Raw genomic sequence first — 361,970 nt, forward strand, 5'->3', positions numbered from 1 at the left:
CTATATGCAGAACGCCTACCATCCCCGGGCGTCAGCCGAGCATTTGGTTCGGCTCCTTCTGAATGCGGGGAATTCGCTTTCCTTCGGAAAGCCGGAAAAGGATTTATCCGCGATGGTTTTCCGTCTGGGAACCTAGTGGCTTCCGGTGCTATTACATACTTTTGCTTTGAAACAGGAATACGGTTATGACGTTTAAGACATTGGTGCTGCAAATCTATAAACCGACGAGACAGAAAAAAGAGCTGATGGATACGGCGCTCCTGCGCTATTCGCAGGCCTTCCAGTTTCTGATGGATCGGTACCGTAAGGAACTTGAGGAACTGGCTGAATCGAAAAGTGCGATCACACAGCGGATCTTGTTCAATTTGATCGACAAAGAAACAGCGAAAAAATTGAATGATTATGATGTACAGCCGTTCAAGGATTCTTTGAAAATAGAATTCGCCGCCGTTTCGGCTTCCTATATTGCTCAGAAGCGGAAAAATCCAAGTGCGAGGTATCCTCTCCTGTTTCTGGACGATACCCGTTTTGCTTCCGAGATTGCGGACTGTATCCGTCAATTTGACGGCGTGCGGATTCCACCGCAAATCTTTGCGTATCGCTGCTCAAAGCTGATCAGCCAAAAGGGAAATCTGCGTTCCCTCTATTTCGGACGGTATGCGATGAACCGCAATTACTGTTTGCTTTATGATGAATTCAAAGACCGGTTTTACGCAAAGCTGTACCTTTTGAACAGAAAGGAAAGCATTCCGGTCGGAAACTGGGCAAGCGGCCTGTGTTTAAAATACGTTTGGGCGGGTATGCCACCGCTGATTCCTAAGCCCGGCAGGCGAAGCTATATCGTCGTCCCGTTGGCTTTTGGGAAAAGGCAGTATGCCGACTTGAAGAAAACCCTTGAAAACCCCGGTATGCTTCACTCCGCCCGTTTGGTGAAAAGGGAAAGAAGATACTATTTAATGATCAATATGGAATGCGGCCAAAGGGACGCTTTAACGGTGGCGACAACAATGGGGGTCGCTCGCAATATGCCCGGCGGATTGCATTACACCGTTTGCGGGGAAAACGGGGAAATTCAGGAAAACGGCAGAATCTGCGTGGCACCGAATAAAGAGGATTTGTTTCATCTGGCCAATAAAATAGTAGGCTTCGCGGAAAATTACCGTTCGCAGGTGGTGATGGAGGCAAATGGGGGAAGAAACGACCAGTTGCCGCTCCTGCCTGAAGAGGCCTTGTCGGCCGACCAATACGGGGCTCTTGTAAAATTACTAAAGTATAAGCTTCCGGAAAGAGGGTTGCCGGCGCCAATTGAAGTAAGCGCGAACGGCCTTTTCCATACCTGCCCCGCCTGCGGGAAAAGAACCCGGCGCAATCTGGTATCATCGGAGCTTTTTATCTGCATTTACTGCGGGTACGCGTCGGAATTGGAATGGATCGGCAGCGAGAGCCTTGCGAAAAGGCTTGAGCAGTACCACCACGATAAAATACCGCTTTCCATCCGAAAAACAGAAGACGGGCTTCTTTGCTTCAACAAAGTCCTTGGCTTTGAATGCCTGCTTCCGCAAGGGGGAACGGATTATACGCCTGTATATGATAGGCTTAGGCAGTTTCTCGAGAATATGGATGGTGAATTTATCGACGATCCGAAAAAATATGCTGTTTGGAGAAAACTTTTTTATGCAGCAAATCTGAAAGAAGCCGTCCGCTTCTGTTGATGATTTTTGCTTTGGATGCATTAGCTACCGCATCATGCTTCCGCGTATGTGGCGTAATCCCCTATGCAGAGCATTTCCGCTGAGCGGAGACGGCTGAGCCGTTCAAGTGTAGCTATTTACTATATGGCCCGCTTAAAACGCAGATGTTGAGAGCGGGCTTTTTTCTAAAGTTGGATATGAAAAAATTTTGTTGGTGCATTGACAATTGTGTAAAAAAATAGTATAATTATAAATACCGCTGAAAAACTATGGGAGTATAGCTCAGCTGGTTAGAGCACCTGCCTTACAAGCAGGGGGTCATAGGTTCGAGTCCTATTGTTCCCACCATGGAATGGCTCGGTAGTTCAGCTGGTTAGAACGCTAGCCTGTCACGCTAGAGGTCGTCGGTTCGATCCCGATCCGAGTCGCCAAATGCCTCTGTAGCTCAGTTGGTAGAGCAGGGGACTGAAAATCCCCGTGTCGGTGGTTCGATTCCGCCCGGAGGCACCAAATACGCGAACGTAGCTCATCTGGTAGAGCGCCACCTTGCCAAGGTGGAGGTAGCGAGTTCGAGCCTCGTCGTTCGCTCCAGCAGAGTAAGCCTGCGGAAAAACGCTCCTCACACGGTGGGGAGCGTTTTTCTGTTCGTGCGAAACTCCATGCTGCGGGGGAATTTAAAAAATTTTACTCAAATGCTTGACATTTCCAGTTAGCACGAGTAAACTGTAATAAGCGGAGGTTAGTGTACGCTTACCTCCATATAAAAACGGCGAGAGTTAGCCGGAGCTAACTAAAAGGAGTGATCGAAATGCCGGAAGAACAGGCTGTACTGCATACGCTTTATAAGGGGAAGAATCCCCCTTCCGCATCCATTTCAGGCATGATACCTTTAAATATGGTACGTCCGGGGACAGAAGTATCCGTACATTCCATTCGCGGGAAGGACGAAACAAGGCGTTTTTTGGAAAGCCTTGGGTTTGTCGAGGACGCTGCTGTTACCGTAATAACCGAATTGGGCGGGAATCTCATCGTGAATGTGAAAGGAACCCGCGTTGCAATTAGTAAAGCAATGGCGAGCCGTGTTTATGCGGTTTAATACGCTGCAAAATATTATTGGGAGGAAGCAGAGCATGAAAACCTTAAAAGAAGCAAAATGTGGCCAAACGGTAACGGTCAGAAAACTGACCGGAGAAGGTGCGCTGAAACGCAGGATTATGGACATGGGGATCACGAAGGGCGCTGAAATTTTTATCCGCAAGGTCGCCCCTTTGGGGGATCCGATCGAAGTAAGTGTTCGAGGATATGAGCTTACCATCCGGAAATCGGAAGCGGAAAATATTCTACTTGCAGAATAGTGGATTTCCCTATTTTTTGGATACATTAGTTAGCTTTAGCTAACTAACAATAAGGAGGAAAATAGATGAAACTCAGAATTGCTTTAGTCGGTAATCCGAATTGCGGCAAAACTACGATGTTTAACGACCTGACAGGTTCGAGCCAATACGTTGGAAACTGGCCGGGTGTTACGGTTGAAAAGAAAGAAGGGAAAATGAAGGGACACAAAGGCGTCTTTATTACCGACTTGCCCGGTATTTACTCTTTATCCCCCTATACGTTGGAGGAGGTTGTCAGCCGTAACTATCTGATGCATGAAAATCCGGATGCAATCATTAACCTGGTGGACGCAACGAATTTGGAACGCAATCTATATTTGACGACGCAGGTTGTGGAACTGGGTATTCCGGTTGTTCTTGCCTTGAACATGATTGACTTGGTTCAGAAAAACGGTGATAAAATCGATACCCAGGCGCTGAGCGCCGCGCTGGGCTGCGAAGTTGTGGAAACCTCCGCTTTGAAGGGCGAAGGCTCTATGCAGGCGGCGGAGATGGCAATTGCTCTGGCAAAGGCGAGAGAGAAAACAGAGCCCCGGCATCGCTTCAGCGCATCCGTGGAGACCGCTTTGGAGGAAATCACAAAGCTTACTTCCGGGTTATTTTCCTCCGAGCAACAGCGGTGGTATGCGATCAAGCTCTTTGAGCGCGACGCAAAAGTAATGGAAGCCCTGAATTTGCCGCAGGACATAAAAGACAATCTGGAATCGATTGTTCAGGAAGCGGAAAAAGAACTGGACGACGATAGTGAGAGTATTATCACAAACGAACGTTACATATACATTGCGGAACTGATGAAAAAATGTGTTTACAAAAGGCACAGTAGAATGACAACTTCGGATAAAATCGACCGGATCGTAACAAACCGCTGGCTTGCCCTTCCGATCTTTACTCTTGTTATGTTTATTGTATATTATGTTTCGATTTCATGGCTTGGCGCGATCGTAACCGACTGGACAAACGATACCTTGTTCGGCGAATGGATACAGCCTTCTGTCAGCGGCTGGATGGCCAATATTGGGGCTGCCGAATGGCTGAACGGATTGGTGGTAGACGGAATTATCGGTGGCGTCGGCGCGGTTCTCGGTTTTGTACCGCAGATGTTTATTCTGTTTTTCTTCCTTTCAATTTTGGAAGATTGCGGTTATATGGCCCGTGTGGCGTTTATTATGGACCGTATTTTCCGTAAATTCGGCCTTTCCGGAAAAAGCTTCATCCCGATGCTGATTTCCTCCGGTTGTGGAGTGCCCGGAATTATGGCGACAAAGACCATCGAAAACGAAAAAGACCGCCGGATGACAATTATGACAACGACATCCATTCCCTGCAGCGCAAAACTGCCGATTATTGCGCTGATTGGCGGCGCAATGTTCCCGGATATTGTCTGGCTTGCACCCGCCATGTATTTCATGGGTATTTTTGCGATCGTTATTTCCGGTATTATGCTGAAAAAGACCAGAATGTTTGCCGGAGCCCCCGCGCCGTTTGTAATGGAGCTCCCACAGTACCATGTTCCCGCCCCAAAGGGCGTGCTGATCCACATGTGGGAACGCGGGAAAGCGTTTGTCATTAAAGCGGGAACAGTTATCTTTGTGGCCTGCGGTGTGATCTGGTTCCTTTCCAACTTCGGATTTTCGGATGGCGGCTTCGGTATGATCGAAGAAAACGCCAGCTTGCTTGCGGTGATCGGCCGATTTATTGCTCCGGTATTCTCACCGCTGGGCTTCGGCAACTGGCAGGCGGCGGTTGCTACGGTTTCCGGCCTTGTGGCGAAGGAAAACGTTGTGGGCACCTTTGGTGTGCTGTTTGGCTTAGGCGGCGATGTTGCTGAGGATGACGCCGGTTTGTTAAAGCAAATCGCGGTTATGTTCCCCTATGGTTCGGCCGCGCTTTCCTTCCTGGTATTCAATCTTTTCTGCGCCCCTTGCTTTGCGGCAATCGGTGCGATGAAGCGTGAAATGGCAAGCTCGCAATGGACCTGGTTCGCTTTGGGGTATCAAACGTTCTTCGCCTATTCGGTCGCTTTGATGATCCATCAGTTCGGCGGCCTTCTCTTTGGCGGCGTAAACTTCGGAACCGGCTCTGTAGCCGCACTGATTGTTTTAGCGGTAATGCTTTACCTCTTGTTCCGCCCGAACCCGCAGGCCAGGCTGAAGAACCTCTCCGCCGAAGTGGCAGCATAAGTAAATATGGAAAGAGGTATGATTGATTATGTTGCAATGGCTTGCAGCAAACGCGGCAACAATTATTATTTGTGCTATTCTAGGAATTTTGTTTGTAAGGGCAATCTGTTATCTTCACAAAACCCGGAAAAACGGGGGATGCGCCGGGTGCGGAGGATGTAGTGGTGACTGTTGCCATTGCGCTCAGGCATTTCGTAAACAGAAATAGGGAAAATACATTCTGCTGTTTCCCGGATTCCGGGCAACAGCAGCTTTTTATGTTATTCAGGCGTGAGTCGGTGAACCCAGTTGCTTTCTTGAAAAAGAGAATTATAGAAAAGATGCGGAGTAAGAAAAACGGAGAACAGGACGATCTGTTCTCCGTTTTTGTATATTACGGTATGATTTCGTCTTTATTAAAGCATTGACCGTCAGAAGCCAAACAGATTCCTTCCTTTGTTTTAATCAAATCAAAATCAATTGATTCAATGTGGAATCCGGAGCGTTCCAGCAGGTTTATCAAATGCTCTCGATCCTTTCCAAGTCTTCCTAAGTAGACGCACTCAAGCCCGCTGTCCAGCGCGTCGGCAATATCATCCCGGAAGCCGTGGTATTCATTGTACAGCATGCGGTAAGCTCTGTAAGCCATAACCGTTTCCATTAAATATTCCCTTGATACATTTCGAAGCGTAGATTCCCGGTTCTGGTTGCTTATTAAAGAATTAACATCATTGTAGGAGTTGTATTCCACATAGTATTTTCCCTGATATTTTGTGACGGAAACGCTGCATTTTTTCCCGTCCTTCAAATAATAAAAGACCACACAAGGCACATTATCCCTTGATTTTGTTTCCAGTACATCGTAACCGGGGTCACCCTGCCCGAAACCGACGATATGGCGGATGGTTCCGTTGTCCGGTACCTTAAGTCTGTTTATATACTGAGCCATTTTTATCCTCCTTGCATCTTGGTTATATATTTATTATATAACGCTGTATTTTGTCTGTAAATGGAGAATTTTGTTACTATATTTCTAAGAAGAAAACTGACTGCAGTAAAGATCTGCATAATAGCCTTTTTTTTTCAGCAGTTCTTCATGGGTGCCGCTTTCGACGATACGGCCTTGATGCATAACGAGAATTAAGGCCGCGTTCCGGATGGTGGAAAGCCGATGAGCGATGACAAAGCTGGTCCGGCCCGCTGTAAGTCGGGTAAAAGCCTTCTGGATTTTCATTTCGGTGTAGGTATCGATATTGCTCGTGGCTTCGTCCAGAATCAGCATGGGCGGGTTGGCCAGCATTACGCGGGCGATGGTAAGCAGCTGTTTTTGCCCCTCCGAAATATTTTCGCCGTCCGCCGAGATTTCCGTATCGTACCCTTTCTCAAGTTTTCGGATAAAGCTGTCGGCGCCGGCTTCTTTTGCCGCCGCGACGATTTCCTGCATGGAAGCGTTGGGCTTCGCATATGCGATATTGTCGCGGATCGTGCCGTCAAAAAGCCAGGTGTCCTGCAGGACCATGCCGAACCTCGCCCGAAGGCTGCTGCGGGTCAGGTTACGGATATCGGTTCCGTCAATACGAATGCTGCCCTTGTCTACATCATAAAACCGCATCAGCAGGTTTACCAGAGTTGTCTTTCCGGCGCCGGTTTTTCCCACTATCGCTATGCTGCTGCCCGGCTTCACATCCAGATTGAAATCTTCAATCAGATGCTGCCCTGGCTGATAGGCAAAGGAAACATGTTCAAATTCCACATGTCCGCCGCACGATTCCAGGGAAACCGCGTTGGGTGCGCTGGGCGGCTCCGGCGGCAAATCCAGAATATGAAAAATACGCTGGGCGGACGCAACGGCGGACTGCATCTGCGTGAGTACGTTTGTAATATCATTGAATGGCTTTGCAAAAATCACCGTGAAAATCAGGAAGCTGGAAATGCCCCCCGCTGTAAGGTGCCCGTAAATAGCCGCAATACTGCCGCAAACGCCTACTACCGTGTAAGCGAGATTATTGATCACACGGGTTGACGGGTTGGACAGCGATGAGATAAACTGCGATTTTACGCCGGCTTCATATAGTCCGGCGTTAATCTTCCGGAATTGCTCGATGGCCCTTTTGTCATACAAAAAGGCTTTTACGATTTTCTGTCCCTCAATCATTTCTTCCGCATACCCGTTCAGATCCCCCAGGTATTTTGCCTGTTCGCGGAAAAGGTTCTGCGACCGATTCGTAATGAACCGCGCGGTAAAGAAGGAGGCCGGAGCGGAAAGCACAACAATCACGGTCATGGCCGGATTCAGGTAAAGCATGAACACAATGGATCCCAGGATGGTTACGATTCCTTGCAGCAGCGCCATAAAGCCTTGTAGCAAACCGTCCGAAACGGTGTCCGCGTCGTTGATAAAACGGCTGATGGTGTCCCCATGGGCGTTTTGGTCGTAAAATTTGAGCGGTAGAACCGAGAGTTTGTCAAAAAGCGATTCCCGAAGCCGGTTTACCGTATAGTAGGAGATACGGTTGGTTAGGTAATTCAGCAGCCAAAGGAAAAAGCTGTTGCACAGGTAAACGGCCAGCAAAAGGCAAAGGGAGTAAAAGACCTCTTTGGCGCCGTTCCCCGCGGCCATATCGTCTATGGCGCGGCCGATGATGAGCGGGGCGAACAGCATACCGGTTACGCTGATCAGCGCGCTGAAGGCGGAGAAAAAAATCAGCTTTTTGTATTCGCCCACATACTCCAAAATTCTTCGAATGGTTTGTTTCATTGCAAAGCCTCCTCGCTGGAAAGCTGTGACAAACAGATTTCCCGATAGACAGCGCAGTTTTGAAAGAGTTCGCTGTGAGGGCCGTTTCCAACGATTTTACCGTCCTCAAATACAAGGATCCGGTCCGCGTCCTTTACGGCCCCTACGCGCTGCGATACCAGCAGGACGGTTTGTGTGCGGCTGTTTTTTCGGATTGCCTTGCGCATTTTGGCTTCCGTAAGAAAATCAAGCGCGCTGGAAGCGTCGTCTAGGATGAGGATTTCCGGATTGGAAACCAGAGCCCGGGCGATGGTCAGCCTTTGGCGCTGTCCGCCGGAAAGATTGCTTCCGCCGCGCTGTATGGGAAAATCGTATCCCTGCGGGAGGGTCTGGATAAATTCATCTGCCTGCGCGGTTACGGCGGCGGCCCGCACCGCTTGCATATCCGCCTTTTCATTGCCCCAGCGGATGTTTTCCGTTATGGTGCCGGAAAAGAGGAGCGCGTGCTGCGGTACAAAACCGATCTTTCCGCGCAGCTGGGCAATCGGATACTGCTTAACCGGGATTCCGTCCACAAGGATGACGCCGGACGTTGCATCGTAAAACCGGGCGATCAGGTTTACAAACGTGGATTTCCCCGAGCCGGTGCCGCCGATGATTCCAACGGTTTCCCCTCTGTGGATGGTTACGTCGATGTGTTCCAGCGCGCGGTCCCCGGTTGGATTATACCCGAAGGAAACGCCGCAGAACTCCACCGCGGGTGCGGAAGGATCCTCCTTGACGCTCTCCGCCGGATTCTCCATGTCCGGCTGAACGTCCATGATTTCATTGATCCTTGCGGCAGACGCGATGGATTTTGTAAGAAGGATAATTAAATTGGATACGACCATCAGGGCGAGCAGAATTTGGTTGGCATAATTGATAAACGCGATGATCTGTCCCTGGGAAAGCCGTCCTGTGCGGATATGGATGTTTCCCTGCCAAAGGATTACGACGATAATGAAATTGACGGCCATGGAGGTAAGAGGATTGAACAGCGAAGAAATGCGTCCGATTGCAAGGCCGTTATCCATCAGATCGTTGTTCGCCGTGCGAAAGCGTTTTGTTTCCACTTGGGTTTTTGAAAAAGCGCGGATAACGCGGATTCCGGATAAATTTTCCCGGAGGATGACGGCAAGCCCGTCTAGCTTTTTTTGATAGGAACGGTAGAGCGGAGAAGCATTTTTTGTAATGAAATAAATGATCGCGGCCAAAACTGGCGTTGCGGCCAGCAAAATAAGGGCGAGCTGATAGTCCAGAAAGAAGGACATAATAATCGACCCGATACAGATAAACGGTGCCCGGATCATTAGGCGGATCATCATGGCAACCATTTGCTGCAGCTGGTTGATATCGTTTGTGATCCGGTTCGTGAGCGTAGGTGTGCCGAAGTGATCCGCCTGCAAATAGGAAAAAGACAAAATATGTTCAAACACCGCATTGCGCAAATCCGTCCCGAACCCTTGGGACGCACGGGAGGCCAGGAACTGGCAGACCAGCGCGCAGCCGTAGCCGCAGAGCGCCATACCGGCCATCAGGCCGCCTGTTCTTAAAACATACCCGGTATCGCGCTGTCCGACGCCGTTGTTAATCATCGAAGCCATTATCGTAGGCAGAAGAAGTTCGAAAATGGCTTCCATAAATTTAAATATGGGCCCGATAATGCATTCTTTTTTATATTTTTTTAAGTACATCGCAAGTCTAAGCAAGCGCAATCCCTCCATCACTTTCTGGATTTATTATAATCCAGACGGATCCATATGAAAAATACTTGTTTTTGTGGTAATATATATAAAAAATGTATGGAATCAGTTTTAGGGGGAAGGGGTATGAATTTAAAACAGTTGAAATATTTTATGGCGATTGCGGAAGAGCGGCAGATCACCGCCGCCGCAAAAAAACTGCATATTGCACAGCCGCCGCTCAGCTATCAGCTTAGTCTGCTGGAACAGGAGCTCGGCGTAACCTTGATTAAGCGTGGCCCCCGTAATGCGGAGCTTACCGACGCGGGCAAGCTCTTGTATAAACGTGCCGAACAAATACTGAGCATGACTTCGTCTGCGGTGCGTGAAGTGGAAAACTACGGGAAGGGCCTGCACGGTGTGCTGTCGCTTGGGGCCGTATCTTCCTCCGGCGGGGTTGTGCCGAATCTCCGTATGCAGGAATTCGCGAAGCATTACCCCGATATTCGGTTTGAGATTCATGAGGGAAATACCTTTGCGATTATTGAAATGCTGGAAAAAGGCATTGTGGATTTAGGTATTGTGCGCACACCTTTCCAGTATGATCGGTTTCATTGTCGTTATTCTGCCTTGGAACCAATGGCAGCGGTTATGACCAAAGACCTTGCCTGCGGCCAAGGAGAATCCGGCATTACGCTTGAGGAATTAAAAAACAAGCCGCTGATTATTTACCGGCGGTTTGAAGCGCTGATTCAGGAAGCCTTTGCTGAGGAGGGGCTGACCCCTTTTATCTGTTGTCTTAATGACGATGCCCGTACAACGTACACCTGGGCGCGCAAGGGCTTCGGGATTGGAATTATACCAAAATCCGCTTTGCAGGTGCTGAATCCGGATCAGCTCATCTGCAAGGATATTTTAAATGAGAAGCTTCGGACACAAGTGGCGGTAATCTGGGAGAAAAAACGGTATCTGTCCCCTTTGGCGCAGCGATTTGTAAGCTTTTTTGAGGACAGCGTGGACTGGTAATAGACCATGACAAAAAGGGACATCGGCGGGCAAGTGTATTGCCTGCCGATGTCCCTTTTTTATTTTATTTCGTTTCTATTTTGATAATTCCATTTGCCCGCGCATGGCACCCGGATGCCCTTCGAGGGCATTTCCTTTCGCTTGCGCGGGAATGTTGTAATTTATTCAGCTTCCGTTTCCCTTTTGTTGAAGTCCGGGCCGAATTTCAGCTTGGCGCATTCAATAATTAAGCGAATGCAGTTATCGTCCCCTAGCCGTTCACTATTTAAGCAAAGGTCAAAGTTTTCGGGGTTGTTCCAGTTTCTTCCGGTGTAATACTTGTAGAACTCTGCACGATAGCGGTCTATTTTTTCAATGCGGGATTCCGCTTCCTTTTCCGAACATCCCATAAGATCCATAACGGCTTTTACACAGAATTTTTGGGACGCCTGAATATTTACGCTCAATACGTTAGGATAATCCTTCAGGATAAAGTCTGCGGCGCGGCCCATAACGACGAAGGACTCCTTTTCCGTCAGGCTGCGGAGAACCTTTGCCTGATAATTAAAGAGGTTTTCGTCCGAAGTGAAACCGTTTTGCTCTGGCTTCAGAACATCGCCCAAATGGCTGCTTCTCCGGATGTTTTTAAATAACAGAAGCGATTTTTTCACCCGTTCGTCGGCCTGGCCGAAAAGCGCTTCGTTGATTCCGCTTTCAATTGAGGCAAGCTGCAGCAATTCCCTGTCTACAAAGTCGATGTTCAATTTATCGGCCAATTTCTGCCCGATGCGGCGGCCGCCGCTTCCATATCCTCGTGCGATCGTTATTGCATAGTTCATAAAAGATTCCTCCTGTAAGTGAAATACTGCTCCGTTATTTAATACTATTATCAGTATAAATGATATTAAAATTTTGTCAATATTTCATAATGAATTTGATTAACAGAATTTGAGAAGCCGGGAAATGTTTTTGTGAGAAAAAGCCCGTGTGCAGGCCATCATGGGGGGATTTTACCGGAACCCGGTTTGTAAATGGGCTGTTTATTATAATAATTCAAAATAAATCAATTTACAACTGTTTATGATTCCATAAAATTAGGAAATACTAGTCCTATAAACTGACATTTGAGGTAGTGAAATTGAGGTACTGTGGTTTTTCTTCAAATATTTCAGAAAATTTAAGACAAATAAAGAATACAATCGGCAACGATCTGGATTTTGTTGTCCGTGTTTTTAATATTCTATCGGATCAGCGCATTTTGAAATGTGCGGTTGTTTATATAAATGAAATGGCGGATAAAAGTAAACTGAACAGCTTATCCGTCGAGTTGAACGAAACGATCCTGTCGGAAACATGGGACGGGCTGTCAGTCGAAGACTGCTTTGTAAAATTAAAAACCTCCCTGTTGTGCCAGGTGAAGGTTTCCGTAAAGGCCGACATCGAAACCCTGTACGACGAAGTGCTGTCCGGCAATACCATCCTGCTGGTGGACGGGATGAACCAATTTTTGCTTCTATATACCAGCGGGACAGAAGGCAGGGCAATAGGGGAAACAACCTCGCAAACGGTTATCCGTGGGCCTAAAGAAGCATTTACGGAAAATTTAAATACAAATATCTCGCGAATCCGAAGAATTGTCAAGGATAAATCCCTCAAAATCGAAAAAATGTCCCTTGGGGAGAAAACTAAGACCAAGATTGCGATTTTATATCTGGAAGGAATAGCAAAAGAAGAAATCCTGAACGAGCTCCGGGCAAGGCTGAATAAGATTAAGGTGGACAGTATTCTCGACAGCGGATATATTGAGGAATACATTAAGGATGATCCGAATTCCGTCTTTCCCGAATTCCTCAATTCTGAAAGGCCGGATACGGTATCGGCAAACCTGCTGGAAGGGAAAGTGGCGATTTTTGTGGAGGGTTCGCCCTATGCGTTAACGGTTCCAGCTTTATTTATTGATTTTCTACAGGTGAGTGAGGATTATTACCACCATTATATTATTTCTTCCTTTATCCGTTTTGTGCGGTACCTTGCCTTACTGCTTACTTTGGTTGTTCCGGCATTATATATTGCTTTGACTACGTTTCATCAGGAAATGATACCCACTACTTTACTGGTCAGTATAGCGGCGCAGCGAGAGGGCGTTCCGTTTCCCGCTTTTGCGGAAGCTTTTCTGATGGAAATTATTTTTGAAATCCTGCGAGAAGCGGGCATTCGGATGCCCAGGGCGGTCGGCTCCGCAATTTCAATTGTCGGCGCATTGGTCCTTGGCCAGGCTGCAGTTCAGGCTGGAATCATATCCGCTTTTATCGTGATTATTGTATCCATTACAGCCATCGCCAGTTTTGCTATCCCGAATTATGAATTGTCTAATGCGATCCGGTTAATCCGATTTGCTTTTATGATTTTGTCCGCTTGTTTTGGCTTGTTTGGCATTTTTATTTGTTTTGTTATATTAATCCTGCACTTAAGCAAGCTAAAATCCTTTGGGGTTCCTTATTTGACTCCATTTGCGCCTGCAGAGGCAATTGGAAATAGAGATGCAGTAGTTCGTTTTCCAATGTGGAAAATGAAATACCGGCCGCATGTCATGGTTGGCGCCGAGTCCGTCAGGGTGCAAATAGACCCGCCTTTAACAGATAAAAGAAAGGATCAGGAAATTTTTTGAACCGGGTACCGGGGGAGACATTTATGAAATTAAAAAAAATATTTGCTATTCTTCTTTCGGTTGCATTGTGTTTGGGCTTGACCGGGTGTTGGAACAGCCGGGAATTGAATACGTTGGCTTTTGCCACCTCCTTGGGACTTGATAAAACCGATAAGGGTATTCTTATGACCGTACAGGTGTTTAATCCAAGGGCGATCGCTTCCCAAAAGACAGTAAATGAAACGTACGTTATCATTTATACGCAAGAGGGGAAAGATATTATGGAAATGGTGCGAAGAATGATTACCCAAAGTCCCAGAAAGATTAATGTTACCCATCTTCAGACCGTTATATTCGGGGAAGAGTTTGCCAAGGAGGGGATTGGTCCGGCTTTGGATTTTTTTTCACGCGAGCATCAGTTTCGAACGGATATTTATTTTACCGTTGCTTACGATTCCACAGCGAATCAAATCCTGAGAACTCAGTCCAAACTGGATGCAAACCCCTCGAACAACCTGTTTTCCTCCATAAAGTCATCGGATCAAATCTGGGCGGGAAGTAAGTCCGTAAAAATAATTGAATTAATTAATTCCATTATATCGGATGGAAAGGAGGCGGTGGTTACAGGGGTGGAAATTACCTCCCGTCGTCCGGGTAGAGATACCCTAGGTGAATTGGAGAAAATGGAGGATGACCCGATTCGAGTAAGAAATCTGGCGTTTTTTAAAGGGGATAAATTTGCGGGGTGGCTAGATGAGGATGAGTGCAAGGGATACAATTATTTGATGGGAAATGTTTGGGATACCGTAGGCTATGTTGAAGCCCCAGAAATTGGAAAAATAACAACAGAGATAACCAATATGGAAGCGGATCGGAATGTGGAATTGGTAAATGGAAAGCCGGTCATCCATGTATCTTTAAAATTTCGAAGCAACATTGAAAATGTAACGGGAACATTAGATATTTCAAAGGTAGAAAATCTGCGAAAAATCGAAATGCTATGTGAGAAAAAATTAAAAAAGCAATGCCTGAAATCGCTTGCACACACAAAAGAGTACGGCAGCGACATTTTTGGCTTTGGGGAACTAATCCATCGGAAATACCCCAGCTACTGGAAAACTGTTAAAGAGAATTGGAGCGAAGAGTATAAGCAAGTTCCGGTAGACTTGAAGATTGACTATGAAATCCAAAGAACAGGTACGTTAGGAAATACCTTTTTTAAAGGAGGAAGCAAAAAATGAAAGTTGCCTGTATGGTATTTGTAATCCTTCTGGCGATTTTTCTATCGATTCGTGATATACCGGAGATGAAACGACAAAAATCATACAAGGAAATGGCTGTTTATGTAATTATACTATTCCTTGGTGTCATGCTTACGATCTTAAAAGCGAATGGGGCAGATCTTCCCAATCCTGCAGATGTTGTTGTTGCGGTTAATTCACCGTTTGTTGCCATGCTAAAAGGCGTTTTGGAGTGATATAATTGGACAAAGTAAAAATAAATAACCACCAGGTTTTTTCATTGGTTGCGGATTATACCATTGGGACAACCATCCTTTCTATAATTTCGGGCGTCGCGGAGTATGCCGCTCAGGACGCCTGGATCGTTGCACTGATTACACCATTGATGGGCTTTCCTTTTCTGTTGATTTATTTTTATTTGGCAAAATTATTTCCCGGAAAAACGCTGGTGGGAATCTTACAGGATGTTTTCGGTAAATGGCTGGGAACGATTCTGTCCGCATACATTGTTTTTGTATGTTTTTTAAGTGTATCTCAGGTTGTTTTTTATATAGGGAATTTTATGAAAACAGAATATATGACGGAAACGCCTTTATACGCCTTTAATACGTTTTTAATCATTGCCATGGCAATAGGATTAATGTATGGCCTGGAATGTATTGCCCGTACTTCTGAAATTTTTTTTTATATAATTACTTTTCTTGTCCTTCTTGTTATTATACTGGATCTTCCCAATGTCAAAAAGGAAAACCTATTCCCTGTTGCTGAAAATGGGATAATTCCGATTCTTAAAGGCTGCCTGTATCTGAACAGTTATGTAGCATGGCCGCTTATTGTTTTTATGATGTTTTGTCCCATAAATGTTGAAGATATCCAGAAAACCCGGAAGTCGTTTTTTTACGGTTATTACTGGGCGTCGTTTCTGAACTTTTTATGCACGATTATGTCTATTTTGATTTTAGGTGCCACAATAACGGCGCAGACAAACTACCCTACTTACCTGATTTCAAAAGAAATTGATGTTTCTGTCATTACCAGAGTGGAAGGGATTGTGACCTTTTCCTGGATGTGTTCCGAGTTTATAAAAGTTTCCGTCTATTTTTACGCAGGGCTGGTGGGATTTACACAAATATTAGAGCTGAAGGATTACAAAAAAATGATTATCCCCATCAGCATTGTACTCTTGGTCTTTTCGGGTGTAGTCTATCCGGATGCGCAATATCAAAATATGTGGGATTCTACAATGTGGGAGCTTCTAATCGGCTTCATCGCGGCTGTCCTTCCAATTACTATAATTATCATGAAAAAAATAAAAGATGGGGTTAGACATATCCAGACGATGAAAATAAATGAAAAAGAACACTATGATAGCGTTCAAAGCTTATTCTATCTGGGGCTTGCAGCGTTTATTATCATTCTCTCCTTCTTTTTGATAAAATTTTTATTAATGTAGCTGAAGATGTATCAATTTGCGGAAATGGGGCGGGTTTTTTACTGCCCCATCTGTTTTTTGAGATTCGTCAACAATGAAGTTTTACAGCGGATTATACATATTTCTATATTGGTATTGCGGTCGGCTCCATTGGCTGCGAAAGACTTTGTAGTAAAATATAAGTAAAATAGTTTTATTTTACAACTAAAAAAATCAGCGCAGAAAATGGGAAAATTCATTCTGTAAAAGATTTTACCGTAAAAATATAAGTAAAAAACGCGTAAAAATTAAGAAAAATATTGAAATTTTTATTAAACCATGATACAATTCAATCAATCAAAAATTACACGCAGGAGGTTGTATTATGAAAAAGGTCGTTTCAATTATTCTGTCCCTCAGTATACTATTGACGCTCATGGCAGGGTGCGGCAGTTCACCCAATACCGAGAGCGGGGGCGCAAATACAAACGGTGGAAGCTCTTCGGGAAAGGTGACCATCCGTTTTTCATCTTGGGACTCTGCTGAGTCTTTTGAGCAGCAGCAAAAACTGGTCGATGAGTTCAATAAAACCCACCCGAACATTCAGGTGAATTTTGAAGGTTACGGCGATCAGTACGACACGAAGATTTCTGCAGCCATAGGCGCCGGAGATGCGCCCGATGTTATGTACATGTGGAATTATCCGAAATACAAAGAGGCGCTGGAACCTTTGGACAGCTATATTCAGAAAGAAGGCGACAGCTACAAATCCAATTTTTACGAAACTCTTTGGAACTACAACTCTATGGAAGGGCAAATTCTGGGCCTTCCGGTAGGATATACCTCGTTTGTCCTGTATTACAATAAAGATCTGTTCGATAAAGCAAAGGTTGCGTATCCGACAGACAACTGGACATGGGATGATTTACATGCTGCGGCGAAAAAATTGACCGATCAAGGAAAGAAGGTCTATGGCTACGCCGTTCCTGCAAAACCGGATCCGTACGATTATGAAATGTTCCTGTGGTCAAACGGAACATCTTATACCGGTGTAAACGGTACCGTTCAGGGCTATCTCAACAGCGATAAGGCGGCACAGGCGTTTACTGTTATGCAGGATATGCTGAAGGACGGTTCGGCTATTTCGGTTACTTCCAGTAACTATGGTGAAGCAGAATTTAAGTCCGGCAAAACAGCTATGTACATCACGGGTGCCTGGTCGGTTAATACCTTGAAAAATGCAAAAGTTAACTTCGGAGTAGCCCTTTTACCCCGCTATTCCTCAAATCAGAAATCCGTCAGTGCGGTTGGGTCGTCCGGTGTTGCAATTTCGAAGACTTGCAAGAACAAGGAAGCCGCTTGGGAATTTGCAAAATACTGGACGAGCGAGGAACTAAACAAGGCCCGCATCGGCTATGAGCTTCCTGTACTTAAATCCGTAGCAGAATCGCAGAATTTTTCCAGCGATCCGATTTATTCCAAATTCTATACCATGTTGGAGGAGAGCAAAAACTATACGCCGACTTTATTGAAGTATTCGAATTGGAGCGATCTTTCTGACAGCCTTACACAGGCATTTGAGCAGATGTTTAATCCAAGCGTCTATAAGAACCCGAAAGATGCATTAAACGATGTTGCAAATAATTTCTAAAACTCCCTTATTTTCCGGGTTCAAGGAATCAATCGTCGGGCATGGAATCTTTGACAGGCGCCATGCCCGGCGGCAACTATTGAAAGCAGTTTAACGGGAGAAAAAGATGAAAGAATTAACCAAAAAGAAAAAGATCAATTTTACCCCATGGATATTTATTTCGCCATGGATCATAGGGTTTCTGATTTTTACCGCGATGCCGCTTCTCTTTTCCCTGATCATGAGCTTCTTTAACTGGCCTGTGATTGGTCAAAAGGTTTTTGTGGGATTTCAGAACTATATAACAATGTTTACGAAAGACGCGCAGTTTTACAAATCACTATTTATTACGCTGAAATTTGCCCTGATTTTTGTGCCGTTCAATTTGATTATAGCGCTGATTCTGGCGGTGATGATCTCCATACCGGTACGCGGGGTCTATGCGTACAGAGTTATTTTCTATCTGCCTACGGTTGTGTCAGGCGTTGCCGTGTCCATCATCTGGGGATGGATACTTAACGGACAATATGGTGTGTTTAACTATATTCTTTCTTTTATCGGAATCAGCGGGCCGGACTGGCTGAATAACCCTTCTTGGGCAATCGTTGCGATTGTTATTGCAGGTGCATGGGGTGTCGGTACCATGATGCTGATTTTCTACACGGCGATAAAAGCAATTTCAAAGGACCTTTATGAAGCGGCCTATATTGACGGCGCGTCCAATGTCCGCTCTTTCTTTTCCATTACGCTGCCCCTAATTACGCCGACTCTCCTATTCAACCTGGTTACGTCTATTATCACATCTTTGCAGGAAATTACGCTGGTGCTGTTGCTCACAAACGGAGGGCCGATGAAATCCACCTATTTTTACGGGCTGTACGTCTTCAACAATGCGTTCGTTAAAAACAGGCTCGGCTACGCTTGCGCGAACGCGTGGTTTATGTTCCTGATCATCCTTTTGCTGACAGCGCTTGTTTTCAAATCTTCGGATGTCTGGGTTTACAACGCGGCGGGGAAAAACAAGAAAAGGAGTAAAACATCGTGAAATTAAGTAAATTGGAAAAAACCATATTTTACATTCTGCTTACGGCGTTTTCTCTCTACTTTTTGCTGCCTTTTGTCTGGATGATTCTTACCGCATTGAAGTCGGAAGCGGAAGCCTATACTTTTCCGCCGAAATTTTTCCCGTCTGTTTGGCATTTTGATAATTTTAAGGCAGCTTGGAATTCGCAGCCGTTCGGCACATATTTGGCCAATTCGCTGATTGTTGCCGTTTTGACTACAATCGGGCAGATTGTGTCCTGTTCTATGGTGGCATATGGCTTTGCCAGATTCAATTTCAAAGGCAAAAAAGTGCTTTTTACCCTTTTGCTTTGCACAATGATGCTTCCATGGGACGTTACAGCGATTCCCCTTTATATGGAGTTTAAGATTTTCGGCTGGATCAATACGCTGAAACCACTAATTGTACCCGCGTTTTTTGGCTCCGCGTACTATATTTTCCTTCTTCACCAGTCCCTTACCAGTATTCCGCGGGATTTTGAGGAAGCGGCAAAAATTGACGGCGCCAATGAATTTCAGGTGTTTACCCGCATTTTCTTACCCATTATGAGACCGGTTCTGAATTTAATCGGCGTGCTGAATATTATTACGGTCTGGAATGACTATCTTGGACCCTTGGTTTTCTTAAATGATCGCAGCAAGTACACGCTTGCCCTTGGGCTGGCAGCATTTAAGGGTGTACATACGCAGCAGATTGTCCCAACAATGGCGATTACAGTTGTTATGGTAATACCTCCTCTCATTGCGTTCGGATTTGCCCAGAAATATATTATAGAAGGAATGAGCGGTGCGATTAAGGAATAAACGAAGAGGGCAGTTTGGAATTTATATGGAGGTTTATGAATGTATGCAGGAACAAAAGAAGGATTGGGAAAATGTAGGACTTATCGGGATTAACCGCAGGGAACCGAGAGCTTATTACGCTGTTTATAGCGATGAAACCGCCGCGGCTTCCAACAAGGAATCCGTTCTTTCCCTCAATGGGGAATGGAAATTCCTGTATTTGGAATCCCCGGAGCATTCTCCGGCAAATTTTTTCCGGGCGGATTATGATACTTCCAAAATGGACACGATCCCGGTGCCGTCGTGTTGGCAGTTGCACGGGTATGGCGCTCCGCATTATACAGATTTGTATTATCCTTTCCCGATTGATCCGCCGTTTGTGCCGTCCGAAAATCCAACGGGGATCTATAAGCGGAAATTTTCTCTTGAAGAGAATTGGTGCAAACGGAGAACCGTTCTGCGCTTTGGTGGAGTGGATAGCTGTTTTCACGTCTGGGTCAACGGAAGTTTTGTCGGTTACAGCAAAGGAAGTTATTTGACTTCCGAGTTCGAGATCACGTCTCTTGTACATCCCGGGGAGAATGAGATTACCGTACGTGTTATCCAGTGGTCGGACGGAAGCTATCTGGAAGATCAGGATATGTGGTGGCTTAGCGGGATATTTAAGGATGTGGAGCTTATCAATGAGCCATATATTTGCGTGGATGACCTTTTCGTGCGCACAGAGTTTGAGAATGGGTTCGACGAGGCCATGCTGCAAATCGACGTACTTTGCTCCGATTATCAGGAAAGCCATCTTCCTGTTGAATTGCATTGCAGGTTAATGGATGAATATGGGCAGACAGTCGCCGTCCTGAACGGAAATGGAGTTCCCAAAGAAAGGGGAATCCATATCCTCTTGAATTCTCCGGTGGAACATCCGCTTTTATGGAGCGCGGAAACCCCGCATTTGTATCAACTTCAAATCGAAGTAAGAAGCGGTTCGGAGTTAATGGAAGTCGTTCGCACCGACGTCGGGTTCCGCAAAGTCGAAATAAAAGACGGCAATCTTCTTTTGAACGGACGTGCCATCCTCTTTAACGGAGTCAACCGGCATGATTTCTGCTGTGACACCGGAAAGGCTTTGACCCGCGAGCAGCTTCTGGAGGACGTGCTGATTATGAAACGCAATAATATCAATGCTGTACGTTCTTCCCACTATCCAAATGATCCGTATTTTTACCACCTTTGTAGCAAATACGGATTGTATGTGATCGAGGAAGCTGATCTGGAGTGCCATGGCTTTGAGCTGACGGGAAAATACAACTGGCTCAGCAACAGCAAGGAATGGGAAAAGGCTTACGTGGACCGTGCGGTTCGCATGGTGGAACGCGACAAAAACAATCCCTGTGTCCTAATGTGGTCGCTGGGGAACGAGTCGAGCTTCGGAAGCAATTTTATCGCGATGAAAGAGGCGATCCGTCGCATTGACGACACGCGTCCGATTCATTACGAAGGGGACGCTGATACATTGATTTCTGACGTTTACAGCACAATGTATACAAAGCTGGATAAGCTGCATGAAATTGGAAAGGATGAGCTGCTGGAAAAGCCGCATATTCTGTGTGAATACGGCCACGCCATGGGCAATGGGCCGGGAGGTCTTGCAGAATATCAGCAGGCCTTCCGCAAATACAGAAAATTGCAGGGCGGCTTTATCTGGGAATTCTGCGAGCACGGCATCCGGCAGAAGGCGGAGAATGGCAGCGAATATTTCGCCTACGGCGGCGATTTTGGCGACAAGCCAAACAACGGGAATTTCTGTCTTGACGGCCTGTTGTTTTCCGACCGTACGGAGTCCCCGGGAATGAAGGAATACCGCAAGGTCATTGAACCGGTGAAAACCGAAGCGGCCGATCTTTCAAAAGGCCTGTTTGACATTACCAACCTGTATGATTTTATGGATTTATCCCATCTTGAGCTGCGCTGGAGCGTTGCTTGCGACGGGCAGACCCTTGAAAAAGGCAAGCTTCCGCTTGAGGGCATTCATGCCGGGGAAACCCGCCGGATTACCGTACCCTTCCATGCTGTTCATCCGAAACCGGGAAGGCATTACTGGTTGAATTTCTCTTATGTGCTGAGCAGGGACTTTCCTTATGCCCCCTGCGGGCATGAAACGGCAAACGCGCAATTTGAACTTCCGGTATTCCTTCCGGCTTGCGCGCAGCGCCCCGCTTTTCGAGCACCGAAAAGGATCCGGGAGGGCAGTAAGCTAAGCTTTACCGGAGCAGGCTATCAGATAACCTTTGATGTGTTAAAGGGAACCCTTCTGGAATATTCCGCAAACGGCCGCCCAGTGTTGACACGCGGGCCGAAACTGTGCTTTTGGCGTGCCCCGATTGACAACGACATGTATGTAAAGGATAATTGGAAAAACAAATATTTCCTTGACCAGATGCAGGAAAGTGTCCGCAGTTATACGGTTGTAGATAAGGACGACTGTGTTTCGGTAGCCTTTCATGTAAGAGTCGGGGCACCGAGTCAGGCTTGGGGATTTTCCGCCGTATATGAATATACCATCTATCAGAACAGCATTTTGCTGCATGTGTATGGGGAACCAAAAGGGCTTCAGTTTGACGCCCCGCAGAGTATTCCGCGCATCGGCGTGGAAATGCAGCTGCCGCGCTCCTATGATTTGGTAACATGGCTTGGGCGCGGTCCAGGGGAATCTTATCCGGACAGCAAAACCTCTGCTCTGTTCGGCCTTTACCGGAATACGGTGGCTTCCATGCATACGCCGTATACCCGTCCGCAGGAAAACGGGAACCGGAGCGACGTATACTGGGTGACCCTTGAATCACCGGACAATGCGGTACTGTTTAAGGCAAAGGATACCTTCGACTTTACGGTACATAACTATACGAAGGAAGCACTAGAGAAAGCGCGCCACTGCAATGAAATCCAGACGGCAGATCAAACGATTCTCAATATTGATTACCGGCAGAACGGTCTTGGCAGCGAAAGCTGCGGTCAGGCGCAGTTGCCGCCTTACCTGCTGAAGCCGGAACCGTTTGAACTGACATTTGAAATTGTGCCTTACCGCTTCGGCGATGATCTTTACGAACTCATGTCTCTGTGAGAAGCAATAGGTGAGAAAGAATGATTGATTTAACGAAAGTGCCAATGAGCCGGTTCGGTTCTTATTTTGCTATATCCCAGGATGCAGAGAGCGGGGAGGTTATCCTTCGCGATCTGCATGGCGGGGATGAATGCCCGGATAAGCTTTTTACGCTGGAAATCCCGGGAGAAAACGAAAAGGCAAAAACAGCGGTGCGGGCGGAGCCAACCTTCCTCACGCTCAGCGCGGGAGAAGGAAAAGTCGAAGTCTGCTTCGGAACACCGGATACCGTGAACATCTACGGAACAAACACAGGCTTGCGCCTGCTTACGAAAGAGCCGACGCGCTACGACACCGTTCTTCCGCTTCCCGATGGAGGATGGGAGTTTATTTCTTATAAGAAGGATTATAAATATCGGTTCGACTGTGTGGGCGGCACGATCCTTGTAAAGAAGCAGGAGGACGGCATATCGCCTGTTTTTGAAATCACCCCTTCGGGAAACTACTTTGAGCTTGCGATTACCGGATACAGGGTAGTGTGCGGACACAGTCCGCACACGGATTATCGGCAGGCCAGGCAGGAAACCGATCGGTCGTATGCCTGCTGGCTCAGCAGTATGAATGTACTGGGCGGTGGAGAAATGGCAGAGCTTGCAGCCTATATCGCATGGTCCTGTGTGGTGGGCGCGGAAAGCAATCTGACCCGCCCCGCCATGTATTCCTCCAAGAATGTTATGGCGAACGCGTGGAGCTGGGACAACTGCTTCTGCGCGTTGGCGGTGGCGGGCAGCTACCCTGAACTGGCGCTGGACCAGTTGCTGTTGTTTGCGGATCATCAGGATGCGTCCGGCGCTTACCCGGATTTCGTCAACGATCGGTTTTCCTCTTATAGCTGTGTGAAGCCGCCTGTTTTCGGTTGGACATGCGAAAAGCTGCAATCCATCCATCCTTTCTTTAAAAGAAGAGAGGTGGTCGAACAGCTCTATCGCACCGTTGAACGCAACACCCGGTTTTGGATGGATTATCGAAAGGTGGACGGCCTGTTCTTTTATACTCACGGCAATGATTCCGGATGGGATAATGCCTCGGTTTTTGGAAAGGGAGTTCCTTTGGAGGCGCCGGACCTTACCGCCCATTTAATCCGGCAGGCGGATTCGCTCGCTTCGATGGCGGAAAAGCTCGGGGACAGAAAAGCCGCCGGCGAGTGGCATGAACGGGCACAGCAGTGGACCGGAATGCTTTTGGAAAGGCTCAGCGACAGCGATGGCTTTTTTGCAAGAGTGCAGGGGGAACCTTTAGAGTGCCGAAGCAGTCTGCTTTTGTGTCTCCCCGTTATCCTCGGAAACAGGCTGCCCGGCGCAGCGATAGAGAAGCTGCTGGATTCGCTCGAAAATCGCTTCTTGACGCCATACGGCCTTGCGACGGAGGAAGTATCCAGTCCCTATTACCGGCAGGACGGGTACTGGCTGGGACCGGTTTGGGCGCCGGTTATGTATCTTGTTACCGATGCGCTTAAGCAGCTTGGAAGGCTTGATTTAGCGAAAACGTATGAGCAGCGATTTTTGTCGGCCATTGAAAAGAGTGGCATGTCTGAAAATTTTGATCCGCTTACAGGCTGCGGAAACTGCGATCCGGCCTTTGCTTGGACGGCGAGTGTCTGTCTGCTTTATTTAAGGGATATTTCGGATTGGAATGAATGGATTTGAAGAAATATAAGGGAGAACTCGGTTTGCTTGTAACCGCGATGATTTGGGGCGGGGGATTTGCCGCCTCGAAAGCAGCCTTGGAAACGAACCTTACGCCTTACCAAATTACCGGAATTCGTTTTTTCATTGGCGCGCTTTTGCTTTCCGCAGTATACCACAAGCATTTCAAAAATTTGAATTCAAGGATTTTGCTCTCCGGTATGCTGTTGGGATTCTTTCTTTGTGCAGCGTTTACTTTGCAAACCATGGGCTTGCAATACACTACTGCGTCAAAAAACGCTTTTTTAACAGCGATCAATGTCGTAATGGTGCCGTTTATCGGTTTGGCTTTTTTTCATGAAAAAATCGATGTCTATGGGATCGCCGGAGGATTCCTCGCCGCTGCAGGCGCGGGCGTACTGATGCTCAACGGCGCGTTTACCGTTAACATAGGGGATGTGCTGACGCTGCTTTGCGCGCTTTGTTTTGCCTTCCATATTTATTGCGTTGGCATTTTTGTGAAAACATGTGATGCTGTTTTACTCACAATTATACAGTTTGCTTTTGCATGCGTTTTTTCGGTTCCGATGATACTTCTCTTCCCGGGTGGGCAGAGTTCCATTGGCGTCAACGGCGTGTTCGCCCTCCTTTATCTTGGGGTGCTCAGCACCGGCGTAGCGTTCCTGCTGCAGAACGTATCCCAGACATTGACAACCTCCACGAGGGCTGCGATAATATTATCTAGTGAGTCGGTTTTCGGGTCTCTGGCTTCCGTGCTGTTTTTAGGAGAAGCGCTGACCTTCCGGACGGTTCTCGGATGTCTCATGATTATTGCGGCAGTATTGATTGTGGAAACCAAGCTACCGTTTTTAAATAGAAGTAGGCCTAAAGAAAACGTATTGGGTCAAGATGGAGGCAGAGAGTAACTTATGGCTTTAATAAAAGATGTCGCTGAACGGGCCGGCGTTTCAATTGGAACCGTTTCAAGGGTGCTGAATTATGACGAAACCATCAATGTGACGGATGATACCAGAAAACGCATTTTCGAAGCGGCACAGGAACTGGAATATACTCCCATTCAGCATAAAAAAAAGAGAAAACAGAAAATCGGGTTGATTTATTCCTACTCTCTGGAAGAGGAATTGGAGGATATTTATTATTTATCGGCCCGTGTTGCAATTGAAAAAACGATTCAGGATGGCAAAGAAAGCGTTGTACACCTTTCGCTTTCCCAAAATCTGGAGAAGCTGAAAGGGATTGACGGTATTATCGCGCTCGGAACATTTCATAAAGACGAAGTGAAGATGATTCGGCAAGCCAATAAGCCGGTCGTTTTTGCCGACTGCTCACCGGACGAAGACTCTTTTGACTCCGTTGTGATCAACCTTGAAAAGGGTGCCCGCAAAGTCATGAATTATCTTTACGACCTTGGACACCGGAAAATTGCGTTTCTGGGCGGGAACCTGCCCGGGGAGGAAGCTGTCGATTTCCGTGAAAGGGAATATGAGCTTTTTATGCGGAACCACGATTGCTTTTCCGAGGAGCTTGTGATGGCGGGAGGCTACACGCCGAAGGACGGCTATCACATGATGAGCGAACTGTTGCAAAAAAAGCAAGGGGTAACCGCGGTTTTTGCGATTAATGATTCGGTTGCCGTGGGTTGCTATAAAGCAATTTACGAAAATTCCCTGCGGATTCCGGAAGATATCAGCGTTGTCGGATTCAACGATATTCCCACCGCACAGTTTATGCTTCCGCCGCTTACGACCATCAAGACGCATGTTGATCTGATGGGTGAAACGGCGGTCGCCCTTATTCGCGAAAAAATCAGCATGCAACGCACGGTCTCCAAAAAAATCGTTATCCCGACTGCCTTGGTGGTCCGCGAAAGCTGCTGCGATATTGGCGGCAATACAGATTGATTATGCTGGAGAAGAACAGAAATAATTTGAATGAAGAAAAAGCCTGCATGGCGCGAAGCAAATCCGCTATGCAGGCTTTTTGATGTCTCATGATAATATTTAAATTTTTTTAAATTTTCGAAAACTTTTTACCAATCAGCAGCGTCTAATAGAAGTAAACAAGTTGATACGTATCAAAACAACAGGAGGGAGCGGTTCGCACGAATGGGAAAGAAAACAATTGAAATGCAAATTGCGGACTATGTAATGAAATATCAGGATAGCCATTACCGGTTGGCTTATAGTATAGTAAAAAATTCATACGATGCACAGGATGTTGTTCAGGAGTCTATAACCAAGGCCTTTTCCTCAAAAAAATCACTAAAGGAACCGGATTACATAAAAACATGGTTCTACCGAATTGAAGTGAATACTGCTTTGGACTTTCTGAGGAAACGAAACAAAACGGTTCCGTCCGATGAAGAGATGCTTACCGGTCAGGATTCAGGGGAATATGATGAGTACCAGAATTTTGACTTACAAAAAGCGTTGGATGAGTTACCCGTCAACTACCGGAGCGTTGTGATTTTGCGGTATTTTGAAGATTTGAAAATCGAAGAGGTTGCCGAAGTGCTGAACGAAAATATAAATACCGTCAAAACCAGATTGTATAAGGCGCTCCAAAAACTGCGCATAACGATGAGTGATGTGAAGGAGGATTAACGATGCGTGATCAAAAACTGGATCAACTGAAAAAAGAATATATGGATACGCCGATTCCCCAGGGACTGGATGCTTTAGTGCGTAAGACATTAAGGGAAAATGGCGTGTATTCCATCCCCAATAAGAAGGTTTTCCGAAAACTTGGCGCGATTGCCGCGTCGATCGCGATTGTTTTCGGCGTGTTTGTAGCGGAAATCAATTCAAGCCCCGCTTTTGCAAAGTCTATGGAGGAGGTTCCGGTGGTCGGAAACCTGGTGAAGGTGCTGACGTTCCGGGAGTATACGGTCAAAGATAAAGATTATGAAGCGGAAATCAAAGTGCCCCAGATTCAGGGACTGAAGGACAAAAAACTGGAGAACAGTATCAACGAAAAATACCTTCAGGAGAGTAAAAAGCTGTATGAGAAATTTATGGCGGAAATGCAGGAGATGAAAAAGGCGGGTGCCGGTCATAAAGGAGTGTACAGCAGCTACGAAGTGAAGACGGATAACGATACTATCCTGTCGGTAGGTCGTTCGGTTCTGGAGGTTCAGGCGGATTCCTACGAGAGAGTGCAATACGATACCATTGATAAGAAAAAGCAGGTTTTACTAACCCTTCCAAGCCTTTTTAAAGACGACCAATATATTCAGGTCATCAGCGACAACATTAAAAAGCAGATGAGAGAGCAAATGAAGAAAGACCAAAATGTCGTGTACTGGCTGGACGATAAGGAAATCGACCCAAGTGAACTGTTTAAGCAGATTAAGAAAGACCAGAGTTTTTATATTAATAAAGATGGAAAGCTTGTCATCGCGTTTAATCAATTTGATGTAGCGCCCGGATATATGGGGGCGCCTGAGTTTACAATTCCGACGGACGTTTTGTCCAATCTATTAGTAGGAAACGAATATATCCATTAAGCTTTTCTTGATGGAAAGGAAAGCCGCTGTCAGCACAATTGGTGAGACAGCGGCTTTCTGTATTAATTAGGAGTGGAGCAATCATTTATAAAGCGGGCCGTAAGTGGCGCACGCTCTGTAATCCGCGTCTTCCAGGTCCTTTGTTCCGAATGCGGACCAGGAATGGGGGCGGTAAATATCTTCGTCGGGAACATTATGCAGGGAAACGGGGATTCGCAGCATACTAGCAAGGGTGATTAAATCCTTTCCGATATGCCCATAGGCGAAAGCGCCGTGGTTGGCTCCCCAGTTCGCCATTACGGAATAAACATCCCGAAAGGCGCCCTTCCCAGTCAACCTGGGAACAAACCAGGTTGTTGGCCATGTCGGGTCGGTGCGGATGTCGAGCTTGTTGTGAATCTCGTCCGGAAGGACAACAGTATAGCCTTCGGCAAGCTGAAGCACCGGGCCAAGGCCGTCGATAATATTCACACGAATTAAGGTGATGGGCATTTCCGCTTGTGTTTTGAAGTGCGAAGAGAATCCGCCGCCCCGGAAGTAACCGAGGTTTGCCGGGCACCAGTCTGTCGCTTCTGTCATGGCCCGGATATCCTCATCGGTAATATCCCACCATTTTTTCATAACGCCCTTGCCCTGCTCGTTTTTGCAGGCACCGGTACCGTCGAGCGCGGCTGCTCCGGAATTAATTAAATGCATGAATCCATTTGCAGCCATGCCGGTCGGATTTTTGTCCGTTACGCGTTTTACCGCTTCAGGACTCCAATAGGTTCTGACATCCGCAAACACGCAGGCGGTTCCGGTTAGCAGCTTGCCGAATAGCATAGCAGTACCGTTCAGCCCGTCATTTTCCGTTGCCAGCGTAATCGGCTGGCGTTTACCGTTCCAGTCAAAGCTTGAATTGAGGATAGCTTCCGTAAAGTCGCCGTTCGGAAGCCAGTCCGTCCACATCCGTTGCCCTTGGAAGCCGCCGAGGATGGCATTGCGGCCAAGGGCTTCCTCGTGTTTTCCGATCTCGTTGAGCTTTTCGTTGCCGAGCATGATATCGCGGCAGACTAACGTCATCTTTACAACAAATTCCCACTCTTTTTCCTTCTGCTCTCTGGTACTGGGATGGGCGTTGTTGTCCACGCCCTCCTTGCAGTTTGCTTTTGTCCAGGCAAGCGCTTTTTCATATTCTTTATGATCGTAAATGCCGAGATGGATTCTTCTCAGGATTTCCGTCATATCCACCCATTCCGCGCGGATACCAAGGTATTTCTGGAAAAACTCCGCGTCGCAGTAAGACCCGGCGATTCCCATGGCTACCGCACCCAGCCCGACATAAGCTTTATTGCGCATCTGCCCGACGGTAACGGCGCAGCGAGCAAAACGAAGGATTTTTTCGGCAACGTCGCCGGGGATCGACCGGTCGTCCATATCCTGTACATCCCGGCCGTAAATGGAGAAGGCCGGAAGTCCGCGCTGCGCGTGAGCCGCCATGGCCGCGGCCAGATACACCGCGCCGGGCCGCTCTGTCCCGTTGAAACCCCATACGGCTTTGATTGTGAGCGGGTCTAAATCCATCGTTTCGCTTCCGTAGCACCAGCAGGGCGTTACGCTCAGGGTTGCGCACACGTTCTGCCCGGAGAAATACTCGGCGCACCGGGCGGCTTCCGCGCCCCCGCCGATGGTGCAGGGGGAGACGACGCATTGCACTGGGGTGCCGTCCGCGTAGGTTATGTTTTCTTCAATTAAAGCCTTTGCGGCGTTTGCCATGCCCATGGTCTGGCCTTCCAGACCTTCACGGATTCCGCCCCAGCGACCGTCAATAACAGGCCGGATTCCAATTTTTGGATAATTCATATTGCTTTTCCTCCTAAATCTTTTATTTGCTTTCCTTTTCTTCCGATCGAAGTTTTCTGATTATTCCGATTCAAGCAATTGCCTGAATTTTTTAAAGTTCTGTTTCCATAAGTTGTGGTTTTCAGGAAGATATGTGTATGGTTCAAACGAGTTCCGGACAATCCTTCTTGCATGGGAAAGGTTGGGTATGCGGCCCAGGGCGATCAGTTGAACCGCCGCGTTCCCCAAAGCGGTTGCCTCCGCAGGGCCTGCGATCACTTTCCGGTTGGCGGCGCTGGCGGTCATTTGGCAAAGGAACCGGTCTTTCGTACCGCCGCCCGCCATGTAGATGCAGGGATACTCTTTGCCCGTGCATTCCTGTATCTTCTCCAAGGTATACTGATATTTCATAGCGATGCTTTCGTAAATACAGCGGACGATTTCCCCGTCGGTACGGGGGACATACTGCCCTGTCCTTTTGCAGAAATCCCGGATTCTGCCGGGAATATCGCCCGGCGGCACAAAGGTCGGCGCATCCGGGTCAATCAGGCAGGCAAACGGCTGGCTCGCTTTCGCCATTTGTTCCATGTCGGTGTAGGAATATGTTTTGCCCGAACAAATAAATTGGCGGCGGGTTTCCTGAATCAGCCATAACCCGGTGATATTTTTTAGGAAAGTGGTTGTTCCCCCATAGCCGGACTCATTTGTCAGGTTGAAAAGACGCGATTTTTCATTAATAATGGGAGCCTGCAATTCGGTTCCGAACAGGGACCACGTGCCGCAGGAAATAAAAATAAAGTCCGCTGTTTCGGCGGGAATGGCGGCAACGGCGCTCGCGGTGTCGTGGGAAGCCACGGAAATTACGGTTTTCGGTTCCGTTTCCAGTTCGCGGCTGAGTTCCTCTGTGAAAGTTCCCACGACTGTACCGGATTTCACGATAGGGGGAAATAAAGAAGTTCGGAGTCCCAACTGTTCAATCAACGACGGATTCCATTGTTTATGGACGGGGTCCATGAGCTGCGTGGTGGAAGCAATGGAACATTCAGTGTGTTTTTTGCCTGTTAGCAGGAAATTGAACAAATCCGGCATCAGAAGTACCGTTTCCGCACTTTGCAGAAGCTCCGGCCTGTTTTGAGCAATGGAACAGAGCTGAAATACGGTATTGATCTCCATCAATTGGTTTCCTGTGAGCTGATACAAACGCTCTGCGCTGATCTTTTTGCAGACGGCGTCCAGCATCCCCGTTGTGCGCCGGTCGCGGTAGTGTACCGGATTTTCCAAAAGGGTATTTTCTTTGGAAAGCAGGCCGAAATCCACACCCCAGGTGTCGATTCCGACGCTGTCGAATCCGCCCGCATGATTTGCCAGAACGATTCCCCGTTTGATTTCGTGAAAAAGCCGCAGAACGTCCCAGTAAAGTGTGCCGTGAACCATAACGGGCTCATTGTCAAAACGGTGGACTTCTTCCAGCTTGATTTTTTCTCCGTCAAAATGCGCCAGCATGGCTCTTCCGCTGGAAGCGCCGAAATCAAAGGCCAGTACTCTTTTTTCTCCCATATACACGCCTCCTTCTGCGCTATTTATGCCTTAGCGGTTGTATTTTTTATAACCGGGATGTTTTCCGGTTACATGGTAATAGGACGTTCTTAAATCCAGAAGTTTCTTTATATTATCCTGCGAAATTTCTTTCGCGCCCCCCAACAGGTGCGCGGTAAGGCTGATTTTTGCAAACAGCTCCAGCGTTTCCATCCGGTAGTAAGCCGTAATCAGGTCAGTCCCGATAGAGAGTGCGCCATGGTTTTCAAGCAGCATAACGTCGTGTTCCTTCAGATACGGCGTAATGGCTTCCGGTACTTCCATGGTGGAAGGTGTGCCGTAGGGAGTAAGGGGAATGGAACCGATCGCAATGACGGTTTCAATCATAGAATACTCGTCCAGGCTTTTGCCGGCGACGGCATATCCGGTCGCTGTCGGCGGATGCGCATGAAGCACCGCGCCAACGTCGTCCCTCTCTTCATAGCAGCGCAAGTGCATTTTGATTTCGGAGGAGGGGCGGTATCCCTCCTCTCCCTCTAAAACTTCCCCTTTGGCGTTGATTTTGACGATCTTTTCCGGCGTAATAAAACTTTTGCTGATGCCGGTGGGTGTGGCAAGAAAATTGCCGTCTTCCAGTTTTACCGTAACATTTCCGTCGTTTGCCGCTACCCAGCCCAACTGCCACATTCTGTGGCATATATCGCAAATCTGTTCTTTTATTTGCTGAATTTCCATAAAAGCTCCCCCTCATCGATATTTTTAAAAATTCTTGTATTACTTCAAATTATAAATATACTGAAACAAAATGTAAACAATTTGAAATATTGTTGCAAATATTGAGCGAATTCAGCTATAATTATTTCATAATTATTCAAAATGTTTCAGTGAGTGGTAAAGGAGTTTTGGATATGTTTGCGGAAGACCGATATGATAAAATCATGGCGATTTTGAAGGCCAAAAAGCATGTTTCGTTAGAATATCTGTGCGAACAGCTCTATTGCAGCCGGGCGACCATACGGCGCGACTTAATCGGATTAGAAAGCATGGGGCTGGTTATCCGAAAGCGTGGCGGTGCGGTGCTTGCCACGGGTGGAAACTGGGAATATCCCTATACATTCCGCAATATGGAAAAGAAAGATGAAAAAACATATATCTGCACATTGGCGGAGAATTTTTTAGCAGACGGTCTTTCCCTTTTTTTAGATTCCAGTACGACGGTAATGAATATCTGTCCCATCTTAAAAAAATATAACAATATATCTGTAGCGACAAACGGAATCGCAACCGCCCTTAGCTTAATTCAGAATGATTGCGCGGATACTTATATGGCGGGCGGCCATGTAAAATACGGCTCAACCTCCATTGTGGGGGAACAGGCAAGTCATTTTTTTACCGAATTTAAAGCGGATTTAGCGATTATATCCTGCCGGGGGATAGACCCGCAGGGTGTGTGTGAAGCGAATCAGCAGCAGGTTATGGTAAAAAAGCAGATGATGAAAAACGCGGCGTCTACCATTTTGCTTTGCGACAGCAGCAAATTTAATCAATCTTACTTTTTTCGGCTAAGCGGTTTTCAAGGCATCGACGCAATCCTGACGGAGAAAAAGCCGCCGGCGGAAATTGCAAAGGCGGCGGCAGAGGCATCATGCGATATTTTGTTTGAATAAAATGTCACAACAGTAATGCCGTACATGCGTAATGGCTGGCATTTTTACTACATTTCTTCACTATTGCTGTAATCGCGGGGAGAGCATCCATAAAATTTTTTAAATTTTTTACTGAAATAAAATACATCGGAATAGCCGACCATTTCCGCAACCTGAATGATTTTATAATCCCTTGTGGTCAAAAGTTCCATGGCTTTTCCCATTCGCAGAGCCGTTATCGACTGTACAATGGACTGGCCGGTGACTTTTTTATAGACGCTTCCCACATAAGCAGAGTTAAGACCGAAAAATTCAGAAATTTTCGATACGGAAAGTTCGGGATCCGTACAATTCTTTGTGATATAATCCCTTATTTTTTTGACCAAAACGGCATCCGAAGGTATCGTGACGATATGCTCCATACATTGCACGCCGTAGGATACGATAACTTCCGCGAGTGCCTGTAAAGAATAGCCTTCATCAATCAGTTCCCAGGCAAACGCATTCAAATTTTTTGCGGGCAGGAATACTTGATGGGAGTTTACGCTGTAAATAATGAGGATTTCCGTCACAATCAGGCTGAGCTGATGAGGATTCCCTGTTTTCTGAATATCGTCAAACAAATGATCTAGCAATTTTTCCAGATTATCTTTATCTTTTGCATTCAAATAAAGTACGATATTTTCCCGCAGAGATAAAAAGGCTTTTTTATCAATTTTATAAATCTCGCTGTTTTTCTGGCGAACCAGTTTTTTTCCGTCGTAAAAATACCGTTTCACAAGGTCATCTAATACCATCTGATACTGGGTTGCCCAAACAGACTGAATCGGAAAAGCTTCCCCAAGGGATAGAAAGAGATACCCTGTAAATTCATCTAGAAAATCATTGCAGAGAGCAAAAATTTCCTCGGAATTGCGTTCTTCTTCTAAATAAAACTGAAGGATTGCTATATGTTCGCTTTCCTGAAAATACTCAAAAGCAATGTTTTGGCTGCTAATCTTTTTACTGAACTGTTCAATGCAGGACTTCATTCCTTCATAGCAGTAAATACCCAGAAAACAACAGAAGCGGAAAGATGAAAAATCAGGATATGCCTGAAACAGTTCGCAAACGTCGATTCCTCCGGTCGCCACTTTATAAATAAAAGAGCGTCTGAGATACTGGTTGTATTTTCGAATGCCTTCCTGGCTTTTCAGCGATGACAGGATATTATTCCTGCAGGAAATCAGGGCGCTGTCCAGGCTTGCTTTGTCGATGGGCTTTAATAAATAATTTACCGCCTGGCACTTAATCGCCTTTTGGGCATACTCGAAGTCGTTGTATCCTGAAAGAAAAATTACTTTGGTGTTGATACCGTGTTCATATATATATTCCAGGACTTCCATACCGGATTTTATCGGCATTTTAATATCCAGCAGCAGGATGTCCACAAGGTGCCTCGTTACAAAATCGATTACCTCCTGCCCGTTTTCCGCTTCGCCGACACAGCGCAGTTCCAGCTTGTCCCAGTCGATAATACGCTTCAGACGCTGACGGATAAAAAATTCGTCGTCCGCTATTAAAACATTCAGCATGATCGTTTACACCTCCTTTGCGATTTCCAGCGTAATTGTGCAGCCGTTATCGGCGTTTTGCTCAATTTTCAGGCCATATTGGTCGCCGTAATACAGTTTGATTCGCTGATCTACATTTTTCAAACCAAAATGGCTGTTTTGTTCTTCCCAGATTTCCTCAATCCTTTTTTGGGAAATTCCAACGCCGTTGTCACGGACAGTAAAGCGAATGCCGTTTTCCGATTCTGTGATATCAATATTGATCATACCGGTGTAATAGATTTGCGCAATCCCATGGTAAATGCTGTTTTCTACAATCGGCTGCAAAAGAAGCTTCAGGCAGGGGTATGCTTTTAAATAATCCGGACACGAGATGGTGAATTCAAACTTGTTAAAGTACCGGATGCGCATGATATTCAGATAGGCGGTTGTAATGGAGATCTCATCCTTAATGGTTACGTAAAAACTTCCCTTGCTCAAGGTTTCACGATAAAATTTGGAAAGATTCATCACCACTTCAATTAGTGTTTCATTTTCATTGATTTCAGCCAGAGAACAGATATTATCAAGCGTGTTATATAAAAAATGAGGATTAACCTGTTCCTGCAATAAATCGAGAGAAAGCTTCTGTTTCATTTTCTGCTCTTTCAGAAGATTGTCTTTCAGCTTTGCCTGAGCGGCCAGCATATCGTTGAACCGGTTAAACAGAAAGTTGATTTCATTCTGGCCGGTGTGATTGGGGACGGGCTCCCACCTGCCCTGAATGACCTTTTGGATATGCTTGATAAGTTGGTTGATGGGTGACGTAATCGTCTGTGTTATTTTATGTGACAGAATGGTGCAGATTACAACTCCGCAGGCGGCAATGAAAACAGAAAGGAAAATAAGGAAGTAAATCGGCTGCAAAAAAAATATTGCTGCTGACCTGGGTAATGATATACCAATTCAACTTTTCAAAATACTTATAAAATACAATATTATTGTTTATAAAGTAAAACCCGGATTTGTTTTTAAAAAGCGCGTTGTCCAAATTTGGATAAACGGAATACAAGGGGTACAGGCCGTCCGTGCTTTGGATGGAACCGGTTGAATCAACAATACAGGTGTTGTTCTCGTTTTCCGTATTCTCATAAATACTGGAAATGGCCGTTTCCGGTATAGATATTTCAACATACCCTAACATTTTTCCTGTGCTGTAGCTGTAAAATCTTTGCAAAAGCATTAAGACTGGTATTTTTTGATTTCGGTCATAAATGGATATCTTCTTCGCAGTAAGCCAAATGCGGTCGGACGAAATTTCAATGCCGCTTAGGCTGTCTTCGTTGGTGGGAACTTCGGTGGAAGCGATTAGCTGTTTTGAATCGCTGTATATGTTGACACTATAGATAAAAGAAGTAGATTGAATAATTGTATTTAACTCGTCCTTTAGCCGCATTTGATCCATTTCGCTGAATTTTTGTCTTTTTGTATTGAATTTGTTTGTCGTGTCCTGAACCGCCGCGTTTACAATAATGCTTTTCGAGTAATTATCAACGGAAGTCAAGAAAAAATCCAACTGGCTGTTGATGTGCTCCAGATTTTGAATAGAGGATTTCGTTTCCAGATCCATCACATTTGTAAAAATAATACTGCAGGTAGCGATGGAAATTAATAAAATAATGGCCGATGAAATGGCAAACATGCTCCCGAAAATCTGTTTGTTCAACGGCATACCTTCCATTTTTGCAGGGATTCTCATAATTTCTCTCCTTGCTGTTTATATCTGCATTATTTTAACATGTTTTTTTAAATAGAGTTGCATATATGAATTAATAATTCGATATTTTTTAACAGAAACAAAAAAATATATGAAAAAAGTACAAATAAAAAGGAAATTGTCCATGTTCTTAATAGGTAAATTGTTGTTATGATAAAGTCCAGAGAAAGGGAAGATATTCCTTTATTAAAAAATGGAGGTATCATTATGAAAAGGTTTTTATCCCTGTTTCTTGCGGCTGCCCTTTGCGCCGGCATGACGGCATGTTCCGGGAGCACCGGAAGCAAAAGCGACGGCAATTCCGATGGGGAAAAAATTGAGATCCGGCTTTTAACAAGAATGGCCGGTACGACCAAACAGGTTGAAATTTTTAAAGACATTATCAAAGAGTTCGAAAGCAAACATCCGGATGTGAATGTTATTGATGAGTCACAGGGCGACGAGTCTTCCTTTAACAACAAGCTGAAAACCGATCTTTCTTCCGGCACGCTCCCGAATATTTTCCGGATTCAGGGCGTTGCGAACCTGAGCGAATATATTGACAACGGCTTGATTATGGATCTGGACCCGGTTCTGAAGGCGGACCCGGAATGGAACAAATTCGTGCCCGGCGCGCTTTCTTACTATCAGGTTCCAAACCATAACGGGACTTACGCGATTCCAATGGAATCGGGCCTGATCGGTATTTATTATAACGAGGCTCTCTTTAAGAAGGCCGGAATCGATTCCTTCCCGGAGACATGGTCCCAGTTTAAAACAGCCATTCAGAAATTAAAGGCAATCAATGTAACCCCAATTGCTCTGGGTGCAAAAACAACCTATATGGCAGGCCATCTCCACGACCAGATTTTCTACAAATGGATGGGAACCGGGGCAGCAAAAAAGCTTGGAGCAAGAAACATGAACTGGACGGACCCCGACGTTGTGAAATCGCTGAGTTTTGTTAAGGAGCTCAATGATATGGGGGCGTTCCCGTCCGGAGCGGCCGGTATCAGCGACGATATCGTACTTTCACAGTTCCAGAAGGGACAGGCGGGTATGATTATTACCGGCACCTGGAACATAAGCAATTTCACAAACAAAAAAGACTGCCCGGTCGCGGATGATATTAAAGTTGCGAAATTCCCGTATTTCGATGAAAAACCACAGTACAAAAATGAAGATATGCAGGTTATCAGCCCGTACATGGTGAATGGAAAACTGACGGGAAAAGAGAAAGATTATACGATTGAGTTACTGAAAATGCTCACCTCGAAAGATGCCGCGAAACGCTTTGCGGAAGAAGCTTCTTTCCTGATTCCAAGAACGGATGTTGATATTGATACCCAAAAGGTAAATCCGTTGCTCTTGGATAACATAGAGCTCGGTAAAACTTCCACGGGTATTGCCGTCGACGTTTTTGATTTTGATCCGCTTGCATCCATGCAGGATACAACAAGAAATGCAATTGTAAGCATGCTGGTTGGAAGTTCTCCTGAACAGGCGGCACAGCAAATTCAGTCTGAAATTGACAAATCGAAATAAGCAGCCTGTAATGTTTTAAAGCGGAATTCCAGAGATGAAAATCTCTGGAATTCCCTTTATGGGAGGAATGAAGATGATTTATTTAAAATCGAGAAAAGATAAGTTTAAAATCTTTTTGTTTATCTTGCCAGCGCTTGTGCTCTATGTTTTATTCCAGATTGTTCCTATGATAGGCGCTTTTTACTTTTCCGTTGCGGATTGGAAAGGAATCGCAGGCACCTCGATTAAAATGGTTGGCTTAAAAAATTACATAACCGTTTTCAAAGACCCGGGATTCCTGATTTCTTTGCAGAATATGGGGAAAATGGTCTTTTTCAGCGTGCTTTTTCACACCCCGATTGCCCTTTTGCTCGCAGTTGCAATCAACACAAAATGCAGGGGATACCGCTTTTTTAAGGCTGTTTATTTTGTTCCAACCGTATTCCCACTTACAGCGGTCGGTCTGTTGTGGTACTTTATTTTTATGCCGAACGGCTCTTTTAACGCACTTTTGACGAACTTGGGGCTTGCCAATCTGGTTACCCCTTGGCTTATTAACACTTCGACAGCAATGAATACGATTATATTCGTTAACATATGGGCTGGAATCGGTTATTATATGGTCATTTTAATAGCAGGGTTGACGACGATTCCGGATGATATCTATGAGGCGGCTCAAATCGATGGGGTTACTACTGTGCAAAAATTCTTTCTCATTACGGTTCCCATGCTGAAACCGATTATCAGTCTGTGTATCGTAATGGATATTATCGGAACGGTTAAGGTGTTCGATCTGATCTTCGTCATGACCGAGGGCGGTCCGAACGGCCTAACGAATCTGCCGACGACCCTGATGTATTATGAAGCCTTCCGTTACGACCATTACGGAATTGGTAGTGCGATCGGCATTATCATCTTTTTAATCGCACTAGTCCTGACGGTTGGCAGCGAATATTTAACCAGCCGGACAGAGAATTGATGGGAGGTTAAAAAATGAATAAAAATTATAAGGGCAGGAAAGCGCTGGGAAAAGCCGGCCTGGTTGCTTTTTTAATTGCCATGGCGCTGATGTTTATTTGCCCGATGGTCTTTACCGTACTGTCCTCTTTTAAGGACAACACCGAGATTTTCAGCGATCCTTTTGCCCTGCCAAAATCATTCCGCTTCAACAATTATGTGGAAGCGTGGAACGGCGCAAATATGAGTACCTACTTCATAAACAGTCTGGTCATTTCGATTGCTACGGTTGTGATTTTGGCGGTGGTGTCCTCCATGGCGGCATATGCGCTTTCCCGTTTCAATTTAAAATGCGGAAAAGCCCTGACAATCTTTTTCCTCGCCGGCATGATGATCCCGGTTCACACCATACTTGTGCCAATTGCCTACATGATCGGCAAGTTCAACTTAAAAAACAACCTTGTCGCGTTGGTGCTGATTTATGTTGCTTTTTCCCTTTCGTTCAGCATCTACGTTCTTCAACGTTTTATGAAAGGAATCAACCGTTCCCTTGAGGAAGCGGCGATTATAGACGGGGCCGGATATTTTCAGATTTATGCCCGTATCGTGCTTCCGCTGACGGTTCCAGCAATTTCGACGATTTCCATTTTTAATTTTTTAGGTGCGTGGAACAATATCCTATTCCCCTTGCTCTTTATCAATGATGATAAGCTGAAGCCGGTTGCCTTGGGGCTTCTGAATTTTAATGGAGAAAGAGGCTCCGCCTACGGTCCGCTGATGGCGGCAATTGTCATTACGGTTTTTATTCCAATGGTAATTTATCTGCTGTTCCAGGAAAAAGTGGAAAGCGGACTTGCCGCAGGAGCGGTAAAGGAATAAGTGAACAGGGAAGGAGAAAAAAGAATGGGCGAATTACGATTCAGGCAGGTTCATCTCGATTTTCATACAAGCGAATATATTCCGGATGTGGCGAAAGATTTTCAAGCCGAGGATTTTGCACGCATACTAGAAGAAGCAAATGTTGACTCGGTCACATGCTTTGCCCGGTGCCACCACGGCTGGCTTTATTATCCGTCGAAAAAGTTTCCGGAACTGATCCATCCTGCGCTGACCAACCATAACCTGCTTCCGGAGCAAATTCAAGCCTGCCACAGGCATAATATACGGGTTCCGATTTACACAACGGTTCAGTGGGACGGGCGCATCATGCGCGAACATCCGGAGTGGCTGGCAGTTAGCGCGGACGGAAAATACATAGACACACAGGGCGTTCCGAAGCCGCATTTCTACTACACAATTTGTCTGAACAGCGGATACAGGGATTTTTTTAAGGAGCATTTGCAGGATATTATTGATGTAATCGGCGTGCAAAACATCGACGGATTTTTCATGGATATTCTGTTTAAGGCCGACTGCGACTGTCCGCACTGTCAGGCGAAAATGAAGCCGTTTGGATATGACCATACAAAAAAATCCGACAGGTTGGCCTACTCGATCCATATGTTGGAGGAGTTCAAAACAGAAATTACCGCCTTTATCCGCGAACGGGTTCCCGATGCGGAGATTTTCTATAACAGTTCCCATGTAGGCCCTGCTTCCAAAAACAGTTTTAAAGATTACACGCATCTGGAACTGGAATCCCTTCCGAGCGGAGGCTGGGGGTACGACCATTTCCCTGCAACCGCCCGCTATGCAAGGACTTTGGGAAAAGATTTTATCGGGATGACCGGAAAATTTCATACCTACTGGGGCGATTTTCATTCCTTAAAAAATGAAGCCGCTCTTGCGTTCGAATGCTTCAATATGCTTGCAATGGGTGCGGGGTGCTCGATTGGCGAACAACTTCATCCTTCGGGGAAGCTTTCAAAGGGCTCTTACGATCTTATCGGGCATGTTTATTCGCAGGTAAAAGAGAAAGAACCTTATTGCAGGGGAGCCGTCCCTAAGGCAGAGATTGCTGTTTTGACGCCTGAGGAATTTTACACGGAGGAAGAGCATGATCTGGGACTTCCGTCGGCGCTTGTAGGGGCGGTTCGCATGTTGCAGGAGCTTTCCTACCAGTTTGATATTATTGACAGTACAACGCCGATGGATAAGTACCCGCTGATTATTCTCCCGGACGACATCCTTTTCCGCAGGGACGTGGAGGAAAAGCTGAAAGACTATATTGCAAAGGGCGGAAAAGTTATCGGTACGTACCATTCCTGCCTGGATACAAAAAACGGTTCGGATAGTATCTATGGGGTGTCCTATATAAAGGAGTCGCCGTATTACAGGGACTTCATACTGCCGAATGACATAATCGGCAAAGACCTGAACCGCGAAGAATACGTAATGTACCTGCGGGCGGCGGAAACGCGGGTCAACGACGCCGAAGTGTTGATGGATAGCATCCAGCCCTACTTTAACCGCGAAGGAAACACTTTCTGTTCCCACCAGCATACGCCTTCTTCCGGCAGAAAGGGCTATGCGGCGGCAGCCAGAAAAGGCAATGTGATTTACTTTGCCCACCCGGTTTTCCGCATATACCGTAAAAACTGCGCAAACTGGTGCAAACAGATTATGAAGGATGCCATTGAGCTTTTGCTCCCGTACAAGCTGGCGTCGCACAATGGACCGTCTACTGTGATTACTTCCCTGAACCGTCAGGAAAGCGAAAATCGCGATATCCTTCATGTGCTTCACTATATTACGGAAAAGCGGTCGGAGGATATTTATACCATTGAGGATGTCCTGCCTTTGTACGATGTGACCTTCCGTCTCTATGTGGGGGACAGAAACGTGCGCTCTGTTCAGCTTGTTCCGCAGGGACAGAACCTTGCGTTTGGGCAAAAGGATGGGTATCTCACTTTCACGCCGGACAAAATCGAAGGCCATGCGATGGTAAGTATACAATATTCATCCGGATCGTAAAAAAGCAGTTGACAGAAATGCGATTAACTGGTAAAATAAAACTAACCTGAGGGAGTAGTTTACTTACGTTTTTGCGTATGTGCCAAGTCAACATACATGGCCGTTTTGGCCTGGCTTGTCTTAATGAACGAGACTCATGCATAACTTACATAAAGTTGTGCATGAGTCTTTTTGTATATATAAATTGAGTTTTTGCATTTGGAAGGAAGGAAAAAATGAAGTTTTATCTGGAAGACACAGAAAGGGTATTTCAGTATTTGAACAGCTGCCAGGAAGGGCTTTCTGCAGCGCAGGCGCAAGAGCGCCTGCAGGCAAACGGAAAAAACAAGCTGGCGCAGGGAAAAAAAGAATCCCTTGTGAAGCGTTTTTTTCAACAGCTTTTAGAGCCGATGACCGTTATTTTGATTGTAGCCGCGGTGATTTCCGCGATTACTTCGGCTTATTCGAATGAATCCTCGGCGGATGTGTTCATCATTCTCGTTGTGGTTCTGATCAATGCCATATTGGGTGTTTATCAGGAAAGCAAGGCAGAAAAGGCGATTGAGACATTGCAGGAACTGGCGGCGGCAACCTCCAAGGTCCTTCGCGACGGTGCGGTAACTACCATAAAAAGCGAGGATCTGGTTGCCGGCGACGTCATTATTCTGGAAGCCGGCGACGCCGTTCCGGCGGACTGCCGGATTATTGAAAGCGCCAGTATGAAAATCGAGGAAGCGGCTTTGACGGGCGAATCCGTTCCGGTCAATAAAATAGTCGATACCCTTGGCCTGAATAAGGAAAAAGAAATCCCGCTCGGCGACCGGAAAAATATGGCGTACATGGGCAGTACAGTCGTATACGGCCGAGGCAGGGCGGTTGTATGCGCAACCGGCATGGAAACAGAAATGGGCAAGATTGCGGATGCGCTTGCTAATGCGAAACAGGGCGAAACCCCGCTACAAATAAAGCTGACCCAATTGAGCAAAATATTAACATACATGGTCATCGGAATCTGCATTTTTATGTTCGCGTTCAGCCTTCTGAAAGAAGGAAATTTCACCGGAGAGATTGTTTTGAATACCTTCATGGTGGCGGTCAGCCTGGCTGTGGCGGCAATTCCGGAGGGGCTTGCCACCGTTGTAACCATCGTTCTTTCCATCGGCGTAACGAATATGTCAAGGCGCAACGCGATTATCCGCAAATTAACGGCGGTGGAAACACTCGGCTGTGCGCAGATTATTTGCTCCGATAAAACCGGAACGCTGACGCAGAACAAGATGACGGTTGTTGAGCACTACGGCGATGATGAACGTCTGCTGGCGGAAGCGATGGCGCTTTGCAGTGACTCGGAGCTAAACGAAAAAGGCGAGGTGAAGGGGGAGCCGACCGAAAACGCGCTGGTGAATTACGCCAACGCTTTATCCCTAAAAAAATATGAGCTGAAAGAGAAAATGCCCCGTATCGGGGAAGCCCCGTTCGACTCCATGCGCAAAATGATGTCTACGATACACGCGGCGGGAAAGAAATTTATACAGTACACAAAGGGCGCGCCGGATGAAATCCTAAAAAAATGCACCCATATTCTTCAGAACGGCAAAGCGGTGCCGTTAACGCAGGAACTTCGTTCCAAAGTGCTTGCGGAGAATAAGAGAATGGCGGACCAGGCGCTCCGCGTTCTGGGCGCCGCGTATAAAACCTATCCGCAGGCTCCGGCTTCGTTCGAGCCGGAATTTCTGGAACATGAGCTTACCTTCATCGGCCTTGTCGGGATGATTGACCCGATTCGCCCGGAAGTCATTGACGCGATTGCGGAATGCAAGGGGGCGGGCATTCGTCCGGTTATGATTACGGGCGACCATAAAGATACTGCGGTAGCCATTGCTACCCAGCTTGGAATTATAACAGACGCTTCGCAGGCGCTGACGGGTATCCAACTGGATGAGATCGGTGATGAAGAATTTAACCGGGATATTGAGAAATATTCCGTTTACGCCCGAGTACAGCCCGAACATAAGGTGCGGATTGTCAACGCGTGGAAGAAGCGCGGCATGATTACCGCCATGACAGGGGACGGGGTCAACGACGCTCCTTCAATTAAAAGCGCGGATATCGGCATCGGAATGGGCATTACCGGTACGGATGTTACCAAAAACGTAGCAGATATGGTTTTGGCGGATGATAACTTCGCTACCATTGTTTCAGCAGTTGAGGAAGGCCGGGTTATTTACGACAATATCCGAAAGTCCATTCAATTCCTGCTTTCGTCCAACCTAAGCGAGGTTATTTCCGTATTTGTGGCGACAATCCTTGGATTTACCATTTTAAAACCCGTCCATCTTCTTTGGATTAACCTGATTACGGACTGTTTCCCGGCCTTGGCGCTCGGTATGGAGCGGGGGGAAAAGGATTTGATGTCCCGTAAGCCCAGGGATCCCAAAGCGGGCATTTTTTCAGGCGGCCTTGGATGGGATGTGCTTTATCAGGGTATCATGGTTTCCTGCCTGACGCTTGCCGCCTATTTTATTGGCCATTTTATGGAGAACGGCAGATGGGAGATTACCAACAGTCCGGACGGGGTTACCATGGCGTTTCTTACTATGTCCATGGCGGAAATCTTTCATTCGTTCAATATGCGTTCGCGGCACGCGTCCATCCTGGCAATTCCGCACCACAATCTTTTCCTGATCGGTGCGATGATCGGCTCTTTGGTCCTCACTACAGCCGTAATTTATATTCCGGCACTTTCCACGGCGTTTGGATTTGAGGAGATTTCTTTTGTGGAGTATTGCGTGGCCTTAGCACTTGCTTTCTCCGTTATCCCGATCGTTGAAATTGTCAAACTGTTTAAAAGAAAGGCAGTAAAATAACAATAAGGCTGCATCCTTGAAGAGATGCAGCCTTATTTTGTATGCAAGTATTTCTTTCTTATACCGTACGGATTGTTTCATGGTATAATAAAAATAAAAAATAATAGGGGAGGATATTATGAAGTTTCAGCTGGCGTTATTAGCCGTAAAAGACGTTGAAATATCGAAGAAATTTTATTCGGATTTGTTTGAGCAAAAAGTAGTATTGGATTTGGGTTGGAATGTTACGTTCAGCGGCGGTTTTGCCATCCAGCAGAATTTCGCATGGCTGACGGGCCTTTCGGAAGGGGATATTGTCGAAAAATCCAATAATATGGAGCTGTATTTCGAAGTTGATGACTTTGACGAATTTTTAGAGAAATTACATGCTCACCCGGAGATAAAATACGTCCATCCTCCTAAGAAGCATGAGTGGCAGCAAAGGGTCGTCCGTATTTATGACCCGGATTATCATATGATTGAAGTTGGCGAGTCCATGGAGGTTATTGCGCGGCGTTATTTGAAAGACGGGTTTACCGCGGAAGAAACGGCGAAAATCATACAGCACCCGCTTGAATTTGTAAAAAGGGTCCAAGAATCCTTAAAATAAGGCGGGAATTACTGTTTTACGGATGGTAGCATACCTAAATTATTGTCTTCCGTTTCATCCGGCAAAGATTTCAGGTATTCATTTCCATTTCTTGAAGCGATGCCAACCCCGCGGATGCCGCCCTGCTTTGCGAGCTGAACGCCTTCCTCCTTATTCAAAATGCGTCCGTCCGCTAACTGGTAGCCGGTAATGCGGCCTCTTTCTTTGACTAAAGCGGTAATTTTCTGAGCGTCTGCTTTTGGTTCCGGGATGTCCTTCATTGCCATCATCGGCAATTTTGATAAGTCCATTTGATCTGACATAGAATTACCTCCCAAACAGAATTTAGCAGTAGTTTTCCACTATAACGGGAGGATATGCAAATGATTGCTTGAACGCACCCCGTCGGTTGATTGCCGGCATGATGGTTATTGAAGTGAGCAATAGAGTGAGCAATAAAGTGGAAAATAGGAATCAATTTTATCATTTTTCGTGCCATCTGCCGCCACTATTGCGTAAAAGAAAAACCCGCATGAATTCAGCATTCATGCGGGTTTGGCGGAGAAGAAGGGATTTGAACCCTTGCGCCGGTTACCCGACCTACTCCCTTAGCAGGGGAGCCCCTTCACCACTTGGGTACTTCTCCACGTTGTGAATAAAAAGATTGTATTGAAAGAGATGGCGGAGAGGAAGAGATTCGAACTCTTGGTCCCTTGCGGGATCACTAGTTTTCAAGACTAGCTCCTTAAACCACTCGGACACCTCTCCATCACAAGTGCGAGATTAATAATATCATATTTCCTATGCATATGTCAATGGATTCTGCAAAAAATCTTTATTTATAGTAATAAATTACAGGCATTTTTACTTTATACTCAAAATAACTCCCGCAAATCCGGCTATTTTGCCGTTTCTGCAGGAGTCCTTTTGGAAATTACAAAATGTTTGCCAAGCTTGGCAGTTGTGATTCATTCAAAAACATAATTTGGGTAATTGCCCGGTCGCATTCGGCCTCAAATTGGTCCGTAGCATTATAATAACAAAGCATGGGCAGGGTGGACAGCGTCTGGTCGATTGCTTCCAGTTGGCTGTGCGGCATGAATGTACAAAGAAAGGAGTGCTTGTTATGCCAGTCTGATAATGCTTTCCGGCTTAGCTCTAAGGCGGTATCCGTGTCTCCCTTTGCTGCCGCTTCCTTTGCGCTGCTGACGGTCTGCGTCATTTGGCCGCTGACCTTTTTCGTAGTAATTGTGCCGATTGTGCAGATTGTAACAAGAAATACAAATATGATTACCGAAGCCCATATACGCTTCATTGCTGATCATCCTTTTTAATGATATTGAAATCTCCCTTTCGGTTTGCCGTCATAATAAAAACATCTTCCGCTTTTATATTTTTGCCGCGCAACACGCCGTCAAGCCAATCACGGGTTTTATTGCAGAGCTGCAGGGAAAAATCCGATATAACGCCGTCGCTGATGACAACGGTTTCAATCCCAGTATCCGGAAGCGCAACGCCCAGCATACCGGCGGTCGGCTGCTCCTTATCCGGTTTCTTAATCACGCTCATTTTTCCGTTTGTTTCGATAATCGCATAAGCCACGTCTTCGATGCTGAATACATTTTTCTGGCGAAGCTGTTCCGAAAGATCCTCGGTGCTCATGCGAAGGCGGCGCATTTCCTTCTGGTTCACCTTTCCGTCGTTTATCACAATGAGCGGGCGACCGCAGATGAGCCTTCTGAACTTCGTGCTTTTTAACATCAAAGCAGATATTACGATTTCACACATGACCAATACCGCAATTGGGATAAATCCGCTTGCGAGCGGCTGTCCCGTGTCTTGCATAGGGATGGCCGCAATATCGGAAATTAAAAGTGTGACAACCAGCTCACTTGTCTGCAGCTCGCTGATCTGTCGTTTTCCCATCAGCCTTACTGCTGCAATAATCACTATGTAGAGCAGCAAGGTCCGTATAAATGAAATCGTCATTCTTATCACCTAAGGATAGTATCAACCGCTGTTATCCGCTTATTCATTTTGCTTTCGTAATTTTTGGAAAAACGAAAGCCCCAGCTGTAAAGCCGGAGCCAAAACTTTCTAATTATGAAATAGGTTTGATTAACTTTGCAAACTTTGCAAAATTGGTTTCTGCACAAAAGTTTTGCAAATACAATTCACGGCAGTTCTTTCTTAATTTCGCCATGTTTTCCGCTGGAAGGGAAACGGCGGACCGAATGGTTTCTGCCAGCTCGTCCGGCGTGATATCTGCCGGGACTAAGAATCCCGTTTCACCATCTTTTACAATTTCGCCTGTACCGCCCACGTCTGTCGCAACCGCCGGTATTCCAAAGGAGCAGGCCTCCATAATACTAACCGGAATCCCTTCCGTACTGCTTGTGTTTACAAATAAATTCACAGGGGTGTTTTTGTAAAACTCCATCAGTTCGCTGTTTCGCACCGCGCCGGCGAATTTCCATTCCATAAACTGCAAATTTTCAGCCGCGTACCGTTTGAGATCTTCCAGCGCGTCCCCGCCCCCGAAGTGGGTCCATTTCAGTTTCAGGCCGCTGCCGCTAAGTTTACTGAGCGCCTGGGCGAGCAAATCCACCCGTTTTAAAGGAACAATATGGCAGCAGCTTACGATATGGAACGGATCGTGTCCGCTTGCGCCTTTTGTCCCGAAATCGCGTGTCCCAAGATACGCGGTTTGGATTTTGTTCTCATAATCAGGATACCGCTCCTTTAAATATTCGCTGCCGTTGTTCGAACACGGGTAGACCATGTCGACATTTTTTAAAATATAATACCGGAGCGGCAGATAATTCATGGAATTCCGGTAGGCGTACAAATCGTAGCCGTGTGCGCGGCAGACAACGCGGCCGTTGATGGCACCGTAGTATTTTTTCAGCTTTGCGGCAACCATAGCGGTATCGTAAAACCAATAGCTGTAAAAAGTAATGCCGTCAAATTTCTCCATGGCGTATTTTGCAAGAATTTTTACGGACTCGTCATAAATAATTTCCGATTTTGCAATAAAATAGCTTAAATACAACCTTTTTTTTAAGGAGCCTTTTACAGCCCTGCGCTCATCTTTTCCGGAATAGCCCTTATAATCCTTAAAGGGAAATTGCCTGGCCATGGCGCCGGCAAGGCCTCGCTTTACTTTCGAAGCGGGGATAAAGTGAACACTTACGTTTTCCGGAACGCTTCGCGTTTGTTCCGGTTGGTCGGTAGTGCTCGTGGCGATCAGAATGACCTTTTGAAATTCCTTTGCCAGGATGGCGATTTCGTCTTCTATAAATTCTTCCCCTTTATCGAAAGGAAAGGTTTTTGTTAATAGCAATAGGCAGTCCTTCATTTTAAAAACAGCCTCCTGATAAGCATTAATACTCTAAGAATAGCATAACGAATACCGCAATTCAACACGGTATTACAAAATATTCTTGTATTGGGTGTGGGGAAATGGTATTATTTTAATATACAAACTTTAACAGCATACCCGTTTTTTGCGTGTTTTGCTTGTAAAAACAGAAAAGTTTCATCGTATTCGATTTTGCTTTGGAGATACAGTATTTAAGTGTGAAGGAGGATCGGTTTTGCCGAAGGTAAGTGTTATTGTACCTGTCTATAATGTTGAGAAGTATTTGGCGCAGTGTGTGAACAGTATTCTGGCACAGACGCTGACAGATATCGAAATCTTTTTAGTAAATGATGCATCAACCGATAATTCCCTTTCTATAGCCCGCGAGTTTGAGAAGGATCCGCGGGTAAAGGTTCTTGATAAACCCCACGGCGGGCTGGGGGACACGCGCAATTACGGTGCGGCCCGTGCTTCCGGCGATTATCTGGTTTTTATTGATTCGGACGACTGGGTTGACCCGGAGATGTTGCAAACCCTATATGATTCCGCCGAGCAATGCCGTGCCGATATGGTTGTCTTTAACTTTGTGCGGGAAAATCTTATGGATGGCGAACAGCGTGTTTGCAAGCTGCCCGTCAGTTTTCCCGCGTTCGATAAAGAAACCCGGGAAACATTGCTTACCCAGCTGATCGGTCCGGACCCCGGCGACAGCCAATGGCGGCAGGTGGAGATGCTTGGGTGTGCATGGCGCAGGATGTTCCGGCGTGAATGGTTTGTGCGAAATCATCTGGTGTATTTTAACGAGCAGGAGATTATGCTGGAAGACCTGCCGGTTTCCATCATGGCGCATTGTTTAACGGATCGTGTGCTTGTTCTGGGCGGCGCTTATTACCATTACCGCTATAACCCGCAGTCCCTGAGCACGAAATACCGTCCGCGCAAAATGGAGATGTTGACGGCCTGCTTTCAGATCGTGCGCGATTTTCTGGAAAAACAGAATTTATATGAGAAGTACAGCGAAAGGCATCTGGCGTGGCTGCTGCGCAGCGCGGCGCATTCTTCACTAGTGAACTGCTTTAGCCCGATGAATCCCGCGCGTTTTCAGAAACGGTACCGGGAGGTGCGGGGTATCCTGAAAAACCCGCTGCTCCGGCAGGCGGCGAAGTCCGATTATCTGAAAAACGGCAGCCGTGCGGATCGGATTATCCTGCGCGTTATCCGGTCGAAAAACACACTACTTGTTTATCTCTTTTATCGGTTTTATTCCAATATGCTTTTTAAAGATACGGGGAAGAAATAATGACGAAGAAACGCGTTCTATTTATCAATTACAGTTTGCACAGCGGCGGTATTGAAAAAAGTCTGGTTACTGTGCTGTCGCTTTTCGATTATGAAAATTATGACGTGGATTTGCAGCTTTTTGCAAATGAAGGGCTGTTTCTCAGCCGCGTTCCGGCAAAGGTAAACCTTTTGCCTCCGCTTTTTCCGGCGGAATATAAGCTGAACATCCGGCAGGCCTTTTTTAAACTGATCTTAAAAGGGCATCCGCTGATTGCTTTCTGCCGTTTGATGGTCACCTTTGCGGGACTGAGGGGTACAATGGGAGAACGTTTGACCCGCATGTGGAATGTGGAACGACGGTTTATCCGCCCGGCAAAAAAAGAATATGATGCGGTAATTGCCTTTATGGAAGGCCAGCCGATCTATTATGCGGTTACAAAGGTAAAAAGCAAAACCAAAATCGGTTTTATCCACGGCGATTACGTTGCCATGGGTTTAAACAAAGAGTTTGACTATCCCTTCATCAAACAGCTCAATGCCTTGTGTACGGTTTCGGAATCCTGCAAGTCGGCGCTGGACAGTACCTTCCCGGGGTTTTCCGGAAAGTTCCATGTGATTTATAATATCATTTCCGCAACCTTCATGCGGAATATGGCGGAGGAGCCGGCCGATTTTGAGGATGGTTTTACAGGGTTGCGCGTGCTTTCGATCGCGCGCCTTTCCCATCAGAAAGGGCTGGACATCGCGCTGCCCGCCGTTGCAGCGCTTAAGAAAAAGGGATTGCGCTTCAAGTGGTATATTATCGGGGTCGGCCCGGAGGAAGCAAACCTGCGCAATCAGATTCATGAGTTGGGGATCGAAGAGTATGTCCGTTTTCTGGGAGAACGGTCGAACCCGTATCCGTATCTGAAGGCATGCGATATTTACATGCAGCCATCCCGTTTCGAGGGCAAATCCATTGCCGTAGACGAAGCCATGGTCATGGCGCGCCCGATTTTACTGACGAACTTTTCAACCGCGGCGGATCAGATTGACTCCGGCAAAAACGGTTTAATCGTTCCTATGACGAGCGAGGGAATCGCCGAGGGGCTGGAGGATTTGTTGCTCAACGAGGAACGCCGCGCCCAGTTTACTGCGGCTTTGGAGAAATGCGATTATACGAACGAATACGAGATCAATAAGCTGTATGCCTTAATCGGAGGGGCTTCTCTGTAAGAATCTTCCGTCCACTTTTGCAAGGGCATGTATGGATCGGATTGTCCGAAACATCCCACAGGGATGAAAAGAAAAGTATTCGTTCTATTCAGAATAAGCTCAGGGTAAGCATAGAAAAAGCTCCTGCCCGAAGCAGGAGCTTTCTGCATGTCGTTTTAGCTGATTTTATCTTGAATAATCGGGTGGGAGGCTTCCCAAAGCTTCTCTGCAACCGGAGCCCAATGTTCTGCCGCGTCTTTGCATTTGGCGCTCAGTTCTTCCACATCCTCCGGGTTTGTCATATCGGTTGACACCGCGCCTGATTTTTTCACCATGTCGGTCAGACGGCCCGGGTTGTCGAGCAGGGGGCACGGGCGCAGATGGTTTTCGTTAAATGGCTGGTTCCTGCGGTACTGCATAAACAGCGGGGACTGATATGCTTCCAGAAGTGTCTTTTCTTTTATGTTGGAGTCCGCGTAATGGATGAACGCACACGGCTCGATATCCCCGTTCGCATTGATATGCAGGTAGCAGCGCCCCCCGGCGATGCAGCCTTTCACATATTCGCCGTCATTCCAGAAGTCCATGGTGAACAGCGGCTTGGTTTGCCTGAATTTCCGTATCTGATGGTACATAAATTCACGCTGCTGTGCGGTTGCCATTAGCTCCGGCACAGCGTCCTTGCCGACCGGGATATACGTAAAGAACCATGCGAATTTCGCGCCTTTCGCAATCATGTCGTCAAAATATTCTTCGTTTCCGATTACATCCACATTCTTGCTTGTATAACAGCAGGAAATGCCGAACGGCAGTTTCTTGTTCCTTAAAATTTCCATTGCCTTAATAACTGCCTGATAGGTGCCCTTGCCGCGGCGGTAATCGGTCGCTTCCTCGAACCCCTCCACGCTGATGGCGGGGATGAAGTTTTTCACCCGGAGCATTTCGTCTGCAAAGGCTTCGTCAATCAATGTAGCGTTGGTGAACGCAAGGAAGGCGCAGTCGTCGTGCTTCTCGCAAAGCTTGATAATGTCGTTCTTGCGGACAAGCGGTTCGCCGCCGGAATAGATGTACATATACGTACCGAGCTTTTTCCCTTGCTCAATAATGCTGTTGAGCATTTCCAGGCTCATGTTGAGCTTGTTGCCGTATTCCGCCGCCCAACAGCCAGTACAGTGTAGGTTGCATGCCGAGGTCGGGTCCATCAGGATAGCCCACGGGATGTTGCAGTCGTATTTTTCTTCATTTTTATTTTTGCGCTGGCACCCCAGAATAGCGGAATTTATCAGAAAGTTTTCAAACAATTTTTTCCGGACGCCGGTATCGATATCCGTATAAAGGCTCATAATCAGTTTGTACCAGTTGTTGTCGGGATCCTTCAGGGCTTCGTCCAAAAGTTCATACGCGTTGTGGTAATAATCCTCCTTGTCAAATTTCCTTACCCAGTTCAACACCTTCGGGACGTTTTCTTCCGGATTATTGTCTAAATAGCTCAACACTTTTTTCAGGCCGTAGGACTCCAGCATTTCATTGACTGTTCCCATCGTACATTCTCCCTTTCATATTTTCGCTATTTTTTTATATGCTAGCATTTTTAATGAAATAAGTATCTATACAAAAATAATGCTCAGTCAAAATATCATACACTTTTTGGAAACTGTCAGATTGCCGGGAGCTTTGGAATCATTTGACTTTGACTTTGCTTTATTGTATCATCAAAAAAGCGTAACGGCGGTTTTTCAATCGGATTGTTTTTATCGGTTTTTCAGGTATCATGGAGGATGAATCATAATCGTTGCCCTCCCTTTGTAGAATTGCTGTAAAAATAGTTTTGGAGGCTCATCATGAAATTAATCAGTTTGCTTGAGGGACTAAAATATTCCTGCCCCGGCAATATGGATGTTGAGATAACGGATATTATCTTCGACTCGCGTAAAGTGGTAAAAGGCTGTGCGTTTGTCTGCCTGTGCGGTTCTTCCGTCGACAGCCATGCTTTTGCACAGCAGGCGGCCGATGCCGGCGCCGCCGCAATTATTGCACAGCATGAGGTGGAGGTGAAGGGCGTTCCGGTCGTTTACGTGAAAAACACCCGCTATGCGATGGCGGTTATGTCCGCGGCGTATTTCGGCCATCCGGCCGACCAAATCCGGGTAGTGGGCATCACGGGGACAAAAGGAAAGACAACGACTTCGTATATGATTCGTTCCATCCTGGAATGCGCGGGTATCAAAACCGGTTTGATTGGCACAATCGGAACCGTCATCGGCGATGAAGTCATTCAGACGAACAATACAACGCCGGAGTCCTACGACGTACAGCGCTATTTGCGCAGGATGGCCGACAGCGGCTGCAAGGCTGCCGTAATTGAAGCCTCGTCCATCGGGCTGAAGGATCACCGGGTTTCCGGATTTACGTTTGATATCGGTTTGTTCACCAATTTTTCTCCAGACCACATCGGCGGAAACGAGCATAAGACGCTGGAAGAGTATATGCAGTGCAAAAATATGCTGTTCAAACAGTGCAGAACCGGCGTAATCAATATTGACGATGAAAATTACAAAGGAATTATCGAAGGACACACCTGCGAAATCGAGACGTATGGCTTCCGGGAGGAGGCCGGTCTGCGCGCGTCCGGGGAAAGGCTGATTTCACGCCCCGGCTATCTTGGGGTGCATTTTGATCTGTGCGGGCAGTTGAATTTTGGCGTGGACGTCGATATCCCCGGCCATTTCAGCGTATACAACGCGCTTGCCGCGGTCGCCGTCTGTCGGCATTTCGATGTTACGCAGCAGAATATCATCGACGGCCTGAATACCGTTAAGGTAAAGGGTAGGGTGGAGCCGGTACCGGTTCCTGGAAACTATACCTTATTAATTGATTACGCGCACAACGCGCTTAGCATGGCGAACATTCTGGAAACGCTGCGCGAATATAAGCCGAACCGTCTGATCTGCATGTTCGGGGCTGGCGGCAACCGCGCGCGTTCGCGCCGATATGAAATGGGGGAGACCAGCGGGAACATGGCGGACCTTTCCGTAATTACCGCGGATAACTCCCGTTATGAGGACGTAATGGATATTATTGAAGATATTAAAGTCGGCTTATCCAAAACAAAGGGCGAATATGTTGTGATTCCCGACCGGAAGGAAGCAATTAAATACTGCATGGAGATCGCGGAGGACGGCGATATAATCGTACTTGCCGGAAAGGGTCATGAGGACTATCAGGAAATTCGTGGTGTAAAATATCATCTGGATGAACGCGAGGTCATTGCGGATATTATTAATAAAACGATATAAGGTGATACAATGAAAATGACAGCACGGGAGATTGCCGAAGCCTGCGGGGGCAGGCTGCTTTGCGGCGATCCGGATACCGTTGTAACGTCGGTCAGCACCGACAGCCGGAAAATCGACAGCGGCACGCTTTTCGTTCCCATCAAAGGCGAAAGGACGAACGCGCATACATTTATCGGCGCAACCTTTGCGGCGGGGGCCTTGGCTACCCTGACGCAGGAGCATGACAGCATGGAAGACCGGCACGTCTGGATCCGCGTCCAAAGCACCGAGCAGGCTCTCCAGCAGATCGCGGCCGCTTACCGGAAGAGGTTTTCCATCCCTTTTGTTGGAATTACGGGAAGCGTGGGCAAGACAACGACGAAGGAAATGGTCGCTCTCGCGTTGTCGGCAGGCCTGAACGTTATGAAAACCGAAGGGAATTTCAACAGCCAGATCGGGCTTCCGCTGACTATGTTTACATTGGATAAAAGCCATCAGGTGGCGGTTGTTGAGATGGGGATGAGTGATTTTGGGGAAATGAGCCGCCTAGCGCAAATTGCCGCTCCTGATTACGCGGTCGTTACCAATATCGGTATTTCCCACATTGAACAGTTAAAAACACAGCAGAATATTATGAATGAAAAACTTCATATAACGGACTGCTTTCACAAAAATTCCGTGTTGTTTTTAAACGGGGACGACCGGCTCCTTACGCAGCTTCGCAATACGGCGAAGTTTAAAATTGTATGGTTTGGCACCCAGTCATGGTGCGATTTCCGGGCGGATAACATACGGACGGAGAAAGCGTCCACCAGGTTTACGCTGGTTGCTCCGGAAGGTTTGTATGAAGTACGGCTTCCTGCCTTAGGTATACACAATGTGACGAACGCGCTGGTGGGTTTGGCGGTAGCGAAAACACTTGGCGTGCCGCTTGAAAAGGCGATTGCAAAGCTGGCGGAATATCGACCGCTTGCCATGCGGCAGCAGATTCACCGGGTAAACGAGGTGACGGTGATTGATGATTCCTATAATGCAAGTCCCGATGCGATCCGCAGCAGCGTTGACGTGCTTTGCGGCTTCCATACGGGCAAACGGATTGCTGTTCTGGCCGACATGCTGGAGCTTGGGGAGTACTCACAGAAAGCGCATTTCGACGTCGGTGAATACGCGGCCAAGGCCGGCATTGACGCTCTGGTTACCGTGGGGGAAAGGGCAAAGGAGATTGTCCGGGGCGCACGGTCGGTTCATCCGGAGCTTCCCTGTTTTCCCTGTGGCGATAACAGCGAAGCGATCACCAAGCTTAAATCCATTTTAATGGGCGGGGACGCCGTGTTGGTCAAAGGTTCCCGCGCAATGAAAACGGATCAGATTGTAAAAGCGCTTCTTTGAAAATAGGTTTTATCGAATATCCTATGCGGCGGACGAATTTCGTTCGCCGTTTTTATGTCTTGAAAAGAAATGACAATTATTTAACAAATAATTTTATAGAAATTTAAAAGAAATTGTGAACTTTTTAATAATAATGTATTATTTCTATTGTCTTATTTCCAAATTTATGCTAAACTGTAACCAATTTGTAACAGTTGTAACGATTATGTTTTAAAATAGAGGATGTTTAAAGCGGGAGGATATTATGAAAAAGTGCCATTGGATTCTTTCAGCATTTCTTGCGGCTACGGTTGCTGTGGCATCTTTCGCTACCACGCCTACGCCTGCGGCTGCGGCGGAAGCAAAAACGGGTGTCGGCCTTTCAGAGCATGTATTAAAAGCTTACGAGGAAGGATGGCAATATCGTTCCAGCGGTTTTGGCCAGTTTTTCGGGTCATCCCGGGGGACGGATTGCTCCGGCTTAATTAAATCCTATCTCTGGTGGACGGATGATTCAAGCAATCCCAAACCGAATCGGATTGCCGTGGCGGGAAGCTCGGCCAGTATGCTGGAGTCCGCGAGCGTAAAGGGGACGATTAATTACTCGGATCCGTCTTCCCTGCCAAGAATCCATGGGTTGATCTTATACCAGCCTGGCCATGTCGGTGTTTACATAGGGGACAACATGGCTGTGGACAACCGTGATTATGGCGTTAATATGAAATGCGAAAAGGTATTTGGTCGTAGCAGGGCAAAATGGACAATGTGGTTCAAGCTTCCGCAGATTACCTACCCCACAAACGGTTTTGTTACATATAATGGAGAAAAATATTATTACGAAAACGGACAGTATGTGGTAAATGCCACCAGAACAATTAAAGGTGTAACCTATACCTTCGGGGAGTCGGGAACGGTTACTTCGACTTCAAATGCGGAAATTCGTACGGTGGATCAGGCGAAGCCGGTTGAATATTTCCCGCTTCAGTTACAGTCCCGTGGCAGCGAGGTGAAGAAGCTGGAGCAAAGGCTGAAAGAGCTCGGCTATTATTCCAGCAGCATAGGTGCCGTTTATGACGATAGTGTTTATAATTCTGTGCTGCTTTATCAGCATGCCGCCGGTTTAAAAGAAACCGGAATTGCGGATCAAAACACCTTACAGAGTATTTACGGTGCAAATGCCGTGAAAAATCCGGCAGCTTAAAGAAATGGCGATCACGGATATGCAGTCCGATAAATGAAATATTCTTTTTGTTACCCCTGTCATTGACGGGGGTAAATTTTGTCATACGGAAAAATTCGTGGCTGTGCCGGGCGTTCAAAAAGGGTTTTCGATTTTCCATCTGTAGGTGTGCGGAAAGGACAAGGATGAAGTGTGCAAATCACCAATAAAAAACAGAGTAAAATAGAGAAAATCAGAGGAAAATAAAATAAATTCAATGATAAATCAAAAAAACAATAGAAATTTGCTGAAAAATTCAAAAAAATCTTGACAAATAACGAACAGACCATTATATTTGTTATGTTGCGTTTGCATCTAAATTTTATATTGGCGGCGCTTCACTGCCGCGGTCACAGAATGATCGTGAAAAATCCTTTGCGGAGGGCAGTGGCAACGGCGTTGCCGGGATTGCGTTTAACCGCTAGGCTTAACGTAACTAATTTACCGCAAAGGGGATGCACTTATTGGAAAATACACCCATCATATCATTGGAAAACATCTCGGTATCGTTTGACGGAGAAATCGTGCTGAAGGATTTTAACCTCAGTATTCGAAATGGTGAGTTTGTCACCCTGCTTGGTGCTTCCGGCTGTGGGAAAACCACAACCCTAAGAATTATCGGCGGCTTTGTAAAACAGGATTTTGGGGATGTTTTTTTTAATGGTAAAAAAATCAACGACCTTCCGCCCCATAAAAGGGAGGTCAACACCATCTTTCAGAAATACGCCCTGTTTCCGCATTTAAACGTGTACGATAATGTGGCTTTCGGAATGCGGGTACACGGCAAAAGCGAAAGCCAGATTAAAACGACCGTACATGAAATGCTCAGCATGGTCAATCTGAACGGCTTTGAACACAGGAACGTCAATTTGCTTTCCGGCGGGCAGCAGCAGCGCGTGGCCATAGCGCGGGCGCTTGCGAACGAACCGAAGGTGCTGCTTCTTGACGAACCGCTTGGCGCGCTGGATTTAAAGCTGCGCAAGGATATGCAGGCTGAGCTTAAGAAAATACAGCAACAGACCGGTATTACCTTTGTGTTTGTTACGCACGATCAGGAAGAGGCCCTTTCCATGTCCGACACAGTTGTCGTTATGGACAAAGGGGAGATTCAGCAGATCGGTACGCCCCAGGACATCTATAATGAACCGGAGAATGCCTTTGTCGCTGATTTTATTGGGGAAAGCAATATTCTCGACGGCATTATGCACGAGGATTATCTGGTTGAGTTTGCCGGGCACCCGTTTAAATGTGTGGACAAAGGCTTCCAGACGGATGAACCAGTAGATGTGGTCATTCGTCCGGAGGACATTGATGTTGTGGAACCGGATGCAAGCCATCTTTCCGGAACGGTTACCAGCGTTAACTTTAAGGGTGTGCATTATGAAATCATCGTTGATGTCCACGGCTTTAAGTGGATGATCCAGTCGACCGATTACCAGGAGGTTGGAAATCGGATCGGGCTTTCTATTCAACCGGATGACATACACATCATGCATAAATCGGAATATTCCGGCATGTTTGGCGACTACAGCTCCTTTAGTGACGAAATGGATGAGGAGAGCCAGCTGGAAGGTAAGGAGGCTGAGATATAAGAATGAAAGCAAAATCTGCGGCCGCTCCCTATATCGTATGGATGGTCATTTTTATTATTGTTCCCATGCTTCTGGTTGTCATCTTTGCTTTTACGGATAAAAGCGGTTCGTTTACCTTGAAAAATATTGAGGAAGTGGGCCAGTATTCCAATGTGTTTCTGCGCTCCATTTGGCTAGGCGCAATCGCCACCGCGATTTGCCTGCTGTTGGGCTATCCGCTTGCCGGGATTATTTCCCGTATCAGTCCCCGGCGCCAAAGTGTGATCATTATGCTCGTGATGCTTCCGATGTGGATGAATTTCCTGCTTCGAACCTACGCATGGATGACATTGTTGGAGGATAACGGCATTATTAACAATGTGCTAGCTTTCTTCGGGCTGGGAAGGCTCCATTTGATCAATACGCAGGGCGCGGTCGTTCTGGGCATGGTCTATAACTACATTCCTTACATGATTCTTCCGATTTATTCGGTATTGACAAAGATCGATAAGAAAGTGGTCGAGGCCGCGCAGGACTTGGGCGCAAACCGGGTGAAGGTATTTTCAAAGGTGATTTTTCCAATGAGTATGCCTGGCGTGATTTCCGGGGTGACCATGGTCTTTGTGCCTGCCGTTAGCACCTTTATCATTTCCAAAATGCTGGGCGGCGGAGCAAATCTAATGATTGGCGACCTGATCGATATGCAGTTTTTGGGAAGCGCCTATAACCCGAACCTCGGCTCGGCAATTTCGCTTGTGCTGATGGTTCTGATCCTGATCTGCATGGGAATCATGAACCAGTTTGACGACGGCGAGAACAACGAAGGAGGAATTATGGTATGAAAGCAATCTCAAAAATTTATTCCATGCTTATATTCCTTTTTCTCTATGCCCCAATTGTCGTTCTGATTATTTTTTCCTTTAATAATTCCACGACAATGAGCCGTTCCGTCTGGTCCGGCTTTTCCTTGAAATGGTACATGAAGCTTTTTCAGGACGAAATGCTCCTCATCGCTTTGCGCAATACCCTTGTGATCGCGGCTATTGCTGCGCTTGTTTCGACTGTGCTCGGTACTGCTGCGGCGATTGGGATCGGCGGGATGAATAAGCTGATGAAGCGCATGGTGATGAACATAACCAATCTTCCCATGGTGAATCCGGAAATTGTTACCGGCGTTTCGCTGATGCTTTTGTTTGTATTTGTTGCGAAGAGCATGGGGAACCTGACGTTGGGGATGTTCTCTTTGATTCTGGCGCACATTACGTTCTGCCTCCCGTATGTGATTCTCTCCGTTCTGCCGAAGCTCCGGCAAATGGACCCGAATTTGTACGAGGCGGCGCAGGATCTCGGTTGCAGTCCGATTCTCGCCTTTTTTAAAGTCGTGTTGCCGGAGATTATGCCGGGCGTGGTTACGGGAATGATTATGGCGTTTACGCTTTCGATTGACGATTTTGTTATCAGTTATTTTACAAGCGGAACAACCCAGACCCTTCCGATTTTCATCTATTCCATGACGCGGAAAAGAATCAGTCCGGAAATTAATGCGCTGTCCACTTTGCTGTTCGGTACGATTATTATACTCCTTTTGATTATCAACTTCCGCCAGTCCAAAGACCAAAAGATGGCGGGAAAAGCGGGGGAGGCGTAAAATTGAAAAAAACAATTGCGGCTCTTGCGGCCGCTGTGATTTTTGTTACCGGCGCAATCAGCCCTTCGGCAGCGGCGGAAACGTCCGGAAAAGTTGCGCCGAAGACCGGGGTAACCATTAATGTCTACAATTGGGGGGAATATATCTCAAACGGAGTGGACGATACCATCGATGTCAATAAGGAATTTACCAGAAGAACTGGTATTGGAGTGAATTACACGACGTATGACTCCAATGAATCCCTCTATTCCAAGCTTGCGAACGGCGGGGCAAATTACGACATTATCATCCCGTCGGACTATATGGTTTCCAAACTGATTCAGGAACACATGGTAGAAAAACTGGATTTCAAGAATATCCCGAATTTTAAATATATTGATAAGCGGTTCCGTAACCCGCAGTACGATAAAACGAATGAATATTCCGTCCCGTACACATGGGGAGTGGTTGGCATCTTTTACAATAAAAAATATGTAAAGGAACCGGTCGATAGCTGGAAAATTCTGTGGGATAAAAAATATGCGGGCAAAATTTTGATGTTTGATAACCCTCGCGATACGTTTGGCATTGCACAGAAACGCCTCGGGTATTCTTTTAACAGCACGAATCCGGAAGAATGGGAGAACGCGGCAAAGCTGCTGAAAGAGCAGAAGCCCCTTGTACAGGCCTACGTTATGGACCAGATTTTTGATAAAATGTCCAGCGGGGACGCATGGCTGGCACCCTATTACGCGGGCGACGCCGCAACCCTTGTCAAGGATAATCCCGATATCGGCTTTGCCATTCCTACAAAGGAAGGCACGAACTTTTTTGTAGACGCCATCTGCATTCCGGCCGGATCGCAACATAAAAAGGAAGCGGAGGCATATATCAATTTCCTGTGCGATCCGGAGATTGCCGCCGCGAATATGGAATACATCGGCTACTCCACACCGGAATCGGCTGCTAAAGAGCTAATGCCGAAAGAAATGGTGGAAAATCCGATCTTTTATCCGGATGAGAACATTATGAAGAATTCCGAAACTTTCGTGAACCTTCCGGAGGATACCAATTTATTGCTCGACACCCTTTGGGCTGAGGTGAAGATGGGCGGGCCTGGTCAATCGGCCACCTTGGTAGCGGTTCTCTGCGGATTTCTGCTTCTTTATATAGGAATCGTCGTTTATAAAAAAGTTAAGGCAAAGCGGGAATTGCAATAAGATTTTTTAATTTAATATATTTTATAAGAAAAACCGCAGCGGAAAATGCTGCGGTTTTTGTGATTTTATGCCTTGTCATGTAAATGCAGCCATTCCGGGCCTAAGAATGCGGGGTTGGAACCAAATTTTCCATAAAAATCCAATAAAATAGATAATTGTCATAATATTTTCACCGTCCGGTGGCAGATTAATAATGCGGCGCAAGGAGGTGAAAATTTGAAAAATTTTCTAAAAGGTTTAACCGCATGCTCTTTGGTGCTGATGATTTTATATTCGGTAAGCATTGGAATGGCCAGCTATTTCACTCCGGATTCTTACCGCGTAACCGCGGGAAGCTCGTTACAATGGGGTTCGGATGCGATTACGGCAGTAACGGAAAACGGAGCGGATATATCGGCTGGGATTTGTTCCACGCCAAATAAAAGCTATAAAGCAAAATTAATGCTCTATCATGTAATCCCACTTAAAACGGTAAATGTAGACGTTGTAAAAGAGACCCTCCTCATTCCCTGCGGCACGCCGTTTGGCATTAAACTGTTCACAAACGGTGTTGTCATTGTCGGGGTAGCCGACATTAAAACCGCAGAAGGAACGGTAAACCCCGCGGCAATTGCGGGGCTGAAGGTCGGTGATGTTGTAACTTGTGTTGATGGAAAAAAGGTTAATACGAATGCCGAGCTTATTGAAACCGTGTCGAAAAGCCAGGGAAAAAATCTGACTTTTACGGTCCAAAGAGACAATAACTGCTTTAATGTGACCGTAAAGCCGGTGAAATCCGAAATCGATTCCGGCTATAAAGCGGGAATCTGGGTTCGGGACAGTACGGCGGGAATTGGAACGCTAACGTTTTACAATCCTGTTACAAAATGCTTTGCCGGTTTAGGACACGGCGTTTGTGACACGGATACGAATGAACTGATGCCGCTTTTAAATGGGGATATTGTTCCAGTTACCATCAGCGGAATTACGAAGGGCGAAAAGGGAAATCCCGGCGAACTCCGCGGATATTTTACCACGGATACTGCAATGGGAACCCTGGACGCCAATGTTTCCGCCGGTGTTTACGGCAAGCTTCGCACGGTTCCAAAAGGGGAAGCGATGGAGGTTGCCATGAAGCAGGAAATTACGACAGGACCCGTTCAAATTCTCTCTACAATAGATGGCGGCAAGCCGCAGTATTTTAATGCTGTGATCGAAAAAATTGATTACCGTGAAAATCTGCACAGCAAAAACATGGTGCTTCATGTTACGGATGAAAGGCTTTTGAACACAACGGGCGGTATCGTTCAGGGAATGAGCGGTAGCCCGATTATCCAGAACGGCAAGATTGCCGGGGCTGTTACGCACGTTTTCGTAAACGATCCGACGCGTGGATACGGCATATTTGCTGAGAATATGCTGGAAGTTTCCCAGAAGGTTTCCGCGTCAAATTCTTTAAAAGCGTCTTAAAAATAGAGCTTCATTGCTATAATTCCCCCTTAATAGAAAAATATTTTTACAACCTATTGCCATTTTTTCCAATATATGGTAATATAGCAGTAATAAAAAAACTAGTTGAGGGAGGCACCAGAAGATGAAGCATATAAAACTTCTTATTGCCAATGATAGTGCTGAATTTATCCGTGATTACGGTCGAGTTTTTGAACAATCGGGTATGGAAATAATCTATACGCAGAAGGATGGTATGAAGCTGCTGGAAAAAATCGAGTCGATTCGTCCGGATGTGGTGTTATCTGATTTGTTTATGCCGCGTTTGGATGGCATCGGTGTAATGAAAGCAGTTCAAACGAAGATTCCCGAATGCGTGCCAATGTTTATTATTATTTCCAACTTTACCAGCCCTGCCTTGGAAAGAGAAGTTATGATGTCAGGTGCTTCTTATTTTGCAATTTACCCATTTAATGCAACTGATTTGTGCGATCGGATTATTCAGTTATGTTCCATGTCGGGTTTAACTCCGAAAGCGCAAAATAAGCCCCAAACCCCGACAGCATCCGAACCGTCCCTGGAAATTCAGGTAACAGAGATCCTTCACCAGATTGGAGTTCCCGCCCATATCAAAGGTTATCATTATTTACGCGATTCCATCATTATGGCAATTGAAACCCCGGATATTATTAATGCTGTTACAAAGCAGCTTTACCCCAGCGTCGCAAAACAGTACGACACAACGGCATCACGCGTTGAGCGCGCAATCCGGCACGCAATCGAAGTTGCCTGGGATCGCGGCGATGTCGATATCCTGAATTCCTATTTCGGCTATACAATTCACAACACGCGCGGCAAGCCGACCAACAGCGAGTTTATCGCAATGATTTCAGACCGGTTGAGGCTTCACATGAAGAGCGCAAGTTAAAACAAAAAACCAGCCTGCATCGTACGATGCAGGCTGTGTTTTTTAATAAGCCTCCAAACGCCGCTGCTGTCTTAATTTCCGGCGTTTTTCGGCGGCGTGCCATTCCGCTTCTTCCTGGAAATTGTCTAAAATCAGTCTTGGAACCGGAACAGGCTTTTCATTTTCATCCAAAGCTACGAGTACAAGATAGGCGGTATTTACAAGCTTCCGCGTTCCGGTTAGGTCCTCGGAAAAGCTGTCTACGCGCACTTCCATAGAGGTTGTCCCCACATAAGTGATTTTTCCGTGGAGAATAACCAGACAGTTTGCATATACGGGGCTCTTAAATTGGAGCGAATCAATTTCCGCGGTCGTAACGTTGCGATTACAGTGCCTGCGTGCAACTGCTCCGGCAACAATATCAATCCAAGCGGCGAGTTGTCCGCCGAATACGCGACCCTGACCGTTCAGATGATTGTAGAAAATAGAGTGAACCTGTTCCACTTCGGAGTCTTTAACATGTTTAGCCGGTAGTTCGTTCATATCATCACCATTTCCTTTAATATTTGTACTACCAATAATATACTAATGTCGACTAGAATACAATCTTTTTTTCATCCATGAATTGTTAACGTAATTTGAATTTTTAGAGAATGATAATTTTATAATTGCGTAGAAGTGTGTAAAATATTATAATAAAAAGGATTCAGTTTAAAATAAGGAAAGGGACGGCAATATGGGAAAAGATTCCAACTGCTGTGCAATCATTGTTGCCGCCGGCGAATCCACGCGGATGGCACTTGGGTTTTCCAAGCAGTTTATTCCCCTTTGCGGTGTGCCCGCGATTGTTCATACACTTTTTGCGTTTGACGCGGCCGAAATGGTTAAGAGCGTTATTGTTGTATGCCGGCGGGAAGATATGCCGGAGATGAAGGATTTTATTGAAAAATATAGAATTAAAAAAGTCATTTCCATTGTAGAAGGCGGTATAACGCGGCAGAAGTCGGTTGAAGCCGGTGTAATGGCAGCCCCGGTGGATGCCGCTTTTTTTGCAATCCACGACGGAGCAAGGTCATTGATCACCCCAGAAGAGATAGATGCTTCCATAAAAGACGGGATCCGTTGCGGCGCATCCGCGCTTGCAGTACCTGTAAAGGATACAATTAAAATTACCGGAAAAGATAATTATGTTATTTCAACGCCGGAACGTTCCACCCTCTGGGCGGTTCAAACCCCGCAGGTTTTTGAGCGGGAACTCTATCTGAAAGCCATGCAGCAGGCGAACAAAGTCGGAGCGGATTATACGGATGACTGCCAACTGGTGGAAAAGATCGGAGTTAAGGTTCATTTATGTATGGGCACATATACAAATCTGAAGCTGACAACAAATGATGATATTTATACCGCGGAAGCGATTGTGAAATGCAGGAGGACGGAAAAATGAGAATCGGGCACGGCTATGATGTTCACCGCTTGGCAACCGGTCGGAAACTCATTTTAGGCGGGGTGGACATTCCGTTCGAAAAAGGGCTTCTGGGCCATTCGGACGCGGATGTGCTTGCTCATGCAATTTCCGACGCGCTTCTCGGTGCTGCGGCGCTTGGCGATATCGGCGGGCATTTTCCGGACACGGATCCCACTTATAAAAATGCGGACAGCCTGTTGTTGCTGTCCAAGGTGTGCGGATTGCTCGAAGAAAAAAACTATAAGATAGAAAATATAGACGCTACTATTATTGCACAGGCTCCCAAGCTGAAACCATATATTGAAAAAATGCGGAAAAACTTGGCGGCGGCCTGCAAAATTGGTTTTGATCAGATTAGTGTAAAGGCAACCACCGAGGAGGAACTTGGCTTTAGCGGCGCCGGGGAAGGGATCGCCGCGCACGCAGTTTGTATAATTATGTCCGCAGGGGACGGACAAAAGGCTTGACTATCGCATACTCTGTAATAAAAACAGAGAGGTGATAACCATGGGCAAGCCTATGATTATGGTCAACTCAATTACGTATGCGATGAAGGGCCGTGACATTTTATTCAGTCACGGAATAAAGTCATATGTAGAAAGAACACCGCGCGGCAATGAAATTGGCGGCTGCGGTTATAGTATATATGTTCCGGAACGAACCGACGAAGCAGAAAAAATTCTAACCGATATGGGTATTAAAATTCTTGGACGTGCGGAAAGAGACGGTATATCATGATTTATCTTGATAATGCTGCCACTACTTATCCAAAACCAGCTTCGGTGCAGAATACGGTTCAAATTGCGCTAAAAAAATACGGTGCAAACCCCGGTAGGGCCGGCCATGCCATGTCGCTTGCAGCAGCGGAGGAAATCTACCGCTGCCGTACGGCGGCAGCCGATTTTTTTAAAGCACCCGGCCCGGAGTGCGTTGCGTTTACCTTGAATTGCACCCATGCAATGAACTATGTTTTAAAGGGACTTTTAAAGCCGGGAGATCATGTTGTTACATCCAGCCTTGAACACAACGCAGTTATGCGCCCATTGCAAAAGCTTTCGGAGAACGGCGTTATGTTTACCGTAGCCAAGGTTTTTCCGGGCGATAACGATGCGACGCTGAACGCATTCCGAAATGCCATTCGCGAAAATACGAAATTAATTGTATGCACGCACGCTTCCAATGTGTGGGGAATCCGGCTCCCGGTGGAACGGATTGCCGCGCTTGGGCATCTATATAATATCCCAATTGTCGTGGACTGCGCACAGTCGGCTGGCGTTTTGCCGATTGATATGGCGGAAAGCGGCTTTGACTATCTTTGCGTAGCCGGCCATAAAGGCCTTTATGGCCCAATGGGAACCGGTATGCTGGTTACGCCCAACGGCTCGAATCTGGAAACGATTATCGAAGGCGGCACCGGAACAAGTTCTTCTTCCATGGAGCAGCCACAGACAATGCCGGACCGTATGGAAAGCGGTACGCAGAACATGCCTGGAATTGCCGGGCTTCTTGCCGGAATAGAATTTGTCAAAAGCAGGGGAATTCCAAACATTTACCGCCACGAAATGTCCCTTATAAAGTATCTTTATAAAAAACTGTCTGAAAATAAAAATATAAAATTATATACGGATGAACCGGATTGGCCGTACTTTGTACCGGTTTTATCTTTTAACGTAAATGATCTGCCAAGCGAAACGGTTTCGCAAAAACTGAACGCGGCCGGAATTGCGGTACGGGCGGGGTTACATTGTTCGCCTGCTGCACACGAATCCATGGGAACACTAAAACAGGGTACTGTTCGTGTCTCCCCTTCCGCGTTCACCACGATGAATGAAATGAACGCCCTTGTAGCGGCTGTTCATAAAATAATCTGAAAATACGGGATAAAGGGATTGCATATAAAAGGATATATGCTAAAATAAAAAAGGGTGTGTTTATTCTCGCGGAAGGAAGTAAGTTATGGATGCAGTCGTAAACATTTGGAATTCGTTTTTCAGCCTTGCGAAACAATTTCGGGTTTCGGATGCTTTGGACGTAATTCTGGTTTCCTTTATTATATATAGTGGAATAAAACTTGTTCGCGAAACAAGAGCAGAGCAGCTTGTAAAGGGAATCCTTGTGCTTTTGGCGGTATGGGGCGTATCCTATATTCTCAAGCTGTATATGATGAGAAACCTGCTTGCTTACTTTTTCCAGTTTAGTGTGATGGCGTTGCTTGTTGTTTTCCAGCCGGAAATCCGGCGCGCGCTGGAGCAGATCGGCCGAAGCGGCATTGGGAATAAGCCCTGGATGTTCGGTATGCCGCAGGACGATTATGAAGTGTTGGCTCAGCAGAACCGGAAGTGTGTGAACGCGGTTGTGGATGCCGCAGCCGTTTTACAGAAGCAAAGGACCGGTGCGCTGATCATTTTTGAAAGGAAAACGAAGCTGGGGGACATTATCGATACGGGTACGGTCGTAAACGCGATTCCTTCCGTTCCGATCATCTGCAATATCTTTTTCAACAAGGCTCCGCTTCATGACGGCGCCATGATTTTACGCGACGGGATGGTTTATGCGGCCGGGTGTATTCTGCCGCTTACAAAAAGCGACAATGTCAGTATCGAACTTGGTACAAGGCATCGTGCCGGAATCGGCATGAGCGAAAACTCCGATGCGGTTGTAGTCATTGTTTCCGAGGAAACCGGGCAGATTTCCGTTGCGGTTAATGGCGTGCTTACGCGAAATTATACCAGGGAAACGCTGAAAAGCCGGCTCGAGAACCTGGTCCTTACCAGCGAAACCGAGCAGAGCGAAAAACGACAGAGCTTTCTCCCTTCCATAAGGAGGGCGAAAAAGAAATGAAGATCAAAAAATTTAGCATCGGAAGATTGTTTTATAACGATAAATTTGTCATGTTTTTTTCCGTACTCATGGCAATTGGCTTGTGGATTTTTATGGCGTTAACCGATACGGAGGAATTCCCAAGACAGATTACCGACGTGCCGATTATAATTCGGCTTTCGGATGCTGCACAGGAAGATGGCTTGAAGGTTTTCAGTCCGGTGAATCAGACGGCGACGGTGTCGATCAAGGGGAACAGCCTGGTCGTAAAGCAGATACAGGCGTCTGATCTGGAGGTTGTCGCGCAGCTTGCCTCAACCATTACCAGTCCGGGGAATTATACATTTGATTTGTCTGTTAATAAAAAAGGAACGCTGTCGGATTTTGATGTTGTTTCCATCTCCCCGAGTCAGGCGAATATCAGCGTAGACCGTTACGCGGAGAAGACGCTCCCGATTGAAAATGAGATTAAGTATAAGCCGGATTACAAATCGGATCCTTCCTATTTTGTCAGCACTCCAACCTTCAGCGTCGATACGGTTACCGTTTCCGGACCGGAAAAGGAAGTTTCGCGCGTTAGCAAAGTTTCTGTACAGTATCAAATTAACGATACCCTTCGGGAGTCCAAAAGCTTTACCACCGATTTGGTTTTGACTGACGCCAGCGGGAACAAAATTGTAAGCAACAAAATTAAGCTGAGCCAAGATAAGGTGGATGTTACGATACCCGTCCTTTCCAGAGTTGTTCTGCCGCTCAGCGCCAGCTTTACAAATAAGCCGGCCGGTTTGTCGCTTTCTGCGGATCAGATAACCATTAGCCCACAGTCCATTGAGGTTGCCGGCCCGAAAGATGTGCTTGCGAATTTAACGGAGATCACCTTGGCGCCGATCGACTTTTCTGGAGTAAGCCCGACGACCAGCACCTTTGACGTTAACGTGAGCCTTCCGGCAAGCTGTAAAAACCTTAGTAACATCCCGGTTGCCAAAGTTTCGCTGAATTTAGGCTCCATGGCGACAAGAAAAATGGTTGTCAGCAATTTTGCCATAAAAAATCTTGCGGCGGGTAAGACCGCAAGCGTTTATACTAAGAACCTGACGGTTACCGTTGTAGGTCCGGAAAGCGAAATCACGAAGTTGACTGAAAACAGCCTTTCCGCACAGATTGATATGTCTGGAAAAGAAAATTTCACCGGGCATACGGAAATGCCGGTCAGCATTAGCGTGGGCAATTCTTCCAGTTGTTGGGTTTACGGGAGTTATATGGCGAATATCAGCGTAAGAGCAGTAGCAGTTAGTTAGAATACAGATGTCTTTCGGAAGCATATCCGGTTTGCCGGATATGCTTCCTTTTCTGAACCGGATTATTTTTACCTTTAATAGATAATTTACTTTAAACTTTATGCCGGTTGAGATATAATGAAGATATATTAAAACAGAAAGCAGGTGTTTTTTTGGATACAGGATTTACCGTGCCTCTGTCAAAAGTAATAAAAGAGCTTGCATTGGAAACGATTTTTATGCCCGGCGACCCGGAAAATATTTTGATATCCTCTATGGATGTAAACAGGCCGGGGCTTGAACTGAATCGTTTTTACGATTATTACGACACAAGACGGATTATTGTTTTCGGCAATGCGGAAACTTCGTTTTTAAAATCCATTTCCTCGCAAGAGCGTGCCGAAGTATTAAATGAAATTTTCTCTAAAAAACCGCCCGCGGCAATTGTAGCCCGGAATATTAAGCCGATGTCGGAACTTTTAAATGCGGTGAAAACTAATAAAATACCGCTTTTGGGCACACCGGAGACAACGTCCAGCCTGGTGGCTGCGCTGGTATCTTTTATGAACGTGGAACTGGCTCCCCGGATTACACGGCACGGGGTGCTGATTGAAGTCTACGGCGAAGGGATCCTGCTGGTCGGCGACAGCGGCGTCGGTAAAAGCGAAACGGCGATTGAACTAATTAAACGCGGACACCGCCTGATCGCGGACGACGCAGTAGAAATCCGCAGGGTATCCGCGAAATCGCTTGTAGGACAGGCCCCAGAAAACATCCGTCATTTTATCGAGCTGCGCGGCATAGGCATTATTAACGCGCGCCGTATTTTCGGCATGGGTGCCGTTAAGCTGACGGAGAAAATCGATATGGTTATCAACCTTGAGATTTGGGATAATCAAAAGGTTTACGACCGTATGGGCATCGACAGCGAATACACGGAAATTCTTGGAATCAAAGTGCCGGTGCTTACCATTCCGGTTAAGCCGGGCAGGAACCTTGCCATTATTATCGAAGTTGCCGCCATGAACAACCGCCAGAAGAAAATGGGATATAATGCGGCGCAGGAGCTGATGCAGAATCTGGGCATGGATATGTCGATTCTGCAGGAGCAGGAGAAAAAGAGGGAACTGGAATTTTAAGGGGCTTTTCAGTTTGCCTAAATGCATTTGTTTTGCTGAAACAACTGGAAAATTACTAAGGTATGGAATAGGAACAAGGAGTAAGAATGAATATCATAGCAGATACACATACACACACGATTGCATCTACACACGCGTACAGCACATTACAGGAAATGATACACGCCTCAGCGCAGAGAAAGCTGTATGCGATCGCGATTACCGATCATGGCCGCAGCATGCCGGGCGCGCCGGGACAATGGTATTTCGAAAATATGAAAGTGATACCGCGTTTTATGGAAGGTGTTCTTGTCCTGCGCGGGCAGGAAACGAATATTATCGATACGGACGGCAACATTGATCTTGAGCCGGACTGTGTGGGGAAACTGGATTGGATTGTCGCATCCATTCACGAAGAAGCCTTTCGTTGCGAAAACCCTACTGTAGAAGCGGTTACGAATGCATGGATGAACATAACGAAAAACCCGCAGGTTCATGTGATTGGGCACAGCGGCACAAAAGAGTATGAATATGATTTTGAAACAGTAATCCCCGAGTTTGGGCGTACGGGGAAGCTGGTGGAATTGAATGAAGGCAGTTTTATAGGTCGGAAGAAATCCATACCGAACTGCAAAAAAATCATGGAGCTATGTAAAAAACACAGCGTTCCAATCATTTTAAATTCGGATTCCCATATATCCGCAACGGTTGGATGTTTTGAACATTCCTTGGAATTATTGAAGGAACTGGATTTTCCGGAAGAGCTTGTGGTAAACGCAAGCGTGGATCGCTTCCATGCTTACTTAAAAGAGTATTCCGTAGTAAAGAACGATCCGGTCTTTCAATCCAAATCATGGAGGGCAAAATGAATCGACTGGAACAGTTAGCGAACACGGCGAAAGACTTGGGCTGCAAAGTCCGCCGCGACGAACCGATGAGCCGCCATACCACCTTCAAAATAGGGGGGCCGGCGGATCTGTTTATTACCATATACAGCAGGGAGGCCATTCAAAAGCTGTATAAGGCGGCCAATGAGCTTGAGGTGCCGTTGCTACCTATCGGCAATGGCTCCAATATACTTGTCAGCGACAATGGAATTCGCGGCGGAGTGGTTGCGCTGGCCGGAGAATTCAGCCAGATACAATTTACCGGCGACGATTGCACGATCCGCTGTGGCGCGGGCGCAACGCTGGCAGGGCTCTGCGTTTTTGCAAGGGAACATTCGCTTACCGGGCTTGAATTTGCGTGGGGGATTCCCGGCGCAGCCGGAGGCGCGGCGTTTATGAATGCGGGTGCCTATGAATGCGCAATGGAAAGCGTGCTGACTTCCTGTACGCATATTACCAAAACAGGGGAAATCGGTTCGCTTAGCGGTCCAAAGTTGGAGATGGGTTATCGCCACACAGCTTATACCGACAATGGCTGCACGATTCTCTCCCTTACCATTCGGCTGAAAAGGGGCGACCGGGATCAAATTGCGGCCCGCATGGACGAACTGCTTGCCCGCAGGAAAACAAAACAGCCCCTTGAAATGCCAAGCGCCGGAAGCGTATTTAAGCGCCCAAAGGGCCACTTTGCCGGGGCGTTGATTGAAAACTGCGGTTTAAAGGGCAGGAGCGTGGGGGGCGCCATGGTAAGCACGAAGCATGCTGGTTTTATTGTAAATACGGGTGGTGCGACCTGCCGCGACGTGCTAGAGCTGATTGACATCATAAAGGAAACCGTGTATCGGCAGACGAATGTGGAACTGGAATGCGAAATTAAAACGATCGGCTGATATGGAGGAACTATGGAATTTTTGATTGTAACGGGTCTATCCGGCGCGGGGAAATCCCGCGCGATTGACGCGCTGGAGGATATTGGCTTTTATTGCGTGGATAATATCCCGCCAAAGTTAATTACCGCATTTTATGAGCTTGCGAATCAGGCGAAAGGCTCGCTTTCCCGCGTGGCGGTCGTTACGGATATCCGCGGCGGAGATATGTTTTCCAGTCTGTTTGAAACGCTGGATGAGCTGAAAAGCGAAAAGAAGGATTACCGGATTTTGTTTTTAGACGCGAATGATTATGTGCTGATGAACCGTTTTAAGGAAACGCGGCGCAAGCATCCGCTTGCGGAAAACTGCCTTGGTTCGCTGGAGCAGGCGGTCAAACTGGAAAGGGATGTTTTAAAGCCGGTGCGGGAACGGGCGGACTATATCATTGATACTTCCCATCTTTCACCCGCACAGCTTAAGGAGCGCATTTCCAGCCTGTTTTTAGGCGATTCATCCGACGCGCTGATGATTCACTGTGTTTCGTTCGGGTTTAAATATGGAATACCCGCCGAGGCGGATTTGGTGTTTGATGTGCGCTGTCTTCCGAACCCGTTCTATGTGGAAGAACTGCGGAATTTGACGGGGCTGGACGAGCCTGTCCGCAGCTATGTGATGAAATGGGAGCAGACACAGGGATTCATCGACCGCTTATTAAGCCTGGTTGATTATATGATTCCGCTGTACTGCAATGAGGGAAAATCCCAGCTGGTTATTGCCATCGGCTGTACTGGCGGGCATCACCGCTCGGTGGCTTTGGCGCAGCTTCTGTACAATCATCTGCTGGAACAGGATATGCGCACCAGCGTGAATCATCGGGATATCCATAAACAATAAGTACCGGGGAGAAGGTTGGAATGTCATTTTCATCCGATACGAAAATCGAATTATGTAAAGAAATACCGCAGGGCTCCTGCTGCCGAAAGGCGGAGTGCTACGGTTTGCTTTTATTTGCGCGGGCATTTTCGGCCCATGTCATCACACTTACGACGGAAAGCGGGGCCGCCGCGCACCTTGCGGCACAGCTTACCGCTGAAACCATCGGGGTTATTGTTGATATTTCCGCCTCTATGCTGCGCAGAAAGGAGCGGAAAAACTCCTTTACGGTTACCGTAAACGGCAGCGAACAGTGTAGTGCCGTTCTTGCTTTTTTCGGGCATAATCAAAAGGAAATCAATCTGCGGATTAACCATTCGAATATGGAAGAGGACTGCTGTGCCAGCGCTTTTCTGCGCGGCGCTTTCCTGTCCTGCGGCACCGTAACCGATCCCAACAAGGATTATCGCCTTGAATTTACGGTCCCCTTTATGAATTTGGCAAGGGATCTGTCCGCTTTTATCAGCGGGATTTACGAGCTGGATTTGCAGCCTGGCCTTTTGAACCGCAAGGGTTCTTTTGTTGTTTATGTAAAAGGCGGCGAGCGCGTTGCGGATCTGTTGACGTACATGGGGGCGGGCAATGCGGCGATGGCCTTGATGCAGACCAAAATGCTGAAGGAAGTCCGAAACAATGTAAACCGGAAAACCAATTTTGAAACGGCCAATATTGATAAAACAGCCTCTGCCGCTGCCGCGCAGATTATTGCGATTGAAAAAATCATTAAGACAACGGGGCTGGACGCTTTGCCGGAAGAACTGAGGGAAATTGCCGACCTGCGTTACCGCAATCCCGAGATGTCCCTGCGTGAGCTCGGCGGGGCGTTGTCCGAACCGCTGAGCCGTTCCGGGGCGAACCACCGGCTCCAACGCATTGTTGACATAGCGCGGAGTCTATAAAGAACAGAGAGGGAGATACCATGTTTGTACATTTGCACCTGCATACGGAGTATAGCCTGTTAGACGGCGCCTGCCGTATCAAAGAGTTAATCGATACCGCTGCGGACAGGGGCGACACAGCGATTGCGATTACGGACCACGGTGTAATGTACGGCACCGTAGATTTTTATAAAGCCGCGAAAAAGCGGGGTATCAAGCCGATTATCGGCTGCGAGGTTTACGTTGCGCAGCGGTCACGCTTTGATAAGGTACATGAGCTGGATTCGGAACACCGACATCTTGTTCTGCTCTGTGAAAATAATACCGGTTATCAGAACCTGATTGCTATGGTCTCCAAGGCATGGACGGAGGGGTTTTACAGCAAGCCCCGCGTCGATTTCGAACTGCTAGAAAAATATCATGAGGGGCTTATTGCTTTATCCGCCTGCCTGGCCGGTGAAATTCCCCGTGCGCTTACCGCGGGGGATTACAACGGTGCAAAGGAAGCCGCCCTGCGTTATCGTGATATTTTCGGTGAGGATCATTTCTATTTGGAACTACAGGATCATGGAATCCGAGAGCAGAAGCGGATTAACCCGTCTATTATCCACCTGTCCGAAGAAACGGGAATTCCCCTGGTGGTTACCAATGACTGCCATTATATTAAGCCGGAAGACAACAGCATGCACCGCATTCTTTTATGTATTCAGACAAACCATACGATCAATGACGATGATACGATGGAATTCGGAAGCGACCAGTTTTATTACAAAACGGAAGGAGAAATGCGCGCGCTGTTTCCCAACCATCCGGAGGCGGCCGATAATACAGTAAAGATCGCGGAACGCTGCAATGTGGAATTCGAGTTTGGCCACACGAAGCTTCCGCATTTTGATACGCCGAACGGGCAGGATAACACAGCCTATTTCCGTGAAAAATGTTACGAAGGCTTATACAAGCACTACGGCAAAAATCCGGATCAATCCATTATTGACCGTCTGGAATATGAGCTGAAAACGATTGAACAGATGGGGTATGTGAATTATTATCTGATTGTGCATGACTTTGTGCGCCACGCGAAAGAAGTCGGAATTCCTGTCGGACCGGGAAGGGGCTCCGGCGCGGGAAGCCTTGCCGCCTACTGCATCGGGATTACAGGAATCGATCCCTTGAAATACAACCTGCTGTTCGAACGGTTTTTAAACCCGGAGCGCGTCAGCATGCCTGATTTCGATATCGATTTTTCCGATGAGCGCCGCCCCGAAATGATCGACTATGTTGTCGAGAAATACGGTGCCGATCATGTGGCGCAGATTGTCACCTTCGGCACCATGGCGGCGCGCGGTTCCATTCGTGACACCGGCCGGGCAATGGCGATTCCCTATGCTACGGTGGACAGCGTTGCAAAGCTGGTTCCGATGGAACCGAACATGACGCTTCAAAAAGCGCTGAATTCTTCCACGGAGCTGAAACTGCGCTACGATACCGACCCGCAGATTCATGAACTGATTGATATGGCGCTCAAGCTGGAGGGAATGCCCCGGAACGCTTCCACCCATGCCGCCGGCGTAGTCATTACGGACAAGCCCGTTGCCGAGTACGTGCCGCTTGCGAAAAACAACGATGCCGTCGTTACCCAGTACACTATGACGACGCTGGAAGAGCTGGGCCTTTTGAAAATGGATTTTCTCGGGCTTCGCAACCTCTCTGTAATCCGCGACGCGCAGAATATGATCCGGAAAAAACAGCCGGAATTTCAAATTGAGAATATACCGCTGGACGATAAAAAAGTATACGCAATGCTGGCAGCCGGTGCAACGGACGGCATATTCCAGTTCGAGTCCAGCGGCATGCGCAGCGTGCTGATGCAGCTGAAGCCGGAATTTATTGAAGACCTGATCGCGGTTAATTCGCTGTATCGCCCCGGCCCAATGGAATACATCCCGCGCTATATTGAAAACCGCCATCATCCGGAAAAAATCACATACCGTCACCCGCTTTTAAAGAACATTCTTGACGTTACGTACGGCTGTATTGTGTATCAGGAGCAGGTTATGCAGATTTTCCGAACGCTCGCCGGCTATTCGCTCGGTCGTGCAGACATTGTGCGCCGGGCAATGAGCAAGAAAAAAGCCGACGTAATGGAGCGTGAAAAGCAGATCTTTATATACGGCCTGAAGAACGAAAAGGGCGAAGTGGAGGTGGAAGGCTGTATCCACCGCGGCGTGGACGAAGCGACGGCTAAAGCGATTTACGGCGAAATGGCAAGCTTTGCTTCCTATGCCTTTAACAAATCGCATGCCGCGGCCTATGCATTGTTAAGCTACCAGACGGCGTGGCTCAAATGCTATTATCCGCATGAATATATGGCCGCCCTTCTGACCAGCGTTTTGGACAACAACAATAAGCTTTCGGCCTATATTGCCGAATGCATGCGCCTTGGAATCTGCGTTCTTCCCCCACATGTGAACCAGAGCTGCATTGGTTTTACCGTTTCCGGTAAGGACATCCGGTTCGGCCTGTTGGCGATACGCAATCTTGGGCGCGGGTTCATTTTGAACCTTCTGCATGAACGCGAAGCAAACGGTCCGTTTACCAGTTTTTACGGCTTTTGTAAACGCATGTACGGCGATTTGAACCGCCGTTCCCTAGAGAACCTGATTAAGTGCGGCGCGCTGGACGGCCTTGGGGCAAACCGCAGGCAAATGCTTACGAACGTTTCCAACATTATGGATTATCTTGATGATGATAAAAAGCGCAATGTGGACGGGCAGATGGGCTTTTTCGACAGCGTAAAAAACGATGAGCACGAATATGCCATTGCGCCGATGCCAGATTATAGCCTTTCGGACAAGTTGGCTATGGAAAAAGAATCCGCCGGTATGTATCTTTCCGGCCATCCAATGGCAGAATATATTTATACCTATGATACAATTCATGCGGTCCGGATCGGAGAAATTCTGGATGATGCAAGGGAGCAGGGCGGCCGTTTTCACGACGGTGACACCGTTACGCTTCTGGGGATTATTGTCGGTGTGAAAATGAAGGTTACAAAAAACAACAGTACCATGGCCTTTGTCACAATAGAGGATATGTACGGGTCGATGGAAGTGTTCGTTTTCCCGAAAGTCCTTTCGCAGTTCGCGGAATGGATCGCCGAGGGGAAAATTGTAAAGATTTTTGGCAGGATCAGTATGCGCGAGGACGAGGATGCAAAATTGATTTGCGAATCGGTTGGTCCCGCCCCGCCGCCCGCCGGGAAAAAGAAAGCCGCCCGGTCCGGAAAATCCGCGCGCCCAGGGCTGTATATTAAGGTGCCCGGCGAAAATTCCGAACAGTATAACCGGGCAAAGAAATATTTGGCAATTTTTGACGGTAGCACGCCGCTTTATATCTATTTTGTTGATTCCAAAAAGCTTATGCGCGCCCCCTTGTCAATGTTTGTAAGCGTGAATGATATATTGATTCGAGAATTAAAAAAACTTTTGGGAGACAAGAATGTGGCTTATATTGAACAAATGCAACAATAATCCATATAGGTGATACTTTTATCCATATTTTGCGGTTGATTCCGTACGACAGAATAGACTATAATCTATGGTGAGAGTAAAGCAAAATTAGGGGGTACAAGTATGAATACGAAAACGATTGCTGTTTTGACGAGTGGCGGCGACGCACCCGGAATGAACGCAGCCGTACGCGCCGTTACGAGGACGGGGATTTCATCCGGTATGCGGGTAATGGGAGTCCGCAGAGGATACAACGGCCTTTTGAATCGTGATGTGTTTGAAATGAATCTGCGTAGTGTTTCTGATATTATCAATGACGGCGGCACAGCGCTGTTTACCGCACGCAGCCCGGAGTTTAATACGCCGGAGGGCGTAAAGGAAGCTGCGGATAATTGCCGCGATATGGGCATTGAGGGGGTTGTCGTCATCGGCGGGGACGGTTCTTTCCGCGGGGCAAGGGACTTAACCAAAGCGGGGATTCCCTGCGTGTGCGTTCCGGGAACCATTGATAACGATATTGCCTCAACAGAATATACAATCGGCTTCGACACCGCTATGAACACGGCTGTGGAAATGGTTGACCGTCTGCGTGATACAACCGAATCCCACGACCGCTGTAGTGTTGTGGAGGTTATGGGCAGACGCTGCGGTGACCTGGCCTTGCAGACCGGAATTGCCGTAGGCGCCACGAGCATTTTGGTACCGGAAGTTCCCTTTGACTTCCAAAGGGATATCATCGACCGTATGATGTTTACGCAGAAAACCGGCAAAAAGCATTTCATTATTGTCGTTGCCGAGGGCGTAGGCGGTGTAGACAAGCTAGCAAAAGATATAGAAGCCAAAACCGGTATCGAGACCAGGGCGACCGTCCTTGGACATGTGCAGCGCGGTGGTTCGCCGACGCTGAGGGATCGTGTTGTCGGCACGGTAATGGGATACTATGCGGCAGATCTGCTTTACCGCGGAAAGGGCAACCGCGTTGTCGTTATGCACGATGGTAAGATTACGGACGTTGATCTTAACGAGGCTCTGAATATGACCCGCACATTTGACAAGCAGCTTTATGATATCGCTCATCGGGTTTCCATATAATTCTATATAATAAAGGGGTCCCTTTTCTGGGGCTCCTTTTTTATTTTGAGTTTTCATTAACTATTGACATTTTCCTTCAATTGTGTTATTTTGTTAACAAATAAAATAAAAAGAATAAATCTTCAGGGCAGGGTGAAATTCCCTACCGGCGGTAAAGCCCGCGAGCCGTAAGGCAGATTCGGTGAAACTCCGAGGCCGACAGTACAGTCTGGATGGAAGAAGATTGAAAGCGCGAAAAGCATTGGCAGTTTGCCAGGCTGTTTTTCTTGCATGATTCGCCCTGAGAATTTATTCTCAGGGCTTTCTTTATGCCGAGAAAGGAGGAAAGAATGGATATCAAATATATGCACAGGGCGCTGCGCCTTGCAAAGCGGGGCGCAGGCTACACAAACCCGAATCCGCTTGTCGGTGCGGTCCTTGTTCGGGACGACCGGATCATCGGCGAGGGATACCATGAAGCTTACGGGGCAAACCACGCGGAAATAAATGCTATCCTGCACGCCACGGAAGAGGTAAGCGGAGCGGATCTGTATGTTACTTTGGAGCCCTGCTCCCATTACGGGAAAACGCCTCCCTGTGCGCAGACGATTCTGGAAAAAGGCATTAAGCGGGTAATCGTCGCGGCGGAGGATCCGAATCCGCTGGTATCCGGCAGGGGGATTGCCATGCTTCGGGAAAATGGGGTGGAGGTTATTACGGGCGTGCTGGAAAAAGAGAGCCGGAAGTTGAATGAAATCTTTTTTAAATACATAACAACCGGAAAGCCTTTCTGCATTCTGAAAGCAGCGATGTCGCTGGATGGAAAGATTGCAACCCGAACTGGCGATTCCCAATGGATTACAGGGGAATGCGCACGCAGACAGGTGCATTTGCTTCGGCACCGGGTGGCCTGCGTAATGACGGGAATCGGAACCGTTCTATCCGACGACCCGCAGCTTACCACACGCCTTCCCGATAAAAAGGGAAAAGATGCGGTAAGAGTCATTGTGGACAGCAGCGCAAGAATCCCGCTCTCCGCAAAGGTGTTGAATGTGGATTCGGACGCGCCTGCAATTGTCGCCGTAACGGAAAAAGCACAGGATAAGAAAATAAGGGAGCTGGAGCGAATGGGCGCAAAGGTTATCTGCATGCCCCAAACGGGAAACGGGGTGGATTTGGCTTTTCTGATGAAAAAGTTGGGAGAGGAAGGCCTGGATAGTGTTCTGCTGGAGGGCGGAAGCACGTTGAACGAATCCGCGCTTCGCCAGGGAATTGTCGACAAAGTGAATTTTTTTATCGGACCAATTCTAATCGGCGGGGATACCGCGAAAACAGCGGTTGGCGGTAGAGGGGTTGCTTCCTTAAAAGATGCATATCGCCTGCGAAATCTGTGCACGCAATTTTTTGGCCGCGGCATTATGATCGAAGGTTACCTTGGAACCGGGGAGGAAGCGCCATGTTCACAGGATTGATTGAAGAAATGGGAACTGTTGAGGCGCTGAACAAGTCGGCTCAGTCCGCGCAGATTACCATTCGGGCAGAGAAAGTGCTGCATGGCTTGCGCATAGGGGACAGCATCGCGGTCAACGGCGTATGCCTTACGGTAATATCCTTCGATGCGCATCGGTTCACCGTGGATGCTATGGCGGAAACGTTGCGCCGGACAAATGAGAAGAGCTTTTTACCGGGCGTACGGGTCAACCTGGAACGCGCCATGCGGCTGGGGGATCGGCTGGGCGGACATATTGTAAGCGGCCATGTCGACGGAACCGGCGTGGTCCGGTCTGTGAAGCGGGAAGACAACGCGGTATCAATCGACATAGTGGCGCCGGAAAATATTTTAAAGTATGTTGTAGAAAAGGGCTCCATCGCGGTGGACGGTGTAAGCCTTACGGTGGCCCGGGCGGGCGACCGGCTGTTTCGGATTTGCGTCATTCCTCATACACAGCAGGAAACGACGCTGCTCCAAAGGAAACCCGGAGACACTGTGAATCTGGAATGCGACCTGATTGCCAAATACACCGAAAAGCTGCTGAGGGAAAATTCCCAATTCGCCGGGATCACCATAGAATTTTTACAGCAGCATGGATTTTAAGGAGGTTTTCGTAATGAACTACAATACGATTCCGGAAGCGCTGGATGCTTTGCGCGCAGGAAAAATTATTCTTGTCGCGGACGACAAAAACCGGGAGAACGAAGGCGACCTGATTTGTGCGGCGCAATATGCAACCTGTGAAAACGTGAATTTTATGGCAACATATGCAAAAGGGCTGATTTGCATGCCAATGGATAGTAAGTTGGGCCATAAATTGGGGCTTGCGCAGATGGTTGCGGAAAATACAGACAATCATACCACCGCCTTTACGGTTTCCATTGACCATGTGGATACTACAACCGGCATTTCCGCCGCGGAACGGTCGCTGACGGCGCTGAAATGTGTCGAGCTTGGCGCCAAACCCGAGGATTTCCGCCGGCCGGGGCATATGTTTCCGCTTGTTGCTAGGCGGGGCGGCGTTCTGGTGCGCGGCGGCCATACGGAAGCGACCGTTGACCTTATGCGGCTGGCGGGGCTGAGGGAATGCGGGCTCTGCTGTGAAGTAATGGCGGAGGACGGGCATATGATGCGTACGCTCCAGCTTTGGGAATTTGCGCGACAGCATGGGCTCGTTTTCATCACTATTCATGATCTGCAAGATTATTGCAGGCGCCATGACAAGCATGTTGTCCATATGGCCAGCGCCAAATTGCCCACCGCTTATGGCGACTTTCAGATTCATGGTTATGTCAATGACTTAACCGGAGAGCATCATGTTGCCCTGGTAAAGGGGGATATCGGCGACGGCGAGAATCTTTTGTGCAGGGTGCATTCGGAATGCCTGACAGGGGATGTGTTCGGTTCCCTGCGCTGTGACTGCGGGCAGCAGCTTGCGGCGGCGATGCGCCAAATTGAAAAAGAAGGGCGCGGGATTCTTCTTTACATGAGCCAGGAGGGGCGCGGAATCGGGCTTATCAATAAACTGAAGGCATACGAATTGCAGGAAAAAGGCCGCGATACCGTAGAAGCTAATCTGGAATTGGGTTTTGCGCCCGATTTGCGGGAATACTGGATCGGCGCCCAGATCCTGCAGGACTTAGGCGCTCGAAAAATTCGCCTGTTGACGAATAACCCAAGCAAGATTTACGGGCTGGACGGATTTGGAGTGGAAATTATTGAAAGAGTTCCGATCGAGATTGCTCCCTGTAAAGAAGATGCCTTCTACCTGAAAACAAAAGAGGAAAAAATGGGGCATTTGTTTTCCCATATCCCATCTTAAGCATGAAAAGGAGCGAGTTCACATGAGAGTAATGGAAGGACAACTGGTTGCGGAAAAACTGAAATTCGGGATCGTCGTTTCCCGGTTTAATGAGTTTATTTCAAGCCGCCTTTTGAGCGGCGCGCTGGACACTTTGAAACGCCACGGCGCGAAGGAAGAAGAAATCGAAGTCGCCTGGGTTCCGGGCGCATTTGAAATCCCGCTTGCCGCAAAGAAAATGGCAAAATCCGGGAAATATGACGCGGTTATCTGCCTTGGCGCGGTTATCCGCGGTTCAACGCCGCATTTTGATTATGTAAGCAATGAGGTTTCCAAAGGAATCGCCAGCGTTTCGCTGGAAACGGAAACGCCGGTCGCTTTCGGCGTTTTAACGACGGATAACATTGAACAGGCCATTGAACGCGCCGGTACAAAGTCCGGAAATAAGGGCAGCGACGCGGCGCTTACCACCATTGAAATGGCAAATCTGCTCAGGAAACTTTCAAATTAGGAAATATATAAAATATAACAGTATAAAGCCTTTTTCTAAGCACAGCATCCGCTAATTCCACATAAAATGGGATACGAAAGCAACAGAAAAAGGTGACATTATGCTCAATTCTGCGGGGCCGAACATCATTCGGTATAGTTATGATCAAAGCGTAAACATTCCGATCGAATTGTACGAATCCTTGAACGGCAATTATTTTATGGGTTATGGGGATAATTTAAGCCTTGGAAATGGAACCAGCGCCTGGGCCCGGCTATACAATCCGCCGAATTCCGGCGTCAATTTATATGTGAATGTTTGGACGGTAACCGATATATCGGATTCGCCCTTCCGCGCCCAATTCTGGTTTAACGCAACCCCGCCCAAGGGCTCGTTCGAATCCGTTCCGGTAACCCCGTCCAATACAGCGATTCGCCCCGTTCCGCATCCTCGTGTTCAATTGCAGGTAGCATCGAATGTATCCGGCGAACCGACCGGCGGGGTTAAAGCGTTTGTGCGCAGGGGAGAATCGGGAACAACTGTGGTGGATACCGAAAACGGGAAATTGATTTTTCCGCCCGGGGGTTCATTCCTTGTTTTCTTGTCGGTGACGGAGGATGTTTCAGCTGCGGCGGGGAGAATTGCCTTCGGTTGGTGGGAAGAAAAAATATCCTGTTTTGCATTTTATACGCAAAAGAACTGAGCGCAGGACAAGAAGCTATTATTTATAAAGAAGCAAGGTGCTTTCAAGGTACCTTGCTCAGACTGTCGAAGAACCCATCCGACGCGTTAAGCGAAGGATGGGTTCTTCGACAGTCTGAGAGGCATTGAATTTTACTTCAAAATTTTTCCGGGGTGAAATCCGGAGAAAATGGAAAGATGAAATTCACAGCGCTTGTAGCAGCAGTGTGAAAATAGAAAAGAGGAAATCTGTAAAAAGATTTCCTCTTGCATGGTGGACCTGGAGGGATTTGAACCCTTGACCTCTCGGATGCGAACCGAACGCTCTCCCAGCTGAGCTACAGGCCCATATTTCCGCGCTTCTCCCGCGCGACGAAAATAATTATATCACGTTGGCACGGCAATTTCAACTATTATTTTAATTTTTCCGACAACTTTTCTTTTCCAAATTTGCAGATGTCTTTTAGACAGCATTCTTCGCATTGCGGATTCCGGGCGGTACAAACCTTCCGGCCATGCAGAACGAGCCTGTGGCAGAAGTCGTTTGACTCGTCCATAGGCAGTACTTCGCGAAGCTGTTTTTCCACCTTAAATGGGTTCTTGCCCTCGCTCAGGCCGATTCTTCCGCAAATACGGATACAGTGTGTGTCTGTGACAACCGCCGGTTTGTGATAAATATCGCCGACCACCAGATTGGCGGTTTTTCTGCCCACGCCCGGCAGACGGGTCAATTCTTCGATTGTGTCCGGCACCACGCCACCGTATTCCTCCTTCAGCATTTTGGACATGGCAAGAATATCCCGTGCCTTTGTCTTGTAAAGCCCGCAGGTACGGATTAATTCTTCAATTTCTTCGACTGTTCCTTTCGTAAAGGCATCCACGTCGGGGAACCTTTCAAAGAGGGCAGGGGTAACAAGGTTTACCCTTGCGTCCGTACACTGTGCGGACAGGCGGGTTGCGACCAGCAGTTGAAAGGCGTCGGTATAGGTAAGGGAACAGATGGCGTCCGGATATTCTTTTTTTAAAGCTTCCACCGCCAAAGCCGCGCGCTGTTTCCGGGTCATAACCATTCCCTCCTGCAAAATGTTGATGTATTGTTATTTTATCTTAGATTTCACAAAAGTACAAGTTGACAGGGAAAAGTTTATCAAATATCATATTGGTAAATACATCAAAAAATGGAAGCTGGGGAAAATATGACCAGGGCGCAGATAAAAATTCTTGCAATTGTTACTATGCTGATCGATCACATCGGAGCCATATTTTTCCCGCAGATTCCGTTGTTCCGTATAATTGGCAGGCTTTCTTTCCCGCTCTTTTGCTTCTTTATCGCGCAGGGGGTCCTTTATACTTCCAATGTACGGGCCTATCTCGGACGCCTGTTTCTGTTTGCGCTGCTGTCCGAAATACCGTATGATCTTGCATTTTACAGTACGATTTGGAATCCTCAAAAACAGAATGTGTTTTTTACCCTTTTCTTTGGGCTGGCGGCGATTTCCTTTCTCCGGACATTTCTGGAAACAAAGCCCTTTCTAGCGTGTACTCTCGCGGTCATTCCTGTCTTAACGGCAGAGGTGCTCCACACGGACTATGGGTGGTTCGGCGTAACGCTCGTTATCCTCTTTTATTGCTTACGGGATGTAAAAACCAAAGGGGTTCTCCTGTTTGTTCTGTTTAATACGGGTTACAGTTTCTTAACGGGAACGATAAAATTGTATGCCGCGGCGGCCGGCGTTCCAATCCTGTTTTATAGTGGGAAGAAGGGAAAGCCGGACTGGAAATACTTTTTTTACGTATTTTATCCAGCGCATTTGTTACTGCTGTATTTTGTACGTATAGTTGCCTTTTAGCACATGATCGTGTATAATTATCAATAAATAATTCAGGGAAAGGGAATGATAAAATTGTACAGCGATATGATGGATACCATAGGCTTTATTTCTCAATCGGATCCCGCAGTCGGAGCGGCGATGAAGGAAGAATTAAAGCGCCAGCAGCGCAATCTGGAGATGATTGCCTCCGAAAACCTTGTTTCCCCCGCCGTCATGGCCGCTATGGGCAGCGTACTGACGAATAAATATGCGGAAGGTTACCCGGCAAAACGGTATTACGGCGGATGCCAGTATGTTGATGCCGTCGAAAATCTTGCGCGAGATCGAGCCTGTGAGCTTTTCCACGCGGAGCATGCCAATGTACAGCCGCATTCCGGCGCGCAAGCCAATATTGCGGTTTATTTTGCCCTTTTGAATCCCGGAGACACCGTAATGGGGATGAGCCTTTCGGAAGGCGGCCACCTTACACACGGTTCCCCGGTGAACATTTCAGGCAAATATTTTCATTTCATTCCCTATGGAGTAGACCCCGAAACAGGACGGATTGATTACGATAAAGTCTATGAAACCGCCATGAAGGAAAAACCGAAAATGATCGTTGCGGGCGCGAGCGCGTATCCGCGAATCATTGACTTCAAACGGTTCCGTGAAATCTGCGATGCGTGCGGCGCATATCTGATGGTGGATATGGCGCATATTGCCGGGCTTGTCGCTGCCGGTGAGCACCCCAACCCGGTTGAATGGGCGGATGTGGTTACTTCCACTACGCACAAGACCCTTCGCGGGCCCCGCGGCGGTTTGATCCTTTGCCGTGAGGAATATGCAAAAGCCATAGATAAAGCAATTTTTCCCGGCACGCAGGGTGGGCCGCTGATGCATATTATTGCAGGCAAGGCGGTATGCTTCGGCGAAGCGCTGAAGCCGGAGTTTAAGGATTACGGCCATCGCATAGTCGAGAATGCCGCGGCCCTTGCGGACGGACTGATGAAACGTGGCGTAAGGCTGGTCAGCGGAGGTACGGATAATCACCTGATGCTGATCGACCTGAGCGGGATGGAGCTGACCGGAAAAGAGCTTGAACAGCGCCTTGACGCGGTTTATATTACCGCAAATAAAAACACCGTGCCGAATGAGCAGCGCAGCCCGTTCATTACCAGCGGCGTCCGTTTGGGCACCCCCGCAATTACAACCCGCGGCCTGAATACACAGGATATGGATAAGATTGCCGAATGCATTAGCTTTGTTATCAATGATTTTAATGCAAGAAAAGAAGAAATTCGTGCGATGGTTACAGAAATCTGCAGCCACTATCCTTTATATGAATAACGAAAACAGGGTGGTGTGGTGACCATGGCGGCACCTTTAGCAGACCGGCTGCGCCCACAGAGTCTGGACGACATTGTCGGCCAGCATCATCTTCTTGATCCGGACAAGGCTCTGCGACGGATTATTGATTCCGGTGTTATTCCGAATATGATTTTTTACGGGCCGTCCGGAATTGGAAAAACCACGCTAGCTTCCATCATTGCAAAGAAAACCAACCGCAGCCTGTATAAACTGAACGGAACGACGGCGTCAACCGCGGATATCCGTTCGGTGGTGGATCAGCTTGACACCTTTGCCGCGCCGAACGGCATCCTACTTTACCTTGATGAAATCCAGTATTTCAATAAGAAGCAGCAGCAAACCTTGCTGGAGTTTATTGAGAACGGACAGATTACGCTGATTGCTTCGACAACGGAGAATCCGTATTTTTATATTTATAACGCGATTCTCAGCCGGGCTACGGTTTTTGAGTTCAAGCCTGTGGAAAAAGAAGATGTCCTGCTGGCGGTACAGCGTGCTTTCCGTTTCATGGAGCAGGAGCAGAACCGGAAAATCCAGGTGGAGGACGGCGCGGCCGAGGTGATTGCTTCTGCTTGCAGCGGGGACGTGCGCAAGGCGATGAATGCGGTGGAACTTTGCGTGCTTTCCGGCGACGAGAAAGACGGCTCTTGCTTTGTAACGCTGGAAAAAGCAAAGGAGCTGACTCAGCGCAGCGCCCTGCGGTATGACCGTGCAGGGGACGAGCATTACGATATCCTTTCTGCGTTTCAAAAGTCGATGCGCGGTTCGGACCCTGATGCCGCGCTTCACTATCTGGCGCGTTTGATTGTGGCCGGGGACCTGCCTTCCATTTGCCGGCGGCTGATGGTCTGTGCATGCGAGGATGTAGGCCTTGCCTACCCGCAGATTATCCCGATTGTGAAAGCGGCAGTAGATGCCGCGATGCAGGTCGGCTTTCCGGAAGCGCGTATTCCGCTGGCCGATGCGGTGGTACTGGTATGCAATGCCCCGAAATCCAATTCGGCGTACTGCGCAATCAACGCCGCAATTGCCGATATTCAAAAGGGAAGAATCGGGAATATTCCCCGTCAGCTTCAAAATAAACATTATGATGGGGAAGACAACCCCAATAAAGGGCAGTTTTATAAATACCCCCATGATTATCCGGACAAATGGGTGGAACAGCAGTATCTGCCGTATGAATTGAAAGACGTCCGGTATTATAAATATGGGCAGAATAAGACGGAGCAGGCGTATCAGGCTTATTGGAGCAGGATTAAAGGGGAAAATAAATGAAATTTATTTTAATTTTTTAAAATTTTTGTATTATCGTCTTGTGCGTAGTGCACCGGAGTGCTATCATGGATATAAATGGGAGGTGAACGTTATGAAAAACGAAATTCTCTTTAATTTGACATACGGCATGTATGCGATTGGTGTGAAGGATGATAAGAAAGCTTCCGCCTGTATCGTAAATACGGTTGCTCAGGTTTGCAACGACCCGAATATGATAGCGGTAAGCATGAACCACAATAATTATAGCCATGAATGCATTGTAGAAAACGGCATTTTTACCGTTTCCGTTTTGTCGGAGGATACCTCCGGCGCAGTAATCGGCGCATTAGGTTTTAATTCCGGCCGCGATATCGATAAGCTCAGCAATGTCCGCCATAAGATTTTGGCAGAGGGCGTCCCGGTTCTGAAAGAGAACATCTGCTGCTGGCTGCTCTGCCGCGTAGTGAATAGTGTGGAAACACCTACGCATACCATCTTTATTGCGGAAGTCGTTGCCGGAAGCGACGAAGCAAAGGGCAAGCCCATGACGTACGATTACTATCATAAGGTAATTAAGGGCAAGGCGCCGAAAAATGCGCCGACCTATCAGGCTGAACAGCCGGAAGAAGAACTGGATGGGAACAGTTGGGTCTGCACGGTTTGCGGTTATGTTTACAATGATCCCGATGTTCCTTTCGAGGATTTGCCGGATGATTGGGTCTGTCCGATCTGTGGCGCTCCGAAATCCGCTTTTAAACGTAAATAAAAGAGCTGCCGGTTTAAATGCCCCCAAACGTTGGGAGAGTATTAAAAGAAAGCAAAACCCGGAGAAGGCTTGCTGCCTGTGAAGAACAGGCGGCAAGCCCTTTTCTATGCTTTTCAGAAAGGAAGGGCAGCCTGCGTAAGCGGGCCGCCCTTTTTCATCGAACTGTAAATTTGTAAATGGTTGTGTGCTCGTATTTTTCACCCGGTTTCAGGTTTTGATACGGGAAATTTTCATGGTGCATGGAATCGGGGAAAAACTGTGTTTCCAGGCAGATCGCGTGGTGCGACCGATATTTTATGCCGCCCTTTCCCGTATCAACGGTAATACCGTTTGCAGTATAAACTTGTATGCCGGGCATATCGGTAAAAACGGACATTACCCGTCCGCTCACCTGGTCGTAAAGCTCGCCGGCTTTTTTCATCCCGTCCCCGCCTTTCAGCACGAAATTATGGTCATAGCCGCCGAAGCTTTTTAATAAGCTGTCGTTTGCCCGGATATCCTGCCCGATGGTTTTGGGCTTATTGAAATCATAGGCTGTACCCGCGACCGGCAGCAGCTCGCCAGTCGGAATTAAATCGGGACCGACCGCCGTGATATAATCGGCATTTATTTGCAGTTCCTGTGATAAAATATCTTTTTTGGCGTTTCCGCTGATATTGAAATATGAGTGGTTTGTAAGGTTAACCGGCGTTTCGTGGTCGGTTTTTGCGGTATATTCTATGATTAAGGCGTTATCGGTGGAAAGGGAATAGGTAACCGTAATATCAAGGTTACCGGGAAATCCGCATTCACCGTCCTTACTGCAATAGGAAAAAGTAGCGGAAGGCGCGTCGTCGTCATGATTGCTGCATTTCAATCTCCAGACGCGGTCCTGAATTCCACCGGGGGCGCTGTGCAGGGAATTCCTGCCGTTATTGGCGGTAAGAGCATAGCGCTTGCCGTCGATTGTAAATTCCGCTCCGCCGATGCGGTTTGCAAAGCGGCCCACAACAGCGCCGAAAACGTCTCCCTGTGCCAAATAATCCTCTAGCTTGTCATGCCCCAGCACCACGTCGCCGAAATTTCCCCGTTTGTCCGGTACAAGCAATTTCACAATCCGGCAGCCGTACGTGATGATTTGCGCGGTCATTCCGCCGGTGTTTTTAAGGATGTAGCTTTCAACTTCCGTACCGTCCGGCAGAATCCCGAAAATCGATTTATCAAGACTCATTTTGTTCTCCTCTTTATATTATGGAATAAAATTATTTTCCAAGTAAAGCGGCGCCGATGATTCCGGCGTCATTGCCGAGCATTGCCCTGCAGAGCTTTGTCCGCTTGTCCTCGCTGATGGTATAAGCCTGACTGGCAACATATTCGCGCAGGGGCTTCAGAAGGGTTTCTCCTTCATTGCAGATGCCGCCGCCGATGCAGAGGACATCCGGTTGGAATGTGTTAATGCAGTTCACCAGGCCGCATCCAAGGTAGGCTATGTATTCATCTACAACCGCTTTTCCGGTGGGGTCGCCTGCGCGCATTGCGTCAAAAGCGGTACGGCCGTCTACGTTGTTCAGGTCATTATTGACCAGTTTCCAGATCGGCGCGTTGTGATCGTTTACTTTTTCCATGGCTTCCTTTGTTGAACGGATCAAACCGGTGGCGGAAGCATAGGTTTCCCAGCATCCGTCGCGGCCGCAGGTGCAGTGGCGCCCATTATACGCAATAACCGTGTGCCCCATTTCACCGGCGCCGAAATTAGAACCGGCGTAGATTTTACCGTCAATAATAATACCGCTGCCAATGCCCGTCCCTAGCGTAATGGCAAGGGCGTTTTTGGTTCCTTTCAAAGCGCCTGCCTGATATTCGCCGTATGCGGCGGCGTTGGCGTCGTTTTCAACGATAACCCTCTTGTTCATTCTGGCTTCCAGCAGTTTTTTTAGCTCAAAATGCTTGAAATGCAGGTTGTTTGAAAATTCCACCACACCGGTGTCGCGGTTTATCGTACCGGGAGTTCCGATTCCAACCCATGGAACATCATCAATGGATATTCCGGCGTTTTCCAGCGCCTCGTAAGCAGTACTGGCAAGTTGTTCGCACATTTCGTCCGACGAACAGGGTACGCGGGTCTTTTTTTTCGCAGTCGCGATGATCCGGTTATTTTCATCAACCACACCAACTTTGATGTTTGTCCCGCCCAGATCAATACCAAGATAATACATTACCATATCCCCTTTATTCGCTGTTTCGCAATATTGCTTATAGTATAACATTTCGACGCATGAAATGTAAACATATTGCATAAGGAATGTGGTAAATTTGTTATCGGACTCAAAAATGTGCTATAATACTACAAACAAATCAGAATGGAGAGCGTATTGTGATTTTCGAAACCCTGCCAGAAAGTATGAAAAACGAATATACAAAAGAATATGTCGAAATACTGAATAAACGAAAATTTTCCCTTTTCTTAAAGCGGGTGTATGACGTCGTTGTATCCCTTATTATTTTAACTTTGCTGTCTCCTTTTTTTCTCCTGTTGGCGATTGCAATCAAACTGGATTCCAAAGGCCCGGTTTTTTACCGTCAGACCCGTGTCGGCCGCTATAATACGGATTTTAAGATTTTTAAGTTCAGAACCATGGTTCTGGATGCCGATAAGATCGGCCCGCCGCTTACGGTTGGGGACGACCCGCGCATTACCAGAATGGGCCGTATTATCCGCAAATTAAGGCTGGATGAATTTTCCCAGTTATTAAATGTATTGAACGGCAGCATGAGCCTGGTCGGTCCCCGTCCGGAGGTGCGGAAATATGTGGAAGCCTATACGCCGGAGTATATGGCGACACTTTTAATCCGTCCCGGAATAACCGCAACCTCAAGCATTGCCTTTAAGGACGAAGATCGCCTTTTAAATGCGGCGGAAAATCCGGAACAGGTTTATATTGAGCAGATTCTGCCTCCTAAGATGGCGTATAATCTGGAATACATGAAAAACATCACGCTTTTCAATGATATAAAAATTATGTTCCAGACGGTTGGGGCCGTTCTCAAATAAAAGTTCGTAATGCATTCATAATTTTCCCGTTGCCGCTCATAATAAGGGAGAGGTGAAAATCTATGGATGCAGACCGCAAACAACGTTGTGAGAGGAAAGAAGGAAAGGCTTACAAGATGGCTTCAACGCTTCCGAATATGGGCAGGGGCGATATCCCGTCCGATATACTGGGAAGTTATACGGGAACGTCCCAGGACGGGCAAAAACCGGATCAGGATGCAGATGATCTTTAATTTTTGAGCTATATTTTTCTCATTGTCATCATAATAATTGTAGGACAGTAGGTGATCGCTTGTTTTACAATTGTATGAAAATGAAAAAAATAATAGCTCTTTTTCTTTTGCTCGTTGCTGCAGTTGTTTTTGCCTCCTCCAGCTGCTTTAATCGAAGCGCGCCTGCCGTTGCCGAGACACAGGCTTCGGCAGGCGACTACATAAAATATGTTGAGTTTAATGTTCCCTATATCGCATTGAAAAAAGCAATGAACCTCGATATTTCTTCACATGACAAGGAGATAAAATATAATTGGATTGAACTGCTTGCTTATCTTGCGGCGAAGTACGGCGGGAATTTCTCCCATTATAAGAGCAATGATATGGATATCCTTGTCGAAAAGCTGCAAACGCAGAGCATCGATGAACTAACGAAGAATATGAAACATTATACGTATTATCATAAAGCATACACAGCCGTTTTGGGAGGCTTGCTGGGCAGTTACAAAATCAACGGCGAGGAAAAATACGGCCTGATCGGCTTTTCGCCAATTGCCAAATCGTTTCCCTATCATGATTACGATGATTTTGGAGCCGCGCGAACCTACGGTTATAAGCGGCAGCATTTAGGTCATGATATGATTGCGGCGACCGGAACGCCTGTCATTGCGGTGGAGTCCGGCGTGGTGGAAGCGCTTGGCTGGAACCAATACGGGGGATGGCGCATCGGGATTCGCAGCTTTGATAAGATGCGGTATTACTATTATGCCCATTTAAGGCAAAATCGCCCGTATGCGGCGGATTTGGCGGTTGGGCAGACAGTTACCGCGGGCGACGTAATTGGATATGTGGGCCATACGGGCTACAGCACAAAGGAGAATGTCAATAACATTAATCTAAGCCATTTGCATTTTGGGCTTCAGCTTATTTTTGATGAGAGCCAAAAGGAATGCAACAATGAAATCTGGGTGGATGTTTATCAGCTCACAAAGCTGCTGCGCCAAAACCAGTCAGCGGTTGTCCGTAACCCAACGACCAAAGAATACTGCAGGAAAATTCCAATCGAAATCCAATATGAGCAGTAAATTTTTCATTGATTTTTCCGCCACACTATGCTATAATAGCAAACGTTGAACCGCCAATTTGACAGTTTGCACGCTGGTGTGGCGGAATCGGCAGACGCAAGGGACTTAAAATCCCTCGGTGGCAACACCGTGCCAGTTCAAGTCTGGCCACCAGCACCAAAAAGCAGTCCAGCCCTTATGGGTCGGGCTGCTTTTTCACGTTGACGGATTCATAATGCGAACTGCGGTGCAGGTGGTGGGGGAAGCAGCAGAAAGGCGAATCATTTCGGAAAATGTGGGTACTCGCGGAACGCGGGCACAGTATGCAAAAAAAACACCGCAGCTTTTCAGCTACGGTGTTTTTGGCATATCTGAAGGATTCTATTTTTATATTATTTCTTTTGATCGCATCCCAGTTGTGTACCGGTGTTTCGTTCCCGATTTTGAAAAGAGCGGAACAGTTGGAAATGCAGAGTAGGATCGGACTGTAAAACATAGGAAATGAATTCGTTGGCACAATCACCTAAGTTTAACACGTTAAAATTGGTAAAAACAGAAAAATGGCGTTGATTATTGGTAAGTTTTTATACAAAAAAAGAGTTGACTTTTGTCAAATATTAAATTATTCTTTATGAAGAAAGGGAGTGGTGAAATGAAAATCGATAAAGTTGTCGTGATTGCCAATAAAACCTTTGAGGGAATCAGCGTAATTAACATTGAGCTTTACAATGAGAGCGGAAGACGATGCGCGCAGCCTACAAAGCATTTTATAGACAGCATCAATAAACTCCCTACGCTGGACGAGAAGAAAATTAAGACGGTAATCGCAAGGCAATATCAGATTCCCGCAGATATGATTTCCTTCTTTTAAAATGGAAATTGATGATAAAGCATCCGTTGTTTGACGACGGATGCTTTTTTTCATAAGGACGATGCTTGCTGTTCGCCTTAAACCACATATTTTTATTATTAAATAAATTATTTTTATAAACTTTATTACTTTAATGGTTTTACTGGCTAAATTATGATATAATCGGACAGAAGGAAAAAATAAAATCACATCATACTGAGATTCCCCTTCATCTCAAATTGAAAGAAGAAAGTTGATGTAAAATGGCAATTACAGATTTTCTTGAAAGAAACGCGAAGCTCTACCCCACGGAAATCAGTCTGGTCGAGATCAATCCGGCGAACCAGCCGGATCGTGCGGTTACATGGCGGGAATATAATTTAATTGAGTCCAGTTCTTCCGAGAAATATCGCCGTGAAATGACTTGGAGGGAATTCGATATAAAAGCGAACCGGTTTGCGAATCTCCTTCTTACCCGCGGTGTTCAAAAGGGGGATAGGGTGGCAATCCTCCTGATGAACTGCCTGGAATGGCTTCCGATTTATTTTGGAATCTTAAAGACTGGGGCGCTTGCGGTTCCGATGAATTACCGTTATACAGCCGAAGAAATCAAATACTGTCTGGAACTGGCAGAGGCGAATACGCTTGTGTTCGGTCCGGAGTTTATCGGACGTGTGGAGCAGATATTCGACCATCTGCATGGCGTGAAGACCTTTTTCTATGTGGGAGAAAACAAGCCGACCTTTGCTGACAGTTACGACAAACTTGTTGCGTATTGTTCATCTACCGCGCCGGCGGTTGATCTGAAGGACGACGATGACGCGGCGATCTATTTTTCTTCCGGTACGACTGGTTTTCCCAAGGCGATTCTTCATTCGCACAAGGCGTTGATTTCCTCCTGCCTTACCGAGCAGAATCATCATTCGCAAACGCATGAGGATGTCTTCTTGTGTATTCCTCCGCTTTACCACACCGGTGCGAAAATGCACTGGTTTGGCAGCCTTTTGACGGGCGGAAAAGCGGTGCTCCTTCGCGGGGTGAAACCGGAGTGGATTTTACAGGCGGTTTCCGAAGAAAAAGTCACGATTGTTTGGCTGCTGGTTCCCTGGGCGCAGGATATTCTGGACGCTATAGAGCATGGGGACATCCGGCTCCAGGATTACCGTCTGGATCAGTGGCGGCTGATGCACATTGGCGCCCAGCCCGTTCCGCCCAGCCTAATCCGTCGCTGGAAAAAGGTCTTTCCGCAGCATCTTTATGATACGAACTACGGGCTCAGCGAATCCATCGGTCCGGGCTGCGTGCATCTTGGCGTTGAAAATATACATAAAGTAGGCGCAATCGGCAAAGCGGGGTACCTTTGGGAGGCCGCGATTGTCGACGATCAGGGCCAAAAGGTTTGCCCGGGCGAAGTGGGCGAGCTGATTGTGAAAGGTCCAGGCGTTATGAAATGCTACTTCAACAATCCGGAAGCAACTGCGGAAACGCTGAAAAACGGATGGCTTTTTACCGGCGATATGGCGCGTATGGACGAAGACGGTTTCATTTATCTGGTCGACCGCAAAAAGGATGTTATTATCAGCGGGGGAGAGAATCTCTATCCCGTACAGATTGAGGACTTTTTGCGCGCACATCCGGCGATAAAGGACGTCGCGGTTATTGGGCTTCCGGACGACCGTTTGGGCGAAATCGCCGCTGCGATCATCGAATTGAAACCGGATGTTTCCTGTACGGAAGAGGATATACGGGAGTTCTGCATGAATCTCCCGCGCTATAAAAGGCCGCGCAGGATAATTTTTGCGGACGTGCCGAGAAATCCGACCGGGAAAATTGAAAAACCCCGTCTGCGCGAAATTTACTGCGGCGAGCGTTTGGTCGAAGCCGAAACGACAAAATAAAACCGAAGCGCAGCCTTCGCGTTCTGTTGTAAAAGAATCATAACTGTGTTACCATAATACATACGAATAAATGATACATCCATTTTCGAAGCGAGGGGCTTAACTATGTCTTCGGTAACAAAAAGAGCATTGGCAGCTTCCCTGAAAAAACTGATGGAGAAAACGCCGCTTGATAAAATAACCGTCGTCGATGTGGTAACGGAATGCGGGGTAAACCGTCAGACATTTTATTATCATTTTCAGGATATCTACGACCTTTTGGGTTGGATTTACCGTACGGAAGCGATTGACGGAATTGCCGGTTATCGAACTTACAGCACGTGGCCGCAGGGGTTTTTGATGATATTCCAGTATGTTATGGACAATAAAGCGTTTTGCAAGAATACGTTTCATTCGATTGGGCGCGAACATCTGGACCATTTTTTGCACGAGGTTACATATGATTTAATGATGGGGGTCATTAATGAAGTTGCCAACGGGAAGAACGTTTCCGACCGTGAGAAAGATTTCATGGCGAATTTTTATTCTTACGCTTTCATTGGCATTTTGGCGCAATGGATTTTGGAAGATATGCAGGAGGATCCGAAGCGTATCGTTGATAGCCTGTGCAAACTCATCGAAGGGGATATTCCCCGCGCAATAGAAAAATACGCAAAGGATTCCGTTTGATTCCAGAAATGACAAGCCCATGCAAGAACCCTCTAAAGATCGGAAAGGCTTCCTGCACGGGCTTTCTAAATATAATTAGAAAAAAATTATGTATTTTGTGTGCCTCAAAAGAAAACGTGCTATAATGGATAAAAAGAAAATCCGTGAAAAGGGATGTTGCTATGAAGAAGATATTGATTATCGTGGATTACCAAAATGATTTTGTTTCCGGAAGCCTGGGTTTTCAAGATGCGGTTTTGCTGGAGGACCAGATTGCAGAAAAAATAAAAGACTATCGAAAGAATGGCTGGGAAGTAGCCTTTACTTATGACACACATGAATCCAATTATCTGAATACACAGGAGGGAAGGAAGCTTCCCGTACCGCATTGCCTGAAAAACACCGAGGGCTGGAGGTTGTACGGAAAAATAGCCGCTCTCTGCCGTACCGAAGATAAATGCTTCGAAAAGCCGGCCTTTGGTTCCATGCAGCTTGCCGAATATCTCGCGGACAAGCAGTATGACTGCGTTGAGTTTGCTGGTGTTGTTTCCAATATCTGCGTCCTCTCAAATGCCGTGCTGGCAAAGGCGGCGCTTCCGGAAGCGGAAATCCGTGTGGATGCCGCCTGTACAGCCAGTAACGACGCGCGCTTGAATCAGGAGGCGCTTGATATTATGAAGGAATTACAGATTGAGATTATAAACGGATGAAAAAACACCCCGTGATTCCACGGGGTGTTTGCAATTTAGGCGCGAAGTTTTACTTTTTCGGCTTCGGACCTTAAAATTTTTGCCTGTGCGGAAAGTTCCTCGCTTGCGGCCGCGCTTTCCTCCGCTGTTGCGGAGTTTGTCTGGACGACTGCGGAAACCTGTTCGATTCCCTTGGTTATTTCCGAGATGGCCGTTGCCTGTGCGGTGGAGGCCTGTTCTATTTTCCGTATGGTGTCCTGCACATTTGCCATTTGCTCGGCTGCCATGTTCAATGCCTGCGCGGTGCTGTCGGCAATCTGTGTTCCATCTGTAACCTTTTCAATGGAGTTTTCAATTAACTGGGTTGTCTGTTTCGCTGCGTCAGCGGATTTGCTTGCAAGATTGCGTACCTCGTCGGCAACAACGGAGAAGCCTTTCCCTGCCGCTCCGGCTCTGGCGGCTTCAACGGCGGCGTTCAAAGCCAGAATATTGGTTTGGAATGCAATATTATCAATTACCTTGATGATTTTACTGATTTCGTTGGAAGAGATATTGATGTTATTCATCGCTTCAAGCATTTGCTGCATTTGCTGGTTACTGTGCTGCACCTGTTTTGTGGTTTCCTCTATGTAAGACGTTGCCTCGGTGACGTGCTCGGTGTTCTCTTTTACCCGCTGGGAAACGTCGGATATGGTTGCGGAAAGTTCCTGGATGGCGCTGGCCTGTTCCGTGGCTCCCTGTGCCAGGTTTTGCGCTCCGCTGGCTACCTGGTTTGAGCCGTTGCTGATCTGTTCGGAGGAGGTTAGAACATTTTTAAATGTCCCATTTAATGAATCTAAGATGGTATTTACCGCTGTTGCAATCGGAGCGTAATCGCCCGCATAACCCTTTAGCGGCTTTAAGGAAAGATCGCCTTCTGCAATTTTTACAAGTTTATTCGTTATTTCATTAATCGCGTAGCGTAGGCTTTGCATAGCAAAGCGGAAGGCGTCGGCAAGCTGGCCCAATTCATTTTGAGACCGGAAGGTAATGTTAACGTCCAAATTTCCCTCGGCGAACTGTGTAGCTGCCTCGATCAGCTCTTCTACTGGCTTGCTAATTGTTTTCACAATCGAGAAATATATGGATATTAAAGAAAGGATTCCTACGATCGTGATCAGAATTAAGACAATAGCGAAAGAGTTCAATGAACCGCTGCTGCTTAAAATTCCCAAGATGCCTAAACCACCGCATAGGGCGATAAAGATTGCTCCGATAATAAATCCAAGCAGCAGCCTTTTTTGGATTTTCATATCGGAAAGTTTTAAACGGGGCAGTTTCAAATCTTTTAAATTTTTCATTTGGTTTTAACCTCCTTGGAATGATTACTAGATAGAAATATTGGATTTAGAAGTAAAAAGTACGACCATCAATCGCCCCTTTCAGTCAAATGCGGTAAGAAGATAAATTATTCCTATAAAATATATTTTAACAGAATAAGTCAATTTATTCTATTTTATAATGAATTATAACGAATTTTTTACAGAAAATAACCAAAAAAATTCCCATAATTCTACTTCATAATCAAATTTAAGGATTTTAAATAAAGGAAAAGATCAATCGCCAGAATTCGACAATTTTTCTTATTCAGCGTGAAAACAGCAGTAAAAAGATTATGATAAATTAAAAATGATTGGAAAAAATAGTAATTGAAATTGGAAGGGCAGTATGCTATTATAATTTACAATTTGATCAATTTTAAATGAAAAGGAGAGCAAAGGATGGAGAATCCTCTTGTTGATATTCTGTACACGCAAAACTGGGACAGTAGCACAAAATTTTCGATTAAGGTAACAAAACCGCTTCATACGGAGGTAACGCCTTACCAGAGAATCGATTTTTTCGATTCGGAAACGTATGGCCGCTTCTTTACACTAGACGGTCTGATGATGGTTACACAGAAAGATGAATTTGCTTACCATGATATGATCGCCCATGTGCCTATGGCGACAAACCCGGATATCAAGCGCGTTTTGATTATCGGCGGCGGCGACGGGGGAACATCGCGTGAAATATGCCGTTATAAACATATTGAAAGTGTTGATCTTGTGGAAATCGATGAGCGGGTTGTGCGGCTTTGCCAGCAGTATCTTCCGCAGACAGCGGGCCATATTGCAAATGAACCGCGCCTCCATCTGCACTTTGAAGACGGCCTAAATTATGTAAAGAACAAGCCGGATGCTTCCTATGACTTGATCCTTGTGGATTCCACAGACCCGATCGGTTCCGGCGAGGGGCTGTTCACCACGGAATTTTACCGTCAGTGCTTCCGTGTCCTTTCAGACGAAGGCATTCTGATTAACCAGCACGAATCTCCTTATTATTCGTTCCATGTAAAGGAAATGCGCAAGGCGCACCGGAAAATCAAAGACGTGTTTCCGATCGTAAGGGTATACCAGTACAATATCGCTACGTATCCGTCCGGTCACTGGCTGTTCGGTTTTGCTTCCAAAAAATATGACCCGGTGCGTGACCATCAGGCAGAGCGCTGGGAAGCGTTCGGCCTGAAAACCATGTATTATAATTCCCAAATCCATGAAGGCGCATTTGCCCTTCCTACCTTTGTAAATGAAATGCTGGCTGGAACGGACCCGAATACGCTCCCGATTTTTCCCCATAAAGATTATGTCGAATAAATTCAAAATAATGGGCCGGCGCGAAAACCGGTCCATTCATTTTATCGGAAAAGGAGAGATGCAGGTTGCGCCGGAAGGAATTGGATTCGGAAGAGATGCTCCGCTTTTTATTGGACTTTTGCGCGGTGAACACCATAAACGGGCGAGAGGGCTGCGAAAACAACGGAACAAAGTTCTTGTATGAAAGCCTGAAAACAATACCGTATTTTCAGGAAAATCCGGAATGCCTATTTTTACAGATGGTTGAGGGCGATCCTTTAAAAAGAAAAAATCTGGTAGCTTTTTTGAAGGCAAATCCCACTACGAAAAAGACCATAATTCTCAGCGGCCACATTGATACGGTCGATACCGAAGCGTGCGGCCCGTTGAAGGATTTGGCGTTTCAGCCGCTCCAATATACACAAGCGCTTTCAAAAGCGGATATCCGCGAAGAAATCCGCAGCGAGCTCCAAAGCGGCGAGTATCTCGCCGGCAGGGGGGTGGCGGATATGAAATCCGGGCTGGCGGCCCAGTGGGCGGTTATGAAATATTATGCCCTGCATATGGAAAAACTGAGAGTCAATCTGCTTTGGATACCGGTTGTCGATGAAGAGAACAATGCGAACGGGATTCATCAGGCGGTAGAATATTTCTGTTCCCTGCGGGATGAAAAATACGAATTCCTCTGCTGTATTGACAGCGAACCGACCATTACTCCGGAAAGCAAGGAATGCGGACGGATTTATCTTGGCACAATCGGAATGGTTACTCCCTTTGTGCTGGCTGTGGGGAAGGAAAGCCATGTGGGCGAATATTTTGAAGGGATCAGCGCCGCGCTGATGGCATTTCACTTGGGAATAGCGATTGAGAATAATCCGGAATTTACGGAAATTTATATGGAAAAAAAATATCCGCCCATTTGCTGCCTGAGGACAATGGATTTTCGAAAGAGCTATTCCGTAACGGTTCCAAACCGCTTCGCTATGTATTTTAATTATCTGTTTGTAAGGAAAAGGCCGGGGGATATCCTTCATTTGATCCGACAACTTGCTGTTTCCTCTGCAAAAAATGCGCTGGAACAGGCCAACACGGGAAAAAAGGCTGTTAAAATACGGACTTTTGAAGAGCTTTGTACGGAATACGAGCAGAAATCGGGACGCAGCCATGAGGAAGGCTTAAAGGCATTTATCCGCCGGTGTCCGCAGGATATGGATATTCAGGACTGCTGTTTGCACTTTGTGAATGAACTTTGCGGAGAAGTCCAATTGGAGGGGCCGGCGTTTGTCATCGGTTTTCTGCCGCCATACTGCCCTTCCCGCGTGAATCTACGGATCAGCGAGAAAGAGCGGAAAGTGGAAGCTATCGCAGAGCAGTTGATCGAAGCCCGCAAAGAAGAAGGAATTGACATTCGGCTGTCCGAAGTGTATGAGGGCATATCGGATTTGAGCGAGCTTGGGTTCCAAGGCGACGACGAGGACATTTCCCTTTTGCGGAAAAACCTTGTGGGGCTGAATGTCGGTACGCCGTATCCGCTTGAAAAAATGCAGCAGCTTGATATCCCAGTTATCAATATCGGCCCCATCGGCAAAGATGCGCACAAAAGGGGGGAAAGGCTGTATCTTCCGTATTTTCAGGATGTGCTTCCGGGGCTTTTACTGGATTTCATTGAGAAAATGCAGAGCGATGAAGGCAAGTCTTAAAGGGCATAGATCCCTCTTAGAAAGAATGCCTGATTGGTCCGACCGACGTAACACATGCAGAAAGGAGAGCAGCTGTGAAAGTAATCTATCAAGAAGATTCAACACCCCGAAAAGACGGCTACCGAATGCCCGGGGAGTTTGAAAATCATACGGGCACATGGATGCTTTGGCCGCAGAGACCGGACAACTGGCGCAATGGCGGAAAGCCGGCGCAGGAGGTTTTTTGCAATGTTGCAAGGGCAATTGCGCAGTTCGAGCAGGTTACCATGTGCGTTAGCCCGGATCAATATGAAAACGCAAGCGCCATGCTGAAGGACAGCGGGCAAATCCGCGTAGTGGAAATGACCAGCAACGACGCGTGGATTCGGGACTGCGGACCGACTTTTGTTGTCAATGACAGGGGAGACGTCCGGGCGGTTGACTGGGATTTCAACGCGTGGGGCGGCCTTTATGACGGTTTGTATTTTCCATGGGATCAGGACGCGCTTGTTGCGGCCAAGATCTGTGAAATCGAACGAATTACCCGCTACAAGCCCGATCGTTTCGTTTTAGAGGGCGGTTCCATTCACGTTGACGGCGAAGGCACAGTTCTGGTTACGGAATCCTGTCTACTGAGTCCCGGTAGGAATCCGGGGTTTACAAAGGAACAGATTGAGGCAAATCTGCGCGAGTACTTAAACATAGAAAAGGTTGTGTGGGTAAAAGAGGGAATTGACCCGGACGAAACCAACGGACATATCGACGATGTCGCCTGCTTCGTGCGTCCGGGCGTTGTTGCCTGCATTTGGACGGATGATAGGGATGATCCGTTCTATCGGATTGCACATGATGCTTACGATTTGCTGTCCAACACCATTGACGCCAAGGGACGCAGGCTGAAGGTCTGCAAGCTCTGCCTGCCGAAAAAACCGGTTCGCATCACCCATGAAGAGTCCAAAGGCGTTGATATGGTAGAAGGAACCCGCCCGAGAATGGAGGGGGATCTCTGCCCGGGCTCTTATATGAATTTCCTGATTGTCAACGGCGGCGTAATTGTTCCCCAGTACGGCGATGAAAACGATGCGCTTGCTCTTGAGCAGATACGGGAGATGTTTCCGGAACGGAAAGTGGTGGGCGTTTTGACCCGCGAAATTCTTTTGGGCGGGGGAAATATCCACTGCATTACGCAGCAGCAGCCAAGCGGCAAAGAATGCACAGAATAAGCCTTTACGGTTGGAGGCCTATCGTTTGATCGGAAACTGCGGTTCCGGATTGATAATCTTTATCAATTCAATTATACTAGTAAAATAGAGGTATAAAAAATAAAGTGAGGTCTTGGTATGCCCAATGACAATCGGATAGCCGTACTGATCGACGCAGATAATGTTTCGGAAAAGTTTATCAAGTTTATTTTGGATGAGGTATCGAACGATGGCGTGGCGACTTACAAACGGATTTATGGCGACTGGACGAAGCCTGCGCTTAGTACATGGAAAAACGTACTGCTGGAATATTCTATCACGCCGATTCAGCAATACAGCTACACAACTGGAAAAAATGCAACGGATTCCGCTATGATTATCGACGCGATGGATATTTTGTATTCCGGGAACGTAGAGGGGTTCTGTATTGTTTCAAGTGATAGTGATTTCACCCGCCTTGCTGTCCGCCTGCGCGAATCCGGCATGTATGTTGTTGGAATGGGGGAAAAGAAAACTCCGCAGGCTTTTATCTCGGCCTGCAATAAATTTCGCTATTTAGAGGTTCTTGCGCAGACAACCGCTCAGGGTGAAGAAACCCAAACCGGGGAAGAAGAAGCCGTAACAGTAGAAACAACGCCGCTTGAGGTTATTAAAAATACCGTTCAGACCATTGTACAGGAAATATCGGATGATGATGGACGAGCATTTGTGGGTGAAATCGGAAACATGCTGCTGCGCCGTTATCCAGACTTTGACGTTCGCAATTATGGATTTAAAAAGCTTACCCCGCTCCTTCAATCCTTTAAAATTTTTGATATCTATTCAGAAAAAAACAGCGATGGGTATAACCGTCTTGTATATGTAAAAGAGAAAAATCCTTCGTCTTCTCAAAACAATAATAAAAAATCCCGTAAATAGGAAATTTTCTTGAAGGCAGCGAGATAGGGCAGCGGCTTAGCCGCTGCCTCTCGCTATTAGATTGTATTGGCGAACCGTATTTTTATTCAGATTGTATCGCTTTATTTGAAGCGCCGGAAAAGATGAAAATGGGATGGCTTTGACTGAAATACATGTCTTTCCGGATATAGACTTATAGTCACATTTTTCATGAGTAGTATTTAAAGTTGTATAAAACAGACAACCAAAAAGCATTTCCGACCGATAAAGGGCGCCTGTCTCAGTATACTGTAAATGTTTGCGCCGCACCAGTACGGCTTTCATACCGTGAGGATCCATTTCAGCGTGCTTTTTGGAAAAAGAAAAAGAGCGGACGCAACCGCGCGTTCGCTCTTTCTTGTTAAGTTGCAGGAATGTGAATATCAGTCGCTGCTGAAAGGGAGCAATGCGAGGTGACGCGCACGCTTAATAGCGACGGTCAATTCGCGCTGATGATGTGCACATGTTCCGGTTACTCTGCGGGGAAGAATCTTCGCCCTTTCAGAAATAAAACGGCGGAGCTTTGCAACATCCTTGTAATCAATCGAATCTACCTTGTCAACACAAAAACCGCAAACCTTTTTGCGGGACTTACGCCCGCCGGGGCGGCGGTCTTGCTTATCGTTTTTATCAGCCATGGCAAAAGCCTCCTTTTCTCATCATAATTTAAAGAGGAAATCAGAACGGCAAATCGTCGTCCAATGGAATTTCCTCAAAATCGCCTGTGTCTCCACTTGCATAAGCAGGAGCAGACTGCTCAAGGGCGGTATCTGGTTTCGAATGATAATTGCTGCCCTGCGTTCCGGTACTGTCGCGTTTTGATTCCGCAAAATGGACGTTATCGGCTACAACTTCAAACGCTTTGCGCTTGTTACCTTCTTTGTCTGTATAGGTTCTTGTTTGAATGGAACCCTGCACCGCAACCAACTGCCCTTTGTGAAAATATTTGCACACAAAGTCAGCTGTGCTGCGCCATGCGACAACGTCGATAAAGTCCGCCTGACGCTCCGCTCCGGCTTTTACATAGGAACGGTCTACCGCTAGTGTAAAGCTTGTTACCGAAATATCATTCGGCGTATGCCGAAGCTCCGGATCGGCAACAAGTCTGCCCATTAAAACAGCGACATTGAGCATTCAAATCACTCTTCCTTCTTAGCTATCTTTCCGGATGATGAGAGAACGAAGGACACCATCGGTAATCTTAAAGATTCTGTCGAGTTCCGCGGTGAATTCAGGCGCGCTCGTGAAGCTGATTAAAGTGTAGTAGCCTTCTTCCTGCTTCTGAATCGGGTACGCAAGTCTGCGCTTGCCCCATTCGTCAACGGTGTCGATGGTACCGTGTGCTTCAATCAGATCCTTGAATTTCTGCACCAGCGAAGCGATTGCGTCCTCACCAAGCTTAGTAGAAAGGATAAATACGGTTTCATAGGAATTTTTTACTCCAGACATAATTGCACCTCCTTTTGGACTTTGGCCCCGGAATCAATCCGGAGCAAGGATAAAAGCCGAAAATTGCGGCTTAACAGAATAATTATATCAGTCTGTTTCTACGAAGTCAATAAAAATTTATATTTCCTTGCACAGTTCCTTCAGGTAGGCTTTGAATTCCGCCCCGATTTCCGGGTGCTTGAGCGCGGCTTCCACCTGAGCCTGCATAATTCCGAGCTTGTTCCCCATATCGTAGCGTTTTCCAGTGTATTCAACCGCAATCATGCCGACGGAGCGCGCCAGCGTGCGCATTGCGTCGGTCAGCTGGATTTCACCGCCCGCGCCCGGTTCCGTTTTATCCAGAATATCAAAAATATCCGGCGTGAGAATGCAACGGCCAAGGATGGAATACAGGGACATAATCTTATCCGGAGACGGTTTTTCAATCATATCTGTGCATTTGAAATAATTGTCGTGAATATTTTCAACCTTCAGGGAGCTGTATTTCGTAATGGCTTCGGCGGAAACCTGCTTTACTCCTAAAACGCCTTTGCCGAATTCCTCATACGCGCGTATCAGCTGGGCACAGGCGGGGTCTTCTCCCATAATGACATCGTCGCCGTACAAAACCGCAAACGGCTCGTTACCGACAAAAGATCTTGCGCAGTTTACCGCGTGGCCGAGGCCGCGCGTTTCCTTTTGGCGCACAAAGTAAATATTTGCTTGATGGGCAATATCGATGATTTCCTTTAAAATTTTCTCTTTTTCCGGCCCGCTGCTGGTCAGGCGCGCTTCCAGTTCAGGGACGCGGTCAAAATGATCTTCAATCAGGCCTTTGCCGCGGTTTGTAATGATCAGGATATCTTTGATGCCGGAACGGACAGCTTCCTCAACAATGTATTGGATTGCTGGCTTGTCCACGATGGGCAGCATTTCTTTCGGCATAGATTTTGTCGCAGGCAGAACGCGGGTTCCCAGTCCTGCGGCAGGAATGACAGCTTTGGTTACTTTCATGAATTAACAACTCCTAAATATACAATTATAAGATTTGAGGAAGATACATTACAATCAGATAGCAGATTAAAAGACAGATTGCAAGTGCCGTGTTTACGCCGCCTTGTTCCTGGTACTGAATTGCAGCGTGGGTAGCATCCGGCGCCTCCTGGCGGATTTGCTTCACCTTACTCACGCAGTGCTTCAAATACCATTTATTTCCGTTAAATCCGACAATCAGCATAATAATAAACTGAATTACGGCGATAATGGTCGGCAGGCAGAATAAAAACACTTGTTGATCCGGCTGCTGGGAAAGCTGGGCAAGAACCTGCATCATCTGTGCATAAGTTACATTCGAGGAATCCAAGGAGAGTCCCTCTTTTTGAAACATGGCCTGCAGCAAAGGAGTGGCAAAATGAATCGATACGTATGTGGAGATCAGATACAGAACCGTCATGACGGCGGTTACAATGGAACCGGTTTTATACTGCTTCCGGTACAGCATCCAGCCCCCTGAAAACAGAAATGCGCTAAAATTGAACCGGTTTTTCCCAAAGCGTTTTAAATTCATAAAAACAGGTAGATAATAAGGGGTGTTGCTTTGCACCAGCCTGGAAATATCCCCGGCGGAAACATCGTCGATTTGCTCGTTTGGGTTTACCCCGCCCATTGGATCAAATAGAAAGGGAACCGGCCCTTGTTGAAAAGGAGCGCCGTACGGCGGGAAGCCGTTCTGCGGATTCGACGGATTTTGCTGGAATCCCGGTGTATCCTGCTGATTTATTGTAAGGGACTGCCCGCAACGGTCGCAGAACATCGCGTTTTGCGAATTCATGTTTCCACAGCGCGGACAGCGCTTTGTTTTACATTCTGCCCGATTCACAGGTTCCTTTTGGGCTTCCTGCTTTGGCGGCGCCCATGCGGTATTAGTGCCGTGTTTGTCGGAGAAAACACATTTGCCTTCACTGGCGTAACACGCGCGGTGATAAGGAGCGCCGCATTCCGGGCAAACCACAATATCATCGTCGCGGGCAAAAGGCTTTCCGCAAACAGGGCAGTGTAAACCTGTATAATCAATCATTCTTTAACCTCCTGTAGAAAATATAAAGCGGCTTATTACCCTATTGTATATAATTTCCGTTAAAACTGCAACAATTTATCCGTAAATTTTCATCTCATTCACAATTCACCGCCGTTTATGGCTTCGAAGCATCTCTTGGCACCCACCTTCGGCAAATGTCCTTTACATTGTATATAAAATACTTTATAATATTTTCGTTATAGCACAGTTAAATCGTGAATTTTTTGTAAATCTACTATTAGATGAGATTAGAAGGATGGTTTTATGCTTCAGTTTGAAGAAATGAAGCTCGCTTTACAGGAGTTGGAGCCGGATCTAAAGGATTTGGCGGAGGCGCTCGGGCTTGAAAGCATGCGCGAAGAAATCGAAAAGTTGGACGCGAAAGCTGCCCAGCCCGGTTTTTGGGACGATATGGAGACTTCGCAGAAGGTTTTGCAGCGTTCAAGCATGCTGAAAAACAAAATGGCCGCTTACGAACGATTAAAAAGCGCCTACGGGGACACGATGGCGTTGATTGAGCTTGCTGATGAGGAGGGCGATCTTTCCTTACTGCCGGAAGCGCAGGAAGAGATGAAAAAATTCCAGTCGGAATTGGAATCACAGCGCCTGTCAACGCTCCTGAACGGAGAATACGACAGCAAAAATGCCATTTTGACGTTCCATGCGGGCGCGGGCGGAACCGAAGCGCAGGATTGGGCGGAAATGCTTTACCGGATGTACTGCCGCTGGGGCGAGCGTCATGGTTATAAGGTGGAAACGCTCGATTATCTTGACGGCGAAGAGGCAGGTTTAAAAAGCGCGACCGTATTAATTAGCGGCGAAAATGCGTACGGATTTTTGAAAAGCGAGGTCGGGGTGCACCGGCTTGTCCGTGTTTCGCCTTTTGACGCGTCCGGAAGGCGGCATACTTCTTTTGCTTCGCTGGAAGTTATGCCGGAAATTGACGACGACGTTGAAGTGCAGATCAACCCGGATGATATAAAAATGGATGTGTACCGTGCTAGCGGCGCGGGTGGGCAGAAGGTTAACAAAACATCGTCCGCCGTCCGCCTGACGCATATCCCGACCGGAATCGTTGTTTCCTGCCAGGTGGAGCGAAGCCAGTACCAAAACCGCGATGTCGCTATGCGTATGCTGAAATCCAAACTCATGGAAATTAAAGAGCGCGAACATTTGGAGCGCATAGAGGACATTAAGGGCGTGCAGAAAGAAATCGCGTGGGGGTCTCAGATTCGGTCCTACGTTTTTATGCCGTATACCCTTGTAAAAGACCACCGCACAGGCTATGAATCCGGCAATATTAATGCGGTGATGGACGGCGACCTGGACGGATTTATCAATGCGTATCTGAAAGCGCAAAGCTTGAACGCGCTTGGGGAAAATGTCGATTAATAATGTAAAAAGTTACAATTTTGGAATGGAAGGTTTCAAAAGTTATCCTTTATATTTTAGAATAGAAAGAATATAATAGGGAATCGAACGAAATGATGGTTTTCATTGCAGTATCAGAAAGGTTATGATTCCCTTGAAATCTCGTTTGCAAAAATCCGTAATCACATGTATCTGTGTTTTTGTATGTTTGGCTCTTTTACTTTTATCTTATAGTGGTCGCCAGCCGGAATCTATATCTAAGGCAAAAAAACCTATGCAACATGTACCGGCTAAGCTCTTTACGCAGACTTTCCCTTCTTTCACTAAAAAAGTAGGATACCCCAAAAAAGTTCCTCTGGCTTTCTATGAGTTGCAGAAGAAATACAATCTGGTTGCGGTTCCGACTTATGACGGCTCCTTTCAGCTTACCCACCCCAAGGTGCTGTATTTTGCAAAAGGCTGGAACGGATATAAGTACTGGATGTCCATGACGCCTTATCCGTATGGAAATGATGATTACGAAAATCCGTCTATTGTTGTTTCGAACGACGGGAAAAACTGGAGCGCGCCCGAAGGACTGAAAAATCCTGTTTCCGGGTTACCTCCGGATGTAAAAACGGGCGGGCATTATTCAGACCCGCAGCTTGTGATGCGCGGAAAAACGATGGAACTCTGGTACCGTTACAATCCGCAGAAACATGGAAGCCGCTATCCGGATAACGGAATAAATATCTATTATAGAAAGCAAACGCAGGATGGCATTCATTGGTCGGCTGCACAAAAGCTCCTGCAAAGCCGCGACGGTTATTTGAGCCTGTGCGTGCTTTATGAAAATGGGATGTACCGCACTTGGTATGCGTCTTACGGCGGCGATTTATGCTATACGGAAAGTCGTGACGCGTTAACATGGTCGACTCCCATATGCTGTAAAGTACCCCTTCCCGCCGGACTGCAGTGTTATCATCAGGATGTCATTAAAAACGGCTCGGATTATTATCTGCTACAAACGGCTGAAAGAGCATCCAATTATTCATTTCGGCTTTTCCTCCTTAAGTCACAGGACGGAATTCATTTTACAATGCTTCAGCCGATTATTCCAACGAAAGATACGGCGCTTTGGAAAAATATTTCTTTTTACCGCAGTACCGTTTTTGTAAAGGATAATAAAATGGATTTTTATATTTCTATCATTATTCGTAAGAGAAAATGGTATATGACACAAATGGAGATGCCGATGCCGAAAGTATTGCCGGGTGTTCAGTTATAAAAATAAAAGATTAGAATCAACAAAAGGACCGCAAACTGCGGCCCTTTTGTTATCCGGTAAATTCTATAGGGAAGACTATGTATTATCCGAATCAAAATCATCGTGGTGTGGATTTTCACTAACCAGTTTTGCTCCTTGAAACAAAACGTTGAGCATATCTGTTTCGTATTGAATGGATAGCGTATCCAATTTACTGAAAACGGTTCCCTTTGTAGTAACAACATATTTTTGGGGAAGCCGGTTTAAAGCATAAGAAGCGATATCCATTCGGCATTTTTCACATTTGCAGCACCCCAGCGAATCAATTACTTCGTCTAATTTTAATTGGACCAGGGTTTCCATTAGGTTTGTCAGTTTAACCTCCATCATATTACTCCTTCCGGTCACATCATAACAATTACTAAATATTATCATAATTTTTCTAATTTGTAAATGCGCAATTCGAAAGAATTTTACCGACTGCTTTGCTTTACGCTTTTTTAGTCTGGAACATGTTTCCGATACCCTAGAATATGTAAGCAGCGTATCTTTTTGTAAATATAGCTGCTTAACGGCCGCATATAAGAATCGTAAGTATGGGCTGCTACAAAGATATCCTCATCCGTTTTACCGACAACGACGGGGGAGTGGTAAAAATGCTCCAGTTCATCTCCCAGTTGAAGAATGTCGCCGATTTCCAGATTGTCCGTGTCGGATACCTCCGCGTAAGGCCCGGTTCCTTTATTTGTTGTAAGGAAGTTGTATAAATACTGTACGCCGCTCCAGGAGGGTGTTCGGTCGCTGCTGCTTTTATAATACCAGCCGAAGACAGGCGTGTAATTCATAACTTTGCAGCCGGCATAAATACATTGGGAAGCAAAATTCGTACAATCTCCGCCCATTTTGTCAAAATTTATAAAGGCCGGATTCCGTTGAAAAGCCCATATTTTCGCATATTCGAATGCATTTTCGCGGTTATACGGAAATTCAGCCAGCATAGTACGCACCCCGCATTCTATTTCATACTTATAGATAGTATGAGGGAAAAACGGTCGCAATTCCATTCTTTAAAAATTTTTTTGCTTAGCGGAGCCATCCTTACGGCGGGATCTGATTTTAAGCAAAAAGCGAAGAATTTGTACTGCCGCACCGGCGCATAACCCGATTGTCATCCAGGTAAATAAGGTGATCAGTCCCACAAGGTCTTCCCAGCCGCTGACATTGTTCAGAAAGGTCAATGCCATTTCAAAAAAGCCGATCCCAAGCCCTGCAAGGAAAATCCAGAGCATGATCCGCAGGTTCAGCAGATATAGGGTGGATGTTACTGCTCCGAAAGTCAGGGACAAAACAAGGTAGGCAATCATATTTTGAATCGTGACGGGGTTGCCGAGCAGATAACCCACTTCAAAATAGAAGAGAACAAAACAAACGGCCGTTACCGTGAACCAGATAACCCAGAAGTACAGGCTCCGATTTTTCATAGCAATACTTCCTTTTTGTAAATGAATATGGAATATTATGCCCTTTCGTCCAGGAGCTTAGACAAAAAAGGAGCGCAGCGAAAAGCTACGCCCCGCGGTAGGAGTCATCCTGCATAAATGTTTCAGCAAAAAGATGCAGTGCGTCCGCGGTGGATATTTCCGCCGCCTTTTTTTTCGCCGCCTCTCTTGCATACTGGGGGAGGGACTCGTAATATTCCTTTGCTTTCGCATCCGATCGCAGAAGGTCGTTTAAATCTGCCATTTCATCACCTCTCCTTTAGTTTTGACGAATTACAAGTAATTAGACAGGAATTTTTTTCCATTCAATCGGCTGTTCATTGATTTTTCTTCCAAAAAATGATACAATTTTACAATCGACTTACATGGAGATACGGATATGGATTTTAATATCAATCAGCTTTTAAACTCTCTATCTTATACCTTGGATTTTGTAGAAAAGGACTTAATAAAAAACGTGACAAATCATGGCAGGCGTGTGGCCTATATTGCGGCGCGGATAGGGAAAAAAATAGAAATGGGCGATACCGATTTATTCGATTTAATATCTTACTCGCTTCTGCACGACAACGGCGTAACAAAATCATTAATTCAGTCAAAGGAATCAAAGAATTACATAAGGGTGGAACTAAATGTGCTTCACTGTGTGGAAGGGGAAAGAAATATTGCTTACTTTCCCTTTTTTCACAGTATTCCAAATGTAATTCTTTACCATCATGAGCATTACGACGGCAGCGGCTTTTTTGGTGTTACGGGGAAGGATATCCCCGAATTTTCACGTATAATCGCTTTGGCGGATTTCATCGCCATTGCATTTTCGGAAGGGAAAAGTGCGGAAGACATTCTTTCCTCTATAAGAAATTCAAACCATTTTGACTTGGAATATTGCCAAGTTTTTTATGAATTGAGCAGAAATGTTGAGTTTTGGCTGAATATGGATGATAACTTTGTATTCGACGCGCTGAATTCCCTTATGCCAAGCGTTCAAAGAGAGTTTTCCTATAAGGATATGCGCATGGTTTCCCGTATTTTCAGTAATATTATTGATGCGAAATCCCCTTTTACCGGTTCCCATTCAAGGGGAATAAGCAGGAAAACCGGTATTCTCTGCAAATACTATGACTTTGATGAAGAAGTATCCTGGAAAATGCGTATAGCGGCGGACTTGCACGATCTTGGAAAGCTAATGATTCCGAATGAAATATTAGACAAGCCGGGTAAATTGAGCCGGCAGGAAATTACTATAATCCAATCCCATCCGTTTTATACCCGTAAAACGCTGGAGGGGATCGCCGGATTCGAAGAAATTGCTGAATGGGCTTCCAATCATCATGAAAAGCTGAACGGCAACGGCTATCCGTTCGGCCTGGATGCGGATAAGCTGGATTTCAACTCCCGCCTTTTATGCTGTGTGGATATTTATCAGGCACTGACGGAAAACCGGCCGTATCGCAAAGCCTTGTCCCATGAAAGTGCAATTGCATTAATGCGTTCCATGGTGAGTAATAAGCTGATTGACGCTTCCATTGTAGAAGATATCCATTCCGTCTTTCATGCTCTGCCAGAAAATTTGTGAAATCAAAAAGACCCAAGCCTTCGCTTGAGCCTTTGTCATGAATCCGAATTTTCGATCTGTTCCTGGAGTTCGTCAATGAAAGTTTCGATTTGCTCCATGCGCTTCTGATCCTTTTTCCGTTCTGCATGCTGGTAATACACCTTGTATACCGTTAGTTTGCTTTGCAGTACTGCCTTTTGCTTGGTATTCATGAAAGCGCCTCCTTGTATATTACTATTATATAACATAAAGTTATAACTTTTAATGTAAAGCGGGAAATGGCTGATATTGTAAAAAAGTACGCCGGAAAAAGGGCGTACTTCATTTACCGCAATTTTCATTCTCTTTGCTTGGAAAAGCCTTAAACAATCGATATGCCTCGTTTTTAAAATATGCCTGACTTGCAGTCAGGCTTTTTTTATTATATATGAAATTTTATTGTTTGTCAAATTTTTCTAAAATATTTCTTTTTAAAAATTTCTATAATGTTTACAGATTTGTTCATTGTTTTCCGAATCGACATATTTTATAATAAGAAAAGAATTAGAAAATATTTCCTTTACATCGTTCGGAGGATTTATGAGCCTGATTTGCTTGAAAGACATTCGCAAGGTTTATCATATGGATGAAGAAAAAATAGTTGCGCTCGGGCGGATCAATCTCCGCATTGAGCAAGGGGAAATCTGCTGTATTCTGGGAACGTCCGGCTCGGGAAAATCAACGCTTTTAAATATTATGGCCGGACTGGAAAAGCCGACAAAAGGAAGCATTGAAATCGACGGCGTAAATGTGACCGATTTTTCTGAAAAGCAATGGGCGCTGTTTCGTCAGAAATACATCGGTTTTGTTTTTCAGTCCTACAACCTTTTGCCTACTTTGACAGCGATTCAAAATGTGGCGGTTCCGTTGATGTTTAAGGGAATCAAGAAGAAGGAACGCACCAAAAGCGCGGTTCATATGCTGAAAATGGTTCATTTGGGAAACCGCCTGACGCATATGCCAACCCAAATGAGCGGCGGGCAGCAACAGCGCGTGGGGATTGCGCGGGCTTTTGTTGCACGGCCGCCCATTGTTTTTGCCGATGAACCTACGGGAAATCTGGACAGTAAAACAAGCCGGGAGGTCATGGGGCTGATGGTTACCATGGCGAAAAAATATAAAGAAACGCTCATCCTCGTTACCCACGATACGGAAATTGCAAAATACGCCGATCGTATTATTACGATACACGACGGCAGCATTCTGAACGACCAAAGCAATGAATCGATTCTGAAAAACCCGGAAAACTTGGAGGAAAAAGTTGTATGAGACTGGAAAAAAGACGCTTGGCTTCCCTTTTCCTGACCTTTTTGATGGCGGTCGCATTTTGTATGGGGTATCCGCCTGCAAAGGCATCCAATACTGCAGACCCGGAAATTTACAGCGAAAAACAAACGGTTTTAAAAGGCAGTCCGTTTCAGGCTGTGTTTTATTTTAAACATGCCTATTACAGTAGCACATATGATATTGTAATTGACGTTAATAATACAAACGGGGCCATTTCTTTAGGGGAAAAGACATTTTCCTCGAAAAAAGGTGAAATTGATAAAGAAACCGGTGAAGTAAATACTGATTCGAGCAAGAGTTCGGATGATGACGACAGCTATTATAAATATGATTATAAACTTGTTATTCCCGAGAAATATATGAAGCGCGTCGGGGATGGGGCGGGTACTTTGAAATTTACCATCCGCTATTACGATAGCAACGGGGCAAAGCTGGGAACCTATTTGGTACAAAAGACCGTTTTTGACCCTACAGGGACGAATTCAACCGAGGAAAACGGCCGGCTTCAGCTGCAATCCTACCGTATGGACCATTCGCCCGTGAAAGAGGGGGAGAAATTCAACCTTATTTTAACCCTTAAGAATAACGGGCCCTCCGCCTGTAATAATGTAATGTCTGTTTTGGATCCGTCCAGCGCTGAGGGAATCAGTATCCATGGGATTTCCGATACACAGTACATAGACTCCATCGCGCCGGGGCAGTCCGTAAACATTACCTATCCGATGACATGCCTGTCCAAAATGGTTACGGGTAATTATACGGTGAGCGTGATCCTTTCGGCAGATGAACTGAGCAAATCCCTTACTTCCAAGATTTTTATTCCGGTAATCGGGACAAAAGCGGATAAGGATGCCGTAAGCAACATCAACGAAAGTAAGCCGCTGATCATTATTGAAAGCTACGATTACGGCGGGAAGCCGGTGATGGGCGGAAAAGAATTCAACCTTGCAATGCATTTCAGAAACACGAATACTACCACACAAATTGAGAATCTGAAAATTACGGTCTCTTCCGTTGCGGGTACGGATGATAAATCCGCTGCCGGTGCGTTTACACCGGCAAAATCCTCGAATACCTTCTTTATTTCCAAAGTTGCGCCCGGTTCTTCTTTTACAGAACAGATCGCCCTGATACCGAAAGCAGACGCCACGCCGAATTCCTACGGTGTTACGGTTGCTTTTACCTATGAAGCTGTTCTGGACGGCAAGCGGGAGGCTATTGAGGCGAATGAAATCATTTCCATTCCCCTTGTCCAGTCCGACCGCTTTGAAGCGAATGGGGCGGAATTGCAGGGGCCTATTTCCATGGGGGATGCCGGTCAGCTCAACATCAGTTATGTAAATAAGGGAAAAAGTAAGATATTCAACCTTTCGGTGAAACTGGAGGGGAACTTTTCTACAGAATCGCCGAACACCTATATCGGGAATGTGGAATCCGGCTCCGGGGATACTTTTCAAGCGTCCTTGAGTCCATTGGAGGAAGGAACGTTAACCGGAAAGGCGATCTTTAGCTATGAGGACGCCAACGGAAATGTGAAAACTCTTGTCAAAAATTTTTCCTGCCAGGTAATCGCCCCGCAGGAAAACGGGGAGGAGCTTGGCTCCGAACCCGGTTCTTCGCTGGACGCTTCGAAAAAACCGCCCCTCTGGATGATTTTAACGGGAGCGGGCGTTGTGATCGTTGCGGCGGTTGTTTTGTTTCTTGTCATTCGGAAGAAGAGAAAAGCGAAGAAGCAGAAAATGTTGGAAGAAAGCGATGATTATGATGAAGCGTCGTAGGGTGATGGGATAATGAGAATTCAAGATATGCTTTCCATGGCCTTTGGAAATCTCTTTAAACGCAAGGTGCGGACTTTGCTGACAGTAACCGGCGTTATCATCGGTACCTGCGCAATTGTTGTCATGATGTCTTTGGGGATCGGCATTAAGCAGTCCATGCAAGATACGTTGAAAAACATGGGGGATTTAACGGTTATTACGGTGAATAGTACTTCGCAGTCCCCGGATGCCGCGGCTCTTGATGATAAAATGCTGAAGAAAATGAAAAAAATGGAACATGTTGCCGCCTTGACGCCGATTTTAAGCCTGGATTCATCAATGATCAGCATACAAAGTAAGAAGTACAAGTTTCAAGGGATGATATACGGTGTTTATCTGGATACCCTGAAAGATTTCGGATACAAAACGGAGAACGGCGAACTTCCTTCCGCCGGCGCAGACAAAACAACGATTTTGTTCGGGAAAGACGCGGAATATGATTTTATAGACATCCGTAAGTCGAGCAACAATATGATTTATCCGCAGCCGGATAAGAATGGCAAGATGCCAGATCCGTATGTCCGCCCGATGAAGGATAAGTTTCAGGTAACCGTAACCCTGCCGGAAGATTCGACAGCGACCGTCAAGCCCCTAAAGCTTCGGTGTGTTGGCACCCTTTCCGAAGATGGGGGAAAAAATCCGTATCCGAGCCATTCGATCTTTATGGATGTGACCTATGCGAAGGAATTGCAGGCAAAATACAATAAACTGAACAACGTAAAAAAGACCTCAAAAAAAGAAAGTTATGAAAGCGCAAGTGTAAAAGTGGATTCGATAGCAAATGTGCCGAAGGTGGAAAAAGCGATTAAAGAGCTGGGCTTCACAACGTACAGCATGGAAAATATTCGCAAGCCCATGGAGGAGCAGATGAGAACCATCCAGATGATTCTGGGCGGGCTGGGCGGCATTTCGCTTTTTGTCGCAGCGCTGGGGATTACGAATACAATGATCATGTCCATTTACGAGAGAACGCGCGAAATTGGAATTATGAAGGTTCTTGGCTGCGTTGTAAGGAATATCCGGACCATATTCTTAATTGAATCGGGCGCAATCGGCTTTATTGGCGGCGTAATCGGGCTGGCGCAAAGCTATGCCATATCGTTTGCCATCAATACGCTGTATGCCACAAGTGGTGATCAAGGAGGCGGTGCAGCCGGAATGATAATGGAAGGCACCGCGGGCGCGGCGGGCCAAATATCGATTATCCCTCTATGGCTCGCGCTTGGGGCGTTGCTCTTTTCAACGATGGTTGGTTTGCTTTCCGGCTTTTATCCTGCGAACCGCGCGGTTAAAGTCAGCGCGCTGACGGCGATAAAACAGGAATAATTCTTTTCAGAAACTGGCAGAGCGGTTTCGAAAAAAATTAAAAATTTTTTATCGATAAATGTTGACAAGAGTTTGCCTTTTCAGTATAATAGTACACGTTGCTCATGGCAAATGGCTCGGTAGTTCAGCTGGTTAGAACGCTAGCCTGTCACGCTAGAGGTCGTCGGTTCGATCCCGATCCGAGTCGCCATTTGCTGCTATGGCTCAGTTGGCAGAGCACATCCTTGGTAAGGATGAGGTCACGCGTTCGAATCGCGTTAGCAGCTCCAAAACCACCGCTAGATGTAGGTTTAGCGGTGGTTTTTTATGCATTTTAATTTTATAAGAAAATCAGCCGTTTTTACAAATAACAATGGCTGCGAATTGCGCCAAGTTGCTGACGGTTGTATACACGTTGCTTACAATTTGCTGCTTTAAAGCCTTATGAAACACAACTGGCTATCCTTAATTTTTATAATTCCGTTCCGTACACTTGCGGAAGTTGTTCGGGTTTTTCTTTTTGCCCACGCCGCAAATGAAAAGGCTCCTACCTTAACCGGTAAGAGCCGCCGCAGAGTAAGTAATTTTAGGAGTCTACCTCACCTCCAAATCTCATAGCACGAATTCTATTTTACAGAGTTAATGAATCCAATTGATGAAGAAATTTTTAAGAATTTGAAAATAAGGCATGTTCAAGGAAAACTTACTGTGGAAAGAATGAAAAACTCCGAAACCTTTTCGCTTGCGCTAACCGAAACCGCTGTTGAATCCTGGGGAAAAAGAGGGGTCGATCTTTTTCTTCAAAATTCAACAAATTTTTTGAAACTTTTGTCTTGACATAGAATACATGTTATGCTAATATAATAAGGTCGTCATGCGAGAGTGGCGGAATTGGCAGACGCGCATGGTTCAGGTCCATGTGAAAGCAATTTCATGGGGGTTCAAGTCCCCCCCCTCGCACCATTATTATCAGGGTCGTCGATTTGACGGCTCTGATTTCTTTTTCCCGTATTTTCTTCTTAGCGTTTTGCTTTGCAGTTATTTACAAATCACACAATGAAAAATCCATGCGCCCGGTCTGTACCGGCACATGGATTTTTTTGTGCTTTTTTCGGGCCTCAGAGAACCTGTTTTTTCTATATGGGGCAAGAGATAGGGTAAGCGGCGCTTTTGTATAGGCAGGCCATAGTCGGGAATCCGATACCTCATAAAATTTATAAATAAATCGAATTTTGACCTTGCGTTTCGTTCTTTTTAGTGCTATAGTATTTTATAAATTATGACAAGACACATGTATATACATATAAAGTAGAGGCTGAGAATTCGAAATGACGGAGAGCATTCAAAATAGAATTCGGTTATTAAAAACCGAAAAAAATGCAATTATACTTGCGCATTACTATCAAAGCCCGGAAGTGCAGGAGATAGCGGATGCAGTTGGCGATTCTTATGCTTTAAGCAAGCTTGCAAAAGAGTGCAGCGAGGATGTGATCGTCTTTTGCGGCGTCAGGTTTATGGCTGAAAGTGCGAAAATATTATCGCCCGATAAAACGGTGATTCTGCCCGTAATTGACGCCGGATGCCCCATGGCGGAGATGGCCGGCGCCGCGGAAGTAAAGGCAATGAAAGCGCTTCATCCGAAAGCCGGGGTCGTCTGCTATATTAATTCCACCGCGGAGGTGAAAGCGGAGTCGGATGTGTGCTGTACATCCTCTAATGCTGTGGATATTGTGCGGAAAATGGAGCAGGAGGAAATCCTGTTCCTTCCCGACCGGAATTTAGGGAACTTTGTACAGGAAAAGGTGCCGGAGAAAAAAATAATACTGTGGGATGGCTTTTGTATAACGCATAAAAAAGTAAAAGCTGAAGTAATTGAAAAGGCAAAAGCAACCCATCCTGGCATTCAGGTATTGGCGCATCCGGAATGTGACAGGGCTGTCTGGGAACTGGCGGATTTTGTAGGCAGCACCGGAGAAATCATAAAATATGCCGCAGCGAGTGCTTCGGAAAAATATCTGATTGTAACGGAACAGGGCGTACTGTATGAGCTTCAGAAAAGAAACTCCAATAAGAAATTTTATACTCCGTATGGTTCTATGACATGCGTGGACATGAAGAAAACCAGGCTGGAAGATGTATATAACTGCCTGCAGAATATGCGGTATGCGATAACGGTTGAGGAAGAAATAAGGCTGAAAGCCTATAAAGCTTTGGCCAATATGCATATTTTGGGAAGGTGATTCTTTGAATGTGTATTTTGATGTACTGATTGTCGGAACCGGGGCCGCGGGAATGTACGCCGCTTTAAACCTAAGACAGGATTTAAAGGTGTTGTTAATTACAAAAGCGGAAGCGGCAGAATGCAACAGCTATCTTGCCCAGGGCGGCATTGCCGTGGCAAGGGATGAAAACGACCTGGATTCCTTTGTGGAAGATACCTTAAAGGCTGGAAAATATGAAAATAATGTTGAGGCTGTAAAGGTTCTGGCAAGAGAATCAAGAGAGAATATTAACCAGCTCATCCGATACGGTGTGGAATTTGACAGGGAACATGGGGATTTACAATATACAAGAGAAGGCGCCCACCGCATTAACCGCATCGTACATTGTAAAGACCAAACCGGAAAAAAGGTCACGGAAGCCCTTTATAAGGAGGTAAAGAGAAGGAGGAATATTACGGTTTTTGAAGGCACCTGCCTGATTGATATCCTCCGGGTGGGAAATACCTGTTGCGGAGGAATCGCTGTCAAAAACGGGGAAGTCTTTTTCATCCATTCGAAATTTGTCCTATTGGCCTCCGGAGGAATAGGCGGTTTATTTAAAAACTCCACGAATTATTGCAGCGTAACCGGCGACGGAATTGCTATAGCGTTGAAGAACGGGATAAAAGTAAAAAATCTAAATTACATTCAAATACATCCTACCGCCTTTTATGAGGAAGCGCCGAACGGAAGAAGGTTCCTGATATCCGAGGCTGTCCGCGGAGAAGGGGGAAAACTGATTAACAAAAATAAGGAAAGGTTTGTGGACGAGCTTTTGCCGAGGGATGTGGTTTCAAAAAAAATCTTTGAAGAGGAAGAGAAAACGCATATGCCCTATGTGGGGCTGGACATCACATTTAAACCGGCCGCCTATCTTGTGAAAAGGTTTCCGGGAATCTATCGAGAATGCCTGAAAAAAGGAGTGGATATTACGCGCAATGTGATACCGGTAACACCTGCGCAGCACTATTTTATGGGCGGAATCGAAGTCGATTTGTATGCCCAGACATCCATGAAGAACCTTTTCGCCTGCGGCGAGGTAAGCTGTACCGGGGTTCACGGGGCGAACAGGCTTGCGAGCAATTCTCTGCTCGAGGCTTTGGTGTTTTCCAGAAGGGCGGCTAAGCTTATCAACAGTACGATTGATTTTGTGAATAGGCTTGATGCGAAAGCGCCCGACATCCCTCTAAATCCGGATATAGAACAGAAAAGGAATCGGGAAATTGCCATTCAGAAATTCAAGGAAGTAATTGGGGGATTAAAAAGTGAATTGGTTTCTTGTTGATTCGATAATCAAAAATGCTCTTCTGGAGGATATTCCAAACGAAGATATTACCACGGTAAATACGATAAGCACGGACAGCAGATCCTCAGTTGACCTGATCGCAAAGGAAAACGGTATCATTGCAGGACTGGAAGTTTTCAAGCGTGTGTTCCGTTTATTGGGGGACGTCTGCGTGGAATGTAATGTTTCCGATGGGGACCGGGTTACGGAAGGACAGATTCTTGGAAAAATTACCGGGAATACAAGGGCCATATTAAGCGGAGAGAGGACGGCACTGAATTTTTTACAGAGGATGAGCGGCATTGCTACCCTTACGAATCAATTTGCCGCAAAGCTGGCGGGTACCCATACCAAGCTTTTGGATACCAGAAAAACTACGCCGAATTTAAGGATTCTGGAAAAGTATGCTGTTAAAGTCGGGGGAGGGTGCAACCACCGATTCAACCTTTCCGACGGCGTATTGTTAAAGGACAATCATATCAGCGCCGCGGGTGGAATCAGGAACGCCATCAATCTCGTGAGGGCAAATGCCTCATTTGTCAGAAAAATTGAAGTGGAAACCGAAACGATTGAACAGGTGCAAGAGGCTTTGGAAGCCGGAGCGGATATCATCATGCTTGATAATACGGATCTGAAAACAATGAAAGAAGCGGTAAACATGATCAATAAAAGAGCTGTGACAGAGGCATCTGGGAACATAACGCTTGACAATATTGCGGATGTCGCCGCGTGCGGAGTCGATTATATCTCTACCGGCGCTGTAACCCATTCCTTTAAAGTATTGGATATCAGCATGAAAAATCTCAAGAACATTTAAACAGAGTTTTACGATTCAAGTCCGTTTGCCATATGGAAGATTCCGTTTTATATCCTCATGCAAAAAACACCTTCAGCCCATCCAGCTGAAGGTGTTTTTTGCGTTACTTTCTTTCCAAGTTATTCCTGAGGGCTTTCTTCCCGAAACGTTACCACACCGTTTTCCATACGGTCAATAATAGCGAGGCTTTGTAAGTTGTACCCCTCGGCGCGAAGCCTATCCCCGCCGCCCTGGAATCCTTTTTCAATTACAATGCCGATTCCCGCGACAGAAGCGCCGGATTGGCGGGCAATATCCAGAAGCCCCCGCTGTGCCTTTCCCGTCGCCAGAAAGTCGTCCAGAATCAGTATACGGTCATTTGGGGACACAAAGCGTTTTTCCAGCATGGCGGTGTACTCGTTTCCATGCGTATAGCTCATGATTTTTGACGTGTAAATATCCCCGTCGATATTTTTGCTTTCTGTCTTTTTGGCGAAAACAACCGGTACACCGAAGTACTGCGCTGCAATGCAGGCAATCGCGATTCCGCTTGCTTCTATCGTGATGATTTTTGTGATTTTTTCCTTGCTGAATAAACGCTTGAATTCTTTCCCAATTTCATTCAGAAGGGCAATATCAATCTGATGATTCAAGAAGCTGTCCACTTTCAGAACATTGCCTTCTTTTACTTTCCCATCCCTGCGGATTCGTTCCTTTAATAATTCCATATTTCTTCCTCACGCTGCTTTAATTGTTTGATATTCCTTACATTTTACCCGATTTTCAGGTGAACTGCAAGGAAGTTTCGACACGAAAGGCAGGCGGCAAATTGGGCGTATGTACCTTCCTTTTATTGGAGCGAAGCTGTTTAGGGAGTTTTGCATTTCATTGGGATTGTGGCGCAGAGAAAATATGGAGAAAATGGAGCAGTACGCAAACAGGTGTAAGCACAATATTGTACTGTTTTAGCGCATTGCGAATGGGATTCTGCGGTTATCACGACTGCTCGGATGATGGCATGTTGGCCCCGGCAGATTCCACTTTTGGTTCCTTGCGGCGGTTGTACAGGCGGACTGCCGTAATGATAACGCCGACCATGCAGACGGTAGCGCCTGCAATATAGGCTAAGCGCATGCCGAAAATAAACGCATCATTGCGCCCCGGAACATATCCGGTTACGTGTTTTCCGATTTTCCAGCTCATTCCGGCGTACAGAATTGCGGTGGACATGGCGATGCCTATGGTAAATCCGACATTGCGCACCAGCGCGTTCACGCTTCCGCCAATACCGAGCTTTTCCGGGGGAAGCATGGACATAACAAGGGAATTGTTCGGGGACTGGAACAGTCCGTTCCCAAAAGACATAATGCCGATATATAACCCCAGTATCCAGTAAACGGGATGCTCATTCAGGGTCGCTATCAGGTACAGGCCCGTGCTGGTAAGCAGAAGGCCGATCAGCGTTAAGACTTCAGAGCCGATTTTGTCGGAAAGATATCCGCTGGCGGGCGCGACCAACGCGAGGATTACCGGGTAGATCGTCATATAAAGCCCGGCTTTGCCTGGGGACATATTCAGCGCGTTTTGCAGGTAAAACGGCAGGATGATATTGGAGCACGAAATTGCCACGAAAGAGGTAAAAGCGCAAAAGATACTTACGGTAAACCATTTGTTTTCGAAAATATGAAGGTCCAGCAGGGGAGCTTTTGCTTTCTGTTCAACCATATAGAATGCGGCAAAGGACACAACCGCCACGGCAAAAAAGAGAAGAATCAGCCAGTGCGTATAGCCTATGGTTTGTCCATACTCCAATGCGATAAACAGCGGGGCAATTGCAAAAATAAACAGGAAGCTTCCCCATAAATCCAGCTTTTCGTCAGATACGGTGTCCTCTGGCCCTGAAAATTTCAGGTTTGCAAAGTAAGCCAGCAAACCAATCGGTACGTTTACCCAGAACAGATACTCCCAGCTTGCAAAGGAAATGATCAGCCCGCCCAAAGCAGGGCCGACCATTGTTCCTAGGGCGACAAAGGTACCGTTGATTCCAAGCGCCCGCCCGCGTTCTTCCGGAGGGAACGTTCTGGCAATAATGCCTTGGCTGTTTGCCATGCTTGCCGAAGCGCCGACCGCCTGAATTGCGCGTGCCAACAGGATCAAAGGTAAAGTGCGCATCAAGCCGCACAAAAACGAGCCGATTGTAAAAATTAAAAGGCCGAAGCGGAAAATTTTGCCCTGCCCTTTTAAGTCGCCCAAACGGCCGAATATTAAAATACAGAAGGTAATTACAATTAAATAGGCGCTTACGACCCAGGTGATTAATCCGGTTCCTACATTCAGCGCTTTTGCCATGGAGGGCAGAGCCACGTTCACAATACTGCCGTCTAAAGTGTTCATAAAAGTGGATATGACGGTTATCATTAACACAATCCACTTGTTTCGATCATTTTCTGTTGCTTTCGTTTCCACTATAACTTATCCGTCCTCTTATTTTCAGAATTGTTAAGCCGGTTTCCTTGTTTCATCTATATTGGAAATTTTGTCCAGCTTTTATGATACAACAAAAATTTTGTAATTACAACCGGTACTGCCGCCAAAACAGTCGGAATAATGTGAAAATTTAAACAACTGATTTTACTGAATAAATGTCGATTTACATAAAAAGCCTGCGGGGGAGAAATCACCCTGCGGGCTTTTCAGATGTAGTTTTAAACTTATGTTTAGCAGAGTGCAGAAAATTATACCATTCTGTGCGGGCCTTTTTGACGGCTGTGCTGCGAACAAAGCTCCAGCCGGTCGCATTTTTCCTGGAGACATCGTATCTGATTTTTTAATTCGTCCAGGTCGCAACCGTTTGCTTTTTCGGAAGACTTCTCCTGCTGATCCAGTTGCGCGGCCCAGGATAATAACAAACCGCCCACAGCAACGATGAAATTGCCAAGAACGTTCAGCTCGCCGGCATCCAGATTGTCAGATAGTAAAAAAGCCAATACAGTTGCAAGAATCACCAGTTCACAGGGCTCTAAGGAAGTCAGGTTTTCCATAAATCATCACCAGTTTATTTTATGCTGGCTCGGTCGATATTGTATTTTGGATTCAAGCGAAAAAACGAAAAAATGGCTGCCCGCGACAGACTCTTTCGGCGGCGAATTTGCCAAATTGTATAATTTTATTTTCGGTGTTCTGATTATCCCTTTTTAAATAGTGAATGTGTGCGATTTATTTTTGCACATCAGAAATAAGATGGTGGCCGGCATTATAGAATTCAACAGCGTATGAAGACTGCATTAAGAAGGGAAAACATAAAAGGGACAATCGCATTTCCAAATTGACAGGAATACTATAGTACTAGGAATGGGGGATGTTATGCAGAAGGTAATGATTCGTTTTTTTAATAAAGAACTTGGCTATGAAGCGGCAAAATTTTTAAAAAATCTGGGTTATCAGGTAAGTACGGTTGGTAAGACGTATTGGATCGATAAATACCCGATTATTTCATGCCTGATTCTTGAAGTTGAGTACGAATAACAGGCTTCGAATCTTAGTGGAAAATGTTAACAAATGGCATTTGCGCTTGCTTCTTACTACATTTTGGTTTATAATCGAACCAGAATTTTGTATTGTTTATAGAAAGAAAACGGAATCAAATATACAATTTTTATTAATAAATTGGAGTGGTAGGATTGAAGCACAAAACAAAGCGCATTGTTGCGGCAGCGATTTCCTTTGCATGCACCGCCGCGGTTACGGTGAGCCTTGTGCCCACGATTGCGGTTACGGCTGCTGTCACGGCTAAAACAACGGATTATTTAAATCTTCGCGAAGGCGCGGGTATAGATAAAAAAGTGATTTTAACCCTCAGCAAGGGGGTTGCGGTCACAATCCTTGATAATTCCAATGCAACATGGGCGAAGGTACAAACCGCAAGCGGAAAACAAGGGTATTGCAGCAAGCAATATCTGAGTATCCCCGGTTCCGGGGCTACGAATTCCCCTTCTGTTTCGGGAACGGCTTCCACAGCGGTCACGACAGATCGTGTAAATCTTCGGGCGGGAGCGGGAACCTCGACAAAAATCATGGCAACGCTCCCAATTGGTACAAGCTTAAAAGTAATGGACGCTTCCAATCCTGCATGGGTTAAAGTCCAGACTTCCGATGGAAGGCAGGGTTATTGCAGCACACAATACATACGCATATTGGCTGCTTCTTCCGGCGGGGTCGCCTCTGGGAATACTTCCTCAGGGAGTTCTTCCTCCGCTTCTATAACGGCGGTTACGACGGACTATCTGAATCTGCGTCAGGGTGCCGGTACGAATTTTAAGGTGCTGGTTACAATCAGCAAAGGAACGGCGCTTACGGTTTTGGATAATTCCAATCCATCTTGGGCCAAGGTACAGACTCCGGATGGAAAACAGGGATATTGCAGCAAGCAATATTTAACATTTAAAAATAACAGTTCATCCGGAAGTTCATCCGGAACGCCGTCCAATTCCGGCTCTTCCTCAAATTCAAGCACATCCGGTTCGGTTACGGCGAAAACAACTTCAAATCTAAATGTAAGAAGCGGCGCGGGAACGAGTTTCGGGATTGTTATGACGCTGCTCAACGGCACGTCTGTTACCGTTCTGGATAATTCGAATGCGCAGTGGGTCAAAATTAAAACCAGCGATGGAAAAACAGGATATTGCAGTAAGGAATTTCTGCAGATAACAGATACTGGCTCCAATACAAATCCAAATCCGGATCCGGGTACAGGTACGGGTGCGGATACTGGTACTGATACGCCCCCGGACGTTGATACCGGCTCAGACAACGGTTCGGATTCCCATACCATCACGGGTGCCAGCGTTACTGCGGACATGCTCCGCTTGCGCCAGGATCCGAGTACGAGCGCAAAGATCCTTGCCAACCTACCGCGTGGAACTAGCTTGAAGGTTCTCGATACTTCGAATTCTTCCTGGACCAAGGTACAGACTTCCAGCGGGTTGACCGGTTACGTCAGCTCGGAATATATTCAGATTCATTATTCGGATGATCCCTCCAATGCCTCATCGCTTTCCCTGTCAACTACTTCCTCAAAAATTCCGGCGGGAAAGACACTGTACATAAAAGCCAATGTTTCACCAAGTGGAACCTATATTAACTGGACAAGCAGCAATAATAATGTGGCGACCGTTTCAAACGGGTACGTATCTGCCGTTTCCACCGGGACAGCCGTTATTACGGCGAGTTCGGGCTCTTACAAAGCAACCTGCAATATTACCGTTACAAGTGCGGAGCCGGTGAGAACCGCCTTTGCTTCGCCGAATATTGCCAGCACAGGGGCGGCGGTTACGCTGACTGCTGTTACCGATACCAGCCGGGATGCGGTTCAGTTTGTCATCCAGAGTCCGGATGGAACAAAGCAAACCGTCAATGCGGATTCCTGTACGAATGAATCCTGCCAGAATGTAACGACAAAAAAGTGGACCGCTACGACGACTTTCTATTCGCCGGGAACCTATACATTCACCGCGTACTCCTCCCAGAATGGGAATATGAGTACAACCGGTTTTACGTCGAACGCATATGTATCCTCTCAGCAGGATTTTTCGACTACCACGAGCGAAGAGCGCCGCGTCAGCGACCAGATGATCGCCCTGATTGCCAAATGGGAGGGCTACAGCCCCACCGTTTACGCCGATCAGCTTACCGCCAATCAGGTGCCAACCATTGGCTACGGCTGTACCTTCGGAGCGAACGCAGTCTTTTACAACAATTTGACCGAAACGGAAGCCTGGTCGCTCCTAGTCAATAAAATCAATAATTCCTCATATACTACGGAACTAAATAAAATGATTAAGAACAACCATTTTCTGATGAATCAGAATCAGGCCGACTGTCTGATCAGCTTTGCCTATAATGTAGGCGCGGGCTATTTCAACACCAGTTCTCAGGTCGATTTCCGGACGATTATGAGGAATGCGGTCGTACCGCCGACGATTTCCGGCTCTTTGGCGGCAACTGTGACAAAAGATACGGTCGTTCGCAGCGAACCAAGCATTAACGGTTCCGAGGTTTGCAGTATATCCAACGGAGCCTCGATAGATGTTACCGATACCAACTTTTCGAATCCGAAAGACGGCTGGTACAAAGTACGGGCTTCCAACGGCAGCGAAGGCTGGGTAAACTCAGGCTATGTGTGCCTTTCGAATGCCGATTCCCTTACGCATGACCTGAACTATACCAACGCCTACGCTATGGGAACGGAAATGCTCCGCTGGAGTCAGGCGGGCGGCAAATTCTATACCGGCCTTTTCTACCGGAGGCTTGGGGAAGTTAATGTCTACAATTACGGCGATTATGACGCCGTACGGTATAACAAATACAGCTACACCTATCCCAGCGGTGCGGCCGGTTTAAGTTAAACAAAACCGAATCGTTTAACGCCTTCTGTCTGCCTGTCAGAGGGCGTTTTGCTATATCCGGATGATTTTATTGCACCTAAGGAAATACTGATTAATTGAATATAATATCCACCAATACAACTTTTACATCATTTATCTGTGTTGAAAACTTAAGCTTTTATAGCCTTTAATCAAGCAAATTGTTGAAAACTTCTGCTTTTAGGCGCACCTGTGCCACGAATTATGCTGGCTGTTTTTGCCAACCACCGCTTCGTGCACACATCAGGAGGTTTGCGCTTGCTGCAAGCAGGTACAATCTGTTCAGATTTTTAGGGAACCTCTGAATAAATGGCCAATATCTTCAATTTCACTCAGGTCTGAGCCAAGTTTGCTGAATTTCCCCCAAAAATGGTGTTTTTCCGCCGTTTCAACTTCATTTTCTCTTGTGCGCCCGTCAAAAAGGCGCACTATGCCCTTGTCAGGTTTCACGGAGACTTCGCCCGGCTAGTGCGAGAGCATACAGATTGGCGCAGGCAAACATGGCATACAGCCGGTTTTTATTCTTTTTCAATCCGCGGTACCGGGTCTTTTGATACCCAAACTGACATTTGATAATGCGGAAAGCATGTTCCACTTTGCAACGTACAGAAGATTTGCGATGTTCGATCATACGCTCCCAGTCCAGAAAAGGCTCGCGATCCGGAGATGTACTAAACGAAGAAAGGATGGGTTCTTCGACAGTCTGAGAGCCCAACAGGTACCGCCTGTGGGACTCTTTTTATAATGGGACAAAAAATTCTTTAAATTTTCTAAACTTTTCAGAAATTGTACCGACATATATAAATGTAAGTAACTTACAGTAAAAGTGTTTTCACTTCCTCTTTGATGGGCCCGTCAAGAGGGGAAATGGAATCCCCAATAAGGAACAGGGAAGTTCTTTAAAACGCACACAGTTATACAACTGTGAACAAAAATTCAGGAGGAATTATTATGCGTATACAACACAATATATCTGCTTTAAATGCAAACAGAATGCTGGGCATTAATAACGATAAGGTCAGCAAGAACCTTGAGAAACTGTCTTCCGGTTACAAGATTAACCGCGCTGGCGACGACGCTGCAGGCCTTGCGATTTCCGAAAAAATGCGCGGCCAGATCCGCGGCCTTGACCAGGCGACCAACAACGCGAACGACGGTATCTCCCTTGTACAGACTGCTGAAGGCGCTCTGAATGAGACTGCTTCCATTCTGCAAAGAATGAAAGAACTGGCAACACAGTCTTCCAACGGTACCTATCAGAATGCTGTTGACCGTGAAAATATCAGCAAAGAAGTCGAATCTCTGAAGAGTGAAATTACCAGAATCGCTACATCGACGAACTTCAACAAGATTAACCTGTTGGATGGCTCTTTGGATTTAGGATCAACAGCTACAGCTACTATTGGGACAACGAAAGTTACTCTCAATGGTGTGGCGAAATTATCAACAACAACTCCTGTTACAGGAGCAAGTGCTGCAGCTACAGTAACATTTGCAGATGGTAAGGACAACGCTTCCGGTTCCATTACGGCGGCTTTCAACGATGCAACAGGCGGACTCACCATTACGCTTGGTACAAAAGACACGGAAGCTTCCTTTACCGCAGAACAGATTACAGCTGCCGTTCGTGCAGCAGCTGCTGCTTATGCAAATGGAGGTACAACAAATGCTCTTGAAATCTCCAAAGCATATAGCAGCTTTGAAGTTAAATTTGAAGGCACAATTACAGGTACTGCAGGTTCTTCATTAACTGCGGCTGCGGCTACGATGGCTGCAAGTACAGGTAATAACGGACTCACTCTGCAAATTGGGGCAAGTTATTCAGCGGATCAGCAGGTAAACCTGAAGATCGGAAATATGTCGACAGCAGGTTTAGGTCTTACTAGTGTCAAAGTCGATACACAGGAAAATGCGTTAGCTGCTATTTCTACAATTGACGCAGCAATCAACATAGTTTCTGGCACAAGAGCTGACCTTGGTGCTCTGCAGAACAGACTTGAGCACACCGTTAGCAACCTCGGCGTAACAAGTGAGAACTTGACCTCCGCTGAGAGCCGTATCCGCGATGTTGACATGGCAAAGGAAATGATGGACATGACCAAGAACAATGTTCTTGCTCAGGCCGCTCAGTCCATGCTCGCTCAGGCGAATCAGCAGCCGCAGAATGTTCTCAAGCTCTTACAGTAATTTGTTTTCAGTTTCAAACTGTATTTTTCGAAAGCCCATGCAGGGATTCCCTGTATGGGCTTTCCTTATTGTATAACAAAAACTCCCGGCACAGCCGGGAGTTCCGAAGAGCATTAGCGCTGACCAAAATGCGGATTAAATCTTACCCACAATCCCGCTGTTTCGCTTTTGAAGAGAAGCTAGGCGGCATTCGAGAAACGGATAGAGCTTGGCAAGGGGAGGGGGGCGCAGCCCCTTCCCGTATTGGCCGACTTCCGCACCGAAATGCTCTCGTTTTTTCACCTTGCTTTCGTGTGCAGAAAAGGACAAGGGGAGTAGACCGCGTCGCAAGCGTAGGAAAAAAGCCCCCGAGCTACTTGAAGCGTTCCAGTAAGAACGCAAGGGATTTTAGCGCATAGAAAGCCCCGGTTGTGCCGGGAGCAACGATTGGAGAATGTAAAAAAACAAAGGAGTTATTTTAATAGCTTCTTCAGCTTGTCGAGGGTCTGTTTTTGCGGGATAACGCTTGCTTCTTCGTTCAGATTACGCGTTTCCACAAGCTCTTTGCGGAGAATTGGGACTTCCTTTGGCGCTTTTATGCAGATTTTTGCACGGTCGCCGCTGATTTCGGACAGCATAATTTCTATATTGTCCCCGATAAGAATAGATTCGGAGACTTTTCGGCTGATTACTAACACCGGAAATTCCCCCCCTATTCTTTATCTTCTTGATCTTGAAATAATTTATAACGGATCGGATAATCTGAGTTTTCCAGAATGATCTGCTTTGCTTTTTTCGTATTTACGTCGATAATAATCGGCGCTTTTAGGTTGATTACGGAATCCTTTAGATTCGGTTTAATGACAGCCACAACCAGTACACATAGGTTGTTGGTGTCTGTTTCGCCGAAATAGCGCAAGTCATCCGGCGTAAGTTCCGGGCTGTAATTACTGACAATCGGATACGGGTCAATCACAACAAAGGATGGAATTTCGGAATTTGCGGCCTGCAGATTCCAGATAACGCCGTCATCGTCTTCGTGATAAAGAAGATAGTCCTTAATATCTTCAAAACCTGGAATACCTTCGTCAAAATGGATGATATTTTGTTTTGAAGTCTGATTTTCAATTTGATTATCCATTTAGAAACCTCCTCCATGAAGTTAGCGTTCTTGTAAAAAACGCAGCCTCCGAAAGGGGGCTGCGTTATTGTTTCAGGCTGTGGCATCCAGCTTCGGCGGTTCGTAATCCGGACTTGCTGAAGGCGGAATATATTGCGGCTTGCCAAGATATTTAAATTCCACATGGGCATAGCCTTTGATAACATATTCTATACTGGCCGGGATAAACTTCAGCTTTGCCTTATTTTGTGTCAACCAGTCGAAAGTCTGCCTGTCGGATTCATACTGATTTGAAACCTGTTGTGAATCCCAATGAAAATCGGTGGGGTAAGAGGGAATACCAATTGCACTTTGCAGGGTTGGCTGCACATGCTGAATCGCAAGGTCGACCAGAGAACTGGTTTTTTCCTGCGCACTCATGAGCAAACTTCCTTTCCATGTATAATCCGCAATATCTGTCATAGACGATAGAATTTGATATTCATTTGCATAGGTTGCATATTGGTAAGAGTCCGCTTCCGTCTTCGTTTTAACCTTATTTTTGTAACCGTTTGTTTCGATAAAAAGATGGTCGCTATAAGGTATCAGATAATTGGAATCCATCGGGTCTGGCTGTGAGGGTTGAAAAGACGTATCAACCTCAAACTTTGCACGATGGACAATCATCTCAATGGAAATCGGAACGACTTTCATATCCAGCAATGGTTCCATCATGATTCACCTCTTACAGGAATCTTATTTCATGAAATCAAGGAATGTTGGTTGCAAAATTTGGTTGCCGATTTTCAAAGCAGCATTATAAGCGAATGCCTGCATACTATAATTGATCCAAGCATCTGTAAAATCAATAAATTCCGTATTGTCGTCTTTTTCCAATATCCGGTCGCCAAGATCCTCCAAATTTGTTTGTGTTGTTGTCAGGAAAGTGAAGCTGCAGTCGGTTTCCGTCATTTTTGAAATGACCTTATTTTGTTGCTGTGTAAATTGATCAAGATAAGGCTGTATCGTGTCTATAGAATAGGTGTATCCATTTTTTCCCTCTAATTGATCGGCAATTTGCCCCATTAGGTTATAGATATTGTTTGACATTCCCGTTCCGGATCCATCTACGGTTCCAAAGCCAATTACAGAAATACCGGGAACGGCAATATTGAAGACGCTTTGCTCAGTAATTGCACTTTCATTCGCGCCTGCCCCTGTATTTACCCTTAACCCTAATCCGATGTTGGAAAAGACCTGTTCATCAGCAAGCTTTTGTAGCCCATCAAGACCGATGGTGTCCGTTGCGGTTTCTGTCTGAACTCCGGTATCAACCGGACGGTTTTGGTCGCCGGAAAGGGAAACTTTCGAAAGATTATAGGTAACTGTACCATCCGTGCTGGTTAGGGAGGGATTTGCTTTCAGCGCGGCAAGTACGTCGCTGTTTTTCGCTCCGGTTGGAAGATTTACGGTCAGGATTTTATTGGTTGCGTCTGCTGAAATGGAAGGGGTTACTCCATCAGCGGTTGTAACTTGGATCTTATAGCCGTTGAAATTGCTGTCGCTCAATGTGATTTGTGCGCCGTTGTAGCTTAAAGTAGATCCGGCTTCAATTTTTCCTGTGTTCACATCAATACCGCGGTAAAGTAAATTACCGTTCGCACCGACGCTGAAGGGGGGATTTTCCGTCTCGGCTCCTCCGAAGATATATTTATCACCAAATTTCGTATTTAAAGAAGTTAAAATAGTTTTTTGCAATCCGCGAATCTTTTCTGCATATATTTTGCGGTCGTCTGCGTTGTTCGTACCGTTTATTGCCCCAAGGCAGCTTCCGGACGATGCTTCCGAAAGTACTTTAACAATCGATTGGATGGTGCTGTGCACGGTATCCATCTGATCTTTTGCATCGCCGACTTCACTTTGGTAACTGTTGTTATATGCATATTCCATTCTGAGCCGTGCGGCTTTTGCTGCGGAAAACGGATCTTCGGAAGCTGTATCGTATCTACGCTGGCTTATTTCCCGGTCGCTTGCCTTGTTTAGCTCATCGAGCGAACTGTTTAAGCTGGTCGCGTATTTTTTCATAATCATGGACATTGTGATTCTCATTTTCCAATTACCTCCTTCTTATTAAATTATCTTCCGACGATGCCCATTCTGTTAATAATGGTATCTATTGCTTCATCTAAAGTAGTCATAAAGCGGGAAGAAGCAGTTAAAGCCTGATTATACATAATCAAATTAATTCCTTCTTCATTTACATCAACGGACGATGTAGCCGCACGTTTTGTATCAATTTCGTTCAGAGTGGCGTTACATGTAGCGTCGCGGCGATTAACATCCGCTTTTTGAAGAGCCAAGATCGAAACGGAAATATCCGAAACAAAAGATTGAATGGAAGAGGTTAAGAGGGTGTTCCCTCCAACGTTGTTGTCATTGGTTGTAAAGGTTTTTGTCTCGGCAAGTTTGCTTACCATTAATAAAATATTATCTTTTGAAGTGGTAGTATCCCCGCTGGAAGAAGTTTGTTTCGTAGGAGTTAAGTAATTGCTTGTTGCTTTATACCAGGCATTGGAAAGGGAAATGTTTGCAGCGGTGATTCCGGTTGTTGTCGTCCCGTCGGCCTGGGTGAAAAGAGGTTTATTGTCTCCTTCCGGATTTGTGCTGTTTAGCGCATTCATTGTGTCTGCAAAATAAGCGGCTAATTTATCTAAAACCTTTTCGTAGTAACCGATGCCGCGCTCTGCTCCGCCTGCGGAATCATATTCTCCGCTCTCGTTTAGCATGGACAAATAGGCAGAAAATGATCCTTGCGTAATATCTTTATTACTTATGGCGTCGGTTCCGTCCGTCACATCTGCTCCGGTGGAATCCTTGAGCGTCAGATTGATTGTGCCGTCCGCTTCGGTCGTTGTGCCGAAAGTACTGTAATTGTTGTTTGAAACCAAGTTGAACTTTTTGCTGCCGGATACGAGATCAATCTGTAATTCGGAAACCGTGCGGTTTGATCCGACAGACACGGTTTTAGTTGAAACCTCAATATTTACGTATTGGGACAATTCGTCGATCGCCGTATTGCGCTGATCCATTAGTTCCAGAGCAGGGGTGCCGGAAATATCCGCGCTCTTAATTTCTTCATTTAAATGCGCAATTGTCTGCAGAAGCTGATTCGCTTTCTTAATGGAATCATTTTGAAATTCCTCTGTTACTGTTTTGCGTATGGTTGACAACTGCTGCGATGCAGTATTAAAAGCATGCGCCAGGAGACGCGCGGAACTTTTAAGGGAATTTTCATCCATTGTACTGGAGGAAGCCAGTGAATTGAGCTGCTTTAGAAAATCGGTAAAATTTGTAGTGATACCATCTTTTTTGGTTTCATCAAAGATATTTTCCAGCTCGCCTAATATATTCGCTTCCGTACCGGTTTTTCCAGTCAATGCACGTTCGGTCCGGTAACGAATATCCAGATACGGGTCACGGATTTGGCTCACTCTGTCACAGCTAACGCCTCCGCCAATCCCGATTTCACCGCTTGCATAACGCATGTTGCTTGAGTTTGGCCCAACCGTTGAACAATCCACACGCTGCCTTGTATAGCCGGTAGTGTTCACGTTTGTCATGTTTTGGCCGGTTATCTGTAAACTTGCGCGAGCGGCCTGGATACCGCTTTTAGCAACATAATATCCCGAGAAAGTTGATGACATTTTGTAAGTTCCCCCTTAAATTTTCATTGAAAGGACACTTGGAGGGATTTTTCCTTCCTTGGCTTTTGCGTTGTACATATTTTGCAGTTCCGGGTTGTTTTTTATCTTATTAAGAGTTACCTCAACGTTATGCAATTTAATTTCCGTAAGGTAATTGCAGCGGCGGTTCATTTCTCTTAGATCCAGCAGCACATTGGAAAGCTCATCATATATTGCTTTTATTTCTTTACGGTATGGTTCGTCAAACAGAGGGATTAGCTGGCGGAAGGTCGTTTTCGGGTCGCCTGTTTTTCCGACCAGCTTCTCGCGTTCTATTTCCAACCCTCTTAATTTTAACAAATAGGCTTGTTCCTGCTTAACCCGATCATCTAACGAACGAAGGTTATTGCGGGATAAATCTTCAAATTTTTCTGCCTCGATTGAAAGAAACTCTTTATAAAACAGAAGATAGTTCTGAAAAAAATGAAGAAGCTGTTCTGAAAGTTGTCCATTTATCATAAGATTTCCACTTCCAATTGCAATTTATCATTAAAAAAGTACATCTGCATGCTATAATTATTTTCAATTATTTTCTGTACCATTTATAAGCATTGTTTTTGCCAATTCAAATGGATTTAAATCGTACTGATTGCTGCTAATTTGTACCTTCAGATACTCGAGATATTTCGGATCTTTATCGGTTTTTAAATCGGAAATAATTTTATCGCGTGTATCCGATAAGGAAGGAATATTTGCCGTTTTGCGTTTCGAGAGGTTTATTGTATCTACTTTATGGGCATTTGTAGCCTTGTTTAATTCATTGCTGAAAGACGAATTTATACTGCTTTGAAGGGCGTCTGCCTTCTCCGTTTTTTTACCGATATAAGGACTGGATATATAATTTAATTTCGAATTTACATTCTTAATAACCATACCTAATTCACCTCGAATAATATATCGGCAACTGATAGAAAATCTTTAGTTCCCAATTTTAAAATTGAGTTTATTAATTATTTTTTTTTAAAAAAATGTTGAAATATATATTTTTTTATTGACATTTGACTTAATTTGTATAATAATTATGTAAATATTACTAAACAATATATAAATTGTGACTCATTTTTTACCGGTCATAAAAACAATGTTTAGTAGATTTCAATAACAAAATAGCGAGAAAAGTAAGACTATAATTACACATTGAGAAAAAAGGTGTTAGAACATGGATTGGTTAAACAACGTAACCTCCAGCTTATTAAGCAAAGATTTGGATGGGCTTTGGGTGAGGCAAAAGGAGATTTCAAATAATTTGTCAAATCTCGAAACCCCGGGCTATAAAAGCCGTACCGTCAGCTTTGAAGATCAACTGCAATCGCTTATGTCGAATTCCGATAAAACCGACATGGAGCAGATAAACGAAATTAACAAGGTTCAGCCGCGGACAACCATATCCGACGACCTATCGATGCGATTGGATGGCAATAATGTGGATGTGGAAAAGGAAAATATAGAGCTGGCTAGAACGCAAATCAATTATTGGTATTCTTTAAGAACACTTTCCGATTATTTTGCACGTCTTAAAACAGCGATTGACAGTAAAACTTAAGCTGTTTTACTGATGAATATAATAAGGAGGAATATGAGTGTCTTTTCTAAGTTCATTGAACATCAGCGGATCCGGTCTTACCGCGAGCAGATTGAGAATGGATGTCATTTCTGAAAACATTTCCAATGCTACCACCACCAGAACAGAGAATGGTGGGCCTTACCGCAGGAAGATGGTTATTTATGAACCTGCAGAGCAATCGCCTTTTCAGCGTATATTTGCGTCAAAGCTGCAGCAGAGCGGGGAACAGCGAGGGGTAAAGGTTACACAAATCGCAGAAGATCAAAGTGATTTTGTCCCTGTATATGACCCCAGCCATCCGGATGCGAATGCGCAGGGTTATGTGATGATGCCGAATGTCGATCCCATTAAGGAAACCATCGATATGATGTCGGCAACAAGGGCTTATGATGCAAACCTGACTGCTTTTAATGCCGTAAAGGGCATGGCTGTTAAGGCATTAGAATTAGGGAGGTAACAGAAATTGACGATTACACCGATTGAAAGTGTAAATTCCATTGCAAAGCTAAATGATTCCGATAAAGTATCCTCGTCCCAGTCATCCGGTCTACCGTTTCAATCGCTTTTTCAGGATGCTATCCAGAATGTGAAGGATACAGATTCTGTTTTAGATCAAGAACTAGTCAAGTTAACAACCGGGCAGTCCGATAATTTGCATGACATTATCATTGCTTCAACAAAGGCCAGTCTTTCCGTCCAAATGCTTGTTCAGCTTCGCAATAAAGCGTTAGATGCTTACAATGAGGTTATGAGGATGGGCGTATAGCCTCCAGCAGAAAGAAAAGGGTGATTGCGGGTTGAACGAATGAATATTCAAATTAATAAATACATAGAACCGGTTAAAAACTATTGGGGTTCTTTGACGAAGAAGAAAAAAATAATATCATGCAGCATTCTTGGCGGAATTGTCCTTGTTTCGGTTATTGCTGGAATTTTATTAAATAGACAGCCTTATGTGATCCTTTATCCGGGTTTGGACCACTCGGAAGCCGTAGAAGTGATGAACGAACTCAAGGAACGGAATGTAAGCTTTAAGGAAGACAATGGAACGATTTATGTACCGAAGGATCAGGAAAATGCGTTAAGAATGGATCTTTCGAATGAAGGGCACCCGAAAACAGCGCCGAATTACGATTTCTTCACGAAAAATATCGGAATCATGACAACCGATTATGAAAAGAAAATCATTGAGCAATATCAACTTAATCAGCGTTTGGAAGCGGTTATCAAAACGATTGATACCATTAAAAATGCAAATGTAACAATTAGTATCCCCGACAGCAGCGGATACGCTTTGGATGATAACGCGGAAAAGCCGACTGCTTCTGTCACCGTAACTTTAGACAATGGAAAGACCCTGTCGTCCTCACAGGTAAATGGAATTAAGCAATTGGTTTCGAAAAGTGTGCCGAACATGAAAGCAGAGGATGTTGCCGTTATTGACACGGCTACAGGAGATGAATTAAGCGGTAATTCAGAAAATGGAACGCAGATTAATATAACCCAGTTTAAGCTCCAAATTGAAAAAGAATATGAAAAAGATGTTGAAAAAAATATACTTAAAGTATTAACACCTGTTTTTGGAACAAACAATGTAAAAGTTACCGTAAAAAGCATAATGGATGTTGATAAAAAAGTACAAGAGATCATCACCTATAATCCATCGAAGGATAGCTCCGGAAATCCAACGGATAAAGGTGTGCTAAGCGATTCACATACGATAAAGGAACAGGAAACAAGCGGTAAAACGGCAGGAGGAGCGGCCGGAACCCAATCCAACGCCCAGACGACGACGTATCCCGGCGTTACTGTTAACGGAGATGTGATTTACACAAAGGATGATCAGACATACAAATATCTGGTCAGCCAGGTTAAGCAGCAGATTCAGGGCGATGCAGCTAGTGTGCAGGATATGACGATCTCAGTCGTAATAAATAAAGATATGATCGCCGACAGCCAAAAACAGCAGATTGCACAGCTAGTGGCCAATGCTGCAGCGGTTAAGCCGGAGAAGGTCGCTATTTATAATGGTACTTTTGCTACTTCAACACAGCCTACCAATGCACAGGCGTCCGGAACTCTGCCTTTGAATACGATTGTAATCATTGGAGGAGTTGTACTGCTTACATTATTTATTGTGGGGCTGATTATTTTCTTAGTGGCACGAGCAAAGAAAAAGAAAGAATTTGCCATGGGTTTGGCGGAACAGGAATTCCAGGAAGACGGTACGCCTTTGAAAGACCGTCTGCAGAATGAATTTTCTGAAGAAGAGCCCGAAAAGGAGAAAGTTGTTATCCCTGCAATAGAAGATGCCCGTGCGCAAAAGGCGACGAAGGAAGAAGCATTAACAAAGGAAATACAAGAATTCACTTCCCAAAATCCAGAAATCGCAGCTCAACTGATCCGATCCTGGCTGAAAGGAGAAGACAACGATGGCTAAAAATCAACTGAGCGGCCAGCAGAAAGCCGCTGCGGTTATTATATCCATTGGAGCTGAGACCGCTTCCAAGATTTATAAATATTTAAAGGAAGACGAAGTCGAACAGTTAACCTATGAAATAGCAAGAATGTCGCATATGTCTACCGAGCAGCAGGAAGAAATTCTGGAAAACTTCTATCAGATATGCCTGACGCAGAAGGTTATCACGGAAGGCGGCATAGAATATGCGAGAAATGTTCTTGAAAAAGCGTATGGCGCCCAAACGGCGGCTTCACTTCTTGAACGTGTTACGAAGTCGCTTCGAACCAAGGCATTTGAGTTTATCCGTAAGACGGACTATAAAAACCTCATGACGATGATTCAAAACGAACATCCGCAGACCATCGCGCTGATTTTGTCTTATGCAAGGGCGGATCAGGCGGCCATGATCATTGCGGAACTGCCGAAGGAAATCCGGCTTGAGGTAGTCGAGCGGATTGCAAATATGGACAGAACCTCTCCCGAAATTATTCATATTGTGGAAAGCAATCTGGAGAACAAATTCTCGTCCCTCATGTCTTTGGACTTCATGGAATTTGGCGGCGTAAACTACATTGCGGATATTATGAACAACATGGATCGTTCGAACGAGAAATATATCTTCGACGAACTCGCCCGCAAGGACGCAGAGCTTTGCGACGAGATCAAAAAGAGAATGTTTGTCTTCGAAGATATCACCTGTCTGGACGATATGTCCATCCAGCGCTTCCTGCGCGAGGTCGACTCCAAGGATCTGGTTTTCGCGCTCAAAGGCGCAAACAAGGAAGTTGCCGATGTTATCTTCAAGAATATGTCCAACCGTACAATGGAAACCATCAAATCCGATCTCGAATTTACGCATAATGTCCGTCTTAGAGACGTCGAAGAAGCGCAGCAGCGTATTGTGGGCGTTATCAGGCGTCTTGAAAGCGAGGGCGAGTTAATTATTTCGAAGGGCGGAAAGGATGAGGTTATTGCCTAAAATCATTAAGGCATCCGAATATGTCACAATTAAAAACGGCAATGCCTTTCCTTCCAATAACTCTTCTTTAAAGAAACCGTCTGAAGCTAAAGCGGCCAAACCGGACCCCGAAGAGGAACACAGAGCGATTTTAAACCATGCATTCCAAAAAGCGCAGCAAATCATGGAGGCGGCACAGAATTACAGCGCGAACAAGGTAAAGGAGTCCACTGAGCGCATGAATGGAGAGGCCGCTTTGTTGATGGCGCGGAGCAGGGAAGAAGGATATAGGAAAGGATTTGCCGAAGGAAGAACAAAAGGCAGCGAACAAGGTTACCGGGAAGGTTATCAGGATGGCTTTCAAAAAGCAGAAAATGATAATAAGGCAGTCTTGGACGAACTTTCCGGTATGCTTGAAACTGTGGAAGCAAGGAAGGAGGAAATCCTTCAGCGGTTTGAGAGCGATATAACACGGCTTTCCTTAGCCATTGCAGAGAAGATTATTAAAAAGGAAATAAGCCTTGATGCAAAAGCGATCCAGTCGATCATAATCAAGGCGATTGATTCCTACCGGAATCAGGAGTGGGTTCGTATTTATGTTTCTCCCAACACCAAGACCTTGCTTGCCGACACTACCCTGATAAAGGATCTGCAGGAGGTATCTGATAATGTCAAAATTGAAGCATCCGCTGAAATGAAGGACGGCGACTGCAAAATTGAAATGCCGAACCAAATGATAGACGCGGGTGTGGATACACAGTTAAACAATATAAAGAACGAGTTGCAAATATAACCGAATTCAAAAGTGGAGCGTGAGACATTGAATTTCGAAGAAGCCTATGAAGTTTTGGCAAAAGTTAATCCGCTCTGTTACATGGGTAAGGTTAAAAATATTGTCGGGATGATGATTGAAACAGCCGGATTAAAAGCGAATGTCGGCGATATCTGTTATATTCAGAATTCCGACAATGAGAAAACCGTTATGGCCGAAGTTGTCGGTTTTAAAAACAGCGAAGTCCTCTTGATGGCATATGGCGATATTAAGGGAATCGGTCCAGGCAGTTTCGTTCGTTCCACCGGACGAAAGCTGCGGGTTCCCGTCGGCGACTTTTTAATTGGCAGGACGATTGATGCGACCGGAATGCCAATCGACGGGAAGGGAAGTTTTGAGGCCAAGCAGTTTTATGATGTGGATGCTACATACACGAACCCGTTGGAACGCCCTAGAATCAGCCAGCGTTTGACCTTTGGCATTAAGGCCATCGACGGAATGCTTACCATCGGCAAAGGGCAAAGAATGGGAATATTCGCAGGAAGCGGTGTCGGTAAGAGCACCCTGCTTGGCATGATTGCGAAAAATGTAAAAACCGATATCAATGTAATCGCGCTTGTCGGAGAAAGAGGCCGTGAAGTTACCGAGTTTATTGAAAAAGACTTGGGCAAAGAAGGGCTGGCGCGTTCGGTATTGGTTGTTGCAACCTCCGATCAGCCGGCTATGTACCGGGCAAAATGCGCAACGGTTGCTACGGCGATTGCTGAGTATTTCAGGGATCAGGGAAAGGATGTCCTGCTGATGATGGATTCCCTTACCCGGTTCGCAATGGCGGAACGGGAAATCGGGCTGGCTGCCGGGGAACCCCCCATCGCCAGAGGATATACGCCGTCCATCTACGCGGAACTGCCGAAGCTTCTGGAACGAAGCGGAAATTTCAAGGAAGGTTCCATCACCGGGATTTATACTGTGCTGGTAGAAGGGGACGATACCAATGAACCGATATCCGATACTGTCCGGGGAATTATCGACGGACACATTGTTTTGTCACGTACATTGGCACATAAAAACCATTATCCCGCCATTGACACGAACGCGAGCATTTCCAGACTGATGAACGATATCGTTACGGAAGAGCACCGGCTTTTGGCCGCCAAAATACGGGATATTCTCGCGATTTACAATCAGAATTCCGATCTAATATCCATCGGGGCGTATAAACCGGGTATGAATCATAAATTGGACGAAGCGGTGAAAAAGATGGATTCTGTCAACGCTTTTTTGTGTCAGAGAACCGATGAAAGTTTCTCTTTTGAGGAAACTTTGAATCTTATGGAAGGTTTATAAGAATGAAAAAGTTTATTTTTAGCCTTGAAAAGGTCCTTAGCTTCAAGCAGCAGACGCTGGATATTCAAAAAAATGAGCTTTTACAGATGCAAACAAAGTTGGCGGAAATTGAAAAGGAAATCAATACTTTAAATACTCTGTTTGCGGAGACGAATCAAAAGATGAAGAAAGAGCTGCAAACAGGCCTGAACGCAAGCGACATGAGCATTTATAAAACCTATTTTAATACATTAAATCAGAAAATATTGCGGTTGGTGGAAGACAAAAGCAAGATGTTGGAAGCCATTACGCAAAAGAAAGCAGATATCATAGCCTTGAACAGCGATATCTCCGGGCTTGAAAAATTACGCGACAAACAGCACGAGGCATATTTAGAAGCCTTTAGGAAACGAGAAGAACTTGCAATCGATGAGTTCGTCAATCGCACACGCAGCGCAGCGAATTAAATGCTTATAAATTCTTTTATTATAGAATTTATAAAATAAATATTAAATAATGGAGGTGAAAATGTGATACAGCAAATAACTACGAACGTGGCCTCAAGCGCCGCTCTGCAGAAAACAAAAACGGCCCAAGCCAAAAAGGATGGCACAGGCAGTATTTTTGAAAGCTTGTTGCAGCAGTCTGGGAAAACAATAACCAAAGAGAATTCAAAGCAGACATCTTCCGTTCCCCCTAAGGATGAAAAAAATCTGGATAACATCACGGGAATGAATCAGCAAACGATCCAGCCGAACATAACGCCATTTGCACCAATCTGCCAAGCTCCTGCTTTTGCAGATGTCCCAGATGTGCTGCAGCCACAAGTCGGAACGCAGGCGGTGTCTTTCTTGCCCGCTTCCGGTTTACAAGCAGATTCGAAACAGGTTGTCATGGTGCACTCCATGGAAACGCAGCCAGCTTTCCTGCAATCCGTCGGAACACAGGCTGAAAATGCGATATCAGAAAAGGTTGCAGTCGGAAATGGATTTCTGCAGAGCAATGGAAAACCGGATGCCCCGGTTGCGCAGTTAGCAAGTTCCAATCCGACAGCCGCGAAAGCGGAAGTTCCGGTGCAGCCGTCAAATTCAGTATTTACCAACACACAGAATTCCACTTTGCAAAAAGAGCCGGCTGTAGCAATGGAGCCTTCCATGAATGGCTTTAATCGGCCTACGGCGGCGCAGGCCGAGCTTCCTAAACAGGACGGCAAAGTGCTTCCTAAGCAGGAATCCGCTTTTGCTGTTGGAAAATTGGATCAGGTTAAACCGGAAAAGCAAGCGGCAACGGAATTGCCTTCCGCTGAAAGCGATAAATTGCCGATGACAGCCGAGGACAAAAAAGAAACCATACCGATTCATACGGCGTCCCAGAGCAATGCGCGTCTTTCCAGTCTCTATGAGAATGGGAACGTGGTCATTAAGATTTCTGATGCAAAAGCTTCGGGGAAGGCCCTGTCCACTCAGCTTACTGACAAAGTCCTTTACAACTATAAGCAAGGGAACCATCAGTTTACAATGGAGCTTTATCCGAAAAATTTAGGCAAAGTTTCTATTAAGCTGGCGATGCAGGACGGTGTTCTGAGTGTGACCATTCAGGCGGCGAATCCCAAAACGCAGAGCTTGCTGTTGGAAAACAGCGCTGATATTAAAGCAATTCTGCAAACCTCTGTAAACCAGCCGGTTCAAATTAACGAAGCAGCACATGATCGCGCATGGTATGAACAAGGCCAGCAGAATCAACAAAATCAGCCGCAGCAGGAAAGAGAGCAAAAGCAGAACGTTCGGCTTCCATTGGATGACTCGAACGGCAGCACAGATGACTTTATAACTGTGATGCAGCAGCTCAGGAATCAGGTTTCAGCAATGTAAGAGAAAGGAGGAGTATTTTGAATCAGATTTATCCATATAGTCTTAGCGGGACCGCCAGAACTTCCATAAATACTACATCTGGCGCCACGGAATTAAAGACCGGTAAGTCCTCTTTGGAAATGACGGATTTTATGAAACTTTTAGCGGCGCAGATGGCTAATCAGGATCCGACAAATCCTACGGATAACAATGAGTTCATTGGCCAGATGGCACAATTTGCCTCGTTACAGGCTATGCAGGATTTAAGACAGCTTTCTTTAGAGCAGTACGGTGCTTCTCTTGTTGGGAAAAAAGTGGTTGTTGCCAGCTATGACGCCAATGGAAAGTATGTTGAAGATACGGGTGTTGTAGATTATGTTAACTATTCATCCGGTTCGCCTTGTGTGGTTGTGAACGGAAAAGCATACGATTTATATTCCGTTATGCAAGTCAATTCCGATACTTACAAGTCTCCGGAAACATCACCTGAATTGACAGTCCCGGAAGATTCAAATTAGGCTATCCGCTGTACGAACGGAATCGTCTTTACAGTTAGGAGTTTAGTCATGGATGATATTCAATTTAAAAAGAGCTATTCTGCGTTTATCAATCCGAATTACAACGTAACGCCGGCAAAAAGCAATCAGACCCCAAAGACAAACCCGGCTGATAGTGAATTCGGAAAGATATTTCAGAATGCTATTGAACAAAAGCAGCAGCTTACGTTTTCCAAACATGCGCTGCAGCGAATGGATTCCCGGAATATTCCGGTATCCGGGCAGTTGCTGTCCCAAATTAACAGCGCAGTAACAAAGGCAAGGGCAAAGGGAATTAAAGACGCGCTGATCTTAAGTGGGCAGACGGCCTTTATCGTGAATATTCCCAGCAGCACAGTCGTTACAACTATGAATGGTCAGGAATTGACCGACAACATTTTTACAAATATTGATGGAGCTGTAATCATATAACCGGACCTCTTGAGGAAGTTATTTGAGTCTCGAATGACAGAAAGGCTCATGCGGTTCCAAATAGAAAAGGAGAGAATTGTTTTATGAGTACAGGAATGTACTGCGGTATCTCAGGCGTAAAAGCGTATCAGACCGGTATTGATGTCATCGGTAACAATATTGCAAACGTTAATACCTACGGTTTTAAATCTTCCCGCGTGACTTATCGTGATGTTTTTTATCAGACACTTGCGAGTTCTTCTAAATCCGATGCGACGAACAGTATCGGCGGCGCAAATCCCTCCCAAGTTGGTTATGGTGCTACTGCAGCAACAATTGATGTGCTGAATACCCGTGCCGGAATGGCAACCACCGGAAACAGCAAGGACTGCTATATTAACGGCGAAGGATATTTTGTAGTAAAGGATGGGAACGGTTACCTTTACACACGCGTTGGCTCCTTCGGGTTTGACGGAGATGGCAATCTTGTCGATGGGAATAAAAAATTAGTTTGCGGTACGAATGGGGCAACAAAACCGACAGGTGCGATAAGTACTTGCGAGCCGATTAAGGTTGAAGATTATTCAACTTATAAAAACATTTCAATCGGCAGCGACGGAGCAATAACTGGTGAAAAAGATGGAGAAATTAAAACCTTGGGCTATATAGCTTTAGCGAATATCCCGAACCCTTCTGGCCTTACACAGCAGGGCGGTTCGTACTATAAAGCTGAAAACAATGTTGCAAATGATAGTTATCCCATCAAGTATTATACTCCTGGAGTCGGTGAGACCGGGAGCTTGGTAACAAGCGCTCTGGAAGCTTCCAACACCGACCTTGCCACCGAACTGACCCAGATGATTATCAATGAAAGAGGATTCCAGGCGAATACCAAAATCATTACCGTTAGCGACGAAATGATGGAAACTCTCGTAAATATGAAGAGATAAGGATTCTATAGCTGCCGTTTCTGGAACTGAAAACGGTTTCAGAAACGGTCAGTTGTGAAAAAGGGGTATTGAGATGATAACTGTCACCAATTTGAACGGCACTTCTTTTGTCGTTAATTCAAACCTTATTGAAACAATCGAAAGTATTCCAGAAACAAAAATAACATTAACAACAGGAAAATATTTTTTAGTTGCGGAGAATAGTGAGGAAATTGTTCAAAAAGTAATTCTTTATAATCGTGAAATTTTTAAAAATACAGTTAAGCTGAAGGACTAAAAATTATTATTATCGCAAGGATGTGTTTGTGTGGATTTTACAAGCATCGTGGGGTTTATAGCCGGGCTTGCGCTGGTAATATTCGGCATTGTATTTGATCAGTCAGCCGGTGTTATTTGGTCTACAATTTGGAACTTTGTTGATTATCCAAGTATGGCGATTACTTTCGGCGGCACAATTGCGGCAACTGTTATTTCTTTCCCGATTTCCTATTTCATGGGAATACCAAAGCATATGAAGGTTATTATGCGGGGAAATCAATACAAGCCACAGGAGTATATCGATACAATTGTAGACTTTGCGCAAGAAGCCAGACGAAAGGGATTACTTTCTCTGGAAGATAAAGCAAGCCAGTTAAAAGATACATTTATGCAGGACAGTATAATGCTGATTGTGGATGCGATAGACCCTGCAAAAGTAAAGGAGATTCTTGAAGACAAACTGAATGGCCTGGAAGACCGGCATTCGCATGTCTGGCAATTCTACGAGAGATTTTCAACTTATGCCCCCGCGTTTGGTATGATTGGTACGCTGATTGGCTTGATTAATATGCTTGCCAATATGGATATGAATTCCGACGGTGGCGCGACAAAAATGGCACGCGGTATGTCAACAGCGTTGATAACCACTTTCTATGGTTCTATGATTTCCAACCTTTTGCTGACTCCGCTGGCACATAAATTACATATGCTTCATGATGAGGAAATGGTTTGTAAAGAGATTGTTGTGGAAGGCGTTGTGGCAATACAGGCGGGCGATAATCCGAAACATATTGAAGAACGTTTGAATGCCTACGTCAATGAAAGCAAAAGGATCCAGAAGGTTGGGACTTTTGCGGGCGCTTCCTCCAGCAGCAACGATAAAAAAACAAAAGGAAAGCATTAAGACAAAGCAATCCAGGGGAATTTTCCCGTAAGATATAAAACTGAAGGGGTGATGTAATGGCAAGAAAGCGGGCAAATCCCGGAAGCGGAGGCCCGAACTGGCTTGATACTTATTCCGATATGGTGACGCTTTTGCTTACCTTCTTTGTTATGCTGTTTGCCATGTCTACCATGGATGCCGGCAAATGGGAAAAGCTTGTCAAAGCATTTTCCGCTAATAAACAGGCTAGTGCAGTCACACAGGAGGCTGCGCAGGAAAATATCCAAATTGCTGCCAACAGTACAAGCCTGCCTTCTTCCGGTTCAGAATCCGAAACATCCAGTAGTAAAGCAGGAAATTCCGATGACGGGAAAGTCACAGATTTTGACAGTCTGTATAAATATTTGGTCGATTATGTAAATCGAAATGGTTTACAGGATTCTGTGCATGTACATAAAGGGAAAAACTACACTTTCCTTACGTTTCAAAACAGCGTGTTTTTCTCCGGAGATAGTGCGGAATTACGCGATCAAGGAAAAAAGATATTGGACTTTCTTTGTGACGGAATAAAAAATATACCGGATCAAATTGGAGAGATTCGTTTTTACGGGCATACGGCCCGCGCGAACAACTCAACTTCCGTTACCGCCCAAGCCTTCGACCGTGCACTTTCTTCGGACAGGGCCAAGAACGTCCTGCTGTATGTTCAGTTGAAAAATATTATCAATCCGGCTAAAATGGTTTCCGAGGGGTATGGAGAATACAGGCCCATTGTTCCCCATGATGGAACAGAAGCTACCCGGGCCAAAAACAGGCGAGTGGAAATTTATATTTCGAAAGCCGGACAGAGCAGTTCTGTTTTGGATCAGGTATATGAAGATATTAATAATGCAGACAAGAATACAGACAAAAAATAATCCAACGCAAATAACGAGCTCTTACGTAAGCAGCGTTTTGTTTTCCGCATAGGATGAAACGTTTTAAATTTTAATATGCGGGAGTAGGAGGTCCTATGGCAGAAGTATTGTCTCAAAAGCAAATTGACGAATTATTGGGAAGCCTGCAAAGCGGACATGTAGACTTTAAGGAAATCGAAGAACAAACCGCCGGCCCTAAAGTAAAAGAATACGACTTTATGTCCCCAAAGAAGTTCACAAAGGAGCAGTTGAAGCTACTGGACAACGTTTTTGACAGCGTTTCACGAATGTTCAGTCTTCAGCTCGCCGGAATGCTCCGCTCCGCCTGCCAAATGGAGATTTTGCAAGTGGAAGAAGAAGAGTTCCGCGAGTTCAACAATGCCCTTGGCGATTCCATACTGGTTGCCATTATCGGTATGAACAGCGAAGAAAACCGGATTGACGACAAACCCGTTTTGGTTGAAATGTCACGCCAGATTTCTTTTTCCATTATGGATCGATTGTTGGGCGGAAATGGCATGGGGTATGAAATTGAAAGAGATTATACCGACATTGAGCTTTCTTTATTGGAGTATGTGTTTAAACAGCTTTTACCCCTGATGGATAATGCATGGGGCAATTATATGGAAATCCATCATACCTTAGACATGATTGAAACGAATTCCAGACTGATGCAACTGGTGCAGCCCGATGAAGCGGTCGCAATCATTGCCATTGAAGTAACGATTGAAAATTTAAAAGGGAATATCAACGTTTGTCTTCCGGCTTCCTCGCTTGAGGAAGTATTCCGAGTTTTCAATTCGAAATATGTTAAATTGCCCAAGAAGGAAGATCCTTCAGTGGAACAACAGCGTAAGTTTGGAATTATGCACACACTAAAGAATTCTCCGCTGACTATTAGCGCAATGTTAGGTAAAACAGAAATCAGCCTGAAAGATTTGCTTAATTTGCAGGCAGGCGATATTATTCCACTCAATACCCGGGTGGATCAAGATTCAATTGTTTTGGAAGTAGAGGGCTTGCCATGGTTTACAGGTGTTATAGGAACAAAGCAGAAAAAATACGCCGTTAAAATCAACAAATCTCTACAATAAATAAGAAAGGTGATTTCTATGGAGCCGAATAACGAAGAAATCTTTTCTGCTATGGACATTGACGCTATAGGAGAAATTCTGAATATCAGTTTGGGTTCTTCAGCGACCTCCGTTTCGGAAATGCTGGAACAGCGTGTGAATATTACAACCCCCCGCGTTGAAGTGATGCCTTCGAAGGATGTTCATTTTGAATCGATGGAACCGGCAATTGCGGTTGAAATCAATTACGTAAGCGGATTGGACGGCAAGAATATTTTGATTTTAAAAGAATCCGATGTAAAAGTAATTGTTGGTTTACTGCTTCATACCGATTATTCTGAGCAGGAATTCGTGATGGATGAAATGAGTATTGGGGCAATTTGTGAAGTTATGAACATGATGATGGGCGCTTCCGCTACGGCGCTTTCACAGTTCCTGAACATGGCTATTAACATTTCACCTCCGACATCTTTCCCAATTAATGATTCCGAGCAGTTTAAAAGTAAATATTTTGAAACCGAAGAAAATGTTGTTACAGTACATTTCAATTTAATGATCGGCGATATGGTAAACAGCGAGTTTATCAGCCTAATGAAAGCAGATCTGGCGAAAGAACTCATCCGCTCCTTTAATTTTGGGGCGCCTGCCGCAGCAGAGCAACCGGCAGAGGAACCTGTTCCGCCAAAACCGCAGCCGGCTCCATCCAAGCCGCAGCCCGCGCCTTCCAAACCACAGCCGGTACAGCAGCAAAAACCGGCGCCGGTGGCAAGCAAACCTGCTCCTGTAGTAGAAGCAGTATCAAGTTACGAACAGCCGCAGAATTACAATGTGGGACATGTTGCGTATCAGAGCTTTGATGCGGAAGATACCGTGCTAACGAACGATCAAAACAATAACCTGAATATGATTATGTCCGTTCCGCTTCAAATTACGGTTGAAATCGGCCGTACCCAAAAGCCGATTAAAGATATTCTGGATTTTACATCAGGGACCATTATAGAATTGGATAAGCAAGCCGGTTCTCAGGTCGATGTCTTTGTAAACGGCAAACGTATCGCAAAGGGGGATGTTGTCGTTGTAGACGATTTTTATGGTGTACGAATTACAGAAGTATTAAGCAATAGTGAAATCATGAAATTAATTTAACACGCACCGCAGGGTGCAAATAGGAGGAACAGAAATGAGTAAGAAGATTATGTTGGTCGACGATGCAGCTTTTATGCGGATGATGATAAAAAACACCCTTCAGCAAAACGGTTATACGGATATTATTGAAGCCGAAAACGGGGAAAAGGCGATTGCGCTTTATAACGCGGAAAAGCCGGATCTAATCCTTATGGATATTACGATGCCTGTTATGGATGGGCTGGAAGCTTTAAAAAATCTGAAGGAGATAGACGAATCCGTACAGGTCGTTATGTGTTCCGCTATGGGCCAGGAGGCAATGGTTGTTGAGGCGCTGAAGCTTGGCGCAAAAGACTTCATCGTGAAGCCCTTTAAGCCGGATCGTATCATGAAAACAGTAAACGGAATTCTGGGATAATCCTGTTTGCCGTAGGGGAGGAAATGCGTTGAAATTTCTTATGGTGGCTGTTTTGCCGCTTCTGAGCTTTTTTAGTGATATATTACCGCTTTTCTTTTCTTTGGCTGCCATTATTTTGGTTTTATACCTTTGTTCTAAATTTAGCCAGTTTATGGTAAAGCGCGTGAACAATATATCAAATTCAAACAATATGAAAGTCATAGAACGCTTAGCTTTAACGCAGGACAAGGGCCTTGCAATTGTTGAGGTTTGCAAAAAGTTATATCTTATCGGCTTTTCGAGCAATTCCGTTGAAATCCTGAAGGAACTGGATGAATCGGAAATGCATATCTTGGAAACCGTCCCCAAGGATGGTTTTCTGGAAACTTTAAATTCAACGTTAAAATCAGGATGGGATGTGAAATTGAGTGACGCAGTTTTCAGCAAGGCCAGAAAAACTGACAATGCCGAAGATGAGAAAGAACAAAAATAAAATCGGTAAAAAAACCTTGCTTCTGGTTACACTGTCCCTCGTGATGCTTTTTCTTCTTCCCTTACAGGCTTCTGCGGCTTCCGTTGGTGTGAATGTGAATGGCAAGAGCATGAATACGCTCGAGATTATCGAGATGTTCACGATTTTGGCTCTGATCCCATCCATTCTCATTATGACAACCTGCTTTACCAGGATTGTGATCGTGCTTTCCTTTTTGCGGAACGCACTTGGACTTCAGCAAACGCCGCCGAATCAGGTTTTGATCAGCATTGCACTATTCCTGTCTCTGTTTATTATGACGCCTGTTGTGAATGAAGTGAATACGCAGGCGTACCAGCCGTATAAAGAACAGAAAATTACGCAGGAGCAATTTCTACATAAGGCAGCCGTGCCGATGAAGACGTTTATGCTGAAAAATACAAAGAAGGAGGATTTAAACTTATTTGTTAATCTTTCAAAAGCCAAGCCGGTAAAATCCGTGAATGAGCTATCCATTACGGTTGTTATTCCCGCTTTTATGACAAGTGAATTAAAAAGGGCGTTTCTGATTGGCTTTTTGATTTTTATTCCATTTTTAATTATTGACATGATCGTATCCAGCACCTTGATGTCAATGGGTATGATTATGCTTCCTCCATCCATGATTTCTCTTCCGTTCAAGCTTTTGCTCTTCGTGCTTGTGGATGGCTGGGGACTGTTGTTTAAAACCCTGGCCGCAAGCTTTAATGTTTAGTCGAAACAGGAAAGGATTACGCTGCTTATGACAATATCGCAGATTAACGAGGTTTTACAGGCGGCGATGCTTGTGGCGCTGAAGGTTGCCGCACCCATTTTGATCGTCAGTATATCATTGGGGTTGATTGTTTCTATTTTACAGGCGGCAACCCAAATTCACGAGCAGACGCTTACCTTTGTACCGAAGTTAGTGGCAATTGGCGTAATTTTGGTGATTTTGGGACCATGGATGTTTGAGACGATGAACGATTTTACCATGTATATCTTTCGCATGATCGCGAAATTAAGTTAAGAGATAAAAGTTGGAAGGTGTGATCATAAGCTTTTTATGAATATGGATTATGATTTTACCCTTCTGCTTTTCATATTTATGAGGATGTCGGGCTGTATCCTGTTCAACCCGATACTGGGCAGAAAGAACCTGCCGGTAATTCTCAAAGTCGGGCTTACCCTGATGCTTTCGTTTTTTTCTTATCATCTCGTCCCGGCACAGACCATCCATATCGCGTCCTTTCTCGTGCTCTCCATCAGTTTGTTAAAGGAATTGCTCATCGGATATATTGTCGGGTATATCATCCAGTTGTTTTTATCCGTCATCATGATCGGCGGTGAAAATATGGACATGCAGATCGGCATATCCATGTCGAGGATTTACGATCCGCAAAGCAATATTTCCATGCCGCTGTCCGCGTCCCTTATGAATTTGACGTTTGTTCTGATCTTTTTTGCGGTGAACGGGCACTTGACTTTGATTCAGATTTTTACAAAGTTAAGCGTGATGATTCCCTACGATCAGTTTGAGCTGAAGCCGGAAATGACGCAGCATCTGGTCAGCTTATTTTCCCTCATTCTGATTTATGCGGTTAAATTGGCGCTTCCTGTTCTGGCGGCGGAGTTCATTGCAGAAATCGCTGTTGGACTGATTATGAAAGCCGTTCCGCAGATTGATGTTTTTGTAATTAACATTCAGGTAAAAGTAATCCTTGGATTCCTGATTTTTTTGATTATGGTGCCGTCTCTTTCTACCTTCCTTGAAAGACTGATTACTTTAATGTTCGATAATATCAGTCAGGTTTTTGTAATGCTGAAATAGCCTTCAGATCGACTTGCATCCGGTTTAAGGGGGGATGATATGGCGGACAGCAGCAAGACAGAAAAAGCCACCCCGAAACGGCGGGAAGACGAACGTAAAAAGGGGAATATTTTTCAAAGCAACGATGTAATCAGCGCACTTTCTATCCTATCGCTCTTTACAATACTAAAAATAATCTTTCCATTTATTTATCATTATCTTTCAAACTTTTTTTTCAGGTACATCACTTACACAAAAACCGTTCACGAACTTTCCGAATCCTTTACAACCGATGTCATGCGGGATGTTCTCATTTCCATCCTGTTATTGGCCGGTCCGGTAATGCTGACTTCCGTTGCGGTGAGTATCATTGGTACCGCCATGCAGACGAAACTGAAAGTTTCCAAGGAGAATTTAAAGTTCAAATTTTCCAGAATCAGTCCCATTCAGGGAATGAAAAGGCTTTTTTCCCTTCGTTCCATCGCGGAGCTTGTGAAAGCATTGATCAAAATATCGGTTATTTTTTATGTCTTATACACCGCGTTCACAGATATAGCGGCATCTTTCACAAAGTTAATGTTTCAAGATGTTTCCCAGGCGGTTTCGTTTATTTTGAATTCCTTGATGGATATTGTTATACGACTTTCCATCGCCTTTATTTTTATAGCGGCTTTGGACTATCTGTACCAGTGGTGGGAATACGAAAGAAGCATCCGCATGTCAAAACAGGAAATTAAGGAGGAATATAAGCAACTCGAAGGTGATCCGTTTATTAAGGGACAGATTAAGGAGAGACAGCGCAAGGCATCCATGCAGCGAATGATGCAGCAGGTGCCGACCGCGGATGTTATCGTTCGAAATCCAACCCACTTTGCAGTTGCTCTGAAATATGATATTGAAAAAAATAATGCCCCAATTGTTGTCGCGAAAGGGCAGGATTATATGGCGCTGAGAATTATTGACATCGCTGAAAAATACAATATACCCATGACGGAAAACCGTCCGCTCGCCCGGGCATTGTATGAAACTGTAGAGGTTGATAAGGAAATTCCCGAGCAGTTTTATGTAGTTGTTGCCGAGGTTATGGCGTGGGTTTACTCAATGAAGAAGGAGACGAAGCAATATTGAAGATCCGTGATAACGCAGTTGCGATTTTTGTAGTCATCATTATCGGATTTATCATCATTCCTTTGCCTGCTCCTTTGTTGGATATGATGTTTATCATAAATATATCCCTTTCCATTATGGTCCTTCTGATGACCATGTATGTAAAAAACGCATTGCAGTTTTCCATTTTCCCATCTATGCTGTTAATGACCACAATTTTACGGTTGGCTTTGAACATCTCCTCCACAAGACTCATCCTCACGCAATCCGGAAAAGCAGGCCAGGTGATTCAAACCTTCGGAGAATTCGTTTTAAGAGGAAACGTCGTTGTTGGTTTTATTGTCTTTATCATCATTGTTATCGTAAATTTTATGGTTATTACGAAGGGCTCCGAACGTGTTTCGGAAGTGTCGGCAAGATTTAAGCTGGATGCTATGCCCGGTAAGCAAATGGCGATTGACGCCGATCTGAATTCCGGTATTATCGATGAATCCATGGCACGCCAGCGCAGAGAAGATATCCAGCGTGAAGCGGAGTTTTACGGCGCTATGGATGGTGCTACCAAGTTTGTTAAGGGCGACGCCATTGCCAGTATCATTATCACCTTCATCAATTTTCTTGGTGGAACCGTGATTGGTATGGTGCAGGGCGGAAGCTCTTTTACAGAGGTTCTGAATATTTATTCGATTGCGACTGTCGGCGACGGCTTGGTTTCACAATTGCCCGCGCTGATGATCTCCACCGCAACCGGTATGATTGTTACACGCGCCGCGTCGGATTCCAGCCTGAGCATTGATGTTACCAAACAGTTTTTATCCCGTCCGATTGTCATTATCATTGCGGGATTTACGCTGATTTGCCTTTGCTTTATTCCTGGAATGCCGGTTGTGCAAATTCTGATTTTAGCCATCGGCCTGTTAGCGGCGGGTTTCAATTTGAAAAAGAGAAACGATATTGTCGCTGAAGCCCAGAAAGCCAATGTGCCGGAGGCAGCCGCGGCGGAGCAGGATGAAACCAGCTACTATAAAAATATTGACAACATTTATGACCTCCTACAAATTGATGCGATCGAAATGGAATTCGGCTACAGCCTGATTCCATTGGTCGATGAAAACAGCGGAAGCAGCTTTATTGAAAGGTTGGTTACCTTCCGCAAACAGTTTGCTTTGGAAATGGGCATGGTTATTCCGGCAGTCCGCCTGCGAGACAATGGGATGCTGAACCCGAACCAATATGTGATTAAAATTAAAGGAGAGGAAGTCAGCCGGGGCGAGATTCTGGTCGATTATTATCTCGCGCTTGACCCCGGGAATCTGACGGGAGAAATTGACGGAATTGAAACCATTGAACCGGCTTACGGAATCCCAAGTAAATGGATTACCAAGGACAAAAAGGAAATTGCTGAGATTTACGGCTACACGGTTATTGATCCGCTCTCCGTGGTTGTCACCCATTTATCCGAAACCGTGCGCAAACATGCGTATGAACTGCTTTCCAGACAGGATTTGAACCAGCTGCTGGATACGATTCGGAAAACCGGTTCTACGCTTGTGGACGATGTTGTGCCCAATATGATTTCCTTTTCCGGTTTGCAAAAGATTCTTTGCAACCTGTTGAAAGAAGGCGTTCCGATCCGGGACATGGAAACAATACTCGAAACCATTTCGGATCATGCCGCGAATGTGCATGATCCGGAGGTCTTAACCGAATATGTCAGACAGGCGCTGAAGCGCACGATTACTCGCAAGTGGTCGGACGGCGGACAGATCAGGGTTATTACGCTGGACAGCGAGGTGGAGAGACTGATTGTAAATTCCATCAGCAAAAACGATCAGGGCACCTATCTTTCGCTTGATCCGCAAACAACGCAGAAGATCGTATCAAAGCTGCTTGACTGCATTACCAGGGTAAAAGAAGTGATCAATGTACCGATTATACTCACTTCGCCCGTTGTTCGAATTTATTTCAGCAAAATGCTTGAACAGTTCTATCCAAATGCAGTAGTTTTGTCATTCAACGAGCTGAATTCCGATGTACAGATTCAGGCGGTTGCGAATGTAACGATCGAATGATGGACATGCTGAAATCAATTTATCTTTGAAGGGAGGGACGGCTGAATTGAGAAATTTGGAAACAGAACAGGTTTCAACTGTGGATTTATGGAAGCAATACCATGAGACAAAGGATCAGGAAATCCGAAATCTGCTTGTTATACAATACAGCTATATCGTAAAATGCATCGCGCTCAAGACAGTTGGCCGCTACCAGTATTTTAACTACATGGAGGATATCGTCAATGAAGGTCTGATCGCGTTATTGGACGCGGTAGAAAAATTTGACGCGGAAAAGAATGTAAAGTTCGAAACCTACGCATCCATTAAAGTACGCGGTGCCATGATTGATTACATACGGAAGCAGGATTGTTTTCCAAGAAGACTGAAACGGATTGCCAAGGATATTAGCGAGGCGGAAAATGCTTTAAGCCATCGTTTAGGCCGTGGCCCGACCGATGAAGAAATGGCCGAATACTTGAATGTGAGTTTATCGGAATATGAAAAAATGCAGGCGGAAACCTGCGTATTGAATATGCTTTCCTTCGAAGAGATGATCTATGAAAAGGGAGTCGAAAATATTCAGGTAAGCCAGTCCAGCGATTCCATTCACGGCCCGGAACAGGTCGTAGCCGAAAAGGAGCTTCAGGATGTCCTTGCCGAGGATATTAAGCTTTTAAATCAGAAGGAACAGGTTGTCATTTCGCTGTATTATAAGGAACAGCTGAAAATCAAGGAGATATCGAGTGTCATGGAAATCAGCGAGTCGAGGGTTTCCCAAATTCATTCCAGCGCGCTCCGCAAATTAAAGAAATATTTGGCTGAATATTTGAATCAGTAAAGGAGAAGGAAAATGGACAGAGGTTTTTATTCCCTCGCTTCCGGTATGCTGACGCAGAGCAGGGTTTTAACCGGAATCAGTAATAATCTTGCGAATATTGAAACTCCCGGATATAAAAAGAAATTGGTAACCACTTCTACATTTGGGAATTTGATGATAAACCGGTTGGATACACAGCGGACAGAACTCGGAAGTGTGAGTTTAATAACTGTGGCAGATAAAACAAATACCATCCATACGGAGGGTGTTTTGAAGAATACCAACCGGGCGCTGGACTTTGCGATTAAGGGCGACGGATTTTTCGCGGTTCAGGGAACCAACGGTACGGTTTATACCCGCAACGGCAGCTTTAATGTTGACAGCGAGGGTTATCTTACCCTGAACAATGTCGGGCGGGTTTTAGGCGCCAACGGCCCGATTCGGGTGGGAACGGACCAAATCGAGGCGGACGAGCAGGGAAATCTGTTTGCGAATGGTAGAAATGTTGGCAGAATAGCGGTTTACAATTTCGCGGATTATACTGCTTTGCAAGCTGCCGGAGAAGGGATGTTTTCTTACACCGGCGGAGCGCCTGCGCTTATGCAGAATCCAAGCATTCTTTGGAAAACAGTAGAAGGTTCCAATGTGAATGCGGCGGAAGAAATGACAAGAGCAATTTCCGCGCAGCGGAATCTGCAAAATTGCTCTCAGGCGTTAAAAATGTATGACCAAGTACTTACCAATTCGGTAACCAATATTGCAAAAATATAAGAGCAGAGGGTGATATGGTATGATCAATTCTTTTTACACGGCCGCGGCCGGCACGATTAATTTGCAAAACGGGATTGACGTTACGGCAAATAATGTTGCGAATCTTGCAACAACAGGTTATAAGGCGTCTACTGCCACGTTTTCCGATCTCCTGTATACGAACATCCAGTACGGAAATCAGCAATTGAAAAGCGGGCATGGCACCAGGCTTCAGAAAACGGATACGCTGTTTGAACAGGGGGCTCCGAAGCAGACCGGCCGTGCCTTGGACTATTGTTTGATGCAGCCCGACGCTTTTTTTGCCGTACAGACCAAAGATGGCGTACAATACACCCGCAACGGGAATTTCCATATTTCTCTCGAACATGACAAGGGCTATCTCGTTGATTCCGCTGGAAATCATGTGTTGGACGCCAATGGGCATCCCATTTCTGTGGCAAGCGAAAATGAAAGCCCCACGGTTGGCGTCTTTTCGTTCTCGAATACAGGCGGACTTGAACGTGCGGGAAATACCTGTTTTAAGGCGACTACGCTGTCCGGGAATGCCAGCGTAGTGAGAAATCCGGAGGTGAAAAACGGATTTCTTGAGGATTCCTCCGTTGATAATGCAGATCAAATGGTTTCCATGATCGAATATCAGCGTGCGTTCCAGTTTAACTCGAAAATTGTACAGATTTCCGATGACATCATGCAGACGGTGAATTCTTTAAGATAAAATCATATGGGGATTGAGAGGAGATAAAAATGAGTTTGGATTCGGATTCGCATTTGGAAGAACAAGAAGCGCAAAAAGAAGAGCCAAAGCCTCAGTTTGATCTTACGGTTTCGGTTGACAGCATGGCTGCCTACTTAAGAGTAAAGCCGGCTGCTGCCGATCAAGTCGTTACATATGACGAAGTGCTCAATTACCTTACGGAAAAAGAAGTTACGTATGGCATCCGCGAAGCGGCAATACGCGATTTTTGCGACGGGAAAAAGTACTATATGGAACTCCTTTGTGCCCAGGGAGATCCGCCGGTGGACGGGGAAGACGGATATATTACCTACAACTTCGACACGGATACGGATTTTCGTCCGAAAGAAAGAGAAGACGGTACTGTGGATTTCCGTGATTTGGGTACAGTAAAAAATATCTCGAAAGGGGAAGAACTTTGCCGTATTGTTCCTCCGACTCCCGGAAAAGACGGAAGGGATGTTTATAACCGGGAGGTTTCTTTTAAGCCCGGGCGTTCTCCGGTCCTTCCTGCGGGACTCAATACCGAGGTTTCCGAAGATGGGCTCGCTCTGGTTGCCGGAGTGGATGGCTGCATCGAATTTAAAAAATCCAGAATTGATGTAAATGAAGTTTTTATTGTTCGCGGAGACGTTAATAGTGCTTCCGGGAATATTAAGGCGATCGGATCCGTAATTGTACAGGGAGATGTCCGGGAAGGGTTTTCCGTAACAGCGGGGAAAGACATCACCATCCGCGGCATGGCGGAAGGAGCCTTCATAGAAGCGCAGGGGAACATAACCATATCCAACGGCATGAACGGAATGGGAAGAGGGACCTTAAAAGCCGGCGGTAACATTGTCGGGAAATATTTCGAAAATGCGGTTCTGGAGGCAGAGGGAGACATCTATGCGGATGTGCTGATGACCTGCAGGGCGAAGGCGGGCGGATCTATCATTCTAAAAGGGAGAAAAGCTTCCTTAATCGGGGGGAAATATGAGGCCGGTCAGAAGATCGTGGCACGAAATATTGGAACAGGAACCTCTGGAAAGACGGCGGTTTCCATTCAGTCGAGCACACTCAATGATTTGCTTACCGCCAATTCCGATCAAGAGAGTAAGGAAGCTTTGGAACAGCAGTTAACCAACGCGGAAAACGATCTGGAGGATTTCCAGAACAAGTTTTCAGAATTAAGGGTACATATTAAAGCGGATAGTCAGTTAAATCCGGAACAGAAAAACCAGATGATTAAGGCTGCAATTCTAAGGAAAGCAAAAATGGCTGAAGAAATACAGGAGATCAAGGATAAAATTAAACAGACAGACGAGAAAAGAAACAGCCTTTTCCAATTTAAGATTGTCGGAACTGGCGTTGTGTATATTGGTACAAAAATGTCAATCGGTCCCTATAATCTTACGCTGACGGCTGATTACAGCAATATGAAATTCTATATAAATTCTGACCAAATCGTATTTAACCCTGTTTTGCCTTCGGATTTCTGACTTTATATCAAATGCAGCCTCAGAAGGTTGGAAATTTTGGTTTATTGCCGAAATACGGCGGAATGGAGAAATGAGATGACAATTTTAAATTTAGAACAACTCAACGACATGCACATTGACGTATTAAAAGAACTAGGAAATATAGGAGCGGGAAACGCTGCTACATCCCTTTCGCAGATGCTGAATACAGAAGTGGACATGTCAACACCGATTGTTAAGATATTGGATATCAGCGATGCGGCAAATTTGCTGGGCGGTCCGGAGAATGTGGTTATTGGCATTTTGTCAAAACTGAGCGGCGATATTGAAGGGATTATGATGTTCATTATTGAACAGGATTTTGCTAAAACCATTTTGACATCCCTTCTTGGGGTCAAGGAAGTAAGTTGTGATAAGTTGTCGGATATGGAGCTTTCGGCCATTTCCGAAATCGGAAATATTATGATTGCAGCATATACCGGTTCAATTGGAACGCTGTCTCAGATGAATTTAAAAACGACGGTGCCCGCGATTACAGTTGATATGGTGGGTGCTCTTTTAAGCGTCCCGGCACTTGAAATGGGTTCTGTTTCCGATAAAATTATTTTTATCGAAGATGACTTCCTCAGTGGAACGAAAGACGTTACGGCGAATATGTTGCTGGTACCTTCGATCGATTCCTTAAATAGATTAATGGAGAAATTGGGTATTGCGTTATGAGTAATTTATTTACAATCGGGATATCGGATATGAAGATCGTAAAATTTGATGATTCGCTGGTAACTTATGCGCTTGGTTCCTGCGTAGGGATTTGTTTATATGATCCGGTGTTGAAAATCGGCGGCTTGGGGCATATCATGCTGCCAAATTATCCGGTTAATAATCCTAAAGAAAATCGAAACCGTTTTGCCGATACTTGTATTCCGGACATGGTGCAGCAAATGGAAAGATTAGGTTGCAGCCGCAGAAGAATCATTGCAAAAATAGCCGGTGGAGCAAAAATGTTCGACGTGGCGGGCGATTCCTCTTTCGGAAATATTGGCCAGCGCAATGTTGCCTCTGTTAAAAATTGTTTGGCGCAGCTTCAAATCCGAATTTGCGCGGAGGATACAGGATTAAATTATGGCAGGACGGTTTATTTTTATACAGAGGACGGACGTATGGTTGTCAAATCCTTTTCAAACGGCGTTAAGACGTTTTAAAAGGATACAAGGAAAGACTTTCTTGTGTAACAGGAAGAAAGCCTTTCCTTGTATTGCTTTTGCGAACAATAACCGCTGGCTTGGCCGGTGGGAAAGAAAACCTCCTTTTGCTTTTTATGCGGTTCAAACCTGCATATTTTCGCAAAAGGAGATTTTTGTTGCATGACCGGAATACAAAGCCTATCTCGTACAAAGCGGAGCACAGTTTATGGGCGATTAAAGGAAAGGGCTGTTGAGGTATAAGAATAAAAAGTCCTTAGTGTGGCTTAGCAGGTGGAATTATAGAAGGAAAAAAGGAATCTGGATTCTTTTTAAATTCTTGAACCAGGTCAATCTCTTCCTTTTTAGGTTCCGCCAATTTGTATTTCGGTGCATTTGAAATGTGGATTCTATTTGGATTTGTACAGTTGTATTTATTCATCTCCATGTCATTCTCTCCCGTACAATTTATTTCTATATGGTTAGTTACCGAAAATAGGATGCTCAATTGGAAAGGCATAAGCCTCAAAATCCCAACCCTTTATTTTCCGGTATAGACGATTTGGCCACAGGCTATTTTGGTTCCGGAATTTCCGGACGGCTGGGTTGTAAAATCATCCGGTTTCAAGTGCACAACGATTGTACGCCCGGTTACTTCCCGTATTGTGAATCGATCGGTAAAGAACGCCATGAAAGCGTACCCCATATTGCCGAACAGCGGCAGCAAATCACCGGCATGCGCGGGATGCGGGCAATTCCCTGGATTATAATGTGAACCTGTGTTTGCAAACGGGTCTTCGGCATTTCCGGTACAGGGGCTTCCTTCGTGAATATGGAAACCGTATATGTTCGCTGCACATTCTTCGGCATTGTGGGGCAAACCCTGCACTTCTGCTAACAATAAAACACCGGTACTTAACTGGTACATCAGCACGACGCCGTTTATATTGGGATAGCTCGCGCTGCCTTTTATAATAGCCTGAGCCTCCGGTGGACGATTCAAGATATACGCTAATTGACTGAATTGAGGATCTGAGTACAATGAAACCGCCTCCTGAGCTCATTGTATGATATAGAATATAGAATGGTTCCTACGGCTGAAATATCCTCATTGCCGGACAACCGATACGGGATTTTTCCATCAGGTAAGATGATTACGTATATAGAGGAAAACACATGGCAAACTACATTGACACACATAGTAATATGTGTTATGATGTTCATCGAGGTGAGAAGCGTGGGCGGCAGGATTAGCAGCGATTTAATACGGGGGCATATTGATACAATGATCCTTCGTGTTCTGTATGAAAATGATAATTACGGATATGAAATCATGAAGGCGATTTATCGCAACAGCGACGAAAATTACGATTTAAAAGAACCCTCCCTCTATACAAGCCTAAAGCGGCTGGAATCGCAAAAAATGATTTCGTCCTATTGGGGGGATGAAAGCCAGGGAGGGCGCAGGAAGTATTACAAAATTACTCCGTTAGGGCTGAAAGCCTATCATTCGGCGGTTGAAGAATGGAATATTGCCCGGGATTTAATCGATAAGCTGATTAAAGGAGGAAACTGCAATGAATAAATTAAAAGAGTATGTTGACTCTCTATTTAGAAAATATCGCCAGACTTCAAAAATACGTGATTTAAAAGAAGAAGTCTACACAAACCTGGAAGCAAAAAGAATGGATTTAATTGCCGCGGGATTCAGCCCGGACGAAGCATTTGATCAAGTCCGGAACAGCATCACAGAGGTGGACAGCCTGATTGAAGGAAATATAAAAATTGACCGCTTTTCCTTCTGCCGCGAACGTATGCAGTGGATGTTAATTTCTCTTCTGTCGGTTTGGGTGATAACAATTCCTCTGCGCGTATTTTATTCTGTATTTGCATTATCCTATCTATTGGCTTTTGTCATTCTAATTGCGGGTGTCTATTATATCTATTTTTTAAAGCAAAGAGGAAAACAATGCCAAAAGCAAACGGTGTATGTAAACATACTGTATTACAGAAAAGTGAAAAGGGTTGTTTGGGTTCTTTGGTCGATGTATTTCCTGTTCTCTTTCGTTATGACCACCTGTGTTTATTTCGGAAGCAATTTATGGTTTTCAAGGCCGGTTCATATTGACGGCCCGTATGCTTTGGGAAATATGTTGGTAAATTATTTTTTGCCGCTTTTAACAATTGTCATTCCGTTCATTTTTGGCTTGAATGAACGGCTGGCATTAAAGTATGAGGTTGAGTGAAATGAAAACGAGAGATAGGATTATTATTGCGCTGGGGATTATCGGTATTTTTTTTGTTTTTGCAACTATACAAATCCGAAACAAACAGTATCAGGTGGAAAAAGCTTATGCTCAGGCGCAGCAGGAAGTAACTTCGCATGATTTGCAAAGCATTTTACCCTATAAAAATAAATATATGGGGAACGCTCCAAACAATATCAATCTGTTTTCTCATTTACCGCTTAGTGACTATCCCCGCAATTACAGCCAAAATCCGGATACCTTTACCTTTGAAATCCATTTTGAAGGAACCGCTTCGGGAATGGGAAAAAACAGGCTGCAAAAGGAGATTTTATACAGTTCCGTTGCCGGGTTCGCGTTGATTGACAATTTGCAGTCGTTAAAATATGACTTTACAGATCAGTGTTTTACGGTACGGCGAAAGGACATTGAAAAACAGTATGGGGACCTGAAAGCTCTGCTAAATGAATCGAGCTGGCACGCTATGCAGGAAAAGCTCAAGAAGACGGGCGATGTGGAAAGAATATTTACGGAAGTTACCCTTAGACAGAAAAAAGAAGGAATGTCCGGTTGACGGACATTCCTTTTTCCTTATAATTATTTCGTTTATACCTCGCAAGCACAGGATTCGCATCCCGGAATTTCACCGACAATTGGCAAGGGGTCAATCCCTTTCCTCTTATAATAATCGGAAACCGCTGCCTTAATCGCTTGTTCCGCCAATACGGAGCAATGTACTTTAACCGGCGGCAAACCATCTAGTGCTTCCATTACCGCCTTGTTGGTCAGCTTTAAAGCATCTTCAATTTTCTTGCCCTTAATCAGTTCGGTGGCCATGGAGCTTGTAGCGATTGCGGCACCGCAACCGAAGGTTTTAAACTTTACGTCGGAGATAACATCTCCGTTGACCTTGATGTACATGCGCATAATATCGCCGCATTTGGGGTTTCCAACTTCGCCGACACCATCTGCGTCCGGAATTTCACCAACATTGCGCGGGTTGGCGAAATGATCCATTACTTTTTCACTATATGCCATGATCGATTCCCTCTCTTACTATCGTAAATTTAAGCAAATTTCTTTTGCCCTTTGACAATTTCCTCCCAAAGAGGAGACATGGAGCGAAGGCGCTCAATAATTGGAGGGAGAACCTCGAGAATATAATCGATGTCTTCCTCGGTGTTTTGATCGCTGAGGGTAATCCTGAGCGACCCGTGGGCGATTTCATGCGGAAGGCCAATTGCGAGCAGCACATGGCTTGGGTCAAGCGAGCCGGAGGTGCAGGCGGAACCGGAAGATACGCAGATGCCCTGCAGGTCGAGGCTGAGCAGCAGGGACTCACCCTCTATGCCTTCGAAGCACATATTCACATTACCGGGTAGGCGCTTTACGCGATCACCGTTGACGCGGGAGCGTTCGATTTTCAGTAATCCGTCGATCAGCCTGTCCCGCATCTTTGAGAGGCGTTGCGCATTTGCGTCGATATTTTTGCAGGCTTCTTCAAGCGCAACGCTCATTCCTACAATGCTTGCGACGTTTTCCGTGCCTGCTCTGCGCCCGCGTTCCTGCGCGCCGCCGTCAATCAGATTCGGGCAACGGATGCCGCTGCGGATATAGATTGCTCCAATGCCCTTGGGACCGTGGAATTTATGTGCGGAAAGAGAAAGAATATCAATGTTCTGCTCTTTTACATTGATGTGAACATGACCGACGGCCTGAACCGCATCGGTGTGGAAAATAACGCCGTGCTTTTTGCAGATCGCTCCGATTTCCGGGATAGGCTGAATCGTTCCGATTTCGTTATTCGCGTACATAATCGTGACGAGGGCGGTATCTTCACGGATGGCTGCTTCCAGCTCCTCTGGCCTTACCAAGCCGTTTTCATGCACGTCGAGGTAAGTAACTTCAAAACCTTCCCTTTCTAGTGCTTCACAGGAATGTAAAACAGCGTGGTGCTCAAATTTTGAAGTGATAATATGCTTTTTGCCCTTTTTGGACTGCTCGTGGGCTACGCCTTTGATTGCCCAGTTGTCCCCTTCACTTCCGCCGGAAGTAAAGTAAATTTCGTTGGGTTTCGCGCCAAGGCATTGCGCGACTTTCTCACGTGCGAGTTCAAGCGGTTTTTTGGCTGCCCGGCCAACCGAATAAAGACTGGAAGGGTTTCCATAATATTGCGTATAGAAAGGCTCCATCGCCTCTAAAACGGCTTTTGAGACAGGCGTGGTCGCGGCGTTGTCCGCGTATACAAAACGTCCCAATGTTATCACCTTAACTTATCTTGAAATTACAGATTTTCTGCGATTTATAATATACACCTTTTTGGTATATGTTTCAATAGGCAAACTTCAACTTACTTAAATTTTTCAATTGCGGCAACGGCAAGGCGGTCGCACCGTTCGTTTTCCGGGTGTCCCACATGCCCTTTCACCCAGTGAATCGTGACATTATGCTGCTCTAGAAGCTGTAAAAGGGTCTCCCACAAATCCGCGTTCAGAGCGGGCTTTTTGTCGGCTTTGCGCCAGCCGTTTCTGCGCCAGCTTTGCGCCCAGCCCTTAGTAATCGCGTCACAGACATATTTTGAGTCGCTGCAAAGCACCACTTCACAGGGCTCTTTTAAAAGACGAAGCGCTTCGATTACACCTCTCAGCTCCATACGGTTGTTGGTTGTGTTTGTTTCGCCGCCGCTGATTTCTTTTTCAACGCCGTTATAGCGAAGGATTGCGCCGAAACCGCCGGGACCCGGATTCCCGCTGCATGCGCCGTCGGTGAATATTTCTACGTGCTTCATTTTTATCACCCTTAATTTTTCCAAACTTATAACTTTTATTATAGCATGAGCGCTTTTTACAAACAATGCAAATTTTGTTTACGTAGGTCTTTTCGGGCAATAATATATTTGCCGGGGAAGGCACGGTATCTTGACAGTAGTTGTGAATCAAGGTACAATGGTGGTAATATTTGTGTCCGGATTTTTTTAAAAGCATTATATTTAGACATAAAATATACTTTGAACCGCAAATTATGCGGTTTCCTTTTGTCTTTTTGCAGCTGCCCGTGTAGTGCGAAAGGATAATGCAGCGATTTTACGACAATTTTATATGGATACGCCTATGCCCGCTTCGGCACCGTTTGCCGGCGGACTTTATTGGTTGTACCCTAATTAATAATGGAGGTTTATTACGTGACAGAAAAAAATCAAACAAAGTCCGCAGATTCCGAAAATTCAGGGAAGCTGCAAGTTGGCGCGATTGGAGAAGGCCACTCAACGCTTTATCAAAAGGTGGTGCTTCCCGTGGCACAGGGGCATAGAACGGAAACGGCAGAGGACAACAAAGCGCCAAAACCTGCGGAACAGGCAACGGAAGGCAGTGCCGCAGCTGTGGACGAACCGGCATCCCCGGCAAAACAGCACAAATCGCGGCGTCAGTCGCAAAAAAAGGCGCAGCAGTCAAAAGCCCCGCAAGTAATGGCGCAGTTGAGCAAGGCGAAATCTTCAAAATCGGCAGATCAGCCCGGGCAGCCGAAGCAGACGCGTGCAAAACGGCAAACACAGCGCCAACAGAGCAAACGCGGCAAACAGCAGAAACCATCGATCCGGGTTTATTTTTTGGGCGGCTTGAACGAGATCGGAAAAAACTTTACGCTGTTTGAATGTGAAAACGATATGGTTATTGTGGACTGCGGCATGGCATTCCCCGACGGCGATATGCTCGGGGTTGATCTGGTTCTGCCGGATTTCACTTTTGTGGAGCGCAATGTGGGCAAAATACGCGGCGTTGTGCTGACTCACGGCCACGAGGATCATATCGGTGCAATCCCTTATCTTCTGAAGAAAATTAATGTACCGGTTTATGGTACGCCGCTGACGCTTGGCCTTGTGGAAGGCAAGCTGAAAGAGCATGGTTTGCATGGAAAAGCAAAAATGCATGTGGTTCGCCCCGGCGGGCAGGTGAAGCTAGGCTGCCTGAATGTGGAGTTTATCCACGTAAACCATTCCATACCAGACTCTGTCGGACTTGCCATCCATTCTCCGGCAGGTACGGTTATTCATACCGGTGACTTTAAAATCGACTGTACGCCCGCACAGGGGGAAATGATTGACCTATCCCGCTTTGCCCAGTTGGGGCAGGAGGGCGTTCTTGCCCTGCTTGCGGATTCCACCAATGCGGAGCGGCCGGGCTATACGATGACCGAAAGCAAAGTCAATGATTCCTTTGAGCGCCTTTTTAAACGGGCGGAGAACAGCAGAATCATTATAGCAACATTTGCTTCCAATATCAGCCGCGTGCAGCAGATTATTAACTGCGCGGTGAAATACGGGCGGAAGGTTGCGCTTTCAGGCCGCAGCATGATCAACGTGATGGGTATCGGCGTGGAGATGGGCTATCTGGATGTCCCGGACGGCGTTTTAATCGATCTGGATCTCATTAACCGTTATCCGAAGGAAAAGGTTGTTTTGGTTACAACGGGTAGCCAGGGTGAGCCGATGAGCGCCCTGACGCGCATGGCGTTTGCCGACCATCGCAAGGTGGAGGTAGGCCCAGGCGATTTCATAATTATTTCGGCAAGACCGATTCCGGGCAACGAAAAAACGGTCGGAACGGTAATCGACGAGCTGATGAAACGCGGCTGCGAAGTTGTGTATGAATCCATGTACGAAGTGCATGTTTCCGGCCATGCCTGCCAGGAAGAATTGAAACTTATGCAGGGAATTACGAAACCGAAGTATGTTATCCCTGTCCACGGCGAGCAGAAACACCTGCGCAAGCACGCCAGACTGGCCTATGCGATGGGCAAAACAGACTCGGAAGTGTATATCGGCGATATCGGAGACGTATTGGAACTGAATCAGGATTATATGAAAAAGCTTCCTTCTGTTCCTGCCGGCCGTGTGCTGGTGGATGGCCTTGGAGTCGGAGATGTGGGCAGCATTGTCCTTCGGGACCGCAAGCACCTTGCGGAGGACGGGTTGATTGTCGTGGTTTGTACCATTGCGCAGGAGGACGGGCATGTTATTTCCGGCCCGGACGTGGTTTCGCGCGGATTTGTCTATGTACGTGAATCGGAGCCGCTGATGGATGAAGCGAAGGAACTTGTTAACGCTGTTCTGGAAAATTGTGCAGACAACAATGTGCATGACTGGGGAACGCTGAAAACAAGAATTAAAGACGAGCTTTCCCGCATGCTTTATGACCGGACAAAGCGTAATCCGATGATTCTGCCGATCATAATGGAAGTTTAAGCACCAAAGGGGTAATTGTTTTGAAAAGAAGAGTATGGGTATCATCACCGGTATTCTTTGTAATCACCGCTGTTATGCTCATCATGGCCTGTATCAGCTATTTTTACAATCCGATTTTGTCTTACGCTGAAATGGCGCTTGCGGTCTGTTCCGTCGTTGCGGTCATCCTTTTGACGGAACAGTTCAAGGCGCATGTTGCTACCGCAGTAAAAAGCGCCCAGAAAATCCTTTCCGGGGATGAATACCGCGCGTTAATGGATTTCACCATGCCGGTGGCGGTGGTGGGAGAAGCGGGCGATATCATCTGGGTAAACAGCGCCTTTACCGCTAAAGTCGGAGGAAAGCATGAATGCAGGGGAGAAAATATTTTAAAATTCATTTACCCCAAAACCGTTAATCAGATCATGGGCAACAGCGGCACAGATATTACTGTCGGCGACCGGGATTTTACGGTCTTTGCCGCAAAAACCGAATACGGAAGTATTCTGTATTTTATTGATGACACGTATTACAAGGAAATCAACCGCGAATATATTGAACAGCGGCCGGTCGTTATGATCGCCTGCTTCGACAATCGGGAGGAGCTTGCTCGCGATTCCAGCGGAAGCGAAGACACCCGCATTGCCTCGGAGGTTGAAAGCGCCCTGATCAATTGGGCGCAGAATATGAACGGTTTCTTTAAAAAGCTGAGCGGCGCACGGTATCTTATTCTGGCAGATGAAGCCCATTTGCGGGAAGCGATGGGCAAACGCTTTGAAATTCTGGATACGATTCGCGGTATTAAAGCCGGGGAGCGCCGTAGTGCCACAATTTCCATTGGCGTCGGGCGCGGAGCCGATTCCTTGATGGAAGCAGAGGAATGGGCGCGCAAAGCGCTTGATATGGCGCTGGGACGCGGCGGGGATCAGGTAGCCGTCAAACAAAAGGACGATACATATGAGTTCTTTGGCGGCCTTTCCAAAGGAGTTGAAAAGCGCGACAAGGTGCGTACCCGCGTTATTGCCGCTACTCTTTCCGATCACATCAAAAACAGCGACAATGTTTTGATCATGGGGCATAAATATTCCGATTTGGACAGCGTGGGCGCGGCCGTTGGGCTTTGGAGCGCAGTAACGAAATCGCTGAAGAAGCCGGCTTTTGTGGTTTTAAACCGTTCCCAGACCCTTGCGTCGCCGCTTGTAGCATCAATGGACGCCACCGGGCAGGATGTCTTTCGCTCCCCGATGGACGCCATGGCTCTTGTAAACCCAAAAACCATGCTGATCGTTGTCGATACGCATTCGCAGGATTTTGTGGAAAGCGCGGAGCTTTTAAACGCGATCCCGCGGGTGGTGGTTATTGATCATCACCGGATGATGGTGAAGCATGTTGAAAATGCGCTCGTCTTTTACCATGAGCCCTATGCAAGCTCCACTTCGGAAATGGTTGCGGAGCTTGTGCAGTATATCGGCGACAATACGCTGGGTCAGACGGAGGCCGAAGGGCTTTTGTCGGGCATTATGCTGGACACCAAGAATTTCGTTCTGAAAACCGGTGTCCGCACGTTTGAAGCGGCCGCGTATCTGCGCCGGCGCGGCGCAGATACGGTGGAAGTAAAGCGAATGTTTTCCGACACAATTGATACTTATAAGGCAAAATATCAGATTGTTTCCGGCGCGGAGATTTTGAACGAGTGCGCGATAGCCTCCGCCGACCGGGAATTTCCGGATATCCGCATCACATCGGCGCAGGCGGCGGACGAGCTTTTATCCATTCAGGGGGTAAATGCGTCGTTTGTCCTTTTCCCGACCGGAAACGTTGTGAATGTTTCCGCCCGGTCGCTGGGCGAAATCAACGTTCAGCTCATTATGGAAGCGCTGGGCGGCGGGGGCCATCTTACAATGGCGGGCGCGCAGCTTTCCGGCATGACGGTTCAGCAGGCCCGTGAAAAGCTGATTTCCGTGATTCAGGACACCATGGCAAAAGCAGTTCAATAATATAGTGGAGGGAATAGAAATGAAAGTCGTATTGCTGGAAGATATTAAAGGAAGCGGGAAAAAAGGCGAGTTGATCAATGTCAGCGACGGTTACGCCCGGAATTACCTTTTCCCGCGGAAGCTTGCGAAAGAAGCGAATGCGCAGGCGTTAAACGAGTTGAAAAACGCGGAGGCGGCCAAAGCCTATAAAATAAAAACCGAAAAAGAAGCCGCGCAGAAGATCGCAGACACGATTAACGAAAAAAGCGTGAAGCTGTATGCCAAAGCAGGGCAGGGCGGCCGCTTGTTCGGCTCAGTAACGGCGAAAGAAATCGCAGAGGAATTGAAACGCCAGTATGGAGTGGACATTGACAAGCGTAAAATTGTGATGGACGGCGATATCAAGGCCTTTGGAACCTATGAATGCGAAGTAAAGCTGTATAACGGAATTACAGCTAAGATCTTCGCCGTTGTCGGTGAAAAAGAGTAAGTTTTAACATAGCGAGAGGAGGGAACAGGCATGAGTGAGACGGCAATAGGCGGATACAGTGCCTTGAATCTTCCTTTCAGCCCGGAGGCGGAACAATCCGTTTTAGGCGCTGTGCTTCTGGATTCTTCCTGTTTTGACCGTGTAGCGGAAATTCTGCCGCGTCCGGAATATTTTTATCAGACCAATAACAGCTTGATTTACGGCACGATGCTGGAGATGTTCACGGCGGGACAGCCGGTGGACTTTGTTACCGTTCTGGAGAAACTGAAGGAAAACGCAAGTTTTGATGAAGCGGCCGGGAAGACGTACCTGCTTCAGCTTGCACAAATTGTACCGTCTATTTCCAATGTGGAATCCTATGCGCGTATCGTGCGGGATAAATACGATATACGTACCTTAATCACCACCTCGCGCGATATCATTGAGGAAGCGTCGGAGGGGACGGTGGATGCCGCTACCCTTCTGGATTCCGCGGAGCAGCGGATTTTTGATATCCGCCGCGGGAAAAATATGCAGGGGTTGCAGCGTATTGACGAAATCATTGTGCAGACCTTTGACCGGCTGGATCTGTTGAATTCCCCCGACGCTGACCAATACAAGGGTGTGCCGACGGGCATTTCCGAGCTGGATGAAACGATTACTGGCCTGAACCGTTCGGACCTCATTTTGCTTGGCGCCCGCCCGGGTATGGGAAAAACCAGCTTTGCTTTAAATATTGCCCGGCACGCGGCGGTCAAGGCGAATAAAAAAATCGCCTTTTTTTCGTTGGAAATGAGCAAGGAACAGCTTGCTTCCCGCCTGCTTTCCACTGAGGCCATGGTTAGCGGTACGAAGCTGCGCACCGGCAAGCTGAGCGAGGACGAATGGGTGCGTATTGTAGAAGCCGGTGATATCCTTTCCAAGACCCAAATGTATTTTGACGATAACCCGTCGATTACCGTAGGGGAAATGAAGGCAAAAATTCGCCGGCTGAAAGACGTTGACCTGGTGGTGGTGGACTATCTGCAATTAATGAGCTCTGCAGGAAAAGTCGACAACCGTGTACAGGAAATCTCAAAAATCACGCGGAATATGAAAATTATGGCAAAGGAGCTGAATGTACCGGTTCTGGTGCTTTCCCAGCTTGCCCGTGACAGCGAAAAGCGTACTAACCACCGTCCGGTTTTGTCCGATTTGCGTGATTCCGGTTCAATTGAACAGGATGCGGATATCGTATTGTTTTTGTATCGTGAGGATTATTATCAGGACAGCGAAACACCGAATGAGAACGCGGACAGGAACAGCGGCGAATGTATCATTGCCAAAAACCGCCATGGCGAAACCAAGACCGTTCCGCTGCACTGGCAGGGCGAATTCATGCGTTTTACCGCACAGGAGGTAGTCCGCAGTGAATGATCAAATTCAAAGAATACAGAAAAAGATCGAAGGGGCAATCGCCGATTGGAACATGCTCCCGCAGGGATGCTCCGTTGTGGTCGGGCTTTCCGGCGGCGCGGATTCCATCGCGCTTGCTCATTTTCTTTTAAATTATGCTGCAAAACATCATATTCCGATTATGGCGGCACATATTAACCATGGGCTGCGCGGCGTGGAAGCGGACCGCGACGAACGTTTTGTTGCGGACTGGTGCCGGAAAAGCAATATGGAATTGAAGGTACTTCATGTGGACGTGCGTGCTTTGGCCGCGGAGAAATCCGAAGGAATAGAGGAGTGCGGTCGAAATGTGCGGTACACTTTTTTTCGGAGCCTTTGTGGAGAAAACACGAAAATTGCTACTGCGCACACGCTTTCCGACAGCGCGGAAACCGTCCTTCTCAATTTGGCGAAAGGCACGGGGGCGCGCGGCCTTTGCGGAATCCCTGCCGTCCGCGGGAATATTATCCGGCCCCTTATTTCTGTTACACGCGAAGAGGTCGAAGCGTACTGCGCTTACTACAATTTGGATTATGTGACGGATAGCACCAATTTTTCCGAGGATTATACGCGGAACAAAATCCGTTTAGGGGTCGTTCCGGTTTTGAAGGCGATTAACCCGGCCTTTGAAACAGCGGTTTTCACGATGACTTCGCATTTGAAAGAAGACGAAGACTGCCTGTGCTCCATCGCGGAGGAAAAATTAAAAGAGGCAGCTTGCCCCCACGGTTACTGGCTGTCCGTTTTGAATTCCCTTCCGGATGCGATTCTGAACCGCGCCGTTTCTGTTGCGATAAAGAAGGAAAGTCAGGCACGGCTGGCGGGAGGGCATATCGAAGCGGTTGCAGGAATTGTGCGTGCCGGTGCAGGATCTGTTACGGTAGCCGGAGGAATACAATGCTTTGCACAGGGCAATACTCTCTTTATTGCCAAATCCGATCAAAAATCGGCGGATCATCCGTGGTGCGTGCCGCTTAATTTGCCGGAAACCGTTTTGCCGGACGGAAGAAGGTTTACGGTAAGTCGGCTTTCGCGGCCGGAATTCGAAAAACGCCGTAAAATTAATAATTTGTTATTTAATAATTTCATCAACTATGATACAATAAACTGTACTACCTCGGTTCGAAACAGACGCTGCGGCGATATTTTCCGCCCATACGGACGCGGGGTTACAAAAAGCCTAAAAAAGCTTTTCAATGAAGCAAAAATTGCGCCAATCCTTCGCGGAAACTTGGCGATGCTTGAAAGCGGCGGAAAAATTATTTGGATTGAGAATTTTGGTGCCTCGCAGGATGCCTGTGTGGATGAAAATACGCAAAATGTAGCAGAAATTAAAATTATTTAAGGAGTACTAAACATGAGAAATGACATTCAATCGGTTCTATTCAGCGAAGAAAAGCTCGCTGAAATCGTACAGTCGATCGGCAAGCGCATTAGTGAGGATTACAAGGACAAAAATCTCCTGATGGTCAGCGTGCTGAAAGGCTCGGTAGTCTTTATGGCCGATTTGATGCGCGCAATCACTATCCCTTGCAGCATTGACTTCATGTCTGTTTCAAGCTATGGTTCCGGTACGAAAACCTCTGGGGTGGTAAAAATTATTAAGGATTTGGATATTAATCTGGAAGGTTATGACCTTTTGGTCGTTGAGGATATACTGGACAGCGGTTTGACTTTACACTACATACTCGAGCTGCTGCAATCCCGTTCCCCAAGAAGCATCAAGGTTTGTACGCTGTTCGATAAGCCGGATAGACGTACGGCAGATATTAAAGCGGATTACGTAGGAACGGTCGTTCCAGATGAATTTATCGTTGGTTACGGCCTGGATTATGCGGAAAAATATAGAAATCTTCCCTTTGTCGGTATTCTCAAGCCAGAGGTTTACCAGAAAGAGATGGAAAATTAAGAAGCAGCCCAAGTAAGGAGTGAACTTCATTTGGATAATAAAAAAACGCTCAAAAATATAGCTCTGTTTATCGGAGTTCCCATATTGCTGTTTATCCTGATCGCGATGATTTATGGCAGCCGCCCCCAGAAGACTTTTAATTACTCCGATATCCTGCACGATTTTAAAAACCAGCAGGTTACGGAATTTTCCATGGATATGGGTAGCGGCGAAATGATCATCAAGCTTAAGGATAAGACGCAGATTTCCTATGTGGCTCCGAATGCGGAACTGCTTTACAGGGATATTAAGCCATACCTTGAGCAATACGATAAAGACCATCCGGACAGCCCCATGATTTATAATCTGAAGCATCCGGCGGAGACATCCTGGCTTGCCAGCATGCTTCCGATGCTTGTCACGCTGGGCGTCATGGTTTTGTTCTGGTGGTTTATGATGAAGCGCCTGAACTCCAGCATGGGCGACGCTGGTAAGCAGATGAATTTCGGCAAGGCGAAAATCAAGCAGATGGCCGATGAAAAGCGTAAAACCACCTTTGCGGACGTAGCCGGTGCGGACGAGGAAAAGGAGGAGTTGCGCGAAATTGTCGAGTTTTTGAAAAACCCGAAGAAGTATAACGAGCTTGGCGCGCGTATCCCCAAGGGCGTGCTGCTCGTAGGCCCTCCGGGCACCGGAAAAACGTTGCTGGCCAGAGCTGTTGCGGGGGAAGCCGGCGTGCCGTTCTTCTCGATTTCCGGCTCCGACTTTGTCGAAATGTTTGTCGGCGTCGGCGCATCCCGTGTGCGCGATCTGTTCGAACAGGCGAAAAAAAATTCTCCCTGCATTATCTTTATTGATGAAATTGACGCGGTCGGCCGTCAGCGCGGCGCCGGGCTCGGCGGCGGGCACGATGAACGCGAGCAGACATTGAACCAGCTGCTCGTGGAAATGGACGGCTTTGGAGCGAACGAAGGCGTTATTATGATTGCCGCAACCAACCGCCCGGACATCCTTGACCCTGCTTTAATGCGTCCGGGACGTTTTGACCGTCAGGTTATGGTCGGTTATCCGGATATTAAGGGTCGCGAGGAGATTTTAAAGGTGCATGCCCGCGGCAAGCCGATTGCGCCGGATGTCGAGCTGAAAACCATTGCGAAATCTACTGCTGGCTTTAACGGTGCGGATTTGGAAAACCTTTTGAACGAGGCGGCGCTTCTGGCCGCCAGAAGGAGCCTGAAAGCCATTACGATGGCGGAAATTGAAGAAGCGACTATTAAGGTTGTCGTCGGTACGGAAAAGAAGAGCCACGTCATGACCGAAAAGGAAAAAAGGCTTACCGCCTATCATGAAGGCGGGCATGCGGTTGCCGCTTATTTCTGTCCGACACAGGATCCGGTTCACCAGATTTCGATTATTCCGCGCGGTATGGCGGGCGGATATACCATGCATCTTCCTACGGAGGATCGTTCTTACAAGACGAGGAGGGAAATGCAGGAAGAACTCATCAGCCTGCTTGGAGGGCGTGTCGCAGAAGCCCTTACGCTGGACGATATTTCGACCGGAGCTTCCAATGATATTGAACGTGCGACAAAGCTGGCTCGGGGCATGGTTACCAAGTACGGCATGACGGAAGCACTTGGCCCGATCACCTATGGGCAGGATGACGGAGAACCGTTCCTTGGCCGCGATATGGGCCACATACGGAATTATTCCGAAACAACCGCTTCTGCGATTGATCAGGAAATCCGAAAATTAATGATAACCGCTTACAACCGTACGGAAAGTATTCTCAAAGAGCATATGGATAAGCTGCATGAGGTAGCCCAGTACCTTTACCAGCACGAAAAGATGAGCGGCGAACAGTTTCGGGCTTTAATGGAGGAGCACAAGCCCGAAATTCAAGCTGAACTGTCCAAGGACGCACAGCCGGCGAATCCTTCAGAAGAATAGTGATCAGGGGGAATGTTACTGCATTTCCCCTTTTTGATGTGATTTATTATAAGCATATACCCGGTTTCTATTTGGCGTTCTGTTCGTTGTGGCAGTACGATGCTTGGCAATTCTGCCGGATGGCAGGATGTTTTCGATTATCCCGGGTGCTGCCGGACGGATCAGCCGCGGCTTAAGCTTTTAAGTTTTTGCGATGAAACCCTTTTGCCGGCGCGCCGTCCCGATTGGCGGCGCAATCCAGAAGCAAATGCGATATTTGACGGTGTTAAGATTCTTGCGCCGGAAACTGCAAAAGCCACATTGCCGTTTCTGGGCGGTTGTCCGTGTTCCGCGCAGCGGACGGACGATGTGTCGAAGCCGCTTTTCACCAAAGTATGCTTCGGTGTTTGACGGAGTGGAATTTCGATTATGCAATTTAGGAGCGAATAGTAAATGAAGAAAAAAGCGGAATATGGAAATGAAAGCATTTCATCCCTGAAAGGCGCCGACCGTGTGCGACGCCGCCCGGCGGTTATCTTTGGATCGGACGGAATAGAGGGCTGTGAACATTCCATCTTTGAAATACTGTCCAACTCCATAGACGAGGCGCGCGAGGGTTATGGCAAGCAGATTGTGATAACTCGTTTCAGCGACAATTCGGTTCAGGTGGAGGATCATGGTCGGGGATGTCCGGTCGATTTCAATCCAAAGGAGCAACGGTATAACTGGGAGCTGGCGTTTTGTGAGCTTTACGCCGGCGGAAAATACAATAATGATTCCGATGAGAGCTATGAGTATTCTCTCGGCTTAAACGGTCTAGGGCTTTGTTCAACGCAATATGCCTCCGAATACATGGATGTGGAGGTGCGGCGCGACGGTTTCCGTTACACCCTCCATTTTGAGCACGGCGAAAACATAGGGGGACTGCATAAGGAACCGTATCATAAAAAGGATACCGGTTCCATTATTCGCTGGAAACCGGATATTCAGGTTTTTACCGACATCAACGTCCCGGTTGAATATTACCTGGATGTTCTGAAACGGCAGGCGATTGTAAACGATGGTATCAGTTTTTTATTTCGAAACCAGGTGGGCGATAAATTTGAGGAAACCGAGTTCCTTTACCAGAATGGAATTGTCGACCATGTGAAGGAAGTTGCCGGGGAAGACAGCCTGACGCCGGTGCAGTTCTGGCAAACGGAGAAGAAGGTTCGCGACCGTGCGGACAAGCCGGAATATAGGACGAAAATCAATGTTGCGCTGGCTTTTTCCAACCGGAATAAAATGCTTGAATATTATCACAATTCCAGTTGGCTGGAGCACGGCGGCGCGCCGGATAAAGCGGTACGCAATGCCTTTGTTTATCAGATCGATTCCTATTTGAGGCAAATGGGAAAGTACAATAAAAACGAGAGTAAAATTACGTTTCCCGACGTAGAAGACTGTCTGATCCTTGTTATTTCCTCATTCTCCAATCGCACCTCGTATGAAAACCAGACAAAGAAAGCGATTACGAACAAGGGAATCCAGGAAGCAATGACGGAAATGCTTCGCCATCAGCTTGAAGTCTATTTCATTGAAAATCCGGCGGACGCGGAAAAGATTGCGATGCAGGTGCTCATCAATAAGAGAAGCCGCGAGGATGCGGAGAAAACGCGCCTGAACATAAAGAAAAAGCTTACCACCAATATGGATTTTACCAACCGCGTTGCGAAATTCGTGGACTGCCGTTCCCGCGACGTAAACGAGCGGGAAATTTTCATTGTGGAGGGCGATTCCGCTCTCGGCGCGTGCAAACAGGCGCGTGACCCGAATTTTCAAGCGATTATGCCAATACGCGGCAAAATTTTGAATTGCCTGAAGGCGGATTACAATAAAATTTTCAAGAATGACATCATAACGGATTTGATTAAGGTACTGGGTTGCGGCGTACAGGTGAAATCCAAGGCGAACAAGGACCTTTCCTCTTTTGATATGTCCCTGTTACGCTGGAATAAAATTATCCTGTGCACGGATGCCGATGTGGACGGCTTTCAGATTCGGACGCTGCTTTTAACGATGCTTTACCGCCTTACGCCCGCGCTGATTGAACAGGGGAAGGTGTTCATTGCCGAATCCCCTCTGTTTGAAATTACTACGAAGGACGAAACCTACTTTGCTTATACGGAGAAGGAAAAGGAAGAAGTTCTAAAGAAGCTGGGAACGAAGAAGTTTACGGTTCAGCGTTCCAAGGGACTTGGCGAAAATGAGCCGGACATGATGAATTTAACCACGATGAATCCCGCCACGCGCCGCTTGATTAAGGTTATGCCTACCGATGCGAAGCGGACAAGCGACATGTTTGATTTGCTTTTGGGTGATAACTTGAGCGGTCGGAAGGATTTTATTGCGGAAAACGGATACTGTTATATTGACACAGCGGATGTCAGCTAAATTGAATACGGAAAAATAGTAATGAATGTGGGTGTATTTAGAGGATGCCGAAAAAAAGAAATGAACAGACAGATGCTCCACGGGCACGCGGCGTGATTGAAGGCGCAGGAGCGATCGTTGAGCAGAAAATCACCGATACGCTGGAAACGAACTATATGCCGTATGCGATGAGCGTTATTTTATCCCGTGCGATTCCGGAGATTGACGGCTTTAAGCCGTCCCATCGCAAGTTGTTGTATACCATGTACAAAATGGGGCTTTTGGGTTCCGCACGAACCAAAAGCGCCAATATCGTAGGCCAGACGATGAAGCTGAATCCGCATAGCGATTCCGCGATTTACGATACCATGGTGCGCCTGAGCCGCGGATACGAAGCGCTTTTGCATCCATATGTGGATTCCAAAGGGAACTTCGGTAAGTTTTTCTCCCGCGATATGGCGTGGGCGGCCTCCCGTTACACGGAGGCGCGTCTGGACAATATCTGCGAGGAACTTTTCCGCGATATTGATAAGGATACCGTCGATTTTGTCGACAATTACGATAATACCTTAAAGGAGCCGAAGCTTCTGCCGGCGGCATTCCCGACGATTCTGGTAAATGCTAACACAGGAATCGCCGTTGGCATGGCAAGCTCCATCTGCCCCTTTAATTTGAACGAAGTATGCCAGACAACCATTGCTTCGTTGCGCAATCCGGAGCATGAAATTTCCTCCACGCTTTTGGCGCCGGATTTTCCCGGCGGCGGGCAGTTGATTTACGATCGCAAAGCCATAGAGGAAATTTACCGCACAGGACGCGGCAGCGTGCGTATCCGTTCGCGTTATTCCTACGATAAAAGCGCAAACTGCATTGATATTACACAGATTCCGCCGACAACCACAGTAGAAGCAATCGTGGAAAAAATCGTCGATCTGGTAAAGCAGGGGAAAATCAAGGAAATTTCGGATATTCGCGATGAAACGGGTCTTGGCGGACTGAAAATTACCATCGACCTTAAGCGCGGTACGGAACCGGAAAAGCTTATGCAGCGCCTTTTCAAGCTCACTCCCTTAGAAGACAGCTTTTCCTGCAATTTCAACGTGCTTATCGCCGGGACACCGCGTGTCCTGGGCGTGCGCGAGCTGCTGGAAGAATGGACGGCCTTCCGGATTGAATGTGTTCGCCGCAGAACCTTCTATGATTTGACGAAGAAAAAAGATAAGCTCCATTTGCTTAAGGGCCTGCGGTCAATCCTGCTCGATATCGACAAAGCGGTTGCGATTATCCGCAAAACCGAAGAGGAAGCGGAGGTCGTGCCAAACCTGATGATCGGTTTCGGAATTGACGAATTACAGGCGGAATATGTTGCGGAAATCAAGCTCCGCCATTTGAACCGGGAATACATTCTGAAACGCACGGAAGAAATCAGCCAGCTTGAAAAGGATATTGCGGAGCTACAGTCCATTCTGGATAGTAAATCCAAAGTGAAAAACGTGATTATTTCAGAGCTGGGCGAGATCGCAAAAAAATATGGCCAGCCGCGCAAAACAATGATTATTTATCAGGATGAAATCGAGGAATATTCCGAGGAAGAGGATATACCGGATTATCCTGTAAACCTGTTCTTCACAAAGGAAGGCTATTTCAAGAAAATTACCCCGCAGTCCCTGCGCATGAGCGGGGACCAAAAACTGAAAGAGGACGATGAGGTAACCCAGCATTTGGAGGATACCAATACCGCTGACCTTCTTTTCTTTACCGACCGTTGTCAGGTTTATAAAGCTAAGGCCAGCGATTTTGGCGATACCAAGGCAAGTGTCCTAGGGGAGTATATTCCGGCGAAGCTTGGGATGGACGAAGGGGAAAATGCGGTTTACATGGCGGTAACCCACGAATATAACGGCTATATGCTGTTCTTTTTTGCAAACGGGAAGATTGCCAAGGTGGATATGTCCGCTTATGCCACCAAAACCAACCGCCGCAAGCTCTTAAATGCGTATAGTGATAAATCCCCTCTGGTAGCAATCGAATATGTAGAGGAAGATTGCGAATTCCTTCTCACGTCCTTACAGGGGCGCATCCTTTTGGTGCACACCGGGGCCATTCAAAGCAAAACCACGCGCAATACGCAGGGTGTATCCGTTATGACGCTTCGCAAAGGCAGCAGATTGCTGAAGGCGGAACGTTTCCACGAGGATATGCTGGTAAATCCAAACCGGTACCGTAAAAATATCCCGGCGGCCGGTTCCCTTCCCGCCGCAGAGGAAACAGCGGGGGAACAACTCAAACTGTAAACGGGAACGGGCGGGTAAAAAAAATAAAACGCCGCTGAAAAGCCAATAGCAATCCAGCAGCGGGTCCTGTCAAAGCAGCAAACGCAAACACTTCGGCAGGTCCATCAATAGATTACCCGTTATTTCGCCCGATATGCATAAATCTCGCCGTATCACATAAAATATGCTTGCAATGAAGCGCATTATGTGATACTATAAATAAAGTTGTTATGTAGTATTTTCGGAGGTGCGCTATGACAGTCGTTGAAGTCATATTCGGAGTTATTCTATTATTATTTTCACTTGCAATAACAGTAATCGTTCTTCTTCAGGAAGGGCATCAGCAGCAACTTGGGGCAATTACAGGCGGTGCGGATACTTTCCTTTCAAAGAATAGCGCCCGTTCGGTGGATTCGTTCCTTGCCCGATGGACAAAAGTGATTGCGATTGGCTTTTTCTTACTTGTAATCGGCGTGAACGCTTACATGTATTTTAAGTAAAATTGTTAAAAGCCCCGCTTTGTGCGGGGCTTTTCTTGTTTAAATCAGGGCGGACAGATGCCGGAACGTTTTGCTTGAGATGGGGGAAAAGAGTGGAAGATTTAAAAATTAAAATACTGGAGCATTTCCAGCACTATCCAGAAAGTATTACTTCCCGGGGACTAATGAAAAAGCTGAAGATAAAAAATAAAAAAGGCTTTTACAATGCCCTGAATCAATTGAAATGCGAGGGGGCGGTTTCGGTTAGCAAAAAACACCGGATCCGGCCTGTGGAAAAAAAGAAAACCATAAAGGCGAAGATTGTTTCTTTGTCGAAGGGCTTTGCTTTTGCGCGCCCGGAAGACGGCGGCGAGGACCTGTTTATCCACGTGAATCATTTAAATAAAGCCTTTATTGGGGATACGGTTTTATTGAAAAATGTTAAAGAAAGCGCAAAAGGGCCGAGCGCCGACGTTCATTCGATTTCGGAAAAGAGCAGCCGTACCATTACCGGAACATTGTCCTGCGGTGCAGGCCTTTGCGAATTGATCCCGGACGGCGCCATACGCTACCGTCTGCCGGTAGAGAAAAATTCCGCGAAGCATTTGAAGGATGGGGATAAGGTACAGGCAGAAATCCATCGGACGCCTAAAACTTCCCGGTTGTCTGCCCGGATTGTCAAAGCTTACGGCAGTTCTGGAAGCGCCAAAATCTGCGCGGACGCAATTATTGACCAGTACGGAATCAAAAGCCGTTTTCCCGAAGAGGTTCTGGAAGAGGCAAGAAAGATTTCCGGTCAGGCTATTACAGAACAGGATTTAAAGGGAAGGCTGGACTTAAGGAAAACCAATATCTGTACAATCGACGGCGCGGATGCAAAGGATCTGGACGACGCAATTTTTGTAAGCAGGACGAAAAAGGGTTACAAGCTTGGCGTGCATATCGCGGATGTAAGCCATTATGTCAAGGAAGGCAGCGCGCTGGATACCGAGGCGCTGGAGCGGGGTACGTCTGTTTATTTTGCCGACCGTGTGATTCCCATGCTCCCGAAAGAGCTTTCCAACGGCGTGTGCTCCCTGAACGCAGGGGAGGACAAGCTGACGTTTTCTGCGATCATCGAGCTGGACAAAACAGGGACGATTTTATCTTACCAGTTTAAAAAGAGTGTGATTAATTCTAAAGTACGCGGCGTTTATTCCGAGGTGAATCAGTTATTTAATAAAACTGCCGATGCGGAATTGCGTAAAAAATACGCGCCGGTTATCCGTTCCTTGAATGCGGCGCGAGAATTGGCCAATATTCTGAAAGCGCGTTCTATTAAAAACGGCACAGTAGATTTGGAAAGCACGGAATCGAAATTCACGCTGAATGAAGAAGGCATCTGTATTGGTGTGGAACCGCGTGAAACGGGCGAGGCCGAACAGATGATTGAGCAATTGATGATTACGGCCAACCAAGCGGCCGCGAAGTTTGCAAAAGAAAACGGAATCCCGTTTGTATACCGCGTGCATGAACAGCCGGATCCGGAGCGCGTGGCAGCTTTGGCGGATCTTGTCGGCGCGCTCGGATTAAACGCACAGCGGCTGAAGAAAGACGGGGAGATAAGGACTGCCGATTTCGCCGATATTATGCGTCAGGCAAGCGGGACGCCCGCACAAAAGGTGATTTCCCATCAACTTTTGCGAACCATGGCGAAAGCGCGCTACGATACCGCGCCAATCGGCCATTTCGGGCTTGCGCTTGCGGATTACTGTCATTTTACCTCGCCGATCCGGCGGTATCCGGATACCGCAATCCATCGCATCCTTTCCGCTATGTTAAAAACGAAAGATAAAAAGGAGCTGGTTCGGCGGTACGAGGCGTTTGCAAAGGTGGCGGCGTCGGAATCTTCGGCAGCGGAAGTGCGGGCCATGCAGGCCGAACGAAGCGCGGAAAGCTGTTACATGGCGGAATATATGACCCAGCATATTGGGGAATGCTACGACGGCATTATCAGCGGGGTAACCCAGCGCGGCGTATTTGTCGAGCTTCCGAATTCCGTCGAAGGCTTTGTTCCGGTTGACAGCTTTGAGGGGGCAAAATTCCATTTTGACGGGGTGATTACGCAGGTTGATGAAAACACCGGCCGGAGGCTTACCATCGGCCAGCCTTTATCCGTGCAGGTTGCGGCGGCGGATGTCGCGAGCGGTAGAATCGACTTTGTTCCTAATATTGGAGCGACGGAATAACAATAAAAGGATAAAAATAGAGTAATTGGTATATTTTTTGGAATAAATGCTCATCATACTAACATAATATTAACCGAAAGGCGGTAATGTTGGTATGGAATCTGTTTTAAAGCTTGTACAGCATGTTGACTGCACAGCCGTTCAGGAAAATCAAGATAAAGACAGAATCATGGATGAAATCAAGGAAGTATGCCGTCTAATGGCCTGCAACGAAAGCTGGTTTGCATTAGAAAGCGATGAGAACCTGATTGAAGCCTGTATTTATCAACGGGAATCGCTGAAGTCCCGTTACCGTTACTTACTGAAACAGGCGCGGCTTAAAGGTATCAATGCGCCCCTTATCTGCAAGGGACAGGGGGGATAACCATTGCCTAACTGGGTTGTTCCGCTTAGCTTGTGCGGTGTTTTCGCGCTTTTGGTACTGATTCAGGTCATCGTAAAAGCGCCCAAGCCGGTGCAGCGTGCCGCCGGAGGAGTCCTGACAGGGCTTTGCGCCCTTGCGGCTGTGAATCTGACCGGATTTTTTACCGGTGTCAGCCTGCCGTTAAGCCCGCTGACCATTGGCGTTTCGGGAGCCGCAGGTATTCCCGGGGTTACCATGCTCCTCCTGCTCAATTTAATTATCAAATGACGGTAAAAAAAGAACGGGCGATTTTGCCCGTTCTATTTTTGTGCAGGTTTTAGCTTTGCGCCGAGGATGCCTGCAGCCATTTCGCGGTCATTTGTGACCAGCGCCAGCAGCATCCGGTATACGTCTTCGGGGGATTGGTGAAAATTATTCTTAACCATGTTTGCTTGGTACAGATCGGGAACATGCAGGGTAAAATTCATTAAGTCCATTTTTCCGCCGGAGATATGGCAAGTTACGTTATAACCCCGTTCCGTTTTTATAATTTCTACTTTGTTTTCGCGTTCTCTTTTTGTCTTTGCCAGCAGGCGGATTGCCGCCGCGACTGCTTTGTCCCGTACCACCGGGGGAAGATCCTTATCGAGCTGTTTGGCTATTAAGCGCCCGGTTTGGCTTACGGAATACAGATCGTTGTTTTCTCCGCTTATAACCAGGTTTCCCTTTTCCACAAGTTCGGCCAGCGAGTCCGTTACTTCAAAATAATTTGCCAACCCATTATCCTGTATTATATTTAAAATATCGGTTTTAGACAGGGGGACATCCACGCTTGACAGAAGATAACAGATTAAAATACGAATTTCATTTTTATTTCTGAGTCCGCCCGGCTCGATACCTCCGGTAAAGGCGTTATAATCCATAACAAGCACCTCCGATTTGTTTCTATGCAAAAAAAGCCAAAGCGACCTAGCTCCGCCAATTATCGGAGCAGGGATATGCTTTGACTCCTATTTTCACACTATTCTTATTTTATCATATTAACAAAGTACTTTCAATCTTGTTTTTTGTTATGTGGCTTCTTTTTCAATATGTTTTTGATGTAAGCCATAATCTTTTTCTGCCCTTCCACAGAGCATGATCGGAAAGCTCCGACGAGAATTCGTTCATCACTAGAAAGTTCGTAAATATGACTCGAATTTTTTTTGCTTTGGATGTAATTCGTTTTCAATTCGCTGTCAGATACAATTTCCTGTGAACCCTCGTCGGAGAGTAAGTTTTCAATTGGAATATTGAATACTTTTGCTAGCGTTATTAAGACGGTCACATCGGGCGTTGTCTTACCAATTTCATAATAAGAGTATGTAGAACGGTCAATATTTAATATCTCCGCAATTTGCACCTGCGTGTAACCGCTTTTTATTCTTAGCTCTCGAAGTCTTTCATTAATATGAATCTTTTCAATAATTGGTAACACCACTTTTCTAAAGTAATGAAAGTAATGAAAACGTCTGTTCATTTTAGATTATATAATTTTATACATGAATAATAATAATAACGTGACAATAATTCACCTTAATTAACGTTTTTCTGCTTAAAATCTAAAAAGGGGCTTGACGATTCCGATTTGATTTTGTATAATAACTTAGTCAGCGATTGAGACAGATGTTAAAATCTCACATTTTGCTACTGTGGCTCAATGGTAGAGCAGCTCATTCGTAATGAGCAGGTTGTCAGTTCGATTCTGACCAGTAGCTCCAGACTCCCGTTTTTCGAAAACGGGAGTCTTTTTATATATTTTTATATACCATAAAAATAAAATTTGTTTCTTACTCAAATATAATTATGTTTATTTCATTCGAGTTTTTACAATATATCATATATTTGCAGTTATAGTTAAAATTATTAGAAATTTGAGAAAATTTCCAGAATACTTCGTTTGAATACAAAAATGTGCTATAATCGGGTTGAAAAATCGCATACTGGAAAAACTATTTTCAGTGAAAAGGGGCGACGGAATGACAACGTTTAATGAATTGTACAATCGTCTTGTAAAAGCGTCCGTAGAAAACAGACAGTCTGAAGAACTTGAAAATCTTCACAAGGAAGATTTTGACCCGCATCATCTGGACTGCCTGTTATATCCCAAAAAGTATGCGCCGGTCATACGGATCAACGACTGCGACTGTCCTGAATACGGTCAGAATTGCGGGGTAAAATGCCTTTTTGACGCACTTTACCGAAATGATAAGGGCAATTTGGAGATTGATCCCAGCCGTTGCGTGGGCTGCTCCGAGTGCATCGATCAATGTAAGATGAAAAACCTTACAGCCAGCCGCGATATTCTTCCGGCGCTGGCGGCCGTGCATGCTTCAAAGGCGCCTGTGTATGCAATGATCGCCCCGGCTTTCATCAGCCAGTTCAGCAAAGAGGTAACACCCGGAAAGCTCCGCACCGCTTTCAAAATGCTTGGGTTTGCCGGAATGATCGAGGTAGCTCTTTTTGCGGATATTTTGACTTTGAAGGAAGCGCTTGAGTTTAACAAGAATATTGTGAAGGAAAGCGATTTTCAGCTTACCAGTTGCTGTTGCCCCATGTGGATTTCGATGATCCGAAAGGTTTATCATGAATTGCTTCCGCATGTTCCGGGCGCAGTATCGCCGATGGTTGCGTGCGGCAGGGCAATTAAGCTTCTTCATCCCGACGCGCTTACGGTTTTTATCGGTCCCTGCCTTGCCAAAAAGGCGGAAGCGCGCGAATCGGATGTGTCCGATTCGACCGATTATGTACTTACCTTTCAAGAAATGAAGGATGTGTTCGATTTTGCCCAAATAAACCTGGCGGATTTACCAGAGGATGAACGTGACCATTCATCACGGGCGGGCAGAATATACGCGAGGAGCGGGGGAGTTAGTGAAGCGGTTCAAAGTACATCCAAGCGTCTCAGCCCCGAGCGCAAAATTACGGTACGCGCGTGTAAGGCGGACGGCGTACCCGCCTGCAAGGCAATGATTAATGATCTGCTAGCCGGCAAAATCGATGCGAATTTTCTGGAAGGGATGGGCTGCGTCGGCGGCTGTGTCGGCGGGCCGAGAATTTTGATTTCCCGCGAGGAAGGTAGAGAAAACGTAAATAAATATGGTGAAAAAGCCGCGTATCAAACGCCGATCGACAATCCCTATGTTATTGAGCTTTTGAACCGGCTTGGCTTTGATACAGTAGAAAACCTGTTGGAAGACAATCGTATTTTTACAAGGAAATTCTAAAATACAGTTGAATTGCTGGGAATGCCCCCGAATCTATGTTATAATGAGTCCAATTAATAATTTAAAGTTGAAAGCGGAAGCAGCCGTTGCTTTGCCGGGCTGAAATTGGGAAAGCAGCGGGCAGCTTGGAAATTATTAATTCGATAATTTACAACATACATATGGGGGCATTTTCATGGGATTTAAGGAAGAGTTTGAAGAAATATATCGGTCAAAAATTACGCGTCCGGGTAGTGCGGAGCTACTGGAATGGCTAAAAACGACGGACTTTTTTACCGCTCCGGCCAGCACGAAATTCCATTGCGCCTGCTTGGGCGGCCTTGTCCAGCACAGCCTCAGCGTTTATCATGTAATGATGGAAAAGCACTTTCAACCGGAAACGGATAATGAAGAAAGCTTTGCAATCTGCGGGCTCCTGCACGATGTATGTAAGGCGCAGTTTTACAAAGAAAGCACCCGTAATGTGAAAAATGAGGAAACCGGTGTGTGGGAAAAGCGCCCCTATTATTCGATTGAGGATAGCTATCCTTACGGGCATGGCGAAAAGTCCGTATTTTTGATTGAACGCTTTCTGCGCTTGAAAACCAGCGAAGCGATCGCGATCCGGTGGCATATGGGCGGCTTTGATGAATCTGTGCGGGGTGGAAGCTTTTCCATTGGTTTGGCGTGGCAGAAGTATCCAATCGCCGTAAAACTGCATCTTGCAGACTTGGAAAGTACATATTTGCGTGAAAAAGGAACTTCCGTAGTACACGGGAAATAGAAAAGGAAGGAGTCGGGAAGAAATTCCCGGCTCTTTTTTGCGCGTCAGAAATAAAAAAGACTTGACAAATGCAAAAAATGATGTATTATTGTATTAATCTACTAGTACATTAACACAATAATACAGTTTATACGGAGGTTAGATAAATGTTCGAATGAATAATAAAATGCACGGGCTCAGCAAAAACGCGGCGCTTTCGTGCGGCAGACAATACGACCGCTAACTTGCTGTGTCCCGCTCGAAGTCTTCGCTCGGTTCCTTTACGCGGCAGGTAATAAATCAATAAAAATTAAAAAAACTTCAGAAAACAGGTTGACAAAAAATAAAAAAGGTGTATTATTGTATTAGATTATTAGTACAGTAATACAGATGAGGGGGTGGATTTATGGCTTGGAATCTCAAATCCGACAGGCCGATTTATTCGCAGTTGGTTGAGCAAATTGAATTGCTGATCGTATCTGGGATATACCCTGCCGGCTCAAAACTGCCGTCGGTGAGGGATCTGGCCGGGGAAGCGTCGGTGAATCCAAACACGATGCAACGGGCGCTGGCGCAATTGGAAAATGACGGGCTACTTTATACGCAGCGAACAAGCGGCAGATTTGTAACAGAGGATGTGGAGCGGATCATGCAAATCAAAAATAACCTTGCTCAGGGGCTGATTAAAGAGTTTATAGAGAATATGCGGAATCTCGGCTATGATACAAAGCAGGCGATACAACTTCTTGAGAAGACAGCAGAGGAGGAAGAATGATGGAGAATATTCTGGAGTGTCAGAACCTGGTCAAATTTTATCCCAAGTGTCTGGCGCTAAATTCAGTAAATCTGACCGTGCCGAAAGGGAAAATCGTCGGGCTGCTCGGCCCGAACGGAAGCGGCAAAAGTACCTTGATTAAACTGGCGAACGATCTTATTCAGCCAACAAGCGGAAAAATTTTAATTGCCGGTATGGAGCCGGGGATCGAAACGAAAAAAATCGTTTCTTATCTGCCGGAGCGTACTTACCTGAACGATTGGATGACGGTAAACGATATGATCGGCTTTTTCAGCGATTTTTATCAGGATTTTAACAAGGGCAAGGCTTATGATATGCTTGCAAGGCTTGGCGTGAATCCGTCCCTGCGGCTGAAAACGATGAGCAAGGGAACCAAAGAAAAGGTGCAGTTGATTCTGGTTATGAGCCGGGAAGCCCAACTTTATCTTCTGGATGAGCCCATCGGCGGTGTGGATCCCGCGGCAAGGGATTACATTTTGGACACGATTATCGGCAATTACAATCCGGAAGCTACGGTTATCATTTCTACGCATCTGATTGCGGATGTTGAAAAAATTCTGGATGAGGTCATTTTTATTAATCAGGGAAACATTGTTTTGGTCTCCACTGTTGATGATATCCGTGAAAATGAAAACAAGAGCGTGGACGCGTTGTTTAGGGAGGTATTCAAATGCTAAGAAAGCTTTTAAAATACGAAATAAAAGCGACCAGCCGGATATTTCTCCCAATGTATGCGCTTTTAATTGTCTTTGCATTGCTTAATAAATTTTTTATGGCGGTAAATTCCGAATTGCTGAGAATCCCGCGGGCAATTGCCGCAACGGTTTTTGTTTTCATCATTATTGGCTTATGTGTGGTGACGCTGGTTGTAACCATACAGCGGTTTAACAAGAGTCTTTTAACCGATGAGGGATACTTGTCCTTTACCCTGCCTGTAAGGATTCACAGCCATATTGACTCGAAAATGCTTGTGACCCTCATGTGGACCATCTTAAGCTTCTTAGTTTCCATGGTTTCAATCTTTATTATGTCGATCGATAAAACAACCATATGGTCTTTACATCGGTTTGTGAATGAATTGATGAGAGTATTAAATAAGATTGGTTTCAATGGATATGTCCTGGTTCTGGAATCCATTCTTTTTGTCATAATTGGAATTCTTAGTGTTACGCTTGAAATCTACGCGGCGATTACGGTTGGCAATATGAGTTCCAAACATAAGCTTTTGGCCGGCGTAGGCGCATACCTTGGCTTCGGTGTCATCCAGCAGATCATAATGTCGATTATCATGTCTACATGTGAAAAAAGTATTTCGCAATATTTTGATTCAATGATAAGAGCGGGAGAACTCGCTCAGGTGCAGTTGGCGCAAACGGTTTTGTTTGGTTTAATAGCCTATATGGTGATCATGGGTGTGGTTTTCTATTTCTTTACGGAATGGATGCTTCGAAAGAAATTAAATCTGGAATAATGGAAACGACTTTAGGCGCGTTGCAAAACGCGCCTTTTTATAAGGAATTTATCCTTATAAAGCCCCGGCTTCCCAATCTCCCCTTGTGAATTCTGTCTTTCGGCCGGATAATGCGCGTGAACCGCTGGAAATGCTTGATTTATATTGAAATATCATTGTAAAAAATTTATAATAAAAGAGCATGAAAGGCACAAAATAAAGGCTTTACTGCGGCTCCCGGCGGTGCATATCGGTAGCCAATATAGAACGAAAGGATGACAGATTTGGAGATTACGATATGTGTAGGAAGCTCCTGTCATTTGAAGGGATCGCGTGACGTTATTAAAATATTGGAACGGCTGATTACTCTGCACCGTTTGGAGGATAGAATAACCCTGAAGGGATCCTTTTGCATGGGGGAATGTTCGAAAAAAGGTGTTTGTGTCTGCGTGGACAGCGACCGTTTCAATGTCGCCCCGCTCAATGCGGAATTGTTTTTTAACGATGTAATTCTGAAGAGAATTAATTAAAGGCGGAAAGGGGTGGATCGGATGGCAATTATCGGACTGAAGGCGGCGAACTGCAAAAATTGCTATAAATGCGTGAAGGTGTGTCCTGTCAAATCTATTAAGGTTGAAAACGCACAGGCACAGATTATCGAACGGAGATGTGTCTTGTGCGGTACCTGTCTGGAGCAGTGCCCGCAGAATGCGAAGACATTGAACAGCGATATCGCATTGGTAAAAGAACTGATTCGGAAGGGCGAAAAGGTCATCCTTTCCATTGCCCCTTCTTATATTGGTTCGTTTGCGTTTGATGAGGCGAAAAAGTTTGCCGGCGCAATGAAAGAACTGGGGTTCTACGGAGTTGCCGAAACCAGCATGGGGGCGGCGTACGTAACCGCAGAATATCATAAGCTGATGCAGAAAAACGAAATGAAAAATATTATTACAACCTGCTGTCCATCGGTGAACAGGCTGATTGAGCTGTACTATCCTTCTCTGATTCCACAAATGGCTCCGGTTGTTTCCCCCATGATCGCCCATGCGCGGCTATTGAAGAAAACCTATGGCAGCGGGGTGCATGTCGTTTTCGCCGGCCCATGCATTGCCAAAATTGATGAAGCCGCCGACCTTCGCCACAACAGCGAGGTAAGCGCCGTGCTCACCTTCGATGATTTGGCCAACTGGCTGGAGCAGGACGGGATTCAGATTATGGATGCGCCGGTAGCATCCTTTCTGAATTCCAGTTCAAAAATCCTGCGCATGTATCCGATTTTCCAAGGAATCCTGGCTTCCTTGCGTGCGATTGGCGATACCGGCGAATGGAAAATGCTCAGCGTGAGCGGTTCGGGGGAAGTTATCGATCTTTGCATGGCATTGGAACGCGGCGAATTGAACCATTGCTTTATCGAAGTCAACATGTGTACGGATGGCTGCATTAACGGGCCGATCTCCCTAAAAGATTCTGCATCCCGTTTTTCATCCCTTATCAAAGTCCGGAACTACGCAAAACAGGACGAAGGGGATTATCCCGGTCTGCCGGAAGTTATCCCGTTAAAAAAGCGCTTTTTGGATCGCTCGATCAAAGAAGAAATTCCGGACGAAGAAACCATTCGCTTGATTTTATCCAAAATAGGAAAAGAATCGCCGGAAGATGAATTGAACTGCGGTTCCTGCGGCTACCCCACCTGCCGCGACAAGGCGATTGCGGTTTACCAGAACCGGGCGGAGCTGACCATGTGTATGCCGTATATGAAGGAGCGTGCCGAATCGCTTTCCAACTGTGTTTTGACGGAAACACCCAATATTACGCTGATTGTGGATAAAGACTTAAATATCATTGAGTTTAACGCCGCGGCGGAAAAGGCGTTTAAAATGACAAGGCATGAAGCTTTGCAGAAATGTATTTATGAAATTATGGATTCTTACGATTTTCAGAATGTGTTTGATGAGAAGAAATCCTTACCAGATAAAAAGGTCCATTTTAAAGAGTACGGAATCACGACGATGCAGACCATTGTTTACATAGAAAAGGAAAACATCGCAATGGGCATTTTCAAGGATATTACCCGTGAGGAAGCGGAGCTGGAAAATAAGTACCGGCTCCGGAAGGATACCATGGAAATGGCCCAGAAGGTTATCGACAAACAGATGGTCGCTGCCCAGCAGATTGCCAGCCTGCTTGGTGAAACCACAGCGGAGACGAAGGTGACGCTGACGAAACTGAAAAATATGATTGTGTTTGATGGGGATAATCAATGAAGATGCATATTGACGCGGCATATCGGAGCTTGAATAAGTACGGCGAAGAACTTTGCGGCGACAAGGTTCAGATTCGAAGGACAAAGGACGCGATCATCGCTGTGCTTGCGGACGGGCTTGGCAGCGGGGTGAAAGCGAATATCCTTTCCACATTGACAAGCAGTATCCTTTCCACCATGCTGGAAGAGGGCGCGGCTTTGGTCGAGGCAGTAGAAACGGTTGCCAAGACACTGCCTGTGTGCAATGAGCGCAAGCTTGCCTATTCTACCTTCAGCGTGATTAAAATAACGGACAGCGGCAAGGCTTCACTAGTCGAGTTTGACAACCCGCCCTGTATCTTTGTACGCGGCGGAAAAGTGGTTTCTCTGCAGGATTGCTCCGAAGTCATGGAATGTGCCGGGAAAAATGTTACAGTAAGCCGCTTTTCCGTGCAACCCGGTGATCTGATTTCTCTTGTCAGCGACGGAGTGATTTATGCCGGAGTGGGGCAGGCGCTGAATTTTGGCTGGAACTGGGATAATGTATCCACATGGCTTGCCAGAACATCGCAGAAAGAGACCTCCGCGCCCCGGCTGGCGGTTTCGCTGTCGGAGGCTGTGAATGAATTCTATCTTGGAAAGCCGGGAGACGATTCCACCGGTTTGATTTTGAAGATCGAACCGCGCAGCGTACTGAATTTGCTTTCCGGGCCGCCTGTCCGAAAGGAAGACGACGGCCGCATGGTGCATGATTTTATGACCACTCCGGGCAAACGGATAGTCTGCGGAGGGACAAGCGCAAATATCGTCGCCAGGGTGTTGAACCGCAAGGTGGAAACTACAGTCAACTATACCGATCCAGATATCCCGCCGACCGGAAGGATTGAAGGGATCGACCTTGTTACCGAAGGTGTTTTAACGCTGACCCGGGTAGTGGAGATCCTGCGAAATTACATATCAAAAGAGCCGGATTCCTATTATTTCCGCAGGCTTGACGAACCGAACGGAGCCGCTATGCTGGCAAAGATGCTTTTAGAGGATTGTACGGATTTAACGGTCTATATCGGAAAAGCGGTGAATCCCGCGCACCAGAACCCCGGTCTTCCGGCCGACCTGAGTATTAAGGTCAAGCTTATCGAGGAGCTTTGTGGTTTGGTTCAGCAGCTTGGAAAGAATGTCGAGAAAAACTATTACTAATTCTGAGCCGGGAAATGTTTGAAAATATGCAAGAACCGCCATAGCTTTCCTAAGATTAAAATGAATGGTAATTCCCAAGAATATATAAAGAGAGGGGGAATTCTCTTGGCTGCGATTCATATGGAAAACCTTACGAAAACCTACGATGGAAAAATAACCGCTCTGAATGGATTAAGCCTCGATATCCCGCAGGGTGGCATCTTTGGCTTTTTGGGCCCGAATGGAGCGGGAAAAACAACAACGGTCAAGCTGCTTACAGGGCTTTTGAAGCCTACGAAGGGTACGTGTACCGTGTTTGATATGTCTCCGATGGAACGCCCCTGCGACGTTCACCGGATTTGCGGAGTAATGACGGAAACGGCGAGGATGTACGGCCAAATGACCGGAAGGCAGAATCTTCAGTTTTTTGCGCAGGCAGCTGGCATGGATCGGCAGGAGGGCGACCAACGGGCGGACGAATTGCTGAAAAGCTTGGATTTGTGGGATGCCCGCGACCGGAAACTGAGTGAATATTCTACTGGTATGGCGCAGCGTTTGTCGCTCGCGCGCTCCCTGGTTCACCGTCCACGCGTTCTTTTTTTGGACGAACCCACCAGCGGGCTGGATCCGGAATCCGCCCAAACCGTAAACGCAATGATCCTATCCTTGGCGCGGAATGCCGGCGTTACGGTTTTTCTGTGTACACACCAGCTCCGTTACGCGCAGGACCTGTGCGATGCTTATGGGATTCTGGAAAGAGGAAATCTGCTGGCGGCGGGCGATCTTCCCACGCTTTGTAAAAGCATCGGTTGCCGTATTACCGCGGAATTCCGCCTTGCGCAGGGGCAGGCGCCAAAGGGATTTCAAAAAGCCGGGGAATGGTGGCGCACCGAAGTCCGCAGCGATGAGGAAATGCCCGGGCTTGTCCGGAAGCTGATCGACTCCGGACACGACCTTTATGAAGCGCGTCTTGTAAGGCCTACGCTGGAGGATGTTTATTTTCAATATACGCAGCGCCGGGAGGTGGAACAATGAAATTGCTGACGTTGCCGGAACAGGCGGTTGTAAAAAAGGATTTTGGCGAGATTTGGAGCACAAAGATGGTTCGCAATACAATGATTCTTGTGCCGGTGATTATGGCCGTTTTTCTCCCGGTTCTGTATGTTGCGATTATTTGTTTTGTTCCGTCCGATCAAATAAACGGCGCGGATCAGATGCTGAAGCTGCTTCCGAAGGAAGCGGCCGGTTATACATTACAGCAGAGTATGTTCTATGTAATGACGAATATGATCTGCCCGATGTTCTTTTTAATGATCCCTTTAATGAGTTCAAGCGTGTCGGCGGCGTGCAGCTTTGTAGGGGAAAAGGAACGCAGTACGATTGAAACCCTGCTTCTTACACCGATGAGTTTAAAATCGATTTTTAAAGCAAAAGTTTTTGGTTGTATTTTCCTTTCGGCAATTTGCACCGCCATTTCCTTCGTCGCCTTTTCCATTGTGATTTCGGTAGGCGATATTCTTCTGCAAATGCCGTTTTTCCTGAATTGGAACTGGCTGATCCTGATTTTTTTGCTTGCTCCGGCCATTACCGTATTCGGCGTCGTATTCATGGTTCTGGTTTCCGGAAAAAGCAAAAGCTACATGGAATCCATTCAAACGTCGGGCTACATTGTTCTTCCCTTGATTCTTCTTTTTGTCGGGCAGTTTACAGGGCTGTTTCAGTTAAATGCGCTGTTTCTTTTGCTTGCAGCGGCCGTAGTCATCGCCGCCGACCTTCTTCTCTGGCTTTTTGCCGCGCGGTTATTCACCCCGGAAAAGCTGTTGAAATAAGACGGTATTTGCCTTAATCCGTAGAATGTATTATAATATATTTGTAATACATAGAAATAGATTAAGACTGGAAGGTGATTAAGTGGCCGCAGATTTGCATTGTCATACCAAGATGTCCGATGGGTCAGTTGGTATTGATGAGGTTGTTCTACTTGCCAAAACGCATGGCATTCCCACGATTGCCGTTACTGATCATGACACATTTGCGGGATCCATGAGAGCAAAGATTTTTGGAGACAGACACGGGGTTGAAGTACTTTCCGGGGCGGAATTTTCTACGGTAGACCCAGCTACAGGGAGAAAGGCGCATATTTTATGTTATTTGTGTGATAATACGGATCGCTTGGAAGGACTGTGCAAACGGATAAGCGACCGTCGGCGCCGTGCTTCGTGCATTATGATCCAGAAGGTTATGCGACTTTATCCGATTACTGCGGAAATGATAATGCGCCGCGCGCAGGGCAGCACGAATATTTACAAACAGCATATTATGCATGCGCTTGTTGACGCTGGATATGCGAGCGATATTTTTGGCGAAACTTATTATAAACTATTTAATTCCAAAGTAGGCTTGGCCTATTATCCTGTTCGTTACCCTGATGTCCACGATGTGATCCGGCAGGTGCATGAGGCAGGCGGTGTTGCCGTTTTGGCCCATCCGGGCGAATACGACAGCTATGATTTGCTGGAGCAGCTTGCCAGAGACCATGAAATCGAAGGAGTAGAGGTTTGGCATCCCCGCAATAAACCGGGCGATGAAGAACGTTTTATGGCGACTGCGAAAAAATATAGTCTGGTAATGACAGGCGGCACCGATTTTCATGGCATGTACACAAAGAACAAAACCCCGATCGGAACTTGTTTAACACCGGACGAACAGATCAACGAATTAAAAAAAGCAAAAGTAAAATTGAGTAAATAACAGCGGGTGATTTATTTGAACTATCGCTATAAAACTAGAGGAACCTGTTCCACCGAAATCGTGCTTGAGTTGAATGGCGACATTATAAAATCGGTAGAGTTTGTAGGCGGCTGTAACGGGAATACAAAGGGCGTTGCTGCGCTTGTAAAAGGAATGAAGGCTGAAGAGGTAATTGATCGGCTGAAAGGGATCAAGTGCGGTTTTCGACCAACCTCCTGCCCGGATCAGCTTGCAGTAGCATTATCTCAGGTGATGGGGAAGAAGGAGAAATAAGAATGGATAAGGGGCTGCGATTTTCGTCGCAGCCCCTTTTTGCGCTTTTAGCAGCAACTGTTGTTGTTGCATCCGCATCCGTTATTGTCACCACAGCAGCAGAAGATAATGAGGATAAGGATGATAATCCAAGAGCAGCCGCCACCGAAGCCAAATCCATTGTTACACATAATTGTTTGCCTCCTTTCAGTTTACAGTATATAATATTGCGTAGGAACAAAACGTGTTACAATTTTTTATTCCTTTTGTGGAGAGCTATCTGTGCTTTGTAATTCTTATAAAATTTTATGGATATTTTATAATATAATATGAGGTGGTTTTATGCTGTGTGAATCCTGCGGGAAAAATCCTGTTATAACTCACGTGAAAAAGATCATAAACGGAAAATTAACGGAATACCTGCTTTGCGCGGAATGCGCGCAAAGGTTGGGGTATGGGAACCTTTTAACGGAATTGGGATGCAATTACGGTAGCCTTCTGGGTGAATTTTTCGGCGAATTCGAACGGACGGATCTTGTTCGGTGCGAATGCTGCGGCGCTTCTTTTAATGATATTGTACGCAGCGGGAAAGTTGGCTGCGCAGAGTGCTACCATACTTTTTACGACAGGCTCATCCCCTTAATCCAGCGCGTTCACGGCAATACGAAACACCGGGGAAAAATGCCGTGCGGAGGTATGATAAGAACGCCTCCGCAAGAGCAGCTCAGTTTAATGCGCCGTGAACTGCGCGAGGCAATCCGAATGGAAAATTTCGAACAGGCTGCAAATCTGCGTGACCGGATTAAGGAATTGGAAGGGGGAGAAAGGCGTGGATAATTTACGGGAAAACGAGTACGATAGAGATGTTGTAATCAGTACGTGCGTTCATCTTACGAGAAATCTGAACGGAATCCCCTTTCCTGCCCGCATGAGCCGCAGCGATCGGTTGAACGTGGTGCAAAGGGCAAAGGAAGCGGTTAAAGAAAACAAGGCGCTCGCGCATATCCTTCGCTATATTGATATGGAAGGTCTGTCCAAAACGGAAGCGGTTTCGCTTGTGGAACGGCATCTGGTCAGCGCAGATTTCATTTCGGATTGCAGCGGCCGCGGGGTTTTTATAACAGACGATGAATCCATAAGCATTATGGTAAACGAGGAAGACCACATCCATATTCGGGTCTATTTATGGGACCATGACCTTGAAAATGCGTACCAGAAGGCGGATATATTGGATGACATTTTCAATCGGAGCCTTCATTTTGCGTTTCATAAAGACCTGGGGTACTTAACGCAGGACCCGATTCTTCTTGGCACAGGTATGCGCGCATCTTTAATCCTGCACCTACCGGCTCTTCATGAAAGCGGCGGCATTACCCGGCTTTCCTCGAACCTTTCCAAACTGGGCCTCTCCCTTAGTGGTATTTTCGGAGCGGGGGAAGGCCCCAAAGGGGCGGTTTATCAGCTTTCCAACCAGGTGACGTTTGGGCTTTCCGAGCAGGAGGCAATCGCAAATTTGAAAAGCATTGCGACACAGCTTGTCCATCAGGAACGAGGCTTATGGGAAGAACTCGTGGAAAAACCGGAAATACAGGATGCTGTCAGCCGCTCGTTTGCCCTTTTGCAAAGCGCGAAAATGATGGGATATGAGGAATTTTTGCAGCTTGCCTCCAACGTCCGTTTCGGTATTTCCACAGGTCTGATTGAAGATGTTAACAGCGATCAGCTTAACCGGCTGATGATTGCGATGCAGCCCGCCACGCTTACATTACGGAGCGGAAGAAAACTGACGCAGAACGAACGACGGATCCTGCGTGCAGATCAAATTCGTAAAATATTAAAAAAATGAATATTTCCTTTTATGTAAAAGTGCGATATAATAGAAATGAGGAGTGTGACACGAAATTCAAAGATAAGGTGGGGTAGGTTATGTCAATTTTAAAAAAAGAAAATGCAGATTTGGCTGCGGCACTATTTTCCCTTTTAGGGGAAGCGATACCACACCGCCGCGCATTTGAAGAAGAAGCAAAGCGCTTGATTCACCAAATTCGTGACAGGGAAAAAATCTTGCTGAAAATCATCGAGCTTTGCGGCGAACCGAAAACACCGAAACATCTCTATCTAATTGAAAAAGCATACAGCTGGCTAGGGAAAAAATATTATAATGAAACAATAAAGTATGCTGGAGAGTATTTGCGTACTGCCAGTTGGAACGAACTTCCGAACCGGATTAAAGTGGAAAACGGGATTACGGTGAATTATGCTTCCGCACAACGGGCTTCCGTTTTGGTTGATCTGGCAAAAGCACAGGAGGGGCTTGGCCATTTGGATGCGGCCCTGTTGAATTTTATGGAAGCGTACCGTCTTGCCCCGTACAGTGCAATGAATGCGATCAAGGTGGCGGATGTAATCGCGAAAAAACATGGCAGGGAAGAAGCGCTCCTGTTTTTGAAACAGCAAAAAGAAAGCCAATATTATGTTCCCGTTCAATATAAGGATTTACAGGGAAACGTGCGCAAAAATGATTTGTTCAAACAGCTTTTGGATGCGCATATTTTGAAATTACAGCAATCAACTTAAAATCGTAATGTAAAAGCGGAGCTGCGAGAGCGGCTCCGCTTTATTAAAAAACCGCCGGAGAAGGGTTTCTCCGGCGGTTGAAATTCTCTTTATCGGTAGAATCAATACTTGCTGCCCGTTTGACTTTGTATATCGGTATTCGATTCCAAATTTTCCGGAACTTCCGTCTGTGAATCGCCGGCAGGTAATACGGCGCTGCCGGATGATTTGCGGATTTTGAAATTTCCGACAAGCTGTTTCAAAACCTTAGCCTGGTCGGAGAGTTCCTGGCTGGAGGCAGCGCTTTCCTCAGCCGTCGCTGAGTTTGTCTGTACAACGCTGGATATTTGTTCTACGCCGAGGGTTACCTGGTTAATTGCATCGGACTGGCTGGTTGTTGCATCTGCAATTTTGGCAACCGTTTTCGATGCCTCTTCTGAGCTCTTGACAACCCGTTGGAGGGATTGTGCGGTTTCGTCTGCTATTTTTGTTCCGCTTTCTACCTGCTGGATGGAGTTTTGAATTAAAATAGTTGTGTTTTTCGCGGCTTCTGCGCTTTTGCTTGCCAGATTTCGGACTTCATCCGCAACAACGGCAAAGCCCTTTCCGGCGGCCCCTGCCCTTGCCGCTTCCACAGCTGCGTTCAATGCCAGTATGTTTGTCTGGAAGGCGATATCTTCAATTGTCTTAATAATTTTTGAAATTTCATTGGAAGATTCGCTGATTCGGTTCATTGCCTCCAGCATTTCCTCCATATGCTGATTGCTGACTTCTATTTCATTGCTCACTTCATTCACATTTTTGCTTGCATTGGCGGCGTGCTCGGCATTCTCTTTTACATGGGAAGAAATTTCTGAAATGGAAGCGGAGAGTTCTTCTACGGAACTTGCCTGCTCCGTTGCTCCCTGTGCGAGCGCCTGTGCGCCGCTGGCAACTTGATCTGCGCTGCTGGCCACCTGTTCCGATACCTCGTTGATTTTTACCAGCGTATCGTTAAAAAAGGCCAGAATCCCACCCAACGACTTCTTTAAATTTGAATAATCTCCAATGTAATCCAGCTTTGACCGTACGGTAAGGTTCCCCTGTTCCACTTCGCGAAGGCAGTTTTCAATATCCGATATGTACATTTTAATGGATGAAACCGATTTTGCAAACGCTTCTCCCAACATTCCGATTTCATTTTTGGAATGGATGTTTATTTGCGCGTTTAAATCACCGGAAGCCATTCTTTGAGCAGCTTTTTCCATTTCTGTAAGCGGTTTGCTGATGCTTCTGGAAATTCGGAATGCGATCAGTACAGAGACGATAAAGCTTAAGATAATGGTGCAGATAATGGCAATCTGCGCAGTCTGCATTTGTTTTGCCAGCCGCACTGCAAGCATGTCGCCCTCTTCTGTTTTGGTGTTCATTAAATTATTGATACTGGTGCTTATTTTTGTGGCGATAGGACCTGCTTCATTTGTCAAAAGATCCTGCGCTTCCTCTTTTTTGTTTTGTTTGGCAAGCGCAACACCGCGAGCCCGAATTTCGTTGTAGGAAATGATATCCTGATTAATGGATTTAAAGTAAGCTTTTTCCTTTTCATGGACCATTTCTTTCTGTATTTGTGCTAAATAATGGTTAATCAGCGTCGTGGATTCATTTAATTTTGTTTCGGTTTCCTGAATTTTGTAAATTTCCTTATAGATCACAACATCCCTCGTGATGGCTCTGGCAGAGTTAAACTCCGCGGCAAGGCGTCCGATGTCACCTTGGGCAAAACCGTAGCATTCCAGGGCTTCAGTGTATTCGGCGTTCAGACGGTTCATTACGCCAAAGCCGACACAGCCACCGATCGCAGAAACAAGGGCCACCAGAACAAAAGTTAGAATTAATTTTTTGCCGATTTTCATGTTTCTTAACATCATTCTACCTTCCTTACTGTTTATTATATAAATGAATTCGTTCCAGACCATCTATATAAAATGTAAAATATTTTCATAAATAGTTAATGAAAGGATATTCTATGTAAACAATAATATTAGGGAATATAGCAACATTTAATAGTATACTCGAATAATGTCGATTTTTCAATACTTATAGTCCCTTTTATTAAAGTATCTATAGAAATTCTCTTTAAAGGTTATTTCCTGTGACCGAGGTATGGTGTTTTCAAATGGAAAAATCGAAGTATGATATTATGTATAAAACAGCAAACCAAATCCGTAGTTATCGGACATCCGCGGGGTTAAGCCAAAAAACATTGGCGGCTATGGCGGGCTTGGATCCTGCTTTTTTAGGCCATGTTGAACGCTGCCTGAAGTGCCCTACCATCGACACTCTGAATAAGATTTCCAACGCGTTGAATATTACCCTTTCACAACTTCTCGATTTTGACCATCCACCGAAAGAGACCAAAAACGTAGACCTCTTAAAGAAGATTACAGTCCTTTTTAATCAGCTTACACCGGAAGAAGCCAATCACCTTACCAATATCATTTTTAAAATTGTAGAGTTTAAAAAGCATTAAAAACAGGCTAAGGATGATTACAAAGGGCTTCCTTTATAAACACCGCTAGCCTGTTTGGTTATTTTGATGCAAATTCGGTTACAATTTCCTTTTCGCTGTCCGGGGGAGAATATACGAACCGGTCGATCCGGTTCCCGCTGTAAAAGTATCTTGGCGCCGCCGGTCGGTAGGAATAGTCGAATGTATCGATAATCACAAGTTTTACTTTCATTCTTGAAGAAATAATGCTTTTGATGTAAACGCTGGCCTGCTGGCCCGGTACAACGTCTTCCTTTGTTTCCGCCAGCCCTGCCAAATTAGGGGACAGCTCTACGAAGATTCCGTAAGGTTCCACAGAACGGACGATTCCGGCAACTGTTTCGCCGGCTTTAAACATAGCTACGTTTTCTGCCCAAGTACCAAGCAGTTCCTTGTGGCTCAGCGTAATCCGCCCGTTTTCAATCGATTTGATAATGACCTTAACATCCATCCCGACGGTAAAACGTTCACGGGGATGGTCGATTCTTGAAACGGAAATCGCGTCAATCGGCAACAGGGCAATAATTCCACAGCCAATGTCCGCAAAGGCTCCGAAGCTTTCAAGATGGGTAATCCTCGCGTTTATGATATCACCCGGCGTGAGTTTCTTTACATATTCCTCCATGCATTTTTCCTGCGCGGCCCGCCGCGAAAGCAGCGCGGTTAAATGCCCTTCGGAATCCTTTTGGAAACTCGTTATCATAAAGCAAACCGGTCTGTTCACCCGGGAAATGATAGCTATGTCGCGCACCGTCCCCTCACGAATGCCTAAAGCCCCCTCGTCATGCGGGATAATTCCTTTCATGCAGCCTAAATCCACCAGTAAGTTGTGCGAGCTGTCACAAATCAGCGCACGTCCTTCCAAAATTTGTCCATCCCGGCAGGCATCGTTCAGCGCGGAGATGTTTTGCAGCGCCGCGCGGTTTTCCGGCGTATCGTTAATCCAACCTTCAGGATAGTAATCAAACATTTTCCTACCTCCTTTATGTGTCTGATTATCTATATGCTTAAAACGGGTAGGTAATACTATCCGCAATTAATTATTAACTTGTTAATTTCATATATCGTAGCTTGAATATTGTCCCACATTATTATAAAATATAGGTTATCTATGAAGAGAGGAAGAGTTAAAATTATGCAAAAAAGCAGACGGATCATTGGCATGATTGCCCTTCTTGCAGTTACATTGAATTTAGCCGCGTGTTCCGGCGGAAGCGCCGAAAGTCAGGTGCCCTCTACGGCAACGTCAGCCGAAAGCAGCACGGTTTCCCAGGCTTCCGATGACGCAAGAATACGTCCGGATGATGGAAAGAAGCTGGGGTATCAGTTGGAAAAACCCGCAAACGGGGAAGAAATTGCGGTTTTAACGACCAATATGGGCGTTATAAAATTACGTCTGTTCCCGCAGGCGGCTCCGAAGGCGGTAGAAAATTTTAAGGGACTCGTTCAAAAAGGATATTATAACGGAATAACCTTTCACCGCGTGATTAATGACTTTATGATTCAGAGCGGTGACCCAAAAGGGGACGGAACCGGCGGGGAAAGCATTTGGAATAAGCCGTTTGCAGACGAATTTAATGCGAATTTGGTCAATATCCGCGGTTCGGTTGCCATGGCAAATTCCGGGAAGGATACGAACGGCAGCCAGTTCTTTATTAATCAGAAGGGGACAAAGGCGGCGATCGACTGGAGCTATTACCAAAAGGCGTTTGATGTGTACAAGGAGTCCCCGGAGGCATTTATCCAGCAATACAACACCTATTGGCTCGACATGAGCAAGGTGACGGACGCATATAAAAATATCTATAATCAGTACGGTGGTAATCCAACTTTGGACGGCGCGTACAATATTGTGGAGAAAGGACATACCGTCTTTGCGCAGGTGTTCGAGGGAATGGACGTTGTGGATAAAATAGCGTCCTTGCCCGTCGTAGCAAATGATCTGGGAGAGAAGAGCAAGCCTGCATCAAAGGTTTACATTGAAAAAGCGGAAATTGTTCCGTATAATTCCAAGTAGAACCGATAGGAAATGGAGGTTTTTTATGAATCAGAATGGTTCGGAAACAAACAGAAACCAGCACGATCAGCAGCCCTTTGACTATCAGGAGCATTATTGGCGGCAGAACCAGCAATACCGGAATCCGCCGCCCCCTTATACCCAGTATCCTCAGGATCCATGGCAGCAGTCGCCCATTCCGCCGAAGCCGCCGGTTCGTCCCAGCTATAACCCTTACGGCATGTCGGCGGACAATACGAAAGTCTTTTGCATTATGTCTTATATCAGCATCCTTTGGCTGGTGGGCCTTTTAGCGGATAGGTACAATCCCAAGGTTCGCTTCCATGCGAATCAGGGGATCATTCTCACAATCTTTTATGCCATTTTAAGATTTGTACTGATTCTGCTGACCGGTTTCGTAAATTCCATCTTTGTCATTCCCTTTTCCGGGGTTGTGTTGCTGCCTCAGATTGGCGCCGCGTTAAACGGGCTGCTGACTCTGCTTGTGTGGGGCATTTACCTTTCCTTTGTGATTATCGGCATTATGCATGCGGTACACGATCGGGAAGAACCGCTGCCGATTATTGGTACATTGTTTCAAATCTTAAGATAACATATAAAATTACCGCCAATTGCATTGACAAGCCCTTGCAATTGGCGATATAATTAATTTGTTTGTTGTTTTTTTAGTGGCAGATATTGTATAGCTATGGAGGGGAACTATGTCAGCAAAATATATCTTTGTAACAGGCGGGGTTGTTTCCGGTTTAGGAAAAGGGATTACAGCGGCATCCTTAGGGCGTTTATTGAAAGCGCGCGGCCTGAGGATTACAATGCAGAAATTTGATCCGTACCTGAATGTGGATCCGGGTACGATGAATCCGTTTCAGCATGGAGAGGTATTCGTCACGAACGACGGGGCCGAGACGGATCTCGACCTTGGTCATTACGAACGCTTTATTGATGAAAGCCTGACGCAGAACAGCAATATTACTTCCGGCAGAATTTACTGGAATGTTCTGCAAAAGGAGCGCAACGGGGATTATGACGGCGGTACCGTTCAGGTTATCCCTCATATTACAAATGAAATCAAGTCCCGCATTTATGAAGGCAAAGATAATGTTGACGTAGCGATTATTGAAGTGGGCGGTACGGTTGGCGATATTGAAAGCCAGCCGTTTTTGGAAGCGATCCGCCAGTTTGCAACGGAGGTCGGCAGGAATAACTGTCTGTTTATCCATGTTACGCTGGTGCCTTACCTTACCTGTTCCCATGAACATAAATCCAAGCCGACGCAGCATAGTGTGAAGGAACTCCTTTCCATAGGCATTCAGCCGGATATAATCGTCCTGCGCTCCGAAAAGTCGGTTGGAGACGACATTAAAAAGAAAATTGCATTATTCTGTAATGTAAATGAAAATTGTGTGATTGAGAATCTTGACCTTCCGCTTTTGTATCAGGTGCCGCTGGCGCTGAAGGAAGAGCGTCTGGATGATATCGTATGCAAACGCTTTGGGCTGGACACGCCCGGCGCGGATTTAAGCGACTGGATAGCCATGGTGAATACGGCAATGTCCGTTATGCAGAGCGTGACCATCGGCCTTGTCGGGAAATATGTTGACCTGCACGATGCCTATTTGAGCGTTGCCGAAGCGCTGACACACGGCGGAATCGGCAACAATGTGAAAGTGAATATTAAATGGATTGATTCCGAAACGATCGAGCCGGAGAATGTCGCGGATATTCTTTCCGACGTAAACGGTGTAATTGTTCCCGGCGGCTTTGGTCAAAGAGGAATCGAAGGGATGATTACGGCGATTCATTATGCAAGGGAGCACAAGATTCCGTGCCTTGGAATTTGTTTGGGCATGCAGCTTATGATTGTAGAGTATGCCCGGAATGTGCTTGGCCTTGCGGACGCCAACTCCGCGGAATTTGACCCGCAGAGCAAAAACCATGTCATTGACTTGATGCCGGAACAGAAGGACGTCGTTCAGATCGGCGGAACCATGCGCTTGGGGCAGTATCCCTGTAAGCTTTTACAGGGTACAAAAGCGGCGGCGCTCTACGGCGACACACCGCTGATTTCCGAGCGCCACCGTCATCGTTTTGAAGTGAACAATGTTTACCGTGAGCGTTTGGAAAAGGCCGGAATGGTTTTTTGCGGAAAATCCCCGGACGAGCATATTGTGGAAATGATGGAGCTTCCGGATCATCCGTGGTTTATGGGCTCTCAATTCCATCCGGAATTCAAATCCCGCCCCAACCGCCCGCATCCGCTTTTCAAAGGGCTTGTAGGCGCAGCAGTTGCATACCGCGACCTCTCCCATCATTAAGAACATGATTAAAGGGTCTCCGGCTTTGCCGGAGACCCTTTTTGAGAGCATAAAGCGCCGCTTTGTGTTGTCCTTTTGTTTATGCTTTTCTTCGGGTCAAAAGGCAGCGCAAAATTATACTGAGAAAACAAAAGGGAACCTTCCGCAAACCAAAGATCCCTTTTTTATGGCTTAAGGGGGTTAGCGGACGCCACCGCCTCCGCCTGCGCCGAAGCCGCCGCCTCCTCCGCCAAAACCGCTGCCTCCGAAACCGCCGCCTCCAAAGCCGCCAAAGCTGTCGCTTCCGGATGCCGGGGGATGGGCTAGCCTCGTGGCCGAAGTGCTGATATTGCTGATTGTGGTACCCAGGTAAGTGCCGAAGTCGCTTCCGGCGGACTGGAATCCGTGCGCGCCGGACGAATGGCCCAACATATAGTAAAGATAGCTTGTGCCGAAGTTGGTGTTCAGATAAGCGTCGTCATTTAACTGAGGATAGACCATTTTCAGTTGTTTGCAAACTTTTTTCGATATGCCCATCATGGTCGCGTATACCAGATATTCCTCCCACAAAGCAAGCTCTGGAACGCCATACTCCGTCATACGCGAAAACTCAAGCATGTATTTTTTCAGGCCCTGCCATACGGCGTAATCGTATTCGCCCTTCTGGCTGAGGCGGGGTCGCCGGTTGGAAGCAATCAGCAGCAAAATGCCAGAAATCAGCATACCGATTGACAGATAGAGCAGCCATCCCTGTGTAAAAAACAATATAAGGATTGCCGCCACAATGCTGAAAATTCCTCCGAGTGTAGCAGCTGTTAAATAACTGGGCTTGCGCTCATAATACCCCCGGTCGGCAATTTCCTTTTTGGTCTGCTGCAGGAAATTCTGAATACTGGAGTCGATATACTGATAATGTTTCTTTGCGTATGCCTTGAATTGGCGCATAGTGAAACTGCCGCCGGTTTCCGACGCGACGGAGGATATCATCTCATAGAATTCCTGTTCGCTTAATGTAAGAGGGACGTTTTTTTCATTTCCGGTAATTTCAACCAAAAAATCTTTCTTTTCAACGGATTCAAAACGCACGTAACCTTTCCACGCAAGGCTCATCAGTGTAGCGCTGAAAATCCGTCCCTGCACCTGCTCTGTTACGCCGCCGCTGTAAAAGTAAAACAAGTTTGCGATCCCACCCGGCGAGTTGCTTTCCGGTATCTCCCGTGTGTATTCGGGGGCGTTTGTCTCGTAAGGTTTTGATTTCTTATTTAACAATAGGAAAAGCAGGATGCCGCCGATTGCAAGTATCACTCCGGATACGGCGTCCACGATGCCGACGATATATGCCAGTTTTTGTTTTTGCGCCCACTGGGCTGCCCAAGTTTCTTCTTCTTTTTTAATATTTTCAAGGGCTTTTGAAGCAAGCTTATTATCAGAATCGGGGAATAGGGAAACAGGCATGCAGATGCGCGTTTCGACCATTGTTTTCGGCGGGACTTCCTTTGCTGTAAAGGTGATCCGGCTGGAAGAAACCGTGAGATTGCTTTGCGCCGTGCAGTGCAGCCAGGCCATTACCGAACCCGCTTTTGCACCGGACGGAATTGCAACGGAACCGTGCAGTTCAGTAATCGGCAGCGTAAAGTTCTCTCCGACAAACGCATTGTAGAATACAGAAGTATCCTGATAAACGCTGACAATGTTTTTGATGGTGTAGGAAATTTTAAAATTGCGGATCCCACTTTTGATTTGCGGCATGAACCAGCCGATTTCCGTTTTATTTCCGGAATTATAAATATAGCATACATTCTCTAATCCGGTTACGGCTTCGGGATGAATATCGTCGCGAAATGCATACTTCGTTTTATTGTCCAAGTCATATACGGCGAAATTGGTTATGCTGTTTGGGCGGATATTTTTCTCAAATGTTTTATAAATGTTCGAATATGTTTTTTGGCGCTTTTCTAAATTGACACACCAGGTTTCTGTTACCCGCAGATCCCCGTTTGTTAAGAGCTCCGAAGCAATATCCAGCTTTTCTAGTGTCTGTTTCGAATTGCGCTTGTAACTATCCGAACAGCCGGCAAGGGTGAAAAAGATAAACACTACGGCAAGAAAAGCCGCGGCGCTCCTCTTCCTTGCATTTCTGCACAAATTGCCCATGGTTTCCTCCAAAAGGGATGTATTAAAATTTAACCTGCGGTACCGCTTTGTCTGCTTCCGCAATTTCAAAGTATTTTTTCTGACCGAAATGGAACATAGAAGCGATGAGATTTGACGGGAAATGCAGGACATACTCGTTATACTTCATGGCTGTATCGTTATAGAATTGGCGAGCCATGGCAATTTTGCCTTCAATATCCTTTAATTGCGACTGAAGATCAAGAAAGTTTTGGTTTGCCTTTAAATCCGGGTACTGTTCCGCGGTTGCAAACAAATTGACGATCGCACGGGAAAGCTTCGCGTTGTTTTCCATTGCTTCCTCGGGTGTTTTTGCGTTTATTGCCGCGCCGCGCCACTTTGTCACTTCCTCAAGCGTTGTTTTTTCATGGGTCGCGTACCCTTTTACGGTTTCCACTAAATTTGGAATCAGGTCGAACCGTTTTTTAAGCTGTACATCCACCTGGGCCCATCCGTTGTCCACCCGGACGGACAGGGAAACCAGCCGGTTATACATACCGACTGCCCAGAAGAGCAGAATCAGGACGATGGCTATTAGAGCGATAATTATTGGATTCATTAGAATACCTCCTTAATAATCACAAACATAGTACCATAATTTTATTAAAAAGAAAAGATGAAAATGAGAACAAATTCGCCTGAACAAAAAAGGGAAGGACATAAGCCCTTCCCATAAGTATTGTTAAGTATTCTATTATTTGTTGTTCGGGTTGGAAATCCGGTAGCAAAGCGTCATTAAGCTGTCGTTCAGATGTACATTTTCAACCACCGTATCCTCATAACGCATGGAAATGTCATAATGGCTGAAATTCCAAAAGTTTCGAACTCCTAGGCTGTAAAGGCGCTCCAGAATCGAATGTACGCCCTCGCGCGGGATACACAGGATTGCCATGACCGGTTTTTCTTTTTCACAGAAATCCTCCAGTTCCGTCGTATCCATAACGATTTTCCCGTTTATCCGAGTGCCTGTTTTGCTGGGGGAACTGTCGAAAATGCCAATCAGCTCAAACCCCTCTTCCTCAAACTGCATATGGGTCGCAATCGCTCTTCCAAGGTTGCCGGCACCGATCAGAATCGTTTTATAGCGGTTGGAAAGCCCGAGAATATTTCCGATCTCATCACAGAGCTGATCCACAATATAGCCGTAGCCCTGCTGGCCGAAACCGCCGAAGCAGTTCAGATCCTGCCGGATCTGGGAGGCGGTAAGCCCCAGCTTTACGGACAATTCGGTAGAGGAAATGCGGGTTACCCCTTTTTCCTTCAAATGCGTTAAAAAACGATAATACCGCGGCAATCTTCTGATTACCGACATTGAAATATTTTCACGTTTTGGCATACGTTAACCTCCGTAGTGTGCTGTATCAAATTATAAAAGCTTTAATAGGCTTTTATTGACTTCCTGTAAAAACGTTTCGGTATCGACCGTCGTTTTCTTAGGCAGCGTTGAAAGACCGGCAAGATCGCCAGTCATGATACCATTTTCAATTGTCTGAATGGAGGCTGTTTCAAGCTTTTCCGCAAAGCTGACAAGCTCGGGAAGATGATCGAGCTCGCCGCGCTTTTTCAGCGCGCCTGTCCAGGCAAAAAGCGTTGCCATTGAGTTGGTGGATGTTTTTTCACCCTTTAAATGCTTATAATAGTGGCGCTGTACAGTCCCGTGCGCCGCTTCATATTCGTATACTCCTTCGGGAGATACAAGAACGCTCGTCATCATGGCAAGGCTTCCAAACGCGGTTGCGACCATATCGCTCATTACATCGCCGTCATAGTTCTTGCAGGCCCAGATATAGCCGCCTTCCGAACGGATAACGCGTGCGACCGCATCGTCAATTAAGGTGTAGAAATAAGTGATGCCGGCTTCTTCGAATTTTTGTTTGAATTCCGCTTCATACAGGTCGTTGAAAATATCCTTAAAGCGGTGGTCGTATTTTTTCGAAATCGTATCCTTGGTGGAGAACCACAGATCCTGTTTTGTGCTCAGTGCATACTGAAAACAGGCCTTTGCAAAGCTTTCAATGCTTTGGTCAATATTATGCTGTCCCTGAAGGATACCGGGCGTTTTAAAATCGTGAACCAGCGCGCGATCTTCGGAGCCGTCCTCTTTTGTCACGACCAGCTCCGCCTTTGCACCGGCAGGAACCGTCATTTCCACATTGCGGTAAACATCGCCGTAAGCGTGGCGCGCGATGGTGATCGGTTTTTTCCAGTTGCTTACCAGAGGATCGATTCCTTTTACCACGATAGGGGCGCGGAACACGGTGCCGTCCAAGATGGCGCGAATCGTACCGTTCGGTGATTTCCACATTTCCTTCAGATTGTATTCTTTTACCCGGTCGGCGTTCGGCGTGATGGTTGCGCATTTTACGGCAACACCGTATTTCTTTGTGGCCATTGCAGAATCATAAGTTACTTTATCGTTTGTTGCATCGCGGTTTTTCAAGCCGAGGTCGTAATATTCCGTTTTCAGGTCAACATAGGGGAGTATTAAAATATCTTTTATCATCTTCCAGATAATTCTTGTCATTTCGTCGCCGTCCATCTCGACCAGCGGCGTTGACATCTTAATTTTATTCATTATGAAAACCCTCCGTTATTTTCGATTTCGGCTTTATTTGCCGCTGTTTTCCCGGGTATAATTCAGCAGGCCGCCGGCAAGAACCATTTTTCGCTGGCGTTCGCTTAACACAGCTTCTGCTTCAAAAGTGGTTCCCTTTGTACGGTTTTTCACTAAAACCGTTGTCCCGCTTTCAATTTCCTTGCGGATATCCGGAAGCTCCAACTCGTCCATCTGGTCGACGGCGTCATAATCTTTTTCGTTTTTGAACATTAGGGGGATAATACCCGCGTTGGCCAGATTCGCGCAATGGATCCGCGCGAAACTTTTCGCAATGACCGCTTTGATGCCGAGGTACAGCGGAACCAGCGCCGCATGCTCACGGGAAGAACCCTGCCCGTAATTCGCGCCGCCGATGATAATGCCCTTTCCGTTGTGCCTGCACCGTTCGGGGAATTCCTTATCGCATACGGCGAAACAGAAATTGGAAAGGTAAGGAATATTGGAACGGTACGGAAGAATTTTTGAACCGGCGGGCATGATATGATCGGTCGAAATGTTATCGCCGACCTTTAAGAGGGCTTTTGCCGCAATGCTTTGCGGAAGCGCTGTTGTTACGGGGAATTCCTTGATATTTGGCCCGCGAAGGATTTCAACATCCTTGGCTTCGCTTTCGCTGGCAGGCGGAACAATCAGATTATCATTTATATAGAAATGTTCGGGCATTTCTACGGGCTTTTCTTTTCCAAGTGTACGCGGATCGGTCAGCACGCCAGTAATAGCGGAAGCCGCGGCGGTTTCCGGGCTGACCAGGTAAATCTGCGCGTTGGCCGTACCAGAGCGGCCTTCGAAATTTCGGTTAAATGTACGAAGGGAAATACCGGCTGAGTTCGGGGACTGCCCCATTCCAATGCATGGTCCGCACGCGCATTCCAGAATACGCGCACCGGCGGAAATTAGGTCGGCAAGCGCGCCGTTTTGCGCAAGCATGGTGTAAACCTGCTTGGAACCGGGCGCAATTGCAAGGCTGACATTGGGATTGATTGTTTTCCCTTTCAAAATAGAAGCAACGAGCATTAAATCGCGGTAGGAAGAGTTTGTGCAGGAGCCGATGCACACCTGATCAATCTTCATTTCACCGAGTTCCTCGACCTTTTTCACTTTGTCAGGGCTGTGCGGGCACGCCGCCATCGGCACGAGCTCGGACAAATTGATTGTAATGGTTTCGTCGTAGACCGCGTCGTCGTCCGGCTTCAGTTCAATCCAATCTTTTTCCCGGCCCTGCGCCTTTAAAAATTCTCTTGTGATTTCATCCGACGGAAAAATAGAGGTCGTCGCGCCGAGCTCCGCGCCCATATTCGTAATGGTTGCGCGCTCCGGAACACTCAAGGTGGCGATGCCTTCCCCGCCGTATTCTACCACTTTTCCCACGCCGCCTTTTACGGTCAGTATCCGCAGAACCTCCAGAATAATATCCTTTGCGGAAACCCATGGGGAAAGTTTTCCGGTCAAATTAATCCGCAGCATTTTCGGCATAGTAATGTAATATGCGCCGCCGCCCATGGCAACCGCGACGTCAAGGCCGCCCGCGCCCATGGCAAGCATTCCGATGCCGCCTCCGGTCGGGGTATGGCTGTCGGAGCCGATTAATGTTTTTCCCGGAATGCCGAACCGTTCCAAATGGACTTGGTGACAGATGCCGTTGCCCGGCCTAGAAAAATAAATTCCGTGCTTTTTCGCAACGGATTGAATAAAGCGGTGGTCGTCGGCGTTTTCAAAGCCGGTCTGGAGGGTATTGTGATCGATATAGGCCACGGAACGTTCCGTTTTTACACGAGGAACGCCCATCGCTTCGAATTCCAGATAAGCCATCGTTCCGGTGGCATCCTGCGTCAGAGTCTGATCTATTTTTAAACCGATTTCACTGCCTGGTGTCATTTCTCCGCTCAAAAGATGAGACTGAATGATTTTTTGTGCTAGTGTCAGGCCCATTATCTTAATTTCCTCCCAATCGTTATGTTAAATATATAACTATTATCTAATAAAAAATTGGAATTGTCAATGTATCCGTTCATATTGGGTCATATTACTTATTATTTCTTGCGCCTTTCTTTTCTTGCTGAATACCGCAACAAATGTTATAATAAAAACTGATATTCTGAAAGAAATATTTTCGTGTATGAGAATCGCCTTCTTACGGTACAATAATGCAGTAGGGAGGTGCGGAATTTGAATCCGAAAGATCGTTCAGAAAATGAAAAGGATATCAAAGAAGCGGAAAAAAATGAAAAACAAACCAACCAGATCGTCGATACCGGTTCCGTCATTACCGGAAACGGAAAGTACCGCATTCACTGCCTGACCATTATTGGGCAGATCGAGGGGCATTTTATTCTTCCTTCTCAAAATAAAACAACAAAATACGAGCATGTCATTCCTTTGCTTGTCGCAATAGAGGAAGATCCCGCCATCGACGGTCTTCTTATCATATTAAATACGGTGGGCGGCGACGTGGAGGCAGGCCTTGCTTTGGCGGAGCTGGTGGCCGGGATGCGCAAGCCGACTGTTTCGCTGGTGCTTGGGGGAGGGCATTCCATCGGGGTGCCGCTTGCCGTTGCGGCAAAGCGCTCTTTTATTGCGCCGAGCGCGACAATGACCATTCATCCGGTGCGCATGAACGGAATGCTTCTGGGCGTGCCGCAGACGCTGGAGTACTTTCAGCGCATGCAGGAACGCATTACCCGGTTTGTTACAAGGAATTCCAAAATTACGGCGGAGCGGTTCCATGAGCTTTCCATGAATACCCAGGAACTGGTAATGGATGTCGGCACCATTCTGGACGGCAACGATGCGGTTGCCGAGGGATTGATCGATTCGCTTGGAAGTCTTTCGGATGCGATTGACTATCTTTACGGTATGATTGATCGATATAAAGCGGATAAAATACAGGGAAGCAAACCGCAGCGGAAAAAAGCGGAAGTGAAAACCAGAAGAGTACGCGAAAAGCGAAGCGAATCGCCGGCTGCAGATAATATGGAATATCTTTCCTGACCATGGATGAAGAATGAAAATGAGAAATTCAATATTCATTCTTCATCTTAAATTTACATAGGGGGATTATTGTTCATGACGGTACTGCAAGCAATCATACAGGGAATTATACAAGGTGCAACGGAATTTTTGCCGGTTTCCAGCAGCGGGCATTTATCACTTGCACAGCATTTTATGGGCGTACAGGTACCTGGCCTCTTTTTTGATGTTATGTTACATATTGGTACGCTGTTAGCGGTTCTGGTGGTTTATTACCGGCTGGTCGGCCGGCTTATCTGCGAATTTTTTCTTACAGTCCGCGACCTTTTTACGGGTCGGTTCAAATGGAGTAAAATGAATCCGGACCGACGGATGCTAATTATGCTGATCATTGGCCTTATGCCTCTCTTCCTTTTGTTTTTACCTGTTCCCGGAACAAGCATGAAGCTAAAGGACTTTGCGGATCGATGGGCGTCCGATAGTGACATCGTTATCGAAGGCGCTGCGTTGGTGATTACGAGCATTTTGCTGACATTTGGCATTATGACAGGCGACCGTTCGGACGCTCGTCATGCGAGGAACGGGCGCACCGGCGGCAGAAAACAGTTCAATGCACCGGATGCGCTTACCGTTGGACTGGTCCAGTGCGTTGCCGCCGTATTTCCCGGACTTTCCCGCTCCGGTTCCACGCTTTCTGCCGGACTGATACGCGGCGTGAATCGTCAGACGGCTCTCGACTATTCTTTTGTAATCGGGATCCCCTCCATTCTGGCTGCGGCGGTTCTAGAACTGAAGGACGCGGTGCATGAGCCAATGGGAATTTCCATGGCGGCGATCCTTGCGGGCGTGATTACGTCCGCGGTTGTGGGCTTTCTGGCAATTAAGCTTCTTCGCTGGATGGTTACTACCAATAAATTACATATCTTTGTTATGTACACGTTTGTTTTAGGCGTTACCGTTTTGGTACTTGGCATTATGGAGCATCACACCGGTGTGAACGCAATTACCGGTGCGGCTCTGCAATTTTAAGGGTATACGGAAAACATACGGAATACTAAAATTATAAGGTGAGAAATTAGTGGCAAATCGGAAACATAGTGTAAAAAAGAAAGCACCCGCCCGCGCGGGCCGTACGCCAAAAGCGCAGCATATGGCCAAAAACGCGGAAAAAAAACCGACTAGGGATCCAGAATATAAAAAGCAGCGCAATCAGATTAACGCGATTGTGATATTTGCTGCGTCCATTTTAATGGCTTGCCTTGTCCTGATCCCGGGCGACCATATCTGGCTTTGGTGCCACAACGCGCTCTTGGGTTTGTTTGGAAGCTGCGCCATTATCTGGCCGATTTTATTGTTTTACATATCGATTGTCACCGCTTTAGAACGTCAGAACCATTGGCTTGGCGGCAGGGTCGTTCTAATGGTGGTAATCATTACCCTGTTTTGTTCGGCGGTCTATATTTTTTCCGCTTCGGATAAAGCGTCGCTGCAATCGCTGCAAAACCAGCTTGTGAAACTTTATAATTTGGGGATGCAGCGCTCCGGCGCGGGCCTATTTGGTGGTTTGTTCGGAATCCCCATTGTCGCGGCGCTCGGTTCCGTCGGCGCGAAAATTGTGATCATCTTGGCCCTTTTCGTAGCGATTATGATTTTAACCGGAACCAGCCTCATACAGCTCTTCCGTGCGATAACGAAACCGGCCGACATGGTTGCCGCGAATCTTAGCAATGCATATGAGCAGCGGGCGATTGAACGCGCCCGTAAGGAAAATGCGTATATTGACATTCCTCTCGACGAGGAGGATATTACGCAGCGCCTGAAGGCAAAGAACAAAAAAGGGAAAAATGAAAAGCTCGATCAGCTGGAAAAAGTGTTCGGGGTGAAAGAACCGGTTGTCGAGAAAGTGGAAAACAATCCGGCTTCCGTGCCGGATTCCGGCGAAAAACCAGAGCCTTCGGCGGCTGTTCTTGAAGCGGTGAAGAAGTCCGCGCCCAAGCCTGAAAAAGCAAAGCCACCTGTCGGCGCTTCCATGCAGATGACGATGTTTGCCGACGAACCGCCGCAGGACGGATCGTACCATTTCCCGCCGATCACGATGCTGGAAACAACGAAGGTGACAAACGAACAGGAAATTGCAGAGGAATTGAAAACCAACAGCCGGATGCTGGTGGAAACGCTGAAAAGCTTTGGTGTTCAGACAAAAATTGTGGACATCAGCCGCGGACCGGCGGTAACGCGTTATGAACTGCAACCTGCCGCAGGTGTGAAAATCAGTAAAATTACGAATTTATCGGATGATATCGCCATGAATCTGGCCGCTTCGGGCGTGCGTATTGAAGCGCCTATTCCGGGCAAGGCCGCCGTCGGAATTGAGGTTCCGAATAAAAAAGTCAGTATTGTGCGTATGCGGGAGCTGATCGAATCCAACAGCTTCTGTACCGCCAAGAGCCGCCTTACCGTCGTCCTAGGGCGCGATATTGCGGGCGAGGTAGCGACGGCGGATCTGGCAAAAATGCCCCACCTGCTAATTGCCGGCTCAACCGGTTCGGGAAAATCGGTATGCATCAATTCATTTATTATCAGTCTTTTATATAAGGCCACCCCGGAAGAAGTGCGGTTTTTGATGATCGACCCGAAGGTTGTTGAGCTTGGCATTTATAATGGAATCCCGCAGCTTTTGGTTCCGGTTGTCACCGATCCGCGCAAGGCGGCGGGTGCTTTGGGTTGGGCGGTGAACGAAATGCTGAAGCGTTACAAAATTTTTGCAGAGAAAAATGTCCGCGATCTGAACGGTTACAATACGCTGGCTGCTTCCAACGGGTATAAGGACGAAAACGGCCAGCCCATGCCGCGTCTTCCGCAGATTGTAATTATTATTGACGAGCTGGCGGATTTGATGATGGCTGCGCCGAATGAGGTGGAGGATTCCATCTGCCGTTTGGCACAGATGGCGCGCGCTGCGGGCATGCACCTCCTGATTGCGACGCAGCGTCCGTCCGTCGATGTTATTACGGGTATTATCAAAGCGAACATACCAAGCCGGATCGCGTTTGCCGTATCCTCACAGGTTGACTCCCGCACCATTCTGGATATGGGCGGAGCGGAAAAGCTGCTGGGCCGGGGCGATATGCTGTTTTCACCGGTCGGTTCGCAAAAACCGATTCGTATACAGGGGTGTTTTGTAAGCGATAGTGAAATTGAATCCGTGGTTAACTATGTCAAGAAAACACAGGAAGCCGGGTACGATAAGGATATAGCGGAGGAAATCGAGAAAAACGCCGTTGCGGAAAAGGACAGTAGTTCCGACGGCGCGCTTGGAGAAGATACCGACCCGATGATACCCGAAGCCATAAAATGCGTTGTGGAAGCTGGACAGGCCTCCACCTCCCTCCTCCAGCGTCGTCTGCGCCTTGGTTACGCTCGGGCAGGCAGATTGATCGATGAAATGGAACAAATGGGAGTTGTGGGTCCTCACGAAGGCTCAAAGCCGCGCCAGGTGCTAATTACCTATCAGCAGTGGCTGGAAATGACCATGCAACAGGCCGACAAAAAAGAAAGCGAAGAGCAAAAATAAAGCTGTTTGTCGGCAGCGCGGCGTTCTGATGGCGGGCAGGCTTGTTTACGCAGCTTTTGATGTGGTGCGCTATACGTTCAAAGCGGGAGGAAGCGCGGAAATGGAGCAGCAAAAAAACAGCAAAAAAGTGCTGAAAATAACCCTGCTGGTATTTTTGGCGGTTGGCCTGCTTGTTTCCTTCCTCCCGTTTGGCACGGAGGCTTCCTGGCGGCATATCTTCCGTTTCTTCGGTTTAACGGATTTTGCCGCGGCTGCGGACAATGCTCCGCTTTCCATACATGTGCTGGACGTTGGGAAAGCGGACAGTATCTTTGTTGCCTGCGAAGGGAAATATATGCTTGTTGACGGAGGAACGCAGGACTGCGGCGAGGGGATTGCGGAGTATCTCGATCGGCGGGATGTGAAAAAACTGGATTTCGTTTTTAACACGCACCCGGACGCAGACCATATCGGCGGCCTTGGCTATATCATCCGTCATTATCAGGTCGGAAGCTATTTTGCTCCTGATGTTCCCCAAAACCTTATACCGCAGGGGGAGGAATATGCCGCTGTGCAGACTGCCCTCAGGCAAACGGATACTGCGGGGCGAAGCCCTTTCTGCGGCGAATCCATGCAGTTAGGGAGTTTAAAAATAAAAGTGCTCGCGCCGGTTAAAACCGGGGACAGCACGAATAACAATTCGATTATTTTAATGCTTACTTTTGGAAAAAACCGGTTCCTGTTAATGGGCGATGCGGAGAAGGAAGAGGAGCGGGATCTTATGGAAAAATGGGAAAACCTTTCCGCAAATGTGCTGAAAATTGGCCACCATGGCAGCTCCACTTCCACTTCGGAACCGTTTTTGCGTGCGGTTCAGCCGAATTTTGCGGTGATTTCCGTGGCCCGCGATACCAGCCGCCTGCCCAAAAGGGATGTGCTGAAAAGATTGTGGGACGCGAACATTCCGGTGTATCGGACTGATGTAAGCGGTACGCTTGTTTTTATGAGCGACGGGGAGAAAATTACTGTTTTAACAGAAAAGTAGTTTAATAAAAGAAAATAAAGGGGAATGTGTTATGAGAACCTTGATCATCGACCGTTTTGAAGGCACCTATGCTATTTGCGAGGACAAGGATCAGAAATTTTTTGCAATCGAGGTTTCCGAGCTGCCGGAGGGGGTGCGTGAGGGTGACGTGCTCGACGTAAACGATGCGGAGGGTACGGTGAGCATTAATGCGGAGGCAACCAAGCAGAGGCGCTCAAAGGCCAAAAAATTGCAGGACAAGTTGTTTTCTTAATCAATTGCTTATTGATCGTTTATGGGGCTCTTATACAATAAAAAGGGGAAACTATGCGAGTAATGAAACCGATCATAAATTATTTTAAACAAACCGATAAATTGTATTGGCTGATTATGCTATCCATTTCGGCTTACAGCCTTTTACTGCTGAAACCCATCCCGCCGAGTTCTTCGGGTAGATCCTATTTTACGGTACAGCTTATCGCTATCGTAATTGGGTATTGCGGAGCAATTTTTTTAACGTTGATTGATTACCGGGAAATTGCGAATTATTGGTATCTTGTAGCCGGCTTTTGCCTTTTTCTAATTGTTTATACCCACATCTTTGGTGTGGCGGTTACAAGCAGCGGCGGCATCAATGCGAAAGCTTGGATTAAGCTGCCCGGAGGAACATTCCAACCCAGCGAACTGGTTAAAATCGGTTTTATGATTACCTTTTCCAAGCACCTGTCGGAATTAAAGAAACGGGAACTGCTCGAGTCTTTTCCGCAGGTTATTCTCCTTGCCTGCCATGCAATGGTTCCAATTCTTTTAGTCCATTTTCAAGGGGACGACGGAACAGCGGTTATTTTCTTTTGTATGTTCCTGAGCATGACTTTCGGTGCCGGGGTGCAACTTCGCTATTTTGCAGCGGTTTTTGCTGCAATTGCCATTGGTTTTCCCATTGCATGGCAATATATATTAAAAGACTATCAGAAAATGCGGCTTACTTCCTTTCTTCATCCGGAAAATGATCCTCTTAAAGATGGGTACCAGCAGTACCGCGGGATGCTTTCCATTGGCAGCGGCCAGTTTTGGGGACGCGGTTTGTTTAATAGTGATACCCGTGTCAGCAAAAAAGTTGTTCCGGTACAGGAAAAAGACTTTATTTTTTCTGTAGCAGGAGAATTGCTCGGATTTGTTGGCTGTATGCTGATTCTTCTTCTTCTGACTCTTCTCCTTTTCCGTACTCTGCGAATTGCGAGGAAATCGCCGGACTGCCTTGGAAGTTCTATCTGCTTCGGCTTTTTCGGGATGGTTGCGGCACAGGCATTGTTCAATCTGGGGATGTGCCTTAGTCTACTTCCGGTTATGGGCGTTACCCTGCCATTCTTCAGCGCGGGCGGTTCGTCGGCGTCCTGTCTTTACTTTGGTTTTGGATTGGTAATGAGTGTTTATATGCATAAAGTAAGCCCCGATAAAGTGTCGCTTCAGCATAAATTCTAGCGGAGAATCAATGCTACCTGCATTACATAGTTTGATATAATTCTTTAGAAACCTCCTTTGCTGACTGTTGGCTGCAAAACCACAGTATAAGCAACTGGAGGTTTTCTCACGCCGTTTGCTCGAATTCTCTCGGTGCCATAGCCGTGGTAGTGCAAATAAAAAACCGGTAGATAAATTGTTTTAGCAGGCATGAATCAACTGGAGCTTTTTTCATATGATAAGAGAAATATATGGAATTTGGCGCCTGCTGTTTTCCGGGAAAATTCAAAAATTGCCGCGGTATGGTTCTTTTTTATTGAAAAATATGCTATAATTTTGACATATTTTTTGTGAGGAGATGCACGAATGCTAACTGACATCGAAATAGCGCAGCAGGCAAAGCTTTTACCGATTGCACAGGTTGCTTCCGAACTCGATATTCATGAGGAAGAGCTAGAACCTTACGGCCGGTATAAAGCGAAGCTGAATGACTCTCTCTACAACAGACTTGCCTCCAAGAAGGACGGCAAACTCATCCTGGTAACGGCGATCAACCCGACTCCGGCGGGCGAGGGAAAAACCACGACAACGGCCGGTCTTGGGGAAGCAATGAAAAAAATCGGCAAAAAAGCGGTTATCGCCCTGCGGGAACCAAGCCTTGGGCCAGTATTCGGCATCAAGGGCGGGGCCGCCGGCGGCGGTTACGCGCAGGTAGTGCCGATGGAGGACATCAACCTGCATTTTACCGGTGATTTTCATGCGATTACCTCCGCGAACAACCTTCTCTGCGCCATGCTCGACAACCATATGCAGCAGGGGAATGTCCTTGGAATTGACCCGCGCAGGATTTTAATCAAGCGCTGCCTCGATATGAACGACCGCGCTTTACGGAATATTGTGATTGGACTCGGCGGGAAAATGAGCGGGGTTCCGCGTGAGGATAGCTTCTGCATTACGGTTGCGACGGAGGTTATGGCGATTTTCTGCCTTGCTTCCGACTTGCTGGATTTGAAGGAACGGCTTGGAAAGATTTTGATTGCCTATACTTATGAGGGCGCGCCCGTTTATGCGCGTGATTTAAAAGCGGAAGGAGCGATGGCCGCGCTTTTAAAGGATGCGATTTATCCGAACCTGGTGCAGACGCTGGAAGGAACGCCGGTTATCATGCACGGTGGGCCGTTTGCGAATATTGCCCACGGGTGCAATTCCGTAAGGGCGACGCGTCTGGCGCTTAAGCTTGCCGATTACTGCATTACGGAGGCAGGATTCGGTTCCGACCTCGGTGCGGAAAAGTTCCTCGATATTAAATGCCGCCTTGCGGGATTAAAGCCTAACGCGATTGTGATTGTAGCCACCGCGCGCGCCTTGAAATACAACGGCGGCGTTCCAAAGGATAAAACTGCGTTGGAAAACCTCGATGCGCTGAAAAAGGGAATTGCCAATCTGGGCGCGCACATTTCCAACATGAAGAAATACGGCGTCCCGGTTGTTGTTGCGATTAACCGCTTTAACAATGATTTCGAAGCGGAACTGAGCTATATCGAGAACTACTGCCGTGAGAACGGTGCGGATTTCGCGCTGTCCGAGGTTTTTGCAAAAGGCGGCGCAGGCGGCGTGGATTTAGCGAGAAAGGTGTGCGAAGCGGCTGAGAAGCCGTCCAATTTCCAGCCGATTTATTCGGCGGATTCCACCATTAAACAGAAAATTGAGTGCATTGCAAAAGAGATATACGGCGCGGACGGTGTGGATTATACAAGTCAGGCGGAAAAAGCCTTGCGGGATATTGAAGCGCTCGGCGGGGATATACTGCCGGTCTGCATTGCGAAAACGCAGTATTCCTTATCGGATAACCCTGCTTTGTTAGGCAGGCCGGCCGGATTCCGAATTACCATCCGCGACTTGCGCCTTTCGAACGGGGCCGGTTTTGTCGTGGCCTACGCGGGTGATATTCTCACAATGCCCGGACTGCCCAAGGTGCCTTCCGCCGAAAAAATCGATGTGGATGCACAGGGAAGAATTTCAGGATTATTTTAAGTTACAAGGGGACTGCTATGCGGGACATAATGACATCTTCGTTGGCTGAAACAGAAGCGCTCGGCGTGAAAATAGCGGAAAAGCTTTCCGGCGGCGAGGTGATTGCGCTTTTCGGCGGAATGGGCATGGGAAAAACAGCCTTTACGCGCGGGCTTGCAAGGGGATTGGGAATTTCCGAAGGGGTTTCCAGCCCGACGTTTGCGCTGGTTCATGAATACCACGGCAGGTTGGACGTTTACCATTTTGATATGTTCCGCGTGTCCGGTTGGGACGACCTGTACTCCACCGGTTTTTTTGATTATCTGGAGAGCGGGGGCGTTCTGGTAATCGAATGGAGCGAAAATATTGAAGCCGCGCTTCCGCAGGATGCAATCCGCATTGAAATCCGGCAGGGCGAAGGCGAAAACGAACGCATTTTTCATATTGAGGGGATGGAACTATGAGAATACTGGCGATTGATTCGTCGGCGACCGCGGCGTCCGCGGCATTGGTTGAGGACGGAAAAGTGCTGGGTGAATTTTATATTAACACGAAGCTGACACACAGCCAGACGCTGATGCCGATGATTGATAATGTGCTGAAATGCACGCGCGCGGATTTACAGAGCGTGGATCTGTTTGCGGTCAGTTCCGGCCCCGGATCCTTTACGGGAGTCCGTATCGGCATCGCGAGCGTCAAGGGCCTTGCCATGGCGCAAGACAAGCCCTGTGTGGGCGTGTCCACGTTGGAAGCAATGGCGCGGAATCTTGAACATATGGACTGTACGGTATGCGCGGTTATGGACGCGCGCTGCGGGCAGGTTTATAATGCGGTTTTTAGTGCACACGACGGAAGAATGGAAAGAATTACGGAAGACCGGGCGATCTCCATTCTGGATTTGGCGGAGGAATGTAAAAAATTCGCAAAACCGCTGATGCTTGTTGGAGACGGCGCAAAATTGTGCTATAATAATGAACGGTTTCAAAGTCTTCATGCGCTTTTGCCGCCCGAGCCGCTGCTGTACCAGCGTGCCTGCGGCGTTGCGAAAGCCGCGTGCAAAGTATATGAGCAGGGCGGAGCAGTATCTTCCGCAGCTCTGATGCCGGTTTATCTACGCCCGCCGCAAGCGGAGCGCGAACTTAAAAAACGTATAGAAGGAGAAAACAAATGATAGCTTTAGGAGCAGATCATGGCGGATTGCAGTTAAAAGAAGCGATCAAAAAGTATTTGGAAAACGAGAACATCGAATATAAAGATTTCGGAACGTTTGACGAAGCTTCCGTTGACTATGCGCCGATTGCGGCGAAGGTTGCACATTGTATTATAAATGGAGAAGCGGAACGCGGGATCCTTTGCTGCGGGACAGGCATTGGAATGAGCATTGCCGCCAATAAGGTGAAAGGAATCCGCGCCTCTGTTTGCTCCGACACATACTGCACGGAAATGACGCGTCGTCACAACAACGCGAATATCCTCTGCCTGGGCGGAAGGGTTATTGACGAAGCAAAAGCAGTTGAGCTTGCAAAGATTTTCCTGCATGCTGAGTTTGAAGGCGGCCGCCATCAGCGTCGTCTCGACGAAATCGCAGCGATCGAGCGCGGCGAGCTGTAATTTTAAATTTGGAGGCTGTCAGATATGAATAAACAGGTCTTTATTATGGATCATCCCCTCATCCAGCATAAACTTACGTTTTTGCGTGATAAAAATACGGGCTCAAAGGAATTCCGCGAGCTGGTAGGCGAAATCGCAATGCTGATGTGTTATGAGGCCACAAGGGATTTACCCTTGGAGGAAACGACGATCGAAACACCGATCAGCAAAACAAAAACGAAGGTTATCGCGGGCAGAAAGCTCGCGTTTGTCCCGATTTTAAGAGCGGGCCTCGGTATGGTGGACGGCGTGCTCCGCATGGTGCCTGCCGCGAAGGTTGGTCATATCGGCCTTTACCGCGATCACGAAACCCTGCAGCCGGTCGAATATTACAGCAAGCTTCCGCTGGATATTAACGAGCGCGAAGTGATCGTGCTGGATCCGATGCTTGCAACCGGCGGTTCGGGAATCGACGCTGTGACAATCATTAAGCGCAGCAACCCGAAGAGCATCCGCTTTATGTGCATTATTGCAGCGCCGGAAGGGGTAAAAGCATTTACGGCTGCCCATCCGGATGTAGAGCTTTATTGCGCTGCCGTAGACGATCATCTTAACGAAAACGGCTATATTGTTCCGGGACTTGGCGATGCCGGTGACCGCATTTTCGGAACACTTTAATATGAATAAAATCGGGGGCGGCTTTGGCCGTCCCTTTTGTTATCTGGAGGTTAAAGAATGGAACTGGAAGAAATGATCCGGTTTTTTACAGCGCGGGTGGACGAATACAACAAGCATATGCTAAGTTGTGGGCTCGAAAAGAGCCCGATATTCCGTTAAGATAGGATTCGAAAAGACAAAAACACAGTTCTGGTTGGTAGTCCAGACGCGGCAATCAGCCGTCAGTAACCTGCCTCCTAAGGTTGTCCAGTCTTTGTTAAGTTGTTTTTTGGGAGGAACTTCAGATGGACAAATGCAGAATTACGGTGTTTTTTGAGAACCCTTTCTGGGTTGGTGTAATGGAACAGCTGATCGATGGAAAGCTGGAAGCTGCGAAAGTAACGTTCGGTGCGGAATCAAAGGATTATGAGATTTACAGCTATTTCTACTGGAAAATCAAAAGATTGAATAAAAGAAAATCAATCCAAAACGGTTGCAGTAGCTTATCAACCGCCAATTATTGCAAAGCGGAATCGGCACAAGCACAGCAGGCCCTGAAGCTGCAGCAGGAGCAAGGGAAAACTGGAACGGAAATCTTTTAATCGGAAACAGTTGGAAGAGGAAGAACAGCGGCGGTTTGAACTGCGCCAGAAAAAGAAAAACACAGGGGCAGATAACTGCATATGAAGATGGCTTTGAACCATTAAGGTTCAAAGCCTTTCTCTATAAATTCAATTCCTGTACAAATTTTTGGACACTATCTTCATTTAAAGGGTCGAATATAGCTGGTGTTTTCATCAGGAACAGGTTTTCCACGTGCCGGATGCCTTCTCCGGGCTCAAGACTGTACAGCGGGCTTAGCGTCTGCATTTCTATAAAATCCTTACACAGATAGGTTTCGGAAGAACAGCCGTAATCCGGGTAAGGGGCCGACGGGCTGTGCACATATCGCTTGACCAGCGTGGTATCGCCGTTCGCATAGCAGGCCCAGCCGGGGAAATTATTCAGCCCGATTTTAAGGGGCTTTTCATTCTCTTTTTCATGCCGGACGGTGATGAACCGATGGCCAAAGCAAAGCCGGTTATCGTGGAAATCCGTATTGGGCCAAAGGGATAGGGTCCGGTTGGGGGAAATCAGATTTTCGCCCTCCGCATTGAAAGGAAGAATTTCCGTTCCGCCTCCATTCAGCATGGTGACTGCCCATAGCGCGCAGGCACGCTTTTCTTTCGAATCATTCTTCGCGCTGTGTACGACCATAATATCGGTTGTGCCTTCGCTCATAATAATTTCAAAGCTAAGCTGCATATCCGTTTGCTTTTGTCGGGGTGGAGTAAAGGTAACCCCTTCCGGCAAAATGCCGTAAACCACCGGTTCATTGTCCGGGTAATAGGTGTCCGGCATCTTTTCCGGGCTTAGCCAGATACGGTGTCCCCCGTAATATAAAAAGGCGGCGTCCCTGCCGAAACGCTCTTCAATTTTTTCGTTCTGTACAGTATATTTCCGTTCCAAATCATTATAAAGGATATTCGATCCGCCCGTAAAACCGAAACGCACAATCCGCGGTCCAAAATTGATTGTAACGACAACATCGATTAATCCATTGCTGATCTCCAAACATTTCCCATAGTTCTCGTATTTGATTTCCTTTATTTCAACAGACAATTAAGACACATCCTTTCAGCATCAAGACGAAATGGATAGAATACCTGTTGTCCGGTCGCGCCCACAGGGCGCCGCCTGCGAGGAACAAAGGGAATACAGGTCCGTTGCCCTGCTTTCTAATTCAAGCACACTTTTCCCATCATTGTCAAGGGACAATATGTCTGATGTGTTGGTAACAATAGGGAGTTTTACAGAGGATTTTCGCGAATGCAGAATTTCCGTCCCCCGTTTGTTAAATCCAAGGACGCGAAGATAGGGGGGGACTCTTTTATTCAAAGAAGAATCTAATTCTAAAAAAGCGGAAAGCACAATCCTGCGGATGCGCGCGTGCGTATACCGTTTGGATTTAATAAGCGAATACAATTCGTCAAGGGAGCAGGCTTGGCGGGAAGCATCGTATATGCGGTTTTCCAGGCCTTCGCTAATGTCCGGTAGGGAAGCGAATTCTTCGCGGCTCATACCCCGCAGCTTTGCGAGGATGGCCCGTTCCACCGTCCCAATAGAAACCGGCGCGCTGCCCGCCTTGATTTCCCGCAGCGCGATTTCCGCCGCGTTCTCCGGCATCCATGCGGCAAAGCTTTCCCCGGTATGCATGCATTTCCGTATCTTTGAAGCGGAGGCAATGTCATTCACGGCATCCTGCGCATCATGTGCAGCCCCAATGCGTTGAATCGTAAAAGGGATCACTTTGGAATGTAGGCGGTCTACTGCCTTTAGATATTCAATCGCGAGAATATTGTTGGGTTCCCGAAGAAGGCGGGAGGCTTCGCCGTCGATTTGGCTCATGGCGTTCTGCCTTGCTTTTGCGAAGGTCGCCCCGTTTTTGATTTCGTTTTTTATCGCGTCGCGGAAACTGGAGGAGTTCAGCGCTTTTGCCGCACTTTGCAGCTCGTCGATCCGGCCGCACTCGCTTCCAAAACTCAATATGTCGACACCAAGCGCATCCAGAAGGAAAACCCCGCCGAACGCAAAGGTTTCCGCGCCGGAAAGCGCCCATGGAAGCGGGAGCTCCAATACAAGATCAACGCCGTTCAAAAGCGCCTGTCTGGTTCTGGCCCATTTTGAAAGGATAGCTGGTTCGCCACGTTGGACAAAATTGCCGCTCATGACCGCAACAATGTGCGTAGCACCTTCCTCACGGGTACGCGATATGAGTGCGGCGTGTCCGCGGTGAAACGGATTAAATTCAGAAACAATCCCCGCAGTAAGCATTTTTCATAAACTCCTTGAATTTCCGAAGTGGTAGTACTATTATAGTATATGGTGTTATTTATGTCGATACAAGCATAAAAGTAATTTTAGGAGGAATAAGTATGAAGATTCTGGTAATCAATGCCGGCAGCTCTTCTTTAAAGTATCAGTTAATTGATATGGATACGGAAGAAATGCTTGCAAAAGGCAATTGCGAAAGGATAGGCATTAAGGGAGGAACATTCAGCCATAAAACTGCGGATGGCCGCAAAAAAGATTTGAATGTGGAAATGGCTAGCCATATCGATGCGTTTAAGCTGGTAACGGCTGCCTTAACGGATAAACAGGTTGGGGTAATCAAGGATTTGTCGGAGGTTACGGCAATCGGCCACCGTGTGGTTCAAGGTGGTGCAAAATTCAGCAAATCCCTTTATGTTAATGATGATGTTATTGAAGGAATAAAAGAATTAATTCCTTTGGCTCCCCTTCACAACGGCCCGGAGCTACAGGGAATTCTTGCTTGCCAGAAAGTTTTCGGAAAAGATGTGCCGGAATGCGTTGTCTTTGATACCGCTTTCCATTCGACCATGCCGAAAAAGGCATATATGTTTGCTATTCCTTATGAATATTATGAGAAGTATAAAATTCGCCGCTACGGTTTCCACGGCACATCCCACCGTTACGTCAGCTCGCGCTGCGCGCAGTTGATGCATCAGCCTCTTGAGGATATCGATATGGTTACCTGCCATATTGGGAACGGTTCTTCTATTGCGGCTATCCATGGCGGAGAAGTAATCGATACCAGCATGGGCCTGACTCCGTTGGACGGTTTCATGATGGGTACGCGTTGCGGATCGCTCGACCCGTCCATTGTAACCTTTATTATGGAAAAAGAGGGCCTTACCCCGGAACAGATGAACGAAATTCTGAACAAAAAGTCCGGCCTTCTCGGTATTTCGGGTTACAGCGATGACCGTGATGTAACAAAGGCGGAAATTGAAGGAAACAAAAGGGCCATTCTTGCGCATGAAATGCTGAGCTACCAGATTATTAAATTCATCGGCTCTTACGCGGCGGCGATGAACGGCCTTGACTGCATCGTGTTTACAGCGGGCCTTGGCGAAAATCAGACCCACCTGCGTTATTCGATTTGCCGCGGGCTGAAATACTTCGGTGTAAAAATTGACCCGGTTCTGAACGATAAAATGATACATGGGCGCGAGGGTAAGATTTCCGCATTTGATTCCAAGGTTGCTGTATATGTTGTACCGACAAATGAAGAGCTTCTGATTGCACGCGATACAAAAGAAATTGTTGAGAAGCTGACATATGCTTCCACAGAGGATAAGACGGTTGTTGATCTGGAAGACATCTAATCCAAAATAGAACGGTGCTCTCGTAGATAAGAATAGAAAAACATAGAATTTTCATATACTTAAATCATAACAAGCGTTCTGCGCTATACAAAAGCCCTCCTGCCACTTCACAACATTACGGCAGGAGGGTTTGTTTTGTTGATCTGAAAATCCGACTGAACGATCATTTTTGCAATTTTTGTTTTTTTATGACTTTAAGTCTTGAGAACTCCTCGCGATCCTTTTCTTCTAGTGCGTCCGTGATAAACTTCACTGTAGTCTCAAACCATGGGATCATAATATTTTTCAGAGCATTTGCTCGTTTCTGCGTCTTTTTAATCGCGACGGCCAGCCGGTAAACGCTGTTTTCCACTTCGGCCAGTTCCGCGGTGAGGCGCTTGACTTCTTCAAATTTTTTGTAGGCGTCGTCCAGCATAATATTGGTGGAATTCAGCCCGAACGGAATCGGAATGCTGACCGGGTCGTACGAAACCATGGGAATCTCCACGCCCATAACGCTTCGATAAGCCACATTCAGGCTATTATCGAGCGGAACAGTACGGGACAGTTCGTCGCAGATGCCAAGGGTAATATTTGCCCTTTGAAGCGCGGCATATGCCGCATCGTACGTATCATCAATTTTTCCTTGAATTTTCGCCGCCCGCTCAATCAGGGCCATCATTTCCCGTATTAAAATGTTCCGTTTCCGGTCAAGAAGCTCAAAACCTGTGCGTGAAAGCGCAAGGGACTTTTTTGTGGCGAGCAAATTTCCTTTTGTCGGAACGATTTGGTTGCTCAATGCGGCACACCTCCTTCGGTTGGTAAAAATTGCGCGGTGAAAATGCGGTGCAATTTTCTATGTGCTATCCTGCGCTTTCATACTATTCGTCAATGCTTTTTTCGGGTTCCGTCACAGAGGAATCCGACTGAATCGCTTTTTCATAGTATTTATCAAGAATCACGTCGTCCACACGATCGAGTTCTTCACGCGGCAGCGTGGAAAGAAGCTTCCAGCCCAAATCCAAACTTTGTTCGATGGAACGGTTTTCATTAAAGCCCTGTGCTACAAACTGGGATTCAAACCGTTTACCGAATTCAATGTATTTTTTATCGACAGGGGAGAGCTCTTCTTCACCGATAACAGAGGCGAGCGAACGGGCGTCCATTACTTTCGCATAAGATGCGAAAAGCTGATTGGAAAGCGCCGGATGGTCTTCACGCGTAAAGCCTTCGCCGATGCCGTCCTTCATCAGACGGGAAAGGGAAGGAAGGACGGAAACCGGCGGATAAACACCGGAATTGTCCAGAACGCGGTCAAGCACGATCTGTCCTTCGGTGATGTATCCGGTCAAATCCGGTACCGGATGGGTAACGTCGTCGTTCGGCATTGTGAGAATTGGGATTTGGGTTACAGACCCTTTTTTGCCGCGCACCATGCCCGCGCGTTCGTAAAGGGAGGCAAGGTCGGAATACAGGTAGCCCGGGAATCCCTTTCTGCCCGGAATTTCGCCTTTGGAAGAACTGAACTCACGCAGCGCTTCCGCATAGGAGGTCATATCCGTCATAATGACGAGGATATGCATATCCAGCTCAAAGGCAAGGTATTCGGCAACCGTCAGCGCGCAGCGCGGGGTCAGAATTCTTTCAATAATCGGATCGTTAGCAAGGTTCAGGAACATAACAACCCTTTGCAGAACACCGGATTCCTCGAAAGAACGCCGGAAGTATTCGGCAACGTCGTTTTTAACGCCCATTGCGGCAAAGACAATTGCAAAATTATTGCCGCTGTTGTCGGTGATCTTTGCCTGCCTTGCAATCTGAACGGCAAGCTCGTTATGCTTCATACCGGAGCCGGAGAAAATGGGGAGTTTCTGCCCGCGAATCAGCGTCATCAACGTATCGATGGTTGAAATGCCAGTATTGATGTAGTTTTTCGGATATTCACGGGATACCGGGTTAATCGGCGTTCCGTTAATATCTGCCTTCTTCACCGGAAAAATGTTTCCCAACCCGTCAATCGGCCGACCCGCACCGTCGAATACGCGGCCGAGAATTTCCGGGGAAAGCGGCATTTGCATTGGGTGACCTTTCAGCCTGGTGCGCGTGTTGTCCAGCGAAATGCCGCGCGTACCTTCAAATACCTGAATGACTGCCCGCTTACCGTCCAACTGAACGATTCTGCCCTGGCGCATAGTGCCGTTTTCCAGACGGATATCGACAACCTCTTCAAACGACGCGTTTTCAACGTTGTCTAGCACAATCAGCGAACCGTTTATTTCCTTTAGACCAATGTAATCAAGAATCATGGTGTAACCACCTTCTTAGGTAAAATTAGTATCCGTCCGAATCAGGATTCGAGAATGGCGGACAGAGCCTCATCAATTTCGTTGATGTAATTATCGAATATTTCTAGTTTATTGTTGGGAATATCATACTTCATTTTCACTATTTTATCGAACAACCCGGTCTGTTTAATCACCGAAATCGGAACGGAAGCGGTTACAAGCTGCTTCGATTTCTTATAAAGATGAAGGATAACTTCCATCATCCGCTTCTGCTTTTCAAGCGGCACATAGGTGTCTTCCGCATGGAATGCGTTCTGCTGCAGGAAACCGACGCGGATAAGACGCGCAATTTCAATGATCAGCTTCTGATCGTCCGGCAGAACATCCGAACCAATCAGCTTTACGATTTCCATTAACTGGCTTTCTTCCTGTAAGATGCGGTTAACCTGTACGCGGTATTTTAAAAATTCTTTGCCAAGGTTTTTTTCGTACCATGGGTCAAGATCGCTAAAATACTCGCTGTAGCTTTGCGTCCAGTTGATTGCCGGGTAATGTCTCGCGTAAGCGAGGGCTTTGTCCAGCGCCCAGAAACAGCGGGTAAAACGCTTGGTGTTCTGCGTAACCGGTTCGGAAAAGTCCGAACCCTGCGGGGAAACGGCGCCGATTATCGTAATGGATCCGTCTGTGTTATTCAGATTCTTTACCATTCCTGCGCGCTCGTAAAATTCAGATAAGCGGCTTGGCAGATAGGCAGGGAAGCCTTCTTCCGCCGGCATTTCTTCCAAGCGGCCGGAAATTTCACGTAGTGCTTCTGCCCAGCGGGACGTAGAGTCCGCCATAATGGCAACATGGTAACCCATATCGCGATAATATTCGGCAAGCGTAATGCCGGTGTAAATAGAAGCTTCGCGCGCCGCAACCGGCATGTTGCTCGTATTTGCGATCAAAACCGTACGGTCGGTCATCGGCCTGCCCGATTTCGGATCCATCAGCGCCGAGAATTCGTCCAAAACCTGACACATTTCGTTGCCGCGTTCGCCGCAGCCGACGTAAATGATGATATCGGCGTCGCACCATTTCGCAAGCTGGTGCTGCGTCATGGTTTTTCCCGTGCCGAAACCGCCCGGAATCGCCGCTGTGCCGCCCTTGGAAATGGGGAACAGGGTGTCAATTACACGCTGACCGGTTATGAGCGGAACTTTTGTCTGGAGCCGCTCGGACACCGGGCGCGGCGTACGGATCGGCCATTTCTGACAAAGAGTGAGCTTGTGTATTTCACCGTGCTGATCCTCCAGCTCAAGGATGGTATCGTTTACCTTATACTTCCCGTTCCCAACGACTTTCTTTACGATGCCGGAAAGCAGGGGAGGAACCATGCATTTATGTGTTATGATGGTTGTTTCCGGGCACTCGGCGTAAATATCGCCGCCCTTAAGCTGGTCACCTTCGTGCACCTTGATAGTTACATCCCATAGGCGGTTTTCGTCCAGCGCGGAAACGTTGCTGCCGCGCGCGATGAACGCACCGGATTGCTCCGCAACTCTTTTGAGCGGCCGCTCGATTCCATCGAATATATTATCGATGATTCCAGGACCTAAAGTTACGTTCATAGGGCTCCCAGTACCGTAGATCGGTTCGCCGGGTCGCAGCCCGGTCGTTTCTTCGTAAACCTGGATGGTAATAAATTGGTCCGTAATACCGATGACTTCACCGACAAGGCGTTCATTGCCGACATAAACCATCTCCATCATCGAGAAGCTGCGTGAGTTTTTAACGGTTACAACGGAACCATTAATGCCGTATATAATATTCTGATTCTCCATCTTCTTCATCTCCGATATCACTAGGTATAGGTCAGACTACGGCCAAGCCTGAGTTTTCCTCAAACCACTCACGCTGATCCTCTAACTGGGCGTCGAGCGTTTCGTCCGCTGCAATACCCATCCCAGAGTTATAGGCAAGAATGCCGCCGATATGGATATCGTCGCTGATCCTAAATTCGCAGTCGTTTCCAAAAGCTTTTTGAATCAGCTCTTTGTACTGCTCATCCTCTTTACGGATACACAATACAGTACCCGGTTTACGGAAGGTCTTCGACAATATCTTTGCTTTCTTAACCAGCAAATCCTCGTAGCCTTTTTCCTTTGTAAATTCGGAAAGTGCTTTTTTCGCCCGTTCGAACACCTCGTCCGCAATTTTTCTGCGTTTTGAAAGAAGCTCTTTTCGAACGTTCATTTCCCGCTGCGCCATTTCCTGAGCAATGCCGTTTCGCATCTCGGCCATTTCTTTTTGGATCAGCCGGTAAGCTTCGGTTAATACGTCAACCTCCGCTTCTTCAAGCTCTTTCTTCTTAAATGCTTCTATTTCTTGTTCGATTTTTTTACGCTGTTCTTCAGCATAGTGATTGATTGCTACATAAAATTTGTTTATTTTATCATCGTTGACAGCCATAACAACCCCCCGTTTCGCCGTCAAGCGGCTTAAATATTCAGCCCGATTGCCTCGCGGACATAACGGGTAATCGAATCCTTTGTACGGCCGTTGCCGTGTCTGTCCGGAATTTCCAGGATAAGCGGGCGCTTTTGGTTGAGCTTCAGGTCATAAACCATGTCCGGGCAAAGGGAGATCAGGGTTTCGGTCATCAGAATAACCGCTACGTCCTCCATCGCCATTGCCTCTTTCAAGGCTTTCTGCACTTCGGCGGCTTCATGCACGACAACGCCTTCAATACCCGCCAAGCGAAGCCCAACCTGCGTATCCACATTGTCGCTGATTAGATAAAAGCGCATAAAACATGCACCTCTGCTTTCAATGGGTTAAATCTTGTTCAGGATAAGAATAGAAATCAATAGTCCGTACAATGCGATACCTTCGCCCAAAGCAACGAAAATCAAAGCTTTACCGAAAACCTTCGGTTCTTCGCTTGTTGCACCGATAGCCGCAGGAGCAGCCGCCGCAACAGCGATTGCACCGCCTATACCGGAAATTGCCGTAACGGCCGCGGCGGCGATTAAGCCAAGGCCTTTACCGGAATCAGAAGCAGGTGCTTCTTGAGACTGGGAAGTAGGTGCTGTTGCGTTTGCATCAGTTCCGGTTGCTGCGGAAGCGACGACAGGAACCGCAAACGTAAGAAGGCAAACGGCCAGGAAAGCGAAGATCTGCGTAGCTGCGGCTTTGCTAGGCTTTTTTCCATCTTTAACGGAACGGATTGAAAAAACAACAGATGCTACTAAGAAAATTACCGGTAAACAAATTAATACTTTAGTCATAATACTTCCTCCAACTATTTATTAAAATAGAATTTTAGTCGTAAAAAACATTACTGCTCTTTACGAACAACAACTGGGTTAAACGGACGGCCTCCGCCGTCGAAAAAGCGGCTGAACATCTCATAAAATTCAAGCCTTAAAACCTGAATGCCGACGAGCAGGCCCTCCAGCGCCATTACAAACGCATTGCCGATTACGACAATAAGGAGGTAGCCAATGCCGCTGGACATTTCAGCAAGTGTAAAGACAACCAGCATCATGCCGGCATGAACCAAAACAAAGGCGCCCACACGCAGGAAACTCATCGTATTGGTGGCGTAACTCAACATGAATTCAAATAGTTCAAAGAAATTCTGCATAATGTAATCGCCCCATGCTTTTGGTTTCCAGTCGGGCTTGCGCTTGAGCAAATCCCCCAATATATCGCGGAAAAACATAAAGATGATGGGAACAATAAGGAAGAAAATAATAAAGGCTCGATTTACAATCTGCCTGCCAAACGTAATTTGCCCGCCGAAGCCGACAACCAGCGAGGAATAGAAAATTAATCCTGCAAGGCCGCTTGGCCCGAAAAATGCGTTTCCGTAGTCCTTCCTTTTTAAAGAGGAATAAATATTGACCAGCATCGCAAGGATTACCAGTAAAATGCCGATTCCAACAGCCGAGTATACAATCATGCTGGTGGTTTCGGGTTTCAAAACTTCAACCGGCTTTTCCTCAAATCCAATCGCTCTATATAAAGGATCCAGCGCATGTTCGAATCCGAAAACCGAGCCGAATATGATCCCGAAAATGCCGGCGGAAATACCGCAGGCAACCATAACCTTGCCGAGCTTCATTTTCTTTTTTTTCCACATCAGCCAGCCGATGAGCGAGACACAAAGCCCCTGTCCAAGATCCCCGAACATGATGCCAAAGAGCAGAAAGTAAGTGATGGCAACAAAAGCGGTGGGGTCAACTTCGTCGTAACACGGGAGCCCGTACAAATCAACGAAGAATTCGAAGGGGCGGAAGATGCTCTTGTTTTGCAGCTTTACGGGCGGTGAATGGATTAATTCATCTTCGCCGCCGTCAAAGGTGTAAGCAAGGGACTCCACCTTATCAAGTTCTTTCTGAAAGTCCTCCTCTTTGTCCGCCGGAATCCAGCCGGTAAGGATAAAACTGTCATTATACCTTGCGGCATACCGCCGGATATCGAAGTAAACGGAGCGCTCGGTCAGCCAGGAATAAATCTTTTGGCACATAGGCAATTCTTTTTTCCAGAGCTTTTCAAAGCGCTTTTCCGTGTCTTTTAGCTGCTTGACCGCAGCATCACGCTGCGCCTGCAGCGATGCAAGTTCCGATTCGGGGCTGCCGGTCAGCTCGGTTAACTGCGTCCTTTCAAAATAAAGACTTGAGAAAATTCTATCCACTTCCGTTATGTTTTCAATTGGGGAGAAGTACACGCCCCAATATCGCAGGTCGTCGCTTGTGGACGGGAAAAATACAATGTATGGATTCTGTTTGTAAGAATTCAGCTTCTCATAGCTTTCTTTTGGAAGAGAGCCGAAGCGAACGCGTATATATTTACAGGCGTGAATTTCGCTGAGATCTAAATCTAGACCGACAAAGTGGCTGATTTTATCGATTTCAACGGACAATTCACGGATTTTATCTTGCGCTTCTTCGCGTTCTTTCTGCAACTGACTGATCGAAGCGGATAGGGAATCCACATAGGCAAACATATCCTCCGGACTCATCGTTATTTTTTCGACTTCCTCCGAACTTAACAAATCCATTTTATAATGAAAACTTGCCAGAACATCGGATAACTGCTGCAAGGGTTCGGCATAAGGATTTTCTTCATTTATCAGAGGAGAAAACTCCGATGTATCCGAGAAAAAGGACAATGCGTTGTCCGGATGGAAATAACAGGATTTCCCGCATAGCATGGTAGCCCGATCCAAGTCAGCCATTAATCCGAACATACTTACTACTTTAACTTTTATAACAGCCAAATATTAATCACCCCTTTCCTTATAATTGTATATGATCAGCAGTTTTATAATCTCGTCAGGAGGTAATTTGTATCTGATCCCCTCTATGATTGTGATAATATCCATAAGCTCAATCTGCATAAGGAAAGTGTAAGACATTAATACAACGGAAGGATGCGTGGAATACCGTATGTTGTGGCGGCTTATGCTATATTTTGCAAATTTTGGTATTTCATCCACATAAGAATGTTTAACTTTTAAAAATCGCTTACCAATGGATGTCTTTTCCATGATTTCTGTGATTTCTTCTAAGCTGTTCGCCGCTAGCATGTCAGAGTAGAACTTTCTGTCGACATTTCCGAAAGGCAAAAGCGAACTGCGAATAAAATCAGGGCTTGCGTTATAAGATACCTTCAATCGTACGATTCGGGCATAGTTGGTCAAATCGATATACGTTGTGAAAATTTCATAAAGCTGTTTGCGGGTTTCGAAATGCGTGTGCTTATTAATAATATCGAATACTTGTTTATACAGGTACGTGTAAAGCACGTTTTCGATACCGGTATAGTTTAGGGGGGTGCCGGCGACAGGCCGGAATCCCTCCAGCAGTTTCCGGTACGGGGTTTTGTCCAAAGCATTCAGCAGATCGTCGAAATTTTCAATTTGACTCAGCGCCGCAAGATCCAGTTGCGTATGCCTTGTAATATACATCGGAAGGTTGAAATCCCCCGGCGTATCGGTTTGGAGCATGAGCAAACTGTGCAGAATCTGCTCAATTTCACTTTGCTCAATCAGGTACCGTGCGAAATGCTCGCCTACGGTAATTTCATATCGGCACAGGGATGAGTAATCCTCAAGAAGCTTTTGCTTGAGCTTTGCTTCCAGTTGGCCGCGGTGAACACTATTTTCGTCGATACTGACAAGTGCTTTTTTGTATACTGTCCTTGTCTTCAAGTATGAAGCAACCTCGCTTACATTGCGGCAGGCCAGCAGGTCCTTGTAATTTTCCATTGTCAGGCGTCTGCCGTACATTGCGCGCGCTTTTGCCAGAATGACATTGGAAGAGAGGGTGGAAATCATTTCAATCACTCCCTAAAACGCGTTCTACAATTTCCTTCACCCATTTATCGCCGTTTTCGGTATAAAGTTTATCCAGCTTTTGGAAAATGAATTCGTTTTTCTTTTCCTTTTCTTTCCATTCCTTTTCTGCGGCCTCGCGTTCTTTTGGTTCGTTTAAGGCGATACGCCTTCTTGCCCTCTCAAGATACTCATTTCGGATCTGCTCCCGCTTTGCGGCAACTTCTTTTTCGGAGTTGACTTTTTCCATCTGCGCAGCATCGGTAATTTCTCTGGCTTTCCGATCCATGTCGACGATTTGTTTAATTAAGTCTTCCATTGATCCGCACCTCCTTGTAATAAATTAAACAATTTATTTTCTAAATTTTGTTTATTATCGATTGAGTGACACCTATTATAATCCCTTTTGTCGATACTTACAATATGCAATTGTAAGTAATGGCCAAAATTTTTCTCTTAAATATTAGCGATAGTGTTAAAGATCTGTTTAAAAATGAATAAAAGTCATTTTTAATTTTAAAATAACGCGCCCGGCAAAAACTGCCTTGGCGCTATGGATTTTGTGGCCTTTGATTCGTGAGGAACGGTTCGCCGAACAAAAGAAACTTATCAAGAAGAATAAAGTTTCCCTTATTATAACGCCTGCTACACGCATTTACAATTGGAATTATGTGCAATGGATAGCAATCTTTTCTTATTATACTTATATAATGTGTTATAAATGTGATTAAATTATGAATAAAAGTCATTTTTTTGATTCGAAAAATATCGCGCCCAAAATCTGGGAAAATTCTGGGCGCGATGAATTTAGTTTTTAAGACTTTGCATTGGCGCCGGAATACGTCCGCCGCGTCGGATGAATTTTAGCGGGGAGTAGCGGTTTACTTCCATAACGGGTCCGCTGCCCAACAAACCGCCGAAATTCAGCTCGTCGCCAGCTTTTTTGCCAATGGCCGGAATCAGGCGGACCGCGGTCGTTTTGGAATTTACCATACCGATGGCGGCTTCGTCTGCAATAATGGCAGAGATGATTTCCGCCGGCGTATCCCCCGGAACCACAATCATGTCAAGGCCGACCGAGCATACGGCGGTCATTGCCTCCAGCTTTGTGATGCTCAGGGATCCGCATTTTGCGGCGTCGATCATGCCTGCGTCCTCCGTCACCGGGATGAACGCGCCGGAAAGCCCGCCGACGTGGGAAGACGCCATGATGCCGCCTTTTTTTACGGCATCGTTCAGAAGGGCCAAGGCAGCTGTGGTTCCGTGCGCGCCGCAGCTTTCAAGCCCCATTTCTTCCAGAATATGCGCTACCGAGTCGCCGACAGCCGGGGTCGGTGCAAGGGATAAGTCCACTATACCGAAGGGCACAAACAGCCTGCGGGAAGCCTCGCGGGCGACAAGCTGACCCATGCGCGTGATTTTAAACGCGGTTTTTTTTACAATATCTGCAACGCTCGTAATGTCGCAGTTGCCCGCTTTCGCAAGGGCAGCGCGCACAACACCCGGGCCGGAAACGCCTACGTTGATGACGCAGTCCGGTTCTCCCGCACCGTGGAATGCGCCCGCCATGAAGGGGTTATCCTCCGGTGCGTTGCAGAACACCACCAATTTGGCAGGGCCAATGCAGTCACGGTCGGCAGTCATTTCGGCAAGCTTGCGCACAATAACGCCCATTTTGGCAACGGCGTCCATATTGATGCCCGCTTTGGTGGTTCCGATGTTCACAGAGGAGCAAACCAGTTCTGTTTCACTCAAAGCTTCCGGAATGCTTTCAATCAATGCATAATCGCCGGGGCCGAATCCCTTATGGACAAGCGCCGAGTACCCTCCGATAAAATTAACGCCGGTGGCCTTTGCGGCGCGGTCAAGGGTTTTTGCAAAATGTACAGGGCTTTTCGTGGGGCAGGCCGCAGCAATCATTGCGATGGGGGTGACGGCGATTCGTTTGTGGATGATCGGAATACCGTATTCCTTACTGATGTCCTCGCCGGTCTTTACCAGATTCCCTGCGTAGCGGCAGATTTTATCGTAAATTTTATCACAGGATTTTCCAATATCCGAATCGACACAGTCAAGAAGGGATATCCCCATTGTAATGGTTCGGACATCCAGGTTTTCGTTGTCGATCATATTGATTGTTTCAAGTATGTCATGAGAATTTACCATTTGCTTCGACCCTTCCGTTATTTTCCGTTATATTATTTTATCATATCCTGTGCATAGAGTTAAAAATGTCCTCATGCATGACATGAACCGTCAGATTCATGTCTTCCCCAATCGCCGTTAATTTATCCGCAAGCTCACTAAATGGAATCGTAGATTTTGATATGTCCACCATCATGATCATAGCAAATAAATCCTGTAAAATGGACTGTGTCACTTCGACGACATTTACTCCGTTGTCCGCGCAGATAGCCGAAACGCGGGCGAGAATACCCACCATATCTTTGCCGATTACCGTGATTACAGCGCGCATATTTTTAACCTCCGTATGAAATTAGAATTGCACAAACTTATTTTGTAATTATGAGGGAAAATATTAACGTTGTCAAGTGTTGAAGCGGCGAGCAGCCGGGCAGAATGGTAAAACTGTTTAAAAATAATCCTACAATGCCTTTTGAAATAATTTAGGATAACATCTATAAATATGCCGCATTATATGCTACTATATAATATTATAAATGGCGGACCGGAGAAAACTTTCACCGGTTTTGCCGGGAGGTATTCTATGAAGTATCCTTTAATATCTGACAGTCATGTTCATTCGGATTCTTCACGCGACGCAAACGACCCGGTCATGATGATGTGCGAAAGCGCGGCAAGGCTCGGCTTTTACTCAATTACCATAACGGATCACTGTGAGTGTAATGTTTACCATTCGGAATTTTACGACAGAAGCACCCGCCAGTCCTATTTTGAAACGCACAAGGCCGCCATGGTTTTTAACAGCCGCCTGCGTGTTTATGCCGGGGTTGAACTGGGACAGGCCGTACAGGATCCGGCCGCCGCAGAGGATATCCTGAACGCATGCGATTTTGATTTTGTTCTGGCTTCCGTACACAATATTCGAAATTTCCCGGACTTTTATGAAGTAGATTACAATCAGGTGGATGTGGATAATGTCCTTAACCGTTATTTCGATGAATTGCTGGAGACCATTGCGTGGGGAAAATTTGATTCCCTTGCTCACCTTACATACCCGTGGCGCTATTTGAATGCGAAGAAAAAACTTCCTATCAATATGTACAAAAAAAGAATCGACGAAGTTTTAAACGCGCTGATTGCAAAGAATAAAGCTTTGGAAGTGAACACTTCCGGCCTGCGCCAGAAATTAGGAACGACCTTGCCCGACTTGCCGATCCTGACCCGTTACCGTGAGCTGGGTGGGAAGCTTATTACCATCGGCTCCGACGCGCACCGCTGGGCGGATGTTGGCGGAGGAATCGAGCAGGGGCTCGGGGATTTATGCAGCGCCGGGTTCCACCATTTTACTGTTTATCAGCACCATGAACCGATCATGCTGCCGATCGAATAAATTAAGTCATTGAGAGGAGTTCTATTATGGATCGCTTATTAAACCTGTTGGACGAAAATGCCCGCCTGTCTACCGAGCAGCTTGCGGTAATGCTTGGGAAAACACCGGATGAGGTTGAAAACGCAATTGCAGAATATGAGAAGCAGGGAGTTATCCGTGGCTACAAGGCGCTGATCAACTGGGAGAAAGTCGATCAAAACAAAGCAAGCGCGCTGATTGAACTGAGGGTATCCCCGAAGCGCGACCGCGGCTTTGATGAGATTGCGGGACGCATTATGCAGTTCGAAGAAGTGGAAAGCGTTTACCTGATGTCCGGTGGTTACGATCTGGCGGTAAAGGTTCACGGGAAAAGCATGCAGGAAATCGCCATGTTTGTTATGCGCCGCCTTTCCACCCTTGACTCCGTCCTTTCAACAGCGACCCATTTTATCCTGACCCGCTATAAAGACGGCGGTATTATCCTTAGCTCTGAGGATGAGAAGGACGAGAGAAGGAGTGTTCTCTGTGATTGATTATCAGTCCATGCTCAACGACGAGGTCAAGAGGATAAAACCGTCCGGCATCCGACGATTTTTTGATATTGCAAATGAAATGGATAATGTTATTTCCCTGTCCATCGGCGAACCGGATTTTTCCACCCCATGGCATGTTCGCCAGGAAGGAATCCGAACGCTGGAGGATGGGAAAACGTGGTATTCCCCGAACCGCGGCTTTATAGAGCTGCGGGAGGAAATCTGCCGTTGGCTGAAACGCCGTTACCATCTTGAATACGAACCGAAAACCGACGTGGTGGTGACGGTTGGCGGCAGCGAGGCAATCGATTTGTGCATCCGCTGCCTGGTAAAGCCGGGGGAAGAGGTGCTGATTCCGGAACCAAGCTTCGTCTGTTACCGGCCCCTTACCGAAATGGCGGAGGGCATCCCCGTAACAATACAGACAAAGCAGGAGGATAAATTCCGTCTGACTGCAAAGGCGCTGCGTGAAAAGATTACGCCGAAATCAAAGCTTTTGATTCTCCCGTTTCCCAATAACCCGACAGGCGCGGTTATGCGCCGGGCGGATTTGGAGCAAATCGCCGAAGTAGTAAAGGAACACAACCTGATGGTACTTTCCGATGAGATCTACAGCGAGCTCACATACGGCGAAACCCGCCATGTTTCGTTTGCTTCGATCGACGGCATGAAGGAGCGCACCATCGTCGTCAACGGCTTTTCCAAAGCCTTTGCCATGACGGGCTGGCGGCTTGGCTATGCGGTTGGCCCCAAGGAGATCATCGGGCAGATGACGAAGCTGCACCAGTACGGTATTATGAGTGCCCCGACCATGGCGCAGTATGCGGCGATTGAAGCAATGAAGAATGGGGACAGCGACATCGATTATATGCGCGAGCAGTACGATATGCGCCGCCGTTTGATTGTTGACGGGCTCAATTCCATGGGGTTAGCCTGTTTTGAGCCGGAGGGGGCATTTTATGTATTTCCCTGCATCAAAAATACGGGCCTGTCCTCCCAAGAGTTTTGTGAGAAGCTGATTTACGCGGAGCATGTTGCGGTTGTTCCTGGCGACGCGTTTGGAGAATGCGGCGAGGGGTACCTTCGTGTGTCCTATTCTTATTCCATTAAACATATTACGGAAGCATTGTCCCGTATTCGGCATTTTCTCAAAACGCTGAATTAAAAAATAATGGAAAGGAAAACACGCCATGCCTGCTTCTGCAAAAGCCTATGCAAAAATTAACTTAGCACTCGATATCACCGGAAAACGCGAGGACGGTTACCACCTTCTTCGCATGGTGATGCAGTCGGTTTCGCTATATGACGAAGTTGAAATTCGAACGGGGGAGGCGGGGCTCCGCGTGGTGTGCAGCCACAGGAGCGTCCCTTGTGATGAAAGCAATGCGGTTTATAAAGCCGCGGCGGCATTTTTTAAACACACCGGGCTTGAGCCGGATGTTGCGATCCGTATTCATAAAACAATCCCTTCACAGGCGGGCTTGGGTGGTGCAAGCGCAGATGCGGCCGCCGTGCTGCGCTTGCTGAATACGCTGAAGGGGACAGCCCTATCCAAAGAAACACTTTGCGCTCTGGGACTTCAGGTCGGCGCAGACGTACCATTTTGCATCGCGGGGGGAACCGCTTTGGCAGAGGGGATCGGGGAAAAGCTGACTCCCCTTACGCCTCTGCCCTCCTGCCGCATTGTGATTTGCAAACCGGCGGTCAGCGTAGATACAACAAGAGCCTATGCGCTGGCGGACGCGGCCGCAAAAACAGGAAGCGGGTATTGCGATGCCGTGCTGGATGCGGTGCGTGCTTCGGATATCCGCGCGGTTGCGGCAAGCCTTGGGAACGAGTTCGAACAGGTAATGCACCTGGCCGAAGTAAAGCATATTAAAGATGCCATGAGGGATTTGGGCGCGCTTGGTGCCTGTATGACGGGCAGCGGTTCTGCTGTCTTCGGCATTTTTACTGATTTGCAGGACGCCGCGCGCTGCAGGGCAAAGCTCCAGGAATATTATTCTGAGGTTTTTTTATGCGAGCCTGTCCATGAAATAACGCTGTAATTCGCGGACAAAAGGGTTCAATCCCCTTATGCTTGTACTGGGGAAATTACCGGAATTGCCCGGGCAATCAAGGAACTTTCCCGGAAATTACGCTGAAATCTGGACGGTGATTGCAATGGAACCCGGCGGGGCTGGGGTATGCTTTACGCTGCCGAATTTGTGAAGCCCGGCCGGTATTGTGTAATGTGAGAGCAAGGGGATTGGAAAGCTTACAATCCCATAAAATAAAAGGGAACCGCATACCCAAACCAGGAGTGCGGTTCTTCTGTAAAACCGGGAGGCTGTACAATGGAGAAATTCCTTTATTCGGATGATAAAAAAGAAATGTACGCACTTTTGAAAAAGCAGTTAAAAGCACTGCTGGAAGGGGAGCACCATGTGCTTCCCAACCTGTCAAACGTGTCCGCGCTGTTAAACGGAGCGCTTCGGAATATCAACTGGGTTGGCTTTTACCTTCGCTACGGAGAAGATCTTTTGCTGGGCCCGTTTCAGGGAAAACCCGCGTGTGTGCATATCGCGCGGGGGAAGGGCGTATGCGGAACAGCCTTCGCCAAAGATGCAACACAGCTTGTAAAGGATGTGCACCAGTTTCCGGGGCATATTGCCTGCGACTGCGCCTCGCGCTCTGAACTTGTCGTTCCGCTGCATCAGGGCGGGAAGGTAATCGGCGTGTTGGATATTGATAGTCCGCTATTAGGCCGCTTTGATGAAACGGACACTCGTGAACTGGAAGAAATTGCTCGCATACTTGAAAAATCCTGCGATTGGGCAGAATGGCGTTTTGCCTGACGTTTAGGTGCGTTGTTTTGCAGTACGCTTTGGACGGAACAGCTTGCGCAAACCTGCAAAAATTAAATACGCAGTCAAACATCCTGCCGCATTTAGTACGACGTCCTCCATCTCCACACTTCTGGCAACCGAGCCGACGAGAATATTATGCAAAAGCTGCAAACCCTCGATCCCGATGGGAACGAGCAGCGATACCGCGATCATACGGCCCAGGCGGAACCGGGGATTGATTAACGGTACAAGGACGCCGAGCGGCATCAGTAAGACAAAATTCCCGCCGATCACCCGCAGGAACTCCTTGAAGCTGCCAATGCGGATGGAGTTTTTCAGGATATTTCCCGCCGACTGAAACGGAATCCATTGAATCTGGCTGATCGCCCACGCTGTGGTTTTCGCGCGGATATGCCAGAACTGCGGCAAGGTCAGGGGAATTGTCAGATGAATTACTGCGGCGAGGTATAGAAACAAAATAGCGAGCCAGAATTTCTGAACCGGCTTTTTCCGCCGGAAGAAAAGGACAAGGCAAATGAGATAGACGACCAACCCGGCCAGCATCGGTGGACCAAAGCGGGAAAGAAATGAAAAAAATACGGTTTTCAGCATATTGACCCTTCTTTATGTAAATTATTATGATTATATAATACGAATGTGCGAAATACAACGAATAAAAAGAAATTATTGCGCCAATAATCCTCCTGTAACATAATTACCGGAGGATTTACTTATGAAGTTGATAGAAAAGTCTCTTCTTTTGGCGTTTATTCTGACCGTACTGTTTTCGTTTACCGGCTTTGCCGCCGGCTGTGAGGATATACCGAATCATGTTCTCCGCCTGCATGTCCTTGCAAATTCCGATTCAAAAGAAGACCAGGATTTGAAGCTGAGGGTGCGGGATCGGATTTTAGCGGAAAGTTCCCGTATGATGGATCATGTCACGAATAAAGAAGAAGCGCAGAACGCAGTCCGCGCGGCGCTGCCGAAACTGAAATCCGCGGCTGCGGATGAAATCCGGAAGCAGGGGTATCATTACCCGGTGGATGTGAAAATGGAGCGTATGTACTTTTCAACAAGGCAGTATAAAACCATAACGCTGCCGGCGGGCGAATACGATGCGCTGCGCGTGAGCATCGGTAAAGCCGAAGGGCATAACTGGTGGTGCGTCATTTTTCCACCGATGTGCCTTCCCGCTGCGGAAGAGCCCAAGGAACTCCGGGACGTTCTGAACGAAAACCAGCTTCAAATTGTGGAGGGTAAGGGTGATTTCGAAATAAAATTCAAAACGGTCGAACTGTACGAACAATTTAAAAATTATATAAAACAGAAATAGAAGGATCGGTTTCCTTCTCTTCGCAATTCTTTTCTCAGCGCAGTATCTATGCTATAATGATCTGTAATTAAACTACGGAAATGGGAGGCATACGATGCTGCGTTTTATTTTGGGCCGCGCGGGCAGCGGGAAAACCGAATTGCTTCGAACCGAACTGGAAAATATGGCAAAGAATTCCCGAAAGAAATTAATGCTGATCGTGCCGGAGCAGTCCTCATTTGAAAATGAGCGTGCCATGCTCCACCGCCTCGGCGCGAAGGACGTGCAGCGTGTTTCCGTTACAAGTTTTTCCCGCCTTGCCGACGAAGTTTTCCGCCGCTACGGCGGCGGAGCCGGCCGGCGGCTCGATGATGGCGGGCGGAGCATGTTTATGAGCCTTGCTTTGGAACAGGTGAAGGATCAGCTCCGTTTTTACCGCAAAAACGCGGACAGCGCCGAGCTAGTCGGGCTGATGCTTTCGGTGTCCGCGGAGTTTAAAATGTGCGGGATATCTCCGTCCGATATGGAACGGACCGCGCAGGAACTGCAGCAGGATTCGCTGAAACAGAAAATGACAGAGCTTTCCATGATCCTTTCCGCATACGATGCGCTTGTCGCGCAAAGCTACGTCGATCCCCTTGACGACCTGACAAGGCTGAAAAAGGTCCTGCTGAACCACTCGTTTTTCGAAGGCTATACCGTTGCGCTGGATTCCTTTCAGAGCTTTACGGTGCAGGAATACGATATTATCCGCTTGATCTTGGAGCGGGCGGACGACCTCTATGTAACGCTTTGCACAGATGGCCTGGACGATCCGGAACACGGGACAGGGCTTTTTTCCCTTGTGCGCCGCACGGGGAAGAATCTGATGTGGCTTGCAAGGGAGAGCAATGTGGGCATTGCCGCGCCCGTCAAGCTGGAAAGCGGACGCCGTTTTCAGAATGCAGCCCTGGCTGCGCTGGAAGCAGGCGTGTACCGCGGAGAGCATAAACCCTGCGATTGTGATTGTGAGAATGTGGTTCTTTATGAAGCGGAAAACGCATATGACGAAGCCGCTTTTGTTGCCGCAACTATCCGCAGGCTTGTCATGGAAGAGCATTTTCGGTACCGCGATTTTGCGGTCATTGCGCGAACGCCCGACGATTACCGGGGAATTTTGGATACGGCGCTGGAGCGCTGGGAAATTCCGTATTTTATGGACAAGCCGCAGGCAATTGACGCGGAACCGCTCATGCGGCTCGTGCTTTCGGCGTTCCGGATTATCCAGACCGGATTTTCCTCCGATTCCGTTTTCAGCTACCTGAAAACCGGCCTTGCGGGCCTTGGAACGGACGAAATTGCCCGGCTTGAAAATTATACCTTTGTTTGGAACATTTCTGGGTGTCGGTGGAAGGAAGAGTGGAAGGAGCATCCGAAGGGCTTCGCTGAAAAGCTGACGGCGGAGGATGAAAAACTGCTGGAGGAAATCAACAAAAGCCGGAAAGCCGTAATTACCCCGCTGCTCCGTTTTGCCGCGGGTATCCGCTCGCCGGACGGCGAGGGGATGGCGGCGGCCGTTTACACGCTGCTGCAGGACGTTGGCGCGGCGGAACATCTGAAAGCGCTTGCGCGCCATTTATCGGACTGCGGCGAGCCGGAGCTTGCCGACCGCCAGCTCCGGCTGTGGGATTTGCTGATGAACATCCTTGACCAAACGGCGCTGGTGCTCAGCCACAATCCGGTCAGCCCGGCGCGGTATGCCGAGCTTTTGCACCTTGTCATACTGGCGAATGATATGGCAAGCATTCCGCAGGGGCTGGACGAGGTCACCGTCGGGTCTGCTGACCGCACGCGGACCGGCGCGCCGAAGGTGGTGTTCCTGCTTGGGACGGTCGAAGGGGGATTCCCGCTTTCGCCGGGCGGGAACTGCGTATTCAGCGATCGGGAACGCCGCGAACTCATCCGACTCGGCCTGCCGCTGAACGACACCTTTGAGGGTGTGGCGGTGCAGGAACGCTTCTTAGCATATACCGCGATGAGTGCCGCTTCGCACCGGTTATACATATCCTATCCCCTTTCGGGGAGCTCCGGAGAACCGAATACCCCTTCCTCCATTCCAAATGAAGCCTGTGCTGTCCTGAAAAATCTGAAAGTCCTCAGCGCGCTTCTCCTGCCGCAGACGTATTTTGCAAATGCCCCGGAACCCGCGTTTGAGCTGATGGCACAGCAGTGGAACCGCAATACGGTGCTTTCCGCCACGCTGAAAGATGTATTTGCTGCGCGCGGTTGCGGTTACCGCCTTGAAGCAATCGCCCGTGCGGCGGAAAACCGCCCCGCGGTGTTTGCTTCGAGTGAAAAATCCCGCGCCCTTTTTGGGAAAAGCATGCAGGTTTCCGCAACGCAGATTGAAAAATTCTATCAATGCCGGTTCCAGTATTTTTGCCGCTTCGGCCTGAACGCGAAGGAGCGCAGGCAGGCGGAGCTTGACGCGCTGGAATACGGGAGCCTGATGCATTACCTGCTAGAAAAACTGTTCTGCAATATCGGCAGTACGGCTATTCTCCAGATGAAGCCGGACAAACTCCGTCAGGAGATTTTCCGGTTGCTGAAGCTTTACACGGAAACGAAGATGGGCGGCATACAGAATCCGTCGTCGCGCTTTCTTTACCTGTTTCAGCGCATGGCCGATTCCGCGCAGGTGATCGCCCACCATATTGCGGAGGAACTTTCGCAGAGCGAATTTATGCCTGCTGATTTTGAGCTTCCTGTCGGAAACGACGGCGTCCCTCCGCTGACCATTCCGCTTCCGGATGGCGGAAAGGTTGTGGTCGAGGGGAAAATCGATCGCGTGGATATTCTGAAGCGAGAGGACACCTGTTACGTGCGCGTGGTCGATTATAAAACCGGCCATAAGGAATTTAAACTTTCCGACTTGGTTTACGGCATCAATATGCAGATGCTGATTTATCTGGCGGCACTACTGGAAAACGGGGATGCCCGCTACGGGAAAGTCTGTCCCGCCGGCGTGCTGTATATGCCCGCAAACCGTCCGATTCTTTCGGCAGCGCGGAATGCGGCGCAGGAGGAAATTGAGCGGGAAGCCGCAAAAAAGCTGCGTATGGACGGCCTTGTACTGGATGACCCAGCACTCATCCATGCCATGGAGAGGAAGGGAGAGGGCAAATATATCCCGGTCTCCCTGAAAGATGGCGCGCCGGGCAAGCGCGACCATGTGGTAAGCTCCGCCGAATTGTCCGGTATACTGCTGCATATGGAAGAACTTGTCCGTGAAATGGCGGTTGAACTGCATTGCGGTGACGTGTCCGCGCTGCCGCTTTCCGGGGACTTCGACGCGTGCGCGTGGTGCCCCTATCATGACGTGTGCGGCCATGAAGCGGACAGCCCTTCCCGAGAAATGCAGAAGTGGGACAGGGACGCGGCTGTGAAAGAACTTTTAAAAAGCAGGGACGGTGAGAAGAAGTGAGCGGACGGAAATGGACGCAAAGCCAAAAAGACGCGATTACCGCAAGGGGCGGCACGCTGCTGGTTTCCGCCGCCGCTGGTTCCGGGAAAACCGCCGTGCTGGTTCAGCGCGTCATTGAGCGCATCACGGACCCGGAGCATCCTACCGACGCGGACCGGCTTCTGGTTGTAACCTTTACAAAAGCAGCCGCCGCCGAAATGCGCAGCCGTATTGCGGCTGAAATTTCAAATCTTCTGGAAGCGGACCCGTTCAATGTGACTCTGCGCCGCCAGCAGATTTTGCTTACCCGCGCGCATATCAGCACGATCCACAGCTTTTGCAGCGATTTAATCCGGGAAAATTTTTATAAATTAGGCATTTCGCCGGATTTCCGGATTCTGGAAGAAAATGAAATGAATCTGCTGCGTAGTGACGCGGCCGCCGCCGCATTGGAAGAATTCTACTCGCAAAAGGACCCCGTTTTTTTTGAACTGTCGGACACGTTTTCCTCCGGAAGGGACGACAACCGCCTAATACAAACGGTTTTCACCCTGTACGACTTTATCCGTTCGCATCCTTTTCCAAGGCGCTGGCTGAAAGAAAAAGCGTCCATGTATACTTCTGGTATTTCTGCGACGCAAACCATGTGGGGACGCACGATTCTTTCCTATGCCGCGGAAGCGGTGGCTTACAGCATTTCCCTAACTGAAAATTCGCTTTCGCTTATGAATGAGAACCCGAAGATAGCGGACGCTTACGGCGACGCCTTCCGCTCCGACCTTGCGGGGCTTATCGCTTTGAAGGAAGCCGCCGATGCGGGAGAATGGGATAAAATTGCATTTCAAAGCAAAAACTTTCAATTTATGAGGCTGAAAGCCCTGCGCGGGTATGGCGACGACCCCTTGAAGAACAAACTGACGGCAAGCCGCAAAGAAGTGCAGGGAACCGTAAAAAAACTGGCGGAGCTTTTCTGTTCCGATTCCGATCAATGCAAAGAGGAAATTGAACGGCTTGCGCCGCTGGTGCGGAAACTGTTCCAAGTTACTGAACGATTTGGCGAAATTCTTGACGGGATGAAAAAAGAGCGCCGTGCCGCCGATTTTAGCGATCTGGAGCATTACGCCTTAAAATTACTGGTAAGGGATACGGAGAAAGGCTTTGAGCCGACCGAAGACGCGATCGAGCTTTCATCGCATTTCGACGAAGTCATGGTAGACGAATATCAGGATACGAATGAAGCGCAGGACATGATTTTTCGCTCGGTTTCCCGCGGGGAAGAAAACTTATTTATGGTCGGCGATGTGAAACAGAGCATTTACCGTTTCCGCCAGGCCATGCCGCAGATTTTTCTGCGCCGCCGCAGCCAGTATCCGAATTATGACCGCACAGCGGATGCCTATCCAGCCTGCATTGTTCTGGACCGGAACTTCCGCAGCCGCCGCGGCATAACTGAAGCCGTCAATTTTGTGTTCCGGCAGCTGATGAGCAAACAGACCGGCGAATTGGATTATACCAAAGCGGAGGAACTGAAAGCGGGTGCGGATTATCCACCCTGCGAGGAACCTGCCGCGCAGCTTGAAATTATTGATCTTTCCGCCTGTGACAATGAGGAGGAAACGGTAACGGCGGAAAGCCGACATATTGCGGAGCTGATTTATCAGATGACCGCAAATGGAACCACTATTACCGACAAGGGGAAGCAGCGCCCGGTTATGTACCGCGATATCTGCATCCTCCTCCGCAGCGCTAACAAATACGCGCAGGAGTACGCAAAGCAGTTGTCAGCTTTGGGCATTCCGGCTTGGGCGGATACCGCCGGAGGGTTCTTTGCGGCTGCGGAGGTAGGCGTTGCCATTTCGTTTCTCCGCGTAATTGACAATCCGATGCAGGATATCCCGCTCCTTTCGGTGCTGATGAGCCCAATTTACGGCTTCACTCCGGACGACATGGCGGATATCCGTATCCCCTCGCGCAGAACCCCGCTTTACCTTGCGCTCGTTTCCTCGGCGCAGAGCGGCAATGAACGCGCGTCTGCGTTTTTGAATGATATCGATTCATACCGCACCCTTGCTGCGACCATGCCGTCCGACCGGCTGATCCGCATTCTGTATGAAAAGACCGGATACCTGAATTTGGTTCAGTCCATGCCGAACGGCGAACTGCGCCTTGCCAATCTGCGCCTGCTTCTGGAATATGCGAAGAAATACGAAGCGTCCGGTTATAACGGGCTTTCCGGGTTCATCCGCTTTATTGACCGCCTTCAGAAAAACAATGCCGATCTGGCGGCGGCGTCGACGATCAGCGAGGCTGCCAACGTGGTAAAGATTATGAGTATCCACCGCTCCAAGGGGCTGGAATTTCCCGTGTGCATCCTGGCGGGCTGTGCCAGACGATTCAATAAGGAGAAGGGAGATGTCCTTTTGCACCCTTCCCTGGGGTTGGGCGTAAAGCTGAAAAGTGAAAACGGGCTTTCCCGTTACACGACGATGCCGCGGGAGGCCGTCGCGCTGGAGCTTGACAGGGACGAAATGAGCGAGGAGCTTCGCATTCTGTATGTCGCTATGACAAGGACCAAGGAAAAGTTAATTATGGTGACCGCCGTAAAAAACGCGTCGAAAACGCTGGGAAAGCTTGCTACGCATCTGACGGCGGAAAAGCGGATACAGCCCTATGTTGTACGTAGCGCAGGCTGTATTTCCGACTGGCTCCTGCTTTGCGCCCTGCGCCACCCAAGCGGCGGAAGACTTCGCGAACTGGCGGGTGCGCTTCCGGGAATCACCGCGGAGTCCGGCGAACCTTGGAGCATTCACCTGATTGCTTCCCAAGCCGCGCCGGAAGCTGCTGTGCAGACGCAAATTGCGGCCCCGGCCGCACCGGACGTTTCCCTTCGGGAAGAAATTGAAAAGAAGCTTGATTTTGTGTATCCATTTGCCGATTTGAAGGGCGTTCAGGCGAAGGTGGCGGCGTCCGACCTTGCCGCACGCGAATTTTCCGAACAGTATGCAACAGTATCCCGTCCCGCTTTCCTGAGCAAGTCGGGCTTAACGCCGGCGGAACGCGGCACGGCGCTGCATGCCTATATGCAGTTTGCCGATTACCAAAAAGCTGCCCAGTCGCCGGAAAGCGAACTGGAACGCCTGGTCGCACAGGGCTTCCTGACCCGGGAGCAGGGCGGAGCTGTCGAGCTGGAGCGCGTGCGCGCTTTCTTTCAGAGCCCGCTTGCAAAGCGGATTCTCTCGTCCGGGCATGTTGTGAGGGAATACCGTTTTACTGTGGAAATTACCGCGGGCGATCTTCGCCCCGGACTCCCGGAGGATCTGAAAAATGAACCGGTTGTGCTTCAGGGCGCGGTTGACTGTGCCTTTGAGGAAAACGGCGCCCTGATTATCGTCGATTATAAAACCGATAAGACACGGGACCCGGCGGAATTATGGAACCGCTATCGCGAACAGCTTTCGCTGTACCGGCTTGCGATGGAGCAGTGCACGGGGAAAAAAGTCGGGGGCTGCCTGCTTTATTCCTTTAGCTTGAACGCCGCAATTGAAAATTAATGCTTGACAAACCGATCAAGGGCTGATAAAATAATCCAGTAAAACAAAGCGGGGCATTTTATGCTCACACCTGTGGGGTTTCGTCCGTCATGGGTCAATACGAAAACTACTTCCGGAAAGCAGTTTCCGGATGGCATTGGATGTATTGGTGCGCGGGCGGATATTCTGCCCGCGTTTTATTATTTGAGTGAACAACGTGTTTTGGAGGTGCTTAACAATTAGCAACAAGGAACTGCAGATTAATGAAGAAATTCGTGACAAGGAAGTGCGTGTTATTGGCTCGGACGGTACCCAGCTTGGGCTGATGTCAGCGGCTCAGGCTTTGGAAAAAGCCTTTGAACAGAATCTCGATCTTGTCAAGATCGCACCGCAAGCCGTGCCGCCGGTGTGTAAGATTATTGATTACGGCAAATATCGTTTTGAACAGGCAAAGCGAGATAAAGAGGCAAAGAAGAACCAGCGCGTAGTCGATATTAAAGAGATTCGTTTGTCTTTGAACATTGACACACACGACTTCAATACGAAAGTAGGTCACGCAACCCGCTTCTTGAAGGATGGCGACAAAGTTAAAGTTTCTATCCGCTTTCGCGGACGCGAAATGGGACATCCGGAGCAGGGCTATGTCATTATGAAAAATTTCGCCGAGGCCCTCAGCGAGATTGCCAATGTTGAAAAGCCGGCAAAGCTAGAGGGACGGAATATGCTTATGTTCCTTGCTTCCAAACCCGCTAAGTAATTATAAACAAGGAGGACAATACCATGCCTAAAATTAAGACTCATTCGGGTGCGAAAAAGCGCTTCAAGATTTCAAAGAACGGAAAGGTTATTCGCGCTCACGCAAATAAATCCCATATCCTGAACAAGAAAACGACCAAACGTAAGAGAGGACTCAGAAAGACCACAGTTGCCGACAAGACGAATGTGGCGCAGGTGAAGAGACTGGTTCCTTATAAATAAGGCCGGTCGAAATTAAGAAATAACCATTTATTGGAGGTAACATAATGGCACGTGTAAAAGGCGCAATCATGACGCGCAAAAGAAGAAAAAAAGTTTTAAAGCTTGCTAAAGGCTACTGGGGTTCTAAGAGCAAACATTTTAAAATGGCCAAACAGGCCGTTATGAAATCTGGAAATTATGCGTTTATTGGCCGTAAAGCCAGAAAGAGAGATTTTCGTCGTCTGTGGATTACCCGTATTTCCGCTGCATGCCGCGCAAACGACGTGAGCTACTCCGTATTTATGAACGGGCTTAAAAAAGCGGGCATTACATTGAACCGCAAAATGCTTGCGGAAATCGCTGTTGCTGATGAAGCTGCTTTTAAGAGCCTGATCGAAAAAGCAAAGGCAGCACTATAAAAAGCTGTAATTGCGCCCGGAAGATGCCCGGGCGCAAATTTTATATGGAGAGAACAGAATGCCCGACCAAATTACAAGCCGTAAAAATGAAATCATAAAGCAGGCCGCCCGGCTTTGCACTAGTGCGGAAATCCGCAGAGAGCATGGGTTGTATCTTGTTGAAGGCGCCCGGCTTTGCCGCGATGCCGCCCAGAGCGGAGTAAAGATAGAAACCTTGTTTTATACCGCTCAGGCGGAAGAAAAATATAAGGAATATATCGCTTCCGCCGCCGATTCGGCACAGACTGTTTACGAAGTTGCGCCCCATGTTGCCGCGCTTTTGTCCGAAACCAAAACACCGCAGGGCGTTTTTTGTGTTTGCAAAATGAACCGCGCGGTGCGCGAAGTGCGGACAATTCCCGTCGGCCGGCATTATCTTGCGCTTGAAAACCTGCAGGATCCGGCAAATCTGGGCGCAATTTTGCGTACGGCGGAGGCGTTGGGAATCGGCGGGGTGATTCTGGGCGGAAGCTGCTGCGATATATATTCCCCGAAGGCGTTGCGCGCAAGTATGGGGGCGGTATTCCGTCTGCCGTTTTTTCTTGCGCCCGACATGCTTTGTGCGATCAAGCTCCTGCGGGACATGAATTTTGCCTGTTTTGCGGCTGTGCCGGATGCTGCGGCGCAGCCGGTGACCGCGGTTAATTTCCACAATCATCCCACCGTGCTCATTGTGGGAAACGAGGGGAATGGGCTTGCGAAAGAAACGATACAAGCCTGTTCGGGGCGGGTGACTATTCCGATGCTTGGAAGGGCGGAATCGCTGAATGCGTCCGCTTCCGCCGCAATCCTGATGTGGGAAATGATGCGGGCAGAGTCTGGAGGCGTTTCGGTTGGCAATTGATAAAAGAGCGTACTGGGTTTGGCTACAGCATGCGCTTGGAGCGGGAAGCTCAAAGCAGAACCGTATTCTTACCAATTACGGAAATTTGGAGGAATTTTATGCCGCGGGTATCAAAAACTGGCGTTTGGAAGGTTACTTTACCCAAAATGAACTGGGAAAGCTGGGGTCGTATTCTGTTTCCGATGCCTCGGCTCTTATTGAATATTGTGAAAAAATAGGCCAGAAGGTTCTTACGCCGGACTGTGGAGACTATCCGGAACCGCTCAGGCAGATTCACAATCCGCCCTGTGCCCTTTATGTAAAGGGAATACTGCCGGATTTCTCCTCGAACCCGGCTATCGCGGTTGTTGGAACGCGAAAGGCAACCGCCACCGGAGTCGCTACGGCGCGGTCTTTCGCATATGAACTGGCGAAACGAGGGGCTGTTGTTGTCAGCGGTGGCGCGCTGGGAATTGATACGGCGGCGCACAAGGGCGCCCTGCAGGCGGGAGGAAAAACGGTTTGTGTACTTGGCTGCGGAATCGATTATAATTATCTGATGAGCAATGCTTCTCTTCGCGAATCCATCGCCCTTTCCGGGGCTGTCCTTTCCGAATATCCGCCGAACACACAGGCGGTCAACTCGAATTTTCCAATCCGGAACCGGATTATTTCCGGACTGACTTTGGGTACACTGGTGATTGAAGCCGCCGGGAAAAGCGGTTCGCTGATTACCGCACAGTGCGCGCTGGAACAAGGACGGGACGTATTTGCCGTTCCCGCCGGAATTTACAGTCCGGTTTCACAGGGGGTAAACAGTCTGATCAAAGCCGGTGCAAAACCGGTTTCGAACGCGGGCGAAATATTAGAAGAATATCTTTACCGTTTTTCTGATAAAATTGATTTAAATGATATCGAAAGCAATGTGATTCTGACGAATCAGCCAAAGCCGGAACCAAAAGCGGCGAAGATGCCGGAAAATTGTTCCGCGGATGCGGCGTCCCTTTATGCCGCACTTACGGAGGAACCATGCCATATTTCAGAACTGGAAAGAAAGACAGGGATTCCAACCCCGCGGCTGCTTACCGCCGTGACGGAACTGGAGCTTTCCGGCTGCATCCGCTCCTATTCCGGCCGGCGCTACCGTTTGCCGGACTGAATATTGTTAAAAACTGCCGGCTTGTGCGGCGGGTTTTAACAATGTTTATGATTCTTCTATAGTAGATTCCCTTTTGAATAAGATACTATATTTTTAAATAACGAAGAATGAGGTGATTTCCATGTCAAAGCTAGTGATTGTCGAGTCACCGGCCAAGGCCAAAACAATCAAAAAGTTTTTAGGTCCGGATTATGATGTAATCGCGTCTATGGGTCATGTTCGTGACTTACCGGAAAACCGTTTAAGCGTTGACATTAAAAATAATTTTAAACCGAAATATGATATTATAAAAGGAAAGGAAAAGCTCGTTCAGGAATTAAAGGAAAAGGCGGAGAAAAGCGATACCGTTTATCTTGCGACCGACCCGGATCGCGAGGGAGAGGCCATCTCCTGGCATCTTGCATATATTCTGGGGTTAGATATTACGGAAAACAACCGCGTTACGTTTAATGAAATTACGAAAGCCGGCGTTTCCAAAGGGATGGAGCACCCGCGCAACATTGATCTTGACCTTGTCAATGCGCAGCAGGCGCGCCGGATTCTCGACCGCTTGGTCGGTTATAAGCTCAGCCCTTTTCTTTCGCAGAAAATCCGCAGGGGCCTTTCGGCCGGGCGCGTGCAGTCCGTAGCGGTGCGGCTGATTGTTGACCGCGAGGAGGAAATCCGCGCTTTTGTTCCCGAAGAATATTGGACAATCGATGCAAAATTCACTCCGCAGGGTTCCCGCAAGGCATTCGGCGCGACCTTCTACGGTAACACCGAAGGGAAAATGAAAATATCGAGTAAAGAAGAGGCCGACAAAATCCTTGCTGACCTGCAGGATGCGGAATACTGCATTGTGAAGCTGAAAAAAGGGACTAGGAGAAAGTCCCCCGCGCCTCCGTTCATCACTTCCACTTTACAGCAGGAAGCGTCGCGCAGGCTTGGTTTTCAGGCTCGCCGCACGATGAAGGTTGCGCAGGAGCTTTACGAAGGAATTGAGATCGGGGAAATGGGTGCGGTCGGTCTGATTACGTATATGAGAACGGACTCTCTGCGTTTGTCGGAGGAGGCCATCCAAGACGCCGCTGAATATATCCGGGAGCGCTGGGGCGAAAAATATCTCCCAAGTACCCCGCGCCATTTTAAAACCAAGGCAAATGCGCAGGACGGTCATGAAGCGATCCGTCCCACCATGCCGGAATTGTCTCCGGACAAGGTGAAGGACAGCCTTTCCAGCGACCAATATAAATTGTATAAGCTGATTTGGGAGCGCTTCATTGCGTGCCAGATGGCGAATTGCATACAAAGCACGACACAGGCGGAGATTCAGGCGATGGACTATATTTTTAAGGCTTCCGGCTATACCGTTACGTTCGACGGCTTTACGGTTCTGTATGAGGAAGGCAAAGACGAGGAGACGGAAAAGGAGGCAACCCTGCCGCCGCTGGAAAAGGATATGCTGCTGAAGCTGAAGGAAATTACAGGGAATCAGCACTTTACGCAGCCGCCGCCGCGCTATACGGAAGCTTCCCTGATCAAGGCGCTCGAGGAAAACGGGATTGGGCGTCCGTCCACTTACGCCGCCACCATTTCTACCATTACCAGCCGAGAATATGTGATACGGGAAGGAAAGGCGCTGAAACCGACGGAGCTTGGCGAGGTTTCGACCAAGCTGATGAAGGAGCGCTTTCCGAAAATCGTAAATGTCAAGTTTACCGCGCAGGTTGAAAATGATTTGGACAGCGTTCAAAGCGGAAAAACCGACTGGGTGGAAACGCTTCATGATTTTTACGGCGATTTTGAAAAGACCCTGAAACAGGCAAAAGAAGAAATGCAGGGGATGAAAATCCAGCTCAAGGAAGATGAAACCGACATCATCTGTGAAAAATGCGGCCGCAAAATGGTAATCAAAACCGGGCGGTACGGCAAATTTATTGCATGTCCCGGGTATCCGGAATGCAAAAACGTGAAAAAGCTGGTGCAGGAGACCGGTGCGGAGTGCCCGAAATGCGGCGGCAAGGTCATTGTAAAAAAAACCAAGAAAGGGCGCACTTTTTACGGCTGTTCGGAATACCCGAACTGCGACTTTGTATCCTGGGATGAGCCGAGTATGGAAAAATGCCCGCGCTGCGGCAAAACCCTTTTGAAAAAAAAGGGGAAGCATCCGAAACTCTACTGCATTACGCCGGACTGCGGCTATGAAAAGACGGAGGAAGAATGAGTATCAAAGTGATCGGGGCCGGTCTTGCCGGGTGTGAAGCCGCGTGGCAGATCGCACAGGCCGGCGTGGAAACCGAGCTTTATGAAATGAAGCCTCAAAAGTACTCGCCGGCACATCACAGCCCGAATTTCGCCGAACTGATCTGCTCGAATTCCTTAAAGGCCGAACGTGTGGAAAGCGCGGCTGGCCTTTTAAAAGAAGAAATGCGCCGTTTGGGTTCCCTCCTTATGTCCTGCGCGGATACCTGCCGTGTGCCGGCGGGCGGGGCGCTTGCGGTTGACCGCAATGCTTTTTCCGAAGCGGTTACCAAAAAGATTACGGAGCATCCGCGGATCCATATTCATCATGAAGAAATTCAGGATATTCCGAAGAATGGCATTGTAGTTATTGCAACGGGGCCTTTAACCGCCGATGCGCTTGCCGAAAAAATAGCTTTCCTCTGCGGCGGGAGCCTCAGCTTTTTCGACGCGGCCGCGCCGATTGTAACTGCGGAAAGCCTTGCGATGGACAAAATTTTTGCTGCTTCCCGCTATGGAAAGGGAGAGGACGACGCTTATCTGAACTGCCCGTTGAATAAAGAGGAGTATGAGCGTTTCTATAACGCGCTGATTTCCGCTGAACGCGCCCCCCTTCACGAATTTGACGCAGCCGACCCAAAGGTTTACGAGGGATGTATGCCGGTGGAGGTTATGGCGGGCCGCGGGCCGGATACCCTTCGGTTTGGTCCGCTGAAACCGGTAGGGCTGCGGGATCCCAGAACCGGACATCGTCCGTGGGCGGTTGTGCAGTTGCGGCGCGAAGACAAAGACGGCACGCTTTATAATTTGGTGGGTTTTCAGACCAATCTGAAATTTGGTGAGCAAAAGCGGGTTTTCGGAATGATACCGGGGCTGGAAAACGCGGAATTTACCCGGTACGGCGTTATGCACCGAAACACTTTCCTTAATTCGCCGAAGGTTCTTCAATCCGATTACAGTCTACGCGCTAAACCGAACCTGTTTTTCGCCGGTCAGATTACCGGTGTGGAGGGGTATATGGAATCGGCTTCCTCCGGCATTATGGCCGGAATCAACGCGGTTCGGCGCTTGAAGGGGAAACCCACGCTGACCCTGCCGCAGACGACGATGATCGGTTCGCTGAGCCATTACATTGCAAACGGCGGCGAGGCGGATTTTCAGCCAATGGGAGCAAATTTCGGAGTCATGCCGCCGCTGGAGCCTGCGGTTCGAGATAAAAAAGCGCGCTATGCCGCATTTTCAGAGCGTGCTTTACGGGATTTGGAGCAAATCATCGCGGCGTTTGGGTTATCAAGTAATTTAGAGGTGTTACAATGAAAATCATAGTGGATGCTTTCGGGGGTGACAATGCCCCGTTTGAAATATTGAAGGGCTGCGCGCAGGCGGTTGACGAGCTGGATATAGATATCCTTCTGACGGGCCGCAAGGATGAGATCCTGCGTGTGGCAAAGGAAAATGAAATTTCTCTGAACCGTATGCAAATCATTGACGCGCCGGATGTTATTACCATGGAAGACCACGCGGGGGAAATCATGAAATCGAAAGTCAATTCCTCTATGGCGGAAGGCCTTCGCCGCCTTGCGGCCGGGGAAGGGGACGCTTTCCTGTCCGCGGGCAACAGCGGCGCCCTTGTTGTTGGAGCAACCCTGCTGGTTAAGCGGATCAAGGGAATCAAACGGATTGCCTTTGCACCGGTGATGCCGAAAAAGGATGGCTGCTTCATGCTGATTGACAGCGGGGCAAACGTGGAATGCAAGCCGGATATGTTGCGCCAGTTTGGCGTAATGGGTTCCATCTATATGGAGAAGGTTATGAAGATTCCGAACCCGCGTGTCGCGCTTGCCAATATTGGCACTGAGGAGCACAAGGGCGGCGAATTGCAACACGAAGCCTATGCTATGCTGAGTAAAACGGATCTGAATTTTATTGGAAATGTGGAGGCGCGCGATATCCCGATTGACGGGGCCGACGTAATTGTGGCGGACGGTTTTACCGGAAATACGATTTTAAAAACCTATGAAGGCGTTGCCATTTTATTGCTTGGCAAACTAAAAGGGATTTTTACAAAAAATATAATAAATAAAATCGCGGCGGGAATTTTATTAAAAGATATAAAAGCGCTGATGAAGACGATGGATTACAATGAGTACGGCGGCGCTCCGCTCATGGGCTGTGCGAAACCTGTATTTAAGGCGCACGGAAGCGCAAAGGCGAAAACATTTTTTAACGCTCTGCGGCTTACAAAAGCCTATGTGGATGGGGGCGTGGTAGATGAAATTGCCGCTTCCATTGCAAACTACCGGAAGGATCATGGGCAAGAACCTGTGGAAGATGTTTCAGAGGAATAAATTTCATTCGCAGTAGGAGCATATGTTATGAAAGAATTGGAAGAGAAGTTAGGATATCATTTTAAAAATAAAAGCTATCTTAGAACGGCGCTCACGCATTCCTCCTATGCCAATGAAACCAAGGCGCCCGGAGGCAGCAATGAACGGCTGGAATTTTTGGGCGATTCTATTCTGGGTTGGGTAGTTGCGGATTATTTGTTTAAGCATTTTCCGGATCTTCCGGAAGGTGACCTAACGAAAAAAAGGGCGGCGCTGGTTTGTGAAAAGGCATGCTGCGGCTTTTCCACCCAACTCAATGTGGGGAAATATCTGCTTTTAAGCCACGGGGAACAGAATTCCGGCGGGCGTACCCGTTCGTCGATTCTTGCCGACGCATTCGAATCGATCATTGCGGCGATCTACCTAGACGGCGGATTGGAAGAAGCGCGGAAATTCATCCTCCGATTTGTGCTTCCGCTTATGCAGTCGGCGAAGCCAAGGGCATTTAAGGATTATAAAACGATGCTTCAAGAAATTATTCAGCAGAATCCCGAAGAGCGTCTGGAATATGTGCTGACTGGGGAATCCGGACCGGATCATGACAAGCATTTCACGGTGGAGGTGCATCTGAACAGCAATGTGATTGGCAAAGGGGGCGGACGCAGCAAAAAGGAAGCGGAGCAGCAGGCCGCCCGTGAAGCTCTGGAGCTGATGGGCTATTGAAGCACGCGAATGTGGCGCTTTTCGTACCCCATAACGGCTGCCCGCATAAATGCAGCTTTTGTAATCAAAAGAGCATTACCGGGCAGCAGTCGCAGCCTTCGCCGCAGGATGTGCGGGATGCTGTGCGGATTGCAAAGGACAGTCTTGGGGACGAAACGAAAAATGCGGAGATTGCTTTTTTTGGCGGAAGTTTTACCGCAATCGAACGGGGCTATATGCTTTCGCTTTTGGAGGCGGCGTCGCCGTTTGTAAAGGACGGGACGTTTGCCGGAATACGGATTTCCACAAGGCCGGACGCTATCGATTACGAAATTTTGACGACATTAAAGCAATACGGCGTAACTGCAATTGAACTGGGCGCACAGAGCATGGATGACCGTGTGCTCGCGCTGAACGGCCGCGGCCATACGGCAAAACAGGTGGAAGACGCGGCGGAATTGCTTCGGTCGTATCATTTTACCCTTGGGCTTCAAATGATGACCGGGCTTTACGGTGATACCGCAGAGGGCAGTATGGAGACAGCGCGTCGCCTGGCGGCGCTGCATCCAGAGAATGTCCGCATTTACCCGACGATCATTATGCGCGGTACAGAACTGGGCGAACGGTACCGCAGAGGGGAATACCGGACGCTCAGTTTGAACGAAACCGTAGCGCTCTGCGCCCGGCTGCTTGATTTCTTTGAAGAGCAGAGCATTTCGGTCATCCGGCTCGGGCTGCATGATTCGCCGGAGCTGAAAAGGGACATGCTCGCGGGTCCATGGCACCCGGCTTTTCGCGAACTGTGTGAAAGCGCCCGTATCCTTCAGAAAATCGTCGGCTATTTAAAGGAACATCAGATACCGAAGGGCAACTTATTGATAAAGGTCCATCCAAAATCAATTTCAAAAGCACTGGGGCATAAAAAAAGCAATCTGAATGCGCTTTTAGAATTGGGCTATCCGACAACGATGGTACAAGATACCGGCGTAGCGGAAAACCGCTTTACGATAGAAAAACTGGGGTGAGTATATGCTGCTGAAGTCACTGGAAATTCAGGGTTTTAAAACATTTCCGGATAAAACGACGCTCAGCTTTGACAAAGGAATAACCGTGGTCGTTGGCCCGAACGGCAGCGGAAAAAGCAATATCAGCGACGCGGTGCGCTGGGTTTTTGGCGAACAGTCCACCCGGGTACTTCGTTGCACAAAAATGGAGGACGTTATTTTCAATGGGACGCCTACACGCAAAGCGCAGGGATTTGCCGAAGTTACGCTGAATATCGATAATACCCTTCGCCAGCTTCCATTCGATGGCGACAGCGTGGCGATTACCCGCCGCTACTACCGCTCGGGCGACAGCGAATACTTAATCAATAAGGCCGCAGTACGGCTGAAGGATATTAACGAGCTGTTCATGGATACCGGTTTGGGGTGCGATGGGTATTCGATTATTGGACAGGGCAAAATTGACAGTATCGTTGCCGCGCGTTCCGAAGACCGCCGCGAAATATTCGAAGAAGCCGCGGGGATTTCCCGTTTTCGTTACAGAAAGGAAGAATCGGAGCGCAAACTGAACCAGGCGCAGGAAAACCTGCTCCGGTTGAACGACATTCTGTCCGAGCTGGAAAGCCGAGTGGGACCGCTAAAGGAGCAGGCGGAAAAAGCGGAACAATATCTGGAATGGGCCGGAGAAAAACGCACGCTGGAAATTGGGCTGTGGCTCAATACGCTTAAAAAATTCGGTCAGATTCTGCGGGAGCATGAGGATAAAATCCTCATTGCCAGAAACCAGCACGAAACGTCCGAGCAGGAACTGGACGATATCGACCGGCAGATTGAAGAAAATTACAGGAAATCGGGCGAGTGCACCGCAAGGATGGATGAAATTCGCCAGCAAGCGGCGCAATTGGAAGAAAGCGCCGCAAAAAAAGACGGAGAAGCTTCCGTTTTGCAGAACGATATCCTTCATCACAACGAAAACATTGAGCGAATCCGAAGGGAAATCGAGCAAAGCAATCTTTCCGGCCAGGATATGGACCGGGATATTCTTGAAAAAAACAGGCATATTGAAGAAAAAAGCCAATACATAAACGATCAGGCGGCACAGGCAAAAAAGTTTGAAGAACAAATTGAGCAAATCCGGAAGGATATGAGCGAAACAGCGGAAAAGATCGACGATTACACGCGTCAGATTGCTAAACTTACCGCGCAGGCAACCGAAGCAAAGGTTGCGAAAATGACCGCTGTTTCCTCGATTGCCGAAATCCAGCTCCGAATCTCCCAGATTGCTGAATCCGTCCGTTCAAAAAAGCTTCAGACCGAAAAGCTGCAAAATGCGGAAAAAGAAGCGAAAAAGAAGCTTGCCGAAGCCGACGAGCGCATCCATGCGCTTTCGAATTCGGTTAAGGGCTACGAAATGCGGCTTGCAACACGCCGCAAACGAATGGAAGACCTGAAAAAACAGAGCGACGCCCTGTATCTGGATGCACAGGAGCATTCCCGACGCGCTCATCTTCTCGAAGAGTTGGAACGCAATCTGGAAGGATTCTCCCAAAGTGTCAAGGTGATTATGAAGGGAGCGCGCCGCGGTACGATCAGCGGGATTCACGGGCCGGTTTCTCGCTTAATCAAGGTGCCGCACCAATACGCGGTTGCAATTGAAACAGCGCTCGGCGCGGCAATGCAGAACATTGTCGTCGGCAATGAGCAGGATGCAAAACGCGCAATCCAACTTTTAAAGCAACGCGATTCCGGTCGTGCAACCTTTCTTCCGCTTTCCACAATCCGCGGCAGGGAGCTGCAAGAGACGGGACTTGAAGAATGTCCGGGCTATATTGGAACTGCGGTCAGCCTGTGCGGCTGCGATGAAAAATATAAGGATATTTTGAATTCCCTTCTGGGGCGCATCGCCGTTGCGGAGGATTTGGACAGCGCCGTTGCCATGGCAAAACGTTATGGGTATCGTTTCCGGATTGTCACGTTGGACGGGCAGGTTGTCAACGCGGGCGGCTCGCTGACGGGCGGTTCGCTTGTGAAAAATGCCGGCCTTCTCAGCCGTGCTTCGGAGATCGAGCGGATGAAAGCGCAGGCTGCCGAACTTCAGGCGAAGGCGCAGGAAGCTGCGGCGGCTCTCAAATCCGCAACGGAAGAGGTTTCCGCTGCCGAAGCGTCGCTTTCCGCTTCAAAGGGTGAGCTAGCCACAGCGCAGGAGGAACGTTTCAAAATGGACGCGGAACGCGGCAGGACGGCTGCGGATTTAACCGCCGTCCGCAACGACCTCCTTGCATTGCAGGAAGAAGAAAAGGCTGCGACACTCCGGCTTAACGGCCAACGGGAAGCGCAGACAGACGCACAGGCACGGGAGGAGGAAATTTCCCGGAAGCAGGCTTTCTTGCAGGCGGAGCTGGATAAAATCAGCGGCAGCCGCAGCGGATTGAACCGAACGGTGGATGAGCTGAACGCCCGGCTGCAGGAAATCCGGATGGCCTGTTTGTCCGCAGAGAAAGACGTGGAGTCCCTGCGCGCGGCAATTGCGGATATTGAACGCCGCAAGCTTGATCACGCAGGGAGGGAGCAGTCGTTAAAGGAAGAAATAAAGGCCGCGCAGGAAGAGTGCGTCAAGCTTCGCGGTCAGATAGAAAGCCTGAGGCAGGAAGCGCAGAATATGCGTGAAACGGCTAAAAAATGCAGCGGTCAGATTGAAGAATTGAACGCGAAACGCATGGAATATGAACGCCTGTCGGTTGAACTGCGCGCGAAAGAGCATGAGAAATCGGCCGAAAAGGAGAAAATCGGCCATGAACTTGCCCGTTTGGAAGAGCGCAAAGAAAACCTACAAAAGGAATATGATGAAATAATCAGCCGCCTATGGGAAGAATATGAATTGACGCGCCGTGAAGCGGAGGAAGTCGGCGCGAAAATTGAAAACCCGCTGCAGGCACAGAAACGGCTGAATGAACTGAAAAGCAAAATCAAGGCGCTGGGTACGGTCAATTTGGCCGCGGTTGAGGAATACAAAGAGGTTTCCGAGCGCTATGAATTTATGAAGGCACAGGTTGCCGACGTGGAAAAGAGCCGCGAAGAGCTGAAAAAGCTGATTGGCGATCTCACCCACCAGATGCATGAGCTGTTCCTTTCCCGTTTTAAGCAGATTAACGAAAACTTCAAAAGCACCTTCCGGGAGCTGTTCGGCGGCGGCAACGCGGAGCTTTCGCTCTGTGATCCGGAAGATATTTTAAATAGCGGAATTGATATTTCCGTTCAGCCTCCGGGCAAAATCATTACGCACCTGGAATCCCTTTCCGGCGGGGAAAAAGCGCTGGTAGCAATTGCGCTTTATTTCGCTATTATGAAGGTAAAACCGCCGCCGTTCTGTGTTCTGGATGAAATCGAGGCCGCGCTGGACGATGTGAATGTCAACCGGTTTGCCGCTTACCTGCGGCGCATGACAAAAAATACGCAGTTTATTGCAATTACTCACCGCCGCGGTACAATGGAGGAGGCCGACGTGCTGTATGGCGTGACTATGCAGGATGAAGGAATCTCCAAGCTGCTTGAATTGCGAATTTCGGAAATCGAAGCAAAACTCGGCATGAAGGAATAACATTAAAGAAGGAGAAATAAGATGGGCTTTTTTTCAAAAATAAAAGAAGGATTAAAGAAAACAAGAGAAAAAATGAGCTCTTCGGTGGAGTCCATGCTGCACTCCTTTACAACGATTGACGAATCGCTGTTTGAAGAACTGGAAGAACTGCTCGTTATGGGCGACGTAGGCGTTCCCACAGCGGAGCATATTTGCCAGGAGCTTCGGAAAAAAGTAAAAGAAAAAGGCGTTACCGACCCGAATGAAATTATGGGGATGCTGCGGGAAACCGTAGCGGAAATGCTTCGGGGCGGGGAGGAGCTCCAAATCGGAACAAAGCCGTCCGTCATTCTGGTAATCGGCGTGAACGGTGTAGGCAAGACCACGACAATCGGCAAAATCGCTTCCCGCCTGACAAAGGACGGGAAAAAGGTGATTTTGGGCGCGGCGGATACTTTTCGCGCCGCCGCAATCGAGCAATTGGAAGTATGGGCAGAACGCTCCGGTACCGATATGATTAAGCAGGCAGAGGGTAGCGACCCTGCTTCTGTTGTGTTTGATACCATTGCCGCAGCAAAGGCGAGAAACGCGGATGTCATCATTTGCGACACAGCCGGCCGCCTTCATAATAAAAAGAACCTGATGGACGAACTTGCGAAAATCAGGCGTATAATCGACCGGGAACTGCCCGATGCCGATAAGGAAGTCCTTCTCGTCCTTGATGCAACCACAGGCCAAAACGCTGTGAGCCAGGCCCGTGAATTTCAGGCGGCGGCAGGGATTACCGGTATTGTACTTACGAAGCTTGACGGAACCGCGCGCGGTGGCGTTGTGCTTGCCATACGTGAAAGCCTTGGAATTCCGGTGAAATTTATTGGCGTGGGCGAACAGGTGGACGACCTTCAGCCGTTCAATTCGGATGAATTTGCCGAAGCCCTTTTTGCCAGACAGGAGGACTGAATGACCACATTTGTACTCGCTTCCCATAATCAAAACAAGTTGAAGGAACTGGAGCGCATACTGGCTCCGCTGCATATTTCTGTATCCGCCGTACAGTTTGACGAAGTGGAGGAGACCGGAAAAACCTTTGCGCAGAATGCGTATTTAAAGGCAGAGGCGGCGTGCCGCAAAACCGGTTTGCCGGCTGTGGCGGACGATTCCGGCCTAATGGTGGACGCATTGAACGGTGCGCCCGGCGTTTATTCCGCCCGTTACGCCGGAGCAAACGCAAGCGATATGGATCGTATTGAGAAGCTGTTGGACGCGTTGAGAGGCGTTCCGGAGCAGGCGCGCAAGGCAAAGTTTGTCTGTTCTATTTGCTGTGTATTCCCGGACGGTACGAAAATTACCGCGGAAGGGGAGTGCCATGGGAAAATAGCGTTCGAGCCTGTTGGAAACGGCGGGTTCGGTTACGATCCGGTTTTTCTGGTGGACGGAAAATCCTTTGCACAGCTCGGCGCACAGGAAAAAGATCAAATCAGCCACCGGGGCAAGGCACTTCGTGCATTTGCTGCCGAACTGGAAAAAAGAAAGGAAATTTACCGATGATTACAAGTAAACAGCGTGCTTACCTTCGCTCCCTTGCAAACGAACTGGATACCATATTGATGATTGGAAAATCTGGCGTCGGCGAGGATGTTATCAAACAAGCGGACGATGCATTAACCGCACGCGAAATTATAAAAGCAAAGGTCTTGGAAACTTCTCCCGTGCCCGTGCGGGAAGTTGCCGAGCAGATTGCCAGGCGGACAAATGCGGAAGTGGTACAGGTAATCGGCGCGAAATTCGTTTTATACCGTAAAAATGAAAAGAATCCCAAAATTACGCTTCCCAAAGTCCCCAAAAAGGAATATGATATAGGGTGAAACTATGCAAAAGATAGCTGTGCTGGGCGGAACCTTCAACCCGATCCATAACGGCCATCTGCATATTGCAAGGCAGTATGCACAGCGGCTTGGTGTTGACAGGGTTTTCCTGATACCCACCTATCAGCCGCCGCACAAGCAGGCACCGAACCTTGCGCCGGCCGAAGACCGGCTTCAAATGTGCCGCCTTGCGGCGGAAGAAAGCAAAGTATTCGAAGCCTGCGGGATGGAAATTTGCAGGCGGGGCAAAAGCTATACCTCAGATACCCTGCGCGAGCTGAAGGCGCTGTACCCGGATTCCGAGCTGTATCTGATAACGGGGGAGGATATGTTTCTCACCTTTGAGCAGTGGCACGAGCCCGAAACCATTTTTCAGCTTGCCGTGCTTTGCGCCGCGCCGCGCAGCCCGAACGGCCTTGCGCCGCTCCTGCGGTATGCACGCCGGCTGAAACAGAAGGGTGCGAAAACAGTCATACAAAATATCGAATATCTTCCGATCTCATCAACGATGGTCCGCGACGCTGTAAAAAACGGTCAGAGCATAGCGGGGCTTGTACCGCCGTTGGTGGCTAAATATATCATAAAGAACAAGTTGTATTTGGAGCGGTAAAATGAATAGAACGGATTATGAAGCAATTATAAAGCCATTTTTAAGCCAAAAGCGTTATGAACATTCGCTTTGCGTTTGTGATGAGGCGGTTCGTCTGGCAAAGATTTACGACGCAAATGAACAGAAAGCGGAAACTGCCGGGATTCTTCATGATATTATGAAGGATATACCCCCGGATGAACAGCTAAAAATGATGATGCGTTATCACATTTTACTTACCGACGTGGAGCGCAGCGCGCAAAAACTGTGGCATGCCATGCTCGGAGCGACTTATATTGAAAATGAGTTACATATTTCTGATACAGAAATATTGAACGCGATACGGTATCACACGACGGGGCGGGGGCAAATGACAATCATGGACAAGATCGTTTTTGTGGCCGATTTTATCTCTGCAGACCGTGATTATGATGGAGTTGAGGAATTGCGGAAGGCTGCCGCCATAAGCTTGGATCAGGCTGTGGTTGACGGGCTTACCTTTACCATTAAGGATTTGGTTCAGGCTGGAAAACCGATTCATCCGGATACCATTGACGCGTATAACCATGCAATACTGAATTTACAACAAAACTGATAGGAAAGGTTAGGTTGATGAGTATGACGCCACTTGAACTTGCGAAAAAGGCTGCAAAAATCCTAGATGACAAAAAAGCGATTGACCTGAAAATTATCAGTATTAAAGATATCTCCGTATTGGCTGATTATTTTGTACTGGCGACCGGAACAAGTAGCACCCACGTAAAATCCCTTGCGGACGAGATCGAGTTTCAGCTTAAACAGCTTGGCAAAAGCCCGGACCATGTCGAAGGCTACCGTTCCAATTCCTGGGTGCTTTTGGACTATGGTAGTGTTATCATTCATGTCTTTACGTCCGACGCACGTGAATTTTACAACCTTGACCGCTTGTGGCAGGATGGGGAAATCGTAGATATTTCCGATATTCAGAAATGATCGAAATGAACAGGAGCGAAAGTAAAAATGAAATACGACCATAAACCCATTGAGAAAAAGTGGCAGGAAAAATGGGAACAATCCGGTGTTTTCCATGCCTCCAACAACTCCGATAAACCAAAGTATTACGCGCTGGTCGAATTCCCCTATCCTTCCGGGCAGGGGCTGCATGTCGGCCATCCGCGTTCCTATACTGCTCTTGATATCATCGCGCGGAAACGCCGCATGCAGGGGTATAACGTCCTTTATCCGATCGGCTGGGACGCGTTTGGCCTGCCGACAGAAAATTTTGCAATTAAAAACCATGTGCACCCGGCGGAGGTAACGAAGAAAAATATTGCCCGCTTTAAGCAGCAGCTTCAATCCCTCGGCATTTCTTTTGACTGGTCACGTGAAATCAACACGACGGATCCCGAATATTATAAATGGACCCAGTGGATTTTCCTCCAGCTTTTTAAGCGCGGCCTTGCCTATAAGAAAGAAATGGCGGTCAACTGGTGCACTTCCTGCAAATGTGTGCTCGCCAATGAAGAAGTGGTCAACGGCGTTTGCGAGCGTTGCGGAAGCGAAGTGATCCGCAAGGTAAAGTCCCAGTGGATGCTTAAAATTACCGAATACGCCCAGCGCTTGATCGACGACCTTGACCTTGTTGATTATCCCGAACGCGTGAAAGCGCAGCAGATTAACTGGATCGGGCGTTCCACAGGCGCAGAGGTCGATTTCCGTACCACTACGGGCGACAAGCTTACGGTTTACACAACCCGGCCCGACACGCTTTACGGCGTGACCTACATGGTTGTTTCACCGGAGCATCCCATGCTTGAAAAGTGGGCGGACAAGCTCCGCAATATGGAGGAAATCCGGGCTTATCAGGCGGAGGCCGCCAGAAAATCCGATTTTGAACGCACCGAAGTGGCGAAGGACAAGACAGGTGTGCGCCTGGATGGCGTTTCGGCCATCAACCCGGTAACGGGGAGGGAAATTCCGATTTTCATTTCCGATTATGTCCTTGTTTCCTACGGAACGGGCGCGATTATGGCTGTTCCGGCTCACGATACCCGCGACTGGGAATTTGCGAAGAAATTCGGCCTTCCGATTATTGAGGTTGTAAAAGGCGGTGATGTGCAGAAGGAAGCCTTCACCGACTGCGCAACCGGGGTAATGGTGAATTCCGGTATCCTTGACGGCTTGACAGTGGAAGAAGCGAAGAAAAAGATTATCGAATATCTGACGGAAAAGGAAATCGGCCATTCGAAAGTGAATTTCAAGCTTCGTGACTGGGTGTTCTCCCGCCAGCGCTACTGGGGCGAACCGATTCCGATTGTTTACTGCGAAAAATGCGGGTATGTTCCGTTGCCGGAAAGCGAGCTTCCGCTGAAGCTTCCGGAAGTGAAATCCTACGAGCCAACCGATAACGGCGAATCGCCGCTTGCCTGCATGACGGATTGGGTAAATACGACTTGCCCGCACTGCGGCGGTAAGGCAAAGCGCGAAACGGACACCATGCCGCAGTGGGCCGGTTCATCTTGGTATTTCTTGCGCTATATGGATCCGCACAACAGCGAGGCGTTTGCCGGAAAGGACGCTTTAAAGTACTGGACGCCGGTTGACTGGTATAACGGCGGAATGGAACATACCACACTCCACCTGCTTTACAGCCGTTTCTGGCATAAGTTCCTCTACGATATCGGCGAAGTTCCGACGCCGGAACCGTATGCGAAACGTACAAGCCATGGGATGATTCTGGGCGAAAATGGGGAAAAGATGAGCAAATCCCGCGGAAACGTTGTAAACCCGGACGAAATTGTGGACACCTACGGCGCGGATACCATGCGCCTCTATGAAATGTTTATCGGCGACTTTGAAAAAGCGGCGCCGTGGAGTTCTGCGGGAATTAAAGGCTGCCGCCGCTTTTTGGAGCGTTACTGGAATTTGCAGAACATACTTACCGATGAAAAGGGCGTGCGCAAAAGCCTGGAAATCGCTTTCAATAAGACGATCAAAAAAGTCGGCGAAGATATCGAAGCCCTGAAATTTAATACCGCGATCGCAGCGCTGATGGCTTTGATGAATGATATTTCTGACGCAGGTTCCATTACTTCGGATGAACTGAAGATTTATACCATCCTTTTGAATCCCTTTGCCCCGCATGTAACGGAGGAAATTTGGGAAACGTTGCAGCTCGGGAGCGGAATGGTTTGCCAGCAGGAGTGGTCGAAGTACGATGAGGCAAAATGCGTAGAAGACACCATTGAGATTGCTGTTCAGGTGAATGGCAAGGTGCGTGCGCACTTGAGTGTTGCGGCAGACATCGAGAAAGACGCGGCTCTTTCTGCGGCAAAGGCAGAAGAAAAAATCGCCGCAGAAATTAGCGGCAAAAAGATTGTTAAGGAAATTTATGTTCCGGGCAAATTGGTTAATATCGTAGCAAAATAAATGAAGAAATAAAAAAATCGACACCGGTTAAAAGCCGGTGCCGATTTTATTATGTCCGTTTTCAAGTTCCTAAAAGCAATTTCTTGCAATGCCCCAACAATAAAATTGCCGCCGGCGAAAAGACGCCGCGGCGCATAGGTAAGACTTTTGATAGATTATTATTCCGATAGATCCCCGTGTTTCTGTTTGATAAGTGCATTAATACGGTCAATAAGCATATGGAGCGCAACGAGATTCTGTCCGCCGCGGGGAATGATGATATCCGCTTTCTTTTTATAGGGTTCAACAAATTGCTCATGCATGGGCTTTACGGTCTTTATGTATTGTGTAATAACAGAATCAAGGGTTCTTCCGCGTGTTTTGACGTCGCGGGAGAGACGCCGGATCAGACGGATGTCGGCATCCGTATCGACAAACACTTTGATATCCATTAAATCGAGCAGGTCCTTGTTTTCAAAAATCAAGATACCCTCAACGATAATTACTTCCGCCGGTTCCACATGTACGGTCTCGTTCGTGCGAGTGTACGTAACAAAAGAATATTGCGGATGGTCAATTGGTTTTCCGTTTTTCAGCTTTTTGATGTCTTCAACCAGCAATTCGGTTTCAAAAGCATCGGGATGGTCATAATTCATTTTTATACGCTGCTCATATGGAATATCCGTGTTGGCACGATAATAGAAATCATGCGATAAGATAATGACATTACCGGCGATTCCCTGCTTGAGCTTTGTTGCGAGCGTCGTTTTTCCGGAACCGGTGCCGCCCGCAACACCGATTACTAAGGGTGAATATTCCATAGCTGCCTCCCGAATTATATGTTCATAAAATATTTATAATTAAAAACTTTATCACAAAACCCGAAAATCATGATTCTTCTGCGAATATTTGCCGCAGAGATAAAGACTTTTCAAAACCCCGTTTAACAAGTATTGAAAAGCCTTTTTTACTGCTAACTTTCATAGTCTTCAATAATGCTGTTGAGACGGTCGGTATCCGTAACTTTTATCCCTTCCTTTAAGAGCTTGCGATCCGCTTCCGGAAGGGAGGATACATCCACCTGTATTTCCTCATAGGGCTTGCTTTCATCGTTAAAAAATATGCCGATATGCCCCTTGTATTCTTTAACAATATATACGTCGCTCTTGCTTGTCATGGTTATAATTTCGCTGCTTCCTTGACTTGATGGCGCTTTTGGGGTAGAATTATCTAATATATCTGAGCTTGACGTCACAGGTGTACCAGATATATGGTTCTGTGAAAAAACGATTGCCAGTCCAGCAATCATTATAATAACAGCGCACAGCAGCACAATCCAGTTCTTTTTCAAATGGATCACCTCTTAGGTATTATTTGAAAAATATGGAAATCTATTCACTTCTTAGTTATATTTAAGAAATTTTTCCCGAAAAGGTGGGGCCGATGAGAAAAACCGATATTAATAAGTACGCTGGTTCACACGGAAGCGGCGCATCGAAATCAATCGGCAGAATCGTTTCCAAAAGCCTTCTTACAATTTTCACCATAGTATTCATTACCGGCCTGATTGTTTCCATTTCGCTTTTTTCATTTATTTTCAGCTTGAAAAATGAAACGATGGATTATGATCTGCGTAAATTGCAACTGAACTATACCAGTTTTATTTATGTAAACGGCCCGGGTGACGACAGCGCTCATCCGGTGCAGTATCAGAGCCTTTACAGCAACGAAAACCGTGTATGGGTGAACTATGACAAGATTCCGAAGGCGATGAAGGATGCGATTGTTGCCATTGAGGACAAGCGTTTCTGGGAGCATAGAGGTGTCGACTGGAAACGAACCTTAGGCGCAGTTACAACCCTGTTTTCAAAAGGGAGCAGCTACGGCGGCTCCACCATTACCCAGCAACTTATCAAAAACGTTACCGGGGATAAGGACGTGAGCCTTACCCGTAAGGTTAAGGAAATTTTCCGCGCGCTGAATCTGGAAAAGAAGTATTCGAAAGAGGAAATCCTCACCGCTTATCTGAATATTGTTAATTTTGGAAGCGGCTGCAACGGAGTGCAGTCCGCAGCGAATCTGTATTTTGGAAAGAATATTCAGGACTGTGATATTGCGGAATGTGCTGCGATAGCCGGCATTACGCAAAATCCGTCCAAATATTCACCGCTTGTTCACCCGGAACTGAATAAAGAGCGTCAGCAGACGGTATTAAAAGAAATGCACGATCAGGGACAGATTACCGATACGGAATACCAGACGGCTATGAAAAAATCGGAGCATATGACGTTTGTAGGAAAGAAATCCGAGAATGTCGTGAATAATGTCCCGATCTGGAACTGGTATGTCGACACCCTGTTTGAAGACGTAAAAGAGGCCTTGATGGAGCATTACAACTGTTCCAGCGAAAAGGCGGTGGACATGCTGTATCATGACGGATTAAAGATTTACGCTGCAATGGATCCGGATATGCAGGCGGCTGCGGAGGAAGTTCTAAAATCCGATAATGTTTTTGGCAGCGATAAAAAGCTTCAGGCCGGTTATATCGCGATGGATTATAACGGGCGGGTGTTGGCTGCCATTGGTTCGAGGGGCGAAAAGAAGAGCAACCGCCTTCTTAACCTTGCAACAACCTCCAAAAGGCAGCCCGGTTCTACCATTAAGCCTTTGGCTGTTTACAGCCCGGCGATCGAATCGGGAAAATATACCTTTTCCTCCTTGGTGAATGACAGTCCGCTACCGAACTGGTTCAGTGACGGCAGGCCCGGCCCAAAAAACTGGGGCCCGGGCAATACCAGCGGAAAATACTGGGGAAAAATACCTTTGACGTGGGCGTTGGAACGCTCCCTGAACGCTTCTGCCGCTCAGATCGGGTCTGCGATTACGCCAAATGTCAGCTATAATTTTTTGAGGGACAAATTATCCTTTACAAGCCTTGTCCCTGCCGATAACGACCGTGCGCCAATGGCCGTAGGCGGTCTCAGCGAAGGTGTGACCGTGCGCGAAATGACGTCGGGATTTGCAATGTTTGGAAACGGTGGGAAATACTATAAGCCTTATACCTTTTATCATGTGGATGACCATGACGGAAACGTCATCCTTGATAATCGGGGGCAAATTCCCACGCAGGCAATTCGTTCAACAACCGCTTCGATTATGCATCGGCTTTTAAATAATGTTGTAACCGGTGCGCACGGTACCGGGCGCGGGGCGGCAATCAGCGGCTGGGAAGTTTTTGGAAAGACCGGTACTACCAATGACGAAAAAGACAGTTGGTTTATCGGCGGCACACCCTATGCGGTAGCTGGTATCTGGACAGGCTATCTGACGCCTAAGCATCTTACAAATACGACCTATGCAGTATCGACATGGAAAAAGATTATGTCGAAATATTTGCAGAATAAGCCCAAAGTGAAATTTACCTATGATCCCAATGTCGTGTCCGCTTATTTCTGCACGAAAACCGGTTTGCTTGCAAATCCTCATTCGGATGGGGATACACAGCTTGGGTGGTATGACAAGAATAATATGCCTGCAACTTGTGATGGTGTCCATGCGGGAGTCGGTTCTGCATATACATCACTTTCGAATGAATCAAGTTCCAATGGCGAACAGGAAAATCTGTCCGATCCCGGCGACGATTCAGTTCCTCCGGAAGGATCACAAAATTCTGTTCCGAATGAGGACTCTCGAGCGTCCTCCCCGCCTAATTCCCGTAAGGAGCAGCAAACGCAGAATGAACGTACCACGCATTCAATTGTTCCGGCTGGATAAAATTTCTGACAAACTTATGCGGATGCCTTCTTTAAGGCATCTGCATTTCGTTTAATTTGCAAGTTGAATGTTGCGCTAATTCATGGTAAACTGTTAAAGTGCTTATTACAATTTTTAAATTTAAGTGGAAATAACAGGAGGTGCTACATATGGTAAAAATAGCAGTAATGGGGTATGGCGTAGTTGGCTCCGGTGTGGTGGAAGTATTGACCAATCACTCGGAAAATATTGCAAGACGAGCGAAAGAAGAAATCAGCATTAAATATATACTGGACTTGCGGGATTTCCCCGGAAGCCCGTTTGGAAGTAAATTTACAAAATCTTTTGAGACCATTCTTAATGATCCCGAGGTTAAGATTGTGGTAGAAGTGATGGGCGGACTCCATCCTTCCTTTGAATATGTGAAAGCCTGTCTAGAAGCGGGGAAGAGCGTTGTTACCTCGAATAAAGAGCTTGTTGCTGCAAAAGGTGCCGAGCTACTGAAAATTGCACAGAAAAACAACCTGAACTTCCTGTTTGAAGCAAGCGTCGGCGGCGGTATTCCGATTATCCGGCCGATCAGCCAATGCCTTGCTGCAAATGATGTAGTGGAAATTGCAGGTATTCTGAACGGTACAACCAATTTTATACTGACGAAAATGATCCGCGAACAGATGACCTTTGAGGACGCTTTGGCTCTGGCGCAAAAGCTTGGCTATGCGGAGCGCAATCCCGCTGCGGATATCGAGGGTTCCGACGCCTGCCGCAAAATTTGTATCCTTGCTTCCCTGGCGTATGGGAAGCACGTTTACCCGGAGCAGGTGCACACGGAGGGCATTACCAAAATCGCGCTGGCAGATGTGGAATATGCAGCGGCGTGGGGCGGTGTGGTCAAGCTGATCGGGCAGGTTCGCGCGTTGGAAAATGGAAAACTGCAAATTATTGTTTGCCCGATGTTTATTCCAAGGGAAAGCCAGCTTGCTACGGTGGACGACGTATTTAACGGCATAATGGTGCGCGGAGACTCCACCGGCGACGTTGTGTTTTATGGCAAGGGAGCCGGCAAGCTTCCGACTGCAAGCGCTGTCGTAGCGGATGTTATTGACTGCGTGAAGCATTTTAAGGCAAGAAAATATCTGTATTGGGAGGACGGTTCCGAGGATTATGTTGAGGATTACCGCCTCAATGTAATTTCCATGTATGTTCGTGCGAAAACCGAAGACGAAGCGGTCGCTCTGAAAAATGTCAAGCAGATTTTCGGCGAAGTCACGCGGCTTTCACGTAAAAACGCGGAAAACGGGGAATTTGCGTTTGTAACCAACAGCATGAAGGAAGAAGAAATCCTGACAAAGCTGGAAAAATTGAAATCAATGGGAATTTGTGTGGAGAATACAATCCGCATAGGAAACTTATAAATTCAAATATAGGATGTTGATGAAATGATAAGAATTCAAGTGCCGGCAACCAGCGCAAATCTTGGTTCCGGATTTGACTCGCTGGGAATAGCTTTGAATTTATATAATCAGGTTTGGATGGAAGAATCCGATACCATTGATATTTCCAGCAAGGATACTATTGAAATACCAACCGATGACAGCAATCTGATTTACTGGGCGGCAAAACAGGTTTACGAAAAATGCGGGAGGAAACTTCCCGGACTCAAAATCGTACAGTTGAATAATATTCCGATGGCGCGCGGCCTTGGAAGCAGCTCGGCATGTATTGTTGCGGGCATTCTGGGCGCGAACCGCCTTTTGGGAAGCCCTCTTTCGCAACAGGAACTGATCAACCTAGCCGCTGCAATCGAGGGGCATCCGGACAACACGACCCCCGCTATTGAAGGCGGGCTTGCCGCCTCGGCTATGGAAGCGGGCAGGGTTTACAGCGTAAGTGTTCCTGTTTCGGAAAAAATCCGGTTTGCGATTTTTATTCCACCCTTTGAATTGAAAACAGAAAAAGCACGCTCCGTTCTTCCGCAGGAGTATTCGCGGAGCGACGCGGTATACAATCTTTCCCGATCCGCGCTCATGGCGGCCTCTCTGTTTTCCGGAAAGCTTGAAAACCTGCGTGTAGCGGTTCAGGATAAAATCCACCAGCCCTACAGGGCAAGCCTGATCGACCATTTGGACGACGTTTTTCGCCTGAGCTACGAACTCGGTTCGCTGGGAACCTACGTCAGCGGGGCGGGGCCCACCATTGTTTCGATGATTGATGCGGCGGATACAGATGTATTTGCGAAATATGCGGCAAACCATCTGGAGGAAAAGGGGATTACCGGCTGGCAGATTAAGGTATTGGCCACCGATTCCGACGGAGCGCAGATATCCATTGAATAATTCTTAATTGATATGGGAGATGGAACCTAATGAGTCTAATAGTACAGAAATTTGGCGGCACTTCCGTTGCAAATGCCGAGCGGCTATATAATGTGGCGGATATTGTTACAAAGACCTATTCACAGGGGAACAACGTGATTGTGGTTGTCTCCGCTCAGGGCGACACAACGGACGATTTAATTGAAAAGGCAAACGAGATTAATCCCAATGCATCAAAGCGAGAAATGGATATGCTACTGACTTCAGGCGAACAGATTTCGGCTTCCCTTTTGGCGATGGCGATTGAAAAGCTGGGATATCCGGTTGTGTCGCTTTTGGGATGGCAGGCTGGTTTTTATACCAGTTCGGCATATGGCAGCGCAAGGATTAAACGCGTAGTGCCGGATCGTATTCAAAAGGAACTTGATAAGAGAAATATTGTGGTTGTAACAGGATTCCAGGGCATTAACCGCTATAATGATATGACGACGCTGGGGCGCGGTGGTTCGGACACCAGCGCGGTTGCAATCGCAGCGGTAATGAAAGCGGATCTATGTCAGATTTACACGGATGTGGAAGGAGTTTTTACAGCCGATCCTCGTAAAGTGAAAAATGCAAGAAAGCTTGATCATATTTCATACGACGAAATGCTGGAGCTGGCGACGCTTGGAGCGCAGGTGCTTAATAATCGTTCCGTTGAAATGGCAAAGAAATACGGTATCCAGCTTGAAGTTCTTTCCAGTTTGACAAAAAAACCAGGCACAATCGTTAAGGAGGCAACAAAAGTGGAAAAAATGCTTATCAGCGGTATCGCAAAGGACGACGACGTCGCCCGTGTTTCAATTATTGGTGTTCCGGATCGTCCGGGCCTCGCTTTCAAAATTTTCTCAAAACTCTCTGCGAAAAATATTAATGTCGATATTATTCTTCAATCCGTGGGCAGAAACGGTACAAAAGATATCAGCTTTACGGTCAGCCAGGCAAACCTGAAAGAAACCATCGACATCCTCAACCCGTATGTGGAACTCATCGGCGCGAACAGCGTGGTATACGATGAAAATGTGGCCAAGGTCTCCATTGTCGGCGCAGGAATGGAAACGCATCCCGGCACAGCCGCCGAAATGTTTGAAGCGCTGTATGAGGCCAATATCAATATTCAGATGATTGCGACGAGTGAAATTAAGATTTCTGTTTTGATTGACCGCTGCGATGCAGACAAGGCTGTTACGGCGGTTCACAACAAATTCTTCAGCGAAGCAATCGATGTTTGATTACCTGTAAATGACGAATGGCATGTAAGGGAATTTCATGAACTGAGATTCTTTTGCATGCTTTTTTTCGTTTGTTTTTGCAGCTTCTCAAAACGTCCTGTCAGGAATATTTTAAGGAAACAAATACGCTTTTCAAGTAGTTAAAAACAACCTACCGCCCTGTCACAGGGTGGTAGGTTGGGCAGAAGAAAGAGTTTAATTTCATTTTCTGCTGCAAAGAAGCCTTTCAATGATGTCTTCCAGTAAGCGCAAGTCATCATTGTTGAGATTATCTAGCAAACCAAGAATCCGTTTTAATGCCCTTGCGCTTTCCACGCCGCAGCCCTTGCTTTCACAATTATTGCTGCTGGCAGCGGCAATATCGGAAGAGTTTGTATAACAGGTTAGACTCATATGGGACATTCCTTTCATGTGTGATGTCCCATAGTATGACCATGGATTTGAAACTGTCAATATCGTGCATTGGAATGCCAAGTAGTAAAAAACAGCAGCTCAAGCCGCAGGCAAAAGCCGCGAAAGCACAAATTCTGTAATCGTTTTGCAAATGTAATACTGGAAATGAAAAACCGCCCATTGCTGGGCGGTTTTCTCAAAAGTGATTTCATTGTGCAGGATTATTACCTGCACGGTGACGCGTGTGAATGGAATGATTCAACTATAAACAAGGAATGTGAAGATTATGTGAACAAACGTGTGACAATTTATGGAAATTTTTCTGCAGGAAGGCTCCGTAATCCGCTAAACAGCAGAATACGAAGCCCTTATCATTAGAACCAACAGCAACGGCACCGGTTTTGGCATCCCCGTCGATTGCAGCAGCCGAACCAACGGCGGCAGTTAAAGAACCCACAGCATCCGGATTGACCAAACCAGCCGCAGTACCTGCACCATCCGCAGCGGCGGCAACGATTCCAACACATATCTTTTATCACCTCCTGTTGAAAATAAAGGGGTAATACATGATATGTGTGGAAGAGGGAGCTTGTCAATTTGAGAGATTAGACTTGATATTAACTCATTATTGCCAAAGAGCCCGCTGCCAAGAGCCACCGCAAAGCGCGTATACCGCAGTTTAAACCCGGCTTCATTATTTTGTTTCGAAACAGAACGTCACGGGCGGTTTTATTTAAAATACTGAAATAAAAAAATACGCTGATATTCTATACGGCTTAATAATATATTTACTACAAAGGCAGGTGTTGGATACGTGTACATTACAATTGGGAAAAAACAAATAGCAATTGTGTTGGTGTGCTTTGTCCTACTTTTGGCAGTGGTGATAAGGTTTAACCGTCCGCAGACGACGGCTACCGTGGAAACCTTAGCTGCGAATACGAACTGGGGGCTTGGTTATAGCGAAAATGGAAAACAGCCTACGGGGAATGCTTCGTCCGATTTTTTGAAGCAATATAACGCATATTTTGTAGGTTCGGCAGACAAAAAAGTGATCTATCTGACATTTGACGCCGGCTATGAAGCCGGGTATACGCCGGCAATTTTGGACGTTCTGAAAAAGCACAACGTGAAGTCGGCCTTTTTTGTCGTGGGAAATTATCTCAATACAAGCCCGGATTTGGTGAAACGGATGATTGCGGAGGGCCATATTGTAGGGAATCATACCAATACGCATCCGGATATGTCGAAAATATCGGATATGGAGGCGTTTAAAAAGGAAATATCCGCCGTGGAAATCAAATTCAAGGAAATTACCGGAAAGGATATGCAGAAATATTATCGGCCTCCCCAAGGGAAATACAGCGTTGATAATTTGAAGCAAGCCAATAAACTTGGGTATAAAACGATCTTCTGGAGCCTTGCCTATGTGGATTGGTACAGGGATAAGCAGCCTACAAAGGAGCAGGCCTTTAATAAGCTTCTACCGCGGATTCATCCGGGCGCGGTTGTGCTGCTTCATAGCACGTCCAAAACCAATTCGGAAATCTTGGATGAGTTGCTTTCCAAGTGGGAAGCGATGGGGTATACCTTTGGAACCTTGCACGAACTGGCCGGGTGATAAAGCCGGAAAGCACCGGCACGGAAATCCGGGCGAGTGCCTTGTATTGTAAAATATGGAATTGTAAATTATAATGGTAATCAATAAAAAGGAGTGGGGAAAATGGCCAGAATCATGGATATACGCAAATGTGACCGGGAAATTCGGGTGAACAGCAGAACGGTTATGGATGTTCAGTACAATGATGAATATTTCTCAATGTGGGTATATAAAGCGGGGCAGGAGCGCGGCTTGGATCTTTGTCCGCTCAGTATTCAGTTGGATGCTGAAATTGCCGGACGCCTTGTAAACTATCTCAATCAGTTTTTAAAAAATAAAAATTAACCAATTTTAATTGTTACATACTTTCCGCGCAGCAGCAAATAATGTTTATTAGACTTTATGGAAAGCGGGCGTAAAGAATGATAAACATTATTTTGTGCGGCAAATTGATCGACACAGCTGTTTCATGCACTCTGCTTCCCACATTGGAAAGATATGGCGGCGCTCAGTATTTCAGTGAAAAAAGCCTGAAAAAGTATGGGGGCGAAGGGATAAAATACCTTGTATATGATTGCGAAAAACTTCCGCAGATTGAGCTTGGAAAGGGAATTATTCTATTTAAAAACAGCTTTATTTCCTCGGAAAAAATGAATATTCCGAACGGCTTCTTATGTATTCTTGAAATGAAAAATTCCCATGCTGCGGAGATCCTGAACGGAACGCAAGCCGCGGCGATCACTTGCGGCACAAGCGCAAAAGACACCCTGAGTATTGCGGGTCTGGATGAGGTGAGCGCTACTTTAAGCCTTCAGAGAAGTGTTCCGACAATTGACGGAAAGATTCTGGAGCCGCATGATTTTACAGTAAAGCTGCTGTCAAAGTTAAGCCCGACGAGAATCCTGGCCGTATGTGCGGCATTGCTTCTTTCCGGCGAGGACTCGACAGTAGGATATGTCATTTAATTTTCAAAATATTTACACTCATAAATGCTTTTACGGTACACAAAATAGGAATGCAAACGCAAGACAGAAAAAAATTTGAAATTAATTAAATGAACTAAGGAGTGTTTTGATTATGTCTTCCAGAAGTAATAGGAATGTTGTTCCTGAAGCACGAGAAGCCCTTGATAAGTTTAAGATGGAAGCCGCTTCCGAAGTGGGCGTTAACTTAAAGCAGGGTTATAACGGCGATCTGACTTCTAAAGAGGCTGGATCTGTCGGTGGCCAGATGGTCAAAAATATGATTAAAAGCTACGAACAGAATATGAAGTAAATTTTCTAAAAATAAGCGTCACGCCCAAAAGCGTGGCGCTTTGTTTTATTTGTTCTATATTATTTATACTTGACAGTAATGCCCCAAAGCCCGATTAAATCCGCCGCTTGGAACATATTGATTATGGCTCCCTTTAATTCAACGGGAGGGGTGGATACGATTGGCGCGGCAAACTCATTTTCGGTAAAGTCCATTGCTGCCAGCATTGTTTTGAAGAAGTTATTCTTAACAAATTTCGATTGATTTGCAGTAAATTTTTTTAGATTGCATTCCGCCATAGACGATTCGGTAAAATCAATATGGTCGAATGAAACTTCTGTTAATTTGGCTTTGTTAAAGTTAGAATATTGCACTTTTGATTTTTCAAGAACCGTCTGTTTCAGAATTGTTTCGTTCATATTAATTCCAATGCATTTACAGGAAACAAACCGGCATCGTTCAAAATAGGCTCCCGTAAATCTGCTGTTGGACAGGTCGCAATTTTGGAATACAACGTCGACAAAGCTTGCATTTTCAAAATCACAATTGCGCAAAGCGCAGTTTTCTAAAACGCAATTCTGCATTTCTATTTTATAAAAATCAGCAGTTTCCAACTGCTCTTTCGAACATTTTATGCCGGAAATCACGGATTCTTCCAACAGGAAATCTCGGACGTAAGCAGAAAAATCACGAATGGGAACAAGCTCTTTTGTTATTTGTGGATTTATATTCATTTTGATATTCCTTTTGTTTTTTGTTTTGAAATACTTTCATAGAAAAACAGTTACCAATATTTCCTATAATCAAGTATACAATACCTTTCCGGTATTATCAAGTTAATCTAAATCAGAAAAATATTTATAAAAAAATAGGGAGCAAATTTTCTATCTGCTCCCAAATGAGATTTTTTTACCCCGTTTGTTAATCGAATTGCCTCTTAATGCCTTTTGCCATATAATCCGCCATCATTAAGGCTTGGTCTTCGATAATGTCATACAACGCGATATCTTTCGCATATTGGCCCATAAGCCGGTTAGTTGCTTCATCCTCCGTCAGCTTCAAGTGTTCGTGCAGCATGATCTTCCATTGGTTTTCCGACCAGTACGGGTTGATATTTGCTAAGAATCTGGCAATTTGATCTGCATTCGAATACCATTTTCTTCTTTCTTCGTTGGCCGTTTCCGAATCGCCGGCTTTTGCGGACTTCACCAGTCTGCTGGCTATTAGAAGATGATCCGTCAAAAGCTTTTCAAACCTTCTTGCTTTTTCTTCGCCATAATGAGGTTTTAAAGCATTATAAAAATCGGTGGGATTCCGTAAAAGCCTTTTTGTAACGTATTGCAGATCCCCTAAATCCGCCGCAGTACTGATAATAAATGATCTTGTCCATTGAATATGATCTTGCCATAATTTTCGAAAAAGATTTGTAAATTCGCAGTTATCGTTCATATACTTTGTCCCCTTTATGGTATTATACTGGTACTATATTATGCAGTTCGTATGTTTTGATCGACTGTGATTGCAAAAACCGGACTGGCATTTGGTGATAAAAAAGCAGAGGTTTAACCCTCTGCAACAATATTTTCCAGGCATTTAATTAAATCCTGAATGGTATATAGCTTGACGTCCCGTTTTAAAATTTCGTTTTTTAAGTCGATTGATAAGGATTCAAACTTGCTGCGAAGTTTTGGATCAATATAGGACATAAAATCACCTCTTGAATAGATTGCCCAGCCCGCGTGGTTTCATACCGTTTGGCAAATCAAAAAGCGGGACGTTTCCGTTCCGCTTTGTTTAATATTCGCGAGGAGGCCTTGGCTGAATTGGGGGACGGTGAGGCCTTGGTGGGGGAGGAGCCCCCGGCGGATAAGGATGCCTTGGCGGGCAGGTCAATCCGTGCTTTCTGCACCTGAAATTTAAAAAGTCCGGCCAATGTGGATGGAAAAACTTTATAGGATTTTATTCACTACTTTTTCGTAATTGCTAAAGGACACAACATTGAGAGCAATTCTCATTAAGATGAATGCTGCAGGCTGATTAAATACAGTAATCGTAAAGCATGAACATTTTCATCCATCTTGGCTCGGTAATAGGCGTTTTTCAATGTGTCGTTTTGGGTGGTCAGCAGATACTGTTCACCATATTTGCGGAAATCCCCGCTTTCATCCAATACCCTGTCCCTTAAAATATCATAATAAGGATTTTTCAATACAATCGGTTGAACGATGGGGTTATAGCTCCTCCCTGTCATAGCGCGATAGATCCGTTTGAATTCGTCCGCATGGGATTGCTCGTCTTCTGAAAATTCTATCAGGAGCTGACGATCCGTTTCGCTTGGTGCTATTTTAGCAAGCTCTTTATATAGTGTTGCATCGTTTTCTTCCGCGTTAATATATGTTTGCAGTTTTTGAATTACAGACATTTCCATAATGAAATCCTCCTTCCATGCCCGCTTTTACAGTATATGTGCCGCAGAGTAAATGTGTTATTGAGATAGATCTTAGAAATTTTTTATTTTTTTACAAAAGCACTTGAAATGTTCTTAAAAATATGATATTATAACAAAGCTGTTTCAAAACAGTCACGAGTAAACGGGGTATTAGCTCAGCTGGGAGAGCGCTACACTGGCAGTGTAGAGGTCAGCGGTTCGATCCCGCTATGCTCCACCAATGCAAGATTAACGCGAATCAGTTCGTCGTAAAGATGGATCGGTTTGCGTTAATCATTATCAGGCCGCATAAAGAACGGTATGTTAAAATAGCCTTATGTAAGCAATTCCAACGCTTGCATAAGGCTATACGTTTTAATGAATAGTAGTCTGAAAGCAACATGCTATTTTTGATTCTGGGAACTTTGTAAAATGCCATCTTTATAGCTGTTGCTCTGATGGAGTATGCGAAGGACACGAGCAAAGCCGGTCATGCCACACAGGTGGCAACGGAGAAATAGTTTTTAATATTTGAAAGGTATCCCTTTCGGAGCAAAGCGCCGAAAGGGATACCTTTTCTTTGTAACAAGCCATTTATTATTGTGGCTGAACGAACATAAAAATGAAGGTGAGGATGTCTTTTTTAAAATAGATGTATAATGCGAAGAGATCAAAATATTGTATTCAATATTACAAATTAGTAACATAATATTACAAATGATAACAAAAAGTTTATGTTTTGTGCTTTAATATACAAGGTTCATCAATTATATCGACTTAAACTTTATCGATTAGTGATTTGGAGGGTAGGGCGTTGTCCTTTGTCTCAATCGGTTTTCTCGTTTTACTTTTTGTTACAGTATTCGTATATTATGAAATTCCACACCAGTATCAATGGGCTTGTTTGCTTGTGGCCAGTTACGTCTTTTATTTTTTTTCCGGTCCGGTGTACGCCATATTCTTAATTGCCTCTACTGTGGTGACCTATAGTAGTGGGCTGCTGATCGGACGGGTAAACAGCGGAACAGGAAATCCTAAATATAAGAAGTTGATTGTTGCACTCAGTTTGTTGTTCAATATTGGAATTTTGGTGGCTTTTAAATATGCGGATTTCTTACGTAAGACATACTCCCACCTGCTAGCTCTGTTCGGGTTTAGTGTTGCTACCGAAGCGGTTCATTTGATTTTACCGGTCGGGATATCCTTCTATACGTTTCAGTCACTGAGTTATACAATCGATGTCTACCGCGGTGATGTGGAGCCCGAAGCCCATCTTGGCAAATACGCCTTGTTTGTTTCTTTTTTCCCGACTTTAATCTCGGGGCCAATCCAAAAATCAAAGGATTTTTTAAAAAAGATCGATGAGGATCATCCCTTTGACTATATTGGTGTCAAAAAGGGCGTCCTTCGCATGCTGTGGGGATATTTTGAGAAAATGGTAGTAGCGGACCGCCTGGCAATTCTGGTCAATACGGTATATGAAAATCCGGCTAAATACCATGGATTGGAATCTGTTTTGGCCAGCCTTTTTTATACGTTTCAGATTTACAGCGATTTTTCCGGCTATTCCAATATTGCAATTGGTGCGGCGGAAATGATGGGATTCCATTTGGCGGAAAACTTTAATTGCCCGTATTTTGCAAAGTCGATTCAGGAGTTTTGGCGCAGATGGCATATTTCCCTGAGCACGTGGTTCCGCGATTACCTTTATTTTCCCCTTGGCGGGAGCCGATGCTCGAAGTTTCGCCGCTGCCTGAATGTGCTGATTGTGTTCACGGTCTGCGGTTTCTGGCACGGCGTGTCCCTTACGTTCCTGTTTTGGGGACTGCTTCATGGAATCTACTAGGACATCGGTCTATTGCTGAAGCCGCATAAAGAGCGTGCGCAGGAAGCGCTGAGGATCAACAAACATTCTTTCGCATATCGTATCGCACAGATAGCCATCACCTTTCTGCTCGTCAATTTTGCATGGATTTTCTTCCGTGCGGATACCATGGAGAATGCCTTTTTGCTAATCGGAAATATGTTCCAGTTTGACCCGGTCGTACTTTGGAACGGAGCACTCTTCCAACTTGGATTGACGGAGCCGGAGTTTATTGCGGCGATTCTGGGTGTAGCGATCGTCCTGTTGGTGGATATTCTGAAAAAACGGATCGATTTGAGGATGGCTTTCATGCGTAAAAACGTTGTTGTGCGTTGGACAGCTTATTTGGCTGCGGTGCTTATTCTTGTGTTGTTCGGGGTGTACGGGTCGGAATATAGTGCACAAAATTTTATCTATTTTCAGTTTTAATGGGGTATGTGCTTTGAAAAGATTCATACGAAAAGGTATCCTTTTTCTGGTTTTGCTGTTTACTATCTTCGGCTTGATCAGCCCTGTTTTTGTGTACAAAACGCAGCATATGGGTAAGCTGAAAGAAGGACTTTATTTGTCCGATGACCAGTATGATGTTGTTTTTATGGGCTCAAGCCATATGAACGGAGGCATGGATCCCAACGTGCTTTGGAAACAGCATGGAATTACCAGCTTTAATTATGCCACCGGCGGTCAGCCGATTAACGTTACATATTACTTGTTGAAAGATGTCCTGAAAAAACATCAGCACCCGATTGTGGTTCTGGATGTTTTTTACCTTGGAATGACGAATCAATATGGGGAACGGGGGTTGGTGAGCAATGCGATTGACAATATGAAATTCTCGTTTAACAAGCTGGACGCCATTTGGAACTGCACTCCCCCGGAAGACCGGATTTCGTATCTTTTTCCCGTCTTAAAATATCATTTTCGGTGGTCGTCGCTGGAGTGGAAGGATTTTGGTTTCGATTGTTCTTCTGTTTATTATACTAAGGGGTTTGTGGCCGGTACGGATAAATACGGGAAGCCGATTTCAAAATGGGAAGATACGGACAGCCGGATTGACATTCCTCAAAAGTCTTTGGAATATCTGAATAAGATTATCGAACTTTCCAAAACGGAAGACTTTCAGCTGATACTGGTGAATATGCCTTGCGATTACAGCGGACCGAATCAGCAAAGCGGCTGGATCAATGACTGCGAGGCGCTGTTTAATACAGTGGCAGACTATGCAGAAAGCAATCAGATTCCTTTTCTGGACCTGTATGATCTGGCTGAAGATATCGGTATTGACTTTGCCAACGATATGAACAATTCCGGCCATCTGAATCTTTGGGGAGCCTATAAGGTCGGCACTTATTTCGGTGATTACCTGGCGCAAAACTATGATTTGACCGATCACCGCTCCGACAGCGCTTATGCCCAGTGGAATGAAGATTACAAATATTCGCAGGTCGCTACTATTCTGAAAAAATAAGCGCCCGTTTTCGGACAGGCCGCTTATTACCTACTGCTTTACGAACGATCCCGGTCGCCAAGCGCCGCCGGATCATTCGTATTTGAAATGCTTCGCTTTACCGAAGAAAAGTTTAGACGAGTATTTTCTCTGGCGGAAACAAGAAGGGTTGGATCGCTGATTCTTTACTGCTAGTCCAGCGCCCTCCAAATGAGCGAATACCCCTAGCCTGTTGAAACGGCAACAAAAATCCCGAAAACCGTTCGGTTAGCGTTCATAGGGACATTTTATGACCACACCTTATGCAAAGGGGCGGGCAGCGGGAGCTGCCCGCCCTAACGCTGTTTATGCCAACAGCCGGATAATGTCTTCTTCGCTCCTGATTGCCGGTGCGATGTGCGGCTCCTGCTCGCCGGGCTGCATTGGACTGTCCATAGCGCCGATGTCGCGGTAAACGATCTTGATGCTCTGCATGGCACTGTGGGAATACTTAACTGAGCGCTCTCCAATTTCAATGCGCTGAATAAACAATCGCACCAGCTCCGGGGTCAGCTCGTCGATGGTGGTGTAGCGCTTTGCCTTTTCAATGAAGGCGTCCACATTAGCTGCCGATGCTTTCAGCTTTTCCAGCCGTGCTTCCTTCTCCGGGATGGATCCCTCCAGCGTTTTTTGCTCGGCATTGTAGTCGGCGGAGAGCATACGGAACTGCTCGTTGGTCACGCGACCGAGAACATTGTCCTCATAGAGGCGCTTAAACAGGGCGGAGAGCTCGCCGCTTCTGCGGCGCATGGTGTCCAGCTCTTGTTGTAGCGAGTTCATCTCCCTGCGCAATTCCAGCGTGTTTTTCTGGTTGATGTAGGCCGCGAACTGCCGCTCCTTCAGCCGCGCAAAATGCGTGATCCGGCGCAGGTCATCCAGCACCACCTGCATGAGATCCTGCTCTCGGATATGGTGCGGGGAGCATTCCGCCTTGCCGCGCTTGCCGTAGGTATAGCACTTGAAGCAGTATTGCGACTCCTTGATCGTGCTTGCCCTGTACAGCACCATGGGCTTACCGCAGTCGGCGCAGAAGGCAAGGCCGGAGAACATATTCGGCGCGTCCATGTGCTTGGGCGTGCGCTTTTTATGCATGCGCACATCCTGCACGATGTCCCACTGCCCCTGTGTGATCAAAGCCTCGTGGGTGTTCTCCACAAGCAGCTGCTCACTTTCCGGTTTGCGGATGAGCTTCTTGTTTTTGTAGGACAGTGAGGTGGTGCGCAGCCCCGGCATATGCCCGAGATAGACCTTGTTGTCGAGAATGCCGGTCACGCTGCTGCCGCACCATGCATACGGTCTTGTGGTGTCCAGCCCGACATGGGACGCGCCGGTTTTGCGGTAATAATAGTTCGCCGGCGTCAGCACCTGCTCCGCTGTGAGGATGCGGGCAATCTGGCTGGGTCCCTTGCCGGAGGCGCACAGGTCGAAGATGCGTTTGACCACCGCCGCCGCTTCCTCATCCGGAACGATGTCCTTGGTGTCGGCGGCCTTCTTTTTGTAGCCGTAGGGCGCTTTACCGCCCAGACGCTCGCCGCGTTCTGCCTGCATTCTTTTCACCGAGCGAACCTTTTTACTGGTATCCTTGGCATGAAGCTCATTGGCCCAGTTGCGGATGGGATTGAAATCGTTGCTGCTCTCAACCAGAGAATCCACACCGTCGTTGACGGCAATAAAGCGCACGCCCTTTTCCGGAAAATATAGTTCCGTGTACTGACCCACCTGCAAATACTCGCGGCCCAGACGGCTGAGATCCTTGACGATGAGTGTGGAAACCTCATCTCGCTCAATCATGGCAATGATCTTTTTCCACGAGGGACGCTCGAAGTTGGTGCCGGAGTAGCCATCGTCAGCGAGGAAAATGGTGTTGTCGAAGCCGTTATCCTCGGCGTACTTTTCGAGGAATATTTTTTGGTTGTGGATAGAGTTGGACTCGCCCTGGCGCTCGTCCTCCTGACTGAGTCTGCCGTAGAGTAAATTATATTTTTGGCTTGCCATAATTTTTAACCTCCTTCATATCGGGGCAAGCCGGTACGGGGTACGCACAGTATACCGCACCAGCTTGCACAAGTCTATTGGAACATCAGGCGCTGTGAGCTTCTTTTGCAAGGTCTGCGTCGATGAGCGACAGCAGCTTGTCCGTGGGGGTTGCGCTGACCTCTGTCGGAAACACCGAGGTCACCTGAAAGACCTTCCCGCCGATGAGCATCTGCCGTTCACTGACCGCGTGATCGTCTTTTAGCCAGTACGCGGTATCTCGGAAGCTTGTGGCGACCGAGCCATTGCCGTCGTCCCGCAGCACGGCGCGTTCCGGGCGGTAACCACCCAGCATTCCTGTATCTCTGTATTCCTCATATTCAGTTCTCATAAAAATCCTTTCTGCCATATTCGGCTGTATCATTTACATCATGGTCATGGTGAAACCGAACTGTTCCTGCGCGTCCTCGTAGTCGATGCAGTTTTCCGGTTCCTGCTTCAGTTCATCAATAAAATCATTTAAGTTTTGGTCGTTGATCTGCTCATGGTCAGCGTTGGCGATGGCGTCCAGCAGCAGATACACGCCTGCGAAGGACAGCGCCGTAAGTGCGGCCAGCTCGGTGATGGCTTCCAGTTCGTCGTCCTCGCTGACGCCCTGCTCCAGATATTTGGCGTGGTGCAGAATCTCGTCCGTGAGCTTTCTGCCCTGTCTGGGCGCAGGTGCATCGACTACCGGCGCAGGCTTTGGCTTCAGCGCATCACGCTGCCATTCCCAGCCGGTGGCTCTCTCCGGTTCTTTTTTCTGCTCTCTGTAATCGAACTCCAACTCCATGTTGGTCTTGGAGTATCGCTCTCCGAACAACCGGTCGTCACGGCAGGGTTTTCCGTTGGGGCAGGTGTAGGTGATGGTTTTGCGGGTGTCCGACCACTTGACGAAGTATCCTTGGCGCTCCATATTGAAAATAAAATCCTCGCGGGTTTTGCTTTTGGCCATGGCGTCATCGATGGTCTGCTGGAGCTTATCCTTCCAACTGTTGCCCCGTGCCTGCGCCCTGCGCTGGGCACGGCTCGGTGTTTTGCTGCGCCCGAAGGTATAGGTGGGCAGTATTTCAAAGCCGTGCGCCTGACAGATCTCATCGGAGGACAGCCGCAGCCTGCGAATCGTGTCCGGGGCCTGATGCAGTTTTCGTCCGTTCTCAAAACTCACGGAGTTGATGATGAGATGCGAGTGAATGTGGGGCGCGTCGGTATGCGTAGCGATGAGGACTTCATAGTCCGGATAATTTTTCCGAGCGAACTCGCAGGCGATCTCATGCGCAGTCTGCGGAGAGATGTTTTCTCCCACCTTGAAGCTTTGGGTGTAATGGTAAAATTGAACGTCTCCGGTCTTTTGGTACTGTGCCTTGGTGGAGAGAAACTCTGAGATCGCCGTTTCCGTACAACAGTTCTGTCCGGTGATGAGGCGGGGGCCATCCGGCAGAAGCGTTTTGCTCTTTTGGCAGACATACCCGATCACGCCGCGCAGGGTGAAAGCGGACTGTTTTTTGTAGGGGATGTAATTAACGGTTGCCATGCGGTACCTCCGAGATTCCGAACAGCTCCATCATCTGGCGGCGGCGGTCAACTACGATTGGAGAAGGTGTCGGCTCACATTTAACTGCCTGTTCCGGCTCCGTTTGCGGTTCCGCTACCAACGGAGCCGCACTCCCACTGCACAGTGCGGTGAGCCTGTCGAAGATACCGCCGAGAGCATCCTTGGTTTCACTCAGATCGACTGCCCGGAGTTGTCCCATGTTGGCGCGTACAGTCAGCTGGTTCAGGTTGTTGCCGATGGCTTTCAGTTCCCTTGTGAGCTCGTGGAGACCATCGATCACAACGATTTCCTTGTTAAAAATCGCGTGCCGGATGAAATCTGACTTGCTCATATTTGCTTTTCGTGCCAGAGTCTTTAGCGCCTGCCGTTCCTTTTCACAGGCCCTGAAGGTTTCAAATTTGTCTTTCATTCAAGCGTTCTCCTTCTTATCAATTGTCGTTCCCCGCATCCGAAAGTGGGCACGGGCTTCTGCCCGAAAACAGGCGAGGCGCAGGCGTATATACGCCTGCTCTGCTCGCCCCACCCTCGTCGGAGCAAAGTCCGCTTCAACTTGAAACGCCCTGCGAGGGTGGGCATTTCTCGTCCGCTTTCTTGCTCCTCCTCTCAAAATCGAACCCGCTGCGCTGGGCTTCAATTTTGGCAATGGCAAAATGCAGAGAAAAGAAGAATGCAAGGATGCAGCCTCCTTAAACCGTTACATCCTTACATCCTTGACCGGGCATCCGCCAGTACCAGCGTTCGCCCTGCTTCTCGGAAATCACGCCGAGATTCTTTTTCGCAATCATCAGCGTCCGCTGAGAGATGTCCAGCTCCGATGCTCGCTTCTGCACTTCCTCCGCAGGCGTTGGTTGGGTGAGCAGTTCCCGAAGGGCATCCTCCATCAGCATCGTCTTGGTCTGCACTGTGCCGCTGCCGGATAGAAGCTGCTCCACCGTCGTGTCGCAGCAGCCCTTCCACTGGAAGCCGGTGTCCGGGTCAAGCTCGAACGCGATGGACGCGCCCTCCGGCGCGAGGCTGCTCTTGTCGTGAGCGACAACACGGATGTGCGGCTCATCCTTCAGCCTGCCCACCACCAAAACGCTTCGCGCCGCCGCGCGGAAGTCGATGGAGCCGAGACCGCGATACGAGGCCTTCTGCCCCTGCATCTTGTTCATGTGCCCGATGAGGATGACCGCACAGCCTGTCCGTTCCGCCATGGCGCACAGCCGCTTAAAGATGGGGCGTATCTCGTTGGCGCGGTGCATATCCACATCGCTGCCGAGATAGGCCTGCAGCGGGTCGAGCACGATCAGCCTTGCGCCGGTTTCTCTCACGGCGGCCTCCAGCCGTTCGTCACTGAGCGTTAGCTCTTTTCTGCTCTCGTCGATGACCAGCACGCGGGAACAGTCTGCCCCAAACGAGTCCAGCCTCGGCCTGATGGTATCCGCCAATCCATCCTCTGCCGTCTGATAGATTGCGCTCATGGGTTCCGCCGCCGTATCGCGCTCCGGCAGCGGCTCGCCCCGCGTGAGCAGCGCAATCATCGCCAGCACGAAGGTAGTCTTGCCCTCGCCTGGGTCGCCCTGAATGATCGTTACCTTTCCCAGCGGGATATACGGATACCACAGCCACTTCACCTCCTCCGCCTGCACGTCGCTCATGGAGATGAGCTTGAGATCCTGTTTCATTGATTGTTCGTCCTTTCAAAAAAAGTAGGAGCGAATTTCTTCGCCCCTCTACTATGATTGTGTCGAAAAATATGGTAGTCTTATAGAAGGCAAGGACAATTAAAATAACAGGCAGGACAAATAACGGAGGCGGCTATGGACGGCGACATTGTTTTCTATACCCACGACGATCTCATCGAACTAAACGGTACACTGCTGCGCGCCGGTGAGCTGACTGTGGACATCCTCAATCTCACGCCGGACGAGTATGCCGTCATGGCTGATACGTTCAAGCGAGCGCAGGCAGCGGAGGATGACTGTGGGCTGGACGCGCTGGATGCGCTTCTGCGCCGTCGGAAGCTGTTTGCGCTCCTCGCGCCGTGGCAGTGGGAGGACTTTCAGCACAGGCTTACCCGCTATGAGCGGTATCTCCACGACATCCGCGTATTCAACACCACTATCCAGAACTTCATTCAGCATCTGGTTTCGCACCTGCTGAAAAACGATCCGGAGAACTATGCCGCCGCCCTGCACGACTTTTACACCGAGCCGCGCTTTGTGCAGAAATATATCGTCACGCCGCTGACCCACGGCACCGACTGCTACACGACCCATGACCGCTACGCGCTCTCCTATGTCCCGCGGGAGATGGCGGACGGGCACTTCGCCATCTGCGAGGAGCAGATTACCGACAGCATACAGGCGGTGCTGAAAGCGGATTATATGCACGCGCTGAACGCCGGCAGGAACATCCTCCGCTGCAAGGTCTGCGGGAATTATTTCATGTTAAAGGGCGGGGCCCACGCGCTCTATTGTGAGGGAACCAGTCCCTACGACAGTCGCTTTACCTGCCGGCAGTTCGGAACCCATGAGGTGCAGAAGGAGCTTGCGCGGGATATCCCCAAGCTGCGCGTCAAGCTCACAGCCTTTGAACGCATCACCAAGGATATGCGCCGGGAGGTCATTACCCGTGAGGAGGCCCGCATCGCCAAGGATACTGTGCGGGACGCGCTCTACGACGCGCTGCGCCGGAGCGACCTTTCGCTGGATGATTTTGAGCGTGAGGTATCCTCCGAGTCTGTCTACACCCGCTGCGGCATCACGCGGAAAGCGAAGCCCCGCGGCAGGCCGAAAAAGGACGGCGCGCCATGAAGCTCGGCGTAACTAACGAGGAGTTGATGACGCGCTATGCGGAGGGAGATTGCTCGGCTCAGGATGCCCTGTGTGAACAGAATCGGGGACTGATCCATGACCGCGCCGAGAGAATTGCTTTTCTCTATAACTGCTATCGCTTCAATGACCGGGGGAATCCCACGGCCTACACGATCGAGCTGCTCTCCGATCTGGAGAGTGAGGGGATGGCTGCATTCATCGAATGTACCTGCGGCGGCGGATACATCCCCTCCAAGGGAATGCTGACCACCTATGCCGTGCCGTTTATCGACGGCGCCATGCGGCGATATCTGGAATCCAGCATGGGCACACTGGCCATTGACCGGGGCAGCATGACGCTGGTGCGAAAAGCGCAGGAGCTGTACCATGTCCAAAGAATGACAGTGGATGAGATTGCGTCCGAGCTGAACATTCCCCTGTGGCTGGCCGCGAAGCATATCAAATACGCGACGCACTTTCTCTCCGTCTATGACCTTGCGCACCATGACGATGACGACGACAGCGGTGATTACGGTGACGACGTCTACGACTACATTGCGGAGCAAACCACGCTTGATCCGCCTGATACAGCTCTCCGCAAAAAGTTTCGGCATGAGTACCTGCAGGGGCTGTTCCAAAAGCTGTCCAAGAAGGAGCAGGACATTCTCGGCAAGTGCTACGGCGTGTTCGGCTACGCGCGGGCACCGCTGGACGAGATCGCCATGTATCACTTCATGAAAACCGACGGGGTGGAGAAGGCGCGTGTCCGGGCGCTCGGGAAACTGCAAAAGCTCATGCGCGAGTATCCGAATCCGTATGCACTGGCAGAGGCGACTGTTCACAGAGCCGTTCGGGAGTACGACGCTGATGAGGACTATTCCACGCCGCAGGGCGCATGGTATGAGGCGTAACAAAAGTAGCGGCCGTGACCACGCAGGAGAAGCGCAGAACCGGCGCAAAGGCAAATATAAAAAGATCGTCTAATATTTACGATGGGCCTGTGATAACTGTTGTCGCAGGCCCATTGACGTCCAGATAAAGAAATCAGTGGGCCATCTTGACTCACTGATTCTCACAGTGGTATTCAATCCATGATCCTCGCATTCGGATCATCCGGCGGCGTGGTGTCCGGCTTGTAGTCGGGTGGGGTACCGCTTTTCTCCGGTACGCCATTGATACTCTGGTCGATGACCTCGCCGGTCGGCTCCTGGCAGTCGTCAGGTTGTGCTGGTGTGGAGATGTGCGTCGGCGTTTCGTCCTCGCCGCCCATGATGCCCACCTTGTTGCCGTTTTCGTACATGGTGTAGTCCTCCGTCCGCTGATTTGGCCCGCTCCATTCGATCAGGCCGAAGCCGGGAACGTCGTAGTAAGCATGACCGTCAATCCAGATTGTGTCCGGGCCAAAGGTAGTTGGATAGGTAGTCTTTTTGCCGATAAGGTTACCCTCGCTATCGTAGAGATATTCTTCCGAATAGACATTTTCCGGGTAGACATCGGTGTGGTAGGGATCGCCATTATCCGCAACTGTTGTGATGGAAGTTGCGAGCGTTGGAGCCTGTCTCGATTTCGGCGCCGGAGTGGGTGCATCGCCATCAAGCTGCTTTTCTTTCTCTGCCGTTGGTTCCGTGGGCAGTTCAAGCATATCAGCCGTGGGTTCGGACGGCGCTTTCGTCCCGACTTCTTCTGCAGAAATTGCGCTGGAAACGACCTCGGCGGATACTTTCTCGCCAGTGCTGCGCTGCGGCCACACAAGGGCGTACAGCGCCCCACAGGCGGCAAGTATCACGACGACTGCAACAATTCTTTTCATACCTTTTCTCCTTCTTCCAATACAAAATGAGCGCTCCGCTCGACCTCGTCAGTCAAAGCGGAACGCTCATGTTCCAGATGGTTTAATTCAGTTGTCAGCTTCCACGCCAATTCAAATCCGCAGAGAAAGCTGTCCAGTGACACCGCGTTTGCGATGGCGGTCTCATCATCGATAAGCCGCAGCACCAGCTTTCGTTCCGGCTTTCCGAGCCGCAGCCGCAGCAGATTATGATTTGCCTCCACCGATGCCTGCAGCGCCGCCAGTTTCGTCTTCTCATAGAATTGGTCGTACAGCGATTCCAGTATCTTTTCCATGTGCCTCGCCCTCCTTTAGCAAGACACAATACCACAGGAAGCAAGGAATAGCTATCGGTTTGTGGATTTATTGCACATAATTTTCAACAAACTTATCGTAATCATCAGCTTTAACAAATTTGGCTCCCTGCCCCAGCGCTGCGAAATGTTTTTCGCCACAGCGAATCTTCGCACTCTCGGTGGGTCGCAGAGCATCAGCCAGAATATTGCCTTTTGTCTCTACTACGAAGTATAGCCTATTCTGCCCGTTGTCCTCGATGACCACCGCCCAGTCCGGGTTGTAACTGCCCAGCGGGGTGGCGATCTTGAACCAATCCGGCAGCTTGGCGTAGACCTTGACGCTCTCGTTGCCCTCGAAACGTTCGGCAAAGCTGCGCTCCACCTCGCTGTCGTAGACCACATAGTTATATACGCTGCGCTGGCTCTCAATCATATTCCGATTCAGATAGCCGGTCAGTTCCTCAGAATCAAACAGCTCCTGGGCATAGAACTCACTGTCTCCCAGCTTCGTATACTTGATGCCGTCCACGATCAGCAGGCGCATTACCGAGGCAATCGTTTTGGCGGCATCCTCCATATATGCCTGCGGGTTTTTCTTGAACAGCGGCAGCGTTTTGCTGCGGGTGAGAATCTCCACAATAGTACGTCTGGTCAGGTTGGTGCGGTTTTGCAGATAGGTCACAATGTCCGGCAGGTTTTCCTTGACATCTGCCGCCAGCACCGAAAGCCGCTGCGTCTCGGCTGCGGCTACGCCGCCCTCAGTCACACTGACCTTCGCCTTGGAATACACCAGCTTGGCCGCGCCCACATTCAGGTTCATCTGCAGATTGTCGCAGCATTTTTGAATCAATTCTTCGGAATCAAAGTCCACCCGGTAGGTGGTTTTATACTTGATCTTTTCCCACAGGGCCTTAAAATCCTCGCCTAAAAACAGCTCCTTGTTCAGCGCTACCACACGCTTGTCCGCCGCCGGCTTGATATTCAGGTTGCCGCTGGCCTTCTTGCAGACTGCCGCAATGGCGTCGCGCTGCTCGGCGACTGCTTCCGGCACGGTAAGCGTGTTGCTTTTCAGCGCTGTCTTCAGCGTATCCGTTACCTGATCCTTGCCGTCGATATAGCCGCAAGCCTTGAACGCATGATAGATAAGCTCCGATTTTTCCGCACCGAGGTAGGCAGCGCTGCCATCGGCCTGCTTGACCGGGATATTGGCAAAGCTGTGGCTTTCCAGCACGCCGAAACGAATACCCTCGTCGGTTTCATACTCGCTTTGCAGCTTCTTGGCAAAAACATCGTAACTCTCGTTTGCCATGACCGTCAGCGTGTTAATGGCAAAGCCGTGCTGGCGTTCACCGTTCTGATTGACGCACAGGCGCAGACCGCGCCCGATCTCCTGCCGCTTTTTCACATCGCTCTTGGTTTCGTTCAGCGTGCAGATCTGGAACACATTGGGGTTGTCCCAGCCCTCACGCAGGGCGGAGTGAGAAAAGATAAAGCGCAGGGGACATTCAAAAGAAAGCAGCCATTCCTTATTCCGCATAATCGTATTAAATGCCGTTTCGTCATCAGCATTTGCGCGGATATTTCCGGTTTTATCTTCTTTGCTGTCCTTAAATTGTTTTGTCTTTTTATCTATAGAAAAGTATCCGTCATGTACCTTTTCCACCGGGGTATCCACGTCCACATCCTCAAACAGGGTGCGATATTTGGGGCGGGCAATCAGTTCCTTGTAGCTGCGCTCAAAAATCACGGCATAAGGGCCCTTGCAGGCATTGCCGTTCTCGTCGTAATAGCGGTAGTTTGCCACTCGGTCGATAAAGAACAGGCTCAGCACCTTGATGCCGCGATGGTTCAGCGCCAGTTCCTTGTTCAGATGTTCCTCAATGGTCTTGCGGATCTGCTGCTCTTTAATGGCAAGGTCATCAATGTCGCCCACGGCCTCGCCGATGCGCAGAATCGTGGGCTTGGTAGAAAAGCTGACATATTCGTTGCCCTGTTCGCAGTAGATTTCATCCACAAGGTAGTTATCATAGACCTCGCGGCCGCCGGTGAGCTGCTGCAAATCGTCCCCGGCGCGCGCAGTCACGCTCTTGCGTTTGACCGCACCCTTCACTTCACAGTCCAGCTCAATTTTCGCCGTAATGGGCGATTTTTTGTTGTCCACACTCAGCAGCTTCATGTAGGCGTTGTTGTGATAGTCCACGCTCTCAAAGCTGGCCACCTCGATCTGCTTCACCAGCTCCATGTCAAAGGCGTCCACCGCGTCCAACTTATAGACCAGATTGTGTTTTACCACATGGGTGGCGGAAAAGCGCAGAGTACATAGGGCGTTCAGCGACGCCATGGCCTTTTTGGATGCCACCGCACCATTTCCCTCCACCGACTGCGGCTCGTCCACAATGACAAAGGGGCGTGTTTCCTGAATCAGCTCGATGGGGCGCATACCGTTGAGCTTGTCGTTCTGGCGGTGGATGATGTTGGCTTTGTTTTCCTTGTCCGGGTCGTCAAAGCTCTTGCGGAACGCGTCAATGTTAATGACCATGATGGAAATATGATCGCTGACGGCGAAGGAGCGCACCTGCTCCAGCTTGTTGCTGTCGTAGATGAAGTAGTCGTATACCGTGTTGTCGTAGAGGTTGCCGAAATGCTCCTGCGTGATTTGCAGGTTTTTATAGACGCCCTCTTTGATGGCGATGCTGGGCACCACGATAACAAACTTGGAAAAGCCGTAGGCCTTATTCAGCTCGAAAATGGTGCGCAGATACACATAGGTCTTGCCGGTGCCGGTCTCCATCTCCACGTCGAAATCGTATGTATTCTTTTTCAGCGCCTTGGTCTGGGGCAGGCCGTTGCGTAACTGCACCGCCTGCAAATTGGCGAGAAGCTCATCCTCGGTCAGCTCCAGCTTGTTGCCGATGCCGTGGTTCGTGTCCTCCATGCCGACCTGCCCGGCGTAGGCGGATACGGTGAAGTTGGACTGCTTGGGCGTCTGGCCCCGAAAGAGGTCGACCACAGAGGAAATCGCCTGCTCCTGATATTGGAGGTTCGCGTCAAATTGAAGTTTCATTCGTGGTCACCTCCGTTTGGAAATAAAGCTTTGGTAAACATTTCTACCACTGCCTTACTGCAAGCATCCATAGCTTCATTGTAATTTTCTTGAATAAAGTCTGTCTCCTTGCCCTCTAACGCCATAAGCGTTTCTTTAAGAGTGCTATAACTAAGCATCTCATCATCAATATTCTTAAATACAAACTCAGTTTGATACATTAGGTCTGTATAGTTTGGAACTTCTGATGTTGGAACTATTGAAACTGGATGGGGTTTTGTGTGGACAATATCGTTTCTTTTCTTCATCAGCGAATCAAGTCGAGAGTAGGCTTTGTTGCCTGTTGGGTAACACTTGCCAAGAACATCTTTACAAATAGACTTTAGTTTTCCAAGAGTCGTTGCACCCTTAAAATCATACTTGCTATAAAAAGTATCATTTCCAACCTTTTGAGTTCCATATAAATTCACAAATGCTTCAATTGACAGTGCCTGAAACACAATGGCTGCAATAGCTGAATGTAACCGCATTGATTGTGCAGTGCAGTATTTTTCATTTTCATCATATGTATGTGAAATCAAATCCCAAGAACCGCATTTAAGAGATTTTAGATATTCTGTTGCATCCTTGTATTGAGCATAAAAGCTTTGAGACATTCCGTTGTAATTTTCACACAGCATCGGATAAACATCCATCATCCTCACCTCACACTGTCGTAAATGCGTCCTCGTCGAGGCCGGCGCATTTGAGGATTTCTTTGATGTTGACCTTGGCACTGTCGTCGGCAAAGCCGTTGTCCTTGAACACGACCTTCCAGGTTTCCGGGGCGAGCTCCTTGTGGAGCGCCACCATGCCCTCTGCCACGTCGGGGGTGATATGGTCGTCCAGACAGATCATCAGCGCGCCCATGCCAATGGCATAGACGTTTTTGCCGCCGTAGGTGCGGGTTTCCAGCGGCCATGTCAGGTCAAGGCCCATCTTGAGCATGATTTCATAGACCACATCCAGCTCGGAGCGGCCATCCACATAGTTGCTGATGCTGTCAAACAGGCTCTGCTCCAAATCGTCCGCGTCCGGCTGCCACTTGCGCAGGTTGGAGGTGTCCAGCTTGAAGTCCTTGAAGCCGATGTCCGGTACCTTTTTCGGCTCCTCGCCGATTTTGAGCTGGGCGTTCTGCTCCTCAACCTCGGCTTTGATTTTCTCGCCCGCGCGGCGAATGCGCTCCTTGCCGATTTCGCAGATATTTTTGTAACCGGCCTTGGCGGCTTCCGTTCCCTCGGCGCAGAGCTCCGGCAATTGCACCATGATGTATTTGCGGTTGCCGCCATCCTCGGCGTTGAGCTGCATAACGGCATGGGCGGTGGTGGCAGAACCGGAGAAGAAGTCGAGAATGATGGAGCCCGTATCTGAATAGAGTTGAACACAACGCTCAATTAACCCTACTGATTTTGGATAATCAAACAAAGCTATACCGTCAAATAGCTGCTTCAATTTTTGAGCCGCATCTTGCGAGTGCCCAACTTCCGCGTATTTCCAAATTGTCATTGGGGTTATGCCTTGTTTAACTTCTGATAAAAACCGCTTGATTGATGGAACGTTATTCCCGTCACTTCCAAACCAAATCCGATTATCATCTACAAATTCTTTGAATCTCCCTTTATCTAACCGCCAGCAATAACCATTTGGAGGCAAAACACGCCGCCCACTTGGTGTTGTGATTTCGTATACTTTAGAAGCAATAGCGGGTCCGACAGACAGATCACTTGACTTCCAGGGTCCGCGTGGGTCATTATCAGGGTTATCATACCTGTCGTTTGCTTCATCGCTGCGGGGCAATCCATTGCAGACTGCGACTTCTGCATTTTTTGCATAGCACAAGATATAGTCATGGCTCTCAGAAAAGTGCTTTTTCAAATTTACCGGAGAATATGCGCGTTCCCAAATGACTTGTGCCAAGAAATTTGACTCGCCAAACACTTCACCACATAGTTTCTTCATATTTTCATCTTCATTATCATCAATGCTAATAAAAATAACGCCGTCATCGGTCAGTAGGTTTCTTGCCAGCCTTAGCCGGGGGTACATCATGTTCAGCCAGTCGGTATGGTAGCGGCCGTTGGCCTCGGTGTTGGTGCTGACCTTGCGTCCCTCGGCGTCCACCTGACCGGTGATCTCCTTGTAGTTTTCCAGACTGTCGGAAAAATCGTCCGGATACACAAAGTCATTGCCGGTGTTGTAGGGCGGGTCTATGTATATCATTTTCACTTTTCCGTGGTAGCTCTTTTGCAGCAGCTTGAGCACTTCCAGATTGTCGCCCTCGATATAGAGGTTCTGGGTGTCGTCCCAGTTTTTGCTCTCCGCCTTGCAGGGGCGCAGCGTCCCCATGGACGGCGTTTGGCTCAGCCGCAGCGCCTGCCCCTTGCCGTTCCAAGTGAAGTTATACCGCTCGGCGCTGTCGTCGGTGTACTCGCCCAGCACCTGCTTGAGCTTGTCAAAATCCACCTTGCCCTCGCAGCAAACCTCCGGAAACAGCTCCCGCAGCGCCGCAATGTTGTCCTTCAATATATCCTCGGATTGCCCGTTAAGTTTTGTCATTTCTTCTTATCCTCCATACCCAGCCGTTTCTGGCTACTCATATTGTAGATGTATAGATTTACGGTTCTGCTACATTCTTCTTCATCTGTTTGATCAAATTCTTCTACTAATTTGTAGGTAATTATTTGACTATACCTATAGCCAATTATATTTTGATAGAAGATTTCTTGTTCCATCAATTTATTAATGTTCTTTTCAGTACCAGCAACCGAGAGCGCAATTTCCAAAACATCCCCAGCCTGCACTGAATAACATTTTGTCTCATCGTCCTTGATGCGTATGGTGGGCCGCCCTCCCAAATACATCTTAGGTTCATAAGTGAGCCCACTTGCGATTCCTTGACCAATATTCCTAACAAACACTTTGGCTGACTTTGAATTTACAGCTACATAATGATTATCTTCAAATACTGCCTCTTTTTTGTCCTTTCCGATAATTTTCGATACCTCCAAAAATGGACATAGAGTATCGGCAGCATTTAGATCGGCATCATCTTTATTTCTCAGTTCGTTTTGAAAAAAAGCTACAAATCCTAAAAATGTAGTGCCACAGTAACCCATGTAGGCGTACCAAAAAGAGCTTCGACAAAGATATCCTGTGCATGCTGCTACAATAATAGGCAACGCTATGAAAAATGAAGCAATCAAAAACTTTTCATTACCAATCCTTGATTTTCTTTTCATAAGGTCTGCCTCTCTTTCTCCAATATCTTAATCTCCATATTGATTTCAACCTTCCGGTTAAACTGGGTTTCTCTTTTCAGCTCCGCACGCAGGGCGGCGATTTTGGCTTCCGTGGCCTGCCGCTTTGCCAGCAGCTCCCGCGCCTGCTCGCCGGTCAAGTTCTCGCAATTATGAATTATGCATTGTGAATTATGCATTAACTCTCGTGCATTATGAATTGAAATCCTGTCCACCAAGTCGCTGTACAGCTCATAAAAGTTCCCGTGCCGCAGCGTCTGGAAGTCCAACTCCACACTCAACTCTCCAAACTCCGCACTGTCCATCCACCCGGTGCAGACCGGCTCCTCCAGCACGTTTTTCTCGCTGTCGTTCTGGCTGCTGCGCTGGTGCGCCGCCCAAAGCTGCGTCTGGTTTTCGCACTGCAGCACCAGCAGCATGGGGTACGGGATGGTGCGCATGATGATCTCGGCAATGCGTCGTTCGCCGGCTTGCCGGGTCAGCGCCACTTCGATGAGCTCCACCTCGCCATACTCCCGCGTCGCGTCCTTGTAGGGTTTTACAAAGCAGTTGTCGGGCTTGAGGGAATACCGCCATGTGATTTTATCAATCCCCTCGGAAAACAGCTTTTTATCCGCCGCCGAGAGCACGCCGTTTTCATAAAACAGCTTCTTATAAATAACATTATCCACCTTGCAGGCGGCAGGAATATGCAGCGCGTCGTACATGGTTTCACTCCCTTGCTTTAGTACCACTTTAATCGCCTGTTTTCCATTGCCCTGCTCTCTTTTCTTAATTCTTGAACAAGGAATACTCTTTCAGATTTGTTTAGTTGAAAATCGAACAAATTATACGGAATGTTGACAATAGTGTTACGCCAGCCTACATAGATTTGTCTCAGATCCGCGCTTGAATTGTAAATTCTTGACATCTCTTGCCGCAAATAATTCAAAGCCCTATCATTACCATTTAGATAGCACCAGTCTGTACTAAAAATAGCGTCTTGAATATTTCTCCAGTCTTCTCTTTTCCCTGTATGGAAATTGCTCATAGATATGCGAATAACAGGTATCGTATAAGAATTACAAACAGCTATAATGACAATCGGATATGGTATTGCAGCAAAAATTGGGCGCATCAACTCATTAAACTGATTACGATAAAACTTTTGGAATTTCATTTTCACCTGGATTACCTGTATTTCAGGATAATCGTATTCATCGCACGTAACCGGAATCTTTTGCGCTTTTTCTGGCGTAAGATTATACAACACTTGTGCCTTTGCAATATTTGCAGCAAGGTCATACAATTTTTTGCCATGGATATTTGCATACTTCTCAAAGTCGGTTCTCGTTATGGGAACACCTGAAATCACTTCTTTAGGGACATCTAAAAAACCCACCAGCAAATTTCTGATATCCAAGCAATCACCCTATTTCAGAACCAAGAAAGTAATCAGTTCAAAATCATCCATGCCATCATTTAGTGCTTTTTGCAGAGAAGTGCCGCCCTTACTGAAAAGGCTGGCCACGCCGATCTCCTGCTTTTTGCCCACCAGATTTTCAATGGCGGTCTCCAGCAGCGCAGAGTAGGCTTTCATGTTGCTGCCGTCCTGAGTTTCGGCGTTGAACTGCGCCGCCAGCTCCGTGAGCACTTCGCCTTGCCCGGAGCAGAGCTTTTTGTAAGCATCCAGAATCTTTTTGGCGTGGAGGAAAGAGAGCTTCACCTCGCCGCTTTGCGTGACATAGAGCAGATAATAGGGGAACAGCGCGTTCTGCTCCCGTGTCTGCGCCGCACCGTGTACCTGCCGCAGGGTAAAGATCACGCCGGGGGACAGCTCGCCTTGCAGTTCGGTCGGAATCTGCGCCACGGCGTACATCCCGGAAGGCGCCTGCGCCAGCTCCTTTTTGTGGTCTTTGAGATAGCCCATCAGGTCGGTTTTGAAGTCATTGAAGGTCATATCCGTGATGGAAATACCGCCGGAGATGTCTTCCAGATCCACCACTTGGTTTTGCAGGCTCTTGAGCTGCTTGCGGCGATACTCCAAGTCCTTCATCTCACGGCTGCCCTCGTCGATGACATTTTCTTCGCCGGTGGCGGAAACATCCAGCAGCACCATGCGCCCCTGCACCCGCTGCTGCAGGTTGATGTATTCGTCCAAGTCCTGCATAGGCCAGAAATTGACCAGCTGGATGACCTGATTGGTGGAGCCGATGCGGTCGATTCGGCCAAAGCGCTGGATAATGCGCACCGGGTTCCAGTGGATGTCGTAGTTTATGAGATAGTCGCAGTCCTGCAGGTTCTGACCTTCGGAAATACAGTCGGTGGCGATCAGTACATCAATTTCGCCGGCCACATCCGGGAATATCTTCTCCTTGTTTTTGGAACGCGGGGAGAACAGGGTCAGCACCGTGTTGAGGTCGCTGATTTTCACCCGGCCGCGCTGGCCAGATGGAATTTTAAGCGTGGTTTTATTATCGCCGCTGCCGGTCACCATGGCAGCAGTCAGACCGAGCCCGGACAAAAAGGGCGTCAAGTTTTCATACAGGTAGTTGGCGGTATCCGCAAAGGCGGAGAAAATAACCAGCTTCCGGTTTTCGCCGTTGAGGGGGTTTTTCACCTTATCGGAAATCAGCGTCTTGAGGTCGGAGAGCTTCTCGTCCCGGTCAGGCGTCACCTGACGGGCAATCTGCAAAATCTGTTCCAGATTTGCGCGGTCACTCAAAAGGTCGTCCTTCCAGCGGATCAGATCCATATCCTGCAGCAGCACTTTGACTGATTTGCCCACGGCCAGATCGTCAAGCTCCGGGTCATCCAGATCAATGTCGCCGATGCTGACATCTGCCGGTTCGGACAGCATTTTGCTGTCGGCAAGGGATAGGGCGTGGTCGATGCCGTGCAGAATCTTGTCTACCGTCAGAGAAAAGGAATGAATGGAGCTTTCCATGCGCTTGAGGATACCCACGCGCATGAGGTTGACCAGGCTGCTTTCGCGGTCGATCTGCTTAAAGACGCCGCTGCCCACCTGAGCGTCATAGCGCTTGCTGTATTCCGCGCGCTTTTCCGGCAGAAGATAGGCCAGAGGTGAATAGACGCAGAGGGTCAGGCGCTTGATCATCGTGTTGACGTCGCCGATAGGCGGGAATTCATTTTTACTGTCCACACCAGAATAGAGGTTTTTCGGCGGCAGGCGTTTGGGGAACTGACCGATCTCCGCAATGTTGTAGTATTTTTCAATGTGCTTGCGGCTGCGGGCGATGGTGATGGTATCCAGCAGCTTGAAGTAGCTTAAATCCATCATTTCCACAAAGGTGTCGGAGGTGCGCTCCTCATCCGGCAGCTCCGACCAGCGGTTAAACACCAGCTGCGCCTTGCGCAGAACGTGCTCAATGCTGGGAATGCCCACCTCGGAAAACGCGTCGTTTTTGCCCTCGGTGATAAAGGCGATCTGATTCTTGATATCGTTCATCCGGTTATTGACCGGCGTTGCAGACAGCATGAGAACGCGGGTTTTAACGCCCGCGCGAATAATATCTTCCATCAGCCGCTCGTAGCGGGTGATATGCCCCTTGACGGGCGGATTGTTGCGGAAATTGTGGCTCTCGTCTATGACCACAAGGTCATAGTTGCCCCAGTTGACCGTGGCAAGGTCGATGTCGCCGCTCTTACCGCTTTCGCGGGAGAGGTCGGTGTGATTGAGCACATCGTAGTGGAAGCGATCAGCAGAAAAAAGGTTGCGTCGATCATTCAGAGTGTAAATGCTCCAGTTTTCCCGCAGCTTTTTGGGGGCCAACACCAGCACCCGGTCGTTGCGCAGCTCATAGTATTTGATGACCGCAAGCGCGGTAAAGGTTTTGCCGAGGCCGACGCTGTCTGCGAGAATACAGCCGCCGAACTTCTCGATTTTTTCAATAATACCGATGGCACCGTCTTTTTGGAATTGATAGAGTTTGTTCCAAATTTCGGTTTCCTTGATACCGGTGCGGGACTTCATAATGTGGTCTTCGGACAGCTCATCCAGATACTGATTAAAGATGTGGTAGAGTGTAACAAAGTAGATGAACTCAGGCGTGTTTTCCTTATAGAGCACCTGCACCTGCCGGAGCACCTCGTCCTTGATATCCTCAACCGCAGAGCCATCATTCCAGAGATCGTCAAACATTTTCAGAAACTGTGCTGTGCAGTCGCTTCCGTACATACAGAGGTTGCTGTCCGCTCGGCTGGACGGAGTCAGGCCGAGGCCTTCCGTGGTAAAATCCACAGTGCCGTTGATGGAGACAGAATCGACTCCGTTGTCGATATACACAAGGCGCGGCTGTGCGGAGTTTGGGGATGTAAACATTTTGATCTGTGCTTTTCGCTCCAGCCATTGGGCACATTCCCGTGCGACGGAGGCCTGACACATTTCATTACGCAGTTTGATTTCGTATTGATTGCCCGAGAGAGCCTGTCCTGCAGGATGATCTATGTAATATTCACGGCTGGGTTCTTCCTCATTTTTGACAAAAACCGGATCAGTGAACAGCATCCGCACGCCGTCCACCTTCATGAGTTCTTTTTTTAGCTCCGCAAAAGCATAGATAGTGAAGTAGGCCGTCATTACCGACAGCTTGGAGCCTTTGCTTATATTTTCCCGCAGTTCGTCTGCAACGTTGCCATTGCGTTTATTGTCAAGCATCTTTGGTGGCTTCATCTTGCCACCTCTGTTTCATGACTTGCAGTACGCGGGTCGGCAGGCTTTTTCGCGTCTGGTGGCAAGAGCCATGTCTTACCAGCCTTTACTGTACCGGGAATGCGCCCCTGTGCACAAAGAATTGCCACTCTGCGGGGAGATATTCCCCAAAGCTGAGCTGCCTGCTTTGTTGTTAGAAACTCCATAATTCGCACCTCGCCGACTATATTTCGATAGATAATAGTATATTCTTTTATCTGAATATTTACAAGCGCTTTTTTGCAGATTGAGGTTATAGATATTTATCTACTAAACTGCAGAAGCCGCCTAAAACTTTCGTTTTAGACGGCTTTTTAAGTGTTGGCATTCCTTGGATACATACTTGGTGGATATAAATAGATTTCTTTCAAATAGGCTTAACAAGTAATAATAAATATGAGCAGCCAGGTAAGGATTGTCCTTGGCATCTGTCCATATTTCCCCGTACACGGCATTAAGCCCCATAGGTCACAAAGTGTACCTATGGGGCTTAACCCTTCGGTTTCCGGGATTTTTTCGTTATATGCCTACAATTTTACAGATAAATTATGTTCACGGCGATGAACCTTTGGCAATTTCGGATTATCGCTCTGCTTTGCGGAATCCGGGCCGGGGAGATGCCGTTTCCACAATTGCAGCAGTTCGTGATTTGCCTGATTGTTTTTCTGGTTTGCCGTGTTTGAAACAAACAGGTTTCCATAGATTGCAGGGAATTCCCCACAGACGTCCATTCCTACCACACTGTGGCTTTCGGCAACCGCGCAGAAAGCCTCCGAAAACTGGTGGAGCTCCATGATACCCTGATTCCAGTTTGTCCATGCTGCGTTTTTGCTGAATACGTCCTTATCAACAGAGAAGTAGACCGGATAAAGAATGGCCTGTTCCAGTTCTCTAACCCAATTTGTGCCCCCGGAAATCGTGCCTCCGGGGAAAAGCGTTATCTTCTTTGAATTTGGCAGTTCAGCCAATTCGGCGTCGTTCACGCCCACCAAAACGATCTGTTTCAGATGTGGCAGATGTTCCGCAGCCTGCCGTAACCAGTTTCCGCAGGAAAGAAGGTTGCCGAAGGCAGGGCGCTTCATGTCGCTGTGATGGTCGCACAAAACAAGTGCAAAATCTTCCCGGATCTTTTCCGCCAGAAAAAAAGTTATATAGTGGTAGTTCCCGGAACCGAGAAAGGCAAGTACCGGCCGGCCTATGTCTTTGATACGCTCGCGCAATTGATTTCGCGCTTGCGGATCGCAATATGTACAGACTCCGGGCATATGTTTTTTATGAATCCATCGGCATTTTTCCCGGCTGTAGAAATTTTGCGTCCGATAGACCCCGTCGAAGTCAAACAGCAATATGGTGCTTTCCATTCCTGATCAGGCCTCCAAACAAAAGCGCCGGGAAGCATATCGGAGGGACCGACGATATGCTTCCCGGCATTGCGGTGTAATTTGACCAATGTTTGCATTGAACATGTGGGTCGGCCGAAACTTCCTTCGGATATCCCGGACGAAAAGTCCCCACCAGCCCGTCCTATAACCAATTGGATATCCCTGTACAAAACACCCGGCATTTCGGCCTTGAAGATGATTCCATGTTGGGCTAACTGCAACATGCCCTCGAAAAGTTCTCGTGTGAAAGGGCTATCCGAAAGCAGAACAGTTGCTTCCCATTACATCGGGTTTCAAAGCAATCATAGGCAACAACTCCTTGCTTTCTATTTGATTATATATCCAGAGGATAGCACTCACAGCCCACAAGTGCTAACCTTCTATTATTTTATATAGCACTGCTTTTTAAAAATGTCAATACCTTTTTTCATGGAGTTGTTTCAGAAAAATTTTGCCTGCAAATCATTTTTATAAATTGTATTGAAGAAATCGTGAGTTTTTAAGAGGTTTATTGGGATAATTTAACATAATAGCTCTATTTCAAGAATATTAGCCAAATTTCAATATTGCCAACGGCAAAATATCAGGTTAACATAATTATATTAGCACTCAGTAATATCGAGTGCCAAGTGAGAATGGCTTATGCTTTGCTAACGTATAAATTAAAGGAAAGTCGGATTGATAAAGAAAAAGCGGCACTTCAAACAAACACCTTAATGAAGCGATCCAGAACACCGGGTTTTACAGTTGCTGTATGAAGTGACCGTAAGGCCCGGTAATTTTTAACCATTCGTACAGAAGCCTAGACGAAGGAAAGGAGAATGAAATGAACCATTTTGAAACGCGGCTGAGGGCCGGACACAATACTTACAAAGAACTTTTCCGGCGCTATCCCTTTAACCCGATCCTTACGGCCAAGGACTGGCCCTATCCGGTGAACGTAGTGCTCAACCCGGCGGCAACGATGTTCAACGGAAAGGTGCTGCTGCTTGCCCGCGTGGAGGATCGACGCGGGTTCTCCCATTTGACGAAAGCGGTTAGTGACGACGGCGTCAGCAATTGGATTATTGACAAGTCTCCTACCATGGCACCGGACCCGGATCATCCGGAAGAAGCCTGGGGCATTGAAGACCCACGCATTACCTACATACCAGAGCTGAAAAAATATGCCATTGTCTACACGGCCTATTCGAAATCCGGCGCAGTTGTGAGCATGGCAATGACGGAGGATTTCGAACACTTCGAGCGGCTGGGTGCGATCATGCCGCCGGAGGATAAGGACGCGACGATTTTTCCGCGCCGATTCGGAAATCGCTGGATGCTGATCCACCGACCGATCGAGCGCGGTGCGAACATCTGGATTTCCTGCTCTGAAAACCTCCGGTATTGGGGCGACCATAATATTCTGATCAATTCCCGCGGAGGAAGCTGGTGGGATGGCTGGAAGGTGGGCGTCTGCGCACAGCCCCTCGAAACTCCGGAGGGCTGGCTGCTCATGTACCATGGCGTCCGGCAGACAGCTTCCGGTGCGGTTTACCGCTTGGGCCTTGCACTACTGGACCGGGACGATCCGCTGAAGGTGCTCCACCGCAGCGACGAATGGATTTTCGGTCCGCAGGAGGTTTACGAAAAGGAAGGCGACGTGCAGGATGTTGTCTTCCCCTGCGGCTGGGTGTTGGACAAGGAAACCGGCAAGATCAAGATGTACTACGGCGCTGCGGATACCTGCATCGCGCTGGCGACCGCATCTTTGGACGAGGTGCTCGACTATATCCTCAGTTGCCCGGTGCCTTAGCGGCCTCGCATGATCGAATTAATTAGTGGGACGTAAAAGGAGGAATACTTATGAAAGCACTATTTCTGGTGGGCGGCCTGGGAACACGGCTTCGCCCCTTGACCGACCGGATGCCGAAACCGATGGTGCCGGTGATGGGCAAACCACTACTGGAGCGGAACATGGAAGCTCTGAAGCTGCACGGGATACGTGAAATCGTGCTGAGCACCTGTTATCGGCCGGAGGTTATCGAACAGTATTTTGGCAACGGGTCGGATTTCGGTTTGAAAATCCGCTATGTCTGTGAAGAGTCCCCGCTCGGGACGGGCGGCGCGATCAAAAACTGTGAGCAATATTTTGATGATACGTTCCTGGTGTTTAACGCCGACATCCTTAGCAACATCAATTATAGCGAAATGCTCCGCTACCATAAGCGGAAGAAAGCGGACGTTACAATCGCGGTAACACAGGTTGAAAATCCCTCCGCCTATGGAGTGATCGAATATGACGAGGACGGATATGCTTATCTGTTCAAGGAAAAGCCGGCCCCGCATGAGGTCGTTTCCCATTTCATCAACGCGGGCGTTTACGTCTTTGAACCCTCGGTGCTCTGGAAGATTGCTTCCGGAAGGCCGGTTTCGGTCGAGCGGGAGGTCTTTCCGAAGCTGCTCGAGCAGGGGCGGAAGATCGCCGTTTACAAGGGCTGCAATTACTGGCTGGATATTGGAACGCCTGAAAAATACATCCAGGCCCACCGGGACGGCTTCGAAGGACGGCTGCACCTGCCGGAGATCAATTTCCATGAGCGCGCCGTGTACAGCGCCTCAGACCCCCATATCAGCGGAACGGCCGTGCTGCGGGGCCCGGTCTGCCTTGGTCGCAACGTGCGCATTGAAGCCGGAGCGGCCGTTGGCCCCAACGTGGTAATTGGGGACAACGGCCAAATCGGGAAAAAATGTAAAGTTGCCAATAGCATTCTATGGAACAACGTGGTTCTGGAGGACGGAGCCGAACTGTCGGAATGCATTGTGACCGATGGGAGCACCGTGGAAGGCGCGTCGAAGCTTAAGCATTCTATCTACACGCCCGATATGATTAAATCGGCCAAACACCTGGCTGTCTGATGATTCGGCCGAGAACGGAGGAATGAATTTGGAATCGAAGGAAAAACGTTTACATATTGCCTTTTTAAGCACCTATCCGCCGCGCGAATGCGGCATTGCCACCTTTACGCAGGATCTTGTTCGGGAGTTGAAAAAGAAAGATAATCTGAAAACCAGCGTTATTGCAATCAGCGACGGGAAGTATTCCTATGACGGCGATGTGTTGTTCGACTTTCCGCAGCAGAACTGCACAAGCTACCTGAAAGCTGCGGAGCGGATCAATGCCTCCGACATTGATTTCCTCGTCGTGGAGCACGAATACGGTATCTACGGCGGCAACTGGGGGGATTATCTGCTGGAACTGGCCAAACGGGTGAAAAAACCAATCATCTCCACCTTGCATACCATCCTGCCTGACCCGAGCGAGAAACAGCGGGAGGTTTTGCGGGAGCTATGCCGCAGGAGCAAAAAGGTTGTGACGATGGCGTCCAACTCGTGCAGGATTCTCGAGGAAGCCTATGGGGTTGATTCCTCCAAGATTGTGATGATTCCTCACGGCGTTCCCTCCTTTGACCTGCCGCCGAGAGAGGCGCTGAAAAAGGAACTGCATCTGGAAGGCCGTACGGTCATCAGCACTTTCGGACTGATCAGTCCCGGCAAGGGTTTGGAATACGGCATTGAAGCAATCGCCCAGGTTGTGCAAAAGCATCCCGATGTGCTGTACTTCATTCTGGGTCAGACCCATCCTGTCGTGCGCAAGCAGTACGGTGAATCCTACCGCGAGAGTCTGGAAAAGAAGGTTCGGGAATTTGGGCTGGAAAACAACGTCCGGTTTGTGAACAAATATCTGACGAAGGAGGAAATCGTCCGGGGGCTGCAGCTTTCTGACATCTATATGACGCCGTACCTTAACCGCGATCAGGCGGTCAGCGGAACCCTCGCCTATGCGGCGGGATACGGCAGGGTGATCGTTTCCACGCCCTACCTCTACGCGGAGGAAATGCTTGCGGACGGCCGCGGCCTACTTGCTGATTTTAAGGACTCCCGGTCACTTGGCGAGGCTATCAATCTTCTGATCGAACATCCTGAAAAACGGAAGGAGATGGAGGCAAAGACCCTGTGCTTCGGTAAAACAATGCGCTGGGATGCCGTTGCGGATCGTTACGCCACAACCTTCCGTCAGACGCGCCAAGAAGCTTGCGAAAGGAGCGAGGCTGAGCATGAAAGACTTAAGATTGCCGAATGACGCCTATATCTTCCGCATGACCGACGACACCGGCATGTTTCAGCATGCAAAACGTTCCGTACCCGATCCGTGCGAGGGCTACACCACCGACGACAACGCGCGGGCGCTCATCATGGCTTCGTTGCTCTACGAGCTGACAAAGAAACAGAAATATCTGGAACTGGCGGTCCGCTATCTCGGCTTCCTGCTCTATGCCAAAAACGGAGCATGGTTCCGCAACTTTATGGATTATGACCGCCGCTTTTCAGAGGAAAAAGGCTCGCAGGACTGCTTTGGGCGCTGCATGTGGGCGCTGGGCTTCACGACGTCCCGATCCGACCTGCCGGAAGAAATTCGCGGTGTGGCGGATGACCTTTTGCGCCAGACGGTATCCGGTTGCAACGAGCTTACATATCTTAGGTCGAAAGCCTACGCTGTGATCGGATTGAATTACTGGAAAGACAGCGGTTCCCGCGAACTCGTGATCCGTCTTGCCTCCGAAATCAGCGATGCCTATGAGCACTGTGCTGCTCCGAACTGGAAATGGTTTGAGGATAAAATCACATACTGCAATTCCATCCTGCCATGGGCGATGCTGATTGCATATGAAACAACAGGGGAAAAAAGGTATCGCGAAATCGGCTTTGAAAGTCTCGACTTTCTTCTGGAGAAAACCTTTGTCGGAGATATCTTTCGTCCGGTGGGCTGCAAAGGCTGGTTCCTGAAAGGGCAGCAGCCGGCTGAATACGACCAGCAGCCGGTAGAGGCATGCGAAACGCTTCTCGTCTGCCTGAAAGCCCATGAGTTGACCGATGAGTCACGCTACCTGGATCGAGCCAGGCAGTGCCTTGGCTGGTACACCGGGCAAAACATCCGGAAGGTTTCCCTCATTGATCCGGACACGGGCGGCTGCAGGGACGGTATTACCGCCGGAGAGCCAAATCAGAACGAGGGCGCGGAAAGCCTTGTTTCATGGATAATTGCATCGCTTACGTGGCTGATTCATTTGGGATAGGAAAACTAGAAAACTCAATAGCAATCAATAACGCCAATGAAAAATGAAGCGTAAAAAAGGCTGCAACTATTGAACTGGTTCAAGCAAATAGACACAAAAATCGTAGAATAGCAATGGATTTAAGCCGTCTGGCTCTATTTTTTCAAAGGAGTCAGGCGGTTTTCGTTTAAAACGTGCGCAGGGTATTCACGACCAGTTAATAATTATCGTGTAGAATAAAAAAATAGCGAATACATTCGAAAAATAGTACGAAAGCAAGAAGGAGTGTCTTATTATGCAAGAGATCATTTTAAATGCGATGGAAAGAAGCGAAAGCACAAAGAAAGTGAGGAGTGCCGGTTTTGTCCCGGGTGTTCTTAATGGACCGGGGGCCGTTTCCACCCCAGTAAAGTTTGAATATTCCGCGATGAACAAAATAATCGCGAAACATGGGGCAAACGCGAAATTGTGGGTTGCGTTCGGGGACAAAAAAGAATTTGGTTTTATTAAGGAAGTACAAAAACACCCCGTAGACAATAAAATTCTGCATGTTTCCGTTCAACTGGCCGAGAAGGATCAAAATGTTCGAATGATTTTGCCGATTCATTTCAATGGCCAATCGGAATTGGAAAGCAGATTATTACAGTTACAGGTTCTTAAACCGGAAGTTGAGGTGGAAGGAAAGACTGCGCTGATACCGAACGAGGTAGCCGCGGATATCTCAAAGAAAAATTCCGGAGAAAATGTCACCGGCGTTGATTTCAACCTGCCCGCAGAGGTTAAAATACTCGATCCGGAAGATGAAGTTTATGCGGTTATTAAGACCGACAAAAGAAAATTATCAGGGAACAATGAGAATGAAGCGGGCTAATGCCGGCTTCTCCATAGAAGAGCCCAAGCTTTGCGATTTCCAGTTCTTATTCCAGCATAGCCATTGGGATTTCTCCAAAATCAAAAATCCAAGAATAAAACTCAGCCATGAAAAAGCCGCCCTTGACGGACGGCTTTTTCATGGAAATTAAGCAATATTTCAAAAAAGGTTCTTGTAATCGATTGAATTATATTTATTATATCCCTTTTTCTGTTTGGTTGGTGATTTATGGCAATAATACGATAATTTAATAAAAAATTAATGAAGGAAATATAGATTTGCAATATTTCCGACCGTTGCAGGAAAAAACGGGATTTGCTGGAAATTTACATGGATTGGCATTGCGTCGCGCATTTATCACATTCTTCCGCACATTTGATACAATGTTCATCCTTAAACAGTTCACATTCGTTGCCGCATCCCTAAAGCACACAGCCTGCACAGACCATGGCATATGGCAGGAATCCATAGCCATGAATGAAGCTGATTCCCTGCAGATGCATGCACATTCGTAAAGCTTAGAAATTTTTTGCGTTCCGCAACATCCGGTTCAAGCATAAATTATGAATGAATTTTAACTTTAGAATTAAATTTTGAGTTAGTCGTGATACACATATATTGAAAAAAATGGAAATTGCTGTTAAAATGATAACTAATGTTACCTGTTGCTTACCAATCTTCTACAGGAGTATAAAAATGTCTGATTCACTGATTACCAAAAATGCAATAGCGGCATCAATCAAGGAATTAATGCGGAAAAAGCCGCTTGAAAAAATATCGGTTTCCGATATTATGCAAAACAGTAAAATAAACCGGCAGACTTTTTACTACCATTTTAAGGATAAGTACGATCTGGTAGATTGGATCTATTATAATGAAGTGGTTTCCGTCCTAACGCAGCACCGTACCTTTAAAGAATGGGATGAAGTGGTGCTGGAAATACTGAAGACTATGAAAAGCGAGCAGTATTTTTATACGAATGCATTAAGCGTGACAGGGCAGAATGCCTTTCAGGATTATTTTTTCAAGGTGACAAAGGGGCTTCTGGAAGAAATTATCGATGTTCTTTCCCAGGGGCAGATTGATGGTGCGGATAAGGAGTTTACCGCTGACTTTTATTCCTTCGGGCTGGTAGGGATTGTGGTCCAGTGGGCGCGTGGGGGCATGAAACAGCCGCCCGAAGAGATTGTCCAACGGTTGATGCATTTTGTGAACGACAGCAAATATAACGCCGCCGCCCGTTATTTAAAAGAGCACGAAGAGGAAAAAATTGACACTCCCGTTTTTAAAAGCGATTTTGACTGAAAGAATTTGAGAAAATAGACGGATATCCGGCAGTTTTCATCTTTAAAAAAAGGAACATTATGATATAATTATATGCACAGGGCAGACGCAGGAAAGGAGTTCGGCGATGCAGATTACGAAACTTTCTGTCATTATTCCAGTCAAAAATATCGAACGGGAAATAACGGGGGTTTTGCGCTTTGTTGCAGCGCAGGTGTCCGGGCTGGAAGCGGAATTTATCGTAGTCGATATGGGCTCGTCGGATAAAACGGTTTTGGCAGCGGTTCAATTTATAAAAGAAAAAAAGCTTCGTGGCTTTGTAATCCAGAACGGGGACGGGCCGGTTGCCGCGGCTTTGAATACGGGCCTGCAAAAATCGGGCGGCGACTATATTACTTTTATATTTGCACGAAGGCTCTACCGTGATTTCCTTCAGGGTTATCTTGAAACCGCTGCCCGCACTTCTGCTGATTTTGTTTTCGGAAGTTTGAATGAAGAAGAAGCCAATGCGGCGGAACGCCGAATGAGCAAGGCAGTTTGTACTGAGCCGGGCACGCAATATATAAAGAATATTATAAAAAATACCATTCACATTGATATATCGGCAATATTGATCAAACGAAAATTCCTATTCGAACGGAAGATCCGCTTTTTTGATACCTGCTCGCACGGTTACGCGGAAGAGTTTGTTTACAACTGTTTGCTGTCCGCTGAGGTTATTGTGCAATCGCCCACAATTTTAAAACGCGACAATATTATTGAATTAAAAAGGGGCAAACTAAAACCGGTTGGTAAGAATATTTTTCAGCATACCGACGCTATGTTGCGCATCTACGATATCCTTAAGACAAATTATCGGGACGATGTCGAGTTGATACGGCTGTTTGAACGGCAAAAGCTTCCGCTTACCATTATGAACGGGGTGGATATCCTTCTGCAAGAGGGAATGGGTTATAACGCGATTCGCGGGTATCTCCGCGTGGCGGGGTACGACAAGCTTCTGGTCACCGGGAAGCAGACGGATAAGGATTTGAAGCGCAGGATTACCATTTGGCGGGCGATTCCCTGGATGTACAAAGTAAAAAAGATAAAGTGAAAAGATTATGTGGCAAATCGCCCTGCGGTTCGGTGAGCCGCGGGGCTTTGTGCATTTTGCCTTGAAGTGATTTCCGCAACATGGTATAATAGCCCAAACGGCAATTATGCAATTTATAAATATATCGCAGCGGCACTTTGCGCCTGTGGTATAATAATATAAAAACCATATATTGTAGGAGGTAAACCTTTTTGTCAGAACATTTTCCGGTTCAAATGCCGCCGCAGACCCGGTCGCAATCCGATTATATCCGCGATTTGGCGCAAATTATGGCGGTCAGGAAGCGCGGCCCCGTCCCCATGGCGCTCGTGCACACGTACGGCTGCCAGCAGAATGTGGCGGACGGCGAAAAAATCAAGGGCCTTCTTTCGGAGATGGGCTTTTCTTTTACGGATAAAGAGGAAGAAGCCGATCTTATACTCTATAATACCTGTGCCGTCCGCGAGCATGCGGAGAACCGGGTTTTCGGCAATGTGGGCGCCTTAAAAAATGTAAAGCGCCGCAATCCGTCGCTCATTATCGCGCTTTGTGGCTGCATGATGGAACAGGAACATGTTTCCGAACGGATACGCAAGAGTTTCCCGTTTGTCAATCTGGTTTTCGGCACGCATGTAATCCACCGGCTGCCGGAGCTTTTGTACACCGCGATTACCGACGGTCGCCGCGTGTTTGAACGCGGGGACGAAAGCGAGGATCAGCAGATTGTGGAGGGCTTGCCGGTCCGCCGCGACGGAACCGTTAAAGCGTGGCTTACCGTTATGTACGGATGCGATAATTTTTGCTCCTACTGCGTAGTGCCCTATGTGCGCGGGCGGGAGCGTAGCCGGACGCCGGAAGCGATTTTTGATGAGTTTTCCGCTCTTGTTAAGGAAGGCTATAAGGATATCACCCTTCTTGGGCAAAATGTCAATTCGTATGGCAAAAATCTTAAAGAGCCGGTGAATTTTTCACAGATACTCCGGATGCTTGACGAGGTGGAGGGCGATTACCGCATCCGCTTTATGACTTCGCACCCGAAAGACGCAACGCATGAGCTGATCGACACCATTGCAAACGGGAAGCACATCAGCCACCATCTGCATCTGCCGTTCCAATCCGGGAACAACCGGGTGCTGCGGGAAATGAACCGGGGATACACCCGGGAAAAGTACCTTGAACTTGTCGAATACGCAAAGGAGAAAATTCCCGACCTGTCCCTTACTTCCGACGTGATCGTCGGTTTTCCTGGGGAAACGTATGAGGAATTTTTGGATACGGTTGACTTGATTCAAAAGGTTGGCTTTACGTCGCTTTATACATTTATCTATTCGCCCCGCGTGGGTACAAGGGCGGCGAAAATGCCAGACCCCGTTCCGGCGGAGGAAAAATCAAAGTGGTTTGCGCAGCTTTGTAAGACACAGGAGCAAATCGCCGCGCGGCGGTGTACCGCCATGGTTGGCACCACTCAGCGTGTGCTTGTCGAGGATCGGAATCCCAAAACGGGACTTTTAGCCGGTCGAACTGACGGCAACATTATCGTGGATTTCCAAGGGGACGAAAGCCTAATCGGCAGCTTCCAAAATGTACGCATTACCTCCGCGCGCAACTGGGTTTTAAGCGGAGAGCGAATAAAATAACTTTAAGGAGTTTCAACATGGACATTATCAGCCTCGCGAGAGAAATCGGCAAGGAAATTCAGAAGGATGACCGGTATCTGAACTGGCAACTTGCAAAGCAGAACAGCGACGACGATCAGGAACTTCAAAGATTAATCGGCGAATTTAATTTAAAGAGAATCGCAATAAGCAACGAAGCGTCAAAGCCGGAGCAGGACACCGAAAAAATGAAGCTGCTTAATCAAGAGCTGCGCCACATTTATGCCAAGATTATGCAGAATCCGAACATGACTGCTTACAATAAAGCAAAGGAAGAAATGGACGCCCTTTTGCAGCGCATTGAAGCAATCATCCGGCAGTCTGCCGATGGCGAAGACCCGGAGACAACCGATTACGAGCCGTCCTCCTGCGGCGGGAACTGCTCGTCCTGCGGCGGGTGCCATTAAATTGAAAGATTTATAAGGAGATGAAGTGCAGGCGATGGCAAATCTGTCACCAATGATGCAACAGTATTTTGAAATAAAAAAACAGAATCCCAATACAATATTGTTTTTCCGACTTGGTGATTTCTATGAAATGTTTTATGATGACGCCAAGCTTGCATCGAAAGAACTGGATTTAACGCTGACGGGGCGCGACTGCGGACAGGAGGAACGCGCCCCCATGTGCGGCGTGCCTTTTCACAGCTATGAAAGCTATGTGGCCCGCCTTGTTGCCAAAGGGTACAAGGTGGCGATCTGTGAGCAGATGGAAGACCCCGCCTCAGCCAAAGGTTTGGTAAAACGTGATATTGTCCGCGTCATTACGCCCGGTACCGTGCTGGAAAGCAGCATGCTTGACGAAACGCGCAATAACTACATTTGCTCGCTCTGCGTTGAAGGCGCGGAGGCGGGCATTTGCTTTGCGGATATATCCACCGGGGAACTGCATGCCACCACCCTCAGCGGCGGAGATTTATCCGAAAAGCTAAAAAATGAGCTAGCGCGCTTTTCTCCGCGGGAAATCCTGATTAACCCGAATGTCCTAGGTTTTTCGGAGCTCCCGAAGTTTATCCGGGAACGCCTTTCCGCCAGCATGGAATTGCTTGACCACGAGGACTTCGAAAAGGAGATCTGTTCGTCCCTGGTTCTACAGCATTTCCATGAAGAAAATCTGGAAGCTTTAGATCTTTCCGGTAAGGAGAATATCGTCCGCGCCCTCGGCGCGCTGTTCTGCTATTTGAAACAGACGCAGCGCACCGGAATCGAACGGATTAATACGATAGATCTTTACACCGGAAAACAATTTATGCATTTAGACCTAAATACGCGCCGCAACCTGGAATTGCTTGAAACCATGCGTAACAAGGAAAAGCGGGGTTCGCTTCTTTGGGTGCTCGATAAAACGCGCACGGCTATGGGTAAGCGTTTAATCCGGAATTGGATTGAGCAGCCGCTTTTAAGTCCGGCTCAAATCAGCAGGCGGCTAAACGCGGTCCAGGAACTGGTGGACGACCCTATTCTGCGCGGCGGTATTTCCGAACAGCTGACTGGAATCCATGATCTTGAACGCCTGATGTCCCGTATTGTTTACGGTTCTGCAAACGGAAGGGAGCTTCGTTCACTTTCCTCTGCGGCGGCAAGGCTTCCGGGTTTAAAGAATATGCTGAAAGAGGTAAAGTCGAATCTCCTTGCGGAAATTTATCAGGACATTGATGTGCTTGACGATATTTCGCAGTTGATTGAACGTTCCATCGTGGAGGACCCGCCGTTTTCCATCCGGGAGGGCGGTATCATTAAGCCGGGCTACAATGAAGAACTGGATCTTCTCAAGGGGGATATGAGCGACGGACGTGGGATTATCGCCCAAATCGAAGCACAGGAACGGGAACGGACCGGAATTCCAAAGCTGAAAGTTGGATATAACCGCGTTTTCGGTTACTATATTGAAATCAGCAACAGCTATAAGAACCAGGCGCCGCCGGAATACATACGAAAGCAAACGCTTACAAACTGCGAACGGTTTATTACCCCTCAACTGAAAGAGCTGGAGGGAAAAATCCTCGGCGCGCATGATAAATCCGTACAGCTCGAATTTCAGCTTTTCGACGCGATACGGAAAGAAGTCGCCGCACAGCTTACCCGCGTGCAGAAAACGGCGCATGCTGTGGCACGGCTTGATGTTCTGGCTTCCTTTGCGCAGGTGTCGGCGGACAACCATTATGTTCGCCCGATTGTGAATCTGGATGGAAAGCTGATTCTGAAGGAAAGCCGCCATCCGGTGGTGGAAGCTTTGCTCGACGCTCCTTTCGTTCCAAACGACGTTATGCTCGACAAAAACGAAAACCGCGTGGCTATTATTACCGGACCGAATATGGCGGGAAAATCCACCTATATGCGGCAGGTGGCGCTCATTGTTATTATGGCGCAGATCGGGTGCTTTGTTCCGGCTTCTTATGCGGAAATCGGCATTACGGACAGCATTTTTACACGTGTGGGCGCATCGGATGATTTGGCGTCGGGACAGTCCACTTTTATGGTAGAAATGTCCGAGGTTGCCGATATCCTGAAAAATGCAACCCCGAACAGCCTGCTGATTCTGGATGAGATCGGACGCGGCACGTCCACCTTTGACGGAATGAGCATTGCGCGTGCTGTTTTGGAGTATGTTGCCGATAAAAAGCTTCTTGGCGCAAAAACGCTTTTTGCAACGCATTATCATGAGCTTACCGAGCTGGAAGAGCTGGTAGACGGCGTGAAAAATTATAATATTGCCGTGAAGAAGCGCGGGGACGATATTACCTTTCTTCGCCGGATTGTGCGCGGCGGAGCGGATGACAGCTTCGGCATTGAAGTTGCGAAGCTTGCCGGCGTTCCGGAGAAAATCGTGAACCGTGCGAAGCAGGTTCTGGCGGAGCTGGAAAGCGGCCAGGAGGTTTCGATGCCGAAAAAACGCGGCAGGCGCAGTACACAGGATGAACAGGAAGAAATACAGCTTTCGATTACGCCCCCAAATGAAGCGGAAGTGTTGGATAGGCTGAGAAGGCTCGACGTAAACACGCTGACGCCGATCGAATGCATGAATACGCTGTTTGAGCTGACCGCCTTGGCAAAAGAATAGGCAGTACTGCCTTCGTATTTGGAAACAAGGGTGTTTTAAAAATGCGATCGCGTGCAGCAGTAAAGCTGTTCAAAGACATCAATTTCGAGGAATTCTTTGATAAATTCGTAAAGGAGGGAAAGAATGGGGATAATCAACGTACTGGATAAACATGTCGCCGAGCTGATTGCGGCGGGTGAAGTCGTTGAGCGCCCTGCCTCCGTCGTTAAAGAGCTGGTTGAAAATGCAGTTGACGCGGGTGCCTCTGCGGTTACTGTGGAAATAAAAAACGGCGGAATAACCTATATGCGGGTTACGGACAACGGAAGCGGTATTTTTCGCGACGATGTCGCCGTTTCCTTTTTACGCCATGCCACCAGCAAGGTACACAGCCAGGATGATTTGGATACCATTTCTACCCTGGGTTTTCGCGGTGAAGCGCTAGCTTCGATTGCGGCGGTATCCCATGTGGAGATGCTGACGCGCACGAAGGACGAGCTTGCCGGTACGCGCTATGTCATTGACGGCGGCGTTGAACAAATCTGTGAGGATGCCGGCTGCGCGCAGGGGACGACCATTGTGGTGCGCGACCTGTTTTATAATACCCCGGCGCGGATGAAATTTCTGAAAAAAGATGTGGTGGAAGCCAATGCGATCGCCTCGATCCTTGACCGGATCGCGCTTTCCCACCCGGAGGTTTCCCTGCGTTTTCTGCGCGACGGAAAAGAAACGCTGCACACCCCCGGGGACGGAAAACTGAAATCCGCCATTTACGCGGTTTATGGGAAAGAATTTACGTCAGGGTTAATCCCCGTCGATTATGAACTCAACGGGGTGGCGCTTTCGGGTTTTGTCAGCAAGCCGTCTGCAGCGCGCCCCAATCGGAGCATGCAGCAGTTTTTTATCAACGGCCGTTATGTGAAAAGCCGCACCGCAATGGTTGCCTTGGAAGAAGCTTTCAAGGGGTTCATTATGGTTGGAAAGGTTCCGGCATGTGTGCTTCATTTAAAAATTGCTTTTCATGCAGTAGACGTGAATGTTCACCCCACGAAAATTGAAGTCCGTTTTATGAACGAAAAGCCGGTTTTTGATGTGGTGTACCATGGCGTAAAAACCGCATTGAATCAGGGGGATACGCCGAATGTAATGACCTTGCCGAAACCGGCAGTCCCGGCATTTGAACAGCCGAAAGCGCCTGTTCAGATGGAATGGGGGATAAAGCCCCCGGTGCGGCCTTTTCAAAAAACAGAGGAATCTTCACGTCGGCTTGCCGTTAGCGACGTTCAGGTTCCACTTTACAATACCCTTTTTAAAGTGAAGAAGATTGAGGCTCCCGAGCCTGCGCCGGCTGAACCGGCTTCCAATATGCCCGCTGTGCAGAAAGCGGACGAAATTCCCGTCGAGCCGAAGGCGCCGCCGGCGGAGGAAATATCGCCGAAACCGAAAAAGCCGGGAAAGCTGGTTGGGGAGGCGTTCAGCACCTATATTCTTGTCCAGCGCGGGGAGGACGAGTTGGTCTTTATTGATAAGCACGCTGCCCATGAGAGGATGCTTTATGAAAAGCTGAAAGCAGAGGGTGGCCAGGCGGTTCAGCAAATGCTTCTGAAACCGGTCACGGTTACGTTGGAAAAAAACGAGTATGCTGCGATTCTGGAATCCCTTTCCCTTTGCGCCGAAGCGGGTTTTGAAATTGAGGATTTTGGCTCTGGTACCGTGCTGGTTCGTAGTGCGCCGATGATTTTAGAAGAAGATGTTGCCTCCGCAGTCATGGAAATTGCCGGATATTTGCAAAACGCAAAAAATGATATTATGACCGAAAAGCTCAACTGGCTGTACCATAATATTGCGTGCCGCGCGGCGGTGAAGGCCGGGAACGAAAGCTCGCCGCAGGAGCTGGCCGCACTTGTTCAGCGGTTGGAGGATGAGGATATCCGCTATTGCCCGCACGGGCGGCCGGCGTATATCATCATGAAAAAGAAAGATTTGGAGCGCCAGTTTGGGCGGATACAATAGCCATGATGAACCGAAATGAAAAAATACCCGTCGTTGCGGTTGTCGGGCCGACCGCTTCCGGCAAGAGCCGCTTAGCGGTGTGGATCGCGCTGCAAACGGACGGCGAAGTCATATCCGCAGATTCCATGCAGATTTATAAAGGAATGGATATTGGAACGGCAAAGCCAACCAAAGAGGAAATGCGGGGTGTACCGCATCATCTGATTGATTTTGCCGACCCTTCCCGGCCGTTCAGCGTTGCGGATTACGTTTCGCTTGCTTCGGAATGCATTAGCGAAGTGTATTCGCGCGGGAAACTGCCGATTCTTGTCGGCGGAACCGGGCTTTATATCCGTTCCCTCCTTCGGAATATTCAATTTATCGAAGCTGACAGGGATGAGAAATTACGGGAAGAACTTACCCGCAAGGCAGAAAGGGAAGGTCCCGAAGCGCTTGTTGCCGAGCTGGAAAGCTTTGACCCGGAATCCGCGAAGCGGATCGATCCGCATAATATCGTCCGCCTGGTCCGGGCAATTGAAATATACCGAACATCGGGCATAACCATGACGGAGCAGCTAAGACGTTCGAAGGAAGCGCCCTCTCCGTACGACGCCTGTATGATTGGGCTGGACTTCAAGGATCGCCAAACGCTTTACAACCGGATAAACCTCCGCGTAGACAAAATGATGGAGGAAGGTTTGCTGCAGGAAGCGAAAGAGGTTCTGAGCCAATCGGGTTCGCAGGCCGCGCTGCAGGCAATCGGCTACAAGGAGCTGCTTCCGTATTTTAACGGCCAGTATTCTCTGGAGGAAGCGGTGGAAAAAATTAAACGGGAAACCCGCCGCTATGCAAAACGCCAGCTTACCTGGTTTCGACGCGATACGGATGTTCATTGGATTATAATAGACGAGTCCATGGATTTTGATTCGGTTGTGGAACAGGCCATGCAATTTATCTATCGGAAAGGATGGTTCCATGAATAACCAGTTTTTAAGAAGAGCCTCGTCGGTTATTTTAGCCATCCTTTTATACATTTATTTGGGGTACCAAATTTATAACGCACATTATGAGCCGGTGCAGACGGAAACGGTTTCCTACGCCAGCACTTCTGATACCGTGCAGGTGAACGGTACGGCGATACGCAAGGAACGCCCGATTACCGCGCAGGTAAACGGCATTCTTACTTACGTCATCAACGACGGCGGAAAAGTCGGGGTGGGCGGAAAGGTTGCGCAGATTTATGCCAATGCACAGAGCGCTGCCGTGCACCAGGAGCTTGAAAATCTGGACAGCCAGATTTCCGAACTGAAAAAGCTCAGTACGCCGGGTGATACGTATGCGGCAAATCCGGATTCCATTGGAAAGCAAATTAATCTGAAGCTTACGGAGGTTCTTTTCAATTTGAATGCGGGCGAAACCGCTAAGCTTTCTAATGCCCGGAACGATTTGCTTTATTTAATGAACGAGCGGCAGATTGTTACAAACCGCTCTGTGAATTTCAGCGCCCGGATTGCGGCCTTGCAGGCGAAACGGGCCGCGCTCGCCGCATCCGCGGGAGCGGCTACGGGCTCCATAACCGCTCCTGCTTCAGGCTATTTTATTCGTTCTACCGACGGCTATGAATCCGTGTTTGATTACAACAATGTCCTTTCCCTTACGCCTGCCGCACTGGAAGCAAGTTTGAAAAAGGGGTCGGTTCCGCAAAATGAGGCGATCGGGAAAATATGCGAAAATTTCGACTGGTATTTTGCGTTTGTTATTCCGGGGAATCAGATTGTAAAATTTAGGCTGGGCAATAAGGTTACAATTAATTTCCCGTTTGCCTCTAGTGAAGCGGTTCCCGCGACCGTTGTTGCGGTTAATCAGCCGAATAAGGATTCGGAAGCGGTTGTTGTGTTAGAAAGCAATTTTATGAACTCCTCCATCGCTTCCATGCGCAACGCAGCCGCCCAGATACAGATCGGGCAGTATTCGGGGATACGGGTCAGCCAGAAAGCCGTCCATTTTGCTACGGTGACAAAAACGGTAAAAGACAAAAACAATAAAATGTTTACTGTAAAAAAAGAAGTTAAAGGCGTTTATACAATGCGCGGTAGTGAACTGGTGTTTAAACAGATCTTTCCGCTTCTCAGCACAGGGGATTATGTCATCTGTGACGCCGACCCGCCGAAGGACGAGCTGATGACAGCTTCCACTGTGAAACTGTTTGATGAAGTGGTTATAGAAGGGACAGATTTATATGATGGAAAAGTCGTTAAATGAGTTTGAACAGCGTTTTCGCAGTCTGGAAGAAAACTATAAGGTAATTCAGAATACGATTGCCGAGGCGGCGGTGAAATCCGGTCGCGACCTCAAGGATATTACGTTGCTTGCCGCAACAAAAACTGTTCCGGTTGAAGTGATAAACCATGGGATTGAGCTTGGAATCGACCACATCGGCGAGAACCGCGTGCAGGAACTTTGTGAAAAATATCCTTCCTATGATCTTGCCCATTGCGAGCTTCACTTTATTGGTCATTTGCAGACGAACAAGGTGAAAAAACTAATCGGGAAAGTCAGCATGATTCAATCGGTGGACAGCGTGAAGCTGGCGGAGGAAATTTCGCGGGTCTCCCTTTCCCGCAATCTTACAACAGATATACTGGTCGAAGTAAATATCGGTAAAGAAGAGAACAAATCCGGTGTTCTTCCGGAAAATCTGAAAGATTTAATCGAGCAGATCGCTGTTTTACCGTCTTTGCGCACGCGCGGTTTGATGGCAATACCGCCGGCAGATACGGATGAAAAGGAAACGCAGGGTTATTTTACAAAGATGCATCAATATTTTGTTGACATAAGGGCGAAAAATATAGATAATGTTAATATGGAGTTTTTATCCATGGGTATGTCGTCAGATTATTCTTTGGCAATTTTATCAGGAGCCAATATGGTTCGGGTAGGCTCCGCGCTGTTTGGCTCAAGAATATACAAATAAAATCATCATAGGAGGGATATCTATGGCAGGCATTGTAGAAAAAATCAAAGATATGTGGAATCCACCGGAGGACGAGTACGATTACGATTATGACGGGGTGCAGCAGGAAGAAGCGCCGGTTCGCCAAAATGAAGAACCGGAAATTCATGAACGCGACACAATTAAGCGCGCATTTGTTCCGAACAACAATAACAAGGTTGTTAACATTCATGCCACAGCGCAGTTGCAGGTGGTTTTATTCAAACCCGAACGTTTTGGCGAAGAAACCTGCGCAGTAGCGGACGAGCTTTTAAAAATGCACACCGTGGTATTGAATCTTGAAAACACGAACAAGGATATTTCACGCAGAATCATTGATTTTATAAGCGGCGTTGCCTATGCAAACGGCGGAAAAATCAAACGGGTCGCCACAAGCACATTCATTATCACTCCATATAATGTCGATCTTACCGGTGACGATGTTTTAGATGAATTAGAAAATAACGGTGTTTATTTTTGATGGACAAACAGTCGGAGGACGTATTACTCGAGGCAAAGCTTAACGATGCGGTGCGTCTGGCGCAGAACGGAGGAAGGCCGCGGTTTGTCGGCTTTTTGGATGAGCGTCAGGCGCGCATAGCGGAAAACAGAATGGCCCGTATTCATTTTGAAAACTATATGCTCTTCGGCGGTCAGGAAGACGCGGAGCGTGTAGTTTTTGGCGCATTTCCGGACTTTCTTGTGCCGGACGCCGGTATGTTCCCAATCAGCGCGGTAACGGCGTGCTTTCGGTCCTGCGACCGCCTTGGTCACCGGGATTTTATGGGCGCGATTCTCGCAACCGGAATTCAGCGGGAAGCTCTTGGCGACATTTTGCTCGAAACGGGAAGATGCGTTTTTTTTGTTCGCAGCGAGATTTCCGATTTCCTTCTGTCCCAGATAAGTAAGATCGGAAAAGTAGGCGTTACAATGAAAGAAGGGGCTGAAGAACCCTTGCCGCCACGCGGGCAGTTTGCGAATTTTTCTGCTGTGGTTGCTTCCCCCCGGCTGGATTGTATTGTTGCAGCCGTTGTCGGCACAAGCAGGGAAAAATCCTGTGAAATGATTCGTTCCGGCATGGTTATGCTAAACCATGAAGAAATTTTGTCAGTAAGCGCTGCCGTAACGCCGGGCAGTAAATTATCGGTCAGGGGAAAAGGCCGCTTTGTTATTGACCGCCTTGGTCCCGTTACCAAAAGAGGCAGGCTGAGCATTGCAGGCAGGAAATATATTTAATGGAGGACTCCCAAATGTTATCTTTGAATGATATTATCAACGCCAGTTTTCGCAAGTCCGGCTTTTCCGGTTACCGAACCGATGATGTGGATCAGTTTATCGACGAGGTTAAGGAATCCTATGATACCCTCCTGAAAAAACAAGTGGAACAAAAAGAAGAATACGAAAAGCTGAAAAGCGAAAATGAACAGCTAATTGAAAAGCTTAAGATTTTAGCTGCGAAAGTGGAAGATTACCGCAAGGAAGAGAATGAAATCAAAAATGCGCTTGTTAGCGCCCAAAAGCTGGGGGACGCCTCGATCCGCGAATCGCGCCATAAGGCGGAAATCATTATTAAAGATGCCAATCTAAAAGCGGAACGCATTGTCAGTACCGCAAAGCAGAGTGTTATTGAACAGCAGAAAGAGCTGGAAAATCTGCAAAAGTCCGTTTCTGATTTTCGTTCCAAGCTTTTGAGTCTCTATAAAGAACATCTTACATTAATTGACGCGCTGCCGACTCATAAGCCTGCGCAGGAGAACCCGGAACCGCCGAAGCACGCCGCGAAAGAAGATTTTCCGGAGCAGGAGGAACTGTCTCCCGCGCCAAAAACAGAGGAACAACCGCTGGAAGAGGAAGAGACCGCTCAGCAGCCGGATGATTTCCTGCACGCAGAGGTTTCCATTTTTGATGAAGATCCGCAGGATCCCTCTTTTTCCTATGCTCCGAAATATAGCGAGGAATTCCATGCTTCCGACGACCCGATTTCTCCGGAAAATGACGCAGATTAAGACAATTCGTGTTGCCTAAGGAGAATAAAAACCAATTGCAAACAGCGATATTTTCATGATACCGCTTTTCATACGATGTGAACGGCTTAAAATTATTTTGAAAAGGGCGGGCTGATCGGTTCGCCCTTTTTTATGACAGAATAGGAGAGATACCTTTGGCAATCATTGCTTTACTGCTATCGGCGGCGGCAGTTGTCGTTGACCAGATTATTAAGCTTCTTGTTACGGCAAATTTAAAGCCCAGCAGCGGGTTTACGGTTATAAACGGTATTTTCAATATTTTTTATATTAAAAACAAAGGTGCGGCTTTTGGAATTTTGCAAAATCAAAGATGGTTTTTCATTACCGTAACTTTAGCGATTAGCATTTTGCTAATCATTTCGCTGTTTAAATATCAAAATCATACGGTATTTTCCTATATCGCTGTGATTTTAATTGTAGGCGGGGGATTGGGAAATCTGATCGACCGCATTGTTTATGGCTATGTTATTGACTACCTCAGCTTTTCTTTTTTTCCGCCGATCTTTAATTTTGCGGACTGCTGCGTTACGGTTGGGACCGTATTCTTAATCATTCACATTCTGTTCTTTTCGAATCTGGATTCCAATGCCGAACGGGTGATTCGTAGAAAGTAATGGACAGGGAATTGAAAATTGTTATCAATCCGGAAGATGCCGGAATTCGTTTGGATAAACTGATCAGTATGAAGACGGAAGGTCTCACCCGTTCTGCGGCGGAGAAGCTGATCGATGGCGGATATGCAACCTGTAATGGCAAAGCCCTGAATAAAAGCTACCGCGGCGCGGAAGGAGACTGCATTTTCTTACTGCTGCCGGAGCCGGAAAAGACGGATGTGGAGCCGGAAGCGATTCCGTTGGACATCGTTTATGAGGACAGCGATCTTCTTGTTGTCAATAAACCGAAGGGGATGGTTGTCCACCCGGCTGCGGGAAATCGCACCGGCACGCTGGTCAACGCGCTTCTGGCGTATTGCGGGGATTCCCTGTCCGGAATCAACGGCGTAATTCGCCCCGGCATTGTGCACCGGATTGACAAAGACACAAGCGGTTTGCTCATTGTTGCAAAAAATGATTTCGCGCATCAAAAGCTGGCGGCACAGATTAAAGCGCATAGCTTCACGCGCATTTACGAAGCTGTTGTCCACGGCAATGTAAAAGAAGACGACGGGATGGTTGACGCCCCTATTGGGCGGCATCCGGTCAACCGCAAAATGATGGCGGTAACAGAAAAAAATTCGCGCAGCGCGGTCACGCATTATCATGTCCTTGCGCGCTATGAAGGCTTTACCCATATCCAGTGCAGGCTGGAAACGGGCCGGACGCACCAAATCCGGGTGCATATGGCCTATATCGGCCACCCGGTGGCCGGCGACCCGGTTTACGGGCCGAAAAAGCCGGTCCCGAATCTGAACGGGCAGTGCCTTCACGCTCGAGTGATTGGCTTTGTGCATCCGCGCGACGGCCGCTATATTGAAATTACGAGCGATCTTCCCGCATATTTTACTGGGTTTCTCGCAAAGCTTCGGCAGAAATAACAGGGAATAGGAAGGTTTTGTTTATGGATGAGGGCGCACTGCAAACACGATATTTAATTGTGATAGCGGCATTTCTGTGCGCGCTGATTATTGGGTACAATGCTTTTTATGTACCGGAAGCCATGAATATTACCTTTGAAACCGATGTACTTTCTTCATCACAGGATGAGGCTTACACGCCGTTGCCTGTTTTTAGCACCGTTTCTCAGGAACCCCAATGGGGGAACGGGCAAAGCAAGGCGGAAAGCCAAGCCGGAAAGGTGAATATCAATACTGCTACCGCGGAGCAGCTGTGCGAATTGGATGGGGTAGGCCCCGTTATGGCCAAACGAATTCTTGATTACAGGCAGCAAAAAGGAAAATTTCACTCCATTGAGGAACTGAAAAATGTAAGCGGGATCGGCGAAAAAACCTTTGAAAAATTGAAGGAGCATGTAACCGTTTAATTAAGTGAAATAAATACGAAAAAGACAGGCACCATTAAAATGCCTGCCTTTTTGTTTTGCTTCCGGTTATGTTTATTCTTCTGTTTCCTCCGCATTCTTCTTTTGATATAGCCGCGCAGCCTTTTCCATTTCGGGAAGGGCTTTTTGCGCCGTATGAATGCAGCGGAGCAGTTTTACGGACAAACAGGCGCTGTAGACGGTAAAAGCCACGGTCAAGGCGGCGGAAACCACACCTGCGGCCGCAAATGTTTTCTTCCAGGATGCATGCGGATTCTTTCTGATTTTCATGATACTCCTTCTTTCTGTCAGTCACCAAAGCTGATTCCGATATCACGTGCGGTTTTTATTATGTCGCTGTCTACGGGGACGCCTTTTAATTTGCCGGCAACCTCGCTCAGCGGGACGGGTACAATCGCATTGTTTTGAAGCGCCGCCATAAATCCGTATTTTTTCTCCGCAATCAGTTTCGCCGCCGCCGCGCCGAACCGGGTCGCAAGAAGACGGTCGTACGGGCAGGGGCTTCCTCCGCGCTGGAAGTGCCCCGGTACGGTAACGCGGATTTCCTGATTGGTTCGTTCGCTGATTTCCTTGGCCAGGCGATAGGAAATCGATGGGTAAGCCATCTTCGCGCGAGCCGCTTTAAACTCTTTTTTGCCCATGCTTGCTTCTTTCTTGGATAGTATGCCCTCGGCAACGGCAAGAATGGAAAAACGTTTCCCGCTTTTGTTTCGATGCTCCAGCGTTTTTACAATGCTGTCGATATTGTATGGGATTTCCGGAATAAGGATAATGTCCGCTCCGCCGGCAATTCCGGAGTGCAGGGTCAGCCATCCGGCTTTATGTCCCATAATTTCCACGATGAATACTCTGCTGTGCGACGTTGCCGTAGTATGAATGCAGTCTAAGACATTCGTCGCAATTTCCATTGCGCTGCTGAAACCAAAGGTCATTTCGGTGCCCCAAATGTCATTGTCGATCGTTTTGGGCAGCGTTACAATGTTCAGCCCCTCTTCGCTGAGCAGGTTCGCGGTTTTGTGTGTGCCGTTTCCTCCTAGGATGACCAGACAGTCCAACTTCATTTTTTTGTAGTTTTCCTTCATGTTCTTTACTTTGTCGACGCTGTTGTCCTCTACCACGCGCATAAGCTTAAATGGCTGGCGGGAGGTTCCAAGGATTGTGCCCCCAAGAGTAAGAATCCCGGAAAAATCGTCCGGTTTCATTTTCCGGTAGCTGCCATTAATCAGTCCCAGATAGCCGTCGTTAATGCCATAGATTTCCACATTGTTTCCGAATTCCACATAAAGCCCCTTGGCCACGCCGCGAATCGCCGCGTTTAAGCCCTGACAATCGCCGCCGCTTGTTAAAATTCCTATTTTTTTCATAACGTTCCTCCCGTTTTAAACCGGTTACTTCATTTGTTCCGCATTGTATATTGGCCGGAACGGCTTGCTGCCGTCCTGTTCAGTAAATTGTTTTACCGCATCCTGCGCCAGGAGTGAAAATTGAATCTGGCAGTTGCAGGGTGCTTTTCCCCGCTTATCGATATGGGTATAAACGGTATTCGGCTGCATAACGCGCGCGTTGATATTGTCGCTGAGCATAAGATTTAGAATATCGAACGCCCGTTGGCGCAGCTCCTCGTCTTCCACAGGAAAAACAAGCTCCACGCGCCGGTCAAGATTGCGCTGCATCCAGTCGGCGCTGCCCATGTAAATTTTCGGATTACCCGCATTTTCAAACCGGTAAATCCGGCTGTGCTCCAGCAGCTGTCCGACGATGCTGTAGACCGCAATGTTTTCACTAATGCCCGGCAATCCGGGAATCAGACAGCAGATCCCCCGGACAATCAGCCGGATCGGAACCTTTGCCTGCGACGCCTTATAAAGCAGGGCGACCAGGTCTGGATCTGTAAGGGAATTTATTTTTACGGTGATGCCGCAGGGAAGGCCCTTTTCGGAATTTGCAATTTCGTTTTCGATCATCCGCACAAAGAAACTGCGCATGCCCTGCGGGGCGACAACAAAGCGATTGTATTCCGGCGGGCGGGAATAGCCGGTCAGAACATTAAACAGGGAAGATGCGTCCGTCCCGTAAGGTTCCTTGCAGGTGAAAATACCGATATCCGTATAGATTTTTGCGGTGGAATCGTTGTAATTTCCCGTACCCATATGCAAATACCGGCGGATGCCGTCTTCATCGCGGCGTACCACGAGGAGGATTTTGCAGTGGGTTTTTAGGCCGGCAAGGCCGTAAATAACATGGCAGCCCGCTTCCTCAAGCTTTTTTGCCCAGATAATATTGTTTTCCTCGTCAAACCTCGCTTTCAACTCGACCAAAACGGTAACCTGCTTGCCGTTTTCCGCGGCGGTAATCAGTGCGTCGATGATCGGGGAGTGGCCGCTTACCCGGTAAAGCGTCTGCTTAATGGCAAGCACATTTTTGTCCTCTGCGGCCTTTCGGACGAAATCAACGACAGTTTCAAAGCTTTCGTAAGGGTGGTGTACCATCCGGTCTTTCTCGCGGATTGCTTCGAAAATGTCGTCGTATCCCCAAAAATCGGCCGGCGGATAAACCGGCGTAATGGGTTTAAAGCAAAGGTTTTCAAAATCCGGAAGAGATGCAAACTTGGAAAAGAAGGTTAAATCCAGCGGGCCGGGCAATTGATAGATGTCATCGGGCTGGATATCCAGCATATCGATTAGGAATTCCTGCGTTTCCGCGTCGCTTTTTTGCAGCAATTCCAAGCGGACGGGTTTCCCGCGCTTTCGCTTCTTAATTGATTTTTGGATTTCGATTAACAAATCCTCCGCTTCTTCGTCAATATCGAGGTCGGAGTTCCGGGTGATGCGGAAGGGGCAGGCTGCCCGGATATCGCTCAGTTCAAACAGTTCTCCCAATTTATAAATAATGACGTTTTCCAACAGCACATATGATTTTCCGTTTTCACACGGAATTTCCAGGAAGCGGGAAAGAATCGACGGTACCTGCACCACGGCAAAATAGGAATCCTCTTCGCCCTTCAGCCGGACCGCAATATTCAGGCTTTTATTTGCCAAAAGGGGGAACGGGCGGCTGCGGTCGACGGCAAGCGGCGTTAAAACGGGGAACAGGACTTTATCAAAATAATCGGAAATATACTGTTTCTGTTTTGCGTCCATTTCTTCCGGCGTTAGAAAGGTTATCCCTTTTCTTTTCATTGCCGGAACAATCGAGCGGTGCAAACAGGAATACTGTTTCTCTGTAAATGCATGTATTTTTTCAGAAAGCAAGGGGAGGAGCTGCTTCGGCGTAAGCCCGGAAGTGTCCTCAACGCGGTAATCGGAATTTACCTGTTCCTTTACTCCGGCGACCCTTACCATAAAAAATTCGTCTAAATTGGAGGCGGTTATGGATAAAAAGCGAATGCGTTCCATCAAGGGATTTCCGCGCTTAAAGGCTTCTTCCAGAACGCGCGCGTTAAAATCCATCCAGCTTAATTCCCGATTGATAAACGGTATTTTTATTTTTTCGTTTTTTTCACTCATTTATTACCACGCCTTACGTTAAATTAGGGACGAGCGCACAGTCAGAACCGGTTTATAGCCGAAAACTTCCTGAAAGAATGGTGCGCATTGCTCGAACGCCCATTTTTCAAGGTAACAATTTTCGTTGCTGTCGGCTGTAATTAAAAGCCTGTCGTTGTTCAATTTTACCCGGATGTCGCTCAGCTTCTGCTTCTGCGCCTTGTCGAGCGCGTTTGCAAGCCGGAAAATCGCTACGAGTTTGGAAACGATCAGCCGGTTTTTGTCGCTCAGCCGAATAAATTCAATATCGTCATAATTGGGCACGTCGTATTCATTGTAGCGCGAAACATAGGCGGTCAGCAGCATTTCTTCGTCAGTCATGCCATAAACGTCAATATCCTTTATCAAGTCAAACGTGCTCAATAAATGCTGTTTGGCAGTTACGTAATAGCCGCAGTCGTGCAAAATAGCCGCCAGCTCCAAAAGCAGCCTCTTGCGATGGTCAAGCCCATGAGCGCCTTTCATCTTATCAAAAATCCGGCAGGCAAATTTCCGGACATTTTCGGAATGCAGGTGGTTGCAGTGATAGGTCTTTGCGATTTCATACGCACAGCTGATTGCGTTTTCGCGGACATGTTCAAAATATTCCTCGCTGCTTTTTGGAAGGAGCATGTGGCGCATTAAAGCGTCCCACAGTTCCACTTTTGGCGCAATAATGACATCGGATTCTGAAAATTCAATCAGCCGGATATAGATAGCAAGTGCCGAGTACAGCAGCTCCGCCGTATCTTCGCTGATGCCATAGTGGTTGCTGATTTTTTCCTGTGACATCGAGCGTATCTGCTTAAACAGGTCGGTGAGCATCTGCGCCGGAATCGTGTAGCAGCCGTTTTCAGGCATCACGCCGCAGATGTGCGCAATCAGCTGAATTTCGTTTCCCGTCAGAACCAGGTTGGAAACAAGCCCTTTGCTGAACGGGATACGGATATGGCCGATAATGGAATTCAGGTATTCTTCAACAACGGTGTAGAAATCCTCCGTAAGCTCCTGAATATTTCCAAGCATATCGTGCAGCTTTAAGGCTCCCATCGGAATGTTCTGCGAAAAGATCATATGCTTCCCGTTATAAAGGGAAAAGCCGATGGTCCCGGCGCCGATATAGGAAATCAGCGCATTTTCGCCCTTTTTATTTTCCATTTTGTCAAGCGTATTTAAAATCTCTGAATAAATCAGCGTTTTTTCCTGATCGTCTTCCAGTACCTGAACGGTCATGTCATTCTGTATTTTTAACTGGTCAATCACATAGGAACGGTTTTTCGCTTCCCGGAAAGCGGTGGTTGCCACTACTTTATATTGATTGACTCCATATTCTTTTAGAATTCCGCGGTATCCATGCAGGATACCGGAAAGCTCATGAAGGCTTTCGAAGCGGATTTTTCCTTCCGTAAAGACCTCGTGGCCAAGATTTAAAGGGTATTCCAGTTTTTCAAGGTCGGAGATTTCTCCTTTTTTTAGCTGCGAAATCCTCATTTTTAGCATATTTGAGCCGATATCAATTACCGCTGCTACCTTGATGCTTTTTTTACGGTTCAAATTGTCACCACCCATACGGAACTAAGATTATTATAGCAAATGCCTTTTATTTCCACAACGATTCTTACTATATTACAGAACTTATCGGTTTATGAATGCCTGAAATTTAGAAGTTTTAAAATATTCATTTCAAAATTTATATTTTTCTAATTAACGGTATAACTATATTCGAATTTAAAAATTTACAGTTTTGCAATAAATCACTTTCATAGTCATATGGTTTCGAAAATATACTTAAAAGAGCGGACAGAATTGAATTGTCAAACTGTAAAGGGAATGAATATAATGAATTACGAACAAAAGAGCATCTTAAAAAGCTTAAAAGATTTTTGGTTTGCTTTATTCTCGAACTGGGTCTTTCAGCAGGTCGTCTACTTCCTGTTCCCATTTATCATTTCAGGCGTTATGGAAAATTCGAACAAGTCTTTAAGCCCAGCTTCCTTTTATTCGTATCCGCAGGTGGTTTATTTTTCTCTGTATATTTTGATTTTAATAGGATTTTCCGCCGCAAATAAGCATATATTAAAGCAGCAAAAAAATTCCGAGTTAAACCGGGCGGTAATTGATGAACTGCAAAATAACATAACCAGTTTAACACGGTATATGTCCACGCTTAGCTCGGATGAAAAGGAGGAAATTTTTGCCTCTTTGTCGCAATTCGTCTGTAATTCACTCTATACAATTTTTTCTGATCAATATGAAGACCGGAATTTTCGAATTAGCGTTATTAAACAAATTCTGCATCAAAACAAATTAATGTATACCATGCCCGGCTATAAATCGAACAGTTTAAGCAAGGGCGACAACCGTCCGCAGCCGGTGTCAAATTGTGAGAAATTTTTTAAGAATATACTCATGACGTCCGTAGAGAAGATTTATATTTTAGACGAAAAAGGGATTAAAAAGAAATTTGGTTCCACACATGAAAAAATAGCTGAATATATTGCGATTTCCCACAAAGGAGATTTTGATAATATTTGTTTTATCCTTCAGATTGATTGTACAAAGGCTGGAAGCTTTGGAAAAGACAAAGAAGAAATTGAGGACTTTGTTCAACAATACATAGAACCTTTTATCAAACTCCTTGAAAACGCCTATGTTCAGGAGAGAATGAAATTTATTAATAGAGGGGTCGACAGCATTGAAACACGAACCGTTGACATTGATTGAGGGTAATAACGAGATTGACAGCGAATCGTTTTACGAGAAAATTAATAAAATTATCGAAGAAGAGCGAAAAAAAAACGCGGATATACGAGCTTTTCAAAATAGTCATAGGGATGAAGTGAAATTTTCCTCCTGATGAAAAGTAAATAAATGACCCTGTCCACAAGTGCCGGACAGGGTCATGTTTCATTCTGCTGAAAATATTGGGAAATGAGGAAGCCGCCCGTTATGAGGCGGCCTTCTCAAAAAAGGATTGTAAAATATGAGAACTCTCCGTGAGAGACATATAAGCAATTTTGTTCAGAATTACGGCTGATTCGACAAAGGGGATAAATAAAATATAAATGACCTATGTGACAATCAAGTGAAAAAGAACGGGAGTTTTTGAAAATATTTCATGTGGTCCTTCATCGTATATGAGGTGGTTTATAAAATGGCAACACAGATTGCCGACCGATAGACTCGACGGATGAAGTAACGCGGACAAGAATAACGAAAGAATCCCCGCTTTCCTTTCGGAGAGTGGGGATTCCCTTGTCGTTTTACTTCTTCGGTATGAAGAAGTCCAAAAGCAACATTCCGTTCGGTAGGAACAAAATATTGTTTCCGGTTCTGAATGGCGGAGAGGATGCGACTCGAACGCACAATGCCTTGCGGCACACCACATTTCCAATGTGGCTCCTTACCAATTAGAATACCTCTCCGTATGGTTTATCTGCCTTGTTACCAGAGACAGCTTTATTATTATATCGAATGTTTCCACAAAAATCAACCCCTATTTTGAAGATTTTTCAATTTTTCACATTTTGCTGTGTATTGGTGTTGCATAGAGGAAAATCGTGTTATAATATAAACATATTCTGGAAGCATGCAGGAGGTATTCCGATTGAAGAGAACTGAAATAACCGAGTTGTATTCTAAAACGGCGGAGCTTAGCGGTAAAGCGGTAACGGTTTGCGGCTGGGTTCGCACAATTCGCGATTCCAAAGCGTTGGGATTTATTGATCTGAATGATGGCAGTTGTTTTAAAGGAGTCCAGATCGTTTTTGAAGCGAATCGGATTTCCAATTTTACAGAGGTTACGAAATTGAACGTCGGTTCAGCCCTTGTGGTAACCGGCGAGCTGGTTTTAACACCGCAGGCGAAGCAGCCGTTTGAAATTCACGCGGATAAAATTGAGGCAGAAGGGCTTTCCTCTCCGGATTATCCGCTGCAGAAAAAGCGTCATTCGCTGGAATTTTTACGCACAATTGCGCATTTGCGCCCGCGCACCAATACGTTCAGCGCTGCGTTCCGCGTGCGTTCGGCCGCGGCCTTTGCCATTCATAAATTCTTTCATGAAAATGGATTTGTTTACGTCCACACGCCGCTTATTACCGGTAGTGACTGCGAAGGCGCCGGCGAAATGTTCACCGTGACTACACTTGACGCGGAGAACCCTCCGCGTAAAAAGGATGGAACGGTTGATTATTCGCAGGATTTTTTCCAGAAACACACCTCCCTTACGGTTTCCGGCCAGCTTGAGGCGGAGTGCATGGCGATGGCTTTTGGAAAGGTCTATACTTTCGGGCCGACGTTCCGCGCTGAAAAGTCTTACACGCAGCGTCACGCGGCGGAATTCTGGATGATCGAGCCGGAAATTGCGTTTGCGGATTTACAGGACAACATGAAGCTTGCCGAAGCGATGATGAAATACGTTATCAAATATGTTATGGATACCTGCCCGGATGATATCGCATTTTTCAACCAGTTTATTGATAAAGGGCTTGTTGATCGCTTAACGAATGTCGTCAATTCGGATTTCGCCTGTGTCACCTATACGGAAGCCATTGAAATTTTGAAAAAAAATAATGACAAATTTGAATATAAGGTAAGCTGGGGAAGTGACCTGCAAACGGAACATGAAAAGTATTTAACAGAGCAGGTATTCGGAAAACCTGTTTTTGTAACCGATTATCCGAAGGAAATCAAAGCCTTCTACATGCGTCTGAATGATGACGGAAAAACAGTTGCCGCAGTAGATTTGCTTGTGCCGGGTATCGGCGAGATCATCGGCGGCAGCCAGCGTGAGGAGCGCATAGAAATTCTTCAACAACGGATGAAGGAATTTAAGCTGAATGAGGAAAATTATTGGTGGTATCTGGACTTAAGGCGTTATGGCGGAACAAAGCACGCAGGCTATGGCCTTGGCTTTGAACGCCTTGTAATGTATCTAACCGGGATTGCAAATATCCGGGACGTACTGCCGTTCCCGCGTACAACGGGAACCGCGGAATTTTAGAAAGGATGTGTTTTACTTATGGCAATGTGGAGAGATAATCTGAAAATCGGTGTATCGGTGATTGACAGCCAGCATAAAGAGCTGTGCGACCGGATTGACCAGCTCTTTGCCGCTTGCAATCAGGGCAAGGGAAGGGAGGAAATTATTAAGACGTTAGAATTCCTTGAAGGGTACACCATTAAGCATTTTTCCGACGAAGAGAAGTTGCAGCTCAGCAGTACTTACCCGAAGTACAAAGAGCATAAGGAAATGCATGAATTTTTCAAGAAAAAAATTGCGGATTTAAAATATGATATTACAAAAAACGGTGCTTCCATTGCGGTTATATCCAAAACCAATTATTTCCTTATGGACTGGCTATTGAATCATATTCAGAAAGTAGACGTCGAATTAGCAAAATACATAAAATAACATAAGAATGTCTTCTTTATCTTATATGCAAGATTTGTGTTTTTAACTTGCAATATTATCTATTATATATTAGAATAGTACTTGTTTTTAAACATCATTTGCATTTTAAGATAGGGAGATGCTCATATTGGACTTTCGGTCAATGTCAGAAAAGGAATTAAGCGATGTCAGGGCGGATTTACAGGAACGTTATAACCAATTCAAAGCAAGGGGCTTAAAATTAAATATGGCCCGTGGGAAGCCGGAAACAGAACAGCTTCAGCTTTCGATGGGTATGCTGGATGCTTTAAACTCCGCATCCGATCTTTATGCCTCCACCGGAGACGACTGCCGCAACTACGGCATGCCGTACGGCCTTCCGGAAATGCGGGAACTTTTTTCCCATATGATGGGGGTCGACGCTTCCAATATCATTGCGGGGGGCAATTCCAGCTTGAATATGATGTTTGATACCGTGTCCTGCGGGGTTACCCATGGCTTTTCGGGCTGTCTGCCATGGGGCAGGCAGGGCGCCGTAAAGTTTTTGTGCCCGTCGCCCGGCTACGACAGGCATTTTGCTGTTACCGAATACTTCGGTTTTGAACTGATTACGGTTCCAATGCTGCCCACAGGACCGGACATGGATGTTGTGGAAAAGTTGGTTTCAAACGATGAATTGGTGAAAGGAATCTGGTGCGTTCCAAAGTATTCCAATCCGACGGGTATTACCTATTCCGATGAAACTGTTCGCCGGTTTGCCGCTTTGAAGCCCGCTGCAAAGGATTTCCGGATTTTTTGGGATAATGCCTATTGCGTACACGATTTAACCGATACGCCGGATCAGCTTTTGAACTTGTGGCTTGAGTGCAAAAAGAATGGCACGGAGGATTTGCCGGTCTTTTTTGTATCCACAAGTAAAATTTCTTTTCCAGGTGCCGGCGTAGCGGCGCTGGGTGCAAGCGACAACAACCTGGCTGTCCTGAAAAAGCATTTTTCGTATGAGACAATCGGACCGGATAAGTTGAACCAGTTAAGGCATTTATATTTCTTTAAAGATTACGACGGTATTCTGGAGCAAATGAAGAAACACCGCAAGCTGCTTGCGCCGAAGTTTAAAGCGGTAGCCAATAAGCTGGAATCCGAGCTTGGGGGAAAGGGCGTGGCCTGTTGGACGAATCCAAACGGAGGATATTTTATCAGCGTTGATGTTTTGAACGGCTGTGCAAAGCGGGTTGTTTCCCTTTGCAAGGAGGCTGGCGTTACCCTTACGAATGCGGGTGCGACCTTCCCGTATGGAAAAGATCCGAACGACAGCAATATCCGTGTGGCACCGACCTATCCTCCGGTGGATGAACTTGAGGTCGCTATGGATTTGTTCTGTATTTGCGTTCAGCTTGCTGCGGCGGAAAAATTGTTAAATAAGTGAGAAAGGGAGCTTGTCTCCCTTTCTTTTTGGCTGTCTTTACGAATAATCTCGTCAAACTAATTGACTTTTTCATATGTAAACAATATAATTGATTGTACACGTCTGCGAGGAATCACAGAAAACCAAAATTGGAGGATTTACGAATGAAGCGAGTAGGAAAACCTGTATTTTTCATCGTCGCCCTCCTCATCCTGTTTTTAACTTATTCCGCAACCTTCGGAATTAAGGGTAAAAACGGGGATAATTCGACCACCTACATAAAAGGTGTCAGCGACATTAGATGGGGAATAGACATTAACGGCGGCGTCGAGGCAACATTTAGCCCGGCAACTTCAAAAAAAGCGACTAAGGAACAAATTGATTCCGCAAAATCGATAATTGAAGTCCGCTTAACTACGAATCATATTACGGATTATGAATTGTATTCCGATTATAACAATGATCGCATTATTGTACGTTTTCCTTGGAAGAACGACGAAAAGACATTTGACCCCGAAAGCGCAATCAAAGAACTTTCCGCAACTGCAATGCTCACCTTCCGTGCGGGCGATGAGTATACAACCGTGACAACCGGTTCGGATGGACAACCTGTCTACAAAACGCCTAAGGGCGAGACGGCAAGCAACATTATTTTAACCGGCAGCGACATTAAAAGCGCTAAGTCTGAGATGTATCAGGATCAGACGACCGGCAAAGCAACCTATCAGGTTGGTTTGGAACTGACTGAGAGCGGCACCAAAAAATTTGCCGAAGCAACCGAAAAAATGCAGGGTGAAATCATTTCCATCTGGATGGATGACGTTCGTATTTCCAATCCGAGGGTAAATGAGGTTATTACGGATGGAAAGTGCTCCATTCAGGGCAATTTTACAGCGGCGGAAGCTTCCTCTCTGGCAAACAAGATTACAGCCGGTGCGCTTCCGTTTAAGCTTACGACGACAAACTTCAGCACAATCAGCCCGACGCTGGGATCATCTTCTTTGCATGCAATGCTGATTGCGGGTATTATCGCCTTTGCAATTATCTGCGTGTTCATGTTGGTTCAGTTCAGACTTCCGGGCTTTATCGCGATTATCGCTCTGCTTGGGCAGATTGCTTTGTCTTTTGCGGCGGTTTCTGGATACTTCCCGTTTATTCAAAGCTTTACGCTGACCCTGCCCGGTATCGCTGGTATTATTCTTTCCATCGGTATGGGTGTTGATGCGAATATTATTACTGCCTGCAGAATTAAAGAAGAACTCTGGGCAGGCAAAACCCTTGACGGGGCAATCCAAAAGGGTGACGACAACAGCTTCTGGGCAATTTTCGACGGTAATATAACGGTTGTTATTGTCGGCGTTATTTTGATGGCTGTATTTGGACCAACCAATATTCTTTCAATGCTGTTCGGAGCATCCACTACCGGCTCGATCTATTCCTTCGGCTACACGCTGTTAATCGGTATTGTCGGTAACTTCCTCTTCGGCGTAACGGCTACCCGTTTGATGACAAAATCGATTTCCGGGTTTAAGTTCGCGCGCAATAAATGGCTGTACGGAGGTGCCGCAGAATGAAAACCTTTAACATTCATTTCTTTGAAAACAGAAAGATTTACTTTGGAATTTCCATCACGGTCATGCTGATTGGCTTACTTTTCAATATTCTATTTGGCACTCAGTTGGATATCCAGTTTAAAGGCGGCGCCGAAATCAAATATTCTTTTGACGGCAAGGTTGTTCAGGAAGAAGTCGAAAAAATTGTCCAGGATACTACGAAAAAGGATGTTAGCGTTCGCATCTTGGAGGATGTAAAATCCGCTGACGGCAAAAAAGTAAAAAATAATGTTTCCATTTCTTTTGCGGGTTCGGAATCTATTTCCGTTGATACCCAGCAGGCAATTGAAAAAGCGCTTTCCGCAAAATATCCGAATGCGCATTTCGAGGTTGTTTCATCCAGCTCGGTTAATCCGACCATGGGCCGCAACTTCTTTATAAAATGCCTGACGGCTGTTTTCATTACCTGCGTACTGCTTGTTCTGTATATTGCATTCCGGTTTAGAAAAATCGGCGGTATGTCCGCTGGCGTAATGGCTGTTCTCGCACTATTGCATGACGTTATCATGGTTTATTTTACATTTATCATCTTCAGAATACCGCTGAATGATAACTTTATTGCAGTTGTATTGACGATTCTGGGCTATTCACTGAATGATACGATTATTATTTATGACCGTATCAGAGAAAATCGCAGACTGATGGGGCCGAAAACGCCTTATTCTTCTTTGGTAAACACGAGTATCAACCAGACATTTACCCGTTCTCTCTTTACTGCGGGTTGCACATTTTCTTCAATTGCAACCGTCTTCGTCGTTGGGCAGCTATATGGAATTACGAGCGTAACAACCTTTGCTCTGCCGATGATGGTCGGTGTTGTTACCGGTTGTTATTCCTCCGTCTGCATTGCAGGCCCCCTTTATGTTATGTGGCAGAACCATAAAGCAAAACAAAGAGAAACAGAAGCAAAAGCTTAAATTCAAAACACGATATTATGAAAGCCGCCGATGTTCTTTTGCATCGGCGGCTTTTAAGTGTCGTGCGCCCGGGGCAACCGGGGTGTGGAAATTTGTGCCTGCAGAAATGAATAAAAAATATCTGAAATTGTAAGCAGCGGATAATATCGTTGGATTATCCGCTGTTTTCTTCCGTTTTTTGTATCTGGGAAGAATAAATGTTGAATATTATTTGTCAAAATGATACAATAAATAATTATGGGGTAGGTGGGGTTTGTGAGCTTAAAGAAATGGGAAGTATTTCAGAGTGATCCGGCTGTAACAAAGCAGATGACACAAGAAATGAATCTGCCTGAGATTCTTGCAGTATTGCTTCAAGAACGGGGCATTGTCGACATAGAACAAATTGAAAAATTTTTTCATTCTGATGAAAATTTATCAAATCCTTTTCTTTTAAAAGATATGAAAAAAGCGGCCGACCGTATTATACGTGCGATTGAGGAATTCGAAAAAATAGCTGTTTACGGGGATTACGATGCTGACGGAGTGACAGCGACCGCCATGCTGTATTCTTATTTGGAATCCTGCGGCGCAAATGTAATTTTTTATATTCCCGAACGGGAAGGGGAGGGCTATGGCCTGAACTGCAATGCGATTGATACCCTGCATGCGCAGGAGATCAATTTGATTGTCACCGTAGATAACGGGATTTCCTCTATTGCGGAAGTAGCCCATGCGAAAGAATTGGGAATGGATGTGGTGGTGACAGACCATCACCGCCCAAGGGCGGAATTGCCCGATGCATGTGCCGTTGTTGATCCTTACCGCGAAGACTGCGATTGCCCGTACAAGGACTATTCCGGTGTTGGCGTTGCCTTTAAACTGATTATGGCATTGGAAGGCGAGGACTGCAGCCCCGATGCCTTGCTCGATAATTACGCCGACCTCGTTGCAATCGGTACCATCGGGGATGTTGTGCCGCTCACCGGGGAAAACCGATGCTTCGTAAAAGCCGGGCTGAAAATGCTTCCACAGACGGACCGATTGGGTCTGAAAGCGCTGATGGAGCTGGCCGGGGTGGAAGGAAGGCGTCTTACCGCCGGGAACGTCGCTTTTACGCTGGTTCCGCGTATCAATGCGACAGGGCGGATTGGCTCTCCGGAACGCGCAGTTCGTCTTTTGGTTTCCGAGTATCCGGATGAAGCATGTGCGTTGTCCACAGAAATCAATGATGACAACGAATACAGGCGTCAGATTGAGAAAGAAATATATGAAAAAGTAATGCAAAAGCTTCATGATGAACCGGAGCGCCTTTACGATCGTGTTTTGGTGATTGAAGGCGAAGGATGGCACCATGGGGTCATTGGCATTATTTCCTCCCGTATTACCGAGCAGTTTGGGAAACCGAGCATTATTATTTCTTATTCCGGAGAGGAGGCAAAGGGTTCCGGCAGAAGTGTCGAAGGCTTTTCTCTCTTTCAGGCGGTCAACACCTGTAATGATTTACTGTTGCGGTATGGCGGGCATCCCATGGCCGCCGGTTTATCCTTATTAACCGCGAATATTCCCGCGTTTCGAAAAGCAATCAACGATTATGCCGCTTCCTTAGGTGATCCTATGCCTGTACCGGTGTTGAAAATTGATTGCCTTCTTAATCCACGCGACCTTTCCGTGGATATTCCGAATCAAATTCATGCCATGGAACCTTTTGGAATGGGAAATCCGTCCCCACTATTCGGCCTGTACCATGTGACTTTGGCGGACATTACGCCGGTTGGCGGAGGAAAACACCTCCGTATCAGCGTTATGAAGGACGGATATATGATCCGTTGCATGAAATTCAATACAACGCTTGAAGAATTTCGTTATCATGTGGGGGATGTTCTTGACCTTGCGGTAACGCTTGACGCAAGGGAATATAATGGGAAAAATACGCTTTCTATTTATATTCGAGATATAAAATTATCAAGTATGGATGTGGATGCCGTCCTGTCGGACATAGCCCTTTACGAAAAAACCAAAAGAGGGGAAACGCTCTCCCAAATGGAATTGGAAAGGCTGTTCCCGAACCGTGGCGCGTTTGCGGATGTTTATCGGGTTATCCGGAATCTAAACGGCTTTTCTGGGTCTCCGGAAATCCTTTTAAGCCGAACCAAGGACGTGGGCAACATGGCTATGCTTTTAACCGCGCTCGATGTTCTGGCGGAATATCGGCTCATCACTTTGGAAAAGTTCGGCGATTGGCTGAAGGCGGAAATTGTACATACAACGCATAAAGTCGACTTGTTCGGCTCGAAGATATTAAAAAAACTGAAATTACTGGAAAAGGTGGGTGAAGGATATGGCATGGCCGCTGAAAACATATGACGACCTGATCGCTTTAATTAACGAAAGCGAACATGATTACGATATGTCGGTGATCGACCGTGCCTATCAGCTCGCTCTTACTTCCCACCAGGATCAAAAACGCCTTTCCGGAGCACCTTATATCTCTCACCCTGTGGCGGTAGCCTGTATTCTTGTTGAGCTCGGTATGGATACCGAGTCCCTTGCGGCCGGCCTTCTGCATGACGTTGTCGAGGATACGCCGGTGAATTTGGAGCAGATTCGGAAAAGCTTCGGGTCGGAAATTGCGAATCTGATTGACGGTGTGACAAAATTAGGCCGTATCCCGTATTCTTCCCGTGAGGAACAGCAGGCAGAAAACCTTCGGAAAATGCTGATTGCAATGGCGGATGATATCCGTGTAATCATCATTAAGCTAGCCGACCGCCTGCACAATATGCGTACAATTGAATTCATGCCCCCGCAGAAACAGCGCGATAAAGCGCTGGAAAATATGGAGGTTTACGCGCCGATTGCGCATCGCCTTGGTATCCGGGCCGTTAAGGAAGAACTGGAGGATTTATCCCTTCGGTGTCTGGATCCGATTGCCTATGAGGAAATCGAAAGCGGGCTGGCTCTTAGGCAGAATGAGCGCAAAGAGTTTATTGAACTGACAAAGAAAAATATTTACGAACGGGTGTCGCCGCTCATTCCGAATGTTTATTTGGAAGGACGCGTAAAGAGCATTAACGGCATTTTCCGCAAAACCTTTATCCAAGGCCGCTCCATGGAAGAAATTTATGATATTTACGCAGTTCGCGTAATCGTCGATACGGTAAACGATTGTTATAACGTTCTTGGCATAATCCATGATATGTACCGCCCGATTCCGAACCGGTTTAAAGATTATATTTCCACGCCGAAGCCGAACCTGTATCAATCCCTCCATACTACGGTCATAGGAAAGGACGGCATTCCCTTCGAGGTTCAGATCCGCACATGGGAAATGCATCACACTGCGGAATACGGTATTGCCGCACATTGGAAGTATAAACTGGGAATCGGGTCGAAAAGTGGCGATTCGTTGGAGCAGCGTCTTGCATGGATCCGCCAGATGCTGGAGAATCAAAAAGACAACGAGGACGCGACCGATCTTGTCCGCACGATCAAATCGGATTTGGTTCCGGAGGAAGTGTTTGTTTTTACTCCGCGGGGCGATGTGATCAGCCTTCCTTCCGGCTCGACGGTGATTGATTTTGCCTATGCCATTCATAGTGCTGTCGGGAACCGTATGGTGGGGGCGAAAGTGGACAAGCGTATTGTTCCCATTGATTATAAAGTCAAAACGGGGCAGATTATCGAGATTCTGACATCCAAAGAAACGCACGGGCCAAGCCGCGACTGGCTGAAAATCGTTAAAACAAGTGAAGCGCGCAATAAAATTCGCGCGTGGTTCAAGCGTGAAAAGCGCGAAGAGAATATTATAGAGGGCAAGGCGGAACTCGAGCGTGAATTGCGGCGCAACGGCATTGAATTAAACGAAGCGGAGCTTACCGCTCTTCTTGAAAAAATCGGCGCTAAGAGGAACTGCACTAGTGCGGACGATGTTTACTCCGCAATTGGATACGGCGGTATCCAGCTCTGGAAGATCATGCCGAAAATCAAAGAAGATTATATGAAGGAAAAGCGTCCTGCACCGAGCTCGCCGGCCCAGGCTCCCGCGAAGCAGCCCCCGAAAAAGCCGTCCAGCGGTGTTATCGTTGACGGAATGGACAACTGCCTGATTAAGTTTTCGCGTTGCTGCAACCCGCTTCCGGGCGATGAAATTATTGGTTTTATCACGCGCGGCTTCGGCGTTTCCATCCACAAGCGAACTTGCTCCAATGTGCCGCAGAATTTAAGTGAAGCTGCAGAGCCGGAGCGTTGGATTAAGGCGCATTGGGCGGGCAAAGTAAAGGAAGAATTCAAATCCACGTTGGAAATTGTGGCTTTGGACCGCTCCGGCCTGCTTGCCGATGTAACCCAGCAGCTTTTCAACATGCATATTTTCATTCATTCTTTGAATTCAAGGGAGACCAAGGACGGCAATGCGGTCATTTCCGCTACGATCACGATTAACGGGCTGGAGCATCTGAACAGCATTATTTCCCGCCTTTCCAATATTCAGGGTATTATTTCGATCAAACGTTCCTAAAACAAGTTGGAATAGAGGTGTCTTCTATGGAGATAACAGAAATTACCGGGGGTATGGTTCCTACAAACTGCTATATAGTAACCGATGACGCTACGGGCTATGCGGCGGTCATTGATCCGGGCTTTGAAAGTCCGGAACTGACAAAGGCCGTTCTGAAAGCCGGTGCGGACAAGGTGGAAGCGATTTTGTTAACGCATGGTCACTTCGACCATATACTGGGTGTAAATGAGATCAAAAAGCTGACCAATGCAAAGGTCTATATTTATAGTGACGATATGCCCTTCATAAGCGACAATTCCTTGAACTTATCGACCGTGGTCGCTTCGCGGCCTCTGAAGACATTCAAAGCGGATGTCGCACTAAACGACGGCGATATTATCCCACTCGGAAACTTGAAAATCCGTGTCCTGCACACACCGGGGCATACAATTGGAAGCTGCTGTTACCTCGTGGAGGACGCGATTTTCACGGGGGATACATTAATGCAGATGAGCTGCGGCAGAACGGATTTTCCCACCGGCAGCTATACCCAGATACTTCAATCCCTGAAACGGCTGGGAAACCTTGAAGGGAATTACCATATCTATCCGGGGCATGAAGGGAAAACCACGCTCGACTTTGAAAGAAAAAACAATCCGTTTATGGGGAACAGCGCTTATGACCCTTATCATTGACGGCCATACCTTCCATTATGAAATGGAAAATCTATGCCGGTTATTCTTTCCATATCAAAAAATCAAGGTGTTGACAGAAATCCCGGAAAACAGCGGAGAGCAAATGCTCGTCTATACGGGTATAAACAAGGAAACGGACGGGATCGTTATAACGACCCGCATCCAATTCGGTGATTATTGCCGGGGAAAAACAGAGCGGCTCGGCTTTCCCGATTGCGAATCGGAAAATGACCAGGAGCGGCATATGGCGGTTTTGCTTTTCCAGTTGCTTACCGATTATTGCGGGTTTGTACCGAAATGGGGGATTTTGACCGGAGTTCGCCCGGTAAAGCTGCTGCGCCGCTTGATTTCCGAAATGGGCGAAGCCAAAGCGCTGGATTTTTATCAGAAGGAACTGCTGGTTTCAGAGCAAAAAACAACATTAAGCTATATCACCATGCAGAACGAGGAGAAAATTCTCTCCTTATCGAAGCCGGAATCTTTCAGCTTGTATATATCCATTCCGTTTTGCCCAACCCGTTGCTCGTATTGTTCCTTTGTCTCTTCCTCTGTGGAAAAGACCGCAAAATTGGTTCCGGCGTATCTGAAACTTTTATGCAGGGAAATTGCGCATACGGCGCAGGTAGCCGCGTCTTTGCAATTGCGGCTCGAAACGGTTTATATCGGCGGGGGAACGCCAACGACTTTATCCGCGGAGCAGCTCGATATTCTTTTGAGCGCAATACGGGGAAGCTTTGATCTGTCTTTTTGCCGCGAGTTTACGGTGGAAGCTGGAAGGCCGGATACCATAACGATGGAGAAGCTTTTTTCGCTGAAAAAGTACGGAGTGACCCGTATCAGCATTAACCCACAGACATTAAACGATGAAGTTTTAAAAACCATCGGCCGCCGACATACGGCGGAACAGGCGCTCTCGGCTTTTGTCCTTGCGCGCCGAACCGGGTTTGACAATATCAATATGGACCTTATCGCAGGGCTGCCCGGCGATTCTCCGGAAAGCTTTGTTTCCACACTGGATCAGACGATTCGGCTGGCTCCGGAAAGCATTACGGTGCATACGTTGTCCTTAAAACGGTCGGCAAGGCTGTTTCAGGATGAAAGCGAACCTTACCGCAACGATGCGCAGGCTGCAGAGCAAATGATCGATTACGCGGATGAGCAGCTGTTAAAATACGGATATAAGCCGTATTATCTTTACCGCCAAAGCCGGATGGTTGGCAATCTGGAGAATACCGGATGGGCAAAACCGGGCTTTGAAAGTCCCTATAATGTTTTCATTATGGATGAAACCCACACGATCCTTGCGTGCGGCGCGGGAGCCGTCAGTAAAATCAAGGATCCGTATTCCGATAACCTCAACAGGATTTTTAACTTTAAATACCCCTATGAATATATAAGTCGGTTTGAGGAAATGATTATTAGAAAAGATCAGGTGAAAGCTAATTATGGTAAATTTTGTAGAATATCAGAACCAACTCCATCTGATTAATGCTGCTGCTTCCGATCACCCGGAAGCTTTTGTCAATCAGACGGAGGAAGCTTACCACGAAAGCATCCGCAATATCGCAGAGAGCATTGTCACCCAGAAAAGGAACTGCGGACTGGTAATGCTTTCTGGTCCGTCCAGCAGCGGAAAAACAACTACTGCGAATTTGTTGAAGAATGCCTTTCAGAAAATCGGCGTCGGCTCAACCATTATCTCCCTTGATGATTTTTACCGCGGGGAACGTCAGGCGCCGCTTCTTGCAAACGGGCAGCACGATTATGAAAGCGTTGACGCGCTTGATGTTCCGGAAGTGGAGAGGTGCCTTCTCAGCTTAATTGAAACAAGGCGCTGCAATATGCCGGTTTTCAATTTTGAAATTCATATGCCGTATCCCCACAAGCGGCAGGTTACCTTGGGGGAGCATGACATCGCGATCGTGGAAGGAATCCATGCGCTGAATCCGATTTTTATCAATAAGCTTCCTGCAAATGATGTCTGCAAAATTTATATTAGTGTGAAGCAGGGGATCCACGAAGGGAAAACCGAACTTTTTACTGCGAACGGGATGCGCCTGATCAGAAGGATTGTCCGTGACTATAAATTCCGCGGAGCCAAACCGGAGCGGACGTTGGAAATGTGGCCGAATGTCATGGATGGGGAAAGGAAGTACATCAAGCCCTATCGCGGAGATGCAGATTACACCATTAATTCCCTGCATGCCTATGAAACCTGTGTATTGGCGAAAGAAGCGATTCCGATTTTGCAGGAAGTTCCACAGGACTGCAAGGATTATGATTTGTCCCAGAAATTGATACAAAATTTGAAAAAATTCACAATAATCAGTAGTGAATTGGTTCCGAATAATTCAATCATACGGGAGTTTATCGGCGGCGGGATATATTAAACGAATTTTCATTGATTTTTCCGTCGTTCGTGTTATAATTTCAATAAGATAACCTTTAATAAAGGAGTGTGTATTATGGGATTGTTTGAAGATGTAGTTGTTAATGCGAAATCAGCGGTTAACGTTGTTGGAAAAAAAGCAGGCCAGTTTGTTGACATATCCAAGCTTAGAATCAGTTCTGCAGATTTAAATAATGAGATTTCAAAGCGCTTCGAGGCGCTGGGCAGGACGGTTTATGAAGCGAAAAAAACCGATAATGATGTTTCTGATCTGGTAAATGAATGTATTACGGCAATTGATGATTTGTATGAACAGCTTGACGCTGTGAATGAACAGTTGGTTGCCATGCGCGCGAAGCAGGTTTGCAAAAACTGCGGTCAGGAAAATCCGCAGAGTGCAGATTACTGCAGCAAATGCGGGCATAAGTTGTCGGAAGAGTAATCGGCATTTCATAAAAAAGGGGGTTGCACCCCTTTTTTTATTGCTTGCAATTCTGTTCATATTCTCTTTATTTATATAGTATACTATTTTATCGTGTTTTTTATCGGGTTTACGTTTGACTTTATTGATTGGATGTGTCTTAATGGAAAGGAAACGGGCTGCTGAAAAACAGAGCTTTTTACACGGTGCCTTAATTTTAATGGTGGCAATTGCGCTGGTCAAGATTATCGGCGCGTTGTTTAAAATACCGCTGGCGTGGATTCTTACGCCGGTTGGGAACGGTTATTTCGGAAACGCTTATTCGCTTTATTTCCCGATATTCAGCCTTGCGACCGCTGGATTCCCGATTGCAATTTCCAGACTGGTTTCCGAAAATTCCGCCCGTGGCCGGTATCGCGACATCCGCCAGATACATACGGTTTCCATCCGGATTTTTTTGATTCTGGGGATTGTTTCGTTTTCCATTATGTTTTTTGGTGCCAAACCCTATGTGACTTACGCGGCAAGCAATAACCCGGAAAACGCTCTACCCGCGATTTACGCGTTGGCGCCGGCCATTTTCTTTAATAGCCTTATGGCAATTTACAGGGGATACTACGAAGGGCTTCGCAATATGTATCCCACGGCGATTTCCGAAATCGTCGAAGCTTTGAGCAAGCTGGTTTTCGGGCTTACCCTCGCGTCGCTTATCATTCAGTCCGGAATGAAGGAATACGCTGCCAATGGCACAGTTTATGGCATAAAAAGGGTCTCGGAGGAATATGCTAAGATTGCAACCCTGCCATACGCCGCCGCAGGGGCGATTTTCGGGGTCACCATCGGCTCGGTCATGGGCTTCCTTTTTTTGTTCCTATACCATAAAAGGCATAGCGACGGGATAACCAAGGAAATGCTCCGTTCTTCTCCGCGTCCCCTTCCAATGCGGATAACGACTTCCCGGTTAATACGGACGGCAATTCCGATTGCGCTGGGTTCCCTAGCGGTAAACCTGTCCACTTTTATCGACAGCACATTTTTGCAGAAGCGCATCAATGACATTATGGCCGAAAATTCAGAAGTACTGCTGAAAATGTACGAGGGCGTTTTGCCCTCTTCGGTTGTGCAGTTAAATAATGTCCCTACGTTTTTATTCGGGTGTTTTTCCAACGCGTCCACGCTGTTTATGCTGGTGCCGGCGATAACACAGGCATTTGGTGTGAGCGCCCTTCCGAGTGTAACCGAGGCATGGACAGGCGGCAATCCGAAGCAGATCAAGCGAAGCATCGAGCAGGTTTTGCGTATTGTTGCGATGATTACGGTTCCGGCCGGTTTGGGGCTGTCCGTTCTTTCCACGCCGATTGCTGCCCTATTGTACGGGGAGAAAAACGCCCCGACGGTTATTGGAAAAATTCTGGTCGTATTGGGCCTGGGCGCAATTTTCGCCGCCATGAGCACGCCGATCAACAGCATGCTGCAGGCGGTCGGAAGGGTGGATCTGCCGGTAAAGCTGCTCGTGGTCGGTCTTGTGATTAAACTGGTGTTGAATTATACGCTGGTCGGAATCCCGGAAATTAACGTGATGGGAGCCGGAACGGGAACATTGGTGTGCTACATCTTTATCACGGTTTTTGCACTACATTACCTCTGCCGGGAAACAAAGGTCCGTCTCAATTTTGTCCGCATCTTTTTCAAGCCGCTTCTGGCTTCAATCATCAGCGTGGGCTTAGCATATTTTGTCCAAAAAACGGGAACATTGTTGCATTTTGGGAAATTGTCCACCCTGGTGGCAATTGCCTTTGCGGGTGTCGTTTATATGGCTTGTATGCTGTGGTTTAAAGCCCTTACAAGAAACGATATTCTTATGCTGCCGAGGGGACAAAAAATTGTAAAAATACTTGAAAAACATAATTGGATAAGGTAAAATAATAAAAGTTTACCGATAATTGGGTTTTACAGGAGATAAAAATTTGAATTTTCAAATGAAAGAACAATATAATATGGATGACCTTCTGAAAATTATGGAAATCCTACGTTCACCGGAAGGATGCCCTTGGGACAGGGAACAGACGCACCAAAGCATCCGAAACAATTTCATTGAAGAAACCTATGAAGCGGTTGAGGCAATTGATAATAATGACACGGATCTGTTAAAGGAAGAATTGGGCGATGTTTTACTGCAGATAGTATTCCACGCGCAATTGGAAAAAGAGAAGAACAGTTTTGGGTTTTCAGACGTTGTGGATGGCATAGTAAAAAAGCTGATTGTCCGTCATCCTCATGTCTTTGATAATACCGTTGTCAGCAATTCGGATGAGGTACTTGTCAATTGGGATGCGATCAAAAAGAAAACTAAGAACCAATCCACCCAGTCGGAAGTCCTGCAGAGTGTTTCCAAAGCCCTTCCTGCGCTGATGCGTAGTGCGAAAGTGCAGCATAAAGCGGCCAAGGTGGGGTTTGACTGGCCCGATGTATCGGGAGCACTTGATAAAGTCACGGAGGAAGTCTGTGAATTAAAAGAGGCAATCGATTCTGGCAGCGGGGAAGACCGTATGGAAGAATTAGGCGATCTTTTGTTTTCTGTGGTAAACGTTTCCCGATTTTTGAAAGTTGAGCCTGAACAAGCGTTGAGCAATTCCTGCGATAAGTTCATCCGGCGTTTTCAAAAAATGGAACAGCTTGCGGAAGAACGAGGAGCTTATATGGCTTCCATGTCACTGGAACAGCTTGATTCCCTCTGGAATGAAGCGAAGATAATGGATCATTCTCAGCTTTCAGCTGTAGAATAATAAAAAAACGGAGGTCAAATTTATGAACAAAACAGAATTAATTGCTGCTGTTGCTGAAAAAGCAGGTATGTCCAAAAAGGATGCAGATAATGCTGTTAATGCAATGATTGACACAATCGTTAACGCTGTTGCCGAAGGCGAAAAAGTACAGATTGTTGGTTTTGGTACTTTTGAAGTACGCAGCCGTAGTGAAAGACAAGGCCGTGACCCGAGAACAAATTCTCCGATTACTATTCCTGCATCCAGAGTGCCTGCATTTAAAGCCGGAAAGGCATTTAAGGACGCTACAGCAAAATAAATTTTATTTTTGGGTTTTAAAGGCTGTAACAAATTTGCTGTTACGGCCTTTTTATATGAGAGGATAGTATGCGACTGGATAAGTATTTAAAAGTATCAAGAATTATTAAGCGGCGTACCATTGCAAACGAGGCCTGCGATGCCGGGCGCGTGCTGGTGAACGGGAAACCCGCCCGCGCTTCCTACGACGTAAAGGTTGGCGACATCCTGGAATTGCAGCTTGGTTCGCGCAACGTAAAGGCCGAAGTGCTCAGCGTAAACGAATACGCCAAAAAGGAAACCGCGTCGGATATGTACAGAATATTGGACGACGGGTCGGCAAACCTTTAAGTATATGTCCCTCCGCTTATGCATACAAATTGGTATGAATGAGTAGGAGGGTTTTGAAATGGCAGAAGAAAAAAAGTCTGTTAAAGGCCCGCAGAATTTGATTCTTGAAAACCGCCGGGTGCTTACTGCGACGGGTGTTTCTAATGTTGACAGCTTTGACGAACAGACGATCATTGCTTATACGGATTTGGGGCAGCTCATTATCAAGGGAACCAAACTGCAAATTAATAGACTGAATATCGAAACCGGGGAGCTTACTCTGAACGGTGAAATCAGTTCGTTGTCCTATTCGGACAATCAGCCGTCGGGCGGCTTTTTGACAAAGCTGTTCAAATAGAGGAGTGAGGTTGCTTGAACGTTACACTCACTTGGCAGTTTCAGGGGTTTTTGATATCGATTGCAGCCGGCTTTTTTTTAGGCGCGTTTTATGATGTCTTTCGTATTTTCAGGACGGTTTTCCAATCCGAACAGCGCGCGGTTTTTTGTCAGGATCTCTTTTATATGGTTGTCATTGCTTTTGTCACGTTTCTGGTGGCTTTAGGGGTCAATTATGGGGATGTGCGGTTTTACATATTGGCGGGAGAAGGCATTGGATGGTGCTTTTATTTTTTAACGGTTGGATTTGTAACCCTTCAGGTATTTCGGTTCCTCGCAAAAATTGTGAAAAGGCATATTATCAGCCCGATTCAATGGGTTAATTCGAAAATATCTCATTTCATCGCCCAAATGATTGGAATAATTGTGAAGAAAATAAAAATACTAGCGGCAATTCCGAAAAAACGCTTGAAACATTGCCGTTCTATAGTGTATAATCAATGTATAGGTATAGTGAGAGAGAGGGTTAAGCAAAAAGGGGGCGGCTCTGCCAAATGAAAGTTATTAAAAACAGAAAACCCCAAAGGAGCCTTTTGCTTCGTCTTGCTGTTTTTTCATTTGCGGTGTACGCCACGATCGCGCTTATTAACCAGCAACTCCTGATTAGTCAAAAACGTCAGGAGTTGGATGCAATTAAACAAAAAATTGCTATCCAGCAAATGAAAAATGAAGATATAAAACATGCTTTACAGGCTGGGGCCAATGAGAACAGCGATTATATTGAGCGTGTTGCACGGGAAAGTCTTAATTTTGCAAAGCCGGGAGAGCGCGTGTTTGTCAATATTGCGGGGAATTGATCTCTCTAATTATTAAGGAGGAAATCACTTACATATGCAGCTTGAGGTAGGAACCATCCTGGAGGGTAAAGTTACGGGGATTACAAAATTCGGTGCCTTTGTTGAATTGCCGGGAGGAAAAACCGGTATGGTTCACATTTCGGAGGTAGCTCCAACTTTTGTTAAGGAAATCCGTGATTTTGTAACCGAAAATCAAATTGTAAAAGTAAAAGTTTTGAGCATCAGCGAGGATGGAAAAGTAAGCCTTTCCATGAAGAAGGCGGTTGCGCCCACACCAAAGAGCAGCACGCCGGCTCCTCGTTTGGCACGGCCCGGAAATTATGAATGGCAGAGCCGGAGAAACGAATCTGCCAGCTTTGAGGATATGATCTCCAAGTTCAAGCAGACAAGCGATGAAAAGATTTCCGATCTTAAAAGATGCGTGGAATCGAAACGCGGCGGTTTTTCCAAGCACGGTTCCAAAATCAATTGATATAATTTTAAGCGGAGTGTTGCGCACTCCGCTTTTTTTGGAGGTAAACGATGTTAATTACGAATGCAAAAATCCATACGATGGCAGGGGATACGATCGACAACGGCTGGATACATATAAAAGCGAATAAAATCGCAGCGATTGGTTCCCGTACGGATAAACCAATAAAAGACGAAGAGGTTCTGGATGTTCACGGCGCCGGGGTGTATCCCGGCTTTATCGACGCCCATACGCATCTTGGCATGTGGGAAGACGGTCTTTGCTTTGAAGGGGATGATGGAAATGAGGAAACTGACCCCATAACCCCGCAGCTTCGTGCAATTGACGCGATCAACCCCATGGATCGCTGCTTTTCCGAGGCGCTAGCGGCGGGCATAACGACGGTTGTAACCGGCCCCGGCAGCGCGAATCCGATCGGCGGGCAGCTTGCGGCGATGAAAACCGCCGGTTCCCGTGTGGATGATATGATTGTGAAAGCACCGGTCGCGATGAAGATGGCGCTTGGCGAAAATCCGAAATCCGTCTATCATGGGAAAAGCCAAACGCCCTCCACCAGAATGGCTACGGCGGCGCTTATTCGCGAGGAATTATTTAAAGCGAAACGTTATATGGAGGATCTGGAGCGCTCGAAAAACGACGAAGATTTTGAAGCACCGGAATTTGATATCAAATCGGAAGCGCTTCTGCCTGTGCTTCGGGGAGAAACGGAAGTACATTTCCATGCACACCGTTCCGACGATATCTACACCGCTATCCGGATTGCGAACGAGTTCCATCTCAATTACGTCATTGTCCATGGAACGGAGGGACACCTGATTGCGGATACCCTAGCAAAAGAAGGCGTGCGCGTGCTTGCCGGCCCATATCTCTGCGACCGTTCAAAGCCGGAGTTAAAAAACCAGACGCCCGCGAATCCGGGTATCCTCTCGAAAGCGGGGGTTTTTACTGCGATTATTACCGACCATCCCGTTATTCCTTTGCAGTACCTTCCAACGTGTGCGGCGCTAGCTGTTCGGGAAGGAATGGATTATGAAGAAGCTTTAAAGGCTATTACCATTAACCCTGCCAAAATTTGCGGGATCGATCAGCGGGTAGGGTCCATTCAAGTTGGAAAAGATGCGGATCTGGTCATTTTTGATTCGGATCCCCTTCAAATGACGTCGAAGCCAGTCCATGTAATCGCCGACGGGAAAATTATGTTATAAGGAGAAAGACGATGAGAGAAATTGACGTTTCAGAAATTACAGTTGCGGTTAAGTCCCTTTTTATTGACGCAAACCGCGTCTTGCCGTCCGATCTTGAGAGCTGCATTGCAGCTGCGGCAGAAAAAGAAACCTCTGGGATCGGCAGGGAAGTCCTTTGCGATTTATGTGAAAATATGAAAGCGGCGAAGGAACTGAACATCCCTGTTTGCCAGGATACGGGCATGGCGGTTGTGTTTGCGGAAGTCGGGCAGGAGGTCCATATTACTGGCGGTTCCTTTGAGGACGCGGTCAATGAAGGCGTACATCAAGGCTATCTGGAAGGCCTCCTGCGCTGTTCGGTTGTTGCGGACCCCATTCGGCGCGGTAATACCGGCGACAACACGCCGGCAATCCTGCATACCCGCATCATACCTGGAGACAAGCTTGTGCTAACCGCGGCCCCGAAGGGGTTTGGAAGCGAAAACATGAGCCGGATAAAAATGTTTACTCCGTCAGCTAGCGTAGACGACATCCTCGATTTCGTAACCGATACCGTCCGTACGGCCGGCAGCAATCCGTGCCCGCCGATTGTACTCGGCGTTGGAATCGGCGGGGATTTTGAAAAGTGCGCTCTGCTTGCAAAAAAGGCGCTTTGCCGCCCGGTGTCTGAGCGGAACCCCGATCCGTTTTACGCGGAGTTGGAAACCAGAATGCTCAGTAGGATCAACGAACTGAATATTGGGCCGCAGGGGTTCGGGGGAATAACCACGGCTCTCGCCGTGAATATAGAGCAGTATCCTACGCATATTGCAGGTTTGCCTGTGGCGGTTAATGTAGGTTGCCATGTAACCCGTCACAAAAAGATTACGATTTAGACACGGATACTTTCTTTTAATAGAAGATTATGGTATATTATAGTTAGCGGATGTTCTTTCCTCAATTCTAGAAAAAGGAGATGCTCATATGAAGGTTTCGATTACTGGAAGGAAAGTGAATTTGAGGGATAATTTTAAAGAACTTGCCACAAAAAAGCTTTCCCGTTTTGACAGAATCTTTGACGAAGATGCACAGGCAAATGTTGTTGTAACAGTTGAAAGGAACCGCCAGACCGTTGAAATTACGATCAAATCAGGCAGCAGGATCTATCGGGCCGAGGAAACGGATTTTGAAATGAATGATGCGCTGGATAAGGTGATTAGTGCCCTTGGAAGACAGATTCGCAAAAATAAAACGCGGCTTGAAAAAGAAATCCATTCTGCCGCTTTGGATCAATATGTGCAGGATTATCTCCATACTGAAGAAGAACCGGATGAATATAAGATTGTGCGTACAAAGCATTTCTTTGTAAAACCGCTTAGTATTGAGGAAGCTATTTTACAAATGAACCTCCTTGATCATCAATTCTTCATGTTCCGCAATGAAACGACCGGGGAAATTAACGTGGTTTACAAACGTAAGGATGGAAATTACGGATTATTGGAACCGGACGTGGAATAATAGAATATCGCGCCGATTGAATAAGAATGGTGCCTAACGGAAAAGAGCTTATCCAAATTCGGGGCTGCGTACCGTCGCAGCCCCATATTTCGTTTTTATGGAGAGAAACATGCATAATTTTAAACTTGTATGCCCCTGCCTTCTTGGTGTGGAAGGTTTGGTTGCAGATGAATTAAGAAAGATGGACGCGCAGAATGTTGAACCGCAAAACGGGCGCGTTCTTTTTGACGGTTCCGAAGAAATGCTTGCGCGCGCAAACATCGGTTCCCGTTTTAGCGAGCGGGTCCTTGTTCAAATGGGAAGCTTCCCGGCACGGAGCTTTGAGGAGCTGTTTCAGAGCGTGAAAGCGCTCCCCTGGGAGGAGTGGATTGGCAAAAACGATCGTTTCCCTGTAAAAGGGCGAAGCCTGAATTCCAAACTTACCAGTATTCCGGATTGCCAGTCCATTATTAAAAAGGCGATTGTGGAGCGCCTGAAACAGAAATATAAATTGAATTGGTTTGAAGAAACGGGCGCATTGTATCAGATTCAGTTTCTAATCATGAAAGACAATGTAAGCGTTATGATCGACACTTCCGGGGAAGGGTTGCACAAGCGGGGTTACCGCGCCGCTTCTACGGAAGCGCCAATTAAGGAAACCCTTGCCGCCTGTATGGTGCATCTGTCGCGCGTGCGGCATGACGCCCATTTCATCGACCCGTTTTGTGGCTCTGGAACCATACTGATTGAAGCCACCCTGTATGCGCTGAATATTGCGCCGGGGCTGCGCCGCCGTTTTTCCGCCGAACAGTGGGCGCAAATCCGCCCGGACATTTGGCGGAGAGAAAAGGAACGAGCGCAAAGCCTTATAATGCATGACGCGCTGTTCACAGCCTATGGCTACGATATTGATGGCGCCGCCATAGCGCTTACGCTTGAAAATGCAAAAAAGGCGGGTGTTATTTCGCGGATTCACGCCGAAAAACGGTCGATTAAGGACTTCCGGTCCATTGGGGAATACGGCTGTGTGATCTGCAACCCGCCTTATGGGGAACGCCTGCTGGATATTCGTCAGGCAGAAGAACTTTACCGGACGATGGGGAAGGTGTTTGTGAAAAAGCACGGGTGGAGTTATTCGATCATCAGCCCGGATGAAAAGTTTGAGGAATGCTTTGGCAGAAAGGCGGACCGACGCAGAAAGCTTTATAACGGGATGATTAAATGCCAGTATTATATGTATTTTAAATGATCCCGGTTTCGTTAATATGCGTCCCTTGATTTCTTGCAAACGCCGTAAGCGGCGGAGAGCGGAAAGGGAATTTCGTTGCAGAAGATTTATGCTGCAGGCGGCGATACGCCAAATAAAATACCAGAGGAATTGCTAGAAGAAAAAAACGGAAACAGGAATTTTTTCCTTAAATTTGGAAATGATTACATCAGAATGTTTGGAAAACCGGAGTTTTTTAATAAAATTGTAAATATTTTATTAAATCGCAGATTTTAGTAAAAAAGCTCTTGATTTTCTGCAAGCAAGTATATAAAATATATCTTAGCACTCGGGTGTAATGAGTGCTAAAAGATCAAATGATTTGAAGGAGGACATATTATGACCATTAAACCATTGGCAGACAGAATTTTAATCAAAATGCAAGAAGCCGAAGAAACAACGAAAAGCGGCATTCTTCTTGCCGGTTCTGCAAAGGAAAAGCCACAGATTGCTGAAGTAATTGAAGTAGGACCGGGCGGTGTTGTGGACGGCAAAGAAGTAAAAATGTACGTGAAAAAGGGTGACAAGGTCATTACCAGCAAATATTCCGGTACCGAAGTTAAACTGGATGATCAGGAATATACGATCGTACGTCAGAGCGATGTTTTAGCGGTCGTTGAATAATCGGCTTGTTTTTATAATTTTATATTATTGGAGGTAATATATAGATGGCTAAACAGATTATTTACGGTGAAGATGCCAGAAAGGCGCTTTTAAGCGGCATTAACCAGCTTGCCGATACAGTAAAAATTACTCTTGGCCCAAAGGGAAGAAATGTTGTTCTTGATAAGAAGTTCGGCGCTCCCCTCATTACAAACGATGGTGTAACCATTGCCAAAGAAGTTGAGCTGGACGACCCGTTTGAGAATATGGGTGCGCAGCTTGTAAAGGAAGTTGCTACCAAGACAAACGATGTTGCCGGTGACGGTACCACAACAGCAACACTGCTTGCTCAGGCGATTATGCGCGAAGGCATGAAAAACGTAGCTGCCGGCGCAAACCCGATGATTATTCGCAGAGGTATTCAGAAAGCGGTTGACGCAGCCGTAAAATCCCTGAAAGAGCATTCCAAGAAAGTTGACGGTTCCGAAGATATTGCCCGTGTTGCAACGATTTCCGCTTCCAATGAATTCATTGGCAAGCTGATTTCCGAAGCAATGGAGAAGGTTACTTCCGATGGCGTTATTACTGTTGAAGAATCCAAGACAGCGGAAACATATTCTGAAGTTGTCGAAGGCATGATGTTCGACCGCGGTTATATTACCCCCTATATGGTAACCGATACCGAAAAAATGGAAGCGGTTATCGATGACGCTTATCTTTTAATTACAGATAAGAAGATTTCCAATATTCAGGAAATTCTCCCGCTTCTGGAAAAGATTGTTCAGTCCGGCAAGAAGCTCGTTATTATCGCAGAGGATATTGAGGGCGAGGCTCTCACCACCCTGATTCTGAACAAGCTTCGCGGCACATTCACCTGCGTTGGCGTTAAGGCTCCCGGCTTTGGCGACAGAAGAAAAGAGATGCTCCGCGATATCGCTGTTCTGACAGGCGGTCAGGTTATCTCTGAAGAGCTGGGGCTGGAGCTTAAGAATACAACGATCGAACAGCTTGGTCGTGCCCGTCAGGTTAAGATTGACAAAGAAAATACCATCATTGTCGACGGTATGGGTAATAAGGATGATATCAAAGCGAGAGTTGCCCAGATTCGTTCGCAGATCTCCACAACAACTTCCGACTTTGACCGTGAAAAGCTCCAGGAGCGCCTTGCAAAGCTTTCCGGCGGCGTAGCGGTTATCAAGGTCGGCGCTGCTACCGAAGTAGAAATGAAAGAGCAGAAGCTCCGCATTGAAGATGCTCTTGCGGCTACCAAAGCGGCCGTTGAAGAGGGTATCGTAGCAGGCGGCGGCGTTGCTTTACTCGATACAATTAAAGATGTTCAGAAGGTTGTTGACGCTTGCGAGGGTGACGAAAAGACAGGTGCAAAGATTATTCTGAAAGCTCTCGAAGAGCCGGTTCGTCAAATCGCAGCGAACGCAGGTCTGGATGGTTCTGTCATTGTTGACCACATTAAGAGTGCCAATAAGGTTGGCTACGGCTTCAATGCCCTTACCGAAGAATATGGCGATATGATTTCCTTCGGTGTTGTCGACCCGACTAAGGTAACCCGTTCCGCGCTGCAGAATGCTTCCTCTGTTGCGGCAATGGTGCTTACCACAGAGTCCCTTGTTGCGGATAAGAAAGAGCCCGCATCGGCACCGGCTGCTCCGGCAGACCCGGGCATGGGCGGCATGTATTAATTTCTCGGACAATAAAATTGAATTTCAACAAAAAACGGACGTCATTTTTGGCGTCCGTTTTTTATGCTATAAAATCCATCGGTTTATTTTCATTAACCTCCGTAACGTTCTGCTCCTATACCTTAATTGGAAATTTGAAAGATATGCAACTACGATAGCAGGAGGTCGATATACAATATAAGAATTATATCGGGAGAAATGATCCCAATGCCTTGAGAAAAGGCTTACGCATAAATATATGGTTGTGCGCAAGAAGAAAAAATTATGAAAAAGTGGAGGTTCTTCTTTCAAAAAGAAAGGCCGTTTGTTAATTATAGAGAGAATTTTGAAGTGACGCCTCTATTTTCAAAATAAAACATTCCCTTTTATTTCCAGATAGAGTACAATAAAGTTCGCAATTTCGAGAAGGTATAGAAAAGCCATTGGGACTCCTTTAAAATGAATGGTGTCAAGACATTCAAAAAGGAGTTGGTCCCAATGACTCAAGGAAAGAATAACACA

At 47.1% G+C, this 361,970-nt stretch carries 344 protein-coding genes, 14 tRNA genes, 1 pseudogene and 1 riboswitch (1 of these 360 cut by a window edge); of the genes and pseudogenes, 258 read left to right on the forward strand and 101 right to left on the reverse strand.

Annotated features, from left to right (window positions below; all coding sequences use genetic code 11):
• The 10 genes from CAGA_RS00780 to CAGA_RS00825 form a co-directional block, all read left to right on the forward strand.
• Window positions 1-136, forward strand: partial view of a hypothetical protein gene (locus tag CAGA_RS00780; protein WP_135656726.1) — the end only. It extends 530 nt beyond the left edge of the window; the window shows 136 of its 666 coding nt (coding positions 531-666); the start codon falls outside the window, past its left edge; its stop codon occupies window positions 134-136.
• 49 nt (window positions 137-185) lie between these two features.
• Entirely contained in the window at window positions 186-1,712 is a 1,527-nt protein-coding gene (locus tag CAGA_RS00785; RefSeq protein ID WP_135656728.1) for a hypothetical protein, read from the forward strand.
• A 250-nt stretch (window positions 1,713-1,962) separates the two neighbouring features.
• Window positions 1,963-2,039 (forward strand) — tRNA-Val (locus CAGA_RS00790).
• A 6-nt stretch (window positions 2,040-2,045) separates the two neighbouring features.
• Window positions 2,046-2,122: transfer RNA gene (locus CAGA_RS00795), tRNA-Asp, on the forward strand.
• Window positions 2,123-2,125: 3 nt separating this feature from the next.
• Window positions 2,126-2,201, forward strand: a tRNA-Phe gene (locus CAGA_RS00800).
• Window positions 2,202-2,206: 5 nt separating this feature from the next.
• Window positions 2,207-2,282 (forward strand) — tRNA-Gly (locus CAGA_RS00805).
• 217 nt (window positions 2,283-2,499) lie between these two features.
• Window positions 2,500-2,787 (forward strand): FeoA family protein, encoded by a 288-nt coding sequence (locus tag CAGA_RS00810; RefSeq protein ID WP_167875117.1) that lies wholly within the window; start codon window positions 2,500-2,502, stop codon window positions 2,785-2,787.
• A 34-nt stretch (window positions 2,788-2,821) separates the two neighbouring features.
• Window positions 2,822-3,046, forward strand: coding sequence for a FeoA family protein (locus CAGA_RS00815; RefSeq protein WP_135656730.1), 225 nt, complete (start codon window positions 2,822-2,824; stop codon window positions 3,044-3,046).
• Window positions 3,047-3,111: 65 nt separating this feature from the next.
• Entirely contained in the window at window positions 3,112-5,265 is a 2,154-nt protein-coding gene (gene feoB, locus CAGA_RS00820; RefSeq protein ID WP_135656732.1) for a ferrous iron transport protein B, read from the forward strand.
• Between the two features lie 28 nt (window positions 5,266-5,293).
• Window positions 5,294-5,473, forward strand: a complete 180-nt coding sequence (locus CAGA_RS00825; RefSeq protein ID WP_135656734.1) for a FeoB-associated Cys-rich membrane protein — start codon at window positions 5,294-5,296, stop codon at window positions 5,471-5,473.
• Between the two features lie 165 nt (window positions 5,474-5,638).
• Here the strand turns inward: CAGA_RS00825 and CAGA_RS00830 are convergent, their stop codons facing one another.
• From CAGA_RS00830 to CAGA_RS00840, 3 genes are all read right to left on the reverse strand, one after another.
• Window positions 5,639-6,193 carry a hypothetical protein gene (locus CAGA_RS00830; protein ID WP_135656736.1) on the reverse strand — a complete coding sequence of 185 codons (555 nt, stop codon included), beginning with the start codon at window positions 6,191-6,193 and terminating at the stop codon, window positions 5,639-5,641.
• Between the two features lie 84 nt (window positions 6,194-6,277).
• Window positions 6,278-8,002 carry an ABC transporter ATP-binding protein gene (locus CAGA_RS00835; RefSeq protein WP_135656738.1) on the reverse strand — a complete coding sequence of 575 codons (1,725 nt, stop codon included), beginning with the start codon at window positions 8,000-8,002 and terminating at the stop codon, window positions 6,278-6,280.
• Window positions 7,999-9,729: an ABC transporter ATP-binding protein gene (locus tag CAGA_RS00840; protein ID WP_135656740.1), complete on the reverse strand. Its 1,731-nt coding sequence runs from the start codon at window positions 9,727-9,729 to the stop codon at window positions 7,999-8,001. Before CAGA_RS00840 ends, CAGA_RS00835 begins: the two co-directional genes overlap by 4 nt.
• Window positions 9,730-9,849: 120 nt before the next feature.
• Here CAGA_RS00840 and CAGA_RS00845 point away from each other — a divergent pair, with 120 nt between their 5' ends.
• The gene (locus CAGA_RS00845; protein ID WP_135656742.1) at window positions 9,850-10,728 is read left to right on the forward strand and encodes a LysR family transcriptional regulator; all 879 of its coding nucleotides are present in this window, start codon (window positions 9,850-9,852) and stop codon (window positions 10,726-10,728) included.
• 161 nt (window positions 10,729-10,889) lie between these two features.
• On the opposite strand, the gene CAGA_RS00850 is transcribed toward CAGA_RS00845, so the two are convergent.
• Window positions 10,890-11,546 carry a cytidylate kinase-like family protein gene (locus CAGA_RS00850; RefSeq protein ID WP_135656744.1) on the reverse strand — a complete coding sequence of 219 codons (657 nt, stop codon included), beginning with the start codon at window positions 11,544-11,546 and terminating at the stop codon, window positions 10,890-10,892.
• 299 nt (window positions 11,547-11,845) lie between these two features.
• Between CAGA_RS00850 and CAGA_RS00855 the strand changes: the two genes are divergently transcribed.
• From CAGA_RS00855 to rsiV, 13 genes are all read left to right on the forward strand, one after another.
• Window positions 11,846-13,375 carry a spore germination protein gene (locus CAGA_RS00855; protein WP_167875118.1) on the forward strand — a complete coding sequence of 510 codons (1,530 nt, stop codon included), beginning with the start codon at window positions 11,846-11,848 and terminating at the stop codon, window positions 13,373-13,375.
• A 23-nt stretch (window positions 13,376-13,398) separates the two neighbouring features.
• Window positions 13,399-14,595 (forward strand): Ger(x)C family spore germination protein, encoded by a 1,197-nt coding sequence (locus CAGA_RS00860; protein WP_135656748.1) that lies wholly within the window; start codon window positions 13,399-13,401, stop codon window positions 14,593-14,595.
• Window positions 14,592-14,831, forward strand: a complete 240-nt coding sequence (locus tag CAGA_RS00865; RefSeq protein ID WP_135656750.1) for a hypothetical protein — start codon at window positions 14,592-14,594, stop codon at window positions 14,829-14,831. The genes CAGA_RS00860 and CAGA_RS00865 overlap by 4 nt, the downstream gene beginning before the upstream one ends.
• Before the next feature lie 5 nt (window positions 14,832-14,836).
• Entirely contained in the window at window positions 14,837-16,048 is a 1,212-nt protein-coding gene (locus CAGA_RS00870) for a GerAB/ArcD/ProY family transporter (RefSeq protein ID WP_135656752.1), read from the forward strand.
• Between the two features lie 343 nt (window positions 16,049-16,391).
• A complete protein-coding gene (locus tag CAGA_RS00875; protein ID WP_135656754.1) occupies window positions 16,392-17,657 on the forward strand; it encodes an ABC transporter substrate-binding protein in 1,266 nt (421 codons plus the stop codon).
• Window positions 17,658-17,763: 106 nt separating this feature from the next.
• Window positions 17,764-18,681, forward strand: coding sequence for a carbohydrate ABC transporter permease (locus CAGA_RS00880; protein ID WP_135656756.1), 918 nt, complete (start codon window positions 17,764-17,766; stop codon window positions 18,679-18,681).
• A complete protein-coding gene (locus CAGA_RS00885; protein ID WP_135656758.1) occupies window positions 18,678-19,502 on the forward strand; it encodes a carbohydrate ABC transporter permease in 825 nt (274 codons plus the stop codon). The genes CAGA_RS00880 and CAGA_RS00885 overlap by 4 nt, the downstream gene beginning before the upstream one ends.
• 43 nt (window positions 19,503-19,545) lie before the next feature.
• Window positions 19,546-22,599 carry a glycoside hydrolase family 2 TIM barrel-domain containing protein gene (locus CAGA_RS00890; RefSeq protein WP_167875119.1) on the forward strand — a complete coding sequence of 1,018 codons (3,054 nt, stop codon included), beginning with the start codon at window positions 19,546-19,548 and terminating at the stop codon, window positions 22,597-22,599.
• Window positions 22,600-22,619: 20 nt separating this feature from the next.
• Window positions 22,620-24,284, forward strand: coding sequence for an amylo-alpha-1,6-glucosidase (locus CAGA_RS00895; protein WP_135656762.1), 1,665 nt, complete (start codon window positions 22,620-22,622; stop codon window positions 24,282-24,284).
• Complete coding sequence (locus CAGA_RS00900) at window positions 24,275-25,189, forward strand: DMT family transporter (RefSeq protein ID WP_207669525.1); 915 nt, start codon at window positions 24,275-24,277, stop codon at window positions 25,187-25,189. Before CAGA_RS00895 ends, CAGA_RS00900 begins: the two co-directional genes overlap by 10 nt.
• Before the next feature lie 3 nt (window positions 25,190-25,192).
• Complete coding sequence (locus tag CAGA_RS00905) at window positions 25,193-26,185, forward strand: LacI family DNA-binding transcriptional regulator (protein ID WP_135656764.1); 993 nt, start codon at window positions 25,193-25,195, stop codon at window positions 26,183-26,185.
• Between the two features lie 204 nt (window positions 26,186-26,389).
• The gene (locus CAGA_RS00910; RefSeq protein WP_135656766.1) at window positions 26,390-26,887 is read left to right on the forward strand and encodes an RNA polymerase sigma factor; all 498 of its coding nucleotides are present in this window, start codon (window positions 26,390-26,392) and stop codon (window positions 26,885-26,887) included.
• A 2-nt stretch (window positions 26,888-26,889) separates the two neighbouring features.
• Window positions 26,890-27,789 (forward strand): anti-sigma-V factor RsiV, encoded by a 900-nt coding sequence (rsiV, locus tag CAGA_RS00915; protein ID WP_135656768.1) that lies wholly within the window; start codon window positions 26,890-26,892, stop codon window positions 27,787-27,789.
• Between the two features lie 81 nt (window positions 27,790-27,870).
• Here rsiV and CAGA_RS00920 read toward each other — a convergent pair whose 3' ends face one another.
• From CAGA_RS00920 to CAGA_RS00930, 3 genes are read right to left on the reverse strand one after another with little or no spacing between them, the layout of a single operon-like run.
• Window positions 27,871-29,631 (reverse strand): L-fucose isomerase, encoded by a 1,761-nt coding sequence (locus tag CAGA_RS00920; protein WP_135656770.1) that lies wholly within the window; start codon window positions 29,629-29,631, stop codon window positions 27,871-27,873.
• Window positions 29,632-29,691: 60 nt separating this feature from the next.
• Window positions 29,692-31,167, reverse strand: coding sequence for a rhamnulokinase (locus CAGA_RS00925; protein ID WP_135656772.1), 1,476 nt, complete (start codon window positions 31,165-31,167; stop codon window positions 29,692-29,694).
• 30 nt (window positions 31,168-31,197) lie between these two features.
• Window positions 31,198-31,881, reverse strand: a complete 684-nt coding sequence (locus CAGA_RS00930) for a class II aldolase/adducin family protein (protein ID WP_135656774.1) — start codon at window positions 31,879-31,881, stop codon at window positions 31,198-31,200.
• 173 nt (window positions 31,882-32,054) lie between these two features.
• On the opposite strand from CAGA_RS00930, the gene CAGA_RS00935 reads away from it, so the two are divergent.
• The gene (locus CAGA_RS00935) at window positions 32,055-32,813 is read left to right on the forward strand and encodes a DeoR/GlpR family DNA-binding transcription regulator (RefSeq protein ID WP_135656775.1); all 759 of its coding nucleotides are present in this window, start codon (window positions 32,055-32,057) and stop codon (window positions 32,811-32,813) included.
• Window positions 32,814-32,860: 47 nt separating this feature from the next.
• Here CAGA_RS00935 and CAGA_RS00940 read toward each other — a convergent pair whose 3' ends face one another.
• Genes CAGA_RS00940 through CAGA_RS00950 form a run of 3 tightly spaced genes read right to left on the reverse strand, consistent with a single transcriptional unit; the run spans window position 32,861 to window position 36,083 of the window.
• The gene (locus CAGA_RS00940) at window positions 32,861-34,366 is read right to left on the reverse strand and encodes a response regulator transcription factor (protein WP_135656776.1); all 1,506 of its coding nucleotides are present in this window, start codon (window positions 34,364-34,366) and stop codon (window positions 32,861-32,863) included.
• Window positions 34,367-34,372: 6 nt separating this feature from the next.
• Complete coding sequence (locus CAGA_RS00945) at window positions 34,373-35,251, reverse strand: sensor histidine kinase (RefSeq protein ID WP_135656777.1); 879 nt, start codon at window positions 35,249-35,251, stop codon at window positions 34,373-34,375.
• A complete protein-coding gene (locus CAGA_RS00950) occupies window positions 35,169-36,083 on the reverse strand; it encodes a cache domain-containing protein (RefSeq protein WP_135656778.1) in 915 nt (304 codons plus the stop codon). The genes CAGA_RS00945 and CAGA_RS00950 overlap by 83 nt, the downstream gene beginning before the upstream one ends.
• 225 nt (window positions 36,084-36,308) lie before the next feature.
• On the opposite strand from CAGA_RS00950, the gene CAGA_RS00955 reads away from it, so the two are divergent.
• The 6 genes from CAGA_RS00955 (at window position 36,309) to CAGA_RS00980 (ending at window position 44,909) form a co-directional block, all read left to right on the forward strand.
• Window positions 36,309-37,625 carry an ABC transporter substrate-binding protein gene (locus CAGA_RS00955; protein WP_243112893.1) on the forward strand — a complete coding sequence of 439 codons (1,317 nt, stop codon included), beginning with the start codon at window positions 36,309-36,311 and terminating at the stop codon, window positions 37,623-37,625.
• A gap of 73 nt (window positions 37,626-37,698) precedes the next feature.
• On the forward strand, window positions 37,699-38,583 hold the full coding sequence (locus CAGA_RS00960; RefSeq protein WP_135656779.1) for a carbohydrate ABC transporter permease: 885 nt from the start codon (window positions 37,699-37,701) through the stop codon (window positions 38,581-38,583).
• Window positions 38,584-38,597: 14 nt separating this feature from the next.
• Window positions 38,598-39,440, forward strand: coding sequence for a carbohydrate ABC transporter permease (locus CAGA_RS00965; RefSeq protein ID WP_135656780.1), 843 nt, complete (start codon window positions 38,598-38,600; stop codon window positions 39,438-39,440).
• Window positions 39,441-39,464: 24 nt separating this feature from the next.
• The gene (locus CAGA_RS00970) at window positions 39,465-41,474 is read left to right on the forward strand and encodes a beta-galactosidase trimerization domain-containing protein (protein ID WP_135656781.1); all 2,010 of its coding nucleotides are present in this window, start codon (window positions 39,465-39,467) and stop codon (window positions 41,472-41,474) included.
• 215 nt (window positions 41,475-41,689) lie between these two features.
• A complete protein-coding gene (locus tag CAGA_RS00975) occupies window positions 41,690-44,320 on the forward strand; it encodes a cation-translocating P-type ATPase (RefSeq protein WP_135656782.1) in 2,631 nt (876 codons plus the stop codon).
• A 118-nt stretch (window positions 44,321-44,438) separates the two neighbouring features.
• A complete protein-coding gene (locus tag CAGA_RS00980; protein ID WP_135656783.1) occupies window positions 44,439-44,909 on the forward strand; it encodes a VOC family protein in 471 nt (156 codons plus the stop codon).
• An 8-nt stretch (window positions 44,910-44,917) separates the two neighbouring features.
• Here CAGA_RS00980 and CAGA_RS00985 read toward each other — a convergent pair whose 3' ends face one another.
• The 6 genes from CAGA_RS00985 to CAGA_RS01010 all read right to left on the reverse strand — a co-directional run bounded on the left by CAGA_RS00985 (window position 44,918) and on the right by CAGA_RS01010 (window position 48,231).
• Window positions 44,918-45,211, reverse strand: coding sequence for a DUF3892 domain-containing protein (locus tag CAGA_RS00985; protein ID WP_135656785.1), 294 nt, complete (start codon window positions 45,209-45,211; stop codon window positions 44,918-44,920).
• Between the two features lie 233 nt (window positions 45,212-45,444).
• Window positions 45,445-45,534 (reverse strand) — tRNA-Ser (locus tag CAGA_RS00990).
• Window positions 45,535-45,567: 33 nt separating this feature from the next.
• Window positions 45,568-45,656 (reverse strand) — tRNA-Ser (locus CAGA_RS00995).
• Window positions 45,657-45,822: 166 nt separating this feature from the next.
• Window positions 45,823-46,203: a DUF4363 family protein gene (locus tag CAGA_RS01000; protein WP_135656787.1), complete on the reverse strand. Its 381-nt coding sequence runs from the start codon at window positions 46,201-46,203 to the stop codon at window positions 45,823-45,825.
• Window positions 46,200-46,877 (reverse strand): DUF421 domain-containing protein, encoded by a 678-nt coding sequence (locus CAGA_RS01005; RefSeq protein WP_135656789.1) that lies wholly within the window; start codon window positions 46,875-46,877, stop codon window positions 46,200-46,202. The genes CAGA_RS01000 and CAGA_RS01005 overlap by 4 nt, the downstream gene beginning before the upstream one ends.
• A gap of 112 nt (window positions 46,878-46,989) precedes the next feature.
• A complete protein-coding gene (locus CAGA_RS01010; RefSeq protein WP_243112894.1) occupies window positions 46,990-48,231 on the reverse strand; it encodes a glycosyltransferase in 1,242 nt (413 codons plus the stop codon).
• Between the two features lie 253 nt (window positions 48,232-48,484).
• Between CAGA_RS01010 and CAGA_RS01015 the strand changes: the two genes are divergently transcribed.
• Both CAGA_RS01015 and CAGA_RS01020 read left to right on the forward strand, forming a co-directional pair.
• Window positions 48,485-49,549 carry a glycosyltransferase family 2 protein gene (locus CAGA_RS01015; protein ID WP_167875120.1) on the forward strand — a complete coding sequence of 355 codons (1,065 nt, stop codon included), beginning with the start codon at window positions 48,485-48,487 and terminating at the stop codon, window positions 49,547-49,549.
• Window positions 49,549-50,745 (forward strand): glycosyltransferase, encoded by a 1,197-nt coding sequence (locus CAGA_RS01020; RefSeq protein ID WP_135656795.1) that lies wholly within the window; start codon window positions 49,549-49,551, stop codon window positions 50,743-50,745. Before CAGA_RS01015 ends, CAGA_RS01020 begins: the two co-directional genes overlap by 1 nt.
• A 155-nt stretch (window positions 50,746-50,900) precedes the next feature.
• Here CAGA_RS01020 and CAGA_RS01025 read toward each other — a convergent pair whose 3' ends face one another.
• Window positions 50,901-52,265: a radical SAM protein gene (locus CAGA_RS01025; RefSeq protein WP_207669526.1), complete on the reverse strand. Its 1,365-nt coding sequence runs from the start codon at window positions 52,263-52,265 to the stop codon at window positions 50,901-50,903.
• 300 nt (window positions 52,266-52,565) lie between these two features.
• Here CAGA_RS01025 and CAGA_RS01030 point away from each other — a divergent pair, with 300 nt between their 5' ends.
• From CAGA_RS01030 to spo0A, 9 genes are all read left to right on the forward strand, one after another.
• Window positions 52,566-54,020: a UDP-N-acetylmuramoyl-L-alanyl-D-glutamate--2,6-diaminopimelate ligase gene (locus tag CAGA_RS01030; protein WP_135656797.1), complete on the forward strand. Its 1,455-nt coding sequence runs from the start codon at window positions 52,566-52,568 to the stop codon at window positions 54,018-54,020.
• A gap of 9 nt (window positions 54,021-54,029) precedes the next feature.
• Window positions 54,030-55,388: a UDP-N-acetylmuramoyl-tripeptide--D-alanyl-D-alanine ligase gene (locus CAGA_RS01035; protein ID WP_135656799.1), complete on the forward strand. Its 1,359-nt coding sequence runs from the start codon at window positions 54,030-54,032 to the stop codon at window positions 55,386-55,388.
• Window positions 55,389-55,632: 244 nt separating this feature from the next.
• Window positions 55,633-56,568: a peptidoglycan-binding domain-containing protein gene (locus CAGA_RS01040; protein WP_135656801.1), complete on the forward strand. Its 936-nt coding sequence runs from the start codon at window positions 55,633-55,635 to the stop codon at window positions 56,566-56,568.
• Between the two features lie 482 nt (window positions 56,569-57,050).
• Complete coding sequence (gene potA / locus CAGA_RS01045) at window positions 57,051-58,178, forward strand: spermidine/putrescine ABC transporter ATP-binding protein (RefSeq protein ID WP_135656804.1); 1,128 nt, start codon at window positions 57,051-57,053, stop codon at window positions 58,176-58,178.
• A 2-nt stretch (window positions 58,179-58,180) separates the two neighbouring features.
• On the forward strand, window positions 58,181-58,999 hold the full coding sequence (locus CAGA_RS01050; protein WP_135656806.1) for an ABC transporter permease: 819 nt from the start codon (window positions 58,181-58,183) through the stop codon (window positions 58,997-58,999).
• A complete protein-coding gene (locus CAGA_RS01055; protein WP_135656808.1) occupies window positions 58,996-59,805 on the forward strand; it encodes an ABC transporter permease in 810 nt (269 codons plus the stop codon). Before CAGA_RS01050 ends, CAGA_RS01055 begins: the two co-directional genes overlap by 4 nt.
• 2 nt (window positions 59,806-59,807) lie before the next feature.
• Window positions 59,808-61,004, forward strand: a complete 1,197-nt coding sequence (locus CAGA_RS01060; RefSeq protein WP_135656811.1) for an ABC transporter substrate-binding protein — start codon at window positions 59,808-59,810, stop codon at window positions 61,002-61,004.
• 216 nt (window positions 61,005-61,220) lie between these two features.
• Window positions 61,221-62,453: a SpoIVB peptidase gene (gene spoIVB, locus CAGA_RS01065; protein ID WP_243112895.1), complete on the forward strand. Its 1,233-nt coding sequence runs from the start codon at window positions 61,221-61,223 to the stop codon at window positions 62,451-62,453.
• Window positions 62,454-62,577: 124 nt separating this feature from the next.
• A complete protein-coding gene (gene spo0A, locus CAGA_RS01070) occupies window positions 62,578-63,360 on the forward strand; it encodes a sporulation transcription factor Spo0A (protein ID WP_135656813.1) in 783 nt (260 codons plus the stop codon).
• Window positions 63,361-63,402: 42 nt separating this feature from the next.
• On the opposite strand, the gene CAGA_RS01075 is transcribed toward spo0A, so the two are convergent.
• On the reverse strand, window positions 63,403-63,882 hold the full coding sequence (locus tag CAGA_RS01075) for an acyl-CoA thioesterase (RefSeq protein WP_135656816.1): 480 nt from the start codon (window positions 63,880-63,882) through the stop codon (window positions 63,403-63,405).
• 193 nt (window positions 63,883-64,075) lie between these two features.
• On the opposite strand from CAGA_RS01075, the gene ispD reads away from it, so the two are divergent.
• From ispD to CAGA_RS01165, 18 genes are all read left to right on the forward strand, one after another.
• A complete protein-coding gene (ispD, locus tag CAGA_RS01080; RefSeq protein ID WP_135656818.1) occupies window positions 64,076-64,783 on the forward strand; it encodes a 2-C-methyl-D-erythritol 4-phosphate cytidylyltransferase in 708 nt (235 codons plus the stop codon).
• A complete protein-coding gene (ispF, locus tag CAGA_RS01085; protein WP_135656821.1) occupies window positions 64,780-65,271 on the forward strand; it encodes a 2-C-methyl-D-erythritol 2,4-cyclodiphosphate synthase in 492 nt (163 codons plus the stop codon). The genes ispD and ispF overlap by 4 nt, the downstream gene beginning before the upstream one ends.
• A 40-nt stretch (window positions 65,272-65,311) precedes the next feature.
• Window positions 65,312-65,542 (forward strand): DUF3343 domain-containing protein, encoded by a 231-nt coding sequence (locus CAGA_RS01090; RefSeq protein WP_243112896.1) that lies wholly within the window; start codon window positions 65,312-65,314, stop codon window positions 65,540-65,542.
• Window positions 65,539-66,675, forward strand: coding sequence for an aminotransferase class V-fold PLP-dependent enzyme (locus tag CAGA_RS01095; protein WP_135656823.1), 1,137 nt, complete (start codon window positions 65,539-65,541; stop codon window positions 66,673-66,675). The genes CAGA_RS01090 and CAGA_RS01095 overlap by 4 nt, the downstream gene beginning before the upstream one ends.
• An 85-nt stretch (window positions 66,676-66,760) precedes the next feature.
• Window positions 66,761-67,645 carry a diadenylate cyclase CdaA gene (gene cdaA / locus CAGA_RS01100; protein WP_135656825.1) on the forward strand — a complete coding sequence of 295 codons (885 nt, stop codon included), beginning with the start codon at window positions 66,761-66,763 and terminating at the stop codon, window positions 67,643-67,645.
• Complete coding sequence (locus CAGA_RS01105; RefSeq protein WP_135656827.1) at window positions 67,642-68,922, forward strand: CdaR family protein; 1,281 nt, start codon at window positions 67,642-67,644, stop codon at window positions 68,920-68,922. The genes cdaA and CAGA_RS01105 overlap by 4 nt, the downstream gene beginning before the upstream one ends.
• 152 nt (window positions 68,923-69,074) lie before the next feature.
• Window positions 69,075-70,040 carry an HPr(Ser) kinase/phosphatase gene (gene hprK / locus CAGA_RS01110; protein WP_135656830.1) on the forward strand — a complete coding sequence of 322 codons (966 nt, stop codon included), beginning with the start codon at window positions 69,075-69,077 and terminating at the stop codon, window positions 70,038-70,040.
• An 86-nt stretch (window positions 70,041-70,126) separates the two neighbouring features.
• Window positions 70,127-70,888, forward strand: a complete 762-nt coding sequence (locus tag CAGA_RS01115; protein ID WP_135656833.1) for a phosphatase — start codon at window positions 70,127-70,129, stop codon at window positions 70,886-70,888.
• Window positions 70,885-71,796, forward strand: a complete 912-nt coding sequence (gene murB, locus CAGA_RS01120) for a UDP-N-acetylmuramate dehydrogenase (protein WP_135656835.1) — start codon at window positions 70,885-70,887, stop codon at window positions 71,794-71,796. The genes CAGA_RS01115 and murB overlap by 4 nt, the downstream gene beginning before the upstream one ends.
• Window positions 71,797-71,808: 12 nt before the next feature.
• On the forward strand, window positions 71,809-72,669 hold the full coding sequence (gene rapZ / locus CAGA_RS01125) for an RNase adapter RapZ (protein WP_135656837.1): 861 nt from the start codon (window positions 71,809-71,811) through the stop codon (window positions 72,667-72,669).
• A gap of 20 nt (window positions 72,670-72,689) precedes the next feature.
• A complete protein-coding gene (gene whiA / locus CAGA_RS01130; RefSeq protein WP_135656839.1) occupies window positions 72,690-73,607 on the forward strand; it encodes a DNA-binding protein WhiA in 918 nt (305 codons plus the stop codon).
• A gap of 20 nt (window positions 73,608-73,627) precedes the next feature.
• Window positions 73,628-77,116, forward strand: coding sequence for a DNA polymerase III subunit alpha (locus tag CAGA_RS01135; protein ID WP_135656841.1), 3,489 nt, complete (start codon window positions 73,628-73,630; stop codon window positions 77,114-77,116).
• A 102-nt stretch (window positions 77,117-77,218) separates the two neighbouring features.
• Complete coding sequence (gene pfkA / locus CAGA_RS01140; RefSeq protein ID WP_135656844.1) at window positions 77,219-78,187, forward strand: 6-phosphofructokinase; 969 nt, start codon at window positions 77,219-77,221, stop codon at window positions 78,185-78,187.
• Between the two features lie 114 nt (window positions 78,188-78,301).
• A riboswitch (FMN riboswitch) is annotated at window positions 78,302-78,415 on the forward strand.
• Window positions 78,416-78,516: 101 nt separating this feature from the next.
• Window positions 78,517-79,638, forward strand: a complete 1,122-nt coding sequence (gene ribD, locus CAGA_RS01145) for a bifunctional diaminohydroxyphosphoribosylaminopyrimidine deaminase/5-amino-6-(5-phosphoribosylamino)uracil reductase RibD (RefSeq protein WP_135656846.1) — start codon at window positions 78,517-78,519, stop codon at window positions 79,636-79,638.
• Window positions 79,623-80,261 (forward strand): riboflavin synthase, encoded by a 639-nt coding sequence (locus tag CAGA_RS01150; RefSeq protein ID WP_135656848.1) that lies wholly within the window; start codon window positions 79,623-79,625, stop codon window positions 80,259-80,261. Before ribD ends, CAGA_RS01150 begins: the two co-directional genes overlap by 16 nt.
• Before the next feature lie 13 nt (window positions 80,262-80,274).
• Entirely contained in the window at window positions 80,275-81,480 is a 1,206-nt protein-coding gene (locus CAGA_RS01155; RefSeq protein WP_135656850.1) for a bifunctional 3,4-dihydroxy-2-butanone-4-phosphate synthase/GTP cyclohydrolase II, read from the forward strand.
• Between the two features lie 22 nt (window positions 81,481-81,502).
• Window positions 81,503-81,970: a 6,7-dimethyl-8-ribityllumazine synthase gene (gene ribH, locus CAGA_RS01160; protein WP_135656853.1), complete on the forward strand. Its 468-nt coding sequence runs from the start codon at window positions 81,503-81,505 to the stop codon at window positions 81,968-81,970.
• Window positions 81,971-82,070: 100 nt separating this feature from the next.
• Window positions 82,071-82,652: a DUF6143 family protein gene (locus CAGA_RS01165; RefSeq protein ID WP_135656855.1), complete on the forward strand. Its 582-nt coding sequence runs from the start codon at window positions 82,071-82,073 to the stop codon at window positions 82,650-82,652.
• Between the two features lie 250 nt (window positions 82,653-82,902).
• Here the strand turns inward: CAGA_RS01165 and CAGA_RS01170 are convergent.
• Together CAGA_RS01170 and nth are read right to left on the reverse strand one after the other, a co-directional pair.
• Window positions 82,903-82,978, reverse strand: a tRNA-Ala gene (locus CAGA_RS01170).
• A gap of 65 nt (window positions 82,979-83,043) precedes the next feature.
• A complete protein-coding gene (gene nth, locus CAGA_RS01175; RefSeq protein WP_135656857.1) occupies window positions 83,044-83,694 on the reverse strand; it encodes an endonuclease III in 651 nt (216 codons plus the stop codon).
• A 132-nt stretch (window positions 83,695-83,826) separates the two neighbouring features.
• Here nth and CAGA_RS01180 point away from each other — a divergent pair, with 132 nt between their 5' ends.
• The 4 genes from CAGA_RS01180 to CAGA_RS01195 all read left to right on the forward strand — a co-directional run bounded on the left by CAGA_RS01180 (window position 83,827) and on the right by CAGA_RS01195 (window position 87,829).
• A complete protein-coding gene (locus tag CAGA_RS01180; protein WP_167875121.1) occupies window positions 83,827-84,480 on the forward strand; it encodes a TraX family protein in 654 nt (217 codons plus the stop codon).
• A 54-nt stretch (window positions 84,481-84,534) separates the two neighbouring features.
• Window positions 84,535-85,788 (forward strand): serine hydroxymethyltransferase, encoded by a 1,254-nt coding sequence (locus tag CAGA_RS01185; protein WP_279221985.1) that lies wholly within the window; start codon window positions 84,535-84,537, stop codon window positions 85,786-85,788.
• Between the two features lie 24 nt (window positions 85,789-85,812).
• On the forward strand, window positions 85,813-87,084 hold the full coding sequence (locus tag CAGA_RS01190; RefSeq protein ID WP_135656864.1) for a replication-associated recombination protein A: 1,272 nt from the start codon (window positions 85,813-85,815) through the stop codon (window positions 87,082-87,084).
• 91 nt (window positions 87,085-87,175) lie between these two features.
• Window positions 87,176-87,829, forward strand: coding sequence for a flavin reductase (locus CAGA_RS01195; RefSeq protein WP_135656866.1), 654 nt, complete (start codon window positions 87,176-87,178; stop codon window positions 87,827-87,829).
• 154 nt (window positions 87,830-87,983) lie between these two features.
• Here the strand turns inward: CAGA_RS01195 and CAGA_RS01200 are convergent, their stop codons facing one another.
• On the reverse strand, window positions 87,984-89,039 hold the full coding sequence (locus tag CAGA_RS01200; protein WP_135656868.1) for an aldose epimerase family protein: 1,056 nt from the start codon (window positions 89,037-89,039) through the stop codon (window positions 87,984-87,986).
• A gap of 31 nt (window positions 89,040-89,070) precedes the next feature.
• Entirely contained in the window at window positions 89,071-90,024 is a 954-nt protein-coding gene (locus CAGA_RS01205) for an ROK family protein (RefSeq protein WP_135656870.1), read from the reverse strand.
• A gap of 158 nt (window positions 90,025-90,182) precedes the next feature.
• On the opposite strand from CAGA_RS01205, the gene CAGA_RS01210 reads away from it, so the two are divergent.
• The 8 genes from CAGA_RS01210 to CAGA_RS01240 all read left to right on the forward strand — a co-directional run bounded on the left by CAGA_RS01210 (window position 90,183) and on the right by CAGA_RS01240 (window position 96,242).
• Window positions 90,183-90,860 carry a sugar transferase gene (locus CAGA_RS01210; protein WP_461949985.1) on the forward strand — a complete coding sequence of 226 codons (678 nt, stop codon included), beginning with the start codon at window positions 90,183-90,185 and terminating at the stop codon, window positions 90,858-90,860.
• Window positions 90,861-90,922: 62 nt separating this feature from the next.
• The gene (locus CAGA_RS12545; RefSeq protein WP_167875122.1) at window positions 90,923-91,093 is read left to right on the forward strand and encodes a hypothetical protein; all 171 of its coding nucleotides are present in this window, start codon (window positions 90,923-90,925) and stop codon (window positions 91,091-91,093) included.
• Window positions 91,094-91,173: 80 nt separating this feature from the next.
• Complete coding sequence (locus tag CAGA_RS01215) at window positions 91,174-92,157, forward strand: M23 family metallopeptidase (protein WP_135656872.1); 984 nt, start codon at window positions 91,174-91,176, stop codon at window positions 92,155-92,157.
• A gap of 72 nt (window positions 92,158-92,229) precedes the next feature.
• Window positions 92,230-92,316: transfer RNA gene (locus CAGA_RS01220), tRNA-Leu, on the forward strand.
• Window positions 92,317-92,788: 472 nt separating this feature from the next.
• Window positions 92,789-93,007, forward strand: coding sequence for a hypothetical protein (locus CAGA_RS01225; RefSeq protein WP_135656874.1), 219 nt, complete (start codon window positions 92,789-92,791; stop codon window positions 93,005-93,007).
• A gap of 242 nt (window positions 93,008-93,249) precedes the next feature.
• Entirely contained in the window at window positions 93,250-94,884 is a 1,635-nt protein-coding gene (locus CAGA_RS01230) for a class I adenylate-forming enzyme family protein (RefSeq protein ID WP_135656876.1), read from the forward strand.
• 105 nt (window positions 94,885-94,989) lie between these two features.
• Entirely contained in the window at window positions 94,990-95,553 is a 564-nt protein-coding gene (gene dhaS / locus CAGA_RS01235) for a dihydroxyacetone kinase transcriptional activator DhaS (protein WP_135656878.1), read from the forward strand.
• A 161-nt stretch (window positions 95,554-95,714) separates the two neighbouring features.
• On the forward strand, window positions 95,715-96,242 hold the full coding sequence (locus CAGA_RS01240) for a cysteine hydrolase family protein (RefSeq protein ID WP_135656880.1): 528 nt from the start codon (window positions 95,715-95,717) through the stop codon (window positions 96,240-96,242).
• A gap of 35 nt (window positions 96,243-96,277) precedes the next feature.
• On the opposite strand, the gene CAGA_RS01245 is transcribed toward CAGA_RS01240, so the two are convergent.
• Complete coding sequence (locus CAGA_RS01245) at window positions 96,278-97,561, reverse strand: methyl-accepting chemotaxis protein (protein ID WP_135656882.1); 1,284 nt, start codon at window positions 97,559-97,561, stop codon at window positions 96,278-96,280.
• A 420-nt stretch (window positions 97,562-97,981) separates the two neighbouring features.
• Between CAGA_RS01245 and speE the strand changes: the two genes are divergently transcribed.
• From speE to CAGA_RS01265, 4 genes are all read left to right on the forward strand, one after another.
• The gene (gene speE / locus CAGA_RS01250; protein WP_135656884.1) at window positions 97,982-98,896 is read left to right on the forward strand and encodes a polyamine aminopropyltransferase; all 915 of its coding nucleotides are present in this window, start codon (window positions 97,982-97,984) and stop codon (window positions 98,894-98,896) included.
• Between the two features lie 65 nt (window positions 98,897-98,961).
• Window positions 98,962-100,575, forward strand: coding sequence for a M20/M25/M40 family metallo-hydrolase (locus tag CAGA_RS01255; protein WP_135656886.1), 1,614 nt, complete (start codon window positions 98,962-98,964; stop codon window positions 100,573-100,575).
• Window positions 100,576-100,649: 74 nt separating this feature from the next.
• Window positions 100,650-101,777, forward strand: a complete 1,128-nt coding sequence (aguA, locus tag CAGA_RS01260) for an agmatine deiminase (RefSeq protein WP_135656888.1) — start codon at window positions 100,650-100,652, stop codon at window positions 101,775-101,777.
• 117 nt (window positions 101,778-101,894) lie between these two features.
• A complete protein-coding gene (locus CAGA_RS01265) occupies window positions 101,895-102,674 on the forward strand; it encodes an NYN domain-containing protein (protein ID WP_135656890.1) in 780 nt (259 codons plus the stop codon).
• A gap of 401 nt (window positions 102,675-103,075) precedes the next feature.
• Here the strand turns inward: CAGA_RS01265 and rpsR are convergent, their stop codons facing one another.
• The 5 genes from rpsR to CAGA_RS01290 form a co-directional block, all read right to left on the reverse strand.
• Window positions 103,076-103,330: a 30S ribosomal protein S18 gene (rpsR, locus tag CAGA_RS01270; protein ID WP_135656892.1), complete on the reverse strand. Its 255-nt coding sequence runs from the start codon at window positions 103,328-103,330 to the stop codon at window positions 103,076-103,078.
• Window positions 103,331-103,370: 40 nt separating this feature from the next.
• Window positions 103,371-103,826, reverse strand: a complete 456-nt coding sequence (locus tag CAGA_RS01275; protein WP_135656894.1) for a single-stranded DNA-binding protein — start codon at window positions 103,824-103,826, stop codon at window positions 103,371-103,373.
• Window positions 103,827-103,844: 18 nt separating this feature from the next.
• Window positions 103,845-104,141 (reverse strand): 30S ribosomal protein S6, encoded by a 297-nt coding sequence (gene rpsF, locus CAGA_RS01280; RefSeq protein WP_135656896.1) that lies wholly within the window; start codon window positions 104,139-104,141, stop codon window positions 103,845-103,847.
• 117 nt (window positions 104,142-104,258) lie between these two features.
• Entirely contained in the window at window positions 104,259-105,134 is an 876-nt protein-coding gene (gene galU, locus CAGA_RS01285) for a UTP--glucose-1-phosphate uridylyltransferase GalU (RefSeq protein WP_135656898.1), read from the reverse strand.
• Window positions 105,135-105,159: 25 nt separating this feature from the next.
• Window positions 105,160-106,197 (reverse strand): RING finger protein, encoded by a 1,038-nt coding sequence (locus CAGA_RS01290; protein WP_135656900.1) that lies wholly within the window; start codon window positions 106,195-106,197, stop codon window positions 105,160-105,162.
• A gap of 264 nt (window positions 106,198-106,461) precedes the next feature.
• Here CAGA_RS01290 and prfB point away from each other — a divergent pair, with 264 nt between their 5' ends.
• Window positions 106,462-107,589: a peptide chain release factor 2 gene (gene prfB, locus CAGA_RS01295; RefSeq protein WP_135656902.1), complete on the forward strand. Its 1,128-nt coding sequence runs from the start codon at window positions 106,462-106,464 to the stop codon at window positions 107,587-107,589.
• A gap of 253 nt (window positions 107,590-107,842) precedes the next feature.
• Window positions 107,843-108,835, forward strand: coding sequence for a sialidase/neuraminidase family protein (locus CAGA_RS01300; RefSeq protein ID WP_135656904.1), 993 nt, complete (start codon window positions 107,843-107,845; stop codon window positions 108,833-108,835).
• A gap of 75 nt (window positions 108,836-108,910) precedes the next feature.
• Here the strand turns inward: CAGA_RS01300 and CAGA_RS01305 are convergent, their stop codons facing one another.
• The 4 genes from CAGA_RS01305 to CAGA_RS12550 form a co-directional block, all read right to left on the reverse strand.
• Window positions 108,911-109,204 carry a late competence development ComFB family protein gene (locus CAGA_RS01305; RefSeq protein ID WP_243112897.1) on the reverse strand — a complete coding sequence of 98 codons (294 nt, stop codon included), beginning with the start codon at window positions 109,202-109,204 and terminating at the stop codon, window positions 108,911-108,913.
• Window positions 109,205-109,314: 110 nt separating this feature from the next.
• Window positions 109,315-109,812 (reverse strand): amidase domain-containing protein, encoded by a 498-nt coding sequence (locus CAGA_RS01310; protein WP_135656906.1) that lies wholly within the window; start codon window positions 109,810-109,812, stop codon window positions 109,315-109,317.
• Window positions 109,813-109,881: 69 nt separating this feature from the next.
• Window positions 109,882-110,295: a hypothetical protein gene (locus CAGA_RS01315; RefSeq protein WP_135656908.1), complete on the reverse strand. Its 414-nt coding sequence runs from the start codon at window positions 110,293-110,295 to the stop codon at window positions 109,882-109,884.
• An 85-nt stretch (window positions 110,296-110,380) separates the two neighbouring features.
• Window positions 110,381-110,557, reverse strand: a complete 177-nt coding sequence (locus tag CAGA_RS12550) for a hypothetical protein (protein ID WP_167875123.1) — start codon at window positions 110,555-110,557, stop codon at window positions 110,381-110,383.
• A gap of 135 nt (window positions 110,558-110,692) precedes the next feature.
• On the opposite strand from CAGA_RS12550, the gene CAGA_RS01320 reads away from it, so the two are divergent.
• Complete coding sequence (locus tag CAGA_RS01320) at window positions 110,693-111,889, forward strand: HD-GYP domain-containing protein (protein ID WP_135656910.1); 1,197 nt, start codon at window positions 110,693-110,695, stop codon at window positions 111,887-111,889.
• Between the two features lie 35 nt (window positions 111,890-111,924).
• On the opposite strand, the gene CAGA_RS12555 is transcribed toward CAGA_RS01320, so the two are convergent.
• Window positions 111,925-112,080 (reverse strand): hypothetical protein, encoded by a 156-nt coding sequence (locus CAGA_RS12555; RefSeq protein WP_167875124.1) that lies wholly within the window; start codon window positions 112,078-112,080, stop codon window positions 111,925-111,927.
• 367 nt (window positions 112,081-112,447) lie between these two features.
• Between CAGA_RS12555 and CAGA_RS01325 the strand changes: the two genes are divergently transcribed.
• The 9 genes from CAGA_RS01325 to nadC all read left to right on the forward strand — a co-directional run bounded on the left by CAGA_RS01325 (window position 112,448) and on the right by nadC (window position 120,679).
• Entirely contained in the window at window positions 112,448-113,176 is a 729-nt protein-coding gene (locus CAGA_RS01325; protein ID WP_135656912.1) for an ABC transporter ATP-binding protein, read from the forward strand.
• Window positions 113,173-114,972, forward strand: coding sequence for a COG1361 family protein (locus CAGA_RS01330; RefSeq protein ID WP_135656914.1), 1,800 nt, complete (start codon window positions 113,173-113,175; stop codon window positions 114,970-114,972). Before CAGA_RS01325 ends, CAGA_RS01330 begins: the two co-directional genes overlap by 4 nt.
• A gap of 12 nt (window positions 114,973-114,984) precedes the next feature.
• Window positions 114,985-116,337 (forward strand): ABC transporter permease, encoded by a 1,353-nt coding sequence (locus tag CAGA_RS01335; RefSeq protein ID WP_135656916.1) that lies wholly within the window; start codon window positions 114,985-114,987, stop codon window positions 116,335-116,337.
• A 113-nt stretch (window positions 116,338-116,450) separates the two neighbouring features.
• Window positions 116,451-116,527 (forward strand) — tRNA-Asp (locus tag CAGA_RS01340).
• Between the two features lie 3 nt (window positions 116,528-116,530).
• Window positions 116,531-116,606, forward strand: a tRNA-Thr gene (locus CAGA_RS01345).
• A 586-nt stretch (window positions 116,607-117,192) separates the two neighbouring features.
• Window positions 117,193-117,279 (forward strand) — tRNA-Leu (locus tag CAGA_RS01350).
• Window positions 117,280-117,644: 365 nt separating this feature from the next.
• The gene (nadA, locus tag CAGA_RS01355) at window positions 117,645-118,556 is read left to right on the forward strand and encodes a quinolinate synthase NadA (protein WP_135656918.1); all 912 of its coding nucleotides are present in this window, start codon (window positions 117,645-117,647) and stop codon (window positions 118,554-118,556) included.
• 4 nt (window positions 118,557-118,560) lie between these two features.
• Complete coding sequence (locus CAGA_RS01360) at window positions 118,561-119,862, forward strand: L-aspartate oxidase (protein ID WP_135656920.1); 1,302 nt, start codon at window positions 118,561-118,563, stop codon at window positions 119,860-119,862.
• Window positions 119,843-120,679: a carboxylating nicotinate-nucleotide diphosphorylase gene (gene nadC / locus CAGA_RS01365; RefSeq protein ID WP_135656922.1), complete on the forward strand. Its 837-nt coding sequence runs from the start codon at window positions 119,843-119,845 to the stop codon at window positions 120,677-120,679. Before CAGA_RS01360 ends, nadC begins: the two co-directional genes overlap by 20 nt.
• A gap of 119 nt (window positions 120,680-120,798) precedes the next feature.
• On the opposite strand, the gene CAGA_RS01370 is transcribed toward nadC, so the two are convergent.
• The 3 genes from CAGA_RS01370 to CAGA_RS01380 form a co-directional block, all read right to left on the reverse strand.
• Window positions 120,799-121,386: a xanthine phosphoribosyltransferase gene (locus CAGA_RS01370; RefSeq protein WP_135656924.1), complete on the reverse strand. Its 588-nt coding sequence runs from the start codon at window positions 121,384-121,386 to the stop codon at window positions 120,799-120,801.
• Window positions 121,387-121,654: 268 nt separating this feature from the next.
• Window positions 121,655-123,076: an MFS transporter gene (locus CAGA_RS01375; protein WP_135656926.1), complete on the reverse strand. Its 1,422-nt coding sequence runs from the start codon at window positions 123,074-123,076 to the stop codon at window positions 121,655-121,657.
• Between the two features lie 317 nt (window positions 123,077-123,393).
• Entirely contained in the window at window positions 123,394-123,699 is a 306-nt protein-coding gene (locus CAGA_RS01380) for a hypothetical protein (protein WP_135656928.1), read from the reverse strand.
• Between the two features lie 322 nt (window positions 123,700-124,021).
• On the opposite strand from CAGA_RS01380, the gene CAGA_RS12560 reads away from it, so the two are divergent.
• Both CAGA_RS12560 and CAGA_RS01385 read left to right on the forward strand, forming a co-directional pair.
• Window positions 124,022-124,183 (forward strand): hypothetical protein, encoded by a 162-nt coding sequence (locus CAGA_RS12560; protein ID WP_167875125.1) that lies wholly within the window; start codon window positions 124,022-124,024, stop codon window positions 124,181-124,183.
• Window positions 124,184-124,338: 155 nt separating this feature from the next.
• Window positions 124,339-127,062, forward strand: coding sequence for an SH3 domain-containing protein (locus CAGA_RS01385; protein ID WP_135656930.1), 2,724 nt, complete (start codon window positions 124,339-124,341; stop codon window positions 127,060-127,062).
• A 300-nt stretch (window positions 127,063-127,362) separates the two neighbouring features.
• Here CAGA_RS01385 and CAGA_RS12565 read toward each other — a convergent pair whose 3' ends face one another.
• Together CAGA_RS12565 and CAGA_RS01390 are read right to left on the reverse strand one after the other, a co-directional pair.
• Complete coding sequence (locus CAGA_RS12565) at window positions 127,363-127,530, reverse strand: hypothetical protein (RefSeq protein ID WP_167875126.1); 168 nt, start codon at window positions 127,528-127,530, stop codon at window positions 127,363-127,365.
• Window positions 127,520-127,708: pseudogene (locus CAGA_RS01390) on the reverse strand (transposase); the annotation flags it as partial. The gene CAGA_RS12565 and the pseudogene CAGA_RS01390, both read right to left, overlap by 11 nt.
• Before the next feature lie 323 nt (window positions 127,709-128,031).
• Here CAGA_RS01390 and CAGA_RS01395 point away from each other — a divergent pair.
• Window positions 128,032-129,267: a flagellin N-terminal helical domain-containing protein gene (locus tag CAGA_RS01395; RefSeq protein WP_135656934.1), complete on the forward strand. Its 1,236-nt coding sequence runs from the start codon at window positions 128,032-128,034 to the stop codon at window positions 129,265-129,267.
• 452 nt (window positions 129,268-129,719) lie between these two features.
• Here the strand turns inward: CAGA_RS01395 and CAGA_RS01400 are convergent, their stop codons facing one another.
• From CAGA_RS01400 to CAGA_RS01430, 7 genes are all read right to left on the reverse strand, one after another.
• A complete protein-coding gene (locus tag CAGA_RS01400) occupies window positions 129,720-129,944 on the reverse strand; it encodes a carbon storage regulator (RefSeq protein ID WP_135656936.1) in 225 nt (74 codons plus the stop codon).
• A gap of 14 nt (window positions 129,945-129,958) precedes the next feature.
• Window positions 129,959-130,387 carry a flagellar assembly protein FliW gene (fliW, locus tag CAGA_RS01405; RefSeq protein WP_135656938.1) on the reverse strand — a complete coding sequence of 143 codons (429 nt, stop codon included), beginning with the start codon at window positions 130,385-130,387 and terminating at the stop codon, window positions 129,959-129,961.
• A 72-nt stretch (window positions 130,388-130,459) separates the two neighbouring features.
• Window positions 130,460-131,080 (reverse strand): DUF6470 family protein, encoded by a 621-nt coding sequence (locus tag CAGA_RS01410; RefSeq protein WP_135656940.1) that lies wholly within the window; start codon window positions 131,078-131,080, stop codon window positions 130,460-130,462.
• Between the two features lie 21 nt (window positions 131,081-131,101).
• Window positions 131,102-132,454 carry a flagellar hook-associated protein FlgL gene (gene flgL, locus CAGA_RS01415; RefSeq protein ID WP_135656941.1) on the reverse strand — a complete coding sequence of 451 codons (1,353 nt, stop codon included), beginning with the start codon at window positions 132,452-132,454 and terminating at the stop codon, window positions 131,102-131,104.
• A 26-nt stretch (window positions 132,455-132,480) separates the two neighbouring features.
• Window positions 132,481-134,049, reverse strand: a complete 1,569-nt coding sequence (flgK, locus tag CAGA_RS01420; protein ID WP_135656943.1) for a flagellar hook-associated protein FlgK — start codon at window positions 134,047-134,049, stop codon at window positions 132,481-132,483.
• 15 nt (window positions 134,050-134,064) lie between these two features.
• Window positions 134,065-134,547, reverse strand: coding sequence for a flagellar protein FlgN (locus tag CAGA_RS01425; RefSeq protein WP_135656945.1), 483 nt, complete (start codon window positions 134,545-134,547; stop codon window positions 134,065-134,067).
• Between the two features lie 63 nt (window positions 134,548-134,610).
• Window positions 134,611-134,961: a hypothetical protein gene (locus CAGA_RS01430; protein ID WP_135656947.1), complete on the reverse strand. Its 351-nt coding sequence runs from the start codon at window positions 134,959-134,961 to the stop codon at window positions 134,611-134,613.
• 286 nt (window positions 134,962-135,247) lie between these two features.
• Between CAGA_RS01430 and flgB the strand changes: the two genes are divergently transcribed.
• The 30 genes from flgB (at window position 135,248) to CAGA_RS01580 (ending at window position 160,013) form a co-directional block, all read left to right on the forward strand.
• Window positions 135,248-135,631, forward strand: a complete 384-nt coding sequence (gene flgB / locus CAGA_RS01435) for a flagellar basal body rod protein FlgB (protein WP_135656949.1) — start codon at window positions 135,248-135,250, stop codon at window positions 135,629-135,631.
• A gap of 37 nt (window positions 135,632-135,668) precedes the next feature.
• Window positions 135,669-136,109, forward strand: a complete 441-nt coding sequence (flgC, locus tag CAGA_RS01440; RefSeq protein WP_135656951.1) for a flagellar basal body rod protein FlgC — start codon at window positions 135,669-135,671, stop codon at window positions 136,107-136,109.
• Window positions 136,110-136,115: 6 nt separating this feature from the next.
• Complete coding sequence (gene fliE / locus CAGA_RS01445) at window positions 136,116-136,418, forward strand: flagellar hook-basal body complex protein FliE (protein WP_135656953.1); 303 nt, start codon at window positions 136,116-136,118, stop codon at window positions 136,416-136,418.
• Between the two features lie 39 nt (window positions 136,419-136,457).
• Complete coding sequence (gene fliF, locus CAGA_RS01450) at window positions 136,458-138,092, forward strand: flagellar basal-body MS-ring/collar protein FliF (protein ID WP_135656955.1); 1,635 nt, start codon at window positions 136,458-136,460, stop codon at window positions 138,090-138,092.
• Window positions 138,085-139,092: a flagellar motor switch protein FliG gene (gene fliG / locus CAGA_RS01455; protein WP_135656957.1), complete on the forward strand. Its 1,008-nt coding sequence runs from the start codon at window positions 138,085-138,087 to the stop codon at window positions 139,090-139,092. Before fliF ends, fliG begins: the two co-directional genes overlap by 8 nt.
• On the forward strand, window positions 139,085-139,864 hold the full coding sequence (locus tag CAGA_RS01460) for a FliH/SctL family protein (RefSeq protein WP_167875127.1): 780 nt from the start codon (window positions 139,085-139,087) through the stop codon (window positions 139,862-139,864). Before fliG ends, CAGA_RS01460 begins: the two co-directional genes overlap by 8 nt.
• Before the next feature lie 27 nt (window positions 139,865-139,891).
• Entirely contained in the window at window positions 139,892-141,190 is a 1,299-nt protein-coding gene (fliI, locus tag CAGA_RS01465) for a flagellar protein export ATPase FliI (RefSeq protein WP_135656960.1), read from the forward strand.
• A 2-nt stretch (window positions 141,191-141,192) separates the two neighbouring features.
• On the forward strand, window positions 141,193-141,636 hold the full coding sequence (gene fliJ / locus CAGA_RS01470; protein WP_135656962.1) for a flagellar export protein FliJ: 444 nt from the start codon (window positions 141,193-141,195) through the stop codon (window positions 141,634-141,636).
• A 63-nt stretch (window positions 141,637-141,699) separates the two neighbouring features.
• Window positions 141,700-143,040, forward strand: coding sequence for a flagellar hook-length control protein FliK (locus CAGA_RS01475; RefSeq protein WP_135656964.1), 1,341 nt, complete (start codon window positions 141,700-141,702; stop codon window positions 143,038-143,040).
• 17 nt (window positions 143,041-143,057) lie between these two features.
• Window positions 143,058-143,537 carry a flagellar hook assembly protein FlgD gene (locus CAGA_RS01480; RefSeq protein WP_167875128.1) on the forward strand — a complete coding sequence of 160 codons (480 nt, stop codon included), beginning with the start codon at window positions 143,058-143,060 and terminating at the stop codon, window positions 143,535-143,537.
• Between the two features lie 48 nt (window positions 143,538-143,585).
• Window positions 143,586-143,987, forward strand: a complete 402-nt coding sequence (locus CAGA_RS01485) for a TIGR02530 family flagellar biosynthesis protein (RefSeq protein WP_135656968.1) — start codon at window positions 143,586-143,588, stop codon at window positions 143,985-143,987.
• Between the two features lie 83 nt (window positions 143,988-144,070).
• On the forward strand, window positions 144,071-144,916 hold the full coding sequence (locus tag CAGA_RS01490) for a flagellar hook-basal body complex protein (RefSeq protein WP_135656970.1): 846 nt from the start codon (window positions 144,071-144,073) through the stop codon (window positions 144,914-144,916).
• Window positions 144,917-144,989: 73 nt separating this feature from the next.
• Window positions 144,990-145,193 carry a flagellar FlbD family protein gene (locus tag CAGA_RS01495; RefSeq protein ID WP_135656972.1) on the forward strand — a complete coding sequence of 68 codons (204 nt, stop codon included), beginning with the start codon at window positions 144,990-144,992 and terminating at the stop codon, window positions 145,191-145,193.
• Between the two features lie 30 nt (window positions 145,194-145,223).
• Window positions 145,224-146,078 carry a motility protein A gene (locus CAGA_RS01500; RefSeq protein ID WP_135656974.1) on the forward strand — a complete coding sequence of 285 codons (855 nt, stop codon included), beginning with the start codon at window positions 145,224-145,226 and terminating at the stop codon, window positions 146,076-146,078.
• A gap of 56 nt (window positions 146,079-146,134) precedes the next feature.
• Window positions 146,135-146,974, forward strand: coding sequence for an OmpA/MotB family protein (locus CAGA_RS01505; RefSeq protein WP_135656976.1), 840 nt, complete (start codon window positions 146,135-146,137; stop codon window positions 146,972-146,974).
• Window positions 146,975-147,069: 95 nt separating this feature from the next.
• Window positions 147,070-148,068 carry a flagellar motor switch protein FliM gene (gene fliM / locus CAGA_RS01510; protein WP_135656978.1) on the forward strand — a complete coding sequence of 333 codons (999 nt, stop codon included), beginning with the start codon at window positions 147,070-147,072 and terminating at the stop codon, window positions 148,066-148,068.
• Between the two features lie 18 nt (window positions 148,069-148,086).
• Window positions 148,087-149,193, forward strand: a complete 1,107-nt coding sequence (gene fliY, locus CAGA_RS01515) for a flagellar motor switch phosphatase FliY (RefSeq protein ID WP_135656980.1) — start codon at window positions 148,087-148,089, stop codon at window positions 149,191-149,193.
• A 34-nt stretch (window positions 149,194-149,227) separates the two neighbouring features.
• A complete protein-coding gene (locus CAGA_RS01520) occupies window positions 149,228-149,590 on the forward strand; it encodes a response regulator (protein ID WP_135656982.1) in 363 nt (120 codons plus the stop codon).
• A 28-nt stretch (window positions 149,591-149,618) separates the two neighbouring features.
• Window positions 149,619-150,062 (forward strand): FliO/MopB family protein, encoded by a 444-nt coding sequence (locus CAGA_RS01525; RefSeq protein WP_135656984.1) that lies wholly within the window; start codon window positions 149,619-149,621, stop codon window positions 150,060-150,062.
• Window positions 150,043-150,795 carry a flagellar type III secretion system pore protein FliP gene (gene fliP / locus CAGA_RS01530; RefSeq protein WP_135657407.1) on the forward strand — a complete coding sequence of 251 codons (753 nt, stop codon included), beginning with the start codon at window positions 150,043-150,045 and terminating at the stop codon, window positions 150,793-150,795. Before CAGA_RS01525 ends, fliP begins: the two co-directional genes overlap by 20 nt.
• Before the next feature lie 27 nt (window positions 150,796-150,822).
• Window positions 150,823-151,089 carry a flagellar biosynthesis protein FliQ gene (fliQ, locus tag CAGA_RS01535; RefSeq protein WP_135656986.1) on the forward strand — a complete coding sequence of 89 codons (267 nt, stop codon included), beginning with the start codon at window positions 150,823-150,825 and terminating at the stop codon, window positions 151,087-151,089.
• A gap of 36 nt (window positions 151,090-151,125) precedes the next feature.
• On the forward strand, window positions 151,126-151,890 hold the full coding sequence (locus tag CAGA_RS01540) for a flagellar biosynthetic protein FliR (RefSeq protein ID WP_135656988.1): 765 nt from the start codon (window positions 151,126-151,128) through the stop codon (window positions 151,888-151,890).
• Window positions 151,891-151,929: 39 nt separating this feature from the next.
• Window positions 151,930-152,997, forward strand: coding sequence for a flagellar biosynthesis protein FlhB (gene flhB, locus CAGA_RS01545; RefSeq protein WP_135656990.1), 1,068 nt, complete (start codon window positions 151,930-151,932; stop codon window positions 152,995-152,997).
• Window positions 152,991-155,048 (forward strand): flagellar biosynthesis protein FlhA, encoded by a 2,058-nt coding sequence (gene flhA / locus CAGA_RS01550; protein WP_413814388.1) that lies wholly within the window; start codon window positions 152,991-152,993, stop codon window positions 155,046-155,048. The genes flhB and flhA overlap by 7 nt, the downstream gene beginning before the upstream one ends.
• 46 nt (window positions 155,049-155,094) lie before the next feature.
• A complete protein-coding gene (locus CAGA_RS01555; RefSeq protein ID WP_135656993.1) occupies window positions 155,095-155,868 on the forward strand; it encodes a sigma-70 family RNA polymerase sigma factor in 774 nt (257 codons plus the stop codon).
• A 12-nt stretch (window positions 155,869-155,880) separates the two neighbouring features.
• Window positions 155,881-156,618 carry a flagellar hook-basal body protein gene (locus CAGA_RS01560; protein ID WP_135656995.1) on the forward strand — a complete coding sequence of 246 codons (738 nt, stop codon included), beginning with the start codon at window positions 155,881-155,883 and terminating at the stop codon, window positions 156,616-156,618.
• Between the two features lie 19 nt (window positions 156,619-156,637).
• Window positions 156,638-157,333: a flagellar hook-basal body protein gene (locus CAGA_RS01565; RefSeq protein WP_135656997.1), complete on the forward strand. Its 696-nt coding sequence runs from the start codon at window positions 156,638-156,640 to the stop codon at window positions 157,331-157,333.
• A 29-nt stretch (window positions 157,334-157,362) separates the two neighbouring features.
• On the forward strand, window positions 157,363-158,832 hold the full coding sequence (locus tag CAGA_RS01570; protein ID WP_135656999.1) for a FapA family protein: 1,470 nt from the start codon (window positions 157,363-157,365) through the stop codon (window positions 158,830-158,832).
• 75 nt (window positions 158,833-158,907) lie between these two features.
• A complete protein-coding gene (locus CAGA_RS01575) occupies window positions 158,908-159,531 on the forward strand; it encodes a chemotaxis protein CheC (protein ID WP_243112898.1) in 624 nt (207 codons plus the stop codon).
• Window positions 159,532-159,560: 29 nt separating this feature from the next.
• Complete coding sequence (locus CAGA_RS01580) at window positions 159,561-160,013, forward strand: chemotaxis protein CheD (protein WP_243112899.1); 453 nt, start codon at window positions 159,561-159,563, stop codon at window positions 160,011-160,013.
• Window positions 160,014-160,269: 256 nt separating this feature from the next.
• On the opposite strand, the gene CAGA_RS12570 is transcribed toward CAGA_RS01580, so the two are convergent.
• The gene (locus CAGA_RS12570) at window positions 160,270-160,440 is read right to left on the reverse strand and encodes a hypothetical protein (protein WP_167875129.1); all 171 of its coding nucleotides are present in this window, start codon (window positions 160,438-160,440) and stop codon (window positions 160,270-160,272) included.
• A 93-nt stretch (window positions 160,441-160,533) separates the two neighbouring features.
• Window positions 160,534-160,995: a superoxide dismutase family protein gene (locus CAGA_RS01585; RefSeq protein ID WP_243112900.1), complete on the reverse strand. Its 462-nt coding sequence runs from the start codon at window positions 160,993-160,995 to the stop codon at window positions 160,534-160,536.
• Window positions 160,996-161,229: 234 nt separating this feature from the next.
• On the opposite strand from CAGA_RS01585, the gene CAGA_RS01590 reads away from it, so the two are divergent.
• Genes CAGA_RS01590 through CAGA_RS01600 form a run of 3 tightly spaced genes read left to right on the forward strand, consistent with a single transcriptional unit; the run spans window position 161,230 to window position 162,812 of the window.
• Window positions 161,230-161,577, forward strand: a complete 348-nt coding sequence (locus CAGA_RS01590) for a PadR family transcriptional regulator (RefSeq protein ID WP_243112901.1) — start codon at window positions 161,230-161,232, stop codon at window positions 161,575-161,577.
• Entirely contained in the window at window positions 161,570-162,238 is a 669-nt protein-coding gene (locus tag CAGA_RS01595) for a permease prefix domain 1-containing protein (protein ID WP_135657005.1), read from the forward strand. The genes CAGA_RS01590 and CAGA_RS01595 overlap by 8 nt, the downstream gene beginning before the upstream one ends.
• A gap of 1 nt (window position 162,239) precedes the next feature.
• Complete coding sequence (locus CAGA_RS01600; RefSeq protein WP_167875130.1) at window positions 162,240-162,812, forward strand: DUF4825 domain-containing protein; 573 nt, start codon at window positions 162,240-162,242, stop codon at window positions 162,810-162,812.
• Window positions 162,813-162,844: 32 nt separating this feature from the next.
• On the opposite strand, the gene nifU is transcribed toward CAGA_RS01600, so the two are convergent.
• The 3 genes from nifU to rnhA all read right to left on the reverse strand — a co-directional run bounded on the left by nifU (window position 162,845) and on the right by rnhA (window position 165,026).
• Complete coding sequence (nifU, locus tag CAGA_RS01605; RefSeq protein WP_135657009.1) at window positions 162,845-163,276, reverse strand: Fe-S cluster assembly scaffold protein NifU; 432 nt, start codon at window positions 163,274-163,276, stop codon at window positions 162,845-162,847.
• Window positions 163,277-163,305: 29 nt separating this feature from the next.
• A complete protein-coding gene (gene nifS, locus CAGA_RS01610) occupies window positions 163,306-164,496 on the reverse strand; it encodes a cysteine desulfurase NifS (RefSeq protein WP_135657011.1) in 1,191 nt (396 codons plus the stop codon).
• 92 nt (window positions 164,497-164,588) lie between these two features.
• The gene (gene rnhA / locus CAGA_RS01615) at window positions 164,589-165,026 is read right to left on the reverse strand and encodes a ribonuclease HI (protein ID WP_135657012.1); all 438 of its coding nucleotides are present in this window, start codon (window positions 165,024-165,026) and stop codon (window positions 164,589-164,591) included.
• 678 nt (window positions 165,027-165,704) lie between these two features.
• On the opposite strand from rnhA, the gene CAGA_RS01620 reads away from it, so the two are divergent.
• The 14 genes from CAGA_RS01620 to CAGA_RS01685 all read left to right on the forward strand — a co-directional run bounded on the left by CAGA_RS01620 (window position 165,705) and on the right by CAGA_RS01685 (window position 183,178).
• A complete protein-coding gene (locus tag CAGA_RS01620) occupies window positions 165,705-167,480 on the forward strand; it encodes a ribonuclease J (RefSeq protein WP_167875136.1) in 1,776 nt (591 codons plus the stop codon).
• A gap of 20 nt (window positions 167,481-167,500) precedes the next feature.
• Entirely contained in the window at window positions 167,501-169,456 is a 1,956-nt protein-coding gene (locus CAGA_RS01625; protein ID WP_135657016.1) for a DHH family phosphoesterase, read from the forward strand.
• 19 nt (window positions 169,457-169,475) lie between these two features.
• Complete coding sequence (gene rplI, locus CAGA_RS01630; RefSeq protein WP_135657018.1) at window positions 169,476-169,925, forward strand: 50S ribosomal protein L9; 450 nt, start codon at window positions 169,476-169,478, stop codon at window positions 169,923-169,925.
• A gap of 30 nt (window positions 169,926-169,955) precedes the next feature.
• Window positions 169,956-171,320, forward strand: a complete 1,365-nt coding sequence (dnaB, locus tag CAGA_RS01635; RefSeq protein ID WP_135657020.1) for a replicative DNA helicase — start codon at window positions 169,956-169,958, stop codon at window positions 171,318-171,320.
• Window positions 171,313-172,683 carry a tRNA lysidine(34) synthetase TilS gene (gene tilS / locus CAGA_RS01640; RefSeq protein ID WP_135657022.1) on the forward strand — a complete coding sequence of 457 codons (1,371 nt, stop codon included), beginning with the start codon at window positions 171,313-171,315 and terminating at the stop codon, window positions 172,681-172,683. Before dnaB ends, tilS begins: the two co-directional genes overlap by 8 nt.
• 12 nt (window positions 172,684-172,695) lie before the next feature.
• Window positions 172,696-173,247, forward strand: coding sequence for a hypoxanthine phosphoribosyltransferase (hpt, locus tag CAGA_RS01645; protein WP_135657024.1), 552 nt, complete (start codon window positions 172,696-172,698; stop codon window positions 173,245-173,247).
• A gap of 30 nt (window positions 173,248-173,277) precedes the next feature.
• Window positions 173,278-175,176 carry an ATP-dependent zinc metalloprotease FtsH gene (gene ftsH / locus CAGA_RS01650; protein WP_135657026.1) on the forward strand — a complete coding sequence of 633 codons (1,899 nt, stop codon included), beginning with the start codon at window positions 173,278-173,280 and terminating at the stop codon, window positions 175,174-175,176.
• A 99-nt stretch (window positions 175,177-175,275) separates the two neighbouring features.
• The gene (locus tag CAGA_RS01655) at window positions 175,276-175,566 is read left to right on the forward strand and encodes a hypothetical protein (protein WP_135657028.1); all 291 of its coding nucleotides are present in this window, start codon (window positions 175,276-175,278) and stop codon (window positions 175,564-175,566) included.
• Between the two features lie 42 nt (window positions 175,567-175,608).
• Entirely contained in the window at window positions 175,609-177,588 is a 1,980-nt protein-coding gene (locus CAGA_RS01660; protein ID WP_135657030.1) for a DNA gyrase/topoisomerase IV subunit B, read from the forward strand.
• 44 nt (window positions 177,589-177,632) lie between these two features.
• Window positions 177,633-179,861 carry a DNA gyrase/topoisomerase IV subunit A gene (locus tag CAGA_RS01665; RefSeq protein WP_135657032.1) on the forward strand — a complete coding sequence of 743 codons (2,229 nt, stop codon included), beginning with the start codon at window positions 177,633-177,635 and terminating at the stop codon, window positions 179,859-179,861.
• Window positions 179,862-180,094: 233 nt separating this feature from the next.
• Window positions 180,095-180,340, forward strand: a complete 246-nt coding sequence (secG, locus tag CAGA_RS01670; RefSeq protein ID WP_135657034.1) for a preprotein translocase subunit SecG — start codon at window positions 180,095-180,097, stop codon at window positions 180,338-180,340.
• Window positions 180,341-180,432: 92 nt separating this feature from the next.
• Window positions 180,433-182,547: a ribonuclease R gene (gene rnr, locus CAGA_RS01675; protein WP_135657036.1), complete on the forward strand. Its 2,115-nt coding sequence runs from the start codon at window positions 180,433-180,435 to the stop codon at window positions 182,545-182,547.
• 94 nt (window positions 182,548-182,641) lie between these two features.
• Window positions 182,642-182,911, forward strand: a complete 270-nt coding sequence (locus tag CAGA_RS01680; protein WP_135657038.1) for a DUF2508 family protein — start codon at window positions 182,642-182,644, stop codon at window positions 182,909-182,911.
• Between the two features lie 3 nt (window positions 182,912-182,914).
• The gene (locus tag CAGA_RS01685) at window positions 182,915-183,178 is read left to right on the forward strand and encodes a pro-sigmaK processing inhibitor BofA family protein (RefSeq protein WP_135657041.1); all 264 of its coding nucleotides are present in this window, start codon (window positions 182,915-182,917) and stop codon (window positions 183,176-183,178) included.
• A gap of 32 nt (window positions 183,179-183,210) precedes the next feature.
• On the opposite strand, the gene CAGA_RS01690 is transcribed toward CAGA_RS01685, so the two are convergent.
• A complete protein-coding gene (locus CAGA_RS01690) occupies window positions 183,211-183,813 on the reverse strand; it encodes a DUF4364 family protein (protein WP_135657043.1) in 603 nt (200 codons plus the stop codon).
• A gap of 131 nt (window positions 183,814-183,944) precedes the next feature.
• Window positions 183,945-184,367, reverse strand: a complete 423-nt coding sequence (locus CAGA_RS01695; protein ID WP_167875131.1) for a helix-turn-helix domain-containing protein — start codon at window positions 184,365-184,367, stop codon at window positions 183,945-183,947.
• 208 nt (window positions 184,368-184,575) lie between these two features.
• On the opposite strand from CAGA_RS01695, the gene CAGA_RS01700 reads away from it, so the two are divergent.
• From CAGA_RS01700 to CAGA_RS01775, 17 genes are all read left to right on the forward strand, one after another.
• Window positions 184,576-184,650, forward strand: a tRNA-Thr gene (locus CAGA_RS01700).
• A gap of 258 nt (window positions 184,651-184,908) precedes the next feature.
• The gene (locus CAGA_RS01705; protein WP_135657047.1) at window positions 184,909-186,156 is read left to right on the forward strand and encodes a [Fe-Fe] hydrogenase large subunit C-terminal domain-containing protein; all 1,248 of its coding nucleotides are present in this window, start codon (window positions 184,909-184,911) and stop codon (window positions 186,154-186,156) included.
• 175 nt (window positions 186,157-186,331) lie between these two features.
• Window positions 186,332-186,919, forward strand: coding sequence for a hydrolase (locus CAGA_RS01710; RefSeq protein ID WP_135657049.1), 588 nt, complete (start codon window positions 186,332-186,334; stop codon window positions 186,917-186,919).
• 385 nt (window positions 186,920-187,304) lie between these two features.
• The gene (locus CAGA_RS01715; protein WP_135657051.1) at window positions 187,305-187,673 is read left to right on the forward strand and encodes a GntR family transcriptional regulator; all 369 of its coding nucleotides are present in this window, start codon (window positions 187,305-187,307) and stop codon (window positions 187,671-187,673) included.
• A complete protein-coding gene (locus tag CAGA_RS01720; RefSeq protein WP_135657413.1) occupies window positions 187,673-188,371 on the forward strand; it encodes an ABC transporter ATP-binding protein in 699 nt (232 codons plus the stop codon). Before CAGA_RS01715 ends, CAGA_RS01720 begins: the two co-directional genes overlap by 1 nt.
• Window positions 188,365-189,165, forward strand: coding sequence for a hypothetical protein (locus CAGA_RS01725; RefSeq protein WP_135657053.1), 801 nt, complete (start codon window positions 188,365-188,367; stop codon window positions 189,163-189,165). The genes CAGA_RS01720 and CAGA_RS01725 overlap by 7 nt, the downstream gene beginning before the upstream one ends.
• A gap of 263 nt (window positions 189,166-189,428) precedes the next feature.
• Complete coding sequence (locus tag CAGA_RS01730; RefSeq protein ID WP_135657056.1) at window positions 189,429-189,674, forward strand: (2Fe-2S) ferredoxin domain-containing protein; 246 nt, start codon at window positions 189,429-189,431, stop codon at window positions 189,672-189,674.
• A gap of 21 nt (window positions 189,675-189,695) precedes the next feature.
• On the forward strand, window positions 189,696-191,408 hold the full coding sequence (locus tag CAGA_RS01735; RefSeq protein WP_135657058.1) for a [Fe-Fe] hydrogenase large subunit C-terminal domain-containing protein: 1,713 nt from the start codon (window positions 189,696-189,698) through the stop codon (window positions 191,406-191,408).
• Entirely contained in the window at window positions 191,405-192,583 is a 1,179-nt protein-coding gene (locus CAGA_RS01740; protein WP_135657061.1) for a SpoIIE family protein phosphatase, read from the forward strand. The genes CAGA_RS01735 and CAGA_RS01740 overlap by 4 nt, the downstream gene beginning before the upstream one ends.
• A gap of 105 nt (window positions 192,584-192,688) precedes the next feature.
• The gene (locus tag CAGA_RS01745; protein WP_135657063.1) at window positions 192,689-193,597 is read left to right on the forward strand and encodes an ABC transporter ATP-binding protein; all 909 of its coding nucleotides are present in this window, start codon (window positions 192,689-192,691) and stop codon (window positions 193,595-193,597) included.
• Window positions 193,594-194,391 carry an ABC transporter permease family protein gene (locus CAGA_RS01750; protein WP_135657065.1) on the forward strand — a complete coding sequence of 266 codons (798 nt, stop codon included), beginning with the start codon at window positions 193,594-193,596 and terminating at the stop codon, window positions 194,389-194,391. The genes CAGA_RS01745 and CAGA_RS01750 overlap by 4 nt, the downstream gene beginning before the upstream one ends.
• 82 nt (window positions 194,392-194,473) lie before the next feature.
• The gene (locus CAGA_RS01755; protein WP_135657067.1) at window positions 194,474-195,313 is read left to right on the forward strand and encodes a PHP domain-containing protein; all 840 of its coding nucleotides are present in this window, start codon (window positions 194,474-194,476) and stop codon (window positions 195,311-195,313) included.
• Window positions 195,314-195,328: 15 nt separating this feature from the next.
• A complete protein-coding gene (locus tag CAGA_RS01760; RefSeq protein ID WP_135657070.1) occupies window positions 195,329-195,586 on the forward strand; it encodes a TIGR03905 family TSCPD domain-containing protein in 258 nt (85 codons plus the stop codon).
• Window positions 195,587-195,588: 2 nt separating this feature from the next.
• Complete coding sequence (locus CAGA_RS12575; protein ID WP_167875132.1) at window positions 195,589-195,858, forward strand: hypothetical protein; 270 nt, start codon at window positions 195,589-195,591, stop codon at window positions 195,856-195,858.
• 49 nt (window positions 195,859-195,907) lie between these two features.
• Window positions 195,908-196,402 (forward strand): UvrB/UvrC motif-containing protein, encoded by a 495-nt coding sequence (locus tag CAGA_RS01765; RefSeq protein WP_135657072.1) that lies wholly within the window; start codon window positions 195,908-195,910, stop codon window positions 196,400-196,402.
• Window positions 196,395-197,411 carry an ATP--guanido phosphotransferase gene (locus tag CAGA_RS01770; protein ID WP_135657074.1) on the forward strand — a complete coding sequence of 339 codons (1,017 nt, stop codon included), beginning with the start codon at window positions 196,395-196,397 and terminating at the stop codon, window positions 197,409-197,411. Before CAGA_RS01765 ends, CAGA_RS01770 begins: the two co-directional genes overlap by 8 nt.
• A gap of 80 nt (window positions 197,412-197,491) precedes the next feature.
• Entirely contained in the window at window positions 197,492-198,142 is a 651-nt protein-coding gene (locus CAGA_RS01775) for a hypothetical protein (protein WP_135657077.1), read from the forward strand.
• Between the two features lie 101 nt (window positions 198,143-198,243).
• Here CAGA_RS01775 and CAGA_RS01780 read toward each other — a convergent pair whose 3' ends face one another.
• A complete protein-coding gene (locus tag CAGA_RS01780) occupies window positions 198,244-200,028 on the reverse strand; it encodes a methyl-accepting chemotaxis protein (protein ID WP_167875133.1) in 1,785 nt (594 codons plus the stop codon).
• 248 nt (window positions 200,029-200,276) lie between these two features.
• Between CAGA_RS01780 and CAGA_RS01785 the strand changes: the two genes are divergently transcribed.
• Window positions 200,277-200,630, forward strand: a complete 354-nt coding sequence (locus CAGA_RS01785; protein ID WP_135657082.1) for a helix-turn-helix domain-containing protein — start codon at window positions 200,277-200,279, stop codon at window positions 200,628-200,630.
• A 58-nt stretch (window positions 200,631-200,688) separates the two neighbouring features.
• On the opposite strand, the gene CAGA_RS01790 is transcribed toward CAGA_RS01785, so the two are convergent.
• Window positions 200,689-201,618, reverse strand: coding sequence for a S1 RNA-binding domain-containing protein (locus CAGA_RS01790; protein ID WP_135657084.1), 930 nt, complete (start codon window positions 201,616-201,618; stop codon window positions 200,689-200,691).
• Window positions 201,619-201,783: 165 nt separating this feature from the next.
• On the opposite strand from CAGA_RS01790, the gene CAGA_RS01795 reads away from it, so the two are divergent.
• The 3 genes from CAGA_RS01795 to CAGA_RS01805 all read left to right on the forward strand — a co-directional run bounded on the left by CAGA_RS01795 (window position 201,784) and on the right by CAGA_RS01805 (window position 204,980).
• Entirely contained in the window at window positions 201,784-202,665 is an 882-nt protein-coding gene (locus CAGA_RS01795; RefSeq protein ID WP_135657086.1) for a peptidylprolyl isomerase, read from the forward strand.
• 25 nt (window positions 202,666-202,690) lie between these two features.
• On the forward strand, window positions 202,691-203,257 hold the full coding sequence (locus CAGA_RS01800) for a hypothetical protein (protein ID WP_135657088.1): 567 nt from the start codon (window positions 202,691-202,693) through the stop codon (window positions 203,255-203,257).
• 109 nt (window positions 203,258-203,366) lie between these two features.
• Complete coding sequence (locus CAGA_RS01805) at window positions 203,367-204,980, forward strand: CTP synthase (RefSeq protein ID WP_135657090.1); 1,614 nt, start codon at window positions 203,367-203,369, stop codon at window positions 204,978-204,980.
• 180 nt (window positions 204,981-205,160) lie between these two features.
• On the opposite strand, the gene CAGA_RS12740 is transcribed toward CAGA_RS01805, so the two are convergent.
• From CAGA_RS12740 to CAGA_RS01830, 5 genes are all read right to left on the reverse strand, one after another.
• Window positions 205,161-207,113: a DUF2207 domain-containing protein gene (locus CAGA_RS12740; RefSeq protein ID WP_207669527.1), complete on the reverse strand. Its 1,953-nt coding sequence runs from the start codon at window positions 207,111-207,113 to the stop codon at window positions 205,161-205,163.
• Between the two features lie 22 nt (window positions 207,114-207,135).
• Window positions 207,136-207,690, reverse strand: a complete 555-nt coding sequence (locus CAGA_RS01815; protein ID WP_135657096.1) for a LemA family protein — start codon at window positions 207,688-207,690, stop codon at window positions 207,136-207,138.
• A 135-nt stretch (window positions 207,691-207,825) separates the two neighbouring features.
• Window positions 207,826-208,467 carry a redox-sensing transcriptional repressor Rex gene (locus CAGA_RS01820; RefSeq protein ID WP_135657098.1) on the reverse strand — a complete coding sequence of 214 codons (642 nt, stop codon included), beginning with the start codon at window positions 208,465-208,467 and terminating at the stop codon, window positions 207,826-207,828.
• A 30-nt stretch (window positions 208,468-208,497) separates the two neighbouring features.
• Window positions 208,498-209,706, reverse strand: a complete 1,209-nt coding sequence (locus CAGA_RS01825) for an NADP-dependent isocitrate dehydrogenase (protein ID WP_135657100.1) — start codon at window positions 209,704-209,706, stop codon at window positions 208,498-208,500.
• Window positions 209,707-209,739: 33 nt separating this feature from the next.
• Window positions 209,740-211,677 carry an aconitate hydratase gene (locus CAGA_RS01830; protein ID WP_135657102.1) on the reverse strand — a complete coding sequence of 646 codons (1,938 nt, stop codon included), beginning with the start codon at window positions 211,675-211,677 and terminating at the stop codon, window positions 209,740-209,742.
• A gap of 237 nt (window positions 211,678-211,914) precedes the next feature.
• Here CAGA_RS01830 and CAGA_RS01835 point away from each other — a divergent pair, with 237 nt between their 5' ends.
• The 12 genes from CAGA_RS01835 to CAGA_RS01890 all read left to right on the forward strand — a co-directional run bounded on the left by CAGA_RS01835 (window position 211,915) and on the right by CAGA_RS01890 (window position 223,615).
• The gene (locus CAGA_RS01835; RefSeq protein ID WP_277668353.1) at window positions 211,915-212,736 is read left to right on the forward strand and encodes a ClpP family protease; all 822 of its coding nucleotides are present in this window, start codon (window positions 211,915-211,917) and stop codon (window positions 212,734-212,736) included.
• Window positions 212,737-212,811: 75 nt separating this feature from the next.
• Window positions 212,812-213,744: an undecaprenyl-diphosphate phosphatase gene (locus CAGA_RS01840; RefSeq protein WP_135657107.1), complete on the forward strand. Its 933-nt coding sequence runs from the start codon at window positions 212,812-212,814 to the stop codon at window positions 213,742-213,744.
• Window positions 213,745-213,793: 49 nt separating this feature from the next.
• Entirely contained in the window at window positions 213,794-216,289 is a 2,496-nt protein-coding gene (locus CAGA_RS01845; protein WP_330566950.1) for an FtsK/SpoIIIE family DNA translocase, read from the forward strand.
• Between the two features lie 28 nt (window positions 216,290-216,317).
• Window positions 216,318-217,313 carry a ComEC/Rec2 family competence protein gene (locus CAGA_RS01850; RefSeq protein WP_135657109.1) on the forward strand — a complete coding sequence of 332 codons (996 nt, stop codon included), beginning with the start codon at window positions 216,318-216,320 and terminating at the stop codon, window positions 217,311-217,313.
• A gap of 31 nt (window positions 217,314-217,344) precedes the next feature.
• Window positions 217,345-217,566, forward strand: coding sequence for a DUF3006 domain-containing protein (locus CAGA_RS01855; RefSeq protein ID WP_135657111.1), 222 nt, complete (start codon window positions 217,345-217,347; stop codon window positions 217,564-217,566).
• A 62-nt stretch (window positions 217,567-217,628) separates the two neighbouring features.
• The gene (locus tag CAGA_RS01860) at window positions 217,629-218,774 is read left to right on the forward strand and encodes an FtsW/RodA/SpoVE family cell cycle protein (protein WP_243112902.1); all 1,146 of its coding nucleotides are present in this window, start codon (window positions 217,629-217,631) and stop codon (window positions 218,772-218,774) included.
• A gap of 345 nt (window positions 218,775-219,119) precedes the next feature.
• Window positions 219,120-220,787 carry a formate--tetrahydrofolate ligase gene (locus CAGA_RS01865; protein WP_135657115.1) on the forward strand — a complete coding sequence of 556 codons (1,668 nt, stop codon included), beginning with the start codon at window positions 219,120-219,122 and terminating at the stop codon, window positions 220,785-220,787.
• 17 nt (window positions 220,788-220,804) lie between these two features.
• On the forward strand, window positions 220,805-221,230 hold the full coding sequence (gene tsaE, locus CAGA_RS01870) for a tRNA (adenosine(37)-N6)-threonylcarbamoyltransferase complex ATPase subunit type 1 TsaE (RefSeq protein WP_135657117.1): 426 nt from the start codon (window positions 220,805-220,807) through the stop codon (window positions 221,228-221,230).
• Complete coding sequence (gene tsaB / locus CAGA_RS01875; protein WP_135657119.1) at window positions 221,227-221,937, forward strand: tRNA (adenosine(37)-N6)-threonylcarbamoyltransferase complex dimerization subunit type 1 TsaB; 711 nt, start codon at window positions 221,227-221,229, stop codon at window positions 221,935-221,937. Before tsaE ends, tsaB begins: the two co-directional genes overlap by 4 nt.
• Entirely contained in the window at window positions 221,934-222,377 is a 444-nt protein-coding gene (rpiB, locus tag CAGA_RS01880) for a ribose 5-phosphate isomerase B (RefSeq protein WP_135657121.1), read from the forward strand. The genes tsaB and rpiB overlap by 4 nt, the downstream gene beginning before the upstream one ends.
• A gap of 24 nt (window positions 222,378-222,401) precedes the next feature.
• Window positions 222,402-223,034 (forward strand): uracil phosphoribosyltransferase, encoded by a 633-nt coding sequence (gene upp, locus CAGA_RS01885; protein WP_135657123.1) that lies wholly within the window; start codon window positions 222,402-222,404, stop codon window positions 223,032-223,034.
• A gap of 284 nt (window positions 223,035-223,318) precedes the next feature.
• The gene (locus tag CAGA_RS01890; protein WP_243112903.1) at window positions 223,319-223,615 is read left to right on the forward strand and encodes a DUF2992 family protein; all 297 of its coding nucleotides are present in this window, start codon (window positions 223,319-223,321) and stop codon (window positions 223,613-223,615) included.
• 121 nt (window positions 223,616-223,736) lie between these two features.
• Here the strand turns inward: CAGA_RS01890 and CAGA_RS01895 are convergent, their stop codons facing one another.
• Window positions 223,737-224,675 (reverse strand): hypothetical protein, encoded by a 939-nt coding sequence (locus CAGA_RS01895; RefSeq protein WP_135657125.1) that lies wholly within the window; start codon window positions 224,673-224,675, stop codon window positions 223,737-223,739.
• 21 nt (window positions 224,676-224,696) lie between these two features.
• Window positions 224,697-225,887 carry a nucleotidyltransferase gene (locus CAGA_RS01900; RefSeq protein ID WP_135657127.1) on the reverse strand — a complete coding sequence of 397 codons (1,191 nt, stop codon included), beginning with the start codon at window positions 225,885-225,887 and terminating at the stop codon, window positions 224,697-224,699.
• Window positions 225,888-225,988: 101 nt separating this feature from the next.
• Here CAGA_RS01900 and CAGA_RS01905 point away from each other — a divergent pair, with 101 nt between their 5' ends.
• The gene (locus CAGA_RS01905; protein WP_135657129.1) at window positions 225,989-227,242 is read left to right on the forward strand and encodes an acetate/propionate family kinase; all 1,254 of its coding nucleotides are present in this window, start codon (window positions 225,989-225,991) and stop codon (window positions 227,240-227,242) included.
• A 163-nt stretch (window positions 227,243-227,405) separates the two neighbouring features.
• On the opposite strand, the gene CAGA_RS01910 is transcribed toward CAGA_RS01905, so the two are convergent.
• The 11 genes from CAGA_RS01910 to CAGA_RS01960 form a co-directional block, all read right to left on the reverse strand.
• Window positions 227,406-228,020: a V-type ATP synthase subunit D gene (locus CAGA_RS01910; RefSeq protein ID WP_135657131.1), complete on the reverse strand. Its 615-nt coding sequence runs from the start codon at window positions 228,018-228,020 to the stop codon at window positions 227,406-227,408.
• A gap of 82 nt (window positions 228,021-228,102) precedes the next feature.
• Window positions 228,103-229,527, reverse strand: coding sequence for a V-type ATP synthase subunit B (locus CAGA_RS01915; protein WP_135657133.1), 1,425 nt, complete (start codon window positions 229,525-229,527; stop codon window positions 228,103-228,105).
• Window positions 229,528-229,568: 41 nt separating this feature from the next.
• A complete protein-coding gene (locus tag CAGA_RS01920; RefSeq protein ID WP_135657135.1) occupies window positions 229,569-231,329 on the reverse strand; it encodes a V-type ATP synthase subunit A in 1,761 nt (586 codons plus the stop codon).
• A gap of 31 nt (window positions 231,330-231,360) precedes the next feature.
• Window positions 231,361-231,957, reverse strand: a complete 597-nt coding sequence (locus tag CAGA_RS01925) for a V-type ATP synthase subunit E (protein ID WP_135657137.1) — start codon at window positions 231,955-231,957, stop codon at window positions 231,361-231,363.
• 29 nt (window positions 231,958-231,986) lie between these two features.
• Window positions 231,987-232,295 (reverse strand): V-type ATP synthase subunit F, encoded by a 309-nt coding sequence (locus tag CAGA_RS01930; RefSeq protein ID WP_135657139.1) that lies wholly within the window; start codon window positions 232,293-232,295, stop codon window positions 231,987-231,989.
• 27 nt (window positions 232,296-232,322) lie between these two features.
• Window positions 232,323-232,775, reverse strand: coding sequence for an ATP synthase subunit C (locus tag CAGA_RS01935; RefSeq protein WP_135657141.1), 453 nt, complete (start codon window positions 232,773-232,775; stop codon window positions 232,323-232,325).
• A 50-nt stretch (window positions 232,776-232,825) separates the two neighbouring features.
• Complete coding sequence (locus tag CAGA_RS01940; protein ID WP_135657143.1) at window positions 232,826-234,772, reverse strand: V-type ATP synthase subunit I; 1,947 nt, start codon at window positions 234,770-234,772, stop codon at window positions 232,826-232,828.
• Between the two features lie 3 nt (window positions 234,773-234,775).
• Entirely contained in the window at window positions 234,776-235,831 is a 1,056-nt protein-coding gene (locus CAGA_RS01945; protein WP_135657145.1) for a V0D/AC39 family V-type ATPase subunit, read from the reverse strand.
• A 1-nt stretch (window position 235,832) separates the two neighbouring features.
• Window positions 235,833-236,147 (reverse strand): hypothetical protein, encoded by a 315-nt coding sequence (locus CAGA_RS01950; protein ID WP_135657147.1) that lies wholly within the window; start codon window positions 236,145-236,147, stop codon window positions 235,833-235,835.
• A gap of 488 nt (window positions 236,148-236,635) precedes the next feature.
• Window positions 236,636-237,994, reverse strand: coding sequence for a PFL family protein (locus CAGA_RS01955; protein WP_135657149.1), 1,359 nt, complete (start codon window positions 237,992-237,994; stop codon window positions 236,636-236,638).
• Between the two features lie 40 nt (window positions 237,995-238,034).
• Window positions 238,035-238,304, reverse strand: a complete 270-nt coding sequence (locus tag CAGA_RS01960; protein WP_135657151.1) for an ACT domain-containing protein — start codon at window positions 238,302-238,304, stop codon at window positions 238,035-238,037.
• A gap of 252 nt (window positions 238,305-238,556) precedes the next feature.
• On the opposite strand from CAGA_RS01960, the gene CAGA_RS01965 reads away from it, so the two are divergent.
• The 5 genes from CAGA_RS01965 to CAGA_RS01985 all read left to right on the forward strand — a co-directional run bounded on the left by CAGA_RS01965 (window position 238,557) and on the right by CAGA_RS01985 (window position 242,712).
• Window positions 238,557-239,363, forward strand: coding sequence for a histidinol-phosphatase HisJ family protein (locus CAGA_RS01965; RefSeq protein ID WP_135657153.1), 807 nt, complete (start codon window positions 238,557-238,559; stop codon window positions 239,361-239,363).
• 26 nt (window positions 239,364-239,389) lie between these two features.
• Window positions 239,390-239,875 (forward strand): Lrp/AsnC family transcriptional regulator, encoded by a 486-nt coding sequence (locus CAGA_RS01970; protein WP_135657155.1) that lies wholly within the window; start codon window positions 239,390-239,392, stop codon window positions 239,873-239,875.
• Window positions 239,871-241,040 (forward strand): aminotransferase class I/II-fold pyridoxal phosphate-dependent enzyme, encoded by a 1,170-nt coding sequence (locus CAGA_RS01975; protein WP_407932251.1) that lies wholly within the window; start codon window positions 239,871-239,873, stop codon window positions 241,038-241,040. The genes CAGA_RS01970 and CAGA_RS01975 overlap by 5 nt, the downstream gene beginning before the upstream one ends.
• Before the next feature lie 25 nt (window positions 241,041-241,065).
• Window positions 241,066-241,923 carry a 4-(cytidine 5'-diphospho)-2-C-methyl-D-erythritol kinase gene (ispE, locus tag CAGA_RS01980; protein WP_135657159.1) on the forward strand — a complete coding sequence of 286 codons (858 nt, stop codon included), beginning with the start codon at window positions 241,066-241,068 and terminating at the stop codon, window positions 241,921-241,923.
• Window positions 241,924-242,211: 288 nt separating this feature from the next.
• Window positions 242,212-242,712, forward strand: coding sequence for a GAF domain-containing protein (locus CAGA_RS01985; RefSeq protein WP_135657161.1), 501 nt, complete (start codon window positions 242,212-242,214; stop codon window positions 242,710-242,712).
• A 3-nt stretch (window positions 242,713-242,715) separates the two neighbouring features.
• Here CAGA_RS01985 and CAGA_RS01990 read toward each other — a convergent pair whose 3' ends face one another.
• Entirely contained in the window at window positions 242,716-243,315 is a 600-nt protein-coding gene (locus tag CAGA_RS01990; RefSeq protein ID WP_135657163.1) for a VanZ family protein, read from the reverse strand.
• 121 nt (window positions 243,316-243,436) lie between these two features.
• Between CAGA_RS01990 and spoIIR the strand changes: the two genes are divergently transcribed.
• From spoIIR to leuS, 21 genes are all read left to right on the forward strand, one after another.
• Window positions 243,437-244,039 carry a stage II sporulation protein R gene (gene spoIIR / locus CAGA_RS01995; protein ID WP_135657165.1) on the forward strand — a complete coding sequence of 201 codons (603 nt, stop codon included), beginning with the start codon at window positions 243,437-243,439 and terminating at the stop codon, window positions 244,037-244,039.
• Window positions 244,040-244,133: 94 nt separating this feature from the next.
• Window positions 244,134-247,481: a PD-(D/E)XK nuclease family protein gene (locus CAGA_RS02000; protein ID WP_135657167.1), complete on the forward strand. Its 3,348-nt coding sequence runs from the start codon at window positions 244,134-244,136 to the stop codon at window positions 247,479-247,481.
• On the forward strand, window positions 247,478-251,011 hold the full coding sequence (gene addA / locus CAGA_RS02005) for a helicase-exonuclease AddAB subunit AddA (protein ID WP_135657170.1): 3,534 nt from the start codon (window positions 247,478-247,480) through the stop codon (window positions 251,009-251,011). Before CAGA_RS02000 ends, addA begins: the two co-directional genes overlap by 4 nt.
• 196 nt (window positions 251,012-251,207) lie before the next feature.
• The gene (gene infC, locus CAGA_RS02010; RefSeq protein ID WP_135657172.1) at window positions 251,208-251,747 is read left to right on the forward strand and encodes a translation initiation factor IF-3; all 540 of its coding nucleotides are present in this window, start codon (window positions 251,208-251,210) and stop codon (window positions 251,745-251,747) included.
• A 23-nt stretch (window positions 251,748-251,770) separates the two neighbouring features.
• The gene (gene rpmI / locus CAGA_RS02015) at window positions 251,771-251,968 is read left to right on the forward strand and encodes a 50S ribosomal protein L35 (protein ID WP_135657174.1); all 198 of its coding nucleotides are present in this window, start codon (window positions 251,771-251,773) and stop codon (window positions 251,966-251,968) included.
• Window positions 251,969-252,012: 44 nt separating this feature from the next.
• A complete protein-coding gene (gene rplT, locus CAGA_RS02020) occupies window positions 252,013-252,366 on the forward strand; it encodes a 50S ribosomal protein L20 (protein WP_135657177.1) in 354 nt (117 codons plus the stop codon).
• Window positions 252,367-252,424: 58 nt separating this feature from the next.
• A complete protein-coding gene (locus CAGA_RS02025; protein ID WP_135657179.1) occupies window positions 252,425-253,249 on the forward strand; it encodes a TrmH family RNA methyltransferase in 825 nt (274 codons plus the stop codon).
• A complete protein-coding gene (gene dprA, locus CAGA_RS02030; RefSeq protein WP_243112904.1) occupies window positions 253,239-254,387 on the forward strand; it encodes a DNA-processing protein DprA in 1,149 nt (382 codons plus the stop codon). The genes CAGA_RS02025 and dprA overlap by 11 nt, the downstream gene beginning before the upstream one ends.
• A gap of 121 nt (window positions 254,388-254,508) precedes the next feature.
• Complete coding sequence (gene topA, locus CAGA_RS02035; protein ID WP_135657181.1) at window positions 254,509-256,590, forward strand: type I DNA topoisomerase; 2,082 nt, start codon at window positions 254,509-254,511, stop codon at window positions 256,588-256,590.
• On the forward strand, window positions 256,587-257,924 hold the full coding sequence (gene trmFO / locus CAGA_RS02040; RefSeq protein WP_135657183.1) for a methylenetetrahydrofolate--tRNA-(uracil(54)-C(5))-methyltransferase (FADH(2)-oxidizing) TrmFO: 1,338 nt from the start codon (window positions 256,587-256,589) through the stop codon (window positions 257,922-257,924). Before topA ends, trmFO begins: the two co-directional genes overlap by 4 nt.
• Window positions 257,921-258,955, forward strand: coding sequence for a phosphate acyltransferase PlsX (gene plsX / locus CAGA_RS02045; protein WP_135657185.1), 1,035 nt, complete (start codon window positions 257,921-257,923; stop codon window positions 258,953-258,955). Before trmFO ends, plsX begins: the two co-directional genes overlap by 4 nt.
• Before the next feature lie 27 nt (window positions 258,956-258,982).
• The gene (rnc, locus tag CAGA_RS02050) at window positions 258,983-259,657 is read left to right on the forward strand and encodes a ribonuclease III (RefSeq protein WP_135657187.1); all 675 of its coding nucleotides are present in this window, start codon (window positions 258,983-258,985) and stop codon (window positions 259,655-259,657) included.
• On the forward strand, window positions 259,654-260,661 hold the full coding sequence (locus CAGA_RS02055) for an elongator complex protein 3 (protein ID WP_135657189.1): 1,008 nt from the start codon (window positions 259,654-259,656) through the stop codon (window positions 260,659-260,661). Before rnc ends, CAGA_RS02055 begins: the two co-directional genes overlap by 4 nt.
• Before the next feature lie 4 nt (window positions 260,662-260,665).
• Window positions 260,666-264,238 (forward strand): chromosome segregation protein SMC, encoded by a 3,573-nt coding sequence (gene smc, locus CAGA_RS02060; RefSeq protein WP_135657191.1) that lies wholly within the window; start codon window positions 260,666-260,668, stop codon window positions 264,236-264,238.
• Between the two features lie 21 nt (window positions 264,239-264,259).
• Window positions 264,260-265,177 (forward strand): signal recognition particle-docking protein FtsY, encoded by a 918-nt coding sequence (gene ftsY, locus CAGA_RS02065; protein ID WP_135657193.1) that lies wholly within the window; start codon window positions 264,260-264,262, stop codon window positions 265,175-265,177.
• A complete protein-coding gene (locus CAGA_RS02070) occupies window positions 265,178-265,765 on the forward strand; it encodes an XTP/dITP diphosphatase (protein WP_135657195.1) in 588 nt (195 codons plus the stop codon).
• On the forward strand, window positions 265,762-266,082 hold the full coding sequence (gene yhbY, locus CAGA_RS02075; RefSeq protein ID WP_135657197.1) for a ribosome assembly RNA-binding protein YhbY: 321 nt from the start codon (window positions 265,762-265,764) through the stop codon (window positions 266,080-266,082). Before CAGA_RS02070 ends, yhbY begins: the two co-directional genes overlap by 4 nt.
• Before the next feature lie 4 nt (window positions 266,083-266,086).
• Window positions 266,087-266,692: a nicotinate-nucleotide adenylyltransferase gene (gene nadD, locus CAGA_RS02080; protein ID WP_135657199.1), complete on the forward strand. Its 606-nt coding sequence runs from the start codon at window positions 266,087-266,089 to the stop codon at window positions 266,690-266,692.
• A 1-nt stretch (window position 266,693) separates the two neighbouring features.
• Window positions 266,694-267,266, forward strand: a complete 573-nt coding sequence (gene yqeK / locus CAGA_RS02085; protein WP_135657201.1) for a bis(5'-nucleosyl)-tetraphosphatase (symmetrical) YqeK — start codon at window positions 266,694-266,696, stop codon at window positions 267,264-267,266.
• 23 nt (window positions 267,267-267,289) lie between these two features.
• A complete protein-coding gene (gene rsfS, locus CAGA_RS02090) occupies window positions 267,290-267,643 on the forward strand; it encodes a ribosome silencing factor (RefSeq protein ID WP_135657204.1) in 354 nt (117 codons plus the stop codon).
• 27 nt (window positions 267,644-267,670) lie between these two features.
• Window positions 267,671-270,079 carry a leucine--tRNA ligase gene (gene leuS / locus CAGA_RS02095; RefSeq protein WP_135657206.1) on the forward strand — a complete coding sequence of 803 codons (2,409 nt, stop codon included), beginning with the start codon at window positions 267,671-267,673 and terminating at the stop codon, window positions 270,077-270,079.
• A 158-nt stretch (window positions 270,080-270,237) separates the two neighbouring features.
• On the opposite strand, the gene udk is transcribed toward leuS, so the two are convergent.
• A complete protein-coding gene (udk, locus tag CAGA_RS02100) occupies window positions 270,238-270,879 on the reverse strand; it encodes a uridine kinase (RefSeq protein ID WP_135657209.1) in 642 nt (213 codons plus the stop codon).
• 152 nt (window positions 270,880-271,031) lie between these two features.
• Window positions 271,032-271,409, reverse strand: coding sequence for a BofC C-terminal domain-containing protein (locus CAGA_RS02105; RefSeq protein WP_135657212.1), 378 nt, complete (start codon window positions 271,407-271,409; stop codon window positions 271,032-271,034).
• Between the two features lie 92 nt (window positions 271,410-271,501).
• Between CAGA_RS02105 and CAGA_RS02110 the strand changes: the two genes are divergently transcribed.
• The 4 genes from CAGA_RS02110 to CAGA_RS02125 all read left to right on the forward strand — a co-directional run bounded on the left by CAGA_RS02110 (window position 271,502) and on the right by CAGA_RS02125 (window position 277,397).
• Window positions 271,502-273,832 carry a transglycosylase domain-containing protein gene (locus tag CAGA_RS02110; protein WP_135657214.1) on the forward strand — a complete coding sequence of 777 codons (2,331 nt, stop codon included), beginning with the start codon at window positions 271,502-271,504 and terminating at the stop codon, window positions 273,830-273,832.
• Between the two features lie 149 nt (window positions 273,833-273,981).
• Window positions 273,982-275,226 (forward strand): homoserine dehydrogenase, encoded by a 1,245-nt coding sequence (locus CAGA_RS02115; RefSeq protein ID WP_135657216.1) that lies wholly within the window; start codon window positions 273,982-273,984, stop codon window positions 275,224-275,226.
• 24 nt (window positions 275,227-275,250) lie between these two features.
• Window positions 275,251-276,147, forward strand: a complete 897-nt coding sequence (gene thrB / locus CAGA_RS02120; RefSeq protein WP_135657218.1) for a homoserine kinase — start codon at window positions 275,251-275,253, stop codon at window positions 276,145-276,147.
• Between the two features lie 29 nt (window positions 276,148-276,176).
• Window positions 276,177-277,397 carry an aspartate kinase gene (locus CAGA_RS02125; protein WP_135657220.1) on the forward strand — a complete coding sequence of 407 codons (1,221 nt, stop codon included), beginning with the start codon at window positions 276,177-276,179 and terminating at the stop codon, window positions 277,395-277,397.
• A 201-nt stretch (window positions 277,398-277,598) separates the two neighbouring features.
• Here CAGA_RS02125 and CAGA_RS02130 read toward each other — a convergent pair whose 3' ends face one another.
• A complete protein-coding gene (locus CAGA_RS02130; RefSeq protein ID WP_243112905.1) occupies window positions 277,599-277,790 on the reverse strand; it encodes a hypothetical protein in 192 nt (63 codons plus the stop codon).
• 874 nt (window positions 277,791-278,664) lie between these two features.
• Here CAGA_RS02130 and pdaA point away from each other — a divergent pair.
• From pdaA to CAGA_RS02150, 4 genes are all read left to right on the forward strand, one after another.
• Window positions 278,665-279,411 carry a delta-lactam-biosynthetic de-N-acetylase gene (pdaA, locus tag CAGA_RS02135; RefSeq protein ID WP_243112906.1) on the forward strand — a complete coding sequence of 249 codons (747 nt, stop codon included), beginning with the start codon at window positions 278,665-278,667 and terminating at the stop codon, window positions 279,409-279,411.
• A 102-nt stretch (window positions 279,412-279,513) separates the two neighbouring features.
• Window positions 279,514-279,735: a hypothetical protein gene (locus CAGA_RS02140; RefSeq protein ID WP_135657227.1), complete on the forward strand. Its 222-nt coding sequence runs from the start codon at window positions 279,514-279,516 to the stop codon at window positions 279,733-279,735.
• Between the two features lie 77 nt (window positions 279,736-279,812).
• Entirely contained in the window at window positions 279,813-280,355 is a 543-nt protein-coding gene (locus CAGA_RS02145; RefSeq protein ID WP_135657229.1) for a hypothetical protein, read from the forward strand.
• Window positions 280,356-280,467: 112 nt separating this feature from the next.
• Window positions 280,468-280,665: an alpha/beta-type small acid-soluble spore protein gene (locus CAGA_RS02150; RefSeq protein WP_135657231.1), complete on the forward strand. Its 198-nt coding sequence runs from the start codon at window positions 280,468-280,470 to the stop codon at window positions 280,663-280,665.
• A gap of 59 nt (window positions 280,666-280,724) precedes the next feature.
• Here CAGA_RS02150 and CAGA_RS02155 read toward each other — a convergent pair whose 3' ends face one another.
• From CAGA_RS02155 to CAGA_RS02165, 4 genes are all read right to left on the reverse strand, one after another.
• Entirely contained in the window at window positions 280,725-281,378 is a 654-nt protein-coding gene (locus tag CAGA_RS02155) for a pentapeptide repeat-containing protein (protein ID WP_135657233.1), read from the reverse strand.
• A gap of 187 nt (window positions 281,379-281,565) precedes the next feature.
• The gene (locus tag CAGA_RS02160) at window positions 281,566-282,093 is read right to left on the reverse strand and encodes an acetylglutamate kinase (protein ID WP_135657235.1); all 528 of its coding nucleotides are present in this window, start codon (window positions 282,091-282,093) and stop codon (window positions 281,566-281,568) included.
• Window positions 282,094-282,206: 113 nt separating this feature from the next.
• Window positions 282,207-282,350, reverse strand: a complete 144-nt coding sequence (locus CAGA_RS12585) for a hypothetical protein (RefSeq protein WP_167875134.1) — start codon at window positions 282,348-282,350, stop codon at window positions 282,207-282,209.
• A 308-nt stretch (window positions 282,351-282,658) separates the two neighbouring features.
• On the reverse strand, window positions 282,659-283,072 hold the full coding sequence (locus tag CAGA_RS02165; RefSeq protein WP_135657237.1) for a ferritin family protein: 414 nt from the start codon (window positions 283,070-283,072) through the stop codon (window positions 282,659-282,661).
• 165 nt (window positions 283,073-283,237) lie between these two features.
• Between CAGA_RS02165 and CAGA_RS02170 the strand changes: the two genes are divergently transcribed.
• From CAGA_RS02170 to CAGA_RS02180, 4 genes are all read left to right on the forward strand, one after another.
• A tRNA-Ala gene (locus CAGA_RS02170) sits at window positions 283,238-283,313 on the forward strand.
• Between the two features lie 573 nt (window positions 283,314-283,886).
• Window positions 283,887-284,918, forward strand: coding sequence for an MBOAT family O-acyltransferase (locus tag CAGA_RS02175; RefSeq protein WP_243112907.1), 1,032 nt, complete (start codon window positions 283,887-283,889; stop codon window positions 284,916-284,918).
• 12 nt (window positions 284,919-284,930) lie between these two features.
• Window positions 284,931-285,365 (forward strand): MBOAT family O-acyltransferase, encoded by a 435-nt coding sequence (locus CAGA_RS12780; protein WP_243112908.1) that lies wholly within the window; start codon window positions 284,931-284,933, stop codon window positions 285,363-285,365.
• A 13-nt stretch (window positions 285,366-285,378) separates the two neighbouring features.
• Window positions 285,379-286,404, forward strand: coding sequence for a hypothetical protein (locus CAGA_RS02180; protein WP_135657239.1), 1,026 nt, complete (start codon window positions 285,379-285,381; stop codon window positions 286,402-286,404).
• Window positions 286,405-286,728: 324 nt separating this feature from the next.
• Here CAGA_RS02180 and CAGA_RS02185 read toward each other — a convergent pair whose 3' ends face one another.
• The 5 genes from CAGA_RS02185 to CAGA_RS02205 form a co-directional block, all read right to left on the reverse strand.
• Window positions 286,729-288,417, reverse strand: a complete 1,689-nt coding sequence (locus tag CAGA_RS02185; RefSeq protein ID WP_135657241.1) for a recombinase family protein — start codon at window positions 288,415-288,417, stop codon at window positions 286,729-286,731.
• Between the two features lie 85 nt (window positions 288,418-288,502).
• The gene (locus CAGA_RS02190) at window positions 288,503-288,787 is read right to left on the reverse strand and encodes a hypothetical protein (RefSeq protein WP_135657243.1); all 285 of its coding nucleotides are present in this window, start codon (window positions 288,785-288,787) and stop codon (window positions 288,503-288,505) included.
• A gap of 33 nt (window positions 288,788-288,820) precedes the next feature.
• Window positions 288,821-289,969, reverse strand: coding sequence for a relaxase/mobilization nuclease domain-containing protein (locus CAGA_RS02195; protein WP_135657245.1), 1,149 nt, complete (start codon window positions 289,967-289,969; stop codon window positions 288,821-288,823).
• Window positions 289,956-290,399: a plasmid mobilization protein gene (locus CAGA_RS02200; RefSeq protein ID WP_135657247.1), complete on the reverse strand. Its 444-nt coding sequence runs from the start codon at window positions 290,397-290,399 to the stop codon at window positions 289,956-289,958. Before CAGA_RS02200 ends, CAGA_RS02195 begins: the two co-directional genes overlap by 14 nt.
• 277 nt (window positions 290,400-290,676) lie before the next feature.
• Window positions 290,677-291,657 (reverse strand): AAA family ATPase, encoded by a 981-nt coding sequence (locus tag CAGA_RS02205; RefSeq protein WP_135657250.1) that lies wholly within the window; start codon window positions 291,655-291,657, stop codon window positions 290,677-290,679.
• Window positions 291,658-291,873: 216 nt separating this feature from the next.
• Here CAGA_RS02205 and CAGA_RS02210 point away from each other — a divergent pair, with 216 nt between their 5' ends.
• The gene (locus CAGA_RS02210; protein ID WP_135657254.1) at window positions 291,874-292,788 is read left to right on the forward strand and encodes a DUF6076 domain-containing protein; all 915 of its coding nucleotides are present in this window, start codon (window positions 291,874-291,876) and stop codon (window positions 292,786-292,788) included.
• Complete coding sequence (locus CAGA_RS02215) at window positions 292,785-293,699, forward strand: sigma-70 family RNA polymerase sigma factor (protein WP_135657257.1); 915 nt, start codon at window positions 292,785-292,787, stop codon at window positions 293,697-293,699. The genes CAGA_RS02210 and CAGA_RS02215 overlap by 4 nt, the downstream gene beginning before the upstream one ends.
• 173 nt (window positions 293,700-293,872) lie before the next feature.
• Here the strand turns inward: CAGA_RS02215 and CAGA_RS02220 are convergent, their stop codons facing one another.
• The 11 genes from CAGA_RS02220 to CAGA_RS02270 form a co-directional block, all read right to left on the reverse strand.
• The gene (locus CAGA_RS02220; RefSeq protein ID WP_135657259.1) at window positions 293,873-294,598 is read right to left on the reverse strand and encodes a hypothetical protein; all 726 of its coding nucleotides are present in this window, start codon (window positions 294,596-294,598) and stop codon (window positions 293,873-293,875) included.
• Window positions 294,595-294,912: a hypothetical protein gene (locus CAGA_RS02225; RefSeq protein ID WP_207669528.1), complete on the reverse strand. Its 318-nt coding sequence runs from the start codon at window positions 294,910-294,912 to the stop codon at window positions 294,595-294,597. Before CAGA_RS02225 ends, CAGA_RS02220 begins: the two co-directional genes overlap by 4 nt.
• Before the next feature lie 67 nt (window positions 294,913-294,979).
• Entirely contained in the window at window positions 294,980-297,976 is a 2,997-nt protein-coding gene (locus tag CAGA_RS02230; protein ID WP_135657261.1) for a type III restriction-modification system endonuclease, read from the reverse strand.
• Window positions 297,973-298,653, reverse strand: coding sequence for a hypothetical protein (locus CAGA_RS02235; RefSeq protein WP_135657263.1), 681 nt, complete (start codon window positions 298,651-298,653; stop codon window positions 297,973-297,975). Before CAGA_RS02235 ends, CAGA_RS02230 begins: the two co-directional genes overlap by 4 nt.
• Window positions 298,654-298,660: 7 nt before the next feature.
• Window positions 298,661-300,550 (reverse strand): site-specific DNA-methyltransferase, encoded by a 1,890-nt coding sequence (locus tag CAGA_RS02240; RefSeq protein WP_135657265.1) that lies wholly within the window; start codon window positions 300,548-300,550, stop codon window positions 298,661-298,663.
• On the reverse strand, window positions 300,547-301,233 hold the full coding sequence (locus tag CAGA_RS02245; protein ID WP_135657267.1) for a hypothetical protein: 687 nt from the start codon (window positions 301,231-301,233) through the stop codon (window positions 300,547-300,549). Before CAGA_RS02245 ends, CAGA_RS02240 begins: the two co-directional genes overlap by 4 nt.
• Window positions 301,230-301,985, reverse strand: coding sequence for a DUF4391 domain-containing protein (locus tag CAGA_RS02250; protein WP_243112909.1), 756 nt, complete (start codon window positions 301,983-301,985; stop codon window positions 301,230-301,232). The genes CAGA_RS02245 and CAGA_RS02250 overlap by 4 nt, the downstream gene beginning before the upstream one ends.
• A complete protein-coding gene (locus tag CAGA_RS02255; protein ID WP_135657269.1) occupies window positions 301,976-302,653 on the reverse strand; it encodes a DUF4391 domain-containing protein in 678 nt (225 codons plus the stop codon). The genes CAGA_RS02250 and CAGA_RS02255 overlap by 10 nt, the downstream gene beginning before the upstream one ends.
• Window positions 302,654-302,662: 9 nt before the next feature.
• Window positions 302,663-305,923: a helicase-related protein gene (locus CAGA_RS02260; RefSeq protein ID WP_135657271.1), complete on the reverse strand. Its 3,261-nt coding sequence runs from the start codon at window positions 305,921-305,923 to the stop codon at window positions 302,663-302,665.
• On the reverse strand, window positions 305,920-306,108 hold the full coding sequence (locus CAGA_RS02265) for a helix-turn-helix domain-containing protein (protein ID WP_135657273.1): 189 nt from the start codon (window positions 306,106-306,108) through the stop codon (window positions 305,920-305,922). Before CAGA_RS02265 ends, CAGA_RS02260 begins: the two co-directional genes overlap by 4 nt.
• Window positions 306,109-306,468: 360 nt before the next feature.
• A complete protein-coding gene (locus CAGA_RS02270; protein ID WP_135657275.1) occupies window positions 306,469-307,302 on the reverse strand; it encodes an arginase family protein in 834 nt (277 codons plus the stop codon).
• An 847-nt stretch (window positions 307,303-308,149) separates the two neighbouring features.
• Here CAGA_RS02270 and CAGA_RS02275 point away from each other — a divergent pair.
• The 20 genes from CAGA_RS02275 (at window position 308,150) to CAGA_RS02370 (ending at window position 329,334) form a co-directional block, all read left to right on the forward strand.
• Entirely contained in the window at window positions 308,150-309,118 is a 969-nt protein-coding gene (locus CAGA_RS02275; protein WP_135657276.1) for a glycoside hydrolase family 130 protein, read from the forward strand.
• A 50-nt stretch (window positions 309,119-309,168) separates the two neighbouring features.
• Window positions 309,169-310,221 (forward strand): nucleotidyltransferase family protein, encoded by a 1,053-nt coding sequence (locus tag CAGA_RS02280; RefSeq protein ID WP_135657278.1) that lies wholly within the window; start codon window positions 309,169-309,171, stop codon window positions 310,219-310,221.
• Window positions 310,222-310,249: 28 nt separating this feature from the next.
• Complete coding sequence (locus tag CAGA_RS02285) at window positions 310,250-311,446, forward strand: glycosyltransferase family 4 protein (protein ID WP_243112910.1); 1,197 nt, start codon at window positions 310,250-310,252, stop codon at window positions 311,444-311,446.
• Window positions 311,421-312,440, forward strand: coding sequence for a glycosyltransferase (locus tag CAGA_RS02290; protein ID WP_135657282.1), 1,020 nt, complete (start codon window positions 311,421-311,423; stop codon window positions 312,438-312,440). The genes CAGA_RS02285 and CAGA_RS02290 overlap by 26 nt, the downstream gene beginning before the upstream one ends.
• Before the next feature lie 274 nt (window positions 312,441-312,714).
• Window positions 312,715-313,290, forward strand: coding sequence for a 50S ribosomal protein L25 (locus tag CAGA_RS02295; RefSeq protein ID WP_135657285.1), 576 nt, complete (start codon window positions 312,715-312,717; stop codon window positions 313,288-313,290).
• A 696-nt stretch (window positions 313,291-313,986) separates the two neighbouring features.
• The gene (dhaS, locus tag CAGA_RS02300) at window positions 313,987-314,595 is read left to right on the forward strand and encodes a dihydroxyacetone kinase transcriptional activator DhaS (protein ID WP_135657287.1); all 609 of its coding nucleotides are present in this window, start codon (window positions 313,987-313,989) and stop codon (window positions 314,593-314,595) included.
• Window positions 314,596-314,701: 106 nt separating this feature from the next.
• Window positions 314,702-315,670 (forward strand): glycosyltransferase family 2 protein, encoded by a 969-nt coding sequence (locus tag CAGA_RS02305; RefSeq protein WP_135657290.1) that lies wholly within the window; start codon window positions 314,702-314,704, stop codon window positions 315,668-315,670.
• 191 nt (window positions 315,671-315,861) lie between these two features.
• The gene (gene miaB, locus CAGA_RS02310; protein WP_243112911.1) at window positions 315,862-317,286 is read left to right on the forward strand and encodes a tRNA (N6-isopentenyl adenosine(37)-C2)-methylthiotransferase MiaB; all 1,425 of its coding nucleotides are present in this window, start codon (window positions 315,862-315,864) and stop codon (window positions 317,284-317,286) included.
• A 17-nt stretch (window positions 317,287-317,303) separates the two neighbouring features.
• Window positions 317,304-317,711 carry a YlbF/YmcA family competence regulator gene (locus CAGA_RS02315; protein ID WP_135657292.1) on the forward strand — a complete coding sequence of 136 codons (408 nt, stop codon included), beginning with the start codon at window positions 317,304-317,306 and terminating at the stop codon, window positions 317,709-317,711.
• A gap of 34 nt (window positions 317,712-317,745) precedes the next feature.
• Complete coding sequence (mutS, locus tag CAGA_RS02320) at window positions 317,746-320,364, forward strand: DNA mismatch repair protein MutS (protein WP_135657294.1); 2,619 nt, start codon at window positions 317,746-317,748, stop codon at window positions 320,362-320,364.
• A gap of 123 nt (window positions 320,365-320,487) precedes the next feature.
• Entirely contained in the window at window positions 320,488-322,356 is a 1,869-nt protein-coding gene (gene mutL, locus CAGA_RS02325) for a DNA mismatch repair endonuclease MutL (protein ID WP_135657296.1), read from the forward strand.
• Window positions 322,357-322,361: 5 nt separating this feature from the next.
• Window positions 322,362-323,318 carry a tRNA (adenosine(37)-N6)-dimethylallyltransferase MiaA gene (gene miaA, locus CAGA_RS02330; RefSeq protein WP_407932250.1) on the forward strand — a complete coding sequence of 319 codons (957 nt, stop codon included), beginning with the start codon at window positions 322,362-322,364 and terminating at the stop codon, window positions 323,316-323,318.
• Window positions 323,311-324,597, forward strand: coding sequence for an HlyD family efflux transporter periplasmic adaptor subunit (locus CAGA_RS02335; RefSeq protein WP_135657301.1), 1,287 nt, complete (start codon window positions 323,311-323,313; stop codon window positions 324,595-324,597). The genes miaA and CAGA_RS02335 overlap by 8 nt, the downstream gene beginning before the upstream one ends.
• Window positions 324,575-325,309 carry a YggS family pyridoxal phosphate-dependent enzyme gene (locus CAGA_RS02340; protein ID WP_135657303.1) on the forward strand — a complete coding sequence of 245 codons (735 nt, stop codon included), beginning with the start codon at window positions 324,575-324,577 and terminating at the stop codon, window positions 325,307-325,309. The genes CAGA_RS02335 and CAGA_RS02340 overlap by 23 nt, the downstream gene beginning before the upstream one ends.
• 22 nt (window positions 325,310-325,331) lie before the next feature.
• Complete coding sequence (locus tag CAGA_RS02345) at window positions 325,332-325,808, forward strand: cell division protein SepF (RefSeq protein WP_135657305.1); 477 nt, start codon at window positions 325,332-325,334, stop codon at window positions 325,806-325,808.
• Window positions 325,808-326,563, forward strand: coding sequence for a YlmH family RNA-binding protein (locus tag CAGA_RS02350; RefSeq protein WP_135657307.1), 756 nt, complete (start codon window positions 325,808-325,810; stop codon window positions 326,561-326,563). Before CAGA_RS02345 ends, CAGA_RS02350 begins: the two co-directional genes overlap by 1 nt.
• A gap of 14 nt (window positions 326,564-326,577) precedes the next feature.
• Entirely contained in the window at window positions 326,578-327,333 is a 756-nt protein-coding gene (locus CAGA_RS02355) for a DivIVA domain-containing protein (RefSeq protein WP_135657309.1), read from the forward strand.
• Between the two features lie 155 nt (window positions 327,334-327,488).
• Window positions 327,489-327,968, forward strand: a complete 480-nt coding sequence (gene lspA / locus CAGA_RS02360; protein ID WP_167875135.1) for a signal peptidase II — start codon at window positions 327,489-327,491, stop codon at window positions 327,966-327,968.
• A complete protein-coding gene (locus CAGA_RS02365; RefSeq protein ID WP_135657313.1) occupies window positions 327,968-328,888 on the forward strand; it encodes an RluA family pseudouridine synthase in 921 nt (306 codons plus the stop codon). Before lspA ends, CAGA_RS02365 begins: the two co-directional genes overlap by 1 nt.
• Before the next feature lie 23 nt (window positions 328,889-328,911).
• Window positions 328,912-329,334: a ComEA family DNA-binding protein gene (locus tag CAGA_RS02370; protein WP_135657314.1), complete on the forward strand. Its 423-nt coding sequence runs from the start codon at window positions 328,912-328,914 to the stop codon at window positions 329,332-329,334.
• A 72-nt stretch (window positions 329,335-329,406) separates the two neighbouring features.
• Here the strand turns inward: CAGA_RS02370 and CAGA_RS02375 are convergent, their stop codons facing one another.
• Genes CAGA_RS02375 through CAGA_RS02390 form a run of 4 tightly spaced genes read right to left on the reverse strand, consistent with a single transcriptional unit; the run spans window position 329,407 to window position 334,430 of the window.
• Window positions 329,407-329,622: a hypothetical protein gene (locus CAGA_RS02375; protein ID WP_135657316.1), complete on the reverse strand. Its 216-nt coding sequence runs from the start codon at window positions 329,620-329,622 to the stop codon at window positions 329,407-329,409.
• 17 nt (window positions 329,623-329,639) lie between these two features.
• Window positions 329,640-330,716 carry a 6-phosphofructokinase gene (locus tag CAGA_RS02380; RefSeq protein WP_135657317.1) on the reverse strand — a complete coding sequence of 359 codons (1,077 nt, stop codon included), beginning with the start codon at window positions 330,714-330,716 and terminating at the stop codon, window positions 329,640-329,642.
• Between the two features lie 24 nt (window positions 330,717-330,740).
• Window positions 330,741-332,858 (reverse strand): RNA degradosome polyphosphate kinase, encoded by a 2,118-nt coding sequence (locus tag CAGA_RS02385; protein ID WP_135657319.1) that lies wholly within the window; start codon window positions 332,856-332,858, stop codon window positions 330,741-330,743.
• Between the two features lie 18 nt (window positions 332,859-332,876).
• Entirely contained in the window at window positions 332,877-334,430 is a 1,554-nt protein-coding gene (locus CAGA_RS02390) for a Ppx/GppA phosphatase family protein (RefSeq protein ID WP_135657321.1), read from the reverse strand.
• An 855-nt stretch (window positions 334,431-335,285) separates the two neighbouring features.
• Here CAGA_RS02390 and CAGA_RS02395 point away from each other — a divergent pair.
• A complete protein-coding gene (locus CAGA_RS02395; protein ID WP_135657324.1) occupies window positions 335,286-335,600 on the forward strand; it encodes a hypothetical protein in 315 nt (104 codons plus the stop codon).
• Between the two features lie 614 nt (window positions 335,601-336,214).
• Here CAGA_RS02395 and CAGA_RS02400 read toward each other — a convergent pair.
• Window positions 336,215-336,301 (reverse strand) — tRNA-Ser (locus CAGA_RS02400).
• 164 nt (window positions 336,302-336,465) lie between these two features.
• Between CAGA_RS02400 and asnS the strand changes: the two genes are divergently transcribed.
• The 25 genes from asnS (at window position 336,466) to groL (ending at window position 361,469) form a co-directional block, all read left to right on the forward strand.
• Complete coding sequence (gene asnS, locus CAGA_RS02405; RefSeq protein ID WP_413814386.1) at window positions 336,466-337,878, forward strand: asparagine--tRNA ligase; 1,413 nt, start codon at window positions 336,466-336,468, stop codon at window positions 337,876-337,878.
• Between the two features lie 18 nt (window positions 337,879-337,896).
• Complete coding sequence (locus CAGA_RS02410; RefSeq protein ID WP_135657328.1) at window positions 337,897-338,289, forward strand: bacteriohemerythrin; 393 nt, start codon at window positions 337,897-337,899, stop codon at window positions 338,287-338,289.
• 142 nt (window positions 338,290-338,431) lie between these two features.
• A complete protein-coding gene (locus CAGA_RS02415; RefSeq protein WP_243112912.1) occupies window positions 338,432-339,694 on the forward strand; it encodes an aminotransferase class I/II-fold pyridoxal phosphate-dependent enzyme in 1,263 nt (420 codons plus the stop codon).
• Window positions 339,695-339,837: 143 nt separating this feature from the next.
• The gene (locus tag CAGA_RS02420) at window positions 339,838-341,247 is read left to right on the forward strand and encodes a preprotein translocase subunit SecD (RefSeq protein WP_135657332.1); all 1,410 of its coding nucleotides are present in this window, start codon (window positions 339,838-339,840) and stop codon (window positions 341,245-341,247) included.
• Window positions 341,244-342,203, forward strand: a complete 960-nt coding sequence (gene secF, locus CAGA_RS02425; RefSeq protein ID WP_135657334.1) for a protein translocase subunit SecF — start codon at window positions 341,244-341,246, stop codon at window positions 342,201-342,203. The genes CAGA_RS02420 and secF overlap by 4 nt, the downstream gene beginning before the upstream one ends.
• 255 nt (window positions 342,204-342,458) lie before the next feature.
• A complete protein-coding gene (gene recJ, locus CAGA_RS02430) occupies window positions 342,459-344,549 on the forward strand; it encodes a single-stranded-DNA-specific exonuclease RecJ (protein WP_243112913.1) in 2,091 nt (696 codons plus the stop codon).
• Entirely contained in the window at window positions 344,524-346,701 is a 2,178-nt protein-coding gene (locus tag CAGA_RS02435) for a RelA/SpoT family protein (RefSeq protein WP_135657336.1), read from the forward strand. The genes recJ and CAGA_RS02435 overlap by 26 nt, the downstream gene beginning before the upstream one ends.
• Before the next feature lie 26 nt (window positions 346,702-346,727).
• The gene (locus tag CAGA_RS02440; protein ID WP_135657338.1) at window positions 346,728-347,375 is read left to right on the forward strand and encodes an MBL fold metallo-hydrolase; all 648 of its coding nucleotides are present in this window, start codon (window positions 346,728-346,730) and stop codon (window positions 347,373-347,375) included.
• Window positions 347,359-348,864, forward strand: a complete 1,506-nt coding sequence (gene hemZ / locus CAGA_RS02445) for a coproporphyrinogen dehydrogenase HemZ (RefSeq protein WP_135657340.1) — start codon at window positions 347,359-347,361, stop codon at window positions 348,862-348,864. Before CAGA_RS02440 ends, hemZ begins: the two co-directional genes overlap by 17 nt.
• A 118-nt stretch (window positions 348,865-348,982) precedes the next feature.
• Window positions 348,983-349,765: a uridine kinase family protein gene (locus tag CAGA_RS02450; RefSeq protein WP_407932249.1), complete on the forward strand. Its 783-nt coding sequence runs from the start codon at window positions 348,983-348,985 to the stop codon at window positions 349,763-349,765.
• A 75-nt stretch (window positions 349,766-349,840) separates the two neighbouring features.
• Window positions 349,841-350,206 (forward strand): zinc ribbon domain-containing protein, encoded by a 366-nt coding sequence (locus tag CAGA_RS02455; RefSeq protein WP_135657344.1) that lies wholly within the window; start codon window positions 349,841-349,843, stop codon window positions 350,204-350,206.
• 142 nt (window positions 350,207-350,348) lie between these two features.
• The gene (locus CAGA_RS02460; RefSeq protein WP_135657346.1) at window positions 350,349-352,106 is read left to right on the forward strand and encodes a putative polysaccharide biosynthesis protein; all 1,758 of its coding nucleotides are present in this window, start codon (window positions 350,349-350,351) and stop codon (window positions 352,104-352,106) included.
• A gap of 46 nt (window positions 352,107-352,152) precedes the next feature.
• Entirely contained in the window at window positions 352,153-352,971 is an 819-nt protein-coding gene (gene mazG / locus CAGA_RS02465; protein WP_135657348.1) for a nucleoside triphosphate pyrophosphohydrolase, read from the forward strand.
• A 22-nt stretch (window positions 352,972-352,993) separates the two neighbouring features.
• Window positions 352,994-353,269: an HU family DNA-binding protein gene (locus CAGA_RS02470; RefSeq protein ID WP_135657350.1), complete on the forward strand. Its 276-nt coding sequence runs from the start codon at window positions 352,994-352,996 to the stop codon at window positions 353,267-353,269.
• A gap of 68 nt (window positions 353,270-353,337) precedes the next feature.
• Window positions 353,338-353,598 carry an RNA-binding S4 domain-containing protein gene (locus CAGA_RS02475; protein ID WP_135657352.1) on the forward strand — a complete coding sequence of 87 codons (261 nt, stop codon included), beginning with the start codon at window positions 353,338-353,340 and terminating at the stop codon, window positions 353,596-353,598.
• Between the two features lie 58 nt (window positions 353,599-353,656).
• Window positions 353,657-353,935, forward strand: coding sequence for a sporulation protein YabP (gene yabP / locus CAGA_RS02480; RefSeq protein ID WP_135657355.1), 279 nt, complete (start codon window positions 353,657-353,659; stop codon window positions 353,933-353,935).
• Between the two features lie 14 nt (window positions 353,936-353,949).
• Window positions 353,950-354,471, forward strand: a complete 522-nt coding sequence (gene yabQ, locus CAGA_RS02485) for a spore cortex biosynthesis protein YabQ (protein ID WP_135657357.1) — start codon at window positions 353,950-353,952, stop codon at window positions 354,469-354,471.
• Window positions 354,468-354,770: an FtsB family cell division protein gene (locus CAGA_RS02490; RefSeq protein ID WP_135657359.1), complete on the forward strand. Its 303-nt coding sequence runs from the start codon at window positions 354,468-354,470 to the stop codon at window positions 354,768-354,770. The genes yabQ and CAGA_RS02490 overlap by 4 nt, the downstream gene beginning before the upstream one ends.
• 34 nt (window positions 354,771-354,804) lie before the next feature.
• On the forward strand, window positions 354,805-355,242 hold the full coding sequence (locus CAGA_RS02495) for a S1 RNA-binding domain-containing protein (RefSeq protein ID WP_135657361.1): 438 nt from the start codon (window positions 354,805-354,807) through the stop codon (window positions 355,240-355,242).
• 50 nt (window positions 355,243-355,292) lie between these two features.
• Window positions 355,293-356,447 carry an amidohydrolase gene (locus CAGA_RS02500; protein WP_135657363.1) on the forward strand — a complete coding sequence of 385 codons (1,155 nt, stop codon included), beginning with the start codon at window positions 355,293-355,295 and terminating at the stop codon, window positions 356,445-356,447.
• A gap of 11 nt (window positions 356,448-356,458) precedes the next feature.
• On the forward strand, window positions 356,459-357,301 hold the full coding sequence (locus tag CAGA_RS02505) for a fumarate hydratase (protein WP_135657365.1): 843 nt from the start codon (window positions 356,459-356,461) through the stop codon (window positions 357,299-357,301).
• An 88-nt stretch (window positions 357,302-357,389) separates the two neighbouring features.
• Window positions 357,390-357,923: a ribosome hibernation-promoting factor, HPF/YfiA family gene (gene hpf, locus CAGA_RS02510; RefSeq protein ID WP_135657367.1), complete on the forward strand. Its 534-nt coding sequence runs from the start codon at window positions 357,390-357,392 to the stop codon at window positions 357,921-357,923.
• A 109-nt stretch (window positions 357,924-358,032) separates the two neighbouring features.
• Window positions 358,033-359,151 (forward strand): THUMP domain-containing class I SAM-dependent RNA methyltransferase, encoded by a 1,119-nt coding sequence (locus tag CAGA_RS02515; protein WP_135657369.1) that lies wholly within the window; start codon window positions 358,033-358,035, stop codon window positions 359,149-359,151.
• Window positions 359,152-359,508: 357 nt separating this feature from the next.
• Entirely contained in the window at window positions 359,509-359,793 is a 285-nt protein-coding gene (locus tag CAGA_RS02520) for a co-chaperone GroES (protein WP_135657371.1), read from the forward strand.
• Between the two features lie 44 nt (window positions 359,794-359,837).
• Window positions 359,838-361,469: a chaperonin GroEL gene (gene groL, locus CAGA_RS02525; RefSeq protein WP_135657373.1), complete on the forward strand. Its 1,632-nt coding sequence runs from the start codon at window positions 359,838-359,840 to the stop codon at window positions 361,467-361,469.
• The last annotated feature ends 501 nt before the right edge of the window (window positions 361,470-361,970 follow it).

The organism is Caproiciproducens galactitolivorans, assembly GCF_004768785.1.
GTDB lineage: Bacteria > Bacillota > Clostridia > Oscillospirales > Acutalibacteraceae > Caproiciproducens > Caproiciproducens galactitolivorans.

Coding starts and splice junctions, on each gene's coding strand:
- CAGA_RS00785 (WP_135656728.1), top strand. CDS start 186: ATGACGTTTAAGACATTGGTGCTGCAAATCTATAAACCGACGAGACAG.
- CAGA_RS00810 (WP_167875117.1), top strand. CDS start 2,500: ATGCCGGAAGAACAGGCTGTACTGCATACGCTTTATAAGGGGAAGAAT.
- CAGA_RS00815 (WP_135656730.1), top strand. CDS start 2,822: ATGAAAACCTTAAAAGAAGCAAAATGTGGCCAAACGGTAACGGTCAGA.
- feoB (WP_135656732.1), top strand. CDS start 3,112: ATGAAACTCAGAATTGCTTTAGTCGGTAATCCGAATTGCGGCAAAACT.
- CAGA_RS00825 (WP_135656734.1), top strand. CDS start 5,294: ATGTTGCAATGGCTTGCAGCAAACGCGGCAACAATTATTATTTGTGCT.
- CAGA_RS00830 (WP_135656736.1), bottom strand. CDS start 6,193: ATGGCTCAGTATATAAACAGACTTAAGGTACCGGACAACGGAACCATC.
- CAGA_RS00835 (WP_135656738.1), bottom strand. CDS start 8,002: ATGAAACAAACCATTCGAAGAATTTTGGAGTATGTGGGCGAATACAAA.
- CAGA_RS00845 (WP_135656742.1), top strand. CDS start 9,850: ATGAATTTAAAACAGTTGAAATATTTTATGGCGATTGCGGAAGAGCGG.
- CAGA_RS00850 (WP_135656744.1), bottom strand. CDS start 11,546: ATGAACTATGCAATAACGATCGCACGAGGATATGGAAGCGGCGGCCGC.
- CAGA_RS00860 (WP_135656748.1), top strand. CDS start 13,399: ATGAAATTAAAAAAAATATTTGCTATTCTTCTTTCGGTTGCATTGTGT.
- CAGA_RS00865 (WP_135656750.1), top strand. CDS start 14,592: ATGAAAGTTGCCTGTATGGTATTTGTAATCCTTCTGGCGATTTTTCTA.
- CAGA_RS00875 (WP_135656754.1), top strand. CDS start 16,392: ATGAAAAAGGTCGTTTCAATTATTCTGTCCCTCAGTATACTATTGACG.
- CAGA_RS00880 (WP_135656756.1), top strand. CDS start 17,764: ATGAAAGAATTAACCAAAAAGAAAAAGATCAATTTTACCCCATGGATA.
- CAGA_RS00890 (WP_167875119.1), top strand. CDS start 19,546: ATGCAGGAACAAAAGAAGGATTGGGAAAATGTAGGACTTATCGGGATT.
- CAGA_RS00895 (WP_135656762.1), top strand. CDS start 22,620: ATGATTGATTTAACGAAAGTGCCAATGAGCCGGTTCGGTTCTTATTTT.
- CAGA_RS00900 (WP_207669525.1), top strand. CDS start 24,275: ATGGATTTGAAGAAATATAAGGGAGAACTCGGTTTGCTTGTAACCGCG.
- CAGA_RS00905 (WP_135656764.1), top strand. CDS start 25,193: ATGGCTTTAATAAAAGATGTCGCTGAACGGGCCGGCGTTTCAATTGGA.
- CAGA_RS00910 (WP_135656766.1), top strand. CDS start 26,390: ATGGGAAAGAAAACAATTGAAATGCAAATTGCGGACTATGTAATGAAA.
- rsiV (WP_135656768.1), top strand. CDS start 26,890: ATGCGTGATCAAAAACTGGATCAACTGAAAAAAGAATATATGGATACG.
- CAGA_RS00920 (WP_135656770.1), bottom strand. CDS start 29,631: ATGAATTATCCAAAAATTGGAATCCGGCCTGTTATTGACGGTCGCTGG.
- CAGA_RS00925 (WP_135656772.1), bottom strand. CDS start 31,167: ATGGGAGAAAAAAGAGTACTGGCCTTTGATTTCGGCGCTTCCAGCGGA.
- CAGA_RS00930 (WP_135656774.1), bottom strand. CDS start 31,881: ATGGAAATTCAGCAAATAAAAGAACAGATTTGCGATATATGCCACAGA.
- CAGA_RS00935 (WP_135656775.1), top strand. CDS start 32,055: ATGTTTGCGGAAGACCGATATGATAAAATCATGGCGATTTTGAAGGCC.
- CAGA_RS00940 (WP_135656776.1), bottom strand. CDS start 34,366: ATGCTGAATGTTTTAATAGCGGACGACGAATTTTTTATCCGTCAGCGT.
- CAGA_RS00950 (WP_135656778.1), bottom strand. CDS start 36,083: ATGAGAATCCCTGCAAAAATGGAAGGTATGCCGTTGAACAAACAGATT.
- CAGA_RS00955 (WP_243112893.1), top strand. CDS start 36,309: ATGAAAAGGTTTTTATCCCTGTTTCTTGCGGCTGCCCTTTGCGCCGGC.
- CAGA_RS00960 (WP_135656779.1), top strand. CDS start 37,699: ATGATTTATTTAAAATCGAGAAAAGATAAGTTTAAAATCTTTTTGTTT.
- CAGA_RS00965 (WP_135656780.1), top strand. CDS start 38,598: ATGAATAAAAATTATAAGGGCAGGAAAGCGCTGGGAAAAGCCGGCCTG.
- CAGA_RS00970 (WP_135656781.1), top strand. CDS start 39,465: ATGGGCGAATTACGATTCAGGCAGGTTCATCTCGATTTTCATACAAGC.
- CAGA_RS00975 (WP_135656782.1), top strand. CDS start 41,690: ATGAAGTTTTATCTGGAAGACACAGAAAGGGTATTTCAGTATTTGAAC.
- CAGA_RS00980 (WP_135656783.1), top strand. CDS start 44,439: ATGAAGTTTCAGCTGGCGTTATTAGCCGTAAAAGACGTTGAAATATCG.
- CAGA_RS00985 (WP_135656785.1), bottom strand. CDS start 45,211: ATGTCAGATCAAATGGACTTATCAAAATTGCCGATGATGGCAATGAAG.
- CAGA_RS01000 (WP_135656787.1), bottom strand. CDS start 46,203: ATGAAGCGTATATGGGCTTCGGTAATCATATTTGTATTTCTTGTTACA.
- CAGA_RS01005 (WP_135656789.1), bottom strand. CDS start 46,877: ATGACGATTTCATTTATACGGACCTTGCTGCTCTACATAGTGATTATT.
- CAGA_RS01020 (WP_135656795.1), top strand. CDS start 49,549: ATGACGAAGAAACGCGTTCTATTTATCAATTACAGTTTGCACAGCGGC.
- CAGA_RS01025 (WP_207669526.1), bottom strand. CDS start 52,265: ATGGGAACAGTCAATGAAATGCTGGAGTCCTACGGCCTGAAAAAAGTG.
- CAGA_RS01030 (WP_135656797.1), top strand. CDS start 52,566: ATGAAATTAATCAGTTTGCTTGAGGGACTAAAATATTCCTGCCCCGGC.
- CAGA_RS01035 (WP_135656799.1), top strand. CDS start 54,030: ATGAAAATGACAGCACGGGAGATTGCCGAAGCCTGCGGGGGCAGGCTG.
- CAGA_RS01040 (WP_135656801.1), top strand. CDS start 55,633: ATGAAAAAGTGCCATTGGATTCTTTCAGCATTTCTTGCGGCTACGGTT.
- CAGA_RS01050 (WP_135656806.1), top strand. CDS start 58,181: ATGAAAGCAAAATCTGCGGCCGCTCCCTATATCGTATGGATGGTCATT.
- CAGA_RS01055 (WP_135656808.1), top strand. CDS start 58,996: ATGAAAGCAATCTCAAAAATTTATTCCATGCTTATATTCCTTTTTCTC.
- spo0A (WP_135656813.1), top strand. CDS start 62,578: ATGAAGCATATAAAACTTCTTATTGCCAATGATAGTGCTGAATTTATC.
- CAGA_RS01075 (WP_135656816.1), bottom strand. CDS start 63,882: ATGAACGAACTACCGGCTAAACATGTTAAAGACTCCGAAGTGGAACAG.
- ispD (WP_135656818.1), top strand. CDS start 64,076: ATGGGAAAAGATTCCAACTGCTGTGCAATCATTGTTGCCGCCGGCGAA.
- ispF (WP_135656821.1), top strand. CDS start 64,780: ATGAGAATCGGGCACGGCTATGATGTTCACCGCTTGGCAACCGGTCGG.
- CAGA_RS01090 (WP_243112896.1), top strand. CDS start 65,312: ATGGGCAAGCCTATGATTATGGTCAACTCAATTACGTATGCGATGAAG.
- CAGA_RS01095 (WP_135656823.1), top strand. CDS start 65,539: ATGATTTATCTTGATAATGCTGCCACTACTTATCCAAAACCAGCTTCG.
- cdaA (WP_135656825.1), top strand. CDS start 66,761: ATGGATGCAGTCGTAAACATTTGGAATTCGTTTTTCAGCCTTGCGAAA.
- CAGA_RS01105 (WP_135656827.1), top strand. CDS start 67,642: ATGAAGATCAAAAAATTTAGCATCGGAAGATTGTTTTATAACGATAAA.
- CAGA_RS01115 (WP_135656833.1), top strand. CDS start 70,127: ATGAATATCATAGCAGATACACATACACACACGATTGCATCTACACAC.
- murB (WP_135656835.1), top strand. CDS start 70,885: ATGAATCGACTGGAACAGTTAGCGAACACGGCGAAAGACTTGGGCTGC.
- rapZ (WP_135656837.1), top strand. CDS start 71,809: ATGGAATTTTTGATTGTAACGGGTCTATCCGGCGCGGGGAAATCCCGC.
- whiA (WP_135656839.1), top strand. CDS start 72,690: ATGTCATTTTCATCCGATACGAAAATCGAATTATGTAAAGAAATACCG.
- CAGA_RS01135 (WP_135656841.1), top strand. CDS start 73,628: ATGTTTGTACATTTGCACCTGCATACGGAGTATAGCCTGTTAGACGGC.
- pfkA (WP_135656844.1), top strand. CDS start 77,219: ATGAATACGAAAACGATTGCTGTTTTGACGAGTGGCGGCGACGCACCC.
- ribD (WP_135656846.1), top strand. CDS start 78,517: ATGGATATCAAATATATGCACAGGGCGCTGCGCCTTGCAAAGCGGGGC.
- CAGA_RS01150 (WP_135656848.1), top strand. CDS start 79,623: ATGTTCACAGGATTGATTGAAGAAATGGGAACTGTTGAGGCGCTGAAC.
- CAGA_RS01155 (WP_135656850.1), top strand. CDS start 80,275: ATGAACTACAATACGATTCCGGAAGCGCTGGATGCTTTGCGCGCAGGA.
- ribH (WP_135656853.1), top strand. CDS start 81,503: ATGAGAGTAATGGAAGGACAACTGGTTGCGGAAAAACTGAAATTCGGG.
- CAGA_RS01165 (WP_135656855.1), top strand. CDS start 82,071: ATGCTCAATTCTGCGGGGCCGAACATCATTCGGTATAGTTATGATCAA.
- nth (WP_135656857.1), bottom strand. CDS start 83,694: ATGACCCGGAAACAGCGCGCGGCTTTGGCGGTGGAAGCTTTAAAAAAA.
- CAGA_RS01180 (WP_167875121.1), top strand. CDS start 83,827: ATGACCAGGGCGCAGATAAAAATTCTTGCAATTGTTACTATGCTGATC.
- CAGA_RS01190 (WP_135656864.1), top strand. CDS start 85,813: ATGGCGGCACCTTTAGCAGACCGGCTGCGCCCACAGAGTCTGGACGAC.
- CAGA_RS01195 (WP_135656866.1), top strand. CDS start 87,176: ATGAAAAACGAAATTCTCTTTAATTTGACATACGGCATGTATGCGATT.
- CAGA_RS01200 (WP_135656868.1), bottom strand. CDS start 89,039: ATGAGTCTTGATAAATCGATTTTCGGGATTCTGCCGGACGGTACGGAA.
- CAGA_RS01205 (WP_135656870.1), bottom strand. CDS start 90,024: ATGTATTATCTTGGTATTGATCTGGGCGGGACAAACATCAAAGTTGGT.
- CAGA_RS12545 (WP_167875122.1), top strand. CDS start 90,923: ATGGATGCAGACCGCAAACAACGTTGTGAGAGGAAAGAAGGAAAGGCT.
- CAGA_RS01215 (WP_135656872.1), top strand. CDS start 91,174: ATGAAAAAAATAATAGCTCTTTTTCTTTTGCTCGTTGCTGCAGTTGTT.
- CAGA_RS01225 (WP_135656874.1), top strand. CDS start 92,789: ATGAAAATCGATAAAGTTGTCGTGATTGCCAATAAAACCTTTGAGGGA.
- CAGA_RS01230 (WP_135656876.1), top strand. CDS start 93,250: ATGGCAATTACAGATTTTCTTGAAAGAAACGCGAAGCTCTACCCCACG.
- dhaS (WP_135656878.1), top strand. CDS start 94,990: ATGTCTTCGGTAACAAAAAGAGCATTGGCAGCTTCCCTGAAAAAACTG.
- CAGA_RS01240 (WP_135656880.1), top strand. CDS start 95,715: ATGAAGAAGATATTGATTATCGTGGATTACCAAAATGATTTTGTTTCC.
- CAGA_RS01245 (WP_135656882.1), bottom strand. CDS start 97,561: ATGAAAAATTTAAAAGATTTGAAACTGCCCCGTTTAAAACTTTCCGAT.
- speE (WP_135656884.1), top strand. CDS start 97,982: ATGGAGAATCCTCTTGTTGATATTCTGTACACGCAAAACTGGGACAGT.
- CAGA_RS01265 (WP_135656890.1), top strand. CDS start 101,895: ATGCCCAATGACAATCGGATAGCCGTACTGATCGACGCAGATAATGTT.
- rpsR (WP_135656892.1), bottom strand. CDS start 103,330: ATGGCTGATAAAAACGATAAGCAAGACCGCCGCCCCGGCGGGCGTAAG.
- CAGA_RS01275 (WP_135656894.1), bottom strand. CDS start 103,826: ATGCTCAATGTCGCTGTTTTAATGGGCAGACTTGTTGCCGATCCGGAG.
- rpsF (WP_135656896.1), bottom strand. CDS start 104,141: ATGTCTGGAGTAAAAAATTCCTATGAAACCGTATTTATCCTTTCTACT.
- galU (WP_135656898.1), bottom strand. CDS start 105,134: ATGAAAGTAACCAAAGCTGTCATTCCTGCCGCAGGACTGGGAACCCGC.
- CAGA_RS01290 (WP_135656900.1), bottom strand. CDS start 106,197: ATGATTGATTATACAGGTTTACACTGCCCTGTTTGCGGAAAGCCTTTT.
- prfB (WP_135656902.1), top strand. CDS start 106,462: ATGCTTCAGTTTGAAGAAATGAAGCTCGCTTTACAGGAGTTGGAGCCG.
- CAGA_RS01300 (WP_135656904.1), top strand. CDS start 107,843: ATGCAACATGTACCGGCTAAGCTCTTTACGCAGACTTTCCCTTCTTTC.
- CAGA_RS01305 (WP_243112897.1), bottom strand. CDS start 109,204: ATGATGGAGGTTAAACTGACAAACCTAATGGAAACCCTGGTCCAATTA.
- CAGA_RS01310 (WP_135656906.1), bottom strand. CDS start 109,812: ATGCTGGCTGAATTTCCGTATAACCGCGAAAATGCATTCGAATATGCG.
- CAGA_RS01315 (WP_135656908.1), bottom strand. CDS start 110,295: ATGAAAAATCGGAGCCTGTACTTCTGGGTTATCTGGTTCACGGTAACG.
- CAGA_RS12550 (WP_167875123.1), bottom strand. CDS start 110,557: ATGGCAGATTTAAACGACCTTCTGCGATCGGATGCGAAAGCAAAGGAA.
- CAGA_RS01320 (WP_135656910.1), top strand. CDS start 110,693: ATGGATTTTAATATCAATCAGCTTTTAAACTCTCTATCTTATACCTTG.
- CAGA_RS12555 (WP_167875124.1), bottom strand. CDS start 112,080: ATGAATACCAAGCAAAAGGCAGTACTGCAAAGCAAACTAACGGTATAC.
- CAGA_RS01325 (WP_135656912.1), top strand. CDS start 112,448: ATGAGCCTGATTTGCTTGAAAGACATTCGCAAGGTTTATCATATGGAT.
- CAGA_RS01330 (WP_135656914.1), top strand. CDS start 113,173: ATGAGACTGGAAAAAAGACGCTTGGCTTCCCTTTTCCTGACCTTTTTG.
- CAGA_RS01335 (WP_135656916.1), top strand. CDS start 114,985: ATGAGAATTCAAGATATGCTTTCCATGGCCTTTGGAAATCTCTTTAAA.
- nadA (WP_135656918.1), top strand. CDS start 117,645: ATGACGGAGAGCATTCAAAATAGAATTCGGTTATTAAAAACCGAAAAA.
- CAGA_RS01370 (WP_135656924.1), bottom strand. CDS start 121,386: ATGGAATTATTAAAGGAACGAATCCGCAGGGATGGGAAAGTAAAAGAA.
- CAGA_RS01375 (WP_135656926.1), bottom strand. CDS start 123,076: ATGATAACCGTCATATCCACTTTTATGAACACTTTAGACGGCAGTATT.
- CAGA_RS01380 (WP_135656928.1), bottom strand. CDS start 123,699: ATGGAAAACCTGACTTCCTTAGAGCCCTGTGAACTGGTGATTCTTGCA.
- CAGA_RS12560 (WP_167875125.1), top strand. CDS start 124,022: ATGCAGAAGGTAATGATTCGTTTTTTTAATAAAGAACTTGGCTATGAA.
- CAGA_RS01395 (WP_135656934.1), top strand. CDS start 128,032: ATGCGTATACAACACAATATATCTGCTTTAAATGCAAACAGAATGCTG.
- fliW (WP_135656938.1), bottom strand. CDS start 130,387: ATGGATAATCAAATTGAAAATCAGACTTCAAAACAAAATATCATCCAT.
- CAGA_RS01410 (WP_135656940.1), bottom strand. CDS start 131,080: ATGATGGAACCATTGCTGGATATGAAAGTCGTTCCGATTTCCATTGAG.
- flgL (WP_135656941.1), bottom strand. CDS start 132,454: ATGAGAATCACAATGTCCATGATTATGAAAAAATACGCGACCAGCTTA.
- flgK (WP_135656943.1), bottom strand. CDS start 134,049: ATGTCATCAACTTTCTCGGGATATTATGTTGCTAAAAGCGGTATCCAG.
- CAGA_RS01425 (WP_135656945.1), bottom strand. CDS start 134,547: ATGATAAATGGACAACTTTCAGAACAGCTTCTTCATTTTTTTCAGAAC.
- CAGA_RS01430 (WP_135656947.1), bottom strand. CDS start 134,961: ATGGTTATTAAGAATGTAAATTCGAAATTAAATTATATATCCAGTCCT.
- flgB (WP_135656949.1), top strand. CDS start 135,248: ATGGATTGGTTAAACAACGTAACCTCCAGCTTATTAAGCAAAGATTTG.
- fliF (WP_135656955.1), top strand. CDS start 136,458: ATGAATATTCAAATTAATAAATACATAGAACCGGTTAAAAACTATTGG.
- fliG (WP_135656957.1), top strand. CDS start 138,085: ATGGCTAAAAATCAACTGAGCGGCCAGCAGAAAGCCGCTGCGGTTATT.
- fliJ (WP_135656962.1), top strand. CDS start 141,193: ATGAAAAAGTTTATTTTTAGCCTTGAAAAGGTCCTTAGCTTCAAGCAG.
- CAGA_RS01485 (WP_135656968.1), top strand. CDS start 143,586: ATGGATGATATTCAATTTAAAAAGAGCTATTCTGCGTTTATCAATCCG.
- CAGA_RS01490 (WP_135656970.1), top strand. CDS start 144,071: ATGAGTACAGGAATGTACTGCGGTATCTCAGGCGTAAAAGCGTATCAG.
- CAGA_RS01495 (WP_135656972.1), top strand. CDS start 144,990: ATGATAACTGTCACCAATTTGAACGGCACTTCTTTTGTCGTTAATTCA.
- CAGA_RS01505 (WP_135656976.1), top strand. CDS start 146,135: ATGGCAAGAAAGCGGGCAAATCCCGGAAGCGGAGGCCCGAACTGGCTT.
- fliM (WP_135656978.1), top strand. CDS start 147,070: ATGGCAGAAGTATTGTCTCAAAAGCAAATTGACGAATTATTGGGAAGC.
- fliY (WP_135656980.1), top strand. CDS start 148,087: ATGGAGCCGAATAACGAAGAAATCTTTTCTGCTATGGACATTGACGCT.
- CAGA_RS01520 (WP_135656982.1), top strand. CDS start 149,228: ATGAGTAAGAAGATTATGTTGGTCGACGATGCAGCTTTTATGCGGATG.
- fliP (WP_135657407.1), top strand. CDS start 150,043: ATGAGAAAGAACAAAAATAAAATCGGTAAAAAAACCTTGCTTCTGGTT.
- fliQ (WP_135656986.1), top strand. CDS start 150,823: ATGACAATATCGCAGATTAACGAGGTTTTACAGGCGGCGATGCTTGTG.
- CAGA_RS01540 (WP_135656988.1), top strand. CDS start 151,126: ATGAATATGGATTATGATTTTACCCTTCTGCTTTTCATATTTATGAGG.
- flhB (WP_135656990.1), top strand. CDS start 151,930: ATGGCGGACAGCAGCAAGACAGAAAAAGCCACCCCGAAACGGCGGGAA.
- CAGA_RS01560 (WP_135656995.1), top strand. CDS start 155,881: ATGGACAGAGGTTTTTATTCCCTCGCTTCCGGTATGCTGACGCAGAGC.
- CAGA_RS01565 (WP_135656997.1), top strand. CDS start 156,638: ATGATCAATTCTTTTTACACGGCCGCGGCCGGCACGATTAATTTGCAA.
- CAGA_RS01570 (WP_135656999.1), top strand. CDS start 157,363: ATGAGTTTGGATTCGGATTCGCATTTGGAAGAACAAGAAGCGCAAAAA.
- CAGA_RS01575 (WP_243112898.1), top strand. CDS start 158,908: ATGACAATTTTAAATTTAGAACAACTCAACGACATGCACATTGACGTA.
- CAGA_RS01580 (WP_243112899.1), top strand. CDS start 159,561: ATGAAGATCGTAAAATTTGATGATTCGCTGGTAACTTATGCGCTTGGT.
- CAGA_RS12570 (WP_167875129.1), bottom strand. CDS start 160,440: ATGGAGATGAATAAATACAACTGTACAAATCCAAATAGAATCCACATT.
- CAGA_RS01595 (WP_135657005.1), top strand. CDS start 161,570: ATGAATAAATTAAAAGAGTATGTTGACTCTCTATTTAGAAAATATCGC.
- CAGA_RS01600 (WP_167875130.1), top strand. CDS start 162,240: ATGAAAACGAGAGATAGGATTATTATTGCGCTGGGGATTATCGGTATT.
- nifU (WP_135657009.1), bottom strand. CDS start 163,276: ATGGCATATAGTGAAAAAGTAATGGATCATTTCGCCAACCCGCGCAAT.
- rnhA (WP_135657012.1), bottom strand. CDS start 165,026: ATGAAGCACGTAGAAATATTCACCGACGGCGCATGCAGCGGGAATCCG.
- CAGA_RS01620 (WP_167875136.1), top strand. CDS start 165,705: ATGGCGCAGTTGAGCAAGGCGAAATCTTCAAAATCGGCAGATCAGCCC.
- rplI (WP_135657018.1), top strand. CDS start 169,476: ATGAAAGTCGTATTGCTGGAAGATATTAAAGGAAGCGGGAAAAAAGGC.
- dnaB (WP_135657020.1), top strand. CDS start 169,956: ATGAGTGAGACGGCAATAGGCGGATACAGTGCCTTGAATCTTCCTTTC.
- hpt (WP_135657024.1), top strand. CDS start 172,696: ATGAGAAATGACATTCAATCGGTTCTATTCAGCGAAGAAAAGCTCGCT.
- CAGA_RS01655 (WP_135657028.1), top strand. CDS start 175,276: ATGCTTGGCAATTCTGCCGGATGGCAGGATGTTTTCGATTATCCCGGG.
- CAGA_RS01660 (WP_135657030.1), top strand. CDS start 175,609: ATGAAGAAAAAAGCGGAATATGGAAATGAAAGCATTTCATCCCTGAAA.
- CAGA_RS01665 (WP_135657032.1), top strand. CDS start 177,633: ATGCCGAAAAAAAGAAATGAACAGACAGATGCTCCACGGGCACGCGGC.
- secG (WP_135657034.1), top strand. CDS start 180,095: ATGACAGTCGTTGAAGTCATATTCGGAGTTATTCTATTATTATTTTCA.
- CAGA_RS01680 (WP_135657038.1), top strand. CDS start 182,642: ATGGAATCTGTTTTAAAGCTTGTACAGCATGTTGACTGCACAGCCGTT.
- CAGA_RS01690 (WP_135657043.1), bottom strand. CDS start 183,813: ATGGATTATAACGCCTTTACCGGAGGTATCGAGCCGGGCGGACTCAGA.
- CAGA_RS01705 (WP_135657047.1), top strand. CDS start 184,909: ATGACAACGTTTAATGAATTGTACAATCGTCTTGTAAAAGCGTCCGTA.
- CAGA_RS01710 (WP_135657049.1), top strand. CDS start 186,332: ATGGGATTTAAGGAAGAGTTTGAAGAAATATATCGGTCAAAAATTACG.
- CAGA_RS01715 (WP_135657051.1), top strand. CDS start 187,305: ATGGCTTGGAATCTCAAATCCGACAGGCCGATTTATTCGCAGTTGGTT.
- CAGA_RS01720 (WP_135657413.1), top strand. CDS start 187,673: ATGGAGAATATTCTGGAGTGTCAGAACCTGGTCAAATTTTATCCCAAG.
- CAGA_RS01725 (WP_135657053.1), top strand. CDS start 188,365: ATGCTAAGAAAGCTTTTAAAATACGAAATAAAAGCGACCAGCCGGATA.
- CAGA_RS01735 (WP_135657058.1), top strand. CDS start 189,696: ATGGCAATTATCGGACTGAAGGCGGCGAACTGCAAAAATTGCTATAAA.
- CAGA_RS01740 (WP_135657061.1), top strand. CDS start 191,405: ATGAAGATGCATATTGACGCGGCATATCGGAGCTTGAATAAGTACGGC.
- CAGA_RS01750 (WP_135657065.1), top strand. CDS start 193,594: ATGAAATTGCTGACGTTGCCGGAACAGGCGGTTGTAAAAAAGGATTTT.
- CAGA_RS12575 (WP_167875132.1), top strand. CDS start 195,589: ATGGATAAGGGGCTGCGATTTTCGTCGCAGCCCCTTTTTGCGCTTTTA.
- CAGA_RS01765 (WP_135657072.1), top strand. CDS start 195,908: ATGCTGTGTGAATCCTGCGGGAAAAATCCTGTTATAACTCACGTGAAA.
- CAGA_RS01775 (WP_135657077.1), top strand. CDS start 197,492: ATGTCAATTTTAAAAAAAGAAAATGCAGATTTGGCTGCGGCACTATTT.
- CAGA_RS01780 (WP_167875133.1), bottom strand. CDS start 200,028: ATGATGTTAAGAAACATGAAAATCGGCAAAAAATTAATTCTAACTTTT.
- CAGA_RS01785 (WP_135657082.1), top strand. CDS start 200,277: ATGGAAAAATCGAAGTATGATATTATGTATAAAACAGCAAACCAAATC.
- CAGA_RS01790 (WP_135657084.1), bottom strand. CDS start 201,618: ATGTTTGATTACTATCCTGAAGGTTGGATTAACGATACGCCGGAAAAC.
- CAGA_RS01795 (WP_135657086.1), top strand. CDS start 201,784: ATGCAAAAAAGCAGACGGATCATTGGCATGATTGCCCTTCTTGCAGTT.
- CAGA_RS01800 (WP_135657088.1), top strand. CDS start 202,691: ATGAATCAGAATGGTTCGGAAACAAACAGAAACCAGCACGATCAGCAG.
- CAGA_RS01805 (WP_135657090.1), top strand. CDS start 203,367: ATGTCAGCAAAATATATCTTTGTAACAGGCGGGGTTGTTTCCGGTTTA.
- CAGA_RS12740 (WP_207669527.1), bottom strand. CDS start 207,113: ATGGGCAATTTGTGCAGAAATGCAAGGAAGAGGAGCGCCGCGGCTTTT.
- CAGA_RS01815 (WP_135657096.1), bottom strand. CDS start 207,690: ATGAATCCAATAATTATCGCTCTAATAGCCATCGTCCTGATTCTGCTC.
- CAGA_RS01820 (WP_135657098.1), bottom strand. CDS start 208,467: ATGCCAAAACGTGAAAATATTTCAATGTCGGTAATCAGAAGATTGCCG.
- CAGA_RS01825 (WP_135657100.1), bottom strand. CDS start 209,706: ATGAATAAAATTAAGATGTCAACGCCGCTGGTCGAGATGGACGGCGAC.
- CAGA_RS01830 (WP_135657102.1), bottom strand. CDS start 211,677: ATGGGCCTGACACTAGCACAAAAAATCATTCAGTCTCATCTTTTGAGC.
- CAGA_RS01840 (WP_135657107.1), top strand. CDS start 212,812: ATGACGGTACTGCAAGCAATCATACAGGGAATTATACAAGGTGCAACG.
- CAGA_RS01850 (WP_135657109.1), top strand. CDS start 216,318: ATGGCGGGCAGGCTTGTTTACGCAGCTTTTGATGTGGTGCGCTATACG.
- CAGA_RS01855 (WP_135657111.1), top strand. CDS start 217,345: ATGAGAACCTTGATCATCGACCGTTTTGAAGGCACCTATGCTATTTGC.
- CAGA_RS01860 (WP_243112902.1), top strand. CDS start 217,629: ATGAAACCGATCATAAATTATTTTAAACAAACCGATAAATTGTATTGG.
- CAGA_RS01865 (WP_135657115.1), top strand. CDS start 219,120: ATGCTAACTGACATCGAAATAGCGCAGCAGGCAAAGCTTTTACCGATT.
- tsaE (WP_135657117.1), top strand. CDS start 220,805: ATGCGGGACATAATGACATCTTCGTTGGCTGAAACAGAAGCGCTCGGC.
- tsaB (WP_135657119.1), top strand. CDS start 221,227: ATGAGAATACTGGCGATTGATTCGTCGGCGACCGCGGCGTCCGCGGCA.
- rpiB (WP_135657121.1), top strand. CDS start 221,934: ATGATAGCTTTAGGAGCAGATCATGGCGGATTGCAGTTAAAAGAAGCG.
- upp (WP_135657123.1), top strand. CDS start 222,402: ATGAATAAACAGGTCTTTATTATGGATCATCCCCTCATCCAGCATAAA.
- CAGA_RS01890 (WP_243112903.1), top strand. CDS start 223,319: ATGGACAAATGCAGAATTACGGTGTTTTTTGAGAACCCTTTCTGGGTT.
- CAGA_RS01900 (WP_135657127.1), bottom strand. CDS start 225,887: ATGCTTACTGCGGGGATTGTTTCTGAATTTAATCCGTTTCACCGCGGA.
- CAGA_RS01905 (WP_135657129.1), top strand. CDS start 225,989: ATGAAGATTCTGGTAATCAATGCCGGCAGCTCTTCTTTAAAGTATCAG.
- CAGA_RS01915 (WP_135657133.1), bottom strand. CDS start 229,527: ATGATTCTTGATTACATTGGTCTAAAGGAAATAAACGGTTCGCTGATT.
- CAGA_RS01920 (WP_135657135.1), bottom strand. CDS start 231,329: ATGGAGAATCAGAATATTATATACGGCATTAATGGTTCCGTTGTAACC.
- CAGA_RS01925 (WP_135657137.1), bottom strand. CDS start 231,957: ATGGCTGTCAACGATGATAAAATAAACAAATTTTATGTAGCAATCAAT.
- CAGA_RS01930 (WP_135657139.1), bottom strand. CDS start 232,295: ATGCGCTTTTATCTAATCAGCGACAATGTGGATACGCAGGTTGGGCTT.
- CAGA_RS01935 (WP_135657141.1), bottom strand. CDS start 232,775: ATGACTAAAGTATTAATTTGTTTACCGGTAATTTTCTTAGTAGCATCT.
- CAGA_RS01945 (WP_135657145.1), bottom strand. CDS start 235,831: ATGATTTCCACCCTCTCTTCCAATGTCATTCTGGCAAAAGCGCGCGCA.
- CAGA_RS01950 (WP_135657147.1), bottom strand. CDS start 236,147: ATGGAAGACTTAATTAAACAAATCGTCGACATGGATCGGAAAGCCAGA.
- CAGA_RS01955 (WP_135657149.1), bottom strand. CDS start 237,994: ATGGTAAATTCTCATGACATACTTGAAACAATCAATATGATCGACAAC.
- CAGA_RS01960 (WP_135657151.1), bottom strand. CDS start 238,304: ATGCGCGCTGTAATCACGGTAATCGGCAAAGATATGGTGGGTATTCTC.
- CAGA_RS01965 (WP_135657153.1), top strand. CDS start 238,557: ATGAAGTATCCTTTAATATCTGACAGTCATGTTCATTCGGATTCTTCA.
- CAGA_RS01970 (WP_135657155.1), top strand. CDS start 239,390: ATGGATCGCTTATTAAACCTGTTGGACGAAAATGCCCGCCTGTCTACC.
- ispE (WP_135657159.1), top strand. CDS start 241,066: ATGCCTGCTTCTGCAAAAGCCTATGCAAAAATTAACTTAGCACTCGAT.
- CAGA_RS01985 (WP_135657161.1), top strand. CDS start 242,212: ATGGAGAAATTCCTTTATTCGGATGATAAAAAAGAAATGTACGCACTT.
- CAGA_RS01990 (WP_135657163.1), bottom strand. CDS start 243,315: ATGCTGAAAACCGTATTTTTTTCATTTCTTTCCCGCTTTGGTCCACCG.
- spoIIR (WP_135657165.1), top strand. CDS start 243,437: ATGAAGTTGATAGAAAAGTCTCTTCTTTTGGCGTTTATTCTGACCGTA.
- CAGA_RS02000 (WP_135657167.1), top strand. CDS start 244,134: ATGCTGCGTTTTATTTTGGGCCGCGCGGGCAGCGGGAAAACCGAATTG.
- rpmI (WP_135657174.1), top strand. CDS start 251,771: ATGCCTAAAATTAAGACTCATTCGGGTGCGAAAAAGCGCTTCAAGATT.
- rplT (WP_135657177.1), top strand. CDS start 252,013: ATGGCACGTGTAAAAGGCGCAATCATGACGCGCAAAAGAAGAAAAAAA.
- CAGA_RS02025 (WP_135657179.1), top strand. CDS start 252,425: ATGCCCGACCAAATTACAAGCCGTAAAAATGAAATCATAAAGCAGGCC.
- topA (WP_135657181.1), top strand. CDS start 254,509: ATGTCAAAGCTAGTGATTGTCGAGTCACCGGCCAAGGCCAAAACAATC.
- trmFO (WP_135657183.1), top strand. CDS start 256,587: ATGAGTATCAAAGTGATCGGGGCCGGTCTTGCCGGGTGTGAAGCCGCG.
- plsX (WP_135657185.1), top strand. CDS start 257,921: ATGAAAATCATAGTGGATGCTTTCGGGGGTGACAATGCCCCGTTTGAA.
- rnc (WP_135657187.1), top strand. CDS start 258,983: ATGAAAGAATTGGAAGAGAAGTTAGGATATCATTTTAAAAATAAAAGC.
- smc (WP_135657191.1), top strand. CDS start 260,666: ATGCTGCTGAAGTCACTGGAAATTCAGGGTTTTAAAACATTTCCGGAT.
- ftsY (WP_135657193.1), top strand. CDS start 264,260: ATGGGCTTTTTTTCAAAAATAAAAGAAGGATTAAAGAAAACAAGAGAA.
- CAGA_RS02070 (WP_135657195.1), top strand. CDS start 265,178: ATGACCACATTTGTACTCGCTTCCCATAATCAAAACAAGTTGAAGGAA.
- yhbY (WP_135657197.1), top strand. CDS start 265,762: ATGATTACAAGTAAACAGCGTGCTTACCTTCGCTCCCTTGCAAACGAA.
- nadD (WP_135657199.1), top strand. CDS start 266,087: ATGCAAAAGATAGCTGTGCTGGGCGGAACCTTCAACCCGATCCATAAC.
- yqeK (WP_135657201.1), top strand. CDS start 266,694: ATGAATAGAACGGATTATGAAGCAATTATAAAGCCATTTTTAAGCCAA.
- rsfS (WP_135657204.1), top strand. CDS start 267,290: ATGACGCCACTTGAACTTGCGAAAAAGGCTGCAAAAATCCTAGATGAC.
- leuS (WP_135657206.1), top strand. CDS start 267,671: ATGAAATACGACCATAAACCCATTGAGAAAAAGTGGCAGGAAAAATGG.
- udk (WP_135657209.1), bottom strand. CDS start 270,879: ATGGAATATTCACCCTTAGTAATCGGTGTTGCGGGCGGCACCGGTTCC.
- CAGA_RS02110 (WP_135657214.1), top strand. CDS start 271,502: ATGAGAAAAACCGATATTAATAAGTACGCTGGTTCACACGGAAGCGGC.
- CAGA_RS02115 (WP_135657216.1), top strand. CDS start 273,982: ATGGTAAAAATAGCAGTAATGGGGTATGGCGTAGTTGGCTCCGGTGTG.
- thrB (WP_135657218.1), top strand. CDS start 275,251: ATGATAAGAATTCAAGTGCCGGCAACCAGCGCAAATCTTGGTTCCGGA.
- CAGA_RS02125 (WP_135657220.1), top strand. CDS start 276,177: ATGAGTCTAATAGTACAGAAATTTGGCGGCACTTCCGTTGCAAATGCC.
- CAGA_RS02130 (WP_243112905.1), bottom strand. CDS start 277,790: ATGAGTCTAACCTGTTATACAAACTCTTCCGATATTGCCGCTGCCAGC.
- CAGA_RS02140 (WP_135657227.1), top strand. CDS start 279,514: ATGGCCAGAATCATGGATATACGCAAATGTGACCGGGAAATTCGGGTG.
- CAGA_RS02145 (WP_135657229.1), top strand. CDS start 279,813: ATGATAAACATTATTTTGTGCGGCAAATTGATCGACACAGCTGTTTCA.
- CAGA_RS02150 (WP_135657231.1), top strand. CDS start 280,468: ATGTCTTCCAGAAGTAATAGGAATGTTGTTCCTGAAGCACGAGAAGCC.
- CAGA_RS02155 (WP_135657233.1), bottom strand. CDS start 281,378: ATGAATATAAATCCACAAATAACAAAAGAGCTTGTTCCCATTCGTGAT.
- CAGA_RS02160 (WP_135657235.1), bottom strand. CDS start 282,093: ATGAACGATAACTGCGAATTTACAAATCTTTTTCGAAAATTATGGCAA.
- CAGA_RS12585 (WP_167875134.1), bottom strand. CDS start 282,350: ATGTCCTATATTGATCCAAAACTTCGCAGCAAGTTTGAATCCTTATCA.
- CAGA_RS02165 (WP_135657237.1), bottom strand. CDS start 283,072: ATGGAAATGTCTGTAATTCAAAAACTGCAAACATATATTAACGCGGAA.
- CAGA_RS02185 (WP_135657241.1), bottom strand. CDS start 288,417: ATGGCAAGCCAAAAATATAATTTACTCTACGGCAGACTCAGTCAGGAG.
- CAGA_RS02190 (WP_135657243.1), bottom strand. CDS start 288,787: ATGAGAACTGAATATGAGGAATACAGAGATACAGGAATGCTGGGTGGT.
- CAGA_RS02195 (WP_135657245.1), bottom strand. CDS start 289,969: ATGGCAACCGTTAATTACATCCCCTACAAAAAACAGTCCGCTTTCACC.
- CAGA_RS02200 (WP_135657247.1), bottom strand. CDS start 290,399: ATGAAAGACAAATTTGAAACCTTCAGGGCCTGTGAAAAGGAACGGCAG.
- CAGA_RS02205 (WP_135657250.1), bottom strand. CDS start 291,657: ATGAAACAGGATCTCAAGCTCATCTCCATGAGCGACGTGCAGGCGGAG.
- CAGA_RS02215 (WP_135657257.1), top strand. CDS start 292,785: ATGAAGCTCGGCGTAACTAACGAGGAGTTGATGACGCGCTATGCGGAG.
- CAGA_RS02220 (WP_135657259.1), bottom strand. CDS start 294,598: ATGAAAAGAATTGTTGCAGTCGTCGTGATACTTGCCGCCTGTGGGGCG.
- CAGA_RS02225 (WP_207669528.1), bottom strand. CDS start 294,912: ATGGAAAAGATACTGGAATCGCTGTACGACCAATTCTATGAGAAGACG.
- CAGA_RS02230 (WP_135657261.1), bottom strand. CDS start 297,976: ATGAAACTTCAATTTGACGCGAACCTCCAATATCAGGAGCAGGCGATT.
- CAGA_RS02235 (WP_135657263.1), bottom strand. CDS start 298,653: ATGATGGATGTTTATCCGATGCTGTGTGAAAATTACAACGGAATGTCT.
- CAGA_RS02240 (WP_135657265.1), bottom strand. CDS start 300,550: ATGACAAAACTTAACGGGCAATCCGAGGATATATTGAAGGACAACATT.
- CAGA_RS02245 (WP_135657267.1), bottom strand. CDS start 301,233: ATGAAAAGAAAATCAAGGATTGGTAATGAAAAGTTTTTGATTGCTTCA.
- CAGA_RS02260 (WP_135657271.1), bottom strand. CDS start 305,923: ATGAAGCCACCAAAGATGCTTGACAATAAACGCAATGGCAACGTTGCA.
- CAGA_RS02265 (WP_135657273.1), bottom strand. CDS start 306,108: ATGGAGTTTCTAACAACAAAGCAGGCAGCTCAGCTTTGGGGAATATCT.
- CAGA_RS02270 (WP_135657275.1), bottom strand. CDS start 307,302: ATGGAAAGCACCATATTGCTGTTTGACTTCGACGGGGTCTATCGGACG.
- CAGA_RS02275 (WP_135657276.1), top strand. CDS start 308,150: ATGAACCATTTTGAAACGCGGCTGAGGGCCGGACACAATACTTACAAA.
- CAGA_RS02280 (WP_135657278.1), top strand. CDS start 309,169: ATGAAAGCACTATTTCTGGTGGGCGGCCTGGGAACACGGCTTCGCCCC.
- CAGA_RS02290 (WP_135657282.1), top strand. CDS start 311,421: ATGAAAGACTTAAGATTGCCGAATGACGCCTATATCTTCCGCATGACC.
- CAGA_RS02295 (WP_135657285.1), top strand. CDS start 312,715: ATGCAAGAGATCATTTTAAATGCGATGGAAAGAAGCGAAAGCACAAAG.
- dhaS (WP_135657287.1), top strand. CDS start 313,987: ATGTCTGATTCACTGATTACCAAAAATGCAATAGCGGCATCAATCAAG.
- CAGA_RS02305 (WP_135657290.1), top strand. CDS start 314,702: ATGCAGATTACGAAACTTTCTGTCATTATTCCAGTCAAAAATATCGAA.
- CAGA_RS02315 (WP_135657292.1), top strand. CDS start 317,304: ATGGACATTATCAGCCTCGCGAGAGAAATCGGCAAGGAAATTCAGAAG.
- mutS (WP_135657294.1), top strand. CDS start 317,746: ATGGCAAATCTGTCACCAATGATGCAACAGTATTTTGAAATAAAAAAA.
- mutL (WP_135657296.1), top strand. CDS start 320,488: ATGGGGATAATCAACGTACTGGATAAACATGTCGCCGAGCTGATTGCG.
- miaA (WP_407932250.1), top strand. CDS start 322,362: ATGAACCGAAATGAAAAAATACCCGTCGTTGCGGTTGTCGGGCCGACC.
- CAGA_RS02335 (WP_135657301.1), top strand. CDS start 323,311: ATGAATAACCAGTTTTTAAGAAGAGCCTCGTCGGTTATTTTAGCCATC.
- CAGA_RS02340 (WP_135657303.1), top strand. CDS start 324,575: ATGATGGAAAAGTCGTTAAATGAGTTTGAACAGCGTTTTCGCAGTCTG.
- CAGA_RS02345 (WP_135657305.1), top strand. CDS start 325,332: ATGGCAGGCATTGTAGAAAAAATCAAAGATATGTGGAATCCACCGGAG.
- CAGA_RS02350 (WP_135657307.1), top strand. CDS start 325,808: ATGGACAAACAGTCGGAGGACGTATTACTCGAGGCAAAGCTTAACGAT.
- CAGA_RS02355 (WP_135657309.1), top strand. CDS start 326,578: ATGTTATCTTTGAATGATATTATCAACGCCAGTTTTCGCAAGTCCGGC.
- CAGA_RS02365 (WP_135657313.1), top strand. CDS start 327,968: ATGGACAGGGAATTGAAAATTGTTATCAATCCGGAAGATGCCGGAATT.
- CAGA_RS02370 (WP_135657314.1), top strand. CDS start 328,912: ATGGATGAGGGCGCACTGCAAACACGATATTTAATTGTGATAGCGGCA.
- CAGA_RS02375 (WP_135657316.1), bottom strand. CDS start 329,622: ATGAAAATCAGAAAGAATCCGCATGCATCCTGGAAGAAAACATTTGCG.
- CAGA_RS02380 (WP_135657317.1), bottom strand. CDS start 330,716: ATGAAAAAAATAGGAATTTTAACAAGCGGCGGCGATTGTCAGGGCTTA.
- CAGA_RS02385 (WP_135657319.1), bottom strand. CDS start 332,858: ATGAGTGAAAAAAACGAAAAAATAAAAATACCGTTTATCAATCGGGAA.
- CAGA_RS02395 (WP_135657324.1), top strand. CDS start 335,286: ATGACGTCCGTAGAGAAGATTTATATTTTAGACGAAAAAGGGATTAAA.
- asnS (WP_413814386.1), top strand. CDS start 336,466: ATGCAGGAGGTATTCCGATTGAAGAGAACTGAAATAACCGAGTTGTAT.
- CAGA_RS02410 (WP_135657328.1), top strand. CDS start 337,897: ATGGCAATGTGGAGAGATAATCTGAAAATCGGTGTATCGGTGATTGAC.
- CAGA_RS02415 (WP_243112912.1), top strand. CDS start 338,432: ATGTCAGAAAAGGAATTAAGCGATGTCAGGGCGGATTTACAGGAACGT.
- CAGA_RS02420 (WP_135657332.1), top strand. CDS start 339,838: ATGAAGCGAGTAGGAAAACCTGTATTTTTCATCGTCGCCCTCCTCATC.
- secF (WP_135657334.1), top strand. CDS start 341,244: ATGAAAACCTTTAACATTCATTTCTTTGAAAACAGAAAGATTTACTTT.
- CAGA_RS02435 (WP_135657336.1), top strand. CDS start 344,524: ATGGCATGGCCGCTGAAAACATATGACGACCTGATCGCTTTAATTAAC.
- CAGA_RS02440 (WP_135657338.1), top strand. CDS start 346,728: ATGGAGATAACAGAAATTACCGGGGGTATGGTTCCTACAAACTGCTAT.
- hemZ (WP_135657340.1), top strand. CDS start 347,359: ATGACCCTTATCATTGACGGCCATACCTTCCATTATGAAATGGAAAAT.
- CAGA_RS02450 (WP_407932249.1), top strand. CDS start 348,983: ATGCTTTCTGGTCCGTCCAGCAGCGGAAAAACAACTACTGCGAATTTG.
- CAGA_RS02455 (WP_135657344.1), top strand. CDS start 349,841: ATGGGATTGTTTGAAGATGTAGTTGTTAATGCGAAATCAGCGGTTAAC.
- CAGA_RS02460 (WP_135657346.1), top strand. CDS start 350,349: ATGGAAAGGAAACGGGCTGCTGAAAAACAGAGCTTTTTACACGGTGCC.
- CAGA_RS02470 (WP_135657350.1), top strand. CDS start 352,994: ATGAACAAAACAGAATTAATTGCTGCTGTTGCTGAAAAAGCAGGTATG.
- CAGA_RS02475 (WP_135657352.1), top strand. CDS start 353,338: ATGCGACTGGATAAGTATTTAAAAGTATCAAGAATTATTAAGCGGCGT.
- yabP (WP_135657355.1), top strand. CDS start 353,657: ATGGCAGAAGAAAAAAAGTCTGTTAAAGGCCCGCAGAATTTGATTCTT.
- CAGA_RS02490 (WP_135657359.1), top strand. CDS start 354,468: ATGAAAGTTATTAAAAACAGAAAACCCCAAAGGAGCCTTTTGCTTCGT.
- CAGA_RS02495 (WP_135657361.1), top strand. CDS start 354,805: ATGCAGCTTGAGGTAGGAACCATCCTGGAGGGTAAAGTTACGGGGATT.
- CAGA_RS02500 (WP_135657363.1), top strand. CDS start 355,293: ATGTTAATTACGAATGCAAAAATCCATACGATGGCAGGGGATACGATC.
- CAGA_RS02505 (WP_135657365.1), top strand. CDS start 356,459: ATGAGAGAAATTGACGTTTCAGAAATTACAGTTGCGGTTAAGTCCCTT.
- hpf (WP_135657367.1), top strand. CDS start 357,390: ATGAAGGTTTCGATTACTGGAAGGAAAGTGAATTTGAGGGATAATTTT.
- CAGA_RS02515 (WP_135657369.1), top strand. CDS start 358,033: ATGCATAATTTTAAACTTGTATGCCCCTGCCTTCTTGGTGTGGAAGGT.
- CAGA_RS02520 (WP_135657371.1), top strand. CDS start 359,509: ATGACCATTAAACCATTGGCAGACAGAATTTTAATCAAAATGCAAGAA.
- groL (WP_135657373.1), top strand. CDS start 359,838: ATGGCTAAACAGATTATTTACGGTGAAGATGCCAGAAAGGCGCTTTTA.